Annotated in this window: 421 protein-coding genes, 3 tRNA genes, 8 pseudogenes and 1 riboswitch; of the genes and pseudogenes, 257 read left to right on the top strand and 175 right to left on the bottom strand. The window is 62.8% G+C overall.

The annotated features are described in order from the left end of the window. The first annotated feature begins 61 nt into the window (after positions 1-61). Complete coding sequence (locus ACIQUS_RS06570) at positions 62-679, top strand: FKBP-type peptidyl-prolyl cis-trans isomerase (RefSeq protein WP_403044420.1); 618 nt, start codon at positions 62-64, stop codon at positions 677-679. Between the two features lie 72 nt (positions 680-751). Here the strand turns inward: ACIQUS_RS06570 and ACIQUS_RS06565 are convergent, their stop codons facing one another. The 3 genes from ACIQUS_RS06565 to ACIQUS_RS06555 all read right to left on the bottom strand — a co-directional run bounded on the left by ACIQUS_RS06565 (position 752) and on the right by ACIQUS_RS06555 (position 2581). Next, complete coding sequence (locus tag ACIQUS_RS06565) at positions 752-1000, bottom strand: hypothetical protein (RefSeq protein WP_403044417.1); 249 nt, start codon at positions 998-1000, stop codon at positions 752-754. 133 nt (positions 1001-1133) lie between these two features. Then, positions 1134-1475 carry a zinc ribbon domain-containing protein YjdM gene (locus ACIQUS_RS06560; protein WP_403044414.1) on the bottom strand — a complete coding sequence of 114 codons (342 nt, stop codon included), beginning with the start codon at positions 1473-1475 and terminating at the stop codon, positions 1134-1136. A gap of 137 nt (positions 1476-1612) precedes the next feature. Continuing rightward, positions 1613-2581 carry a polyprenyl synthetase family protein gene (locus tag ACIQUS_RS06555; RefSeq protein ID WP_403044411.1) on the bottom strand — a complete coding sequence of 323 codons (969 nt, stop codon included), beginning with the start codon at positions 2579-2581 and terminating at the stop codon, positions 1613-1615. 251 nt (positions 2582-2832) lie between these two features. Between ACIQUS_RS06555 and rplU the strand changes: the two genes are divergently transcribed. From rplU to ACIQUS_RS06530, 5 genes are all read left to right on the top strand, one after another. Then, entirely contained in the window at positions 2833-3144 is a 312-nt protein-coding gene (rplU, locus tag ACIQUS_RS06550) for a 50S ribosomal protein L21 (protein ID WP_038614793.1), read from the top strand. Between the two features lie 32 nt (positions 3145-3176). Beyond that, a complete protein-coding gene (gene rpmA / locus ACIQUS_RS06545) occupies positions 3177-3434 on the top strand; it encodes a 50S ribosomal protein L27 (protein WP_133215291.1) in 258 nt (85 codons plus the stop codon). Positions 3435-3627: 193 nt separating this feature from the next. Beyond that, entirely contained in the window at positions 3628-4851 is a 1224-nt protein-coding gene (cgtA, locus tag ACIQUS_RS06540) for an Obg family GTPase CgtA (protein WP_403044408.1), read from the top strand. A 75-nt stretch (positions 4852-4926) separates the two neighbouring features. After that, a complete protein-coding gene (gene proB, locus ACIQUS_RS06535; RefSeq protein WP_403044405.1) occupies positions 4927-6045 on the top strand; it encodes a glutamate 5-kinase in 1119 nt (372 codons plus the stop codon). A 40-nt stretch (positions 6046-6085) separates the two neighbouring features. After that, positions 6086-6514 carry a CreA family protein gene (locus ACIQUS_RS06530; protein ID WP_403044638.1) on the top strand — a complete coding sequence of 143 codons (429 nt, stop codon included), beginning with the start codon at positions 6086-6088 and terminating at the stop codon, positions 6512-6514. A gap of 103 nt (positions 6515-6617) precedes the next feature. On the opposite strand, the gene mksF is transcribed toward ACIQUS_RS06530, so the two are convergent. The 3 genes from mksF to mksB are packed head-to-tail and all read right to left on the bottom strand — an operon-like array spanning position 6618 to position 11417. Then, complete coding sequence (mksF, locus tag ACIQUS_RS06525; protein ID WP_403044402.1) at positions 6618-9452, bottom strand: Mks condensin complex protein MksF; 2835 nt, start codon at positions 9450-9452, stop codon at positions 6618-6620. Continuing rightward, positions 9449-10150, bottom strand: a complete 702-nt coding sequence (gene mksE / locus ACIQUS_RS06520) for an Mks condensin complex protein MksE (protein ID WP_403044400.1) — start codon at positions 10148-10150, stop codon at positions 9449-9451. The genes mksF and mksE overlap by 4 nt, the downstream gene beginning before the upstream one ends. Continuing rightward, positions 10140-11417, bottom strand: coding sequence for an Mks condensin complex protein MksB (gene mksB, locus ACIQUS_RS06515; RefSeq protein WP_403044397.1), 1278 nt, complete (start codon positions 11415-11417; stop codon positions 10140-10142). Before mksB ends, mksE begins: the two co-directional genes overlap by 11 nt. Positions 11418-11593: 176 nt before the next feature. Here mksB and ACIQUS_RS06510 point away from each other — a divergent pair, with 176 nt between their 5' ends. The 3 genes from ACIQUS_RS06510 to can all read left to right on the top strand — a co-directional run bounded on the left by ACIQUS_RS06510 (position 11594) and on the right by can (position 13532). Then, positions 11594-12385, top strand: a complete 792-nt coding sequence (locus tag ACIQUS_RS06510) for an energy transducer TonB (protein ID WP_403044395.1) — start codon at positions 11594-11596, stop codon at positions 12383-12385. Next, entirely contained in the window at positions 12378-12830 is a 453-nt protein-coding gene (gene rimI / locus ACIQUS_RS06505) for a ribosomal protein S18-alanine N-acetyltransferase (protein ID WP_285862118.1), read from the top strand. The genes ACIQUS_RS06510 and rimI overlap by 8 nt, the downstream gene beginning before the upstream one ends. A gap of 63 nt (positions 12831-12893) precedes the next feature. Continuing rightward, positions 12894-13532 carry a carbonate dehydratase gene (gene can, locus ACIQUS_RS06500; RefSeq protein ID WP_403044392.1) on the top strand — a complete coding sequence of 213 codons (639 nt, stop codon included), beginning with the start codon at positions 12894-12896 and terminating at the stop codon, positions 13530-13532. Positions 13533-13680: 148 nt separating this feature from the next. Here can and ACIQUS_RS06495 read toward each other — a convergent pair whose 3' ends face one another. Next, positions 13681-14820: a hypothetical protein gene (locus ACIQUS_RS06495; RefSeq protein ID WP_403044390.1), complete on the bottom strand. Its 1140-nt coding sequence runs from the start codon at positions 14818-14820 to the stop codon at positions 13681-13683. A gap of 138 nt (positions 14821-14958) precedes the next feature. On the opposite strand from ACIQUS_RS06495, the gene ACIQUS_RS06490 reads away from it, so the two are divergent. Next, positions 14959-15525: a D-Ala-D-Ala carboxypeptidase family metallohydrolase gene (locus ACIQUS_RS06490; RefSeq protein ID WP_403044388.1), complete on the top strand. Its 567-nt coding sequence runs from the start codon at positions 14959-14961 to the stop codon at positions 15523-15525. On the opposite strand, the gene ACIQUS_RS06485 is transcribed toward ACIQUS_RS06490, so the two are convergent. Continuing rightward, positions 15513-16391, bottom strand: a complete 879-nt coding sequence (locus ACIQUS_RS06485; RefSeq protein ID WP_403044385.1) for a LysR substrate-binding domain-containing protein — start codon at positions 16389-16391, stop codon at positions 15513-15515. The genes ACIQUS_RS06490 and ACIQUS_RS06485 overlap by 13 nt on opposite strands. Positions 16392-16514: 123 nt before the next feature. Here ACIQUS_RS06485 and ACIQUS_RS06480 point away from each other — a divergent pair, with 123 nt between their 5' ends. After that, on the top strand, positions 16515-17129 hold the full coding sequence (locus tag ACIQUS_RS06480) for a LysE family translocator (RefSeq protein ID WP_403044383.1): 615 nt from the start codon (positions 16515-16517) through the stop codon (positions 17127-17129). A gap of 146 nt (positions 17130-17275) precedes the next feature. On the opposite strand, the gene ACIQUS_RS06475 is transcribed toward ACIQUS_RS06480, so the two are convergent. The 3 genes from ACIQUS_RS06475 to ACIQUS_RS06465 all read right to left on the bottom strand — a co-directional run bounded on the left by ACIQUS_RS06475 (position 17276) and on the right by ACIQUS_RS06465 (position 20789). Beyond that, entirely contained in the window at positions 17276-19516 is a 2241-nt protein-coding gene (locus ACIQUS_RS06475) for a TonB-dependent siderophore receptor (protein ID WP_403044381.1), read from the bottom strand. Between the two features lie 348 nt (positions 19517-19864). Further along, positions 19865-19941: transfer RNA gene (locus ACIQUS_RS06470), tRNA-Met, on the bottom strand. Positions 19942-20027: 86 nt separating this feature from the next. Next, a complete protein-coding gene (locus tag ACIQUS_RS06465) occupies positions 20028-20789 on the bottom strand; it encodes a FecR family protein (protein WP_403044379.1) in 762 nt (253 codons plus the stop codon). Positions 20790-20964: 175 nt separating this feature from the next. On the opposite strand from ACIQUS_RS06465, the gene ACIQUS_RS06460 reads away from it, so the two are divergent. The 4 genes from ACIQUS_RS06460 to ACIQUS_RS06445 all read left to right on the top strand — a co-directional run bounded on the left by ACIQUS_RS06460 (position 20965) and on the right by ACIQUS_RS06445 (position 24858). Then, a complete protein-coding gene (locus ACIQUS_RS06460) occupies positions 20965-22182 on the top strand; it encodes an MFS transporter (RefSeq protein WP_403044376.1) in 1218 nt (405 codons plus the stop codon). A 77-nt stretch (positions 22183-22259) separates the two neighbouring features. Continuing rightward, entirely contained in the window at positions 22260-22403 is a 144-nt protein-coding gene (locus ACIQUS_RS06455; protein ID WP_285862108.1) for a hypothetical protein, read from the top strand. A gap of 103 nt (positions 22404-22506) precedes the next feature. Further along, on the top strand, positions 22507-23664 hold the full coding sequence (locus tag ACIQUS_RS06450) for an MFS transporter (RefSeq protein WP_403044372.1): 1158 nt from the start codon (positions 22507-22509) through the stop codon (positions 23662-23664). Between the two features lie 438 nt (positions 23665-24102). Beyond that, positions 24103-24858 (top strand): FadR/GntR family transcriptional regulator, encoded by a 756-nt coding sequence (locus ACIQUS_RS06445; RefSeq protein ID WP_403044369.1) that lies wholly within the window; start codon positions 24103-24105, stop codon positions 24856-24858. Between the two features lie 130 nt (positions 24859-24988). Here the strand turns inward: ACIQUS_RS06445 and ACIQUS_RS06440 are convergent, their stop codons facing one another. The 13 genes from ACIQUS_RS06440 to ACIQUS_RS06380 all read right to left on the bottom strand — a co-directional run bounded on the left by ACIQUS_RS06440 (position 24989) and on the right by ACIQUS_RS06380 (position 38791). Then, on the bottom strand, positions 24989-26572 hold the full coding sequence (locus ACIQUS_RS06440) for an aldehyde dehydrogenase (NADP(+)) (protein ID WP_403044366.1): 1584 nt from the start codon (positions 26570-26572) through the stop codon (positions 24989-24991). 147 nt (positions 26573-26719) lie between these two features. Continuing rightward, complete coding sequence (garD, locus tag ACIQUS_RS06435) at positions 26720-28273, bottom strand: galactarate dehydratase (protein WP_403044363.1); 1554 nt, start codon at positions 28271-28273, stop codon at positions 26720-26722. A gap of 70 nt (positions 28274-28343) precedes the next feature. Then, positions 28344-29720, bottom strand: a complete 1377-nt coding sequence (locus tag ACIQUS_RS06430; RefSeq protein WP_403044360.1) for an MFS transporter — start codon at positions 29718-29720, stop codon at positions 28344-28346. Positions 29721-29829: 109 nt separating this feature from the next. Beyond that, positions 29830-30741, bottom strand: coding sequence for a 5-dehydro-4-deoxyglucarate dehydratase (gene kdgD, locus ACIQUS_RS06425; RefSeq protein WP_403044357.1), 912 nt, complete (start codon positions 30739-30741; stop codon positions 29830-29832). A 168-nt stretch (positions 30742-30909) separates the two neighbouring features. Then, positions 30910-31719, bottom strand: coding sequence for a polyphosphate kinase 2 (gene ppk2 / locus ACIQUS_RS06420; protein WP_403044636.1), 810 nt, complete (start codon positions 31717-31719; stop codon positions 30910-30912). A 259-nt stretch (positions 31720-31978) separates the two neighbouring features. Next, a complete protein-coding gene (ychF, locus tag ACIQUS_RS06415) occupies positions 31979-33079 on the bottom strand; it encodes a redox-regulated ATPase YchF (protein WP_285862094.1) in 1101 nt (366 codons plus the stop codon). 22 nt (positions 33080-33101) lie between these two features. Beyond that, the gene (gene pth, locus ACIQUS_RS06410) at positions 33102-33686 is read right to left on the bottom strand and encodes an aminoacyl-tRNA hydrolase (protein WP_285862093.1); all 585 of its coding nucleotides are present in this window, start codon (positions 33684-33686) and stop codon (positions 33102-33104) included. 79 nt (positions 33687-33765) lie between these two features. Then, positions 33766-34356: a 50S ribosomal protein L25/general stress protein Ctc gene (locus tag ACIQUS_RS06405; RefSeq protein ID WP_403044352.1), complete on the bottom strand. Its 591-nt coding sequence runs from the start codon at positions 34354-34356 to the stop codon at positions 33766-33768. 139 nt (positions 34357-34495) lie between these two features. Then, entirely contained in the window at positions 34496-35437 is a 942-nt protein-coding gene (locus tag ACIQUS_RS06400; protein ID WP_009405962.1) for a ribose-phosphate pyrophosphokinase, read from the bottom strand. 48 nt (positions 35438-35485) lie between these two features. After that, positions 35486-35560 (bottom strand) — tRNA-Gln (locus ACIQUS_RS06395). A 34-nt stretch (positions 35561-35594) separates the two neighbouring features. Beyond that, positions 35595-36440, bottom strand: a complete 846-nt coding sequence (gene ispE / locus ACIQUS_RS06390; RefSeq protein WP_403044348.1) for a 4-(cytidine 5'-diphospho)-2-C-methyl-D-erythritol kinase — start codon at positions 36438-36440, stop codon at positions 35595-35597. Position 36441: 1 nt separating this feature from the next. Next, the gene (gene lolB / locus ACIQUS_RS06385) at positions 36442-37059 is read right to left on the bottom strand and encodes a lipoprotein insertase outer membrane protein LolB (protein ID WP_403044345.1); all 618 of its coding nucleotides are present in this window, start codon (positions 37057-37059) and stop codon (positions 36442-36444) included. Between the two features lie 4 nt (positions 37060-37063). Continuing rightward, the gene (locus tag ACIQUS_RS06380; protein ID WP_403044343.1) at positions 37064-38791 is read right to left on the bottom strand and encodes a tetratricopeptide repeat protein; all 1728 of its coding nucleotides are present in this window, start codon (positions 38789-38791) and stop codon (positions 37064-37066) included. A gap of 176 nt (positions 38792-38967) precedes the next feature. Between ACIQUS_RS06380 and hemA the strand changes: the two genes are divergently transcribed. The 6 genes from hemA to ACIQUS_RS06350 all read left to right on the top strand — a co-directional run bounded on the left by hemA (position 38968) and on the right by ACIQUS_RS06350 (position 44330). Next, positions 38968-40245 carry a glutamyl-tRNA reductase gene (gene hemA, locus ACIQUS_RS06375; RefSeq protein ID WP_403044341.1) on the top strand — a complete coding sequence of 426 codons (1278 nt, stop codon included), beginning with the start codon at positions 38968-38970 and terminating at the stop codon, positions 40243-40245. After that, positions 40242-41324, top strand: coding sequence for a peptide chain release factor 1 (gene prfA / locus ACIQUS_RS06370; protein WP_403044338.1), 1083 nt, complete (start codon positions 40242-40244; stop codon positions 41322-41324). Before hemA ends, prfA begins: the two co-directional genes overlap by 4 nt. Further along, entirely contained in the window at positions 41325-42155 is an 831-nt protein-coding gene (gene prmC, locus ACIQUS_RS06365) for a peptide chain release factor N(5)-glutamine methyltransferase (protein WP_403044336.1), read from the top strand. Then, entirely contained in the window at positions 42149-42904 is a 756-nt protein-coding gene (locus ACIQUS_RS06360; protein ID WP_403044334.1) for a molybdopterin-synthase adenylyltransferase MoeB, read from the top strand. Before prmC ends, ACIQUS_RS06360 begins: the two co-directional genes overlap by 7 nt. Beyond that, positions 42897-43697, top strand: a complete 801-nt coding sequence (gene murI / locus ACIQUS_RS06355) for a glutamate racemase (protein ID WP_403044332.1) — start codon at positions 42897-42899, stop codon at positions 43695-43697. Before ACIQUS_RS06360 ends, murI begins: the two co-directional genes overlap by 8 nt. Before the next feature lie 114 nt (positions 43698-43811). Next, a complete protein-coding gene (locus tag ACIQUS_RS06350) occupies positions 43812-44330 on the top strand; it encodes an acyloxyacyl hydrolase (protein ID WP_403044330.1) in 519 nt (172 codons plus the stop codon). Between the two features lie 38 nt (positions 44331-44368). Here ACIQUS_RS06350 and ACIQUS_RS06345 read toward each other — a convergent pair whose 3' ends face one another. The 5 genes from ACIQUS_RS06345 to ACIQUS_RS06325 all read right to left on the bottom strand — a co-directional run bounded on the left by ACIQUS_RS06345 (position 44369) and on the right by ACIQUS_RS06325 (position 49515). Continuing rightward, positions 44369-45073, bottom strand: coding sequence for an SDR family NAD(P)-dependent oxidoreductase (locus ACIQUS_RS06345; RefSeq protein ID WP_403044327.1), 705 nt, complete (start codon positions 45071-45073; stop codon positions 44369-44371). Then, the gene (gene phrB, locus ACIQUS_RS06340; RefSeq protein ID WP_403044325.1) at positions 45070-46515 is read right to left on the bottom strand and encodes a deoxyribodipyrimidine photo-lyase; all 1446 of its coding nucleotides are present in this window, start codon (positions 46513-46515) and stop codon (positions 45070-45072) included. Before phrB ends, ACIQUS_RS06345 begins: the two co-directional genes overlap by 4 nt. Next, positions 46506-47426: a MerR family transcriptional regulator gene (locus ACIQUS_RS06335; RefSeq protein ID WP_403044323.1), complete on the bottom strand. Its 921-nt coding sequence runs from the start codon at positions 47424-47426 to the stop codon at positions 46506-46508. Before ACIQUS_RS06335 ends, phrB begins: the two co-directional genes overlap by 10 nt. Then, positions 47416-48384: a YbgA family protein gene (locus ACIQUS_RS06330; protein ID WP_403044320.1), complete on the bottom strand. Its 969-nt coding sequence runs from the start codon at positions 48382-48384 to the stop codon at positions 47416-47418. The genes ACIQUS_RS06335 and ACIQUS_RS06330 overlap by 11 nt, the downstream gene beginning before the upstream one ends. Before the next feature lie 144 nt (positions 48385-48528). Next, positions 48529-49515 (bottom strand): NAD(P)/FAD-dependent oxidoreductase, encoded by a 987-nt coding sequence (locus tag ACIQUS_RS06325; RefSeq protein WP_403044317.1) that lies wholly within the window; start codon positions 49513-49515, stop codon positions 48529-48531. Positions 49516-49697: 182 nt separating this feature from the next. Here ACIQUS_RS06325 and ACIQUS_RS06320 point away from each other — a divergent pair, with 182 nt between their 5' ends. Together ACIQUS_RS06320 and hemH are read left to right on the top strand one after the other, a co-directional pair. Beyond that, a complete protein-coding gene (locus ACIQUS_RS06320) occupies positions 49698-50603 on the top strand; it encodes a TIGR01777 family oxidoreductase (RefSeq protein WP_403044314.1) in 906 nt (301 codons plus the stop codon). 13 nt (positions 50604-50616) lie between these two features. Then, on the top strand, positions 50617-51630 hold the full coding sequence (gene hemH, locus ACIQUS_RS06315) for a ferrochelatase (protein WP_403044312.1): 1014 nt from the start codon (positions 50617-50619) through the stop codon (positions 51628-51630). Between the two features lie 61 nt (positions 51631-51691). On the opposite strand, the gene ACIQUS_RS06310 is transcribed toward hemH, so the two are convergent. Both ACIQUS_RS06310 and upp read right to left on the bottom strand, forming a co-directional pair. Beyond that, positions 51692-52954, bottom strand: a complete 1263-nt coding sequence (locus ACIQUS_RS06310; RefSeq protein WP_403044309.1) for a uracil-xanthine permease family protein — start codon at positions 52952-52954, stop codon at positions 51692-51694. A 2-nt stretch (positions 52955-52956) separates the two neighbouring features. After that, positions 52957-53595, bottom strand: a complete 639-nt coding sequence (gene upp / locus ACIQUS_RS06305) for a uracil phosphoribosyltransferase (RefSeq protein ID WP_403044306.1) — start codon at positions 53593-53595, stop codon at positions 52957-52959. A 162-nt stretch (positions 53596-53757) separates the two neighbouring features. Here upp and ACIQUS_RS06300 point away from each other — a divergent pair, with 162 nt between their 5' ends. The 4 genes from ACIQUS_RS06300 to ACIQUS_RS06285 all read left to right on the top strand — a co-directional run bounded on the left by ACIQUS_RS06300 (position 53758) and on the right by ACIQUS_RS06285 (position 55773). Next, positions 53758-54315, top strand: a complete 558-nt coding sequence (locus ACIQUS_RS06300) for a hypoxanthine-guanine phosphoribosyltransferase (RefSeq protein WP_274117932.1) — start codon at positions 53758-53760, stop codon at positions 54313-54315. Between the two features lie 3 nt (positions 54316-54318). Next, positions 54319-54792: a WbuC family cupin fold metalloprotein gene (locus tag ACIQUS_RS06295; protein ID WP_403044302.1), complete on the top strand. Its 474-nt coding sequence runs from the start codon at positions 54319-54321 to the stop codon at positions 54790-54792. A gap of 155 nt (positions 54793-54947) precedes the next feature. Continuing rightward, positions 54948-55415 carry a hypothetical protein gene (locus ACIQUS_RS06290; protein ID WP_403044300.1) on the top strand — a complete coding sequence of 156 codons (468 nt, stop codon included), beginning with the start codon at positions 54948-54950 and terminating at the stop codon, positions 55413-55415. Between the two features lie 70 nt (positions 55416-55485). Further along, positions 55486-55773 carry a PA4642 family protein gene (locus tag ACIQUS_RS06285; protein ID WP_403044297.1) on the top strand — a complete coding sequence of 96 codons (288 nt, stop codon included), beginning with the start codon at positions 55486-55488 and terminating at the stop codon, positions 55771-55773. A gap of 54 nt (positions 55774-55827) precedes the next feature. Here the strand turns inward: ACIQUS_RS06285 and mqo are convergent, their stop codons facing one another. Beyond that, positions 55828-57333, bottom strand: a complete 1506-nt coding sequence (mqo, locus tag ACIQUS_RS06280) for a malate dehydrogenase (quinone) (RefSeq protein ID WP_403044295.1) — start codon at positions 57331-57333, stop codon at positions 55828-55830. Between the two features lie 606 nt (positions 57334-57939). Then, positions 57940-58173, bottom strand: a complete 234-nt coding sequence (locus ACIQUS_RS06275) for a hypothetical protein (protein WP_403044293.1) — start codon at positions 58171-58173, stop codon at positions 57940-57942. Positions 58174-58350: 177 nt separating this feature from the next. Here ACIQUS_RS06275 and ACIQUS_RS06270 point away from each other — a divergent pair, with 177 nt between their 5' ends. After that, positions 58351-58935 (top strand): YajG family lipoprotein, encoded by a 585-nt coding sequence (locus ACIQUS_RS06270; RefSeq protein WP_403044290.1) that lies wholly within the window; start codon positions 58351-58353, stop codon positions 58933-58935. Between the two features lie 64 nt (positions 58936-58999). On the opposite strand, the gene ACIQUS_RS06265 is transcribed toward ACIQUS_RS06270, so the two are convergent. Continuing rightward, positions 59000-59206: a hypothetical protein gene (locus ACIQUS_RS06265; protein ID WP_403044288.1), complete on the bottom strand. Its 207-nt coding sequence runs from the start codon at positions 59204-59206 to the stop codon at positions 59000-59002. 161 nt (positions 59207-59367) lie between these two features. Here ACIQUS_RS06265 and ACIQUS_RS06260 point away from each other — a divergent pair, with 161 nt between their 5' ends. Beyond that, positions 59368-59628, top strand: a complete 261-nt coding sequence (locus tag ACIQUS_RS06260) for a hypothetical protein (protein ID WP_403044285.1) — start codon at positions 59368-59370, stop codon at positions 59626-59628. Positions 59629-59688: 60 nt separating this feature from the next. Here ACIQUS_RS06260 and ACIQUS_RS06255 read toward each other — a convergent pair whose 3' ends face one another. After that, positions 59689-60855 carry a 1-acyl-sn-glycerol-3-phosphate acyltransferase gene (locus ACIQUS_RS06255; RefSeq protein ID WP_403044282.1) on the bottom strand — a complete coding sequence of 389 codons (1167 nt, stop codon included), beginning with the start codon at positions 60853-60855 and terminating at the stop codon, positions 59689-59691. Between the two features lie 122 nt (positions 60856-60977). On the opposite strand from ACIQUS_RS06255, the gene ACIQUS_RS06250 reads away from it, so the two are divergent. The 3 genes from ACIQUS_RS06250 to ACIQUS_RS06240 are packed head-to-tail and all read left to right on the top strand — an operon-like array spanning position 60978 to position 62057. Then, a complete protein-coding gene (locus ACIQUS_RS06250; RefSeq protein WP_010225771.1) occupies positions 60978-61160 on the top strand; it encodes a CPXCG motif-containing cysteine-rich protein in 183 nt (60 codons plus the stop codon). After that, entirely contained in the window at positions 61160-61420 is a 261-nt protein-coding gene (locus ACIQUS_RS06245) for a putative signal transducing protein (RefSeq protein WP_403044279.1), read from the top strand. Before ACIQUS_RS06250 ends, ACIQUS_RS06245 begins: the two co-directional genes overlap by 1 nt. 13 nt (positions 61421-61433) lie before the next feature. Then, complete coding sequence (locus tag ACIQUS_RS06240; RefSeq protein ID WP_403044277.1) at positions 61434-62057, top strand: SOS response-associated peptidase; 624 nt, start codon at positions 61434-61436, stop codon at positions 62055-62057. A gap of 63 nt (positions 62058-62120) precedes the next feature. Here ACIQUS_RS06240 and ACIQUS_RS06235 read toward each other — a convergent pair whose 3' ends face one another. Together ACIQUS_RS06235 and ACIQUS_RS06230 are read right to left on the bottom strand one after the other, a co-directional pair. Next, entirely contained in the window at positions 62121-62864 is a 744-nt protein-coding gene (locus ACIQUS_RS06235) for a methyl-accepting chemotaxis protein (RefSeq protein WP_403044633.1), read from the bottom strand. A 111-nt stretch (positions 62865-62975) separates the two neighbouring features. Then, a pseudogene (locus ACIQUS_RS06230) lies at positions 62976-63170 on the bottom strand (HAMP domain-containing protein); the annotation flags it as partial. Between the two features lie 1245 nt (positions 63171-64415). Between ACIQUS_RS06230 and ACIQUS_RS06225 the strand changes: the two are divergent. Continuing rightward, positions 64416-65231: a M48 family metallopeptidase gene (locus tag ACIQUS_RS06225; RefSeq protein WP_403044275.1), complete on the top strand. Its 816-nt coding sequence runs from the start codon at positions 64416-64418 to the stop codon at positions 65229-65231. A gap of 103 nt (positions 65232-65334) precedes the next feature. Here the strand turns inward: ACIQUS_RS06225 and ACIQUS_RS06220 are convergent, their stop codons facing one another. The 5 genes from ACIQUS_RS06220 to ACIQUS_RS06200 form a co-directional block, all read right to left on the bottom strand. Continuing rightward, on the bottom strand, positions 65335-65922 hold the full coding sequence (locus ACIQUS_RS06220) for a TMEM165/GDT1 family protein (RefSeq protein WP_403044272.1): 588 nt from the start codon (positions 65920-65922) through the stop codon (positions 65335-65337). 88 nt (positions 65923-66010) lie between these two features. Then, a riboswitch (yybP-ykoY riboswitch) is annotated at positions 66011-66130 on the bottom strand. 39 nt (positions 66131-66169) lie between these two features. Then, positions 66170-67168 carry a methyltransferase gene (locus ACIQUS_RS06215; protein ID WP_403044270.1) on the bottom strand — a complete coding sequence of 333 codons (999 nt, stop codon included), beginning with the start codon at positions 67166-67168 and terminating at the stop codon, positions 66170-66172. Positions 67169-67218: 50 nt separating this feature from the next. After that, the gene (locus ACIQUS_RS06210) at positions 67219-68184 is read right to left on the bottom strand and encodes a 2-hydroxyacid dehydrogenase (RefSeq protein ID WP_403044267.1); all 966 of its coding nucleotides are present in this window, start codon (positions 68182-68184) and stop codon (positions 67219-67221) included. A 28-nt stretch (positions 68185-68212) separates the two neighbouring features. After that, entirely contained in the window at positions 68213-68584 is a 372-nt protein-coding gene (locus ACIQUS_RS06205) for a MerR family transcriptional regulator (protein WP_403044265.1), read from the bottom strand. 12 nt (positions 68585-68596) lie between these two features. Next, a complete protein-coding gene (locus tag ACIQUS_RS06200; RefSeq protein WP_403044263.1) occupies positions 68597-69175 on the bottom strand; it encodes an NAD(P)H-dependent oxidoreductase in 579 nt (192 codons plus the stop codon). A 153-nt stretch (positions 69176-69328) separates the two neighbouring features. On the opposite strand from ACIQUS_RS06200, the gene ACIQUS_RS06195 reads away from it, so the two are divergent. From ACIQUS_RS06195 to ACIQUS_RS06140, 12 genes and pseudogenes are all read left to right on the top strand, one after another. Further along, entirely contained in the window at positions 69329-69958 is a 630-nt protein-coding gene (locus tag ACIQUS_RS06195; RefSeq protein WP_403044260.1) for a LysE family translocator, read from the top strand. Between the two features lie 123 nt (positions 69959-70081). Then, positions 70082-71764, top strand: a complete 1683-nt coding sequence (locus ACIQUS_RS06190; RefSeq protein WP_403044258.1) for a fatty acid--CoA ligase — start codon at positions 70082-70084, stop codon at positions 71762-71764. A gap of 333 nt (positions 71765-72097) precedes the next feature. Beyond that, positions 72098-73981: a DUF1302 domain-containing protein gene (locus ACIQUS_RS06185; protein WP_403044255.1), complete on the top strand. Its 1884-nt coding sequence runs from the start codon at positions 72098-72100 to the stop codon at positions 73979-73981. A gap of 27 nt (positions 73982-74008) precedes the next feature. Beyond that, positions 74009-75373: a DUF1329 domain-containing protein gene (locus ACIQUS_RS06180; protein ID WP_403044253.1), complete on the top strand. Its 1365-nt coding sequence runs from the start codon at positions 74009-74011 to the stop codon at positions 75371-75373. 207 nt (positions 75374-75580) lie between these two features. Next, complete coding sequence (locus tag ACIQUS_RS06175) at positions 75581-78304, top strand: LuxR C-terminal-related transcriptional regulator (protein WP_403044250.1); 2724 nt, start codon at positions 75581-75583, stop codon at positions 78302-78304. 57 nt (positions 78305-78361) lie between these two features. After that, positions 78362-78946, top strand: coding sequence for an MliC family protein (locus ACIQUS_RS06170; RefSeq protein ID WP_403044247.1), 585 nt, complete (start codon positions 78362-78364; stop codon positions 78944-78946). A gap of 77 nt (positions 78947-79023) precedes the next feature. Then, positions 79024-79197: pseudogene (locus tag ACIQUS_RS06165) on the top strand (diguanylate cyclase domain-containing protein); the annotation flags it as partial. A gap of 87 nt (positions 79198-79284) precedes the next feature. Next, positions 79285-80892 carry a response regulator gene (locus ACIQUS_RS06160; RefSeq protein ID WP_403044243.1) on the top strand — a complete coding sequence of 536 codons (1608 nt, stop codon included), beginning with the start codon at positions 79285-79287 and terminating at the stop codon, positions 80890-80892. Further along, positions 80889-81578 (top strand): sensor histidine kinase, encoded by a 690-nt coding sequence (locus ACIQUS_RS06155; protein ID WP_403044240.1) that lies wholly within the window; start codon positions 80889-80891, stop codon positions 81576-81578. The genes ACIQUS_RS06160 and ACIQUS_RS06155 overlap by 4 nt, the downstream gene beginning before the upstream one ends. A gap of 85 nt (positions 81579-81663) precedes the next feature. Then, complete coding sequence (locus ACIQUS_RS06150; protein WP_403044238.1) at positions 81664-82308, top strand: MBL fold metallo-hydrolase; 645 nt, start codon at positions 81664-81666, stop codon at positions 82306-82308. 92 nt (positions 82309-82400) lie between these two features. Then, on the top strand, positions 82401-83096 hold the full coding sequence (locus tag ACIQUS_RS06145) for an OmpA family protein (RefSeq protein WP_403044235.1): 696 nt from the start codon (positions 82401-82403) through the stop codon (positions 83094-83096). A gap of 528 nt (positions 83097-83624) precedes the next feature. Beyond that, positions 83625-83936, top strand: a complete 312-nt coding sequence (locus ACIQUS_RS06140) for a DUF3077 domain-containing protein (RefSeq protein ID WP_403044232.1) — start codon at positions 83625-83627, stop codon at positions 83934-83936. A 52-nt stretch (positions 83937-83988) separates the two neighbouring features. On the opposite strand, the gene ACIQUS_RS06135 is transcribed toward ACIQUS_RS06140, so the two are convergent. The 4 genes from ACIQUS_RS06135 to ACIQUS_RS06120 form a co-directional block, all read right to left on the bottom strand. After that, positions 83989-84567 carry a hypothetical protein gene (locus ACIQUS_RS06135; RefSeq protein WP_403044229.1) on the bottom strand — a complete coding sequence of 193 codons (579 nt, stop codon included), beginning with the start codon at positions 84565-84567 and terminating at the stop codon, positions 83989-83991. A gap of 153 nt (positions 84568-84720) precedes the next feature. Beyond that, positions 84721-85623, bottom strand: coding sequence for an acyltransferase (locus ACIQUS_RS06130; RefSeq protein ID WP_403044177.1), 903 nt, complete (start codon positions 85621-85623; stop codon positions 84721-84723). Between the two features lie 2 nt (positions 85624-85625). Beyond that, positions 85626-87722, bottom strand: a complete 2097-nt coding sequence (gene pta / locus ACIQUS_RS06125) for a phosphate acetyltransferase (RefSeq protein WP_403044174.1) — start codon at positions 87720-87722, stop codon at positions 85626-85628. A 33-nt stretch (positions 87723-87755) separates the two neighbouring features. Beyond that, a complete protein-coding gene (locus tag ACIQUS_RS06120) occupies positions 87756-88094 on the bottom strand; it encodes a DUF3565 domain-containing protein (protein ID WP_403044171.1) in 339 nt (112 codons plus the stop codon). On the opposite strand from ACIQUS_RS06120, the gene ACIQUS_RS06115 reads away from it, so the two are divergent. The 3 genes from ACIQUS_RS06115 to ACIQUS_RS06105 all read left to right on the top strand — a co-directional run bounded on the left by ACIQUS_RS06115 (position 88063) and on the right by ACIQUS_RS06105 (position 90437). Then, entirely contained in the window at positions 88063-88548 is a 486-nt protein-coding gene (locus tag ACIQUS_RS06115) for a peptidylprolyl isomerase (RefSeq protein ID WP_285862040.1), read from the top strand. The two genes, ACIQUS_RS06120 and ACIQUS_RS06115, sit on opposite strands and share 32 nt — an antisense overlap. Before the next feature lie 156 nt (positions 88549-88704). Continuing rightward, positions 88705-89187, top strand: a complete 483-nt coding sequence (locus ACIQUS_RS06110; RefSeq protein ID WP_403044166.1) for a glutathione peroxidase — start codon at positions 88705-88707, stop codon at positions 89185-89187. Positions 89188-89333: 146 nt separating this feature from the next. Further along, entirely contained in the window at positions 89334-90437 is a 1104-nt protein-coding gene (locus ACIQUS_RS06105) for an NADH:flavin oxidoreductase (protein WP_403044164.1), read from the top strand. On the opposite strand, the gene ACIQUS_RS06100 is transcribed toward ACIQUS_RS06105, so the two are convergent. Beyond that, on the bottom strand, positions 90406-91614 hold the full coding sequence (locus ACIQUS_RS06100; RefSeq protein ID WP_403044161.1) for a glycosyltransferase family 4 protein: 1209 nt from the start codon (positions 91612-91614) through the stop codon (positions 90406-90408). The genes ACIQUS_RS06105 and ACIQUS_RS06100 overlap by 32 nt on opposite strands. Before the next feature lie 114 nt (positions 91615-91728). Between ACIQUS_RS06100 and ACIQUS_RS06095 the strand changes: the two are divergent. Further along, positions 91729-92562, top strand: a pseudogene (locus ACIQUS_RS06095) (PAS domain-containing protein); the annotation flags it as partial. 114 nt (positions 92563-92676) lie between these two features. Beyond that, complete coding sequence (locus ACIQUS_RS06090; RefSeq protein ID WP_403044630.1) at positions 92677-93108, top strand: methyl-accepting chemotaxis protein; 432 nt, start codon at positions 92677-92679, stop codon at positions 93106-93108. A gap of 3 nt (positions 93109-93111) precedes the next feature. On the opposite strand, the gene ACIQUS_RS06085 is transcribed toward ACIQUS_RS06090, so the two are convergent. After that, on the bottom strand, positions 93112-94452 hold the full coding sequence (locus tag ACIQUS_RS06085; protein ID WP_403044159.1) for an amidohydrolase: 1341 nt from the start codon (positions 94450-94452) through the stop codon (positions 93112-93114). Positions 94453-94602: 150 nt separating this feature from the next. Between ACIQUS_RS06085 and ACIQUS_RS06080 the strand changes: the two genes are divergently transcribed. After that, complete coding sequence (locus tag ACIQUS_RS06080) at positions 94603-95544, top strand: LysR family transcriptional regulator (protein ID WP_403044157.1); 942 nt, start codon at positions 94603-94605, stop codon at positions 95542-95544. 2 nt (positions 95545-95546) lie between these two features. Here the strand turns inward: ACIQUS_RS06080 and cysZ are convergent, their stop codons facing one another. After that, entirely contained in the window at positions 95547-96272 is a 726-nt protein-coding gene (gene cysZ / locus ACIQUS_RS06075; RefSeq protein WP_403044154.1) for a sulfate transporter CysZ, read from the bottom strand. 265 nt (positions 96273-96537) lie between these two features. On the opposite strand from cysZ, the gene ACIQUS_RS06070 reads away from it, so the two are divergent. Beyond that, positions 96538-97137, top strand: coding sequence for a peroxiredoxin (locus ACIQUS_RS06070; protein WP_403044151.1), 600 nt, complete (start codon positions 96538-96540; stop codon positions 97135-97137). A 135-nt stretch (positions 97138-97272) separates the two neighbouring features. After that, entirely contained in the window at positions 97273-98235 is a 963-nt protein-coding gene (trxB, locus tag ACIQUS_RS06065; protein WP_403044149.1) for a thioredoxin-disulfide reductase, read from the top strand. A 289-nt stretch (positions 98236-98524) separates the two neighbouring features. Here trxB and nadC read toward each other — a convergent pair whose 3' ends face one another. After that, positions 98525-99373: a carboxylating nicotinate-nucleotide diphosphorylase gene (gene nadC, locus ACIQUS_RS06060; RefSeq protein ID WP_403044146.1), complete on the bottom strand. Its 849-nt coding sequence runs from the start codon at positions 99371-99373 to the stop codon at positions 98525-98527. Between the two features lie 150 nt (positions 99374-99523). Between nadC and ACIQUS_RS06055 the strand changes: the two genes are divergently transcribed. From ACIQUS_RS06055 to ACIQUS_RS06020, 8 genes and pseudogenes are all read left to right on the top strand, one after another. Beyond that, on the top strand, positions 99524-101707 hold the full coding sequence (locus ACIQUS_RS06055) for a DUF1631 domain-containing protein (protein ID WP_403044144.1): 2184 nt from the start codon (positions 99524-99526) through the stop codon (positions 101705-101707). Between the two features lie 79 nt (positions 101708-101786). Continuing rightward, positions 101787-102353 (top strand): 1,6-anhydro-N-acetylmuramyl-L-alanine amidase AmpD, encoded by a 567-nt coding sequence (gene ampD, locus ACIQUS_RS06050; RefSeq protein ID WP_403044141.1) that lies wholly within the window; start codon positions 101787-101789, stop codon positions 102351-102353. After that, positions 102350-103183 carry a regulatory signaling modulator protein AmpE gene (gene ampE / locus ACIQUS_RS06045; RefSeq protein WP_403044139.1) on the top strand — a complete coding sequence of 278 codons (834 nt, stop codon included), beginning with the start codon at positions 102350-102352 and terminating at the stop codon, positions 103181-103183. Before ampD ends, ampE begins: the two co-directional genes overlap by 4 nt. 89 nt (positions 103184-103272) lie before the next feature. Then, a pseudogene (locus tag ACIQUS_RS06040) lies at positions 103273-104514 on the top strand (HAMP domain-containing protein); the annotation flags it as partial. A 141-nt stretch (positions 104515-104655) separates the two neighbouring features. Further along, positions 104656-105369: a methyl-accepting chemotaxis protein gene (locus tag ACIQUS_RS06035; RefSeq protein ID WP_403044628.1), complete on the top strand. Its 714-nt coding sequence runs from the start codon at positions 104656-104658 to the stop codon at positions 105367-105369. Between the two features lie 169 nt (positions 105370-105538). Next, the gene (gene fabV / locus ACIQUS_RS06030) at positions 105539-106750 is read left to right on the top strand and encodes an enoyl-ACP reductase FabV (protein WP_403044136.1); all 1212 of its coding nucleotides are present in this window, start codon (positions 105539-105541) and stop codon (positions 106748-106750) included. A gap of 179 nt (positions 106751-106929) precedes the next feature. Then, entirely contained in the window at positions 106930-107628 is a 699-nt protein-coding gene (locus ACIQUS_RS06025; RefSeq protein WP_403044133.1) for a GNAT family N-acetyltransferase, read from the top strand. Continuing rightward, a complete protein-coding gene (locus tag ACIQUS_RS06020) occupies positions 107625-108566 on the top strand; it encodes an alpha/beta fold hydrolase (protein ID WP_403044130.1) in 942 nt (313 codons plus the stop codon). The genes ACIQUS_RS06025 and ACIQUS_RS06020 overlap by 4 nt, the downstream gene beginning before the upstream one ends. On the opposite strand, the gene ACIQUS_RS06015 is transcribed toward ACIQUS_RS06020, so the two are convergent. Genes ACIQUS_RS06015 through ACIQUS_RS06000 form a run of 4 tightly spaced genes read right to left on the bottom strand, consistent with a single transcriptional unit; the run spans position 108559 to position 110534 of the window. Then, on the bottom strand, positions 108559-108897 hold the full coding sequence (locus ACIQUS_RS06015; protein WP_403044127.1) for a HopJ type III effector protein: 339 nt from the start codon (positions 108895-108897) through the stop codon (positions 108559-108561). The genes ACIQUS_RS06020 and ACIQUS_RS06015 overlap by 8 nt on opposite strands. Next, positions 108890-109186 carry a DUF1244 domain-containing protein gene (locus ACIQUS_RS06010; RefSeq protein ID WP_403044124.1) on the bottom strand — a complete coding sequence of 99 codons (297 nt, stop codon included), beginning with the start codon at positions 109184-109186 and terminating at the stop codon, positions 108890-108892. The genes ACIQUS_RS06015 and ACIQUS_RS06010 overlap by 8 nt, the downstream gene beginning before the upstream one ends. 24 nt (positions 109187-109210) lie before the next feature. After that, positions 109211-109909, bottom strand: coding sequence for a dihydromonapterin reductase (gene folM, locus ACIQUS_RS06005; RefSeq protein WP_403044122.1), 699 nt, complete (start codon positions 109907-109909; stop codon positions 109211-109213). Between the two features lie 55 nt (positions 109910-109964). Further along, positions 109965-110534, bottom strand: coding sequence for an antibiotic biosynthesis monooxygenase (locus ACIQUS_RS06000; protein WP_403044119.1), 570 nt, complete (start codon positions 110532-110534; stop codon positions 109965-109967). A gap of 226 nt (positions 110535-110760) precedes the next feature. On the opposite strand from ACIQUS_RS06000, the gene ACIQUS_RS05995 reads away from it, so the two are divergent. Then, positions 110761-111711 (top strand): MerR family transcriptional regulator, encoded by a 951-nt coding sequence (locus tag ACIQUS_RS05995; RefSeq protein WP_403044117.1) that lies wholly within the window; start codon positions 110761-110763, stop codon positions 111709-111711. On the opposite strand, the gene ACIQUS_RS05990 is transcribed toward ACIQUS_RS05995, so the two are convergent. Together ACIQUS_RS05990 and ACIQUS_RS05985 are read right to left on the bottom strand one after the other, a co-directional pair. Continuing rightward, positions 111696-112313, bottom strand: coding sequence for a hypothetical protein (locus ACIQUS_RS05990; RefSeq protein ID WP_403044114.1), 618 nt, complete (start codon positions 112311-112313; stop codon positions 111696-111698). The two genes, ACIQUS_RS05995 and ACIQUS_RS05990, sit on opposite strands and share 16 nt — an antisense overlap. Positions 112314-112385: 72 nt before the next feature. Next, positions 112386-112844 carry a PAS domain S-box protein gene (locus tag ACIQUS_RS05985; RefSeq protein WP_403044111.1) on the bottom strand — a complete coding sequence of 153 codons (459 nt, stop codon included), beginning with the start codon at positions 112842-112844 and terminating at the stop codon, positions 112386-112388. Between the two features lie 140 nt (positions 112845-112984). On the opposite strand from ACIQUS_RS05985, the gene ACIQUS_RS05980 reads away from it, so the two are divergent. Next, positions 112985-113440: a flavodoxin gene (locus ACIQUS_RS05980; RefSeq protein WP_403044109.1), complete on the top strand. Its 456-nt coding sequence runs from the start codon at positions 112985-112987 to the stop codon at positions 113438-113440. Here the strand turns inward: ACIQUS_RS05980 and ACIQUS_RS05975 are convergent, their stop codons facing one another. Then, positions 113441-114328 (bottom strand): LysR family transcriptional regulator, encoded by an 888-nt coding sequence (locus ACIQUS_RS05975; protein ID WP_403044106.1) that lies wholly within the window; start codon positions 114326-114328, stop codon positions 113441-113443. Positions 114329-114425: 97 nt separating this feature from the next. On the opposite strand from ACIQUS_RS05975, the gene ACIQUS_RS05970 reads away from it, so the two are divergent. The 6 genes from ACIQUS_RS05970 to ACIQUS_RS05945 all read left to right on the top strand — a co-directional run bounded on the left by ACIQUS_RS05970 (position 114426) and on the right by ACIQUS_RS05945 (position 121642). After that, positions 114426-114812, top strand: a complete 387-nt coding sequence (locus ACIQUS_RS05970) for a CidA/LrgA family protein (RefSeq protein WP_403044104.1) — start codon at positions 114426-114428, stop codon at positions 114810-114812. Then, a complete protein-coding gene (locus tag ACIQUS_RS05965) occupies positions 114802-115488 on the top strand; it encodes an LrgB family protein (RefSeq protein WP_403044101.1) in 687 nt (228 codons plus the stop codon). The genes ACIQUS_RS05970 and ACIQUS_RS05965 overlap by 11 nt, the downstream gene beginning before the upstream one ends. 187 nt (positions 115489-115675) lie before the next feature. Further along, positions 115676-116581, top strand: a complete 906-nt coding sequence (locus tag ACIQUS_RS05960) for an alpha/beta fold hydrolase (RefSeq protein WP_403044098.1) — start codon at positions 115676-115678, stop codon at positions 116579-116581. 128 nt (positions 116582-116709) lie between these two features. Continuing rightward, complete coding sequence (locus ACIQUS_RS05955) at positions 116710-117624, top strand: SDR family oxidoreductase (RefSeq protein WP_403044095.1); 915 nt, start codon at positions 116710-116712, stop codon at positions 117622-117624. Positions 117625-117699: 75 nt separating this feature from the next. Beyond that, the gene (locus tag ACIQUS_RS05950) at positions 117700-118053 is read left to right on the top strand and encodes a hypothetical protein (RefSeq protein ID WP_403044092.1); all 354 of its coding nucleotides are present in this window, start codon (positions 117700-117702) and stop codon (positions 118051-118053) included. A 502-nt stretch (positions 118054-118555) separates the two neighbouring features. After that, complete coding sequence (locus ACIQUS_RS05945) at positions 118556-121642, top strand: hypothetical protein (protein ID WP_403044089.1); 3087 nt, start codon at positions 118556-118558, stop codon at positions 121640-121642. On the opposite strand, the gene ACIQUS_RS05940 is transcribed toward ACIQUS_RS05945, so the two are convergent. Next, positions 121639-122421 carry an IclR family transcriptional regulator gene (locus tag ACIQUS_RS05940; RefSeq protein ID WP_403044086.1) on the bottom strand — a complete coding sequence of 261 codons (783 nt, stop codon included), beginning with the start codon at positions 122419-122421 and terminating at the stop codon, positions 121639-121641. The two genes, ACIQUS_RS05945 and ACIQUS_RS05940, sit on opposite strands and share 4 nt — an antisense overlap. 172 nt (positions 122422-122593) lie before the next feature. Between ACIQUS_RS05940 and hmgA the strand changes: the two genes are divergently transcribed. Genes hmgA through maiA form a run of 3 tightly spaced genes read left to right on the top strand, consistent with a single transcriptional unit; the run spans position 122594 to position 125842 of the window. Then, positions 122594-123895, top strand: coding sequence for a homogentisate 1,2-dioxygenase (hmgA, locus tag ACIQUS_RS05935; RefSeq protein ID WP_403044084.1), 1302 nt, complete (start codon positions 122594-122596; stop codon positions 123893-123895). A 3-nt stretch (positions 123896-123898) separates the two neighbouring features. After that, on the top strand, positions 123899-125191 hold the full coding sequence (gene fahA / locus ACIQUS_RS05930) for a fumarylacetoacetase (RefSeq protein ID WP_403044081.1): 1293 nt from the start codon (positions 123899-123901) through the stop codon (positions 125189-125191). 12 nt (positions 125192-125203) lie between these two features. Further along, positions 125204-125842 carry a maleylacetoacetate isomerase gene (gene maiA, locus ACIQUS_RS05925; protein ID WP_403044078.1) on the top strand — a complete coding sequence of 213 codons (639 nt, stop codon included), beginning with the start codon at positions 125204-125206 and terminating at the stop codon, positions 125840-125842. On the opposite strand, the gene ACIQUS_RS05920 is transcribed toward maiA, so the two are convergent. Continuing rightward, the gene (locus ACIQUS_RS05920) at positions 125839-126645 is read right to left on the bottom strand and encodes a SirB1 family protein (RefSeq protein WP_403044076.1); all 807 of its coding nucleotides are present in this window, start codon (positions 126643-126645) and stop codon (positions 125839-125841) included. The two genes, maiA and ACIQUS_RS05920, sit on opposite strands and share 4 nt — an antisense overlap. Before the next feature lie 125 nt (positions 126646-126770). Between ACIQUS_RS05920 and ACIQUS_RS05915 the strand changes: the two genes are divergently transcribed. Then, positions 126771-127790 carry a Leu/Phe/Val dehydrogenase gene (locus ACIQUS_RS05915; protein ID WP_403044073.1) on the top strand — a complete coding sequence of 340 codons (1020 nt, stop codon included), beginning with the start codon at positions 126771-126773 and terminating at the stop codon, positions 127788-127790. 5 nt (positions 127791-127795) lie between these two features. Here the strand turns inward: ACIQUS_RS05915 and ACIQUS_RS05910 are convergent, their stop codons facing one another. Further along, positions 127796-128059, bottom strand: a complete 264-nt coding sequence (locus ACIQUS_RS05910; RefSeq protein WP_403044070.1) for a YebG family protein — start codon at positions 128057-128059, stop codon at positions 127796-127798. Between the two features lie 237 nt (positions 128060-128296). Here ACIQUS_RS05910 and ACIQUS_RS05905 point away from each other — a divergent pair, with 237 nt between their 5' ends. The 11 genes and pseudogenes from ACIQUS_RS05905 (at position 128297) to ACIQUS_RS05855 (ending at position 138015) form a co-directional block, all read left to right on the top strand. Beyond that, positions 128297-128803 carry a disulfide bond formation protein B gene (locus ACIQUS_RS05905; protein WP_403044067.1) on the top strand — a complete coding sequence of 169 codons (507 nt, stop codon included), beginning with the start codon at positions 128297-128299 and terminating at the stop codon, positions 128801-128803. A 21-nt stretch (positions 128804-128824) separates the two neighbouring features. After that, a pseudogene (locus ACIQUS_RS05900) lies at positions 128825-128872 on the top strand (KxYKxGKxW signal peptide domain-containing protein); the annotation flags it as partial. A 491-nt stretch (positions 128873-129363) separates the two neighbouring features. Next, positions 129364-130308: a ubiquinol oxidase subunit II gene (gene cyoA, locus ACIQUS_RS05895; protein ID WP_403044064.1), complete on the top strand. Its 945-nt coding sequence runs from the start codon at positions 129364-129366 to the stop codon at positions 130306-130308. A 3-nt stretch (positions 130309-130311) separates the two neighbouring features. Continuing rightward, positions 130312-132330 carry a cytochrome o ubiquinol oxidase subunit I gene (gene cyoB, locus ACIQUS_RS05890; RefSeq protein WP_403044061.1) on the top strand — a complete coding sequence of 673 codons (2019 nt, stop codon included), beginning with the start codon at positions 130312-130314 and terminating at the stop codon, positions 132328-132330. Positions 132331-132333: 3 nt separating this feature from the next. Continuing rightward, positions 132334-132963: a cytochrome o ubiquinol oxidase subunit III gene (locus ACIQUS_RS05885; RefSeq protein WP_285865423.1), complete on the top strand. Its 630-nt coding sequence runs from the start codon at positions 132334-132336 to the stop codon at positions 132961-132963. After that, the gene (gene cyoD, locus ACIQUS_RS05880; protein ID WP_403044057.1) at positions 132964-133296 is read left to right on the top strand and encodes a cytochrome o ubiquinol oxidase subunit IV; all 333 of its coding nucleotides are present in this window, start codon (positions 132964-132966) and stop codon (positions 133294-133296) included. Positions 133297-133307: 11 nt separating this feature from the next. Continuing rightward, a complete protein-coding gene (gene cyoE / locus ACIQUS_RS05875; protein ID WP_403044054.1) occupies positions 133308-134195 on the top strand; it encodes a heme o synthase in 888 nt (295 codons plus the stop codon). 152 nt (positions 134196-134347) lie between these two features. Next, the gene (locus tag ACIQUS_RS05870) at positions 134348-135478 is read left to right on the top strand and encodes a hypothetical protein (protein WP_403044052.1); all 1131 of its coding nucleotides are present in this window, start codon (positions 134348-134350) and stop codon (positions 135476-135478) included. A 106-nt stretch (positions 135479-135584) separates the two neighbouring features. Beyond that, positions 135585-136802 carry an alanine transaminase gene (alaC, locus tag ACIQUS_RS05865; protein WP_403044048.1) on the top strand — a complete coding sequence of 406 codons (1218 nt, stop codon included), beginning with the start codon at positions 135585-135587 and terminating at the stop codon, positions 136800-136802. 150 nt (positions 136803-136952) lie between these two features. Further along, a complete protein-coding gene (locus ACIQUS_RS05860; protein WP_403044045.1) occupies positions 136953-137327 on the top strand; it encodes a YkgJ family cysteine cluster protein in 375 nt (124 codons plus the stop codon). Positions 137328-137460: 133 nt separating this feature from the next. Continuing rightward, positions 137461-138015: a hypothetical protein gene (locus ACIQUS_RS05855; RefSeq protein WP_403044626.1), complete on the top strand. Its 555-nt coding sequence runs from the start codon at positions 137461-137463 to the stop codon at positions 138013-138015. Here ACIQUS_RS05855 and ACIQUS_RS05850 read toward each other — a convergent pair. Beyond that, the gene (locus tag ACIQUS_RS05850; protein WP_403044042.1) at positions 138012-138491 is read right to left on the bottom strand and encodes a DMT family transporter; all 480 of its coding nucleotides are present in this window, start codon (positions 138489-138491) and stop codon (positions 138012-138014) included. The genes ACIQUS_RS05855 and ACIQUS_RS05850 overlap by 4 nt on opposite strands. 89 nt (positions 138492-138580) lie before the next feature. Here ACIQUS_RS05850 and ACIQUS_RS05845 point away from each other — a divergent pair, with 89 nt between their 5' ends. Both ACIQUS_RS05845 and ACIQUS_RS05840 read left to right on the top strand, forming a co-directional pair. After that, on the top strand, positions 138581-139495 hold the full coding sequence (locus ACIQUS_RS05845) for a LysR family transcriptional regulator (RefSeq protein ID WP_403044040.1): 915 nt from the start codon (positions 138581-138583) through the stop codon (positions 139493-139495). A gap of 24 nt (positions 139496-139519) precedes the next feature. Beyond that, positions 139520-139900: a lysozyme inhibitor LprI family protein gene (locus ACIQUS_RS05840; protein WP_403044038.1), complete on the top strand. Its 381-nt coding sequence runs from the start codon at positions 139520-139522 to the stop codon at positions 139898-139900. A gap of 11 nt (positions 139901-139911) precedes the next feature. On the opposite strand, the gene mnmH is transcribed toward ACIQUS_RS05840, so the two are convergent. Next, entirely contained in the window at positions 139912-141015 is a 1104-nt protein-coding gene (gene mnmH, locus ACIQUS_RS05835) for a tRNA 2-selenouridine(34) synthase MnmH (protein WP_403044035.1), read from the bottom strand. Next, positions 141015-142049 carry a selenide, water dikinase SelD gene (gene selD, locus ACIQUS_RS05830; protein WP_403044032.1) on the bottom strand — a complete coding sequence of 345 codons (1035 nt, stop codon included), beginning with the start codon at positions 142047-142049 and terminating at the stop codon, positions 141015-141017. The genes mnmH and selD overlap by 1 nt, the downstream gene beginning before the upstream one ends. A 122-nt stretch (positions 142050-142171) precedes the next feature. Between selD and ACIQUS_RS05825 the strand changes: the two genes are divergently transcribed. The 4 genes from ACIQUS_RS05825 to phnE are packed head-to-tail and all read left to right on the top strand — an operon-like array spanning position 142172 to position 145402. Further along, positions 142172-143026 carry a putative selenate ABC transporter substrate-binding protein gene (locus tag ACIQUS_RS05825; RefSeq protein WP_403044029.1) on the top strand — a complete coding sequence of 285 codons (855 nt, stop codon included), beginning with the start codon at positions 142172-142174 and terminating at the stop codon, positions 143024-143026. After that, positions 143023-143817 carry a phosphonate ABC transporter ATP-binding protein gene (locus tag ACIQUS_RS05820; protein WP_403044027.1) on the top strand — a complete coding sequence of 265 codons (795 nt, stop codon included), beginning with the start codon at positions 143023-143025 and terminating at the stop codon, positions 143815-143817. Before ACIQUS_RS05825 ends, ACIQUS_RS05820 begins: the two co-directional genes overlap by 4 nt. After that, positions 143811-144638 (top strand): PhnE/PtxC family ABC transporter permease, encoded by an 828-nt coding sequence (locus ACIQUS_RS05815; RefSeq protein WP_403044024.1) that lies wholly within the window; start codon positions 143811-143813, stop codon positions 144636-144638. The genes ACIQUS_RS05820 and ACIQUS_RS05815 overlap by 7 nt, the downstream gene beginning before the upstream one ends. Next, positions 144635-145402: a phosphonate ABC transporter, permease protein PhnE gene (gene phnE, locus ACIQUS_RS05810; RefSeq protein WP_403044021.1), complete on the top strand. Its 768-nt coding sequence runs from the start codon at positions 144635-144637 to the stop codon at positions 145400-145402. Before ACIQUS_RS05815 ends, phnE begins: the two co-directional genes overlap by 4 nt. Before the next feature lie 197 nt (positions 145403-145599). Here the strand turns inward: phnE and ACIQUS_RS05805 are convergent, their stop codons facing one another. Next, positions 145600-146076: a GNAT family N-acetyltransferase gene (locus ACIQUS_RS05805; protein ID WP_403044018.1), complete on the bottom strand. Its 477-nt coding sequence runs from the start codon at positions 146074-146076 to the stop codon at positions 145600-145602. 68 nt (positions 146077-146144) lie between these two features. After that, positions 146145-147545 carry an amino acid permease gene (locus ACIQUS_RS05800; RefSeq protein ID WP_403044015.1) on the bottom strand — a complete coding sequence of 467 codons (1401 nt, stop codon included), beginning with the start codon at positions 147543-147545 and terminating at the stop codon, positions 146145-146147. Between the two features lie 361 nt (positions 147546-147906). On the opposite strand from ACIQUS_RS05800, the gene ACIQUS_RS05795 reads away from it, so the two are divergent. Beyond that, positions 147907-148098: a DUF4223 family protein gene (locus ACIQUS_RS05795; protein ID WP_285865402.1), complete on the top strand. Its 192-nt coding sequence runs from the start codon at positions 147907-147909 to the stop codon at positions 148096-148098. Positions 148099-148290: 192 nt separating this feature from the next. Here ACIQUS_RS05795 and ACIQUS_RS05790 read toward each other — a convergent pair. Further along, positions 148291-148375 (bottom strand) — tRNA-Leu (locus tag ACIQUS_RS05790). A 108-nt stretch (positions 148376-148483) separates the two neighbouring features. Here ACIQUS_RS05790 and queA point away from each other — a divergent pair. From queA to ACIQUS_RS05760, 6 genes are all read left to right on the top strand, one after another. After that, positions 148484-149533, top strand: coding sequence for a tRNA preQ1(34) S-adenosylmethionine ribosyltransferase-isomerase QueA (gene queA, locus ACIQUS_RS05785; protein WP_403044011.1), 1050 nt, complete (start codon positions 148484-148486; stop codon positions 149531-149533). 14 nt (positions 149534-149547) lie between these two features. After that, the gene (gene tgt / locus ACIQUS_RS05780; RefSeq protein ID WP_403044623.1) at positions 149548-150663 is read left to right on the top strand and encodes a tRNA guanosine(34) transglycosylase Tgt; all 1116 of its coding nucleotides are present in this window, start codon (positions 149548-149550) and stop codon (positions 150661-150663) included. A 46-nt stretch (positions 150664-150709) separates the two neighbouring features. Further along, positions 150710-151045, top strand: coding sequence for a preprotein translocase subunit YajC (gene yajC / locus ACIQUS_RS05775; RefSeq protein ID WP_010223473.1), 336 nt, complete (start codon positions 150710-150712; stop codon positions 151043-151045). Positions 151046-151107: 62 nt separating this feature from the next. Then, positions 151108-152973: a protein translocase subunit SecD gene (gene secD, locus ACIQUS_RS05770; protein WP_403044007.1), complete on the top strand. Its 1866-nt coding sequence runs from the start codon at positions 151108-151110 to the stop codon at positions 152971-152973. A gap of 9 nt (positions 152974-152982) precedes the next feature. Continuing rightward, positions 152983-153894, top strand: a complete 912-nt coding sequence (gene secF / locus ACIQUS_RS05765) for a protein translocase subunit SecF (RefSeq protein ID WP_403044005.1) — start codon at positions 152983-152985, stop codon at positions 153892-153894. Between the two features lie 120 nt (positions 153895-154014). Then, the gene (locus ACIQUS_RS05760) at positions 154015-154563 is read left to right on the top strand and encodes a glycine zipper 2TM domain-containing protein (protein WP_403044002.1); all 549 of its coding nucleotides are present in this window, start codon (positions 154015-154017) and stop codon (positions 154561-154563) included. Positions 154564-154747: 184 nt separating this feature from the next. On the opposite strand, the gene suhB is transcribed toward ACIQUS_RS05760, so the two are convergent. Next, positions 154748-155566: an inositol-phosphate phosphatase gene (suhB, locus tag ACIQUS_RS05755; protein WP_403044000.1), complete on the bottom strand. Its 819-nt coding sequence runs from the start codon at positions 155564-155566 to the stop codon at positions 154748-154750. A gap of 150 nt (positions 155567-155716) precedes the next feature. Here suhB and trmJ point away from each other — a divergent pair, with 150 nt between their 5' ends. The 22 genes from trmJ (at position 155717) to ACIQUS_RS05645 (ending at position 174993) form a co-directional block, all read left to right on the top strand. Then, on the top strand, positions 155717-156481 hold the full coding sequence (gene trmJ / locus ACIQUS_RS05750; protein WP_403043997.1) for a tRNA (cytosine(32)/uridine(32)-2'-O)-methyltransferase TrmJ: 765 nt from the start codon (positions 155717-155719) through the stop codon (positions 156479-156481). Then, a complete protein-coding gene (gene cysE / locus ACIQUS_RS05745) occupies positions 156482-157264 on the top strand; it encodes a serine O-acetyltransferase (protein ID WP_403043994.1) in 783 nt (260 codons plus the stop codon). It abuts the gene before it with no gap. A 153-nt stretch (positions 157265-157417) separates the two neighbouring features. Continuing rightward, complete coding sequence (gene iscR, locus ACIQUS_RS05740; RefSeq protein WP_038614519.1) at positions 157418-157909, top strand: Fe-S cluster assembly transcriptional regulator IscR; 492 nt, start codon at positions 157418-157420, stop codon at positions 157907-157909. 42 nt (positions 157910-157951) lie between these two features. Then, positions 157952-159166 (top strand): IscS subfamily cysteine desulfurase, encoded by a 1215-nt coding sequence (locus tag ACIQUS_RS05735; RefSeq protein WP_403043991.1) that lies wholly within the window; start codon positions 157952-157954, stop codon positions 159164-159166. A 46-nt stretch (positions 159167-159212) separates the two neighbouring features. Next, positions 159213-159599 (top strand): Fe-S cluster assembly scaffold IscU, encoded by a 387-nt coding sequence (gene iscU, locus ACIQUS_RS05730; RefSeq protein WP_002552476.1) that lies wholly within the window; start codon positions 159213-159215, stop codon positions 159597-159599. Positions 159600-159627: 28 nt separating this feature from the next. Further along, entirely contained in the window at positions 159628-159951 is a 324-nt protein-coding gene (gene iscA, locus ACIQUS_RS05725; RefSeq protein ID WP_133216614.1) for an iron-sulfur cluster assembly protein IscA, read from the top strand. An 8-nt stretch (positions 159952-159959) separates the two neighbouring features. Further along, positions 159960-160481: a co-chaperone HscB gene (hscB, locus tag ACIQUS_RS05720; protein ID WP_285861661.1), complete on the top strand. Its 522-nt coding sequence runs from the start codon at positions 159960-159962 to the stop codon at positions 160479-160481. A 42-nt stretch (positions 160482-160523) separates the two neighbouring features. Continuing rightward, positions 160524-162386, top strand: coding sequence for a Fe-S protein assembly chaperone HscA (hscA, locus tag ACIQUS_RS05715; protein WP_403043984.1), 1863 nt, complete (start codon positions 160524-160526; stop codon positions 162384-162386). A 3-nt stretch (positions 162387-162389) separates the two neighbouring features. Continuing rightward, positions 162390-162731 (top strand): ISC system 2Fe-2S type ferredoxin, encoded by a 342-nt coding sequence (gene fdx, locus ACIQUS_RS05710; protein ID WP_403043981.1) that lies wholly within the window; start codon positions 162390-162392, stop codon positions 162729-162731. A gap of 13 nt (positions 162732-162744) precedes the next feature. Further along, on the top strand, positions 162745-162945 hold the full coding sequence (gene iscX, locus ACIQUS_RS05705) for a Fe-S cluster assembly protein IscX (protein ID WP_403043978.1): 201 nt from the start codon (positions 162745-162747) through the stop codon (positions 162943-162945). 90 nt (positions 162946-163035) lie between these two features. Then, complete coding sequence (gene ndk / locus ACIQUS_RS05700; RefSeq protein ID WP_403043975.1) at positions 163036-163461, top strand: nucleoside-diphosphate kinase; 426 nt, start codon at positions 163036-163038, stop codon at positions 163459-163461. Between the two features lie 28 nt (positions 163462-163489). Beyond that, positions 163490-164635, top strand: coding sequence for a 23S rRNA (adenine(2503)-C(2))-methyltransferase RlmN (rlmN, locus tag ACIQUS_RS05695; protein WP_403043972.1), 1146 nt, complete (start codon positions 163490-163492; stop codon positions 164633-164635). Positions 164636-164648: 13 nt separating this feature from the next. Then, the gene (pilW, locus tag ACIQUS_RS05690; RefSeq protein WP_403043970.1) at positions 164649-165407 is read left to right on the top strand and encodes a type IV pilus biogenesis/stability protein PilW; all 759 of its coding nucleotides are present in this window, start codon (positions 164649-164651) and stop codon (positions 165405-165407) included. After that, positions 165407-166435, top strand: a complete 1029-nt coding sequence (locus ACIQUS_RS05685; RefSeq protein WP_403043967.1) for a RodZ domain-containing protein — start codon at positions 165407-165409, stop codon at positions 166433-166435. Before pilW ends, ACIQUS_RS05685 begins: the two co-directional genes overlap by 1 nt. 3 nt (positions 166436-166438) lie before the next feature. Beyond that, positions 166439-167548, top strand: a complete 1110-nt coding sequence (gene ispG / locus ACIQUS_RS05680; RefSeq protein WP_403043965.1) for a flavodoxin-dependent (E)-4-hydroxy-3-methylbut-2-enyl-diphosphate synthase — start codon at positions 166439-166441, stop codon at positions 167546-167548. Positions 167549-167572: 24 nt separating this feature from the next. Further along, on the top strand, positions 167573-168862 hold the full coding sequence (gene hisS / locus ACIQUS_RS05675; RefSeq protein ID WP_403043962.1) for a histidine--tRNA ligase: 1290 nt from the start codon (positions 167573-167575) through the stop codon (positions 168860-168862). A 39-nt stretch (positions 168863-168901) separates the two neighbouring features. Next, on the top strand, positions 168902-169543 hold the full coding sequence (locus tag ACIQUS_RS05670; protein WP_403043959.1) for a YfgM family protein: 642 nt from the start codon (positions 168902-168904) through the stop codon (positions 169541-169543). Beyond that, the gene (gene bamB / locus ACIQUS_RS05665; RefSeq protein ID WP_403043956.1) at positions 169536-170687 is read left to right on the top strand and encodes an outer membrane protein assembly factor BamB; all 1152 of its coding nucleotides are present in this window, start codon (positions 169536-169538) and stop codon (positions 170685-170687) included. Before ACIQUS_RS05670 ends, bamB begins: the two co-directional genes overlap by 8 nt. Before the next feature lie 116 nt (positions 170688-170803). Beyond that, the gene (gene der, locus ACIQUS_RS05660) at positions 170804-172270 is read left to right on the top strand and encodes a ribosome biogenesis GTPase Der (protein WP_285861649.1); all 1467 of its coding nucleotides are present in this window, start codon (positions 170804-170806) and stop codon (positions 172268-172270) included. A 151-nt stretch (positions 172271-172421) separates the two neighbouring features. Beyond that, positions 172422-173570, top strand: a complete 1149-nt coding sequence (locus tag ACIQUS_RS05655; protein WP_403043952.1) for a pyridoxal phosphate-dependent aminotransferase — start codon at positions 172422-172424, stop codon at positions 173568-173570. Then, complete coding sequence (locus ACIQUS_RS05650) at positions 173558-174349, top strand: amidohydrolase (RefSeq protein WP_403043950.1); 792 nt, start codon at positions 173558-173560, stop codon at positions 174347-174349. The genes ACIQUS_RS05655 and ACIQUS_RS05650 overlap by 13 nt, the downstream gene beginning before the upstream one ends. A 101-nt stretch (positions 174350-174450) precedes the next feature. Further along, positions 174451-174993 (top strand): hypothetical protein, encoded by a 543-nt coding sequence (locus ACIQUS_RS05645; protein ID WP_403043947.1) that lies wholly within the window; start codon positions 174451-174453, stop codon positions 174991-174993. A gap of 70 nt (positions 174994-175063) precedes the next feature. Here ACIQUS_RS05645 and ACIQUS_RS05640 read toward each other — a convergent pair whose 3' ends face one another. Next, positions 175064-177616 (bottom strand): PepSY domain-containing protein, encoded by a 2553-nt coding sequence (locus ACIQUS_RS05640; protein ID WP_403043944.1) that lies wholly within the window; start codon positions 177614-177616, stop codon positions 175064-175066. 104 nt (positions 177617-177720) lie between these two features. Continuing rightward, on the bottom strand, positions 177721-180036 hold the full coding sequence (locus ACIQUS_RS05635) for a TonB-dependent receptor (RefSeq protein WP_403043941.1): 2316 nt from the start codon (positions 180034-180036) through the stop codon (positions 177721-177723). A gap of 219 nt (positions 180037-180255) precedes the next feature. Here ACIQUS_RS05635 and ACIQUS_RS05630 point away from each other — a divergent pair, with 219 nt between their 5' ends. Genes ACIQUS_RS05630 through ACIQUS_RS05620 form a run of 3 tightly spaced genes read left to right on the top strand, consistent with a single transcriptional unit; the run spans position 180256 to position 182292 of the window. Continuing rightward, a complete protein-coding gene (locus tag ACIQUS_RS05630; protein ID WP_403043938.1) occupies positions 180256-180936 on the top strand; it encodes a Fe2+-dependent dioxygenase in 681 nt (226 codons plus the stop codon). 3 nt (positions 180937-180939) lie between these two features. Next, positions 180940-181737 (top strand): tetratricopeptide repeat protein, encoded by a 798-nt coding sequence (locus ACIQUS_RS05625; protein WP_403043935.1) that lies wholly within the window; start codon positions 180940-180942, stop codon positions 181735-181737. 60 nt (positions 181738-181797) lie between these two features. Continuing rightward, entirely contained in the window at positions 181798-182292 is a 495-nt protein-coding gene (locus tag ACIQUS_RS05620) for a hypothetical protein (protein ID WP_403043932.1), read from the top strand. 49 nt (positions 182293-182341) lie between these two features. On the opposite strand, the gene ACIQUS_RS05615 is transcribed toward ACIQUS_RS05620, so the two are convergent. The 4 genes from ACIQUS_RS05615 to ACIQUS_RS05600 form a co-directional block, all read right to left on the bottom strand. Continuing rightward, the gene (locus ACIQUS_RS05615; protein WP_403043930.1) at positions 182342-183505 is read right to left on the bottom strand and encodes a type III PLP-dependent enzyme; all 1164 of its coding nucleotides are present in this window, start codon (positions 183503-183505) and stop codon (positions 182342-182344) included. 588 nt (positions 183506-184093) lie between these two features. Continuing rightward, complete coding sequence (locus tag ACIQUS_RS05610) at positions 184094-185353, bottom strand: nitrate/nitrite transporter (RefSeq protein WP_403043928.1); 1260 nt, start codon at positions 185351-185353, stop codon at positions 184094-184096. A gap of 52 nt (positions 185354-185405) precedes the next feature. Then, complete coding sequence (locus ACIQUS_RS05605) at positions 185406-186479, bottom strand: sugar phosphate isomerase/epimerase family protein (RefSeq protein ID WP_403043926.1); 1074 nt, start codon at positions 186477-186479, stop codon at positions 185406-185408. Between the two features lie 117 nt (positions 186480-186596). Continuing rightward, positions 186597-188093: a PLP-dependent aminotransferase family protein gene (locus tag ACIQUS_RS05600; RefSeq protein ID WP_403043923.1), complete on the bottom strand. Its 1497-nt coding sequence runs from the start codon at positions 188091-188093 to the stop codon at positions 186597-186599. Positions 188094-188242: 149 nt separating this feature from the next. Here ACIQUS_RS05600 and ACIQUS_RS05595 point away from each other — a divergent pair, with 149 nt between their 5' ends. From ACIQUS_RS05595 to ACIQUS_RS05585, 3 genes are all read left to right on the top strand, one after another. After that, the gene (locus tag ACIQUS_RS05595; protein ID WP_403043921.1) at positions 188243-188734 is read left to right on the top strand and encodes an RNA polymerase sigma factor; all 492 of its coding nucleotides are present in this window, start codon (positions 188243-188245) and stop codon (positions 188732-188734) included. Between the two features lie 17 nt (positions 188735-188751). Further along, positions 188752-189726 carry a FecR family protein gene (locus ACIQUS_RS05590; RefSeq protein ID WP_403043919.1) on the top strand — a complete coding sequence of 325 codons (975 nt, stop codon included), beginning with the start codon at positions 188752-188754 and terminating at the stop codon, positions 189724-189726. A 110-nt stretch (positions 189727-189836) separates the two neighbouring features. After that, a complete protein-coding gene (locus tag ACIQUS_RS05585) occupies positions 189837-192284 on the top strand; it encodes a TonB-dependent siderophore receptor (RefSeq protein ID WP_403043916.1) in 2448 nt (815 codons plus the stop codon). A gap of 67 nt (positions 192285-192351) precedes the next feature. Here the strand turns inward: ACIQUS_RS05585 and ACIQUS_RS05580 are convergent, their stop codons facing one another. Genes ACIQUS_RS05580 through ACIQUS_RS05565 form a run of 4 tightly spaced genes read right to left on the bottom strand, consistent with a single transcriptional unit; the run spans position 192352 to position 195762 of the window. Next, positions 192352-193506 carry a betaine/proline/choline family ABC transporter ATP-binding protein gene (locus ACIQUS_RS05580; protein WP_403043914.1) on the bottom strand — a complete coding sequence of 385 codons (1155 nt, stop codon included), beginning with the start codon at positions 193504-193506 and terminating at the stop codon, positions 192352-192354. Then, positions 193503-194156 (bottom strand): ABC transporter permease, encoded by a 654-nt coding sequence (locus ACIQUS_RS05575; protein WP_403043911.1) that lies wholly within the window; start codon positions 194154-194156, stop codon positions 193503-193505. Before ACIQUS_RS05575 ends, ACIQUS_RS05580 begins: the two co-directional genes overlap by 4 nt. Beyond that, a complete protein-coding gene (locus tag ACIQUS_RS05570) occupies positions 194153-195061 on the bottom strand; it encodes a glycine betaine ABC transporter substrate-binding protein (RefSeq protein WP_403043909.1) in 909 nt (302 codons plus the stop codon). Before ACIQUS_RS05570 ends, ACIQUS_RS05575 begins: the two co-directional genes overlap by 4 nt. Positions 195062-195075: 14 nt before the next feature. Then, a complete protein-coding gene (locus ACIQUS_RS05565) occupies positions 195076-195762 on the bottom strand; it encodes an ABC transporter permease (protein WP_403044621.1) in 687 nt (228 codons plus the stop codon). Positions 195763-196169: 407 nt separating this feature from the next. Between ACIQUS_RS05565 and ACIQUS_RS05560 the strand changes: the two genes are divergently transcribed. Next, positions 196170-196742 carry a hypothetical protein gene (locus ACIQUS_RS05560; RefSeq protein WP_403043906.1) on the top strand — a complete coding sequence of 191 codons (573 nt, stop codon included), beginning with the start codon at positions 196170-196172 and terminating at the stop codon, positions 196740-196742. Between the two features lie 109 nt (positions 196743-196851). Beyond that, positions 196852-198435, top strand: coding sequence for a peptide chain release factor 3 (locus ACIQUS_RS05555; protein ID WP_403043904.1), 1584 nt, complete (start codon positions 196852-196854; stop codon positions 198433-198435). 57 nt (positions 198436-198492) lie between these two features. On the opposite strand, the gene ACIQUS_RS05550 is transcribed toward ACIQUS_RS05555, so the two are convergent. The 14 genes from ACIQUS_RS05550 to ACIQUS_RS05485 all read right to left on the bottom strand — a co-directional run bounded on the left by ACIQUS_RS05550 (position 198493) and on the right by ACIQUS_RS05485 (position 218874). After that, positions 198493-203160 carry a dermonecrotic toxin domain-containing protein gene (locus ACIQUS_RS05550; protein ID WP_403043901.1) on the bottom strand — a complete coding sequence of 1556 codons (4668 nt, stop codon included), beginning with the start codon at positions 203158-203160 and terminating at the stop codon, positions 198493-198495. Between the two features lie 98 nt (positions 203161-203258). Continuing rightward, a complete protein-coding gene (locus ACIQUS_RS05545) occupies positions 203259-204338 on the bottom strand; it encodes a polyamine ABC transporter substrate-binding protein (protein ID WP_403043899.1) in 1080 nt (359 codons plus the stop codon). A 54-nt stretch (positions 204339-204392) separates the two neighbouring features. After that, positions 204393-204734 carry a cupin domain-containing protein gene (locus tag ACIQUS_RS05540; protein WP_403043897.1) on the bottom strand — a complete coding sequence of 114 codons (342 nt, stop codon included), beginning with the start codon at positions 204732-204734 and terminating at the stop codon, positions 204393-204395. 32 nt (positions 204735-204766) lie between these two features. Further along, positions 204767-206173 (bottom strand): NAD(P)/FAD-dependent oxidoreductase, encoded by a 1407-nt coding sequence (locus ACIQUS_RS05535; RefSeq protein ID WP_403043894.1) that lies wholly within the window; start codon positions 206171-206173, stop codon positions 204767-204769. Positions 206174-206236: 63 nt separating this feature from the next. Next, on the bottom strand, positions 206237-207043 hold the full coding sequence (locus ACIQUS_RS05530) for a helix-turn-helix domain-containing protein (RefSeq protein WP_403043891.1): 807 nt from the start codon (positions 207041-207043) through the stop codon (positions 206237-206239). A 160-nt stretch (positions 207044-207203) separates the two neighbouring features. Continuing rightward, positions 207204-208172: a peptide ABC transporter ATP-binding protein gene (locus ACIQUS_RS05525; protein WP_403043889.1), complete on the bottom strand. Its 969-nt coding sequence runs from the start codon at positions 208170-208172 to the stop codon at positions 207204-207206. After that, positions 208172-209140, bottom strand: a complete 969-nt coding sequence (locus tag ACIQUS_RS05520; protein ID WP_403043886.1) for an ABC transporter ATP-binding protein — start codon at positions 209138-209140, stop codon at positions 208172-208174. Before ACIQUS_RS05520 ends, ACIQUS_RS05525 begins: the two co-directional genes overlap by 1 nt. A 10-nt stretch (positions 209141-209150) precedes the next feature. After that, positions 209151-210080, bottom strand: a complete 930-nt coding sequence (locus tag ACIQUS_RS05515) for an ABC transporter permease subunit (protein ID WP_403043883.1) — start codon at positions 210078-210080, stop codon at positions 209151-209153. Positions 210081-210090: 10 nt separating this feature from the next. Beyond that, positions 210091-211101 carry an ABC transporter permease subunit gene (locus ACIQUS_RS05510; protein WP_403043881.1) on the bottom strand — a complete coding sequence of 337 codons (1011 nt, stop codon included), beginning with the start codon at positions 211099-211101 and terminating at the stop codon, positions 210091-210093. A 74-nt stretch (positions 211102-211175) separates the two neighbouring features. Beyond that, a complete protein-coding gene (locus ACIQUS_RS05505) occupies positions 211176-212771 on the bottom strand; it encodes an ABC transporter substrate-binding protein (RefSeq protein ID WP_403043878.1) in 1596 nt (531 codons plus the stop codon). Between the two features lie 75 nt (positions 212772-212846). Further along, positions 212847-214226, bottom strand: a complete 1380-nt coding sequence (locus tag ACIQUS_RS05500) for an OprD family porin (RefSeq protein ID WP_403043876.1) — start codon at positions 214224-214226, stop codon at positions 212847-212849. A gap of 155 nt (positions 214227-214381) precedes the next feature. Then, complete coding sequence (locus tag ACIQUS_RS05495) at positions 214382-215974, bottom strand: ABC transporter substrate-binding protein (RefSeq protein ID WP_403043873.1); 1593 nt, start codon at positions 215972-215974, stop codon at positions 214382-214384. A 249-nt stretch (positions 215975-216223) separates the two neighbouring features. Continuing rightward, the gene (locus tag ACIQUS_RS05490; RefSeq protein ID WP_403043870.1) at positions 216224-217849 is read right to left on the bottom strand and encodes an ABC transporter substrate-binding protein; all 1626 of its coding nucleotides are present in this window, start codon (positions 217847-217849) and stop codon (positions 216224-216226) included. Between the two features lie 311 nt (positions 217850-218160). Next, positions 218161-218874, bottom strand: coding sequence for an SIMPL domain-containing protein (locus ACIQUS_RS05485; protein ID WP_403043867.1), 714 nt, complete (start codon positions 218872-218874; stop codon positions 218161-218163). A gap of 202 nt (positions 218875-219076) precedes the next feature. Between ACIQUS_RS05485 and ACIQUS_RS05480 the strand changes: the two genes are divergently transcribed. The 4 genes from ACIQUS_RS05480 (at position 219077) to ACIQUS_RS05465 (ending at position 223454) form a co-directional block, all read left to right on the top strand. Beyond that, positions 219077-220333, top strand: a complete 1257-nt coding sequence (locus ACIQUS_RS05480; protein WP_403043865.1) for an ATP-binding protein — start codon at positions 219077-219079, stop codon at positions 220331-220333. After that, entirely contained in the window at positions 220333-220893 is a 561-nt protein-coding gene (locus tag ACIQUS_RS05475; RefSeq protein ID WP_038614443.1) for a response regulator transcription factor, read from the top strand. The genes ACIQUS_RS05480 and ACIQUS_RS05475 overlap by 1 nt, the downstream gene beginning before the upstream one ends. A gap of 192 nt (positions 220894-221085) precedes the next feature. After that, positions 221086-222027, top strand: a complete 942-nt coding sequence (locus ACIQUS_RS05470) for an AEC family transporter (protein WP_403043862.1) — start codon at positions 221086-221088, stop codon at positions 222025-222027. Between the two features lie 53 nt (positions 222028-222080). Next, the gene (locus ACIQUS_RS05465) at positions 222081-223454 is read left to right on the top strand and encodes an amino acid permease (RefSeq protein ID WP_403043859.1); all 1374 of its coding nucleotides are present in this window, start codon (positions 222081-222083) and stop codon (positions 223452-223454) included. Positions 223455-223476: 22 nt separating this feature from the next. Here the strand turns inward: ACIQUS_RS05465 and ACIQUS_RS05460 are convergent, their stop codons facing one another. The 6 genes from ACIQUS_RS05460 to gatC all read right to left on the bottom strand — a co-directional run bounded on the left by ACIQUS_RS05460 (position 223477) and on the right by gatC (position 228687). Further along, positions 223477-223854: a carboxymuconolactone decarboxylase family protein gene (locus ACIQUS_RS05460; protein ID WP_403043857.1), complete on the bottom strand. Its 378-nt coding sequence runs from the start codon at positions 223852-223854 to the stop codon at positions 223477-223479. 10 nt (positions 223855-223864) lie between these two features. Beyond that, positions 223865-224908, bottom strand: coding sequence for a calcium/sodium antiporter (locus ACIQUS_RS05455; protein WP_403044619.1), 1044 nt, complete (start codon positions 224906-224908; stop codon positions 223865-223867). Positions 224909-224970: 62 nt separating this feature from the next. Beyond that, positions 224971-225342: a septal ring lytic transglycosylase RlpA family protein gene (locus ACIQUS_RS05450; RefSeq protein ID WP_403044616.1), complete on the bottom strand. Its 372-nt coding sequence runs from the start codon at positions 225340-225342 to the stop codon at positions 224971-224973. A 132-nt stretch (positions 225343-225474) separates the two neighbouring features. Further along, complete coding sequence (gene gatB, locus ACIQUS_RS05445) at positions 225475-226920, bottom strand: Asp-tRNA(Asn)/Glu-tRNA(Gln) amidotransferase subunit GatB (protein WP_403043855.1); 1446 nt, start codon at positions 226918-226920, stop codon at positions 225475-225477. Between the two features lie 11 nt (positions 226921-226931). Continuing rightward, positions 226932-228383 (bottom strand): Asp-tRNA(Asn)/Glu-tRNA(Gln) amidotransferase subunit GatA, encoded by a 1452-nt coding sequence (gene gatA / locus ACIQUS_RS05440; protein ID WP_403043852.1) that lies wholly within the window; start codon positions 228381-228383, stop codon positions 226932-226934. Between the two features lie 16 nt (positions 228384-228399). Further along, positions 228400-228687, bottom strand: coding sequence for an Asp-tRNA(Asn)/Glu-tRNA(Gln) amidotransferase subunit GatC (gene gatC, locus ACIQUS_RS05435; protein WP_285861610.1), 288 nt, complete (start codon positions 228685-228687; stop codon positions 228400-228402). Between the two features lie 204 nt (positions 228688-228891). On the opposite strand from gatC, the gene mreB reads away from it, so the two are divergent. The 8 genes from mreB to tldD all read left to right on the top strand — a co-directional run bounded on the left by mreB (position 228892) and on the right by tldD (position 240023). Continuing rightward, positions 228892-229929: a rod shape-determining protein MreB gene (mreB, locus tag ACIQUS_RS05430; RefSeq protein WP_008371426.1), complete on the top strand. Its 1038-nt coding sequence runs from the start codon at positions 228892-228894 to the stop codon at positions 229927-229929. 166 nt (positions 229930-230095) lie between these two features. After that, a complete protein-coding gene (mreC, locus tag ACIQUS_RS05425) occupies positions 230096-231160 on the top strand; it encodes a rod shape-determining protein MreC (protein ID WP_403044613.1) in 1065 nt (354 codons plus the stop codon). After that, entirely contained in the window at positions 231160-231648 is a 489-nt protein-coding gene (mreD, locus tag ACIQUS_RS05420) for a rod shape-determining protein MreD (protein WP_403043849.1), read from the top strand. The genes mreC and mreD overlap by 1 nt, the downstream gene beginning before the upstream one ends. Positions 231649-231684: 36 nt before the next feature. Then, positions 231685-232281: a Maf family protein gene (locus ACIQUS_RS05415; protein WP_403043847.1), complete on the top strand. Its 597-nt coding sequence runs from the start codon at positions 231685-231687 to the stop codon at positions 232279-232281. Between the two features lie 78 nt (positions 232282-232359). Continuing rightward, positions 232360-233817 (top strand): ribonuclease G, encoded by a 1458-nt coding sequence (gene rng, locus ACIQUS_RS05410; RefSeq protein ID WP_285861605.1) that lies wholly within the window; start codon positions 232360-232362, stop codon positions 233815-233817. Positions 233818-233905: 88 nt separating this feature from the next. After that, on the top strand, positions 233906-237733 hold the full coding sequence (locus tag ACIQUS_RS05405; protein WP_403043845.1) for a YhdP family protein: 3828 nt from the start codon (positions 233906-233908) through the stop codon (positions 237731-237733). Then, entirely contained in the window at positions 237730-238581 is an 852-nt protein-coding gene (locus tag ACIQUS_RS05400) for a carbon-nitrogen hydrolase family protein (protein WP_403043842.1), read from the top strand. The genes ACIQUS_RS05405 and ACIQUS_RS05400 overlap by 4 nt, the downstream gene beginning before the upstream one ends. 2 nt (positions 238582-238583) lie before the next feature. Then, positions 238584-240023 carry a metalloprotease TldD gene (gene tldD / locus ACIQUS_RS05395; RefSeq protein WP_285861602.1) on the top strand — a complete coding sequence of 480 codons (1440 nt, stop codon included), beginning with the start codon at positions 238584-238586 and terminating at the stop codon, positions 240021-240023. Between the two features lie 42 nt (positions 240024-240065). On the opposite strand, the gene yjgA is transcribed toward tldD, so the two are convergent. Beyond that, positions 240066-240587, bottom strand: a complete 522-nt coding sequence (gene yjgA, locus ACIQUS_RS05390; RefSeq protein ID WP_403043838.1) for a ribosome biogenesis factor YjgA — start codon at positions 240585-240587, stop codon at positions 240066-240068. Between the two features lie 108 nt (positions 240588-240695). On the opposite strand from yjgA, the gene pmbA reads away from it, so the two are divergent. The 6 genes from pmbA to ACIQUS_RS05360 all read left to right on the top strand — a co-directional run bounded on the left by pmbA (position 240696) and on the right by ACIQUS_RS05360 (position 245926). Next, positions 240696-242042, top strand: a complete 1347-nt coding sequence (gene pmbA, locus ACIQUS_RS05385) for a metalloprotease PmbA (RefSeq protein ID WP_403043836.1) — start codon at positions 240696-240698, stop codon at positions 242040-242042. A 111-nt stretch (positions 242043-242153) separates the two neighbouring features. Beyond that, a complete protein-coding gene (locus ACIQUS_RS05380) occupies positions 242154-242555 on the top strand; it encodes a FagA protein (RefSeq protein ID WP_403043833.1) in 402 nt (133 codons plus the stop codon). Beyond that, a complete protein-coding gene (locus ACIQUS_RS05375) occupies positions 242548-243924 on the top strand; it encodes a class II fumarate hydratase (RefSeq protein WP_403043830.1) in 1377 nt (458 codons plus the stop codon). The genes ACIQUS_RS05380 and ACIQUS_RS05375 overlap by 8 nt, the downstream gene beginning before the upstream one ends. 20 nt (positions 243925-243944) lie before the next feature. Beyond that, positions 243945-244406: a hypothetical protein gene (locus tag ACIQUS_RS05370; RefSeq protein ID WP_403043827.1), complete on the top strand. Its 462-nt coding sequence runs from the start codon at positions 243945-243947 to the stop codon at positions 244404-244406. A gap of 3 nt (positions 244407-244409) precedes the next feature. After that, positions 244410-245021, top strand: coding sequence for a superoxide dismutase (locus ACIQUS_RS05365; RefSeq protein WP_403043824.1), 612 nt, complete (start codon positions 244410-244412; stop codon positions 245019-245021). Between the two features lie 11 nt (positions 245022-245032). Then, positions 245033-245926, top strand: a complete 894-nt coding sequence (locus ACIQUS_RS05360) for a ZIP family metal transporter (protein WP_403044610.1) — start codon at positions 245033-245035, stop codon at positions 245924-245926. Between the two features lie 17 nt (positions 245927-245943). On the opposite strand, the gene ACIQUS_RS05355 is transcribed toward ACIQUS_RS05360, so the two are convergent. From ACIQUS_RS05355 to ACIQUS_RS05310, 10 genes are all read right to left on the bottom strand, one after another. Next, positions 245944-246216, bottom strand: a complete 273-nt coding sequence (locus ACIQUS_RS05355; RefSeq protein ID WP_107023570.1) for an HPr family phosphocarrier protein — start codon at positions 246214-246216, stop codon at positions 245944-245946. A 20-nt stretch (positions 246217-246236) separates the two neighbouring features. Continuing rightward, positions 246237-247091: an RNase adapter RapZ gene (gene rapZ, locus ACIQUS_RS05350; protein ID WP_403043820.1), complete on the bottom strand. Its 855-nt coding sequence runs from the start codon at positions 247089-247091 to the stop codon at positions 246237-246239. Positions 247092-247094: 3 nt separating this feature from the next. Continuing rightward, entirely contained in the window at positions 247095-247559 is a 465-nt protein-coding gene (gene ptsN / locus ACIQUS_RS05345) for a PTS IIA-like nitrogen regulatory protein PtsN (RefSeq protein WP_403043817.1), read from the bottom strand. Between the two features lie 12 nt (positions 247560-247571). Beyond that, the gene (gene hpf, locus ACIQUS_RS05340; RefSeq protein ID WP_285861592.1) at positions 247572-247880 is read right to left on the bottom strand and encodes a ribosome hibernation-promoting factor, HPF/YfiA family; all 309 of its coding nucleotides are present in this window, start codon (positions 247878-247880) and stop codon (positions 247572-247574) included. A gap of 79 nt (positions 247881-247959) precedes the next feature. Further along, entirely contained in the window at positions 247960-249453 is a 1494-nt protein-coding gene (locus ACIQUS_RS05335; protein WP_403043813.1) for an RNA polymerase factor sigma-54, read from the bottom strand. A 178-nt stretch (positions 249454-249631) separates the two neighbouring features. Continuing rightward, positions 249632-250357 (bottom strand): LPS export ABC transporter ATP-binding protein, encoded by a 726-nt coding sequence (gene lptB / locus ACIQUS_RS05330; RefSeq protein WP_285861590.1) that lies wholly within the window; start codon positions 250355-250357, stop codon positions 249632-249634. Next, on the bottom strand, positions 250358-250885 hold the full coding sequence (gene lptA / locus ACIQUS_RS05325; RefSeq protein WP_403043810.1) for a lipopolysaccharide transport periplasmic protein LptA: 528 nt from the start codon (positions 250883-250885) through the stop codon (positions 250358-250360). Continuing rightward, a complete protein-coding gene (gene lptC / locus ACIQUS_RS05320) occupies positions 250872-251444 on the bottom strand; it encodes an LPS export ABC transporter periplasmic protein LptC (protein ID WP_403043807.1) in 573 nt (190 codons plus the stop codon). The genes lptA and lptC overlap by 14 nt, the downstream gene beginning before the upstream one ends. 8 nt (positions 251445-251452) lie before the next feature. Next, the gene (locus ACIQUS_RS05315; protein ID WP_403043805.1) at positions 251453-251977 is read right to left on the bottom strand and encodes a KdsC family phosphatase; all 525 of its coding nucleotides are present in this window, start codon (positions 251975-251977) and stop codon (positions 251453-251455) included. Next, positions 251977-252951 carry a KpsF/GutQ family sugar-phosphate isomerase gene (locus ACIQUS_RS05310; RefSeq protein WP_403043803.1) on the bottom strand — a complete coding sequence of 325 codons (975 nt, stop codon included), beginning with the start codon at positions 252949-252951 and terminating at the stop codon, positions 251977-251979. Before ACIQUS_RS05310 ends, ACIQUS_RS05315 begins: the two co-directional genes overlap by 1 nt. Before the next feature lie 244 nt (positions 252952-253195). On the opposite strand from ACIQUS_RS05310, the gene ACIQUS_RS05305 reads away from it, so the two are divergent. The 14 genes from ACIQUS_RS05305 (at position 253196) to ACIQUS_RS05240 (ending at position 264120) form a co-directional block, all read left to right on the top strand. Further along, positions 253196-254005: an ATP-binding cassette domain-containing protein gene (locus tag ACIQUS_RS05305; protein WP_133217056.1), complete on the top strand. Its 810-nt coding sequence runs from the start codon at positions 253196-253198 to the stop codon at positions 254003-254005. Next, positions 254005-254802 (top strand): lipid asymmetry maintenance ABC transporter permease subunit MlaE, encoded by a 798-nt coding sequence (mlaE, locus tag ACIQUS_RS05300; RefSeq protein WP_403043801.1) that lies wholly within the window; start codon positions 254005-254007, stop codon positions 254800-254802. The genes ACIQUS_RS05305 and mlaE overlap by 1 nt, the downstream gene beginning before the upstream one ends. After that, the gene (gene mlaD / locus ACIQUS_RS05295; protein ID WP_010223376.1) at positions 254802-255269 is read left to right on the top strand and encodes an outer membrane lipid asymmetry maintenance protein MlaD; all 468 of its coding nucleotides are present in this window, start codon (positions 254802-254804) and stop codon (positions 255267-255269) included. The genes mlaE and mlaD overlap by 1 nt, the downstream gene beginning before the upstream one ends. A gap of 9 nt (positions 255270-255278) precedes the next feature. Then, positions 255279-255929 carry a phospholipid-binding protein MlaC gene (locus ACIQUS_RS05290; RefSeq protein WP_403043797.1) on the top strand — a complete coding sequence of 217 codons (651 nt, stop codon included), beginning with the start codon at positions 255279-255281 and terminating at the stop codon, positions 255927-255929. After that, on the top strand, positions 255926-256228 hold the full coding sequence (locus tag ACIQUS_RS05285; RefSeq protein ID WP_403043795.1) for a lipid asymmetry maintenance protein MlaB: 303 nt from the start codon (positions 255926-255928) through the stop codon (positions 256226-256228). The genes ACIQUS_RS05290 and ACIQUS_RS05285 overlap by 4 nt, the downstream gene beginning before the upstream one ends. Before the next feature lie 118 nt (positions 256229-256346). Further along, entirely contained in the window at positions 256347-256586 is a 240-nt protein-coding gene (locus ACIQUS_RS05280; protein WP_403043793.1) for a BolA family protein, read from the top strand. A gap of 24 nt (positions 256587-256610) precedes the next feature. Next, on the top strand, positions 256611-257876 hold the full coding sequence (gene murA / locus ACIQUS_RS05275) for a UDP-N-acetylglucosamine 1-carboxyvinyltransferase (RefSeq protein WP_285861580.1): 1266 nt from the start codon (positions 256611-256613) through the stop codon (positions 257874-257876). A gap of 104 nt (positions 257877-257980) precedes the next feature. Further along, a complete protein-coding gene (hisG, locus tag ACIQUS_RS05270) occupies positions 257981-258616 on the top strand; it encodes an ATP phosphoribosyltransferase (protein ID WP_403043789.1) in 636 nt (211 codons plus the stop codon). 126 nt (positions 258617-258742) lie between these two features. After that, complete coding sequence (gene hisD / locus ACIQUS_RS05265; RefSeq protein ID WP_403043787.1) at positions 258743-260068, top strand: histidinol dehydrogenase; 1326 nt, start codon at positions 258743-258745, stop codon at positions 260066-260068. Between the two features lie 2 nt (positions 260069-260070). Next, positions 260071-261117: a histidinol-phosphate transaminase gene (gene hisC / locus ACIQUS_RS05260; protein ID WP_403043784.1), complete on the top strand. Its 1047-nt coding sequence runs from the start codon at positions 260071-260073 to the stop codon at positions 261115-261117. A gap of 140 nt (positions 261118-261257) precedes the next feature. Next, entirely contained in the window at positions 261258-261908 is a 651-nt protein-coding gene (locus ACIQUS_RS05255; RefSeq protein ID WP_403043781.1) for a FadR/GntR family transcriptional regulator, read from the top strand. Between the two features lie 15 nt (positions 261909-261923). Then, on the top strand, positions 261924-263207 hold the full coding sequence (locus ACIQUS_RS05250; protein ID WP_403043778.1) for a CynX/NimT family MFS transporter: 1284 nt from the start codon (positions 261924-261926) through the stop codon (positions 263205-263207). A 109-nt stretch (positions 263208-263316) separates the two neighbouring features. Beyond that, the gene (locus tag ACIQUS_RS05245; RefSeq protein ID WP_403043775.1) at positions 263317-263787 is read left to right on the top strand and encodes a nuclear transport factor 2 family protein; all 471 of its coding nucleotides are present in this window, start codon (positions 263317-263319) and stop codon (positions 263785-263787) included. Between the two features lie 39 nt (positions 263788-263826). Next, positions 263827-264120 (top strand): GIY-YIG nuclease family protein, encoded by a 294-nt coding sequence (locus tag ACIQUS_RS05240; protein ID WP_403043772.1) that lies wholly within the window; start codon positions 263827-263829, stop codon positions 264118-264120. 9 nt (positions 264121-264129) lie between these two features. Here ACIQUS_RS05240 and ACIQUS_RS05235 read toward each other — a convergent pair whose 3' ends face one another. After that, the gene (locus tag ACIQUS_RS05235; RefSeq protein WP_403043769.1) at positions 264130-265914 is read right to left on the bottom strand and encodes a DUF2599 domain-containing protein; all 1785 of its coding nucleotides are present in this window, start codon (positions 265912-265914) and stop codon (positions 264130-264132) included. A 251-nt stretch (positions 265915-266165) separates the two neighbouring features. On the opposite strand from ACIQUS_RS05235, the gene ACIQUS_RS05230 reads away from it, so the two are divergent. Next, on the top strand, positions 266166-268103 hold the full coding sequence (locus ACIQUS_RS05230) for a DUF2599 domain-containing protein (protein ID WP_403043766.1): 1938 nt from the start codon (positions 266166-266168) through the stop codon (positions 268101-268103). 51 nt (positions 268104-268154) lie between these two features. On the opposite strand, the gene yejK is transcribed toward ACIQUS_RS05230, so the two are convergent. Continuing rightward, the gene (gene yejK / locus ACIQUS_RS05225; protein ID WP_403043763.1) at positions 268155-269162 is read right to left on the bottom strand and encodes a nucleoid-associated protein YejK; all 1008 of its coding nucleotides are present in this window, start codon (positions 269160-269162) and stop codon (positions 268155-268157) included. 408 nt (positions 269163-269570) lie between these two features. On the opposite strand from yejK, the gene ACIQUS_RS05220 reads away from it, so the two are divergent. Continuing rightward, positions 269571-269852, top strand: a complete 282-nt coding sequence (locus tag ACIQUS_RS05220) for an HU family DNA-binding protein (protein ID WP_009398256.1) — start codon at positions 269571-269573, stop codon at positions 269850-269852. A 126-nt stretch (positions 269853-269978) separates the two neighbouring features. Here the strand turns inward: ACIQUS_RS05220 and rlmF are convergent, their stop codons facing one another. The 5 genes from rlmF to ACIQUS_RS05195 all read right to left on the bottom strand — a co-directional run bounded on the left by rlmF (position 269979) and on the right by ACIQUS_RS05195 (position 276413). Beyond that, positions 269979-270929: a 23S rRNA (adenine(1618)-N(6))-methyltransferase RlmF gene (rlmF, locus tag ACIQUS_RS05215; protein WP_403043759.1), complete on the bottom strand. Its 951-nt coding sequence runs from the start codon at positions 270927-270929 to the stop codon at positions 269979-269981. 90 nt (positions 270930-271019) lie between these two features. Next, the gene (locus ACIQUS_RS05210; protein WP_403043756.1) at positions 271020-273866 is read right to left on the bottom strand and encodes a valine--tRNA ligase; all 2847 of its coding nucleotides are present in this window, start codon (positions 273864-273866) and stop codon (positions 271020-271022) included. Between the two features lie 205 nt (positions 273867-274071). After that, positions 274072-274434, bottom strand: coding sequence for a DNA polymerase III subunit chi (locus ACIQUS_RS05205; protein ID WP_403043753.1), 363 nt, complete (start codon positions 274432-274434; stop codon positions 274072-274074). A 5-nt stretch (positions 274435-274439) separates the two neighbouring features. Next, entirely contained in the window at positions 274440-274868 is a 429-nt protein-coding gene (locus tag ACIQUS_RS05200) for a DNA polymerase III subunit chi (RefSeq protein WP_403043751.1), read from the bottom strand. Between the two features lie 51 nt (positions 274869-274919). Beyond that, complete coding sequence (locus ACIQUS_RS05195) at positions 274920-276413, bottom strand: leucyl aminopeptidase (protein WP_403043748.1); 1494 nt, start codon at positions 276411-276413, stop codon at positions 274920-274922. A 277-nt stretch (positions 276414-276690) separates the two neighbouring features. Between ACIQUS_RS05195 and lptF the strand changes: the two genes are divergently transcribed. From lptF to ACIQUS_RS05180, 3 genes are read left to right on the top strand one after another with little or no spacing between them, the layout of a single operon-like run. Then, positions 276691-277806, top strand: coding sequence for an LPS export ABC transporter permease LptF (lptF, locus tag ACIQUS_RS05190; RefSeq protein WP_403043745.1), 1116 nt, complete (start codon positions 276691-276693; stop codon positions 277804-277806). After that, positions 277799-278860 (top strand): LPS export ABC transporter permease LptG, encoded by a 1062-nt coding sequence (gene lptG, locus ACIQUS_RS05185; protein ID WP_403043742.1) that lies wholly within the window; start codon positions 277799-277801, stop codon positions 278858-278860. Before lptF ends, lptG begins: the two co-directional genes overlap by 8 nt. A gap of 11 nt (positions 278861-278871) precedes the next feature. Next, positions 278872-279381 (top strand): hypothetical protein, encoded by a 510-nt coding sequence (locus ACIQUS_RS05180; RefSeq protein WP_403043739.1) that lies wholly within the window; start codon positions 278872-278874, stop codon positions 279379-279381. 355 nt (positions 279382-279736) lie between these two features. Here ACIQUS_RS05180 and ACIQUS_RS05175 read toward each other — a convergent pair whose 3' ends face one another. The 6 genes from ACIQUS_RS05175 to gcvH all read right to left on the bottom strand — a co-directional run bounded on the left by ACIQUS_RS05175 (position 279737) and on the right by gcvH (position 286824). Continuing rightward, positions 279737-280228, bottom strand: a complete 492-nt coding sequence (locus ACIQUS_RS05175; RefSeq protein ID WP_403043737.1) for an RDD family protein — start codon at positions 280226-280228, stop codon at positions 279737-279739. A 168-nt stretch (positions 280229-280396) separates the two neighbouring features. Further along, complete coding sequence (locus ACIQUS_RS05170) at positions 280397-280609, bottom strand: cold-shock protein (RefSeq protein ID WP_285861563.1); 213 nt, start codon at positions 280607-280609, stop codon at positions 280397-280399. A 349-nt stretch (positions 280610-280958) separates the two neighbouring features. Beyond that, complete coding sequence (gcvT, locus tag ACIQUS_RS05165) at positions 280959-282083, bottom strand: glycine cleavage system aminomethyltransferase GcvT (RefSeq protein ID WP_403043734.1); 1125 nt, start codon at positions 282081-282083, stop codon at positions 280959-280961. Between the two features lie 29 nt (positions 282084-282112). Next, a complete protein-coding gene (locus ACIQUS_RS05160) occupies positions 282113-283489 on the bottom strand; it encodes an L-serine ammonia-lyase (protein ID WP_403043732.1) in 1377 nt (458 codons plus the stop codon). A gap of 86 nt (positions 283490-283575) precedes the next feature. After that, a complete protein-coding gene (gcvP, locus tag ACIQUS_RS05155) occupies positions 283576-286431 on the bottom strand; it encodes an aminomethyl-transferring glycine dehydrogenase (protein ID WP_403043729.1) in 2856 nt (951 codons plus the stop codon). Between the two features lie 9 nt (positions 286432-286440). Next, on the bottom strand, positions 286441-286824 hold the full coding sequence (gene gcvH, locus ACIQUS_RS05150; protein ID WP_403043726.1) for a glycine cleavage system protein GcvH: 384 nt from the start codon (positions 286822-286824) through the stop codon (positions 286441-286443). Positions 286825-287687: 863 nt separating this feature from the next. Between gcvH and ACIQUS_RS05145 the strand changes: the two genes are divergently transcribed. The 5 genes from ACIQUS_RS05145 (at position 287688) to ACIQUS_RS05125 (ending at position 289382) form a co-directional block, all read left to right on the top strand. Beyond that, on the top strand, positions 287688-287954 hold the full coding sequence (locus tag ACIQUS_RS05145) for a bacteriocin immunity protein (protein ID WP_403043724.1): 267 nt from the start codon (positions 287688-287690) through the stop codon (positions 287952-287954). A 283-nt stretch (positions 287955-288237) separates the two neighbouring features. After that, complete coding sequence (locus ACIQUS_RS05140; protein WP_403043722.1) at positions 288238-288465, top strand: hypothetical protein; 228 nt, start codon at positions 288238-288240, stop codon at positions 288463-288465. Between the two features lie 5 nt (positions 288466-288470). Then, positions 288471-288734, top strand: a complete 264-nt coding sequence (locus tag ACIQUS_RS05135) for a bacteriocin immunity protein (RefSeq protein ID WP_403043719.1) — start codon at positions 288471-288473, stop codon at positions 288732-288734. A 297-nt stretch (positions 288735-289031) separates the two neighbouring features. Further along, positions 289032-289115 carry a hypothetical protein gene (locus ACIQUS_RS05130; protein ID WP_403044607.1) on the top strand — a complete coding sequence of 28 codons (84 nt, stop codon included), beginning with the start codon at positions 289032-289034 and terminating at the stop codon, positions 289113-289115. After that, positions 289116-289382 (top strand): bacteriocin immunity protein, encoded by a 267-nt coding sequence (locus ACIQUS_RS05125; protein ID WP_403043717.1) that lies wholly within the window; start codon positions 289116-289118, stop codon positions 289380-289382. Between the two features lie 45 nt (positions 289383-289427). Here the strand turns inward: ACIQUS_RS05125 and ACIQUS_RS05120 are convergent. From ACIQUS_RS05120 to arcD (ACIQUS_RS05090), 7 genes and pseudogenes are all read right to left on the bottom strand, one after another. Next, positions 289428-289568: pseudogene (locus ACIQUS_RS05120) on the bottom strand (sodium/glutamate symporter); the annotation flags it as partial. Between the two features lie 51 nt (positions 289569-289619). After that, positions 289620-291128, bottom strand: coding sequence for a sigma-54-dependent transcriptional regulator (locus tag ACIQUS_RS05115; protein ID WP_403043715.1), 1509 nt, complete (start codon positions 291126-291128; stop codon positions 289620-289622). Positions 291129-291242: 114 nt separating this feature from the next. Further along, positions 291243-291605, bottom strand: a complete 363-nt coding sequence (locus tag ACIQUS_RS05110) for a DUF5064 family protein (RefSeq protein ID WP_403043712.1) — start codon at positions 291603-291605, stop codon at positions 291243-291245. A 56-nt stretch (positions 291606-291661) separates the two neighbouring features. Next, positions 291662-292594, bottom strand: a complete 933-nt coding sequence (gene arcC / locus ACIQUS_RS05105) for a carbamate kinase (protein ID WP_403043708.1) — start codon at positions 292592-292594, stop codon at positions 291662-291664. Between the two features lie 47 nt (positions 292595-292641). Then, positions 292642-293652, bottom strand: a complete 1011-nt coding sequence (locus ACIQUS_RS05100; protein ID WP_403043705.1) for an ornithine carbamoyltransferase — start codon at positions 293650-293652, stop codon at positions 292642-292644. 76 nt (positions 293653-293728) lie between these two features. Next, positions 293729-294985, bottom strand: coding sequence for an arginine deiminase (gene arcA, locus ACIQUS_RS05095; RefSeq protein WP_403043703.1), 1257 nt, complete (start codon positions 294983-294985; stop codon positions 293729-293731). Positions 294986-295019: 34 nt separating this feature from the next. After that, positions 295020-296447: an arginine-ornithine antiporter gene (gene arcD, locus ACIQUS_RS05090; RefSeq protein ID WP_403043700.1), complete on the bottom strand. Its 1428-nt coding sequence runs from the start codon at positions 296445-296447 to the stop codon at positions 295020-295022. Positions 296448-296887: 440 nt separating this feature from the next. Here arcD (ACIQUS_RS05090) and arcD (ACIQUS_RS05085) point away from each other — a divergent pair, with 440 nt between their 5' ends. Next, entirely contained in the window at positions 296888-298315 is a 1428-nt protein-coding gene (gene arcD / locus ACIQUS_RS05085) for an arginine-ornithine antiporter (protein WP_403043697.1), read from the top strand. 45 nt (positions 298316-298360) lie between these two features. Here the strand turns inward: arcD (ACIQUS_RS05085) and ACIQUS_RS05080 are convergent, their stop codons facing one another. From ACIQUS_RS05080 to gap, 8 genes and pseudogenes are all read right to left on the bottom strand, one after another. Then, complete coding sequence (locus ACIQUS_RS05080; protein ID WP_403044604.1) at positions 298361-299116, bottom strand: methyl-accepting chemotaxis protein; 756 nt, start codon at positions 299114-299116, stop codon at positions 298361-298363. Positions 299117-299218: 102 nt separating this feature from the next. Then, positions 299219-300358: pseudogene (locus ACIQUS_RS05075) on the bottom strand (HAMP domain-containing protein); the annotation flags it as partial. A 239-nt stretch (positions 300359-300597) separates the two neighbouring features. Further along, a complete protein-coding gene (locus tag ACIQUS_RS05070) occupies positions 300598-301023 on the bottom strand; it encodes a YbaN family protein (RefSeq protein WP_403043695.1) in 426 nt (141 codons plus the stop codon). Between the two features lie 59 nt (positions 301024-301082). Beyond that, positions 301083-301691 (bottom strand): biliverdin-producing heme oxygenase, encoded by a 609-nt coding sequence (locus tag ACIQUS_RS05065; RefSeq protein WP_403043692.1) that lies wholly within the window; start codon positions 301689-301691, stop codon positions 301083-301085. A 148-nt stretch (positions 301692-301839) separates the two neighbouring features. Further along, positions 301840-304434: a TonB-dependent receptor gene (locus ACIQUS_RS05060; RefSeq protein ID WP_403043689.1), complete on the bottom strand. Its 2595-nt coding sequence runs from the start codon at positions 304432-304434 to the stop codon at positions 301840-301842. Positions 304435-304550: 116 nt separating this feature from the next. Next, entirely contained in the window at positions 304551-305510 is a 960-nt protein-coding gene (locus ACIQUS_RS05055; RefSeq protein WP_403043687.1) for a FecR family protein, read from the bottom strand. Between the two features lie 67 nt (positions 305511-305577). Beyond that, positions 305578-306096: an RNA polymerase sigma factor gene (locus tag ACIQUS_RS05050; protein ID WP_403043684.1), complete on the bottom strand. Its 519-nt coding sequence runs from the start codon at positions 306094-306096 to the stop codon at positions 305578-305580. A gap of 176 nt (positions 306097-306272) precedes the next feature. Further along, positions 306273-307274: a type I glyceraldehyde-3-phosphate dehydrogenase gene (gene gap, locus ACIQUS_RS05045; protein ID WP_403043681.1), complete on the bottom strand. Its 1002-nt coding sequence runs from the start codon at positions 307272-307274 to the stop codon at positions 306273-306275. Between the two features lie 262 nt (positions 307275-307536). Between gap and edd the strand changes: the two genes are divergently transcribed. The 10 genes from edd to ACIQUS_RS04995 all read left to right on the top strand — a co-directional run bounded on the left by edd (position 307537) and on the right by ACIQUS_RS04995 (position 319361). Next, entirely contained in the window at positions 307537-309363 is a 1827-nt protein-coding gene (edd, locus tag ACIQUS_RS05040; RefSeq protein WP_403043678.1) for a phosphogluconate dehydratase, read from the top strand. Next, complete coding sequence (locus ACIQUS_RS05035; protein WP_403043675.1) at positions 309360-310313, top strand: glucokinase; 954 nt, start codon at positions 309360-309362, stop codon at positions 310311-310313. Before edd ends, ACIQUS_RS05035 begins: the two co-directional genes overlap by 4 nt. A gap of 92 nt (positions 310314-310405) precedes the next feature. Then, positions 310406-311122 (top strand): response regulator, encoded by a 717-nt coding sequence (locus ACIQUS_RS05030; protein ID WP_403043673.1) that lies wholly within the window; start codon positions 310406-310408, stop codon positions 311120-311122. Positions 311123-311165: 43 nt separating this feature from the next. Then, positions 311166-312560, top strand: coding sequence for an ATP-binding protein (locus ACIQUS_RS05025; RefSeq protein WP_403044602.1), 1395 nt, complete (start codon positions 311166-311168; stop codon positions 312558-312560). 135 nt (positions 312561-312695) lie between these two features. Continuing rightward, positions 312696-313958: an ABC transporter substrate-binding protein gene (locus ACIQUS_RS05020; RefSeq protein ID WP_403043670.1), complete on the top strand. Its 1263-nt coding sequence runs from the start codon at positions 312696-312698 to the stop codon at positions 313956-313958. A gap of 126 nt (positions 313959-314084) precedes the next feature. Then, positions 314085-314993 (top strand): carbohydrate ABC transporter permease, encoded by a 909-nt coding sequence (locus ACIQUS_RS05015; RefSeq protein ID WP_403043668.1) that lies wholly within the window; start codon positions 314085-314087, stop codon positions 314991-314993. Continuing rightward, positions 314986-315831: a carbohydrate ABC transporter permease gene (locus tag ACIQUS_RS05010; protein WP_403043666.1), complete on the top strand. Its 846-nt coding sequence runs from the start codon at positions 314986-314988 to the stop codon at positions 315829-315831. The genes ACIQUS_RS05015 and ACIQUS_RS05010 overlap by 8 nt, the downstream gene beginning before the upstream one ends. Before the next feature lie 6 nt (positions 315832-315837). Continuing rightward, positions 315838-316995: an ABC transporter ATP-binding protein gene (locus ACIQUS_RS05005; protein ID WP_403043663.1), complete on the top strand. Its 1158-nt coding sequence runs from the start codon at positions 315838-315840 to the stop codon at positions 316993-316995. Positions 316996-317049: 54 nt separating this feature from the next. Then, positions 317050-318396, top strand: a complete 1347-nt coding sequence (locus ACIQUS_RS05000) for a carbohydrate porin (protein WP_403043660.1) — start codon at positions 317050-317052, stop codon at positions 318394-318396. A 110-nt stretch (positions 318397-318506) separates the two neighbouring features. After that, complete coding sequence (locus tag ACIQUS_RS04995; RefSeq protein WP_285861528.1) at positions 318507-319361, top strand: D-hexose-6-phosphate mutarotase; 855 nt, start codon at positions 318507-318509, stop codon at positions 319359-319361. On the opposite strand, the gene hexR is transcribed toward ACIQUS_RS04995, so the two are convergent. Beyond that, the gene (gene hexR / locus ACIQUS_RS04990) at positions 319354-320214 is read right to left on the bottom strand and encodes a DNA-binding transcriptional regulator HexR (protein WP_174242320.1); all 861 of its coding nucleotides are present in this window, start codon (positions 320212-320214) and stop codon (positions 319354-319356) included. The genes ACIQUS_RS04995 and hexR overlap by 8 nt on opposite strands. Before the next feature lie 212 nt (positions 320215-320426). On the opposite strand from hexR, the gene zwf reads away from it, so the two are divergent. From zwf to ACIQUS_RS04975, 3 genes are read left to right on the top strand one after another with little or no spacing between them, the layout of a single operon-like run. Next, positions 320427-321896 (top strand): glucose-6-phosphate dehydrogenase, encoded by a 1470-nt coding sequence (gene zwf / locus ACIQUS_RS04985; RefSeq protein ID WP_403043657.1) that lies wholly within the window; start codon positions 320427-320429, stop codon positions 321894-321896. Then, entirely contained in the window at positions 321883-322596 is a 714-nt protein-coding gene (gene pgl, locus ACIQUS_RS04980) for a 6-phosphogluconolactonase (protein ID WP_403043655.1), read from the top strand. Before zwf ends, pgl begins: the two co-directional genes overlap by 14 nt. 17 nt (positions 322597-322613) lie before the next feature. Continuing rightward, positions 322614-323288, top strand: a complete 675-nt coding sequence (locus ACIQUS_RS04975) for a bifunctional 4-hydroxy-2-oxoglutarate aldolase/2-dehydro-3-deoxy-phosphogluconate aldolase (protein ID WP_403043653.1) — start codon at positions 322614-322616, stop codon at positions 323286-323288. 181 nt (positions 323289-323469) lie between these two features. Here ACIQUS_RS04975 and leuA read toward each other — a convergent pair whose 3' ends face one another. The 4 genes from leuA to ACIQUS_RS04955 all read right to left on the bottom strand — a co-directional run bounded on the left by leuA (position 323470) and on the right by ACIQUS_RS04955 (position 328631). Beyond that, positions 323470-325143 carry a 2-isopropylmalate synthase gene (leuA, locus tag ACIQUS_RS04970; protein ID WP_403043651.1) on the bottom strand — a complete coding sequence of 558 codons (1674 nt, stop codon included), beginning with the start codon at positions 325141-325143 and terminating at the stop codon, positions 323470-323472. Between the two features lie 312 nt (positions 325144-325455). Next, positions 325456-326280 carry a peptidoglycan DD-metalloendopeptidase family protein gene (locus ACIQUS_RS04965; RefSeq protein WP_403043648.1) on the bottom strand — a complete coding sequence of 275 codons (825 nt, stop codon included), beginning with the start codon at positions 326278-326280 and terminating at the stop codon, positions 325456-325458. A 3-nt stretch (positions 326281-326283) separates the two neighbouring features. Further along, complete coding sequence (xseA, locus tag ACIQUS_RS04960) at positions 326284-327663, bottom strand: exodeoxyribonuclease VII large subunit (RefSeq protein ID WP_403043646.1); 1380 nt, start codon at positions 327661-327663, stop codon at positions 326284-326286. An 8-nt stretch (positions 327664-327671) separates the two neighbouring features. After that, a complete protein-coding gene (locus ACIQUS_RS04955) occupies positions 327672-328631 on the bottom strand; it encodes a LysR family transcriptional regulator (RefSeq protein WP_403043643.1) in 960 nt (319 codons plus the stop codon). Positions 328632-328733: 102 nt separating this feature from the next. Here ACIQUS_RS04955 and ACIQUS_RS04950 point away from each other — a divergent pair, with 102 nt between their 5' ends. From ACIQUS_RS04950 to tadA, 7 genes are all read left to right on the top strand, one after another. Further along, positions 328734-329516: a TSUP family transporter gene (locus ACIQUS_RS04950; RefSeq protein ID WP_403043641.1), complete on the top strand. Its 783-nt coding sequence runs from the start codon at positions 328734-328736 to the stop codon at positions 329514-329516. An 18-nt stretch (positions 329517-329534) separates the two neighbouring features. Further along, positions 329535-330092, top strand: a complete 558-nt coding sequence (locus ACIQUS_RS04945) for a sugar ABC transporter ATPase (RefSeq protein ID WP_403043638.1) — start codon at positions 329535-329537, stop codon at positions 330090-330092. Between the two features lie 85 nt (positions 330093-330177). Next, the gene (guaB, locus tag ACIQUS_RS04940) at positions 330178-331647 is read left to right on the top strand and encodes an IMP dehydrogenase (RefSeq protein WP_403043636.1); all 1470 of its coding nucleotides are present in this window, start codon (positions 330178-330180) and stop codon (positions 331645-331647) included. A gap of 79 nt (positions 331648-331726) precedes the next feature. Beyond that, positions 331727-333304, top strand: coding sequence for a glutamine-hydrolyzing GMP synthase (gene guaA, locus ACIQUS_RS04935; RefSeq protein ID WP_403043633.1), 1578 nt, complete (start codon positions 331727-331729; stop codon positions 333302-333304). Positions 333305-333431: 127 nt separating this feature from the next. Then, a complete protein-coding gene (locus tag ACIQUS_RS04930) occupies positions 333432-336008 on the top strand; it encodes a dermonecrotic toxin domain-containing protein (RefSeq protein ID WP_403043630.1) in 2577 nt (858 codons plus the stop codon). A gap of 116 nt (positions 336009-336124) precedes the next feature. Then, positions 336125-337501, top strand: a complete 1377-nt coding sequence (locus ACIQUS_RS04925) for a multicopper oxidase family protein (RefSeq protein WP_403043627.1) — start codon at positions 336125-336127, stop codon at positions 337499-337501. Next, positions 337501-337980: a tRNA adenosine(34) deaminase TadA gene (gene tadA, locus ACIQUS_RS04920; protein ID WP_403043625.1), complete on the top strand. Its 480-nt coding sequence runs from the start codon at positions 337501-337503 to the stop codon at positions 337978-337980. The genes ACIQUS_RS04925 and tadA overlap by 1 nt, the downstream gene beginning before the upstream one ends. 172 nt (positions 337981-338152) lie before the next feature. Here tadA and mltF read toward each other — a convergent pair whose 3' ends face one another. After that, on the bottom strand, positions 338153-339613 hold the full coding sequence (gene mltF, locus ACIQUS_RS04915; RefSeq protein ID WP_403043623.1) for a membrane-bound lytic murein transglycosylase MltF: 1461 nt from the start codon (positions 339611-339613) through the stop codon (positions 338153-338155). 245 nt (positions 339614-339858) lie between these two features. Between mltF and purL the strand changes: the two genes are divergently transcribed. After that, complete coding sequence (gene purL, locus ACIQUS_RS04910) at positions 339859-343758, top strand: phosphoribosylformylglycinamidine synthase (protein WP_403043620.1); 3900 nt, start codon at positions 339859-339861, stop codon at positions 343756-343758. 2 nt (positions 343759-343760) lie between these two features. Then, on the top strand, positions 343761-344072 hold the full coding sequence (locus ACIQUS_RS04905; RefSeq protein ID WP_403043617.1) for an NGG1p interacting factor NIF3: 312 nt from the start codon (positions 343761-343763) through the stop codon (positions 344070-344072). A gap of 97 nt (positions 344073-344169) precedes the next feature. On the opposite strand, the gene ACIQUS_RS04900 is transcribed toward ACIQUS_RS04905, so the two are convergent. Together ACIQUS_RS04900 and ACIQUS_RS04895 are read right to left on the bottom strand one after the other, a co-directional pair. Next, positions 344170-344727 carry a murein L,D-transpeptidase family protein gene (locus ACIQUS_RS04900; RefSeq protein ID WP_403043614.1) on the bottom strand — a complete coding sequence of 186 codons (558 nt, stop codon included), beginning with the start codon at positions 344725-344727 and terminating at the stop codon, positions 344170-344172. Positions 344728-344746: 19 nt separating this feature from the next. After that, on the bottom strand, positions 344747-345301 hold the full coding sequence (locus ACIQUS_RS04895) for an NUDIX hydrolase (RefSeq protein ID WP_403043612.1): 555 nt from the start codon (positions 345299-345301) through the stop codon (positions 344747-344749). A 132-nt stretch (positions 345302-345433) separates the two neighbouring features. Between ACIQUS_RS04895 and ACIQUS_RS04890 the strand changes: the two genes are divergently transcribed. The 5 genes from ACIQUS_RS04890 (at position 345434) to purT (ending at position 348623) form a co-directional block, all read left to right on the top strand. Beyond that, positions 345434-346033, top strand: coding sequence for a CoA pyrophosphatase (locus tag ACIQUS_RS04890; protein WP_403043609.1), 600 nt, complete (start codon positions 345434-345436; stop codon positions 346031-346033). Positions 346034-346076: 43 nt separating this feature from the next. Next, positions 346077-346601, top strand: a complete 525-nt coding sequence (locus ACIQUS_RS04885; RefSeq protein ID WP_403043607.1) for a gamma carbonic anhydrase family protein — start codon at positions 346077-346079, stop codon at positions 346599-346601. Continuing rightward, entirely contained in the window at positions 346601-346813 is a 213-nt protein-coding gene (locus tag ACIQUS_RS04880; RefSeq protein ID WP_403043604.1) for a DUF1289 domain-containing protein, read from the top strand. Before ACIQUS_RS04885 ends, ACIQUS_RS04880 begins: the two co-directional genes overlap by 1 nt. Before the next feature lie 64 nt (positions 346814-346877). Then, entirely contained in the window at positions 346878-347345 is a 468-nt protein-coding gene (locus tag ACIQUS_RS04875; protein ID WP_403043602.1) for a VUT family protein, read from the top strand. Positions 347346-347441: 96 nt separating this feature from the next. Continuing rightward, a complete protein-coding gene (gene purT / locus ACIQUS_RS04870; protein WP_403043599.1) occupies positions 347442-348623 on the top strand; it encodes a formate-dependent phosphoribosylglycinamide formyltransferase in 1182 nt (393 codons plus the stop codon). A 63-nt stretch (positions 348624-348686) separates the two neighbouring features. Here purT and ACIQUS_RS04865 read toward each other — a convergent pair whose 3' ends face one another. The 3 genes from ACIQUS_RS04865 to ACIQUS_RS04855 form a co-directional block, all read right to left on the bottom strand. Next, the gene (locus tag ACIQUS_RS04865; protein ID WP_403043596.1) at positions 348687-349991 is read right to left on the bottom strand and encodes an MFS transporter; all 1305 of its coding nucleotides are present in this window, start codon (positions 349989-349991) and stop codon (positions 348687-348689) included. Positions 349992-350251: 260 nt separating this feature from the next. Then, positions 350252-351463, bottom strand: coding sequence for a transporter associated domain-containing protein (locus ACIQUS_RS04860; RefSeq protein WP_403043593.1), 1212 nt, complete (start codon positions 351461-351463; stop codon positions 350252-350254). A gap of 13 nt (positions 351464-351476) precedes the next feature. Continuing rightward, positions 351477-352289, bottom strand: coding sequence for an inner membrane protein YpjD (locus ACIQUS_RS04855; RefSeq protein WP_403043590.1), 813 nt, complete (start codon positions 352287-352289; stop codon positions 351477-351479). Between the two features lie 196 nt (positions 352290-352485). On the opposite strand from ACIQUS_RS04855, the gene ffh reads away from it, so the two are divergent. The 6 genes from ffh to ACIQUS_RS04825 all read left to right on the top strand — a co-directional run bounded on the left by ffh (position 352486) and on the right by ACIQUS_RS04825 (position 356546). Then, the gene (ffh, locus tag ACIQUS_RS04850; RefSeq protein WP_403043587.1) at positions 352486-353862 is read left to right on the top strand and encodes a signal recognition particle protein; all 1377 of its coding nucleotides are present in this window, start codon (positions 352486-352488) and stop codon (positions 353860-353862) included. A gap of 240 nt (positions 353863-354102) precedes the next feature. Then, complete coding sequence (gene rpsP / locus ACIQUS_RS04845) at positions 354103-354354, top strand: 30S ribosomal protein S16 (RefSeq protein WP_038614163.1); 252 nt, start codon at positions 354103-354105, stop codon at positions 354352-354354. Between the two features lie 5 nt (positions 354355-354359). Beyond that, complete coding sequence (gene rimM / locus ACIQUS_RS04840; RefSeq protein WP_403043583.1) at positions 354360-354896, top strand: ribosome maturation factor RimM; 537 nt, start codon at positions 354360-354362, stop codon at positions 354894-354896. Positions 354897-354899: 3 nt separating this feature from the next. Then, entirely contained in the window at positions 354900-355652 is a 753-nt protein-coding gene (gene trmD / locus ACIQUS_RS04835; RefSeq protein ID WP_285864022.1) for a tRNA (guanosine(37)-N1)-methyltransferase TrmD, read from the top strand. 41 nt (positions 355653-355693) lie between these two features. Continuing rightward, positions 355694-356044 carry a 50S ribosomal protein L19 gene (gene rplS, locus ACIQUS_RS04830; RefSeq protein WP_133216976.1) on the top strand — a complete coding sequence of 117 codons (351 nt, stop codon included), beginning with the start codon at positions 355694-355696 and terminating at the stop codon, positions 356042-356044. Between the two features lie 94 nt (positions 356045-356138). After that, a complete protein-coding gene (locus ACIQUS_RS04825) occupies positions 356139-356546 on the top strand; it encodes an acyl-CoA thioesterase (protein ID WP_403043576.1) in 408 nt (135 codons plus the stop codon). A 107-nt stretch (positions 356547-356653) separates the two neighbouring features. Here ACIQUS_RS04825 and ACIQUS_RS04820 read toward each other — a convergent pair whose 3' ends face one another. Beyond that, the gene (locus ACIQUS_RS04820) at positions 356654-358456 is read right to left on the bottom strand and encodes a cation:proton antiporter (protein ID WP_403043574.1); all 1803 of its coding nucleotides are present in this window, start codon (positions 358454-358456) and stop codon (positions 356654-356656) included. Between the two features lie 77 nt (positions 358457-358533). Here ACIQUS_RS04820 and xerD point away from each other — a divergent pair, with 77 nt between their 5' ends. The 5 genes from xerD (at position 358534) to ACIQUS_RS04795 (ending at position 364592) form a co-directional block, all read left to right on the top strand. Continuing rightward, on the top strand, positions 358534-359430 hold the full coding sequence (xerD, locus tag ACIQUS_RS04815) for a site-specific tyrosine recombinase XerD (RefSeq protein WP_403043571.1): 897 nt from the start codon (positions 358534-358536) through the stop codon (positions 359428-359430). A 150-nt stretch (positions 359431-359580) separates the two neighbouring features. After that, positions 359581-360309, top strand: coding sequence for a bifunctional protein-disulfide isomerase/oxidoreductase DsbC (gene dsbC / locus ACIQUS_RS04810; protein WP_403043568.1), 729 nt, complete (start codon positions 359581-359583; stop codon positions 360307-360309). A gap of 79 nt (positions 360310-360388) precedes the next feature. Further along, entirely contained in the window at positions 360389-361693 is a 1305-nt protein-coding gene (locus tag ACIQUS_RS04805) for a homoserine dehydrogenase (RefSeq protein ID WP_403043564.1), read from the top strand. Between the two features lie 27 nt (positions 361694-361720). Beyond that, positions 361721-363130, top strand: a complete 1410-nt coding sequence (gene thrC / locus ACIQUS_RS04800; protein ID WP_403043561.1) for a threonine synthase — start codon at positions 361721-361723, stop codon at positions 363128-363130. A 238-nt stretch (positions 363131-363368) separates the two neighbouring features. Beyond that, positions 363369-364592, top strand: a complete 1224-nt coding sequence (locus tag ACIQUS_RS04795) for an EAL domain-containing protein (protein WP_403043557.1) — start codon at positions 363369-363371, stop codon at positions 364590-364592. A gap of 157 nt (positions 364593-364749) precedes the next feature. On the opposite strand, the gene ACIQUS_RS04790 is transcribed toward ACIQUS_RS04795, so the two are convergent. Both ACIQUS_RS04790 and ACIQUS_RS04785 read right to left on the bottom strand, forming a co-directional pair. After that, entirely contained in the window at positions 364750-365622 is an 873-nt protein-coding gene (locus tag ACIQUS_RS04790) for a TIGR02285 family protein (RefSeq protein WP_403043555.1), read from the bottom strand. 47 nt (positions 365623-365669) lie between these two features. Further along, a complete protein-coding gene (locus ACIQUS_RS04785) occupies positions 365670-366869 on the bottom strand; it encodes a CaiB/BaiF CoA transferase family protein (protein WP_403043552.1) in 1200 nt (399 codons plus the stop codon). A 130-nt stretch (positions 366870-366999) separates the two neighbouring features. On the opposite strand from ACIQUS_RS04785, the gene ACIQUS_RS04780 reads away from it, so the two are divergent. From ACIQUS_RS04780 to ACIQUS_RS04770, 3 genes are all read left to right on the top strand, one after another. After that, entirely contained in the window at positions 367000-367542 is a 543-nt protein-coding gene (locus ACIQUS_RS04780; RefSeq protein ID WP_403043550.1) for a YaeQ family protein, read from the top strand. Between the two features lie 52 nt (positions 367543-367594). After that, entirely contained in the window at positions 367595-369304 is a 1710-nt protein-coding gene (gene recJ, locus ACIQUS_RS04775; RefSeq protein ID WP_403043548.1) for a single-stranded-DNA-specific exonuclease RecJ, read from the top strand. Positions 369305-369409: 105 nt separating this feature from the next. Beyond that, positions 369410-370525: an NADH:flavin oxidoreductase/NADH oxidase gene (locus tag ACIQUS_RS04770; RefSeq protein ID WP_403043546.1), complete on the top strand. Its 1116-nt coding sequence runs from the start codon at positions 369410-369412 to the stop codon at positions 370523-370525. Between the two features lie 89 nt (positions 370526-370614). Here the strand turns inward: ACIQUS_RS04770 and ACIQUS_RS04765 are convergent, their stop codons facing one another. The 7 genes from ACIQUS_RS04765 to ACIQUS_RS04735 all read right to left on the bottom strand — a co-directional run bounded on the left by ACIQUS_RS04765 (position 370615) and on the right by ACIQUS_RS04735 (position 378654). Next, positions 370615-372039 carry a gamma-aminobutyraldehyde dehydrogenase gene (locus ACIQUS_RS04765; protein ID WP_403043545.1) on the bottom strand — a complete coding sequence of 475 codons (1425 nt, stop codon included), beginning with the start codon at positions 372037-372039 and terminating at the stop codon, positions 370615-370617. A 19-nt stretch (positions 372040-372058) separates the two neighbouring features. Further along, positions 372059-372865 carry an ABC transporter permease gene (locus tag ACIQUS_RS04760; protein WP_403043543.1) on the bottom strand — a complete coding sequence of 269 codons (807 nt, stop codon included), beginning with the start codon at positions 372863-372865 and terminating at the stop codon, positions 372059-372061. After that, complete coding sequence (locus ACIQUS_RS04755; protein ID WP_403043540.1) at positions 372855-373805, bottom strand: ABC transporter permease; 951 nt, start codon at positions 373803-373805, stop codon at positions 372855-372857. Before ACIQUS_RS04755 ends, ACIQUS_RS04760 begins: the two co-directional genes overlap by 11 nt. A 1-nt stretch (position 373806) precedes the next feature. Continuing rightward, positions 373807-374844, bottom strand: a complete 1038-nt coding sequence (locus ACIQUS_RS04750) for an ABC transporter ATP-binding protein (protein ID WP_403043537.1) — start codon at positions 374842-374844, stop codon at positions 373807-373809. 104 nt (positions 374845-374948) lie between these two features. Then, positions 374949-376100, bottom strand: coding sequence for a putative ABC transporter substrate-binding protein YdcS (ydcS, locus tag ACIQUS_RS04745; protein ID WP_403043535.1), 1152 nt, complete (start codon positions 376098-376100; stop codon positions 374949-374951). A gap of 76 nt (positions 376101-376176) precedes the next feature. After that, positions 376177-377640, bottom strand: coding sequence for a gamma-aminobutyraldehyde dehydrogenase (locus tag ACIQUS_RS04740; protein ID WP_403043532.1), 1464 nt, complete (start codon positions 377638-377640; stop codon positions 376177-376179). A gap of 99 nt (positions 377641-377739) precedes the next feature. Next, a complete protein-coding gene (locus ACIQUS_RS04735; RefSeq protein WP_403043529.1) occupies positions 377740-378654 on the bottom strand; it encodes a LysR family transcriptional regulator in 915 nt (304 codons plus the stop codon). A gap of 236 nt (positions 378655-378890) precedes the next feature. Between ACIQUS_RS04735 and ACIQUS_RS04730 the strand changes: the two genes are divergently transcribed. The 15 genes from ACIQUS_RS04730 to ACIQUS_RS04660 all read left to right on the top strand — a co-directional run bounded on the left by ACIQUS_RS04730 (position 378891) and on the right by ACIQUS_RS04660 (position 394924). Continuing rightward, positions 378891-379580 carry a tellurite resistance TerB family protein gene (locus ACIQUS_RS04730; RefSeq protein WP_403043526.1) on the top strand — a complete coding sequence of 230 codons (690 nt, stop codon included), beginning with the start codon at positions 378891-378893 and terminating at the stop codon, positions 379578-379580. A gap of 129 nt (positions 379581-379709) precedes the next feature. Continuing rightward, positions 379710-381332 carry a methyl-accepting chemotaxis protein gene (locus ACIQUS_RS04725; RefSeq protein ID WP_403043523.1) on the top strand — a complete coding sequence of 541 codons (1623 nt, stop codon included), beginning with the start codon at positions 379710-379712 and terminating at the stop codon, positions 381330-381332. 7 nt (positions 381333-381339) lie between these two features. Beyond that, entirely contained in the window at positions 381340-381876 is a 537-nt protein-coding gene (locus tag ACIQUS_RS04720) for a chemotaxis protein CheW (protein WP_403043521.1), read from the top strand. Then, on the top strand, positions 381873-383135 hold the full coding sequence (locus ACIQUS_RS04715) for a CheR family methyltransferase (protein WP_403043518.1): 1263 nt from the start codon (positions 381873-381875) through the stop codon (positions 383133-383135). The genes ACIQUS_RS04720 and ACIQUS_RS04715 overlap by 4 nt, the downstream gene beginning before the upstream one ends. After that, positions 383132-383794, top strand: a complete 663-nt coding sequence (locus tag ACIQUS_RS04710) for a chemotaxis protein CheW (RefSeq protein WP_403043516.1) — start codon at positions 383132-383134, stop codon at positions 383792-383794. Before ACIQUS_RS04715 ends, ACIQUS_RS04710 begins: the two co-directional genes overlap by 4 nt. Next, positions 383791-386073, top strand: coding sequence for a hybrid sensor histidine kinase/response regulator (locus ACIQUS_RS04705; RefSeq protein ID WP_403043514.1), 2283 nt, complete (start codon positions 383791-383793; stop codon positions 386071-386073). The genes ACIQUS_RS04710 and ACIQUS_RS04705 overlap by 4 nt, the downstream gene beginning before the upstream one ends. After that, positions 386070-387083, top strand: coding sequence for a chemotaxis response regulator protein-glutamate methylesterase (locus ACIQUS_RS04700; protein WP_403043512.1), 1014 nt, complete (start codon positions 386070-386072; stop codon positions 387081-387083). Before ACIQUS_RS04705 ends, ACIQUS_RS04700 begins: the two co-directional genes overlap by 4 nt. Positions 387084-387134: 51 nt before the next feature. Then, complete coding sequence (locus tag ACIQUS_RS04695) at positions 387135-388139, top strand: diguanylate cyclase (protein WP_403043508.1); 1005 nt, start codon at positions 387135-387137, stop codon at positions 388137-388139. Between the two features lie 195 nt (positions 388140-388334). Then, positions 388335-389430 (top strand): peptide chain release factor 2 gene (gene prfB / locus ACIQUS_RS04690; RefSeq protein ID WP_403043505.1). Its coding sequence is split into 2 segments (ribosomal slippage): positions 388335-388406 and positions 388408-389430, totalling 1095 coding nucleotides; the frame shifts between segments, so codons are not numbered across the junction. Positions 389431-389523: 93 nt separating this feature from the next. Beyond that, a complete protein-coding gene (gene lysS / locus ACIQUS_RS04685; protein WP_403043502.1) occupies positions 389524-391026 on the top strand; it encodes a lysine--tRNA ligase in 1503 nt (500 codons plus the stop codon). A 96-nt stretch (positions 391027-391122) separates the two neighbouring features. After that, positions 391123-391827, top strand: a complete 705-nt coding sequence (locus ACIQUS_RS04680) for a TetR/AcrR family transcriptional regulator (protein WP_403043500.1) — start codon at positions 391123-391125, stop codon at positions 391825-391827. A 28-nt stretch (positions 391828-391855) separates the two neighbouring features. Next, the gene (locus tag ACIQUS_RS04675) at positions 391856-392401 is read left to right on the top strand and encodes a hypothetical protein (RefSeq protein WP_403043497.1); all 546 of its coding nucleotides are present in this window, start codon (positions 391856-391858) and stop codon (positions 392399-392401) included. Positions 392402-392425: 24 nt separating this feature from the next. Continuing rightward, a complete protein-coding gene (locus ACIQUS_RS04670) occupies positions 392426-393703 on the top strand; it encodes a flavohemoglobin expression-modulating QEGLA motif protein (protein WP_403043494.1) in 1278 nt (425 codons plus the stop codon). Further along, the gene (locus ACIQUS_RS04665) at positions 393675-394598 is read left to right on the top strand and encodes an alpha/beta hydrolase (RefSeq protein WP_403043491.1); all 924 of its coding nucleotides are present in this window, start codon (positions 393675-393677) and stop codon (positions 394596-394598) included. Before ACIQUS_RS04670 ends, ACIQUS_RS04665 begins: the two co-directional genes overlap by 29 nt. Continuing rightward, positions 394595-394924, top strand: a complete 330-nt coding sequence (locus ACIQUS_RS04660; protein ID WP_403043488.1) for a hypothetical protein — start codon at positions 394595-394597, stop codon at positions 394922-394924. The genes ACIQUS_RS04665 and ACIQUS_RS04660 overlap by 4 nt, the downstream gene beginning before the upstream one ends. Before the next feature lie 125 nt (positions 394925-395049). Here ACIQUS_RS04660 and ACIQUS_RS04655 read toward each other — a convergent pair whose 3' ends face one another. Then, complete coding sequence (locus ACIQUS_RS04655; protein ID WP_403043486.1) at positions 395050-395394, bottom strand: pilin assembly protein; 345 nt, start codon at positions 395392-395394, stop codon at positions 395050-395052. Positions 395395-395529: 135 nt separating this feature from the next. Between ACIQUS_RS04655 and ppc the strand changes: the two genes are divergently transcribed. The 6 genes from ppc (at position 395530) to ACIQUS_RS04625 (ending at position 401978) form a co-directional block, all read left to right on the top strand. After that, positions 395530-398157, top strand: a complete 2628-nt coding sequence (gene ppc, locus ACIQUS_RS04650) for a phosphoenolpyruvate carboxylase (protein ID WP_403043483.1) — start codon at positions 395530-395532, stop codon at positions 398155-398157. A 253-nt stretch (positions 398158-398410) separates the two neighbouring features. Continuing rightward, the gene (adk, locus tag ACIQUS_RS04645; RefSeq protein WP_403043481.1) at positions 398411-399061 is read left to right on the top strand and encodes an adenylate kinase; all 651 of its coding nucleotides are present in this window, start codon (positions 398411-398413) and stop codon (positions 399059-399061) included. A gap of 86 nt (positions 399062-399147) precedes the next feature. Next, positions 399148-399822, top strand: a complete 675-nt coding sequence (gene tsaB / locus ACIQUS_RS04640) for a tRNA (adenosine(37)-N6)-threonylcarbamoyltransferase complex dimerization subunit type 1 TsaB (protein ID WP_403043478.1) — start codon at positions 399148-399150, stop codon at positions 399820-399822. A gap of 131 nt (positions 399823-399953) precedes the next feature. Beyond that, entirely contained in the window at positions 399954-400241 is a 288-nt protein-coding gene (locus tag ACIQUS_RS04635; protein ID WP_403043476.1) for a hypothetical protein, read from the top strand. 3 nt (positions 400242-400244) lie between these two features. After that, a complete protein-coding gene (locus ACIQUS_RS04630; RefSeq protein ID WP_403043474.1) occupies positions 400245-401114 on the top strand; it encodes a DUF72 domain-containing protein in 870 nt (289 codons plus the stop codon). 33 nt (positions 401115-401147) lie between these two features. Next, positions 401148-401978 (top strand): oxaloacetate decarboxylase, encoded by an 831-nt coding sequence (locus tag ACIQUS_RS04625; protein ID WP_403043472.1) that lies wholly within the window; start codon positions 401148-401150, stop codon positions 401976-401978. Positions 401979-402002: 24 nt separating this feature from the next. Here the strand turns inward: ACIQUS_RS04625 and ACIQUS_RS04620 are convergent, their stop codons facing one another. After that, positions 402003-402623: an energy transducer TonB gene (locus ACIQUS_RS04620; protein ID WP_403043469.1), complete on the bottom strand. Its 621-nt coding sequence runs from the start codon at positions 402621-402623 to the stop codon at positions 402003-402005. 98 nt (positions 402624-402721) lie between these two features. On the opposite strand from ACIQUS_RS04620, the gene ACIQUS_RS04615 reads away from it, so the two are divergent. Further along, on the top strand, positions 402722-403501 hold the full coding sequence (locus tag ACIQUS_RS04615; protein ID WP_403043467.1) for a class I SAM-dependent methyltransferase: 780 nt from the start codon (positions 402722-402724) through the stop codon (positions 403499-403501). A gap of 141 nt (positions 403502-403642) precedes the next feature. Here the strand turns inward: ACIQUS_RS04615 and ACIQUS_RS04610 are convergent, their stop codons facing one another. Then, positions 403643-404278 carry a TetR/AcrR family transcriptional regulator gene (locus ACIQUS_RS04610; protein WP_403043465.1) on the bottom strand — a complete coding sequence of 212 codons (636 nt, stop codon included), beginning with the start codon at positions 404276-404278 and terminating at the stop codon, positions 403643-403645. Positions 404279-404470: 192 nt separating this feature from the next. On the opposite strand from ACIQUS_RS04610, the gene ACIQUS_RS04605 reads away from it, so the two are divergent. After that, the gene (locus ACIQUS_RS04605; protein WP_403043463.1) at positions 404471-405574 is read left to right on the top strand and encodes an efflux RND transporter periplasmic adaptor subunit; all 1104 of its coding nucleotides are present in this window, start codon (positions 404471-404473) and stop codon (positions 405572-405574) included. 6 nt (positions 405575-405580) lie between these two features. Beyond that, positions 405581-408646 (top strand): efflux RND transporter permease subunit, encoded by a 3066-nt coding sequence (locus tag ACIQUS_RS04600; protein WP_403043461.1) that lies wholly within the window; start codon positions 405581-405583, stop codon positions 408644-408646. Positions 408647-408713: 67 nt separating this feature from the next. Here ACIQUS_RS04600 and ACIQUS_RS04595 read toward each other — a convergent pair whose 3' ends face one another. The 4 genes from ACIQUS_RS04595 to plsB all read right to left on the bottom strand — a co-directional run bounded on the left by ACIQUS_RS04595 (position 408714) and on the right by plsB (position 412840). Further along, positions 408714-409403, bottom strand: a complete 690-nt coding sequence (locus ACIQUS_RS04595) for a DUF4197 domain-containing protein (RefSeq protein ID WP_403043458.1) — start codon at positions 409401-409403, stop codon at positions 408714-408716. Between the two features lie 33 nt (positions 409404-409436). After that, positions 409437-409835, bottom strand: coding sequence for a YbaY family lipoprotein (locus ACIQUS_RS04590; RefSeq protein WP_403043455.1), 399 nt, complete (start codon positions 409833-409835; stop codon positions 409437-409439). A 100-nt stretch (positions 409836-409935) separates the two neighbouring features. Then, positions 409936-410280: a YbaY family lipoprotein gene (locus ACIQUS_RS04585; protein ID WP_403043453.1), complete on the bottom strand. Its 345-nt coding sequence runs from the start codon at positions 410278-410280 to the stop codon at positions 409936-409938. A 73-nt stretch (positions 410281-410353) separates the two neighbouring features. Further along, entirely contained in the window at positions 410354-412840 is a 2487-nt protein-coding gene (plsB, locus tag ACIQUS_RS04580; RefSeq protein WP_403043450.1) for a glycerol-3-phosphate 1-O-acyltransferase PlsB, read from the bottom strand. Positions 412841-413062: 222 nt separating this feature from the next. Here plsB and ACIQUS_RS04575 point away from each other — a divergent pair, with 222 nt between their 5' ends. Further along, positions 413063-413272: a cold-shock protein gene (locus tag ACIQUS_RS04575; protein WP_028942973.1), complete on the top strand. Its 210-nt coding sequence runs from the start codon at positions 413063-413065 to the stop codon at positions 413270-413272. 88 nt (positions 413273-413360) lie between these two features. Here the strand turns inward: ACIQUS_RS04575 and ACIQUS_RS04570 are convergent, their stop codons facing one another. The 4 genes from ACIQUS_RS04570 to ACIQUS_RS04555 form a co-directional block, all read right to left on the bottom strand. After that, a complete protein-coding gene (locus ACIQUS_RS04570; RefSeq protein WP_403043447.1) occupies positions 413361-413738 on the bottom strand; it encodes a hypothetical protein in 378 nt (125 codons plus the stop codon). 18 nt (positions 413739-413756) lie between these two features. Then, positions 413757-414569, bottom strand: coding sequence for a putative RNA methyltransferase (locus tag ACIQUS_RS04565; protein ID WP_403043444.1), 813 nt, complete (start codon positions 414567-414569; stop codon positions 413757-413759). Then, entirely contained in the window at positions 414569-415720 is a 1152-nt protein-coding gene (gene dapE / locus ACIQUS_RS04560) for a succinyl-diaminopimelate desuccinylase (RefSeq protein ID WP_403043442.1), read from the bottom strand. Before dapE ends, ACIQUS_RS04565 begins: the two co-directional genes overlap by 1 nt. A gap of 220 nt (positions 415721-415940) precedes the next feature. Next, positions 415941-418532, bottom strand: coding sequence for a glycosyltransferase (locus ACIQUS_RS04555; protein WP_403043440.1), 2592 nt, complete (start codon positions 418530-418532; stop codon positions 415941-415943). A gap of 290 nt (positions 418533-418822) precedes the next feature. Here ACIQUS_RS04555 and tcdA point away from each other — a divergent pair, with 290 nt between their 5' ends. After that, positions 418823-419644, top strand: coding sequence for a tRNA cyclic N6-threonylcarbamoyladenosine(37) synthase TcdA (gene tcdA, locus ACIQUS_RS04550; protein WP_403043437.1), 822 nt, complete (start codon positions 418823-418825; stop codon positions 419642-419644). On the opposite strand, the gene ACIQUS_RS04545 is transcribed toward tcdA, so the two are convergent. From ACIQUS_RS04545 to ACIQUS_RS04530, 4 genes are read right to left on the bottom strand one after another with little or no spacing between them, the layout of a single operon-like run. Then, positions 419623-420033 carry a SufE family protein gene (locus tag ACIQUS_RS04545; protein ID WP_403043434.1) on the bottom strand — a complete coding sequence of 137 codons (411 nt, stop codon included), beginning with the start codon at positions 420031-420033 and terminating at the stop codon, positions 419623-419625. The genes tcdA and ACIQUS_RS04545 overlap by 22 nt on opposite strands. Beyond that, positions 420030-421235, bottom strand: coding sequence for an aminotransferase class V-fold PLP-dependent enzyme (locus tag ACIQUS_RS04540; protein ID WP_403043432.1), 1206 nt, complete (start codon positions 421233-421235; stop codon positions 420030-420032). The genes ACIQUS_RS04545 and ACIQUS_RS04540 overlap by 4 nt, the downstream gene beginning before the upstream one ends. A 53-nt stretch (positions 421236-421288) precedes the next feature. Further along, on the bottom strand, positions 421289-422323 hold the full coding sequence (gene dapD / locus ACIQUS_RS04535; protein ID WP_403043429.1) for a 2,3,4,5-tetrahydropyridine-2,6-dicarboxylate N-succinyltransferase: 1035 nt from the start codon (positions 422321-422323) through the stop codon (positions 421289-421291). Between the two features lie 42 nt (positions 422324-422365). Next, positions 422366-422728: an ArsC family reductase gene (locus ACIQUS_RS04530; protein WP_403043426.1), complete on the bottom strand. Its 363-nt coding sequence runs from the start codon at positions 422726-422728 to the stop codon at positions 422366-422368. A gap of 233 nt (positions 422729-422961) precedes the next feature. Between ACIQUS_RS04530 and ACIQUS_RS04525 the strand changes: the two genes are divergently transcribed. Continuing rightward, the gene (locus ACIQUS_RS04525; protein WP_403043423.1) at positions 422962-424608 is read left to right on the top strand and encodes a Na+/H+ antiporter; all 1647 of its coding nucleotides are present in this window, start codon (positions 422962-422964) and stop codon (positions 424606-424608) included. Positions 424609-424830: 222 nt separating this feature from the next. Here ACIQUS_RS04525 and dapC read toward each other — a convergent pair whose 3' ends face one another. Genes dapC through map form a run of 3 tightly spaced genes read right to left on the bottom strand, consistent with a single transcriptional unit; the run spans position 424831 to position 429549 of the window. Then, positions 424831-426024 (bottom strand): succinyldiaminopimelate transaminase, encoded by a 1194-nt coding sequence (gene dapC, locus ACIQUS_RS04520; RefSeq protein WP_403043420.1) that lies wholly within the window; start codon positions 426022-426024, stop codon positions 424831-424833. A gap of 22 nt (positions 426025-426046) precedes the next feature. Next, on the bottom strand, positions 426047-428746 hold the full coding sequence (locus tag ACIQUS_RS04515) for a [protein-PII] uridylyltransferase (protein WP_403043418.1): 2700 nt from the start codon (positions 428744-428746) through the stop codon (positions 426047-426049). A gap of 20 nt (positions 428747-428766) precedes the next feature. Then, positions 428767-429549: a type I methionyl aminopeptidase gene (gene map / locus ACIQUS_RS04510; RefSeq protein WP_403043415.1), complete on the bottom strand. Its 783-nt coding sequence runs from the start codon at positions 429547-429549 to the stop codon at positions 428767-428769. 341 nt (positions 429550-429890) lie between these two features. Between map and rpsB the strand changes: the two genes are divergently transcribed. The 19 genes and pseudogenes from rpsB to pyrG all read left to right on the top strand — a co-directional run. Continuing rightward, positions 429891-430625 carry a 30S ribosomal protein S2 gene (gene rpsB, locus ACIQUS_RS04505; RefSeq protein WP_403043413.1) on the top strand — a complete coding sequence of 245 codons (735 nt, stop codon included), beginning with the start codon at positions 429891-429893 and terminating at the stop codon, positions 430623-430625. 187 nt (positions 430626-430812) lie between these two features. Then, a complete protein-coding gene (gene tsf, locus ACIQUS_RS04500; protein WP_403043410.1) occupies positions 430813-431676 on the top strand; it encodes a translation elongation factor Ts in 864 nt (287 codons plus the stop codon). Between the two features lie 177 nt (positions 431677-431853). Beyond that, positions 431854-432597: a UMP kinase gene (gene pyrH, locus ACIQUS_RS04495; protein ID WP_285862656.1), complete on the top strand. Its 744-nt coding sequence runs from the start codon at positions 431854-431856 to the stop codon at positions 432595-432597. Next, positions 432594-433151: a ribosome recycling factor gene (frr, locus tag ACIQUS_RS04490; protein WP_403043407.1), complete on the top strand. Its 558-nt coding sequence runs from the start codon at positions 432594-432596 to the stop codon at positions 433149-433151. Before pyrH ends, frr begins: the two co-directional genes overlap by 4 nt. Positions 433152-433169: 18 nt before the next feature. Then, positions 433170-433925, top strand: coding sequence for a polyprenyl diphosphate synthase (uppS, locus tag ACIQUS_RS04485; protein WP_285862654.1), 756 nt, complete (start codon positions 433170-433172; stop codon positions 433923-433925). Beyond that, positions 433925-434740, top strand: a complete 816-nt coding sequence (locus ACIQUS_RS04480; protein ID WP_403043404.1) for a phosphatidate cytidylyltransferase — start codon at positions 433925-433927, stop codon at positions 434738-434740. Before uppS ends, ACIQUS_RS04480 begins: the two co-directional genes overlap by 1 nt. Continuing rightward, positions 434737-435927: a 1-deoxy-D-xylulose-5-phosphate reductoisomerase gene (ispC, locus tag ACIQUS_RS04475; RefSeq protein WP_403043401.1), complete on the top strand. Its 1191-nt coding sequence runs from the start codon at positions 434737-434739 to the stop codon at positions 435925-435927. Before ACIQUS_RS04480 ends, ispC begins: the two co-directional genes overlap by 4 nt. Positions 435928-435969: 42 nt before the next feature. Further along, entirely contained in the window at positions 435970-437322 is a 1353-nt protein-coding gene (gene rseP, locus ACIQUS_RS04470) for an RIP metalloprotease RseP (RefSeq protein ID WP_403043398.1), read from the top strand. Positions 437323-437396: 74 nt separating this feature from the next. After that, on the top strand, positions 437397-439745 hold the full coding sequence (gene bamA, locus ACIQUS_RS04465; RefSeq protein ID WP_403043396.1) for an outer membrane protein assembly factor BamA: 2349 nt from the start codon (positions 437397-437399) through the stop codon (positions 439743-439745). A 44-nt stretch (positions 439746-439789) separates the two neighbouring features. Beyond that, entirely contained in the window at positions 439790-440293 is a 504-nt protein-coding gene (locus ACIQUS_RS04460) for an OmpH family outer membrane protein (RefSeq protein ID WP_285862649.1), read from the top strand. A 2-nt stretch (positions 440294-440295) separates the two neighbouring features. After that, positions 440296-441351, top strand: a complete 1056-nt coding sequence (lpxD, locus tag ACIQUS_RS04455; protein ID WP_403043392.1) for a UDP-3-O-(3-hydroxymyristoyl)glucosamine N-acyltransferase — start codon at positions 440296-440298, stop codon at positions 441349-441351. 111 nt (positions 441352-441462) lie between these two features. Further along, positions 441463-441903, top strand: coding sequence for a 3-hydroxyacyl-ACP dehydratase FabZ (gene fabZ, locus ACIQUS_RS04450; RefSeq protein WP_038613986.1), 441 nt, complete (start codon positions 441463-441465; stop codon positions 441901-441903). Continuing rightward, positions 441900-442676: an acyl-ACP--UDP-N-acetylglucosamine O-acyltransferase gene (gene lpxA / locus ACIQUS_RS04445; protein WP_285862645.1), complete on the top strand. Its 777-nt coding sequence runs from the start codon at positions 441900-441902 to the stop codon at positions 442674-442676. Before fabZ ends, lpxA begins: the two co-directional genes overlap by 4 nt. 2 nt (positions 442677-442678) lie before the next feature. Then, complete coding sequence (gene lpxB / locus ACIQUS_RS04440; protein WP_403043387.1) at positions 442679-443806, top strand: lipid-A-disaccharide synthase; 1128 nt, start codon at positions 442679-442681, stop codon at positions 443804-443806. Continuing rightward, the gene (rnhB, locus tag ACIQUS_RS04435) at positions 443807-444436 is read left to right on the top strand and encodes a ribonuclease HII (RefSeq protein ID WP_403043384.1); all 630 of its coding nucleotides are present in this window, start codon (positions 443807-443809) and stop codon (positions 444434-444436) included. A 108-nt stretch (positions 444437-444544) separates the two neighbouring features. Then, positions 444545-448066: a DNA polymerase III subunit alpha gene (gene dnaE, locus ACIQUS_RS04430; RefSeq protein WP_403043381.1), complete on the top strand. Its 3522-nt coding sequence runs from the start codon at positions 444545-444547 to the stop codon at positions 448064-448066. Between the two features lie 98 nt (positions 448067-448164). Next, positions 448165-449112: an acetyl-CoA carboxylase carboxyltransferase subunit alpha gene (locus tag ACIQUS_RS04425; RefSeq protein ID WP_403043379.1), complete on the top strand. Its 948-nt coding sequence runs from the start codon at positions 448165-448167 to the stop codon at positions 449110-449112. A 126-nt stretch (positions 449113-449238) separates the two neighbouring features. Continuing rightward, positions 449239-450534: a tRNA lysidine(34) synthetase TilS gene (gene tilS, locus ACIQUS_RS04420; RefSeq protein ID WP_403043377.1), complete on the top strand. Its 1296-nt coding sequence runs from the start codon at positions 449239-449241 to the stop codon at positions 450532-450534. A gap of 271 nt (positions 450535-450805) precedes the next feature. Beyond that, positions 450806-450999: pseudogene (gene pyrG / locus ACIQUS_RS04415) on the top strand (CTP synthetase); the annotation flags it as partial.

Below are 450999 nucleotides of genomic sequence, written 5' to 3'. Positions count from 1 at the left end.
AGTCTGCTCCCCCTTTTCATAAAGGGCGCAGTTGTCGTGCGCCCTGCAGCGGAGCAAGCAAATGTCCGAAATCAACCTGTCTACCGACGAAACGCGCGTCAGCTACGGCATCGGCCGTCAGCTGGGTGGCCAACTGCGTGACAACCCGCCACCGGGCGTGAGCCTGGAAGCGATCCTGGCCGGCCTGACCGACGCCTTCAACGGCCAGGACAGCCGCGTCAGCGAAGCAGACCTGTCGGCCAGCTTCAAGGTCATCCGTGAAATCATGCAGGCCGAAGCCGCTGCCAAGGCCGAAGCGGCCGCTGGCGAAGGTAAAGCGTTCCTGGCTGAAAACGCCAAGCGTGACGGTATCACCACCCTGGCCTCGGGCCTGCAGTTCGAAGTCCTGACCGCAGGCGAAGGCGCCAAGCCAAGCCGCGAAGACAGCGTGCGCACCCACTACCACGGCACCCTGATCGACGGCACCGTGTTCGACAGCTCCTACGAGCGTGGCCAGCCTGCCGAGTTCCCGGTCAGCGGCGTGATCGCCGGCTGGACCGAAGCCCTGCAACTGATGAACGCCGGTAGCAAATGGCGCCTGTACGTGCCGAGCGAGCTGGCTTACGGCGCCCAGGGCGTCGGCAGCATCCCGCCGCACAGCGTGCTGGTGTTCGACGTCGAGCTGCTGGACGTTCTGTAATACCTGATCGCGGGGCAAGCCCGCTCCCACAGCAATTGCCCCTGTAGGAGCGGGCTTGTCCCGCGATGCTTTTCAGTTCCAGTCGGCCCCGCCGCCAGGGCGCAACGCCCGGGCATAGCAGAACAGGAACAGGTTCCTCACCAATTCCTTGAGCACGATCGGCTCATTCGAGTTCAGACCATTGAGATCCAGGTCACCCTGGTCGCGCAGTTCGTCCAGTGCTTCTTCTTCAAGCACGGCACAGACCTCGCCGGTTTCCCGGTGCAGGATGCGCAGGTACGGATGGGGGCGGTCAAGCCAGGCGTCTATCAGATAAGTCATGGCTATTCTCCTTGGAAGCGTCCAATGAGAATAATTCTTATTATCAAAATAGCAAGCGCCTATTGGCAAAAAAAATGCCGGAGGGTGCTGCGTGCCGTTCCGAGGCTGACGACCAGCCCCGGAACCACAGGGGTCAAACCTTGCGGACGAATTCCGACTTCAGCTTCATCGGGCCGATGCCGTCGATCTTGCAGTCGATGTCGTGGTCGCCATCGCACAGGCGGATGTTCTTGACCTTGGTGCCGACCTTGACCACCAGCGAGGTGCCCTTGACCTTCAGGTCCTTGATCACGGTGATGGTGTCGCCGTCCTGCAGGACGTTGCCCACGGCATCCTTCTTCACCGTCTCGTCGCTTGCCGCTTCGGCCTCACCGCTCGCCGACCACTCGTGGGCGCACTCGGGGCAGATCAGCTGGGTGCCGTCTTCGTAGGTGTATTCGGAGTTGCATTTGGGGCAGGGTGGCAAAGTGCTCACTGGGGTTCCTCAAGACAAGCGGGTACAAAACCTACATTATATAGGGTTTTGTTGGCGAAGGGCGAATGCAATCGCGGGGCAAGCCCGCTCCTACGGCTGTAGGAGCGGGCTTGCCCCGCGATCGGGGAGGTGACGTATCAGTGGGTGCGGGCGACGGCGAATTCGCTCAGTTCCACCAGGGCGTCGCGGTACTCACTGGCCGGCAGCACGTCCAGGCAGGCGATGGCGCGGGCTACGTAGTCGCGGGCGAGCTGGGCGGTGTAGTCCAGGGAACCGGAGGCTTCGACCGCGGCGCGGATGCTTTCCAGGTCCTCGATGCCACCCTTCTGGATCGCCTGGCGGACCAGTGCGGCCTGTTCGGCGGTGCCTTCGCGCATGGTGTAGATCAGCGGCAGGGTCGGCTTGCCTTCGGCCAGGTCGTCGCCGACGTTCTTGCCCAGGGTCTGGGCATCGCCCTTGTAGTCGAGCAGGTCGTCGACCAGCTGGAAGGCCACGCCCAGATGGTCGCCGAAGGTGCGCAGGGCTTCGCTCTGCTCGGGGGTGGCCCCGGCCAGGGCGGCGGCGCTGTGGGTCGAGGCCTCGAACAGCATGGCGGTCTTGCCACGAATGACGTCCATGTAGACTTCTTCGGTGGTGCTGGCATCGCGCACTTTGGACAACTGCAGGACTTCGCCCTCGGCGATGACCCGGGTGGCCTTGGACAGAATCTGCATGACCGGCATCGAGCCCAGTTCGACCATCATCTCGAACGAACGCGAATAGAGGAAGTCGCCGACCAGTACGCTTGGCGCATTGCCCCACAGCGCGTTGGCGGTGGAGCGCCCACGGCGCATGCCGGACATGTCGACCACGTCGTCGTGCAGCAGGGTGGCGGTGTGCAGGAATTCGATGGTGGCAGCCAGCAGGCGCACATCGTCGCCTTCGCGGCCCAGGGCCTTGCCACACAACAGAACCAGCAGCGGGCGCAGGCGCTTGCCGCCAGCCGACGTGATGTAATCGCCGATTTTCGATACCAGCGGTACACGCGAAGTCAGCTGTTTCTTGATAATCTCGTCAACGGCGCTGAAGTCGTCCGCTACCGCGCGGTAGAAAGCTTGGGGTTGCATCGGCCACAGGTGCTCCATAAAGGTTGCGCGGCATGCTAGGTCGCGGGTCCCGGCGTGTCAAGGCGCGGTCCCGGCGGGCCGGGGGCGGGACTTGCAAGGGGCGCGTGGCTTGCGTACAATCGCGCACCCTGAACTTCCTGGGCAGCACCTGCCTTACGCAATTGCACTGGGCCGTTCCAGCCCTATGCAGCCATGCCAGCCAATACTCTTCCTATAAAGAGCTGGGTGAGCAGGATTATCGGAGAAATACCATGTATGCAGTAATTGTTACCGGTGGCAAGCAGTACAAAGTCGCCGAAGGTGAATACCTGAAAATCGAAAAACTGGAAGTCGCCACTGGCGAATCCGTTACTTTCGACCGCGTTCTGTTGGTTGCCAATGGCGACGACGTGAACATCGGCGCTCCAGTCGTTGCTGGTGCCAAGGTTGTTGCTGAAGTGATCTCGCAAGGTCGTCACGACAAAGTTCGCATCATCAAGTTCCGTCGCCGTAAGCACCACATGAAGCGTATGGGCCACCGCCAGTGGTTCACCGAAATCAAGATCACCGGTATTTCGGCTTAATCGCCAAAATCCCATTTCTGGAGAATTGAACCATGGCACACAAAAAAGCTGGTGGTAGTACCCGTAACGGTCGCGACTCAGAAGCCAAACGCCTTGGCGTGAAGATGTATGGCGGCCAGGCTATCGTTCCTGGCAACATCATCGTGCGTCAGCGCGGCACCCAATTCCACGCTGGCTACGGCGTTGGCATGGGCAAGGATCACACCCTGTTCGCCAAGATCGCGGGTAAGATCAAGTTCGAAGTAAAAGGCGAGTTCAATCGTCGTTACGTGAGCGTCGTTGCCGAGTAATCGCGCGATCGCTGGAAAAGCCCTGTCTTGCGACGGGGCTTTTTCGTTTGTGGGGTGAGTCTCTTGCAAAGCTGTTTGTATGGGCTGCCGGCGCTGGTGTTACGGTCGTTGACGGGGGCCGCCGCGCTCACTTTTGCAAGAGCCTTATGTCTTTGAGTCATTCAGCTCGTCCAGCTGACGAGAGGCGGTTTTTATGAAGTTTGTTGACGAAGTATCGATCCGGGTCAAAGCCGGTGACGGCGGTAATGGTTGCATGAGCTTCCGCCGCGAAAAATTCATCGAGAACGGTGGTCCCAACGGCGGTGACGGTGGTGACGGCGGCTCGGTGTTCATGGTGGCCGACGAGAACCTCAATACCCTCGTCGACTATCGCTACACCCGCCATCACGAGGCCCAGCGCGGCTCCAACGGCGGCAGCACCGACTGCACCGGCAAGAAGGGCGAGGATCTGTTCCTGCGTGTACCTGTCGGCACCACCGTGATCGATTCCGCCACCCAGGAAGTCATCGGCGACCTGGTCAAGGACGGTCAGACGCTGATGGTCGCCCAAGGCGGCTGGCACGGTCTGGGTAACACCCGCTTCAAGTCCAGCACCAACCGCGCCCCACGCCAGACCACGCCAGGCAAGCCAGGCGAGCAGCGTGATCTGAAGATGGAAATGAAAGTGCTGGCCGACGTCGGCCTGCTGGGTCTGCCGAACGCCGGCAAGAGCACCTTCATCCGCTCGGTGTCGGCCGCCAAGCCGAAAGTCGCCGACTACCCGTTCACCACCCTGGTGCCGAACCTGGGCGTGGTCAGCGTCGACCGCTGGAAGAGCTTCGTCATCGCCGACATTCCCGGCCTGATTGAAGGCGCCTCCGAAGGTGCCGGCCTGGGCATCCGCTTCCTCAAGCACCTGGCCCGTACCCGCGTGCTGCTGCACCTGGTCGACATGGCCCCGCTGGACGAAAGCAGCCCGGCCGATGCCGCCGAAGTGATCGTCAACGAGCTGACCCAGTTCAGCCCGTCGCTGGCCGAGCGTGAGCGCTGGCTGGTGCTGAACAAGGCCGACATGGTCATGGACGACGAGCGCGACGAGCGGGTCAAGGAAGTGGTCGAACGCCTGCAGTGGGAAGGCCCGGTCTATGTGATCTCGGCCATCTCCAAGCAGGGCACCGAGCAGCTCAGCCACGACCTGATGCGTTACCTCGAAGACCGCGCCGACCGCCTGGCCAACGACCCGGCCTACGCCCAAGAGCTGGCCGAGCTCGACCAGCGCATCGAAGACGAAGCCCGTGCCCAGTTGCAGGCCCTGGACGATGCGCGCGCCCTGCGCCGCAGCGGCGTCAAGAGCGTGCACGACATCGGCGACGACGATGACGACGATTGGGATGATGACGACGAAGACGGTCCGGAAATCATTTACGTGCGCGACTGACGCGTTGCAGTACACTAAACGCCGCTCTGATGAGCGGCGTTTTGGTATCTAAAGATCTATATAGGTTGGAAGAAGATGCGGAGCAAGGTGACGGGTGCGCAGCGCTGGGTCGTGAAAATCGGCAGTGCCCTGCTGACAGCGGATGGCAAGGGCCTGGATCGCGCGGCCATGGGTGTCTGGGTCGAGCAGATGGTGGCGTTGCATGAGGCGGGTGTCGAATTGGTGCTGGTGTCGTCGGGGGCGGTGGCCGCGGGCATGAGCCGCCTGGGCTGGGCCAAGCGACCGAGTGCGATGAACGAGCTGCAGGCTGCTGCCTCGATCGGCCAGATGGGCCTGGTGCAGGCCTGGGAGTCGAGCTTTGCCGAGCATGGCCGGCACACTGCGCAGATTCTCCTGACCCACGACGACCTCTCGGACCGCAAGCGTTACCTCAACGCTCGCAGCACCCTGCGCACCCTGGTGGAGCTGGGCGTGGTGCCGGTGATCAACGAGAACGACACCGTGGTCACCGACGAGATCCGTTTCGGCGACAACGACACCCTGGCCGCCCTGGTGGCCAACCTGGTGGAGGCCGACCTGCTGGTGATCCTCACCGACCGTGACGGCATGTTCGACGCCGACCCGCGCAACAACCCCGATGCCCAGCTGATCTACGAAGCCCGTGCCGACGATCCGGCCCTGGATGCCGTGGCCGGTGGCACCGGTGGCGCCCTGGGCCGTGGCGGCATGCAGACCAAGCTGCGCGCCGCGCGCCTGGCCGCCCGTTCCGGTGCCCACACCATTATCGTCGGCGGGCGCCTGGAGCGCGTGCTCGACCGCCTCAAGGCCGGTGAGCGCCTGGGCACCCTGCTGTCGCCTGAGCGCGGCATGCTGGCCGCACGCAAGCAGTGGCTGGCCGGCCACCTGCAGACCCGTGGCACCCTGGTGCTGGACGATGGTGCGGTGAAGGCCTTGCGCAAGGACAACAAGAGCCTGTTGCCGGTCGGGGTCAAGACCGTGCAGGGCAGCTTCCGCCGTGGCGAGATGGTGGTCTGTGTCGGCCCGGACGGCCTGGAAGTGGCCCGTGGCCTGGCCAACTACAGCGCCCTGGAAGCGCAGAAGATCATCGGTCAGTCCTCCGAAGCCATCGAAGGCCTGCTGGGCTACAGCGCCGAGCCTGAGTTGGTGCACCGTGACAACCTGATTCTGGTCTGAGGATGCTGCCGTGTTCAAAGGAATAGTTGCAGCGGCGCTGATGGCCTTGCCGGTCGTGGCGTCAGCCGAGGAAATCGGCCAGGTGTCGACCGTGTTCAAGTTCGTCGGGCCGAACGACCGCATCGTGGTCGAGGCGTTCGACGATCCGAAGGTCGAAGGGGTGACCTGCTACCTGTCGCGGGCCAAGACCGGCGGCGTGAAGGGTGGCCTGGGCCTGGCCGAGGACCGTGCCGAAGCCTCGATCGCCTGTCGCCAGGTGGGGCCGATCCGCTTCAAGGAACAGCTCAAGGATGGTGACGAGGTGTTCAAGGAGCGCACCTCGCTGGTGTTCAAGACCATGCAGGTGGTGCGCTTTCTCGACAAGAAGCGCAACACCCTGGTCTACCTGGTGTACTCGGATCGGCTGATCGAAGGCAGCCCGCAGAATGCGGTGACGGCGATTCCGATCTTGCCGTGGCCGCAGCAGTGACACCGCGCTGAGCCTATCGCTGGCTACGCCAGCTCCCACAAGGATCGGTCCCTGTGGGAGCCGGCATAGCCGGCGATGGGGCCTCAAAGGCCCCTGGCGCTCATCAGGCCGAGGTTTCTTCCTCGGCTTCTTCCCGCACCACCGCCTTCACTTCATCCAGGCGGCTGATGAACTTCCAGTCCGCCTCGTCGATGTAGATCCCGTTCGGTCCGCTACCGCCTTCCAGGTCGATCGCCACCCGCGCCGACACCTGCGGCTTCACGCTCGCCAGGATTGGTACGAAGCCCAGTTGCAGGCTGGTCTCCAGCAGCGCGGCCTGGTTGCGTTCGTCGATGTCGGCCGCTTCGTCCAGGTAGTACGGCAGGCGCACGCGACCGGCCAGGTCGCGGTCCATCAGGTGCAGCAACAGGTACATGTTGGTCAGCGCCTTGATGGTCATGGTGGTGCCGTTGGAGGCTGCACCGTCGATGTCGGTGTGGATCACGGGCTGACCACCGACCTTGGTGATCTCGAAGGCCAGTTCGAACAGGTCCTTCAGGCCCAGCTGGTTGTGGTTGGCCGCCACCAGCCGTGCCAGGTACTCCTTGGCCTCTTCGTTCTTGTTGTCCTGCTCGGCGCTCTGGGTCAGGTCGAACACCGACAGGGTCTCGCCTTCCTCATACTGGCCGGCGCTGTGGATGATCTGGTCGATGTGCTTGAGCGCTTCCTTGTTCGGCGCCAGTACGATGCGGAAGCTCTCCAGGTTGGAGACCTGGCGCTTGTTGATCTCGCGGTTGAACAGCGCCAGCTGGTGTTCGAGGCTGTCGTAGTCGCTGCGGATGTTGCGCAGGGTCCGGGCGATGTCGGTGACCGCTGCACGGCGGGCCTTGCCCAGGGTCAGGGCTTCTTCGGTGCGGTGCGAGTAGGCGTTGATCAGCAGCTGCAGGCGGCGCTCCATGTCGTCTTCGCTGTCGAACTTGGCCACGCCCTTGAGGCGCACCTGGGCGTACAGTGCTTCGATCTGGCCGTCGACGCGCAGCAGGCCCTGCCAGCTGTCCTGGTAGTCGTTGAGCAGCGGCAGCAGGTTGTCCATGGAGTCGTCCACCGGCTCCATGAACGGCGTGCCGAACGGCAGGTCGGCAGGCAGCAGCTGGCGACGGCGCAGGGCGTCGTCGAGGGTGCGCTGCTTGGCTTCCATGTCGGCGATCTGCCGGCCGACCAGCTGCAGCTTGGCCGACAGCTGCTGGACGCGCTCGGTGAAGGCGTCGCTGGAACGCTTGAGTTCGTCCTGGGCGGCTTCCATCTGCGCCAGTTGCTCGAGCTTGTCGCCTTCCTCGGCAGACAGGGTCTGGGTGCGGCGGAAGTCTTCCAGGGCTTTCTGCGCATCCAGTACCTGCTGGTACAGCGCTTCGGTCTGGGTCTTGCTCGCGGCGCGGTCGGCGGCCACGGCCTGCTGGGTCTTGAGCTGCTTGAGCTCTTTTTCCAGGCGCTCCTTCTGGTCGCGCAGGGCGGCACGGTCGGCCAGGGCCTGCAAGGCCGGCGGCTCGATGTGCGAGAGGTCGATGGACAGGCCCGGGGCTTCGAAACGCTCACCCTTGAAGCCGTCGAGCACCGCTTCCAGGGACTTCACCCACAGGTCGCTGTCATCCAGCTCGATGCCGCGGTCGCCCAGCGGCAGGCTGAACAGCGCGCCGTTGAACAGGCGCATCAGGCGCTCGACATCCTGCTGGGAGAACTCTTCGCGCAGGCGCGCATAGCTGTTGTTGTCGGCGTGGTCGAGTTGCTGCTTGACCGACTTGAGGCGCTTTTCCAGCTCGCGCAGACGCTCTTCCAGGTCTTCGGCGCTGAACTGGCGGGACTGGGCCAGGGCGCCGGCCAGTTCGTCGTGGGCATCCTTGGCGGCCAGCAATTGCTGCTCCAGGACCTTGACGTCATCGACCAGGGCAAAGCGGTGCTTGAGCACCGACAACTCGCCCAGCCAGCGCTGTACGCCGGTGATCTCGCGCTCCAGGCGCATCAGCTCCTGGGTGCCGCCACGCTGGTCGTTCTGCAGGTGATCCTGCTCGTTCTTGTAGTGCTCGGCCTGGATGACCAGCTCTTCCTTGCGGGCGGCGGCGTAGTCCTGCCAGGTGCCCAGCAGCGAGTCGAGCAGTGGCGACAGGCGGTGCAGCTTGCCGCGCAGGATGTCGCGCTGGATCACACCATTGGCCAAGGCCTCGACCAAGGGGCCGGCGGCGACCAGGGAGTTGTAGTCCTGCTCCATGCGGCGCACGTCGCGGAAGGCTTCCTCGCAGGCGGCGATGTAGTCGACGCTGCCCGAGCGCAGGCTGTGCTCGAAGGCATCGAGGAACAGCTGCTTGAGCTTGGCCGCGGTGATCTCGCGCATGTGCAGCAGGTTGATGAACAGGGCGCGGAAAGTCTTCAGGCTCTGCTCGCTGGTGGAGCGCAGCGGGATCAGGGTCAGGTCCAGCGGGATCGAGGTGTGACCACCGACCAGCAGGCGGCGTAGTTCGTCAGGCTTGAGCTCGTAGGCTTTCAGGCCGTTGCGCTCCAGGTTGTTGAACAGCTCCTTCTGGCGCAGGCAGGTATCGTTCTTCTGGTAGTGGCCCAGGTCCAGCTCGCCGGCATAGGCGAAGAACTGGTGGCCGAAGCCGCCACCCGGGCCGCGGCCGACCACGCCGATCACGTGCGGGCCGTGGGGCAGGTTGACTTCGCAGAGGATGTAGCTGGTGTCGCTGGCGAAGTAGAAGCGCCGCGACTGCTCCAGGCTGTACTTGCCGAAGCTCATGTCGGACATGCGCGCCAGGATCGGGAACTGCAGGGCGTTGATCGAGGCACTCTTGCCCAGGTTGTTGGCACCGTAGACCGACAGCGGGTGTTCCAGGGGGAACAGGCCAAGGCTGTAGCCAGCGGTGTTGAGCAGTGCGAAGCGGCGGATGCCGTAGCGTTCCTGGCTCATGCGTCAATCTCCTGTTGCTCTTCGGCAATGGCCCGGGCCAGGGCCTCTTCTTCGCTTTCCTCGAACGGGGTGAGGTCGAGGGGGTCGTCGGTGCGATTCAGCTCCTCTGGGCTTTCCTCCTCGACCAGCACGGGTACGGGCAGCGGCAGGGCGCTGTGCAGGCTGGCAGCCAGGTCACGGTCCTGCTGGACTGACAGGCAGACGTCGAGGAAGCGGTGCATCGGCGGCAGGAAGCGGTAGATGCCGTTTTCTTCATGGGCAAAGCCGAGCTGGGTCATGCGGCGCATGATCTTTTCTTCCAGCTCGTCGGGGGTCTGGACTTCAGCCTGGATGAACAGGTCGCGGTACTTTTCCAGCATCGACGGCAGTTCATCGCGGCCGAGGCTGCCACCGTCGAGCACCGACATCGGGTCGCGGCCCTGGTCAGCCAGGTGCTCGACCAGGATGAAGGTGAACAGCGACAGGCGCTGGGCGGTCTTGTTGACCTGGGCGGCGGCCTGCTCGGGAACGAAGTAGTAGAAACCGCGGGTGTCGCACACCAGCTCAAAGCCCAGGGCCTTGAACAGGCCGCGGTACTGGTCCTGGAAATTCGACAGCTGGGCGTACAGCTCGGGGTCGCGGCGGCTGATGTGAAAGCCCTTGAACAGCTCGCGGAAGATCGGCGCGAGCTGGGACAGTTCGGAAAGATCAAGATGCATGGGCAGGGCTCGCAGTAGGCTCAGGCGAAGGTTCGCGGCTGGATGTCAGGGCGAAGGAACGCAAGCTGACCAGGTGTTCGCGGGTGATGTAGTCGCGGCGTTCGAGGCGCTCGCGGGCAAAGCGTTTTTCCCGCGACAGGCGCGAGAACCAGTACAGCAGCTCGTCGGTGGCGCCTTCGGGCTCCTGCTCCAGCAGCCAGACCATCAGGTCGGGCAGGGGCAGGGCGCCTTCGCAGCGTTCGAGCATTTCCTTGACCGTGCGCGGCGCGCGCGGCGCATCGCCCCGGTGGCTCTTGTGGGCCTTGGGGAACTGCGCAGGCTTGGGCTCGAAGCGGGCCAGGGCATAGACATAGGCCTCGACCTGGCTGGCACTGCCGAGGAAGGTGCTTTGCGGGCGGGTGAACAGTGGCATGGCGGCCTGGGGCACGGCGTCCAGGCCCTTGCGGCGGATCACCGAGAGCGCCAGCGCGGCGCCACGGGTCACGGCGTTGTGTCGGCGGGCCTCTTCACGCAGCGGCAGCAGCAGTTCGCGGGCATGACGCAGGGTCAGCTGGGCGCTGGTCTGCATCTCGAGGATGCGCGCATGGGTGCGCAGCAGCATGTCGTCGTCGACCAGGTGGCCCAGGCGCGCCTGCTCGCCCAGCAGGCGCAGCAGCACGGTCTCGACCTTGCGCACGCCTTGCTCGAAGGCGCCGTCGGCGTTGACCAGCTGGATCATCGGTTCGACGTATTCGTCCCAGGTCGCCAGTACTTCGGCATATCGCTGGCGCAGGGGAATCTGCCGGTCACTGGTCTTGGCTCGTTCGGCCACGGCGACCAGGGCCTGTTCGTCGTTATCGAGCTTTTTCAGGACATCGCGCACGCGCATATCGAGCAGGCGCAGCTGGCGCGCCAGGTCGTTGCCGTCGCGAATCTCGAAGGCGTCCTGGATGTGCCCGGCCAGACGCTCCAGGTGGCGCAGGTAGGCTTCGATCTCCAGGCACAGGCCCAGGCGGTGTTCGCGGCGCAGGTAGGCGAGGAAGTCGTGGATCTGCGCATTGAGCTCGAAACGGTTGGGGCTTTTCGCCACCGGCACCAGGATGTCCAGGCGGATCCAGACGTCGAGCAGGCTGGTAATGTCCTGGGGCGTGCTCTCCAACTGCTGGTTGGCCAGTTGCTGGCGCAGCTCGGCGAGGCTCAGGGTGCCCCCGTCGAAGCGCTCGCACAACGGCTCAAGCAAGGCCCAGTGTTCGGCTAGGGCGCGCAGGACGCGCTTGGGTTCGATCATTGGCGGGTCGACTCGTTGCCAAATAAAAGCGCCGATTGTACTGCATCAGGCGGCTGTCGATTCACCCCCTGATCGTTTCAACGGGCATCCGGGCGGATTTGTGCCGATCAACAGCGGCAGCGAACGGCGAACAGCGGTAGAATGGCGACCCTGACTTATCCACAGATGGCCGATCCTTGTTAGTCGAGTCCCGCCGCCGCGCTTACCTCAACGCCATGCAAGTGGTGCACTGGCTGCCGCGTACCGAACTGCCGTTCGCCGCTCCGTCGCGCCCGGAGCTGTTGCTGCCGCTGGCGCCTGAGGTTGCGCCCGAGTTCGACGTGCCGCAGGCGCTGCCTGTCCAGGCGCCGGCCGGTGCGCCGGTGGCGCGCAGTGGCGAGCGACCGAAGATCGAGATTCCGCGCCCGGGCAGTACGCCCAAGGTTGCGGTCCCGCCTGCGCAGGAGGCCGAGAAGGCACCTGCGCCTCCCAAGCCCGCGCCGGTGCCGCCGCCGCGATTCGCCCTGCAGTTGCTGCGTGCCGGCAGTTGCCTGTTGCTGGTGGAGCTTGCCACCGGTCAGCCGTTCCAGAGCCGCGATCCGTCCTACCTGCTGCTCAAGGACATGCTCCGCGCTGCCGGCTTGCCCGACAGCCCGCAGATCATCGGTGAGCCGGTGCGCTGGCCATTGCTGGTGCGCGGCAATCTCGACCAGGGCCCGCAAGCGGCGACCGACTTCGTCCAGGGCTTTATCCAGGCCCGGCTGGAAGAGGCGCCCTGCACCTGCCTGTGGCTGGTCGGCCTGCCGGCCGTGCGTTTTGCCGGCGAGGCGGATGCCGAAAGTTATTACCGCGAGTTGCCGGTCGAGGGCCTGGGCGCTGCCTGGGCCTTGCCTGGCCTTGAACTGTTGATGGACGAGCCGCAACGCAAGGCGGATGTCTGGAAAGCCATGCGCCGGCTGATGGCGCGCTGGAAACCAAGTGATGAGTGACTCGATCAGCTTCCGCCGGATGACCGAGGCGGATCTGGATGCCGTACTGAAGATCGAATATGCCGCCTTCAGTCACCCCTGGACCCGCGGGATTTTCCTCGACGGGCTCAAGTCCTATGAAATCTGGCTGATGTTCGATGGCCAGCAGCAAGTGGGCCACGGCGTGATCAACGTGATCATCGACGAGGCGCACCTGCTCAATATCACCATCAAGCCGGAAAGCCAGGGCCAGGGCCTTGGTTTGAGGCTGCTGGAGCAACTGATGAAGCGCGCCTACGAACTCAATGGCCGCGAGTGCTTCCTGGAAGTGCGCGCCAGTAATCAGTCTGCCTATCGTCTGTATGAGCGTTACGGTTTCAACGAGATCGGTCGTCGCCGCGACTACTACCCGGTTGCCGGTGGCCGTGAAGACGCCCTGGTCATGGCCTGCACCTTGATCGAATAATCCGGTGTGGCGCGGGCGGGTTCGGGCTTGTCAGCGATGCGCACCCTCCATGAGGCATTGACCATGCACGACCTACAAGAACTGATCGATAACAATGCGCGCTGGGCCGATGCCATCAAGCAGCGCGACCCGGACTTCTTTGCCAAGCTCGCCCGCCAGCAGACCCCGGAGTTCCTCTGGATCGGCTGCTCGGATGCGCGGGTGCCGGCCAACGAGATCGTCGGCATGTTGCCGGGCGACCTGTTCGTGCACCGCAACGTGGCCAACGTGGTGCTGCACACCGACCTCAACTGCCTGTCGGTGATCCAGTACGCGGTAGATGTGCTCAAGGTCAAACACATCCTGGTGACCGGCCACTACGGTTGTGGCGGCGTGCGCGCGGCGATGCAGGACCGCCAGTTGGGCCTGATCGATGGCTGGCTGCGCTCGATCCGCGACCTGTACTACGAAAAGCGCGTGGAGCTGGCGAAGCTGGCGACCGAGGAGGAACGGGTCGACCGGTTGTGCGAGCTCAATGTCATCCAGCAGGTGGCCAACGTCGGTCACACCACCATCGTTCAGAACGCCTGGCACCGAGGCCAGAGCCTGTCGGTCCATGGTTGCATCTACGGCATCAAGGACGGCCGCTGGAAGAGCCTGAATGCGACCATCAGCGGTCTGGACCAGTTGCCGCCGCAGTACCGGCTGCGCCCGCAGGACTGACCGGTCGCCTGTAGCCGCTGCCGCCAGGCTGCGATCGGCCGCGAGGCGGTCGTAGAACCAGGCGACCTCGCACTATCGGCTCACTGAGGTGCCTGGGTTGTGACTGCTGCGCAGTCATTCGCAGCCTGGCGGCAGCGGCTACAGGGACTCAGCTTTTCTGTAGCTGGCGCAGCGCTCGCGTTACCGCTGCGCTATTGCACTTGGCGCCGGCCTGCGTTGGCGTCATGTTGCGTATGCTGCGAAAGTACAGCTCGCACGTCTGCTTTTTCGCCGTCACCTGCCACTTCAGCGTACAGGCCGTGCGGGTCGCCCGGGCGTCGGCCATCGGATTGCGGCCCATGCCGGCCTGCCAGCAGGCAGCACTCAAGTCCTGGCCCATCATCTTCAGGCCGGCCTGGTCAGCCTTGTCCTGATCACCGCCATGGTTGTTCCTGTCGGCCGCATACCAGATCGCGCTCGGGTGATTGGCGCCCAGTACCGGCACCTGTTGCCCCGGCTCTGGGCTGATGTTGACCAGCCCCAGCACGTTGACCTTGGGGCCATATTGCTGCTGCACCCAGCTACGTACCGGTGAGCCGAAGGCGACCATGGGCAGCGAGCCGCCGTTGGCGCTGCGGGTGACTTCCCTGACCATGCGCAGCTGGTATTCCCTGAAGTAGCCATAGACCCCTTCCAGGTCCTTGCCGGCGCTGGCCGGGGCGGCGATCGGGGCGATGTCGACGATGGTCTGGAAGGCCGGTGTCTGTTCGGCGGGCACACCGTTGACGGTGAGCAGGCTGGCCCAGCGCTCGGTTGTGTTGGAGTGCAGGTAGTCCTGGGCCTGGGTCAACGAGTAGTCCGGCGGAAAGTGCAGCAGCTCGATGCTGCGCCGGTTCTCCAGGGCCATCCCCAAGGGCAGGAACAAATTCCAGTTGTATGCCCACTTGCCTTCGCGATTGAGCTGGCTGGCGCCCTGGTAGGCCAGCTCGCCAGTATCGAGCAGGGCGTTGAGCGGCTCGCTGTAGCGGGCGGGTACGCCCTGGATTTCGGCATGTAGCTGACCGTTGTCTCGGCTGACCTGCACCCGGGCGTTGGGGTAGCCGTCACGCTGCACGCTTTGGCTCAGGTAGTGTTCGACAGTCTGTTCCAGGGTCCAGTCGCGGTAGCAGACGACGCCGCAGTTATTGGGGTAGGCAAACAGCCGGGTCACGCGCTCCTGGCTACCCAGCTTCAGCTGGGCGTCGGCCAGTGCCGTTGCGCTGCAGGCCAGGGCGGCGAGGCCCAGGGTCCATCGAGCCAGTGTGTGCATGCTTAACTCCTTGTCAGTACCTCCCCGCAGTCGGGAGGCTTGCCATACTGGAGGAGTTTCCCGGGGAGCGGGAAGGGGAGAGGGCTGATGAGGCTGTGGTGCGGGGCGGGAATCTGTGCAGGACTTTTGCTGTCGCTTATGGGAAATGTCCAGGCGCAAGCCGAGGAGCGCGACCTGTACATGTTCGCCCAGTGGGCTGGCGACCATGAAACGCGGGCGTTTCGCGAGATGCTGGTGGGCGCGCGCCTGTACGGGATAGTGCCAATCCATCAGTTGCTGCGCTCGGCCAGTGACTGGAAGCTGTGTTCGGCGCAGCCCTTTGCCGTGGCGCCGGCCTCGCAGTGGCCAGCGGTGAGATCGACCCTGCAGCTGCTCAAGACCTTGGGCGATCAGCGTGTGCTGCAACGTTATGAAGTGGTCTCGGCCTATCGTGACCCTCGCCTGAACCGCTGCGCCGGCGGTGCCGTGGGCAGTGCCCATACCCGGGCCTTCGCGGTGGATGTGTTGCTGCCGGCCTGGGCCGACCCCAACCCCTTGTGCCGCTTCTGGCAGACCCAGGGCAAGGCCTGGAACATGGGCCTGGGGCGTTATCCCAGCGGGCGGATTCACATCGACACTGCAGGCTTTCGCACCTGGGGCGGCGATTTCAGTGCTGGGTCATCCTTCTGTGTTTTACCGGTGGTCGCAAAGCCTCAGAGCAAATGAGCCAGGCACGCCTGAGCTTGCTCGCCGACCCAGCGGGCGAAGCGCTGGCATTTGTCGTCGTCCGCTATCGGTCGGGTGCAGAGCAGGTAGTAGGCCGAGTTGTCCTGCACGAAGCGGCGCGGTGCCTGTAGCTGGCCACTGTCGATTTCGTCCTGGACCATGAGGAAGGACGCCATCGCCACCCCCAGCCCTGCGACAGCCGCCTGGATGCACAGGTAGAAGTGCTCGTAGTCCGCGCGCGTCGTTCCCCGGGAGGATTCCCCGCTCAGGCGCAGCCAGGTGTTCCAGGCGCTCGGGCGCGATGCAGTGTGCAACAGCCGCTGGCCGGCCAGGCCCCCGTCGGGGAGGTTCAGTTGGGCGCCGCACACCGGGCCCACCCATTCGTCACAGATCTTCAGGGCGTGCAGGTCGGCATCCCAGTGGAAGTCGTCGCGGCGCAATGCCAGGTCGACGCCGCTGCGGGCAAAGTCGATGGGGCCACCGGCGGCCACCAGGTGCAGGTGAATGTCCGGATGAGCGGCATGGAAGGCCGGCAGGCGCGGAATCAGCCACTTCATGGCAATGGTCGGTTCGCACGACAGCACCAGGACGTTCTCCCGCGCCTGCTGTTGCAGGCGGTACACCGTGCCTTCCAGTTGTTCGAATATCGACTGCGTGGTGCCGTGCAGGGCGCGGCCGGCGGCAGTGAGGAAGATCGCCCGGTTGCGCCGCTCGAACAGTTCCACCCCCAGCGACTCCTCCAGCAGGCGCACCTGGCGGCTTACGGCGCCATGGGTGACGTGCAACAGTTCGGCGGTGCGCACGAAGCTCTGGGTCTGGGCGGCCACGTCGAAATAGCGGAAGGCGGAGAGGGCGGGAAGTTTCATATCTGTGAGAAAAACTAGCGGATTTCACTCACTATAAATCGCTTTTTGTCACGGGTGGAGCTTTCGATAATGGCGCGGTGCAGAGCTATCTGTTCATTTTTCTAGCAGATCGAGGAGCTTTTCGTGAATGAACTCATTGCCGTCGCCCTGTTCACCGTCCTGGCGGTGATCAGCCCGGGCGCCGACTTCGCCATGGTCACCCGCAGCAGCTATGCCTTTGGCCGCCGTGCCGGGCTTTCGGCTGCGCTGGGTATTGCGCTGGGGGTACAGGTGCACGTGATGTACACCGTGCTGGGGATTGCCGTGATCATCAGCCAGACGCCGACGCTGTTCCTGGCCATGAAGGTACTGGGGGCGGGGTACCTGATCTATCTGGGTTACAAGTCGCTGACCAACACCCGGCGCATTACCCTGGACGGAGCGAGCGGCAGCCAGATTGGCGGGTGGAGCGCCTTCCGCTCGGGCTTTTTGACCAATGCCCTGAATCCCAAGACCATGCTGTTCGTCGTCAGTGCCTATACCCAGGTAGTGCAGCCGGGCAGTTCCCTGGCCAGCAGTCTCGGTTATGGCCTGTTCATGTCCATCGCGCACTGGCTCTGGTTCAGCCTGGTGGCGGTGTTCTTCTCCAGTACCGTATTGCGCCAGCTGATGCTCGAGCGCCAGCGCATGGTGGACAAGGTGATTGGCCTGGCGCTGCTTGGCCTTGGAGTGGCGGTGATGTTCAGTGGCGTGCGCTGAGCCTGAACATAAACGGCAGGCAAAGAAAAAGGTGAAAAAAAGCCCGCGATGGGGATGGCGGGATCTGCATAAAGCACAACACCGGCGCAAGTCCGATGTTGTATCACTGCGAGCCATTGGGTGGCAGGGCCACCCAACATTGGAGCTTAGAAACGGTATTTAGCCGACGCAGTAATGCTGCGTGGTGCACCGTAAGTCAGGGCACCGTAGGCGTCGAAAACGTCGAAGTATTTCTCGTCGGTAATATTGTCCGCATTCACCTGCGCCGAGAGGTTTTCGGTGATCTCATAGCGAGCCATCAGATTGACCAGCGCATAGGCATCCTGTTGGATTTTCTCCGAGTTGCCGGCTGGATTGGTGGCGTAGGTGTAGGTCGAATCCTGCCAGTTAACCCCGCCACCGATGGTCAGCTTGTTGAAAGCACCTGGCAAACGGTAGGTGGTAAAGGTGCGCAACAACTTGGTTGGGTACAGCGTGTTGACGTCGTCGCCTTTAGCATCTTCGGCAGTGAACTGCGTGTACCCCACAGAGGCATTCCAGTCGGTCGCGATTTCGCCCGAAACTTCCAGTTCGAAACCTTTGCTGGTCGCGCCTTCGCTTGCCTCGTAGGCGAAGCCGCCGACCGGGTTGCTTGGGTCGATCAGCTCACCCGTGCTCTTGCCCAAATTATCCTGTTTGATCTGGAAAATCGCAGCGGAGGCATTCAAGCGGCCACCGAAGTATTCACCCTTCAGACCGATTTCACTGCTCTCGCCAACGATCGGGTCCAATGCCTGACCACTGCGGTCGCGTACCGACTGCGGCAGAAAGATTTCGGTATAGCTGGCATAAGCCGATAGGTTATCAGTGAGGTCGTAGACAATGCCTGCGTAAGGCGTCAGTTCATGATCCACATCAGTCTTGCTTACTTCCGAGAACACGTCATCGGCGGTCTTCTCGTACCAGCTTTCACGGGCGCCAAGAATCACTTTCAAGTCGTCGGTTACATTCAGGCGGGTGGCTGCGTAAAGCCCTTTTTGCCGGGTTTCGCTGTAGCCGTAGTCTGTTCTCGGACCCCAGATTGGCTCTGGGAAATGGCCGTTGTAGCTATCGAAATCGGCAATACCATCAAAGCCTGTTTGCGCGTTGATCGCATCGGCGTCGAACTTCTGTTTGCTATCCACGTAACCAAAGGCCACTTCATGCTCGCGGCCCAACAGCGAGAACGGGCCATTGAAGCGGATGCCATAGTCGTCCTGGGTGGTCTCTGTCTTGTAGGTCGCCGGGAACGAAAACATCCCGGAACTCCCGTTCTGGCCTGGATTGCCGGAGAGGTAGAGCAGGGAAGAGTCGCCGGTGCGCTCGCCACGGTTGTAGCTGAGGTGGACTTGCCAGTCGTTGGCGAACGTATGGTCGAGATTGATGAAGTAGGTTTTGTAAGTGGTGTCCCACTTGCTCCAGTCGGCGGACGTTGTCTTCGAACGGCTCCAGTGAGTGCGGCTGCCATCGGCGTACCAGACCGGCAAGCCACCCCATATCGGTGATTCTGCGTTGCTTTCCTGATGACTCAAGCCAAACCATAGGGTGGTGTCGGGAGTGAGGTCGATGTCCATGGTGCCGTAAAGGGTCTGGCGCTTTTTCGAGTTCATGTCGATCCAGGTGTCGCCTTCGTTGGTCTCTGCAACCAGCCGCGCACGAACCGTACCTTCATCATTCAACGCCGTGGCCACATCGGCCTCCATGCCATAGGTGTCCCAAGTACCAGCGCTCAGCTCCAGCGAACCCTTCAAGTCCTTACTGTTGGCGCGCTTGCGTACCATATTGAGCGACGCGGAAGGATCGCCCGCGCCGGTCATCAAACCGTTGGCACCGCGTACCACTTCAACGCGGTCATACATGGCCAGGCTGCTGAAAATCTCACCCGAACTCCAAGGCTGCTCATAAATGGTCGGGACGCCATCGATCATCAGAGAGTTGAGTTCAAAGCCACGGGCGTTGAACTGGGCCCGGTTTGTTTCATAGCGATTGACCGACACGCCGGTGGCGTTGTTGACCACGTCGAGGATGGTTTTCAGATCCTGGTCTTGAATGCGCTGTTGGGTGACGACGCTGACTGACTGCGGTGTTTCGCGCAGCGACATGGTCAACGGTGTGGCCGTACGCGCAGCATCCGTCGTGTAAGAGTTGGTGTCCTCGGTAACCCCGACTTGCTCAGCGCTAGCCGTCTCGGTGATCGCGATGGGGCTCAAGGTCAAAGCGCTTTCAGTCGCTTTCTGCTCAGTTGCTTGCGCCGCCTGTAATGAAGGAGCCGCGACGGTGATACCGACCGCAAGCATGCGTACGGCGAGTGCCAGAGACGAGCGAGGGGCAACGGTTTTTTCTGCGCACAGGAAGGTGGGGGCGGGCATGCGAGCTCACATATGAATTAGTGTTAAATGATAATCACTATCATACGCGGGTGGGGTTTACTGCGGAATGGGTTTTATACCTATTTGAGAATATTTATCATGAATAGTGACGTCGGACGCATTCCCTGACCTGACCGTGTCTTACAATGGCGCCCAGTAAACATCCTTCTCTAACCCAATTGGTTGAGATCCGTGATCATGGTGTTGCAGCCAGAACTGTTCGCAGGCATACCCGATGGGGAAGGGTAGGGGTAGATGGAGATGGACGGCCAGAAACAAGAAAGCCCGCACTAGGCGGGCTTCTTGAGGTGATTCATAGACTGCTGTAGACAGCTATGGATCGGAACTTGGTGGCTACACAGGGACTTGAACCCCGGACCTAAGCATTATGAATGCTCCGCTCTAACCAACTGAGCTATGTAGCCAAGTGGCGCGCATTATTCGCTCGAAACGACCTTGTGTCAACACCTGATTTGAAAAATTTTTACGCACGATCAACCGCTTAGCGTTTTCAGGGCAGGCGCGGCACGTCGGTAACCGGCGACTGACCCGTGCGCCAGGCCAGCAGCCGTTCGGCGTCGACGTTCTCGACCATCCCCAGGCGCTTGTCGCTGATGCCCAGGCGCTGGCCGGAGACGAGCTGGCGCTTGTCGCCATCGCTGCTCACCTCGACCCGACCCTTGAGCAATACCACTTCATCCTGATCGCGGCCACGGCTGACCGCAAAGCGTGTGCCCAGCACCTGCACCCGTGCATCGCCGACTTCGACCACGAAAGGCCGACCGTCGTGAACCACTTCCAGGAACACCTGTCCTTGCACCAGGCGTACCTTGCGCACGGCCCCCCGCAGGTCGACATCCACTGCGCTGGCGCTGTCGAGCAGCAGTTTCGAACCATCGGCCAGCTGGATTTGCCGGCGCTCGCCGGAGCCGGTGGCCACATCGCTGCTCAGCCGTTGCAGCCAGGGTAACTGCAGCATCACCAGGCCGCTGATCAGCAACACGCCAGCCGCCACCGCCCAGCCGGTCCAGGAGCGTGGGGCCGATCGACGTTCACTGCGCTGCACCTGGCGTGCCGGACGTTCCAGTTGCCGCCAGAGCAGCTCGACCTCGGCCAGGGTGCGGGCGTTTTCAGGGTCCAGGCGCCAGCGTTCGAAGGCTCGCTGCTCGGTGGTGCCGAGGTCGCCTGCGCGTAGTCGGGTGAACCAGTCGAGGGCTTGCTGTTCGCGGTCGTCAGGTTCGGTCGAGAGGGGTACATCGAGCGCTGGATTCATGGTAGATCGGTCTTGTTTTCGGGGTTGTGGCATCTGAATCGGTCAAGTTTCGGGATGCTAAAGCTATTGAGAATTATTAACAAGCACGCGATCCGGGCGTTCGTCGAAAAGAATAGTGCGCTTGCTAACGAAATCGGGATAATTGGATCCCAAACTCTCGATGGAAGCTTTTGTCATGGCTGTGAGCAGTGTTTCATCCACATCACCCGCCAGCAGCGCGGCGGCCCAGAGCAGTCCACTGGTCATGCGGATCATCGCCGCCTGCGCCCTGGCGCACCTGATCAACGACCTGATCCAGGCCGTGCTGCCGTCGATCTATCCGTTGCTCAAGGAAAACTATGGGCTGACCTTCGCCCAGGTGGGGATGATTACCCTGACCTTCCAGATCACTGCCTCCTTGCTGCAGCCCTGGGTGGGTTTCTACACCGACCGCAAGCCGATGCCGAACCTGTTGCCCCTCGGCACCCTGTGCACCCTGGTGGGGATCGTCATGCTGGCCTACGTCGGCAGCTTCCCGATGATCCTGCTGGCCGCCGCGTTGGTGGGCATCGGTTCGTCGACCTTCCATCCGGAAACCTCGCGTATCGCCCGGCTCGCCTCGGGGGGGCGCTTCGGTCTGGCGCAGTCGACCTTCCAGGTCGGCGGCAACGCCGGTTCCGCCTTCGGCCCGTTGCTGGCGGCCGCGATCATCATTCCGTTCGGCCAGGGCAATGTCGTCTGGTTCGGTCTGTTCGCGGTGTGTGCCGTGCTGGTCACCTATGGCCTGAGCCGCTGGTACCGCGAACACCTGAACCTGTTCAAGGCCAAGCAGGGGCAGCGCGCAACCCATGGCCTTTCCCGCAACCGGGTAATCGGTGCGCTGGTGGTGCTGGGGCTGTTGGTGTTCTCCAAGTACTTCTACATGTCCAGCCTGACCAGCTACTTCACCTTCTACCTGATCGAGAAATTCGACCTGTCGGTGGGAAGCTCGCAGTTGCATCTGTTCCTGTTCCTCGGTGCGGTGGCGGCGGGGACCTTCTTCGGCGGACCGATCGGTGACCGCATCGGGCGCAAGGCGGTGATCTGGTTCTCGATCCTCGGCGTTGCGCCCTTCACCCTGGCGCTGCCTTATGCGGACCTGTTCTGGACCAGCGTACTCAGCGTGATCATCGGCTTTATCCTGGCGTCGGCGTTCTCGGCCATCGTGGTCTATGCCCAGGAACTGGTGCCGGGCAATGTCGGCATGATCGCCGGGATTTTCTTCGGCCTGATGTTCGGCTTCGGCGGCATCGGTGCGGCGCTGCTCGGCTACCTGGCCGACTTCAAGGGCATCGAATACGTCTACAGCCTGTGCTCGTACCTGCCGTTGTTCGGCCTGCTGGCGATCCTGCTGCCGTCCACCGGCAAGCGTTGAGCGCTCAAGGACGGGCTATTGACGGGTGGCATGGGTTCTCCTAGAGTGCCGCCCGTCCTTTCCTGCGTAGCCGACGAATGAATCGCTCCACTGCCATCCGCCCGTTCCACCAGCCGGTCATCCTGACCCGCTGCTGCGACTGGCCGAGCGATACCGTCCTCAAGCGTCGGCGCAGCGTGCTGTTCGCCTTCACCTTCTCGCCACCCGTACACGCCCACTGACGAGGCGGCCCCATGGCCATGCCTTTGTACACCTGAATACTTTCCTGGTCGTGTTTGCGCGGGCCCGGGCGATATTACGCCTGTGTCGGCGCTTGGAGTGGTGATGAACAAGCGTTTTCTGGCGGGCCTGTTGTTCGCCGTGTCGGTGGTCGGTTTCAGCCTGGGGGCGAGCCTGCCGCTGGTGTCCCTGCGTCTGCTCGAAGCGGGTGCCAGCACCCTGCAGATCGGCATCCTCTCGGCCGTTCCGGCGGCGGGCATGATGCTCTCGGCCTTCATGGTCGATGCCTGCTGCCGGCACCTGACCCGGCGCACCATCTACCTGTTGTGCTTCGGCCTGTGCGCACTGAGCATCGGCTTGCTGGAATGGGCCTTCTCCTCGATCTACCTGCTGGGCCTGTTGCGCCTGGGGCTGGGCATCGGCATGGGCATCGCCATCATCCTCGGCGAATCCTGGGTCAACGAGCTGAGCCCGGAGCACAATCGCGGCAAAATCATGGCCCTGTACGCCACGGCCTTCACCGGCTTCCAGATGCTCGGCCCGGCCATGCTGGCCCTGGTCGGCGCCCAGAGTGCCTGGGTGACCTGGGTGGTCACCGCCTGTTATGGGCTGGCGTTGCTGTGCATCGTGCTGACGGTGCCCAACGACCACGTCGAGCATGGCGAAGAAGCTGAAAAGAGCTTTTCCCTGGCGGGCTTCTTCCGCGTGGCACCGGCGCTGTGCATGGGCGTGTTGTTCTTCTCGTTCTTCGATGCGGTGATCCTCTCGCTGATGCCGGTCTACGCCTCCAGCCACGGGTTTGCCGTGGGCGTGGCGGCCTTGATGGTGACCGTGATCCTGACCGGCGACATGCTGTTCCAGCTGCCGCTGGGCTGGCTGGCGGACCGTAGCGAGCGGACGATGGTGCACCTGGTCTGTGGCGTGGTGGCCATGCTGATCGGCATCGCCTTGCCCTGGCTGCTGCAGGTGCAATGGCTGCTGTGGCCGGCGCTGGTAGTGCTGGGGGCGGTGGCGGGCGGGGTCTACACCCTGGCGCTGGTGCTGATCGGCCAGCAGTTCAAGGGCCAGGACCTGGTGACGGCCAATGCCAGCGTCGGTCTGCTGTGGGGCGTGGGTAGCCTGGTGGGGCCGCTGGTCAGTGGCGCGGCCATGGATGTCGCGCCCCATGGCCTGCCCATGGCGCTGGCGATCATGGCGGCGTTGTTCGTCTGTTTTGCCCGTAATGCCAATCGCAAGGCGTATCGGCTTAGGGCGGCGGAGTAAGTCATCGCCGGCGATGCCGGCTCCCACAGGACAGCGACAGCTTGCAGGAGCGGTGTGACCTGTGGGAGTAACTGTCTTGATTGCCTGACGGTGTAGCCGCTGCCGCAAGGCTGCGATCGGCCGTGAAACGGCCGTAAAACCTGGCGACCTCAGTTGGTCAGGTACAACGAAGTGACCGGGATGCGACTGCCGAGCAGTCGATCGCAGCCTCGTTCCTCGGCAGCGGCTACCCATGCAGGAGCAACTGACTTTGTTGGAGCCAGCGAAGCCGGTCATCGATGCATTGCTTGAGGGGATTGAGCTACCTGTAGGAGCGGCGGTGCGACGACTCGACTTGCCCCGCGATGCGGCGGTGTGATCGATCGCGGTTGATGCATGTGATCGTACAACCAATTGCGCTATGATCCGGGTGAAGAATAATCAGGACAGATGTTCGCCATGAAAGACCAGAGCGCACTGCCACGCGCCCGCAGAAAGCCTCGCAGCCTGGCCCAGGAGCTGGTGACGATCCTCACCGAGCGCATTCGCGACGGCCACCTCAAACGCGGTGACAAACTGCCGACCGAGTCGGCGATCATGGAAGAGCAGGGGGTCAGCCGCACCGTGGTGCGTGAAGCCATTTCCCGCCTGCAGGCGGCCGGCCAGGTGGAAACCCGCCATGGCATTGGCACCTTCGTGCTCGACACGCCGAGCCCCAGCGGTTTTCGCATTGATCCTGCGACCATCGTCACCTTGCGCGAGGTGCTGGCGGTGCTGGAGCTGCGCATCAGCCTGGAGACCGAGTCGGCGGGCCTGGCGGCGGTGCGCCGTAGCCCTGAGCAACTGGCGGCCATGCGTGAGGCGCTGGATGCCCTGAACGAAAGCGTGGCCCATGCCAGCGATGCGGTGGCCTCGGATTTCCAGTTCCACCTGCAGATCGCCATGGCCACCGGCAACCGCTACTTCACCGACATCATGACCCACCTGGGTACCAGCATCATTCCGCGCACCCGCCTGAATTCGGCGCGCCTGGCCCATGATGACCAGCAGCACTACATGAGCCGGCTCAGCTACGAGCACGAAGCCATCTACGAGGCCATCGCCCGCCAGGACGCCGAAGGCGCCCGAGCCGCCATGCGCCTGCACCTGACCAACAGCCGCGAACGGCTGCGCCTGGCCCATGAAGAGGCCGAGGCCCAGGGGCAGAACGGCTGATAGCGGTGGTACGGCTATCGCCGGCTATGCCGGCTCCCACACCGGACCTTGTGGGAGCCGGCACAGCCGGCGATGGGCCCCAACGAAAAAGGCGCAGAGTGATCTGCGCCTTTTTGTTTGAAGCCCAGGGTCAGGCAATCGGCGCCGCCGACCACTCACCGTTGACCAGGCGCTTGAGCCCCAGCGGGTTGCTGTTACGCAGCGCGTCAGGCAGCAAGTCTTGCGGATAGTTCTGGTAGCACACCGGCCGCAGGAAGCGGTCGATCGCCAGGGTCCCCACTGACGTGCCGCGGGCATCGGACGTCGCCGGGTAAGGGCCGCCGTGCACCATGGCATCGCAGACTTCGACACCGGTCGGGTAGCCATTGACCAGGATGCGCCCGACCTTCTGCTCCAGCAGTGGCACCAGCCACTGGTAGTCCTGCAGATCTGCCGGCTCGCCGATCAGGGTGGCGGTCAACTGGCCACGCAGGCCCTGCAGTGCCGCCTTGAGCTCGGCATCGTCACGGGCCTCGACAATGATGGTGGTCGGGCCGAACACCTCTTCCTGCAGCAGTTCATCACCCTTGAGCAGCAGCTCGACATCGGCCTTGAACAACTGTGGTCGCGCCTGGTTGCCTGCTTGCGGCTGGCCGGCCAGGTGACGGATACCGGCGTGCGCGTGCAGGTGTTCCAGACCTTTGCTGTAGCTGCGCAGGCCTCCGGCATTGAGCATGGTTTGCGGCGCCTGGGCCGCCATCTGCTCCTGCAGGTGGGCCTGGAACGCGCTGAAGGCCGGCGAGCTGACGCCCAGCACCAGGCCCGGGTTGGTGCAGAACTGGCCACAGCCCATGACCACCGAGGCGGCCAGTTCACGGGCGGCGGATTCAGCGCGGCTGGCCAGGGCTTGTGGCAGCAGGATCACCGGGTTGATGCTCGACATCTCGGCGAACACCGGGATCGGCTGTGCACGTTCGGCCGCCATCTTGCACAGGGCATTGCCACCGCTCAGCGAGCCGGTGAAGCCCACTGCCTGGATCGCCGGGTGCTTGACCAGCGCCTCACCGACACCGGCACCGAAGATCATGTTGAACACGCCCTTGGGCATGCCGGTGCGCTCGGCGGCGCGAATGATCGCGCAGCCGACCAGGTCGGCAGTGGCCATGTGGCCGCTGTGGGCCTTGAACACCACCGGGCAGCCGGCGGCCAGGGCGGCGGCGGTATCGCCACCGGCGGTGGAGAAGGCCAGCGGGAAGTTGCTGGCGCCGAACACCGCGACCGGGCCAACGCCAATGCGCATCTGGCGCAGGTCGACCCTTGGCAGCGGCTTGCGCTCAGGCAGGGCCAGGTCGATACGTGCACCCAGAAAATCACCACGCTGCAGCACTTGGGCGAAAAGACGCATCTGGCCACTGGTGCGCGCCCGCTCACCCTGGATACGGGCTGCCGGCAGGGCGGTTTCCTGGCAGACGATGGCGATGAAGTCATCGCCCAGGGCGTCCAGTTCGTCGGCAATGGCCAGGAGGAAATCGCCACGGCGCTGTGGGCTCAATTGGCGGAACGCGGGGAAGGCGATTTCGGCGGCCAGGGCGGCGCTGTCCACTTCGCTTTCGGTGGCTTGGACGAAGGTGAACGGCAAGGCTTCGCCACTGGTGGCATCGATGCTTTTCAGCTGCTGGGTACCCGCCGCGCTGCGTGCACCGGCGATGAAGTTATGACCGAGAACGGTGGACATGGAGATCTCCTGGTTCGGTGAGTGAGATTAGATGACGGATATCGTATGAGGGCAGGGCTGCTGTGGGAGCGGGCTTGCCCCGCGATGCGATGTGACAGGCAAACCGCAATCACGGGGCAAGCACGCTCCCACAAGTGAAGGCAGTGGTCAGGTGATCGGTGCCGGGTTGAACAGGGTGATGTCGTTGTGCAGCTTGTAACGTTCGGCCCAGGTCTGTTTGCGCCCGCTGGCCACATCCAGGTAGTAGTGGAACAGTTCCCAGCCCAGTTCTTCGATGCTGGCGCGTCCCGTGGCGATGCGCCCGGCGTCGATGTCGATCAGGTCGGGCCAGCGTTCGGCAAGCTCCGTGCGGGTCGAGACCTTGACCACCGGCGCCATGGCCAGGCCATAAGGCGTGCCGCGCCCGGTGGTGAACACGTGCAGGTTCATGCCGGCAGCCAGTTGCAGCGTGCCGCAGACGAAGTCGCTGGCCGGTGTCGCGCAGAACACCAAGCCTTTTCCGGCCACGCGCTCCCCAGGACCGAGTACGCCGTTGATGGCGCTGCTGCCGGATTTGACGATCGAGCCCAGGCTCTTCTCGACGATGTTGGACAGCCCGCCTTTCTTGTTGCCCGGCGTGGTGTTGGCGCTGCGGTCGGCTTCGCCGCGTTGCAGGTACTGGTCGTACCAATCCATTTCGCGCACCAGCGCGGCGGCGACTTCCGGCGTTTCGGCACGGGAGGTCAGCATGTAGATGGCGTCGCGCACTTCGGTGACTTCCGAGAACATCACCGTGGCACCGGCGCGGATCAGCAAGTCGCTGGCGTAGCCCAGCGCCGGGTTGGCGGTTATGCCGGAAAACGCGTCGCTGCCACCGCATTGCATGCCCAGGATCAGCTCCGAGGCCGGCACGGTCTCGCGACGGCGCTGGTCGAGTTTCTTCAGGCGCACCTCAGCCAGTTCCATGATCTGCTCGACCATTTCGCCGAAGCCGTGGCTGGCGTCCTGCAGGCGGTACAGCCAGGGTTCGCTGAGGTCGACCGAGGCGTCGTCCTCGTGCATGACCTGTCCGGCCTGCAGCTTCTCGCAACCCAGGCTGATGACCAGGGCTTCGCCGCCCAGGTTGGGGTTGCGGGCGAGGTTGCGCACCGTGCGGATCGGGATATAGGCGTCGCGGGCGTTGATCGCCACGCCGCAGCCGTAGCTGTGGGTCAGGGCGACCACGTCGTCGACGTGGGGGTACTTGGGCAGCAGCTCTTCACGGATGCGTTTCACCGCGTGATCCAGTACGCCGGTGACGCACTGCACGGTGGTGGTGATGCCGAGGATGTTGCGTGTGCCGACCGTGCCGTCGGCGTTGCGGTACCCTTCGAAGGTGTAGCCTTCAAGCGGTGGCAGGGCAGCGGGCACGGCATTGGCCATCGGCAGGCTGTCCAGCGCCGGCGCCGAAGGCATCGCCAGCTGGGTCTCCCTGACCCAACTGCCCTGGGGCAGGTCCTGCAAGGCGTAACCGATGACCTGGCCATAGCGCACCACCGGCTCGCCCTTGGCAATGTTCACCAGGGCCACCTTGTGGCTTTGCGGGATGCCTTCGATCACCGTCAGTCCATCGGCGAATCGGCTACCTTCTGCGACACCCTGATCATTCACCACGACAACAACGTTGTCCTGTTCGTGCAGACGTACGTAGCGGGGTGAGTCGGCGTGTTCGATCATGTGCATCGGTTGGCCCTTCTTGTCATGTATTCAGGCGGATCAGCGGTGCCTGCAACCGGGGGAGCAGGCGTTTCACTCAATGACGGTTCTCGGCCAGCGTGCCGGTGGCAGGCTGCGTTTGTGCGTTACCGTTCTTGCTTGGGTCTTCACGCAGTTCGATGCGCTTGATCGGTCCGACGATCACCAGGTAGCTGAACACTGCGACCAGGGCGTTGGCGCCGACATACACCAGGGCCCACTTGAACGAACCGGTGGCGCTGATGATGTAGCCGATGATGATCGGCGTGGTGATCGAGGCGATATTGCCGAAGGTGTTGAACATGCCACCGGACAGCCCGGCGATCTGCTTGGGCGAAGTGTCGGAGACCACCGCCCAGCCCAGTGCACCCAGGCCCTTGCCGAAGAACGCCAGGGCCATGATGCCCACCACCATCCACTCGGCATCGACGTAGTTGCAGATGACCATCGAGGTCGACAGCAGCAGGCCGATGACGATCGGCGCCTTGCGGGCGAAGGTCAGCGAATTGCCGCGACGCAGCAGGTGGTCGGAGATGATCCCGCCCAGTACACCGCCGATGAAGCCGCAGATCGCCGGCAGGGAGGCGATGAAGCCGGCCTTGAGGATCGACATGCCGCGCTCCTGCACCAGGTACACCGGGAACCAGGTGAGGAAGAAGTAGGTGATGGCGTTGATGCAGTACTGGCCCAGGTAAATGCCGAGCATCATGCGGCTGCTGAGCAGTTGCTTGATGTAGCCCCACTTCGGCCCGCTCTTGCCGGTCGCCCTGGGTTTGTCCATGTCCACCAGACCGCCGTTGCGCTCGATGTGATCAAGCTCGGCAGCGCCGATCATCGGGTGTTCCTTGGGGTTGTAGATGAGCTTCATCCAGGCGATGGAGAACAGGATGCCCAGCACGCCCATGACGATGAATACATGCTCCCAGCCCCAGGCATGAACGATCCATCCCATCAGTGGGGCGAACAGCACGGTGGCGAAGTATTGCGCGGAGTTGAAGATGGCCGAGGCGGTGCCGCGTTCGGCGGTCGGGAACCAGGCTGCGACGATACGCGCGTTGCCAGGGAACGAGGGCGCTTCGGCAAAGCCAACCAGAAAGCGCAGCATGAACAGGGCGATGATTGCGTTGGCCACCGGCAGGTAGCCGACAAAGCCTTGCAGCACGGTGAAGGCCGACCAGGTGAAGATGCTCAGGGCGTAGACCTTTTTCGAACCGAAGCGGTCGAGCAGCCAGCCACCGGGGATCTGTCCCAACACATAGGCCCAGCCGAAGGCCGAGAAGATGTAGCCCAGCGTCACGGCGTCGATGCCCAGGTCCTTCTGCAAGCTGGAGCCGGCGATGGAGATGGTGGCGCGGTCGGCATAGTTGATCGTGGTCACTATGAACAGCATGAACAGGATCAGGTAGCGCACATGCGTCTTTTTAGTCGCTTGCATGCTGGTGTACTCCCACTAATTATTTTTGTGCGGGGTTCTGGTTAGCGTGGAGCCGAAGGGGGTCAGGCTTCGGCTCCGGCGACCAGTGGTCACCCGGGGGCGTCAAGCGTTATTGCGGACCCTGCTTGTCCATCAGCGCGGCGAGCATTTCGTACTCCTGGGCCGTGAGGTCAGTCAACGGCGTGCGCACCGGGCCTGCGTCGTAACCGGCGATCTTCGCCCCGGCCTTGACGATGCTGACCGCATAACCGGCCTTGCGGTTGCGGATGTCCAGGTACGGCAGGAAGAAGTCGTCGATGATCTTGGCCACGGTGGCGTGATCGTCGCGGGCGATGGCGTGGTAGAAGTCCATCGCGGTTTTCGGGATGAAGTTGAACACCGCCGAGGAATACACCGGTACACCCAGGGCCTTGTAGGCAGCGGCATAGACTTCAGCGGTCGGCAGGCCGCCGAGGTAGGAGAAGCGGTCACCGAGGCGACGACGGATCGACACCATCAGCTCGATATCGCCCAGGCCGTCCTTGTAGCCGATCAGGTTCGGGCAGCGTTCGGCCAGTTGCTCCAACTGCACGGCATTGAGGCGGCAGACGTTGCGGTTGTACACCACCACACCGATGTTCACCGACTTGCACACCGCCTCGACGTGGGCGGCAACGCCATCCTGGCTGGCTTCGGTCAGGTAGTGCGGCAGCAGCAGCAAGCCCTTGGCACCCAGGCGCTCAGCCTCTTGTGCGTATTCGATGGCCTGGCGGGTCGAGCCGCCGACACCCGCCAGGATCGGTACGCTGGTGGCGCAGGTGTCCACGGCGGTCTTGATGATTTGCGAGTACTCACTGGCGGCCAGGGAGAAGAACTCACCAGTGCCGCCGGCGGCGAACAGGGCGCTGGCGCCGTACGGGGCCAGCCACTCCAGGCGCTTGATGTAGCCGGCGCGGTTGAAGTCGCCCTGGGCATTGAAGTCGGTGACCGGGAAGGACAGCAGACCGTGGGAAAGGATGGATTGCAGTTCTTGTGGATTCATTGTTGTAGAACACCCTGTAGGACACATTGGAAGACGCAGTGGTACTCGAGTAGAGATACGTTATCGTACAACTTAAAATGTGACTAGCCCCACTGGTCCTCTTTTTCACGGCAGGGGGCTTTAAGGGTGGAAGGCGCGAAGGGGGAGCGCAGGTTGCCCTGCGCCTGTTCAGAAGCGCTCGGGGACCATGCGCGAGGTGTAGTTGGTGCTCTTGTAGCGGCCGATCTTGCCGCGTTTTGGCAGCTCGATCTTGTGTTTTTGCGGCAGTTCTTCGTAGGGCACTTGTTCGAGCAGGTGGCTGATGATGTTCAGGCGCACCTTGCGCTTGTCTTCCGAGTGCGCCACATACCAAGGCGCCCAGGAAGTGTCGGAGGCAGCGAACATCTTGTCGCGGGCGCGGGTGTAGTCGTCCCAGCGGGTGAACGACTTGAGGTCCATGGGGGTTAGTTTCCAGATCTTGCGACCGTCGGTGATACGGTCCGACAGGCGTCGTTCCTGTTCCTTGGCGCTGACCTCCAGCCAGTATTTGACGAGGATGATGCCGGACTCGATCAGCATCTTCTCGAAATGCGGCACCACGCTGAGGAACTTGTCCGCCTGCTCGTCGGTGCAAAAGCCCATGACCCTTTCGACGCCTGCGCGGTTGTACCAACTGCGGTCGAAGATCACCACTTCGCCTGCCGCCGGCAGGTGCTGGATGTAGCGCTGGGCGTACATCTGGGTCTTCTCCCGCTCGGTCGGAGCGGGCAGCGCGGCCACGCGGAACACCCGCGGGCTGACGCGCTCGGTGATGGCCTTGATGGTGCCGCCCTTGCCGGCACCGTCGCGCCCCTCGAAGACCACGCAAACCTTCAAGCCTTTGGCGACTACCCACTGTTGCAGTTTTACCAGTTCGACGTGCAGTGCCTTGAGCTCGCTTTCGTAGTCCTTGCGGGGCATACGCTCAGGGTTCTGTGCCTTTTCCTTCTTCTTGGCCATGTTGCCGTGCCTCGTCAGCTTAAGGGTGAAATCCGGGTTTCCAAGCTGTTCGAGTATAGTCATGCCCCTGGTCAGGGGCCGGACCTGTGTCAATGGTTCGGCTCAAGATCTGGTGATTGTGGATCATCACGCCAACATCCTGCCGGGCTGCGTGTACATCGATGGGCAAGGATGCCTGGGCCTGAACGCAAACCCCCCGTGTCACAGGGTGATCACGGGGGGCAGGTTCATCAGGTGCCGTGGAGTTCCACGGGGGACATCAGACGTTGAAGCGGAAGTGCATCACGTCGCCATCTTTAACGATGTAGTCCTTGCCTTCCAGGCGCCATTTACCGGCTTCTTTCGCGCCGCCTTCACCCTTGTACTGGATGAAGTCGTCATAGGCGACCACTTCGGCGCGGATGAAGCCTTTCTCGAAGTCGGTGTGGATCACACCGGCAGCCTGAGGCGCGGTGGCGCCGACGCGTACGGTCCAGGCACGGACTTCCTGGACACCAGCGGTGAAGTAGGTCTGCAGGTTGAGCAGGCCGTAGCCGGCACGAATCACGCGGTTCAGGCCAGGCTCTTCCAGGCCCAGGGCCTCGAGGAACATGTCCTTCTCTTCGCCTTCGTCGAGCTCGGCGATTTCCGCTTCGATCTTGTTGCACACCGGCACCACGACTGCGCCTTCTTCTTCGGCGATGGCGCGAACCACATCCAGGTGCGGGTTGTTGTCGAAGCCGTCTTCAGCGACGTTGGCGATGTACATCACCGGCTTGCTGGTCAGCAGGTGGAAGCCACGGATCAGCGCCTTTTCGTCGGCGGCCATGTCTTTCATCAGGCTGCGCGCCGGCTTGCCTTCGGTGAAGTGCGGAATCAGTTTTTCCAGGATGGCCTTCTGGGCCAGGGCATCCTTGTCACCGCCCTTGGCGTTGCGCGCAACCTTCTGCAGTTGCTTTTCGCAGCTGTCGAGGTCGGCGAAGATCAGTTCCAGGTCGATGATCTCGATGTCGCGCTTGGGGTCGACGCTGTTGGAGACGTGGATCACGTTCTCGTCTTCGAAGCAGCGCACCACGTGGGCGATGGCGTCGGTCTCGCGGATATTGGCGAGGAACTTGTTGCCCAGGCCTTCACCCTTGGAGGCACCGGCAACCAGGCCTGCGATGTCGACGAATTCCATGGTGGTCGGCAGGATGCGGTTCGGCTTGACGATTTCTGCCAGGGCATCCAGGCGGGCATCGGGCATCGGCACGATGCCGCTGTTCGGCTCGATGGTGCAGAAGGGGAAGTTCTCCGCTGCGATGCCGGATTTGGTCAAGGCGTTGAACAGGGTGGACTTGCCGACGTTGGGCAGACCGACGATGCCGCAATTGAAACCCATGGTGAATCCCTCTTCTGAAGAGTCAGGCCTTTTGGCTGTGCAGCTCTCTCATCGCACGCGTCCAGTCGCCGGCGAGGATGTCCGGCAGCACGCCGAGGGCAAAATCGATACTGGCGTCCAGCTTTTCCTGCTCGGCGCGTGGCGCCTTGCCCAGGACGAAACCGGAGACCCTGCTACTGTCACCCGGGTGGCCGATGCCAAGCCGCAGACGGTGAAAGTCGTTCTTGTTGCCGAGCTGCGCGATGATGTCGCGCAGGCCGTTGTGCCCACCATGGCCGCCACCCTTCTTGAGTTTGGCAACGCCCGGAGGCAGGTCGAGTTCGTCGTGGGCCACCAGGATGGCATCTGGCTCGATACGGAAGAAATTGGCCAGTGCAGCAACGGCCTGGCCGCTGCGGTTCATGTAGGTGGTCGGAATCAGCAGACGAACGTCGTTGCCCTGATGGCTGAATTTAGCCGTCAGGCCGAAATACTTGCGGTCAGCGGTCAGGTTGACGCGCTGGGCGCTGGCAATGCGTTCTACGAAAAGAGCCCCTGCGTTATGCCGGGTCTGTTCGTATTCGGGGCCGGGGTTTCCCAGGCCGACGATCAGTTGAATGGCGGTCACGTCAGGGGCTCTTCCTTGGAGTTGGGGGCCCCTGTGCTTGATGCATCAGGGGCCCGGGCAACACCTGCGGAGTAACGAATTACTCTGCGGCTGCTTCTGGTGCTACTTTTGGAGCGTGAACGTTGGCAACAGCCAGGTCGTTACCGTGAGCCAGAGCGACGAACTCGACGCCTTTCGGCGCTTTCAGGTCCGACAGGTGAACGATGGTGCCGACTTCGGCGTTGGCCAGGTCAACTTCGATGAACTCAGGCAGGTCCTTGGCTTCGCAGGAAACTTCGATCTCGGCCACTACGTGGGAGATTTCGCCGCCTTTCTTGACCGGGGCTTCTTCGTTGATGAAGTGCACTGGGACTTTGGCGGTCAGTTTCTGGCCAGCTACAACGCGGACGAAGTCAGCGTGCAGGATGATGCCTTTGGACGGGTGACGCTGCATCGCTTTGACAACGACGTTCTGCTTGACGCCGTCAACGTTCAGTTCGATGACGTGGCTGAAAGCAGCTTCGTTTTCGAACAGCTTGGCGATTTCCTTGGCCACGATGGTCAGGGATTGCGCTTCTTTGTCACCACCGTAAACAACGGCAGGGATGCTGGAGGCGAGACGACGCAGGCGGCGGCTCGCACCTTTCCCCAGGTCGGTACGCGCTTGGGCGTTCAGGATGAAATCAGTCATTTTACATCTCCAAAGTAGCCATTCCCGAATGGCGTTTGCGACCAGCGCCAAAGCGGGATGGGCAAAAAAGCCCCGCCCCAACAACAGGTGTTGGGGCGGGGCGCTTTACGTCAACGTGGTGTTCGCCAGGGCCGAGCCCTTAGCGGAACATCGCGCTGATCGATTCTTCGTTGCTGATGCGGCGAACCGCTTCAGCGACGACCGGTGCGATATCCAGTTGACGGATACGGTCACAGGCTTGTGCAGCGGCCGACAGCGGGATGGTGTTGGTCACCACCAGCTCGTCCAGCACGGAGTTCTCGATATTCTCGATCGCCCGACCCGACAGGACAGGGTGCGTGCAGTAGGCGTAAACCTTGGCAGCGCCGTGTTCTTTCAGGGCCTTGGCCGCGTGGCACAGGGTGCCGGCGGTGTCGACCATGTCGTCGACGAGAATACAGGTACGTCCTTCGACGTCGCCGATGATATGCATCACTTCGGAGTGATTGGCCTTTTCACGGCGTTTGTCGATGATACCCAGGTCGACGCCCAGAGACTTGGCAACAGCACGTGCACGCACGACGCCGCCGATGTCCGGGGACACGATCATGAGGTTCTCGAAACGCTGGTCTTCGATGTCATCCACCAGAACGGGGGAGCCGTAGATGTTATCTACCGGAATGTCGAAGAAACCCTGGATCTGGTCAGCGTGCAGGTCGACGGTGAGAACACGGTCGATACCGACGACGGTGAGCATGTCAGCGACGACTTTGGCGCTGATGGCAACACGCGCCGAACGCGGACGGCGATCCTGGCGGGCATATCCGAAGTAAGGAATCACGGCAGTGATTCGGGACGCTGAGGAGCGGCGGAAGGCATCGGCCATCACTACCAGTTCCATCAGATTATCGTTGGTTGGCGCGCAAGTCGGCTGAATGATGAAAACGTCCTTACCGCGAACATTTTCATTAATCTCAGTGCTGATTTCGCCGTCGGAGAATTTACCGACAGAAACATCACCCAGTGGGATATGCAGCTGACGTACGACACGCCGAGCCAGATCGGGGTTGGCGTTCCCCGTAAAGACCATCATCTTGGACACGCGCAGTACCTGAAGGCTGAGGGTATACCTGGATGAGTATAAGGAAAATGGCAGGGGCGGCTGGATTCGAACCAACGCATGGCAGGATCAAAACCTGCTGCCTTACCGCTTGGCGACGCCCCTGTATCTGTTGCTGCGAGTACCTTGTACTCGATTCCTAGAGCAGACTCTGTAGCGTGCGATGCAACATCGAAATGTTGCTACCCTTGGCTACAAACCCTGATTGGGTCTCTGCAAGAAGGGCCAAAACTTTATCAGCTTCAGCTTTGCTTGGGAAGGCCCCAAACACACAACTTCCAGTTCCAGTGAGTCGAGCATCTGTGAATTTTCCAAGCAAATTCAGCGAGTTACGTACTTCTGGATAACTCTGCTCTACCACCGGTTGGCAGTCATTTCGACTGTTTCCCTTGGGAACGGGGCGCATCTTAAGGGGCAAAGAATCACGTGTCAACTGCGGATGCGAAAAAATTTCTGCTGTACTAACAGAGACTTGCGGCACCAGCACGACATACCAGGGTTCTTCGGGGTCGACCGGGGTCAGTTTTTCGCCCACGCCTTCGGCAAAGGCCGCGTGGCCGCGGACGAAAACCGGGACGTCGGCGCCCAGCGACAGGCCCAGTTCGGCCAGCTGGTCTTCGCTGCAATCGAGCTTCCAGAGGTGGTTCAAGCCCAGCAGGGTAGTGGCAGCGTCGGAACTGCCGCCGCCGATGCCGCCGCCCATGGGCAGGATTTTCTTCAGCCAGATGTCGGCGCCCAGGGTGCAGCCGGTCAGTTGCTGCAGTTTACGCGCAGCCTTGACGATCAGGTTGCTGTCATGGGGGACGTTGTCGATGTCCGTGTGCAGGCGGATCTGGCCGTCTTCGCGCACAGCGAATTGCAGTTCGTCGGCATGGTCGAGGAACTGGAATATCGTCTCCAGCTCGTGATAGCCATCGGGGCGGCGACCGAGGATGTGCAGCATCAGGTTGAGCTTGGCCGGGGCGGGCAGGGTCAGCCGGGTCATGTCAGTGCCCCAGCTGGCGTGGCTGCCAGTCCTTGACCACCAGGGTCACGTCGATGTTCTGGCCATGCAGCTTGAGGCGCTCGGGCAGCCAGTAGCCGTTCTGTTCGGTGTAGCTCAGGTACTGCACGTCCCAGCCGTCCTGTTTGAGGCGGGTCAGGCGGCTGTCGTTGCCCAGGGTCAGCTGGCTCTTGCTGTCGGGAGCGGGCAGGCCGCGCACCCACCAGACCAGGTGCGAGACTGGCAACTGCCAGCCCAGTTGCTCTTCGAGCAGGGCTTCGGGGCTTTCAGCTTCATAGCGGCCCTGGTTGGCGACCTCCAGGGTCACGCCGCCCGGGCGTCCGGTCAGGCGCGCAGCACCACGGCCCAGCGGGCCGGACAGGCGAATGTCGTAGTAATCCTGGCGCTGTAGCCAGAACAGGGTGCCGCTGCCGGAGTCTTTCGGTGCGCGGATGCCGACCTTGCCGTTGATCTGCCAGCCGTCGAGGCTGCTCAGCTGCTGTTTGTGCTCGCGCCACAGTTGTGGGCTGCCCTGGCCCTGGAGGGCTTCACGGGAGCCGAAGCCGGCACAACCGGCAAGCAGGGCGATCAGGCTGAAGGTGATGAAATGGCGCAAAAACATGGCGTTAAAGAGTCTCGGATCCGGTCAGGCGCAGGACAGTCTTGCGCAGAATTTGGCTGTCGGGCTGGGCTTCGAAGGCCTTGGCCCAGATTTGCCGGGCTTCGCGGCGTTTGCCGTTGGCCCACAGCACTTCACCCAGGTGGGCGGCGACCTCGTGGTCGGGGAAGCGCTCCAGGGCCTGGCGCAGCAAGCGCTCGGCTTCATCGAGATTGCCCATGCGAAAGTTGACCCAACCCAGGCTGTCGAGCACGGCGGGGTCTTCCGGGTTGATCTGGTGTGCCTTCTCGATCAGCGCCTTGGCCTCGGCGTAGCGCGTGGTGCGGTCGGCCAGGGTGTAGCCCAGGGCGTTGAGGGCCATGGCGTTTTCCGGCTCGCGGGCGATGATGCTGCGCAGGTCCTTTTCCATCTGGGCCAGGTCGTTGCGCTTTTCGGCCAGCATGGCGCGGGTATAGAGCAGGTTGTTGTCGTCCGGGTACTGCTTGAGTGCCTTCTCCAGCACTTGCAGGGCCTGGGCATCCTTGTCGTTGTTGCCCAGGGCCTCGGCTTCGATCAGGTACAGCTGGATGGCGTAGTCGGGCTGGGTGTCGCGGGCCAGCGCCAGGCGCCGCGAGGCTTCACTGCTGCGGCCATTGGCGATGAGGATGTCGGCCTGGCGCAGTTGCGCCGGCAGGTAGTCGTTGCCCGGGCCCACCAGGGCGTACTCGCCCAAGGCCAGGTCCGGCTGGTTGCGTGCTTCGTGGATGCGGCCCAGGTTCAGGTGGGCGGCGTCGACGTGGCTGTCACGCTCGATCAGGTCGTTCAGGTAGCCGGCAGCCTCTTCCCAGTTCTTGGTTTCCAGGCAGATCAGGGCCAGGGAGTAGAGCAGCTCCTCGTCTTCGGGGTACTGCTGGACCAGGGTGGAGAACTCGATCTTGGCGTCGTCCAGGCGATCCTGCTCCACCAGCGTGCGTGCGTAGGTCAGGCGCAGGCGCTTGTCGTCCGGGTTCTGGCGAATGGTTTTCTGCAGCAGGGGCAGGGCTTCGTCGCCACGGCCCACGGCCTGCAGCAGGCGTGCGCGCAGCAGCACGGGGGCGATTTCGCCTTCTTCCGGCGGATGCGCCTCCAGCAGGCTCAGTGCCTCCTTGGCGTTGCCGTCCTGTTGCAGCAGCAGGGCCTTGCCGAACACCAGCTGGCTGTTGTCGGGGTACTTTTTCAGCAGGCGGTCGAAGCTTTTCTGCAGGCCGTCGCGGGTGTCCTGGTCGGTTTCGGCGGCCGACAGGGCGAGGAAGTCGAAATGGGTATCGCCTTTGCCCTGCAGCACTCTTTCCATGTAGACCATGGAGTCGTCATAGCGCCCGCCCCGGGCCAGCTGGATGGCGGCGGCACGTTGCGCATCGAGGTTGTCGGCGTCGTTGCGGGCCCAGATCAGTGCAGTGTCCAGGGCCGCCTGGTCGGCGCCCAAGTATTCGGCGATGCGGTAGGCGCGCTCGGAAACCCCGGGGTCCTGGGTCTTGATCGCCTCGCTGACATAGTTGTCCAGGGCGATGTCGAAACGATCGCGCTGGCCGGCAAGTTCCGCGGTCAGCAGGTTGTAGACGGTTTCCTGGCTGAACGATCCGTAGACGACGGGTTTGTCCGCCTGCTTTTGCGTGGCATCGAGGGCAGGCGCCTGGTCACCGGTGGATCCTGGGGTCAGGGTCTGACAGCCCTGGAGCAGGGCAACGGCAAGGAACAACGCGTAGGATCTATTCATAATGAGGAATTGGGCGACTTACCAGCGGTCGGATCATCATGACACAAGCGCGGTGGCAAACCCATAAGCGAAGGTCTCGGTAGGGGTAGACTATAGAGACAATAGCGAGCGGTGGTTGTTCTGGAACCTGCGAAGTAGGACAATTATCGGCTTCACGTCACAATCAGCGACCTTGCATGGCCTTTCTTGCACTCGGTATCAACCATAAGACTGCCTCGGTAGACGTACGCGAGCGCGTGGCGTTTACCCCTGAGCAGCTGGTAGACGCCTTGCAACAGCTCTGCCGACTGACCGCCAGCCGCGAAGCGGCGATCCTGTCGACCTGCAACCGTAGCGAACTCTATATAGAGCAGGATCACCTGGCGGCAGAGAGCGTCCTGCGCTGGCTGGCCGAATACCACCAGTTGAGCCTCGATGAGCTGCGTGCCAGTGCCTACATCCACGAGGATCACGACGCGGTCAAGCACATGATGCGCGTGGCGTCGGGCCTCGACTCGCTGGTGCTGGGCGAGCCACAGATCCTTGGCCAGATGAAATCGGCCTACGCCGTGGCCCGCGAAGCCGGGACCATCGGCCCGCTGCTCGGGCGCCTGTTCCAGGCCACCTTCAGTGCCGCCAAGCAGGTGCGCACCGACACGGCCATTGGCGAGAACCCGGTGTCGGTAGCCTTCGCCGCGGTCAGCCTGGCCAAGCAGATCTTCAGCGACCTGGGCCGCAGCCAGGCGTTGCTGATCGGTGCCGGCGAAACCATCACCCTGGTGGCGCGTCACCTGCACGAGCAGGGCGTGCGGCGCATCGTGGTGGCCAACCGAACCCTGGAGCGGGCCAGCACCCTGGCCGAGCAGTTCGGCGCCCATGCGGTGCTGCTGTCCGACATCCCCCAGGAACTGGTCAACAGCGACATCGTCATCAGTTCCACCGCCAGCCAGTTGCCGATCCTCGGCAAGGGCGCCGTGGAAAGCGCACTGAAACAGCGCCGGCACAAGCCGATCTTCATGGTCGATATCGCCGTGCCCCGGGACATCGAGCCGCAAGTCGGTGAACTGGACGACGTTTACCTCTACACCGTCGACGACCTGCATGACGTGGTCGCCGAGAACCTCAAGAGCCGCCAGGGCGCCGCCCAGGCCGCCGAGGAACTGGTGTCGGTGGGCGCCGAGGATTTCATGCTGCGCCTGCGCGAGCTGGCGGCAGTGGATGTACTCAAGGCCTACCGTCAGCAGAGCGAACGCCTGCGCGACGAAGAACTGCAAAAGGCCCAGCGCCTGCTGGCCAATGGCAGCAGCGCCGAGGATGTGCTGGTGCAACTGGCCCGTGGCCTGACCAACAAACTGCTGCATGCCCCCAGCGTGCAACTGAAAAAGCTCTCTGCCGAAGGCCGCCTCGATGCGCTGGCCATGGCTCAGGAACTCTTTGCCCTCAATGAGGGATCGACGGATAAAACCCCGCAATGAAAGCGTCGCTGCTCAATAAGCTGGACACCCTCCAGGACCGTTTCGAGGAATTGACCGCCCTGCTGGGCGATGCCGAAGTCATTTCCGACCAGACCCGCTTTCGCGCCTACTCGCGCGAGTACGCCGAGGTCGAGCCGGTAGCCGCCGCCTATGGTCAGTGGCGCAAGCTGCAGGATGACCTGGCCGGCGCCCAGGCGCTGCTCAAGGACAGTGACCCGGACCTGCGGGAAATGGCCGTGGAAGAAGTGCGCGAGGCCAAGGAACAACTGGCGGAACTTGAGAACCAGCTGCAGCGCATGCTGCTGCCCAAGGATCCCAACGACGGGCGCAATGTGTTCCTGGAAATCCGCGCCGGCACCGGTGGCGACGAAGCGGCGATCTTTTCCGGCGACCTGTTCCGCATGTATTCGCGTTATGCCGAGCGCCGTGGCTGGCGCCTGGAAATCCTCTCGGAGAACGAAGGGGAGCATGGTGGCTACAAGGAAATCATCGCCCGGGTCGAAGGCGACAATGTCTATGGCAAGCTGAAGTTCGAATCTGGTGCCCACCGCGTCCAGCGCGTGCCGGAAACCGAATCCCAGGGGCGTATCCACACCTCGGCCTGCACCGTGGCGGTACTGCCCGAGCCGGACGAGCAGGTGGCCATCGAGATCAACCCGGCGGACCTGCGCGTGGACACCTACCGCGCCTCCGGCGCCGGTGGTCAGCACGTCAACAAGACCGACTCGGCGATCCGTATCACCCACTTGCCGACGGGCATCGTGGTCGAGTGCCAGGAGGAACGTTCCCAGCACAAGAACCGGGCACGGGCCATGTCCTGGCTGTCGGCCAAGCTCAACGACATGCAGACCAGCGCCGCGCAGAACGCCATCGCCAGCGAACGCAAGCTGCTGGTGGGCTCCGGCGACCGTTCCGAGCGTATCCGCACCTATAACTATCCACAGGGCCGGGTCACCGATCACCGTATCAACTTGACCTTGTATTCCCTGGACGACGTCCTGGCCGGCGGCGTGGAAGCGGTGATCGAACCGCTGCTGGCCGAGTATCAGGCTGACCAACTGGCTGCACTGGGTGAGTAAATGACGATTATCGCCAGCCTGCTTCGCGCTGCGGAGCTGCCCGACTCGCCGACGGCGCGTCTGGATGTCGAACTGTTGCTGGCCGCGGCCATCGGCAAGTCGCGAAGCTACCTGCACACCTGGCCCGAGCGGATTGTCAGCAGCGAAGCGGCGCTGACCTTCGCCGAGTACCTGCAGCGCCGTCGTAGCGGCGAGCCGGTGGCCTATATCCTCGGCCAGCAGGGCTTTTGGAACCTGGACCTGGAAGTGGCGCCGCATACCCTGATCCCGCGTCCGGACACCGAGCTGCTGGTCGAAACTGCCCTTGAGCTGGTGTCGCCAGCGCCTGCACGGGTGCTGGACCTGGGCACCGGCACTGGCGCCATTGCCCTGGCCCTGGCCAGCGAGCGGGCGCAGTGGCAGGTGACGGCAGTCGACCGCGTGCTCGAAGCCGTGGCACTGGCCGAGCGCAACCGCCAGCGCCTGCAACTTGGCAACGTCCAGGTGCTCAGCAGTCACTGGTTCAGTGCCATCGAGGGCGAGCGCTTCGACCTGATCATCAGCAACCCGCCGTACATCGCTGCCGAGGATCCGCACCTGGTCGCCGGAGACGTGCGGTTCGAGCCGAGCAGTGCCCTGGTGGCCGGCGTCGACGGGCTGGACGACCTGCGCACCATCATCAGCCAGGCGCCCGGGCATCTGCAGCCCGGCGGCTGGCTGCTGCTCGAACATGGTTACGACCAGGCCGTCGCCGTGCGCGAGTTGCTCGCCGGTCTCGGCTTCGAGCAGGTCGAGAGCCGCGTCGACCTCGGCGGACACGAACGCATCAGCCTGGGGCGACTGTCGTGCTGAGTGATCAAGAGCTGTTGCGCTATAGCCGCCAAATCCTCCTGGCCCAGGTCGATATCGACGGCCAGTTGCGCCTCAAGGACAGCCGGGCGCTGATCATCGGTCTCGGCGGCCTGGGCTCGCCGGTGGCCTTGTACCTGGCGGCGGCGGGGGTCGGTGAGCTGCACCTGGCGGATTTCGACACGGTCGACCTGACCAACCTGCAACGTCAGGTGCTGCACGACACCACCACGGTGGGGCAGAGCAAGGTCGATTCGGCCCTGGCCCGTTTGCAGGCGATCAACCCCGAGATTCGCCTGGTGGCCCACCGAAATGCGCTGGACGAGGATTCGCTGGCCGCCGCCGTACAGGCGGTGGACCTGGTGCTCGACTGCACCGACAACTTCTCCACCCGCGAGGCGGTCAACGCCGCCTGCGTGGCGCAGGGCAAGCCGCTGGTCAGTGGCGCGGCGATTCGCCTGGAAGGGCAGTTGTCGGTGTTCGACCCGCGTCGTCCTGACAGCCCTTGCTACCACTGCCTCTATGGTCATGGCAGCGAAGCTGAGCTCACCTGCAGCGAAGCCGGTGTGGTGGGCCCGCTGGTAGGCCTGGTGGGTAGCCTGCAGGCCCTGGAAGCGCTGAAGCTGCTGGCCGGATTCGGCGAGCCCATGGTCGGCCGGCTGTTGCTGATCGATGCCCTGGGCAGCCGGTTCCGTGAACTGCGGGTCAAGCGCGATCCGGGTTGCAGTGTCTGTGGCTCGCACAATGACTGATCAGGCAAGCGCGCCGATCGGCGTATTCGATTCCGGTGTGGGTGGCTTGTCGGTACTGGCGGAAATCCAGCACCTGCTGCCCAACGAGTCGTTGCTGTACGTCGCCGACTGCGGGCACATTCCCTACGGTGAGAAATCACCGGAGTTCATCCGCAAGCGTTGCCGGTTGGTCGCCGAGTTCTTCCGCGAGCAGGGTGCCAAAGCCATGGTGCTGGCCTGTAACACGGCCACCGTGGCGGCCGTGGCGGATTTACGCGAGCAGTATCCACACTGGCCGCTGGTAGGCATGGAGCCTGCGGTAAAGCCGGCTGCGGCCGCTACCCGCAGCGGGGTGGTCGGTGTCCTGGCTACCACCGGCACACTGCAAAGCGCCAAGTTCGCGGCCTTGCTCGATCGATTTGCCAGCGATGTACGGGTGATTACCCAGCCGTGCCCGGGGCTGGTCGAGTGCATCGAGGCCGGCGATCTGAGCAGCCCGGCCTTGCGTGAGTTGCTGCAAGGCTACGTGCAACCCCTGCTCGAAGGCGGCTGCGACACCTTGATCCTCGGCTGCACCCATTACCCTTTCCTCAAACCGCTGCTCAAGCAGATGGTGCCCGCCAACATGGCGATCATCGACACCGGCGCCGCTGTTGCCCGCCAGCTGCAACGCCTGCTCGGCGAGCGTGATTTGCTGTCTGCCGACGTTGCCCGTGACACGCAATTCTGGACCAGCGCAAGCCCAGAACATTTTGAAAAGATCCTTCCAATGTTGTGGAAGAAATCCGACACTGTGCGAAGCTTCACTAAGTAAGAAGTGCCTTAAGCACTCACCATTTACTGAACTATCGCGGCGTCTCCGATTTCTATAAGTTTTTCTGATGTAACGGAAAAACCAACAACAGCATTAGGAAATAGGACGTTTCTCATGAAGAAACTGCTTTGCTTGGCTGCCATTGCAGCCGTCACCCTGGGGCAATCTTTCACAACTCAAGCAGCAGACGTTTCTTTCTCGGTCGGACAAACCGGTGAGTCGACCATGGTCTATCGCCTGGGGTTGCAATCGAACTGGGATGTTAGTTGGTGGCAAACCAGCGTAGGTCGGGTTACCGGCTACTGGGACGGTGCCTACAGCTATTGGGACGGCGACGAGACGTCAAGTAGCCACAGTCTTTCCTTTGCACCGGTGTTCGTCTATGAGTTCGCCGGCGAGTCGGTCAAGCCCTATATCGAATTAGGCGTCGGCGTAGCGGCTTTTTCCAGTACTGAAGTCGAAAACAATGAACTGGGCTCATCTTTCCAGTTCGAAGACCGGATCGGTTTCGGCCTGCGCTTTGCCGGTGGACATGAAGTCGGTGTACGCGCCATTCACTATTCCAATGGCGGGCTACAGACACCCAACGATGGTGTGGAAAGTTACTCCCTGCACTATCGCATGCCGCTGTAACCCTGCCTTGGCCCTGCGTCTGGCGCAGGGCCGGTCAACTACTTGGGCAACGGCCAGAGGCTGTTGACGCCCAGCGCCTCGAGTACCAGATCCGGTGCACGATCCGGCAGATGCTTGAGGATGACCTCAGCGGCACTCTGGGCGGTCCACTGTTCGGGTATTACCTGAACCGGCACTACCGGCACCTTCAAACTCTGCGGCGCGACGACGGTCAGGTCGATGGCGTGTGCGCCGAGGGCTGCGCGCTGACTGGCGAACAGCGCTGTCAGGCTGTTGTCGGGCCTGGCCGGCTGGCTGGGCTCATGGATCTGCAACGCTGAATAGCGGCTGAGCACTGCCAGCACCTGCGGGCTGCTGCCTTGCTTGAGCAGCGGCTGTGCGCTGGCCAGGCAATTGGCCGACGCGTTGATGTTGCTGCTGACTATGCCTTCGAAGAGCGCCGGTGCCGGTGTGTCGGACGCCAGGTAGTCGCAAGTGCCGGCATTGATGATCAGGCAGTCGATCGCCCCCCAGTGATCCTTGATCTGCCGGGCGGCGGCGGCGGCCTGGGCGGGGTCGCTCAGGTCGTAGTCTTGTACCAGCAGGTACGGGCCGTGCTGGTCGGCAAGTGCCTGTAGTTGCTCCGAGGGTCGTCCGCTGGCCGTAACCTGCGCACCCTGCTCCAACAGTCGTTCGGCCAGGGCTAGGCCAAGACCGTTGCTGGCGCCGGTTACCCACACCCGTTTGGTAATAGGCGCGTTCAAAATTGGTGTTCCTCATGCTGCCATCTGGATAATTGCTTGAATGCATCCAATGCACGTTGGCGACTGCTTCCGAGGTCCACAATGGGTTGTGGATAGCATTGATTATTAGCAAAGAGTTCATATTCAAACAAAGGGGCGTGGATATTTTTTTCATCCATATCGATCAGTTCCGGTATCCATTGCCTGATGAAGCGCCCCTGGCTGTCGAACCGGCGGGACTGGCTGACGGGATTGAAGATGCGGAAATAGGGGGCTGCATCGGTGCCGGTCGAGGCGCTCCACTGCCAGCCGCCGTTGTTGGCCGCCAGGTCGCCGTCGATCAGGTGGCGCATGAAGAAACGCTCGCCCTCGCGCCAGTCGATCAACAGGTTCTTGGTCAGGAACATGGCAACGATCATGCGCAGGCGATTGTGCATCCAGCCCGTGGCCAGCAGCTGGCGCATGGCTGCATCGATGATCGGGATGCCGGTGCGGCCTTCCTGCCAGGCCTTGAGCTCATCCGGCGCGTGGCGCCAGGGCAGGGCCTCGGTGTGCGGGCGAAAGGCCCGGTGCCGCGACACCCTGGGGTAGCCGACCAGGATGTGCTTGTAGAACTCGCGCCACAGCAGCTCGTTGATCCAGGTTACAAAGCCCGGGTTGCCGCTGTCGAACTCGCCGCAATTGTGCGACAGGGCCTGGTGCAGGCATTGGCGGGGCGAAACAACCCCGGCGGCCAGGTAGGCGGAGAGCTGGCTGGTGCCGGCGACAGCGGGCAGATCGCGCAGTTGCTGGTAGTCCTCGGCGACTTCATCGACAAAGCGCTGCAGGCGCTCATGTGCCTCGGCTTCACCCGCTGGCCAGAGTGCACGAAGGCTGCTTGGGGGTGTGGGAAAGCCGGGGATCTGACCGGGTACCGGATCACTGCTGATAGCCACAGGCGCCTGGGGTGCAATTGCGCGCTGCAGGGCGGGCAGGGCCAGGTGCAGCCGTTCATGACAGACCTTGCGGAACTGGCTGAAGACCTGGAAGTAGTCACCGCTGCGGGTGAGAATGCTGCCGGGCCTGAACAGCAACTGATCGAGGTGGCGATGCACGCCAATCCCCGATTGTGACAACGCTTTTTCCACCGCCTGGTCCCGGCGACTTTCGTGGATACCGTATTCGTCGTTCAGGTGCAACGCCTGCACCTGGTGTTCGCGGCACAATTGCAACAATACGGCTGGCGCTTGATCCCAGGTGTCGGCCTGGCGAATCAGCAGCGGGATGTTCAGCGCCGCCAGTTGCTCGCGCAGTGCACTGAGGTTGCGCAGCCAGAAATCGACCTTGCACGGCGCGTCATCATGCGCCTGCCACTGCCCGGGGCTGACCAGCCATACCGCCAGGGTCGGCCCGCGTTCGCAGGCGGCGGCCAGGGCCGTGTTGTCATGTACGCGCAGGTCGCTGCGCAACCAGATCAATTGCATGGGGCTTCTCGGTCTAACGCGGCGCCTCGGGTAACCTGCAGTCGCCGCAGGCCCTCGAGTGCCGCCAGGGGAGTGGTGGACAGCTGCAGGTCGGTGTGCATCCAGGCCTCGATGGCCTGTCTATGGATGCTCACGGCGCTGCCGCTGAGGCAGGTTGGCACCTCGATGCCGGTGAGGCTGCGCTCGAGCTGACGCAGGTTGACAGCTTTGCCCAGGCACACCAGCAGGGCCCGTGGTCGCAGGCGTGCCACGGCGACGGCCAGTTCATTGGCCGGCACGCTCCATTCCAGCATGGCCACAGGGCAACCCGCATCACTGCCCAGCCAGGCGCACAGCCACAGCTGCGGGTCGAATTCCAGGGTCGAGCCGTTGACCACCAGCAAGGGTGGGCCACCGAGCGAGTGATTGTTGTGGTGAATCCGTGCCCCCAGCTTGCTGCGCAGCCAGGAGCCGAAGAACACCTGTTCCAGGCGTGCGCTGAATTGGCCTTGCCAACGCAGCTCCAGCTGGCCGAGCAACGGCATCAGCAAGTGCTCGCACAGGGTCGCGGCAGGATAGAGCGCCATGACCTGGTTCAGGTGCTGGTCCAGGTGTCGTTCGGCCAGGGTGGTAATGGCTTCGATCAACTGCTGTTGCAAGCTTGCCCAGTCATTGCCAATCCGTTGCACGGGCTCGTCGGGCGGGCTGCCCAGCAGCGTCTTGACCTGACCCACCGCAACCCCATGGTTCAGCCAGCGCAGGATCTGGCGGATGCGCTCGACATGCTCCTGGCTGTAGAGCCGGTGGCCTTTGCCGGTGCGCTGCGGAATGATCAGCCCATAGCGTCGTTCCCAGGCGCGAAGGGTGGCCGGGTTGACACCGGTCAGGCGCGTCACGTCGCCGATGGGCAACAGCGTCGGGTCAGATGGCATTGCGCAGGCCCAGGCGTTCCGGGTGCGGTTGCAGGTAGACCTGCTGCAGCACATAGGGATCAGGGTGGCTGCGCAAATGATGCTTGAGCAAGGTGAGCGGCACCACCAGCGGCACCACGCCGGCCTGGTACTGGTCGATCAACTGGCGGATCTCCCGGCGGTCTTCGTCGCTCAGGGCATCGCGCAGGTAGCCGCTCAGATGCAGCAGGACATTGCTGTGATTGCCGCGGCTGGCACAACGCCTCAGGGCCTGCATCAACTGGCTGAAGTAGCGCGGGCCGATCACCTCGGGGGCGTCGTCGCGGGTCATGCTGCCCAGCAGTTTGCCCAGGGTCCGGTATTCCCGGGGGTTGTTGGCCATCAGCTGATACTTGTAGCGGGCATGGAAGGCGATCAGTGCACCACGGCTCAGACCGTCTGCCAGCAGTTGCTGCCACTGGGCATAGGCGTAGACCCGGGTAATGAAATTCTCGCGCAGCACCGGGTCGCACAGGCGGGCGTCTTCCTCGGCCGGAAGGTCCGGGCGCAGTCGGCAGAACGCCGCCGCGTACAGGCCGCGAGCGCCTTCTCGGGCCGGGTAGCCGTTGGCCTGGTAGACCTTGGCCCGTTCCAGCGCACACGAAGGCGACTTGTGCATGAAGATGTAGCCGCAGATTGCATCCAGTTCACTCGCCATCCGCTCACCGTAAGCCTGCAAGGGCGCGGACAGGTCTTGGGCCGGATCACGACTGCCCACCGCCCGGGGGGCGGCAGGGTCGCCGACCAGGCGAATGGGCGCGCGCGGAACGCCCAGGCCGATGGCCACTTCCGGGCACACCGGCACCAGGTCGAAATACTCGCCCAGGACTTCATTGCACAGGCGCGAGGCCTTGTGGCCGCCGTTGTAACGCACCTCGGCCCCGGTCAGGCAGGCGCTGACGGCGATTTTTGGCTTGGGGGTGAATGGGGAGGCAGGCATACGGGCGTCCTGTAAAACTTGTACAAGTTAGTGCTTGTGTACAGGATTATCATAGAGCGATACCTGTGCAAGTCAATTTGTCTGTACAGGTTTTGGACAGGACAACGAAGGCAACGGGGCGCCGAACGTGCGCCCCGGGTGGGGTCATTCCAGGTGTTCGATCAGCCGCCGTGCCGCTTCCTGGCCGCTGAGCCATGCGCCCTCGACCCGACCGGACAGGCACCAGTCGCCACAGGCATACAAGCCCAGGTCCGCATCGGCCAGGGCGCCCCATTCGTGGTTGATGGCCGGGCGGGCGTAGAGCCAGCGATGGGCAAGGGAGAAAGTGGGGGCGGGTACGACACAGCCGACCAGCTCGGCGAAATCGCCCCACAGCTGTTCGATCACCGCCTCCTTGCTCAGGTCGATGTGCTGCTTGCTCCAGACGGAGGTGGCATGCAACACCCAGGTGTCCATATGGCTGTCACGCCCGGGTTTGCTGCGGTTGCGGGCCATCCAGTCGAGGGAGCTGTCCTGGACGAAGCAGCCCTGCATGGGGGTGTCCAGTGGCGTGTCGAAGCCCAGGGCGATGGCCCAGGTCGGGTCCATCTGCACGCTGGCTGCGGTGGCCGCGAGCTTAGGTGCGGCCGCCAGCAACTGGGTGGCCTGGGGGGCGGGCACGGCGACGATCACCCGGCTGTACGGGCCATGGCTGCACCCTTCGGTGTCTTGCAGGTGCCAGTATTGCTTGCCGCGAAACACTTCGGCGATGCGGCAGGTGAAATTGACCGTCAGGTCCTTGAGCAGGCCACGGGTGATGGCGCTCATGCGCGGCACGCCTACCCAGCGGGTCTGCTCATCGGGGGAGGGGCTGAGAATACCGTTCTGGTAGTGATAGAGCTGCGGCTTCCATTCGGCGGCCCAACCGGCAGTCACCCATTGCTGGACCTGGTCGACGAAGCGCCGGTCACGGGCGGTGAAGTACTGGGCACCGAGGTCCAGGGCGCCAGCATCGCTGCGTTTGCTGGCCATGCGACCGCCGCTGCCGTGGCCCTTGTCGAACAGGTGCACGGCCTGTCCGGCCTTCTGCAGTGCCTGGGCCGCTGACAGGCCGGCGATGCCGGCGCCGATGATTGCAATGGGTACACTCATGATGGCCTCTTCGAACCTGATAGTTGCAGACGGTGCTGCCGGGCAAATCTGTACAATAAACGAATCCTGTATAAGATTGCGCTCAATGCTGTAGGTTCGCCTATGTTTATCCGAGAGCGTTCGGTCAAAAAAGTGCCTTGTTCTTAAAAATAGACCAGCCAGCGCCATGTGAGGACACAGCCATGCATATATTGCTGACCGGCGGTACTGGATTGATAGGCCAACAGCTGTGTCAGCAGTGGCTGGCCCAAGGGCATCGGTTGACGGTGTGGAGCCGGCGGCCTGAGCAGGTGGGTAGATTGTGCGGTGCCGGTGTGCGCGGCATTGCCCATCTCGAGGATCTGGCCGCAGACGACATGCTTGATGCGGTGATCAACCTGGCCGGTGCGCCGATTGCCGATCGCCCCTGGAGTGCGCGGCGCCGTGCAGTGCTCTGGTCGAGCCGGATCACCCTGACCGAGCAACTGCTGGCCTGGCTGGAGAGCCGTGAGCAGCGTCCCGAGGTACTGATTTCCGGGTCGGCCGTAGGTTGGTATGGCGATGGTGGCGAACGCGAGCTGACCGAAGCCTCGCAGCCGGTCAAGGAGGATTTCGCCAGCCAGCTGTGCATCGCCTGGGAAGAAACCGCGCTACGCGCACAGGCGTTGGGGATTCGCGTGGTGCTGGTGCGTACCGGGCTGGTGCTGTCGAGCGAGGGCGGCTTTTTGTCGCGCCTGCGTCTGCCGTTCAAACTGGGGCTGGGCGGGCCGATCGGCGATGGTCGGCAGTGGATGCCGTGGGTCCATATCGATGACCAGATCGCCCTGATTGATTTTCTCTTGCAGCACAAGGACGCCAGCGGTCCTTATAATGCCTGCGCCCCGGAACCGGTGCGCAATCGCGAGTTTGCCCGGCGCCTGGGCAAGACCCTGCATCGCCCGGCATTCATGCCGCTGCCGGCCCTGGTGTTGAAGGCCGGCCTGGGCGAGCTGTCGATCCTGCTGCTGGGCGGTCAGCGGGCACGGCCGGTGCGTTTGCTCGCGGCCGGGTTCACCTTCCGCTTCAATGATCTGCAATCGGCGCTGGACGCCTTGTCCAGGCGCCTCTGATATAGGACGTTGCATGACCGATCACGCGTTGTTGCTGGTCAACCTGGGTTCGCCTGCTTCCACCTCGGTGGCCGATGTGCGCCGCTACCTCAATCAGTTCCTGATGGACCCCTATGTCATCGACCTGCCCTGGCCGGTGCGACGCTTGCTGGTGTCGCTGATCCTGGTCAAGCGCCCCGAACAGTCGGCCCATGCCTATGCCTCGATCTGGTGGGATGAAGGCTCGCCTCTGGTGGTACTGACCCGCCGCCTGCAGGCTGCAATGCGTGAATACTGGCGCCATGGCCCGGTCGAGATCGCCATGCGCTATGGCGAGCCGTCCTTGCCCAGCGTGCTGGCGCGCCTGGCCGCCCAGGGGGTGAAGAACGTCACCCTGGCGCCGCTTTATCCACAGTTCGCCGACAGCACGGTGACCACGGTGGTCGAGCAGGCGCGGCAGGTGATCGCCGAGCAGCAGTTGCCGTTGCAGATGGCGGTGCTCAAGCCGTTCTACGACCGTCCCGAATACATCGATGCCCTGGTGGCCAGCGCCAGGCCGTACCTGGAACAGGACTACGATCACCTGCTGCTGAGCTTCCATGGCCTGCCTGAGCGCCATCTTAAAAAGCTCGACCCGACCGGTACTCACCGCTTCCAGGATCCTGATTGCTGCCGTGATGCGTCGCCTGAAATGCGCGCGGTCTGCTACCGCGGCCAATGCCTGCGCACGGCCCAGTTGTTCGCCCGGCAGATGGGCATAGCGGATGGCAAATGGTCGGTGTCGTTCCAGTCGCGCCTGGGCCGGGCCAAGTGGATCGAGCCCTACACCGAGACCCGTCTGGACGAGCTGGGCAAGGCGGGCGTGAAGAAGCTGCTGGTCATGTGCCCGGCGTTTGTCGCCGACTGCATTGAAACCCTTGAGGAGATCGGTGATCGCGGGCGCGAGCAGTTTATCGAGGCTGGCGGGGAGGAGCTGGTGCTGGTGCCTTGCCTGAATGATCACCCGCAGTGGGTTCAGGCGTTGACGGGGATGTGTGAAACGGCTTGAGGCCTGATCGCGGGGCAAGTCGGGTCGGCGGTGCGGCGACCCGACTTGCCCCGCGATACATTCAGTGCTGAACCTTGTGCTTCCAGCTGTCGTTACCCGGCAGCAGCAGGTTCAAGGCAATGGCGACCACGGCACACAGGGCGATGCCCTTCAGGCCCCAGTCATCCGGGCCGGTACCGGTGCCGATCAACACGCCACCGATACCGAACACCAGGGTCACCGAGACGATCACCAGGTTGCGTGCTTCGCCCAGGTCGATCTTGTGGCGGATCATGGTGTTCATGCCCACCGCCGCGATCGAACCGAACAGCAGGCACAGGATGCCGCCCATCACCGGTACCGGAATGCTTTGCAGCAAGGCGCCGAACTTGCCGATGAAGGCCAGGGAAATGGCAAAGATTGCCGCCCAGGTCATGATCTTCGGGTTGTAGTTCTTGGTCAGCATCACCGCGCCGGTGACTTCGGCGTAGGTCGTGTTGGGTGGGCCACCGAACAGGCCCGCCGTGGTGGTGGCGATGCCATCACCGAGCAGGGTGCGGTGCAGGCCCGGCTTTTTCAGGTAGTCACGACCGGTCACGCTACCCACGGCAATCACGCCGCCGATGTGTTCGATGGCAGGCGCCAGGGCAACCGGGACAATGAACAGGATCGCCTGCCAGTTGAAGGCCGGGGCGGTGAAGTGTGGCAGTGCCAGCCAGGGAGCGGCGGCGATCTTGGCGGTGTCGACCACGCCGAAGTAGAACGACAGGCCAAAGCCCACCAGCACACCGGCAATGATCGGCACCAGGCGGAAGATGCCTTTGCCGAACACCGCCACAACCAGGGTGGTCAGCAGTGCCGGCATGGAGATCATCATGGCGGTGCCATAGGGCAGCAACTCGGTGCCGTCGCCGGCCTTGCCCATGGCCATGTTGGCGGCGATCGGCGCCATGGCCAGGCCAATGGAGATGATCACCGGGCCGATCACCACCGGCGGCAGCAGGCGGTCGATGAAACCGGTGCCCTTGATCTTCACGGCCAGGCCCAGGAAGGTATAGACGAAGCCTGCCGCCATGACCCCGCCCATGGTCTCGGCCAGGCCGAACTGGCCCTTGGCGAGGATGATCGGGGTGATGAAGGCGAAGCTGGAGGCGAGGAACACTGGTACCTGACGGCCGGTCACCAGTTGGAACAGCAGAGTCCCCAGGCCCGCAGTGAACAGCGCGACGTTCGGGTCGAGGCCGGTGATCAGCGGCATCAGGACCAGCGCGCCAAAGGCGACGAAGAGCATCTGCGCGCCGGAGACGACCTGACGCCAGAGCGGGTCGTTGAACTCATCCTGCATGGTCAGGCGTCCTTCTGCTTGGTACCGAAGATCTTGTCACCGGCATCGCCCAGGCCTGGAATGATGTAACCGTGCTCGTTCAGGCGCTCATCGATCGAGGCGGTGTAGATCTGCACGTCCGGGTGCGCTTTCTCGACCACGGCGATGCCTTCGGGCGCGGCAACCAGCACCATCGCGCGGATGTCCTTGCAGCCGGCTTTCTTGAGCAGGTCGATGGTGGCGACCATCGAGCCGCCGGTGGCCAGCATCGGGTCGATGATCAGGGCCAGGCGCTCGTCGATTTCCGGGGCGAGTTTTTCCAGGTAGGTGTGCGCTTCGAGGGTTTCCTCGTTGCGGGCCACGCCCACGGCACTGACCTTGGCACCTGGAATCAGGCTGAGGACGCCGTCGAGCATACCGATGCCGGCACGCAGGATCGGTACTACAGTAATCTTTTTACCGGCGATCTTCTCGACCTGAACCTTGCCGCACCAGCCCTCGATTTCGTAGGTTTCGAGGGGCAGGTCCTTGGTGGCCTCATAGGTCAGGAGCGTGCCGACTTCCTGGGCGAGTTCGCGAAAGTTCTTGGTGCTGATATCGGCACGGCGCATCAGGCCGAGCTTGTGACGGATCAGCGGATGGCGGATCTCACGGGTAGGCATAGGGAAGGCTCCGGGGGGCGGGCAAAAAAACCGCGGTAGATTAATCTATTCAGCCGCGTGTGTCCTTACGCATTCTGGACGTTAGTCCATAAATGCTTGATCTGGCGCTGCCGGATGCGTACCTTTGCCCGCTTTTCTCAATTGCCGCCCCTGGAGAGCGCCATGTCCGCTGATCTCGAGCATATCCGTCAAGTCATGCGAGAGGCTGACTGCCTGTACACCGAAGCCGAAGTCGAGGCGGCCATTGCCCGCGTTGGCGCGCAGATCAGCGACGTGCTCGCCGAGCGCAACCCGGTGGTGTTCTGTGTAATGAACGGTGGCCTGATCTTCGCCGGCAAGCTGCTGACGCACCTGCAGTTCCCGCTGGAGTCTTCCTACCTGCACGCCACTCGCTATCGCAATCAGACCAGCGGCGGCGACCTGTTCTGGAAAGCCAAGCCGGAAGTCTCGTTCATCGATCGCGACGTGCTGATCATCGACGACATCCTCGATGAGGGGCACACCCTCAGCGCCATCATCGACTTCTGCAAGCATGCCGGCGCCCGTGCCGTGCACACGGCGGTACTGATCGACAAGGACCACGACCGCAAGGCCAGCGCCGAGCTCAAGGCCGATTTCTGTGGCCTGAGCTGCGTCGACCGCTACGTTTTCGGTTACGGTATGGACTACAAAGGCTACTGGCGTAACGCCAATGGCATCTTCGCCGTCAAAGGACTCTAAACCATGCGCCAGCCCGGATTTCTCGACCAGTCGTTGTTTGCCGAGCTGGCCGCCAAGTCGTCAGCCAGCCCGCGTGGGCGCCAGCACCATAACTTCCATGACATGGAAGAGCCTTGCCACCGCATGGCGGTAGGGCTGCAGCCGTCCACCTACATTCCGCCACACCGTCACCTGTCCGCCGACAAGGCGGAGTGCCTGATCGTGCTGCGCGGCAAGCTGGGCCTGCTGATCTTCGATGAGCAGGGCGCCGTGCTGGAAAAGCGGGTGCTCGAAGCGGGTGGCGATTGCCTGGGCGTCGACCTGGCGCCGGGCACCTTCCACGGCCTGGTGGTGCTGGAAGCGGACAGCATGATGTTCGAATGCAAGTCCGGCCCGTACCGCCCGATTGGCGAGGGTGAGCAGGCCAGCTGGGCGCCGCGTGAAGGCGAGCCGGGCGTGGCCGACTACCAGGCCTGGATGCGCGCGCAGTTCGACTGAATCACTGCTCCGTAGCCGCTGCCGCCAGGCTGCGATCGGGCGCGCAGCGGCCGCAAGTCAGTCACTGCGAGGCGCCAGGCCGATCGCAGCCTGGCGGCAGCGGCTACAAGGCTTGACGCTGTGCTAGAGTGCCGGGCCACCCCAAGGAGCCCGTCATGCGTGCGATTGTCCCCCTGCTTCTCGTGTTGAGCATGCCACTGGCTGCTGCGCCTTTGCACAGCCAGTTCCTGCCCCCGGACGACCTGTCCCTGCGCCAGGAAACCCCGCAATCCCAGCAATTGCTCCAGGTCACCGACTATTCGGTGGTGGTGGGCAACCAGCGTCAATCCAACCAGCAGCCGATCCCTGTGACGTCACCCTTGATCCTGCGCCTCAAGGGCAAGCCCCTGAGCAAGGGCGCGACGGTGCGCCAGGTGCTGATCAGTTTCGATGCCGAGAGCAAAAGCCTGAAAAAGCCGGTGTTCGACGACCAGCGCAAGATCCTGAGCCTCAACTACCCGATCAGCCAGTACCGGGTGATTCTCGACCTGCTGCGCAACGACACTGTGTATGTACAGTTCCTCAGCTATGCCAACGGCCATGTCTGGGCCGATCTGCACACCGGAGCGGTACGCGCGCGTTGAGCCGGTGTGCCGGGCAGGGGTACACTGCCGGCCCGTGAAAATGTCCGTGATGGTTCAGTTGGAGTCGGCAATGCGTAAAGACAAGAAGCAAGTGATTGGGGATGAGATCAGCGACGAGTACGTCAAATCCTTCCTGCAGTACGAACCGGCGGATGCCACGTCCCCTTCGCTGCACAAGCTGGTCAAGGCCTACCGCGGTCTGCGCATCGATGACTTCGAGCGTTTTGTCGGCTTCTTCGTCGAGGCGGGCCTGGATGTGGACGGCAAGGACGAACACGGCAAGACCTTTGTCGATCTGATCCAGGACCAGCGTAACGCCCCTGACTATATCGAGATCATCGAAAAGGCGCGCAGCTGATCACCAGACGCCCATAAAAAAACGCCCCGAAGGGCGTTTTTTTGTGCCGGTGCGTTACGCGTAGTGCTGCGCCGGGCTGTTTTCGACCAGGCCCAGGGCCTCGTCGTTGTGGGCGCTGATCTTGTGGTACAGCGCGGCATCGGCAGCCAGGACCTTTTCCCGGGCAGGGAAGATTTCCTTGAGCTTGCCCGCCCAGGCACCCTTGGTTTTCTCGGGGAAGCAGCGTTCGATCAGCTCGAGCATGATCGACACGGTCACCGAAGCACCCGGGGAGGCTCCCAGCAGGGCGGCCAGGGTGCCGTCCTTGGCGGCCACCAGTTCGGTACCGAACTGCAGGACACCGCCTTTTTTCGGGTCTTTCTTGATGATCTGCACGCGCTGGCCGGCCACTTCCAGGCGCCAGTCCTCGGCTTTCGCCTCGGGGTAGAAGCGGCGCAGGGATTCCAGGCGCTGCTCCATCGACTGCATCACTTCGCTGACCAGGTACTTGGTCAGGTCCATGTTGTCGCGGGCCACAGCAAGCATCGGGCCGATGTTGCCCATGCGTACCGACAGCGGCAGGTCGAGGAACGAGCCGTGCTTGAGGAACTTGGTGGTGAAGCCGGCGTAAGGGCCGAACAGCAGCGAGGTCTTGCCGTCGACGACACGGGTATCCAGGTGTGGCACCGACATCGGTGGCGAGCCTACCGCCGCCTGGCTGTAGACCTTGGCCTGGTGCTTCTTGACCACTTCCGGGTTGTCGCAACGCAGCCACTGGCCGCTGACCGGGAAACCGCCAAAGCCCTTGCTTTCCTCGATGCCCGACTGTTGCAGCAGCGGCAGTGCCGCGCCACCGGCGCCGAGGAACACGAAGCGGGTGTCGAGTTCACGGCTGGCGCCGCTGTTGACGTCCTTGATGCTGACGGTCCAGCCGTTGCCGTTACGGCGCAGGCCGGTGACACGCTTGCAATACTTGACCTGGGCATCCGGGGCGCTGGCCAGGTGCTTGAGCAGCTTGTTGGTCAGGGCGCCGAAGTTGACGTCGGTACCTTTGATGACGCGGGTCGCGGCGATTTTCTGGTCGGCAGGGCGACCAGGCATCATCAGCGGCATCCACTCGTTCATCAGCGACTTGTCTTCGGTGTACTCCATGTCGGCGAAGGCGTGGTGCTGCTTGAGCAGCTCGAAACGCTTCTTCAGGAAGCCGATGCCCTTTTCGCCTTCGACGTAGCTCAGGTGCGGGATGGGGTTGATGAACGCCCGTGGCGAACTGAATGCGCCTTTCTTGCTCAGGTAGGCCCAGAACTGCCGGGATACCTCGAACTGGGTGTTGATGTGCACCGCTTTCTTGATGTCGATGCTGCCGTCGGCGGCCTGCGGCGTGTAGTTCAGTTCACACAGCCCGGCATGGCCGGTCCCGGCGTTGTTCCACGGGTTGGAACTTTCCGCGGCACCCGAATCCATCAACTCGACGACTTCCAGCTTGATTGCCGGGTCGAGTTCCTTGAGCAGTACGGCCAGGGTGGCACTCATGATGCCTGCCCCTACCAGTACTACATCGACTGCTTCGTTCTGCGCCATTTAACGCGTCTCCAAAATCTACAGCACCAAATTGACAGCATAGGATCCCTGGCTTGGCCAGGATCGCCATGTCCGATTCTTCGCAGGTTTTGCAACTTCAGCGGACACCGCCAAACGGGCTTTGCGTTGCCTATGAACGCATTTTAAAGCCGGTGCGGCAATTCGACTTATGGTCAAGGTGTCCGTCGTGCGTTATGGACCGGCTTCAGTCGCTCATCCTGGATGAGCGCTGTTGCCAGCTGTTCAGGGCTGTTCGGGACACTTTAGGTGCTTTTGCACATGCCAGACTGTTCATTGCTCGCCACACTCTCGTGAAGTTGTGAAAACCCGTTTTTTCACGCTCTTTTGGAGACGTGAACCTCAAAAAGGACTGCGCGATGGCAGACCTGGCAGGTTCATGCAGGGGCAGGAGCCGGATGACGCAGGCGCGCTGACGTGTGCAAGACCTGTGTGGAAGGCTCTCTGTGGGCGGTGCGGAGGATGCGCAATGGTCGACATTGGCGGTGCTGCGAGGCCCGATCAGGAGACGTCCTTATAATCGGGGGAAGATTATAACGATGTCTCGGGCAGAAATGATCTTTATTAGCGACTTTTATTGACGCAAGGTCAGGCGGCCAGGCTGCGCTGTATCCAGTTGCCGCGCGCAGGTGGGCAAATCCGTGCGCTGGCCGGTAGCGGGTGACCCAGCCAGGCGAGGCGAATTTCGTCGATCTCCACCCACTCGCTGCCATCGGGGCGCTCGGCGCATTGCTTGAAGGCCAGGCATTGACCGCAGGCGTCGAGCCGGGCAAAGGTGCGGACGGGCGGGCGAGCGAACAGGTCTGTCCAGAACCGGGACATGGGGTACTCCCTCTTGGCGTGTGCTGGGCGCCAGCATAGCCGCGTGGCGATGAAACGATTGTGACAGCGAACCGGCAGCGTTCGCGCCGGTCTTATTCGCTAATGGCACGCCGATGGCTGGGCCGCGTCGTGCTGGTTATACTGGCGGCCTTTGCTGCCTATTCTGGAGAGATGAGCATGTTGCAACGTTTGTTGTTCGGTTTGATCGCGGTGACCAGTCTGACCCTGGTCGGTTGTGCCCACAGCCCGCAACAACTCAACCCGCAACCGAAACTCACCGCCCAGCTCGCGCCGGTCGGCCATGGCCAGCCGGTCGTGGTCAAGGTGGTCGACGGTCGCGCTTCGCAAACCCTGGGCACCCGTGGCGGCATGTACCCTGAAACCAGTGCCATCACCGTGACCGGCAACGACCTGCTGCCCAAGCTGCAGGCCCAGGCCGAAGCCGCCGTGCGCCTGCTGGGCTTCACCCCGACGCCCAACGCCTACAACGCGCCGCAACTGACCCTGACCCTGGCCGAGCTCAAGTACCAGTCGCCCAAGGAGGGCCTGTACGTGACCGAAGCCACCATCGGCGCCACCTTCCGTGCCGACGTGTCCAACGCCAACCGTCGCTACAGCGGCCGCTACGGTGCGTCGCTGGACCAGCGTTTCGGCATGGCGCCGAACCAGGAAACCAACACCAAGCTGGTGGGTGACGTGCTCAGCGATGCGCTGACTCGCGTATTCAAGGACCAGGCCATCGGCCAGATCCTCGGCGAGTAAATCCGCGCCCAAGAAAAAGCCCGATGCCGGGGTTGCCGGCATCGGGCTTTTTTTATGCGTGGGATCAGGCCGCTTCGACGTAGAAATCCAGCAGGCTGATGCCGGTATCGCCATCGACCTCCGGCAGGTCGTCGTGGGGATGCCCGCCGAGGGCGCAGTACACCAGCCACTGGCGATCCTGGACGTTGAAGGCCAGGCCGTCGATCAGCGCCTGCTGTTCATCGCTCTGGGCGATCAGGTAAAGACGGTCCTGGTTTTCGGCGTGCAGCATGACAAGCTCCCTTTCGTGACGAAGGCCGACAGGGTGGCGGGTTTGCATGACGATCGTATGACGCGGGCCGTCATTGGTCGAAAAGGGCGGGAATCGACGCACGGCTTGGGTAGAATGCCCGCCGCATCGAGTGTGTCGGTGTATGACTTAGAGGTTCTGTGATGTCGCTGCAAATGCTTTGGGGGCTGATTGCCGCCCACCCGGCCAAGTTGATCAACGTGCTGGCGTTGCTGATTACCTGCCCAGGCGGCCTGCTGCTGCACAGTGCCCGGCGCCGTGAAGCGCAAGTGCTGGCGGGTGCGCCAAGCGATGAAGCGGTGGCCGACGGCATGACCCAGCGGATCAACCGTTTCTACTACATCCTGGGCTTTGCCTTCCTGGCCTTGGCCTTGTTGCTGTCCTGGTTCAGCACCTGGGTCTGAACCCCTATCGCGGGGCAAGCCCGCTCCCACAGTGTGGGAGCGGGCTTGCCCCGCGATAGCTTAGAGCGCCAATCCCGCCTTGACCCGGTACTGATTACGCACCGGCGTCGCATACTGTTGCACCAGGTACGGCCGATGCTCGGCCGGGCAAGCGTCCAGGCGGCGTTGCCATTCGGCCTGGGCGCGGGCCAGCTCATCGCCTGGGAACAGCGTGGCGGCCTTGGGCACTTCCAGCGCCGGATCGGCATCGGCCCATTGCGCGTACGCCAGGTAATGCACTGGGAACAAGCGGTAGCCGGCCAGAATCTGCCGATCGATCTCCGCCGCCAGCTGCTTGGTGTCCTCGAAGAAGGCTGTCACCGGCGGGGCGAAGTTGATGTGCACCCGACCCTTGTAGCCGGTGATGCCCTGGGCGATGCTCAGGTCGTCCTCGCCCGGCGCTTTGCTGTAGCTGCCGGTGGTGGCGCGGATGTACAGCTCGCGGGCCTTGGCCTGGTCGCAGGGGTCGTATTCGTAGCTGATCGATACCGGGCTCAGGTTCAATGCCTGGATCACTGCACCGAAGGGCTCGTCCTTGCGGCTCATGTGGAACATTTTCAGGATCGCCGAATCGGTGCGATCGTCGCCATCCTTGGCCCGGCCTTCAGCCTGGGCGATCCAGATCGACTGGCCGTCGTTGCGGATCGAATGGTTGATGTAGGCCGAGAGCAACTGGTAGGCCGCGAGTTTTTCCCGGCGGCCGGTGATCGAGCGGTGGACAATGAAGCTCTTGTTCAGGCGCATCATGTCGCTGACGAACGGCTTTTGCAGCAGGTTGTCGCCGATGGCGATCCGCGGCGTCGGCAGGCCGGCGTGGTACACGGCGTAGTTGACGAATGCCGGGTCCATGACGATGTCACGGTGGTTGGCCAGGAACAGGTAGGCAGTGCCGGACTTGAGCAACTCGACGCCGGTGTAGGTGACGCCGTCGGTGGCGCGCTCGATGGTATGGTCGACGTAGTACTCGACCTTGTCCTGCAGGGTCGAGACGCAGCTGACCCCGGCGAACTCTTTGCGCAGGCGCCGGGCGATCAGTGGCTTGAGCAGCCAGCCAAAGGCCCCGGCCATGCGCGGGAAGCGAAAGTGGGTGAGGATATCGAGGAATGCCGGGTCGCTGAGCAGGCGTGCCAGAACGGCAGGGACCTCAGCATCGTCGTACGGTCGGATGGCATCGAATTCGCCCATCATGCTCTCTTGTTGGAAACGGCTAGGGTAATAGGTAGGGGCCGGGGTCCGAAAAACGGCTCGAACACGCGCAGGTCCTGTAAATAGACCGGCAATTATACGCACAAGTCACTCCGGAGGCCGCGATGCTGGAGACTGCGATCTACGATTGTCCTTATTGTGGTGAAGAAGTTGAAACGACGGTGGACCTGTCCGGTGGCGACCAGGAGTACATCGAGGACTGCCAGGTCTGCTGCAAGCCCATCCGCTTCGTGCTTCAGGTGCACGGTGAAGAGTGGATGCTGGATGTTTATGGCGAGAACGACTGATGCAACGAATCTATGAGCCGGAAAACCTGCTGGAAGCCGAAATGCTGATCGGCATGCTCGATAGCGAGGGTATCCAGGTACACCTGGTCGGCCGCGACCTGATGGGGGCGATCGGCGACCTGCCGATGCAGGGCCTGCTGGGCCTGGCCGTCGCCGATGAACAGGCCGAATACGCACGCCAGTTGATCGCCGCGTACAATGACGCCCAGCCACTGGCTGGCGACGAACCGGAGAGTCTCCCCGGCACCCTGATTTGCTAGGTTTTTTATCCCCATGTGTGGACGTTATGCGCTGTTTCGCTGGTCTCCTGCCTTTGCCGCCTTGCCGGGGTTCCCGGCGGACCAGCAGGCGCAATGGAACATCTCCCCCGGTGCCTCGGTACTGATCCAGCGCCAGCCTGAAGCCGGCAAGCTGGAACTGGCCCGTGCCCGCTGGGGGCTGACGCCGGCCTGGCTAACCGACCTGTCGCGCACCCCGGCCCATGCCCGGGCCGAAACCCTGGCCGAGCAGCCGATGTTTCGCGAGGCCTTTCGCCAGCGTCGCTGCCTGATGCCGGCCAACGGTTTCTACGAGTGGCGCGGCACGGCGCGCAAGCGGCCGTACTGGCTGACGCCGGGGGAGGGTTCTTCGTTGTTCTTTGCGGCCATCTGGGAGGCCTACCCGGTGCAGGACCAGGTCTGGCTGAGCACTGCGGTGGTGACCCAGGCAGCGATGAGTCTGCGCCGGCCGTTGATTCTCGATGCGGCGGGGCAGGCGGCCTGGCTTGATCCTGAAACGCCCGTGGCGCGGCTGTACGAATTGCTGGCCAGCAGCCAGGCACCGTTGCGGGAGCGGGTGCTGGCCAATTTTGTCAATGATCCGAAGCTCAATGGGCCGGAGTGCCTCACCCCGGCTTGATATCGTATCGCGGGGCAAGCCCGCTCCTACAGTACGTAGGAGCGGGCTTGCCCCGCGATTGAGTTACACCCTGAACTGATTGATCAGGCGTCGCTGCTGTTCGGCCAGCTTGGTCAGCTCGGCACTGGCGCTGCTGGACTCATCGGCTCCGCCCGCCACTTCATTGGCCACCTGGCCGATATTGATCACATTGCGGTTGATATCTTCGGCCACCGCACTCTGCTCTTCGGCCGCGCTGGCGATCTGGGTGTTCATGTCGTTGATCACCGACACTGCCTGGGTGATGCTTTCCAGCGCCTGGGCGGCGCGAGCGGCCTGCTGCACGCTGTCATCGGTCTTGCCCTGGCTGTCTTCCATGACCCGCACCACATCGCGGGTGCCTTGTTGCAACTGTTGAATCATCTGCTGGATTTCTTCAGTGGCCTGCTGGGTCTTCTGCGCCAGGTTGCGCACCTCGTCGGCCACCACGGCAAAGCCGCGACCCTGCTCGCCGGCGCGGGCCGCTTCGATGGCGGCGTTCAGCGCCAGCAAGTTGGTCTGCTCGGCAATGGCGCGGATGGCGATCAGGATCGCATTGATGTTCTCGCTGTCGCGGGCCAGGGTCTGCACCACGCCCACCGCCCGGCCGATCTCCTCGGCCAGGGCGCTGATCGAATCGGAGGTGTTGCGCACGATCTGCAGGCCCTGGTGGGCGGCCTGGTCAGCGTTGCTGGCGGCCTGGGCGGCATGGGTGGCGTTGCGCGCCACGTCCTGGGCGGTGGCGGTCATCTCGTGCACGGCGGTGGCCACCAGCTCGATTTCGGCCATTTGCTTGTGCACCCCCTGATTGGTGCGAATGGCGATGTCGGCGGTGTGCTCCGACGAGTCGCTGACTTTCTGCACCGAGGCCACCACCTGGCTGATCATCGCCTGCAACTTGCCCAGGAAGGTATTGAAGCCCTTGGCGATCGAGCCCAGTTCGTCGGCGCGGTCGCTGCTCAGGCGGCGGGTCAGGTCGCCTTCGCCCTGGGCGATGTCGTCGAGCATGGCCACCATTTGCCGCAGCGGGCGGGCGATGCCGTGGGCCAGCAGCCAGATCACCAGCAGGCCAACGGCGGCGATGCCCAGGCCCATCAGGGTCATGCCGGTGATATCGGTGCGGCGCTGGGCGCTGAGTTCATCCTGGAGTTTGTTGACGTCGGCCATGACCGCACTGACCGGCATCTCCAGCAGCAGGGTCCAGCGCGCGTCGGTGTTGGCGATCTTGAACGGCAGGTACAGCTCGATGCGGCCGGCTTCTTGATTGACCTTGTAGTGCAGGGTTTCGCCGCTGAGCTGGTTCAGGGTAGTGGCGACGCTGGCATCGAGGGCGTCGCTGGCCTTTTCGCCGAATTTGCCCGGGTCCTTGGTGAAGGCCACCAGGCGACCATTGCCCGACACCAGCGCCAACTCGCCTGCACCGTCATAGAGTTGGTGATCGGCTGCGTTGAGCAGTTCCTGGATGAAGTTCACTGACAGGTCGGCACCGGCGATGCCCTGGAACTGGCCGTCGATCATTATCGGTTCGACGAAGGAAGCGAGCATCACCACCTTGTCGCCCACTTTATAGGGGGCCGGGTCGATCACGCAGGCCTTCTTCGATTCCTGCGGGCACAGGTAGTACTCACTGGCGCGCACGCCGGTGGCGAGGATGGTCTGGTCATTCACGTCGGCCAGCTTGTCCTGGCCCAGGCTGCCGTCGTCGTTGCGGAACCACCAGGGCAGGAAGCGGCCGGTGGCACTGTCGATGCCGGTGATGGAGGTGCCGACATAGCGGCTGTCATCGTGGTCCAGGGCGCCAGCTTCCCAGCCCAGGTAGGTGCCGAGGATCAACGGGTTGGTCACGGCGGTCTGCTTGAGCAGGGCGATCAGTTGTTCACGCTCGATCCGCAGCAGCGGGTTGCCGTTGGCGTCCTTCATTCCGAGCATGGCGTTGCTGGTGGCCAGGCTGCGGGCGATCAGCAGCGGCGCTTCCAGGCCGCGCTGGATTTCGCTGACCTGGGTGCGGGCCAGGGCGGTCAGGCGCTGTTCGATTACTGCCTCGAACTGCTGCTGGGTGCGGGCCTGCACCAGCTCCTGGGTGCGCTGGCCGGAATACACGGCATAGAGCACCAGGGCGGCGACTATGCTCAATACAATGGCACCGGCCAGGGCGGCGACGGAAAACTGGATCGACCTGAACTTCATGAAGGGCTCCAAGCACAAAAAATACGTCTGCCCCGGCTTATCGGCTTGTACAGGTCAAAGCATGAGCGCCGTCTGGAGAATTCTTCGTCCGGGATATGGCGGGCTCAACCGAGTCGGCCTAGGATACGCGGCATGTTCGAAGGGAGTGTTTTCATGCGTAAGTCATTTGTTATCGGTGCCCTGAGTGCCGGCATCCTGCTAGCCGGTTGCCAGGCAGTGAACACCACCAGCGGCGGTGCCGTCGGTGTCGAGCGTACGCAGTACATGTTCAGCATGCTGTCGACCGAAGAGGTCAACCAGATGTATGCGCAGTCCTACCAGCAGACGGTGGGCGAAGCCTCGAGCAAGGGTGTGCTCGACAAGACCAGCGCCGAAGCCAAGCGTGTCCAGCGCATCGCCGACCGCCTGATTGCCCAGGCGCCGAAGTTCCGCCCGGATGCGGCGCAGTGGAACTGGGAGGTCAACCTGATCAAGAGCGACGAGCTCAATGCCAACTGCGGCCCTGGCGGCAAGATCTTTTTCTACACCGGCCTGATCGACAAGCTCAAGTTGACCGATGACGAGATCGCCGCGGTCATGGGCCATGAAATCGCCCACGCCCTGCGCGAGCATGGCCGTGAAGCCATGTCCAAGGCCTACGGCGTGCAGATGGCTCGCCAGGGTGCCGGTGCCTTGCTGGGCCTGGGCCAGGACAGCCTGGCGATTGCCGACGCCGTGGTGCAGTACAGCATGACCTTGCCCAACAGCCGCGCCAACGAGAACGAAGCGGATCTGATCGGCCTGGAGCTGGCGGCCCGGGCAGGTTACAACCCGAATGCGGCGATCACCCTGTGGGACAAGATGAGCCAGGCCTCGGGTGGCTCGCAGCCTGAGTTCATGAGCACCCACCCGGCGTCGTCCAGTCGTCAGGCTGCGTTGCAGGCGGCGATTCCGAAGGTGATGCCGTTGTACGAGCAGGCCAAGAAGTAAGTGAAGCAAGGGCTGCTTTGCGGCCCATCGCCGGCGATGCCGGCTCCCACAAGGGGCTGTCAAGCACCAGGCCTGTGGCAGCCGGCGATGAATCCACCGCGGTTCAGCCTACCCAGCCACTGACTTCCATTGCCGAATACACCGCCACGCCCGCCAGGACGAAGAAGGCGGCCGAGGCCAGGCGACGGATCAGGGTCAGCGGCAGTTTCTCGGCGGCAAAGTTGCCCGCCAGCACCACTGGCACGTTGGCAATCAGCATGCCCAGGGTGGTACCGATGATTACCATGATCAGGTGAGGATACTGGGCCGCCAGCATCACCGTGGCCACCTGGGTCTTGTCACCGATTTCAGCGATGAAGAACGCGATCAGGGTGGTCAGGAACGGGCCGTAGCGCCGCGCCGCGCTGGTTTCGTCATCGTCCATCTTGTCCGGGATCAGCGTCCACAGGGCCGTGGCGGCAAAGCTGGCGGCGAGGATCCAGTGCAGGGTGGCGGCGGAGAAGAAGGTACTGACCCAGGCGCCGACCGCACCGGCAGCGGCATGGTTGGCCAGGGTCGCGGCGATGATGCCGGCGATGATCGGCCAGGGCTTGCGAAAACGGGCTGCGAGGATGAGCGCGAGCAGTTGGGTCTTGTCACCGATCTCGGCGAGGGCGACGATCGCGGTCGGGACGAGTAATGATTCCAGCATCAGGATTCCTACGGGGGCGGGTCGACACGGCTATGACACGTACAGCCTTCCCGCCCCGGGTAAGGTGTGCGTGTCATAGGTCTTGTCAAACCCTGGATCCGTCTGTGCGGACCGTGGGTCGCACGCGCCATGGTCTGTGGACCAAGTATGTTGACGCGTACCGGGCGAGCGGGGGGCTCGCGGGAGACTACTCCCCTAGGACGGAGCGGATTCTGCCTAGGCAAATCCGTTTCGGCAAGCGCTGATTTTATCCGTGTGTTGCCTGGTAGATCCTGAATCCTTGCCCTTCGGCCCGGATCCGGCAGTTACCCAGGGCGGCTTCGATCAGCGGTTGGTAGCGCAGGAAGCTGTTGGCGACCAGGCGCATTTCGCCGCCTTTTTTCAGATGTTCGGCTGATTTTTTCAGCAGGTTTTCCGAGGCCTGGTAGTTGGTGTGGACCCCGGTATGGAACGGCGGGTTGCTCAGGATCACCTCCAGGCCACGGGGCGCGGCATCGATGCCGTCACCGCAGATCACCTCACCGTCCAGGCCGTTGGCGGCCAGGGTCAGGCGGCTGCTGGCCACGGCAAAGGCATCGACATCCAGCAAAGTGACCCGGCTCTGTGGATAACGGCGCTTGAGGGTGGCCCCGAGCACGCCGGCGCCACAGCCGAAATCGAGCACGTGGCCAACCGGCAGCTGGTCCAGGTGCTCCAGCAGCAGGGCGGTACCACGGTCCAGGCGGCCATGGCTGAACACTCCTGGCAGGCTGACGATCTGCAGCGCGCCATCGGCCAGCGGCAGTTCGAAGCGCTCGGCCAGGCTTTCCAGTGGCGCGGCCTGTGGTGCGTGTTCCACCGTCACCTGCCAGAGCTGGCAGTGGCGGGCACTGTCGAGTTTGCGTGGCTTGCCGAAGGCGTGCAGCTGCTTGGCCGCGCCTTCGATCCCCCCACGTTTTTCGCCGACCAGATACAGCTCACGCCCGGCCAGGCGCGAGGCCAGGGCATTGAGCAGGTAACTGGCCAGGTCGCGGGACTTGGGCAGGAACAGCACGGCGGCATCGAAGGCGTGGGCGGGGGCCTCTACGCCGAAATGGCTGCGGTCGGCAAAGCGTGCATCGAGGGCCGCCTGGTCTCCCGCATGCCAGCACCAGCCACGGGCGGCGGGCAGCTTGCCGAGGAGGTCGTCGGCAGGCAGGCCGGCGAGCAGCAGCGAGCCCTGGAAAAGTTCGGCCTGACGAAGCAACACTTCACTGCGCGGGTCCATGGACGAGGGCTCCTGAAAAAGTGGCGGAGTTTACCAGAGCCGGGCGCGGCTTAGCCGACCTGTCGACGCGGGCTGCCGGCAAAAAACGCCTCGGCGTTCTCGCTCAGTTGCTCGACGATGCGCTGGCGCGACTCCACTGCGCCCCAGGCACTGTGCGGCGTGACGATCAGGCGCGGGATATCCTTGGCCAGTAGCGGGTTGCCGTTGACCGGCGGTTCGACGCTCAGCACATCGGTGGCGGCGCCGCCCAGGTGGCCGGCTCGCAGGGCATCGGCCAGCGCCTGCTCGTCGATCAGGCCGCCGCGGGCGGTGTTGATGACGAAGGCGCCGGTCTTGAGCATGGCCAGTTCGCGGGCGCCAATCAGGTTGTGGGTGTGTTCGTTGAGCGGGCAGTGCAGGGTCAGTGCGTCGACCTGCGGCAGCAACTCGTCCAGGGGCAGGCGGTCTTCGCGCGCGGGGCGTCCTGGCAACTGACCGAGCAGCACCTGCATGCCGAAGGCTTCGGCCAGGCGCGCCACGGCGCCGCCCAGTTCGCCATGGCCCAGCAGGCCAAGGGTCTTGCCCTCCAGTTCGACGATGGGGAAATCCAGCAGGCAGAACTGCTTGGCGCGGCCCCAGTGCCCTTCGGCTACGGCCTGCTGGTAGTCCGGCAGGCGGGTGGCCAGGGCCAGCAGCAGCGCCAGGGTGTGCTGGGCGACCGACGGGGTGCCATAGCCCTGGCAGTTGCTGACCACCACGCCCTGGGCCCGGGCGGCTTGCAGGTCGACATTGTTGGTGCCGGTGGCGGCCACCAGGATCAGCTTCAGGGTGGGGCAGGCGGCCAGGGTGCTGGCGTCGATCATCACCTTGTTGCTGATCGCCACGGTCGCTCCCAGCAAGCGCTCGGCCACCTGCTCGGGGCGGGTGGCCGGATACAGTTGCAGCTCGTCGAAGCAGCCGCGCAGGCGATCCAGGCTCAGGTCGCCCAGGTCCAGGGAATGATGGTCGAGGAAGACAGCGCGGCGAGGGGCGGACATGGGCGGCTCCAGTGAGTGACGGTGGGACTCAGATCGAGTGAGTGAAGCAGTCGTAACGGGTCTGCTTGAGGCTGGTCTCGAAGGCGAGCAGGTTCTTCTGTTGCTCCCGCAGGCTGTCGATCTGGACCTGCAACTGGGCCTTCCTGGCGCTGATGGCCTGGTGGATACGCGTCACGGGCTGCTCACCCTGGCCATCATCGCGGATCAAGGTCTGCATCTGCTTGAGGCTGAACCCCAGCTTTTGCCCACACTTGATCAGGCTTAACAGCGCCACACTCTGCTCGTCATAGACACGGTAGCTGCCCTGGCGCCTGGGCGCGGGCAGCAGGCCGATCTTCTCGTAGTGGCGAATGCATTTGATGGTGGCGCCGGACAGCTTCGCGGCCTTGCCGATGTACATTGTAAAGTCCCTTTACCTGGCAGTTGCCAGCTGGCGCGCACGCAGCAACCAGTGGTCGCGTTGCGTAGCGCTCGAGCTGATGATGGGACCGAACGTTAACGTCTTTTGCGGCCTGATTCCACAGAAGCGCAGGGTCGTGCGGCGCATCTGCTCCAGGCCCGGCATGCGCTGGACCCAGCGATACCACCAAGGCGGTGTGTCCATGCACACCAACAGGTCGGCGCTGCGGCCCTTGAGCAGTTGCTCGGGAAAGACCGAATCGCTGTGGTACTTGAACGCGAAGCCGGGCAGCAAGACGCGGTCAAGAAAGCCTTTGAGCAATGCCGGTATGCCGCCCCACCAGATAGGGAAGACGAACACCAGGTGTTCGGCCCAGTGGATCAGCGACTGGGCATGCAGCAGGTCGGGCTCCAGTACCTGCGGGTGCTGGTAGCCACCTCTGAGCACCGGGTCGAAGTGCAGTGCACCGACTTCCAGGACCTGGACGTCGTGACCGACTGCACGGGCGCCGCTGACATAGGCAGCGGCCAGCGCCGCGCAGAAACTCCGGTTCGAGGGGTGGCCGAGTACTACCAGGATACGTGCGCTCATCGAAGACTGATCCGTCGTGCAAAGCGTCCAGCCTGGTGGCTGCCCCTTGGGGGAGAGTCAAGCGTCCACCTCTGTGGAAGCGGGTTGTTACGAGGTGTGTCGTGGGCGTAAGGTACAGCCTTCTGTTTTCACCCACTGCCGCAAGGAGCTCCCATGTACTGGGCTGAATTTCTCACCGTCGCTCTGATTCACCTGCTGGCCGTGGCCAGCCCTGGCCCCGATTTTGCCGTGGTCGTGCGCGAGAGCGTGACCCATGGCCGACGTGCCGGCACCTGGACTGCCTTCGGCGTGGGCATGGCGATTTTCCTGCATGTGGGTTACTCGCTGCTGGGCATCGGTCTGATCGTGTCGCAGTCGATCGTGCTGTTCAACGCCCTGAAATGGCTGGCCGCCGCCTACCTGCTGTACATCGGCTACAAGGCCTTGCGGGCGCGCCCTGCCGCGCCGGGCAGTGAAACCGTGCTGGATTCGACGGTCGAGCGCACCCCGCGCGCCGCTTTCGTGGCCGGCTTCATGACCAATGGCCTGAACCCCAAGGCCACCTTGTTCTTCCTGTCGCTGTTCACCGTGGTGATCAATCCGCATACGCCGCTGGCAATCCAGGCCGGTTATGGCATCTACCTGGCCCTGGCCACCGGCCTGTGGTTCTGCCTGGTGGCCATGCTGTTCAGCCAGCTGCGCGTGCGCGCCGCGTTCGCCCGCATGGGCCACTGGTTCGACCGGACCATGGGAGCGGTGCTGATCGCCCTGGGGGTAAAGATCGCTTTCACCGAAATGCATTAATAGCCACTAGCCGCTAGTCCCTCGCCCGGTCAAATCATTCCTTTGGCTGATTTGATCGGCGTTGTGGCGTTCTAGAGTGGGGAAAGTCTTGCCCAGCTTGTGCACTCTAGAAAAGGGACTCCTATGTTGCAGACTCGTGTCATTCCTCCCGCCGAGGGCGCCTATCAGTTTCCGCTGTTGATCAAGCGCTTGCTGCTGTCTGGCAGTCGCTACGAGAAAACCCGCGAGATCGTCTACCGCGACCAATTGCGCTACAGCTACCTGACCCTCAACGAACGCATCGCCCGGCTGGCCAACGTGCTGACCGAGGCCGGGGTCAAGGCCGGTGACACCGTGGCGGTGATGGACTGGGACAGCCATCGCTACCTGGAATGCATGTTTGCCATCCCGATGATCGGCGCGGTGGTGCACACCATCAACGTGCGCCTGTCACCGGAGCAGATCCTCTACACCATGAACCACGCCGAAGACCGCTTCGTGCTGGTCAACAGTGATTTCGTCGGTCTGTACCAGGCGCTTGCCGGGCAACTGACCACGGTGGAAAAAACCCTGCTGCTGACCGACGGCGAGGCCAAGACCGCCGACCTGCCGAACCTGGTGGGCGAATACGAGCAACTGCTGGCGGCCGCAAGCCCCGTGTACGACTTCCCCGATTTCGACGAGAACTCGGTGGCCACCACCTTCTACACCACCGGTACCACCGGCAACCCCAAGGGCGTGTACTTCACCCACCGGCAACTGGTGCTGCACACCCTGGCGGCGGCCTCGGTGACCGGCAGTATCGACAGCGTGCGCCTGCTGGGCAGCGACGATGTGTACATGCCCATCACCCCGATGTTCCACGTCCATGCCTGGGGCATTCCCTATGTGGCCACCATGCTCGGGATCAAGCAGGTCTATCCCGGGCGCTACGAGCCGGAAATGCTGTGCAAGCTGTGGCGAGAGGAAAAGGTCACCTTCTCGCACTGCGTGCCGACCATCCTGCAGATGCTGCTCAATGCCAAGGGGGCGCAGCAACAGGACTTCGGCGGCTGGAAGATCATCATCGGCGGCAGCGCCCTGAACCGCGCCCTGTACGAAGCCGCCAAGGCCCACGGCATCCAGCTCACCGCCGCCTATGGCATGTCCGAAACCTGCCCGCTGGTTTCCTGCGCGCATCTGAACGATGAGCTGCTGGCCGGCAGCGAGGATGAGTGCATCACCTACCGGATCAAGGCCGGTGTGCCTGTGCCGATGGTGGAGGCGGCCATCGTCGACGGCGAGGGTAACTTCCTGCCTGCCGACGGCGAAACCCAGGGCGAGCTGGTGCTACGCGCGCCCTGGCTGACCATGGGTTACTTCCGCGAGCCGCAGAAGGGCGCCGAACTCTGGCACGGCGGCTGGCTGCACACCGGTGACGTCGCTACCCTCGACAGCATGGGCGTGATCGATATCCGCGACCGTATCAAGGACGTGATCAAGACCGGCGGCGAGTGGATCTCCTCGCTGGAGCTCGAAGACCTGATCAGCCGTCACCCGGCGATACGCGAAGTGGCTGTGGTCGGCGTCGCCGATCCGCAATGGGGCGAGCGTCCCTTCGCCCTACTGGTGGTGCACGAGGGCCAGAGTATCGACGCCCGGCTGCTCAAGGAACACCTCAAGCCGTTCGTGGAACTGGGGCACATCAACAAGTGGGCGATCCCCAGCCAGATCGCCCTTGTTACTGAAATTCCCAAGACCAGCGTCGGCAAGCTCGACAAGAAGCGCATCCGCGTGGATATCAGTCAGTGGCAGGCCAGTAACAGCACCTTCCTCTCGACGCTGTGATCAGGCCCGGGTCGCGCCTTCTCAGGCGCGACCCGCACGCCAGACGCCTGCAAGCCTTGTCAAATGACAGAATTCAGCCATCCTTCCCCCTGCCAGCGCAGCTGGCCGGTCCACAGGACCGCACCAGGGGGTGGGGATGCAAATCACACTTTAGAGGGATCAAGCACCGGTACCTGCTGGCTATAGTCGGGCCAGGGGATTTTCAGGAACGGGGGACGGCACATGTATGTGCCTGGTCACTTGCTCGATCACACGGTGTACTGACACCGGTCGAACGAAGCGTTTCTGCAAAGGACTCACTGCCATAAAAATAAAGTACATGGAGTAGCGTCGATGACATCTGTAAATCCGTTCTGGCGCCGGGCGAAACTGCCACTGGCCGTCAGCCTCGCTTCTACGCTCGCCGGTCCTGCATTCGGCGTCAGCTTCAACATCGGTGAAATCGAAGGTTCGTTCGACTCGTCCCTGTCCGTGGGGGCCAGTTGGTCGACGGCCAAGCCGAACGAGAACCTGATCGGCGTCAACAACGGTGGCAAGGGCCTGTCCCAGACCTCCGACGACGGCCACCTGAACTTCAAGCGCGGTGAGACCTTCTCGAAAATCTTCAAGGGCATCCATGACCTGGAGCTCAAGTACGGCGATACCGGCGTGTTCGTGCGTGGCAAGTACTGGTACGACTTCGAGCTCAAGGATGAAAGCCGTCCGTTCAAGGACATCAGCGACTCCGGCCGCAAGGAGGGCGCCAAGTCCGCCGGCGGTCAGATCCTCGACGCCTTCGTCTACCACAACTACTCCATCGCCGATGAGCCGGGCTCGGTGCGCCTGGGCAAGCAGGTGGTGAGCTGGGGTGAAAGTACCTTCATCGGTGGCGGCATCAACTCGATCAACCCGATCGACGTGGCCGCGTTCCGCCGCCCCGGTGCCGAGATCAAGGAAGGCCTGATCCCGGTCAACATGTTCTACGTGTCCCAGAGCCTGACCGACAACCTGTCGGCCGAAGCCTTCTACCAGATCGAATGGGACCAGACCGTCGTCGACAACTGCGGCACCTTCTTCTCGCAGCCAGATGTGATCGCTGACGGTTGTACCGACAACCTGCGCCTGCTCAACAGCAGCCGCAGCCTGCCGCCGGCCGCCCTGGGCTTCCTCGCAAGCCAGGGGGTCGACATCAACCAGGAAGGTGTCCTGGTCGACCGTGGTGCCGACCGCGATGCCCGTGACAGCGGCCAGTTCGGTGTCGCCCTGCGCTACATGTTCGAGCCGCTGGACACCGAGTTCGGCGCCTACTTCATGAACTACCACAGCCGTGCACCGATCTTCAGTGCCACGGGCGCTGCACCGTCGGTCTATGCCGGACTGGGTCGCCTGCCGGCCAGCCTGCAGGCACTGGCGCCGCTGATCGTCGCCGGTAACTCGCAGTACTTTGTCGAGTACCCCGAAGACATTCGCCTGTACGGCCTGAGCTTCTCCACCACCCTGGATACCGGTACCGCGTGGAGTGGTGAGATCAGCTACCGGCCGAACGCGCCGGTCCAGCTCAACACGACCGATATCCTTTACTCTGGCGTCACGCCAATCCCGGGGTTCGGTAATGCGTCGCTGCTCAAGGGCGTTCCGGGGCAAGACCAGCACGGTTATACCCGCAAGGAAATCACCCAGTTGCAAACCACCCTCACGCACTTCTTCGACCAGGTCATGGGCGCAAGCCGTCTGACCCTGGTAGGTGAAGTCGGCGTGACGCACGTCGGTGGTCTGGAGAGCGCGCACAAGATGCGCTACGGCCGCGACCCGGTCTATGGTCCGGGACCACTGGAGCCTACCGGTCCGCTCAATACCTGTCAGTTCCTCAACAGCCGGACCATCGCCGGTGCCGGCAACAATGCTTCGTCGGCCAACCTTAACCGCAAGTGCGAAAACGACGGTTTCACCACCAGCACCTCCTGGGGCTACCGTGCCCGGGCAATCTGGGACTACAACGACGTCTTCGCCGGGGTGAACCTCAAGCCGAACGTGGCCTGGTCCCATGACGTGTCCGGTTACTCCCCGGGCCCTGGTGGCAACTTCGAGGAAGGGCGCAAGGCAATCAGCCTGGGCCTGGATGCCGAGTACCAGAACACCTACACCACCAGCCTGTCGTACACCAACTTCTTCGACGGCAAGTACACCACCGTGGATGACCGCGACTTCATCGCCCTCAGCTTCGGCGTGAACTTCTAAGAACACGGATTCAGGACGAGCATGAACATGAAAATGACCAAGAATCTGCTGCAAGCCGGTGTACTGGGCTTGTCGCTGCTGGCGACCAGCGTCATGGCGGCGGTGTCCGCCGACGAGGCGGCCAAACTCGGCACCTCACTGACCCCGATGGGCGCGGAAAAGGCCGGTAACGCCGACGGCTCCATCAGTGCCTGGAAGCCGCTGTCCAAGACTGCCGGTGCAGTCGATGCCAAGGGCTTCCTCGCCGACCCGTACGCTGGCGAGAAGCCGCTGTACACCATCACCGCGCAGAACGTCGACCAGTACAAGGACAAACTGTCCCCGGGCCAGGTGGCGATGTTCAAGCGTTACCCGGACAGCTTCAAGATCCCGGTGTACCCGACCCATCGCGGTGCCACCGTGCCGGATGACGTGTTCGCCGCGATCAAGAAGAACGCGACCACCACCAAGCTGGTCGAGGGCGGCAACGGCCTGGAGAACTTCACCACGGCCGTACCTTTCCCGATTCCCAAGAACGGTGTCGAGGTAATCTGGAACCACATCACCCGCTACCGTGGCGGCAGTGTCACCCGCCTGGTAACCCAGGCCACGCCGCAGCAGAACGGCTCCTACAGCCTGGTGTACTTCCAGGACCAGTTCGTCTTCCGCGACAAGATCAAGGGTTACGATCCGGCCAACCCGGGCAACGTGCTGTTCTACTTCAAGCAGAAGGTAACGGCGCCAGCGCGCCTGGCCGGTACCGTGCTGCTCGTCCACGAGACCCTCGACCAGGTCAAGGAACCGCGCAAGGCGTGGGTCTACAACGCCGGCCAGCGTCGCGTGCGCCAGGCACCACAGGTGTCCTACGACGGCCCGGGTACCGCGGCCGACGGCCTGCGCACCTCCGACAACCTGGACATGTACAACGGTGCACCGGACCGTTACGACTGGAAGCTGGAAGGCAAGAAGGAGCTGTACATCGCCTCCAACAGCTACAAGCTCGATTCGCCATCGCTCAAGTACGCGGACATTCTCAAGGCCGGTCACATCAACCAGGACCTGACCCGCTACGAGCTGCGCCGGGTCTGGCACGTGGTGGCGACCCTCAAGCCAGGCCAGCGTCATATCTATGCCAAGCGTGACTTCTACATCGACGAAGACACCTGGCAGGCCGCAGTGATCGACCAGTATGACGGTCGTGGTCAACTGTGGCGCGTTTCCGAGGCCCACTCCCAGGACTACTACAACGTCCAGGTGCCGTGGTACACCCTGGAAGCCATTTACGACCTGCAGTCGGGTCGTTATCTGGCACTGGGCATGAAGAACGAGGAAAAGCGGGCCTACGACTTCGGTTTCTCGGCCAGCATCAGCGACTTCCAGCCCGCAGCGCTTCGCCAGGAAGGTGTGCGCTAGGCTTCAAAACCTCCGTGTGATCTCCCAGAACGCCCCGGCTTGCCGGGGCGTTTCTGTTTTTATCTCCCCCAGTTGTCAGACGTTGTTGCTTTTTGTTGTAGTCTTTTTTCGGCAAAGTGCGGCAATCATCTTCAAATACGGGTTTTTAACCGCTAGTCTGGCCTGATCCGTATTGCCGAAGATTCCCTAACTAGAACGAGCCGGCGAATGACTGATCTGTCCCGTACGCAAGGGTTCGCCAACCAGGCCATGAGTGTCCTGGAGGGTCGCTTCTATCGTCCGCCGCTGCCCGAAGGGCACGTACCGCGGGCGCGTTTGTGCCAGCGGCTGCAATCGGGGCTGGGCGGGCGGCTATTGCTGGTCAATGCGCCGGCCGGCTTCGGTAAAAGTTCGCTGGCCGTGGAGTTCTGCCAGGGCCTGCCCAATCACTGGAGCAGCCTGTGGCTGGGCCTGAGCCGGCGCGACAGTGACCCGGGTCGCTTTCTCGAACGCCTGCTCGAAGGCCTGCAGCAGTATTGTCCGGCGCTGGGCAACCAGGCCCTGGGCTTACTGAAGATGCGCCAGCGCCATCAGCCGTTCGCCTTCGAAGAATGGCTCGACGGCCTGCTCGATGAACTGGCCCGTCACCTTCAACCCCACAACCCCTTGCTGCTGGTGCTGGATGACTACCATCTGGCCCAGGGGCCGGTGCTTGACCGCTGCCTGCAGTTCTTCCTCAATCACCTGCCGGCGGGGCTGGTGCTGCTGGTCACCAGCCGCCAGCGCCCGGACTGGCACCTGGCGCGCCTGCGCCTGTCCCGGCAACTGCTCGAGCTCAACGAGCAGGACCTGCGCCTGACCCCCGACGAGTCGCTGGCGGTCCTCGGCCAGCAGCCCACGGTCCTGCGTGGCCAGGCGCTGGACAACCTGATCCAGCGCAGCGATGGCTGGGTGGCCGGCCTGCGCTTCTGGCAACTGGCGGCCAGCGGATCGGGCGCCGACAGCACCTTGCCCCAGGCGCTGCATGGCGGCGAAGGGCTGATTCGCGACTATCTGCTCGAAGAAGTGATCGACATCCTGCCGGGTGAGGTCCAGGGCTTTCTCAACGACACCGCCTGCCAGGAGCGCTTCTGCGCCGAGCTGTGCGATGCCCTGCGCGAAAGCCACGACAGTGCCGAGATCATCCGTTACCTGCAGGCCCACCAGGTGTTCCTGGTGCCGCTGGACGAGCATGGACGCTGGTACCGTTATCACCACTTGTTCTCCGACCTGCTGCGCAGTCGCCAGACCAGCCTGCCGCTGTCGAGCCTGCACCTGCGCGCCTGTCGCTGGTTCCACGGCCAGGGGCTGCTCGACGAGGCGGTGGAGCAAGCCTTGCGGGCGGGGCATCTGGATGTCGCCGCCAACCTGGTGCAGAACCTGTCGGAAGAGCAACTGCTGGCCGAGCAGAACGTCGGCATGCTGTTGCGCTGGAAAATGGACCTGCCCGACAGCCTGCTGATCAGCACACCGCGCTTGATCGTGCTGTACAGCTGGGCCCTGGGCCTGGCCGGGCAGCTCGATGCCGCCGAAGAGCTGGCCAGTCACCTGAGCCGTTTCCTGCCGGCGCCGTCGGCGACCGCACAGAAGTCCATGCTCGCCCAGTGGCTGGCCCTGAGTGGGGTCATCGCCCGTGGTCGCGGCGATCGCGAACGGACCCTGGCCTATTGCGCCCAAGCGCTGCACAGCCTGCCGTTCAAGCGCTATGGGCAACGCCTGGTGTGCCTGTCGACGTTGTCCAACCTGGCCATTGCCGATGCCGATTTCTGGCGCGCCCGGGGCTGGAACCGCGAGGCCCTGGAACTGGCCCAACGGGTCGGTAACCCGCTGTTCGAAGCCCTTGCCCATTACGACCGGGCCCGGGTGCTGCATGCCCGTGGTGAGGTGCTGCGCGCCCTGGATGAAGTGCGCCAGGGCCTGCAGCGCTTGCAGGGACTGTCGGCGCAGCGCCTGTACGCGGCGCGGGCGCGCCTGACCCTGTACGAAGGCTACCTGCTGGCTGCGCGCCTGCAACCCGAGGCCGGGCGTAGCCGCCTGCGGGCAGGTCTGGTCGAGGCCCGGGCCTGCCGCGATATCAGCGTGCTCATCGGTCACTGCGTGATCGCCACGTTGGACGGGCGCGAGGGGCGCTTTGCCGAGGCCTTTGCCGAACTGGCCGAGGCCGAGCGGCTGATGCACATCTGGGATGTGCCACCGATTTTCTACCTGGCGATGATTACCCTGGTCAAATGCGAACTCTGGCTGGCCCAGGGGCGCACCGACCTTGCCGAATCCTGGCTGTTGCGTCTGGGGCAGACCTACGGTGGCGAGCAGGCGGCTGCCGCACCGGAATTCCACCCGTTGCTGCCGTTGCATATCGAACTGCAGCAGGCGCTGCTGGAGCAGACCCAGGGGCGTGGGGAGCAGGCCGGACGACGCTTGCAGGCACTGGTCGAGCGTGGCCAGGCCAGCGGTGGGCACCTGCTGAGCGTCACGGCGTTGTGTCAGTGGATCAGCCTGCTGCTGGCCAGTAACGCCGAAGTACAGGCGCGCGATCTGCTCGTGCTGAGTCTGGAGGCCGCCGCGGGCGGTGCCTTGCAATCATTCCAGCGATTGTTGCGCGAGCATCCGTTGTGGTTGCGCGAGCAATTGCTCACCCAGCCCGCAAGTCCGGCCCAGGTGAGTCTGCTGGCCCTGTTGCCGGCCCTGGAGCCCCAGGAGGCTGCCAGTGGCAGTTGCGAAGCCTTGAGCACCCGGGAGCGAGCGGTGCTGGAGCTGATCGCCCAAGGGTGTTCCAACCAGGAGATCAGCGAGCGGCTGTTCATCTCCTTACACACGGTCAAGACCCACGCCAGCCATATCAACAGCAAGCTGGGTGTCGAGCGTCGCACCCAGGCCGTCGCCCGGGCCAAGGCGCTGGGGCTGTTGTCCTGACGGCATCATCCGCTATCTGCTGTACTCTCTAGATTGACGCTTCTGGAGAGATTACCCATGAGCCTTACACGTCCCCTGTTGCTGCTGGCCAGCCTGTTATCCACAGGCCTGGCCCTGGCGGCCAACGGGCCGTCTTTCTCCTGCGACAAGGCCCAGGGCATGGCGCTGAAGGTCTGTCAGAGCCCGCAGCTCAGTGAACTGGATCAACAGCTCGCCGCCCTTTACCAGCGTGTGCTTGAGCAGGCCGATAACGACACCAAAAAGCAGTTGAAGGCCACCCAGCAAGGCTGGATCAAGGGGCGCGACGAGTGCTGGAAGGCCAGTGATGCCGACGCCTGTGTGCTTGAGCAGTACCAGGTGCGCCTGGTCGAATTGCAGATCCGCTCAGGCGCGGTGCAGGTGCCGGCGGCGGTCGAGTTCGACTGTGACGACGGCAGCAAGCCCTTCATGGCAGTGTTCTACAACCAGCTCGAGCCCCGGGCTGCGGTGTTGACCTATGGCGACGACCAGACCATCGTCATTGCCCAGCGTTCAGGCAGTGGCAGCAAGTACGGCCGCGAAGGCGTCGAGTTCTGGGAGCATCAAGGCGAAGCCAAGGTGAAATGGTACGGACAGGACCTCACGTGCACCGCTGTGCGCTGAGCACAGGCGGGCGGCGCTTTACGGGTGCTGGAGGATCCAGGATGATGGCCTGTTGCCATTGTGGCATTGACGCCACCCACGCCGTCGGCGACCCGGTGTCGATGTCGATGGCAATCCCGCTCAAGCAAATGCTCTACGCGGCCGATACCGTGGCCAGGATCGGCGGCGACGAGTTCGTCCTGGCCATATACGAAGCCAAGCGCAAGGGTAACAACCAGTTCCGGGTCACTGTGACGGGAAGCTGTGCATAACGCTGTTTGTTGAGCCCCGGAAGTCGACCGCTGCGATTGCAGCGGTCCGTGCATCCTTTTTTTTATTTGCCATGTCAGGTTTGGTGGATGCAGGTCTACAGCCAGAAAAGCTTTTTGATCGTCGATGACTTCTCCGATTTTCGCAGTTCAGCCCGCTCCATGCTCCGCGAACTGGGCGTGCGGGATGTCGACACCGCCGACAGTGGCGAGCAGGCACTGCGCATGTGTTCGCAGAAGCGCTACGACTTCATCCTCCAGGACTTTCACCTGGGCGACGGCAAGAAAAACGGCCAACAGGTGCTCGAAGACCTGATCCTCGACAAACTGATCAGCCATGAGTGCGTGTTCATCATGGTCACTGCCGAAAGCAGCCAGGCGATCGTGCTCAGTGCCCTGGAGCATGAGCCGGACGCCTACCTGACCAAGCCGTTCAACCGCATCGGCCTGGCCCAGCGCCTGGAAAAGCTGGTGCAGCGCAAGACCCTGCTCAAACCGATCCTCCAGGCCCTGGACCGTGCCCGCCCGGCCGAGGTGCTGGCCGCCTGCGCCGAACTGTGCAAGAAGGACCCGCGTTTTGCGCCGTTGTGCCTGCGTTACCGTGCCGACGCCTTGCGCGACCTGAACCGTCATGACGAGCTGGGCAAATTCCTCACCGCCATCATCGCCAGCCGGGCGACTCCCTGGGCCTACGCCGCCCTGGGCGGCCTGCTGTTCAAGCGTAATCAGTTCGCCCAGGCCCAGGGCGTGTACGAGCAGGCGCTCAAGGCGTTCCCGATGATGCCCGGCCTGTACGACGGACTGGCCGAGGTGCTGATGGCCCTGGGGGAGAACAAGCGTGCCCAGGGGGTGCTCGAAGAAGCCGTGCGCCTGTCGCCACTGGCGGTGCGCCGGCAGATGATGCTGGGCAAGCTGGCCTTGAGCAACAATGACTTCGAGACGTCTTCCAAGGCCTATCGGCATGCCGTCAACCAGGGCCAGAGCTCGCGCTACAAGAACCCGGAGAGCAACCTGGGGCTTGTCCAGGCACTGATGAGCAAGAATGCCGGCAACGGCCTGGATGCGCGCACCCGGGTCGAGATCAACACGGTACTCAGTGAAGTGGCCAAGGAAAACGTCGAAGACCAGGGGTTGCAGGTGCGCGCACGGTTGATGAAGGCCGCCAGCCTGCAGCAGGCCGGCGACGCCGAAACCGCGGCCAAGCTGACCGAGCAGGCCATGGCCCGCCTGGACAAGATGGAGCAGTTCTTCTCCGTGGAAGCGGCGCTGGTGGTGGCGACCCAGTTGCAGCAACTGGGCCAGGAATCGGCCAGTACCTCGATCCTCAAAGGTTGCGTGGAAACCTACGGTGATGATCCCAAAGTGATGCAGAGCGTCTCGCGCCTGACCGACGACCCGACGGTGCTCAATGCCGTGACCGAGGCCGTCGATCTCAATCGCCAGGGCGTGCGCAGTTACCAGGGCAATCAACTCGGCGAGGCGCTGGCGATGTTCCGTCGTGCCCTGAAACTGCAACCGAAGAACATCAGTATCGCCCTGAACACCGCCCAGGCGCTGCTGCGCATCGGCGGTGAAACGCCACCTGTGGCCATCATGGACGAATGCCGCGCCAGCCTGACCTGCGTGGCCGGTATTCCGGAAAGCGACAGTCGTTACGAGCGATATCGCAAACTGCATCAACGGGCATTTGGCGCATGAACCAGGACAACCAGGGGCTGGATTTTTCCACGGTGATCGCCTCCACCGTACATGACATGAAGAACTCCCTGGCGGCCCTGACCCAGGCGCACAGCCAGTGGCTCGCGCGCTTGCCCGAAGGCAGCGGCGGCAGCGAGCAGGGCGTGATCGAGCACGAGTTCACTCACCTCAACGGCATGCTGGTGCAGTTGCTGGGGTTGTACAAGCTGGGTGTCAACCAGTTGCCCATGTGCCCGGACTACCACGAACTGGACGACTTCATCGAGGCCCAACTGGCCGCGCAGCAGAACCTTTTGCAGCACCGCGACATCCTCGCCAGCTGGCGTATCGAAACGGCCAGCCCCCTGGGCTTTTTCGATCGCGAACTGGTCGGCTCGGTGGTCGCCAATATCCTCAACAACGCCATTCGCCATGCCGGCCACACCTTGCTCATCACCGTCAGCGACGAAGACGAGCAACTGGTCCTGAGCATCAACGACGACGGCCCGGGTTTTGCGCCGCGCATGCTGGAGCGTCAGCAGGAGTATGTGCAGGGGATCGATGGGCGCAGCGGTAGCACGGGCCTTGGGTTGTACTTCGCCGCACGCATTGCCGCGCTGCATGAGCGCGACGGGATCAAGGGACGGATCGAGATTGCCAACGGCGGGGTGTTGGGTGGGGCGGTGTTCAGGCTTTACCTGCCTTGAACGATGGTTGGGGCTGTTCAGAGGCGTAAATTGAGGTTATGAAGTGCCATCGATCCGCTTATCTCACTTCCTTTCCGGTAGAACCATGCAAGCCGCTCAACCCAAGCTCATCCGAGAAACCTTCCCTGTAGGCCCCCTGCAGTGCAACTGCACCATCATCGGCGACCCGATCACCAAGAAAGCCATTGTCGTCGACCCGGGCGGCAACCATGAGCAGATCATCGCCCGCCTGGAAGCCCATGGCCTGAAGCTGGTGAGCATCATCCACACCCACGCGCACCTGGACCACTTCCTCGCCTCCGGGCAGTTGAAGGAGAAGACCGGCGCCACCCTGCACCTGCACAAGGACGACCAGTTCCTCTGGGACAACCTGGAGATGCAGTGCCAGATGTTCGGCGTGCCCTATACTCCGGTGCCGTCGCCGGACCGCTGGTTGGCCGACGACGAGGAGCTGGCCTGCGGCTGTGGCGTGGCCTTGCATACCCCGGGACACACGCCGGGGTCGATGAGCTTCTGGTTTGCCGATGCCAAGCTGCTGATCGCAGGCGACACGCTGTTCCGTCGCGGGATTGGTCGCACCGATCTGTGGGGCGGCGACCAGGCGACCATCGTTCGTTCGATCAAGCAGCGCCTGTACAGCCTGGATGAAGACGCCACGGTGGTCACCGGCCATGGTCCGGATACCCGCCTGGGTGAAGAGATGCGCCAGAACCCGTTCGTCCGGGCCTGAGTTTTCAGGGAATTTTTTTGCCTTTTTGCAGTCTAAGGCTCGCGTCGGTCCGCAGCGCGGTCCGCAATTCGAATTTCTGTAGGAGCTTGTCCATGTTCACCATGCGTCGTTTGATTATCGTCGCTACCGCTGCCGCCCTGATGACCGGCTGTGCCGCCCCCGGCCCGTATGACAACCAGGGTCAGGCGCAACAAGGCTCCACCGGGATGAGCAAGACCGCCAAGTACGGCGGCCTGGGTGCGCTGGCCGGTGCCATCGCCGGTGCTGCCATCGACCATGACAACCGTGGCAAGGGCGCGCTGATCGGCGCTGCTGCCGTAGGTGCAGCCGCTGCTGGCTATGGCTACTACGCCGACAAGCAGGAAGCCGCCCTGCGCGCCAGCATGGCCAACACCGGTGTCGAGGTACAGCGCGAAGGTGATCAGATCAAGCTGATCATGCCGGGTAACATCACGTTCGCTACTGATTCGGCGAACATCGCTCCAAGCTTCTACTCGCCGCTGAACAATCTGGCCAACTCCTTCAAGCAGTTCAACCAGAACACCATTGAAGTGGTCGGCTACACCGACAGCACCGGCAGCCGCCAGCACAACATGGACCTGTCCCAGCGCCGCGCCCAGTCGGTGGTTTCCTACCTGACCTCCCAGGGTGTTGACGCCAGCCGCGTAAGTGCTCGCGGCCTGGGCCCGGACCAGCCGATCGCCAGCAACGCCGACGCCAATGGCCGTGCACAGAACCGTCGTGTCGAGGTCAACCTCAAGCCGATTCCTGGCCAGCAGTACCAGTAAGTTTCAAGGGATGTGAAGAAGGGGAGCGAAAGCTCCCCTTTTTTATGGCGGTGTGCCCTCAGCCGTAGCCGCTGCCGCCAGGCTGCGATCGGCCGTGAAACGGCCGTAAACCTGCCACCCGGTTCCTTCAGATCCATCGAGACGGCTCGGTTGCGACTGCTGCGCAGTCGATCGCAGCCTGACGGCAGCGGCTACGGATGTCTCCTAGCATTCTGCAACAGGCCTGCGCTGGTGTTTTATTGGTCTTAGGACCTATCCTACGAATTCTGTCGCCCAGCAGATGATTGCTCCGAGGGAAACACGCCACTAGGCTCATCGGGTCGCTGATCGTTCAGCGATCGGGTTTGGCGACCCGAGTACATCAATCTCATGCTTCCATGGCGTCAATCGTTATGGCGGCTGTGCGCGGGAGGGCTTCGGCCCTGCCGGGTTGTCCTGATGTCTCGGTTCGCCAACCTGCGTACAGCTGCCACCAATTTTTGTTTGGCGACGGACTTGGTGCAGCTCCCTTACATCAGGAGTTGAACCATGAAAAAGATCGTTCCCGATCCACCCGATTTCCACCTCCTCGAAACCACCGAGACAGCCTTCGGCCTCTGCGATGTCGGGCACCCGCAGTTGTTCGCCGTACGCGCCGGTACCAACGTCGAAGATGCCCTGGTGCATGCCGCGCTTTACCTGAAATGTGCAAGCCTGACCGGGCCGTTGGCGGTCGAGTACAGCCGTGAGCCGGGCCGTGGGTTCATCCAGTCGACCCTGCATTCGTTGGAAATGGCCAAGGCGCTGATCGATTCGTTGCTCGATGGGCTGGAGGGGCGGGGAGTCGCTGGCAGGGGCTGATCGCGGGGCAAGCCCGCTCCTACGAAGAAGAGCGGGCGTCACCCTGCATGATTCAGTGCTTGGTCGTGATTTTCAGCACATCGGTAAAGACCATGTCGACCGTCTGACCTACCTTGAGGTTTTTCATCCGCGCCTGCAGCTCCGGATCTTCGACCTTCACCACCTTTTGCGGGCCTTCAGGTGGCAACAGGGTAACTTCGTGCTTCTTCAGGTCGATGTTGGTGATCTTCGAGGTGACCTTGACCTGGCGGAAGGCTTCGCCGCCCGGGTTGGGGTTGTCCTGGGTGGCACGGATCACCCCGGCCTCCTTGCTGACACCCGGTTCGCCGCCCACGTTGGTGTCCAGCACCGTCGCCACGGAGCGGTTGACCTTCACATTGACCAGGTCACCGACCTTGAGGTTGTTCAGGTTCTTGGCGTTTTCGCCCAGTTGAATAGGCACCTGGGTGTTATTGGGGCCCTCGACCGTTACCAGGCGCTTGTCCACGTCGATGGCCAGGACCTTGGTGTCGACGATACTCTCACTGGCAATGCCGTCGATCAGGATATCGGCTGCCTGCACCGAGAAGCTGGCTGCTGACATGAGCGAAGCCAGCGCGATGGCGTGGGTCAGGGTACGCAATGGTTTCATAGGCTTACATTCCGGGTGATGGCTGTTGAGAAACATCGTGGGGAAGAGCATAGATGCTGAACGGGCGTTCGTGGGCGGCGGGAAGACTTTCTGTTGATCTGCCTCAGTCCCAGGGGGAAGAAAACTTCCCGCCTGGCTGAGTTGCAGCGTCGATCAGGCGGGGGTGCTGCGTTGCAGCCGATCCAGCAGGTCGTCCTTGTCCTGCCAGAGCTGGTTGATCCACTGCTGGAAGGCCAGGCGATAGGCTTCATCCTGGTCATAGTTCCTGCCCAGGAACTCGGCCGGGATCTGTACCTCTTCAAGCTCCACCACGATGTGCTTCACCCGACCGCACAACAGGTCCCAGAAGCCCGGTGCGCCACCCGGGTAGTGCAGGGTGACGTTGACGATCGACTGCAATTGCTCGCCCATGGCGTCCAGGACGAAGGCAATTCCCCCGGCCTTGGGTTTGAGCAGGTGCTTGTAGGGCGATTGCTGCTGGCGGTGTTTGTGCGACGTGAAGCGCGTGCCCTCGGCGAAGTTGAAAATGGCCGTGGGCTTGCCACGAAATCTGGCGCAGGTGCGGCGGGTGGTTTCCAGGTCCTTGCCGGCCTTTTCCGGGTGTTTGGCCAGGTACGCCTTGGAATAGCGCTTCATGAACGGAAAGCCCAGGGCCCACCAGGCCAGGCCAATGACCGGCACCCAGATCAGCACTTGCTTGAGGAAGAACTTCAGCGGCCGGATACGGCGGTTGAGCACGTATTGCAGCACCAGGATATCCACCCAGCTCTGGTGGTTGCTGGTGATCAGGTAGCTGTGCTGGTAATCCAGCCCGTCCAGGCCCTGGACCTGCCAGCGGGCCTTGCCCAGCAGGTTGATCCAGGCGTTGTTGTTGCTGATCCAGGCTTCGTGGATGTGGCGCATCAACTCGTCGGTGACCCGCTGCGCCGCCGCGAACGGCAGGCACAGCTTGAACAGGCTGACGATGAACAACGGGGTGCAGCAGACGATGGTGTTGAGCCCCAACAGCAGCGAGGCAATGACCCCGCGCATCGGCGCGGGTAGAAATCCGAGCATGTTCAGCTATCCAGTGAGCGGTTGGCCTGAATCGCGGTCAGGGCGATGGTGTAGACGATATCGTCGACCTGGGCGCCGCGGGGCAGGTCGTTGACCGGTTTGCGCAGGCCTTGCAGCATCGGGCCCAGGCTCACGCAATCGGCGCTGCGCTGCACCGCCTTGTGGGTGGTGTTGCCGGTGTTCAGGTCGGGGAACACGAACACCGTGGCGCGACCGGCCACCTGGCTGTTGGGTGCCAGTTGCCGGGCGATGTCGAGGTTGGCCGCGGTGTCGTACTGCAAGGGGCCATCGATCTGCAGGCTGCGCTGGGTTTCCTGGGCCAGCAGGGTGGCTTCGCGGACCTTTTCCACTTCCTCGCCACTGGCCGAATCACCACTGGAGTAGCTGATCATCGCCACGCGGGGGGCAATGCCGAAGGCTTCGGCGGAGTCGGCACTCTGCAGGGCAATCTCCGCCAGTTCACTGGCGGTGGGGTGCGGGTTCATGACGCAGTCGCCGTACACCAGCACCTGCTCGGGGAACAGCATGAAGAATACCGAGGACACCAGGCTGCAACCCGGCGCGGTCTTGATCAGTTGCAGGGCCGGGCGGATGGTGTTGGCGGTGGAATGCACCAGGCCCGAGACCAGGCCGTCGACCTCGTCCAGGGCGAGCATCATGGTGCCGATCACCACCGGGTCTTCCAGTTGTTGCTCAGCCATCGGCGCGTTCAGGCTCTTGCTCTTGCGCAGGCTGACCATCGGTTCGACATAGCGCTCGCGGATCAAATCCGGATCGAGGATTTCCAGGCCTTCGGGCAGGGTGATGCCCTGGGCCCGGGCCACGGCCTGGACATCGTCGGGCTTGGCCAGCAGCACGCAGCGGGCGATGCCGCGGGCCTGGCAGATGGCGGCGGCCTGCACGGTCATGGGCTCGGCGCCTTCGGGCAGGACGATGCGCTTGTTGGCCTGCTGGGCCCGCTGGATCAACTGATAGCGGAACACCGCTGGCGACAGGCGCAACTCGCGCGGGGTGCCACAGCGCAGGTGCAGCCAGTCGGCATCCAGGTAGCTGGCAACGAAATCGGTGATGATCTCCGCGCGTTCGCGGTCATCTACCGGAATTTCCTTGTTCAGTTGGTTCAACTGGTTGGCGGTGTCGTAGGAGCCGGTGCTCACCGACAGGATCGGCAGTCCGGCCAGCAGCGCGCCCTGGCACAGTTCGAGGATACGCGGATCGGGTTTGCTGTCGCTGGTCAGCAGCAGGCCGGCCAGCGGCACGCCATTGATCGCCGCCAGGCTGACGGCGAGGATGATGTCGTCGCGGTCGCCCGGAGTCACCACCAGGGTGCCGGGCTTGAGCAGCGGCACGGTGTTGGCCACGGTGCGGGCGCAGATGATGATCTTGTTCATCCGCCGCTGTTCGTAATCACCGGCGTTGAGCACCTGGGCGCCGAGCAACTCAGCCACGTCGCGGGTGCGCGGGGCGTTGAGGTCGGCCTGGTAGGGGATGCAGCCGAGCAGGCGGAAGTCGCCGCCGCGCAGCAGCGGCGAATGCTCCTTCAGACGCTCGGCGAAGGTGTCCATGCTCTCGTCGGTGCGCACCTTGTTGAGGATCACCCCGAGCACTTTCGGGTCCTTCGGCCCGCCAAACAGCTGCGCCTGCAGTTCGACCCGCCCGGACAGCTCGGTGAGCACTTCGTTTTCCGGCGCCGACACCAGGATCACCTCGGCATCCAGGCTCTTGGCCAGGTGCAGGTTGACCCGTGCCGCATAGCTGGCGTGACGGGTAGGGACCATGCCCTCGACCACCACCACGTCCTTGCCGGCACAGGCCTGCTGGTACAGGGTAATGATTTCTTCGAGCAGCTCATCCAGCTGGCCGTCACCGAGCATGCGCTCGACATGGGTCAGGCTCAAGGGTTGCGGCGGCTTGAGGCCATGGGTGCGGGCGACCAGTTCGGTGGAGCGTTCCGGTCCGGTGTCGCCGGGGTGCGGCTGGGCAATCGGCTTGAAGAAACCGACTTTCAGCCCGGCGCGCTCAAGGGTGCGTACCAGGCCCAGGCTGATAGAGGTCAGGCCGACACCAAAGTCGGTCGGCGCGATGAAAAATGTCTGCATGCGAGCTTCTCGAAAAAACGCTGTGCAAAAGAATCAATTGCCAAGGGTATCGCTATCGGCACCCTGAGCGCACCAGCCACAGGCAAATGCCTGGCCGATGCGTTGCTGGCGCTGCCGGGCATCGAGCACCCAGGCCCGTGACTGCCAGGGCGGCAGGTGGCGCAAGTGCTGGGTATGCCCGCACGACAGCTCGACCACCCAATGGCCGTCCTCGTCCTGATGGAAACCGAGCACCCGGCTGCTTGCCGGGACAACCCGTTTGTCCGGGTTGCGTTCGCTTTCAGGCGTTGCGTTGGTTACACTTATTGGTTCTACATACTTATGCAAAAGGTCTCGCCCCATGCTGATCGCCGCCAACAAGGCTGTCTCCATTGACTATACCCTGACCAACGACGCTGGTGAGGTCATCGACAGCTCCGCCGGCGGCGCTCCGCTGGTTTACCTGCATGGCGCAGGCAACATCATCCCGGGCCTGGAAAAAGCCCTGGAAGGCAAAGCCGCCGGTGATGAACTGACCGTCGCCATCGAGCCTGAAGACGCCTACGGCGAATACCTGGCCGAACTGGTCAGCACCCTGAACCGCAGCATGTTCGAAGGTGTCGACGAGCTGGAAGTGGGCATGCAGTTCCACGCCTCCGCGCCCGATGGCCAGATGCAGATCGTCACCATCCGCGATCTGGACGGCGACGACGTTACCGTCGACGGCAACCACCCTCTGGCTGGCCAGCGCCTGAACTTCAAGGTCAAGGTCGTCAACATCCGTGACGCCAGCGAAGAAGAAGTGGCTCATGGCCATGTTCATGGCGAAGGTGGCCATCACCACTGATTTTCTGCGCTAAGCTCAGAAAGTCGCGAAGGCGCCCGGGCAAGACCGTCGCTCTCCTGCAGGGGAAGACGGCTTGGCTGGGCGCTTTTTTAATGGGCTGGTGATACTCGAATGCAGCCCGCAGCGGCAACCGGGATCTGGAGAGGGGAGTATGTCATGAGTGCATTTCACGACCTGAAGTTACAGGCTCTGGATGGCAAGGACTTGTCGTTGGCGCCGTTCAAGGGCCAGGTGGTGCTGGTGGTCAATGTCGCCTCCAAGTGTGGCCTGACCCCGCAGTACGCGGCGCTGGAAAATCTGTATCAGCAGTACAAGGCCAAAGGCTTCAGCGTCCTGGGCTTGCCGTGCAACCAGTTTGCCGGTCAGGAGCCTGGGACCGAGGCTGAAATCGCCCAGTTCTGCAGTCGCAACTACGGGGTGAGTTTCCCGCTTGGCAGCAAGCTGGAGGTCAACGGGCCGCAGCGCCATCCGTTGTATCGCCTGCTGGCTGGCGAAGGGGCGGAGTTTCCAGGTGATATCACCTGGAACTTCGAGAAATTCCTGGTCGGCCAGGATGGCCGGGTACTGGCGCGCTTCTCGCCACGTACCGCACCGGATGATGCGACGGTAGTCCAGGCTATCGAGAAGGCGTTGGGCTGACCGGCACTTTCACGGGGCAAGCCCGCTCCCAGTGTAGGAGCGGGCTTGCCCCGCGATGCTGTTAAATCACTCGCATCAATAGTACTGGGCCAGTCCCAAGGCTCATCCTATCCTCAGGCGCATTCCTACCCTTTCTGGAGCGCCACATGTCCGCCACAGCACTCTTCACTCCCGTTCAACTGGGCGCCCTCGAGCTGCCAAGCCGCGTGGTCATGGCGCCAATGACGCGCACCTTCTGCCCCGGTGGCGTGCCTCATGCCCAGGTCGTCGAGTATTACCGCCGCCGTGCCGCCGCCGGTGTCGGCCTGATCATCACCGAAGGCACCACGGTGGGCCACCCGGCTGCCAATGGTTATCCGAATGTGCCGCGTTTTTATGGCGAGGATGCGCTGGCCGGCTGGAAGCAGGTAGTGGAGGCCGTGCACGCCGAAGGCGGGCGCATTGTTCCGCAACTCTGGCATGTGGGTAGCGTACGCCGCCTGGGCGTGGAGCCGGACGCCAGCGTGCCGGGCTATGGCCCGAGCGAGAAGATCAAGGATGGCCAGGTGCTGGTCCACGGCATGACCCGTGATGATATCCGTGAGGTGATCGCAGCCTTCGCCCAGGCCGCTCGTGATGCCCAGGCCATTGGCATGGACGGCGTCGAGATCCACGGTGCCCATGGCTACCTGATCGATCAGTTCTTCTGGGCGTCGAGCAACCAGCGCACGGACGAGTACGGTGGTGACCTGGCCGGGCGCTCGCGTTTTGCCATCGAGCTGGTCCAGGCCGTGCGCGCCGCGGTGGGCCCGGACTTCCCGATCATCTTCCGTTTCTCCCAGTGGAAACAGCAGGATTACACCGCCCGGCTGGTCACCAGTTCCCAGGCGCTGGGCGAGTTCCTGCAGCCGCTGGCCGATGCCGGCGTGGACATTTTCCACTGCTCGACCCGCCGCTTCTGGGAGCCGGAGTTCGAAGGCTCCGAGCTCAACCTGGCCGGCTGGACCCGCCAGCTCACCGGCAAGCCGACCATCACCGTGGGCAGTGTCGGCCTGGATGGAGAATTCCTGCAGTTCATGGTCGCCACGGACAAGGTGGCGCAACCGGCCAGCCTGGAAAACCTGCTGACGCGCTTGAACAATGACGAGTTCGATCTGGTCGCGGTAGGGCGTGCGTTGCTGGTCGACCCGGATTGGGCGGCAAAAGTGCGCGACGGTCGCGAACAGGACATCCTGCCGTTCAGCCGCGATGCGTTGACGACTCTGGTTTGATCAGCAGCGGCGCTGCTTGCCGGGGCACGCTGTGGCCCTGGCAGCAGGCCTCGCGCAGGTGGTGCTCGAACTGCTCGACAATCATCGGCCAGCCCTGGCGGCTCGCATGCTGGCGGGCATTGAGGCGCACCCGGCGCAGGGTTTCAGTGTCTTCGAGCAACCAGTTGCAGGCATCGATGAACGCCTCGGCATCGCCGGGCATCGCCAGGGCGCCGCTGTGCCCGTGGCGGATGTGCTGGGCGGCGGCGGCCTGGTCATAGGCCACCACGCCAAGGCCTGAAGCCAGGGCTTCGAGCACGACGTTGCCGAAGGTTTCGGTGAGGCTGGGAAACAGGAAAATGTCCCCCGAGGCATAGTGCTCGGCCAGCGCTTCACCGCGCTGGGCGCCGCAGAAGACGGCATCGGGCAGTTGCTGTTGCAGGGCATTGCGCTGAGGGCCGTCGCCGACCACGATCAGGCGGATGCGCCGCTGTGGATAAATACGCTGCGCCGACGCCAGGCAGGGTTGCAGCAGGCCCAGGTTCTTTTCCGCCGCCAGGCGCCCGACGTGCAGCAGGGCGATGTCTTCGTTCTTAAGCCCCCAGCGCTCGCGCAGTGCTTCACTGCGTCTGCCCGGGTTGAACAGCTGGCTGTCCACGCCACGGGCCATCAATGCCAGGTTGTCGAAACCGCGTCGTTCCAGCTCCAGGCGCTGACTGAGGCTGGGCACCAGGGTGCTGTGGGTACGCCGGTGGAACCAGCGCAGGTAATGGGTGAGCAGGCGCGACAGCAGACCCAGGCCGTACTCGCTGGAATATTGCTGGAAGTTGGTGTGAAAGCCGCTGACCACGGCGATACCCAGGCGCCTTGCCGCGCGCAAGGCGCTCAGGCCCAGCGGACCTTCGGTGGCGATGTACAGCACGTCCGGCCGCTGCCGACGCCAACGCCGCAGCAGCTTGTGCATCGACACCTGTCCCCATTGCAGCCCCGGATAGCCCGGTAGCGGCCAGCCGCGACACAGCAGTTGGCGATCATCGGCGCTTGTGCCATCGGCCTCCTGGCGAGGGCGCACCAGTTCGACCTGGTGACCGCGCTGGCGCAGGCCTTCGCTCAGGCGGCCAAGGGTCGTGGCCACGCCGTTGATTTCCGGTGGGAAGGTTTCGCTGACCAGGGTGATATGCAAGTGTGCTGTGCTCATGAACGCCAGTTTCAGCGGCGCGGATTGCGTCGCTGTGATGAAAATATGACAGATCGATGACGCCCGATTTCCAGCAGTTTGCCCGGAAAATATTTCCCAGCAAGCCGCTCAAGAATGACGGGCAACTGGCCGATGCAGAAGCATTCGAATGACCGATTTCGCTCCAGGAGAGCGTTGATGTTCAACAGCAAACTGAAACAAGAAAACCACCAGCTGCGTGAAGCGCTCTCGTCCATGGAACAGGTCAAGAGCAGTCTCGACAGTGAAATGCTGGTATTGCAACTTGACCCTCAGGGACGCATCGAATCGGTCAACAGTAATTTCGAAAAGGAAATGCTCTACAGCAGCCATCAACTGATTGACCGCAACATCGAAGACATCGTGCCGGCGCATGTCAAGCAGATGGATTTCTACCAGCGCATGAAGAACGCCATTACCCGTGGCGAGCACCTTAATGGCGCGTTCCGGCTGTTGCGCGGTAATGGCCAGGAGGCCTGGTTGCGCTCGATCCTGCAACCGGTGAAGAGCAGCGACGGGCGCATCAAGTACTTCACGCTGCACTCCAGTGATCTGACTCGCACCATCGAAAGTTCACGCGAGCATGAGAGCCTGATCAAGGCGCTGATGCGTTCCACCGCCGTGATCGAGTTCAACCTGCAGGGCGAGGTGCTGACGGCCAACGACCGCTTCCTGCAGACCATGGGCTATCGACTGGAACAGGTGGTCGGCAAGCATCACCGGCTGTTCTGCGAACCGGAAGAAGCCAACTCGACCACTTACCAGGCGTTCTGGGACAAGCTGCGCCGTGGCGAGTTCGTTGCCGAGCGCTTCAAGCGTATCGACGCCCATGGTCGCGTGGTCTGGCTGGAAGCCTCCTACAACCCGATCATCGATGCCCATGACGTGCTCTACAAGGTGGTCAAGTTCGCCACGGTAATCACCGAGCAGGTCAATCAGGAAGTGGCCGTGGCCGAAGCCGCCGATATCGCCTACACCACGTCGGTCGAAACCGATAACTGCGCGCGCAAGGCCACCGATGTCGTGACCCAGACCGTCGAGGTGATGCGCGGCCTGGAATCCTGCATGCAGGAGGCGGCCAATGGCATCGAGGCGCTGGACAAGCAGTCCCAGGTCATCGGCTCGATCATCAAGACCATCAGCGACATCGCCGGCCAGACCAACCTGCTGGCGCTCAACGCGGCCATCGAGGCGGCCCGCGCCGGTGAGCAGGGACGTGGCTTTGCCGTGGTAGCCGATGAGGTGCGCCAGCTCGCTTCGCGCACCAGCGTCGCCACCGAGGAAATCGCCCGGGTAGTGCAACAGAACGAACAGCTGGCCAAGGCGGCGGTGGATATCATCGACAGCAGCAAGCGCCAGGCCGAGCAGGGCCTGGCCCTGGCCGGGCAGACCGGCTCGGTGATCGTCGAGATCCAGGAAGGAGCGCAGAAGGTGGTCAATGCGGTGGGGCAGTTCTCCAGCCAGCTGTCGGCCTGATGTTCAGCGCGGTGGGTTGAAGAAGGCGTTCAGTGTTGCGGTGACTGCCCGTACGCCGGTGGCGATGGCGGGCAGCTCGACGATGAAGCCGGGTGTATGGTTCATCGCTGCCGGCAATTGTTTCTTCTCGACCAGGTTCTTGTAGACATCGGGTTTGCCCGATCCCACCTCGATGAACAGCACTTTGGTGTCCGGAAAGGGGCTGGCCAGCATGTGGAAATCTTCCGAGCCCATCAGCGGCGGCATGCCCGGCAACACCTTGTCGGCCCCCAGTTGCTGCACCAGGGCGGCCTGGGCCAGTTCGGTCTGCGCCTTGCCGTTCACCACCGGTGTGGCATGCCCCTTCATGGTGTACTTGGCCTGGTAGTCGGCTGGCATGTCATTCATCACCAGTACGCCCTGAGTCACCGATTTGATCCCGGCAATCAGTCGCTCCCGCACTTGCTCGTCGTACCAGCGCAAGTTGAGTTTGAGCGTGGCGCCTACCGGGATGATGTTGTTGTTGACCCCGGCCTGAAAGGCGCCGACGGTGAGGACGGCCGGCTTGGACTGATCGACCATGCGGCTGATGATGGTCTGGTAACCCATGACAGCCATGGCGCCCATCACCACCGGGTCCTTGGTGACATGCGGGGTTGATCCATGCCCGCCGATGCCTGGCAGTTCCACGTCGATCTGGTCGGTGCCGGCCAGCCGGGGCCCTTCGCGCAGGCCGACGCTGCCGGCCGGGTAGACCGGAGAGACGTGCGCTGCCACCAGCACATCGGGTTTGGGGACGAAGTCGTAAAGACCGTTTTCGACCATGGCAGTGGCGCCTTCGAGGAGTTCCTCCGCCGGCTGCGCTACCAGCACCAGGGTGCCTGACCACTGGTCCTTGAGTTGGGCCATGACCTTGGCGACCTCGATCAACCAGGTGGTGTGTGCATCGTGCCCGCAGGCGTGCATGACCGGCTGGGCGGGGTTGCCCAGCCAGGGCGTGACCTTGCTGCTGGCATAGGGCAGGCCGGTGGCCTCCTTGATTGGCAGGGCATCCATGTCGGCACGGTACATCACCACGGGGCCCGGACCGTTACGCAGGATACCGGCCACGCCGGTGGTGCCGATTGCGGTCTTGACCTCGAAGCCTTGCGCTTGCAGGGCCTTGGCCACCCGGGCGGCGGTTTCCTTCTCCTGGAAGGCCAGTTCGGGGTTGCGATGCAGGTCCTTGAACAGCTCGATCAGTTGCGCGTTGTCCTGTTCCACCAGGGTGTCGATCCGGGTTTTCAGGTCAGTGGGCGCGGCATGGGCCGAGAGGGCGCCGAGGCAGGCGAGGGCAAGAAGCGGCTGGCGAAGACGCAAAGACATGGCGTAAGTCCCTTTACAGGTAACCGGACACAGCAGGGCATGCGTGGCGGCTGAGTGTTGTTGTTATGAGGGTGCTCGGTTGCACCGTGAAACAAGTCTGTGTATCTATGCCTGGTGCGTCCAATGCAAAAATAATCAGGGATTGATGCGATGAACGAATCAATTGACTTGAAGCGAATTCGCCACCTGGTCCTGCTCAGCGAGGAGTTGCATTTCTCCCGGGCGGCCGAGCGGGCGAACCTGTCGCAGACCGCGTTCAGCCGCAGCATTCAGTCGCTTGAGGCTGACCTCGGGGTGCGGCTTTTCGATCGCGATACCCGTTCGGTCATGCTCACCGCCGCAGGGCGGCAACTGTTGGCAAGTGGGCGCGAATTGCTCGGTTGTGCCGGGCGACTGGTTGCCGAGGCCAATCACATTGCCCAGGCCGATGGCGGAGAATTGAGCTTCGGTGCCGGCATGATGGCTGCCAACCTCTACCTGGAGGAGGCACTGACCTCGTTACGCAAGCGTATTCCCCGGCTGGTGATGAAAGTCGAGGTCAACCACTGGAATCAGCTGCTCCAGCGTCTGGAGCAGGACCAGATCGAATTCTTTGTCGCGTTCACCTGCGACCCGTCGCTCAGGACCGATGCGCGATTCGACATCACCCCGCTGCCGGGGGCGCCAGCCTCGGTCTTCTGTCGTGGCGATCATCCACTGATTCGGCAGCAGGCAGCGGTGACCCGCCAGCAGTTGCTGGATCACCCCTGGAGTTCGGTGCTGTTCGACGACATAGCGCCCGCGCGGCTGCGTGAGCTGCTGGACTTGCCTGAAGGTACGATCGCGCCGCTGGCCCTGGGCTGCAACGACCTGAAGTTACTGCGCGCCACGACCCTGGGCAGCGACGCGCTGCTGTTTACCTGGCAAGCCTGGCTTGAAGAGGATCTGCGTACGGGGGCGATCCGCGATCTGGGAGCCTTGCTGCAGCCTGCGCTTGGCGAGGGTGGTTGCAGCATTGCCAGCGCGATCGTCTGCCATGCCGGGCGCACCTTGTCACCCATTGCACGGCAGGCCATCGAGCTGATCCGGGCGGCCGCGATGCGGCCACGGTGAGGTCAGCGCTCGCGGACCCAGAACAGTGTGGCGCCCGCCACCGCCGCCGGCATCATCAGGATGTTGAGGAACGGTACCAGCAACACCAGGTACACCGACCCGCCAAAGCCCAGGCTCTGCCAGCGCTTTTCACGCAGCCAGGCAAGCATGTCCTGCCAGCTCATCTTGTGGTTGTCGGCCGGGTAGTCGATGTACTGGATAGCCATCATCCAGATACCGAACAACAGCCACAGCGGTGCGGCGATGATGTTGATCACCGGGATCAGCGAAAGGATGAACAGACCGATGGCGCGGGGCAGGAAGTAACCCAGCTTGCGCATTTCCCGACCCAGGGTACGTGGCACCATGGCCATCAGTTCGGCCCAGCTGAACGCCGGGAAGTCATCGGTGCCGCGCACCACCACTTCGACTTTTTCTGCCAGGAAGCCATTGAAGGGGGCGGCAATGATGTTGGCCAGCATGGTGAAGGTGAAGAACACCATCAGTATCACCAGGGCCACGAACAGCGGCCAGAGAACATAGCTCAGGAAGCTCAGCCAGTCGGGCAGGCTGGGCATCAGGGCATCGACCCAGAGGCTGAACTGATGGCCGGCAAAGTAGATCAGGCCGACGAACAGCAGCAGGTTGACCGCCAGGGGCAGCAACACGAACAGGCGCAGGCTCGGGCTCAGGACCAGTTTCAGTCCTTCGCGCAGGTACTGTGGGCCAGAGAGGACAGGGGCTTGCATACGGGGCTCCGGGTTAAGGCAAACGCGCTGACCTTACCGAGTTTGAGCGGCCGGTGAAAGCGTGAGACAGACAGGGAAACGGGCTGTAACAAAGCTCGCCCACCTGACCGGATGGCCCTGATAGGCAAACAGCCGAAGGTTTTGGCGATGAATAGAGCGGGCCTATAAGGTGGATTGTCTAAGGATATTTCCTTAATCTCTGCGGCCTCGCTACAGTGCGCACAACTTTCCAACCCCTTCGAATTCAATTCTTCAAGGAGTTTTCATGAGCATTCTGGTCAACAAGCAGGCCCCGGATTTCGATGCGGCGGCGGTGCTGGGCGACGGTTCGATCGTCGACAGCTTCAAGCTTTCTTCCCTGCGCGGTAAATATGTCGTGCTGTTCTTCTGGCCGCTGGACTTTACCTTTGTCTGCCCGTCGGAAATCATTGCCCACAACAACCGCATGGACAAGTTCCGCGAGCTGGGAGTGGAAGTGGTCGGCGTTTCCATCGACTCGCAGTTCACCCACTACGCCTGGCGCAACACGCCGGTGGAGAAGGGCGGCATCGGCGAAGTCGAGTTCACCATGGTTGCCGACGTGACCCACGAGATCACTCGCGCCTACGGTATCGAGCACGATGACGGCGTGGCCCTGCGTGCCTCGTTCCTGATCGACCAGCAAGGTGTGGTGCAGCATCAGGTGGTCAACAACCTGCCGCTGGGTCGTGAAGTCGATGAGATGATTCGTCTGGTCGAAGCCCTGCAGTTCACCGAACAGCACGGTGAAGTCTGCCCGGCCGGCTGGCGTCCAGGCCAGAAAGGCATGAAGGCCGATGCCAAGGGCGTTGCCGACTACCTGGCGGAAAACGCCAACAGCCTGTAAGGCACAGATCGACACGTTTTCAGGACCTGCGACCCAAAGCCTTCCCCAAGTGCTTCGCAGGTTCTTTTTATTCCAGCCGGCGATCCCGGCGTTACGAAGTGGGCAATCCAGCGCCCGCTTCGACAGGAGAGAGTCATGTCTGAAGTACGTCATTCGCGAGTGATCATTCTCGGCTCCGGCCCTGCCGGTTACAGCGCTGCAGTCTATGCCGCCCGTGCCAACCTCAAGCCGCTGCTGATCACCGGCATGCAGGCCGGCGGCCAGCTGACCACCACCACCGAAGTCGACAACTGGCCGGGCGACGCCCATGGCCTGACCGGCCCGGCGCTGATGCAGCGTATGCAGGAGCACGCCGAGCGCTTCGAGACCGAAGTGATGTTCGACCACATCAACGCCGTGGACCTGGCCAGCAAGCCGTACACCCTCAAGGGTGACAGCGCCACCTACACCTGCGACGCACTGATCATCGCCACCGGCGCCAGCGCCCGCTACCTGGGCCTGCCGTCGGAAGAAGCGTTCATGGGCAAGGGCGTGTCCGCCTGCGCGACCTGCGACGGTTTCTTCTACCGCAACAAGCCAGTGGCTGTGGTCGGTGGCGGCAACACCGCCGTGGAAGAAGCCCTGTACCTGGCCAACATCGCCAGCAAGGTCACCCTGGTTCACCGCCGCGAGACCTTCCGTGCCGAGAAGATCCTGATCGACAAGCTCAACGCCCGTGTGGCCGAAGGCAAGATCGAGCTGAAACTCAATGCCACCCTGGACGAAGTACTGGGTGACGACATGGGTGTGACCGGTGCGCGCCTGAAGAAAAACGACGGCAGTTTCGACGAGATCAAGGTTGACGGCGTGTTCATCGCCATCGGCCACACCCCGAACACCTCGCTGTTCGAAGGCCAGCTGACCCTCAAGGACGGCTACCTGGTGGTCAATGGCGGCCGTGACGGCAATGCCACCGCCACCAACGTCGAAGGTGTGTTCGCTGCTGGCGACGTGGCCGACCATGTCTACCGTCAGGCTATCACCTCCGCCGGTGCCGGCTGCATGGCGGCACTGGATGTCGAGCGTTACCTGGACGGCCTGCAGAACGCGGCGCACTGATCGCCCGATCGCAGGCTTCGCCAGCTCCCACAGGGCCCGGAGGCAGCGGTTACACCCCGTAGCCGCTGCCGAGGAACGAGGCTGCGATCGACTGCGCAGCAGTCGCAATCCAGCCCCCCAGTGTACCTGACAGACTGAAGTCGCCAGGTTTTACGGTCGCTTCGCGACCGATCGCAGCCTGGCGGCAGCGGCTACACCGTCAGGCAATCAGCTCCCACACCTGTGGGGCTGGCAGGGTTGCAATAAAAAACCGGCTGTTCAGCCGGTTTTTTCATGCCTGGGATAAACCTCAGAGGCTCAAGCGCATCGACAGGTCGACTGCCTTCACATCCTTGGTCATGGCACCGATCGAGATGTAGTCGACCCCGGTCTGGGCAATCACCCGCAGGGTGCTTTCGTTGACCCCGCCACTGGCTTCGAGCTTGGCCTTGCCAGCGTTCAGGCGCACGGCTTCGCGCATGTCGTCCAGGCTCAGTTCGTCGAGCATGATGATATCGGCGCCAGCGTCCAGGGCCTCTTTAAGTTCGTCCAGGCTTTCGACTTCGACTTCCACCGGTTTGCCCGGGGCGATTCGCCGTGCGGCGGTGACGGCCTTGGCGATGCCGCCGCTGGCAGCGATGTGGTTTTCCTTGATCAGGAAGGCGTCGAACAGGCCGATCCGGTGATTGTGACAGCCGCCGCAGGTGACCGCGTACTTCTGTGCCAGGCGCAGGCCAGGCAGGGTCTTGCGGGTGTCGAGCAACTTGACCTGGGTATCGGCGACCAGGTCGGCGAGAGACTGCGCATGGGTAGCGACGCCCGACAGCAGTTGCAGGAAGTTCAGCGCGCTGCGCTCGCCGGTCAACAGCGAGCGGGCCGGACCTTCGAGGTGGAACAGCGGCTGATTGGGCTGTGCACGCTCACCATCCTTGACCTGCCAATGCACGGCCACCCGTGGGTCGAGCTGGCGGAACACGGTATCGACCCAGGCGGTACCGGCGATGACGCAATCGTCGCGGGTGATGATGGTGGCCTTGGCCAGGCGCTCGGCCGGAATCAGCTGGGCGGTGATATCACAGCTGCCGATGTCTTCAAGCAACGCACGGCGCACGTTGGCTTCGATTTCGGCGGTCAGGTCGGCGAGGCGTAAATTCGGCATGGCGGGCTCCACAAGCTAAGTGCCGGGGATTATAGGGCAAGCCCGTGCTGGCGAGTGGGGGGAATTTACTCGATAATGCGACTTGAATTTGGCGTCATGGCTTTGACGAGGTGCCGGTTCATCCGACCATAGCCGAGCAAGGAGTCCGGGATGCACAAAGACGGGAAGGTGGTGCCGATCACGGCATCCCTCGATCAGGCACGCCATGTGCCGCTCGCTCGTCTGCCCGTGGTGCTCCTGCAAGTCCGAGACATGGCCGCGCTGCAGTTGCGCAAAAGCCTGCAAACGCTGTTCGACAATGCCGATGACACGCTGTTCGAGATGGCGGACAAGGCCGCCAGCAACAGTGAACAGAACTTCCTGTTCGAAGCGATGCGCGACCTTCGCCTCAAGCGCAAAAGCATCGAGCGCGGCTACCTCGACCGCTTCTATCAGGCTTTCGTACGTATCGGTCAGCTCGACGCAGTGACCTCGGTGGGGTACGGCGCACCGGCAGGGGCGGCCAATGAGCCGGAGCGCAGGGTGGCGCTGGATGCCATGATCGGCCGGGTCCTGGCCCGCGACGGTTGCTCCCTCAACCAGTTGACCCTGCGCTTGTCGGCGTTGACCGGGCTGCGCCTGGATGACCGGCGTAATCCGCTCGGCCCGGCGATGTTGTGCGACTACTTGCTCCAGGCCGGACGCCATCTGGGGGTCGCCACCCGGGTCAAACTGGTCATCCTCACGCTGTTCGAGCGCTATGTCCTGGAGGACGCCGACCAGCTGTATGGCGAGGCCAACCAGTTGCTGATGGCCACCGGGGTGTTGCCCGAACTCAAGATCATTCCCCGGCGCCCCGCCCAGGACGCCGTCCTGGCTCATCGGCGGGCCCCGTCAGGGCACGGCTGTGGCGATGGCAAGGGAACCGACCTCGATGCCGACGAGCAAGCCGTGTTCGCGTCCCTGCAAGGCTTGCTGGCCCGTGTGCGTGGCCGCCTTGCACCACGGTTGGAGGCGGGCAACCCGGTGCAGCCGATCAGTACCGGTGATCTGCTGCGCCTGCTCTCGCACCTGCAACATTATGTGCCTTCGGTGCAGGACGCCGACGACTTCGACCTGCACCAGCAACTTGAACAGCTGTTGACCCGCTTCAGCATGAAAAGCGGCACCTACCGCAAGGTCGAGGGCGTGGATGAGGACGTCATCAACCTGGTCAGCCTGCTGTTCGACTACATTCATGCTGACCGCAACCTGCCGAGCGCCTTGCGCAGTTTGATTGGCCGCCTGCAGATCCCCCTGCTCAAGGTCGCGGTCCTGGACAAGCGTTTTTTCAGTCGCAACCACCATCCGGCCCGGCGCCTGCTCAACGAAATCGCCAGTGCCGCCATTGGCTGGGACGCCAGCGATGACTGCCGGCGCGATGTGCTTTACCAGCGGGTGGAACACATCGTTCAGCGCTTGCTTAGCGATTTTGCCGACGACCCGGCAATCTTTTCCGAGCTGCTGGTGGATTTCCAGGCCTTCAGCAGCGAAGAGCGGCGACGCAACGAACTGCTCGAACAGCGCGCCCGGGACGCCGAAGAAGGTCGTGCACGGTCGCATTTGGCGCGTCAGCGGGTGCAGCAGGAACTCAATCGGCGGCTGTTGGGCAAGACCTTGCCACGGGTGGTGGTGCGTGTCCTCGAGGAGGCCTGGAGCCAGGTGCTGCTGTTGGCCTACCTCAAGCATGGCGATACCTCGGCGCAATGGCTCGAATGCCTGGAAACCATGGATGCGCTGATCTGGAGTGTCGAACCCCATGACGGCCCTGAGGCCCATCGGCACCTGCTGGAGATCGTGCCCGGGTTGCTCAAGGCCTTGCGCGATGGCCTGGCCAGTACTGCCTTCGATCCGTTCGCCACCCGTGAATTCTTCGCCAGGCTGGAGACGCTGCATGTGCAGGCCTTCGATGAGCCATCGGCAGGCACCGGTTGGCACTGCGATGCCAGCGAGCGCGTGCTGGTGCTCGATGAAATCGTCCTGGCGGTCCCTGGGCAAGCGGGGCCTGCCTGCAACCCGGTGGTCCTGGCCGATGACGATCCGGCGTTGCTGCAAGTGCAGCGTTTGCGCATCGGCAATTGGGTCGAACTCGTTGAGGAGGGAGAAGGGTTGCGGTGCAAACTGATCGCGCGGATCGCCAGCAGCGACGCGCTCGTCTTCGTCAATCGCACCGGGCTCAAGGTTTGCGAGTATTCGCCCAAGGCCCTGGCCTTGGCCTTGCGCTGCGGTGAGGCACGCCTGCTCGATGACAGCTTGCTGTTCGACCGGGCACTGGACTCGGTGGTCAGTCAGTTGCGCCAGCATCAGGCGCGTTAGGTTCAGTCACGTTTTAACGATGCATCCAGATTCGCCTCGGGGCATACTGGGGCCGTGCTCTCGTGCCTCAGGATCTTCTATGCAACTGGACCGCGCTACTGGCTGGTTCGCCGGTATCACCCATTGTCCCTCGCCGAACTTCAACGAACGTCCCGAGGGCGAAGTCATCTCCCTGCTGGTGATTCACAACATCAGCCTGCCGCCGGCGCAATTCGGCACCGGCAAGGTCCAGCAATTCTTCCAGAACCGCCTGGACCCCAGCGAGCATCCCTACTTCGAGGGGATCAAGGACCTGCGCGTTTCGGCGCATTTTTTCATCGAGCGCGATGGCAAGGTCACCCAGTTCGTGTCCTGCCGGGACCGGGCCTGGCATGCCGGGGTGTCCTGTTTCGACGGGCGCGAGGCCTGCAACGATTTTTCCATCGGCATTGAGCTTGAAGGCACCGACGAGTTGCCCTTCACCGACGCCCAATACCAGGTGCTGCAGGACCTGACCCGGCAGATCCAGGCTGTTTGGCCGGCCATCGGTGTCAAGCGGATTCAAGGCCATAGCGACATCGCCCCGGGACGCAAGACCGACCCGGGCCCGGCTTTCGATTGGCCGCGCTACCGGGCAAGCCTTGAGGATGATGGGGGTAGATCATGAGTTTTCTGGTGTTGTTACTGGTGCTGTGGGTCGAGAAGTTCTCGGCCTTGCGCCAGCAGCTGCAACGCGACGGTTTCTTTTGCACCGAGCTGGCGCGCCTGGAGCGCAACGGCAAAAGCCATCCCTGGTGGGTGCTGGCGACCCTGGTGCTGCTACCGGTAGCGCTGCTGGTGTTGCTGATGCATGTCCTGGAGCCGGTTGCCTATGGCCTGCTGGCCCTGCCGGTACACTTGCTGGTGTTGATCTACAGCCTGGGGCGCGGCGATGTGAAAGCCTCGCTCGGGCCGTTTCGCGACGCCTGGCGGCGTGGCGACGAGCAGGCGGCGGTGCATGTGGCCGAGCGTGACCTCGGGGTCACCGGCGACAACGCGCGTTCGCTGCTCGAGCGGGTCCAGGGCCACCTGCTGTGGGAGGCCTTCCAGAGCTTCTTTGCGGTGATTTTCTGGTATGTCCTGTTGGGACCGGCGGCGGCCCTGGCCTATCGCCTGCTTGCCCTGACCGTCGAACACGCCCGCAACCCGGCCTTGAAGGAGCGTGCCCAGCAACTGCGCCATGCCTTCGACTGGGCACCGGTACGGGCGCTGGGGATCAGCTTCGCCCTGGTGGGCAACTTTGTCGCCGTCAGCCGGGTGATGCTGCATGAGCTGCTCAACTGGAACATCAGCGCAGCACGTTTGATCGCCTCGGTCGGTCAGGTCGCCGCCGACATGCCGGCCAGCACCGAGGCCGGGCCCCAGGGCCTGGTCGGGCTGGACACGCTGTGGGAGCTGTTGCTGCGCTCGGCAGTGCTCTGGTATGCCTGCTTTGCCCTGTGGACCGTGCTGGGCTGAGGTGAGTGCGGGGTAGCCGTTGGTCTGCCCACGCACTGATTAACCTTAAGTTACAAAACCCCGTTCCGATATGCGTTATACAGGTGCTGATGATAATCATCAGTGGCCTAGTGCCACTGTGCGCGCAGAACAATAAGAATCGGAGGGGACCACTCGTGAAGAGCCTGTTGTATCCGGCCATCGCGCTGATGAATCGGTTGAGCTTCGGGATGAAGTTCAGCCTGATCAGTATTTTGTTTTTCCTGCCCATGCTGGTAACCAACTACTACCTGGTCCGCGATTCCTATGCCCAGTTCCACGCCACCCAGGTCGAATTGCAGAGCCTTGAACTGCTGCAGGGCAGCCTGACGTTGCGGGGCGAGCTGGAGACCCTGGGCAACCTGATGCAGATCAACGCGATCCTCGGCCAGTCAGGCAAGGCCCAGGCGGTCGAGACGCAGATCGCCGACCTGGAGAAACAGGTGTTGGGCCGTTTGTCGAACCTGACCGCGGTCACCGCCGATGAAGCACAGGCTCAGGACTTTCACGCCAAGCGCGACGAGATGCTCGCCCAGCTCAAGGCTGCACAGGTGGAATCGTCGTTGTTGAGCAAGGTCGCCATGCTGGACAAGTTGCTGGGCCAGGCCCAGGTGCTGAGCAAGATGATCGCCAGCCAGGCCGGGCTCAGCCAGGACAGCGACTCGGCCATTCGCCAGCTTAGCGAACTGATGACCACCGTCACCCCTGAAGTCACCCAGACCCTGGGCGAAGGCCGGGCCATGGGCGCCTACTCACTGGGGCAGGGCTTCCTCAATTCGGCGACCAGTACCCGTTTCGAGGATTTGCTGCTGCGTCTGGACAAGCTCGCCGCCGACTATGCGCTCAGGCTTCAGGATGCCCTGGCCACCGAGCCCGGGGCCCAGGCACGCCTGGGCAGTCTGGCGGCCAGCAGCCAGGCTTCGTTGAAAGCGGCCGGCGAGTTGTTCGAAGAACAGGTGGTCATGGCCGATACCCTCGATGCGCCGTGGTCGGCCTTCTATGAGCAGGTCAGCGGCCTGATGGCGCAAACCTATGCCCTGAACACCGCTACCAGCGAGTTCCTCGACCAGCAGTTGCAGCAGCGCCTGAGCGAGCACCGCCTGCACATGATCCTGCTGGTGTCGGCCCTGGCAGGGGTATTCCTGCTGATCGTCTACCTCTACGGCGGCTTCTACGCCTCCACCCGGCATACCCTCAAATCACTGGGCGCGGTGATGGACAAGGTGGCTGCCGGTGACATGACGGTGAACTTCAAGCCTGACAGCCGTGATGAGCTGGGCGAATTGGGGCAGGTGTTCAACGGCACGGTACAGCGGATTCACGACCTGATCGAGCAGGTCGGCCACACCGTGGTCGAGGTCGAGCGCCAGGCCGAGCAAGTGCATGCGGTGTCGGCGCGCAGTAACCAGGCCGTCAGTGGCCAGCGCGGACAGATCGAGCAGGTGGCCACCGCCATGAACCAGATGTCAGCCACGGCGCAAGAGGTGGCGCGCAGCGCCGCCGCGGCGGTCAGCAGCGCCCACAGCGTCAACCAGGAGACCGTCAGCGGTCGCGGCCTGGTCGAGTCCCAGCAAGGCAATATCGCCCGCCTGGCCGGTGAAATCGATCAATCGGTGGTGGTCATCAATCAGCTGGCCAGCGACAGCCAGGCGATCAGCCGGGTGCTGGAAGTGATCAAGAGCATTGCCGAGCAGACCAACCTGCTGGCCCTCAACGCCGCCATCGAGGCCGCTCGCGCCGGGGAGCAGGGCCGTGGTTTTGCCGTGGTGGCCGATGAGGTACGGACCCTGGCCAAGCGCACCCAGCATTCGACCGAGGAAATCGAGCAGATGATCTCGCGCCTGCAGGGTGGGGTCGGGGCGGCGGTCAAGGCCATGGATGCCAGCCATCAGGTGGCCGCCGGTACGGTCAGTCAGTCGCAGCAGGTGCAGCAGGCCCTGTCGAACATTCTTGGCGCGATCGGCAGCATCGTCGACCAGAACCAGCAGATCGCCGCCGCCGTGGAGCAGCAGACCGCGGTGGCCCATGACATCGACCAGAACATCGTCCAGATCAACCGCGCGGCCGAGCACACCACCCAGGGCGCGCACCAGACCGAGGATGCCAGCCTGCAGTTGTCGGCCCAGGTGCTGGAGTTGAAACGCCTGATCGGTGCGTTCAGGGTCTGAGCCAGCGGTTGCTGATCTTTTCCACGCTGTGACAAAGTAGCGCCCTGACGGATTCCAGGGAGCCGGATGTGTCGGCAACGCTGCGGGTGTAGTCTCACCCTCACAGCAACGGAACCTCGAGTCCACGCGATTCGGCTCCCTCAGCATATTCACTGACGAGGTACAGACATTGGCCATCATCCATCCTAAAGTTCGCGGTTTTATCTGCACCACTACGCACCCGAAAGGTTGCGAGCTGAACGTACGTGATCAGATCGAAGCCACCCGCAAGCTGGGCGTGCGCGAGGATGGTCCGAAGAAGGTCCTGGTGATCGGTGCATCCAGCGGCTACGGCCTGGCAGCGCGCATCACCGCCGCCTTCGGTTTCAAGGCCGATACCCTGGGCGTGTTCTTCGAAAAGCCGGGTACCGAGACCAAGGCGGGCACCGCTGGCTGGTACAACGCCGCGGCTTTCGACAAGTTCGCCAAGGCCGACGGCCTGTACAGCAAGTCGATCAACGGTGACGCCTTCTCCGATGAAGCGCGGGCCAAGGTGATCGAGCTGATCAAGAACGAAATGGGCGGCCAGGTCGACCTGGTGATCTACTCGCTGGCTTCGCCGGTGCGCAAGCTGCCGCAGACCGGTGAACTGGTGCGTTCGGCGCTCAAGCCGATCGGCCAGCCGTACAAGTCGACTGCCATCGACACCAACAAGGACACCATCATCGAGGCGTCCATCGAGCCGGCGACCGAGCAGGAAATCAAGGACACCGTGACCGTCATGGGCGGCCAGGACTGGGAGCTGTGGATCGACGCCCTGGCTGGCGCCGGTGTTCTGGCGCCACAAGCGCGCACCGTGGCCTTCAGCTACATCGGTACCGAAATCACCTGGCCGATCTACTGGCACGGCGCCCTGGGCCAGGCCAAGCAGGACCTGGACGAAACCGCGCTGCGCCTGGACAAGAAGCTGGCCGGTGAGATCAAGGGCGGCGCCAACGTGGCGGTGCTCAAGTCGGTGGTCACCCAGGCCAGCTCGGCCATCCCGGTGATGCCGCTGTACCTGTCGATGGTCTTCAAGATCATGCAGGAAAAAGGCGTGCACGAAGGCACCCAGGACCAGCTGGACCGTATGTTCCGCGATCGCCTGTACCGTGCCGACGGTGCGCCGGCGGCCGTGGACGAGAAAGCCCGCCTGCGCCTGGACGACTGGGAGCTGCGCGACGACGTTCAGGACGCCTGCAAGGCCATGTGGCCGCAAGTGACCACCGAGAACCTCTTCGAACTGACCGACTACGCCGGTTACAAGAAGCAGTTCCTCAACCTGTTCGGTTTCGAGCGCCAGGATGTTGACTATGACGCCGATGTCGCCACCGACGTACGGTTCGACTGCGTCGAGCTGTAAGTAAGCCCGCCTAAGGCCTTGTTGCCGCACCTGTTTTTGCGCAGGTGCGGCAGCCGTCTCACGCCTTTAACACAATTTGAAACAACTCCGTCACTGGCCCTTTGCTATTCCCTCGGCCGCCTGTTCTATACCACTCCCTACATGCCCTGTTTCACCGCCGGGGATCATCGGGAGGCGCCATGAGTGGACTGCAAAAACTAAAAGAGCGGATCAGGCAAAAGGGCCTGCAAAAGACCCTGAAGACCCTGTGCGAGCGCTACATCTTCTTCCATTGGGAACTGCTGTGGATGGAGCGTGACCTGGTCAGCCCCGTCCCACCGTACAACCTGCGCGAGCATCCGCCGGTGCGCCGCGTCGATATCACGCCCGAGAATGCCGATGCCTTTGCGCGTTACTTCGGCGACCGCGTGCAAACCATGCGCGAGCTGGCCGCCGAGGGCCATACAGGGCACATGTACCTGGATGAGAAGGGCGATGCCGTGGCTTTCATCTTCGGCAGCATGCGCGATTACCACGACCGCCATTACTACGGCTGCACCTTCCCGGTGAAACCCGGCGAGTTTTTCGAGTTCGGCGGTGAAATGACCCGCGCCTACTTCGGCACCCGGCTTTCGGTGGATGCCCAGGTCGCCCTGTGGGATGCCATGCGCGCCAAGGGCTGTACGCGGGTGGTGGACGTCTGTGAAACCCACAACATTCCGGCGCTCAAGCTGCATATTCGCATGGGCTATCACGAGCAGGGCCGGGTGATGCATGTGTATGGCCTGTTCGGACGCTGGCGCCTGTTCCGTGAAACCCGCTACGATGGCTCTCGCCTTGGCGGCCTGCGCAAGGTCCCGGCGCCGCGGGTAGCGGCCTCGGCATTAGAGGGTCGATGAGCAGTCTCGAAGCCTTTCCCCCCCTGCCTGTCTCCAGCAACAGCGGACAAGCCTTTCGTGAAGTCGCCGCCGATGGTTATTCCCTCGGCGGTTTCAGCTGGCGCCACGGCGTGCCGGATCCGGCGCGCCCGGTGGTGATCATCAACGCCGCCACCTCGGTGCGCTGCAGCTACTATTCACGCTTTGCCCAGTACCTGTTCGACCGGGGGTTCGATGTCATCACTTATGACTATCGGGGCATCGGCGAGTCGCGTCCGGCGCGCATGCGGGACTTCAACGCCTCCTGGACCGACTGGGGCGCGCTGGATTTCGAAGCCATGCTGGGACGTGCCGTGCGTGAGTTTCCCGGGCAGCCGGTCGATGCGGTCGGGCACAGTTTTGGTGGGTGTGCGGCGGGGCTGGCGGCCTCGGCCGGTCAATTGCGCCGGTTGGTCACGGTCGGCGCGCAGTTCGCCTACTGGCGTGATTACGCCCAGGACAGCCGCTGGCAGCTGATTGGCAAATGGCATGTGCTGATGCCGTTGCTGACCCGTGTGTTCGGCTATTTTCCCGGCAAGCGCCTGGGTTGGCTGGAGGACACCCCGGCCGGAGTGGTCAAGGACTGGAGCACGATGACGGCGGCCTATGAGCAGCGGCCCAGCGGCAAGTCGCTGGTCGAATTGCCGTTTGCCCGGGTCAGGGCGCAGACCCTGGCCATCAGCCTGACCGACGACCCGTTCGGCACGGTGCCGGCCATCGAGCGGTTGCTGCGTTACTTCGAGTCGAGCGCACGCAGCCATTTGCGCATCGCGCCTGCCGATATCGACGAGGCGCAGATCGGCCACTTCGCCTTTTTCCACAAGCGCTTCGAAACCCGGCTCTGGCCAATTGCCTTGCAGTGGCTGCAACAGGGGCAACTGGCCGACGGGACGCCTGGGCGGCTGTCGACCCTTACTTGAGGGTCAGCGGCTGGGCGCTGAACTTGACCCCGGCCAGGCCGTGCTTGATCAGTGCGCGGATGTTGCCGTGGTCGCTGCCTTCAGGCGTTGCCAGCACCGAACGGTAGTGCTCACCGAACGCCAGCAGCGCTTCCTGATCGCTCAGGCCTTCGAGCAGGGCCAGGCCCAGGGTCTTGCAGGAGCCTTCGTTCTGCCCGGCGGCGTTTTCCACGCCGCCGTTGTTGAAGGCTTGTGGCTGGTAGTCATAGTGCGCTGCGATGAACGCCAGGGTGTCGGCAAAGACGTGCTCGCCGCTGGCCAGGCTGTTACGCAGGGTGTTCAGGTCATTCATGGGTTTTTCCTTTGGCGAACGCCGCTTGTTGTTCGGCGCTGGCTTCTTTCTGGTACTGGGCTTTCCATTCGGCGTAGGGCATGCCGTAGACCACTTCACGGGCCTCGTCCATGCTCAGTTCGATCTGCTGCTCGTCAGCGGCGGCCTTGTACCACTTGGACAGGCAGTTGCGGCAGAAGCCTGCGAGGTTCATCAGGTCGATGTTCTGCACATCCTTGCGGCTGTCCAGGTGGGCGACCAGCCGGCGGAAGGCGGCGGCTTCGAGTTCGAGTTTTTGCTGGGCGTTCATGGTCATTCTCGTGACAAGGGCAATTCAGTCTACCGCGATGCGGTTCTTCAGATGGCGGCCACCGTTGATGACCACGTTGCTGCCGGTGCTGTACTGGCTTTCGAGTAGAAAGCGCACCGCCTCGATCAGGGGCCGGGCGCCGGGTTCGAACTCCAGCAGGGCCTTCTTCAGGGTCTGCTGGCGGTAGGCCTCATCGCTGTTTTCCTTGAGGATCAACAGCCCTGGCAGGATGGCGTTGACCCTGACCACCGGCGCGTATTTCTCGGCGAAGGACAGCACCATGTTCTGCAGCGCGGCCTTGGTGGCGGCGTAGCCGATGTGGCTCTTGCTGCCACGCGAGGAGGTCTCGTCGCAGATGTGGATGATATCGGCCTTGTCCATCTTCAGCAGTTGCTCACCCAGCGCCAGGTTCAGGTGATAGGGCGCCTCGACGTGCAACTTGAACATGGTGTTGAGGTTGGCCAGGTCGTCATCGAGCCACAGCGAAGCGTTGTGGACGATTGCCCGCAAGCCATCATAGTTGCTCTTGAGGTGGTCGATCAGGGCCAGGCGGTCCTGCTCCAAACACAAATCGGCCTGGAACTGGATGATGTTCGGGTGTGCGGCTTCGGGTGTTTTGCTACGACTGGCGCTGACTACGGTATGGCCGGCCTGCGCCAGGTTCAGGGCCAGGGCCAGCCCGACTCGCTGGCTGGCTCCGGTGACAAGAATTGGGCTGTTCATGGTGGGGGCGGTCAACTTTCACAGGTTCGCTTGGATAACCCCCAGCATACCCGAACTAGGCCGGGTTGCGTGCGCCCTGCGGCCTTGAGCGGCGGCGCGGGGCATTGAGCCAGCCGGCCAGCAGGCGGGTCGACAAGGGAATGAAGAAATACACCATCAAGGGGGTCAGCCCCAGGGTGCTGAGCAGGACGCGCGGTACCAGGTCCAGGGCCGCCAGCCAGTGGCCGAACAGCAGGTTGAACAGCAACGAGACCGGAAAGAACGCCAGCCAGATGGCGACGGCTTGCTTCCAGCGTGGTGGGCGTTGCACCGGATTGCTGCCGAACCAGCCTTCCAGGCCACTGGCCCGCAGCTCATGGGGTTGCTCGAACAGTCCGTTGCCGCGCGCCAGCCAGGCCTTGCGCGAAGCCGAGTGCTCCCAGGCCTGCATGGTCTGCTCGTTGGCGAAGCGGAAGATGATCTGGAATTCGTCGCCCTGGGGCGGTGGGGCGAGGACGCCCGAGCCCAGGTAGCCGGTGAAGTCGGTGGCCAGCTGTTCACCTTCATTGAGCCAGGCCATCAGGTCCTGGTAACGGCCTTCGGCGACGCGGCGCGTCACCATCAGGGTAACGGGAGGGGTAGACATTGTGTATCTCCTGGCAACCGGGCATGGCGGGTGGCCTGCCCATGAAATGCCGCCCGGGGTGGTGGACGGCATTTGCTTGCATGCAAAAATCGGGCGCGGATTATTGCTGAAATAACCTGACCCGTCAGTGCTGGCACGGGACCAATCTCAGGGAAAACCCCAATAGTGCTGTTTCCACTCCCCGGAGTAGAATGCCCCTTGACCCCTGACTCGTGGTTTCCCGGCAATGATTGAACCTGCCCACGCTTCGTTGAAACCTGGCGATCTCGATCACGAGGAGCTGTTTCCCATTCGCGAAGTGTCTCGCCTGACCGGTATCAACCCGGTGACCTTGCGTGCCTGGGAGCGCCGTTATGGGTTGATTCAGCCGACACGCACCGAAAGTGGGCATCGTCTCTATTCCCAGGCCGACATCGACGAAGTGCGCAACATCCTTGGCTGGATCGAGCGGGGCGTGGCGGTCAGCAAGGTCGGCAAGATCCTCGCCCGCAGCCATAGCCTCAAGGCCCAGGTTGAACCTGCGGGCAACCCGATCGGGCAGGACGATTGGAAGCAGTGGCAGTTGCAACTGCGCCAGGCGGTGCGCACCTTCGATGAGTCGCGTCTTGCCCAGGTCTATGGCCAGATATTCAGCAGTTATCCACTGCTGGTGGCCTTTCAGGACGTGATCATGCCGGTCTGGCAGGAGCTGCGCAGCACGCGCGAGGCCTTTGGCCTGACCAGTGAATGGCTGTTTCTCGACACCTTCCTGCGCGGGCGGGTGCTCCAGCGTTTGCAGCTGGCCGCCGAGCAGCAGGAAGTGCGGGTGGTGCTGGCGGCAATGCCAGGGCATTGCCGGGAGCTGGAACTGCTGGTAACCGCCTTGATGCTGGGCACCAGCGAAATCGCCGTGACGGTGCTGGGCCTGGGCCAACCGGTCGAAGAGCTGAGCCTGGTGTGCGAACGCATGGCTCCCCATGCCCTGGTGCTGTTCTCCAATCACCCGCCGTCAGTGGACCTGCCCAAACGCCTGGCGCGTCTGGCCCTGGCGCTGGAGTGCCCGTTATTACTGGCGGGGGAGGCGGCGGACCTGGCCCAGGACAGCCTGATCGGCTCGCAGGTGGCTTGCCTGGGGAGTGAAGGGCGTTTGATGCGTCGTCGCTTGCAGCAATACCTGGCCGGTCATCTGGACAGCTGAGGGTGTAGCTCCGGGTGAGCCAGTCGGTGAGCCTGGAGAATGTATTCGCGTAGCCGCTCGATCTCCTGCGGCAGGCTCTGGCCCAGGTTGTAGGCGGCCAGGCATTCGCCGGTACGGCGTTGCAGCGTGCCGTGCAGGGCAATCGGCAGGGTATTGTCAGGGGCGAACCAGAGGTCGAACGATTTTGGGGGCTCAGGCTGGTCACGCACTTCGAGCAGCACGCCCTTGAACGAGATTTCCCGGACCCACAGCCCGGCACTCAGGCCCAGCTCGTCTTCCAGCGCCACCGGGGTCTCCAGGGTCAGCCGCCAGGGGCGAACCATGGGGCCTTCTTCATAGATGTTGGGCGCGCCCAGCTGCAGGTGCAGGGAATGGAACTCGTCTTCGACCAGTTGCAGCGGAAAGGTCATCTGCTGGTTTTCGAACTGCGCCTGCAGGGTGACCTGCTCCTGGGCGATCAGCTGGGTCAGCAGGTCTTTGATCTCTGTGCCACCATTGACCAGCATGCGCGACGCCGGCTCAGCGATGACGGGCTGTGGCGAATGCTGCATGGTCCTGATGAAATCCAGCTCATCCTGAGTCAGGAGGGCATCTGCTCGCATGGTCGAACTCGACGTATCAATCGTTAATTACGTTTCTTCACCGTCATGGACAAGCAAACGGCGATTTGGTTTTTACCGTTGGTCGGTTTCCAGTTCGGCGATGCGCGCCCTGGCCTGGGCCAGCTCGCGTTCCAGTTCGATGACGCGTTGTTCGGCTTCGACCTGGCGGCTGACATCTTTCTGGATGCCGATGAAGTACTTCAACTGGTCGGCTTCGTTGTACACTGGGGTGATCGACAGTTCGTTCCAGAACATGCTGCCGTCCTTGCGGTAGTTGCGCAGGATCTCCCGGCTCGGCTGGCCGCTGCGGATCGCCTCGCGGATCAGCGCCCGGGGGCGCTGGTCGCGGTCATCGTTCTGCAGGAAACGGCAGTCGCGGTAGAGGATTTCGTTGGCCTCGTAGCCGGTCAGGCGCTCGAAGGCCGGGTTCACGTAGATCAGGATGGTATCGTCGTCGCCTTCCTGTTCGGCGACCACGATGCCGTCGTTGGAGGCATCGATCATGCGTTGCAGCAGTTTGGCGTTGATCATCGGTGAGGTCCGCAAGGGCAGGGGATGGGTACGGCGGGTGATTCTAGAGGATTGGCCGATGGCCTACACCTTAAGAATGAGGCCTTTTGCCAGTGTCCGATGCTAGTATCCTACGTTTTTACTCAGCTTCGGAATTCACTATGAAAGTCGCCATCCTATCCGGTTCGGTCTACGGCACGGCCGAAGAAGTTGCACGGCATGCCGAGTCGCTACTCAAGGCCGCAGGTTTCGAGGCCTGGCATGCTGCGCGCGCCACCTTGCAAGACCTGCAGGGCTTTGCCCCCGAAGCCTTCCTGGCGGTGACCTCGACCACCGGCATGGGTGAGCTGCCCGACAACCTGATGCCGCTGTTCAGTGAAATCCGCGACGTGCTGCCCGCCGCCTGGCGCGGCCTGCCGGGTGCGGTGATCGGGCTGGGCGACTCCAGCTACGGCGATACCTTCTGTGGCGGTGGCGAACAGATGCGTGAGCTGTTCGCCGAGCTTGGCATCAACGAAGTGCAGCCTATGCTGCGCCTGGATGCCAGCGAAACCGTAACCCCGGAAACCGATGCCGAACCCTGGCTGGCCGAGTTGATCGGCAAGCTGCGCGGCTGATCAGCCCGGCGCCGGCTGCTCGCGCAATAACTGCAACCAGGCCTGGGCGGCCCGCGACAGATAAGCGCCCTGGCGCCAGATGAAGGCAATGTCCCAGCGCAGGTCGGTCGGCTCGCTCAGGGTCAGGCGCACCACGCCGGGGCGTTCCAGGCCGCGGGCAACCACCCGGGGCAGCAACACCACACCTTGCCCCGCCGCCACCAGGGCGGCAAGAAAGTCTGCCTGGCCGCTGCGCCCGCCTTCCCGGGGCGTGAACCCCAGTTGCTGGCAGGCGCTGAGCAGGCGGTCGTTGAGCACGAAACTGCGCTGATACAGCAGAAACGGCGTGTCGGCCAATTGTCCCAGGCTGACCGAGCCGGCACCGGCCAGGGGATGGTCAGCGGGCAGCAGTGCATCGAGGGGTTCATTGCAAAATGGCTGGAAGGCGAACGCCGGGTCGCTCGGTGTCAGGCTGCCACCCAGTTCCAGTTCGCCGCTCTGCACCGCCTGCTCCACGCTGCGGCTGCCTCCTTCAAGCAAGTGAATGGTGATGTTCGGGTAGCGTCGGCGGTATTCGGCGAACAACCTGGCAAAGAGAGCGTCACTGCCCAGCAACGGCAGGCCCAGGCGCAGTTCGCCACGGCCCAGCTGGCTCAGGTCGTCAAGTTCGTTTTGTAACTCCTGGCGCAGGCGCAGCATGGCCTCGCCGCGCTCCAGGACGATTCTGCCGGCGGCGGTCAGGAGCAGGTGCGAGCCCTGGCGTTCGAGCAAGGCCGTTCCCAGGGCCTGTTCCAGTTGGGCCACCTGCTTGCTGACCGCCGACTGGCTGATGTGCAGGGTTTGGGCGGCCTGGGTGAACCCGCCGCGGTGGATCACTTCGATAAAGCTGCGCAGTTGTTTGAATTCCATGGCCTCGATTCCATTATGGAATGGAGTCAAGTCTAACAATTCGCTTTTGGCGTAGGGGATGGACTTCTAGAATAAAGGCCTGAAGAGGTCCCCCACGATGAAGCCTGCATCCCTCAAACGTTTCCTGCGCCTGCTCACTGAGCTGGCGGTGTTTCTTGCTCTCTATACGTTCGGCGGCCAACTGGCAGCCTGGCTGGGCTGGCCGATCCCCGGCGGCGTCATGGGCCTGGCCCTTTTGCTGCTGTTGTTCGCCCTGGGCTGGTTGAAACCGGCCACCTTGCAACTGGGCGCCGGCTTGCTGATGGCCGAGATGCTGCTTTTCTTCATTCCGGCGCTGATGAGCCTGCTCGACTATGGCAGCCTGCTGCGGGACGAAGGCTGGCGCATCCTGCTGGTGATTGGCATCAGTACCCTGATGGTCATGGTACTGACGGCGGTTACGGTGGAAGGTGTGTGCCGCTGGAGGATGCGCCATGACGCTTGAGCCCATGTCGCTGTTCTGGCTGGCGCTGACCTTGCTGGCCTACCTGGGCAGCCGCTGGCTGTACCGGCGCACCGGCCGTTACCTGTTGTCGCCGCTGATCCTGGTGCCGGCCGTGTTGCTGGCGATCGCCGTGCCCTTGCACACCGCCTATGCCGAGTATTCGCGCAACACCCATTGGTTGATGTCAGTGCTGGGGCCGGTGACGGTGGCCTTCGCCGTGCCGATCTGGCAGCAGCGCGCCTTGCTGGCGCGACACTGGCTGGCGCTGAGCCTGGGCATGCTGGTGGGCAGTGCCGCCTCGATCGGCAGCTCCTGGGGCCTTGCCCATCTACTGGCGCTGGACAACGCAGTGAGCCTGTCGCTGCTGCCGCGTTCGATCACCACGCCTTTTGCCATGCCACTGGCCCAGGACCTGGGCGGGGTGCCGGAACTGACGGCGGTGTTCGTGATGTTCACCGGGGTGCTGGGCGCGATGTTCGGCGGGGTGCTGCTCAAGTTCCTGCCGCTGCGCACGCCACTGGCCCGTGGCGCGCTGTTCGGGGTCGGGGCCCACGGCGCCGGGGTCAGCCGGGCTCATGAAGTCGGCGGCGAGGAGGGTTCGGTGGCCGGGCTGGTGATGGTCCTGACCGGGCTGCTCAACCTTTTCGCAGCGCCACTGCTGACCTTGATGCTGTGATGCACTGCGCTGTTCGGCCACATGACTCGCAAGGTCAATAAGCTGGCTGCCAATGCAAGTCACCTTTGTCCGTGTGCTGACTAGACTGTTCCCCCAGTAGAGCACACGAATGTGCCGAGGTGATTGCAATGATCGCTACCGCTGCCTTGCCCAACACTCAACACTTCCACTCACCGGGAGCACGCTGATGCCCCTGGCCGAGATCCCATTGTGCGTCTGGCGGACCCGGGGCCTGAATTTCTCGTTCCGCGGCCAGAGCATTCGATACTGGACGGCAGGGCAAGGTGAGCCACTGCTGCTTATTCACGGATTTCCCACCGCAAGCTGGGATTGGCACTACCTGTGGGCGCCATTGGCCCAGCGCTTTCGGCTGATTGCCTGTGACATGCTCGGTTTTGGCGATTCGGCCAAACCCGTGCATCACGACTACAGCCTGATCGAGCAGGCCGATCTGCAACAGGCCTTGCTCGCCCACCTGCAGGTTGACCAGCCGGTGCACCTGCTGGCCCATGACTACGGTGACAGCGTCGCCCAGGAATTGCTGGCGCGCCACCACGAAGAACGTGCGCAGATTGCCAGTTGCGTGTTCCTCAACGGCGGCCTGTTTCCCGAGCGCCACCGTGCGCTGCTGATCCAGAAACTGCTGCTCAGTCGCCTGGGCTGGCTGGTGGGACGCTCGTTCGGGCGCGATGACCTGGTACGTCATGTCACCCAGGTCTATGGTCCTTGTACCCATCCCAGTGAAAGTGCCCTGGATGACTACTGGAGCCTGGTCGCGTCCAACCAGGGTACGCGGATCCTGCACAAGCTGGTCAGCTATGTGTCCGAGCGGGTGGCCCACCGTGAGCGTTGGGTCGGCGCCCTGCAACAGGAGGGGGTGCCATTGCGTTTCATCAATGGCGCGGTCGATCCGGTGTCCGGTGTGCACATGCTCGAACGTTACCAGGAGCTGGTCCCGCATCCCGATACCGTATTGCTGCAAGGCATCGGTCATTACCCGCACACCGAGTCGCCGGTCCAGGTCCTGCGCCACTACCTGGCGTTTCGCGAGCATCCCATGGCACAACTTCCACAGAAAATCGCCTGGTCCTGAAGGGCCAGGCCTGCCCATCATCCGTTGACCTTATCGCCTGCCATTCACCCTGTACCCGCTTGATTGTGCGTCGGCCGAGGCTGGCCGACACTCGGGCATTCCCTGCCGGTTTCCCTGGAGTGATGAGCATGAACGATTCGGTGCGCCTGGACGATAAAGTGGTGATCGTGACCGGAGCGGGCGGCGGCCTGGGGCGTGCCCATGCCTTGCTGTTCGCCCGTCACGGGGCCCGGGTGGTGGTCAACGACCTGGGTGGCTCCACCCACGGCGAAGGTGCCAGCGCATCCGCGGCCGACCGGGTGGTGGCGCAGATTCGCGAAGCGGGAGGCACCGCCGTGGCCAGTCACGATTCGGTGACCGACGGCCAGCGTATCGTCGAGCAGGCGCTGGACACCTTCGGACGGGTCGATGTGCTGATCAACAATGCCGGCATCCTGCGCGACAAAACCTTCCACAAGATGGAAGACAGTGACTGGGACCAGGTCTACCAGGTGCATGTGGAAGGGGCCTACAAGGTGACCCGTGCGGCCTGGCCTCATTTGCGCGAGCAGAACTGGGGGCGGGTGGTGTTTACCGCGTCGACCTCGGGGATCTACGGCAATTTTGGCCAGGCCAACTACGGCATGGCCAAGCTGGGGCTCTACGGCCTGACCCGGACCCTCGCCATCGAAGGCCGCAAGAACGGCATCCTGGTCAACGCCATCGCACCCACCGGCGGTACGCGCATGACCGAAGGGCTGATTCCGCCCCAGGTGTTCGAGCAGCTCAAGCCGGAGTTGGTCAGCCCCCTGGTGGTGTTCCTGGGCAGCGCGCAATGCCAGGACAGCGGCGGCCTGTACGAAGTCGGTGGTGGCTGGATTGGCAAAGTGCGTTGGGAGCGTAGTCTGGGCGTGGGCTTCGACCCGCACCAGGGCTTTGCCCCGGAAGAGGTGGCGGCCAACTGGCAACGCATCGGCGATTTCAGTGACGCCATACATCCACGCGACAGTCTGGAGGCGCTGCAGCAGATGATGGCCAATTTGCAGGCGCACATTCGCGGCTGAGGCGTGCCTGAGGTTGTGGCCGGCCGGGCAACTTGCCTATGCTGGGTGGCCATGATCGATACAGGAGTACAGCGGATGTACGAGTCCAGAACCGAAGCGGTCATTTCGCCCCGGCAGTTTCGTTATCGCCTGATGTGGCATGGCCTTGGCGCCTGCCTGTTGCTGGTTGGCTCGATTCTGTTCGGGGTGCTGGGGCACCTGTACTTCGAGCCGCACATCCCCCTGCACGATGCCATTTTCAACGCCACCTTGCTGCTGGGCGGGGTAGGGCCGGTGATCCTGCCCGAGAGCGTTGGCGGCAAGTTGTTCTTTGCTGGCTACGGCTTGTATGTCGGGCTGGTGTTTGTCGCCAGCATCGGCTTGATCCTGGCACCGGTCGCCCATCGCTTGCTGCATCGCTTTCACTTTGACGAAGGCGGCGACGACTGATCACGAGGTATAAAAAAGGCCGCTACAAGGTAGCGGCCAAAGTAAGACGCAGATCAAGGAGCTTCAAAATCAACGTCGGTGAACCTGGGTCAAGCCCCATCGGGCGGAGTGTGCACGCCGGTTGATGGAGTCGGGCTGTCTTTCGATCCGCGCCAGCACCGTCTTGGTGCAACCAGAATAGGCGCCTGGCGGTAGCAGAAAAATAGGTGTTTCTGACATTCACCGTTACAACTCTGGTAATAGTGAAGTCACAAGACAGTAACCCGTTATTTCATTGATGACTGTGAGCATGTGTAAACAACTTTGCTTAGGCGTTGCCCATTCCCAGGTAACAGTCAGCTTTTGCTTGAATTAGCAATAAGACATTTCTCTTGGGTTGATATATACGTCACTTCGGGGCTTTTAATAAGAGTCAACAGGGACAGGTTTCGCTGGAATTTTACGGGTGGTGAGCACGTCAATTAGTCGCGATTTGGCTATCACCACCAGGAGAGATCAGCAAATGGATTTGACCAGCGTTTTCAATGTACCGGGGTTGAACTTCGACGATAGCAGTCTGGAGACAGTTCTGCTGGAAATGAGCCGTACGACGTTTCAGATCAAGAACCAGCTTGAGTTGCTGCCCTCTCTGACCCAGACCGCTTGCGATGCGTTCTGGGAGCAGGCACGCAAGGTGGGTAGCAATCCATTGAGCCTGTACGTACACGTGACGAAACTGTTTTTCCTCGACCTTCGTTTTGTGGCTTTGCGCCAATCTTGGCTGCAGTCGAAACTCGTCGCACTGGAAGATCAAATCTTTGATGCTGACGAGCATCTTCGTCTTGTGGCACTTAGCATCGATGGGAAATCGCAGGCGTTACCTTTGGCGTTTGTCATCGGCGAGTCGTTCGATGCCTCATCTCCCGGCAAGGTCTGGTTTTACAGCCTTCAGGAGGGTTTGCAAGAGCAGGGTGATGCACAGCGATTCATCGACAGGATGACGCTGCGCCTGAGCCAGCCGGCTGCTGCCGAAGACCCCCTGGTCCAGCCGTTGCCGCCCGAAATCAAAGAGCGCCTTGCGCAAGGCCAAACGCCTCAATTGACCTTGGCGCCACTGAGCGAGTCTCCGTTTCGACGACAAGTAGACGATATCCGCCAAGCCCTGCGCGAAGTGCCTGTGCAAGACCTGTTGCAACAACGCCTGGCAACCAGGCTCCGGCAACACCGCCACGCCCAATTGCCGGAATGGCTTGGCTTTCTCGAAGGTGAAGAACGAGCGGCCTATGAGTTGCGCGAACGCGCTGTTGCCCTGTGCCAGCAACGGGTCGATGAACACCTGCAAGGCATGGCCAGCGCCGAGGACTATGCCGCTGCGCAAATAGCCGTTTATGTGACGCAAGCCATGGGTATTGATGTTGATGCTCGGCGACTGCGTGTGAGGATCAGGCATGCGTTGGATATCGAGGGTGAAGTACTGCACGGTGAGCGCGAGATGACGCTGGTACGCTGGCTATTGTCCGGTGGCTACCACGGCCGCGAACTGCAAGCGCAGATCATCGACGACGAGCTGGCGAAGCAACTGACGCCGGACTTTGTTCAGCATATGATCGATGAGCTGAATGTCCGTTTGAGTTACCGGGACGCATTGCAATCGTTGTACTTTGACGGCCCTGGCCCGCAATTGATGAGTGACGCGGTCGATGCACGGCTGGCGTTGAGCGCCCTGGCTGCGCGTTACCAAGGGCTCGACGGCAAGGCTTTCGAGGCGCTGGAAGCGGCGCGTAACCATCAAGGTGCGCTGGACGACCTTGGCCTCGAAGTGGGTGGCGTGATCCTCGATCCTTTCCAGTTGGCGCTCAAGGATGTGTTTTACCTGCGCTATGGCCAAGGAGACGATCAGCGCGTGCTGTTTTACTCCCCGGGCGCGCCAGGCGCCGATCTGCGGGTATTGCGCAATGCACAGCAACTGAGCCTGGAAATTGCTGGCTGGACGCTGACGGATCAGGGGCAAGCCTACTTGCTTGGTCAACTACCGGTCGACGCACAGCCGCAGTTCACTCAGTTGCTCAAGCAGGTGCAGAGACTGCCTGGAGATTGGTCGCGACAAACAATTACGCTGGAGCGCTGGTCTGACGCCAACTGGCAGGATGCGCTGTCGGAAATAGCCTTTATGAAGGTCAATGGGGTGCTGGATCAGTTGCACCTCGTCACGCCCCGGTGGTACGTCGATGCGCCGCAGGTCCTGCGTCAGCAACTGAGTAACATCGATGCGTCACTTGAGGTAGTGCACAATGCCTACCAGCAGCTTAACAACATCGAACCCTTTGCCGATTACGCTCATCGTCTGGTCAAAGAAAAGATCAACGCGTTTGTCGGCACCTCCGGGCCCGAGGTCGATCCTGATACCGTCCTGGTTGAGCTTGAACCGGGTCACGTCACAAGCCTTACCCGCACGGTCATAAGCGGGTACGACAGCAGTTTCAATTTCGCCGATTTCGCAAGAATTACATCGACCGTTGGCCAGAACCTGTCACGCCTGGATCGTCGTTTTCTCGACAGCTACATTCGTTCAGCCAAGCTGGGTGAGCACTACATTCAGACGATTCGCAGTCGCTTGCTCGATGCGACTGACCCGTACTACCAGCGCCGTCGCCTGTTACATCGTGAGGTCCTGCGCCTGCAGATGCTCCGCGCCTGGTTGAGCGAAACCATGGCTGGGCGACTGGCGGCCGATCAGAGCCAGTGGCTGGGAGACGCTATCAATGAATTGCTTGACCTTGAGCCGGCGGTTGTTGGCGGTGATCGAACGTCGCGCAAGAACGGAGTATTCCAGTTCGCGCTCAGTGGCCGACGGGTCGAGGGTGTATACCTGTTCAGGAGTGTGCGCCAAGATCTTGTAGAGGACCTTGTCTACACCCCAGAAGCCCCAGGTGGCCTGTTCTTTCGTACGCCCCAGGCACTGGCCCGGCAATGGGGCGATCCTGCCTTGCAGGACTATTTTTACCTGCGGGTCAGTATTCGCGATCAGCCAGTCATCGGCTCCTTGATCGAGCGGTACCAGCGTGCAGGGGATGGCGAGGCTATTATCGTTGCGGCGATCAGTGACTATCAGCGCATTACGGACCTGGCGCATGAGTTCGATGTGATGGTCGAGCGCATCGTGGCCGATGTGGATGAAGACACCACCAGTGTGGCCGAGCGAATTTCCGGTCTTTTGTTCGAGGTCGCGCTCAGTGTGGTGGCTATTCTCTCGATTCCCTTCCCGCCGGCCAGCCTTGCTGTCAGTGTGGTCATGACCCTGCGCGCATTTGTAAAGGGGCTGATCGCGTATCAGGATGGCGATCGAGCGGCAGCCACGAAGTTTTTTCTGGACGCCGGGGTGGGGCTTGTTTCGTTGTCGGGCATCAGCGGGCACGTGGCGAAGCTTTTGTCACGTTTTTCACAAGGGCCCAGTTCACCCCAGGTTCAGTTGTTGAAAAATCTGTTCCATGATTTGCACCCGGTGGGTACGAATTCGCTTTCCAGTATCAACAAGGTGCTGGAGGAGGAACTCCAACAGTTTCTGGAAATTTTCGAGCATAAGAGCATGAAGATGACAACCGGCGTCTAGCGTTCTTCGTGCCCCATGCGCCAGCTGATCAGCTTTGCCGTTGCCAGCAAATGCTGCGCCGCGTCCCCCTGTTCGTCAGCATGAAATATCGACGTCGGGCCGACCACGGTCAACACTGCAGCAATCTGGCCCATGGCATTGAATACCGGCGCCGAAAGGGCATCGACACCGGGCATCAGCAGGCCATGGACGTGGTGCAGGCCGCGCTGGCGGATGTCGGCGAACAGGGTCTGATAGTCGCTGGCGCTCTGGCCGGTCGCGGGCAGTTCCTGCTCACGCAGCTCGATGGTTTCGCGCTCCGGCAGGTAGGCGCCGAACACCAGGCCCGTCGATGAACTGAGCAACGGCAATACCGAGCCGATCTGGGTAACCACGGTTACTGCCCGCACGGCCGGCTCGATGTTGACCACGGTGGCTCCCTGATTGCCCCAGACGGCAATGAAGCAACTCTCGTTGAGTTCATCGCGCAGTTGCGACAGCGGCAGCGCCGCGACCTTCAGCACATCCATCCCGCCCAGGGCCGCCAGGCCCACGCGCAAGGCTTCACGGCCCAGGCCATAGTGATTGGTGGCCGGGTCCTGTTCGGCGAAGCCGCTGGCGATCAGGGCCTGCAGGTAGCGGTGGACCTTGCTCGCCGGCATATCGACATGCTCGGCCAGGCGCGACAGCGAGGTCGAAGGCGACAGTTGGGCCAGGGCCTTGAGGATATCGGTGCCGACTTCGGCTGAGCGGACCTTCTGTTTGCCGGCGCTGTCGGCGGTGGAGCTGGCTTTGGCCATGGTGGGTTCGATCCGGTAGTCCAGGTGGGCGTCTTTATAGCTTGACGGTATTCGTCAATCAAATTACGTTATGCGTAATGTGATTACGATAAAAATAACGCAGAGGCGCTGCGCCGGTGAACAGCTCGCAGCCAACTGCCATCAACCGGCCTGCACTGGGCCCGGAGGCTCGATGAACCTCGAAAGCACCCCCGTCCTCGATTATCAAAGCGGTTTTGGCAACGAGTTTGCCAGCGAAGCCTTGCCCGGCGCCTTGCCGGTCGGGCAGAACTCGCCGCAGAAGGCCCCATACGGCCTGTATGCCGAACTGTTTTCCGGCACTGCCTTCACCATGACCCGCAGCGAAATGCGCCGTACCTGGATGTACCGCATTCGCCCCTCGGCCCTGCATCCGCGCTTCGAGCGCCTGCAGCGTCAGTTGGCTGGTGGCCCGCTGGGCGCGGTGACGCCCAATCGCCTGCGCTGGAGCCCGTTGGAGATACCGGCCGAGCCAACCGACTTCATCGACGGCTGGGTCGCCATGGCCGCCAACTCCGCCAGCGAGAAACCTGCCGGTATCAGCGTCCACAGCTACCGTGCCAACCGTTCCATGGAGCGGGTGTTCTTCAACGCCGACGGCGAACTGCTGCTGGTGCCGCAACTGGGCCGCCTGCGTATCGTCACCGAACTGGGCGTACTGGAGGTCGAGCCGCTGGAAATCGCCGTGCTACCGCGCGGTTTGAAGTTCCGCGTCGAACTGCTCGACAGCCAGGCCCGCGGCTACATCGCCGAGAACCATGGCGCGCCGCTGCGTATTCCGGACCTGGGGCCGATCGGCAGCAACGGCCTGGCCAACCCGCGGGACTTCCTCGCCCCGGTCGCCCACTATGAAGACCTGCAGGGCCCGGTGCAGCTGGTGCAGAAGTTCCTCGGCGAACTGTGGGGCTGCGAGCTCAATCATTCGCCGCTGGACGTGGTGGCCTGGCACGGCAACAACGTGCCGTACAAATACGACCTGCGCCGCTTCAATACCATCGGTACGGTCAGCTTCGACCACCCGGACCCGTCGATTTTCACTGTGCTGACCTCGCCGACCAGCGTGCCGGGCATGGCCAACCTCGACTTCGTGATTTTCCCGCCGCGCTGGATGGTGGCCGAGAACACCTTCCGTCCACCATGGTTCCACCGCAACCTGATGAACGAGTTCATGGGCCTGATTCAGGGTGAGTACGACGCCAAGGCCGAAGGCTTCCTGCCCGGCGGCGCCTCCCTGCACAGCTGCATGAGCGCCCATGGCCCGGACGCCGAGACCTGCGCCAAGGCCATTGCCGTGGACCTTGCCCCGAGCAAGATCGACAACACCATGGCCTTCATGTTCGAAACCAGCCAGGTGCTGCGCCCCAGCCAGCACGCCCTTGAATGCCCGCAGCTGCAGGCCGACTACGATAGTTGCTGGGCCTCGCTGCCGAGCACCTTCACCCCGAATCGGAGATAACCCATGAATCAGTCCGCCATTGCCCGTAGTTGGGTCGAACACGCCAACGGGCATCGCGATTTTCCGCTGCAGAACCTGCCGTTGGGGATCTTCAGTCACAAGGATGCGACCCGGCGCTGTGGCGTCGCCATTGGCGATGCGATTCTGGACCTGGAAGGTGCGCTGGCTGCCGGCCTGTTCGACGGCCAGGCCCGTTCAGCGGTCGAAGCGACGCGCGGCGGTGCGCTGAACGCCTTCTTCGCCCTGGGCCGTGAAGCCCGGGTGGCGTTGCGCGAGCGGCTGCTGGCGCTGCTGGGCGAGCACAGCGAGCACCAGGCGGTGCTCAAGCCATTGCTGCTGGCCAGTCACGAGTGCCAGCTGCACCTGCCAGCCCGTATCGGCGACTACACTGACTTCTATGTGGGCATCGAGCACGCCAAGAATGTCGGCAAGTTGTTCCGTCCGGACAACCCGCTGCTGCCCAACTATAAATATGTGCCTATCGGCTACCATGGCCGCGCCTCGACCATTCGCCCTTCGGGCACCGACGTGCGTCGACCCAAGGGCCAGACCCTGCCGGCCGGGGCGAGCGAGCCGAGCTTCGGCCCTTGCGCGCGCCTGGATTACGAGCTGGAGCTGGGCATCTGGATCGGCCAGGGCAACGAAATGGGCGACTCGATCCCGGTGTCGGAGGCTGGCGAACATATTGCTGGCTACTGCCTGCTCAACGACTGGTCGGCCCGTGACATTCAGGCCTGGGAATACCAGCCGCTGGGTCCGTTCCTGTCCAAGAGCTTCATTTCCACGGTATCGCCCTGGGTGGTGACCGCCGAGGCCCTGGCGCCGTTCCGTTGTGCACAACCGACCCGTCCCGAGGGTGATCCGCAGCCGTTGGCCTACCTGCTGGACCCACGCGACCAGGCTGAGGGCGCCTTCGATATCGAGCTGGAAGTGTTGCTGCTGACCGAGCGCATGCGCGAGCAGAACCTGCCAGCCCACCGCCTGACCCTGAGCAATACCTTGAGCATGTACTGGACCGTGGCACAGATGGTCGCGCACCACAGCGTCAACGGCTGCCAGCTGCAGCCGGGCGACCTGTTCGGCTCCGGCACGCTCTCCGGTGCCCAGTCTGGCCAGTTCGGCAGCCTGCTGGAGATCACCCAGGGCGGCAAGGAGCCGGTGCAGCTGGCGTCGGGTGAGGTGCGCAAGTTCCTCGAGGACGGTGACGAGATCATCCTGCGTGCCCGGTGTGTTCGTGAGGGCGTGGCGTCGATCGGTTTCGGCGAATGCCGCGGCAAGATTCTTCCGGCCAAGTGAGAGGTCAGCGCCATGGATCTGTTCAACTATTTCCGATCGACCTCGTCCTATCGGCTGCGGATCGCATTGGAACTCAAGCAGCTGGAGTACCAGTACATACCGGTCAACCTGCTCAAGGGTGAACAGCGGCAGGCGGATTTCCTGGCACTCAATCCCCAGGGCCGGGTGCCGGCCCTGAAGATCGATTCCGGTGAGCTGCTGGTGCAGTCACCGGCGATCATCGAGTACCTGGAGGAAGTCTATCCACAGCCGGCGCTGCTGCCCGAGGAGCCTGTGGCGCGTGCCCAGGCCCGCGGGGTGGCGGCGTTGATCGGTTGCGATATCCATCCACTGCACAACGTCAGTGTGCTCAACCAGTTGCGAGGGCTGGGCCATGGTGATGAGCAGGTCAACGCCTGGATCGCACACTGGGTCAGCCAGGGCCTGGCGGCGGTGGAGAAACTGATCGGCGACAGCGGCTACTGCTTTGGCGATGAGCCGGGGCTGGCGGACGTCTACCTGATTCCGCAACTGTATGCCGCCCAGCGCTTCAACATCAGCCTTGCCGACTACCCGCGTATCCGCCGCGTGGCCGCGTTGGCCGAGGAACACCCGGCTTTCATCAAGGCCCATCCATCGAACCAGCCCGACGCACCTGCACCAGGGGCTTAATGCACCGAGGGCGGCACCGGATGCAACTGGCCCAGGCGCTCGGTCAGGCGCAGGCGCTGGATCGGGTCGTCGCTTAACAGCAGGGCATGCTCCAGGTCGAAGCGTTCGGCCTGGGGGCAATCCAGGTGCTGGTACAAGGTGGCGCGTGCCAGGTAGTCGCTGGCCGTGGCCGCGCCGAGCTGCAAGACCCGTTCGGCATCCTTGAGGGCCGCCAGGTCATCGTCGTGGGTCGAATGCAGCTGACGCAGGTTGCGTGACAGGCGCTGGAGCATCTGCCCGGGGCTGGCCGTGACCAGGTGTTCGGCGTTGAGCAACAGCTGCGGGCCGAACTGGCGCCCGAGCAGTTCGCGGCAGTCCGCAGGGTAGAGCCTGCGTCCACCGCAGGGGTCGAGCAGATGATCGGCACCGGGGACGCGCAGGAGGAAATGACCGGGAAAATTCACCCCTTCCAACGGGATCGACAGACCCCGGGCCAGTTCCAGGGCCAGCAGGGCCAGGGTCAGGGGTTGGCCGCGGCGCCGTTCCAGCACTTTGTCGAGCAGGGCCGCCTGTGGGCGCAGCGGGTGATATTCATCCTGCTGGAAGCCCAGGGCATTGAGCTGGCGCAGCAGGGGCTGGGCCAGCTCGCTGAGTGGCAACATGGGCAGGTGGTTGCTGACCTCTATCTGCAGGTCATGGACCTTGCGCATCTGTAAGGCGGGATCGACGCTGGCATCGTGTTCGGCAGCAATCCACAGCGCCGCTTCCAGCAAGGCGACAGGGTCACGTTCTAGGCAGGCCAGGCAGGCTTGGCGTGGGGTCATGACAATCTCCGCTCAAGCTTTTGTTTTAGCGCGGGTCTTGGCTTTCGTCCAGTGGTCCGGGTAGTGTCATCATTCGGCAAAGTGCAGCCTATACTGGGAGCAGCACCTCACTGAGGAGCCCGTCGATGTTCGCACTCATGCAAAGCACCCGCACGCAATCCTTGCACCTGTGCATCGACCCGCCCACAGGCCTGAAGGCCGTGGTCGCCATTCACAGCGAACACCTGGGCCCGGCCATGGGCGGCTGCCGATACCTACCTTATGCCGATGACGAAAGTGCCATGGCCGATGCCATTCGCCTGGCCCAGGGCATGAGTTACAAAGCGGCGCTGGCCGGTCTGCCAGTGGGGGGCGGCAAGGCAGTGATCATTCGTAACCCCCATGTGGAGAACCGTGCGGCGCTATTCGAGGCCTTTGGGCGGTTTGTCGATACGCTGCAGGGGCGTTTCATCACCGCCATCGACAGTGGCACCTCTACGGTCGACATGGATTGCATTGCCCAGTCCACCCCGTATGTCACCAGTACCACGACTTCCGGGGATCCCTCGCCCCATGCGGCCATGGGCGTGTTCGCCGGCATTCGTGCCACCTCCATGGCACGCTTGGGCAGCGATAACCTGGAAGGCCTGCGGGTGGCGGTACAGGGATTGGGCAATGTCGGTTATGCCCTGGCCGAGCAACTGCACGCCGCCGGGGCCGAGCTGCTGGTCAGCGACCATGACCCGGGCAGGGTGCAACTGGCCATCGAGCAGTTCAATGCGCGGCCGGTGGCCAATGACATGCTCATCAGTACACCTTGCGACATCTTTGCGCCGTGCGGGGTAGGGCCGGTGCTCAATGGCCAGAGTGTGATGCAGCTGCGCTGTGCGGCTGTGGCGGGGGCCGCCAACAACCAGCTGACTACCCTGCAGGTGGCCGACCAGCTGGAAAGCCGCGGGATACTCTATGCGCCGGACTATGTGATCAATGCCGGCGGCCTGATCTACGTGGCGCTCAAGCACCGTAACGAGGAACTGACCACCATCACGGCCCACCTGGCGCGCATTCCTTCGCGCCTGACCGAGGTGTTTGCCCATGCACAGGCCGAGAAGCGCTCACCCGCACGGGTGGCGCAGATGCTGGCCGAGAAGCTGATCTACGGCTGAAGGCGTTACTCGGCGGGAACGTCGGCGAGCAACTCGGACAGGGCGTCGGGCTGGCTCTTGAAGGCCTTGGCAAAGACGTCGCGATTTTTTGCCATATAAATGCCGGCATCCTCAACCTGCTGTTCGCTGAGCGAAGGGACGGCTTTCTTCAGGACCTCGGCGAGCAGCTCGGCCAGCTCGAGCATCTTGTCGTGACGGTCAGCTTCGGCTTTATCCATGAACAAGCGCTCCAGATCGCGGCTGCTGCGGTATACCACTTCGACGGCCATTCATCACCTCGTGTGCCTTTTGTCTATCGATGGTTCGATACTGGTTATTTATACAGTTTTAATGATAGGGTAATCCACCGGACTAAGATAGTGGCAATTGACCATTCTGCTTCGCGGGGTGGTGCGTAACAGTCTGTATAGGTCTGGCACGGCACTTTTACCGCTCTCTAAGGTCTTCTTCAGCGTGTAGAATTCCGGGCAGGCAGTCGAGCCACTCAAGTCAACGAAGGATATGCAATGAACGAGCAAACATCGCGCCTGAACCGGGAACGGCGCTTTCTGGTGCTGCTGGGGGTGATCTGCCTGGCCCTGATCGGTGGCGCCCTGTACATGCAGGTGGTTCTCGGCGAGGCCCCGTGCCCGTTGTGCATCCTGCAGCGTTATGCATTGTTGCTGATCGCCCTGTTTGCCTTCATCGGCGCCGCCATGCCTGGCCGGCGCAGCCTGACCCTGCTGGAAGGCTTGGTGGTGCTCAGCGCCATCGGCGGTATCGCCGCCGCCGGCAACCATGTCTATATCCTCGCCAATCCGGTAGTCAGCTGTGGCATCGACACGCTGCAACCGATCGTCGATGGCTTGCCGCTGGCATCGGTGCTGCCACTGGTGTTCCAGGTCGATGGTTTCTGTTCCACACCCTATCCGCCGGTGCTGGGGTTGTCGCTGGCGCAATGGGCGCTGGTGGCGTTCATCCTCACCGCCGTTCTGGTGCCCCTGGGCATCTACCGCAACCGTCGCAAGCCTTAGACAAAAGTCCCGTGTTGATGCAAGTCTGGTAAGCAATGGATTTTTCTTTCGGTGTCGCACCCGGGTTGATCTGAATCAAGCTTTGACCCTTGTAGAACAAGGGTTTCAGCGGTGTCGCAGAGGGTGCGACAAACTGTCGCGAAACTGATTTTCAGGGCTTGATTATTACAGTTTTGGTAAAAGACTGTTGCGCAATTAGTCATAGTCATTGAATGTCGACCTATCTACAATCGCCCCCAATTTCCGTTCGGCACCGCTTGCGAGTCGCAGGATTAAAGGAGCTCACGCTCTTTTTCGCTGACTCTGAAGCATCGCCTGCGGCGATGCCGGGCTGACCCCCCTCCGTGATTTCCCGCACCAAATGGAATTGGTCTGAAGACAGGCCTGTTGCCTGCGAAGTCAAAATAATAACCACCGTAATACCCGGTCTATGCCGAGCCGCCGCAGCTGGCCTCAAGGTATGACCGTATTCGATCCCAAAATGCTGACGCTTGGCAGGACGAAGTGTTGGCTACCAAAACACAAATTGCATTGAAGCAAGCTGCTCTAGAGGTCGTGAGATGAGTAAAAAGCGTTACCCCAGACTGTTTGGCATTCTGCCCTTTTTAGGCATGCTTTTACTCAGTGGGTGCAACTGGACCCTGCTCGACCCGAAGGGCCAGGTCGGCATTGAGCAAAAGAACCTTATCCTGATCGCTACCGGCTTGATGCTGCTGGTGGTGATTCCTGTCATTTTCATGACCATCGCGTTCGCCTGGAAGTATCGCGCTTCCAACAAGGCGGCGACCTACACCCCTGACTGGTCGCACTCGACCAAGATCGAAGTGGCGGTGTGGACCATTCCTGTACTGATCATCATTGCCCTGGGCTATGTGACCTACAAGACCACCCACGAGCTGGACCCGTATCGTCCGCTGGTTTCCGACGTGAAGCCGGTGCAGATCGACGTGGTCGCCCTGGACTGGAAATGGCTGTTCATCTACCCGGAACAAGGCATTGCCACGGTCAACAAGATCGTCTTCCCGGCTAACACCCCGGTCAACTTCCGCGTGACCTCCGACTCGGTGATGAACTCGTTCTTCATTCCGGGCCTGGGCGGCCAGATCTACGCGATGGCCGGCATGACCACCAAGCTGCACCTGATCGCCAACGAGAACGGCGAGTTCGACGGTATCTCGGCGAACTACAGCGGTGCCGGCTTCACCGGTATGAAGTTCAAGGCAACCGCCACCTCCCAGGCCGATTTCGAGGCATGGGTGAACGAAGTCAAACAGTCGCCTAAACAGCTGGATTCGGCTGAATACGCGGCGTTGGCCAAAGCTAGCGAAAACAATCCAGTCGCGCTGTACAGCGTGGCCTCGCCTGACCAGTTCCAGGCCATCGTCGACAAGTACGAAGGCATGAACCGCGGACGGCCGGTCCACGAAAAAGAGCAGAGCAAAGAAGCGGCCGGTACCGAAGGGATGGACGTGAGTATGCATTCAGCTGCTGGGGCAGAGGAGTAAGAGATGTTCGGTAAACTAAGTCTGGACGCGGTCCCGTACCACGAGCCGATAGTCATGGTGACGCTCGCCATGATTGCGCTCGGCGGTCTCGCGCTCGTGGGTGCTATCACCTATTTCAAAAAATGGACCTACTTGTGGACCGAGTGGCTGACCACTGTCGACCACAAGAAGATCGGGGTGATGTACATCATCGTCGCGATGGTCATGCTGCTGCGTGGCTTTGCCGACGCCATCATGATGCGTACCCAGTTGGCCATGGCCACTGGCGGCTCCGAGGGCTACCTGCCTCCCGAACACTATGACCAGATCTTCACCGCCCACGGTGTGATCATGATCATCTTCATGGCGATGCCATTCTTCACCGGCCTGATGAACCTGGCCCTGCCTCTGCAGATCGGTGCACGTGACGTTGCCTACCCGTTCCTGAACTCCCTGAGCTTCTACCTGCTGCTGGCAGGCGTGCTGCTGGTCAACATCTCCCTGGGTGTTGGTGAGTTCGCCAAGACCGGCTGGGTTGCCTATCCGCCGCTTGCGGGTATCCAGTACAGTCCGGGCGTGGGTGTGGATTACTACATCTGGGCGCTACAGCTATCCGGGCTTGGTACGACACTGACGGGCGTCAACTTCCTGGTCACCGTGCTGAAAATGCGCGCGCCTGGCATGAAGCTGATGGACATGCCGATCTTCACCTGGACCTGCACCTGGGCCAACGTCCTGATCGTCGCTTCGTTCCCGATCCTGACTGCTGCCCTGGCACTGCTGACTGTTGACCGTTATCTGGACTTCCACATTTTCACCAACGAGCTTGGTGGGAACCCGATGATGTACGTCAACCTGTTCTGGGCCTGGGGTCACCCTGAGGTTTACATCCTGATCCTGCCGGCCTTCGGTGTGTTCTCGGAAGTGACCTCGACCTTCGCCGGCAAACGCCTGTTCGGCCACAAGTCGATGATCTACGCTTCGGGCGCGATCGCGGTACTGGGCTTTGCGGTATGGCTGCACCACTTCTTCACCATGGGTTCTGGCGCGAGCGTCAACACCTTCTTCGGTCTGGCGACGATGCTGATTTCGATCCCGACCGGTGTAAAACTGTTCAACTGGCTGTTCACCATCTACCAGGGCCGTCTGCGTTTCACCGCGCCAGTCATGTGGACCCTGGGCTTCATGGTTACCTTCTCGATCGGTGGTATGACCGGCGTACTGCTGGCTGTTCCAGGTGCTGACTTCGTCCTGCACAACAGCCTGTTCGTTATCGCTCACTTCCACAACGTGATCATCGGTGGTGCGGTATTCGGCTACATCGCCGGCTTCGCCTTCTGGTTCCCGAAAGCCTTCGGTTTCACCCTGAACGAGAAGTGGGGCAAAGCTGCCTTCTGGTTCTGGATCTCCGGTTTCTACGTGGCCTTCATGCCACTGTACGCACTGGGCTTCATGGGTATGACCCGTCGTCTGAACCACTCCGACAACCCACTGTGGGAACCCTACCTGTACGTAGCCGTGTTCGGCGCCGTGCTGATCCTGTTCGGTATCGCTTGCCAGCTGATCCAGCTGTACGTTTCGGTTCGCGACCGCAAGGACAACATGGACGTGACCGGCGACCCATGGGGCGGCCGTACCCTGGAGTGGTCGACTTCGTCGCCACCTCCGTTCTACAACTTCGCGCACATGCCTGAGAAGGTTGGCCTGGATGCCTGGCACGAAGCCAAGGAAGCCGGTGTTGCCTACAAGGTTCCGGGCAAGTACGAAGCGATCCACATGCCGAACAACACCTCTACCGGTCTGTTCATGGGTCTGCTGCTGACCGTATTCGGTTTCGCCTTCATCTGGCACATCTGGTGGCTGGTTGGCGCCAGCCTGGTCGCCACCATCGCTGTCTTCGTCGCCCACGCTGCGCGTGACGACCAGGGCTACATGGTGCCTGCCGAGGAAGTGGCGCGTATCGAAGGCGAGCGCATGAAGGCCCTGGGCCTGGCTACCGGTTCGCCGGCCGGCGCACGTGTCAAATCGTTTGAACGGGTTTAATCAATGTCCAGTCATGTAATCAATGCAGACACTCATGCTCATGGTCACGACCATGGGCATGACGATCACCACCACGACTCGGGCCAGATGACCGTATTCGGTTTCTGGCTGTACCTGATGACCGACTGCATCCTGTTTGCGTCGCTCTTCGCCACCTACGCGGTGCTGTCCGGCAGTTTTGCCGGCGGCCCGTCGGGTCATGACATTTTCCAGCTGGATTTTGTCGCGGTTGAAACCGCACTGCTGTTGCTGTCGAGTATCACCTTCGGCTTCGCCATGTTGCAGATGTTCAAGGGCAACAAGGGCGGCGTGCTGGGCTGGCTGGCCATCACCTTCCTGTTCGGTGCCGGCTTCATCGCGATGGAAGTCTATGAGTTCCATCACCTGATCGCCGAAGGCTACGGCCCGCAGCGCAGTGGCTTCCTGTCGGCGTTCTTCGCGCTGGTCGGTACCCACGGTCTGCACGTAACCGCAGGTCTGATCTGGATGGCGGTCATGATGTACCAGATCAACAAGCACGGTATCACTGGCACCGCCAAGACCCGCATGAGCTGCCTGAGCCTGTTCTGGCACTTCCTGGACGTGGTCTGGATCTGCGTGTTCACCGTTGTGTATCTGCTGGGAGTTCTGTAAATGGCTAACGCACATAACAGCCACGCCGAGGGCAACCACGGCAGCGTGAAGTCCTACCTGATCGGCTTCGTCCTGTCGGTGATCCTGACTGCGATTCCGTTCGGCCTGGTGATGTTCCCGAGCATGCCCAAAGACATCACGATCATGATCGTGGTGGCCCTGGCAGTCATCCAGGTGGTGGTACACTTGGTGTACTTCCTGCACATGGACCGCTCCGAGGAACAACGCTCCAACGTATCGACCTTCCTGTTTACAGCGATGGTCATTGCACTGCTGGTCGGCCTGTCGCTGTGGATCATGTTCAGCATCCACACCGCAATGATGGCCAAGTGAGGTAAGTCTGCATGTCCGTTAAGCACTTTATCCAAATCACCAAACCGGGGATCATTTTCGGTAACGTGCTTTCCGTGGCAGGCGGTTTTTTCCTTGCCGCGCAGGGGCATGTCGACTTCATGCTGTTTCTGGCCACGGTGATTGGTACTTCGTTGGTGGTGGCGTCCGGTTGCGTGTTCAACAACTGCATCGACCGTGACATCGACATCAAGATGGAACGTACCAAGAACCGTGCGATGGTTCAGGGCGAGATCTCGCTGAGCGTCGCGCTGGCCTACGCCACCCTGCTCGGGGTGGCCGGGCTTGGCCTGCTGTATGTGCAGGCCAACTTCCTGGCGGCGCTGTTCGGCCTGATCGGCTTCATCGTCTACGTCGGCTTCTACAGCCTGTACCTGAAGCGCAAATCGGTGCACGGCACCCTGGTTGGCAGCCTGTCCGGTGCCATGCCTCCGGTGATCGGCTACTGCGCCGTGAGCAACAGCTTCGACCTGGCTGCGCTGACCCTGCTGGTGATGTTCAGCCTCTGGCAGATGCCGCATTCCTACGCCATTGCGATCTTCCGCTTCAATGACTACCTGGCAGCTTCGATTCCGGTGCTGCCGGTCAAGCGCGGTATCGAAGTGGCCAAGAAGCACATCCTCTGGTACATCGTGGCGTTCCTCGTGGCGACACTGATGCTGACCCTGGGTGGCTATGCCGGTACCAGCTACATGGCGGTTGCCGCGGCCATGGGCATGTACTGGCTGTACATGGCCTGGACCGGCTACAAGGCTGTGGATGATCGTCTCTGGGCACGCAAGCTGTTCGTGTTCTCGATCTTCACCATCACCGCCTTGAGCGTGATGATGTCGTTGGACACCAAGCTGCCGACCGATGTGCTGATGACCTACGCACACTGAGTGTGACGGGTTGAACGAAAACGCCCCGGGCCGCAAAGCCCGGGGCGTTTTCGTTTGTGCCGACCTTGTGGGACTGCGGGTAGGCCTACCTGCTGCCTCGGTATGAACGGCGTGGCTACAGTGCCGGCTCATGCATTCAAGGAAGGCAAGACATGAGCGTACTGACGGTTTACTTCTGTGGTACCGGGTCCCATCGATTTGACGACACCAACCCCAACTTCTGGAGTGGCGAGCTGATCTCGACCCTGGCCGCCAATGACCTGGGCAAGGAATACGCACACTGGATCGCGGTCGATGGCCCCGGCAGCGGCAATCTGCAGGCTGACAACCTGTTCGTTGAGAGTGGTGGCTACTACAACTGGACGGCGACCGCATTCGGCAAGGGCTGGGAGGAGAATGTCAGCCACGCCCTGCAGATCATCAAGGGCAAAAGCAATTGGCAGCGCAAGGCATTGAGTGAAGAGGAGTACCAGCGGCTCAAAGCTGCGGGTGTTTCGATTCCGGAGATGACCGCCACTGCGTCCTGGTTCTGGCGTACCTACAGCTACGGTGACCGCAAGGTGACGCCGCAGATGCTTCAGGAACAGATCATCAAGCAATTTCGCAAGGACGGTATCGTGCCTACCCAGGTCAACCTGGTGGGCTGGAGCCGCGGCGGTATCAGTTGCCACATGCTGGCCAACGCGATGCTTGCGGATCCGGAGCTCAACAAGATTCCCGTGAATATCTTCGCGGCTGATCCTGTACCGGGCACCGGGAACTTCCAGGTCCATCGGGTCAAACTGGGGGCGAACGTCAGGCAGTATGTCGGCTTTTATGCGCGGGATGAGCGCTCCGCCGGTTTTACCTGCGTCGTTCCTGAAACCCATGCCAGTACCCGCTGCCATATCTATCCGATCCCGGGCCGGCATGCCACGCTGGTCGGCAATGCCTCCGCCAACGGTGATGCCGGGCCTAAGGTATTGGCGGAACCTGGCTTGATCGTTCGCCACTTCGCCGAGGTGTGCCTGACGCGCTGGGGGGCGAAGCTGGACAAGATGCTCAAACTGACGGACAGGCAACTGGCCGAGTATCACCAGGCGCTGGCACGGGATGAGGGCAAATACCAGGCGATCCGCAAGTACACCTACACCATCGGCACCAGCGACAAGGGCGACCGCAGTGTGTCCGTCGGTAGTAAGGGCTATATGTTCTCCGCGGTCAAAGGGACGCGCTTGGCGCCAAGCGAGGGATTGGCCAGCCCGGTGGCAAAGGACGGGTTGGCCTATAAAGACATCCGTTAGGTTTCGCTGGACAGCCAGGTGGCCAAGGCACTATCTTCAGGCCTCGGCCACCGCAGTGGCCAACGTCGCTCGGACGGTTCCGGGCGCTTACGTCTTCGAGGAAGCCATGGCTGACCAAGGTTCGCCGCGCCGCTTTGCGCGCATCGATCGTCTCCCCCCCTACGTCTTCAATATCACCGCCGAACTCAAGATGGCCGCGCGCCGTCGTGGCGAAGATATCATCGACCTGAGCATGGGCAACCCCGATGGGGGCACGCCGCTGCACATCGTCGAAAAGCTGGTGCAGGTCGCCCAGCGTGAAGACACCCACGGCTACTCGACTTCCCGCGGTATCCCGCGCCTGCGCCGGGCAATCTCGCGCTGGTACAAGGAGCGCTACGAGGTCGATATCGACCCGGAAAGCGAAGCCATCGTCACCATCGGTTCCAAAGAGGGCCTGGCGCACCTGATGCTCGGCACCCTGGACCATGGCGATACGGTGCTGGTGCCCAACCCCAGCTACCCGATCCACATCTACGGTGCAGTGATCGCCGGTGCCCAGGTGCGCTCCGTGCCGCTGGTGCCGGGGGTGGACTTCTTCAACGAGCTGGAGCGGGCGATTCGCGAGTCGATTCCCAAGCCGAAGATGATGATCCTCGGCTTTCCCTCCAACCCGACCGCCCAATGCGTCGAACTGGATTTCTTCGAGCGGGTGGTGGCCCTGGCCAAGCAGTACGACGTGCTGGTGGTTCATGACCTGGCCTACGCCGACATCGTCTATGACGGCTGGAAGGCGCCCTCGATCATGCAGGTGCCGGGCGCCAAGGACATTGCGGTGGAATTCTTCACCCTGTCCAAGAGCTACAACATGGCCGGCTGGCGGATTGGCTTCATGGTCGGCAATCCGGAGCTGGTCAGCGCCCTGGCGCGGATCAAGAGCTACCACGACTACGGCACCTTCACCCCGCTGCAAGTGGCCGCGATTGCCGCCCTGGAAGGCGACCAGCAATGCGTGCGGGATATCGCCGAGCAGTATCGCCAGCGCCGCAACGTGCTGGTCAAGGGCCTGCACGAGCTGGGCTGGATGGTCGAGAACCCCAAGGCCTCGATGTATGTCTGGGCCAAGATCCCCGAGCAGTACGCGCACCTGGGTTCGCTGGAGTTCGCCAAGAAGCTCCTGGCCGAGGCCAAGGTCTGCGTGTCGCCGGGCATCGGTTTTGGCGACTACGGTGACGATCACGTGCGTTTTGCCCTGATCGAGAACCAGGACCGCATTCGCCAGGCGGTGCGTGGCATCCGGCAGATGTTCCGGGCTGACGGGGTAGAGGTGAAGTCGCCAAAGTAAGCGACTGTGGTCCGTTCATCGACATGAAAAAAACCGTCCGTCAGCGACGGTTTTTTTCTGCCTGGCCCCTCTTCTCAAAATCGGGCCGAAGCATAGAATAGCGGCGGGTTTGCTCCCAATAACCATAATCTGCCCCCCGTCTTGCTCATCATGTCCGAATATAATCCTTGCTTGAACTGCGGCGCCTGCTGCGGGTATTTCCGTGTGTCTTTCTTCTGGGGCGAGTGCACGTCGGCGGGAGGCCTGGTGCCCGACGACCTGGTGGTGCAGATCAACCCGACTCGCGTGGCGATGATCGGGACCGACAGTAAACCTTGCCGTTGCATCGGCCTTGAAGGCGAGATCGGCAAGGGCGTGAGTTGCTCGCTTTATGAGCAACGGTCAAGCCCCTGCCGCGAGTTCGAGGCGGCCTGGGTCAATGGCCAGCCCAACCCCAGCTGCGATGCTGCCCGCGCCGCCTATGGCCTGCCGCCGCTGGAAGCCAACGAGCCGATTTGGCCTGGCGAAGAACCGGAAGTCGCCTGAGGTGGCTGGCAGGTCCACGGGCGTCTTGCGTTAGACTGTCGGACTTTCCGGCCAGAACAGGAGTTCTTCCCGTGCCACCTTCCACCGGGATTGCCCTCAACCTTTGGCTGCTACTGGAGCCGGGCGCGTGAAGATAGCCCGGCATTACATTGCACTCTCCCTGCTGCTGTTTCTGGCAAGCCTGTGTTTCAACGCCATGTACCTCGCTGGCGGGGGCCGCATGCATGCCTTGCAGGCCCTGTTGTACGGGCCCTGGGGCTTGATGTTCGGCCTCTACGGGTGGATTGCCAATCCGTTGCTTGGGCTGGCCATCCTGCTGCACCGACGCTGGCGCCGGGTGTCGCTGGCCCTTGGGCTGGCGGCGCTGTATCTGGCGCTGGCGAGCCTGGGGATCGAGCGCCTGCCAGACAACCGCAGCTACGAATTCGTCAACGTGGCCCACTTCGGGCCTGGCTACTACCTGTGGCTGGGGGCGATTCTCGGCTTTTGCCTGGCGCAGGGCTGGTGGTGTCGTCGTGCCCGCCAGGGTGAGCCGGTGCCAGGGTGGCACTGGGCCGATGGCTTGCTGGTGGTGGCGCTGGGCGTGTTCATCAGCTTCGGGGTCCAGGACCCCGGCCTGCGATTTGAAATCAAGCGGGCGCTGGAGCCACCGCCCAGGCACCAGACCTCCAACCCCGAGGCCATCTAGCGCGCAGCCGACGTGCCCCACTGCACCACCAGCATGCCGAACACGATCAGGCCGACCCCGGCCAGGCGCAGGCTGTTGACCGGGCGCTGCGCCAACCCCATGAGCCCCCATTGGTCGATCAGCAGGGATGACAACACCTGGCCGGCAATCACACAGACGATAAACCCGGCAGCGCCCAGGCGCGGTGTGAGTACCAGTGCGGCAGTGATGTAGGCAACCCCGGCGACACCGCCCAGCCAGGCCCACCAGGGCGCCTGGGCCAGGGCAACGAGTTGCGGGAGCGGGGCGCGCAGCACCAGCAGCGCCGGGATGACCATCAAAACGCTGACGCCCAGGGACACCAGGGAGGCCCACAGCGGATGCCCGAGCAGGCGCCCGAGGGTGGCGTTGCTGCCGGCCTGGAAGGGCACCGCTGCGCCGGCCAGCAGGGCGATGGCCAAAGGCAATAGAGCGACGGGGGAAAAAGACAGGCTCATGGCAAGACTCCTTGAAAGTGACTTGCTAGAGTCTTGGTTATCGATATGGGTAATGGAAATTCGAACGGTGCACAGGAGTTATTCGTACTATGGATGATCTTCGCCGTATAGATCTCAACCTGTTGCTCACCTTGCATGCCTTGCTGGCTGAGCAGCATGTATCCCGCGCAGCCCTGCGCCTGCATCGCAGCCAACCGGCGGTAAGTCATGCACTGGCGCAGTTGCGAGAGGTGTTCGCCGATCCCTTGCTGGTGCGCCGGGGCGGGCGCCTACAGGCCACTGCCCGTGCCCAGGCCTTGATCGAGCCGCTGCAGCAGGCGCTGGAGCAGCTCGACGGCTTGATTGCCCGGCCCGGCTTCGAGCCGGGGAAGGCGCGACGCAGCTTTCGCCTGGCAATGTCGGACTACGGCGCACGGGTGGTGTTGCCGGGGCTGATGCGGGTACTGCGGGAAGAGGCGCCGGGAATCGATCTGGTGGTCATCCAGGGTAGCCGTGAGGCGATGCTGGGTCATCTGTTCGATGGCGAGGCTGACCTGGCGCTGGGGGTATTCCCGCAGGTGAGCGCCGAGTTGCAGGTCGAGACCTTGTTCGAAGAGCGCTTTACCTGCATCGCCGACCGTAGCGGCTTGCCGCCGCGTGGTGGTCTGAGCCTGACCGACTGGCTGGCGCGGCCCCATGTGCTGGTGGCCGTGCGACCGGGCATCGACAACGAAATCGACCTGGCGCTCAGCGCGATCGATGCCCGTCGGCGAGTGGCGTTGGCGCTGCCTCACTGGGCGGCGGCCCAGGAGGTGATCGCCGGTACCGACCTGATCCTCACGGTGGCCCGGCGCAGCCTGGACAGTGGCAAGCTCGACCCGTGCCTGCGCCGCTTCGAGCCGCCGTTGCCGATCAAGGCATTCGCCTTTCAGCAGGCGTGGCACCAGCGCCGCGAAGGGGACGCCGGGCATCATTGGTTGCGCGAGCGGGTGGCGCAGGTCTGTGGTCGACAGATTATCCTGTAGCCTCCCTTACAAGGAGTTCCCCCAATGAAGCACTCTCGGCTGGCCATCGCGCTGGTGACCACCCTTGCTCCCTTTGCCTTCGCCCAGGGCGATTCGCCTGCCTACAGCCAATGCATGAAAACCGCCACCACCACGGTGGACATGAACGACTGCAACGGCGCCGAGATTGAACGCCAGGACGCCCGCCTGAACAGCGCCTACACATCCGCCATGGCCGGCCTTGAGTCTGGGCAGCAAGACAAGTTGCGCGATGCCCAGCGCCTGTGGATAAAGTACCGTGATGCCAATTGCGGCCTGTACTACGGTCTCACCGGTGGCACCATGGACCAGCTCAACGGTGTAGGCTGCGTGCTGGAGATGACCAAGGCCCGGGCAGACGAGCTGGGCAAACTGCTCGGGCCTTGAGTACTGCCTGATCAGTGGCGGGCGGCGCGAGCCTTGAGGTATTCGCACACCTGGACCTGATCGCCGGCAAACTCGATGCGTTCGGCCTTGCTGTCACGCTGGTAGGCATACATCGGGTCGTAGTACTCGCCAAGCAGGCCGGTGATCCAGGCGCGGTGCAGGGCGACATCGCCGCTGCGTCGCTGTTCTTCAAGCGCTTGCAACAGCAACGCTGAAAGGCGCTGGTAACGTTCACCACCCAGGCGTTTGAGGATATTGCCCATGCTTTGCTGCAGGCGTTCGGCGAAGTGCAGGAAACCTTGTTCGTCACCGTGCAGCGTGACGAACTCGGCACACAGGTTGGTGACATAGTCGTTCAGGATCCGCTCGACGCGGTTGTCGAAGCTGTCTTCCAGCCATACCAGTGGGTAGTGGCGCATCCCCTGGTACAGCTCCAGGGGGACTGCGCAACTGCCGACGATGCGCCCTTCATCTTCCAGCACGAACTGCTCGATGCCACGTGCTCGCTTTTTCAGCAGGTCGATGGCCAGCTGGTTCTCGAAATCGATTTGCGCCGGCTGGCCGGTGGCGCGCTTGCCGAAGCTGGAACCGCGGTGGTTGGCATGGCCTTCCAGGTCCAGCGCGTTTTCCAGCCTGTGCAACAGCTCGGTCTTGCCGGTGCCGGTGAGGCCGCCGACCAGCACGAAACTGCATTCGTTCACCGCGCCCTGGGTGGTCTGCAGCAGGAAATTACGCATCGCCTTGTAGCCGCCGACCACTTTGGGGTAATGGATGCCGGCTTCTTCCTTGAGCCATTGCTGGACGATCTGTGAACGCAGGCCGCCACGAAAACAGTAGAGGTAACCCTCCGGGTGGGCGCGGGCGAAGGCGGCCCAGCTGGCCACCCGTTCATCCTTGGTGTGACCACTGACCAATTGATGGCCAAGGGCAATGGCTGCCTGCTGGCCGTGCTGCTTGTAGCAGGTGCCAACCTTCTGCCGCTCAAGGTCATTCATCAGCGGCAGGTTGATGGCACTGGGGAAGGCGCCCCTGGTAAATTCGACCGGGGCGCGCATGTCCATCATCGGGGTGTCGTTCAGGAACAGTTCGCGGTAGTTGGTGCTGTTGTCACGCATTAAAGGACCTCAACCGCGTAGCGCTGTCGCTCGACCAGTTCGCCGATCGGTGCGAGCTCAAGGCCCAGTTCGGCGGCAACGGCGAGGAACTCGGCTTCACCTTCAGGTGCTACCGCCACCAGTAGGCCGCCGCTGGTCTGCGGGTCGCACAGCAGGTGCTTCTGCTCATCGTTCAGTGGCGCGATCTTGTGGCCGTAGCTATCGAAATTGCGCAGGGTGCCACCGGGTACGCAGCCTTCAGCCAGGTAATAGTCGACGCCTGGCAGGCGTGGCACGGCGCTGTAGTCCAGGCGCGCGCTCAAGCCACTGCCGTCGGCCAGTTCGACCAGGTGGCCAAGCAGGCCGAAGCCGGTGACATCGGTCATGGCCTTGACCCCGGCCAGCTTGCCGAAGCGGCTGCCGGGGGTGTTGAGGGTGCACATCCAGTCGCGGGCCAGGCCTTTGTCCTGTTCGCGCAGCTTGGATTTCTTCTCGGCGGTGGTGAGGATGCCGATGCCCAGTGGTTTGCTCAGGTACAGGCGGCAGCCCTGGGTGGCGGTGTCATTGCGCTTCATGTGGCGCTTGTTCACCACACCGGTCACGGCCAGGCCGAAGATGGGTTCGGGGGCGTCGATCGAGTGACCGCCGGCCAGCGGAATGCCGGCTTCGGCGCACACCGCGCGACCGCCACGGATCACTTCACGGGCCACTTCCGGCGCCAGTACGTTGATCGGCCAGCCGAGAATGGCGATGGCCATCAGTGGATCGCCGCCCATGGCGTAGATGTCGCTGATGGCATTGGTGGCGGCGATGCGTCCGAAGTCGTAGGGATCATCGACGATCGGCATGAAGAAATCGGTGGTCGACACCACGCCGCGTTCGTCATCCAGGGCGTAGACGGCAGCATCGTCTCGTGACGCGTTACCGACCCAGAGCTTCGGGTCCAGCGCCTGGGTGCCGCTTTCGGCAAGAATGACTTCCAGCATCTTCGGCGAGATCTTGCAGCCACAACCTGCTCCGTGGCTGTACTGGGTCAGACGAATCGGTTCGTTCATACGTACCTCGACCAATGAGAGGCTCGAGTGTAGCAAAGCTGGTCTTTGCGCCGAGGCCTCTTATACTTCCCGGGGCGGCCTGATGCCGACAGCGCCTTCGCTATCGAACTGGAGAATGCCCTATGCTCAAACGTCCCCTGGCGCTGTTCGCCGGCCTCGTGCTGTCCTGCTCCTCCTACCTTGCCCTGGCGGCAGACACCCTGAAGGTGAGTGCCATTCCTGACGAGGCGCCCACCGAACTGCTGCGCAAGTTCAAGCCGCTGGGTGAGTACCTGGAACAGCAACTGGGCATGAAGGTGGAGTTTGTACCGGTGGCCGACTATCCGGCGGTGGTCGAGGCCCTGGCCACCGATCGCCTGGACATGGCCTGGCTGGGCGGTTTTACCTTTGTCCAAGTGCACCTGAAGAGCCCGACCGCAACGCCTTTGGTGCAGCGTGAGCAGGACGCGAAATTCACCAGCAAATTCATTACTGCCAACCCCGATGTCAAGAGCCTGGCCGACCTCAAGGGCAAGACCTTTGCCTTCGGTTCGATTTCGTCCACCTCCGGCAGCTTGATGCCGCGCTATTTCATGCTCAAGGACGACAACATCAAGCCTGAGAGTTACTTCAGCCGTGTCGCCTATTCCGGGGCCCATGATGCCACCGCCGCCTGGGTCCAGGCCGGCAAGGTCGATGCCGGCGTGCTCAATGCCAGTGTCTGGCAAAAGCTGGTGGACGCGGGCAAGGTCGACACCAGCAAGGTCAGGGTTTTCGCCACCACGCCAAGCTATTACGACTACAACTGGACTGTACGCGGCAGTCTGGATCCGGCTCTCAAGGAGAAGATCAAGCAGGCGTTCCTCGCCCTCGACCCGACCAAACCGGAAGACAAGGCGATCCTCGACCTGCAGGCTGCCAGTCGCTTCATCGAGACCAGCCCGGACAACTACAAGGGCATCGAGGAGGCCGCCCGGGCCGCTGAATTGCTGAAATGACCATCCGCCTTGCCGGCGCCGGCCTGCGCCATGGACAGGTCCAGGCCTTGCTCGGCGTCGACCTGCAGATCGCCCCGGGAGAGCAGGTGGCGATCATCGGCCCGTCCGGAGCGGGCAAGTCCAGCCTGTTGCAGTTGCTCGCCAGCGCCATCGCGCCAGACACCGGTAGTGTCGAGCTGCTCGGCGAGGCGCCGTGGCGGTTATCGGCGCCTGCCCGCCAGCGCCTGCGTGCGCGCATCGCGCTGATCCACCAGGCGCCGCCCTTGCCGCCCCGGCAAAGGGTGGTGACCGCCGTGCTGGCAGGGCGTCTGGGGCAGTGGAGTACCCTGCGCGGCCTGCTCAACCTGCTGCATCCATCGGACATTGCTGGAGTGCGTGAGGTGCTGTCCGGCCTGGGCATGGCCGACAAGCTTTTCGCCCAGTGCGGGCAGCTGTCCGGCGGCCAGTTGCAGCGTGTCGGCATCGCCCGGGCGCTGTACCAGCGGCCGGAGATCCTGCTCGCCGACGAACCGGTGTCGGCCATGGACCCGGTGTTGGCCGAGCACAGCCTGAAAACCCTCAACCAGCACGCCCGTGAGCGGGGCGTGACCCTGGTCGCCAGCCTGCATGCGGTGGAGCTGGCGCTGGCGCACTTCCCGCGGGTGGTCGGTATCCGTGACGGGCAGGTGGCATTCGATCGCCCGGCGGGCGACGTTTCCAGCGAGCTGCTCGATGCCCTTTACGCCAATGAACACCTGGCCTCGCCACCCTTGGCGCTGCCGGCCCTCAACCTGCAGATTCCCCGATGCTGAAAACCGACGCCCGCGACCCGGCGGCATGGCCCAGGCTGTTGCTTGCCCTGCTGGCGGTTGCCCTGTTGTGGCCGGGAATCCGGCTCAGCGAGTTGAACCCCGGGGTGTTGCTGCAGGCCGATAATCGTCGAGAAATGGGCAACTTCGTCAGCGCCTTCTGGCCGCCGGCCCATGATCGGGACTTTCTTGGCCTGTTGTTCGACGCCACGGTGCAGACATTGGCAGTGGCGACTGCGGGCATGGCCCTGGCCTTGCTCCTGGCCATCCCGGCCAGCCTGTTGGCCAGCCGTGCGTTATCGCTGCGGGCCGCGTCCTGCGGCGGGCGCCTGGGGTTCTGGTCCCGCACGGTGCGCCTGCCGGTGCGCGGCCTGCTGATCTTCCTGCGCAGCGTGCCGGAAATCGTTTGGGCGCTGTTGTTCGTGCGTGCCGTGGGCCTGGGGCCGACCGCCGGGGTGCTGGCCATCGCCATCACCTACAGCGGCATGCTCGGCAAGGTCTACGCGGAGATCTTCGAGTCGGTCAACCAGCGCCCGGCCCATGCCCTGTTGCAGGCGGGCAGCAGTCGCTTGAGCGCATTTTTCTACGGCATCCTGCCCGATGCGGCGGCAGAGCTGGTGTCCTACACCGTATACCGCTGGGAGTGTGCGATACGCGCTTCGGTGGTGATGGGCTTCGTCGGCGCTGGCGGCCTGGGGCAGCAGATCGACCTGTCGATGCGCATGTTCGCCGGGGCGGAGGTGGCGAGCATGTTGCTGACCTTCCTGGCGCTGGTCTGGCTGGCCGACCAGCTCAGCCGCTTGTTGCGCGGGAGGCTGGCATGAGAGCGCTGGTCAATGCCGCGTTGGTCCTGGCCGTGGCGGCGGCGGTGCTGGCTTCGTTCGCCTACCTGAGCCTCGATCTGCAAGCGCTGTTCGGGGGTGACGGGCTAGGGCAGATGGGCGCCTATGCGCTGCGCTTTTTCAGTCCCGACCTGAGCCCGGATCATCTACGGGCGGTCGCCAAGGGGGCGCTGGAGACCCTGGCCATGTCGGGACTTGGGACCTTGCTCGCCGTCATGCTCGGCCTGTTGCTGGCCTTGCCGGCAGCGGGGCGTTTCGGCTGGCCGCTACAGGGGGCGGCGCGCTTGCTGCTCAATGCCCTGCGGGCGATTCCGGAACTGGTCTGGGCGGCGCTGACGGTGCTGGCGGCGGGCCTGGGACCGAATGCCGGCACCCTGGCGCTGGCGTTGCACACCAGTGGCGTGCTCGGTCGCCTGTTCGCCGAAGCACTGGAGAATGCACCACCCGAGCCTGCTGCAGCCATCCGCCTGCAGGGTGGCAGTCAGGTCACGGCATTTTGCTTTGGCACCTTGCCCAACCTCTGGCCGCAATTACTGGCCTATAGCTTGTACCGCTGGGAGAACAATATCCGCATGGCCAGCGTGCTGGGTTTTGTCGGGGCCGGCGGCCTGGGACAGATGCTCTACACCACCCTGAGCCTGTTCCAGGAGGCCCAGGCCAGCACGGTGATCATCGCCATGCTGGTCCTGGTGTTGCTGGTGGATGCCCTGAGCGACCTGCTCAGGCAACGCTTCGTGCGCGCCTGACATCGGTAGGAGCAATGGCCTTGATGCCTGACGGTGTAGCCGCTGCCGCCAGGCTGCGATCGGCCGTGAAACGGCCGTAGAACCTGGCGACCTCAGTGCGCCAGGTACAACGAGGTGTCAGGGTTGCGACTGCTGTGCAGTCGATCGCAGCCTCGTTCCTCGGCAGCGGCTACCCGCTCCTACAGGTCGTGTTTCAGTTACAGCACCTGCTTCATCTGCACTAATGCCACCCGCGTATTGCCCGGTCCCTGGCGCTCCTCGACGGCGAACGGCACAAAACCCAGCTGTGGATAAAGCAGTAACCCCGCCGTGTTGTGGTTGAAGCAGGACACCCACACCTCGCGGGCATCGAACTGACTGCGTGCCAGTTCGATCATGCACTGCACCAGATACCGCGCCACCCCGTGACCACGTGCGGCGGGGGCGACCACCACATTGCCCAGGGCGCAGACGCCACCGTGTTCAGCCTTGTAGAAGTTGGCAAAGGCCAGCACCGTGCCGTCACCTTCGACCACGGTCGAGCCACTGCGGCTGGTGATGGCGTCGCTCAACTGTGTCGGTGTCAGCGGATACTCGGCCCTGGGGAACATGTAGAACAGCTCATCCGGGCCCTGGGGGAAGCAGCAGATCGTGGCGATGTCGTGGGGCTGGACAGGGCGGTGGATCAACTCCATGGGGCAGCTCTCTCAAGGGGCGGGGCGTTGCAGGGATCGTACACACAATCCCTGCCCGGTCCCTAACCTTAGACCGTGGAGCCAACCCGCGCCGGCTGCCCGTGCTGTCGGGTCAGGACGATGCCGACCAGGGATATCGCCAGCGCCAGGCCAATGGTGGTGGTCACTTCGGCACGGTGCGCCGGAGTCGCCAGCATGACGCCCAGGGCCGCGATGATGAAAGCGATCACTGCGTAGGTGAGCCACGGGAACAACCACATGCACACTTCAAGCTGCACCTGCTGGCGCTGCAGCATTGCGCGCATACGCAGTTGCGAGATGGCGATCACCAGGTACACCAGCAAGGCAATGGCGCCGGAGCTGGCCAACAGGAACTGGAACAGACCCGCCGGAGCGAAGTAGCTGACCACAGTAATCACCGCACCCAAGACCGTGCTGGCAATCACCGCCATGCGTGGCACGCCGACGTGGGAGGTGACCTTCACCTGCTTTGGCGCCTCGCCACGCTTGCCCAGCGAGTAGAGCATGCGCGATGCAATATAGATCGACGAGTTCATGCAACTGGCCACGGCGACCAGCACCACCACATCCATCATGAACTTGGCGTGGGGAATGTTCATCAGCTCCAGCGCTCGCTGATAGGAGCCCACTTCGGCCAGCAGCGGGTCGTTCCAGGGCACGATGGAAATGATCACGGAAATCGACAGCAGGTAGAACACGCCGATGCGCCAGATCACCGAGCGGGTGGCCCGGGCGATGTTCTTTGCCGGGCTTTGCGATTCGGCGGCCGCGATGGTCACCGCTTCGATACCGATAAAGCTGAACATCACCGTAATGAAAGCACCGACCACGGCAGACACGCCATTGGGCGCAAAGCCGCCGTGCTCATCGAGCAGCCGGCTCAAGCCGCTGACTTCGCGGTCCGGCACCCAGCCCATCAGCGCGGCAAAACCCAGGGCGATGAACGCGATGATCGCCAGCACCTTGAACATGGCGAACCAGAATTCGAACTCGCCGTACTTGGAAACGCTGAACAGGTTGGTCGCCGCCAGGACGATGATCGACAGCAGGGCGAACAGCCAGGCCTCGACCTGCGGGAACCAGGTGTTGAGCACATGCCCGGCCGCCAGGGCTTCGATGGGAATCACCAGGACCCAGAACCACCAGTACATCCAGCCAATGGTAAAACCTGCCCAGGGCCCGATGGCCTGGTCGGCGTAGGTGGAAAAGGAGCCGGTATCGGGCCTGGCCACCGCCATCTCGCCGAGCATGCGCATCACCAGGATGACCAGGATGCCGGACAGGATGTACGCCAGGATGGCCGCGGGACCGGCGGCGGCAATGGCATGCCCGGAGCCGACGAACAGACCGGCACCGATGATGCCGGCAATTGAAAGCATGGTGACATGGCGCGGCTTGAAGCCCTGCGCCAGTTGACCTTTCGAATCTTCGGAGCCCGAGCTGATCATTATGCTTATTCTCTTTGTGTTTGATCATGGGAGGCGTTGACCGATCGTCAAGCGAGCACTGCTAGTTGCCTTCAAACACCTGGGAAGTGGCATGGCTAAAACGTGTAAGTTGTCCTGATCGATCAGTCAACACAACGAATGCATGGTTGAAAGAGGCCGGGCAACCTTACCTAGGAGTATCGTCTGGCGTGTTTGTCGATTACGCCGTGATCGAGTCCGATTGCGACATCGGGCTGAGGACTTTTCAGCGCTCAGGATGGCCTGCAAGCGAGTGCTGCGGCCGACTGGAGAGGTGTGCTGGTTTTCCGTATAATCGCGCGTCCGCCAGAAAGGCGGTGTTTCATAATTTAAAGGACTTTGTATGAAAAAGCTGTTGAAAGCATCGGTTGCTGTCGCTGTAGTTTCGGGCGTAGCACTGCTCTCGGGTTGCACGGGTCAAGTCTACAACCAGCCAAAGAATTGCTCTTACGACTACCTGTTCCACCCTTCGGTTTCCATTTCTAAAGTTATTGGCGGTTGCGGCCCGATCGACAAGCTGCCGCAGCAGCAATAATTCTAGCGCTGCACTGATCAATCCGCTTCAGGGTTGATCCAAGGCCCCCTGCTACCCGATGTAGCAGGGGGTTTTTGTTTTCTGGTCGGAGGGTGCATGCCGGTGGGTAGGGGCGTGTGGCTTGTGGTGGGGCGGCGGCGATAAATCGCGCCCACAAAAAAGCCGACTTTTCAGTCGGCTTTTTTGTGCGTTTGGTGCCCCGAGGGAGACTCGAACTCCCACTCCTTTCGAAAACGGATTTTGAATCCGCCGCGTCTACCAATTCCGCCATCAGGGCTTGTGGCGGCGAAGTATAGAGAGGAGCCTACCGTTGGTCAATCAGGTTTCATGGTCAATTTTCGTGGTTTCGGCTAAACTTTGCGACCCTGTCGAACCGAACACCATCATGCGCGTCGCCGATTTCTCTTTTGAGCTCCCTGATTCCCTGATCGCTCGCCATCCGCTGGCGCAGCGCCACAGCAGCCGGCTGTTGACCCTGGATGGGCCGAGCGGGGCACTGGCGCATCGCCAGTTCACCGACTTGCTCGAGCATTTGCGTCCGGGCGATCTGATGGTGTTCAACAATACCCGGGTCATTCCGGCGCGTCTGTTCGGCCAGAAGGCCAGTGGCGGCAAGCTGGAAATCCTCGTCGAGCGGGTGCTGGACAGCCATCGCGTGCTGGCCCACGTGCGTTCGAGCAAGTCGCCCAAGCCGGGTACGCAGATTCTGTTCGACGGTGGTGGCGAGGCCGAGATGGTTGCCCGCCACGACACCCTGTTCGAGTTGCGCTTCAGTGAGGAAGTGCTGCCGCTGCTCGACCGGGTCGGCCACATGCCGCTGCCGCCCTACATCGACCGCCCGGACGAAGGCGCCGACCGCGAGCGCTACCAGACGGTGTATGCCGAGCGCGCCGGTGCCGTTGCCGCCCCCACCGCCGGGCTGCACTTCGATGAAGAGTTGCTGGCGAAGATCGCCGCCAAGGGTGTGCAGACCGCTTTCGTCACCCTGCACGTCGGTGCTGGCACCTTCCAGCCGGTGCGGGTCGAGCGCATCGAAGACCACCACATGCACAAAGAGTGGCTGGAGGTCGGCCAGGATGTGGTCGACGCCGTGGCTGCCTGTCGCGCCCGGGGTGGCCGGGTGATCGCCGTGGGCACCACCAGTGTGCGTTCGCTGGAAAGCGCCGCCCGTGACGGTGTGCTCAAGGCCTTCAGCGGCGACACCGACATCTTTATCTACCCGGGTCGGCCGTTCCATGTGGTCGACGCCCTGGTCACCAACTTCCACCTGCCCGAATCCACGCTGCTGATGCTGGTTTCGGCATTCGCCGGTTACCCCGAGACCATGGCTGCCTACGCGGTGGCGGTGAAAAACGGATACCGCTTCTTCAGTTACGGTGATGCCATGTTCATCACCCGCAATCCGGCGCCGCGTGGCCCCGAGGATCAAGCATGAGTCGCACCTGTCGTATGTCCTTCGAGTTGCTGGCTACCGACGGCAAGGCCCGTCGTGGCCGCCTGACGTTCCCCCGTGGCGTGGTCGAGACCCCGGCGTTCATGCCGGTGGGCACCTATGGCACGGTCAAGGGCATGCTGCCCCGGGACATCGAGGCCATCGGCGCGCACATGATCCTGGGTAACACCTTCCACCTGTGGCTGCGCCCCGGCACCGAGGTGATCAAGGCCCACGGCGACCTGCATGACTTCATGAAGTGGCAAGGCCCGATCCTCACCGACTCCGGTGGTTTCCAGGTGTTCAGCCTGGGCGCCATGCGCAAGATCAAGGAGGAGGGCGTGACCTTCGCCTCGCCGGTCGACGGATCCAAGGTGTTCATGGGGCCGGAAGAGTCGATGCAGGTCCAGCGTGACCTGGGCTCGGACGTGGTGATGATTTTCGACGAATGCACCCCGTACCCGGCTGACGAGGACGTCGCGCGCGTTTCCATGGAACTGTCCCTGCGCTGGGCCCAGCGCTCCAAGAATGCCCATGGCGACAACACCGCGGCACTGTTCGGCATCGTCCAGGGCGGCATGCACGAGAACCTGCGCATGCGCTCGCTCGAAGGCCTGGAAAAGATCGGCTTCGACGGCCTGGCCATCGGCGGCCTGTCGGTGGGCGAGCCCAAGCACGAGATGATCAAGGTGCTGGACTACCTGCCGGGCCGGATGCCGGCTGACAAACCTCGTTACCTTATGGGGGTAGGCAAACCGGAGGATCTCGTTGAGGGTGTGCGCCGCGGCGTTGACATGTTCGACTGCGTGATGCCCACGCGCAATGCGCGCAACGGTCATCTGTTCGTCGATACCGGCGTGATCAAAATCCGTAACGCGTTCCATCGTCATGATGATTCGCCACTGGATCCGACCTGTGACTGCTATACCTGCCAGAACTTCTCCCGCGCCTATCTGCACCACCTGGATAAATGCGGCGAAATGTTGGGCAGCATGTTGAATACAATCCATAACTTGCGTCATTACCAGCGTTTGATGGCTGGTTTACGCGAGGCTATTCAACAGGGTACATTGGCCGCCTTTGTCGATGCCTTTTACGCCAAGCGCGGGCTGCCTGTGCCGCCCTTGGACTGATGTTCTGTCGATCCCTAACAAGTACTGATTGCAACTGGAGTGCCACATGAGCTTTCTGATCCCTGCCGCTTACGCGGACGCCGCTGCCCCAGCCGCCGGCCCAGCCGGTACCGGCTTCGAGTGGATTTTCCTGGTCGGTTTCCTGGTCATCTTCTACCTGATGATCTGGCGCCCGCAGGCCAAACGTGCCAAAGAGCAGAAGAACCTGCTGAGCAACTTGCAAAAAGGTGATGAAGTTGTCACCAATGGCGGTATCGCCGGCAAGATCGTCAAAGTAGCCGACGACTTCGTGGTCCTGGAAGTTTCCGATAACGTCGAGCTGAAGTTCCAGAAGGGCGCCGTTGCCGCGACCCTGCCAAAAGGTACGCTCAAAGCGATCTGATTTACGTTTTTTACCAATCGACGGGGCGCGCAAGGCGCCCCGCGTCTTGAACGGGCGGCGTGATGCTGAACAAATACCCTCTGTGGAAATACGCACTGATCCTGGTGGTACTGGCGATCGGTTTTATTTATTCCGCTCCCAACCTCTATCCTGATGATCCGGCCGTCCAGGTCAGTGGTGCCAGCACGGCGCTGCAGGTCACTCAGGCGGATCTGGACCGCGCGAGCAAGGCGCTCGTCGAAGCCGGTATCCAGGTCAAGGCCGCGAGCCTGGGCGAGAAGGGCAAGGGCGCACTGCTGCGCCTGACCAAGCAGGAAGACCAACTGCCAGCCAAGGATGTAGTGCGCAAGGCACTGGGCGATGACTACGTGGTAGCCCTGAACCTGGCCCCGACTACCCCGCAATGGCTGCGCAACCTGGGCGCAAGCCCGATGAAACTGGGTCTGGACCTGTCCGGTGGTGTGCACTTCCTGCTGGAAGTGGACATGGACAAGGCCATGGCGGCCCGTCTGAAGGTCTACGAAGGTGAAGTCAAGAGCCTGCTGCGCAAGGAGCGTGTGCGCTACCGCAGCCTGCCGCAACAAGATGGCGGCATTGTGCTGGGCTTTGCCGATGATGCTTCCCGCGAACAGGCTCGCAGCCTGATCCGCAAGAATTTCAACGATTTCGAGCTGACCACCACCGAGCGTAACGACATGGCGGTCCTGCGCCTGGCGATCACCCCGGCCAAGGTCGCGGAAATCCGTGAGTACTCGATCAAGCAGAACCTGACCACGGTACGTAACCGGGTCAACGAACTGGGCGTGGCCGAGCCGCTGGTCCAGCGTCAGGGCGCCAACCGTATCGTGGTCGAGCTGCCGGGCGTGCAGGACACTGCCGAAGCCAAGCGTATCCTGGGCAAGACCGCGAACCTCGAGTTCCGCCTGGGTGCCGAGCCGGGTGCTTCCAAGGCCACCACCGAAGTCTTCGAATTCCGCGAAGGCGGTCGTTCGGCAGCGGTCGAGCGTGGCCTGATCATCACCGGTGACCAGGTTACCGATGCCCAGGCCAGCTTTGACGAGCAAGGTCGCCCGCAGGTGAACATTCGCCTGGACGGCCATGGTGGCGAACTGATGAGCCGCGCGACCCGCAGCAACGTTGGTCGCAGCATGGCGGTGATCTTCATCGAGCAGCGCCCGATCACCCGCTACGAGAAGCAAGTGGTTGACGGTGTCGAGAAAGACGTCGCCATCCAGACCTTCCAGGAAGAGAAAAAGATCATCAGCCTGGCGACCATCCAGTCGCCACTGGGCAGCCAGTTCCGCATCACCGGCCTGAATGGCCAGGGTGAATCCTCGGAACTGGCCCTGCTGCTGCGTGCCGGTGGTCTGGCGGCGCCGATGTACTTCGCTGAAGAACGTACCATTGGCCCGAGCCTGGGTGCTGACAACATCACCAAGGGTATCGATGCATCCCTGTGGGGCATGCTGTTCGTCTCGCTGTTCATCATGGCCATCTACCGTTTCTTCGGCCTGATCGCCACTGTCGCCCTGGCCGGTAACATGGTCATGCTGCTGGCGTTGATGTCCTTGCTGGGCGCCACCCTGACCCTGCCGGGTATCGCCGGTATCGTATTGACCATGGGTATGGCGGTCGACGCCAACGTGCTGATCTTCTCGCGGATCCGCGAAGAGCTGGCCGCCGGCATGTCGGTGCAGCGCGCCATCCACGAAGGCTTCAACCGTGCCTACACGGCGATTGTCGACGCCAACCTGACCACCTTGCTGGTCGGCGGCATCCTCTTCGCCATGGGTACCGGTCCGGTCAAGGGCTTCGCGGTTACCATGTCCCTCGGGATTTTCACCTCGATGTTCACGGCCGTCATGGTTACCCGCGCAATGGTCAACCTGACCTGCGGTGGGCGTGATATCAAGAAGCTGTGGGTTTAAGGGGCTGCCATGCTACGTACCATCAACTTCATGGGTGTGCGCAACTTCGCGTTCGGCGTCACCCTGCTGCTTACCGTGCTGGCGCTGTTCAGCTGGTTCTACAAGGGCCTCAACTTCGGCCTGGACTTCACTGGCGGTACGCTCATCGAGCTGACCTACGAGCGTCCGGCCAACCTTGGTCAGGTGCGTGAAGAACTGGTCAAGGCCGGCTTCCAGGACGCCGTGGTGCAGAGCTTCGGCGCCACCACCGACCTGCTGGTGCGCATGCCGGGCGATGACCCGATGCTGGGCAACCGTGTGGCCGAGGCGCTGCAGAAGGTGAGTTCCGACAACCCGGCCGTGGTCAAGCGTGTCGAGTTCGTCGGTCCGCAAGTGGGCGAGGAGCTGCGTGACCAGGGTGGCCTGGGCATGCTGCTGGCCTTGGGCGGCATCATGATCTACCTGGCCTTCCGCTTTCAGTGGAAGTTCGCCCTGGGTGCGATCCTGTCGCTGGTGCATGACGTGGTCGTGACCATGGGCATCCTGTCGTTCTTCCAGATCACCTTCGACCTGACGGTGCTGGCGGCGGTGCTGGCGATCATCGGCTACTCGCTCAACGACACCATCGTCGTGTTCGACCGCGTGCGGGAGAACTTCCGCGTGCTGCGCAAGGCTTCGCTGATCGAGAACATCAACATCTCGACCACCCAGACCCTGCTGCGCACCATCGCCACTTCGGTGTCGACCCTGCTGGCCATCGCCGCGCTGCTGTTCTTCGGTGGCGACAACCTGTGGGGCTTCTCGCTGGCACTGTTCATCGGTGTCATGGCCGGTACCTACTCGTCGATCTACATCGCCAACGTGGTGCTGATCTGGCTGAACCTGAGCAGTGAGGACCTGATTCCTCCGGTCAAGGCCGAAGGTGTGGACGACCGTCCATAAGGGTAATTCCCACACTGTTCGTCGTAGAAGAAGGCGCGAGTATTGAACTCGCGCCTTTTTTTATGCTCCAAGGCAAGGAGAAGGCGGGCTAAGTCCCGCAGGTACGATCAGGAGGTTCACGTGAACAAGTCAATGCTGGTGGGTGCGGTTCTGGGTGCTGTCGGTGTGACTGCCGGTGGTGCTGTGGCCACCTACAGTCTGGTCAAGAGCGGTCCGGAGTTCGCCGAAGTGCTGGCGGTGCAACCGGTCAAGCAGACCGTCAAGACTCCACGGGAAGTATGCAAGGACGTGACAGTGACGCGTCAGGCGCCGGTCAAGGACCAGCACCAGATCGCCGGTACCGTGCTGGGCGCGGTGGCGGGTGGTTTGCTGGGTAACCAGATCGGTGGCGGCACCGGCAAGAAGATTGCCACGGTCGCTGGTGCGGTCGGCGGTGGCTACGCTGGTAACAAGGTGCAAGAGGGCATGCAGGAGCGTGACACCTATACCACCACCCAGACCCGCTGCAACACGGTCAACGACCTGAGTGAGAAGGTGGTTGGCTATGACGTGAAATATTCGATCGGTGACAAGGTCGGCCAGGTTCGCATGGATCGTGATCCGGGCGCGCAGATTCCGCTGGATAAGGAAGGCAAGCTGATCTTGAGCGAGGCGCAGCCGCAGCAGTAATGGCGCCTCTGTGAGATGGGTGTAGGGGGCTGGACAAGCCTGCGATACCGGCAACGCGCAGGGGCTGATTCCCCGCTGATGCCGTCGCCGGCTTTGCCGGCTCCCACAGCTTCCCGAGATCCCGCTGTGTTTCATGGCATAAAAAAAGCACCCCGAGGGGTGCTTTTTTATGCCCGATCGAAACTCAGCGTTTGATCGAGGCGGGCAGGTGCGGCTGGATAGCCGTCAGGACGGCCTTGAAGCACTTGGTGTTGCCGGCAACGATGTGGCCTTTTTCGAGGAAATCGTGGCCACCGGTGAAGTCGCTCACCAGACCGCCGGCTTCCTGGATCAGCAGGGTGCCTGCTGCCATGTCCCATTCCGACAGGCCCGATTCCCAGAAGGCATCGAAGCGACCGGCAGCCACGTAGGCCAGGTCCAGGCTGGCGGCACCCGCGCGGCGGATGCCGGCGGTCTGGCCGACCAGGGCGCGGAACATGCCCAGGTAGTTGTCCAGGTCAGCCATCTGGTTGTCACGGAACGGGAAGCCGGTGCCCAGCAGGGCGCCTTCCAGGCTGGTGCGAGGGCTGACGCGCAGGCGACGGCCGTTCAGTTGGGCGCCACGGCCACGGCTGGCAGTGAATTCTTCCTGGCGGACAGGGTCCAGAACCACGGCATGCTCGAGGCGGCCACGGTATTTACAGGCAATGCTTACAGCAAAGTGTGGAACGCCACGCAGGAAGTTGGTGGTGCCGTCCAGCGGATCGATGATCCACTCGTAGTCCTTGCCTTCTTCGCCGCTGCCGGCATGCAGCCCGGTCTCTTCGCCGCGGATGGTGTGGTTCGGATAGGCCTTGCGCAAGGCGTCGACGATCATTTTCTCGGCGGCGCGATCGACTTCGGAGACGTAGTCTTTGGCGTCCTTCTCATCAACCTTGATGGTATCCAGGCGTTCGATGGAGCGGAAAATCAGTTCACTGGCGCTGCGAGCGGCGCGCAGCGCGATATTCAGCATAGGCTGCATGGGCGTTTCACCTGGGGATGTTAAAGAAGAAAGCCGCACATTCTAGCAGAAAACTTGCTTCGCAGAAGTGTGAGATTTGCTTTCGTGGCGCTACGCTGGTCGCTTCTGTAAGATTTACTCCCCCTTTCCCGTGTCTGTGAGCACTTCGCCTTGCTGCAAAATATTCGTGTTGTTCTGGTCAATACCAGCCACCCCGGCAATATCGGCGGCGCTGCGCGTGCCATGAAAAACATGGGCTTGTCGCGCCTGGTGCTGGTCGACCCGCTGGACTTCCCGTCGCCCGAGGCCGATGCCCGTGCCTCCGGCGCCGACGACGTGCTGGCCGGCACCCAGGTGGTTGCCACCCTCGAAGAGGCATTGGTCGGTTGCAACCTGGTGCTGGGCACCAGTGCCCGTGACCGCCGCCTGCCCTGGCCGTTGGTCGATCCGCGCGAGTGCGGCGCCAAGGTCATCGAGGAGGCCGCCCAGGGTATGGAGATCGCCCTGGTGTTCGGTCGCGAGCACGCCGGCCTGACCAATGAAGAGCTGCAGCGCTGTCATTTCCATGTGCACATCCCGTCCAATCCCGACTTCAGCTCGCTGAACCTGGCGGCGGCGGTGCAGGTGCTGGCTTATGAAGTGCGCATGGCCTGGCTGGCAGTGGAAGGCCAGGCGCCAAAGGTGCAAAAGCCCGAGGCGAGCACCGAGGAGCTGGCGACCATGGATGAAATGGAGCGCTTCTACGAGCACCTGGAAAAGACCCTGGTCGAGATCGGTTTCCTCGATCCGCAGAAGCCCAGGCACCTGATGCCGCGTTTGCGTCGACTCTACGGGCGTAGCTCGGTCAACCGTTCGGAAATGAGTATTTTGCGCGGCATTCTCACGGAAACCCAGAAAGTGGCCCGTGGCGAGCCGCATAAGCGGAAGGATCAATAGATGTTCGAGCGTCTGCGTGAAGATATCCAGAGCGTTTTCCACCGTGACCCGGCGGCGCGCAATGCCTTTGAAGTGTTGACCTGCTACCCGGGCATGCACGCCATCTGGCTGCATCGCGGTGCTCACGCCCTGTGGAAGCGGGACTGGAAATGGCTGGCGCGGCTGGTGTCGAACTTCGGTCGCTGGATGACCGGCATCGAGATCCATCCGGGGGCCAAGGTCGGCCGGCGCTTCTTCATTGACCACGGAATGGGCATCGTTATCGGTGAAACCGCCGAGATCGGCGACGACGTCACCCTGTACCAGGGCGTGACCCTGGGCGGCACCAGCTGGAACAAGGGCAAGCGGCACCCGACCCTGGAAGACGGCGTGGTGGTCGGTGCCGGGGCCAAGGTGCTGGGGCCGTTCACGGTCGGCGCCGGGGCCAAGATCGGCTCCAATGCGGTGGTGACCAAGGCGGTGCCGGCAGGCGCTACCGCGGTTGGCATTCCCGGGCGGATCATCGTCAAGACCGACGAGGGTGTGGAGGCCCGGCGCAAGGCCATGGCCGAGAAGATCGGCTTCGACGCCTACGGGGTCAGCGAGGACATGCCTGACCCGGTGGCCCGGGCCATTGGCCAGTTGCTCGATCACCTGCAGGCGGTCGACGGACGCCTGGAGGACATGTGCGGCGCCCTGAAGAACCTTGGCAGTGACTACTGCGCCAAGGAGCTTCCCGCCCTGCGCGAAGAGGACTTCGCCGAGATCAAGGAAGAGGCGCGCAGCAACGCGTCCGCGCAGTGACAGAAGGGGCGTGCGCAAGCGCCCCTTAGTTTGCTATCATTCGGCCGCCGTCCCGCGGCAAACCCGACTAAAGCACTAGGTCTTATAGTTGACTTAAATGCTCGGGAATAGCATACTCGCTCCCATCCCGTAACCCCGTGGTACCTACTAGCCATGCGACTGACTACAAAAGGCCGATACGCCGTGACCGCCATGCTTGACCTGGCGTTGCACGCGCAGCATGGGCCGGTGTCTCTGGCCGACATTTCCGAACGCCAAGGCATTTCCCTCTCTTATCTGGAGCAGCTGTTTGCAAAGCTGCGCCGCAGCAGCCTGGTTTCCAGTGTGCGCGGTCCTGGCGGCGGCTATCAGCTGTCGCGAAGCATGGAGAGCATTCAGGTCGCCCAGGTCATCGATGCGGTCAACGAATCGGTCGACGCCACACGCTGCCAGGGTTTGGGTGATTGCCACGCTGGCGACACCTGCCTGACGCACCACCTGTGGTGTGACCTGAGCCAGCAGATTCACGAGTTTCTCAGCGGCATCAGCCTGGCTGACCTTGTTACTCGCCGTGAGGTGCAAGAAGTCGCCCAGCGCCAGGATCTGCGTCGTATCGCAGGCCGGGCACCGCAGCTGGACAAGATTGAGACGTCCGCCGTCGAATGACCGTTTCGACGCGCGGCGCGACCGCCTGATAGGAGATATTCAATGAAGTTGCCGATTTACCTCGATTACTCCGCGACCACCCCGGTCGATCCCCGCGTTGCTCAGAAGATGAGCGACTGCCTGCTGGTCGACGGGAACTTCGGTAACCCGGCGTCGCGCTCCCACGTCTTTGGCTGGAAAGCCGAAGAGGCGGTCGAGAACGCTCGTCGCCAGGTCGCCGACCTGGTCAACGCCGACCCGCGGGAAATTGTCTGGACCAGCGGTGCTACCGAGTCCGACAACCTGGCAATCAAGGGCGTCGCGCACTTCTACGGCACCAAGGGCAAGCACCTGATCACCTCCAAGATCGAGCACAAGGCTGTCCTGGACAGCACTCGCCAGCTGGAGCGTGAAGGTTTCGAAGTCACCTACATCGAGCCCGGTACCGATGGCCTGATCACCCCGGCCATGGTCGAGGCGGCCCTGCGTGACGACACCATCCTGGTGTCGATCATGCACGTGAACAACGAAATCGGCACCATCAACGACATCGCCGCCATCGGTGAGTTGACCCGCGCCCGAGGCGTCCTGTTCCATGTCGATGCCGCGCAGTCCACCGGCAAGGTCGAGATCGACCTGCAGAAGCTGAAAGTCGACCTGATGTCGTTCTCCGCCCACAAGACCTACGGTCCCAAAGGCATCGGCGCCCTGTACGTCGGTCGCAAGCCTCGCGTGCGCCTGGAAGCCACCATGCACGGTGGCGGTCACGAGCGCGGCATGCGCTCGGGCACCCTGGCTACCCACCAGATCGTCGGCATGGGCGAAGCCTTCGCCATCGCCAAGGAACTGATGGCCAGCGAGAACGTGCGCATCAAGGCCCTGAGCGAGCGCTTCTACAAACAGGTCGAAGGCCTGGAAGAGCTGTACATCAACGGCTGCATGACTGCGCGCATTCCGCACAACCTGAACCTGAGCTTCAACTACGTCGAAGGCGAGTCGCTGATCATGGCCCTCAAGGACCTGGCAGTGTCTTCCGGTTCGGCCTGTACTTCGGCCTCGCTGGAACCGTCCTACGTGCTGCGCGCCCTGGGCCGCAACGACGAGCTGGCACATAGCTCCATCCGCTTCACCTTCGGTCGTTTCACCACCGAAGAAGAAATCGACTACGCCGCGCAGAAAGTCTGCGAGGCCGTAACCAAGCTGCGCGAACTGTCGCCGCTGTGGGATATGTACAAAGACGGCGTCGACATCTCCAAGATCGAGTGGGCTGCGCACTAAGTAGTCGCCGGCAAGAGCGGCTCTCTGATGAGGAAGGAATTGCACCATGGCTTACAGTGAAAAGGTCATCGACCACTACGAAAACCCGCGTAACGTCGGCAAGATGAATGCCGAGGACCCGGACGTCGGCACCGGCATGGTCGGCGCCCCGGCGTGCGGCGACGTGATGCGCCTGCAGATCAAGGTCAACGAGCAGGGCGTCATCGAAGACGCCAAGTTCAAGACCTACGGCTGTGGTTCGGCCATCGCCTCCAGCTCCCTGGCCACCGAGTGGATGAAGGGTAAGACCCTGGACGAAGCCGAAACCATCAAGAACACCCAGCTGGCCGAAGAACTGGCGCTGCCGCCGGTCAAGATCCACTGCTCGGTACTCGCCGAGGACGCCATCAAGGCGGCCGTACGCGATTACAAGCAGAAGAAAGGTTTGCTCTAAGTTCGCCTGTTGCAGGTAAGGAGTTTCGATGGCTATCAGCATGACAGAGGCGGCCGCCAACCACGTGCGCCGCTCCCTTGATGGACGCGGCAAAGGCGTTGGCATTCGCCTTGGCGTGCGCACCACCGGCTGCTCGGGCCTGGCCTATGTGCTGGAGTTCGTCGATGAGCTGGCCGACGAAGACCAGGTCTTCGAAAGTCATGGCCAGAAAGTGATCATCGACCCGAAAAGCCTGACGTACCTCGACGGTACCGAACTGGATTTCGTCAAGGAAGGGTTGAACGAAGGCTTCAAGTTCAACAACCCCAACGTGCGCGGTGAGTGTGGCTGCGGCGAAAGCTTCAACGTCTGAGGCTGCGCGTGGGTACTCCTTGTCATTTCGCCCTGTTTGACCTGCAACCTGGCTTCCGCCTGGACCTCGACAAGCTGGCCGTTCGCTATCGCGAGCTGGCCCGCGAGGTTCATCCGGATCGCTTCGCCGATGCTTCCGAACGTGAACAGCGCATTGCGCTGGAGCGTTCGGCTGCGCTGAACGAGGCGTACCAGACACTCAAGAGCGCGCCCCGGCGTGCCCGCTACCTGTTGGCGATCGGCGGTCATGAAGTGCCGCAGGAAGTCACCGTCCATGATCCCGAGTTCCTGCTGCAGCAGATGCAATTGCGCGAAGAGCTCGAAGACCTGCAGGACAGTGCCGACCTCGATGGCGTTGCCGTCTTCAAGCGTCGCTTGAAGGTCGCCCAGGAAGCGCTCAACGAGGACTTCGCCGCCTGCTGGAATGATCCTGCGCAGCGCGACCAGGCTGAACGCCTGATGCGCCGCATGCAGTTTCTCGACAAGCTCGCCTATGAAGTGCGCCAGCTGGAAGAGCGCCTCGACGATTAACCCGACGCTGCCTTTGGCGGCGCCCCTGGTATTCAGATAAGCATGGCCCTACTGCAGATCGCCGAACCCGGTCAGAGCCCTCAACCGCACCAGCGCCGCCTGGCGGTGGGTATCGACCTTGGCACCACCAACTCCCTGGTTGCAGCCCTGCGCAGCGGCCGCAGCGAGCCCCTGCCCGATGCACAGGGCAAGGTCATCCTGCCGTCTGCCGTGCGCTACCACGCTGACCGCATCGATGTCGGCCAGGTGGCGCGCGATGCCGCCTCCAGCGACCCGCTCAACACCGTGCTGTCGGTCAAGCGCCTGATGGGCCGTGGCCTGGCTGACGTCAAGCAGTTGGGCGAGCAGTTGCCCTATCGCTTCGTCGGCGGCGAGTCGCACATGCCGTTCATCGACACCGTCCAGGGCGCGAAGAGCCCGGTCGAGGTCTCGGCCGACATCCTCAAGGTGCTGCGCCAGCGTGCTGAAGAAACCCTGGGTGGTGAGCTGGTAGGCGCGGTAATCACCGTGCCGGCCTACTTCGACGACGCCCAGCGCCAGGCCACCAAGGATGCCGCGCGCCTGGCCGGTCTGAATGTGCTGCGCCTGCTCAACGAGCCGACCGCCGCCGCGGTCGCCTATGGCCTGGACCAGAATGCCGAAGGCCTGGTGGCCATCTACGACCTGGGTGGTGGCACTTTCGACATCTCGATCCTGCGCCTGACCGGCGGCGTGTTCGAAGTGCTGGCCACCGGTGGCGACAGCGCCCTGGGCGGTGATGACTTCGACCACGCGATTGCCAGCTGGATCGTCGAGCAGGCCGGCCTGTCCTCGGACCTCGATCCGGGTGCCCAGCGCCAGCTGCTGGAAACCGCCTGTGCAGCCAAGGAGGCCCTGACGGATGCCGATGCGGTCCAGGTTGCCTACGGCAGCTGGCAGGCCGAGCTGACCCGTGCCGCCTTCGATGCCCTGATCGAGCCGATGGTTGCCCGCAGCCTCAAGGCCTGCCGCCGCGCCGTGCGCGACAGCGGCGTCGAGCTGGAAGAGGTCGGTGCCGTAGTGATGGTCGGTGGTTCGACCCGCGTGCCGCGTGTGCGCGAGGCGGTAGGGGCCCTGTTTGGTCGTACGCCGCTGACCGAGATCGACCCGGACCAGGTAGTCGCCATCGGCGCCGCCATCCAGGCCGATACCCTGGCCGGTAACCGCCGTGATGGTGGCGAGTTGCTGCTTCTGGACGTGATTCCGCTGTCCCTGGGGTTGGAGACCATGGGCGGGCTGATGGAGAAGGTGATTCCGCGCAACACCACCATCCCGGTCGCCCGCGCCCAGGAGTTCACCACCTATAAGGATGGCCAGTCGGCCATGATGATCCACGTGCTCCAGGGTGAGCGCGAACTGATCAGCGACTGCCGTTCCCTGGCCCGTTTCGAGCTGCGTGGTATTCCGGCCATGGTGGCCGGTGCGGCGAAGATCCGCGTGACCTTCCAGGTCGACGCCGACGGCCTGCTCAGCGTTTCGGCCCGTGAGCTGGGCTCGGGCGTCGAGTCGAGCATCCAGGTCAAGCCGTCCTACGGCCTGACCGACGGCGAAATCGCCCGCATGCTCAAGGACTCCTTCGAGCATGCCGGCTTCGACAAGGTGGCGCGTCAGCTGCGCGAACACCAGGTCGATGCCGAGCGCCTGCTCGAAGCTGTGCAGGGTGCGCTGGACGCCGATGGCGACCGGCTGCTCGACGCCGAGGAGCGTCTGGCCATCGAGCAACAGATGCAAGATTTGCGTGATTTGATCACCGGCACCGATGGCGCGGCCATCGAGCAGCAGACCAAGCGTCTGTCGCAAGTGACCGATGCCTTTGCCGCCCGTCGCCTTGATTCGACGGTAAAAGCCGCGTTGGCCGGGCGCAACCTGAATGAGATCGAGGAATAACTGATGCCGCAGGTGATTTTTCTGCCCCACGAGAAGTTCTGCCCTGAGGGGATGGTCGTGGAGGCTGAAACCGGTAAGTCCATTCTTGAAGTGGCCCATGACAACCACATCGAGATCGAGAGCGCCTGCGGCGGCGTCTGCGCCTGCACCACGTGCCACTGCGTCATTCGCGAAGGCTTCAACTCGCTCAACGAAGCCGACGAGCTGGAAGAAGACTATCTCGATCGCGCCTGGGGCCTTGAGGCCACGTCGCGCCTGACCTGCCAGGCCAAGGTCGGCACCGAGGACCTGACCGTCGAAATCCCGAAATACTCGCTCAACCACGCCGCCGAAGCGCCGCATTGATCCCGGAGTCAGCATGAGCTTGAAATGGATTGATGTACTTGAAATTGCAATCCAGCTTGCCGAAAGCAAGCCGGAAGTCGATCCTCGTTATGTGAATTTCGTCGACCTGCACCAGTGGGTGCTGGCGTTGCCGGAGTTCAGTGACGATCCGCAACGTGGCGGCGAGAAGGTTCTCGAAGCCATCCAGGCGGCCTGGATCGAAGAAGCCGACTGAGCGCACTCAGCAGGTTAGGCAATCCCCCGGAACCCGCGTATAATTCGCGGGTTTAATTTTTCGCTTCACTCAACGTTTCTGGAGTTTTCCATGGCTGTTCAACGTACTTTCTCGATCATCAAGCCTGACGCCGTTGCCAAGAACGTGATCGGCAAGATCACCACCCGCTTCGAAGAAGCTGGCCTGCGCATCGTTGCTTCGAAAATCAAGCAACTGTCCAAAGCCGAAGCCGAAGGCTTCTACGCCGAGCACAAAGAGCGCGGTTTCTTCGCTGACCTGGTTGCCTTCATGACTTCCGGTCCAGTTGTCGTCCAGGTTCTGGAAGGCGAGAACGCCATCGCTCTGAACCGCGAGCTGATGGGCGCCACCAACCCTAAAGAAGCTGCTGCCGGCACCATCCGCGCCGACTTCGCCGAGTCCATCGACGCCAACGCTGTCCACGGTTCGGACTCCGAAGCCGCTGCTGCTCGCGAAATCGCTTACTTCTTCGCAGCTACCGAGGTAACCACTCGCTAAGCCAAGGCTTACGGGTGAGGGTGAATCCATGACGACATCGACTGGCAAAACTAACCTGTTGGGGCTGACCCAGCCGGAAATGGAAAAATTCTTCGACTCAATCGGGGAGAAGCGCTTCCGTGCCGGTCAGGTAATGAAATGGATTCACCACTTTGGCGTCGATGATTTCGACGCCATGACCAACGTCGGCAAGGCCCTGCGCGAAAAGCTCAAGGCGGTTGCCGAGATTCGCGGTCCGGAAGTGGTCAGCGAGGACATCTCCAGCGACGGCACCCGTAAATGGGTGGTGCGCGTGGCGTCCGGCAGCTGCGTCGAGACCGTGTACATCCCCCAGGGCAAGCGTGGCACCCTGTGTGTCTCGTCCCAGGCCGGTTGCGCCCTGGATTGCAGTTTCTGCTCCACCGGCAAGCAAGGATTCAACAGCAACCTCACCGCCGCCGAAGTTATCGGCCAGGTGTGGATTGCCAACAAATCGTTTGGCAGTGTTCCCGCCACCATCGACCGTGCCATCACCAACGTGGTGATGATGGGCATGGGTGAGCCGCTGCTGAACTTCGACAACGTGGTCGCCGCCATGCACCTGATGATGGACGACCTCGGCTACGGCATTTCCAAGCGCCGGGTGACTCTGTCCACCTCCGGCGTGGTACCGATGATCGATGAGCTGGCCAAGCACATCGACGTCTCCCTGGCCCTGTCGCTGCACGCGCCGAACGACGCGCTGCGCAACGAACTGGTGCCGATCAACAAGAAGTACCCGCTCAAGGTCGTTCTCGATTCGTGCATGCGCTACATGTCGGAACTCGGCGAAAAGCGCGTGCTGACCATCGAGTACACCCTGCTCAAGGACGTCAACGACAAGCTCGAGCATGCCGTGGAAATGGCCGAGCTGCTCAAGAACGTGCCGTGCAAGATCAACCTGATCCCGTTCAACCCGTTCCCGCATTCCGGTTACGAGCGGCCGAGCAACAACGCCATCCGCCGGTTCCAGGATCACCTGCATCACGCCGGTTACAACGTGACGGTGCGCACCACCCGTGGTGAAGACATCGACGCGGCCTGCGGCCAGCTGGTCGGCCAGGTGATGGACCGCACCCGCCGTAGCGAGCGCTATATCGCCGTGCGCCAGTTGAGCGCCGACAGCGATGTGCAAGACAGCGCTGCACGGAACTGAAGAGAGGACCTCCATGACCCTGCGCGTTGCGCTGTCGATCCTGTCGCTCGCCCTGCTTGCAGGCTGCGTGTCTGGCGGGAGTTCGGACGCGCTCGCCAGCCGTGAGGGCAGGGCGCAGGCCGTACAGGCCTACGTGCAGTTGGGACTGGGATATTTGCAACAAGGTTTGACCGAACAGGCCAGGGGGCCGCTGAAAAAAGCCCTCGATCTCGATAGCCAGGATGCCGCCGCCAACGCTGCCCTGGCTTTGGTGTATCAGGCCGAAGACGAGCCACGGCTTGCCGAGGCGCACTTTCGCAAGGCGTTGGCCGGTCGCCCGGACGACACGCGGATCCAGAACAACTACGGCAGTTTCCTTTATGCTCAGGGGCAATTCGCGCAGGCACAGCAGATGTTTGCCCAAGCCGCGACCGATACGCTGTATCCTGAGCGTTCCAGGGTGTTCGAAAACCTCGGCCTGACCGCCTTGAGGCTCGGCCAGCGCGATCAGGCGCAGGTCTACCTGGTAAAAGCTTTGCGACTCAACCAGCAGCAACCGCGCGCGTTGCTGGAAATGGCTGAGTTGTCTTACGAAGACAGGCATTATGTGCCGGCCCGTGACTACTACGATCGTTTCAGCCAGCTGAGCGACCACAGTGCCCGCAGCCTGCTGCTGGGCAGTCGCCTGGCCAGTGTCTTCGAAGAACGGAACAAGGCCGCCGATATGGGCCTGCAATTACAACGACTTTATCCCGGCACGCCGGAATATCAGCAATACCTGTCGGAGCAATGATGAAAGCGGCGCATCCCGAAGTAGCAGCAGCGACTCGCGAGAATCCAGGCGAGATTTTGCGTCAGGCCCGCGAGAGCAGGAGCCTGTCGCAGGCCGAAGTGGCCCGCAAGCTCAACCTGACCGTGACCTCGTTGAACAATCTTGAAGCCGGCGCCTTCGACAAGCTGCCTGGGCACACCTTTGCCCGCGGCTACATCCGCGCTTACGCCAAGCTGCTGGACATGGACCAGGCCGCCCTGGTGCAGGCCTTCGACCAGTGCACCGGCACCCACGCCCAAGGCAGCGAAGTGCATGCCCTGGGCCGGATCGAGGAGCCGGTACGCCTGTCGCACAATATCCTGCGCGTGGTCAGCCTGGTGATCCTGGTGGTGGTGATCGGTGGCGGCTTCTTCTGGTGGCAGGATCAAAGCAGCCAGCGGGGCAAGGACCTGGTCAACATGGCCCTGGAACATGTCGAGGTCGAAAGTGCCGACGGCACCACCCAGATTCATCCGCTGGACGAGCCGGAAGACCAGGCGGTCAACGCCTCGCAGCAGCCGGAAAGCACACCGCTGAACCTGGAACAGGCCCCCGCCTCGACCGAACAGCCGGCCGCTGAAGCCCCGACGCCTGTGGTGCCGGTCAGCCCGGTAGCACCGGCTGCCCCTGTTACTACCACTCCGGTTGCCCCGGCAGCGGTGGTTGGCGCACCAGCCCCGGCCCCGGTTGCCCCTGTGGCCCCGGTCGTCGTCGCCAGCGCACCTGTCGCGCCCGTGGCGCCAGCCCCGGCGGCGCCGGTAGCGGCTGGCAGCGGCCAGCTGCATATGCAATTCACCGCCGATTGCTGGACCTCGGTCACCGACGGCAATGGCAAGGTGCTGTTCAGCGCCATCAAGCGCAAGGGCGACAGCCTGGACCTGAACGGCAAGCCGCCGTTCTCCGTACGCCTGGGCTTTGCCCGTGGCGTGCAGGTCAGCTACAACGGCCAGGCAGTCGACATCAAGCCGTTTACCAGTGGCGAGACCGCTCGCCTGAAGTTGGGACAATAAGTCATGCACGGCGAATCTCCGATCAAGCGTCGCGAATCCCGAAAAATCTGGGTGGGTAATGTGCCTGTCGGCGGTGATGCCCCCATCGCCGTCCAGAGCATGACCAACACCGACACCAATGACGTCGCCGCCACCGTGGCGCAGATCAACCGCCTGGTCGATGCCGGCGTCGATATCGTCCGTGTCTCGGTGCCGGACATGGACGCCGCCGAGGCTTTCGGCCGGATCAAGCAGCTGGTCAGTGTGCCGCTGGTCGCCGACATCCACTTCGACTACCGCATTGCCTTGCGTGTGGCCGAACTGGGCGTCGACTGCCTGCGTATCAACCCGGGCAACATCGGTCGTGAAGACCGTGTGCGCGCGGTGGTCGATGCCGCCCGCGACCGCGGTATCCCGATCCGCATCGGCGTCAACGCCGGTTCCCTGGAAAAGGACCTGCAGAAGAAGTACGGCGAGCCAACCCCGGCGGCCCTGGTCGAGTCGGCATTGCGCCACGTGGAACACCTCGACCGCCTGGATTTCCAGGACTTCAAGGTCAGCGTCAAGGCCTCCGACGTGTTCATGGCCGTCGAGGCCTACCGCCTGCTGGCCAAGCAGATCATCCAGCCGCTGCACCTGGGCATCACCGAAGCCGGTGGCCTGCGCTCGGGCACGGTGAAATCCGCGGTCGGCCTCGGTATGCTGCTCGCCGAAGGGATTGGCGATACCATTCGCATCTCCCTGGCAGCAGACCCGGTCGAGGAAGTGAAAGTCGGTTACGACATCCTCAAGTCCCTGCACTTGCGTTCCCGTGGCATCAACTTCATCGCCTGCCCGAGCTGCTCGCGGCAGAACTTCGATGTGGTCAAGACCATGAACGAGCTGGAAGGGCGCCTGGAAGACCTGCTGGTACCGCTGGACGTGGCCGTGATCGGCTGTGTGGTAAACGGTCCGGGCGAGGCCAAGGAAGCCCATGTCGGGTTGACCGGCGGCACGCCGAACCTGATCTACATCGATGGCAAGCCATCGCAGAAGCTGACCAATGACAACCTGGTCGATGAGCTGGAAAAACTCATCCGCCAGAAGGCGGCCGAAAAGGCCGAAGCCGACGCGGCCGTGATCGCCCGTGGCTGACACTCAGATTCGTAAGGATTACCCGTGAGCAAATCGCTGCAAGCCATCCGTGGCATGAACGACATCCTGCCCGAGCAGACGCCCCTGTGGCGCTATTTCGAGAACACCGTCGCCGGGCTGCTGGACACCTATGGCTATCGCCAGATCCGCACGCCGATCGTCGAGTTCACCGAGCTGTTCAAGCGTTCGATCGGTGAAGTCACCGACATCGTCGAAAAAGAGATGTACACCTTCGACGACCGCAACGGCGACTCCCTGACCCTGCGTCCGGAAGGCACAGCGGCGTGCGTGCGTGCGGTGCTAGAGCACGGCATCACCGGCAGCGGCCAGGTGCAGAAACTGTGGTACATCGGCCAGATGTTCCGCCACGAGCGCCCACAGAAAGGCCGTTATCGCCAGTTCAACCAGATCGGCGTGGAAGTCTTCAACCTTGACGGTCCCGACATCGACGCCGAGCTGATCCTGCTGACCTGGCGTCTCTGGGGCCTGCTGGGCATTCGCGACGCGGTCAAGCTCGAGCTCAACAGCCTGGGCACCAGCGAAGCCCGTGCCCGCTACCGTGATGCGCTGGTCGAGTTCCTCTCGGCGCGTCTGGACCTGCTGGACGAAGACAGCCAGCGTCGCCTCAAGAGCAACCCGCTGCGCATCCTCGACAGCAAGGACACCAACACCCAGGCGGTGCTGGTTGATGCGCCGAAGCTCGAAGACTACCTGGACGAGGAGTCGCGGGTACACTTTGACGGCCTCAAGGCACGCCTGGATGCCGCCGGCATTCCGTTCGTGATCAACACCAAGCTGGTGCGCGGCCTGGACTACTACAGCAAGACCGTGTTCGAGTGGGTCACCGACAAGCTCGGCTCCCAGGGCACCGTCTGCGCCGGTGGCCGTTACGATGGCCTGGTCGAGCAGATGGGCGGCAAGCCGACCCCGGGCGTCGGTTTCGCCATGGGCATCGAGCGCCTGATCCTGCTGCTGGAAACCCTGGAGCAGGTGCCCGAGTCGATCAACCGCCAGGTCGATGTCTACCTGTGCGCCGTCGGCGAGCAGGCCGAACTGGCTGGCCTGTCCCTGAGCGAACGCCTGCGTGACCGGCTGCCGAACCTGCGCCTGCAGGTCAACGCCGGTGGCGGCAGCTTCAAGAGCCAGTTCAAGAAGGCCGACAAGAGTGCGGCGCTGTTCGCCTTGATCCTGGGGGACGACGAACTGGCGCAACAAGTGGTAGGTTTCAAACCCCTGCGTGGCCAGGGCGAACAACAAAACATTGCCTGGGATGCTCTGGCAGAGCACCTGGAAGCTTCCCTCGCGCAGGCGTGAAGCGGGTCAACAGCCGATTTGGTGAAAAGGAGTATTGGGGTGTCGAGTACCGATGATGAACAGCTGGCGGCATTCAAGGACTGGTGGCAGCGTAACGGCAAGCCACTGGTCACCGGCGGCCTGCTGGCACTGGTGATAGTGTTTGGCTGGCAAGCCTTCCAGAAATACCAGGCCAACCAGTCGCAAGGCGCCTCGAACCTCTATCAGGCCCTGCTGGAAACCACCCTGACGCCTACCGGCGCACCGGATGCGGCCAAGGTTGCCGAATTGTCCGGCAAGCTCAAGAGCGAGTTTGGTGGCAGCGCCTACGCCCAGTACGGCGGCCTGTTCGTGGCCAAGGTTGCGGTCGATGCCGGCAAGCTGGACGACGCCGCCGCCGAGCTCAAGCTGGTGATGGACAAGCCGGCTGACGCGACCCTGGGCGAAATCGCCCGCCAGCGTCTGGCCCGGGTCATGGCTGCCCAGAGCAAGGTCGAAGAAGCCCTGAAGCTGCTCGAAGGCGATGCCGACAAGGCGTTCCTGGCCAGCCGTGAAGAGCTCAAGGGCGACCTGCTGGTTCAGGCAGGCCGCGCTGCCGATGCCCATGCCGCTTACGAAAAGGCCAAGGCCGCGCTGTCGGATGACGCCGCGATCGGTGGCTTGCAACTCAAGCTCGACGACCTTGCCAAAGGGGATGCGTGACGTGATCGGTTGGAAACATGCAGCAGTGCTGAGCCTGGCCCTTCTGGCCGTGGGTTGCAGCAGCAACAGCAAAAAGGAATTGCCGCCGGCCGAGCTGACCAGTTTCACCGAAGAGGTGGTCCTGAAGAAGCAATGGAGCCGCTCGATCGGTGACGGTCAGGGCGAAACCTTCAACATGCTGGTGCCGGCGATCGAGAACGATCGCATCTACGCCGCCGATGTCACCGGCGTGGTGATGTCCCTGGACCGCAACACCGGCGACGTGATCTGGAAGAAAGAACTGGAGCTGCCGGTATCCGGCGCCGTCGGCGTGGGTTACGGCATGGTCATGCTCGGCACCCTCAAAGGCGAGGTGATTGCCCTGGATGCGACCAGCGGTGAACAGCGCTGGCGTTCGCGGGTCACCAGTGAAGTCCTGGCGCCACCTGCCACCAACGGTGACGTGGTGGTGGTGCAGACCCAGGACGACCGCGTGATCGGCCTGGATGCCAGCACCGGTGACCGTCGCTGGATCTACGAAAGCACCCCGGCGGTTCTGACCCTGCGGGGTACCGGTGCGCCGATCGTGACCAATCGCCTGGCCATCGCTGGCCTGTCGACCGGCAAGGTCGTCGCACTGGACACCCAGAACGGCGTGCCGGTCTGGGAGCAGCGTGTTGCCATCCCGCAAGGTCGCTCGGAGCTTGACCGCGTTGTCGACATCGACGGTGGCCTGCTGCTGTCCGGCGGTACCCTGTACGTCACCAGCTACCAGGGTCGGGTTGCGGGCCTTGACCTGGAAAGCGGCCGGATGCTGTGGCAGCGTGATGCCTCCAGCTACGCCGGTGTGGCCCAGGGCTTCGGCAACGTCTACGTGAGCCTGGCTTCGGGCACCGTGGAAAGCATCGACGAGCGCTCCTCCAGCGCGCTGTGGAGCAACGACTCGCTGGCCCGTCGTCAGCTGTCGGCGCCGGAAGTGTTCTCCAGCTATGTGGCGGTAGGTGACCTGGAAGGCTACCTGCACCTGCTCAGCCAGGTCGATGGCCGCTTCGTCGGTCGCGAGCGTATCGATAGCGATGGCCTGCGTGCCCGTCCGCTGGTGGTTGGTGACACCATCTACGTGTACGGCAACAGCGGCAAGCTCGAGGCGCTGACCATTCGCTGAGGCTATGCTTGAGGCCGTGCAGGCCTCGGGCTGCGGCACTTCGGGTGCCGCCCGAACTCCGGCCGCTGCTGTGCAGCGGCCTTTGTATTTTCTGAATTTATGCAGTGGAGAGCCGCATGGTTCCCGTAATCGCCCTGGTGGGCCGGCCGAACGTCGGTAAATCCACCATGTTCAACCGCTTGACCAAGACCCGCGATGCCATCGTCGGTGACTTGTCGGGCCTGACCCGTGACCGCCAGTACGGCGAGGCCCGCTGGCAGGGTCGCTCCTACATCCTGATCGACACCGGTGGTATCACCGGCGACGAAGTGGGCATGGACGAGAAGATGGCCGAGCAGTCGCTGATGGCCATCGAGGAAGCCGACTACGTCTTGTTCCTGGTCGATGCCCGCGCCGGCATGACCGCCGCCGACCAGATGATTGCCGAGCACCTGCGCAAGCGTAACAAGCAGTCGTTCCTGGTGGCCAACAAGATCGACAACATCGATCCGGACACCGCTCGCGCCGAGTTCGCGCCCATGGGCATGGGCAACGCCATTCCGGTGGCCGGCTCCCAGGGCCGTGGCATCAACGCCCTGATGGAGCTGGTGCTGGGCGAGGTACCGCGCGACAAGGAAGACGAAGCCCTCGACGAGGACGTCGCCGAAGGCGAGGAGGCCGCGCGCATCCCGGGTCCGAGCGAGAAAGATGGTATCAAGATTGCCATCATCGGCCGCCCCAACGTCGGCAAGTCGACCCTGGTCAACCGTATGCTCGGTGAAGAGCGCGTGGTGGTCTACGACCAGCCGGGCACCACCCGCGACAGTATCTACATTCCCTTCGAGCGTGACGAAGAGAAATACACCCTGATCGACACCGCCGGGGTGCGCAAGCGCGGTAAGATCCACGAAGAAGTCGAGAAGTTCTCCGTGGTCAAGACCCTGCAGGCGATCAAGGACGCCAACGTGGTGATCTTCGTCATGGACGCCCGCGAAGGCGTGGTCGACCACGACCTGAACCTGCTGGGCTTCGCCCTGGAAGCCGGTCGTGCCATCGTCATCGCCCTGAACAAGTGGGACGGCATGCAGCCGGGCGAGCGCGACTACGTGAAGACCGAGCTGGAGCGCCGGCTGTTCTTCGTCGATTTCGCCGACATCCACTTCATTTCGGCGCTGCACGGCACCGGCGTGGGCAACCTGTACAAGTCGGTGCAGGCCTCGTTCAAGTCGGCGGTCACCCGCTGGCCGACCAGCCGCCTGACCCAGATCCTCGAAGACGCGGTCAGCGAGCACCAGCCGCCGATGGTCAACGGTCGCCGCATCAAGCTGCGCTATGCCCACCTGGGTGGCGCCAACCCGCCGATCATCGTGATCCACGGCAACCAGGTCGAGAAGGTGCCGCGTTCCTACTCGCGTTACCTGGAAAACACCTACCGCCGGGTACTCAAGCTGGTCGGCACGCCGATCCGTATCGAGTACAAGGGCAGCGACAACCCGTACGAAGGCAACAAGAACACCCTGACCGATCGCCAGGTCAACAAGAAGCGCCGCTTGATGTCGCACCACAAGAAAGCCGAGAAAAAGCGCAAGGACAAGCGCAAGTAACCGCTCTCGAACAGCCCGCTCCCCTTGTGGGAGCGGGCTTGCCCCGCGATACCCCCATCCCGCCTGCGACCGTTTCAACCTTTTTCCTGACCCCTCAATCCGCTATGCTCGGTTTCCGACCGCCGGATAGTTCTGCAGGAAAGAGGGCTCCATGATCAGCAGCAAGTTGCCGAACGTCGGCACCACCATCTTTACCACCATGTCCCAGCTCGCCGCGCAAACCGGCGCCTTGAACCTGTCCCAGGGATTTCCCGACTTCAACGGCCCCCAGGCGCTGCTCGATGCGGTCGGCCGGCATGTCAGTGCCGGACACAACCAGTATTGCCCGATGACCGGTTTGCCCGCCCTGCGCCAGCAGGTGGCGAGCAAGATTGCCCGCAGCTACGGCGTCACTGTCGATGCCGATCACGAAGTCACGATCACCCCCGGTGCCACCGAAGCGATCTTCTGTGCGATCCATGCGGTGATCCGCGCCGGTGACGAAGTGATTGTCTTCGACCCCTGCTATGACAGCTACGAGCCTTCAGTGGAACTGGCAGGCGGGCGCTGCGTGCATGTGCAGCTCACCGACGGGCAGTTCGCCATCGACTGGCAGAAGCTCAGCGATGCCCTGAGTCCGCGCACGCGCATGATCATCCTCAACTCGCCGCACAACCCAAGTGGTGCGGTGATCAGTCGCGAAGATCTGGACCAGCTGGCTGCGCTGATCGCCGGGCGGGACATCTACCTGGTCAGTGACGAGGTCTACGAACACCTGGTGTTCGATGGCGTGCGCCATGCCAGCGTGCTGGCCCATGAAGCGCTGTATGCTCGCGCGTTCGTGGTCAGCTCGTTCGGCAAGACCTATCACGTCACCGGCTGGAAGACCGGTTACGTGGTTGCGCCTCCGGCCCTCAGTGCCGAACTGCGCAAGGTCCACCAGTACGTCAACTTCTGCGGCGTGACGCCGCTGCAATGGGCACTGGCCGACTTCATGGCCGAGCATCCCGAACATGTCGAAGAGCTGCCGGCGTTCTACCAGGCCAAGCGCGACCTGTTCTGCGACCTGCTGGTGCCATCACGCTTCCAGTTCACCCGCACGGCGGGTACCTACTTCCAGCTGGTCGACTACTCGGCCATCCGCCCGGACCTCAATGATGTCGAGATGTCGCTGTGGTTGACCCGGGAGCACGGTGTGGCGACCATTCCGGTGTCGGTGTTCTACCAGCAACCCATTCCCGAACAGCGCCTGGTGCGCCTGTGTTTTGCCAAACGCGAGGAGACGCTGCGTCAGGCAGCGGAGAAGCTATGCGCGATCTGAGTGCCCTGCCCAACCTGAAAGTGGCCCTGGTGCAGACAACCCTGGCCTGGCAGGACCGCCAGGCCAACTACGATCACTTCGAAGGCTTGCTGGAGCAGGCCCGTGGTGCCGATCTGATCATCCTGCCGGAGATGTTCACCACCGGCTTTACCATGGATTCCGAGAGCCAGGCCGAGCCGGAAAACGGGCCGACCTACAAATGGCTCAAGAGCCAGGCCAAAAAAATCGATGCGGTGATCACCGGTAGCGTGATCATCCAGGCCGCCGACGGCAGCCACCGCAACCGCCTGCTATGGGCCCGGCCCGATGGCGAGATCCTGTTCTACGACAAACGCCACCTGTTCCGCATGGCCGGTGAGCACAAGCACTACACTCCGGGCGATCGTCAGGTGCAGTTCGAGCTCAAGGGCTGGCGGGTACGGCCATTGATTTGCTACGACCTGCGTTTTCCGGTGTGGAGCCGCGACGCCCAGGACACCGACCTGCTGCTGTACACCGCCAACTGGCCCGCCGCCCGCCGCCAGCACTGGAACCGCCTGTTGCCGGCGCGGGGTATTGAAAACCTGTGCTATGTGGCGGCAGTGAACCGCGTGGGTACTGACGGCAAGGGCTTTGCCTATACCGGTGACAGCCAGGTGCTGGACTTCCAGGGCGAGAGCCTGCTGAGCGCCGGTGAAGCCGACGGGGTGTTCACGGCAGTCTTGAACTCAGCGGATCTGGCGGCCTACCGTGCGCGTTTTCCGGCCAACCTGGACGCTGACATTTTCGAATTGCATTAGCACTCAACGGAAAGTTTTCAGGCTGTCCTCGGTAAACCTGCGTCCTCCATGCTCATGGCTCATTCAGCAGTACCAACGAAATGCCGTGAGCAGGAGGATTCATGATCAACAGTAGCTTTACCGCCGAGTTGCATTGCACCGAGGCATCGCGTGCGGGACAGATTTGCATCTCAACCGGAGGTGGCGAACTGGCAACCGCTGCAGTGGATGGCTGGTTGTGTTTCAAGGGGCAGCCCATCAGGTTGCGCTTTGATTACAAGGAAACGGTGGGCGCGCGGGCACACTACGATGTTAGTTGTGCCACGGATTACGACGGTTTTCTGGGGGGGAAGCTGGGACGTAGTAAAAATGGTTATCTGGGGCTGTATGGGGTTTCCAGGACGGATAAGATTCTAAGTCATATCAGTCCGATTTACTGGGCGTTTGCCCAGTTCACCAAGGTATCGTTCTGGAAGGTCGAATTGCTCGACAAGTGGGATGGTACTGTCCAAGGGGCCGAACAGGTGAATATCCACTTGCGTGACGATGAAGGTTATCGAGTGGCAGCTTATCAGCCTTGGCAAGACAAAGAGTACCTGAATGCCGCACCTGGAAACGATGGCGTTATTTTAACCTTCAAACTCAAGGACATCAGGCTCCTGTGATTGACTGAGCAGACATGCAAGGAACGACGTATGGGGGAGGTTGATTCAACCTTCCCCCATCGCGGTACCGCTAGTAGACGTCGCGCCGATACCGTCCCAGCTCGATCAGCCGCTCGACCTCGGCAGTCCCCAGCACCTCGTCAAGCACTTCATCCACGCCACTGGCCATGCCCTGCAAACTGCCGCAGATATAGATCGACGCGCCCTGATCCAGCCAGTGCCGCAGTTGCGCGGCCTGTTCACGCAATCGATCCTGCACATAGACCTTGTGGCTCTGATCGCGGGAGAACGCCAGGTCCAGCCGAGCCAGGTGGCCACTGCGCTGCCAGCCCTGAAGCTCATCCGCGCAAAGGAAGTCACACGCCTGGTTACGCTCACCGAACAGTAACCAGTTGCGCTGTTCGCCGGTCACGATTCGCCCCTTGAGCAGGCTGCGCAACCCGGCGAGCCCGGTGCCGTTGCCGATCAGGATCATCGGCGTGGCGGGCGCCGGGAGATGGAAGCCACTGTTGCGACGCAGGCGCAGGCTGATACTGTTATCCACAGCCAGGTGCTCGGTCAGCCAGCCGGAGCCAAGGCCCAGGCTGCCATCCGGGTGGCGTTCCTGGCGAACGATCAGTTCCAGGACGCCGTCGCTTGCGATCGAGGCAATCGAGTATTCCCGGGCCGCCAGCGGAATCAACGCATCCACCAGTGCCTGGGCGTGCAGCCCGACCAGGTGTTCGCGGCTCTTGGGCAGCTGGCGGCTGGCCAGAGCCTGCAGCAGGCTTTCCTGCAAGCCTTCGACCTGAACCGCTGTATCACCTTGCAGCCCCAGGCCTCTGAGGAACTGCTCAAGGCTATGAGCGCTGTTGCGTGGCAGGATTTCCACCAGGTCGCCGGCTTCCCAGTGCGCGGGCTGCTGGGGCTTGAGACCCAGCAAGTAGACGGGTGAACCCTGGCTGCCCGGGTTCATCAGCTCGCGCTTGACCAGTGTCCAGTTGGCAAAGGTCGGTGCTTTCCACGCCGCTGGAGCGGTGCTGCCGGTCAACTGCGCCAGCTGTTGCTGCCAGTGCTGCAAGGCGGCCGGGTCGGCGCTGTCGACTTCCACCGCAGCGAAGGCGCTTGTGGCGCCGCGCTCGCCGAGCCAGGCCTGCAGGCGACGGGCAAAGCCGCAGAAGTGCGGGTACTGGCGATCACCCAGGGCGAGCAGGGCGTAGTTCAGTTGGTCCAGGGCCCAGGGCTGGCCGAGCACCTTGCGTTCGAAACCACGGGCACTGTCCGGTGCTTCACCGTCGCCGAAGGTACTGACCACGAACAGGGCCCGCTCGGCTTGGTGCAGATCCTTTTCGGTCAGCTCGGCCAGCGGGCGAACCTGCACCGGCAAGCCGGCTGCCTGCAACTGGCCGGCGCTCTGCCAGGCCAGTTGTTCGGCAAAACCGCTCTGGCTGGCAAAGCCCACCAGCCAGCCTTTGCCCTGGTCGCTCGATGGCGCCAGGTTGCTGCGTGCGGCGCGTACCTGGCGTTTCTTGCGCCGGCGATCGAGGTAGAGCAGCCAGCCGGTGATGAAGAACAGCGGCATGGTCAGGCTGGCGATGGTCAGCAGGATGCGCCCGGTCAGGCCGAAATAGCTGCCGACATGCAGGGCGTAGACACTGGCCAGTAACTGGGCCTTGAACGACTTGTCGGCATAGCGCTCATGCTTTTTCACCTGGCCGGTGGCCGGGTCGATGGTCAGGGTGTTGAGGGCGCGCTCGTGTTCGCTCCCTTCAAGCAGGTAGAACAGGGTCGCCGGCTGCCCGCCAGCAGGAGGCAGGCGCAGGTTGTAGCTGGTCATGCCGGGGCCTGCGGCAGTTTGCAGGTTGCTCCAGATGGCGTCGTAGTCGACCACCAGCGGCTTGGCGTTCTTGTCGGGGGCCCCGCCTGGGCGACCGCGGCCTTCGCCGCGCTTGTGCTGCTGGCCTGCGGCGGGGCCGTCGGCGAGCAGTTTGTTCAGGCCTTCGCGGTACCACTCATAGGACCAGAACAGGCCGGTGAGGGCGAACAATAGATAGAACAGCAGGCACCAGGTGCCGGCCACGGCATGCAGGTCCCAGTTGAAGGCACGGCCTTTCTTGGCCCAGTCCAGGGTCAACCAGGTGCGCCAGTTCAAGGCCTTGCGCGGCCAGCGCAGGTAAAGACCGGAGAGGCAGAAGAAAACCAGCATCAGGGTACAGGCACCGGTAATCTGCCGACCGGTATCGCCCATGGCCAGGAAGCGGTGCAGTTGCAGCATCAGGTCGAAGAAGCCCTGGCCCGCGACGTCGCCCTGCAGTTTGCCGGTGTAGGGATCGGCATAGCGCATCAAGCCCCGGCGCTCACCGGGAGGCGGGGTGAAGAACACCCGTGCGGCCTTGTCGCTGCGCGGCTTGACCCAGAGCATGGCGACTTTGTCGCCTTGCTCGGCCTCGATCCTGCGCACCAGCTCAGGCATTGGCAGCACACCCTCCTGGCGCACCTCAACGCTCAGCACGTCGGGGTTGAACAACTCCAGCAGCTCATCCTGGAACGACCAGATGGCGCCGGTGATGCCCATCAGGGCCAGTACCAGGCCTGCTGTGATCCCGAAGAACCAGTGCAGTTGAAACAGGGATTTCTTCACCACATCGATCACCTTGTTTGGTCGCAAATGCGAATGCGACGCGCATTATGCCTTGATACACGAAAGCCCCGGTCATCGAAATGACCGGGGCTTGTCAGTCAGCGACCTCAGAAGTGGACGCTGGTGGTCAGCAGGGCAGTGCGCCCGGCAGCCTGGTTGGCGAAGTGAGTCGAGTAGGCCTTGTCGTAGTAGGTTTCGTCGGTCAGGTTCTGTACGTTCAGTTGCAGATCGACGTTCTTGGTCAGTTTGTAGCTGGCCATGGCGTCGTAGCGGACATAGCTGTCGACCATGGTGGTGTTGGCCACGCTGCCGTAGACCTCATCGGTGTAGAAGGCGCCGCCGCCGATGGTCAGCTTCGGCGTCAGGCTGTAGGTGGTCCACAGGCTGGCGCTGTTGTTCGGCGTGTTAGGCAGCTGGTTGCCATCGTTGGCCTTGCCCAGCGGGCCGCCGTCGATCTGGCGTGCTTCCATGTAGGTGTAGCCGGCGAAGACCTGCCATTTGTCGGTGATCTTGCCGCTGGCCGACAACTCGATGCCTTCGACGCGGGTTTCTCCGACGTTCTCGTAGGTCAGGGTGTTGGTCTGGACCCGGGCGTTTTCCTTCTCGGTGCGGAACAGGGCAGCGGTCAGCGACAGGCGCTGGTCGAGCAGGTCCCACTTGGTGCCGATTTCGTAGTTGGTGGTTTCTTCCGGTTCCAGATCGCTGCTCAGCAGGTTGCCGTTGCGGTCCGGGGTGCCTGGCAGCGGGTTGCCTTCGGTGCCTTCGCCGAGCATGGCGCCCGGAGGGGTCGCCGAGGTGGCGTAGGAGACATAGATGCTGCCGTTTTCAGCCGGTTTCCAGACCAGGCCCAACTGACCGGTGAAGAACTCGCTGACATCGCTGCCCTTGGCGGTGGTGGTACCGGCGGCGTTGAAGGTTTTGTAGTCAGTGTCGAAGTGGTCGTAGCGCAGGCCCATGTTCAGCAGCCACTCAGGCGACAGCTCGAGGGTGTCGAAGGCGTAGATGGCGCGGGTCTTGCTGTTGGTGTCGGTGCCGGCGTAGTTGCGCGAGATGGCGCCGTTCCACGGATCGTCCGGGTTCGGGTTGCTCAGCGAGGTGCAGTTGTAGCCGCTGCTGGCGCCGATCATGGCCGGCGTGCAGTTGGTGCTGGCGTTGCCCGGCGACGATGGGGTGGTGTCGGTGTTGACGTTGTAAGAAGAACGATCGCTTTCTTCGCGGCTGAACTCGACGCCGGTGGAGAAGCTGTTCTTGAACCCGGCCACATAGAAGTCGCCGAACAGGTCGGTCTGGTTGGTGGTGGTAGCGGTGTTGCCGACACGGCTGTTCATGCGACGCCAGACGCTGCCGTTATTGACGTTACCCTTGGAGTCGTCCGGCTGGGTAAGGATGTAGTCCTGCATCGAATTGCCGTGGCGCAGGGTGTTCTTCACGGTCAGCGAGTCGGTCAGGTCGTGCTCGATGGCGAAGGTGGCGATGTCGACGCGGGTCTTGCGGAAGTCCCGGTCGGTCAGGCCGTAGAAGTTGCTGCTGTCGCCGCCATCGATCGGTTTGTCCGGGTTGGCCGAGGTGCGGCCAGCGCTGCCCGAGGTCGGAATGCTGTACGGGATGCCCGAATCCGGCAGGTCGTCGCTTTCCAGGTGGTAGTAGTCGAGGTTGACCCGGGTCGGGGTGCCCAGGCCGAAGGCCAGCGACGGAGCGATACCCCAGCGGTCGTAGTTGACCTTGTCGCGACCGGCAACGTTGCTTTCGTGGCTCATCAGGTTCAGGCGGCCGGCAGCGTTTTCGGTGAACTGGTAGTTGCCGTCCAGGGTGTAGCGCTGGGTCTGGTCGGAACCCCAGGTGAAACCACCGTCGAAGGAGTTGCCCAGGTGCGCGCGCTTGCTGACCAGGTTGATGGTGCCGCCAGCTGCGCCGCGACCGCCGATGGCCGAGTTCGGGCCTTTGCTGACTTCCACCGACTCCACGGCGAAGATCTCGCGGGTCTGGGCGCCAGTGTCGCGCACGCCGTCCAGGTAGGTGTCGCCCTGGGCATCGAAGCCGCGAATGAACGGACGGTCGCCCTGCGGGTTACCGCCTTCACCGGCGCCGAAGGTAATGCCTGGCACGGTACGCAAGGCGTCCTGCAGCGTCAGGGCATTGGTGTCCTTGAGCACTTGTTGCGGAATCACGGTAATGGAGCGAGGGGTGTCTACCAGCGGCGCGGTGTACTTGGGCGATGCGGCGCGTTCGACCTTGTAGTCGGTGCTGGCATCAGCCTGGCCGGTCACGCTGGTCGCGTCCAGGGCAATCGTGCCGTCCTTGGCAGGCTCCGCTTCAGCGGCGTAGGCCAGGTGGCCGGCGGAGGTGGCAGTGATAGCCACACCGATGGCGGAGGCAAGCAAGCGTGGTGAACTGACAGCGGTTGGCACGTAGTGACGCGGCATGGTGGTCCCCTTCCCCAGGATTTCAAGGCCGCGAAATATAATGTAAACAAATATGAGTAACAATTGAGATGAATTGCTATTCGCAATAAATTTACAATCTTTACAATTTGTTTCTACGGTTTCCTTGTGCTGAAACGTCGCACCCGGAGGAAAGGGCTTGTGGTAGGTCAATGGGAATCAATATCATTGACGTCTTTTCCGCTTTCAGGTGTCCGTGCCATGCTGCTAACCATCCCCGGGCTGTTTTGTGCAGAGGAAGTCCAGCGCATCCGCCAGGCCCTGGAGCAAACCGAATGGGCCGACGGCAAGATCACGGCGGGCTACCAGTCGGCCAAGGCCAAGCACAACCTGCAGTTGCCCGAAGGGCATCCGCTGGCCAAGGAAATCGGCACGGCGTTGATCGAGCGCCTGTGGCAGCACCCGCAGTTCATGTCGGCGGCGCTGCCGCACAAGGTCTTTCCACCACTGATCAACTGCTATCGCGAGGGTGGCAATTTCGGTTTCCACATCGACAACGCCCTGCGCCAGCCCCGTGGCAGCCACGAGCGGGTGCGCACCGACCTGTCGTCGACCTTGTTCTTGAGCAATCCCGAAGACTATGACGGCGGCGAGCTGGTCATCCAGGACACCTATGGCCTGCAGCAGGTCAAGCTGGCCGCGGGCGACCTGGTCCTGTACCCGGGCACCAGCCTGCACAAGGTCAACCCGGTCACCCGTGGCGCACGTTACGCCGCGTTCTTCTGGACCCAGAGCCTGGTGCGCGAGGACAGCCAGCGCGCCTTGCTCTTTGAAATGGACAACGCCATCCAGCAACTGACTGCCGACGTGCCAGAGCATCCGGCACTGATCCAGCTGACCGGTACTTACCACAACTTGTTGCGTCGTTGGGTTGAGGTATAAGTCGTGAGCTTCAGGTTGTCGCGCAAAGAACTGGTGGACACCGACCAACTGTCGAAAATGCTTGAGCACAGCCCGGGCAAGGCAGCCCAGGCAATTCTTGCATCGGCGGGGCAGGGAGTCGTCGAGGCACAGGTACTGCTCGGGCAGATCCTGCTGGATGGGCGAGGCATCGAGCAGGATCCGCGTCTGGCCCGACAGTGGTTTGAAATCGCTGCCCGTAACGGGCATCCGATGGGGCACAACATGCTGGGCCGTAGTCTTGAACACGGCTGGGGAGGCCCGCAGAACCTGGAAATCGCAGCGCAACATTATCGGCAAGCCGCCGCTCTGGGGCTGGACTGGGGCTTGTACAACTACGCCAATCTGTTGGCCACCGGCCGGGGTGTCGGGCAGGATCATGCCGCTGCACTGGGCTGCTATCAGCAGGCAGCTGATTTGGGGCATGCCAAGTCAATGAATCTGGTTGGTCGCTACCTTGAGCAGGGCGTTGCCTGTCGTGCCGACATCGAGCTGGCGCATACCTGGTATCGGCGGTCAGCCGAAGCGGGGGATTTTCGTGGACAGTTCAGTTTTGCCACAGTGTTGTTTGAGTCGGGAGCGCTCGAACAGGCGCAGGATTGGTTCAATCGCGCATTGACTGGAGGCAACCTTAATTTTCTTCGCGTTGCCACACGTCAGTTGGAAGTGTCGGGATCCCAAGCGTTGGGTGCCCTCGCTCAGGCTTATCGCAAGCGTCTGGAATACCTTGAAACCGGGGAATCGAAACCCGCTGCTATCGATGCCGGCAGTGCCATAGCATGAGGCGTCGCGGGCTGGTGTGTCCGCGATGAGGTTTTCCTTTATTCGACAAGGAGGTCGATCATGTTTGACCCAACTCGGAGCAGCTTCGTCGCAGAACTTCACAGTCGTACGTCTGGTTATCCCGGTCGTATCGGTGTCACGCCCCGTTCCCCGAATGTAACCCCGGTTCCCTGGAGTGGATGGTTGGCGATTATGGGAAATGATCGCGATGACCATGTGCTTCAGGCTATCAGGTTTCGTTTTGATTATCGGGAAACCCGAGCGGACCGGATCCATTATGCCGTCAGCGCTGTAAGCGACAACGAGCGCTGGCACGGTAAGCACCTGGGCGTTAGTCGCAATGGCTATCTGGGGTTCTACAGCGAGGAGCAGCCGGCGTTCAAGCTGGAACTCATCAATCCTTGGGATGGAATCAACCCACTGGACTTCTATTTTCGAAATGCTGATGGGGAGCGGGTTGGCGTCTATGAAACACAGGGCGTGAAGATGCTCAATACCCAGACAGCCCAGGCAGATATCCTTCAATTCAGTGCCGTGAGAATCCTTAGAGCCTGACGTTGTACCCCGAAATGAAAAGGCCGCCTCGCGGCGGCCGTTTCGGTGCTTACAGGTAGTAGGCCTTCAGCGGCGGAAAGCCGTTGAATTCCACCGCGCTGTAGCTGGTGGTGTAGGCACCGGTGGACAGCCAGTACAGGCGGTCACCGATGGCCAGGTTCAGCGGCAGGCCGTATTTGTAGTGCTCGTACATGATGTCGGCGCTGTCGCAGGTCGGGCCTGCGATCACGACTTCTTCCATCTCGCCTTTCTTCTCGGTCCAGATCGGGAATTTGATCGACTCGTCCATGGTTTCGATCAGGCCGGAGAACTTGCCCACGTCGGTATAGACCCAGCGCTCGACCGCAGTACGCGACTTGCGTGCCACCAGCACCACTTCACTGACCAGGATGCCGGCGTTGGCGATCAGCGAACGGCCTGGCTCGAGGATGATTTCCGGCAGGTCGTCGCCGAAGTCTTCCTTGAGGAAGCGGATGATTTCCTCGGCGTAGGTTTCCAGGCTGTTGGTCCGGGTGATGTAGTTGGCCGGGAAGCCGCCACCCATGTTGATCAGCTTGAGCTCGATGCCGTCTTCTTCCTTCAGGCGCTCGAAGATCACCTTGACCTTGGCGATGGCCGCGTCCCAGACGCTGATGTCGCGTTGCTGGGAGCCGACGTGGAAGGAGATGCCGTACGGCACCAGGCCCAGGTCGCGGGCCAGGATCAGCAGGTCCATGGCCATGTCGGTCTGGCAACCGAACTTGCGCGACAGCGGCCAGTCGGCGGTGGTGGAGCCTTCGGTGAGAATGCGCACGTAGACTTTCGAGCCCGGTGCAGCCTTGGCGATATTGCGCAGGTCCGCTTCGGAGTCGGTGGCATACAGGCGCACGCCCTTCTCGTAGAAGTAGCGGATGTCCTTGGACTTCTTGATGGTGTTGCCGTAGCTGATGCGATCGGGGCTCACGCCGCGGCCCAGCACCTTGTCCAGCTCGTAGATCGAGGCGATGTCGAAGCTCGAGCCTTTTTCCTTGAGCAGGTCGATGATCTCGACGGCCGGGTTGGCCTTGACCGCGTAGTAGACCTTGGCGAATTCGAAACCGGCGCGCAGGTCGTCATAGGCCTGGCTGATCATCTGGGTGTCGATCAGCACGAACGGGGTTTCTTGCTTGTCGGCGAACGCCTTCATTTTCTGAAAGGTATCGCGCGCGAAGTAGTCTTCGACCTGAATCGACATGCTTAGGGACTCCATGGGCAAACTGAAAAAATAAGTGGCTGCAACTGAACGCCCTCCGTATCCCCACTTTGGTTCGCCTACTTCCCAAGGCATGTCGCCGAAAGCAAAAAGGTCAACCGTGCGTGATAAAGCGAGCTACGGGTGACCTTGCTGTCTCGTCGTCAGTACTTGAGCCGGATGGATCGTTTCCAGCATGGACGTTCGGCGCGAACTTTAGGACCTGAGGGGCTCAAGATCAACAAAAAATGTCGCGATTTTGCACACGTCCGTCGCTCCGTGTTTTGCAGTCACGCTACAACTGACCCAGGTAAACAGTAGATGTTCATTTTGATGGCAAAAGCGTTAAAAATACCGGTATGCGCAGGGATCTCGTGAAAAATGGCGTATTCCGGCCAGGGGCTGAAATATGTGCGGATTTAGCGCCGAAATGAACTGATTCACACCGTTTTGATTTCCTGTCGCAGGTTGGGAATCCGGCGTTGCCGTTCATATTTTTTTCCGCCTGCCGCAGCGCTCCGAACGGATGAAAAATGTCAGCCGGCGACAGGTATCCCTGGGCCGGCTGAACCTCATCCAGTGGCGCTGCGGTCAAGCCTGGGCCAGGGCCGCGTCTGGCAAGCCTTCGATGCGCTTGCGTACGGAGCGGTGGAGGAGGCTGGACACCAGGAAGCCGACCACCGCCAGGCCGCTCATCAGGCTGAAGACATAGGTGTAACCCTGTTCTCCCGGGAAGCTGTCGAGGATGGCGCCATAGATGACATAGGCGAACATGCCCGGTGCATAACCGATCAGGCAGCCGATGCCAAAGGCCGAGCCTGTGATCCGCGAGGGAATCCCCACTTCGCTCATTGGCGCCCAGAACACGCCGCGCATGGTGAACACGATCAGTGCGAACGACAGGGTGGCGGCCATGCCGGCGAAGATGAAGCTTTCACCCTTGGGGATCATCAGGATCAGCGCCATTGCCGGCAACAGCGCGAGGAATGCCCACTTCAGGTAGCGGCTGGTGCTCTTGAAACCCTTGTCGGCGATGAAACCACCGGCAGGGCCGCCCAGCACCTTGAGGAAGTACTGGTTGATGATGCCGTAGGCGCCGACCAGGGCCACCGGCAACTGATACATGTCCTTGAGGTAGGGAATGAAGTAGGTCAGGCCACAGTAGACGACGTAAACCATGAACACGTTGAGGCTGACCAGCCAGATGCCCGGCAGGCGCACTGCCTCGAGCAGGCCGGCCAGGCCGATGGTCTGGGTGCTGGCCGCGGTGCTCTTGTTTTCCTTGAGCAGGAACCAGGTGAGCAGGCCGGCGCCGATATCGACCGCCGAATAGAACAGGATGGCCGACTTCAGGCCCGCGGCACCGGAACCCATGGCGATGAACACGCCAAGCGCGGAGAAGGCCACCAGGGTATCGACAACCCCGCGGCCGCCTTCGAGGAAGCCGAACATGCGTCCCTGTTCGTTGTCGTTACCCAGGTTGCGTACGGCCTTGAGCAGGGCGGGCCAATAGATGCAGTCGGCGCACACGGCCAACAGGCAGAACACCAGTAGCATCTCGTTGTAGCCGGGGAAGGTCGCCAGGTACAGGCCCAGGCTGCCGGTGCCGATCAGGCCCAGGGGAATCAGTTTGCGGGTGTCGAAGCGGTCCGCCAGAAAGCCGCCGAGCACGAACAGTGCGGTGGCGATGATGGCGTTGGCGCTGAGCAGTGTGCCGATCTGGGTATGGCTCAGCCCCATGTGTTCCTGCATGGGAATGTAGAAGGCATCCTTGAGGCTGGCCAGCTTGTAGATGGTGCCACCCCCAAGGACGAGGACGAGGAAACGAAGCCATTTAGCCTGTGCTGTCATTGTTTTTCTCCACAGAATCCAGGTTGAAATGCCGTCTGCCGGCGAATGTGGGTCAGGCGTTGGTCAGCTGCGCTTGGGCCAGGGTGAGTTCGGCCAGCACGCGCAGTTCGGTGAGCAGCCCGCGCACATGGCGGATCTGGTTGTTGGCCCAGCGGGGTTCGTCGGCCATCATGCGTTCGACGGTGTAGCCGGGCGGGATGGCGGTTTCGCTCATTTCCCGGTAGGCGATGAAGGGGTCCTGTGCTTCGTCGGACTGGCGGAAGGCCGGCGCGATGTAGTGGTTCTCCTGTTCCATGATGAAGGCGACCACCTGGGGTGCCTGATCACCGAGCATCAGCAACTCGAACAGCATGCGCGCACCGGGCAGGTCGTCGTCGGCACTGCCGTGCAGTACGCCGTAGTGGCCGAAGCCATTGTGCTCGGGAACGATGCGCACGCCCTTGAGGTGAACCTGCCGAATGTGTGGCGCCAGCGCCCGCAGTGCCGGCAGTGGCTGTTCGCAGGCATTGATCATGTTGCCGAAATCGAACAGGGCATTGAGTCGCGGATTGCCGACCTTGCGCAGCAACTCGGCGATTTCGAAGCTCTTGAGTTCTTCGTGTTGCTCGAAGTCGAAGTGCAGGTCGTAACGGTCGGCCAGTTCACCGAGGTAGCGCAGATCGTCCTCGATCAAAGCCATGACTCGCGACAGGTGCCCCTCGTAGCGCGAGTAGACACGAATGTTGCGGGTGCCGATGGCACGGGCGATGGCGACGACCTGGTCGACGTCTTCGCGGCGGGTGCTGCTGATTTCCAGATGCACCTCCAGGCCCTGGGTGCGCGCCTTGTCGGCGAAGGCCTGGAGCTGTTCTGGCGTCATCCGGGCCAGGCTGTTTTCTTCACCGTCCAGCAGGTGCAGGCTCAGGCCCTGCATCTCGTGGCTGTAGGCGAAGTCGAGCAGGTCCTGGGGCTTGAGCTTGAGGTGGGTGAGGTTGGTCAGCAACGGGTAGCCATGGCTGAACAGTCGAATAGCGTCGAGGCGTTCGAGCAGTCGAGCGGCCAGTGCTGGGGTCATCAACGGGGGAGGGGCTTCGCCGCTGGCATTGTGGCTCAGCAGGGCCGCGAAGCGGGACTGGATAGCGTTCATTCTTGTTATTCCTGATAAAGGTGCCAGGTGGGGTGGCGGCACCTTTATCGCTCCAGAATGGCTCTATCGATATATCCATTATTTTTTAATTGTTATGACCACTTTGCCGCTGGCTTCTCATCGCTGGAATCCGAGGCTTTCCAGGGCACGGGCCAGGGCCTCGACCTTCTCGGCCGCCTGTTGTTGCGGTGTGCCGGCAAAGCCGATCAGCAGACCCGGTGGCAAGTAGCGCTTGAGACAGTAATCACTCAGGGCGTAGGTGTAGATCTGCTGCCGGGACAGGCCCAGGGCAATGGCGTCATCGTCGGCCTGCTCATCCAGCCAGCCGAGCAAATGGAGGCCCGCTTCCACCGGTGCGACCCGCAGGAATCCGCCGAGGTGGCGCTGCAGTTGCTCCAGCAGGCTGGCCTGGCGCTCCTGATAGAGCGAGCGCATGCGGCGGATGTGGCTGAGGAAATGCCCCTCGATCATGAAGTCCGCCACTGTGGCCTGGTGCAGGGTGGACGGGCTGCGGTCCATCACTGCACGAATGGCGCAGAAGGGCTCGACCAGCGCCTCGGGCAAAATCACATAGCCCAGGCGCAGCGAGGGGTACAGCACCTTGCTGAAGGTGCCGACGTAAATCACTTTCTCCCACGGGTCCATGGCGAAGAGTGCCGGTAATGGCCGGCCGACGTAGCGGAACTCGCTGTCGCAGTCGTCCTCGACAATCCAGCCATGACCACGCCCCGCCCAGTCGATCAGCTCCAGGCGACGGCTGTAGCTCATGGTGGTGCCCAGCGGATGTTGGCGAGACGGCGTGGTGAAGGCCAGCCGCGCATCCGGGCACTCACGCAGGCCTTGCTGAACGTCGATGCCCTGGTCGTCGATGCGCAGCGGCACCAGGCGCCCCCCTTGGGCCTGGAAGGCGATACGTGCGGCGATGTGCCCGGGGTCTTCCATCCACACGCCATCCTGCGGATCGAGCAGCAGCATGCCGAGGATGTTGAACGCCTGTTGGGCGCCGGAGACGATCACCACCTGGTCCACCGTGCAATCGATGCCACGGGCGTCGAACAGGTAGTCGACGATCGCTTCGCGCAGGCGCAGCAACCCCTTCAGTTCGCCATAGCCGAGCAGCGCCTTGGTCGGCTGGCGCAGATGGCGATTGATCAGACGCTTCCACACCGGCATCGGGAATGCGTCGTAGGCGGGATGGCTGGGCAGGAAGGAGGTCGGACACTCGGGCGCCCAGGCGGCATAGGAGACCCCGCCGAAATGCTCGCTGCGCAGTGAATGCATGGCCTGTCCGAGGTTCGAAAGGCGTGGTGGTTTGCGTGGTGCATCGGCCGTGCTGTCACGACCTTCCCACTCGTCGCCGACGTAGGTGCCGGCGCCGCTGCGTGGTGCCAGGAAGCCTTCGGCGGTGAGCTGGTCGTAGGCATTGAGCAGGGTGATCCGCGACAGGCCAAGTTCCTTGCACAAGGTGCGCGTCGAGGGCAGGCGCGTGCCGCCAGGCAGGTGGCCGCCGAGGATCTGCTTGCGGACCTGCAGGTAGAACTGACGATAGAGCGGAACGCTGCTGGTGCGGTCCAGTTCGATACCTGTCAGCAGTATGCCGCCGGGGGACTTCATGCTGTGCCTGCCTCGTAGTGACTGCGCGGATTGTCACGACTTTGCCCGATTGTGCAAGTCGTCGGCTGACCTTCAGGTCGATTGCCGAGCTTAATAAGAAACATTACTATTCGCGCTTCTTTCATCGCCTACCTGTAGACCTGCGCATCGTGTCTGGACACAAAGGCTTCCTCGACCACTATCACGAGCTGATCGGCACCTGGACGCGCAAGTTGCGCAGTCGTCAGCAGGCTGAGGATCTGACGCATGACGCCTTTGTCAGGGTCCTGGAAAACCGTGAACAAACCGGCGTCGAACAGCCCCGCGCCTACCTGCACCAGACCGCACGCAATATTGCCGTCGATGGCTACCGTCGTGAAGACCGCCGACAGTCGCTGGAGCAGCACGCCTTCGATGCACAGAGTAACGCCAGCGGCGACCCGGAGGCCTACATGCATGCCATCGAGCTGGCCGACAGTGTCGAACGCGCACTGGCCGAACTGCCGCTCAATTGCCGTCGGGTGTTCATCTGGCAGAAACTCGAAGGGCTGACCCAGGCGGAAATCGCCGAGCGCATGGGCTTGACCAAGAACATGGTCGAAAAGTATATGATCCGCACGCTCCGGCATCTGCGTGAGCACCTGGATGTGTCGACGAGATGAGTCAGGCGAATGATTTCATGAATCAGCAGGCGTGCCCTTGTGGTAACGAAACTGTGCGCGAACAGGCGGCGCAGTGGTTTGCCCGTGCCTGTGACGGTGTGCTGGCCGACGCCCGGCAGGCCGAGCTCGCAGCCTGGCTGGCGCAGCATCCTCAACACCAGCACGAATACGATCAGCTCGCCCGCCTGTGGCGAGCGGCCGATGTGCTCCCGCGTGAACGCCTGGAAGCACTGTGCCAGGCCGATCCGGTAGAACAGTTGCCACGCCGGCGTTTTGTTCGCCAGGCGCTGGCCGCGGGCATAGCGGTCGCCGCCGTGGGGCTTGGCTGGTTCGGCTGGCAGCACCAGCAGCTCAATTACCAGGACCAGCTACAGACGGCGCTGGGGGAGCGACGCCAGCTCGAACTTCCGGACGGCTCACACCTGGAACTCAACGGGCGCACGGCGCTGAAGGTCGACTTCAGTGCCGGCCAGCGGCGTATCGAACTGACGGCGGGCGAGGTGATGTTCAGCGTCGCCCACGACACCTCACGTCCCTTCGTGGTCAGGGCCGGCAATGGCACGGTCACGGTCACCGGCACCCGCTTCGATGTGCGCCTGGATCCGACCCGTACCCGGGTGGCGGTGGAGCAGGGCTCGGTCAAGGTGCAAGGCCGTGATGCGAGCCAGGCGCTGTTGACTGCCGGGCTGGGTTCGCAGATCGACGCCCAGGGCAAGGTCGCCACGCCCTATGCGGTGGACGCCGCAGCGCTCACCGCCTGGCGCAAAGGCAAGCTGGTGTTCAACGACGCCCCGCTGAGCGAGGTGGTCGAGGAAGTCTCGCGTTACCGCGCCCAGCCCTTGCGGGTGGCGCCGGGCAAAGTGGCGGCCTTGCGCCTGAGCAGCACCTTCAGCAGTGACGACACCGATGCGCTGCTGCGCGCCCTGCCAAGCATCCTGCCAGTGGCTATCAAGACCCACGGCGATGGCTCCAGCGAAATAATCGCAAAATAAATTCAGGTTTTTTTTCAGTTGTTCGTCTTCCTGGCCAACTGCAACTGCCAAGCATTTCCATTTGCATGCAGATGGCATTTTTATCCGGACTTTCAGGATTTCTCGACGACGTGAACAACAACAAGTTTTCCCCGCGTTCCGCCTCCCGCTCCCGTTGGTTGCCGCTGGCCCTGGCCCTGGCCGTCAGTGGCGGTATTGCCAGCAGCTACGCCGATCAGGCCGTGACCCAGATCCAGATCCAGGCCCAGCCGCTGGCATCGGCCTTGAGCCAGTTGGGGCAGCAGACGTCGCTGCAACTGTTCTTCAGCCCGGAACTGGTGGCCGGCAAACAGGCCCCGGCGGTGTCCGGCACGCTGGCGCCGGAGGAGGCGCTGCAGACCCTGTTGCAGGGTAGCGGGCTGACCTACGAGATTTCCCAGGGCACCGTGGTGCTCAAGCCTGCGCAAACTGCCGGCACCCTGAACACCGGCAGCCTTGAGCTGGCGCCGACCGACGTCAAGGTGGTCGGTGACTGGCTGGGCAACGCCGAAGAGACCGTGGTGCAGAACCATCCCGGCGCGCGCACCGTGGTGCGTCGAGAAGCGATGATCGAGCAGGGCGCGATGAACGTGCGTGATGTTTTGCGCGGTGTGCCCGGTGTGCAGGTGCAGGATTCCAACGGCACTGGCGGCAGCGATATCGCCCTGAACGTCGGTGTACGCGGCCTGACCTCGCGGCTGTCGCCACGCTCCACCGTGCTGATCGACGGTATCCCGGCGGCCTTTGCTCCCTATGGCCAGCCGCAGTTGTCCATGGCGCCGATTTCCTCTGGCAACCTCGACAGCATCGACGTGGTGCGCGGTGCCGGTTCGGTGCGCTATGGACCGCAGAACGTCGGCGGGGTGATCAACTTCGTGACCCGGGCGATTCCGGAAAAGGCCACCGGCGAGCTGTCCACCACGATGGAAACGTCCCGTCATGGCGGCTGGAAGCATATCGAGTCTGCCTTTCTCGGCGGCACCGCCGACAATGGTTTGGGCGCTGCACTGCTGTATTCCGGTGTGAATGGCAACGGCTATCGCAGCAGCAACAACGATAACGATATCGACGACGTCTTGCTCAAGACCCACTGGGCGGTCACCGACAGTGACGAGTTCTGGCTGAACTTCCATTACTACGATGCCAAGGCCGACATGCCCGGTGGCCTGACCCAGGCGCAGTTCGATGAGGACCCCTACCAGTCCGACCGCGACTACGACGACTTCAGCGGCCGTCGCAAGGATGTGTCCTTCAAGTACCTGCGCCAGATCGACGACGTCACCCAGTTCGAGATCCAGACCTACTACACCGACAGCTTCCGTGGCAGCACCATCGCCGCCCGCGACCAGAAGACCCTGTCGTCGTACCCGCGCAATTACCACACCTTCGCCATCGAGCCGCGCTTGTCGCGAATCTTCTTCGCCGGCCCCACCACCCAGGAAGTCAGCGTCGGCTATCGCTACCTCAAGGAAGCGATGCACGAGCAGTCGAGCCGCCTGGCGCTGATCAACAATGTGCCGACCCAGACCCCGACCTCCGACGGCCACGTGTTCCAGGACCGTACTGGTGGCACCGAGGCCAGTGCCTATTACATCGATGACAAGATCGATGTCGGTAACTGGACCATCACCCCGGGCATCCGCTTCGAGCACATCAACACCGATTGGCACGAGCGGCCGGTACGGGGCACCAACGGCGTTCCGGTCCAGGAAAAGAACCGCAGCATCACCAGCAACGAGCCGCTGCCGGCGCTGAGCGTGATGTATCACCTGTCCGATGAGTGGAAGCTGTTCGCCAACTACGAGACCTCGTTCGGCAGCCTGCAGTACTTCCAGCTGGGCCAGGGGGGCATCGGTGACGAGCCCGCCAATGGCCTGGAGCCGGAGAAGGCCAAGACCTATGAGGTCGGTACCCGTTACAACAACGGCACCTGGGGCGGCGAGCTGACGGCGTTCTACATCGACTTTGACGACGAGCTGCAGTACATCAGCAACGATATCGGCTGGACCAACCTGGGCGCCACCAAGCACCAGGGTATCGAAGCGTCCATGCATTACGACCTGTCGGGCCTCGATCCACGCCTGCAGGGCCTGAGCGCCAATGCCACCTACACCTACACCCGCGCCACCTATGAAGGCGAGATCCCGGGCTTCAAGGGCCGTGACCTGCCGTTCTACTCGCGCCAGGTGGCCAATGCCGGGTTGCGTTACCAGGTCAATCGCTGGACCTGGAACCTGGATGCCTTCGCCCAGTCGAAACAGCGCGCTCCGGGTACCGGCATGAACGCCGACGGCAGCTTCAACGGCAACTACATCACCGAGCCGAGTGCCGATGGCCAGTTCGGCGACATCCCGGGTTACGTGACCTGGGCGGCGCGTGGTGGCTATGACTTCGGTCCGCAGCTGTCGAACCTGAAGCTGGCGGCGGGGGTGAAGAACATCTTCGACAAGCAGTACTACACCCGCTCCAGCGACAACAATGCGGGGCTCTACCTGGGTGAGCCGCGTACTTTCTATGTGCAGGCCAGTGTAGGGTTCTGAGTCTTTCGCGGGGCAAGCCCGCTCCTGCCCCGGTAGGAGCGGGCTTGCCCCGCGATGTACTCCTGCTTCAGGCCAACGCCTCAGCCGGCGACACGATGCTGGTCTTGCCCCCGCGGGAGCGTCCCGAGCTCAGGTAGGCGGCAATCGACTCCTGAGTCACCTCACCGAGAAAACCCTGCCCGGCATCCAGTACCGGCAACCACGACCGATTGAACTCGTACATCCGCGACAGCAGGATGCGCAGGTGTTCGTCGTGGGCGGCGGTGGCATTGAAGTCGCGCAGGAAGTCGGCGCAGGTCCCTTGCTGGCGATGCAGGTCGCGACGGCGCACGTAACCTTTTGCCCTGTTCTGCCCGTCGGTGACCACCACATGGCGGCGGTCATGCTCGTCCATCAGCTCCAGGGCCTCATGCACCGGTGTTTGCGGGCTTACCGACGGCGCATTGTCGGCAGCGTCCTCGGCACGTACCAGCAGCAAGCGCTTGAGGGTGCTGTCCTGGCCGACGAAGTGGCTGACAAAGTCATCCGCAGGATGGGCCAGCAGGGTGTCCGGATGGTCGATCTGGATCAGCTTGCCGGCGCGGAAAATCGCGATCTTGTCACCCAGCTTGATGGCCTCGTCGATGTCATGGCTGACCATGATCACTGTCTTGTTCAGCGCCCGCTGCATCTCGAAGAACTCGTTCTGGATCATCTCGCGGTTGATCGGGTCGACCGCACCGAACGGCTCGTCCATCAACAACAACGGTGCTTCGGCGGCCAGGGCGCGGATCACACCGATGCGCTGTTGCTGGCCACCGGACAGCTCGCGCGGGTAGCGCTGCAGGTACTGCTTGGGCTCGAGCTTGATCATGCTCATCAGTTCGCGGGCGCGCTCGTGGCATTTGTGCTTGTCCCAGCCAAGCAGGCGCGGGACCACGGTGATGTTCTCCTCGATGGTCATGTTGGGGAACAGGCCGATCTGCTGGATCACATAACCGATGCGCCGGCGCAAGGTGACTTCGTCGAGGCCGGTGGTGTCTTCACCGTTGATCAGCACCTTGCCGGAGGTGGGCGTGATCAAGCGGTTGATCATTTTCAGCGTGGTGCTCTTGCCGCATCCGGACGGGCCGAGGAACACGCAGATTTCGCCTTCGTTGACGGTCAGGCTGATGGAGTCGACGGCTTTGACGTCCTTGCCGTTGGCGTGAAAGGTCTTGCTGAGGTTCTGGAGTTCGATCATTTACGCAGTCCTTCCGGGGTCAGGGCTCGTTGCAGGGTTTGCAGCAGCAGGTCGGCGAAGATGGCCAAAAGGCTCACCAGCAAGGCGCCGACCAGCAGCATCGACATGTCGCTGCGGCTGATGGAGGTCAGGATGAGTGCGCCAAGGCCGCCGGCGCCGATGGTCGCGGCAATGGTCATGACACCGATGTTCATCACCACCGCGGTACGCACGCCAGCGAGGATCACCGGCACGGCAATGGGCAACTCGACCATGCGCAGGCGCTGGCCGAAGGTCATGCCGATGCCGCGCGCCGCTTCACGAATGCCGGGCTCTACATTGGTCAGCGCCAGGTAGGTGTTGCGCAGGATCGGCAGCAGTGAGTAGAGGAACACGGCGGTGATGGCCGGCAAGGGCCCCAGGCCCTGGCCGAATTTGGAATAGAACGGCAACAGCAGGCCGAACAGGGCGATAGAGGGAATGGTCAGCAGCACCGTGGCGCTGGCCTGCAGGGGGCCGGCCAGGACCGGGAAGCGGGTCATCAGGATGCCCAGCGGCACGCCGAACAGAATCGCCAGGCTCACGGCGGTGCCGACCAGGGTGATGTGCTGCCAGGTCAGGTGCAGCACCTGGGCCCAGTCCAGATGGGCGAAGGTATCGAGCATGTTCATGGCAGCTCCTGTGCAGGTGGATGCTGGCGCAGGTAGTCGGCGGCGACCTTGCCCGGGCTCTGGTGTTCGACGTCGACCCTGGCATTGAGCTGGCGCATGGTTTCATCATCCAGCTGTTCGGCCAGTGGCTTGAGCAGGCTGGCCAGTTGCGGGTGGGCGTCGAGCACTTCCTTGCGTACCACGGGTGCCGCGGTGTAGTCGGGGAAGTAGTGCTTGTCGTCTTCGAGCAGCTTCAGGTCGAAGGCGCTCAGGCGACCGTCGGTGGTGTAGACCAGGCCACTGAACACCTGGCCGTTGCGCAGGGCGGTGTAGACCAGGCCTGCGTCCATCTGGCGGATGTTGCGGCGGGTCAGGTGCAGGTCATAGGTCTGGGTGAGCCCGACCAGGCCGTCGGGGCGGTTGGCGAACTCGGTGTCCAGGGCCAGTACATGGTCGCGGTCCTGCTCGTTGCGCAGTACCTGGTTCAACTGGCTGATGCTGTTCACCTGCGGGTACTGCTCGGCGACCTTGCGCGGCAGGGCCAGGGCGTAGGTGTTGCTGAACCTGGAAGGGGCCAGCCAGATCAGCCCCTTTTGTGCATCCAGTTCCTTGACCCTGGCATAGGTGGCCGCGGCGCTGGGCATGCGCTCGTCGATATGGTTGTAGGACACCAGTGACACCCCGGTGTATTCCCAGACCATGTCCAGCTGGCCGGTTTCATGGGCGCTACGGGCCAGGTTGCTGCCCAGGCCGCCGGTGATGCGGACGTCGAAGCCGTTCTGATTAAGGTAGTGGGCGGTGATTTCGGCCAACACCGTCTGTTCGGTGAAGACCCGTGCACCGAGGCGAATCACGGGTTTTTCCAGCGCCTGGGCAAATCCGGAGAACAGCAGGGCCGCGCCCAGTAACAAGGCGATTCTTTTCATGGGAATTCCTTCGCTTAGCGGGCCAGGCCGCGTTCGAGCCAACGCCGGCTGCCTTGGGCCACCAGGGCGTCAAGCAGCAGGGCGAGCAGGGCGGTGCAGGCAGCGCCGAGCAGCAGTTGCGGCTGATTGTTCAGGGCAATGCCGGGGAAAATCAGGCTGCCCAGGCTGTTGGCGCCGATCAGGAACGACAGCGGTGCAGTGCCGACGTTGATTGCCAGGGCCACCCGCACACCGCCGACGATGATCGGCACGGCATTGGGCAACTCGACCTGCCAGAGACACTGGCGCGGCGTCATGCCGATACCGGTGGCGGCTTCCTTGAGCGAGGCGGGAACGCTTTTCAGGCCCTCGTAGGTGTTGCGCACAATGGGCAGCAGGGAGGCGAGGAACAACGCGAAGATCGCGGGACCTGCGCCGATGCCCAGGAAACTCAGGGCAATGGCCAGGACGGCCAGGGGCGGGATGGTGTTGCCAATGTTGAAGCACTGCATGAAACGTTCGGCGCGGTCGACCCGGTGTGGTCGACTCAAGGCAATGCCAGCGGGTATGCCCACGGCCAGGGCCGCCACCATCGAGAGCAGCACCAGCATCAGGTGCGCTTGCAGGTAGAACCACAGATCGGCGCGGTAGTGCGCGATCGTATCGATGCCGATCCAGTGGATCAGCAGGGCCAGGATGACGAGCACAAAGGCACATCCCATCAGCCCCTTGCCATAGCGTATAGCCACAGGCGGACTCCTTTTGTAGTCGGCGAACACACTCCCGTGGCGGCCACCATTCCAGGTGGCAGGCAGTGTGATCGCGATAAGCAGCGTGGTGTCCGAAACGGAGCGGAACACGCCATAAGCGAAGCCTCGTCAGGCTTCTTTTTGCAGGTGAAACGAACCCTGACCAGCGGTCATGACCGGGTGTGTTGCAGGGAAGTGGACGCCTCCACTGAGGTGAAGGTTCCCATCTGAAGCGGTATTTGGCCAGTGTTGTGTGAGCAAAGGGGGGCTGCTTCCAGGCATTCGCAGGCGACTGCAATGGATAGTATTGGTCCCGGGTCTGGTCAGGAAGGCCAGCCTTTATCCGCCTCTAAGGGCACTCTGAGAAGGGAGCAATCACCATGCTTGTGTTCAATAAGGAGCAGTCGTTTATTGCATTCGTGCAATGCCATACCCCGGGCTTCGAGGGTTATCTGGATTGTGGAGAAGTCGCGTTGAAAGAGGGGAAGCCAATGCGCCGGGCAGCCGATTGGTTGACTGTCACTTCGTTTGCGCAGCGAGAGCCCCATCGCTTCTGGTTTCGCTGTTTCGAGGACCAGGCGAGCTCCGCGCGTTTCTTCGATATTCAGTCCTGGAGTCGCAGGACGGGACGTGACATGCACCCGGCCTATCGTCATGCGTGGCTCAGTGCGAACGGCTATGTGAAAATGGACGATGAAGAAAATGATCTGCAACGGCTGTGGAGAGTTACAACCTTCGATGGCGAAAATTCCACAGACATCGGACGCGATCTGAAAATCGGCACGGTGGACTCCATCGAAATCCTCACACCTGACAGCATTGCGCTGTGTGCCCGCGGGCGCGAACAGGCGGGAGACTACTGGCACTGTTACGCGGCCACTGCTGGCGGACCCTTGTTGCAACTCAGCCTGGACATCGTTGATCTGGGCGAAGAGCTGCTCGACGATCATTGAGCCCGGGCAATCCTGGCGGTAGCGGTGGTCCGGTTGGGGTGACTTTGGTCATTTGTCAATTTCGGGTATAATCCTGGCCCTTTTTTAATCACCTGCCAGGCGATTTCCCATGACCAACCAGGCCGCCGAAGTCGCGAAGCGCCGCACTTTTGCCATTATCTCCCACCCGGATGCGGGTAAGACCACCATCACCGAAAAGCTCCTCCTGATGGGCAAGGCTATCTCGGTAGCCGGTACTGTGAAATCGCGAAAGTCCGACCGCCATGCCACCTCCGACTGGATGGAGATGGAGAAGCAGCGTGGTATCTCCATCACCACCTCGGTGATGCAGTTCCCCTATCGCGAGCACATGATCAACCTGCTCGACACCCCGGGCCACGAAGACTTCTCCGAAGATACCTACCGCACCCTGACCGCGGTCGACTCGGCGCTGATGGTGCTCGACGGTGGTAAGGGGGTCGAGCCACGGACCATCGCCCTGATGGACGTCTGCCGCCTGCGTGATACGCCAATCGTCAGCTTCATCAACAAACTCGACCGTGACATCCGCGACCCGATCGAACTGCTCGACGAGATCGAAGCGGTGCTGAAGATCAAGGCCGCGCCGATCACCTGGCCGATCGGTTGCTACCGCGATTTCAAGGGCGTGTACCACCTGGCCGGTGACTACATCATCGTCTACACCCCGGGCCACGGCCACGAGCGTACCGAGGTGAAGATCATCGAGAAGCTCGACTCCGACGAGGCTCGCGCCCACCTGGGCGACGAGTACGGGCGCTTCCTCGAGCAACTGGAACTGGTCCAGGGCGCCTGCCACGAATTCGACCAGGACGAGTTCATGCGCGGCGAGCTGACCCCGGTGTTCTTCGGTACCGCCCTTGGCAACTTCGGTGTCGACCATGTTCTGGACGCCGTGGTCGACTGGGCGCCGCGTCCTCTGCCGCGTGAAGCCAACGAGCGTAGCGTGGAGCCGACCGAAGAGAAGTTCAGCGGTTTCGTGTTCAAGATCCAGGCGAACATGGACCCCAAGCACCGCGACCGTATCGCCTTCATGCGCATCTGCTCGGGCCGCTACGAGAAGGGCATGAAGATGCGTCACGTGCGCACCGGCAAGGACCTGCGCATCGGCGATGCGCTGACCTTCTTCTCCTCCGAGCGTGAACAGCTGGAAGAAGCCTGGGCGGGCGATATCATCGGCCTGCACAACCACGGCACCATCCAGATCGGCGACACCTTCAGCGAAGGCGAGAGCCTGGGCTTCACCGGGATTCCGCACTTTGCCCCGGAGCTGTTCCGCCGCGTGCGCCTGAAAGACCCGCTCAAGTCCAAGCAACTGCGCCAGGGCCTGCAACAGCTGGCCGAAGAGGGCGCGACCCAGGTGTTCTTCCCCGAACGCAGCAACGACATCATTCTGGGCGCCGTCGGTGTGCTGCAGTTCGATGTGGTCGCCAGCCGCCTGAAGGAAGAGTACAAGGTCGAGTGCGCCTACGAGCCGATCACTGTCTGGTCGGCGCGCTGGATCAGCTGCGACGACAAGAAGAAACTCGAGGAATTCAAGGTCAAGGCCATGGAGAACCTGGCCATCGACGGCGGTGGTCACTTGACCTACCTGGCGCCGACCCGGGTCAACCTGTCGTTGATGGAAGAACGCTGGCCGGATGTGAAATTCCGCGCGACCCGCGAGCATCATTGATCCACCGAACCCCGCCCGGGCAAGCCCAGCGGGGTTTTTTACGGCTGGATGGCGGTTTCAGGGGTGCAGCGTTCTGCTCAACTGGTAGATCAGCAGGATCAGCGAGTCGGCATTGGCCAGCATGATCCGCACGCGTTTTTTCACATCGCTGTAGAACGCCAGGCGTGCATCATTCAGATCCTGTGCGCCGGTGATTTCGAGGATCAGGCGCAGGCCGCTACGGTCACCGGCCTGCAGGTCGCGCAGCTGCCCGGCCGGGGTCTGTACGACGAACAGCTGGTTGGCCGGGGTGCGCGCCGAGAAAGCATCCTGATGCAGCCCTTCGATCCTTGTCCGTACATCGCCCGGGACCAGCCAGTCAGCGTAAGGGGTGGTGCCATCCAGGTAGCGGATATCCCGGGTCTCACAGGCCAGGTGGGAAAACTCGTGAAGGATTGTCATGGCCCGGGTCATGTCCGCCGCCTCCTCGGGATGATAGATCAGTTTCAATGGCAGATAGCTGCTGGGGCTGAAGTTGAAGAAGTCGTCCAGCAGAAACACTTGCCCGGAGTAGTCGAATGGCAGGACAAAAGCCAGAGTGCCGGCAGGCGCGTTGGCATCGGAGCCGAGGACGTAGCGTTGCGAGTGCAAGGGGGAGTACTGCGTAGCCAGCATCTTGGCCAGCAGCTTTTGCACGTTGCTACGCACCAGTTCCAGAATGTCATCGGTCACCTGGGGCAGTTCGAAAAACGTTTCCAGGATCTGTGCGGTCTCGGGCGATAGCTGTGCGGCCGAAGCCCTGTCCAGGTTGCTGTGGCAGGTCACCAGGTGGTGCACGGCAATGCGATGGGCATCGCGTATCTTGCGGGCGTGGCCGGGGAACAGGCGCTGGATCCGGCGCATGCCGACGGCCAGGATCACCGTGTCTGCACGAGAGGCGCGCCAACGACTGAAACGACCGCTGAGGTTGCTCAGGGCCCCACCGTACTCCAGCGGCAAGGGCTGGGCCGGGTCGATGAGCCAGCGTTTATTGGTGGCTAGCAGCAGCCGTGGGCCGGGCTCGCCATTGCGTGTTTGCAGGTACCAGTGGCTGGCTGACTCGCGTGCGTGATAAATCCGGCTGTTGAGGTCGACGAAGCAGTCCTCGCCTGTGACCGTGCGATAGACCTGGGTCGAAGGGTCCAGTTGCAGCGATGCCAGTTCCTGTCCCGGGGCTTCATAGTGCCGCAGTGTGGTGTCGTATTGCGCAAGCTTGCGTACGTTGTTCCAGAATTGTGCCTTGGGTTCCCCAGCGCTTGCGTTTGCGCCGAGCAGCAGGGCCTGGACCAGGCCCAAACCCAGCTGGGCCAGCGCCTCACTCCAGTGGTGTCTGCCGATGCTGTCCAGCGCCTGCACGGCGGCAAGTTCCACTTGCCAGCATGCCAGCAGGGAGCCGAGCCTGCCGGGAAGGAACAGGCTGACGGTTTGCCAGAGCTCGCCAAGCAGTTGGGTGAAGGCCTGCCAGCGAACCTTGTCGGCAGTGCTCAGTTGAGCCTTGGCCATGGCCTGCAGCTGTTGCACGTTATCCAGAAACAGCCAACGCAGGATGTTGCCCTGGATGGGGCGCAGAACCAGGTGCGGTGGCGCCGGCCGGCTCCAGGGCAGGTCGAAGTCGGACTCGAGGATGACCGGCAGGTGCGGCTCGCTGAAACCGCCATGGGCATAACGCTTGCGCGTGTCCGGCGGCAGGCGCGACAGCAGCAATTGCTGCAGCGCCTGGTCGGTCTTGAGCTGTTGCAGCAGATCCTGCTCATGGCGGAACTGGCGCAGCGGGGCGCTGGCTTCATGGGGGCAGTAGAGTAGCAGCGGGCCCTGGCTCCCGGGGCTGATCAGGCACAGGCCGGGCACCGGGTCGGGGGCAAGGTCGGCACATTGCAGCAGCAGGGGCATCAACTCGACCTTGCCGCCGTCGATAGCGGCACGGCTGCTGCTTTGCGGCATCAGCATCAGTTGCTGGATGCAGGCCAGGCCGCGGTCATCCAGCGCTCCCTGCAGCCGTGCGCGCCAGGCGGTTTCCAGCAACTGGCCAGGTAGCTGCTGACAGAACAGTTTCAGGCGTTGCTCATAATGCGCGTCGCTTGGCTCGAAGGTTGCCCGCAACAGCAACTGGTAGCGGCTACCGATATCCACTTGTCGGACCAGGTTGCGCAGGTAGCTGGCGTTCAGCGCTTTCGGCGGCTGCGCGCCGGTTGCGAGCTCGATGTGCAGAATAGGGTTTTGCCAGTCATGGAAGTGGTTCTGGGCGTAGCTGACCAGGGACTGGCGGTGGCGTTCATAGGCGGCGGGAATCGCCGAGGGAATCTGGCCGATGGCGACGGGGGCGGCGATCCAGCGGTTGCTGGTCACCTGGATATCGTCAGCGTGCAGGCTGGCATGGCCAAAATCCAGGTCCAGCTGCTTTTGCAGGTGTTCACGGCTGTACTGATCGAGTGTCGGCACCTCAAACAGGTAGTCGCGTGCGCCACTGCCGCTGGCCAGGCTGCCGAGCAGCGCCTGCAGGTAATGCTGGCGCTGTGCTGTAGAGGCGTTGCTCAGCCACTCGGGCAGCTGGCTGCCTTGCTGGAGATCCAGGGCCAGATCGTCCAGGCGCTGCAGGGCTTGCATGCCCCTGTCGAGGCTATCGTGATCATGGGCGAGTCGCTCCAGTTCGCTGGCCGGCAGGCCAGCAGCCAGGCCCTGCTCGAAGCCTGCGAGCAGGTCACTGTAGCGTTGCACCGTGGTGGCCGGCCCTGGGAAGGCGGAACTCAGCCAGGTCGGCGGCGGCCGTTGGGCCGCGCCCGGCAGGCGCCGTTCCAGGGTCAAGCACAGGCTTCGCAGACGGCGCTGGTAGGCCTGGGTGTACTGCGCATCGCGGGCAAGGATTTTCTCCAGGCGCAAAGGCAATGCCTGGGCGACCTTGTTCAGGGCCTGTTCCAGTACGGACCAGGGCAAGCGTGTGGCCAGCTCATCTGAGTCAACCGATTCGGCGACCAACTGATAGCGTTGCATGACAGGCCGTGCCGCCTGTTGTGCCGCAACAAAGTGCCAGGCGAGAGCGTGCAGCGGCTGTGTGGCTTGTGCGGCAGCAGGGCGCACGGTAATGGCGGTGAGTGGTACCTGTGGTGTCAGCAGCCCACCCAGGTGCAGGTGAAGCAGCGCCTGGGTGATGGCGCGCAGGCCCGGGCGCTGGCTTTGCATGAGGCCATAGTCGTCCAGCAGCTGTTGCAACAGGTGGGGCTCGCTGGCGGTCGATGCCGGGTTGGCCAGGGTGGCGGCGACCTGTTGCAGGACCCTCAACGAGGGACGGGCGGGGTTCAGGGGCGCGAGGTCCGCCAGTTGCGGGTCGAGCAGGGCACCCAGTTCGCGTGCCTGCTGGAAACAGGCATGCAGGTCGATGCCGCTCGGCTGAGCCAGGTTTGCGGCCAGGCGTTGGCGTTGTCCGTCGAGCAGGCTGTCGACGAAAGGCTGCAAGCCCGGCGCCGCGAGGGCCACCAGCTGGCAGTTGTCGAACGCCAGTTTGCTCAGGCGCAGACGTTGTCCGGGTGCTGCGCATTCGAGCCAGTGTGGGCGGGAATGGGGGGCGCTGATGCTCGCCAACAACGCCTTGGCACTGGGGAAGCGTTCCAGTCCATGGCGGGCACTGTAGGTGAAGCAAGGTGCGTCGTAGGGATTGCCGGAGGCGATGACCAGCAGCGCATCGAGGAGGATTGCAGGCTGATCCGCAGCCATCAACGCGACGGCGTAGGTGCGCAGTAAAGGTGTGTCGCCCGGGGTCAGCCAGCTCGACAGATTGCGGTACTCCAGGGCGCCGAGTGCACCTTGCTGGTGGGCCTGTTCGATGACGTGCTGCAAACGACAGCGCAGCAGCGACGCCAGTTGCTCGCGGCGGCTGGGTTTACCTGCCGGGGCATTCGACCAGTAATGCTCCAGAATACGTTGGCACTGCTTGGGCAGGATCTCGCGTGCGCGTTGCAGTGCCGTGCCCGGCGTTGCCTCGTCACTGCTGGCGCGATCATTGATGAACCATTGTCCGCTGAAGCGGGCCTGCGGCTCGCGCAGCAGGTCCAGCAGCAGGTCGTCCAGGGGCGCGGGTGTGGCGGCGGCATCGGCGTACGGAGCCAGGTAGCCGATCGAACCCGGTCTGTGCGCGGAGCCCTTGAAGGCGCGATTGAGCGTGATACTGATGGCCTGTTCGGCCTCGGGCTGGTTGCTCAACAGTTGGTGCATCTGCCAAAGCGCACGGTTCAGGTTGCTGTTGAGCGTGAGCATCAGGTGGTCGAACAGTGGTACGTCCAGCAGGTTGACCTGCACTTGGACGAACTGGCGGGTGGCCAGCCATCCTTGTTGCTCCGGGGTGGCATAGCGTACATAGGCCAGGGCGGTGCTTGGCTGGCCCAGCTTCTTGAGTATTTCACCCTTGGCCTGGTGACGGTCGACCAAGCGCTGCAGGCCGATATCCGGGTTGTAGAGGAACACCCTGGCAGCCCTGTCGCTGATGAATACGCTGCTGTCCAGTGGCAATGCCTGGCCCTCGGCGCTCAGGGCGTCGAGGCCGTCGAGTCGCCAATAGGCAGCGGACGTTGGCGTTTGAGGGGGGGCAGCGAGCAGTTGAAGCAGCCGGTACTCCTCGTCGTCGAGCAGACCGGCTGCGTGCTCCCGGGTCAGATGCTGGAGAAAACCCGTACGCAGGGCATCACGGTGAAAACTGGGAAGATCGCGCAGTGGCATGGGTAGGCCTCGTCAGAGCTCAAGGTATGCCGGGATGCCAACTGGCCCCGGTGCCCTTCAGTCTGCCGAGGCACTTGTGCGCCGAGGCATTACATAGATCAATTTCCAGCCTTGATACTGGTCCAGATCCGCGTGCGCAGACGGTCGATCTTCGCTGGCATCGCCTCCAGGGCAAACAGCTTGCCGAGCATCTTGTCGCTTGGGTAGATCATGGTGTTGGCCTTAAGGGCCGGGTCCACCAACGTGTCGGCCTGCTGGTTGCCGTTGGCGTACTGCACGTGGTCGCTGATGTTGGCCATCACCTCGGGCTGCAGCAGGTAGTTCATGTAGGCGTAACCGGCCTTCTCGTCGGGTGCGTCGGCCGGCATGGCGACCATGTCGAACCACATCGGCGCGCCTTCCTTCGGAATCGAATAGCCGACCTTCACCCCGTTCTTCGCCTCATCGGCACGGTTTTTCGCCTGCAGCACATCACCCGAGAACCCCACCACCACGCAGACATCGCCATTGGCCAGGTCGCCTGTGTATTTGGAGGAATGGAAGTAGCTGATGTTCGGACGGACTTTCATCAGCAATTCCTTGGCCTTGTCATAGTCCTTGGGGTCCTGGCTGTGGTGTGGCAGGCCCAGGTAGTGCAGGGCGATAGGCAACAGTTCCGGGCCGTTGTCGAGCACCGCCACGCCGCAGCTTTTCAGCTTGCCGATGTACTCGGGCTTGAAGATCAGGTCCCAGGAATCTACCGGGGCGTCGTCGCCCAGTACGGCCTTGACCTTGTCGATGTTGTAGCCGATGCCGGTGCTGCCCCACAGGTAGGGGAAGCCATACTGGTTGCCGGGGTCATTGACTTCAAGGGCCCTGAGCAGCACCGGATTGAGGTTCTGCCAGTTCGGTAGCTGGCGCTTGTCCAGTGGCTTCAGGGCCTTGCCCTGGATCTGCCGGGCCATGAAATGGTTGGACGGGAACACCACGTCATAGCCGGAGTTGCCGGTCATCAGCTTGCCGTCGAGGGTTTCGTTGCTGTCGAACACATCGTAGGTCGGCACGATACCGCTGGCTTGCTGGAACTGCTTCAGGGTATCGGGAGCGATGTAGCTGGACCAGTTGTAGATTTTCACCGAGTCGGCCGCCTGGGCGACGGATGCAGCCAACAGCAGCGGGGCGAAGAACAATGGGCGCATGTCTGGATTCCTTGCTTTGTTTGTTGTTATCGAAGGAGGCAGGCGATCAAGTGATCAGAAAATCAGGACATAGGTTTTGCGCACGGTTTCCTGGATGTCCCAGATACCGGTGCTGTTGGCGGGGAGCATGATGGCGTCGCCCGCTTCGATGGTCAGCGGCTGACCGCCATCGGGGGTGAAGGTGCAGCGGCCTTTGATGAAGTGACAGAACTCCTGCTGCACGATCTGCCGACGCCAGCGGCCCGGGGTGCATTCCCAGATGCCGGTCTCGACGCCGTCGCCGCGTTCGACAGCGGTCACCGAGGCGATCGAGACCGGTTCGCCCAAGGGGACGGCAACCGGGTTGGAATCGTGCAGCACAACAGTGTCGGTGTTCTTGAACTGGGTAATGCCCATAGCGGTGGATCCTGTTCAGGGGGAGCGAAAAGTCAGCGCATGAAACCTTCCATGAAGTCCGCCACGCCGCTGGCCAGGCGCCGGCGCCAGGGGGCGCTGGCTGGATTGGCGAGGGTCTGGTCCTCATGGACGAAACTCTTGATGATCGCGTTGTAACCCAGCCAGCGGCATGGCTCCGGCTCCCAGCCTTTGAGGCTGGTCAGCGCGCTGTCGGGGTGGACCCAGGGCTGCTCGGTGAGCGAACTGCGCCGTTCCAGGATCAGGTCGGCCAGGGTGCGGCCGCCCAGGTTGCTGGCGCCCACGCCCTCACCGCCGTAGCCGCCGGCCAGGGCGATGCCTTGCCGACGGTCACAGAGCATGTGCGGCCGGAAGCGCCGGGCCATGCCCAGGTTGCCGCCCCAGGCGTGGGTGATGGCAACGTCCTTCAGTTGCGGGAACAGTTCACCGAACAGGTAGCGGCGCAACTCGATCTCGCTCTGGGTGAGGTCGAAGTTCTCGCGCAGGCGGCCGGCAAAGCGGTAGCCGCCACGGGCACCGAATACCAGGCGGTTGTCGGCACTGCGCTGTCCATAGGTGACCTGGCGGCTGTTCTCGCTGAAGGCCTGGCCACGGTTGAGGCCGATCTTTTCCCACACCTGTTCGGGCAGTGGCTCGGTGGCCACCAGCAGGCTCTGTACTGGCATCTGGTAGCGGCCCAGTGGCGGCAGGTTCACCGAATAACCTTCGACAGCCGGCACCACCCACTGGCATTTGATCCGGGCCTGGGCGGTGCGCACTTCGCCGCTGCGCCAGTCGATCACCGGGCTGTTCTCGTACAGGCACACGCCCAGGCGTTCAACGCTGCGGGCCAGGCCACGGACCAGACGGGCGGGTTGGAGGGTCGCGACATTGGGGTTGAAGATGGCCCCGTACGGCTTGCGGATGCGCAATTGCCTGGCCAGTTGTTCGGGGCTCAGCCAGCTGTAGTCCTGCTCGCTCAGGCCTTGCTTGTAGAGCTTGTCCAGGTAAGTGCGCAGGGTGGCTTGCTGCTCCGGATAGCGTGCCGCGCAATACAGCACGCCGCCCTTGCGGTAGTCGCAGGCGATGTCTTCGCGCTCCAGGACCTGGTGCACCTCATCGGGAATGCCGTGCAGCAGGTCATAGGACGCCCGGCGTTGCTCGGGGGAGCTGGCCGCCAGCAGGCGGTCTTCGCCCAGCAGATTGCCCATCAGCCAACCGCCGTTGCGCCCGGAGGCGCCAAAGCCTGCAATGTTGGCTTCGACAATGGCGATGTTCAGCTGCGGGGCCTGTTGCTTGAGGTAGTAGGCGGTCCACAGCCCGGTGTAGCCGGCGCCGATGATGCACACATCGACGTCCAGGTCCCGGTGCAGGGCGGGGCGCGGGGTCAGCGTCTCATCCAGCTGGTCCATCCAAAGGCTGATCTTGCGCCATGCCTGCATTGTGTTGGGCTCCACATCCGTTACGGTCTGTGGCGATCCTAGAAGCTGGCGGGGGCTGTTGTCCTAGCTGCGTGCACGCAGAGAATTCTGTTTCATCCAGGCCTTGGGCGAGAGCCCTGTGTGCTGGCGGAAGCACTTGTAGAAGGCGGACAGCGAGTTGAAGCCGGCAGCGAACGCCAGGTCGTCGACCTTGGTGCTGGCCGGTGCCTGTTCCAGGCTGGCCAGCAGGTGCTGCAGGCGCGCCTGGTTGACGTAGCGGTAGAAGCTCTGGCCCAACACCTGGTTGAGCAAGTAGGAAATCTGGTTGCGGCTGTAGCCACTTTCCTGGGCGACCTGCTGCAGGTCCAGTTCCGGATCCAGGTAGGGTTGCTGGTGCTGGAAGTATTGTTCCAGGTCCTGGGCCATGGTGCTCAACTGGCGGGGTGACAGGCCCAGGCGACTGGTGGCCGGGCGCAGGCCGCCGGGCTGGGCCTGGCCGCCCTGGCGCACCAGCGTTGCGTACTCGTTGACCTGCCAGATCAGGCCATCCCTGACGGTGATGGCTTCGCTGGACTGGAACGCCACCAGGCCCTCGCCACCCTGGACCGTGACCTGGTACTGGATAAAGGCGGTGCAGCCGTCGACGCGGATGCGGTCGCTGTGGACGATGTCTTCACCGGCTTGGCGGGGCAGGCAGGCGCGCACGTAGTCGCGCAGTTCGCGATGGCCGAGCACGCGGTTCTGGAAGAAGTCGTGGTACTGGATGTCGGGGTGATACAGGGCCATGACCCCGTCCAGGTCCCGATGCTTCCAGCACAGGTGGTAGCGAAGGACGGTGGCGGCGGTGTCCGGGGTTTGTTCCGGGCCGTCGGGGAGGGAGGATGCAGCCATGACAGCGCTCTGCGGCGGTAAAGCCCAAGAGTGCCGTATGGCCGAAGCGGCTTCAACTGCCGGGTTTCTGTGCGGATCGCATCGCCGGCTATGCCGGCTCCCACAAGGGTCAGTGGATCCTTTTCCTGTGGGAGCCGGCGATGGGCTGCAAAGCGGCCGTTTAGAGGAACTGCTCCGCGTAGTGACAGGCCACCTGCCGCGTTCCCACCTGGCGGAACGCCGGCTCCTCCGATGCGCAACGCTCGGTGGCATACGGGCAACGCTTGTGGAAAGCGCAACCGGACGGTGGATTCAGCGGGTTGGGCAGCTCGCCTGCGATCTTGATCTTGGGCTTGAGCGGATCAGGGTGAATGGTCGGGGTGGCCGACAGCAGCGCCTGGGTATAGGGGTGCAACGGCTTGTTGTAGATATCCTCCTTGGGGCCCATTTCCGCCGGGCGCCCGAGGTACATCACCAGCACCTGGTCGGCGACATGGCGCACCACCGCCAGGTTGTGGGAGATGAACACGTAGGCGGTGTTGAACTCCTTCTGCAGGTCCATGAACAGGTTCAGCACCTGGGCCTGGATCGACACGTCCAGCGCCGAGGTCGGCTCATCGGCCACCAGCACCTTCGGTTGCAACATCATCGCCCGGGCCAGGGCGATACGCTGGCGCTGGCCACCGGAGAACATATGCGGATAACGCTGGTAGTGCTCCGGACGCAGGCCGACCTGTTGCATCATCGCCTGGACCTTTTCCCGGCGCTCGGCCTTGCTCAGGTTGGTATTGATCAGCAGCGGTTCGGCCAGTTGGTCGCCGATCTTCTGCCGAGGGTTGAGCGAGGCGTAGGGGCTCTGGAACACCATCTGCACATCCTTGCGCAGTTGCTTGCGCTCGGCCTTGTTGGCCCCGGCCACTTCATGCCCGGCAATCTTCAGCGACCCGGAAGAAGGCTCTTCGATCAGGGTCAGCGCCCGGGCCAGGGTCGACTTGCCACAGCCGGATTCGCCGACCACGGCCAGGGTCTTGCCGGCCTCCAGTTCAAAGGACACCCCGTTCAGCGCACGGACCAGGGCATGGCCCTTGAACAGGCCACGGGAAACTTCGTAGTGACGGGTCAGTTCACGGGCGGTAAGGACGACAGTCATTACGCCACCTCCTGGTTCAGCGGGTAGAAACATCGGACCTGGCTGTGGGCCTGGGGATCGAGGCTGGGGCGCTGCCGGCGGCAGTTGTCCTGCACATAGGGGCAACGCGGTGAGAGCAGGCAGCCCTCGGGCCGGTCGTAGCGACCGGGGACGATACCGGGCAGGGTCGCCAGGCGCTCGGCGCCTTCACTGTGCTCGGGGATCGCCGCCAGCAGCGCTTCGCTGTAGGGGTGCGCGGGCAGGTCGAACAGCTCCGGCACCTGGCCGACTTCCACGGCTTGCCCTGCATACATCACGCAGACCCGCTTGGCGGTTTCGGCCACCACGGCCAAGTCGTGGGTAATCAGGATCAGGGCCATGTTCTGCTCTTTCTGCAGGTTGAGCAGCAGTTCCATGATCTGCGCCTGGATGGTCACGTCCAGGGCCGTGGTCGGCTCGTCGGCGATCAGCAGCTTGGGTTCGCCGGCGATGGCCATGGCAATGGCGACGCGCTGGCTCATGCCGCCCGATAGCTGGTGCGGGTAGGCGTCCAGTCGGCTTTCGGGCGCCGGGATTTCAACTTTCTTGAGCAGTTCCAGGGCCCGTTGTCGGGCCGCTTTGCCGCGCAGGCCAAGGTGCTGGCGCAGGACTTCCTCGATCTGGAACCCCACGGTGTAGCTGGGGTTGAGGGCGGTCATCGGGTCCTGGAAGACCATCGCCATATCCTTGCCCACGACCTTGCGCCGCTGGCGGCCGCTGAGCCTGAGCATGTCGTTGCCGTCGAAGCTCAGGGCGTCGGCGGTGATCCGCCCGGGGGCGTCGATCAGGCCCATCAGCGCCATCATGGTCACCGATTTGCCCGACCCGGACTCGCCGACAATCGCCAGGACCTCGCCTTCGTTCACGTTCAGGTCCAGTCCATCGACCACAGGCACCGCGTTGGCGTCGCCAAAGCGCACATTCAGATTCTTGATTTGCAGAAGTGACATGGCGATCTCCTCAGGCGGCATTCTTGAGTTTCGGGTCCAGCGCATCGCGCAGTCCGTCACCCATCAGGTTGATTGCCAGCACGCTGAGCAAAATGGTCAGGCCAGGCAGGCTGACGACCCACCAGGCGCGTTCGATGTAGTCGCGGGCCGAGGCCAGCATGGTGCCCCACTCGGGGGTCGGCGGTTGCACGCCCAGGCCCAGGAAGCCCAGGGCGGCGGCATCGAGGATTGCCGACGAGAAGCTCAGGGTGGCCTGGACGATCAGTGGCGCCATGCAGTTGGGCAGGACGGTGACGAACATCAGGCGTGGCAGGCCGGCACCGGCGAGGCGGGCGGCGGTGACATAGTCGCGGTTGAGCTCGCCCATGACCGCAGCACGGGTCAGGCGCACGTAGGAGGGCAGCGAGACGATGGCAATGGCGATCACGGTGTTGATCAGGCCTGGGCCGAGGATGGCGACGATGGCCACGGCCAGCAGCAGCGACGGCAAGGCCAGCATCACGTCCATCAGACGCATGATCGAGGGGCCGAGGATGCGCGGGAAGAACCCGGCCAGCAGGCCGAGGAAAACCCCCGGGATCAGCGAGATCAGCACCGACGACAGGCCGATCAGCAACGACAGGCGTGCGCCTGTGATCAGCCGTGACAGCAGGTCGCGACCCAGTTCATCGGTGCCGAGGATGAATTGCCAGTTGCCACCTTCGAGCCACACCGGCGGGGTCAGCAGGAAGTCACGGTACTGCTCGCTGGGGTTGTGTGGTGCGACCCAGGGTGCGAACAGCGCGCAGAACACGATCAGGCACATGAACATCAGGCCGGCGACTGCGCCCTTGTTACGCGAGAAGGCCTGCCAGAACTCCTTGTACGGCGACGGGTAAAGCAGGCTCTGGTCGACAGGGGTGGCCGGGGTGGTCACGGTTTTTGCAATTGGGGTTGTCATGACGAAGGCCTCAGCGCTGATGACGGATGCGTGGGTTGGCCAGGCCGTAGAGGATGTCCACGACGAAGTTGACCAGGATCACCAGGCAGGCAATCAACAGGATGCCGTTCTGTACCACGGGGTAGTCACGGGCGCCGATGGCTTCGATCAGCCATTTGCCGATGCCCGGCCAGGAAAAGATGGTTTCGGTCAGGACTGCACCGGCCAGCAAGGTGCCGACCTGCAGGCCGAACACGGTCAGCACCGGAATCAGCGCGTTGCGCAGGCCGTGCACGAACACTACCCGTGCTGGCGACAGGCCCTTGGCCCGGGCGGTGCGGATGTAGTCTTCGCGTAGCACTTCGAGCATCGAGGAGCGGGTCATGCGGGCGATCACCGCCAACGGGATGGTACCCAGGACGATGGCCGGAAGGATCAGGTGCATCACGGCGTCCTTGAAGGCGCCTTCTTCATCGCTGAGCAGGGTGTCGATGAGCATGAAGCCGGTTTTTGGCTCGATGTCGTAGAGCAGGTCGATGCGTCCGGACACCGGGGTCCAGCCCAGGCTCACGGAGAAGAACATGATCAGGATCAGGCCCCACCAGAAGATCGGCATCGAGTAGCCGGCCAGGGAAATCCCCATCACCCCGTGGTCGAACAGCGATCCGCGCTTGAGCGCGGCAATCACCCCGGCCAGCAGGCCGACCACCCCGGCGAACACCAGGGCGGCAAACGCCAGTTCCATAGTGGCCGGGAACAGGGTGAGGAATTCGTGCCAGACGCTTTCGCGGGTGCGCAGGGATTCGCCCAGGTCGCCCTGGGCCAGTTTGCCGACGTAATCCAGGTACTGCTCGGGCAAGGGTTTGTTCAGCCCCAGGCGCTCCATGGCCTGGGCGTGCATCTCGGGGTCGACCCGGCGTTCACCCATCATGACTTCCACCGGGTCGCCCGGTATCAGTCGTATGAGCGCGAAGGTCAGCAAGGTGATGCCGAAGAAGGTCGGGATCAAAAGTCCCAGGCGCCGGGCAATAAAACTTAACATCTTCTGGTGTACCTCATCAGCCGCTAAGGCATGCCCGTCGACACCCGGATAGGGTGCCGACGGTCGTTCTTGTTCTACTTCACCTGGGTAGTGGCGAAGTTGTTATTGGTGAGGGGGTTGATGTGGTACCCCTCCACGTTGTCACGCATGGCGGTGAACATCTTCGGATGCGCCATGCTGATCCACGGTTGATCTTCATCGTACACCGCCAGCGCCTCTACATAGAGCGCTGCACGCTCATTCGCATCGGTGATGGTGCGTGCCTTGTCGATCAACGCCTGGAATTTCGGGTTGCACCAGCGGGCATAGTTCTCGCCACTCTTGACCGCATCGCAGCTGAGCAGCGGGGTCAGGAAGTTGTCCGGATCGCCGTTGTCGCCGGCCCAGCCGGCCGAGACCATGTCCGCTTCGCCGTTCTTGGCGCGGCGCAGCATCTCAGCCCACTCCATGACCCGGATATCGACTTTCAGGCCGATCTTGCCCAGGTCGGCCTGGAGCATTTCCGCGCTCAGGCGTGGGTTGGGGTTGGTTGCGCCACCGCCGTTGCGGGTGAACAGGGTCAGTACGGTACCCGGTGGTACGCCGGCGTCCTTGAGCAGGGCACGGGCCTTGTCCAGGTCGCGGGGCGGGTTGCGGTTGGTGGTGTTGTAGCCGATCAGGGTCGGTGGGTAAGGGTTGACGCCGACCAGGGCATTGCCCTTGCCGAACAGCTGGTCGACGTGGGTCTGGCGATCGAAGGCGATATTGATGGCTTTGCGCACACGCACATCGCTCAGGTACTTGTGCTCGGTATTGAGCGAGATGTAGCCGGTGGTCAGGGCTTCCATCTCGGCCACCTTCAACGTGGGATCGGCCTTGATGCTGGGGATGTCATCGGGCTTGGGGTACAGCGCCACCTGGCACTCATTGGCCTTGAGCTTCTGCAGGCGCACATTGTTGTCGCTGGCGATGGCGAAGATCAGCGCATCGGCGGGCGGCTTGCCACGGAAGTAGTCGGGGTTGGGTTTGTAGCGGACCTGGGCGTCCTTGTTGTAGCGCTGGAAGATGAACGGACCGGTGCCGATCGGTTTGCTGTTGAGGTCGCCGGTCTTGCCGGCCTTGAGCAGCTGGTCGCCATACTCGGCCGAGTAGATCGAGGTGAAGGCCATGGCCAGGTCGCTCAGGAACGGCGCTTCCGGGCGGGTGAGGGTGAAGACCACGGTGTGCTCATCGGTCTTCTCGACGCTTTTGAGCAGGTCCTTGAAGCCCATGCTCTCGAAATACGGGAAGCCGACGCTGGTCTTGTCGTGCCAGGGGTGATTCGGGTCGAGTTGACGACGGAAGCTCCATAGCACGTCGTCGGCGTTGAACGCGCGGGTCGGCTTGAAGTAATCGGTGGTATGGAACTTGACCCCTTCGCGCAGGTGGAAGGTGTAGGTCAGGCCATCGGCACTGATCTCCCAGCGCTCGGCCAGGGCCGGCTGGATCTCGGTGGTCCCGGGCCTGAAGTCGACCAGGCGGTTGAACACCGTTTCGGCCGAGGCGTCGGCGGTGACGGCCGTGGTGTACTGGACGATGTCGAAGCCTTCCGGGCTGCCCTCGGTGCAGACCACCAGCGGCTTGGCCGAAAGGCCCGCCGCAGCACTCAACAGGACGGCTGCCAGGGCAGCCTGTAGCGGTAGCAGTTTCATGAAACCTCCCGGCTATTAATTGTAGCCAGCGTAGTCGCCGCGACAGGTTCGGTGAACCGGTCGCGGCTGTGGACGCTAGAGAATGTTGAACGGAATGGTGGTCACGATGCGCAGTTCGTCCAGGCTGCCGTCGCCCTGATTCTTGCTGGCGCGGTGCGCGGTGTAGGTGGCGCGGACGGTGGTGTCCTTGAGTGCACCGTTCTGCACCGTGTAGCTGCTGCCGATGCCCCACTCGTAGTGGTTCTCGTCGTCCAGGTTTTTCACGTCGTAGCCGGTGCCGGTGTAATGGGTACCGTCGATGCCCCAGCCGCGGGCGTTGTACAGGTTGAACTTGAGGCCGGGAACGCCGTACTGCGCCATGTTCAGCACATAGGCGATCTGCATGGACTTCTCGTTCGGGCCGTTGAAGTCCGAGAGCAGGGAGTTGGCCAGGAAGATGGCGTTGGTTTCGTGCAGGTAGTCGAAGTACTCGTTGCCGTTCACCTGCTGGTAGGAGAAGGTCAGGCTGTGGGCCTGGTGGTTCAGGCCCAGCGCCAGGCTGTAGGTGTCGTTGTCGATTTCACCCAGTTTGCTGCGGCCTTCATCCTTGGTCTTGTAGTAGTTCAGACCGGTGGTCAGACTCAGGACCGAGCTGTCGCCCAGTTCGTGGTTGGCCCCGAAGTAGTACTGGTTCCAGAAGTCTTCGACCTTGGACACGTAGAGGCTGGTCTTGAGGCTCTGCAGCGGCTGGTAGTTGAGGCCGGCCATGCTGACGCGGTCGGTTTCCGCGCCGTTGGCGCCGTATTCGGAGCGGAATTTGCTCAGGCTCTGTTCGGTACGCGGCGATACGCGGTCGAAGGTACCGGCATCGAACGACAGGTTGTCGAACTCTTCGCTGTGCAGGCTCACGCCCTGGAAGCTCGAGGGCAGGGCACGGTTGCCGATGTAGGTGATCACCGGGGTGTCGACCGAGTGACGGCCGGCTGTCAGGGTGGTGTTGGAAACCCGGGCCTTGACGTTGGCCAGGCCCATCTTGCTCCACTGGCCGATGACATCACCGTCGCTGTGGGTCAGGGTCCGGTTGTTCGGCCCGGCCACGGCCGCACGGCCCTGCTCCAGGGCGACGGCGTTGTAGGCGGCGACTTCGGTGGCAAAACCGATGGCGCCCTCGGTAAAGCCCGAGCTGTAGTTGAGGATGGTGCCCTGCACCCAGTTGTCACGGCTGTGAGTGTCGTGGCGGGTGCCGTCGCTCTTGTAGTACTTCCACAGTGGCGCACGGGTGGCGCGCTCGCGGGCGTACCAGTTGCGGGTGGAGCCCGACAGACTCTGCTCCTCGAAGAAACCCTTGGCTTGGCTCTGGGCGCTGGTGGATTTGACGCTGAGCGGCACGAAGTCCTGGCTGACGGGTTCGGCCAGTGCCAGCGTGGAGAGGCCGGTGAGGGATAAAGCCAGTACTGCGGTGGTGGATGGTCTCAAGGTAAAGCTCCCTTTCTTTTTTTTTTGTAATTGGCGCCCGGCCTTGTGAGCTGGGCGTTTTTTGCGGTGGAACAAGGGTTGCAAACGTTTGCACGCAAATTGAAGGCTGCAGAAGTTCGCGGGCGTGGATTGCACGCCCGTGAGCGCCTGCAGGGTTACTCGACGCTTACACCGGAAAAGATGTTGCGTCCGAAGGGACTGACCTTGAAGTCCTCGACCTTGGCACGGATCGGCTGGTTGACCGTGGAGTGGGCGATCGGGGTAATCGGCACCTGCTGCTTGAGGCGCTGCTGGGCCTGTTGATAGAGCGCGGTGCGCTGTTCCCGGTCGGTGAGGGTCTTGGCCTTCTTGACCAGGGCGTCGTACTGCGGGTCGCACCACATGGAGTAGTTGTTGCTGCCGATGGCATCGCAGCTGTACAGGGTGCCCAGCCAGTTGTCCGGGTCACCGTTGTCGCCGGTCCAGCCGATCAGCGAGATATCGTGCTCGCCGTCCTTGGTGCGCTTGAGGTATTCGCCCCATTCGTAGCTGACGATCTTGACCTTCAGGCCGACCTTGCCCCAGTCGGCCTGGAGCATTTCGGCCATCAGCTTGGCGTTGGGGTTGTAGGGGCGTTGCACGGGCATGGCCCACAGGGTGATCTCGGTGCCTTCCTTGACACCTGCGGCCTTGAGCAGTTCGCGGGCCTTGTCCGGGTTGTAGCCGGCGTCCTTGATGCTGTGATCGTAGGACCACTGGGTGGGCGGCATGCTGCCCACGGCCAGTTGCCCGGCGTGCTGGTACACCGACTGGACGATGGCCGCCTTGTTCACCGCCATGTCCATGGCCTGGCGCACCTGAAGCTGGTCGAACGGCTTGTGCTGCACGTTGTAGGCGATGTAGCCGAGGTTGAACCCGGGGTTTTCGATGACCTGCAGGTTCTGGTCGCTCTTGAGCGCCGCAAGATCGGCCGGGCGCGGGTTGAGGGTGACCTGGCATTCGTCCTTGCGCAGCTTCTGGATGCGTACCGACGGGTCGGTGTTGATCGAGAAGATCAACTGGTCGAGCTTGACCTGGGCCGGGTCCCAGTAGTCCTTGTTGCCGCGATAGCGGATCTGCGAGTCCTTCTGGTAGCGCTGGAACACGAACGGCCCGGTGCCGATCGGTTTCTGGTTGATGTCGCTGGGGCGTCCGGCGCTCAGCAATTGCTCGGCATACTCGGCGGACAGGATCGCGGCGAAGCTCATCGCCAGGTTCTGCACGAAGGCGGCATCGACGCTGTTGAGGGTGAACACCACGGTCATCGGCGAGGTCTTCTCGACCCGGGCGATGTTCTTGTCCAGGCTCATGCTGACGAAGTAGGGGAACTCCGTGGGGTAGGCCTTGCGGAACGGGTGCTCGCGGTCGAGCATGCGGTTGAAGGTGAACAGCACGTCGTCGGCGTTGAGGGGGCGGCTGGGGGTGAAATCCTTGTTGCTGTGGAACTTCACGCCTTCACGCAGGTGGAAGGTGTAGGTCAGCCCGTCGGGCGACACTTCCCAGCTTTTCGCCAGGGCCGGTTTGACCGCCGTGGCGCCGCGCTCGAACTCCACCAGGCGGTTGTAGATCGGCTCGGCGGCGTCGTTGTCGGTGGAGCTGGTGTACTGGGCGGTGTCGAAGCCGCCCGGGCTGCCTTCGGAGCAGAACACCAGGTTCTTGGCCAGGCCCAGCGGGGCCTGGGTGAGCAGGCCGAGGCCCAGCAAAGCTGCAAATAGCGGGGTATGACGCATGACGATCCCTTATCTCTTGTTGTTCTCGAACGGTTCAGGGCGCACAGCCGGACGCATCTCACCAGCAGTGGCCTATCGACGGTAAGGACGTCGATACAGCGCAGCTAGGTGCGATTACGCAAGGGGGTGTGGGAGGTGTCCGAAAGCGGATGCGAATTTTCCGAGTCGATGCGCTTTCGGTTGCCCTGCCAGGCCGCCATCAGCCCACCCCGCACGCCGTGCGGCGTAGCGGAGCGGGCCAGGTGATGGCTACTTGGTTACGCTGACCCCGTAGAAGGAGTTCAAGCCAAACGGGCTGATCTTGAAGTCCTGTACGGTGGAGCGCATCGGTTGATACACCGTCGAGTGTGCGATGGGCGTCATCGGAACCTGGTCTTTGAGGCGGTGCTGGGCCTGCTTGTACAGCTCGGTGCGCTTGGCCTGGTCGGAGGTGGCCTTGGCCTGCTTGATCAGCTTGTCGTACTCCGGGTCGCACCATTTGGAGAAGTTGTTGCCGGCGATGGCGTCGCAACCGAACAGGGTGCCGAGCCAGTTGTCCGGGTCACCATTGTCGCCGCTCCAGCCAATCAGCATGGCGCCGTTCTCGCCGCCTTTGGAGCGCTTGATGTACTCACCCCACTCGTAGCTGACGATCTTGGCGTTGATGCCGATCTTCTTCCAGTCGGACTGGAGCATCTCGGCCATCAGCTTGGCGTTGGGGTTGTAGGGGCGCTGCACCGGCATGGCCCACAGGGTGATTTCGGTACCTTCCTTGACACCGGCTTCCTTGAGCAGTTGCTTGGCTTTTTCCGGGTCGTACGGCACATCCTTGATGGTGGTGTCGTACGACCATTGGGTCGGCGGCATGGCATTGACGGCCAACTGGCCGGCGCCCTGGTACACCGACTTGATGATTTCCGGCTTGTTCACCGCCATGTCCAGCGCCTGGCGGACCTTGAGCTGGGCCATGGGGTTGGCCTCATTGCTGCCCTTGATCTTGTCCATCACGTTGTAGGCAATGTAACCGAGGTTGAAGCCGGCCTGGTCAGGCATCTTCAGGTTCGGGTCGGCCTTGAGCGGTTCGATGTCGGCCGGACGCGGGAACAGGGTGACCTGGCACTCGTTCTTCTTGAGCTTCTGCATGCGCACCGAAGCGTCGGTGGAGATGGCGAAGATCAGGTTGTCGATCTTCACGTCATCGGGCTGCCAGTAGTCCTTGTTGCCCTTGAAGCGAATCTGCGCGTCTTTCTGGTACTTGCTGAACACGAACGGGCCGGTGCCGATCGGTTTCTGGTTGATGTCGGCGGGCTTGCCCTGCTTGAGCAACTGGTCGGCGTACTCGGCCGACTGGATCGAGGCGAAGCTCATGGCCAGGTTCTGGATGAACGCGGCATCGACACCATTGAGGGTGAACTTGACCGTGTGGTCGTCGATCTTTTCCACCTTGGCGATGTTCTTGTCCATGCCCATGTCGGTGAAGTACGGGAACTCGGTGGGGTAGGCCTTGCGGAACGGCATGTCCTTGTCGAGCATGCGGTTGAAGGTGAACAGCACGTCGTCGGCGTTGAACGCGCGGGTCGGCTTGAAGTAGTCGGTGGTATGGAACTTGACCCCTTCGCGCAGGTGGAAGGTGTAGGTCAGGCCGTCGTCTGAAATGTCCCAGCTGGTCGCCAGGCCCGGGATGACAGCGGTGCCGCCACGCTCGAACTGGCTCAGGCGGTTGAAGACGGTCTCGGCTGAGGCATCGAAGTCGGTTCCGGTGGTGTACTGGCCCGGGTCGAAGCCAGCGGGGCTGCCTTCAGAGCAAAACACCAGGTTACTTGCCGCCAGGGCAGAAGGTGCGCCGGCAAGCAAGCCTGCGCCGACCAGGAACGGAATGACCGCGTGTTTGAGCATGGTGGCCTCATTGTTGTCATTTTTGATTTGAGGGGGCCTTGTGAGCCGACCTGCGGATACTTATGCAGGCGCCATACCCAATGCAAGACTCTTGGAGAGGGGAGGTGAAAAAGGGTGGGACGAACGTACAGGAATGTCGCATCCGTATAATTTTTTACGGAGTTAAACGTTTGCGCATAGGGTTTTCAGTTTGTTTCGGTGACGTAGCGCTGCAGTTTGGTCACGTTTTGCACCAGAGTGGTGCGAATAGTTGCTACGCGTAACAGGGTTCGCGGCAGCCGAAGCTGCCGCGAATCAGCACAAAAGTAACATTACATCTGGACTTCGATAGTACCGTCGGCACTCAGGCTGACCTGGCTGGTGCCAGCCTCGATGTCCGGTGCAGGCGCGGCATCGCCGGCCATCTCGGCTTTCATCATCATCGGCGCACTACGGGCGTAAGGGTGTGGGTAGCCGCTGCTGTTGAGGTTCAGGTTGACCACCTTGTAGCCTTTGCCGCCCAGGGCCTCGGTGGCCAGTTGCGCGCGGGTCTTGAAGGCGTTGACGGCATCCTTGAGCAACTCGTCTTCGCTGCTCTTGCGCGTGGCCGGGGCGATGGAGAAGTCCATGCCGCCCATCTTCAACTGTTGCAGCAGCTCGCCGGTGAGTTTGGACAGGGCCGGGAAGTCGGCGCTTTCCAGGCGCAGCTCGGCGCGCTCGCGCCAGCCGGTGATCTTCTGGCCCTTGTTGTCATAGATCGGGTAGCTGTTACGGCTGCCCTGGCTGATCTTGACCTGCTTCACCTCGCGGGCCTGCTGCACCGCCTTGTTCATGGTCTCGGTAATTTCCTTGGCCAGTTTGCCCGGGTCGGTGTTCTGCGCTTCGCTGTAGAGGGTCACGACCATCAGGTCGCGCGCCACTTCCTTGCTGACTTCAGCGCGCAGCGAGATCTGGTTGTAACGCGGCGCCTGGTCGGCCAGCGCCGGCAGGCTGGCGAGCAGGCTGGTGGCCATCACGAGGGCGGCGCCGCGGCGGGAATTAAGCATGTTTGACTCCTTGAAAATGAGGCGTGGACGCTGTCGAATCCATTCCACGCAGGCCCATGAGACCTGCAGGAGTGTAGTGAGGTTCAAAAAGGCCATCATTGATGTGTAATAAAGTGTGGCGCTTTGCCGCATCACTGCAGACCGTCGCGCAGCTTCGGTATACTCGCCACGATTCGCCCTGGAGCACTCATCAGGAGAGCTCATGCTCGCCCCCGTACAATTGCTGTCCGCTACTCGCCAGAACCTCTGGCGCCTGACCTTCATCCGCATCCTGGTGCTGGCCGCCCAGGCGGGTTCCGTGGGCGTCGCCTACTGGACCGAGCTGCTGCCGCTGCCATGGTTCTCGCTGGTGGTCACCCTTGGCCTGTCGAGCCTGCTGTGCGCCTTCACGGCCCTGCGCCTGCGTCTGTCATTGCCGGTCACGGAGCTTGAATACGCCTTCCAGCTGGCCTGCGACCTGTTGATCCACAGCGCCTTGCTCTATTACTCCGGAGGCTCGACCAACCCCTTCGTGTCCTATTACCTGGTGCCGCTGGCCATTGCCGCGGTGACCTTGCCCTGGGTCTATTCACTGGTGCTCTCGGGCATTGCCCTGGCCGCCTACAGCCTGTTGCTGGTTCAGTTCTACCCGCTGGAGACGTTCCCCATGGCACGGGAAAAGATGCAGGTCTATGGCATGTGGCTGAGCATCGCCCTGGCGGCGGCAGTGATTACCTTCTTTGCCGCGAAAATGGCCGAAGAGATGCGTCGTCAGGAACAGTTGCGTGCCGAGCGCCGCGAAGAGGGCCTGCGCGACGAGCAATTGCTCGCCGTTGCCACCCAGGCTGCAGGCGCGGCCCACGAACTGGGTACGCCGCTGGCGACCATGAGCGTACTGATCAAGGAAATGCGCCAGGACCACAGCGACCCGCTGCTGCAGGAAGACCTGGCGGTGCTGCAGGACCAGGTCAAACTGTGCAAGGAAACCCTGCAGAACCTGGTGCGCGCTGCCGAAGCCAACCGGCGCATGGCCGTGGAAGATCAGGAAGTCACGGCCTGGCTGGATGAAGCCCTGAATCGCTGGCACCTGATGCGCCCCGAAGCCAGTTACCGCTTCCAGCGCCTGGGGCAGGGCAGTGTGCCGCGCCTGGCGCCGCCGCCGGACCTGACCCAGGCGTTGCTGAATCTGCTCAACAATGCCGCCGATGCCTGTCCGGACGAGCTGGAAGTGCACCTGGACTGGGATGCGCAGGACATGGTCATCAGCATCCGCGACCATGGCCCGGGTGTGCCGGCGGCCATCGCCGAGTCGATCGGCAAGCCGTTCTTTACCACCAAGGGCAAAGGCTTCGGCCTGGGCCTGTTCTTGAGCAAGGCCAGCGTCACCCGTGCTGGCGGCTCGGTAAAACTCTATAGTCATGAGGAAGGCGGTACGCTCACCGAGCTACGTCTGCCGCGTGATGCGCGAGGAGAAGTGTGATGAGTGATGAAATCCAGGTTGAAGGCGAGGAGCTCCCGCACCTGCTGCTGGTCGATGATGACGCCACCTTTACCCGGGTCATGGCCCGGGCCATGAGCCGTCGTGGTTTTCGCGTGAGCACCGCAGGTTCTGCCGAAGAAGGGCTGCTGCTGGCCCAGCAGGACGTGCCGGACTATGCCACCCTCGACCTGAAAATGGACGGTGACTCGGGCCTGGTGCTGCTGCCCAAGCTGCTCGAACTCGACCCCGAGATGCGCGTGGTGATCCTCACCGGTTACTCGAGCATTGCCACCGCCGTCGAGGCGATCAAGCGTGGGGCCTGCAACTACCTGTGCAAGCCGGCCGATGCCGATGACGTGCTGGCGGCGCTCTTGTCCGAGCATGCCGACCTGGACAGCCTGGTGCCGGAGAACCCGATGTCGGTCGACCGCCTGCAGTGGGAGCACATCCAGCGTGTGCTGACCGAGCACGAAGGCAACATTTCCGCCACGGCCCGGGCCCTGGGCATGCACCGGCGCACGCTTCAGCGCAAATTGCAGAAGCGCCCGGTCCGCCGCTGAACCGTAGCCGCTGCCGCCAGGCTGTGATCGGCCGTGAAACGGCCGCAAAATCGAGTGGCCCGGGTTGCGCTGCTGTGCAGTCGATCGCAGCCTGGCGGCAGCGGCTACGGCCCGAGCACCATCCATCGACACAGCAACCGGTGAGCTGGCGTATCATTAGCCGCCTAACGACAGCCACCGGATCCCCCCAGCATGCTCGCCCTTTTTCTGCAGACACTGAACATCACGGCCCCGGTCTTTGCCATGCTGTTCATGGGCGTGCTGCTCAAGCGCATCAATGCGATCAATGATGGCTTCATCCACACGGCCTCGTCGCTGGTGTTCAACGTCTGCATGCCGGCGCTGCTGTTCCTGGGGATCTACCACGCCGACCTGACGACCGCCGTGCAGCCGGGTCTGCTGCTCTACTTCGCCATCGCCACCCTGGTCGGCTTTGGTCTTGCCTGGGGCCTGGCGATCTGGCGCTGCCCGCGTGAAGACCGCGGGATCTACACCCAAGGTGCGTTTCGCGGTAACAACGGGGTGATCGGCCTGGCACTGGCGGCGAGCATGTACGGCGACTACGGTATCTCCCTGGGCGCGGTTCTCGCCGGGCTGGTGATCCTGCTCTACAACTCGTTGTCGGTGGTGGTGCTGGCGGTCTACAGCCCCAGCGCCAAGTCCGATCCCTGGAGCATCCTCAAGAGCATCCTGCGCAACCCGCTGATCATCAGCGTGCTGCTGGCCGGGGTGCTGGCCTACGGGCAAGTGGCGCTGCCGAACTGGTTGTTGACCTCGGGCGACTACCTGGCGCAGATGACCCTGCCACTGGCGCTGATCTGCATCGGCGGCACCCTGTCACTGGCCTCCTTGCGCCAGAGTGGTTCGCTGGCTGTCAGCGTCAGCCTGCTGAAGATGGTCTGGCTGCCGTTGCTGGCTACCTTCGGGGCCTGGCTCTGGGGCTATCGCGGAGCGGAACTGGGTATCCTGTTCCTGTACTTCGGCAGCCCGACGGCGGCGGCCAGTTATGTCATGGCCAGGTCCAGCAACGGTAACCATGAGCTGGCCGCGGCGATTATCGTCATAACCACCCTGATGGCCGCTATTACCACCAATATCGGCATCTTTTTCTTGCAGTGGGGCGGCTGGATCTAGATCCTGTCGCAAAAATAACTCAAACACTGCCTCTCCACCTTCGAGGACACTTCATGCAAGACGAGCACACCCCGGAGCGGTTGCATCGCGGGTTGAAAAATCGCCATATCCAGTTGATCGCCCTGGGGGGCGCCATCGGGACCGGCCTGTTTCTGGGCATCGCCCAGACCATCCAGATGGCCGGCCCGGCCGTGCTGCTGGGCTATGCCATTGCCGGCCTGATGGCCTTCTTCATCATGCGCCAATTGGGCGAAATGGTGGTCGATGAGCCGGTTGCAGGCAGCTTCAGCCACTTTGCCCACCGCTACTGGAACGAGTTTGCCGGTTTCGTCTCCGGCTGGAACTACTGGGTGGTCTACGTATTGGTGGGGATGGCCGAGCTGACCGCCGTGGGCATCTACGTGCAGTACTGGTGGCCGGACTTCCCGACCTGGGCGACTGCGGCGATCTTCTTCGTGGTGATCAACCTGATCAACCTCACCCAGGTGAAAGTCTATGGCGAGCTGGAATTCTGGTTCGCTTTGGTCAAGGTGATCGCCATCGTCAGCATGATCGGTTTCGGCGCCTGGCTGCTGGCCAGCGGCAACGGCGGGCCGGATGCCAGTGTCGCCAACCTGTGGCAGTTCGGTGGTTTCTTCCCCAATGGCATTACCGGGCTGGTGATGGCCATGGCGGTGATCATGTTCTCGTTTGGCGGCCTGGAGCTGGTGGGTATCACCGCTGCCGAAGCGGACAACCCACGCTACAGCATTCCTCGGGCCACCAACCAGGTGGTGTACCGGATCCTGATTTTCTACATCGGCGCCCTGGCGGTGCTGCTGTCGCTGTACCCCTGGCAGAACGTGGTGCAGGGCGGTAGCCCGTTCGTGATGATCTTCCACAACCTGGACAGCAACCTGGTGGCGACCATCCTCAACGTGGTGGTGCTGACGGCGGCGCTGTCGGTGTACAACAGCTGCGTGTACTGCAACAGCCGCATGCTGTTCGGCCTGGCCAGCCAGGGCGATGCGCCGCGGGCCTTGCTCAAGATCAACCGTCGTGGCGTGCCGCTGACCGCGCTGGGTGTCTCGGCCCTGGCCACCGGCCTGTGCGTGCTGATCAACTACCTGATGCCGGGCGAGGCGTTCGGCCTGCTGATGGCCCTGGCGGTGTCGGCGCTGGTGATCAACTGGGCCAGCATCAGCATCACCCACCTGAAGTTCCGCCGGGCCAAGCAGGCGGCCGGTGAGTCGACCTTCTACAAGAGCTGGGGGCATCCGCTGACCAACTACCTGTGCCTGGCGTTCATCGGGCTGATCCTGGTGGTGATGTACCTGACCCCACCGATTCGTATCTCCGTGCTGCTGATCCCGGCCTGGATCGCCGCACTGGGTGTGGCGTTCTGGCTGAAGAAAAAGGGCCAGAAGGCCGCCGTCGCCAGCAACTGACGGCCTTGCCCGAAGTGATCGATCAGCCCTGCTGGTAGCTGTCGATCACTTCCTGGGCGGCGCGAAACGCATCGATGGCGGCTGGAACGCCGGCATACACTGCGCAATGCAGCAGCGCTTCGCGAATCTCCTCGACCGTGCAACCGTTGTTCAAGGCGCCACGCACGTGGCCCTTGAGCTCCTGCGGACATTTGAGCGCGGTCAGCGCGGCCAGCGTGATCAGGCTGCGGGTTTTCAGCGGCAGGCCCTCACGGCTCCAGACGCTACCCCAGGCGTGTTCGTTGACGAAGTCCTGCAGCGGCTGGGTGAATTCGGTGGCATTGCCCAGTGCGCGATCGACAAAGGCATCGCCCATGACCTGGCGGCGAACCTGTTCGCCGGATTGAGTGTTGTCGCCCATGTTGTTTTCCTTAGTGTTGGCGGCGCCAGGCGCGCAGGGTCGTGTACAGCAACAGCGACCCGAGCACTGGCAGTGCGTAGAACAGCATCAGTTTTTCCAAGCGGCTGGCCAATGGCATGCCGGTGGTGAAGGCCACCACGTGCAGACCATAAGCCAGGTACAAGCCAAGAAACACCAGACCTTCGGCGCGGGTCACCCGGTAGCCCGAATAGAACACCGGCAGGCTCAAGACGGCGACGCCGAGCATCACCGGCAGGTCGAAATCCAGGGCGTTGGGCGAGATCGACAGCGGCTGCGGCGTGACCAGGGCGGTCAGGCCCAGCACGGCCAGCAGATTGAACAGGTTGCTGCCGATCACGTTACCTACGGCGATCTCCCGTTCACCGCGCAGGGCGGCGATCAGCGAGGTGGCCAGTTCCGGCAGTGAGGTGCAGACCGCGACCACGGTCAGGCCGATGACCCGTTCCGACAACCCCAGGTCGACCGCCACTTCGACGGCGGCTTCCAGCAGCAAGTGCCCGGCCAGGCTCAGCAGGCCAAGGCCCGTGAGCATCAGCAGCAGGCTGGTGAGCCAGAACCTGCCGCCTTGCTGCGGTCGCGGGCCGGGAGCGGGGTAGGTACGGGCGTAGTGACGCGATTGATGCCAGAGGATCGCCAGGTAAGCCATCAGGGCGCTCAGCAACAGTGCGCCTTCGACGCGTCCGAGCATTTCGTTGAGGGCCAGCAGATAGACCAGCAGGCTGGCACCGATCATCAGCGGGATATCCAGGCGCACCAGTTGCCGCGAGACCCGCAGTGGAATGATCAGGGCGGCCAGGCCCAGGGTCACCAGGATGTTGAAGATGTTACTGCCGATCACGCTGCCCAAGGCGACGTCCGGGGCGCCGGTGTAGGCGGCTTGCAGGCTGACAGTCAGTTGCGGCGCACTGCTGCCGAACGCCACCAGGCTCAGGCCGATGATCAGCGGTCGTACCTGCAGGCTGGCCGCCAGGCGCAGGGCCGCGCGCACCAGCAGTTCGGCGCCGGCGATCAGCAATAGCAGGCCGAAGGCCAGTTGCAGCAGGCTGAAAGTGGGTAACGCGGCCAGGTCGAAAATGATGAAACTCCGTTTCAGGGTCAGTCGCTGAGACTTTGTACCCGTACCCGCGCCGTTCCGCTACGGACCATGCCGAGTTTTTCTGCGGCGGCGCGCGACAGGTCGATCAGCCGGCCGCGGGTATGGGGGCCACGGTCGTTGATGCGCACCACCACGCTGCGGTCGTTGTTCAGGTTGGTGACCTTGACCCGGGTGCCGAAGGGCAGGCTGCGATGGGCAGCGGTCAGGGCATTCTTGTTGAAGGGCTCGCCACTGGCAGTACGTTTGCCGTGGTGACGGGAGCCGTAATAGGAAGCGGTGCCGGTCTTGTCGTAACCGCGGGGATCAATATCGTGGCTGGCGCAGCCGGCCAGCAGGGAAAAGAGCGCGAGTGCGCTGGACAGACGCCAGATCAAATCAGTTGCTCCCAGGTGAGTGATCACCCGTGGGAGCCGGCGTAGCCGGCGATGGGCTGCGGGGCAGCCCCAGTAGCAAGGCTACGCCTTGCATCGCCGGCTACGCCAGCTCCCACAGGGTGACGCGAATTACCCTTCGAGCTTGCTCTTGAGCAATTGGTTCACTTGCTGCGGGTTGGCCTTGCCTTTGGAGGCTTTCATGGCCTGGCCGACGAAGAAGCCGAACATCTTGCCGCGCTTGGCTTCATCGGCGGCGCGGTACTGTTCGACCTGCTCGGCGTTGGCGGCCAGCATCTCGTCCAGGACCTTCTCGATCGCGCCGGTGTCGGTGACCTGCTTGAGGCCTTCGGCTTCGATGATCTGGTCGGCATCGCCTTCACCGGCCGCCATCTTCTCGAACACCACCTTGGCGATCTTGCCGCTGATGGTGTTGTCGAGGATGCGCTTGAGCATGCCGCCCAGCTGCGCGGCGCTGACCGGTGCCTGGTCGATTTCAAGGCCCAGCTTGTTGAGCAGGCTGCCCAGTTCGACCATGACCCAGTTGGCGGCAAGCTTGGCATCGCCACACACACCCACCACCTGTTCGAAGTAGTCGGCTTGCTCGCGGCTGGAGGCCAGCACGCTGGCGTCGTAGGTCGACAGGCCGAACTGGCTCTGGAAGCGCTCGCGCTTCTGCGGCGGCAGTTCCGGCAGGGTGGCGCGCAGGGCATCGAGGTAGGCACCCTCGATCACCACCGGCAGCAGGTCCGGGTCGGGGAAGTAACGGTAGTCGTTGGCTTCCTCCTTGCTGCGCATGGAGCGGGTCTCGTCCTTGTTCGGGTCGTACAGGCGGGTTTCCTGGATGACCTTGCCGCCGTCTTCGATCAGTTCGATCTGGCGCTGCACTTCGCTGTTGATGGCGCGCTCGATGAAGCGGAACGAGTTGACGTTCTTGATCTCGCAGCGGGTGCCGAACTCGACCTGGCCCTTTGGCCGTATCGAGACGTTGCAGTCGCAGCGCAGCGAACCTTCGGCCATGTTGCCGTCGCAGATGCCCAGGTAGCGAACCAGGGCATGGATGGCCTTGACGTAGGCAACGGCTTCCTTGGCGCTGCGCATTTCCGGCTCGGAAACGATTTCCAGCAACGGCGTGCCGGCACGGTTCAGGTCGATACCGGTGGAACCGCTGAAGTCTTCGTGCAGGCTCTTGCCTGCGTCTTCTTCAAGGTGCGCACGGGTAATGCCGATGCGCTTGACCGTGCCATCTTCCAGGGCGATGTCCAGGTGGCCCTTGCCGACGATCGGCAGCTCCATCTGGCTGATCTGGTAACCCTTGGGCAGGTCGGGGTAGAAGTAGTTCTTGCGCGCGAACACGTTGTGCGGGCCAATCTCGGCGTCGATCGCCAGGCCGAACATGCAGGCCATGCGTACCGCTTCCTGGTTGAGCACCGGCAGTACGCCGGGCATCCCCAGGTCGACCAGGCTGGCCTGGGTGTTCGGCTCGGAGCCGAAGGTGGTGGCGCTGCCGGAGAAAATCTTCGACTGGGTGGCGAGCTGGGTGTGGATCTCCAGCCCGATGACAACTTCCCATTGCATGTGATGGTCCCTCAGAAGCCGTTAGGTGCGCGAGTGTGCCAATCAGTCACTTGCTGATAGCGGTGCGCGACGTTGAGCAGGCGGCCTTCCTGGAAATACGGGGCCAGCAGCTGCACGCCGACCGGCAGGCCGTCGACGAAACCGGCCGGCATCGACAGGCCTGGCAGGCCGGCGAGGTTGGCGGTGATGGTGTAGACGTCTTCCAGGTACGCGGCGACCGGATCGTTGTTCTTGGCGCCGATCTTCCAGGCCAGGTTCGGCGTGGTCGGGCCGAGGATCACGTCGACCTCGTCGAAGGCGGCCATGAAGTCGTTCTTGATCAGGCGGCGGATCTTCTGCGCCTTCAGGTAGTAGGCGTCGTAGTAACCGGCCGACAGGGCGTAGGTACCGACCATGATCCGGCGCTGGACTTCACTGCCGAAGCCTTCGCCACGGGAGCGCTTGTACAGGTCGGTGAGGTCGACCGGGTTCTCGCAGCGATAGCCGAAGCGCACGCCGTCGAAACGCGACAGGTTGGACGAGGCTTCGGCCGGGGCGATCACGTAGTAGGCCGGAATGGCATGCTGCATATTCGGCAGGCTGATTTCCTTGACCACGGCGCCGAGCTTTTCCAACTCCTTGACGCTGGCCTGGACCAGTTCGGCGATGCGCGGGTCGAGACCGGCACCGAAGTACTCCTTCGGCAGGCCGATACGCAGGCCCTGCAACGAGCCGTTGAGGCTGGAGCTGTAGTCCGGCACTGGCTCATCGATGCTGGTGGAGTCCTTGGCGTCGAAGCCGGCCATGGCCTGCAGCAGCAGGGCGCAGTCTTCGGCGGTGCGGGCCAACGGGCCGCCCTGGTCGAGGCTGGAGGCGTAGGCGATCATGCCCCAGCGCGAGACGCGACCGTAGGTCGGTTTCAGGCCGGTGAGGTTGGTCAGCGCCGCGGGCTGGCGGATCGAGCCGCCGGTGTCGGTGGCGGTGGCACCCGGCAGCAGGCGTGCGGCGACCGCGGCGGCGGAACCCCCGGACGAGCCGCCCGGTACGTGCTCCAGATTCCACGGGTTCTTCACCGGGCCGTAGTGGCTCGACTCGTTGGCCGAGCCCATGGCGAACTCGTCCATGTTGGTCTTGCCCAGGGTCACGGTGCCGGCTGCGGCCAGCTTGGCTACTACCGTGGCATCATAGGGTGCCTTGAAGTTGTCGAGCATCTTCGAGCCGCAGCTGGTGCGCACGCCCTGGGTGCAGAACAGGTCCTTGTGGGCGATCGGCGCGCCCAGCAGGGCACCGTTCTCACCAGCGGCGCGACGGGCGTCGGCGGCGCGGGCCTGGCCGATGGCCAGCTCTTCGGTGACGCTGATGAAGCTGTTGAGTTGCGGATCGAGCTGGTTGATCCGCGCCAGCAGGGTGCGGGTCAGCTCTTCCGAGGAAAAGGCTTTGTCGGCGAGTCCGCGGGCGATCTCGGCCAGGGTCAGTTGATGCATGGCAGGCTCTATTCCCTTACTCGATGACTTTCGGAACCAGGTACAGGCCGTTTTCCGTCGACGGAGCGATGGCCTGGTAGGAGTCGCGCTGGTTACTTTCTGTTACCACATCGGCGCGCAGGCGCTGACTGGCTTCAAGGGGGTGGGCTAATGGCTCAATGCCAGTGGTGTCGACCGCTTGCATCTGGTCGACCAGTCCCAGAATACTGTTCAGGGCATCGGTAGTGCGTGGCAGCTCGCTTTCATTGAGGCCCAGCCGGGCCAGATGAGCGATCTTTTCCACGTCGCCGCGTTCAAGCGCCATGGGGATCTCCTGAGGAAACAAAGAAACGGAATGGGTCCGCGATGAGGAACATGCTGGCAGATTTACGGTCATAAGGCCGCGATTGTGTGCTGGCTTGCTCGGAAAAACTGCCAATTTAACATATTGGCGCCTTGCCCAAAATCCCCGCCGTTGTTAGAGTTTGCCGCACTTTTTTACCCACGCGTTGCCTAGGGTCACTTTCCCATGTTCAAGAAACTGCGTGGCATGTTTTCCAGCGATCTTTCCATCGACCTGGGCACTGCCAACACCCTTATTTACGTGCGTGAGCGCGGTATCGTCCTGAATGAGCCCTCGGTTGTGGCCATTCGTACGCACGGCAACCAGAAAAGTGTCGTCGCCGTCGGTACCGAAGCCAAGCGCATGCTGGGCCGTACGCCCGGAAATATTGCTGCCATTCGTCCGATGAAGGACGGTGTGATCGCCGACTTCAGCGTCTGCGAAAAAATGCTCCAGTACTTCATCAACAAGGTGCACGAGAATAGCTTCCTGCAGCCAAGCCCGCGGGTGCTGATCTGCGTGCCATGCAAGTCGACCCAGGTCGAGCGTCGTGCCATCCGTGAATCGGCCCTGGGCGCCGGTGCCCGTGAAGTGTTCCTGATCGAAGAGCCGATGGCCGCCGCAATCGGTGCCGGCCTGCCGGTCGAGGAAGCCCGTGGTTCGATGGTCGTCGATATCGGTGGTGGTACCACCGAAATCGCACTGATCTCCCTGAACGGCGTGGTCTATGCAGAATCCGTACGCGTCGGTGGTGACCGCTTCGACGAAGCGATCGTGACCTACGTGCGTCGCAACTACGGCAGCCTGATCGGCGAATCCACCGCCGAGCGCATCAAGCAGGAAATCGGCACCGCCTACCCGGGCGGCGAAGTGCGTGAAGTCGATGTCCGCGGCCGCAACCTGGCCGAGGGCGTGCCACGTGCCTTCACCCTCAACTCCAACGAGGTGCTCGAAGCCCTGCAGGAATCGCTGGCGACCATCGTCCAGGCGGTCAAGAGCGCGCTGGAGCAATCGCCGCCGGAGCTGGCCTCGGACATCGCCGAGCGTGGCCTGGTGCTGACCGGTGGTGGCGCCCTGCTGCGCGACCTCGACAAGCTGCTGGCCCAGGAAACCGGCCTGCCGGTCATCGTCGCCGAAGACCCGCTGACCTGCGTCGCCCGTGGCGGCGGTCGTGCCCTGGAAATGATGGACAAACACACCATGGACCTGCTCTCCAGCGAATAAGCCGGCAGCAGTCAACATGCCGCCCGGTTTACAGCGAGCACCCGGGGTGCTACCTGTATGTGCCGGGCAGACGTCCGCGTGGGCGTCGTTTTCCGTCAAACCACAAGCAGGCCGGTGCAGTGCCTTATGAATGACCTCTTGAATCGTCGTCCACGAGGAGCGGCCCATTAAACCGCTTTTCACCAAGGGCCCTTCGTTGGGCGTGCGCGTGCTCGTGCTGGTCGTGCTGGCGATCACCCTGATGGTGGTCGATGCGCGCTTTACCCTGCTCAAGCCGGTGCGCAGCCAGATGGGGCTGGTGCTGATGGAGTCCTATCACGTCACCGACCTGCCGCAGAGCCTGTGGGCAGGGGTTGCCAGCCAGTTTGGCAGTCGCACCGAACTGATCGCCGAGAACGAAAAACTCAAGACCGAAGCCCTGCTGATGCAGGGGCGCGTGCAGAAGCTCGCGGCCCTGACCGAGCAGAACGTGCGCCTGCGCGAGTTGCTCAACTCCTCGGCATTGGTCAACGAGAAGGTCGAGGTCGCTGAACTGATCGGCGTCGATCCCAACCCGTTCACCCACCGCATCCTGATCAACAAGGGCGAGCGTGACGGTGTGGTTCTTGGCCAGCCGGTGCTCGATGCCCGTGGCCTGATGGGCCAGGTGGTCGAGTTGATGCCTTATACCGCACGGGTCCTGCTGCTGACCGACACCACCCACAGCATTCCGGTGCAGGTCAACCGCAACGGCCTGCGGGCAATAGCCAGTGGTACCGGCAATCCGGAACGCCTGGAGCTGCGCCATGTGGCCGACACGGCGGACATCAAGGAAGGCGATCTGTTGGTGAGTTCCGGCCTGGGCCAGCGTTTTCCTGCCGGCTACCCGGTGGCCACGGTCAAGGAAGTGATCCACGACTCCGGCCAGCCATTTGCCATCGTCCGGGCCATCCCCACGGCCGCGCTCAATCGCAGTCGCTACCTGTTGCTGGTGTTCACCGACAGTCGTACCCCCGAGCAGCGCGCTACAGACGCCGCCATGGCCCAGGAAGCCGCCGATCGCCAGGGGCTGACGGGCCCGGCTGAGCCTGGCCAGCCTGCCACGGTGCCTGCCCCGGCGCCGGCAACCGCTACCCCGGCCCCGGCGCCCGCTTCCGGGCAGGCGCCTGCAACCGCAGCACCGGCGGTGTCCGGGGCAGCCCCGGCGCCCGCCAGTAGCACTGCACCGGCCCCTACCCGGGAGAGACATTGATGGTAAGTACCCGCAGCCGCAACGGCTGGGTCGTCTGGCTGACATTTGTCATCGGCCTGCTGCTGAGCGTTTCGCCGTTGCCGCAATTCATGGAAGTGTTCCGGCCCATGTGGCTGGCCCTGCTGCTGGCATTCTGGACCCTGGCCCTGCCGCACAAGGTCGGCATGACCACGGCCTTTGTCCTGGGCCTGGCTGAAGACGTGCTGTACGGCACCCTGCTGGGGCAGAACGCCCTGGTGCTGACCCTGATCACCTTCCTGGTGCTGTCGTTGCAACAGCGCCTGCGGATGTTCCCGATGTGGCAGCAAAGCCTGGTGATCCTGGTGATCTTCGGTCTGGCCCAGTTGGTGCAACTGTGGCTCAGCGCCCTGACCGGCAACCGCCTGCCGACCCTCGCCCTGATCTGGTCGGCGGTGATCAGCGCCTTGCTCTGGCCGTGGATCAGCTTCGCCTTGCGCGGGCTGCGCCTGCGCCTGGGTATCAACTGAATCCCGCCTTCGCGGCGTTGACAGGGAGAAGTCACGATGACCTTGCTGTACCTGGCTTCCGGATCGCCTCGCCGCCGTGAGTTGCTGACCCAGATCGGCATCCCTTTTACTTCGCTCAGCGTCCCGATCGACGAAACCCCGCTGCCGGGCGAAGTGGCCGTGGCTTACGTCGAGCGCCTGGCGCAGGCCAAGGCCGCTGCCGGACTGTCCACGCTGCAGGCGCACGCCAAGGTGGCCGTGCTCGGCGCCGACACCGCCGTGGTGCTGGACGGGCGCATCCTGGGCAAGCCCGAGAACAGTGACGATGCCCTGGCCATGCTGGCCGCCCTGTCGGGACGCGAACACCAGGTGCTGACCGCCGTGGCGGTCGCCGATAACCAGCGCTGCCTGAGTGTCTGCGTGGCCAGCCAGGTGCGTTTTCGCCAGATATCCCCACAAGAGGCCCAGGCCTACTGGGCGAGCGGCGAACCGCAGGACAAGGCCGGTTCCTATGCCATCCAGGGTCTGGGTGCGGTGTTCGTACAACGCCTGGAAGGCAGCTATTCGGCCGTGGTCGGACTGCCGCTCAACGAAACCGCCGAGTTGCTCGGGCAGTTCGGCATCCCTTGCTGGCAAGCCTTGTCGGCCGGTTGAGCGAGGACCAGAGAAGACTGCTAGCCAGTCGCCCGCGGGCGATCCATCATTACCGAAGTCCTTTGACGAGAGCCTGCCATGAGTGAAGAGATTCTGATCAATATCACACCGATGGAATCACGCGTGGCGGTGGTGGAAAACGGTGTTCTTCAGGAAGTGCACGTCGAGCGCACCCAGCGTCGCGGTATTGTCGGCAATATCTACAAAGGCAAGGTGGTACGGGTGCTGCCGGGCATGCAGGCGGCATTCGTCGACATCGGCCTGGATCGCGCAGCCTTCATCCACGCCTCGGAAATCTCCCTGCGTGAAGGCCCGGCCGTGGAAAGCATCAGCGCCCTGGTGCACGAAGGCCAGAGCCTGGTAGTGCAAGTGACCAAGGACCCCATCGGCTCCAAGGGGGCGCGACTGACCACCCAGCTGTCGATCCCTTCGCGCTATCTGGTGTACATGCCGCGTACCAGTCATGTTGGCATTTCCCTGAAGATCGAAGACGAAGCCGAACGCGAGCGCCTCAAGCAGGTGGTCACCGATTGCGTCGCCCAGGAAAACATCCAGGATGCAGGCGGCTTCATCCTGCGCACGGCGGCCGAAGGCGCCGGTGCCGATGAGATCCTCATGGACATCCGCTACCTGCGCAGGCTCTGGGAGCAGATCGGCAACCAGATCAAGACCGTGGGCGCGCCAACCGAGATTTATGAAGACCTGGGCCTGGCCCTGCGCACCCTGCGAGACCTGGTCAATCCGAAGATCGAGAAAATTCGCATCGACTCCCGGGAAACCTTCCAGAAAACCACGCAGTTCGTCGGCGAACTGATGCCGGAAATCGCCGACCGCCTCGAGCACTACCCAGGCGAGCGGCCGATCTTCGACCTCTATGGTGTGGAAGATGAGATCCAGCGTGCCCTGGAGCGCAAGGTGCCGCTCAAGTCCGGCGGCTACCTGGTGGTCGATCCTGCCGAAGCGATGACCACCATCGACGTCAACACCGGGGCGTTCGTCGGGCACCGCAACCTGGAAGAGACCATTTTCAAGACCAACCTGGAAGCGGCCACCGCCATCGCCCGGCAACTGCGCCTGCGCAATATCGGCGGGATCATCATCATCGACTTCATCGACATGGAGGACGAGGAGCACCAGCGCCAGGTACTGCGGACCCTGGAAAAGCAGCTCGAACGCGATCACGCCAAGACCAACATCATCGGCATCACCGAGCTTGGCCTGGTGCAGATGACCCGCAAGCGCACCCGCGAAAGTCTTGAACAGGTGCTGTGCGAGCCCTGCCATTGCTGCCAGGGGCGCGGCAAACTGAAAACCCCCGAGACAGTTTGTTACGAGATTTTCCGCGAAATTCTTCGTGAAGCCCGTGCCTATCAGGCCGAAGGCTATAGAGTGCTGGCCAACCAGAAAGTCGTGGACCGCCTGCTGGATGAAGAGTCGGGCAACGTGGCGGAGCTTGAAACCTTTATCGGCCGGACCATCCGCTTCCAGGTCGAATCCATGTATTCCCAGGAACAATACGATGTGGTGCTGCTCTGACGCATTCTGAATGCACCTGGCGGCGTCCAGGGCTGGCAAAGCGCTCGGTTGCGGCCATAGTTAAGGCACGAGTTGGAGGGCCATTGCCATGGAGCGTCTGATGCGCGTCCTGGGCGCGATGACCCGCTGGGGCCTGGGGATCAGTGCCTTGCTGGCTGTGCTGGTGGCGCTGTATGTCAGCCTTGGCCGACAGCTGGTGCCGCTGGTGGCCGAATACCGCGCCGAGGTTGAAGACAGGGCCGAGCAAGCCCTGGGCATGCCCGTGCACATTGGTGGCCTGGAAGGGCACTGGAGCGGCCTGGCGCCGGTGCTGTTGGTCAATGACATCCAGGTGGGCGAAGGATCCAGTGCGTTGCGCCTGGACGGGGTCAAGGTGGTGCCGGACCTCTGGGCCAGTCTGTCCGGTCGACAACTTCGCCTGGCCAACCTTGAGGTAGGTGGCCTGCAGCTGCGACTGCGTGAAGATGAGCAGGGTGCCTGGGCGCTGGACGGGCTGCCGAAAACCGATGACCGTCCGCTGGACCCTGAGCAGCTGCTGCGGCGCATGCAACTGGTGGGCAAGGTCACGGTGCTCGACAGCCAGGTCACCCTCGAGCCTTTCCAGCGCGAGCCCATGACCCTGACCTATGTCAACCTCGGCCTGCGTACCGGCAGCGTTCGCCAGCGCCTGGATGTGCGCCTGACCTTACCTGACGGCCAGCCCGTGGCCATGAACCTGAGCAGCCGCATTCTTGCGGCGCACTGGCGTGACGGCCAGGTCGACGCCTACCTCAGCCTGCCCCAGAGCGATTGGGCCCGCTGGCTGCCACCGCGACTGCTGGGCCAATGGCAGGCAAAGGAACTCAAGGCCGGTGGTGAATTCTGGCTGACCTGGGCCAAGGGGCAGTTGCACAGCGCGACCGTTCGCCTCAATGCACCGCAGCTGCAGGGGGGATATACCGGCCGCAAGCCGGTCAAGGCCGAAAACCTCGCACTCAACGCCTGGTTCCAGCGTCAGCCCAACGGTTTTGATGTAAAGCTCGACTCACTGGCCATGAGCCTGGGCAAGACGCGCTGGGAGTCGCACCTGCAACTGAACCAGACCGCAGCCAGCGAAGGGGTCGAGGAGACCTGGAAGATCCAGGCCGATCGCCTGGACCTGACGCCGCTCACACCACTGATCGAGTCCCTGGCCCCACTGCCGGAAAAGGTCATGGCGGTGGTGCAGGGGCTGAAGGTCACCGGCAGCCTGCGCAATGTCCAGCTCGACATTCGCCCTGAGGCCCGCGGTGACCAACGCCTGGCATTCGCCGCCAACCTGGAGCGGGTCGGCTTCAACGCCTATCACGGCGCGCCAGCGGCGGGCAATGTCAGCGGCAGCATCAGCGGTGACCTCGGTCAGGGCGAACTGCGCCTGGATACCGACGCGTTCATGCTGCATCTCTACCCAATTTTCGCCAAACCCTGGCAGTACCAGAAGGCCAATGCGCGCCTGACCTGGCGCCTGGACCAGGAAGGCTTCACCCTCATTGCCCCCTACCTCAAGGTGCTGGGCGAGGAGGGCAAGATCGCCGGCGATTTCCTTATTCGCCTGCTGTTCGAGGAAGGCCGCGAGGACTACATGGACCTGCGGGTCGGCCTGGTCGAGGGCGATGGCCGCTACACCGCCAAGTACCTGCCCGAGGTGCTGAGCCCGGCCCTGGACGAGTGGCTGCGCACGGCCATCCTCAAGGGTGCGGTCGATGAAGGCTATTTCCAGTACCAGGGTTCGCTCAACCATGGTGCACCGGAGCAGGCACGCAGCATCAGCCTGTTCTTCAAGGTCCACGATGCTGCGCTGGACTTCCAGCCGGGCTGGCCGCAGGTGCAAAAAGTCGATGGCGATGTGTTCATCGATGACAACGGTGTGCGCATCAATGCGCGGCGGGGTCAGTTGCTCGATACCCAGGTCAGTGACGTCCAGGTCAATATTCCCCATGTCGCCTCGGGCGAGCACAGCCACATGTACCTGGACGGTGCCTTTGACGGTGGCCTGGGCGATGGCTTGAAAATCCTCCAGGAAGCGCCGATCGGCACCGCTGATCTATTCGCGGGCTGGGAAGGCAAGGGCAGTCTCAAGGGCAAGCTCAAACTGGACGTTCCCCTGGCCAAGGGCGAGCGGCCCAAGGTGGTGGTGGATTTCGACACCAAGGATGCACGCCTGAAAATCGCCGCACCTGTGCTTGAGCTGAGCCAGCTCAAGGGCGGCTTTCGTTTCGATTTCGACAAGGGCCTGAGCGGCCAGAACATCAGCGCGCGCGTGTTCGACAAACCGATGACCGCGCAGATCTTCGCCGAAGGCAAGCCCGGCGAGATACAGACCCGGGTCGAAGCCAAGGGCCAGGTGGCGCTCGCGACCCTGACCCAGTGGCTGCAGGTCAAGCAGGCATTGCCACTGTCCGGCGAACTGCCTTATCAACTGCAGCTCAACCTGGGCGGTCGCGACAATCAGCTCAAGGTCGACTCCAGCCTCAAGGGTCTGGCCATCAATCTGCCGGCGCCGTTCGGCAAAGCGGCCGACGAAACCCGCAACAGCCAGTTCGGCATGACCCTGCAGGGGCCCGAGCGGCGATTCAACGCCCGCTATGCCGACGTCGCCAACCTGCTGTATGCCGCGCCCATGGACAAGATCGACCAGGGGCGGGGTGAACTGCTGTTCGGCAGTGGCAGCCCGCAACTGCCTGACGGCCGGGGCGTACAAGTGCGTGGCCGGCTGGCCGAGCTGGATCTTGCGCCCTGGCAGCAACAAATGGGCAGTCTGGCCGGCAATGCCCCGGGGGACAGTGCTCGACAGATGTTGCGCGGTGTCGAGCTCAGTATCGGCCGGCTCAAGGCCTTTGGCCTTGAGCTGAACCAGGCGGTGGTGCGTCTGGTGCGCGGCAGCAGCAACTGGGCATTGCGTCTGGACAGCAAGGAAGTCATCGGTAACGCGCGCGTACCTGATGCCAGGGACGCGCCCATGGTGGTCAACCTGCAGACCATCCATTTGCCGCCCCAGGATCCGGCCGAGGTGACTGTGCCCAACGCGCCCGATCCGATGGCCGCCATCGACCCACGCAAGATTCCGTCCATCGACCTGAGCATCGACAAGCTGTTCCGTGGCGACGACCTGCTCGGCAGCGCGGCGGTCAAGGTCCGTTCGACCGCCAAGGGCATCGCCCTCAAAGACCTGGACCTCAACCTCAAGGGGTTGCAAATCGACGGCAGCGGTGGCTGGGAAGGTGCGCCGGGCGCCAGCGGCAGTTGGTACAAAGGACGCCTGGAGGGCAAGAACCTGGCCGACGTGCTCAAGGCCTGGAATTTTGCCCCTACCGTTACCAGCCGCGATTTTCGTATGGATGTCGACGCGCGCTGGCCGGGATCGCCCGCCTGGGTCAGCCTGGGCCGGTTGTCCGGCAGCCTCGATGCCGCCTTGCGCAAGGGTCAGTTCGTTGAGGTCGAGGGCGGCGCCCAGGCCCTGCGGGTGTTCGGTCTGCTGAACTTCAACTCCATTGGCCGGCGTTTGCGCCTGGACTTCTCCGACCTGTTCGACAAGGGCCTGAGCTACGACCGGGTCAAGGGCCTGCTGGTGGCCAGCGAAGGTGTTTATGTCACCCGCGAACCGATCACCGTGACCGGACCCTCGAGCAACTTCGAACTCGATGGCACCCTGGACATGGTCCGCGACCGGGTCGACGCCAACCTGCTGGTGACGCTGCCGGTGACCAACAACCTGCCGTTGGCGGCCTTGATTGTCGGTGCGCCGGCGGTCGGAGGCGCGCTGTTCCTGGTCGATCGCCTGCTCGGCGACCGGGTGGCACGCTACGCCAGCGTGCACTATCGCGTCGAAGGTCCGTGGAAAGAGCCTAAAATCAGCTTTGTAAAACCTTTCGAGAAATCCCGCCAGGAGCGCCCATGAAGTCAGCAGTGATCCAGATGGTCAGCCAGAGCGATATTCCGGCCAACCTGGAACAGGCCCGGCGCTTGCTCGAACAGGCGGCACAGGGCGGCGCGCGCCTGGCGGTGTTGCCAGAAAACTTTGCCGCCATGGGGCGGCGCGACACGGCTGCGATCGGCCGTGCCGAAGCCTTGGGTGAGGGGCCGATCCTGCCCTGGTTGAAACAGACCGCCCGCGACCTCAGGTTATGGGTGGTGGCCGGCACTTTGCCCTTGCCGCCGGTCGGCCAGCCCGAGGCCAAGTCCCATGCCTGCTCGTTGTTGATCGATGAGCAGGGGCAGACCGTGGCGCGCTACGACAAGCTGCACCTGTTCGATGTCGATGTGGCCGACAATCGTGGCCGCTACCGCGAGTCCGATGACTACGCCCATGGCAGCCAGGTGGTAGTGGCCGATACTCCGGTGGGGCGTCTTGGTTTGAGCGTCTGCTATGACCTGCGTTTTCCGGAGCTGTACAGCGCCTTGCGCGCGGCCGGGGCCGAACTGATCAGCGCTCCGGCGGCCTTCACCGCGGTGACCGGGGCGGCGCACTGGGAAGTGCTGATCCGTGCCCGGGCCATCGAGACCCAATGTTACGTCCTGGCCGCCGCCCAGGGCGGGATTCACCCGGGGCCACGGGAAACCTATGGCCATGCTGCGATCGTCGACCCCTGGGGGCGCATCGTCGCCGAACAGGCTAGCGGAGAAGCAGTGCTGCTCGGCGAACGCGACAGCAGCGAACAGGCGTCCATCCGGGCGCGGATGCCGGTGGCCTTGCACCGGCGCTTTTTCTCGCAGGACGCCTTGCGGCCTGCGCACACCTCGGAGTGACTATGAGCGAGATGTTATCCACTGTCAGCGAGCACCTGCTGGCGCCGGGAGGCCTGACCCTCGACAGCCTGCAATCGGTGCTGGGTGAGTTGGCAGGTCCAGGCATCGATGCCGCCGACCTGTATTTTCAAGGGCAGATTTCCGAATCCTGGGCCCTTGAGGACGGGATCGTCAAAGAAGGCAGTTTCAACCTCGACCAAGGTGTGGGCGTACGTGCCCAGTCCGGCGAGAAAACCGGCTTCGCCTACAGCAATGCCATCAACCTCGAAGCCCTGACCTCGGCGGCCCGTGCCGCCCGTTCGATTTCCCGCGCCGGCCAGCATGGCAGTGTCCAGGCCTTCAAAAGCCAGGATGTCACCCAGCTCTATGGCAGCGACAACCCGCTGGAAGTGATCAGCCGGGCCGAGAAAGTCGAGCTGCTCAAGCGTGTCGATGCCGCCACCCGCGCCCTGGATCCGCGCATCCAGCAGGTCAGCGTGAGCATGGCCGGGGTCTGGGAGCGCATTTTGATCGCCGCGGCCGATGGCAGCCTGGCGGCGGACGTGCGTCCGCTGGTGCGCTTCAATGTCAGCGTCATCGTCGAGCAGAACGGTCGACGTGAGCGGGGCGGCCATGGCGGTGGCGGGCGTACCGACTATCGCTATTTCACCGATGAGCGGGTCATGGGCTTTGCCCGTGAAGCGCTGCGCCAGGCGCTGGTCAACCTCGAAGCGATCCCTGCGCCGGCAGGCACTTTGCCGGTGGTGCTGGGTTCGGGCTGGTCCGGGGTGTTGCTGCATGAGGCGGTCGGTCATGGCCTGGAAGGCGACTTCAACCGCAAGGGCAGCTCGGCCTACAGTGGCCACATGGGCGAGAAGGTCGCTTCCAGCCTGTGCACCATCGTCGATGACGGCACCCTGGAAGGGCGCCGCGGCTCCTTGAGCGTGGATGACGAGGGCACCCCTACCGAGTGCACCACGCTGATCGAGAACGGCATCCTCAAGGGCTACATGCAGGACAAGCTCAATGCCCGGTTGATGGGCATGGCGGTCACCGGCAACGGTCGTCGCGAATCCTACGCGCACCTGCCGATGCCACGTATGACCAACACCTACATGCGTGCCGGTGAAAGCGATCCGCAGGAGATCATCAAGTCAGTCAAGCGTGGGCTCTACTGTGCCAACCTCGGCGGTGGCCAGGTGGATATCACCAGCGGCAAGTTCGTGTTTTCCACCAGCGAAGCGTATCTGATCGAGGACGGAAAGATTACCGCCCCGGTCAAGGGCGCGACCCTGATCGGCAATGGCCCGGAAGCCATGAGCCGGGTATCGATGGTGGGTAACGACCTGTCCCTGGACAGCGGCGTGGGCACCTGTGGCAAGGATGGTCAGTCGGTACCGGTAGGCGTTGGCCAGCCGACCTTGAAGATCGATGCGATCACCGTGGGTGGCACGGGCGCATGAAGTTGAAACCGGGCGGGCAGGGCGCCTGCCCGGTCGCGGGGCTCAAAGCAGGCCGCGTTGAACCTCGTCCAGGGTGCGGATGTACTTGAAGATCTTGCGGCTGGAGGCCGGCGGCTTGTTGGTCTTGAGCTCATGCTGAGCCTGGCGGATCAGTGAGCGCAGCTGCTGGCGGTCGGCTTCCGGGTATTCCTGGACGAATTTTTCCAGGACCTCATCGGTGCCGTCGATCAGCCGGTCGCGCCAGCGTTCGAGGTTGTGGAAACGCTCGTTGTACTGGCGCGATGAAGCGTCGAGCTGGTCGAGCAGCGCATTGATCGCGTCGATGTCCTGGTCACGCATCAGCTTGCCGATGAACGACCGGTGACGCCGTTTGGCCTCGTTCGCGGTGTGCCGCTTGTGCTCTTCCAGGGCCCTGCGCAGTTCGTCGGTCAAGGGCAGCTTGGCCAGGGTGTCGGGCTTGAGCGTGGTAAGGCGCTCGCCCATATCGACCAGCGCCTGCATATCGCGCTTGATCTGGGTTTTGCTTTTTTCGCCTTCGAAGGCGTTGTCGTAAGAATCAACCATGGGGGCAGTCCGCTGAGAATCGCCGCCATGATAACCAGTCGGGGGCCGCTTGTCCGGCCCGGTCGTAGAATGACCCGTGCCGAACGCAGAATTTGAGTGGAGAAAACCATGAGTTCAGTCCAGAGCGTAGGTCCACAGGCCCTGCCGGCGTTGCAGGAGCAAGTCGAACAGATTATCGCCGAGGCCAAGCGCCAGGGTGCCAGCGCCTGTGAAGTGGCGGTGTCGCTGGAGCAGGGGCTGTCGACTTCGGTTCGCCAGCGTGAAGTGGAAACCGTGGAGTTCAACCGCGACCAGGGCTTTGGCATCACCCTGTATGTGGGGCAGCGCAAAGGTTCGGCCAGTACTTCGGCCAGCGGCAGCGAGGCCATTCGCGAGACCGTGGCGGCAGCGCTGGCGATTGCCAAGCATACCTCCGAGGACGATTGCGCCGGCCTTGCCGACCCGGCCCTGATGGCGCGCGAGCTGCCGGACTTCGACCTGTATCACGCCTGGGACATCACCCCGGAACAAGCCATCGAGAAAGCCCTGGCCTGCGAGGCGGCGGCGTTCGACGCCGATGCGCGGATCAAGAACGCCGACGGCACCACCCTCAATACCCACCAGGGCTGCCGGGTGTACGGCAACAGCCATGGCTTCATCGGTGGCTACGCTTCGACCCGCCACAGCCTGAGTTGCGTGATGATCGCTGAAGCCGAGGGGCAGATGCAGCGTGACTACTGGTATGACGTCAACCGCCAGGGCGAGTTGCTGGCCGATCCGCGCAGCATCGGCCAGCGCGCCGCGCAACGGGCGGCCAGCCGCCTGGGGGCGCGGCCGGTGCCGACCTGCGAGGTGCCGGTGCTGTTCTCCGCGGAACTTGCCGGGGGGCTGTTCGGCAGCTTCCTGTCGGCGATTTCCGGTGGCAACCTGTATCGCAAGTCGTCGTTCCTCGACGGCGCCATTGGGCAGCGGCTGTTCCCTTCCTGGCTGACCCTGGACGAGCGTCCGCACCTCAAGCGTGCCTTGGGCAGCGCCGCATTCGACGGCGATGGCCTGGCGACCTACGCCAAACCGTTCGTCGAAAAGGGCGAGCTGGTGTCCTATGTGCTGGGCACCTACTCCGGGCGCAAGCTTGGCTTGCCGAGTACCGCCAATGCCGGGGGGGTACATAACCTCTATGTCACCCACGGTGTTGAAGACCAGGCCGCGCTGATCCGGCGCATGGGTCGCGGGTTGTTGGTGACCGAGCTGATGGGCCACGGCCTGAACATGGTCACCGGGGACTATTCCCGTGGTGCTGCGGGCTACTGGGTCGAGAATGGCGAGATCCAGTTCGCCGTCCAGGAAGTCACCATCGCCGGCAATATGAAGGATATGTTCCAGCAGATTGTCGCCATCGGCAACGATCTGGAAACCCGTAGCAATATCCACACCGGTTCGATCCTGATCGAACGGATGACGGTGGCAGGTAGCTAATCCCGTTCCTGCCTGAAAAGCCCGGCCATGCGCCGGGCTTTTTGTTTTCTATTGGAATCACCTTGAACTGATTCTGATTATCAATTAATAATGAATATCATTATCTAGGCGATGATGTTCATGAAACCCGTCCTTCACGAATTGCCCTACCTCGAAAACTGGCGCTGGCTCAGTCGCCGCATCCGTTGCGCGATGGAGCCGGACGAACCCCGGTTGATCGAACATTACCTGGCCGAGGGTCGCTACCTGGTGTGCTGCACCGAAACCTCGGCCTGGACCGTCGCCCTGACCTCATTCCGCCTGCTCCTGGATACTGCCTGCGATCGCATGCTGCCCTGGCATTGGCGCTGCCTGTGCCTGGACCAGGCCTGGAAGCCGCTGTTGCAGCTGCGCAAGCTCGATGGCGGCGAACAGGGGCAGCGCTGGCAGCCCTTCGCCCTGCAACTGGCGAACTGCACGCTGCTGCCTTCGATTTCTTTCGCTGAACTGATGCAAGGACTTGATGATGAGTAATACCCGAATCGAGCGTGACAGCATGGGTGAACTGCAGGTACCGGCCGAGGCCCTGTATGGCGCCCAGACCCAGCGCGCGGTGAACAACTTCCCGATCAGCCAGCAGCGCATGCCGACCCAGTTCATTCGTGCGCTGTTGCTGGCCAAGGCCGCTGCAGCCAAGGCCAACATCGAACTCAAGCAACTGGAAACCGAGCAGGGTGCAGCCATTGTCACGGCGGTGGAGCAACTGCTGGCGGGTGACTTTATCCAGCATTTCCCGGTGGATATCTTCCAGACTGGCTCGGGCACCAGCTCGAACATGAACGCGAACGAAGTGATCGCGACCCTGGCCAGTCGTGTGTCCGGTACCACGATCAACCCGAACGACCACGTCAACTGTGGACAAAGCAGCAACGACATCATCCCGACCACCATCCATGTCAGCGCCGCCTTGGGTCTGCATGAACAACTGCTGCCGGCACTCAGGCACCTGGTGCAGGTGATCGAGCACAAGGCAGAAGCGGTGCACCCGTTCATCAAGACCGGCCGCACCCACCTGATGGATGCCATGCCGGTGCGCATGAGCCAGGTGCTGGGCGGTTGGGCGGCACAAATCAAGGGCGCGATCACACACCTGGAGTCAACCTTGCCGGCGCTGCAGTCCCTGGCCCAAGGCGGCACCGCAGTCGGCACTGGAATCAACGCCCATCCTGAATTTGCCGCACGCTTCAGCCAGCAGCTCAGTGAACTGACCCGGGTGCCGTTCACTCCGGGTCAGAACCTGTTCGCCCTGATCGGCTCCCAGGACACCGCCGTGGCCCTGTCGGGCCAGCTCAAGACCACTGCGGTGGCACTGATGAAGATCGCCAACGATCTGCGCTGGATGAACTCAGGTCCCCTGGCGGGCCTGGGCGAGATCGAACTGGAAGGCCTGCAGCCAGGTTCGTCGATCATGCCGGGCAAGGTCAATCCGGTGATCCCGGAGGCTACCGCCATGGTCGCCGCCCAGGTCATCGGCAATGACACCACCATTGCCGTGGCCGGTCAGTCGGGCAATTTCGAGCTCAATGTCATGTTGCCGATCATTGCCCAGAACCTGCTGAGCAGCATCGAACTGATGGCCAATGTCAGCCGCCTGCTAGCCGACAAGGCGATCGCCAGCTTCAAGGTCAACGAACCCAAGCTCAAGGAGGCCCTGGCGCGCAACCCGATCCTGGTGACCGCCCTCAACCCGATCATCGGCTACCAGAAGGCCGCCGAGATCGCCAAGACCGCCTACAAGCAGGGCCGTCCGATCATCGATGTGGCCCTGGAGCACACCGACCTGCCGCGCAGCCAGCTGGAAGTGCTGCTCGACCCGGAAAAACTCACTGCTGGCGGTATCTGATACCGCACCGGAGGTTTGTCATGCAGCACTGGAAACGCACCACCGAAATGGCCAATCACCTGTTCGACCAGGGCGAGTTGGTCGATGCCCGCGAGTTGTACTTGCAGGCCCTGGCCTTGGCCCAGGTGTTGTTCGAGCGCTGGCATGACGCCGATGAAGCGGTGGCGGTGTGCGTGATCGCCCATCACAACCTGGCCGACCTTCACCTGCGTCTGAACCAGCCCCAGGAGAGCGCGGAATACCTCTGCGCGATCCACCAGCGGCTGTTGCAGGCCATGCAGGATCAACGCCTGGCGCCAGCGCTGCGACAAGCGGCGCTGCGTCACAGCGGCAAGACCTACACCGAGTTGTTGAGTTTCATCAGCGAGTACGGCCAGTACCCGCGAACCGAACGTCTGCTCCATAGCCACAGTCCGCAACCGGCAGTACTTGCTGGTGAGGACTGCACCGGGTCTTCAGCACTTCACTACGGAATTCACTGAAAAATGCCTCATACCTTGCCTGCATTGCCTTACGCCTACGATGCGCTGGAACCACACATCGACACCCAGACCATGCAGATCCACCACAGCAAGCACCACCAGACCTACATCAACAACCTCAATGCGGCCGTAGAAGGCACCGAGTGGGCCGAGTGGCCGGTCGAGCGACTGGTGGCCAAGGTCAAGCAATTGCCCCTGCAATTGCAGGCGGCGGTGATCAATCAAGGCGGCGGCCATGCCAATCATTCGCTGTTCTGGAACGTCATGTCGCCCTCGGGCGGCGGTCAGCCAATGGGTTCGGTGGCCAACACCATCGATGCGCAACTGGGCGGCTTCGAGGCGTTCAAGGATGCTTTCACCAAGGCGGCGCTGACGCGCTTTGGCAGTGGCTGGGCCTGGCTCAGCGTAACCCCGGAGAAACGTCTGGTGGTCGAAAGCAGCGGTAACCAGGACAGCCCGCTGATGCACGGCAATACCCCGATCCTCGGCCTGGATGTCTGGGAGCACGCTTACTACCTGCTGTACCAGAACCGTCGTCCCGATTACATCAGCGCCTTCTACAACGTGATCGACTGGTCCGAGGTAGAGCGCCGCTATACAGCCGCGTTGGCGTGAGTCGTTTCATTATGCGTACGCAGGTGTTGTCCGTCGGTGGCGTGCGACTGTTTCGTCTCGCCTTGGGTACTGTGCTGTTGCTGGCCGGCGGTGCCTTGCTGGTTGCCCAGGGCATCGCCTGGCTGGATCTTGAGCCGCGCATGTTGCGCGCGCTCGAGGGCGGTGCCTTGTGTGCGCTGGGCACGGCACTCGGGGCGGTGCCGGTATTGGTGATCCGTAGCATGCCTGTGGCCCTGGCCGACACCTTGCTGGGCTTCGGTGCCGGGGTGATGCTGGCCGCGACGGCCTTCTCTCTGATCATCCCCGGCCTGGATGCAGCCCAGGCCATCGGCCTGGGTAAATGGGGAGCGGGAGGGCTGATCAGTGTCGGCCTGTTGTCGGGTGCCTTCTGCCTGTACCTGGTCGATCTGAAGGTGTCTGGTGCCTCGCCGCAGGCGCTGGTGGGCAGTGCACAGCAGCCGGTGATTGCCGCCCGGATCTGGGTCTTCGTGATCGCCATCATTGCTCACAACATTCCTGAAGGCATGGCCATTGGTGTATCGGCTGGGGGCGGCATGCCCGATGCCGACAGCCTGGCCATGGGTATCGCCTTGCAGGATGTGCCGGAAGGCCTGGTCATCGCCCTGGTGCTGGCCGGTGCAGGCATGGCGCGGTTCAAGGCCTTTTTGATCGGTGCGGCGTCAGGGGTGGTCGAGCCGCTGGCGGCGCTACTGTGCGCCTGGCTGGTGAGCGTGGCCGAACTCCTGTTGCCACTGGGGTTGGCGTGCGCGGCAGGGGCAATGTTGCTGGTGGTGACCCAGGAAATCATTCCCGAGTCGCGCAGCAATGGCCATCATCGCCTGGCGAGCCTTGGGCTGTGTGTCGGTTTCTGCCTGATGATGGTGATGGATACGGCGCTGGCTTGAAGGGGAGGCGGGGGCGATCACTCGCCCTCGTCGAAGTAGTTGTTGATCAGCTCGATCAGCGCTTCCAGGGCTTCGTCCTGTTGCTCGCCTTCGGTGTGCAGGTGTACCTGGGTGCCTTTGCCTGCGGCCAGCATCATCACGGCCATGATGCTCTTGCCGTCGATCAGTTTGTCCGGTGCCCGTCCCACCCGCACGCTGCAGGGGAAGCGTCCGGCGACGCCAACGAACTTTGCCGCAGCCCGGGCGTGCAGCCCCAGCTTGTTGATGATGGTAATTTCACGAGCGGGCATCGCGGCAGGGGTCCTGTGGGCTAGAGGTCGCGGTGGCGAACCTGGACATTCTTCAGTGAGTGCTGCAGCACTTGGCCCAGGCGCTCGGTCAGGTACACCGAGCGGTGGTGTCCGCCGGTGCAGCCGATGGCGATGGTGACATAGGCGCGGTTACTGGCGGCAAAGCGCGGCAGCCATTTGAGCAGGTAGCTGGAGATGTCCTGGAACATTTCCTCGACATCGGGCTGCGCCGCCAGGTAATCGATCACCGGTTGCTCAAGGCCTGAATGCTCGCGCAACTCGGGCTTCCAGTACGGGTTGGGCAGGCAGCGCACATCGAACACCAGGTCGGCGTCCACCGGCATGCCACGCTTGAAGCCGAACGACTCGACCAGGAACGCGGTGCCGGGCTCCGGCTGGTTGAGCAGGCGCAGCTTGACCGAGTCACGCAACTGGTAGAGGTTCAGGTTGGTGGTGTCGATCTTCAGATCAGCAAGGTCGGCGATCGGTCCGAGCAGTTCGCTTTCGACCTTGATCGCTTCGGCCAGGGAGCGATTGGCGTTGGTCAGCGGATGGCGCCGACGGGTTTCCGAGAAGCGCTTGAGCAGGGTCTCTTCGTCGGCGTCCAGGTACAGCACGTCACACTGGATATGCCGGCTGCGGGCATCTTCAAGCAGTTCGGGGAAGCGAACCAGGTGACTGGGCAGGTTGCGCGCATCGATCGATACGGCGACCTTGGGTTGCATCAGCTCGGTGTTGATCAGCGCGTTTTCGGCCAACTGCGGCAGCAACCCGGCAGGCAGGTTGTCGATGCAGTAATAGCCGTTGTCCTCCAGTACCGCGAGGGCGGTGCTCTTGCCGGAGCCGGAGCGACCGCTGACGATGATCAGGCGCATGGGTCAGTGCTCGTTCTGTACGTCCAGGACAACCTGGTACAACGCTTGGCTGCTGCCGGCGGCCCGCAGGCGCTCACGAACCTCCTTGCGGTCGAGCATGCTGGCGATCTGGCGCAGCAGTTCCAGGTGTGCATCGGTGGCCGCTTCCGGAACCAGCAGGACAAACAGCAGGTCGACCGGGGCGCCGTCGATGGCATCGTAATCAATGGGGGCATCCAGGTGCAGCAGGGCGCTGACGGGCGCAGTGCAGCCTTCGAGCCGGCAGTGGGGAATGGCAATGCCATTGCCAAAACCGGTGGAACCCAGTTTTTCGCGAGCGACCAGCTTTTCGAAGACGTCTTGCATCTCCAGCTCGGGCACTTGCTCGGCGATCACGTTGGCGACCTTTTCCAGGGCGCGCTTTTTACTGCCTCCCGGCACGTTCACCAGGGAACGGCCGGGGGTCAGGATGGTTTCAAGTCGGATCATGGATGAGGGGGATCAGCGGGCTGCTGCACCTTGCAGCAGGCTCTGCTGTTTTTCCTTGTGTTTTTTCAGTTGGCGGTCGAGCTTGTCGGTCAAGGCGTCGATCGCTGCATACATGTCTGCGTGTTCGGCATTTGCAACCACTTCGCCGCCGGGAATAAACAGCGTCGCTTCGATTTTCTGCTGCAATTTCTCGACCTTCATGATCACCGTCACGTTGGTAATCCTGTCGAAGTGACCTTCCAGCCGTTTCAGTTTCTGTTCGACGTACTCGCGCAGCGGTTGGGTGACTTCTACATGCTGTCCACTGATATTGACTTGCATACAGCTTCTCCTTTGTTGCCCGTGCATAAAGAGGCAGGTATTGCGCCTGCCACTGAACTGCTGTGGCATATCTCAGGGGCTACATCAGTCGCTTGCGTTCGCTCGACGGTGCGATGCCGAGAGACTCGCGGTACTTGGCGACGGTGCGACGGGCTACCTGGATGCCTTGTGCCTCCAGTAAACCAGCGATCTTGCTGTCACTCAATGGCTTTTTCTGATTTTCCGCTGCAACCAGTTTTTTGATGATCGCGCGGATCGCCGTGGACGAGCATTCACCGCCCTCGGAGGTGCTGACGTGGCTGGAGAAAAAGTACTTCAGCTCGTAGATTCCCCGCGGGGTGTGCATGTATTTCTGGGTGGTCACCCGGGAAATGGTCGACTCGTGCATGCCGACCGCTTCGGCGATGTCGTGCAGCACCAGCGGTTTCATCGCTTCGTCGCCATGGTCGAGGAAACCACGCTGGTGCTCGACGATCTGGGTGGCGACCTTCATCAGGGTCTCGTTGCGGCTCTGCAGGCTCTTGATGAACCAGCGGGCCTCCTGCAACTGGTTGCGCATGAAGGTGTTGTCGGCGCTGGTGTCGGCGCGTCGCACAAAGCCTGCGTACTGCGGGTTGACCCGCAGGCGTGGCACGGCTTCCTGGTTCAGCTCGACCAGCCAGCGCTCGTTGTCCTTGCGCACGATCACGTCAGGAACCACGTATTCGGCTTCGCTGGACTCGATTTGTGAGCCCGGGCGCGGGTTGAGGCTCTGGACCAGCTCGATGACCTGGCGCAGTTCTTCTTCCTTGAGCTTCATGCGTCGCATCAACTGGCTGTAGTCGCGGCTGCCCAGCAGGTCGATGTAGTCCTTGACCAGGCGCTGAGCCTCGGCCATCCACGGCGTACTGGCGGGCAGCTGGCGCAGTTGCAGCAGCAGGCACTCGCTGAGGTTGCGTGCGCCGATGCCGGCGGGCTCGAACTGCTGGATGCGGTGCAGGACGGCTTCGACTTCGTCCAGTTCGATATCCAGTTCAGGATCGAAGGACTCGCAGATTTCTTCGAGGGATTCGTCCAGGTAGCCCTGGTTGTTGATGCAGTCGATCAGCGTCACGGCAATCAGCCGGTCGGTGTCGGACATCGGTGCCAGGTTCAACTGCCAGAGCAGGTGGCTCTGCAGGCTTTCGCCAGCCGAGGTGCGGGTGGTGAAGTCCCACTCGTCATCGTCGTTGCTGGGCAGGCTGCTGGCGCTGGTCTGGTAGATATCTTCCCAGGCCGTGTCGACGGGCAGCTCGTTGGGAATGCGCTCGCTCCATTCGCCTTCATCCAGGCTGTCCACGGTCGGCGTGGTTTCCTGGAAGCTGGTGTCCTGGGTTTCGGCAACAGGCTTGCTTTCGGCGTTGTCGGCCATCGGGTCGCTGTTGTCGAAGTCGTCGCCTTCTTCCTGGCGTTCGAGCATCGGGTTCGATTCCAGCGCTTCCTGGATTTCCTGCTGGAGGTCCAGGGTAGAAAGCTGGAGCAGACGGATGGCCTGTTGCAACTGAGGAGTCATCGTCAGTTGCTGGCCCATTCTTAGGACGAGCGATGGTTTCATGGCAGGGGCTTAACACCTTTTTCGCCGGCGCACATGCGCCATCCACTACAAGGGCACCGAAGCGCCAACTTTAAGCAAATTATATGCCTGAAATTGGAGCGTTTGCCTAGGGTGCTGTAACAATTATGCCGTATGGAAACGGATCTGCAGCCCCGGCAAACGCCGTGTCGCTTCGAACTTACAAGCGGAACTCGTGGCCCAGGTACACCTCTTTCACCAGGTCGTTGGCCAGGATGGTCTCTGCATCGCCTTCAGCGATCAGTTGGCCATCGTTGACGATGTAGGCGGTTTCGCAGATATCCAGGGTCTCACGGACGTTGTGGTCGGTGATCAGCACGCCAATGCCCTTGGCCTTGAGGTGGTGGATGATCTGCTTGATGTCGCCGACCGAGATCGGGTCGACACCGGCAAAGGGTTCGTCGAGCAGGATGAATTTCGGCGCGGTTGCCAGGGCGCGGGCGATTTCGACGCGGCGGCGTTCACCACCGGACAGGCTCATGCCGAGGTTGTCGCGAATGTGGCTGATGTGAAATTCCTGCAGCAGGCTTTCCAGTTCCTTGCGTCGACCGGCGGCATCGAGGTCCTTGCGGGTCTCGAGGATCCCCAGGATGTTGTCGGCCACCGACAGCTTGCGAAAGATCGAGGCTTCCTGGGGCAGGTAGCCAATGCCGGCACGGGCGCGGCCGTGCATCGGCTGGTGGCTGACATCCAGGTCGTCGATCAGGACGCGGCCCTGGTCGGCCTGGACCAGGCCGACGATCATGTAGAAACAGGTGGTCTTGCCGGCGCCGTTGGGGCCGAGCAGGCCGACGATCTGGCCGCTGTCGATGGACAGGCTGACGTCGCGAACCACTTGTCGGCTCTTGTAACTCTTGGCCAGGTGCTGGGCTTTGAGGGTCGCCATTTACTCGGCCTTCTTCTTGGGCTGGATCACCATGTCGATGCGCTGACGCGGCGTGGCCACGTTGCTGCCACCCCGACCGGCGGTCGCCACCTGGGTCTTGGTGTTGTAGACGATCTTCTCGCCTTCGGTGGTGTTGCCTTCGTTCTCGACCTTGGCGCGGTCGGTGAGAATCACCAGTTCTTTCTGCGCCTGGTACTGGATGGTCACGGCCCAGCCCTTCATCTTGTCCGGCTTGGCGGCGCTCTGTTGCTGTTCGAAGTAGGCGAGGTTACCCACCGAGGTCACCACGTCGATGTCGCCGCTGGCAGCGCGGGTGATGGTCACGGTGTTGCCTTTGATCATCATCGAGCCCTGGGTGATGATCACATCGCCCTTGTAGGTGGCGACGCCTTGCTTGTCATCCAGGTGCGCATCGTCGGCCTGGATGCGGATAGGCTGGTCACGGTCAGTCGGCAGGGCCCAGGCGCTCGCGCTTCCCAGTGCTGTGCTCAGGCTGAGCAAAAAGGGGAGGGTTTTAACGAGCCTCATACTGTCCTCTTACGTTGGACAACAGGTCCATCCTGCCGTCTTTCAAATACGCCTTCATTCCCTTGCCCGTAGTCACGCCACCGGCGCCGTCGATTTTAACGGCTTGCTCGGTTTGCGCATATTGCTTCTGCGGGAACACCGTCATGCGGGTGGTGGTAATGATGGTAGTGCGGTTTTTTTCATCGGTGCGGGCTACCCGTACCGAGTCGATCAATTCCACCTCGCTGCCGTCCGGGTTGACTTCGCCCTTGTCGCTTTGCACGTGCCAGGGGTAGGTCGTGCCGCGGTACAGTTGCAGGTCAGGCTTGGTCAGCAGGGTGATTTCGCTGGTCTTGAGGTGTTCGACCTTGTCGGCGGTCATCTCGTACTGCAGCTTGCCATCGGGCAGGAACTGCACGCTGTGGGCGTTGGTGGCGTAGTAGTCGATGGCATTTTCGTCGACACGGGCAACCGGCTTGTCGAGGAAGCTTTCAGGGCCGATGTTCCAGTAGCCGACTGCCACCAACAAGGCGGCAATCACGCTGAACAACGCAATGGTGCGGATTTTTTTACTGAACATGTATCGCTCTACAGGTAGTGGGCGTTTGCCGCATCGAGATTGCCCTGGGCTTGCAGGATCAGCTCGCAGAACTCGCGGGCTGCGCCTTCGCCGCCACGGGCCATGGTGACCCCGTGGGCATGCTCGCGGACAAAGGCTGCGGCATTGGCCACGGCCATTCCCAGGCCGACCCGGCGGATCACCGGCAGGTCGGGCAGGTCGTCGCCCAGATAGGCGACCTGTTCATAGCTTAGGTTGAGCTGGCCAAGAAGCTCGTCCAGGACCACCAATTTATCTTCGCGCCCCTGGTACAGGTGGGGGATGCCGAGGTTCTTCGCCCGGCGTTCGACCACCGGGGTCTTGCGACCGCTGATGATCGCCGTGGTCACGCCCGAAGCCATGAGCATCTTGATGCCCTGGCCGTCGAGGGTGTTGAAGGTCTTGAACTCGCTGCCGTCTTCGAGGAAGTACAGGCGACCGTCGGTCAGTACGCCGTCCACATCGAACACGGCAAGCTTGATGGCCTTGGCGCGTTGCATCAACTGCTCACTCATTACATCACCCCGGCGCGCAGCAGGTCGTGCATGTTCAGGGCACCGACCGGGCGCTCGTTCTTGTCGATCACCACCAGGGCGTTGATCTTGTGGTCTTCCATGATTTTCAGCGCCTCGGCGGCAAGCATGTCGGGGCGGGCGGTCTTGCCGTGGGCGGTCATGACCTCTTCGATACGGGTGGTGTGCACGTCGATATTGCGGTCGAGGCTGCGGCGCAGGTCGCCGTCGGTGAAGATCCCGGCCAGGCGTCCGTCGGCCTCGAGGACCACGGTCATGCCCAAACCTTTGCGAGACATTTCAAGAAGAGCGTCCTTGAGCAGGGTGCCGCGGCTTACCTGTGGCAACTCGGTGCCTGCGTGCATGACATTCTCGACCTTGAGCAGCAAGCGCCGCCCGAGCGCGCCACCGGGGTGCGAGAAGGCGAAGTCTTCGGCCGTGAACCCGCGGGCCTCGAGCAGGGCGATGGCCAGGGCGTCGCCCAGCACCAGGGCCGCAGTGGTCGAGGACGTAGGCGCCAGGTTCAATGGGCAGGCTTCCTGCTCGACCCGTGCATCCAGGTTGACCTCGGCGGCCTTGGCCAGCGGCGAATCGGGGTTGCCGGTCAGGCTGATCAGCTGGATGCCCAGGCGTTTGATCAGCGGCAGCAGGGTAACGATCTCGGCGGTGGAGCCGGAGTTGGACAGGGCCAGGATCACATCGTCACGGGTGATCATGCCCATGTCGCCGTGGCTCGCCTCTGCCGGGTGGACGAAAAATGACGGCGTTCCAGTGCTGGCCAGGGTGGCGGCGAGTTTTTTGCCGATGTGCCCCGATTTGCCCATTCCGACCACGACGACCCGGCCCTTGCTGGCCAGGATCAGTTCGCAGGCTTTGACGAAATCGGCGTCGATGTGGGCCAGCAGGCCTTCTACCGCCTTGACTTCAAGGTCGATAGTGCGCCGTGCGGATTGGATCAGCTCGCTGGATTGGCTCATGTCGGAAACGGCTTGGCTGATGAAAAGGCGCCGATTATAGCGACAATGCGCAAAACCCTCACCTTGTGATTGTCATACGGTCGTCTATCTAGCTTAACCATAGCTGAATGATCGTGGCGGCGGCCTTGGGGCACCGCTATCAGCGGTGATATAGTTTGCCGCCTGTTCGGTCCGCTCGGGGCGGGCGTGTCTCCATGAAGGGGGCGCGCGTCTGAGTGAGAAGGCCGTATCGCAAGGAGTCTAGATGAGCGTTGATAACGCCTACGCGGTCGAATTGAAGGGGGTTACCTTCAAGCGCGGTTCGCGCAGCATTTTCAATAATGTCGATATACGCATTCCCCGTGGCAAGGTCACCGGCATCATGGGACCCTCCGGATGCGGCAAGACCACATTGCTGCGCCTGATGGGCGCGCAGTTGCGCCCAGCCAGCGGCGAAGTCTGGGTCGCCGGGCAGAATCTGCCCGCGCTGTCGCGTAGCGACCTGTTCGATGCGCGCAAGCAGATGGGTGTGCTGTTCCAGAGCGGTGCGCTGTTCACCGACCTCGATGTGTTCGAGAATGTGGCATTCCCGCTGCGGGTGCATACCCAGCTGTCCGACGAGATGATCCGTGACATCGTGCTGATGAAGCTGCAGGCCGTCGGGCTTCGCGGTGCCATCGAGCTGATGCCCGACGAACTCTCCGGCGGCATGAAGCGCCGTGTCGCCCTGGCCCGTGCCATTGCCCTGGATCCGCAGATCCTCATGTACGACGAGCCCTTCGTAGGCCAGGACCCGATCGCCATGGGCGTTCTGGTGCGCCTGATCCGCCTGCTCAACGACGCCCTGGGGATTACCAGCATCGTGGTGTCCCACGACCTGGCCGAAACGGCCAGTATTGCCGACTACATCTATGTGGTCGGTGATGGCCAGGTGCTGGGCCAGGGGACGCCGGACGAGCTGATGGGCTCGGATAACCCGCGCATTCGCCAATTCATGAAAGGTGATCCGGACGGTCCGGTGCCGTTTCACTTTCCTGCGCCGGATTACCGCGCCGATCTTCTGGGGAAGCGTTGATGCGCAGAAAATCCTTGCTCGAACGTATCCGTCGCTTTGGCCGAACGGCCATCGACGTGCTGGCCGTGTTCGGTCGTTCCTTTCTGTTCCTGCTGCATTCACTGGTCGGTCGCAGTGGCACCGGTGGCGGGTTCCAGCTGCTGGTCCGCCAGCTTTACTCGGTCGGCGTGCTGTCGCTGGCGATCATCGTGGTGTCGGGTGTGTTCATCGGCATGGTGCTGGCCCTGCAGGGTTTCAACATCCTGACCAAATACGGGTCGGAGCAGGCGGTCGGGCAGATGGTCGCGTTGACCCTGCTGCGCGAACTGGGCCCGGTGGTGACCGCGTTGCTGTTCGCCGGGCGTGCAGGTTCCGCGCTGACCGCCGAGATCGGCAACATGAAGTCCACCGAGCAGCTGTCCAGTCTGGAAATGATCGGTGTCGATCCACTCAAGTACATTGTTGCCCCGCGCCTGTGGGCCGGCTTCATTTCCTTGCCGTTGCTGGCGCTGATCTTCAGCGTGGTCGGTATCTGGGGCGGTTCCTGGGTTGCCGTGGACTGGCTTGGGGTCTATGAGGGCTCGTTCTGGGCCAACATGCAGAACAGTGTTTCCTTTACCGACGATGTGCTCAACGGGGTGATCAAAAGCCTGGTGTTTGCCTTCGTCGTGACCTGGATTGCCGTATTCCAGGGTTATGACTGCGAGCCCACCTCAGAAGGGATCAGTCGTGCCACCACCAAGACCGTGGTCTATGCCTCATTGGCAGTCCTGGGTCTGGACTTTATTCTGACCGCCTTGATGTTTGGAGATTTCTGATGCAAAACCGCACCCTGGAAATCGGTGTCGGCCTGTTCCTCCTGGCCGGGATCCTGGCGCTGATACTGCTGGCCCTGCGTGTCAGCGGCCTGTCGGCGAGCCCGAGCAGCGACACATATAAACTTTATGCAAATTTCGACAATATCGCCGGTTTGACGGTCAGAGCTAAAGTGACCATGGCCGGTGTAACCATCGGCAAGGTCACGGCCATCGATCTGGATCGTGACACCTTCACCGGTCGAGTGACGTTGCAGCTGGAAAAACGCGTAGACAACCTGCCTGTTGACTCCACTGCCTCTATCCTCACCGCGGGGTTGCTCGGCGAGAAGTACATCGGTATCAGCGTGGGCGGAGAAGATGCGGTGCTCAAGGATGGTGCGACCATTCACGACACCCAGTCGGCGCTGGTGCTGGAAGATCTGATTGGCAAGTTCCTGCTCAATACCGTTGGCAAAGAAGCTAAATAAGGAGTTTCCATGATTTCTATCCTGCGACGCGGCTTGCTGGTGTTGTTGGCAACGCTGCCGTTGATGGCGGGCGCAGCCACCCAGTCGCCCAAAGAAGTGATCCAGGGCACCACCAACCAGTTGCTGGCCGACCTGAAGGCCAACAAGGAGCAATACAAGTCGAACCCGAGTGCGTTCTATGATGCGCTCAATGCCAACCTCGGCCCGGTGGTGGACGCGGACGGCATTTCGAAAAGCATCATGACCGTCAAGTACTCGCGCAATGCGACGCCTGAGCAGCTGCAGCGCTTCCAGGAGAACTTCAAGCGCAGCCTGATGCAGTTCTATGGCAACGCCTTGCTCGAGTACAACAACCAGGGCATCACGGTCGGCGCCGAGAAAAAGGACGGTGATGACCGTGCCAGCGTCGACATGACGGTCAAGGGCAACAACGGCGCCATCTACCCGGTTTCCTACACCATGACCAAGCTGGGCGGTGAGTGGAAAGTGCGCAACGTGATCGTCAACGGCATCAACATCGGCAAGCTGTTCCGTGATCAGTTCGCCGACGCCATGCAGCGTAACGGCAACAACCTGGACAAGACCATCGACGGCTGGGCCGGCGAAGTGGCCAAGGCCAAGGAAACCGCCGAAGACGCGAGCGGGAACAAAGCGCAATGACCGACAGCAGCATCACCCTCGGCGAGGACGGTGTGCTGAGCCTCGGCGGCGTCCTGGACTACCGCACCGGTCCCGCCCTGCGCAAGCAGGGCCAGGCCTTGATCGCGGCCAGCAGCTACGCGGCGCTGGTGCTGGACTGCTCGAAGGTCGAGAAGTCCAGTAGTGTCGGCCTGTCCTTGTTGCTGGCGTTCATGCGCGACGCCAAGGCCGGTGGCAAGGCCGTGCAAGTGCGCGCCATGCCGCAGGACATGCGTGAAATCGCCGAGGTTTATGACCTCGACGAGGTACTGGCGGAGTAATGACCGCCGGTCGACGACGAGCCCCTCTGTCAGAGTCCTCGTTTACGGGGTTCGCAGGCGAGGGGCTTTTTTGTATCATGGCCGACCCGCGCGCACAGGGCGCCGATTGAGGTTGAGCATGCAGGCCGTAGAAGTTAAGAACTTCCTTGAAGAAAAGTTGCCGGGAACCCGGGTCGAAGTTGAAGGCGAAGGCTGCAACTTCCAGTTGAACGTGATCAGCGACGAGTTGGCGGGCCTGAGCCCGGTCAAGCGTCAGCAGCAGATCTATGCTCATCTTAATCCGTGGATCACCGATGGCAGCATCCATGCGGTAACCATGAAATTTTTCAGCAGCGCAGCCTGGGCTGAGCGCAACTGAGCCTAAATTGGCGGCGAGACACAAATGGACAAACTGATTATTACTGGCGGCGCTCGTCTTGACGGCGAAATCCGCATTTCCGGTGCCAAGAACGCGGCCCTGCCGATCCTGGCAGCCACCCTGCTGTGCGATGGCCCGGTCACCGTCGGCAACCTGCCGCACCTGCACGATATCACCACCATGATCGAGCTGTTCGGTCGCATGGGCATCGAGCCTGTGATCGACGAGAAGCTCTCGGTCGAAATCGATCCACGTACCATCAAGACCCTGGTCGCGCCGTATGAGCTGGTGAAGACCATGCGTGCCTCGATCCTGGTGCTGGGCCCCATGGTCGCCCGCTTCGGCGAGGCTGAAGTGGCCCTGCCTGGCGGTTGCGCCATCGGCTCGCGTCCGGTCGACCTGCACATCCGCGGCCTGGAAGCCATGGGCGCGAAGATCGAGGTCGAAGGTGGCTACATCAAGGCCAAGTCGCCTGAAGGCGGCCTGCGTGGCGCGCACTTCTTCTTCGACACCGTCAGCGTGACCGGTACCGAGAACATCATGATGGCCGCTGCCCTGGCCAAGGGCCGCAGCGTGCTGCAGAACGCCGCGCGCGAGCCTGAAGTGGTCGACCTGGCCAACTTCCTGATCGCCATGGGTGCCAAGATCCAGGGCGCCGGTACCGACACCATCACCATCGATGGCGTCGAGCGCCTGGGTTCGGCCACCTACCGGGTCATGCCCGACCGTATCGAGACCGGCACCTACCTGGTCGCCGCTGCCGTTACCGGTGGCCGCGTCAAGGTCAAGGACACCGATCCGACCATCCTCGAAGCCGTCCTCGAGAAGCTCAAGGAAGCCGGCGCCGAAGTCACCACCGGTGAAGACTGGATCGAGTTGGACATGCACGGCAAGCGGCCAAAGGCCGTCAACCTGCGTACCGCTCCGTACCCGGCATTCCCGACCGACATGCAGGCGCAGTTCATCTCCCTGAACGCCATTGCCGAAGGTACTGGCGCGGTGATCGAAACGATCTTCGAAAACCGCTTCATGCACGTGTACGAAATGCACCGCATGGGCGCGCAGATCCAGGTCGAAGGCAACACCGCCATCGTCACCGGCACCAAGACCCTCAAGGGCGCGCCAGTCATGGCTACCGACCTGCGGGCTTCGGCCAGCCTGGTACTCTCGGCCCTGGTGGCCGAAGGCGATACCCTGATCGATCGCATCTACCACATCGACCGTGGTTACGAGTGCATCGAAGAAAAACTGCAGATGCTGGGCGCCAAGATCCGCCGCGTACCGGGCTAGTCTGCCAATGGCGCAGGGACGCGCCAGCCAGTTGCTGCACCGAATTGAATGCGGTCGGGCCCAGGGCCCGGCCGGCTGTAGCCGCATAAGGACCGACGTTTCCCATGTTGACCATCGCGCTATCCAAGGGTCGAATTCTCGACGACACCCTGCCGCTGCTGGCAGAGGCCGGTATCGTCCCGACCGAAAACCCGGACAAGAGCCGCAAGCTGATCATTCCGACGACCCAGGACGACGTTCGCCTGCTGATCGTGCGGGCTACCGACGTGCCGACCTATGTCGAGCATGGCGCTGCCGATCTGGGCGTGGCCGGCAAGGACGTGCTGATGGAGTACGGCGGCCAGGGCCTGTATGAGCCCCTGGACCTGAAGATTGCCCAGTGCAAGCTGATGACCGCTGGCGCCGTCGGTGCCGCCGAGCCCAAGGGCCGTTTGCGGGTGGCGACCAAGTTCGTCAACGTTGCCAAGCGTTACTACGCCGAACAAGGCCGTCAGGTCGACATCATCAAGCTGTACGGCTCGATGGAGCTGGCGCCGCTGATTGGCCTGGCCGACAAGATCATCGACGTCGTCGATACCGGCAACACCTTGCGTGCCAATGGCCTGGAACCCCAGGAACTGATTGCCACCATCAGCTCCCGGCTGGTGGTCAACAAGGCTTCGATGAAGATGCAGCATGCCCGCATCCAGAGCCTGATCGACACCCTGCGCCAGGCTGTCGAATCGCGACACCGCGGCTGACCTCTGCGCGCGACCTTCGCTGTCGCGCCCGTCTATCCGCGTCATAGCCACTTTTCTCGGGTGCCCGCGCGGATGGACTGGTAGCTTAGGGCGCCTGAGCATTCGCCATTTATTGAGGCCCTCGCTATGACCACGTCCACTGCAATTGCCCGACTCAATGCCGCCGACCCGGATTTCGCCCGACATCTGGATCATCTGCTGAGCTGGGAAAGCGTGTCTGACGACGCGGTCAACCAGCGGGTGCTGGACATCATCAAGGCCGTGCGCGAGCGCGGCGATGCCGCCCTGGTGGAATTCACCCAGCGTTTCGACGGCGTTCAAGCCGGTTCCATCGACGACCTGATCCTGGGCCGCGAGCGCCTGGAACTGGCCCTGACCCGTATCACCGCGGAGCAGCGCCAGGCCCTGGAAACCGCTGCCAACCGCGTGCGCATCTACCACGAGCGGCAAAAGCAGGACTCCTGGAGCTACACCGAGGCCGACGGCACGGTGCTGGGCCAGAAAGTGACCCCGCTGGACCGTGCTGGCCTTTACGTGCCGGGCGGCAAAGCGTCTTACCCCTCGTCGGTGTTGATGAATGCCATCCCGGCCAAGGTCGCGGGTGTCGGCGAAGTGGTCATGGTCGTGCCGACCCCGCGTGGGGAAGTCAATGAACTGGTCCTGGCGGCGGCCTGCATCGCCGGCGTCGACCGGGTCTTCACCGTCGGTGGCGCCCAGGCGGTTGCGGCCCTGGCCTATGGCACCGAAAGCGTGCCGCAGGTGGACAAGATCGTCGGCCCGGGCAACATCTACGTGGCCACTGCCAAGCGCCATGTGTTCGGCCAGGTCGGTATCGACATGATTGCCGGCCCTTCCGAAATCCTCGTGGTCTGTGACGGCCAGACCGATCCGGACTGGATCGCCATGGATCTGTTCTCCCAGGCCGAGCACGACGAAGACGCCCAGGCCATCCTGGTAAGCCCCGACGCCGCCTTCCTGGACAAGGTTGCCGCCAGTATCGACAAGCTGCTGCCGACCATGGAGCGCGCCGAAATCATCAAGACCTCGATCAACGGCCGTGGTGCGCTGATCCAGGTGCGCGACATGCAACAGGCCATGGACGTGGCCAACCGTATTGCCCCTGAGCACCTGGAACTGTCGGTGGCCGACCCACAGGCCTGGCTGCCGCAAATCCGCCATGCCGGCGCGATCTTCATGGGCCGCCACACCAGCGAAGCGCTGGGCGACTACTGCGCCGGTCCCAACCACGTCTTGCCGACGTCCGGCACCGCGCGTTTCTCGTCGCCTCTGGGGGTGTATGACTTCCAGAAGCGTTCGTCGATCATCTTCTGCTCCGAGCAGGGCGCCTCACAGCTCGGCCAGACCGCTTCGGTGCTGGCGCGTGGCGAATCGCTGACCGCTCACGCCCGCAGCGCCGAATACCGCATCCTTGCCGACAAGAAGGGGAACTGAACATGAGCAAATTCTGGAGCCCCTTCGTCAAGGACCTGGTGCCCTACGTCCCGGGTGAGCAGCCGAAGCTGGCCAGGCTGGTCAAGCTCAACACCAACGAGAACCCCTACGGCCCATCGCCCAAGGCGCTGGAAGCCATGCGCGGCGAACTGAGCGACAACCTGCGCCTGTACCCGGACCCCAACAGCGACCTGCTCAAGCAGGCGGTGGCGGACTACTACGGGGTCAAGGGCAACCAGGTGTTCCTCGGCAACGGTTCCGACGAAGTGCTGGCACACATTTTCCACGGTCTGTTCCAGCACGGTGCACCGCTGCTGTTCCCGGACATCAGCTACAGCTTCTATCCGGTCTACTGTGGCCTGTACGGCATTCCGTTCGAGCCGGTGGCACTGGACGAGCAATTCCAGATCCGCGTCGAGGATTACGCCAGGCCCAATGGCGGCATCATCTTCCCCAACCCCAACGCGCCCACCGGTTGCCTGCTGGCGCTGGAGGCCATTGAGCAGATGCTCAAGGCCAACCCGGAGTCGGTGGTGGTGGTCGACGAAGCCTATATCGATTTCGGCGGGCAGACAGCCATCAGCCTGGTCGACCGCTATGACAACCTGCTGGTTACCCAGACCCTGTCCAAGTCGCGCTCGCTGGCTGGGCTGCGGGTAGGCCTGGCAGTCGGCCATCCGGACCTGATCGAGGCCCTGGAGCGGATCAAGAACAGCTTCAACTCCTATCCCCTCGATCGCATGGCGATCGTCGGGGCAGCGGCGGCGTTCGAGGACCGTGCCTACTTCGACGAAACCTGCCGCAAGGTCATCGAAAGTCGCGAGCATCTGGTGAGCGAGCTCACTGCCCGTGGATTCGAGGTGCTGCCTTCGGCCGCCAACTTCATCTTCGCCCGTCATCCGCAGCAGGATGCCGGCGAGCTGGCCGCCAGGCTGCGCGAGCAAGGGGTGATCGTGCGTCACTTCAAGCAGGCGCGGATTGCCCAGTTCCTGCGCATCACCATCGGCACACCGGAGCAGAATCAAGCGTTGCTTGATGCGTTGAGCTGACGCGGGCTACCCAATCGCCGGCTATGCCGGCTCCCACAGGGGTGTCATGAACCTTGTGGGAGCCGGCGTAGCCGGCGATTGCATTTGTGCAACCTATGGCGTTAACCTTGCCACTTAAATTCATCCGATGATTGGATGTCATGACCGTACTCATCAAACGCTCCCTGGTCGAACAAGCCGTCGACCAACTGCGCCAACGCATCGCCACGGGCGCCTGGGCCGTCGGCCAGCGCCTGCCCACCGAACCTGAACTGGCCACTGAACTGGGCATCAGCCGCAACACCGTGCGTGAGGCCATGCGGGTGCTGGCCTTCAGCGGCCTGGTCGAAGTCCGCCAGGGCGACGGCAGCTACCTGCGCACGGCGGTCGATCCACTGCAGGCGATGCAGGCGCTGTCGCGCTGCAGCCCGGAGCAGGCCCGGGAAACCCGGCACATCCTTGAAGCCGAGGCCATCGGCCTGGCGGCGGTGCGCCGCACCGATGCAGACCTGCGAGCCCTGCGCGAAGCGCTTGAACACAGCAGCGCGCATTTTCACGATGACCTTGAGCGTTACATCGGTTGCGACCTTGTTTTTCACCAGCGTCTGGTCGATGCCGCGCACAACCCGGCCCTGAGCGAGCTGTACCGGTACTTTTCCGGAGTGGTGGCGGCGACCTTGCACCACAACCTGTCCCACGCGCCGCGATGCCAGTCGGTCTTCGACCTGCACGGGCAGATTCTCGACGCCATAGAACAACGCGATCCGGACAAGGCCAAGGCCCTGAGCCGGACCCTGATCAACGAATCCTGACCTTGCGAGACTGCCATGGCCCGTGACACTGCCCCGAACGCTGCCCCGGCTCAGGGGGCCGAGCTTGAAGAACTGCTGATCGATGCCGAAGCCGACGACGAACAGGTACAGACGCAGCCCTTACTGCTCCAGCGGCCCTGGTTGCTATTGCTCGGTCTGGTGCTGGTGGCGCTCAACCTGCGTCCGGCGTTGTCGAGCATGGCGCCGCTGCTCAGCCAGGTTTCCGACAGCCTTGGCCTGAGTGCGTCCCAGGCCGGCCTGCTGACCACCTTGCCGGTGCTCTGCCTGGGCCTCTTTGCGCCGCTGGCGCCGGTGCTGGCGCGACGCTTTGGCAGCGAGCGGGTGATCCTCGGCATCCTGCTGACCCTGGCGGCCGGCATTGCCGTGCGCAGCGCCTTCGGTGCTACGGGGCTGTTCCTCGGCAGCATCATGGCTGGGGCCAGTATCGGTGTGATCGGCGTGCTGTTGCCGGGTATCGTCAAGCGTGATTTCCCGCAACATGCCGGCACACTCACCGGGGTCTACACCATGGCCCTGTGCCTGGGGGCAGCCATGGCGGCCGGCGCCACGGTACCGCTGAGTCAGCACCTGGGTGACAGCTGGTCGCTGGGCCTGGGCTTCTGGCTGGTCCCGGCGCTGCTGGCGGTGCTGGTCTGGTTGCCCCAGGCGCGCCAGGGGCATGGTGCGCACCATGTGGCCTATCGGGTGCGCGGCCTGTTGCGCGACCCGTTGGCCTGGCAGGTGACCCTGTACATGGGGCTGCAGTCTTCGCTGGCTTACATCGTCTTCGGCTGGTTGCCGTCGATCCTGATCGGTCGCGGCCTGACCCCGACCCAGGCGGGCCTGGTACTGTCCGGTTCGGTGATCGTGCAACTTGTCAGCTCCCTCGCGGCGCCGTGGCTGGCGACGCGTGGCAAGGATCAGCGCCTGGCGATCGTGCTGGTCATGCTGCTGGCCCTGGCCGGTTTGTTCGGCTGCCTGTACGCACCGCTGGAAGGTTTGTGGGGCTGGGCAATTGTCCTGGGCCTGGGGCAGGGCGGTACCTTCGCCCTGGCGCTGACGCTGATCGTGCTGCGCTCCAGGGACGCCCACGTGGCGGCCAACCTGTCGAGCATGGCCCAGGGCGTGGGTTACACCCTGGCGTCCATGGGGCCGTTCGCGGTTGGCCTGGTGCATGACCTGACCGGTGGTTGGAGTGCGGTGGGCTGGATCTTTGCCGTGCTGGGTATTGGCGCCATCGGCTTTGGCCTAAAGGCCGGACGCAACCTGCAAGTGCAAGTGGTCAGCGAGCGAGTTTGACGCTATCGCGGGGCAAGCCCGCTCCCACAGCTCTGGTAGGAGCGGGCTTGCCCCGCGATAGTTTTTGCCACTATGGTGCGGGTCCAATCATTGGACACGGACCCGCCATATGAGCGACGCCAACACTGCCTTGATCACGCGCTTCTACCAGGCGTTCCAGCGTCTGGATGCCGAAGCGATGGTTGCCTGCTACAGCGACGATATCGTCTTCAGCGACCCGGCCTTCGGTACCTTGCGCGGCAAGGATGTCGGTGACATGTGGCGCATGCTCACCACCCGTGCCAAGGACTTTTCCCTGACCTTCGACGGTGTGCGCGCTGATGAGCGCGGCGGTAGTGCCCACTGGATCGCCCGCTATCTGTTCAGCCAGACCGGGCGCACCGTGGTCAATGACATCCAGGCACGTTTTGTGTTTCGTGACGGCAAGATCTGCGAGCACCACGACAGCTTCGACCTGTGGCGCTGGTCGCGTCAGGCATTGGGCACCACAGGGGTGCTGCTGGGCTGGTCACCACTGCTGCAGGGCAAGGTACGTGCCCAGGCGCAGAAAGGCCTGAGGGCGTTTCAGGCGGGGCGTTGAGGCGCTAAGCTGTGCGCTTTGCCGTTGATAGTAGCCACCGTGTCCGAGCCCATCCCCGAACCGCTGAACAAACCCTGGTATGTCTACCTGGTGCGTGCCGCCAATGGTTCGCTCTATTGCGGGATCAGCGATAACCCGCAGCGGCGCTTCCTGGCTCACCAGAAGGGGCAGGGCGCGCGTTACTTCAGTACCAGTCCGGCAGTGGCCCTGGTGTACGTCGAGTCCTGGCCGAGCAAGGCCGAGGCCTTGCGCCAGGAGCGACTGGTGAAGAAATTGCGCAAAAAGGCCAAGGAGGTCCTTGTTGCTGACTACGCCGCCCAGCCAATTTCCTGAGTGGTGACCTTACCGTGGGTTGCACCCTGCGGACACGGCGGCTTCATGGGAAACATAAGGACGGAAAGGTTCCAGATTCCAGTTGTCCTTGGAGCGATACTCGGTCAGCAGGCAAACAAGTTGTCGACGCATGCTGCCTGCAGATTTTTCGTTTTCGGTCCACTGTGAGTCGTTGCCATTTCTGCTCACCAGTTCATCGTACATGGCGTCAGTCTGGGCGCGCTTTCTGATTTCTCTACCATAAGACGTAGGCGTCACCTGCAGTGTCCACTCATTTTGTCCGGTATCTTTATTAAAGCGGTTTATCCACTCAGTAGACGCTATATAGAGACCAGGTTTCGGCGATGGGGTTGAAGGGGAAGTCGTATCCGTGCCAGAGGCGTACGGGTTGCAGTGGGCTGTCACCGCCTCGTCATATGAGACGTAGGGGCGAAACGGTTCCAGGTACCAGTTTTCTTTGCTGCGGTATTGGGTGAGCAGGCACACCAGTTGGCGTCGCATACTGCCCGGTGTCTTTTCGTTTTCTTGCCATTGCGGGTCGTTACCGTTTCTGGCGAGCAGTTCTTCATACATGGCATTAGTCTGCGCACGCTCTCTGATCTCTCGCCCGAAGGCCGTGGGTGTTACGCGTAAGGACCATTCATTTTTTCCAGTTTTACGGTTGTAGAGGCTGACCCATTTACTACTCATGATATAAGTTCCGGCCGCTTGTTCTGAAGTATTTTCGTTTTGGTTGTTGTTCTCCTCTTCATTGTTCTCTTCTTCGTCGGTCTCTTCTTTGTAATCTTCCAGTGAGATTTGTTGGTCGGCAGCGACATAGCTGAAACGTTCTTCTGCAGGCTTGTCGAAGTTGATCCTGAGTATTGGGACCAAATAGCCTTTGTCATAAAGTTTTTTCTGGAAATTCCGTGCGACGGTCAGTCCATCTTCTGGTTTTGGCGGCGCAGTGTCACCCAGTGATGGATAGTTGTATGTCGTTGCCGGGTTGTAGACAAAGGCATCAATGTATTTCATGTTTTCAGAGCCGTCATTGGTGTCCGAGGCATTTTTCAGCATGAACTCATTGGTGAAGGTATTAATTGCATAAGGGTTAAGCGCAGTCGTGGATGTCCTGGACTCATGGACTTTTATCATGCTGTCCCATTGGGCAGGGCTTTCGGCATCCCAGGAACACTGGGTCTTTTGTATCTGGAACAGAGGGTTGAGAATTCCAGGTGTGTACTTCTTAAGCCAGTCCGCTTCGTTGTTTACGCCTTGATCCGTGCAGGAGCCGTAAGCGATTTCCGAGTTTTTGTTGATGCGTGGACCATTACCAGCATTGGCGGGGACTATTCCATCCGATTGTCCGCACCCATACCATTTACGATCGGGGCCAGTACCTGCATCAAAGGAGTAGATACATACAAAACCACTTTCCTTGATGGGCAGTTTCAGTTTTTCGGCATCCGTTGGATTGCGCATGATCATCCCAGCAGGGTGTATCAGGGTATTGATGGTGAGGTCACGTCGAATCCAGGACCATGAAGTGGCTCCGGTCTTGATCGCATAGGGACTGTAGTCCCAAGGGAAGAAATCCCCGTCGTTGACCATTCTCAGCGATACCCCGCTGCAATAGTAGTGGCCACGGGCGGCGTCGCCTCCTACTTCGGTGCAGTGGGTGTCCGTTTTGTTGTAGTTGTTATTTATTCGCTGCGTTGTTTCGTTGGGGGGGAGCACAGGCGCCAGAAGTGCCGCGTGCGCGCTAATGACTGGGAATACAACGAGTGTGCCAACCGCCAGTAGTTTGCTGTTCATGTAAAAATACCTGCGGATTCGATTGGATGTGCTGCGAGTGTATTTGCGTGTTTTGCAGGGGGCAACTGGTATAAATATCAGGTACCCCACCTGATATTTTTACCAGTTGTTTGGATTTTCTCGGGGCGTATAGATTCGTTGGCGAGGCTGGCGGTTGCTCTAAAAACCGTAGAACAGGTTGCTGTGAAGGGCAGAGGGCCTTGATACCCATTTGCTGTCTCTGGGCTTTGTTTTTCATAGAGGATATGGAAATGAATACATCCAACAGATGTAGGCTTGTTCTTTTGGGGGTGCTGGCTTTAGGTGTGACGCGCTTCGCCACTGCAGCCCCGACGGCTGATGAAATAGGGGCGGCGACGGTCAAAGACCTGCAAGCGCTGTATTATGATGATGTGAAAGACTGTGGGGGTAAAGCCAGGCCTGCTTATTTGTGTTCTGGCGTTGTTTTTCGCGCAACGTATCCATCAAATGATTATCATACGTGGGACTATAACCCAAATTCTACAGCCGTATCATTTTCCTATCTGCGTGTAGATGCCGAATTTCGTAAGTTGGTCAGTGGTCTGAACAGCGGATTTATTTTGTATAATCAGGATGTTACACCACCGGGGCGTTACACTCTAGACTACCTGTGCTTTTTTCCTATCGATGGCGGGACCAATGCACGTGAAGAGTTAGGCTGCGGGCAAAGCCCGAGAGGGGAGGTAAGTAAGCGTTGTGACATGCAACAAATTGATACAGGGAAAAAATGGTACGATAAATATTCGGGCGAAGATGGAATGAGTAACTGGAACCAATGCGGTTTTTATTTGTCCGGAGACGCACGTACACGGTCGGCAACCGCTTTCACCGCAGGCCTGGAGGGAGGGCGGCTTGCCAGTAGTAGAACGATCACTCAGCAGAATGAGTTTAGAATCGCCAAGTGGTCCACTACCCCGCGTGGCACCTTTCCGCTGAGGGCATTCTTTTACACGACGGGAGGTTTGGAGAATGCGCAGGCGGCGCAGAAAGATTACAAAGAAACGTCAGGTTGGTTTGCTCCTGTCATTGAGCTGACATTGCCACAAACAACTGCTGAGGATGCGAAATTTTCGTATAAAAGCGCGGACCAGGTCATAGCACCAGACGACAAGGACACTGTTGTAGGGGGCGGAGGTGACGAGACCTGCGACAAAGGTTACGTGGAAAGTGCCGAATGGGTTAAACGCTACGATCCCGGTACCAAAAAAGATGAATGGACGCTGGCGGTCGTACCTACCGACTGTGGTCGGGAGGTACGGGATGAAAAGGGCGACAAGGCATTCTACGACGAGCTGGTCGCCAAGTTTGGAGCCGATCCGCAATGGCGCGAAAATGACGGTGGTGGGATGTACCGTCAAGTGGTTTGCCATATGATCATTGCCAGGCACAAATCGCCCTGGAACCTGGAACCGTTCCGGCCGGATGCCACCCAGGAGCAAGCTGCGGCACGAGGGTGTAACGTGCTGCCGGGCCAAGATACGGGCGGCGTTGCAGGCGGAAAATACATTCAGTCAACCGAATGGATCTTGCGCCACGATCCAGGCACAGGTAAAGAGGAATGGACGCTTAGTGTTACGCCCACCCAGGACGGACGAGACGTCGGCCCGGATGAAACCGATGCAATGTATCAGGAGCTGCTTGCATTAAGAGGCGCTGACTCTCAGTGGCAGGAGAATGAACGTGCAGAGGGCAGTATGCGGCGACAGTTGGTGTGCCTGTTGGTCAACTATCGACGCAAGCCTGAGTGGAACCTGGAGCCTTTCCGCCCTTACGTTTCACATGAAGAGGCCACTGCGGCCAAGTGTAACCCTGTAGAGGCTGGCGGTGCCGATACGGAACAAGCCGAAGGCAAGTACATCCAGTCGGCCAAGTGGGTCTACCGTGATGACCCGGATACCGGGGATAAGGTATGGACACTCGCGGTTAAGCCTACGGAGGACGGACGAAATGTCCGTAGCAGTGAAACGGATGCCATGTATCAGGAGTTGGTCAGCCTGCACGGCGCGGATCAGCAATGGCGAGAAAACGAAACCTCGTCGGGTAGCATGCGGCGACAGTTGGTATGTCTGATCGTCAATTACAGAAGTAAGTCGATCTGGAATCTTGAACCCTTCCGTCCTTACGTCAGTCACGAACAGGCTACGGCTGCAGGCTGCAATCCACGGTAAACGCAAAGAGCGCCCACTGTCCCGCTGTTCACGGCTGGACAGTGGTGCGTTTCAATCCTTGCGACGCTTAAGCTGATCGGTGAGTTGCGTCGGCAGGCCCTTGATGATCAAGGTGCCGGCTTGCTCGTCATACTCGATCTTCGAGCCCAGCAGGTGAGCTTCGAAGCTGATTGACAGGCCTTCGGCGCGACCGGTGAAGCGGCGGAACTGGTTGAGGGTGCGTTTGTCGGCCGGGATTTCCGGCGACAGACCGTAGTCCTTGTTGCGGATGTGATCGTAGAAGGCCTTCGGGCGGTCTTCGTCGATCAGGCCCGACAGCTCCTCCAGGGTCACCGGCTCGCCGGCCTTGGTCTGGCTGGTGGCGTAGTCGACCAGGGTCTGGGTTTTCTCCCGGGCGGCTTCTTCCGGCAGGTCCTCGCTTTCGACGAAGTCGCTGAAGGCCTTGAGCAGGGTGCGGGTCTCTCCCGGGCCGTCGACGCCTTCCTGGCAGCCGATGAAGTCGCGGAAGTACTCCGAGACCTTCTTGCCGTTCTTGCCCTTGATGAACGAGATGTACTGGCGGGAGTTCTTGTTGTTCTGCCACTCGGAGAGGTTGATCCGCGCGGCCAGGTGCAGCTGGCCCAGGTCCAGGTGGCGGGACGGGGTGACGTCCAGGTCGGCGTTCACCGCCACGCCTTCACTGTGGTGCAGCAGGGCGATGGCCAGGTATTCGGTCATGCCTTGCTGGTAGTGGGCGAACAGGACGTGGCCGCCGACTGACAGGTTGGACTCTTCCATCAGTTTTTGCAGGTGCTCGACAGCGACCCGGCTGAAGGCGGTGAAGGTGCTGCCTTCATCCAGGTATTCCTTGAGCCAGCCGCTGAACGGATGGGCACCGGATTCGGCATGGAAGAACCCCCAGGCCTTGCCTTGCTTGGCGTTGTAGCTGTCGTTGAGGTCGGCCAGGAGGTTTTCGATGGCACCGGACTCGGCGAGCTCGGAGTCGCGGGCGTGCAGCACGGCGGGGCTGCCATCGGGTTTCTTGTCGATCAGGTGGACGATGCAATGACGGATCGGCATGGGATTCTCGGTTGAAAATGGGCGGTGCTGGCCGCGATGCAAAGTGGCCAAGTGTACCTCAGCCCAGGGGGGATTCAGCGGCCAGATGTTGGCAGATATGTCGGTTGTTCGTTTTTTGTTCAGTTTTTTGCGTTTTTTCGCGCAAACCCCCGAAAAACCTGCACATTTGCCCTGTCAGAGGCGGATATTTATCTATTCGTGTGGTAGTTTTGCCCGGTCTTGCGCCCCGCGTGCGGCGCATTGCTGGCAGACCGCTCGCGTCACGTCGAACCAAACGCCGTTTTGCGTATCTACATACGCGATTGACATGGTTGTAATACCGGACCGCCGGCTACCCTGCAGGTCTGGCTCGATGACTGACGTAGCACTCTGCATACTCACTGAATTTGATAGGGAAGGAACACCACCATGGCATTGACCAAAGACCAACTGATCGCCGATATCGCCGAAGCTATCGACGCGCCAAAAACCACCGCGCGTAACGCTCTGGAGCAACTGGGTCAGATCGTTGCTGATCAACTGGAAAATGGCAGCGAAATCACCCTGCCAGGCATTGGCAAACTGAAAATCACCGAGCGTCCTGCCCGTACCGGCCGCAACCCTTCGACTGGCGCTGCCATCGAAATCGCTGCCAAGAAAGTCGTCAAGTTCGTTCCAGCCAAAGTGCTGACCGACGCTGTAAACAAGTAAGTGTAAGCAGCTTTGAAAAAGCCGCGTCCGGCTCATCCGGACGCGGCTTTTTTACGCCCGTAGGAGCGGGCTTGCCCCGCGATAGCAATAGTGGCCGCACCATCGCATCGCGGGGCAAGCCCGCTCCTACCGGGTTGTCCAGCGGCTTTGGCGCCATGCCTGGCGGGACGCTACATCCTGGAAGGTCCAGGCCACCATGCGACTCTGTTTCTGCCCCTGGCCCATTGCGACGACATGCTGTTCAACGGCACCCGCCTTCTTCAGCGCAGCCTCAATGCCCGGCAGGTTGGACGCCTTGGACACCAGTGTGGTGAACCACAGCACCTGCAGACCGTGCGCCGCGCTCTCGGCCACCAGTTGGCTGACGAAACGGATTTCGCCGCCCTCGCACCAGAGTTCGTTGTTCTGCCCGCCAAAATTCAGCACCGGCAACTTGCGCTTGGGATCGGCTTTGCCCAGGGCCCGCCATTTGCGCTGGCTGCCGCGGGTAGCCTCGTCCCGTGAAGCGTGGAAGGGCGGGTTGCACAGGGTCAGGTCGTAGCGCTCGTCGTCCTTGAGCAGGCCAAGCAGGATGTGCTTGCGGTTGCCTTGCTGGCGCAGGCTGATGGCCTTGTCCAGACCGTTGGCCTGGACGATGGCTTTGGCGGCTGCCAGGGCAACGGGGTCGATGTCCGAGCCGAGAAAGCGCCAGCGGTAGTCGCTGTGGCCCAGCAGCGGGTAGATGCAGTTGGCGCCGACGCCGATGTCCAGTGCTTGGATTTGCGCACCCCGGGGGATTTCGCCGCCGTTTTCTTGCGCCAGCAAATCGGCCAGCACATGCACGTAATCCGCCCGGCCAGGGATCGGTGGACACAGGTAGTCGGCCGGAATGTCCCAGTGCTGGATGCCGTATTGAGCCTTGAGCAAGGCGCGGTTGAAGACCCGCACAGCCTCGGGGTTGGCGAAGTCGATGCTGGGCTTGCCATGGGGATTGGTGATCATGAATCGGCCCAGCTCAGGGCTGCTCTTGATCAGTTGGGGGAAGTCGTAGCGGCCCTGGTGGCGGTTGCGCGGGTGCAGGGTAGGTTTGCTGGTCATGGTATGTCCTGGAATGCATCGCGGGGCAAGCCCGCTCCTACAAAACCCCGTAGGAGCGGGCTTGCCCCGCGATGGTGTCACTTGGATCGATTACAGCGCAGCAATCCGCGCATGCTGCTCGGTGAAGTTGGCCAGGGCCTGTTCGGCTTCGGCCAGCTTGGCGCGTTCCTTGTCGATCACCGCAGGCGGTGCCTTGTCGACGAAGGCGGCGTTGGACAGCTTGCCACCCACGCGCTGGACTTCGCCTTGCAGGCGCTGGATTTCCTTGTTCAGGCGCGCCAGTTCAGCGTCCTTGTCGATCAGGCCGGCCATCGGCACCAGCACTTGCAGATCGCCCACCAGGGCGGTGGCGCTCAGCGGCGCTTCGTCCTGCTCGCCCAGCACGGTGAAGGATTCGATCTTCGCCAGCTTCTTGAGCAGCGCTTCGTTTTCCTGCAGGCGGCGCTGGTCTTCTGCGCTGGCGTTCTTGAGGAACAGTTGCAATGGCTTGCCCGGGCCGATGTTCATCTCGCCACGGATGTTGCGCACACCGAGCATCAGCTCCTTGAGCCACTCGATATCGCCTTCGGCAGCGGCATCGATGCGGCTTTCGTTGGCCACCGGCCACGGCTGCAGCATGATGGTCTTGCCTTCGGCGCCAACCAGCGGCGCCAGGCGCTGCCAGATTTCCTCGGTGATGAACGGCATGAACGGATGGGCCAGGCGCAGCGCCACTTCCAGCACGCGCACCAGGGTGCGACGGGTGCCGCGAGCACGCTCGACCGGGGCATTCTCGTCCCACAGTACCGGTTTGGACAGCTCCAGGTACCAGTCGCAGTACTGGTTCCAGATGAACTCGTACAGCGCCTGGGCGGCCAGGTCGAAGCGGAACTGATCCAGCTGGCGGGTCACTTCGGCTTCGGTGCGCTGCAGCTGGGAGATGATCCAGCGGTCGGCCAGCGACAGCTCGTAGGCTTCGCCGTTCTGGCCGCAGTCGTCGCCCTTGTCCAGCACGTAGCGCGCGGCGTTCCAGATCTTGTTGCAGAAGTTGCGGTAGCCTTCGACGCGGCCCATGTCGAACTTGATGTCACGGCCGGTGGAGGCCAGCGAGCAGAAGGTGAAGCGCAGGGCGTCGGTGCCGTAGCTGGCGATGCCTTCAGGGAACTCGGCCTTGGTCTGCTTGGCGATCTTCTCGGCAAGCTTGGGCTGCATCATGCCGCTGGTGCGTTTTTCCAGCAGTTCGTCCAGGGTGATGCCGTCGACGATGTCCAGCGGGTCGAGGACGTTGCCCTTGGACTTGGACATCTTCTGGCCCTGGCCGTCGCGGACCAGGCCGTGCACGTAGACGGTCTTGAACGGAACCTGCGGGGTGCCGTCCTCGTTCTTCACCAGGTGCATGGTCAGCATGATCATCCGGGCGACCCAGAAGAAAATGATGTCGAAGCCTGTGACCAGCACGTCGGTGGAGTGGAAGGTCTTGAGGAATTCGGTCTGCTGCGGCCAGCCCAGGGTCGAGAACGTCCACAGGCCCGAGCTGAACCAGGTGTCGAGCACGTCGTTGTCCTGGGTCAGGACCACATCGGCACCGAGTTTGTTCTTGGTCCGCACTTCTTCTTCGTTGCGACCGACGTAGACCTTGCCGGCTTCGTCGTACCAGGCAGGAATGCGGTGGCCCCACCACAGCTGGCGGCTGATGCACCAGTCCTGGATATCGCGCATCCAGGAGAAGTACATGTTCTCGTACTGCTTGGGCACGAACTGGATGCGGCCGTCTTCAACGGCGGCAATCGCAGGCTCGGCCAGCGGCTTGGTCGAGACGTACCACTGGTCGGTCAGCCATGGCTCGATGACGGTGCCGGAGCGGTCGCCTTTCGGCACTTTCAGGGCGTGGTCGTCGACGCTGACCAACAGGCCCGCGGCGTCGAAGTCGGCGACGATCTGCTTGCGCGCAACGAAGCGGTCCAGGCCGGCATACCGGGCAGGCAGGGTGGCGTCGATGCTTTCGTTGACGCTGCCATCGAGGTTGAACACCTGGGCGGCCGGCAGGACGAAGGCATTCTTGTCGAAGATGTTGAGCAGCGGCAGGTTGTGGCGCTTGCCGACTTCGTAGTCGTTGAAGTCGTGGGCCGGGGTGATCTTCACGCAGCCGGTGCCGAACTCGGGGTCGCAGTAGTCGTCGGCGATGATCGGGATACGGCGGCCGACCAGCGGCAGTTCGACGAACTTGCCGATCAGGGCCTTGTAGCGCTCGTCCTCGGGGTTCACGGCGACGGCGGCGTCGCCGAGCATGGTTTCCGGACGGGTGGTGGCGACGATCAGGTAGTCCTTGCCGTCGGCGGTTTTCGCGCCGTCAGCCAGCGGGTAGCGCAGGTTCCACAGATGGCCTTTCTCGTCGTGGTTTTCCACTTCGAGGTCGGAGATCGCCGTGTGCAGCTTGGTGTCCCAGTTGACCAGGCGCTTGCCGCGGTAGATCAGGCCATCCTCGTGCAGGCGCACGAAGGCTTCCTTGACCGCCTCGGACAGGCCGTCATCCATGGTGAATCGCTCGCGGCTCCAGTCGACCGACGAGCCCAGGCGGCGGATCTGGCGGCTGATGTTGCCACCGGACTGATCCTTCCATTCCCAGACCTTTTCCAGGAATTTCTCGCGACCCAGGTCGTGGCGGTTCTGGCCCTTGGCCTCAAGCTGGCGCTCGACCAGCATCTGGGTGGCGATACCGGCGTGGTCGGTACCTGGCTGCCACAGGGTGTTGCGACCCTGCATGCGGCGGAAACGGATCAGGGCATCCATGATCGCGTTGTTGAAGCCATGACCCATGTGCAGGCTGCCGGTGACGTTCGGCGGCGGGATCATGATGGTGTAGGAATCGCCCGCGCCTTGCGGAGCGAAATAATTCTCGGACTCCCAGGTGTTGTACCAGGAAGTTTCAATAGCGTGCGGCTGGTAGGTCTTATCCATGCGCGGCGGGACCCTTAGGCATTTATTCAGGAAAGCCGGGCAGTATAACGGGGATAAAGGCCGGGGCGTAGCGTGAGGTGATGGCAGGAGGCAAAAACTGTGGGATTGGGGCTGCTGTGCAGCCATCGCCGGCGATGCCGGCTCCCACAGAGGTCAATGGGTGGGAGCCGGCAACGCCTGCGATGCGGGCCAAAGGCCCGCCAGATCACTCGGGACGCTGGTTGAGCAAACGCTCGAGCCGGGCATCGAGCCGGCGCTTGATCTCGTTCTCGATATGCGGGGTAAAGTCGTTGATCACGTCCTGCATGATCAGCTGCGCTGCAGCTCGCAGCTCGCTGTCCAGGTGCAGCAGGGTGTCCTGGCGCCGGGCCTGAGGGTCCATCGGGGCCGGTTCGGGCGCGGCAACGGCCGGCGCTGCTTCGGCCTCTTCGAGCAGCAACGGGATCTGCTCCTCGACGGTGTCGGTCAAAAGCGGCGGTTCAAGGGATTCATCGCCCAGCAGCTGGCGAATCGACTCAAGGTCATCGAGCAGGTGTGCGGATTGGGGCAGGGGGGTGGGTTTGTCCATCGTCTTCACAGTCGCTGTAGGCGGTGATCCTGCAGAGCATAGCCCTGTTCGCGGTAGAAACGGAAACTCTCTCGGGCAGCCTGACGGATCGTCGGCTCCTCGACCACGATTTCGGCAATGCGGGCAAAGCGCGAGGCGAACGGTGGCACCTTGAGGGCCAGGTTGATCAGCAGGTCCTGGTGGCTGCCGGCGTCATCGCCCAGGCCCAGGGCAACACTGCCGTGGGGATCGTCCTCGGCCGGGCCGTGGGGCACGAAGGCCTCACCCTTGAACGCCCACAGGCGCGCGTCCAGCTCGTCGCGCTGGGCGGCATCGCTGCACTGCAGGTAGACCCGATGCCCCAGGCGCCAGGCCTTCTCACAGAGCTTGCAGGCAAAATCCAGGCGCGCCGAGGGCGCGTCGCTGGGTAGAATGTAGAAATCGACCTTGCTCATGATCTGCCGTCCGGCCGGCTACGCTCGGGAGCGCAGCCGGTCGGCCATCACTCAGGCGTTGGCGCGATCGAGCAGGTACTGGGTCAGCAGCGGGACCGGGCGGCCAGTGGCGCCCTTGTCCTTGCCGCCGCTGATCCAGGCGGTGCCGGCGATGTCCAGGTGGGCCCAGTGGTAGGCCTTGGTGAAGCGCGACAGGAAGCAACCAGCGGTGATGGTGCCGGCCTTCGGGCCACCGATGTTGGCGATGTCGGCGAACGGGCTGTCGAGCTGCTCCTGGTACTCATCGAACAGCGGCAGCTGCCAGGCGCGGTCGTCGGCACGCTTGCCGGCGTCGAGCAACTGGCCGACCAGTTCGTCGTTGTTGCCCATCAGGCCCGAGGTATGGCTGCCCAGGGCGACGATGCAGGCGCCGGTCAGGGTGGCGATGTCGATCACCGCCTGGGGCTTGAAGCGTTCGGCGTAGGTGAGGGTGTCGCACAGCACCAGGCGGCCTTCGGCGTCGGTGTTGAGGATTTCGACGGTCTGCCCGCTCATGGTGGTGACGATGTCGCCCGGACGGGTGGCGCCGCCGCTCGGCATGTTCTCGGCGCAGGCCAGCAGGCACACCAGGTTGATCGGCAGTTGCAGTTCGAGCACGGCGCGCAGGGTGCCGAACACACTGGCCGCACCGCCCATGTCGAACTTCATTTCATCCATGCCGGCGCCCGGCTTGAGGCTGATGCCACCGGTGTCGAAAGTGATGCCCTTGCCCACCAGCACGAACGGCTTCTCGGATTTCTTGCCGCCCTGGTAGTGCATCACGATCAGGCGTGGCGGCTGGTCGCTGCCCTGGCCAACGGCGTAGAACGCGCCCATGCCCAGTTCCTTGATCTTTTTCTCGTCCAGCACGTCGACCTTCAGGCCCTTGTGGGCCTTGCCCAGGCCCTTGGCCTGTTCGGCCAGGTAGCTTGGATGGCAGACGTTCGGCGGCAGGTTGCCCAGGTCACGGGTCAGGCGCATGCCGGTGGCAATGGCGCTGGCGTGCTTGACCGCGCGCTCGACCTCGGCGACACCGGCCTTGTCGGCCAGCAGGGTGATTTTTTTCAGGGCGCGGGGTTCGGCCTTCTGGCTCTTGAACTGGTCGAAGACGTACTCGCCGTCGAGCAGGGTTTCGGCCAGCAGACGGGCCTTGCCGTAGAAAGCGTCGCGGCCGGCGATGGCCACGTCTTCCAGGGCCAGCACTGCGTCGCCGCCGTTGAGGCCTTTGAGTACGGCCAGCACGCTGGACGCCACCTTGCGCCAGCTGCGGTCACCCAGTTCGCTGTCCTTGCCGGTGCCCACCAGCAGCACGCGTTCGGCCTTGAGGTTCGGCAGGCTGTGCAGCAGCAAGGTCTGGCCGACCTTGCCAGCCAGGTCGCCGCGCTTGAGCACGGCGCTCAGGGCACCACCGCAGGCTTCATCGACCGCCTTGGCGGTGGCACCGAGTTTGCGACCTTCGCCGACCGCGAGCACCAGCGTGGCGGTTTTCAAGGAGGCGGCGGCTACGCTTTTTACAACCAGTTCCATGTCAGGATCCCCGAATGATCTGTGTCGGCGCGCTGTCTGTGCAGGCGCCTGGCCGCGTGGTCGCGTGCCGGTGATAAAGCTGCCAGTTTGAGCCTGCTTGGACCGCCCTGACAACCCCGACATGAAGCATTGCACGGCGCCAAGTGACAGGCACGGCCAATCACAGGATAATGCGCCAACTTTTGTCCGGGTTCGCTTCGGCTGAACCAACAACTATCTTGGCTGTTATGTATTCCTTGTTCGGCTGTCCGAGCCTGACAACCCAGGAGTGTCTGGTTTGATCGTCTTCCGTTATCTGTCCCGCGAGGTCCTGGTGACCTTGAGTGCCGTCAGCGCCGTGCTGCTGGTGATCATCATGAGCGGGCGCTTCATCAAATACCTGGCCCAGGCTGCCCAGGGCGTGCTCGATCCAGGTGTGTTGTTCCTGATCATGGGTTATCGCCTGCCCGGTTTCCTTCAGTTGATCCTGCCGCTGGGGCTGTTCCTCGGGATCCTGCTGGCCTATGGCCGGCTCTACCTGGAAAGCGAGATGACCGTGCTCTCGGCCACCGGTATGAGCCAGCAGCGCCTGCTGGCCATGACCATGGCCCCGGCGGCCGTGGTGGCCGCGCTGGTCGCCTGGCTGAGCCTGGGCCTGGCGCCACAGGGCGTGACCCAGGTGGCGCAGATCATCAACCAGCAGGATGCCATGACCGAGTTCGACACCCTGGTACCGGGCCGCTTCCAGACTTTGCGCGACGGCACCCGGGTCACCTATACCGAGCAGTTGTCCGAAGACCGTGGCAACCTGGGCGGGGTGTTCATTTCCGAGAAGCGCTTCTCCCAGGACAAGACCAAGGAGCGCGCGCCTTCGGTGCTGGTCGCCGAGAAGGGGCGTCAGGAGGTCGGTGCCGACGGTAACCGCTACCTGATCCTGGAAAACGGCTACCGCTACGACGGCAACCCTGGCCAGGCCGACTACCGCGCTATCAAGTACGACACCTATGGCGTGCTGCTGCCCAAGCCTGAGGTCAGTGAAGAAATCACCGACCGCGAAGCCATCCCGACGTCCGAGCTGATCGGCCACGACGGTTTGCGCGAGCGTGCCGAACTGCAATGGCGCCTGTCGTTGCCGCTGCTGGTATTCGTGGTGACCTTGCTGGCCGTGCCGCTGTCGCGGGTCAACCCGCGCCAGGGCCGCTTCCTCAAGCTGCTGCCGGCCATCCTTCTGTACATGGCGTACCTGACAATGCTGATTGCCGTGCGTGGCGCCCTGGAGAAAGGCAAGCTGCCGATCGGCCTGGGTATCTGGTGGGTCCACGGGCTGTTCCTGCTCATCGGCCTGGCGCTGATGTACTGGGAGCCGTTGCGCCTCAAGCGTGCCGCGCGTCGTGCGGAGGTGGCCCATGGTTAAGCTCGATCGCTACATCGGCAAGAGCGTGCTGCTGGCCATTATTGCCGTGCTCGGGATCATCCTCGGCCTGGCCTCGCTGTTTGCCTTCATCGACGAGATGGGCGACATCAACGACAACTACACCCTCTGGGATGCCGGCAACTTCGTGTTGCTGACCGCACCGCGGCGGCTGTACGACATGCTGCCGATGGCCGCCCTGATTGGCTGCCTGATCGGCCTGGGCAGCCTGGCCAGCAGCAGCGAACTGACCATCATGCGCGCTGCCGGCGTGTCCATCGGGCGAATCGTCTGGGCGGTGATGAAGCCGATGCTGGTGCTGATGCTGGCCGGCATCCTGATCGGCGAGTACGTGGCGCCGGCGACCGAGAACAAGGCCCAGGCCGACCGCTCCCTGGCCCAGGGCAGCGGTGAGGCGCAAAGCTCCAAGCGCGGCATGTGGCACCGCCAGGGCGACGAGTTCGTGCACATCAACTCGGTGCAGCCCAACGGCCTGCTGTACGGCGTCACCCGTTATCGCTTCGACAACGAGCGACACCTGGTCACCTCCAGCTTCGCCCGTCGGGCGCAGTACCAGGAAGATCACTGGCAGCTCAGTGACGTGACGACCACGCACTTCCGTGGTGATCACACCGAGGTCATCAAGGAGCCTGCCGTGCGCTGGGATGTCACCGTCACGCCGCAACTGCTCAACACCGTGGTGCTGGCGCCTGAGTCGCTGTCGATCACCGGGTTGTGGGACTACATCCACTACCTGTCCGACCAGGGCCTGAACAACTCCCGCTACTGGCTGGCGTTCTGGACCAAGGTCCTGCAGCCGTTTGTGACGGCAGCGTTGGTGCTGATGGCGATTTCCTTCATCTTCGGTCCGCTGCGGTCGGTGACCCTGGGGCAGCGTGTGTTCACCGGTGTGCTGGTGGGCTTCGTGTTCCGTATCGCCCAGGACTTGCTCGGGCCTTCGAGCCAGGTGTTCGGTTTCCCGCCGTTGCTGGCAGTGGTGATTCCGGCGGCGATCTGTGCCGGGGCCGGGTGGTGGATGTTGCGGCGGGCTGGTTGAGTCTTGCTGGCATGAAAAAGCCGACCTTCGGGTCGGCTTTTTTGTGGGTGTTTGTTTTTGCTTTTGTGCATTGTCAGACCAAAGCGTTGGCACTGAAGACGGTGAGCATATCCATTCCCTACGGCGGCCCCGCCGATTGGTTTCGCCTTTACGGCGACCCACTTTTGAAGGCAAAAGTGGGCAAAACCCGTGTCCCTGCATCCGGCCCTTCGCTGCGCTACGGGTACCCTCGCTACACCCTTGCTCCCGCGGGGGCGCGCCGAAGGGCCGTCCCTGGCCCTACGGCGCTCGCCGGCCATCCATGGCCGTCGCCCCACTACGCAAGGGTTCCACTCGGCCTCCTGAAGGGACGATTGATGGCGCCTGGGATATCGCGCGCTCAGAAGCAAGAGCAAAAGCAGAGCGAAGCTCGGGTTCGGCTTTGCGATTTCGCTTTTGCCTTTGTCTTTGTCTTTGTCTTTGTCTTTGCTGTTCGTACATCGCCAGTCCAGACGACACGGTTCGTCCCTTCAGGAGGCTGAGTGGAGGCATTGCGTAGCCGGGTGCAGGCCATGGATGGCCTGCAAGCACCGCAGGGCCATGGATGGCCCTTCGGTGCGCCCCGGCGGGAGCAATGCCGGAGGGAAGGGACCCGCAGCGTAGCGAAGGGCCGGATGCAGGGACGCACGGTTTGCGCCACTTTGCCATGACAAAGTGGCCCGCCGTAAGGGCGGAAAGGTGAGTTCGCGTCACCACCGCCAACGGATCAGCTCGCAACCGGCGGACCGAAGTCTTTGCTCCTGGTGCCTCGGTGAGCCAGATGTCTTGGCTGGGGCAGGTTCTGCGACCGCTTTGCGGTCGATCGCAGCCTGGCGGCAGCGGCTACGGGGTAGAAAACTATGGCTTCTTGCGCTTGGGCACATGCACCAACTGACTGTCGGAGTAGATGTCATGCCAACTGCGTTTTTGCTTGTCGACCAGCGACCAGAAAAAACCCAGCCCCAGGCACAACCAGGACGCAATCGCCACGATAAAGCGCAACAGCGCCTGCCACAGGCTGATAGCACTGCCATCGGCATTCTGCACACGAATCCCCCAGACCTGCATGCCCAGGGTCTGGCCACCATGGGTCCAGAACTTGGCAAAGAAACCGAACAGGGCGAACAACAGCAGGGTCGACAACAAAGGATCGCCATCCAGTGCGCCGGCCTCGGTCAACTGACGCATGCGCGCCTCGCCGATGATCGCCATCTGGATCATCTTGTACACGCCAGCAGTGACGATCAGCAGCGCCGTACACAACAGGAAGTCGTAGAACATGGCGGCCAGGCGACGGCCGAGGCCAACGGCTGGGAAGTCACCCTGGGGCTGTAACAGCGGCTTGGGCATACACGGGCCCTCCTTGGGCAAAACAGCCATTCTACGAAATTACGCGCGCACATCGTTGCCCTGTGACAGGGTTTACTTGCCAGGTCGCCATCGCGGGGCAAGCCCGCTCCCACCGAGCGCGCACAAAAAAGCCCCTGCTGTTGCCAGCAGGGGCTTTTTATCTCGGAATCAGGCTTCCGCGATAACTTCGTCAGCCTGCATGCCTTTCTGGCCCTGCACGGCGATGAAGGTGACTTTCTGGCCTTCTTTCAGGCTCTTGAAGCCGCTGCCCTGAATAGCGCGGAAGTGTACGAACAGATCCGGACCGCTTTCTGGAGTGATGAAACCAAAACCTTTCTCGTCGTTAAACCACTTGACGGTACCGCTCTGACGTTGGGACATTGTCTTATTTCCTTTGAAACTTAGAATTAGTAACAGCTTCTTCCAAATGAAAGAGTACTGGGCTGGGTTGCAGGAAAGTAAGAGACGTCGAACGGGTTGTAGCAACTCTCAGCGCTACTGCCCAGGTCACGAACCATAGCGACCCATGCAAACACAGTGCAGTGACTCTACGCTAACTCTGTCGGCAAAAACAAGCCCTCAAAGCCGCTGCCGCTCTACCTTTTGGTGCCCGTTCGGTCGATTTTTTCCGGCTCATTCCAGACCGTGCGACGATGCTTTTCGAAAGTTATAAAACGCGTTCGAATTCGAAAATCCGAACGCGCCATGACACTTTGTTTCAACTAACGATTCAGCCGCGGTAGTAACGCTGTGCAACGAATGGCATCTTGCTGACTTTCATTGCCACGCGCTTGCCGCGCACGATCGCCCAGACCTGTGTGTCGAGTGCGGTATGGGCGCTATCGAGGTAACCCATCGCCACCGGGCCGCCCAGGGTTGGCCCGAAGCCGCCGCTGCAGACGGTGCCGATGGCCTTGCCGGCTTCATCGACGATTTCCGCTTCTTCACGTACCGGGGTGCGCTCCAGGGGCAGCAGGCCGACACGCTTGCGCGCAACGCCGTTGCCTTGTTGGGCGAAGACCTGTTCGGCGCCCGGGAAGCCACCGGCACGCTCACCATCGGCACGGCGCACTTTGGAAATGGCCCACAGCAGGCTGGCCTCGATCGGCGTGGTCTGCGCGTTCATGTCGTGGCCGTACAGGCACAGGCCGGCCTCCAGGCGCAGGGAGTCGCGGGCGCCCAGGCCGATGGCCGCCACTTCCGGCTCGGCCAGCAGGCGTCGGGCCAGGGCTTCGGCCTGGTCGGCCGGTACGGAGATCTCGAAACCGTCTTCACCGGTGTAGCCCGAACGACTGACGAAGCAGTCAACGCCCAGCAATTTCACCGGCTGGAACTGCATGAAGGTCATCTTCGCCACGTCCGGTGCCAGGCGCGCCAGCACGGTGACCGCCGCCGGGCCTTGCAGGGCCAGCAGGGCGCGCTCTTCGAACAGCGGCTTGATCTCGCACTCATTGCCGATGTGCTTGCGCAGGTGGGCCAGGTCCTGGTCCTTGCAGGCGGCGTTGACCACCAGGAACAGTTCGTCGTTGCCAAGGTTGGCGACCATCAGGTCGTCGAGGATACCGCCCTGTTCGTTGGTGAACATGGCATAACGCTGCATACCCACCGGCAGGTCGATGATGTCGACCGGTACCAGGGTTTCCAGGGCCTTGGCGGCGTTGGCGCCGCTCAGGCGGATCTGGCCCATGTGCGAGACGTCGAACAGGCCAGCCTGTTCACGGGTGTGCAGGTGTTCTTTCATCACGCCCAGCGGGTACTGGACCGGCATGTCGTAGCCGGCGAACGGCACCATGCGCGCGCCCAGTTCCAGGTGCAGGGCGTGCAGCGGGGTCTTGTGCAGTGTATCGGTGGACATTGATGACTCCTTGGTGCTGGTAGAGGGTGTCAGCATTCGATGATGTTGACGGCCAGACCGCCGCGGGCGGTCTCCTTGTATTTGCTTTTCATGTCGGCGCCGGTCTGGCGCATGGTGCGGATGACCTTGTCGAGGGAAACGAAGTGCTGTCCGTCGCCGCGCAAGGCCATGCGCACCGCGTTGATGGCCTTGACCGAGCCCATGGCGTTGCGCTCGATGCAAGGCACCTGGACCAGCCCGCCAATCGGGTCGCAGGTCAGGCCCAGGTTGTGTTCCATGCCGATCTCGGCAGCGTTCTCGACCTGGTGCACCGTGCCGCCCATCACTTCGCACAGGGCCCCGGCCGCCATGGAACAGGCCACGCCGACTTCGCCCTGGCAGCCGACTTCGGCGCCGGAGATCGAGGCGTTCTCCTTGTACAGGATGCCGATGGCAGCGGCGGTGAGCAGGAAGCGCACCACGCCATCCTCGTTGGCACCGGGGATGAAGCGCATGTAGTAGTGCAGCACGGCCGGGACGATGCCGGCGGCGCCATTGGTGGGGGCGGTGACCACCCGGCCGCCGAAGGCGTTCTCTTCGTTCACGGCCAGGGCATAGAGGTTGACCCAGTCCAGTACCGACAGCGAATCACGCAGGCTGGCCTCTGGGTTGCTGCACAGCTGCCGGTACAGCGCCGCGGCCCTGCGCTTGACCTTCAGACCACCGGGCAGGATGCCTTCGTTGCGACAGCCGGCGGCGACACAGTCCTGCATCACTTGCCAGATGCGCAACAGGTGGCTTCGGGTTTCGCTTTCCGGGCGCCAGGCCGCTTCGTTGGCCAGCATCACCTGGCTGATCGACAGGTTCTGCGCGGTGCAATGGCCAAGCAGCTCCTTGGCGGTCTTGAACGGGAAGGGCAGCACGGTGCTGTCCTCGACGATCCGGTCCTTGCCGGCCGCGTCCTCATCGACCACGAAACCACCGCCCACCGAATAGTACTCGCGGCTGCGAATCTGCAGGCCGGCGGCGTCGAAGGCGCGAAAGATCATGCCGTTGGGGTGATAGGCCAGCGGCCTGCGGATCATCGCCAGGTGCTGTTTTTCGACGAAGTCGATGCTGTGCTCGCCCAGCAGGTTCAGTCGACCGCTGCTGCGGATCGCCTGCAGGCGGGCGGGAATGCTGTCGGTGTCGACACTGTCGGGGTGCTCGCCTTCAAGGCCCAGGAGCACGGCCTTGTCGCTGCCGTGCCCTTTGCCGGTGGCACCGAGCGAGCCATAGAGTTCGGCCTTGATGCTGGCCGTGGCGGTCAGCAGGCCATCGCGCCGCAGGCCTTCGGCGAAGCGCGCGGCAGCACGCATCGGGCCTACGGTGTGGGAACTGGAGGGGCCGATGCCGATCTTGAACAGGTCGAAGACGCTAAGTGACATGGTCGTACCCTCATTGATGGTCAAGAGTATCGCGGGGGAAGCCCGCTCCTACGGGGGTAGGAGCGGGCTTGACCCGCGATGAGGCCTCACGCGTCTTGGTAGCTCTCGATCGACGGGCAGGCGCAGACCAGATTGCGGTCACCGAAGACGTTGTCGACCCGGCCGACCGGTGGCCAGTACTTGCCTTCGACCAGGGTGGCCAGCGGGTACACCGCCTGCTCGCGGCTGTACGGATGGCTCCATTGTCCGGCGATTTCCGCGGCGGTGTGCGGCGCGTTCTTCAGCGGGTTGTCGTCCTTGTCCAGGCTGCCGTTTTCCACCGCGCGAATCTCTTCGCGGATGCGGATCATCGCGTCGCAGAAACGGTCCAGTTCTTCCTTGGATTCGCTTTCGGTCGGCTCGATCATCAAGGTCCCGGCCACCGGGAACGACATGGTCGGGGCGTGGAAGCCAAAGTCGATCAGGCGCTTGGCCACGTCGTCGACGCTGATGCCGCTGCTGTCCTTGATCGGACGCAGGTCGAGGATGCACTCGTGTGCCACCAGGCCGTTGCTGCCGGTGTACAACACAGGATAGTGCTCTTCCAGACGGCGGGCGATGTAGTTGGCGTTGAGGATCGCCATCTGCGAGGCACGCTTCAGGCCGGCGCCACCCATCATACGAATGTACATCCAGGTGATCGGCAGGATGCTTGCGCTGCCGAACGGTGCGGCACAGACCGCGCCCTGTTTGTTTTCCATGTGTGCGTGACCTGGCAGGAACGGCGCCAGGTGCGACTTGACGCCGATCGGGCCGACGCCCGGGCCGCCACCGCCGTGCGGGATGCAGAAGGTCTTGTGCAGGTTCAGGTGCGAAACGTCGCCGCCGAACTTGCCGGGAGCGCAAAGGCCGACCATGGCGTTCATGTTGGCGCCGTCGATGTACACCTGGCCGCCGTTGTCATGGATGATCGCGCAGATCTCGCCGATGGCTTCCTCGAACACGCCGTGGGTCGACGGATAGGTGATCATCAGCGCGGCGAGGTGTTCGCGGTGCTCGATGGCCTTGGCCCGCAGGTCGTCGATGTCGACGTTGCCGCGCTCGTCACAAGCGGTAACCACCACGCGCATACCGGCCATGTGGGCGGTGGCCGGGTTGGTGCCGTGGGCCGAGGACGGGATCAGGCAGATGTCGCGGCGCGATTCGCCACGGCTCTGGTGGTAGGCGCGGATGGCCAAGAGGCCTGCGTACTCGCCCTGGGAACCCGCGTTGGGCTGCAGCGACACGGCGTCATAGCCGGTGGCGGCGCAGAGCATCGCTTCCAGTTCCGAGGTCAGTTGCTGGTAGCCCTGGCTCTGATCGACCGGTGCGAAGGGGTGCAGGTTGCCGAATTCGGCCCAGGTCACCGGGATCATTTCGCTGGCGGCGTTGAGCTTCATGGTGCACGAGCCCAGCGGGATCATGGTGCGGTCCAGTGCCAGGTCCTTGTCGGCCAGGCGGCGCAGGTAGCGCATCAGTTCGGTTTCGCTGTGGTAGCGATTGAACACCGGGTGCTCGAGGATTGCCGATTGGCGCAGCAGGGTGGCCGGCAGGTGCGACTCGACCGAGGCGGCGAGGGCGGCGAAGTCCGGGATGGCCTTGCCGTCGGCGAACAGTGCCCACAGGGTTTCGACGTCCGCCTGGCGGCTGGTTTCGTCCAGCGACAGGCCCAGGCGCTGAGCATCGATCTGACGCAGGTTCAGTTGTTGTGCCCGTGCCTTGTCGTGCAGCGCAGCAGTGCTGGCGCCGGTGGTCAGGGTCAGGGTATCGAAGAAGGCTGCGCCCTCGACGGTGACGCCCAGGGTTTTCAGGCCGTGGGCCAGGATCGCGGTCAGGCGGTGGGTGCGTTCGGCGATCTGCTTCAGGCCCTGAGGGCCGTGGTACACGGCGTACATGCTGGCGATGTTGGCCAGCAGAACCTGGGCGGTGCAGATGTTGCTGGTGGCTTTCTCGCGGCGGATGTGCTGCTCGCGGGTCTGCATGGCCAGGCGCAGGGCGGTCTTGCGGAAGCGGTCGATCGACACGCCGACCAGGCGGCCCGGCATGTCGCGCTTGAACGCGTCACGGGTGGAGAAGTACGCCGCGTGCGGGCCACCGAAGCCCAGCGGTACACCGAAGCGCTGGGCACTGCCGATAGCCACGTCGGCACCGAATTCGCCAGGCGGGGTCAGCAGGGTCAGGGCCAGCAGGTCGGCGGCCACGGCCACCAGGGCGTTGGCGGCGTGGAAACGCTCGACCAGCTCGCGGTAGTCGAAGACTTCACCGTTGCTGGCAGGGTACTGCAGCAGGGCGCCGAAGAAGGCACTGACGTCGCCCAGTTCGCGCTCATCGCCGACCACTACGTCGATGCCCAGGGGTTCGGCACGGGTACGCAGCACGTCGAGGGTCTGCGGATGGCAATGCACGGACGCGAAGAAGGCGTGGCTGCCCTTGTTCTTGCTCAGGCGCTTGCAGAAGGTCATGGCTTCGGCAGCGGCGGTGGCTTCGTCGAGCAGCGAGGCGTTGGCGATCGGCAGGCCGGTGAGGTCGCTGATCATCGTCTGGAAGTTCAGCAGCGCTTCCAGGCGGCCCTGGGAGATTTCTGGCTGGTACGGGGTGTAGGCGGTGTACCAGGCCGGGTTTTCCAGCAGGTTGCGCAGGATCGGTGCCGGGGTGTGGCAGTTGTAGTAGCCCTGGCCAATGAAGCTCTTGAACAGCTGGTTGTTGCCGGCGATGGCTTTGAGCGAAGCCAGGGCATCGGCTTCGCTTTGCCCGGCGCCCAGTTCCAGGACGCTGGTGCCCTTGATGCTGTCGGGGATGACGGCGGCGCTCATGGCCTCCAGGGAGTCGAAGCCCAGGGTGGCGAGCATCTGTTGTTCGTCCGCCTGGCGTGGGCCGATGTGACGGGCGATGAATTCGTTGGCAGTGCCGAGGTTGATGGTCATGGCAGGTCCTCAGGCGTCAGCGTTGGCTTTGATCAGGCGGTCGTAGGCGTCCTGGTCGAGCAGTTGCGCGACGGCGCCGGCGTCGGCCGGGATGAAACGGAAGAACCAGCCTTCGCCCAGCGGGTCTTCGTTGACCAGCTCCGGGCTGTCGTTGAGGCTGTCGTTGACCGCTACCACTTCACCGCTCAGGGGCATGTAGACGCCGCTGGCCGCCTTCACCGATTCGACGGTCGCGGCTTCGGCAGCTTGCTCGTACTGCTGCAGCTCAGGCAGTTGCACGTAGACCACATCGCCAAGGGCGTTCTGGGCGAAGGCGGTGATCCCGACGGTGACGCTGCCATCGGCTTCGGTACGCAGCCATTCGTGATCTTCGGTGAAACGCAACTCGCTCATGGGGAATCCTCAGGAAGCAGGGGTGTTGGCGCGGTAGAGCCGCGCTCTTGATGAGGATTTCATAAGCAATAATGTGGCCAGAATAAAAAATGTCTTTTATTTCAATAGCTTATTGGTTTTTCAGAAAGGCATTAGCAAATCATTGGAACGAAAACGATACAGCTGACAAGACGAGGAAAAAAGAATGGAGGATCAAACCCTTGCGTAGACGCATGCCAAGCGGCGTGTACTTAAATCAATACAGTGTAACGAATTCGGTACAAGGCCTTTCCGGGCCAGCCCGGGAGTAGGCTGCTCAATGGGTTGGCTGGCGCCGAACATTGGCAACGCCAGCTACAGCTTGATCACGATGGCGTTGATTGATCAAAAAAACCTGGCCATCGGCACCAGCAGGAAGTCAATCTGCAATGCCCCGTAGAAATCGAGTTCAAACAGCAGGCAGGCGCTTTGTTATAGGAGGCTAACGCATACCCGCTCAATGTAGTTTGAATTCTTGCAATATATAGGTCAGTGGTTTTTAGATTTTCGGTTAAGGCCGATATATTCATGACAGTTTTTTTGTTGCGGGCTCGTAGGAGCTTTCTATTTTTCTTGTACTGACATCCACTCTCCAGTCAACGGGCTTAGTCTAAGTTTGCCAGCGCGGCCATGGCGTATAAATTCACTCGCTTCGAAACTTGTCAGGCGATATTGGTCACCGTGTGAGCAGTGTTCTCGAGCATGGAACTTATAGTGACGTATACAAATGGCATGGTGGTGTCGCTGAGCCCAGCGAATAATATTCAAGGAGATCTTCATGGCCAGTGCCTCTGCTTCCGCTCGCGCCACCAAAATTTCATTTGAAGATACACCGGATGGGCTAGATGAATAAAAGTGTTTCTGATTATACTGAAGGCGAGTTTCTTGAGTTTTTGAAAGGTATCGCTAGTGTGGATTCTGCGCTATATCCTTCGGAGCGCTCGCACACAAATGCAATATTGGAGTTCGAGCGTCTGACCCAGCACCCACTAGGCTCTGATTTGCTGTATTACCCTACTAAACATGGTCTTGCTGACTCTTTGGGTGAAGTGATTATGGTCGTCAAGCGCTGGCGAGCCGAACAGGGCTTGCCAGGGTTCAAGGACTCTTAATGCTCTATTTTTGATGAGTTAAATAGCACTCTAAAAATAATGTCGGTCATTCGTTTTTTCATTTCCACACTCTGTTCACGCATCAGTGAAGCTCAATAGCGGCACCGCTTTGACCATTTTAAAAGGTGGCTCTGGAGATCTCAGAGCCACGTCAATTCTGGCGAAGCTAAGTGATTGCAGGCAATTTGCTCGTTGACGGCAGTGAACAGGGGGCTGGCATCTCGGCTCAGTTTGCCAGCGAGCATGCGTGGCATGCATTTCAGCACTTTTGGGCGAGTTCTGGATGCTGGTTGCCAATAGCGAACAGTTTGCAGGCCAGTTCGATCATGCTGATCTCATCATGATGCGACGAGGATTGGCACCGCTCGCACTTCCCAACGAACGTGTAGGTCGTAGGGTAAAGTACGAGATTCACCACAAGCAAAGAATTGCAGAAGGTGGGGGCGTCTATGATTTAGATAATATGATAATTTTATCGCCAAAATTTCACATTGAGGCTCGCAAAGGTTAATGGTCATGGAAAAAATATCAGACAATACAGAGGCGGATTTTTTTGAATTTGTTAACTCAATTTATCATGCCGACCCTAAAATTTTTCCCAATGAACGTACGCACACCAAGGCAATTTTAGAGTTTGAGCGATTGGTTGAACATCCACTAGGCGCCAGCCTGATTTATCATCCAACCAGATATGGCCTGAAAGATGGCCCTGAGGAATTAGTAAGGGTGGTTAAAGAATGGAGGGTTGAGCAAGGCCTTCCAGGTTTCAAGGTCGAGTAATCAGCCGAGTTATTAACTAAGCCTTTGACAGTCGAAGTGTTATCGCTAGGATTTGTACGAAAAGTGCATGCACCCATTTTTGTAGGAGTGGCGGTGCGACGACTCGACTCGTCCCGCGATCGAGTGCGAAGCGATCGCAAACCGGCCTCCCGGTTGTATGAGGCACTCCGTGTAGCCAGGGATTGCTGCCGCGTTGCGGCAGATCGCGGGACGAGTCGAGTCGTCGCACCGCCACTCCTACAGGACTTTTCGTACAAATGCTAGAATTAAGTATGAAATTCATCATAAGCAAAAATTGTGGATGGTGGCGCCGTGTACGATGTAGATAATATGGTTATATTGTCACCAAAATTTCATTTGAAGATGCACCGGAGGGGTTAGGTGAGTAAAAATATTTCTGATTATACGGAAGGTGAATTTTTGATTTTTTTGAATTCTATCGTCACCGTGGACTCTACTGTTTATCCGTCGGAACGTGCACATACTCAAGCTATTCTCGAGTTCAAACGATTGACTCAGCATCCCCTAGGGTCTGATCTTCTATATTATCCGGCTAAACACGGATTGGATGGTTCTTTGGAGGAGGTAATAAGGGTGGTGAAACAGTGGCGAGCGGAGCAGGGGCTGGTGGGGTTCAAGGACTCTTAATACTCTATTTTTGATGAGTTAATTTGCGACGAACAATGGCAGAGCCTACAGCTTGATCACGATGACATTGATGATGTCGATGAAGAACGCCCTCACCATCGGCACCACTAGGAAGGCAATTTGCGAAAGCCCGTAGCGCTGGGTGACGGCTTGCATGTTGGCGATGGCCGTTGGTTTGACGCCCAGCCTTCAGTGGATCTTTACGGGCGCGGATCAAATGGATCCGTGCAGTAACTATCAGCCTTTGCTTGGAATACCGTACTTGCGCAAGCGCTGGGCAATCGCGGTATGTGAGGTTTGCAAGCGCCCCGCCAGCTGCCGCGTCGAGGGGTAGCTGGCGTACAAGCGCTGCAACAGCTCCCGCTCGAAATCGCCGACGGCCTGGTCCAGGCTCGCCACTTCGCCATCCTGCCCGTGCGCCACGGAGGTGCCGGCGATGTCCAGGTCGCCGATATCCACCACCGTGCTTTCGCAGATGGCTGCGGCGCGGAAGATCACATTCTGCAACTGGCGCACATTGCCCGGCCAGTGGTTGGCCAGCAGCGCCGCATGGGTGGCAGGCGCCAGCCGGCACTGTGGTCGCTGGATCTGCGTGCAGGCCTGCTGCATGAAGTAATGCGCCAGCAGCAGGATGTCCTGGCCGCGCTCGCGCAGGGGCGGCACTTGCAGGTTAAGCACATTGAGGCGGTAGAACAGGTCTTCACGGAAGGTGCCGTCGGTCACCATCTGCTCAAGGTTACGGTGGGTAGCGCTGAGGATGCGCACATTGACCTTGACCTCGCGGTCGCCACCGACGCGGCGGAAGCTGCCGTCATTGAGAAAACGCAGCAGCTTGGCCTGCAAGTAGGGCGACATCTCGCCGATCTCGTCGAGAAACACCGTGCCCTGGTTGGCCAGTTCCATCAACCCCGGCTTGCCACCGCGCTGGGCGCCGGTGAAGGCGCCGGGGGCGTAGCCGAACAGTTCGCTTTCGGCGAGGTTTTCCGGCAGGGCCGCACAGTTCAGGGCCAGGAAGGGCGCGGCATGGCGGCTGCTGATGGCGTGACAGGCGCGGGCCACCAGTTCCTTGCCGGTGCCGGTTTCGCCATTGATCAGCAACGGTGCATCCAGGGCGGCTACCCGCAGGGCACGGGCCTTGAGGGTGCGGATCGGTGGCGAGTCGCCGAGCAGGGCGTCGAAGCCTTCGGCATGGTCATGGTGCAGGGCCGAGAGCCGTTCGCCCATGCGGTTCGGCGGGTACAGGGTCAGCAGGCCACCGGCGTTGGTGATCGGCGTGGCGTCGAGCAGCAGGCTCTGGCCATTGAGCTGCATCTCCCGCATCGGCAGGTGGAAGCCGTTGTCCTGCAGGGTCTGGAGCAACCCGGGATCGCCGAACAGCTCGCCCACCGAGCGGCCCGCCGACTCGCGTCCGCACAGGTCGATCAGGGCCGGGTTGGCCAGCAGTACGGTGCCAGCGCTGTCGACGGCCAGCACCGGGTCGCTCATGGCGGCGAGCAGGGCATCGAGTTGCAGGTGGCGGCGCTGGCCGGGGAGGATGTCGACGACTTCCACCGATTGCACACCCTGTACATCGAACAGGGCGTCGTGCAGCTCTTCGAGTACGGCCGGGCTCAGGGTCGGGGCGTCGATGTAGACGTTGGGCGGCACCATTTCCACGGCGTCCAGGTTGAGATTGCGGGCACCGAGCAGGGCGAGCACTTCCTGGGTGATACCGACGCGGTCGATGAAACTGACGTGGATGCGCATGGGAGGGATGGATTCAAGGCTGCCGAAACGGCCAAGTATGCCCTAAATCGCGGGGCAAGCCCGCTCCCACTGCATCGGTAGGAGCGGGCTTGTCCCGCGATGGGCTCCGAGTGATTACTCGAAATGTTCTGGCTTGATCGGGTCGCCGGATTTCATGTTCAGCTGTACACGAATATCTTCGAACATCAGGTCGTAGTGCTTGTGCACCGAACCGATGTTGCTCAGGTGTTTGGGAATGCCGTACTGCTCAGCGATTTTTGTCACATTGCTGGCGAAGTTGTAGGCCTCTTCCTTGGGCAGGAAGAAGGTTTCATTCATGGCTTTTCCCTGAATCGACCCATGCATCTTGAACTGAATACCTTTGCCTTTGCTCGGGTCTGAGGCAACCTCATAGTCGAGGTTAATGTCGTAACTGACATCGGTCGGGGTCAGCGCATGGCGCTCGATGTGCAGGTGACCGGGGGTAAACATGGCCATGGCGGGCTCCTCTGGAAGGTTGAAACGGGCGGACCTGCAGATCCGCCCGACTGCAATCAACGGTAGCTGATTCCAGGTTTGGCTGTACTGACGCGCGTGCCTTTGGTGCCGTTGACGATGCCTTCGATATTCTCCAGCGAACCGATCACGGCGACCTTCCCGGTTTTACGCGCAAACTCGCAGGCTGCCTGGACTTTCGGGCCCATGGAGCCCGCAGCGAAGCCCAGCCGCTCCAGTTCGTCCGGGTGCGCTTCGGCGACCGCTTTCTGAGTGGGTTTACCCCAGTCAATATAAGCCCCGTCAACGTCGGTGGCGATGACCAGCAGATCGGACTCCAGCTGCTCAGCCAGCAACGACGAGCAGAGGTCTTTGTCGATGACCGCCTCGACGCCACTGAGCACCTTTCCGGACGCATCGTATTTGGTCGGAATGCCGCCACCACCTGCGCAGATCACAACGGTTTTGTTTTCCAGCAACCATTTGATCGGACGGATCTCGAAGATGCGCTTGGGTTTCGGGCTGGCGACCACGCGGCGGAACTTGTCGCCGTCGGCCTTGACGACCCAGCCTTTTTCCTTGGCCAGGCGCTCGGCTTCCTCTTTGCTGTAAACCGGACCGATGAACTTGGTCGGGTCCTTGAAGGCCGGGTCGTTGGCGTCCACTTCAACCTGGGTCAGCAAGGTAGCGAACGGCACTTCGAAGGCCAGCAGGTTACCCAGCTCTTGCTCGATGATGTAGCCGATCATGCCTTCGGTTTCAGCCCCGAGGACGTCCAGCGGGTAGGCTTCGTCTGGCTTGTAGGATTGCGCCTGAAGCGACAGCAAGCCAACTTGCGGGCCATTGCCGTGGGCGATGACCAGTTCGTTGCCAGGGTGAATCTTGGCGATCTGTTCGGCGGCGGTGCGGATATTGGCGCGCTGATTGTCCGCAGTCATGGGTTCGCCACGGCGCAGCAGGGCGTTGCCGCCCAATGCAACAACGATACGCATGATGATGTCCTTCTAGAGGGGGCCGGCCAGGCCGGCCCCGGGGATACTTACAGGTCGGCCAGGGTCGAGACCAGGATCGCCTTGATGGTGTGCATGCGGTTTTCCGCTTGCTCGAAGGCGATGCAGGCTGGCGACTCGAACACGTCATCGGTGACTTCGATGCCGTTCTTCAGGTTCGGATACTGTTCGGCGATCTGCTTGCCGACCTTGGTGTCGGAGTTGTGGAAGGCTGGCAGGCAGTGCATGAACTTGGTCCGTGGGTTACCAGTGGCCTTCATCAGCTCGGCGTTGACCTGGTACGGCAGCAGTTGCTGGATGCGTTCGCCCCAGGCTTCGACCGGCTCACCCATGGAAACCCAGACGTCGGTATGGACGAAGTCCACGCCCTTGACCGCGGCTTTCGGGTCTTCGGTCAGGGTGATGCGTGCGCCGCTTTCTTCCGCGTATTTCTTGCAGCGCTCGACCAGGTCGTCATGGGGCCACAGGGCTTTCGGTGCGGCGATGCGCACGTCCATGCCGAGCTTGGCGCCGATCAGCAGCAGGGAGTTACCCATGTTGTTGCGCGCGTCGCCCAGATAGGCGTAGCTGATGTCGTGCAGCGGCTTGTCGCTGTTCTCACGCATGGTCAGCACGTCGGCGATCATCTGGGTCGGGTGGTATTCATCGGTCAGGCCGTTGAACACTGGCACACCGGCGAACTTGGCCAGCTCTTCGACGATTTCCTGCTTGAAGCCACGGTACTCGATGGCGTCGTACATGCGGCCCAGGACCCGTGCGGTGTCCTTCATGCTTTCCTTGTGGCCGATCTGCGAGGAGTTGGGGTCGATGTAGGTGACGTTGGCGCCCTGGTCGTAGGCAGCCACTTCGAAGGCGCAACGGGTGCGGGTCGAGGTTTTCTCGAAGATCAACGCAATGTTGTTGCCTTTGAGGTGCTGCTGCTCGGTGCCGGTGTACTTGGCACGTTTCAGGTCGCGGGACAGGTCCAGCAGGTAACGCAGCTCGCGGGTGGTGTGGTGTTCCAGGCTGAGCAGGTTACGGTTGTGAATGTTGAACGCCATGATGATTGTCCTGTTCTGGTGAACGGAAAGGGGGATCGCTCCGGCTGCCCCTCTGGAGCAGCCGGATGATGGTCGTTTAGTAGTCGATAGGGTCGCGAACGATCGGGCAGGTCATGCAGTGACCGCCGCCGCGACCACGGCCCAGCTCGCCGGCGCTGATGGTGATGACTTCTACACCGGCCTTGCGCAGCAGGGTGTTGGTGTAGGTGTTGCGGTCATAGCCGATGACCACGCCTGGCTCCACGGCCACGACGTTGTTACCGTCATCCCACTGTTCGCGTTCGGCGGCGAAGCTGTTGCCGCCAGTTTCGACGACGCGCAGTTTCTTCAGGTTGAGGGACTCGGCCACCACGTCGATGAACGATTTGTTCTCGCGGCGCACGTCCATGCCGTAAGGCTTGCTGCTGTCCGGACGAATGACGAATGGCACGATTTCCTTGACCACTTCCGGGAAGACCGTAACCAGGTCGCGGTCGCAGAAGCTGAACACGGTGTCCAGGTGCATCGCTGCACGGGACTTTGGCAGACCGGCTACGACGACTTTTTCGACTGCGCCTTTGGCGAACAGCGATTGAGCCAGCTGAGCGATAGCCTGACGCGAGGTGCGCTCGCCCATGCCGATCAGTACCACGCCATTGCCGATCGGCATGACGTCACCGCCTTCGAGGGTGGCTTTGCCATGGTCCTTGTCCGGATCGCCGTACCAGACTTCAAATTCGGCACCGGTGAATTCCGGGTGGAACTTGTAGATGGCGGTGGTCAGCAGGGTTTCCTGACGTCGCGCTGGCCAGTACATCGGGTTCAGGGTCACGCCGCCGTAGATCCAGCAGGTGGTGTCACGGGTGAACTGGGTGTTGGGCAGTGGGTCGAGCAGGAAGCTGGAGTGGCCCAGGTAGTCACGGTACATCTTGATGACGCTGGCGCCTTCGCTGTCTGGCAGGTCTTCACCGGCCACGCCGCCGATCAGGAACTCGGCCAGCTTGCGGGGCTCCAGGCCTTCGAGCCAGCTGCGCACTTCATTGCCCAGGCCGATACCGACGGTGTCGGGGGTGATCTTGCGATCGAGAATCCATTTCAGCGCGTCAGGTTGCGCAACGATATCGGTGAGCAGGTTGTGCATTTCCAGCACTTCGATGCCGCGCTCACGCATTTTGGTGACGAAATCGAAGTGGTCACGCTTGGCCTGGTTGACCCAGATGACGTCGTCGAACAGCAGCTCATCGCAGTTGCTCGGCGTCAGGCGCTGGTGCGCAAGGCCGGGGGAGCAGACCATCACTTTACGCAGTTTGCCGGCTTCGGAATGTACGCCGTACTTAACTTTTTCCGTGGACATGGTTCATTTCCTCCAAGTTTCGAATACGGGGGGGTTACAGGGTCAGGAAGCCGTCGTACAAGCCATAGGCAGCCACCAGGGCGCCAATGACTACGGCGGCGAAGAGCAACTTCTCCACGTTGGTAAAAATCGGTTGGCCGACCTCGCGCTTGGCCTTGGCGAACAGGATCACGCCAGGGGCATAGAGCAGGGCCGAGAGCAGCAGGTATTTGACGCCACCGGCATACAGCAGCCAGATCGCGTAGATCAGGGCGATGCCGCCGATGATCAGGTCTTTCTTGCGTTCGGCCAGGGCTTGTTCATAGGTTTCGCTGCGCCATGCCAGCAGGAAGGCATAGGCCGCCGACCACAGGTAAGGCACCAGGATCATCGAGGTGGCGAGGTAGATCAGCGACAGGTAGGTACTGGCCGAGAACAGGGTGATGACCAGGAAGATCTGCACCATGGCGTTGGTCAGCCACAGCGCGTTGGCCGGTACATGGTTGGCGTTCTCGCGGCGCAGGAACTCCGGCATGGTGTGGTCTTTGGCGGCGGCGAACATGATCTCGGCGCACAGCAGTACCCAGGACAGCAGGGCACCGAGCAGCGAGATGATCAGGCCGACGCTGATCAGTACCGCACCCCAGTGACCGACCACGTGCTCGAGCACGGCGGCCATCGACGGGTTCTGCAGTTTGGCCAGTTCAGGCTGAGTCATGATGCCCAGCGACAGTACGTTGACCAGCACCAGGAACAGCAGCACGGTGATGAAGCCGATGACCGTTGCCTTGCCCACGTCAGAGCGTTTTTCTGCCCGGGCCGAGAAGATGCTCGCGCCTTCGATACCGATGAACACCCAGACAGTGACCAGCATCATGTTGCGCACCTGGTTCATCACACTGCCCAGGTCCGGGTTCATCGTGCCCCAGATGTCAGCGGTGAAGATGTCCAGTTTGAAGGCGAACAGGGCGATCAGGATGAACAACGCCAGCGGCACAACCTTGGCCACGGTGGTGATCAGGTTGATGAACGCCGCTTCCTTGATGCCGCGCAGTACCAGAAAGTGCACGGCCCATAGCAGTACCGAGGCACCGATGATGGCGGCCGGGGTGTTGCCCTCGCCGAAGATCGGGAAGAAATAGCCCAGGGTGCTGAACAACAGGACGAAGTAGCCGACGTTGCCGAGCCAGGCACTGATCCAGTAGCCCCAGGCCGACGAGAAGCCCATGTAGTCACCGAATCCGGCCTTGGCGTAGGCGTACACCCCGCCGTCCAGATCCGGCTTGCGGTTGGCCAGGGTCTGGAACACGAACGCCAGGGTCAGCATACCGATGGCGGTGATGCCCCAACCGATCAGAACAGCGCCGACATCGGCACTGGCAGCCATGTTTTGCGGCAGCGAAAAGATCCCGCCGCCGATCATCGAGCCGACTACAAGTGCAACCAGCGCACCGAGCCGTAGTTTTCCGGGAGCGTCTGACATTGAATAACTCCGTACCAGGAGAAGAGATGTGGCCAGATTAATTCCGGCAACGTATTCATATGCTGATTCAGATCAGTTCATAGGGCATTCCATTGCAAATCAGTCACTGAAAGAGCCTCCCGGAGCATGCCGACGGCGATACTGCAAGCCTTGAACGCAGGCACCTCCATGGTGTTTTAGAGCAAACGCTCTGTCAGGCTGCGAGAATTGAAGCTAGTCCGTTTCACAGGATTATCAAATTTTTGACGAGAATTTTTCTTATTTGCTTGAAGTCGCTGGAAGAACGCACAAAACTCACCAATTAGTTCGTCATGGCATAGACGTCATAGTTATGATGGCTATCATCCTAAAGACGTAATATTTATAAACGCCGACGCCAGGTATATATTTAATTCAGGGTGTACCGCCAAGGTTACAAAGACGAGACAAAGGGGATCTGCATGTCCGAACCTGGACAGAAACTGCGCCTGGGGGCGTTGATCGCGCTGGTGGTCGGCTCGATGATCGGTGGTGGGATTTTCTCCCTGCCACAGAACATGGCCGCCCGCGCCGATGTGGGGGCGGTGCTGATCGGCTGGGGGATCACGGCGGTGGGCATGCTGGCCCTGGCCTTCGTGTTCCAGACCCTGGCCAACCGCAAGCCCGAGCTCGACTCGGGGGTGTACGCCTACGCCAAGGCCGGTTTTGGCGACTACATGGGCTTCTCGTCGGCCTGGGGCTACTGGATCAGCGCCTGGCTGGGCAACGTCGGCTACTTCGTGTTGCTGTTCAGCACCCTGGGTTTCTACGTTCCGGTGTTCGGCGAGGGCAACACGCCGATCGCCATTGCCTGCGCCTCATTGCTGCTGTGGGCGGTGCATTTTCTGGTGCTGCGCGGGATCAAGGAGGCGGCGTTCATCAACCAGGTGACCACCGTGGCCAAGATCGTGCCGCTGGTGATGTTCATCGTCATTGCGGCGGTGGCCTTTCGCGCCGATATCTTCACCCGCGACATCTGGGGGCTGGGCAATCCGCAATTTGGCAGCGTGCTCGACCAGGTGCGCAACATGATGCTGGTGACGGTGTTCGTGTTCATCGGCATCGAGGGCGCCAGCGTCTACTCCGGCCGGGCGCAGCAGCGCTCGGATGTGGGCAAGGCCACGGTGATCGGCTTTATCGGCGTGCTGGCCTTGCTGGTGCTGGTCAACGTGCTGTCGCTGGGGGTGATGACCCAGCCGGAGCTGGCGGCCTTGCAGAACCCGTCGCTGGCCTCGGTGCTGGAGCACATCGTCGGCCCCTGGGGGGCATTGCTGATCAGTATCGGCCTGGCGATCTCGCTGCTCGGTGCCTTGCTGTCCTGGGCCTTGCTCTGCGCCGAGATCCTGTTCGCCACCGCCCGCGACCAGACCATGCCGCGATTTCTGGCGCGGGAAAACGCCAACCACGTGCCGGCCAACGCCCTGTGGCTGACCAACTGCATGATCCAGCTGTTCCTGCTGATTACCCTGTTCTCGGCCGGCACTTACACCAGCCTGATCTACCTGGCGTCGTCGATGATCCTGGTGCCCTACCTGTGGTCGGCGGCCTATGCGGTGCTGCTGGCGGTGCGTGGGGAAACCTATGGCGGGTCTGCCGGGGCGCGGCGCAAGGACCTGATGATTGCCGGGGTCGCGTTGGTCTATGCGATCTGGCTGCTGTACGCCGGTGGCCTGAAGTACCTGCTGCTGTCGGCGCTGTTGTATGCGCCTGGGGTGATCCTCTTCGCCCGCGCCAAGCACGAGCAGGGCCAGACCTTGTTCACCCACTGGGAGAAGCTGATCTTCGCGGCGGTGCTGGTGGGGGCGGGGGTGGCGGCGTACAGCCTGTACAGCGGCCTGTTGACCCTGTAGACGGCATCGCGGGGCAAGTTGGGTCGCCCCGCGATCGCTCCCGAATCAAACCTTGAACTGATCCATCAGCGCCATCTGTTGCGACGACAGGCTGTTGAGCTGGCTGCTCACCTGGGCCGACTCGGACGCCTGGCCGGTCAGGGTTTCGGTCACGCCACGGATCGCCGAGACGTTGCGGTTGACCTCTTCGGCCACCGCGCTCTGCTGCTCGGCGGCGCTGGCGATCTGCAGGTTCATGTCGCTGATCACCGTCACCGCGGCGCTGATCCGGTCCAGTGCCTCGACAGCCTGGTGGATCTGCCCGGCGTTGTCCTGGGCCTTGCCGTGGCTCGAATGCATGGTCGCCACCACCTCGCGGGTGTTGCGCTGGATGCGCTCGATCACCTGGCGGATTTCTTCGACCGAGTCCTGGGTACGGCGGGCCAGGTTGCGCACCTCATCGGCGACCACGGCAAAACCGCGCCCGCTTTCGCCGGCCCGGGCCGCCTCGATGGCCGCGTTGAGGGCCAGCAGGTTGGTCTGTTCGGCGATGCTGCGGATCACTTCCAGCACCGAGCCGATCTGCTCGCTGTTCTGTGCCAGCACCTCGACCTCGCCCACCGCCTTGCTGACTTCCTCGGCCAGCAAGGTGATGTCGCGGGTGCTGCGCTCGACGATCGCCATGCCTTCGCGGGCCGAGTGGTCGGCACCGCGGGCGGCATCGGCGGCACTGGCGGCGCTGTTGGCGACGTCGTGGGCGGTGGCGCTCATTTCATTGGAGGCGGTGGCGACCTGGTCGATCTCGCGGAACTGCACTTGCATGCCTTCGCTTGTGCGTCGGGCGATGGCCGAGGACTGGTCGGCAGTGGCGCGGGCCTGGGTGATGCTCTGCTTGATCTGGGCGATGGTCGGTTGCAGCTTGTCGAGGAAGCGGTTGAAGCCCGAGGTCAGCCGGCCCAGCTCATCCTGGCGGGTGTAGCGCAGGCGCTGGGTGAGGTCGCCTTCGCCGCTGGCGATGTCTTCGAGCATGCGGGCCACGGTATTGATCGGCCGGGTCACGCCCGAGGCGGTCAGCCACACCATCAACAGGCCACCGAGACCGGCCAGGGTGGCGAACAGCAGCACCTTGAGCGTGCCACTGGTACGGGCTTCTTCCAGGGTGGCCTGTAGACCGATGGCATCGGCCAGCAGCACCTGCCTGGGCAGGTCGATCAGGATGCCCCAGGCCTTGCTGTCGGCGATCGGTTGCACCGGGTGAACGGCGCGAATGATCTCGCCTTGTTCCAGCACCTGCGGCTGGCCGCCGGCGAGCTGCTGCAAGGCCTGCTGGCCGTCTGTGCCCAGGGTCTGGGCGATGTTCTTGCCAACATTGTCGGCATTGTCGCTGTTGGCTGCCAGCAGGCCGCTGGGGGCGACGATCATCAAGTGTCCGGCACCGCTGAACAGTTCCTGCTGGGCCTTGGCGGCAGCGGCCTGAAGCACGTCCAGGGCGATGTCCACGCCGGCCACGGCGATCACCTTGCCATTTTGCAGCAGGGGCACGGTGATGCTGGTCATCAGCATCTGCTTGCCACCGACGGTGTCGGAGTAGGGCTCCAGCAAGCAGGCGCGGGCACTGTTGCGCGAACAGGTGTACCAGACGTTATAGGGCGTGCCGCTGAGGTTGATCTCGGTCTTGTTCAGGTCGACATCGCTGATCACTGTGTTCAGTGCGGTGCCCTGGGCGCGGCTCCAGTAACTGGCGAAGCGTCCGCTTTCATTGCTCAAGCGCTTGGCATCGTTGGCGAAGTCGCTGTCGTTGCCCGCCATGGCGTCAGGTTCGAAGGCCAGCCAGATGCCGAGTACCTGAGGGTTGCGCTTGAAACTGGTGGCCAGGCTCTGGTTGATCGCTTCGCGCAGATCGCCAGCACTCAGGCCACGTTCACCGGCCAGTTTCTGCAGGTCGTGGACCTGGTCGGCGAGGGCGGTGATCAGGGTCTGGCTGTCGCTGAAGCGACGGTGCAGCAACTCGGCTTTCTCACCCGCACGGGCTTGCAGCAGTGCCTGCACGTTGCGAGTGAGCATGGTGGTGCTTGCTTGTCCGACCAGGGCATCGCTCTGGCGCGCTTGATAGAGGTTGATGCCAACGACCAGGGCAACCACACCAAGCAGGCACAGGCCGCAGAGCAGGACTATTTTCAGGCGAATCGAGAGCGTGTCGAGCATGGACGTACTCACTAAAGGGCAGGCCGAGGGGGACCGAGCCAGTGCCGGCTCGGTACGCTGCATCCATTTAGCGATAACAGGTGATCGGCGTTATAGCCTTAACCATGAGTCCGTGCCGATGAACGGTCGGCGAGGCTCAAGGGCGCGGTTTCCGGCCGTGACCAGATCCACAGGTTGCCCAGGGTCATGCCGCCGATGGCGAGGAACACCGGCCAGCGATGCTCCAGGAACACCAGCATCAGGCTGGCGCACAGCAGCATGCTGAGGGTGGCGCTGACTTTGGCCCGGCGCTGGATGACCTTGCCGTTGCGCCAGTTATGCAGGATCGGGCCGAACAGCCGGTGATGCTCCAGCCAGGCGCTCAGGCGCGGCGAACTGCGGGTGGCGGCCCAGGCGGCGAGCAGAATGAACTCGGTGGTGGGCAGTCCGGGCACGACGATGGCGACCAGGCCGATGGCCAGGCTGATGTAGGCCAGAAGGCCGTACAGCAGGCGGGAGAGTTTCGAAGCGCGAGGGCGGGTCATGGGCTTGTCGTTGGCACGGGAGGTACCCGGTTGCCACGAGGGTAACCGGGTAGCGCGCATCAGGCCAGTTCGGCTTTAGGCGCAGTTGCGTAGGCGTGCTGGAGCAACTGGGTGAAGCGCTCGAAGGCGGCGACGGCACCCTGTTCGGCCTTGGCCTCTTCTTCGGCGCTCAGCTGCAGGCCGTCGAGGATGCGGGTGAATTGCTTCCAGCCTTCGGCGCGGCCACCGGCCGGCTCGCCCAGGTGGCGGGCACCGAAGCTGTCGGACAGGCCCAGTACCACGGCGCGCTTGATCAGGAAGGCGGCGCCGAGCTTGGAACCCTCGGAGACGAAGATCCAGCCCATGGCTTCACCCAGGCTCGGGTTCTGCAGGGCGCCGGCACAGGGTTCGGGCAGGGCGGTGTCGAGGTCGGCGAGGTCCAGGGCGGCCTGCTCGGCCCGGCAGCGTTCGGCCAGGTCCGGGACGATGGCGATCAGCGCCGGGTCGCTGTACAGCGCCTTGAGCTCGTTCTGGAACAGGTACTGGGCGACCACGAAGCGGGCAAAGCTTTCGCGGGTTTCGAACGGTGCGTGGGATTTGACCAGGGCGTCCAGCTCGGTGTGCGGGGCGTGGGTCAGCTGGTTGAGGCGTTGTGAACGCAGGGTCGCGCGTTCGGTGGTGGTGGTCATGGTGATTCCTTGCGAAGTGGGCGGGCCTGGTAACTAGACGAAAAAGCCAGCGCCCGACAGTAAAAAAAACTATGTGTAGGAGCGGGCTTGCCCCGCGATGCGATCTGGCTGCCCCACCGCGATCGCGGGGCAAGCCCGCTCCTACAAGTCAGATATCCCAGACCAGGTTGATGGCGAAGTTGCGCCCCGGCATGGTCAGGCGGTCGAGGTTGGCCGGTGCGGTCACCGCCGCCTCGCCGAGACCGTCGTAGCCGCGAACGTCATCCCACTGCCAGTACTTCTTGTCGGTCAGGTTGTACACCCCGGCGTTGACGGTGACGTCTTCGCTGACCTTGTAGAAGCCGGCGAGGTCCAGCACGCCGTAACCCGGGGTGCGGAATTGCTTGCTGGTGCCATCGGGGGCGAAGAAGGTGGTGTCGTCGACGCGGTCCTTGCGCTTGACCAGGGTCCAGCTCAGCAACGCACCGTACTGTTCCTGCTCATAGCCAAGGCCCATGACCGCCGTCAGCGGGTTGACGCTGTTGAGCGGCTGGCCGGTGTCGTCGTTGCGGCCCCGGGCATAGGCCACCGAGCCCTGGGTGTACAGGCCTTGTGCGGCCCCGAAGTGATCCAGGTTCAGGCGGCCTTTGACTTCGGCGCCCTTGATGGTGGCGTGCTTGATGTTGTTGGCCTCGAAGGTCTGGCCCAGGTTGCTGCCCTGTACGGCGTCTTCGTTGATGAAGTCGCGGTACTTGTTATAGAACACCGCCACATCGAAGTTGCCGGCGTCGAAATTGCCGCGCAGGCCGGTCTCGTAGCTCTTGCTCTTCTCCGGTTCCAGGTCCGAGTTGCCGCGTACGCTGTAGCCCAGGCCCGGGTTCTCGAAACGACCGTACAGGGCTTTGGCCGTTGGCGTACGGAAGCCCTCGGCGTACTGGCCGAACCAGGTGTAGTGCTCGTTGAAGGCATAGGTCAGGCCGAACTTGGGCGAGACCCGGTGCCAGGTTTTCTCGCTGTCATCGACCGGATCGGTGCTCGAGGCGCCGACGCCGCGCAGGAACTCGTCGGTCATGTGCGGCTTGAGCTGGGTGTAGTCGTAGCGAAGGCCCGGCAGGAAGGTCCACTGGTTCCAGCGGATCTCGTCCTGGGCGAACAGGCTGTAGGTGTTGACGGTCGGATCGGGGAAGTCGCTGACCAGGGCCTGGCTGTCATTGATGCTGATCTGGCCGATGGTGCGGCAGCTACCGCCAACGTTCAGGCAGGTGCCGGTGCCGCTGCGCGAACCGGTCACTTTCTGGTGCTTGAGGGTGGTGCCGTAGGTCAGCAGGTGGTCGGTTTCACCGATGCTGAAGGCCTTGTCCAGTTGCGCATCGAAGAGCCACTGTCGGTCCTTGTAGGTGGTCTGGCGATCGCGCAGCACCTGGCGGCCCGAGGCGAAATACAGCTCGTCGGTACGCTGGTCGGTCTTGCCGATCTGGTAGTTCAGGCTCCATTTCATGTTGTCGGCCAGCAGGCTGTCCAGCGCGAACTCGTGATTGATGCCGAAACGCTCGCGGGTCACGGTGTCGTTGCCGGTGCGGTCGCGGTAGGAATTCATGGCGCCGAAACCGGGGATGAACGGTCCGCCCACGGCGCTCTTCTGGTCCAGGTCGCGGTCGTCCTTGTAGTGCTCGTAGGTGAGCGCCAGGCGCGCGTCGTCGGCATAGTTCCAGCCGGCCTTGGCCAGGATGTTGGTGGTGCGCACGTCTTCCGGGTTGGCCTCGGTACGTGCAAGGCCGGTGCCGCCGTGGCTACCGTAGGACTCGGTTTCATGGCCGTTGCGTTGGCTCAAATGCAGCAGGCCGTCGAAGTCGCCCTGGCGTCCGGCCACCGTGGCCGAGTTCAGCCAGCTTTCATCCGCCGAGCTGTAGCCGGTTTTCAGGCGTGCGCCGACGTCCTGGCCGGGCTTGATGATGTCGTCGGGGTCGAGGGTGAAGTAGCTGACCGCGCCACCGATGGCGTTACTGCCGTACAGCACCGAGGCCGGGCCGCGAAGGATTTCCACGCGCTTGACGATTTCAGGGTCGACGTAGTTGCGCTGGGTCTGCGCGTAGGGGCCGAAGAAGAAGCTGTCGGGGATGGACACGCCATCGATCTGGGTCAGTACCCGCTCGCCATCGATGCCGCGGATGTTGTAGCCGTTCAGGCCGCTGCGCTGGCCGGTGCCGCTGACCGACACGCCGGGCTCGTAGCGCACCAGGTCCTTGATGTTGTTGACGTTCTGGCGGTCGAGTTGCTCGCGGGTCTGGACCGTGACGGTGCTGGGTACCTGGCTGACGTCCTGGGCGCTGCGGGTGGCGCTGACGGTGATCTGCTGCAGGGCGATGGCGTTGGAGGCACTGCGCTCGATCACCACGTTGCCGGCGCCCAGGGTGCGGTAGCTCAAGCCGGTGCCGGCCAGCAGGCGTTGCAGAGCGGCTTCGGGTTTGAGCGAGCCCTGCACGCCCGGGGAGGCCACGCCTTCGGCCAGCTCGGCGGAGAGACCGACCTGCCAGCCGGTCACGGCGGTAAAGGCATTGAGGGCCGAGACCAGCGGTTGCTGGGCGATCGTAAAGCGGTAGTCACCCATGCGGGGCGCACTGGCCTGGGCGGGTTCTGCCGCCAGGGCCGGCAGGCTGCAGGCACCGCTGGCGAGCAGGGCCAGGGTCAGCAGCGACAGTGTGCAACGCGTGCGGCCCGGGTTGGATGAAGTGGCTGAAGACCGACGAGCAAAACCAGTGGACATCGAAAGCGCTCCCTGTCGCGCGAAGTTATAGGTATGGCTGATTCAAAAATAAGAATCAGTTGCATTGGCTATAACGAGACGAATCGCCTCAGGGAATCGCGTAAAAAAAATTCAACTCAGTTGATGATGACCACGGCGGGGAGCTCGTGCAGTTGTGCCGAGGTGATATGGGCCAGGGCGCGCAAGGTTTCCACCGGCTGGTCCAGGCGGTAGTTGCCGGTCACCGCCACCTGCTCCAGGCGCTCGTTGCGCGAGATGATCAGGCCCGGGTAGTAGCGGCGTAGCTCAGCCAGTACCTGGCTGAGCGGGCAGTTCTCGAAGATCAGCCGACCCTGGACCCAGGCCAGGTCTTTTTGCGTATCGACCCGCTCGCGCTGGCCGAAGCCATTGGGGCCGACGCGGATGCTATCGCCGCTGGACAGGCGGATGCGCTGGTCGCTGCTGGCCTGCAGGTCTATGTCGCCGCGTTGCACCCGGACCTGGGCCTCGCCATCGAGGTAACGCACGGCGAAGTCACTGTCGCGGACACTGGCGCGGACCGGGCCGGCGCGCAGTTCAAGCGGCTGGGCCTGGCCGCCGGGCACCTCGAAGAAGGCTTCGCCCTGATAGAGGCGGGCCACCCGCTGGCGGGCATCGATATCGCTGGAGAAGGCCGAGTTGGTGTTGAGCAGCACCCGTGAGCCGTCGTCCAGTTGCAGGCGCTGGCGTTCGCCGACCACGGTCAGGTGATCGGCCTGCAGGCGCATGGGCAGGTTGCCGAGGGTGAACACGCCGACCAGCAGCACCGCCGCGGCAGCCAGGGGCTTCCAGTGTGGGCGCAGGCGCGCCAGGCGCGAAGGGCGTCGGGTCTGGGCCAGCTGGCTGGCGGCCTGGCGCAGGGTGTCGCCTTGCCAGAGGGCTTCGGCTTCGACATAGGCCTGGGCATTGGCCGGGTTGGCTTCGAGCCAGGCTTCGAAGGCGCGGGTGTCTTCGGCGCTGGCGCATTGCAGGCGGATCAACCAGTCCAGCGCCTCATCCATGGCACTGTCGCAGGCAGCCGGGTCTGGCGGCGAAGGGCGAGGGGCGGCGTCGGTCACAGTCAATCCTGGTCGGTCTTGTTGGAATGTCATGATCAAGTGTTGCTGCAGATGTGGCAAGCCACCGTCAGTCGCGGTTCACGCGATTGGCGACGCCGACACAGATGGCCATGATCAGTTTCAGTTCCTTCTGCACGGTACTGGCCGAGACCTTGAGTTGCTCGGCGATCTCCAGGTAGCTGGCGCCGTGCAGGCGGCTGAGGATGAAAATGCGCTGCTGGCGCGGGGTCAGCTGGCCGAGGCTGACGCTCAGGCGCTTGAGCAGTTGCTCGGCATGGGCGGCGTCTTCGGCGCTGCTGGCGGGGGCGGCGACGTTGTGCAGGACCTGCTCGGGCACATCGTCCACCAGGTTGCGCGATTGCGCCCGGCGCGCGCGCAGGTGATCGAGGGCCAGGTTGCGGGCGGTCTGGAACACGAAGGGCTCAAGGTGCTCGATGGGCCGCTCGCCCAGGGCGCGGGTGACCCGCAAGTAGGTCTCCTGCAACAGATCTTCGGCGGTGCTGGGGTTGTCGACCATGCGCTGCAGGGTTCGCAGCAGGCTGACCCGCTGGGCGAGGAATACAGTGTTGAACTGGGACTGACTCACAGCGATACCCGAGCAATGCGAAGCGAATGATAATGCTTATCATCAGCGCGCAGGTCAAGTGCGGCGGGCTTTATCGCAGTCATCGCCGGCGCTGCCGGCTCCCACAAGGATTCTGTCAGCCCCCACGTGTGTGGGAGCTGGCGAAGCCTGCGATCGACCGCGCAGCGGTCGCCGGTCTACCGTGCGTTGCACAACGCCAGGCAGTTATCCAGCATGCGGTTGGAGAACCCCCACTCATTGTCGTACCAGGCCAGCACCTTGAGCATCCGCCCGTTGGCGCGGGTGTGGTTGGCGTCGAAGATCGACGACAGCGGGTTGTGGTTGAAGTCGCAGGACACCAGGGGCAGGCTGTTGTAACCCAACACCTTGGAGTGGCGGCTGGCTTCCTTGAACAGGGCGTTGACCTCTTCGGCGCTGGTGTTGCGCGCAAGGTTGACGGTCAGGTCCACCAACGACACGTTGATCACCGGCACGCGCACCGCCATGCCGGTGAGTTTGCCGGCCAGGTCCGGCAGTACAAGGCCCACGGCTTCGGCCGCACCGGTCTTGCTCGGGATCATCGACTGGGTGGCCGCACGGGCGCGGAACGGGTCGTTGTGGTGGATATCGATCAGGCTCTGGTCGTTGGTGTAGGCGTGGATGGTGGTCATCAGGCCCTGCTCGATGCCGAGCTCGCGGTGCAGCACCTGGGCCAGCGGTGCCAGGCAGTTGGTGGTGCAGGAGGCACTGGAGATGATCTGGTGCGACGGGCGCAGGATGTCGTGGTTGACCCCATAGACGATGGTGGCGTCGGCGCCCTTGGCCGGTGCCGAAATAATGACTTTGCCCGCCCCGGCGGTAAGATGGGCCGCAGCTTTTGCCCGGTCGGTGAAATGCCCGGTGCATTCGAACACCACATCGACGGCCTCGGCCTTCCAGGGCAGGTCCGCCGGGTTGCGGATGGCGCTGACGGCGATGCGGTCACCGTTGACGGTCAGGCTTTCATGGTCGGCTTCGACGCTGGCGGCAAAGGGTCCATGGACACTGTCGTACTTGAGCAGATGGGCGTTGATCGCGCTGTCGCCCAGGTCGTTGATCGCGACGACCTGCAGATCCTGGCGGTAGCCTTGGGTATAGAGTGCGCGAAGGACGTTGCGGCCAATGCGGCCAAAGCCATTGATTGCGATGCGTAGGGTCATAAAGCTACCTCTGGCAGACCGGGTGAAGCCCGTGGTACACGGACTCACTGAATCATTTTTTGTTGTTGGAATTACAAGATTATTCGTAAAAAAATAGAAAACAAGCGTTTTTGCTGGCAGTATTTTATTCAATCTACAACGAGCGATCGGCCAAGCCGTCCCTCCCGCGACTCTCGCCCCCTCACGTTGAGCCTAGGCGGCGAATGCGGATAAGGGAAACCGCCGCAGAGGTCGCAACCACCGCTAGCCTGGAGTCCAGTACATGCATCCGCGCATTCTTGAGGTCACCCAACGGCTGATCGCCCGCAGTCGTCCTACCCGTGAACGCTACCTGCAGCTGATTCGCGGGGCCGCCAGCGACGGACCGATGCGGGCCAAGCTGCAATGCGCCAACTTTGCCCACGGCGTGGCCGGCTGCAGCAGCCAGGACAAGCACAGCCTGCGGATGATGAATGCGGCCAACGTCGCCATCGTCTCCGCCTACAACGACATGCTCTCGGCACACCAGCCCTACGAGCATTACCCCGAACAGATCAAACAGGCCCTGCGCGAGATCGGCTCGGTCGGCCAGTTCGCCGGTGGCGTGCCGGCCATGTGCGACGGCGTCACCCAAGGCGAGCCGGGCATGGAGCTGGGCATTGCCAGCCGCGAGGTGATCGCCATGTCCACGGCCATCGCCCTGTCGCACAACATGTTCGATGCGGCGCTGATGCTGGGCATCTGCGACAAGATCGTCCCGGGCCTGTTGATGGGCGCCCTGCGCTTTGGCCACCTGCCTACGCTCTTCGTGCCTGGCGGGCCGATGCCTTCGGGCATTTCCAACAAGGAAAAGGCCGATGTGCGCCAGCGCTATGCCGAGGGCAAGGCCAGCCGCGAGGAGCTGCTGGAGTCGGAGATGAAGTCCTACCACAGCCCCGGCACCTGTACCTTCTACGGCACCGCCAACACCAACCAGTTGCTGATGGAAGTGATGGGCCTGCACTTGCCGGGCGCGTCCTTCGTCAATCCCTACACGCCACTGCGCGATGCGCTCACCCACGAGGCGGCACAGCAGGTCACGCGCATGACCAAGGCCAGTGGCGACTTCATGCCCCTGGGCGAGATCGTCGACGAGAAATCCCTGGTCAACTCCATCGTCGCCCTGCATGCCACCGGTGGCTCGACCAACCACACCCTGCACATGCCGGCGATCGCCCAGGCGGCCGGGATCCAGCTGACCTGGCAGGACATGGCCGAGCTCTCCGAAGTGGTGCCGACCCTGTCCCACGTCTATCCGAACGGCAAGGCCGACATCAACCACTTCCAGGCCGCTGGCGGCATGGCGTTCCTGATTCGCGAGCTGCTCGACGCCGGGCTGCTGCATGAAGACGTCAACACCGTGGCCGGCTTCGGTCTGCGCCGTTACACCCAGGAGCCGTTCCTGCAGGACGGCAAGCTGGTCTGGCGCGAAGGCCCGCAAGCGAGCCTCGACGAGGCGATCCTGCGCCCGGTGGCGCGGCCGTTCTCGCCCGAAGGCGGTCTGCGGGTCATGGAAGGCAACCTGGGGCGCGGGGTGATGAAAGTCTCTGCGGTAGCCCCTGAACATCAGGTGGTCGAAGCGCCGGCGCGGGTGTTCCATGATCAGCAAGCGCTGGCCGATGCCTTCCAGGCCGGTGAGCTGGAGCGCGATTTCGTCGCCGTGATGCGCTTCCAGGGGCCACGCTGCAACGGCATGCCGGAGCTGCACAAGATGACCCCGTTCCTGGGCGTGTTGCAGGACCGTGGCTTCAAGGTGGCGCTGGTGACCGACGGGCGCATGTCCGGCGCCTCGGGGAAAATCCCGGCGGCCATCCATGTCTGCCCGGAAGCGTTCGACGGCGGTCCGTTGGCGCGGGTGCGCGATGGTGACATCGTGCGCGTCGATGGCGTGGCCGGCACGCTGTCGGTCAAGGTCAGCGCCGAGGAACTGGCCGACCGTGAACTGCCCGCGGCGCCGACTGGCAACGACCTGGGTTGCGGCCGCGAACTGTTCGGCTTCCTGCGCATGGCCCTGAGCCCGGCGGAGCAGGGCGCCAGTGCCTTCACCTCGGCACTGGAGTCGCTCAAATGAAGCGCGCCCTGGTCGGTGATATCGGCGGCACCAACGCCCGCTTCGCCCTCTGGGAGCATGACCGGATGCACTCGGTGCAGGTGTTCGCCACCGCCGACTACACCAGCCCCGAGCAGGCCATTGGCGCATACCTGGCGGCGCAGGGGTTGGCCCGGGGCGACCTTGGCGCGGTGTGCCTGGCGGTGGCCGGCCCGGTCAGCGGCGATGAATTTCGCTTCACCAACAACCACTGGCGGCTCAGTCGCAAGGCCTTCTGCACGACATTGCAGGTCGAGCGCCTGCTGTTGATCAACGACTTTACCGCCATGGCCCTGGGGATGACCCGGCTGCAACCCGGTGAGTTCCTCACGGTCTGCCCGGGGCAGGCCGAGGCGGGACGCCCGGCGGTGGTCATCGGTCCTGGCACCGGGTTGGGCGTGGGGACCTTGCTCAGCCTGGACGACGGTCGCTTCATGGCCCTGCCGGGCGAGGGCGGTCATGTCGACCTGCCGGTCGGCAGCGCCCGCGAGGCTCAGATCCGCCAGCAGATCGGTAACCAGATCGGCCATGTCAGCGCCGAAACCCTGCTCAGCGGCGGTGGCCTGCTACGGTTGTACCAGGCGATCTGTGCACTGGACGGCCTGCCCGAGACCTTGCACAGCCCGGCGGCGATCACCGATGCCGCGCTGGCCGGCGAGCCGGTGGCGCTGGCGGTGATCGAGCAGTTCTGCCGCTTCCTGGGGCGGGTGGCCGGCAACAATGTGCTGACCCTGGGGGGACGCGGTGGCGTGTACATTGTCGGCGGCATCATTCCGCGCTTCGCCGAGCTGTTCTTGCGCAGCGGATTTGCCGAAAGTTTCGCCGACAAGGGTTGCATGAGCGGTTACTTCAAGGGGATTCCGGTGTGGCTGGTGACCGCCGAGTTTTCCGGCCTGCTGGGTGCCGGCGTGGCCCTGCAGCAAACTTTGTAGGAGCGGGCTTGCCCCGCGATTGAGATGTCAGTTGTGTCGTATCGCGGGGCAAGTCGAGTCGTCGCACCGCCGCGCCTACAAGGAGTCACTGTGTGAGCAAGTCGATACTGCTGGTCGACGATGACCAGGAAATCCGCGAACTGTTGCAGACCTACCTCAGCCGCTGCGGCTTCGAGGTGCACGCGGTTGCCGACGGCCAGGCCTTTCGCCAGGCCCTGGATGCCACTGAATGCGACCTGGTCATCCTCGACGTGATGCTGCCCGATGAAGATGGCTTCAGCCTCTGCCGCTGGGTACGCCAGCATCCGCGCCAGGCGCAGGTGCCGATCATCATGCTGACCGCCAGTTCCGACGAGGCTGACCGGGTGATCGGCCTGGAGTTGGGAGCCGACGACTACCTGGGCAAGCCCTTCAGCCCCCGCGAGCTGCAGGCGCGGATCAAGGCCCTGCTGCGGCGTGCCGGTTTTGGCCAGGAGCGCAACGGCAGCGAAGTGCTGGCCTTCGATGAGTGGCGGCTGGACACGGTCAGCCATCGGCTGTTTCACCGTGACGGTGAGGAAGTGATCCTGTCCGGTGCCGATTTCGCCCTGCTCAAGCTGTTTCTCGATCATCCCCAGCAGATTCTCGACCGCGACACCATCGGCAATGCCACCCGTGGTCGCGAGCCCATGCCGCTGGACCGCATCGTCGACATGGCGGTCAGCCGCCTGCGCCAGCGTTTGCGCGACACGGAAAAACCGCCACGGCTGATTCGTACCGTGCGCGGCAGCGGTTACCTGCTGGCGGCCAGTGTTGCGTCCGCGCACTAAGGGCCGCTGGCGCCTGCCGCTACCGCGCTCGCTGCTGGGGCGCATGCTGCTGCTGACCTTGCTGGTGGTGCTGCTGGCCCAGGGGCTGTCGAGCCTGATCTGGCTGTCGCAGCTGCGCGCCAGCCAGCGTGAAGGCCTGGTGGCCAGCGCCCGCAGCCTGGCCCATTCGATGAGCGCCAGCGTCAGTTACTTTCGCTCCTTGCCGGTGGCCTATCGGCCCATGGTGCTGGACCAGTTGCGCAACATGGGCGGCACGCGTTTTTTTGTCTCGCTCAATGACAAGCCGCTGGCCATGCAGGAGTTGCCGCCGACACCGCGCAAGCAGGCGGTGATCGCCGCCGTCGACGAAGTGCTGCACCAGCGCCTGGGCCAGCAGTTGCAGATCTCGGTGACCTTCGTCAGCCCCCAGGAGCTGCGCCTGTTCAACAGCGGCCTGAAGCTCGACGAGCTGCCGCGCTCCTGGGCGCACTACGCCTTGACCCTGGAGCCGATCAACCCGCCGGTGCTGGTGATGCAGATCCATCTGGGGGAGGGCGAGTGGCTGTACATCGCCTCGTTGTTGCCCGAGCCCTATACCAGCCTGGAGGAGCAGGACCTGCCCACCCAGCAGGTCTGGTTCATCGTCCTCACCAGTTCATTCCTGTTGCTGTTCATCGGCCTGCTGGTGCATTGGCAGAGCCGCCCGCTCAAGCGCCTGGCCCGGGCCGCGCGGGAGCTGTCACTGGGCGCCGATGTGGAGCCGGTGACCGAAGGCGGCGGCAGCGAAGTGGAGGAGGTGGGGCGTGCCTTCAACGCCATGCGCGAGCGCATCAGTCGCTACCTGACCGAGCGCAGCCAGTTGTTCAGTGCGATCTCCCATGACTTGCGCACGCCGATCACCCGCTTGCGCCTGCGGGTCGAACTGCTCGATGACGAGGCGATGCAGGCCAAGTTCGGTCGTGACCTGGATGAGCTGGAGATGCTGGTCAAAGGGGCGCTGCAATGCGTGAAGGACACCGACATCCACGAGAACATCGAACCCATCGACCTCAACCAGCTGCTCGATTGCCTGGTCGAACCCTACCTGAGCAGTGCTCGCATCACCCTTGAGGGGCGTGCGCAGGCGCCGTATCCGGGCAAGCCGTTGGCGCTCAAGCGCTGCATGGGTAACCTGATCGACAATGCCCTGAAGTACGGCGAGCGCGCTCATCTGCGGGTGATAGACAGCGCTTCGGGGTTTGTCCTGCAGGTCGACGATGAGGGGCCGGGCGTGCCCGAGCAGCGCCAGGAACAGGTCTTCGAGCCCCACTTTCGCCTGGCCGGCCAGCAGCAGGGCTACGGCCTGGGCCTGGGCATCGCCCGCAATATCGCCCATAGCCACGGTGGTGAAGTGAGTTTGCGCAACCTGCGCGAAGGTGGTTTGCGGGTGACCTTGAGCTTGCCACGCAGCAGTGACTGACATGCGAATGTCACCATGTGGTGACATTCGCGCATCCCTTCGTTACCTGCGCCGCCCGGGCCTGTGGTTAGACTCAGGTACAAGCGCAAGCACCTCGACTTGCCCCTGCATAACAACAAGAAAAGGTTACCCTCCATGAACGCGATCACTCGCCTGGCCACTGTCATTTCCCTCGCCTCCTTGTTGCCCCTGAACGCTGTTGCGGCCGATCCCGGTACCGTTGAAGTCCTGCACTGGTGGACCTCCGGTGGCGAAGCCAAGGCGGTGGAAACCCTCAAGGCTCAGGTGAAAAAAGACGGTTTCATCTGGAAAGACAATGCCGTCGCCGGCGGTGGTGGTGCCGCCGCCATGACCGTGCTCAAGACCCGCGCCATCTCCGGCAATCCGCCAGCTGCCGCGCAGATCAAGGGGCCGGATATCCAGGAGTGGGGCGCCCTGGGCCTGCTCACGGAGCTCGATGAGGTGGCCACGGCCAACAACTGGGACACGCTGCTGCCGGCCAAGGTGGCCCAGATCATGAAGTACGACGATCACTACGTGGCCGTGCCGGTGAACATCCACCGGGTCAACTGGTTGTGGATCAACCCGCAGGTGTTCGACAAGGCCGGGGCCAAGGTGCCGACCACCCTCGATGAACTCTTTGCCGCTGCCGACAAGCTCAAGGCCGCCGGTTTCATTCCCCTGGCCCATGGCGGCCAGCCATGGCAGGACGGCACCGTGTTCGAGGATCTGGCCCTGAGCATCCTCGGGCCCAAGGGCTACCACGCCGCCTTTGTCGAACTGGATGACAAGACCCTGACCGGCGCGCAGATGGTCGAGGTGTTCAAGACCCTGCAACGCCTGGGTACCTACATGGACCCCAACCGTGCCGGGCGCGACTGGAACATCGCCGCCGCCGAGGTCATCAACGGCAAGGCCGGCATGCAGATCATGGGCGACTGGGCCAAGAGCGAGTGGACCGCTGCCGGCAAGGTCGCCGGCAAGGACTACCAGTGCGTGGCCTTCCCCGGCACCCAGGGCAGCTTCGCCTACAACATCGATTCTCTGGCGATGTTCAAGCTCAAGAACGAGAACGACATCAAGGCCCAGAACGACCTGGCCAAGGTTGCCCTGGAGCCGCAGTTCCAGACGGTGTTCAACCAGAACAAGGGCTCGCTGCCGGTGCGCCAGGACATGGACATGAGCCAGTTCGACGCCTGCACCCAGAAATCGGCGGTGGACTTCAAAGAGGCCGAAAAAGGCGACGGCCTGCAACCGAGCATGGCCCACAACATGGCCACGACCCTGGCGGTGCAGGGGGCGATCTTCGACGTGGTGACCAACTTCCTCAACGACCCGAAGGCCGACCCGGCGATGGCGGTCAAGCAGCTGGGGTCGGCGATCAAGTCGGCCAAGTGATGAGCTGAGTCCGTTGCTGTAGGAGTGGGCGTGCCGCATCGCGGGTCAAGCCCGCTCCTACAGGATTAGCGCGACCCTTGTAGGAGCGGGCTTGTCCCGCGATAAGCCTCAACACGAGATATCCTCATGAGCACTGTTGCCCCGTTCACCAAGGCCTCGCCCTTCGACGCCTTGCAGCGCTGGCTACCCAAGCTGGTGCTGGCGCCGAGCATGCTGATCGTCCTGGTCGGCTTCTACGGCTACATCCTCTGGACCTTTGTCCTGTCCTTCACCAATTCGAGCTTCATGCCCAGCTACAAGTGGGTGGGCCTGGCCCAGTACGCGCGGCTGATGGAGAACGACCGTTGGTGGGTGGCGAGCAAGAACCTGCTGGTGTTCGGCGGCTTGTTCATCGCCATCAGCCTGGCGGTCGGTGTGCTGCTGGCGGTCCTGCTGGACCAGCGCATCCGCCGCGAGGGCTTTATCCGCACGGTCTACCTGTACCCCATGGCGCTGTCGATGATCGTCACCGGCACTGCCTGGAAATGGCTGCTCAACCCGGGCCTGGGCCTGGACAAGATGCTCCGTGACTGGGGCTGGGAAGGCTTTCGCCTGGACTGGCTGGTGGACCCCGACCGGGTCGTCTACTGCCTGGTGATCGCTGCCGTATGGCAGGCCTCGGGCTTTGTCATGGCGCTGTTCCTGGCGGGGCTGCGCAGTGTCGACCAGTCGATCATCCGCGCAGCGCAAGTCGATGGCGCCAGCCTGCCGAGCATCTACCTGCGCATCGTTCTGCCGAGCCTGCGCCCGGTGTTTTTCAGCGCCCTGATGATCCTCGCGCATATCGCCATCAAGAGCTTCGACCTGGTGGCGGCGATGACGGCGGGCGGGCCGGGCTACGCCTCGGACCTGCCGGCGATGTTCATGTATTCCTTCACCTTCAGCCGCGGGCAGATGGGCATGGGCTCGGCCAGCGCGATCCTGATGCTCGGGGCGATCCTGTCGATCCTGGTGCCTTACCTGTATTCGGAACTGAGGAACAAGCGCCATGACTAGATCCCTGGCTCCCCGACGCTTCAGCTTCAGCCGTCTGGCCATCTACGCGACCCTGCTGCTGGCCTGTGCGCTGTACCTGATTCCGCTGATCGTGATGTTGCTGACCAGCTTCAAGTCGCCCGACGATATCCGCACCGGCAACCTGCTGAGCTGGCCCGATGTGGTCACGGCCATCGGCTGGGTCAAGGCCTGGGACACCGTCGGTGGCTACTTCTGGAACTCGGTGAAGATCACCGTCCCAGCCGTGGTGATCTCCACGTTGCTCGGCGCCTTGAACGGTTACGTGCTGTCGATGTGGCGCTTTCGCGGCTCGCAACTGTTCTTCGGTCTGTTGTTGTTCGGTTGCTTCCTGCCGTTCCAGACCGTGCTGCTGCCGGCCTCGTTCACCCTCGGCAAAATGGGCCTGGCCAGCACCACCACGGGCCTGGTGCTGGTGCACATCGTCTACGGCCTGGCCTTCACCACGCTGTTCTTTCGCAACTACTACTGCAGCGTGCCGGATGCCCTGGTGCGGGCAGCGCGCCTGGACGGGGCGGGGTTCTTCACCATCTTCGGCAGGATCCTGCTGCCGATGTCGGTGCCGATCATCATGGTCTGCCTGATCTGGCAGTTCACCCAGATCTGGAACGACTTTCTCTTCGGCGTGGTGTTCGCCAGTGGCGACGCCCAGCCAATCACCGTGGCCCTGAACAACCTGGTCAACACCAGCACCGGGGTCAAGGAATACAACGTCGACATGGCGGCGGCGATGATCGCCGGGTTACCGACCCTGTTGGTCTATGTGCTGGCTGGCAAGTATTTCCTGCGCGGGCTTACCGCTGGCGCGGTCAAGGGGTGAAACAACATGGCAACGCTTGAACTGCGCAACGTCAACAAGACCTACGGCAGCGGACTGCCGGATACCTTGAAACACATCGACCTGTCGATCGACTCCGGGGAGTTCCTGATCCTGGTCGGGCCCTCGGGCTGCGGCAAGTCGACCCTGATGAACTGCATCGCCGGCCTTGAACAGATCAGTGGCGGCGCGATCCTGGTGGACGATGCCGACATCAGTGGCATGAGCCCCAAGGACCGGGACATCGCCATGGTCTTCCAGTCCTATGCGCTGTACCCGACCATGAACGTGCGCGACAACATCGCCTTCGGCCTGAAGATGCGCAAGATGCCCGCGGCAGCCATCGACGAGGAGGTGGCGCGGGTGGCCAAGCTGCTGCAGATCGAACACTTGCTCGGCCGCAAGCCCGGCCAGCTTTCCGGTGGCCAGCAGCAGCGGGTGGCCATGGGCCGGGCGCTGGCGCGGCGGCCGAAGATCTACCTGTTCGACGAACCGCTGTCCAACCTCGACGCCAAGCTGCGGGTAGAGATGCGCACCGAGATCAAGCTGATGCACCAGCGCCTGAAGACAACCACGGTGTACGTCACCCACGACCAGATCGAAGCCATGACCCTGGGCGACAAGGTGGCGGTGATGAAGGATGGCCTGATCCAGCAGTTCGGCACCCCGCAGCAGATCTACAACGATCCGGCCAACCTGTTCGTCGCCAGTTTCATCGGCTCGCCCCCGATGAACTTCATTCCCCTGCGCCTGCAACGCAAGGAGGGGCGTCTGCTGGCGCTGCTCGACAGCGGCCAGGCCCGTTGCGAGCTGCCGCTTGGCATCCATGATGCCGGGCTTGAGGAGCGCGAGGTGATTCTCGGCATCCGCCCCGAGCAGATCACCCTGGCGCCGGCCCAGGCCAATGGCCTGCCGAGCCTGCGCGCCGAGGTGCAGATCACCGAACCCACCGGTCCCGACCTGCTGGTGTTCGTCACCCTTAACCAGACCAAGGTCTGCTGCCGCCTGGCGCCGGATGTGGCGGTGCGGGTCGGCGATACCCTGAACCTGCAGCTCGATCCCGAACGGGTGTTGCTGTTCGATGCCGTCAGTGGCGAGCGCCTGGGGGTGAAGGTCGCGTCGCAGCCGGCCGGCCAGGACAACGTGGCGCAGTTCAAGGGCCGCTGAATGCGTTGCAGGTCGTGCAAGCCCATCGATAACAATAAAACGAGGACACAAGGGATGGATCACTTCAAGCACATCAAGCCGCTGGCTTCGCTGAGCCTGCTGGCGGCGTTCGGGGTCAGTTGCGGGGCGCACGCGGCGGGCGCCTTCGACCCCGAATCGAAATGGATGAGCGGCGATTGGGGCGGCACGCGCACCGAACTGCTGGAGAAGGGCTACGACTTCAGCCTTGATTACGTCGGTGAAGTGGCCGGCAACCTCGATGGTGGATACAACGACGACAAGACCGCCCGCTACAGCGATCAGTTCGCGCTGGGCATGCACCTGGACCTGGAAAAGATCCTCGGCTGGAACGATGCCGAGTTCAAGCTGGCGATCACCGAGCGTAGCGGCCGCAACCTGTCCAACGACCGCATCAGCGATCCGCGTGCCGGTCAGTTCAGTTCGGTGCAGGAAGTCTGGGGCCGTGGCCAGACCTGGCGCCTGACCCAGATGTGGATCAAGCAGAAGTACTTCGATGGCGCCCTGGACGTGAAATTCGGTCGTTTCGGCGAGGGCGAGGACTTCAACAGTTTCCCCTGCGACTTCCAGAACCTGGCGTTCTGCGGCTCCCAGGTGGGCAACTGGGTGGGCGACATCTGGTACAACTGGCCGGTCAGCCAGTGGGCGCTGCGGGTCAAGTACAACATCACCCCGGAGTTCTTCGCCCAGGTCGGGGTGTTCGAGCAGAACCCTTCGTATCTTGAGACCGGCAACGGCTTCAAGCTCAGCGGCAGTGGCACCAAGGGCATGATCCTGCCGGCGGAGCTGGTCTGGTCGCCCAGGGTCAACGAACTGCCGGGCGAATATCGTCTGGGGTACTACTACAGCACCGCCAAGGCCGATGACGTCTTTGACGATGTCAACGGCCAGCCCCAGGCCATTACCGGCAACGACTTCAAGTCGCATTCCAGCAAGCATGGCTGGTGGGTGGTGGCCCAGCAGCAGGTCACCGCGCACAACGGCGACGCCAGCCGGGGCCTGAGCCTGTTCGCCAATTTCACCGTGCATGACAAGGCCACCAACGTGGTCGACAACTACCAGCAGGTGGGCATGGTCTACAAAGGCGCCTTCGATTCACGGCCCAAGGACGACATCGGCTTTGGCGTGGCGCGGATTCACGTCAACGATGATGTAAAAGACCGCGCCGAACTGCTCAACCAGCAGAGCGGCATCAGTGACTATGACAACCCCAACTTCGTGCCGATCCAGGAAACCGAGTACAACGCCGAGCTCTACTACGGCATCCACGTCACCAACTGGCTGACCGTACGACCCAACCTGCAGTACATCAAAAGTCCGGGTGGGGTGGACGAGGTGGACAACGCATTGGTCGCCGGGTTGAAGATTCAGTCGTCGTTCTGAGGCATTTTGTTGTAAATTTACGAGCTCATCGCGGGGCAAGCCCGCTCCTACCCTGTAGGAGCGGGCTTGCCCCGCGATGAGGCCCTGACTAACAACAAGAGTTTCCAGCTATGCCCGAGCACCCGCTACAGCGCTTTTTCACCTCGCAACGGCCGCGGCCGACCTTCGAGTGGGAGCGTTACCAGCAGCGCGATGTGCTGATCATCGATCATCCCCAGTGCCAGGCGGTATTCAGTCGCCAGGGTGCACAGTTGCTGCACTTCCAGCCCAGGGGCGAGCGCCCGTGGCTGTGGTGTGCCGCACAGTGGCCGCAGGTCGGGGCCATACGCGGCGGCGTGCCGGTGTGCTGGCCCTGGTATGGCCGTCACCCCAGTGAAGACATGTGGCCGGCGCACGGCTGGGCGCGGTTGCTCGACTGGAAGCTGATCGACAGCAGCGAAGATGAACAGGGCGTGAGCCTGAAATGGCGCCTGCAGCTGTGTGACTGGCAGGTGGACCTCTCGGCGCGGCTGGGCCAGAGCATGGAGTTGCAGTTGAGCACCGAGCATCAGGACAGCTTGCCGTGCCAGTTGAGTCATGCTCTGCTGGCCTACTGGCGTATTAGTGACGTTTCTGAGATAGCGCTATCTGGGCTAGAAAACATTGAGGGTTACGACCGATTGAACCGTCAGGCCTGTCGCCAGAAGGGCGCACTGAAGGTGCATGGCGGCTGTCAGCGGGTGTTCCCCAATGTGCCGACCGTGCAGCTGCACGATCCGGCCTGGCAGCGTCAGCTGTGCATCGATACCGGTGACAGCGAGGACACCGTGGTCTGGCATCCAGGCAGTCGGCCGCTGATGGGCGTCAGTGGTAGCGAGACCCTGGGCTTCATCTGCGTCGAGGCGGCCAGTGGCAGCAGTGACAGCCTGAGCCTGGCGCCGGGTGAACAGGCACACCTGCGTTTGCAGGCGCACCTGCTCAGTTGAGTTCGTCGTCGATCGGGTAGCGGCTGGCGTTGAGGCTTTCCTTGATCTTGCGCAGGTGCGGCTGGAAGTCCACGCCACGGCGCAGGGTCATGCCGGTGGCCAGCACGTCGAGCACGGTCAGTTGGATGATGCGCGAGGTCATCGGCATGTAGATGTCGGTGTCTTCAGGCAGGGGAATGTTCAGGCTCAGGCTGCTGGCCTTGGCCAGGGGCGAGTCGGCAGCGGTCAGGCCCAGTACCGAGGCGCCGTTTTCCCGGGCCAGGCGCGCTACTTCCACCAGTTCACGGGTGCGTCCGGTGTAGGAGATGATCACGAACAATTCGCCGGTGTGGGCAACGGAGGCGAGCATGCGTTGCATCAGTACGTCGGCGTGGGCTGACACGGCGAGGTTGAAGCGGAAGAATTTGTGCTGGGCGTCCAGGGCCACCGGGGCCGAGGCGCCGAGGCCGAAGAAATGGATCTGGCGGGCCTGGATCAGCATGTCCACGGCGCGGCTGATCAGTTGCGGGTCGAGCTGCTGACAGGCGCTGTCCAGCGAGGCGATGGCGCTGCCGAAGATCTTCTGGGTGTAGGACGCCGGATCATCGTCGGCTTCCACCGCCCGGCTGACATAGGCTGCACCGCTGGCCAGGCTCTGGGCCAGTTGCAGTTTGAGCTCGGGGTAGCCGCTGACGCCGAACGAGCGGCAGAAGCGGTTGACGGTCGGTTCGCTGACCTTGGCCGCCTGGGCCAGGGCGGCGATGCTGAAGCGGGTGGCTTGCTGGGGGTTGAGCAGGATGACTTCGGCGACTTTGCGCTCAGCCTTGTTCAGCTCTTCGAGGCGGCCCTGGATCTGTTCCAGGAGGTTTCGCACGCGGTCCATGGTGGGTTCCTTGGGTCGAGAAGGCAGCCGGCTGACCACGGCAGCAGGCTTTTGACAGGGTGGCCTATCGTACTGATGGCATGGTTGGCACACCACTTGAATCTGTCCGCTGGGTAAAATGTTGTGGTTTTTACTACATTATCCCTTGAAAACCGGGGATGAAAACGGTATTTCTAGATCAACTTGATAAAAGAACAAACATCATGGCTTCGATCAGCGTTGAACCTTGCACCTTCGCCCTGTTTGGCGCGCTTGGCGACCTGGCCCTGCGCAAGCTGTTTCCTGCGCTCTACCAGCTCGACCGGGCCGGTCTGCTGCATGCCGAAACCCGGGTACTGGCACTAGCCCGCGAGCCGGGCAGTGCGCAGGAGCACCTGGTGTCGATTGAAGCTCATTTGCAGGCATTCGTCCCGAGCGGGGAGGTCGAGCCCATCGCCCTGCAGCGCTTTCTGGCGCGGCTTACGTACCTGCATGTGGATTTTCTCAAGGTCGATGATTATCACGCCCTGGCCGCACAGGTCGGTGCCGACAGCCCGCTGATCGCCTACTTCGCGACGCCGGCGGCGGTCTATGGGGGAATTTGCGAGAACCTCGACAAGGCCGGCCTCAGCGCCCGCACCCGCGTGGTCCTGGAAAAGCCCATCGGCCACGACCTGGAGTCGTCGCGCCGGGTCAATGATGCGGTGGCCCAGTATTTCCCGGAGAATCGCGTCTACCGCATCGACCACTACCTGGGCAAGGAAACGGTACAGAACCTGATCGCCCTGCGCTTTGCCAACAGCCTGTTCGAAACCCAGTGGAACCAGAATTCCATCTCCCACGTGGAAATCACCGTGGCCGAGAAGGTCGGCATCGAAGGCCGCTGGGGCTACTTCGACAAGGCCGGGCAGCTGCGCGACATGATCCAGAACCACCTGTTGCAGCTGCTGTGCCTGATCGCCATGGACCCGCCCAGCGACCTCTCGGCCGACAGCATTCGCGACGAGAAGGTCAAGGTGCTCAAGGCCCTGGCGCCGATCACCGGCGAAGGCCTGAGCACCCGCGTGGTGCGTGGCCAGTACATCGCCGGCTACAGCGAAGGGCGCTCGGTGCCCGGTTACCTGGAAGAAGACAACGCCAACGCCCAGAGCGATACCGAAACCTTCGTCGCCCTGCGCGCCGACATCCGCAACTGGCGCTGGTCGGGCGTGCCGTTCTACCTGCGTACCGGCAAGCGCATGCCGCAGAAGCTGTCGCAGATCGTCATCCATTTCAAGGAAACCCCGCACTACATCTTCGCCCCGGAACAGCGTTTGCAGATCGGTAACAAACTGATCATCCGCCTGCAGCCGGACGAAGGTATTTCCTTGCGGGTGATGACCAAGGAGCAAGGCCTGGACAAGGGCATGCAACTGCGCAGCGGGCCGTTGCAGCTGAATTTTTCCGATACCTGGCGCAGTGCACGGATTCCCGATGCCTACGAGCGTCTGCTGCTGGAAGTGATGCGTGGCAACCAGAACCTGTTTGTTCGCAAGGATGAAATCGAATACGCGTGGAAATGGTGCGATCAGCTGATCGCTGGCTGGAAGGCTGCTGGTGATGCGCCCAAGCCCTATGCCGCCGGCTCCTGGGGGCCGATGAGCTCGATTGCATTGATTACCCGTGACGGGAGGTCGTGGTATGGCGATATCTGAACTTGAACTGCCGGCAACCGTGACGGCGCACGAATTCACCGAAGGCGCGAAGCTGGCCGAAGGCCTGGCGCAAGATGTCGCCGAACGCCTGCGCGCGGCCATCGCCGCCAACGGTACCGCCACCCTGGTGGTGTCCGGCGGGCGCAGTCCGGTGGCGTTCTTCGAGGCGCTGGTCAAGCAGGCGCTGGACTGGTCGAAGGTGCTGGTCACCCTGGCCGATGAGCGCTGGGTGCCGGTCGAGCACGCCGACAGCAATGCCGGGCTGCTCAAGCGTCATCTGCTGGTCGGCAAGGTGGCCAAGGCGCGCTTCCTGAGTCTCTATCACCCGGCCGCCAATCTGGAAGCCGCGGCCCTGAAAGCGGACCAGGCACTGGCCGAGTTGCCGGGCATCGATGTGCTGGTGCTGGGCATGGGTGACGACGGCCATACCGCCTCGCTGTTCCCCGGCAGCCCGAACCTGGCCGAAGGCCTGGACCGGCAAGGCACGCGCCGTTGCCTGCCGATGCTGGCGCCGAGTGTGCCGCACCAGCGCCTGAGCATGACCCGTGCGCTGCTGGCCAGCGCCCGATTTACCGCCTTATCGCTGCAAGGGGCGGGCAAACTCGCTACCCTGCGCGCCGCGCTGGCAGCAGGCGATGCGCAACACATGCCGATATACGCCTTTGTGCAAGACCCTCTGGATATTTACTGGTGCCCATGAGTCAAGGAACTGCCGTCATGACCACGCTTGAACTGAAACAGCCGGGAGCTTCCATGGCCGACAAAATTGCCCGGATCGATCAGATCTGTACCCAGGCGCGCATCCTGCCGGTGATCACCATCGCCCGTGAGGAAGACATCCTGCCCCTGGCCGATGCCCTGGCTGCCGGTGGCATCAAGACCCTGGAGGTCACCTTGCGCTCGGCACATGGCCTGAAGGCCATCCAGGTCTTGCGCGAACAGCGTCCGCAGCTGTGCGTCGGTGCCGGCACCGTGCTGGACCGCAAGATGTTCGCGGCGGTCGAGGCTGCAGGTGCGCAGTTCGTGGTGACGCCGGGGATCACCCAGGATTTGCTCGAAGCCGGTGTGGAAAGTGCCATCCCGCTATTGCCGGGCATCAGCACGCCTTCGGAGATCATGAGCGGTTATGCCCTGGGCTACCGCCGCTTCAAGCTGTTCCCGGCGGAAATCAGCGGCGGTGTCGCGGCGATCAAGGCCTATGGCGGTCCCTTTGGCGATATCCGTTTCTGCCCGACCGGCGGGGTCAATCCCGGCAATGTGAAGAGTTACATGGCCTTGCCCAACGTGATGTGCGTGGGTGGCACCTGGATGCTCGACAGCGGCTGGATCAAGAATCGCGACTGGGCGCGGATCGAAGCTTGCAGCGCAGAGGCGTTGGCACTGCTGGACTGACATTTTTCGTTGTGTGCTACACGGCTTGTGGGGCGCTTGGTCGGCGCCCCTTTTTTTTGCCTGTGCAGGCCTGATCGCGGGACAAGCCCGCTCCTACCTGTAGGAGCGGGCTTGTCCCGCGAAGATCAGCACCCACAAAAAAGCCCGCCTGTTCAGGCGGGCTTTTTCTCAGCCAGGGCGCTTACGCAGCCTTGGCCGTCTGCTGGCTCAGCGAGCGGTTCAGGGCGCTGAACAACGCCTTGAAGCTGGCGGTGGTGATGTTTTCATCGATCCCCACACCATGCACCGGACGGCCACCGGCCACACGCAGCTCGATGTACGCCGCTGCCTTGGCATTGGTGCCGGCACCGATGGCGTGCTCGTTGTAGTCCATGATTTCCACCGCGATCGGCAAGCCGGCCACCAGGGCTTCCAGGGCGCCATTGCCCTTGCCGCGCCAATGCAGGGTGGTTTCGCCCTCGCCGGACACTTCGACTTCCACCGCGCTGTGGCCGTTCTCTTCCTGCAGGCGATGGCTGACCAGCGCGTAAGGTGCATTGGCCTGCAAGTATTCGCGGTGCAGCAAGCTGTAGATCTGCTGGGCAGTCATCTCCAGGCCCAGGCGGTCGGTTTCACCCTGTACTACCTGGCTGAACTCGATCTGCATGCGGCGTGGCAGGCTGATGCCGTATTCCTGTTCGAGCAGGTAGGTGATGCCGCCTTTGCCCGACTGGCTGTTGACGCGAATCACTGCCTCGTAGCTGCGGCCAATGTCGGCTGGGTCGATCGGCAGGTAGGGCACTTCCCACTTGGCGTCGTCCTTCTGCTGGGCGAAGCCTTTGCGGATGGCGTCCTGGTGCGAGCCGGAGAACGCGGTGTGAACCAGGTCGCCGACATACGGATGGCGTGGGTGCACCGGAATCTGGTTGCACTCTTCGACCACCTTGCGCACACCGTCGATATCGGAGAAGTCCAGTTGTGGGTCCAGGCCCTGGGTGTAGAGGTTCAACGCCAGGGTCACCAGGTCGACGTTACCGGTACGCTCGCCGTTACCGAACAGGCAGCCTTCGACACGGTCGGCGCCGGCCATCAGGCCCATTTCGGTGGCGGCCACGCCAGTGCCACGGTCGTTGTGGGTGTGCAGGCTGATGATCACGCTGTCGCGGCGGCTGACATTGCGGCCGAACCACTCGATCTGGTCGGCGTAGATGTTCGGCGTCGAGACTTCGACGGTGGCCGGCAGGTTGAGGATGATCTTGTTGTCCGGGGTCGGGTTCCAGACCTCGATCACCGCGTCGCAGACTTCCTTGGCGAACTCCAGCTCAGTGGCGCTGAAGGTCTCTGGCGAGTACTGGAAGGTCCACTGGGTTTCGGGCTGCTGGGCGGCATATTTGACGAACAGCTTGGCCGCGCTCACCGCGATGTCCTTCACGCCTTGCTTGTCCTGGTTGAAGACAATGCGGCGGAACGACGGGCTGGTGGCGTTGTACAGGTGGACGATGGCCTTTTTCGCCCCGCGCAGGGACTCGAAGGTACGGGCGATCAGGTCTTCACGGGCCTGGGTCAACACCTGGATGGTGGTGTCATCAGGAATGTGGCCGTCTTCGATCAGGGTGCGGACGAAGTCGAAGTCGGTTTGCGAGGCCGACGGGAACGAGGCCTCGATTTCCTTCACGCCGACGCTGACCAAAGTCTTCCAGAAACGCAGCTTCTTCGTGGCATCCATTGGCTCGATCAGCGACTGGTTACCATCGCGCAGGTCGGAGCTGCACCAGATCGGGGTCTGGGTGATGGTCTTCGACGGCCAGGTACGGTCAGGCAAGTTGACGGTAGGGAAGGCACTGTATTTTTTCGAAGGGTCTTTGAGCATGGTCATGAAAGCAATCCTTGAATGTGCGGCCTGGAAAGGTGGCCTGCCGAGCGATAACGAGATGAAAAGGCGAGGCGACGCGATTCAGCTTGGTAGTCGTGCACTGACCAGGCAGAGGCTGCGATGTTGACGAAGCAGGATGAGGGTCTGAAAGGTTTTCATGGCTTCAACCCTAACCAGTGGGGTGAAAGATGGCAAGCCTTGGAAAAAAATTGAGAGAAATGCTCAAAATATCAAATAAATTGAGATTTTATAGCGGATCCTGAACAAAAAGACCGCGCCAGTTGCGCGGTCTTTTTGAATGGCGCAAGCCAGGTGTCAGGGTTGGAAGGCGCCGATGAAAATCGCCGGATCCACTCGCGCATCATTGAGGCTGACGTTCCAGTGCATGTGCGGGCCGGTGGCGCGCCCGGTCGAGCCGACCCGGCCGACCACGGCGCCACGGCTGAGCATCTGTCCGGGTTTCACATCGACCTTGGACATGTGGCAGAACATGCTGATAAAGCCCTGGCCGTGGTCGACGAACACGGTGTTACCGTTGAAGAAGTAGTTGCCGACCAGGATCACCTTGCCGTTGGCCGGGGTCTTGATCGGCGTGCCGGCGGGTACGGCGAAGTCCAGGCCGGCGTGGGGGTTGCGCTCTTCGCCGTTGAAGAAACGGCGTACGCCGAACTTGCTCGACAGCGGGCCGTTGACCGGTTTGTCGAGGATCAGGTTGCTCGGCAGGGTGGGGCTGAAGCTGCGGTAGGCCTTGAGCTGCTCGGCAAGCTCGCTCTCGATGCGCTTGAGGTCGGCGGGGTCGGGGTTGACCTGGCGCTTGTTCTTCAGGGTGATGCGCTGTTCCGGGTACTTCTTGCTGGCGACGGTGAAGCTCAGGGTGCGCGTGCCCTGGGTGATGTGTGCCGTGCCGGGCTTTTGCGTCAGGGGCAGGCCGACGATGGCCAGCCAGGTGTCCTGTTCCCTGACCACCAGCACCGGCTTGCCGTCGAAGCGTGCACTGGGCGCCTGGGCCGCTGGGCCCAGGTCGATGACGGCAACACCGCCCGGCACCGGTTTGTTCAGCTGGCGAGTGATGTAGCTGGCCTGGGCACTGCCGGTGAAGATCAGGCACAGCAGTAACAGCGAGGCAAACAGACGGGGCATGGTTCAGTCCAGGAGGGAAAGCGTGACCGGGGTCAGGTGATTGTCTTCGACCCGCACCAACAGCTCACCTTCGCCCAGGCGTGCGTTCAGGCGCTGGCCGTTGTGGGTCTGGGCCGCGCTGCGGATGGCCTGGCCGTGCTCGTCGAGCAGGATGCTGTAGCCGCGTCCGAGGGTCGCCAATGGGCTGACGACGTGCAGGGTCTGCATGTGCGCCTGCAGACGCTGGCGACGGTCTTTGAGGGTTTCGCGCATGGCCCGCGGCAGGCGTTCGGACAGGCTGTCCAGGCGCTGCTTGAGCAGTGCCAGGGTGCGTCCGGGATGTTGCGCGGCCAGGCGTGTATCCAGGCGCGCCAGGCGTTCACGGCGCTGATTCAGGCGCTGCTCGAACGCACGGCGCAGGCGCATGTCCAGGTCGTCCAGGCGCTGGGCCTGCTGGCGCAGGCGCTCGCCGGGGTGGCGCAGGCGTCGGGTCAGGCTGTCCAGGCGCAGGCGATCGTGGCTCAGGCGGCTCTGGATGCGTAGCAGCAGGCGGCGCTTGAGGCTGTCGATGCGCCGCTGCAGGTCGCTGCTGTCCGGGGCCAGCAGTTCGGCGGCGGCCGATGGCGTGGGGGCACGTACGTCGGCGACGAAGTCGCTGATCGAGACGTCGGTTTCATGGCCCACGGCGCTGACGATCGGTGTGGTGCAGGCGGCGATGGCCCGGGCCACGGCTTCTTCGTTGAAACACCAGAGGTCTTCCAGCGAGCCACCGCCACGGGCCAGGATCAGGGCGTCGAAGCCACGGCTGTCGGCCAGTTGCAGGGCACGGACGATCTGGTTGATGGCTTCGCGACCTTGCACGGCGGTGGGGATCAGGGTCAGCTCGACCTGCGGGGCGCGGCGGCGGAACACGCTGATGATGTCGCGGATCACCGCGCCGGTGGGCGAGCTGACGATGCCGATGCGCTGCGGGTGGGCGGGCAAGGCACGCTTGCGTTCGGCACTGAACAGGCCTTCGGTGCCGAGCTTTTCCTTCAGCGCTTCGAAGGCCAGGCGCAGCGCGCCATCACCGGCCGGCTCGACGGTGTCGAGGATCAGTTGATAGTCGCCGCGGCCCTCGAACAGCGAGACCTTGCCACGCACCTTGACCGCCAGGCCGTCGCGCAAGGCCTGGCGGACCCGGGCGGCGTTCTGCCGGAACAGCGCGCAGCGCACCTGGGCACCGCTGTCCTTGAGGGTGAAATAGACGTGGCCGGACGCCGGGCGGGCGAGGTTGGAGATCTCGCCTTCGACCCAGACACTGCGGAACACGTCTTCGAGCAGCACCCGGGCGCGGCCGTTGAGCTGGCTGACGGTCAGGACTTCGCGGTCCAGGCCGAGTCTTTCGAAGGGGTCTTTGATCATGGGCGGCATCATAAAGGATTGTGGCGGTCGCGAGGCAAGCCCGCTCCCGCAGGTTCTTCACTCACGGTGGGAGCGGGCTTGCCCCGCGATGAGGCCATATGCTCGACAAACTGCTCGACCAAGGCTCCGGCATCACGTCGATAGGCCAGCGCCACCGTACTGCTGCAGCCCGCGTCCGCCAGGGTGATGAACCGCAGTGAAGGTGGGGCGATCTCCTGCATGCACTGCGGCAACAAGGCCACACCAAAACCTGCCTGGATCAACTGCAGTTGAGTGGTCTTGCGCGATACCACCCGTGCGGCTTTCGGAAAGAACCCTGCCCCCATGCACAGTTCGGCAGACAGGTAGCTCAGGCCGCCGCGCTGGCGATGGGGAATGGAGATGAAAGGCTCGTCACACAATTGCGCCAGATCGACGCTGGTTTCCCCGGCCAGCGGGTGATCGTCGGCGACCGCCAGCAACAAGGGTTCTTCGAACAGCGGCCGGACACAAAGCCCCTCATGCTGGCGCAAAACCGGCAAGCGCAGCAGCCCGACTTCCAGGCGATCCTGCGCAAGCTCTGCCAGCTGCGTCTCGGATGACTGCTGGGCGATTTCCATGGCAACGCCCGGATGGTCATGCAGGTAGCCACTGAGTCGGGTCAACAGCTGCCCGGTCAATGGCACGGTGCTCGAATGATTCAGGCGCAGGTTGCCCTGGACGCCCAGGCCGACATCCCGCGCCAGGCGTTGGGCTTTTTCCAGGTCCACCAGCAAGGCGCGTGCCCTCGGCAAGAAGGCCTGGCCCGCAGCCGTCAGGTGCGGCTGGCGAGCGGTGCGTTCGAACAGTTTGGTTTCGAGTTGTGACTCCAGCTCCTTGACCTGGCGGCTCAGGGCCGACTGGGCGATGAACAGGCGCTCGGCAGCGGCGCTGAAACTGCCGCTTTCGGCGATTTCGACGAAGTATCGCAACTGACGGGTGGAGATCATTGGTGATATGCCGTTTCAAGATAGCTGGTGGCGTAATTGCATATTAGTCGGCATGGCTTGTCGCTGGCTAAAGTTTCCACACCTCCACTGTTGGCGACCGCCATGCTCTCGACCCTGTTTGCCCAGCTACCCTTCACGCCCCTCGACTGGTTGCCGATCCTGTTCGGCGTGGGCGCCGCCTATATTGTCTTCGGTATCGCCGGCTTCGGTACGGCGCTGGTGGCCGGGCCTGTGCTGATCAACTTCATGCCGCTGTCGCGGATCATCCCGTTGCTGGTGTTGCTGGATTTCGTCGCCGCGTTCGGCAACTGGCTGCCGGCGCGCAAGGCGGTGGTGCGGGCGGAATTGCTGCGCCTGCTGCCGTGCATGGTGCTGGGCTGCAGCCTCGGCGTGGTGTTTCTGCTCAACCTCAAGTCCGACCTGTTGCTGCTGCTGATGGGCCTGTTTATCAGCACCTATGCCCTGTATAGCCTGACGGTGAAGGCCAGGCCGGCGCAGCTCCCGGCCGGCTGGTCGGTGCCGATGGGAACCGTGGGCGGCTTGTTCGGGGCGCTGTTCGGTAGCGGCGGCTTCTTGTATGCCCTCTACCTCAATGCCCGACTGCCTTCCAAGGAGCAGGCGCGGGCGACCCAAGGCGTGCTGATCAGTTGCAGTACCGTGGTGCGTCTGGGCCTGTTCATGTTCGCTGGCGTGTATGCCGACCTGCCGCTGTTGCTGCTGGCCCTGTGCTTGCTGCCGATGATGGTGATCGGGCTCTATCTGGGCCGGCGCCTGACCCTGAACATGTCGCGGGACGCCTTCGTGCGCCTGGTCACCTGGCTGGTGCTGGCCAGCGGCATTGCCCTGATCGGTCGCTACCTGAGTGAGGTAAACTGGCAGTTTTGAGCATGTTTGGCTGCCGTCATGATTACCCAGAGCATCATTGTCCCGAAGATCTCCACCGTTCCCGTGCATGAGCCGCGCGCGCGGGCGATCCTGCGCTGGCTGGTGCGCGAGAAGATCATCGAGGAGCAGTTGAGCACCTGCGGCAGCACCGGCAACCGCATGGCCTATGCCATCGCCGAGGGCGCTCGCAAGGTGGTCGAGCGTCCCGATCTGCTGCCGTTCGGGCAGGCGGTCAACGGCCTGGAAGTGGTGACCAAACGCTGCATCTACACCCCGGTCGAGGGTTTTCTCGAAGAGGCCGGCTGCGCCGAGTGCCGCCGGGAAGTGGGGGTGGCCCTGTTCGAAAGCCTGGAGGAGTGGATGCCCGGGCAGACCGACAATTTCATCTGCCCGTTGTGCGGCCATGAAGACGATATCAACGGTTTTCTGTTCCTCCAGCCCTGCGCGTTTTCCAACCTGGGGTTCATCTTCAATAACTGGAGTGCGGCCGGATTTCGCCAGGCATTTCTCGATGAGTTCGCCGACTGGCTGGATCAACCGGTGGCCGTGGTGCAGGTGACGCGCGAAGGCAACTGACCGAAGGCCCATCTTTGCATTGAGCGAAGGGCTCTGGATGAGTATAATGGCGCGCTTCCATTTTTCCCGCCCGGGAGCCCCCGCGATGCTGCGTATCAGCCAAGAAGCCCTGACCTTCGACGACATTCTCCTAGTGCCTGGTTATTCCGAGGTACTGCCCAATGAAGTCAGTCTCAAGACCCGTTTGACCCGTGGCATCGAGCTGAACATTCCGTTGGTTTCCGCCGCCATGGATACCGTGACCGAAGCCCGCCTGGCCATCGCCATGGCCCAGGAAGGTGGCATCGGCATCATCCACAAGAACATGACCATCGAGCAGCAGGCTGCCGAAGTCCGCAAGGTCAAGAAGTTCGAGGCCGGCGTGGTCAAGGACCCGATCACCATCGAGGCCGACGCCACCGTGCGTGACCTGTTCGAGCTGACCCGCCTGAACAACATCTCCGGTGTTCCGGTGTTGCACGACGGCGACCTGGTCGGCATCGTCACCTCCCGCGACGTACGTTTCGAAACCCGCCTGGACGCCACCGTGCGTGAAGTGATGACGCCCAAAGAGCGTCTGGTCACTGTTCGCGAAGGCGCCAACAAGAACGAAGTCCGCGAGCTGCTGCACAAGCATCGCCTGGAAAAAGTCCTGATCGTCGACGACAAGTTCAACCTCAAGGGCATGATGACCGTCAAGGACATCGAAAAGGCCAAGGCCTACCCGCTGGCCAGCAAGGACGACCAGGGTCGTCTGCGCGTCGGTGCCGCGGTCGGTACCGGTAAAGACACCGGTGACCGTGTTGCCGCCCTGGTTGCCGCTGGCGTCGACGTCGTCGTGGTCGACACCGCCCACGGCCACTCCAAGGGTGTGATCGATCGCGTTCGCTGGGTTAAAGAAAACTTCCCGCAGGTCCAGGTCATCGGTGGCAACATCGCCACCGGTGCTGCCGCCAAGGCCCTGGCCGAAGCAGGCGCCGACGCCGTCAAGGTCGGTATCGGCCCAGGCTCGATCTGCACCACCCGTATCGTCGCCGGTGTCGGTGTGCCGCAGATCAGCGCCATCGCCAACGTCGCCGCCGCCCTTGAAGGCACTGGCATCCCGCTGATCGCCGACGGTGGCATCCGCTTCTCCGGTGACCTGTCCAAGGCCATCGTTGCTGGCGCCTCGGCCGTGATGATGGGTTCGATGTTCGCCGGTACCGAAGAAGCGCCGGGTGAAATCGAACTGTTCCAGGGCCGTTCCTACAAGGCTTACCGTGGCATGGGCTCGCTGGGCGCCATGTCCCAGGCCCAGGGCTCCTCGGACCGTTACTTCCAGGACTCCTCGGCCGGTGCCGAGAAGCTGGTACCGGAAGGTATCGAAGGTCGCGTGCCGTACAAGGGCACCCTGACCGCGATCATCCACCAGCTGATGGGTGGCCTGCGTTCCTCGATGGGTTACACCGGCAGCGCCAACATCGAAGAGATGCGCACCAAGCCTGAATTCGTGCGCATCACCGGTGCCGGCATGGCCGAGTCCCATGTGCATGACGTACAGATCACCAAGGAAGCGCCAAACTACCGCGTAGGTTGATGCTTCAGGCAACACTTGCTAGCGGGGCTGTTATCGACAGCCCCGCGTCGTTTCCGATTACCACTGACGAGATTGAGTCATGGCCCTCGACATTCACGCTCACCGAATCCTGATTCTCGACTTCGGTTCCCAGTACACCCAGCTGATCGCCCGCCGCGTGCGTGAAATCGGCGTGTATTGCGAACTGCACCCGTTCGACATGGACGATGAAGCGATCCGCGCATTCAACCCGCGCGGCATCATCCTGGCCGGCGGTCCCGAGTCGGTCCACGAAGCCAACAGCCCACGCGCCCCGCAGGCCGTGTTCGACCTGAAGGTCCCGGTGCTGGGCATCTGCTACGGCATGCAGACCATGGCCGAGCAGATGGGCGGCAAGGTCGAAGGTTCCGAACTGCGCGAGTTCGGCTATGCCCGCGTCGACGTGGTCGGCAAGAGCCGCCTGCTCGACGGCATCGAAGACCACGTCGACGATGACGGCGTACTGGGCCTGGACGTGTGGATGAGCCACGGCGACAAGGTCACCCAGATGCCGGGCAGCTTCAGCGTCCTGGCCAGCACCCCGAGCTGCCCGATCGCCGGCATGTACGACGATGCCCTGGGCTACTACGGCGTGCAGTTCCACCCGGAAGTGACCCACACCAAGCAAGGCGGTCGCATCCTTTCGCGCTTCGTCCAGGACATCTGCGGCTGCGAAGCCCTGTGGACCCCGTCCAACATCGTCGAAGACGCTATCGCCCAGGTACGTGAGCAGGTGGGTTCGGCCAACGTCCTGCTGGGCCTGTCCGGCGGCGTCGACTCCTCGGTGGTCGCCGCGCTGCTGCACCGCGCCATTGGCGACCAGCTGACCTGCGTGTTCGTCGACAACGGCCTGCTGCGCCTGCACGAAGGCGACCAGGTGATGGCCATGTTCAAGGAGAACATGGGCGTCAAGGTGATCCGCGCCGACGCCGAGAAGCAGTTCCTCGACAACCTGGCCGGCGAAGCCGACCCGGAGAAGAAGCGCAAGATCATCGGTCGTACCTTCATCGACATCTTCGATGCCGAGGCCAGCAAGCTGGACAACATCCAGTTCCTCGCCCAGGGCACCATCTACCCTGACGTGATCGAGTCGGCCGGCGCCAAGAGCGGCAAGGCCCACGTGATCAAGTCGCACCACAACGTCGGTGGCCTGCCGGAGGAAATGAACCTCAAGCTGGTCGAGCCGCTGCGTGAGCTGTTCAAGGACGAAGTGCGCAAGATCGGCCTGGAGCTGGGCCTGCCGTACGACATGGTCTACCGCCACCCGTTCCCGGGCCCGGGCCTGGGCGTGCGCATCCTCGGTGAAGTGAAGAAGGAATACGCCGACCTGCTGCGTCGCGCCGACCACATCTTCATCGAAGAACTGCGCAAGGCCGACTGGTACCACAAGACCAGCCAGGCGTTCGTGGTGTTCCAGCCGGTCAAGTCGGTTGGCGTCGTTGGCGACGGCCGTCGCTACGCCTGGGTTGTTGCCCTGCGCGCTGTCGAGACCGTGGACTTCATGACCGCTCGCTGGGCGCACCTGCCTTACGAGCTGCTGGAGACCGTCAGCGGTCGGATCATCAACGAGATCGAAGGCATCTCCCGCGTCACTTACGACGTGTCGAGCAAGCCGCCGGCAACGATCGAGTGGGAATGACAAAAAGGGCGCTTCGGCGCCCTTTTTGCTGCAGCCTCTATACACCTGGCGCTTGATCTATCTACCGCCTGTGTTCGAAGCACGGCCTCCACAGTGAACGTCCTGTTCACTGATAGGAGTCAGTCACATGAGCACATGCGCTGTAAGTAATCTGTCGGAGCATCTCAATTGCCTGGCCAGGCACGTTCTGGTGCAACTGCCGGAGTTGCACTCGATGGCATGGACGGCCGCCCGGAAAATCCTGGTTTCTCTGGGTGTCGACGAAAATCCCGATGAGGTCTACTGGCATCGGTTCACCAACGGGTGGAATAGCACCTTGAGCTACAACGGTTGGGAACACCGGGGCACGCCTGAAGAGTCCATGACATTCACCGAGTTGGTGATGCGCCGATTTCGTGTCAGCGACCAGGATAGCGCTGATGCTCTCGATCTTTGGGGGGGCTTTTATCGCGCAGGGCCTCAGGCCGGTGTATTTAACCAGACCAATGAAGTCAGATTGCTCGCTCAGAAGGTACTGCCTGCCTTGTGGGCTGTTGATTTTGCCAGCGACTACAAGGCCCGCCTGCACACTTTTTGGCAGCAGGAAGCCGGTAACCTGAAACTGCTGATCCGGATAAACGTCCTTGCTGCCGCAGCCATCGCGTTCACATCCGGGCAGCTTGAGCGGCGTCATCTGCACTGGATTATGCAAGCCTTTGGTGTGCAACGTGCGATGGCACTGACGCTTGACGATCTGCAAGGTCAGCGCCCCTCCCTGGGCGAGGTTCAAGTCGGTTACCTGCGGCTGGATGGGCACGACCTGGTGCATGCCCTGTGGTTCGCCCATCCCTCGGGGGTACAGCTGCTCTATGCGCCGGGTGGTACCAACAGCTTTCATGTCTTCAGCGATAGACACGCCGTGCCGCTATGGTTGCGCCGGGAACTCAATACGAAGACTTCGCTTCTGCTCTTGGCGCAACTGGGGCTCAACACCGCCGCCGCACCCTTGGCCCAACGCATTGCCCATTTCGAGAAGCTGGCTGGCGCGCAAATGCAGCAGTTTGAGGGTCTGGTCAGCTGGCAGCCGGTCACCGCCGATCCCTGTGACTGGCTGGTGGCGAAAACCCGTGAGCAGATGCAGGCTGACGCCGACGCTCAATTGCGCAGCAATGCCGATTTACGCAAGCAACTGTGGATTGGTTATCTGGGGGTTGGCCTGCGCGTACTGTCGCCCATGGCTATTGCCTGGTGGCCGCTGGCATTGACCGTGGTCCTGGCCAGTGTCGCGCACATGGGGTTGAGCATCGATCAGGCGATCACCGCTCGTGATCCCGAGGAGCGCAGGGCTGCGTTGATTGCTGCGATTGTCGCGGGTGTGGATGTGCTGTTGAACCTTGGGTTGCTGCTACCTGGAGCCATACCGTCAATCGATGAGCTGGAGCTGTACCAGGCCAGGCTGGAAATGCCTGCTGAAACTGCAGCGATTCCGTCCGCTGAGGGGGTCTTGGCCTGGGGCGAGGGGCAATACATACGCTTGCATGGCTTGTTGTACCGCGTGCGTTACGACGCCTCGGTCAAAAGCTGGTTGATAGTCGATCCAGGCAATCCGTTTGCATTCAGCGGCAATTTCCCCGTGCAGTTCAGCGATCAGTTGCGTTGGAACCTGGTCGAGGCGGCTTGCCTGCGCGGTGGAGGCCAATGCCTTGGCAGCCTTGGCCCTGTCCCTAGCGTACCGGCTCGGTACATTGTCAACGACACTTCTCTGGTCCGTTATCATGTACCTGCCGGGCAACGGGGGGCCGTTGGCGAACTGTTCAGTCAGCGTAATCGGCTGATGCTGTCGGGGGACATGTATGACCCGGATTCTGTGCTCAACCCTGTGCGCGACGATTTCGTTGCACTGCGCGAGCGCCTGGTCGAGGACGCAAACCGCTACATCGGTTCACTTCCCAGGCAGATGCCGCGCTCCCCAGTGCCGCGACCCAATCCACAGGTGTCGGCTGTCCTGTCATTGCAACGCCTTTATGACGAAGCCCAAGGGGTAGTGATCGGTGAGTCGCATCAGGCGATTGCCAGCAAGCGCTTCCTGATCAAAAACATGAAAGCGCTGGCCCGTAGCGGCGTCGATACGTTGTACATGGAGCATCTGATGAGCGATCTGCACCAGGCCGATCTGGACCGATTGTTCGCGCAACGTTTCATGAGCGCCAGGTTGCGTGATCACCTGGCCGAGCTCGATGCTGGCCACTTCGCCAACATTGCTGGCGAGGATACGTTTACCAATGTGGTCTGGGAAGCCAGTCGCCGTGGGGTGCGTGTTATCGCCCTGGATTGTGCCGCCAGTTACCGGCTGGACGGGCTGGATGTGCAGGGGCCGTTGCGGCAGAAGGTGTTCAGTTACTACGCCAGCGGGATTATCCAGGCCACCCGCTCTGAACCGGGTGTCGGCAAATGGCTGGCCTTTGTCGGCGACACCCACGCCAGTACGTACAACGGTGTGCCTGGGCTTGCCCAGTTGGAGGATGTTGTCAGCGTGCGAATCGTCGATGCAGGCAGAGGCCAGGCTACCGAAATGACGCTGGACCCGGGGGAATGGTACCAGCCGTCCACGAGCAATCCACAGGGTATTGTTCGGGCAGACTGGCGGCTGGCGATCAAAGTCCGCGAACGTCCTTTCGAGTTTCTCGACCCGTCCCTGGCGCCTCCCGGCATCCGCCGGCCTTGATGCGACAACTCTTCACTTAATCTTTCTCAATTGCAGGTGTATCGTATTCGCCCTTCATTGCCGGTACCTGGCCAGGTGCCGGCATGTTGTTCCTGGCAATACGAGGTACCCGCTGCATGTCCTTTACCCGGCGACAAATACTCGGTGGCCTGACTGGCCTTGTGGCAATCGGTCTGGGCGCCGGTGGCGCGGCCCGCTATTGGCTGGGGCGTCCCGACCCGGATGCCGGGCAAGACTATGTGTTGATCGCAGCGCCGCTGGATGTCGAGCTGGTACCCGGACACAAGACCCAAGCCTGGGCCTTCGGCCCGTCGGCGCCGGGCACCGAGCTGCGGGTGCGCCAGGGCGAATGGCTGCGGGTACGCTTTATCAACCAGTTGCCGGTCGAGACCACCATCCACTGGCACGGCATCCGCCTGCCGCTGGAAATGGACGGCGTGCCTTACGTGTCGCAATTGCCGGTCAAGCCGGGCGAGTTCTTCGATTACAAGTTCCGCGTGCCGGATGCCGGCAGCTACTGGTACCACCCCCACGTCAGCAGCTCCGAGGAGCTGGGTCGCGGCCTGGTCGGCCCGCTGATCGTCGAGGAGCGTGAGCCCACCGGCTTCAGGCATGAGCGCACCCTGAGCCTGAAGAACTGGCACGTGGACGAGCAGGGCGCCTTCGTTCCTTTCAGCATTCCTCGCGAGGCGGCCCGTGGCGGTACTGCCGGGCGCCTGATCACCATCAATGGCCGGGCCAACGCCGTGGTCGAGATGCCGGCCGGGCAAATCGTGAGGGTGCGCCTGCTGAACCTGGACAATACCCTGACCTACCGGATCAACCTCAAGGGCAACTTCGAGGCGAAGGTCTACGCCCTGGATGGCAACCCGATCGCACCGCGGCCACTGGGCAAGGATTACTGGCTCGGGCCGGGCATGCGTATCTGCCTGGCGATCAAGATGCCGCCGGCCGGCGAGGAGGTCTCGCTGCGCGATGGCCCGGTGCGGCTGGGTACCCTGCGCTCGGTGGCCAGCAACGAAGCGCCCGGCGACTGGCCGCCTGCGCTGCCGGCCAACCCGATTGCCGAGCCGGACCTGGCCAGTGCCGAGAAGCTCAACTTCAATTTCGAATGGGTCGGCAAGGTCTCGGTCGATGTCGACAACGGCAAGCCGCCAAGCCTGTGGCAGATCAATGGCCAGGCCTGGGATATTACCGATAAGACCTGCGCCGAGCGGCCGATTGCCACGCTCAAGAAGGGCAAGAGCTATATCCTCGAGCTGAAGAACATGACCCAGTACCAGCACCCGATCCACCTGCACGGCATGAGCTTCAAGGTGATCGGCTCGAACAAGCGCAAGGTCGAACCCTATTTCACCGACACCTACCTGCTGGGCAAGAACGAGCGCGCCCAGGTGGCCCTGGTGGCGGATAACCCGGGGACCTGGATGTTCCACTGCCATGTGATCGACCACATGGAAACCGGCCTGATGGCCGCGATCGAGGTGGCCTGATGCGAGCGCAGATCATCGATCGCAGCCGCGACCAGGAATTCATGCGCCAGGCCCTGGAGCTGGCTGCCCAGGGCGCGGCCATGGGCGAGGTGCCGGTGGGCGCGGTGCTGGTGCAGCATGGCCAGGTCATCGGCCGCGGTTTCAACTGCCCGATCAGTGGTAGCGATCCCAGTGCCCATGCCGAAATGGTCGCGATTCGCGCCGCTGCCCAGGCGGCGAGCAATTACCGCCTGCCGGGCAGCACCCTCTACGTGACCCTGGAGCCTTGCAGTATGTGCGCAGGGCTCATCGTCCATTCGCGCATCGCCCGGGTGGTGTACGGCGCCCTGGAGCCCAAGGCGGGCATCGTGCAGAGCCAGGGGCAGTTCTTTAGCCAGGGTTTTCTCAACCATCGGGTGATTTTCGAAGGGGGCGTGCTGGCCGAGGAGTGCGGGACGATACTTTCCGAGTTCTTCAAGGCGCGCCGGGCGAAGGCCTGACTGAACTGCGTACGGTGATCCGGTTGGGTTTGCGACTGCTGCGCAGTCGATCGCAGGCTTCGCCAGCTCCCACTTGGCGAAACCCTGTGGGAGCCGGCAGCGCCGGCGATGGCTTTTGCAGTTGCAACTGAATGCATTGAGCGCCAGCGGGTACAGGAGGCATGCGAACTGATCAGAGCTGTGGCGCCTGCTCGGGCGGCTTGGTCTTGTTGACACCTGGCACATGCAGGTTGCTGTCGGCCACCTGGCTGCCTTCCAGCTGCGGCTGGGTCACCCAGGTGAGGATGTCGTAGTAGCGTCGGATGTTGGCCACGAAGTGCACCGGCTCGCCGCCGCGGGCATAGCCGTAGCGGGTCTTGCTGTACCACTGCTTCTGGGACAGGCGCGGCAGCATCTTCTTGACGTCCAGCCATTTGTTCGGGTTCAGGCCTTCGCGCTTGGCCAGCTTGCGCGCATCGTCCAGGTGACCGCTGCCGACGTTGTAGGCGGCCAGGGCGAACCAGGTACGGTCCGGTTCCTTGATCGAGTCGTCCAGTTCTTCTTTCACGTGCATGAAGTACTTGGCGCCGCCACGAATGCTCTGCACCGGGTCCAGGCGGTTGGAGACGCCCATGGCCTGGGCGGTACGCTGGGTCAGCATCATCAGGCCGCGCACGCCGGTCTTGGAGGTGACTTCGGCCTGCCACATGGACTCCTGGTAGCCGATGGCCGCCAGCAGGCGCCAGTCCACCTGTTCCTTCTTGGCCGAGTTCTTGAAGTGCTTCTCGTAGCGCGGCAAACGCTGCTGCAGGTGCTGGGCGAAGGTATAGGCGCCTACATAGCCCAGTACATCGACGTGGCCGTAATAACGATCTTTCAGGCGCTGCAAGGTGCCATTCTTCTGCACTTTGTCGAGAAATTCGTTGATCTCGTTGAGCAGGCTGTTGTCGTCCCCAGCGGCCACCGCCCAGCGCTGGTCGCGGGCATCGCCCAGGTCGAAGGCCACCCGCACATTAGGGAAGTAGACCTGGTTCATCGCCAGCTCGTTGGAGTCGACCAGGGTCAGGTCGATCTGCCCTTCATCGACCATGCGCAGCAGGTCAACGACTTCCACTGCGTCGGATTCTTCGTATTCCAGGGTCGGATACTGCTTTTTGAGTCCGGCCAGTTGCTCGGCATGGCTGCTGCCCTTGAGCACCATGATCTTCTTGCCGACCAGGTCCTTGGCGTCGGTCGGACGCGAGCGGCCGTTGCGGTAGATGATCTGCGGGGTCACTTCCAGGTAGGGGTGGGAAAAGCGTACCTGGGACTTTCGCTGCTCGCTACTGACCAGGCCGGCGGCAGCCAGCACCGGGCCTGACGGCTTGCCGAGCTGGTCGAACAGCTCGTCGAGGTTGTCGGCCGTCTCGATCTTCAGCTCCACCCCCAGGTCATCGGCAAAGCGCTTGACCAGCTCGTACTCGAAGCCGGTTTCACCGTTGCGGTCCTGGAAATAGGTGGCGGGGCTGTTGCGGGTGATCACGCGCAGCACACCGTCCTCCTTGACGCGCTCCAGTGTGCCGGGTTTTTCAACGCAGGCAGCGAGCATCAGGAAGAGTCCGGTTGCGATGAGCCATCTGGCGCAGCGCTGGCGCAAAGCTGTTTGGGCGAACATAGGTTGCAGTATACGCAAAGCACCGGTCCCGCCATATCTCGACAACTGATAGCTTGTCTGCTAGCGAGCTTTGCGGTAAGGGCGGGCGATTGAGTGAAATCGCTGGTTTTTTTGACCCTCGAGTCCGGTTCGTTCCGCCGACATGCGGATGCGTCAGAATGCAGTGTTGCGGGTGCCGGAAGCGGCGGAATTAGGCTAGAATGCACGGCCTCTAAGCACACCCCCTTCCTGAGGCTGTCCCGACGATGTTGATCCTGCGCGGCGCTCCTGCCCTTTCTGCCTTTCGCCACGGTAAATTACTCGAGCAACTGAGCCAGAAAGTCCCCGCTGTTAGTGGTTTGTACGCTGAATTCGCTCATTTCGCCGAGGTTGACGGCGAACTGACCGCCGACCAACAGCAAGTGCTTGCGCGCCTGCTCAAGTACGGCCCGAGCGTTCCGGTACAGGAGCCGACCGGTCGCCTGTTCTTGGTAATGCCACGCTTCGGCACCATCTCGCCCTGGTCGAGCAAGGCCAGCGACATCGCCCACAACTGCGGCCTGGAAAACGTCCGACGTCTGGAGCGCGGTATCGCCTACTACGTCAGCGGCGAGCTGAGCGACGCCGATGTTGCCGTGGTAGCCGAGGTGCTGCACGACCGCATGACCCAGATGGTACTGGCGAAGCTGGAAGAGGCCGCCGGCCTGTTCAGCCATGCCCAGCCCAAGCCGATGACCTCCGTGGACATCCTCGGTGGCGGTCGCGCCGCGCTGGAGCAAGCCAACGTCGACCTGGGCCTGGCCCTGGCCGAAGACGAAATCGACTACCTGGTCAATGCCTTCCAGGGCCTTGCGCGCAATCCGAACGACATCGAGCTGATGATGTTCGCCCAGGCCAACTCCGAGCACTGCCGTCACAAGATCTTCAACGCCAGTTGGGACATCGACGGCCAAAGCCAGGAAAAAAGCCTGTTCGGCATGATCAAGAACACCTACCAGATGCACAGCGAAGGCGTGCTGTCCGCTTACAAGGACAACGCCTCGGTGATCGTAGGTTCCGTGGCCGGACGCTTCTTCCCGAACCCTGAAACCCGCCAGTACGGCGCGGTGCAGGAGCCGGTGCACATCCTGATGAAGGTCGAGACCCACAACCACCCGACCGCCATCTCGCCGTTCTCCGGGGCCTCCACCGGCTCAGGTGGCGAAATCCGCGACGAAGGTGCCACCGGTCGCGGCGCCAAGCCAAAAGCCGGCCTGACCGGCTTCACCGTGTCCAACCTGCAGATCCCGGGCTTCGAACAGCCATGGGAGAAGGCATACGGCAAGCCTGAGCGCATCGTCAACGCGCTGGACATCATGATCGAAGGCCCGCTGGGTGGCGCGGCGTTCAACAACGAGTTCGGCCGTCCGGCATTGACCGGTTACTTCCGTACCTTCGAGCAGTCGATCAACACCCCGCACGGCGAAGAAGTGCGCGGCTACCACAAGCCGATCATGCTCGCCGGTGGCATGGGCAACATCCGCGAAGATCACGTCCAGAAAGCCGAGATCACCGTGGGTGCCAAGCTGATCGTCCTCGGTGGCCCGGCCATGCTGATCGGCCTGGGTGGCGGCGCAGCTTCGTCGGTCGCCACTGGCGCCAGCTCCGCCGACCTCGACTTCGCCTCGGTACAGCGCGAGAACCCGGAAATGGAACGCCGCTGCCAGGAGGTCATCGACCGCTGCTGGCAGCTGGGTGACAGCAACCCGATCGCCTTTATCCACGACGTGGGCGCGGGCGGTATTTCCAACGCCTTCCCCGAGCTGGTCAACGATGGTGGCCGCGGTGGCCGCTTCGAGCTGCGCAACGTGCCCAACGACGAGCCGGGCATGGCCCCGCACGAGATCTGGAGCAACGAATCCCAGGAACGCTACGTGCTGGCGGTCGATGCCGCTGATTTCGAGCGTTTCAAGGCCATCTGCGAGCGCGAGCGCTGCCCGTTCGCCGTGGTGGGTGAAGCCACCGAAGAACCGCACCTGACCGTCACCGACAGCCACTTCAACAACAGCCCGGTGGACATGCCACTGGAAGTGCTACTGGGCAAGCCGCCGCGCATGCACCGTTCGGTTACCCGTGAAGCCGAGCTGGGCGACGATTTTGATCCAAGCGCCCTGGAACTGACCGACTCGGTGGAGCGCGTCCTGCGCCACCCGGCCGTAGCCAGCAAAAGCTTCCTGATCACCATCGGCGACCGCACCATTACCGGCCTGGTTGCCCGCGACCAGATGGTCGGTCCGTGGCAGGTGCCAGTGGCTGACGTTGCCGTCACCGCCACCAGTTTCGACGTCTACACCGGTGAAGCCATGGCCATGGGCGAGCGTACCCCGCTGGCCCTGCTCGACGCACCGGCCTCGGGCCGCATGGCGATCGGCGAAACGCTGACCAACATGGCCGCCTCGCGCATCGAGAAACTCTCCGACATCAAACTGTCGGCCAACTGGATGTCCGCAGCCGGCCACCCGGGTGAAGACGCGCGTCTGTACGACACCGTCAAGGCGGTCGGCATGGAGCTGTGCCCTGAGCTGGGCCTGACCATTCCGGTGGGCAAGGACTCGATGTCGATGAAGACCCGCTGGAGCGAAGAGGGTGCTGAAAAATCCGTCACCTCGCCGCTGTCGCTGATCGTCACCGGCTTCGCACCGGTTACCGACATCCGCAAGACCCTGACTCCAGAGCTGCGCATGGACAAGGGCGAAACCGACCTGATCCTGATCGACCTGGGCCGCGGCAAGAACCGCATGGGCGCCTCGATCCTCGCCCAGACCCACGGCAAACTCGGTAGCGCGGCACCGGACGTCGACGACGCTGAAGACCTCAAGGCCTTCTTCGCCGTGATCCAGGGCCTGAACGCCGACGGCCACCTGCTGGCCTACCACGACCGCTCTGACGGTGGCCTGATGACCACCGTGCTGGAAATGGCCTTTGCCGGTCATTGCGGCCTGGAGCTGGAACTCGACACCCTGACCAGCAAGCGTGAAAAAATCGCCGCCATCCTCTTCAACGAAGAGCTGGGCGCGGTGATCCAGGTGCGTCAGGACGCTACCCCTGACGTGCTGGCGCAGTTCAGCGCTGCCGGCCTGGGTGAAGACTGCGTCGCGGTGATCGGCCAGCCGATCAACAACGGCGAAGTCCTGATCAAGCTGGCGGGTGAAGAGCTGTTCAAGGGCGACCGTCGCCTGCTGCAGCGCCAGTGGGCCGAAACCAGCTACAAGATTCAGCGCCTGCGTGACAACGCCGAGTGCGCCGACCAGGAATTCGACATCCTGCTCGAAGAAGACAATCCGGGCCTGTCGGCCAAGCTTGGCTTTGACGTCAACGACAACATCGCGGCGCCGTACATCAAGAAGGGTGTTCGTCCGCAGGTGGCGATCCTGCGCGAGCAGGGCGTCAACGGCCAGGTGGAGATGGCAGCGGCGTTCGACCGTGCCGGCTTCAACGCCATCGACGTGCACATGAGCGATATCCTCGCCGGTCGCGTCGACCTGGAAACCTTCAAGGGCCTGGTGGCTTGCGGTGGCTTCTCCTACGGTGACGTACTGGGCGCCGGCGAAGGCTGGGCCAAGTCGGCACTGTTCAACACCCGTGCCCGCGACGCCTTCCAGGGCTTCTTCGAGCGTACCGACAGCTTCACCCTGGGTGTGTGCAACGGTTGCCAGATGATGTCCAACCTGCACGAGCTGATCCCGGGCACCGAGTTCTGGCCGCACTTCGTGCGCAACCGTTCCGAGCAGTTCGAAGCCCGTGTGGCCATGGTCGAAGTGCAGAAGTCGAACTCGATCTTCCTGCAGGGCATGGCCGGTTCGCGCATGCCGATCGCCATCGCCCACGGTGAAGGCCATGCCGAATTCGCCAGCGAAGCAGCACTGCTCGAAGCCGACCTGTCCGGTTGCGTGGCCCTGCGCTTCGTCGACAACCATGGCAAGGTTACCGAGACCTACCCGGCCAACCCGAACGGTTCGCCGCGCGGGATCACCGGCCTCACCAGCCGCGACGGTCGCGTCACCATCATGATGCCGCACCCTGAGCGGGTCTTCCGTGCCGTGCAGAACTCCTGGCGTCCGGATGACTGGAATGAAGACGGCGCTTGGATGCGCATGTTCCGCAACGCGCGGGTCTGGGTGAACTAAGGGTGTACAAGCTCGCCTTCTTCGTGCCGCCCAGCCATGTCGACGTGGTCAAGGCCGCTGTGTTCGCCGCAGGCGGCGGACGCATCGGCGACTATGACTGCTGCGCCTGGCAGGTGCTGGGCCAGGGCCAGTTCCGCCCGCTGGACGGCAGCCAGCCGTTCATCGGGCAGACCGGCGTGGTCGAGCAGGTCGAAGAGTGGCGGGTCGAGCTGGTGGTGGCCGACGCGCTGATCCAGGCGGTGGTCGCTGCGCTCAAGCAGAGTCACCCTTACCAAACCCCGGCCTATGAGGTCTGGCAACTCGCCGACTTCTGAAGCCTGCAAAAAAGCCGCGACCGATCAGCATCGGTCGCGGCTTTTTTGTGGTCGTTCGGATCAGCCCAGGGCGTTTGCGCGCGCCTGAGGTAAGTCCTCAGGGGCGAATTTCGATCATCGTGCCGTCCGGCACCATGCTCCAGACTTCACGCATGTCGCGGTTGGTCATGGCGATGCAGCCTTCGGTCCAGTCCAGGGTGTGGAAGAACTCTTCGGGGTACTCTTCGTCCAGCGGGGTGCCGTGGATCATGATCATGCCGCCGGGCTCCACACCTTCGCGCCGTGCGCGTGCCGAGTCGCTGATGTTCGGGTAGGACACGTGCATGGCCAGGTTGTAGCGATCGCTGACCTTGCGCCAGTCGATCCAGTAGAAGCCTTCGGGGGTGCGTTTGTCGCCTTCGCGCTGCTTGGCACCCTTGGGCTGCTTGCCCAGGGAAATGCGGTAGGTCTTGAGCGGGGCGCCACCACTGATCAGTTGCAGGCGGCGCTGGGATTTGACCACCAGGATCTTGTCGATGGGGATGCTTGGCACGGGGTTGAGCTGCAGGGGCGAAGGTGCCGCCTTTTCGATCGGCTTGGTCACTATGGTTTCGGTAAAAGCTGCCTGGGACACCGAAGCCACACTGAGGCAGAAAAGGGCAAACAACCAGCGCATGAAACGATATCCCTGAAAACTAGGTGTTGGGTGACGAGACGAGCAAGGGAGGCAAGCATTCGTTGCCAATCGGGTAGTGCTGCTCGATGCGGTCACGATAATAGCATTCTAGGGTACGACTGACGGTCCTGAAAGCCAGCTCGTCCCACGGGATTTCACTTTCATCGAAAAGTCGCACTTCCAGGCTCTCGACGCCGACGGCGAAATCCAGGTCGGCCAGTTCTGCGCGAAAGAACACATGCACCTGGTTGATGTGCGGCAGGTCGAACAACTGGTACAGGCTCATCTGTCCGACCCGGGCGCAGGCTTCCTCGACGGTTTCGCGACGAGCGGCCTGCTCCAGGGTCTCGCCGTTCTCCATGAACCCGGCGGGCAGGGTCCAGTAACCCCGGCGCGGCTCGATGGCGCGGCGACACAGCAGCACCTGGCTGCCCCAGGTCGGTAGCACGCCGGCAACGATATTGGGGTTCTGGTAATGGATGGTATGGCAGTGATCGCAGGCATAGCGCAGGCGGGTATCGCCCTCGGGAATGCGTTGAACCACCGGTTTACCGCACGCACTGCAGAATTTCATGCTTTTATTCCTATAGGTTGTGCCTATCTTGGCGCCACTGTCGCCACGGCTGCAAGCAGGTTGCTGCAGGGGTTGGGCGGCCAGCGGCTTTGGTGCATCATGCACGACAGGCTTTGGAATCGAGAGAGAGCAATGCTGGACGAGCTACTTCGCCGCGTGAGCAGTCATACGCCGAGCACCCTGGAGACCGATCATCGTTTTCCCGAGGCTGCGGTGTTATTGCCCATTACCCGCAGCGAGTCGCCCGAGCTGGTGTTGACCCTGCGCGCCAAAGGCCTGTCGACCCATGGTGGCGAGGTGGCGTTCCCTGGTGGGCGCCGCGACCCGGAAGACCCGGACCTAGTGTTCACCGCCCTGCGCGAAGCCGAGGAGGAAATCGGCCTGCCGCCCGGGCTGGTGGAGGTCATTGGCCCGCTCAGTCCGCTGATTTCGTTGCACGGTTTGAAAGTCACGCCTTTCGTCGGGCTGATTCCCGACTATGTCGAGTACCAGGCCAACGATGCCGAGATCGCCGCGGTGTTCAGCGTGCCGCTGGAGTTCTTCCGCCAGGACCCGCGCGATCACACCCACCGTATCGACTACCAGGGGCGCAGCTGGTACGTGCCCAGCTACCGTTTTGGCGAGTACAAGATCTGGGGCCTGTCGGCGATCATGATCGTCGAGTTGGTCAACTTGCTTTACGATGCCAACATCAGCCTGCACCAGCCGCCTGAACGCTTTACACCCATTTGAGCGGGACCACCCGCCATCACCGCCGCACCGTGAGGATCCACGCATGAAATACCGTCTGGGCGACCTGCGGGTCGAAACCCATCCGCGCAGCTGGGTGGCACCCACTGCCACGCTGATTGGCAAGGTACGCCTGCAGGCCGGGGCCAATGTCTGGTTCGGCGCGGTGTTGCGCGGCGACAACGAGCTGATCGACATCGGCGAGAACAGCAACGTCCAGGACGGTACTGTGATGCACACCGACATGGGGTCGCCGCTGACCTTGGGCAAGGGCGTGACCGTGGGTCACAATGCCATGCTCCATGGTTGCACCGTGGGCGACTACAGCCTGGTTGGGATCAACGCGGTGATCCTCAACGGTGCGCGGATCGGCAAGCACTGCATTATCGGCGCCAACGCCCTGGTTCCAGAGGGCAAGGAGATTCCTGACGGCTCGCTGGTGGTTGGCTCGCCTGGCAAGGTGGTGCGCGAACTGACCGAGGCGCAGAAGAAAATGCTCGAGGCCAGTGCTGCCCATTACGTGCATAACGCCGAGCGCTATGCCCGCGATCTCGCTCCCGAGGAGGATTGATGAGCGTCAGTGAGCGTCCGGTCGCTTCTCCCTGCGTGCATATCTGTGCCCTGGACGAGGCCGACATCTGCACCGGCTGCCAGCGCAGCGCCCAGGAAATCACCCGCTGGGGCCGCATGGACAACGCCGAGCGGCGCCAGGTGCTCAAGCGTTGCCATGAGCGCGCGGTAGCGGCCGGGCTGTTTTTTGCTGCGGGCGGTGTCGCCGGCTGATCGCACCCCTTGGCCGCGGGCGGCCGCTGCAGTACCCTGTACGGCTTGCCCAGCGGTCGATTCCATGCCTTTTCTGATTGCCTACATCAGCAGCGTCGTGCTGATCAACTACGCCTTTTCCAGTGCTCCGCACCTCGATGTCATCTGGTCTGCCTGGGGCGGGCTGGTCTTCATCCTCCGTGACATGGTGCAGACCCGCTACGGTCATGGCGCCCTGGTCGCCATGCTGGTGGCCCTGGTGTTGTCCTATGTCACCTCCGAGCCTGCCATCGCCCTGGCCAGCGCCACCGCATTCGCGGTGTCGGAGCTGATCGACTGGCTGGTGTTCAGCATCACCCGGCGGCCGCTGCACGACCGGCTGTGGCTGAGCTCGGCGCTGAGTATCCCCATCGACACCTTCATTTTCTTCGGCATGATCGGCGCCCTGACCCCGGCCGTGGTTGGCACCGCGCTGGCCTCCAAGTTCGCCGGGGTGACGGCGGTGTGGTTGATCATGGTCTGGCGCCTGCGCAAGCGGGTGGTCACCGGTTGAGGCCGGGCGGCCCGGTTCATGTAAAATGGCGCTCCTTTTCACCGGGTTGCACCGATGACGGTACGGCCCTGGATTCCTTCCCTCTGAGGACCTGAAATGACCCGTATCGGAACCCCATTGTCGCCGACCGCGACCCGCGTACTGCTGTGTGGCTGCGGCGAGCTGGGCAAGGAAGTGGTGATCGAGCTGCAACGCCTGGGCGTTGAAGTGATCGCCGTGGACCGTTACGCCAATGCCCCGGCCATGCAGGTGGCCCATCGCAGCCACGTGATCAACATGCTCGACGGCGCCGCCTTGCGCGCGGTGATCGAGGCCGAGAAGCCGCACTACATCGTGCCGGAGATCGAAGCCATCGCCACCGCCACCCTGGTCGAGCTGGAAAACGAAGGCTTCACTGTGGTACCGACCGCGCGCGCCGCGCAGTTGACCATGAACCGCGAAGGCATCCGCCGCCTGGCAGCCGAGGAACTGGACCTGCCGACCTCGCCATACCACTTCGCCGATACCTTCGAAGACTACCGCAAGGCGGTAGAGGACCTGGGCTTCCCTTGCGTGGTCAAGCCGGTGATGAGCTCCTCGGGCAAGGGCCAGAGCCTGCTCAAGAGCGTCGACGACCTGCAGAAGGCCTGGGACTACGCCCAGGAAGGCGGCCGCGCCGGCAAGGGCCGGGTGATCATCGAAGGTTTCATCGATTTCGACTACGAAATCACCTTGCTGACCGTACGTCATGTCGGCGGTACCACCTTCTGCGCACCGGTCGGGCATCGTCAGGAGAAGGGTGACTACCAGGAGTCCTGGCAGCCCCAGGCCATGAGCCCGGTGGCCCTGGCCGAGTCCGAGCGCGTGGCCAAGGCGGTCACCGAGGCCCTGGGTGGCCGTGGCCTGTTCGGTGTCGAGCTGTTTGTCAAAGGCGACCAGGTGTGGTTCAGCGAGGTTTCGCCGCGTCCGCACGACACCGGCCTTGTGACCCTGATCTCCCAGGACCTGTCGCAGTTCGCCCTGCATGCCCGGGCGATCCTGGGCCTGCCGATCCCGCTGATTCGTCAGTTCGGGCCTTCGGCTTCGGCGGTGATCCTGGTGGAAGGCCAGTCGCAGCAGACCGCTTTCACCAACCTGGGCGCGGCCCTGAGCGAGCCGGACACGGCCATTCGCCTGTTCGGCAAGCCTGAGGTCAATGGTCAGCGGCGCATGGGCGTGTGCCTGGCCCGTGACGAGTCGATCGAGGCGGCTCGGGCCAAGGCGACCCGTGCTTCGCAGGCGGTCAAGGTAGAGCTTTAAGGCCTTATCGCGGGGCAAGCCCGCTCCTACGATCGTAGGAGCGGGCTTGCCCCGCGATGGTTTCTAGAGATCCGAATGCCGGGTCTCCTTCAGGCACAGCACGGCAATCAGGCTCAACACAGCTGCCGCCGACACATAGCCCCCCACCCAGCTCAAGCCACCCATCGCCACCAGCTTCTGAGCGAAGAACGGTGCCGCCGAGGCCCCGACGATGCCGCCCAGGTTGTAGGCCGCCGACGCTCCGGTGTAGCGCACGTGGGTCGGAAACAGCTCAGGCAGCAACGCGCCCATGGGGGCGAAGGTCACGCCCATCAGGAACAGCTCGATGGCCAGGAACAGTGCCACCCCGGCGGTGGAGCCCGAGGTCAGCAACGGCTGCATGGTAAAGCCCGAGAGAATCGCCAGGATCGCACCGACGATCAGCACCGGCTTGCGTCCGTAACGGTCGCTGAGCCAGGCCGACAGCGGGGTGGCCAGGGCCATGAACAGGACCGCAAAGCACAAAAGGCCCAGGAAGGTCTCGCGGCTGTAGCCCAGGGTGCTTACGCCGTAGCTGAGGGAGAACACCGTGGAGATGTAGAACAGCGCGTAGCACACCACCATGGCCGCCGCGCCGAGCAGCACCGGCATCCAGTACTGGGCGAACAGCTCGACCACCGGCATTTTCACCCGTTCGTGGCGTGCCACGGCCTTGGCGAAGATCGGGGTCTCTTCGAGCTTCAGGCGCACGTACAGGCCCACGATGACCAGCGCGGCGCTGAGCAGGAAGGGAATGCGCCAGCCCCAGCTGCGGAACTGCTCATCGGTCAGGACCATGGCCAGGGTCAGGAACAGGCCGTTGGCGGCCAAAAAGCCGATCGAAGGGCCCAGTTGCGGGAACATGCCGAACCAGGCTCGCTTGCCCTTGGGGGCGTTCTCGGTGGCCAGCAAGGCAGCACCGCCCCATTCGCCACCCAGGCCCAGGCCCTGGCCGAAACGCAGTACGCAGAGCAGGATCGGCGCCCAGGCGCCAATGCTGTCGTAGCCCGGCAGCACGCCGATCAGGGTGGTACAGACGCCCATCAGCAGCAGCGAGGCGACCAGGGTCGATTTACGCCCGATACGGTCACCGAAGTGGCCGAACAGCGCCGAACCCAAGGGCCTGGCCAGGAACGCGATACCGAATGTAAGGAAGGCCGAGAGCATCTGTGCGGTGCCCGAGGTCTGCGGGAAGAACACCGGGCCGATCACCAGGGCGGCGGCCGTGGCGTATACGTAGAAGTCGTAGAACTCGATGGCGGTGCCGATGAAGCTGGCGGTGGCCACCCGTGCCGGCGAGTTGCCGGGGCTGGCCTGGGTGGTTTCAGAGTAAGTACTGCTGGTTGTCATGCGATTATCCCTGACAGTCGAGTGCTCCATGGGCGCTGCGCCGGGGTGCACGGGCAGCCGACAGCGCAAGCGCGAAGCGAGTTGTTATTGGTCGCGTGACTGAGCATACGCCCATAGGGGATAAGGGCGGGCGCGGACACTGTTCGGGGTGTGAAGCAGTGCAGGTTTGCGCGCGGTATTCAGTAGTGCGGACCGGCCGAACAATGCCTTGCGGGTAGCGGGCTAGACGGCCGGGCTGGGTAAGCGTGACCCGAGTATAGCTAGCGAGTCACGGTCCAGACCAGTATGCGGCTGGCACAATTGTCCTCGGTTTCGAGGATTTCCAGGCGATAGCGGCCGATCTTCAGGCATACCGCGCTGGCCGGGATGCTTTCCAGGGCCTCGGTGACCAGGCCGTTGAGGGTTTTGGGGCCGTCGCTGGGCAGGTGCCAGCCCAGGTTGCGGTTCAGCTCGCGGATCGACACGGTGCCTTCGATGATATAGCGCCCGTCGGTCTGGGGGTGGATGTGCGGGTTGTCGAGGCTGTGCTCGTCCTCGAATTCGCCGACGATCTCTTCGAGAATGTCTTCCAGGGTGACGATGCCCTGTACTTCGCCGTACTCGTCGACAACGACGCCCATGCGTCGCTGCTGCTTGTGGAAATTGAGCAGTTGCAGTTGCAGGGGCGTGCTTTCGGGCACGAAGTAGGGGTCGTAGCAGGCCGCCTGCAAGGCCTCGCGGGTCAGGCTGGCCTTGGGCAGCAGGTGGCTGATCAGCTTGGTGTTGAGTACCGCTTCGACCTGGTTGATGTCGCTGTGGTAGACCGGCAGTCGGGTGTGGCGGCTGATGATCAGTTGCTCGATGATCTGTTCGATCGGATCGTCGAGGTTGATGCCGTCGACTTCGTTGCGCGGCACCAGGATGTCATTGACCGTGATCTTGTCCAAGGCCAGCAGGCTTTCGGGCAGGTTCATGCGGTGATCGGTCGGTGGCGCGTCTTCGGGGCCGCTGTCGTCGTCCTGCTCATGTAGGGCCACGGCATGGGGCTGGACGCGGAACGGACGCAGCAGCACCCGGGCGCAGCCATCGAGCAGCCAGGCCAGGGGTTGCAGCAGCTTGAGCGGCGCCCTGAGCAGGCTGTTGCCCAGGCCGATGAAGGTCTGGGGATTGCGTCGGGCCAGTTGCCGCGGCAGGTATTCGGCCAGCACCAGCAGCAGGGCGGCGGCGCCAAGGCCCGCCAGCCAGAAGCCATGTTCGCCGCTGTAGCGCTGGCCCATCAGGCAGGCCAGGGCCAGCACCAGCAGCTTGCCCAGGGTCGAACAGAGCACCAGGGCCTGGGGCGTGACGTTCAGTTCCGGGTGTTCGCCCGTCTGGCCATTGCGCCGGGCGCCGTTGAGTTGCTGCTGGGCGGCGTCCACCGCGGTGAACAGGGCCGACCAGAGCAGGGCCAGTGTCAGTACGCCGAGTAAGGGGCCTAGGGGCAGGGCGTCCATTTACCTGTGCCTGTCAGACATGCAGGATGAATTCGCGGACCAGCTTGCTGCCGAAATAGGCCAGCATCAGCAGGCAGAAGCCGGCCAGGGTCCAGCGGATCGCCTTGTGGCCGCGCCAGCCGAGGCGGGTGCGGCCCCACAGCAGCACGCTGAAGACGATCCAGGCCACGCAGGCCAGCAGGGTCTTGTGCACCAGGTGCTGGGCGAACAGGTTGTCGAGGAACAGCCAGCCGGAAATCAGCGACAGCGACAACAACCCCCAGCCGGCCCAGAGGAAACCGAACAACAGGCTTTCCATGGTCTGCAGGGGCGGGAAGTTGCGAATCAGTCCGGAGGGGTGCTTGTGCTTGAGTTGGTGGTCCTGCACCAGCACCAGCAGGGACTGGAACACTGCGATGGTGAACAACCCGTAGGCCAGGATCGACAACAGGATGTGCGCCAGGATGCCCGGCTCCTCGTTGATCAGCGGCACCGTGCCCGAAGGCGCGAACTGGGCGATCAGGGCCGTGGCCATCCCCAGCGGGAACAGCAACAGCAGCAGGTTCTCCACCGGAATGCGCAGGCAGGCCAGCAGGGTCAGGGCGATCACCGCCGTGGCGATCAGACTGGCGGCACTGAAGAAGTCCAGGCTCAGGCCCAGGGGGGTGAGCAACTGCCAGAACAGAGCAGTGCCCTGGGCGATGACCGCCAGCGCGCCCAGCAGGCCGAGCAGGCGCTTGTCGGCCTTGGCGCCCTGGGCCAGGCGCGAGCCTTGGTAGAAAGTCGCGGCGGCATACAGGCAGGCGGCGATCAGATTGGGTAGCAAGCTGGGTGACAAGGGGAGCATAAGTCCTGTTAGGCAAGCCCGAAAGGAGTCGAGTTTGGCATAGAACGCGCCCGCCAAGGAAGACTGCCAGCCGACGGCAAGGTGTGCGCTGGCTTAAGTCTTCGTTATAATCGCCGACCTGCCCCTGCCCAAGGCCCGTCGAACACGCCAGAGGCAGCTGATAAACCTCGGTTCTACAGAGCCCGAAAGGATCACCATGTTTGAAAACCTGACCGACCGTCTGTCACAGACGCTGCGCCATGTCACCGGCAAGGCCAAGCTGACCGAAGACAACATCAAAGACACCCTGCGTGAAGTGCGTATGGCGTTGCTCGAGGCTGACGTCGCCCTGCCGGTGGTCAAGGATTTCGTCAACAAGATCAAGGAGCGTGCGGTCGGCACCGAGGTGTCGCGCAGCCTGACCCCGGGCCAGGCATTCGTGAAGATTGTCCAGGCCGAGCTCGAAGGCATGATGGGGGCGGCCAACGAAGAGCTGACGCTTAACGCCGCGCCGCCAGCTGTGGTCTTGATGGCTGGTTTGCAGGGTGCTGGTAAGACCACCACCGCAGGCAAGCTGGCGCGCTTCCTGAAAGAGCGCAAGAAGAAGTCGGTGATGGTGGTGTCGGCTGACGTCTACCGTCCGGCGGCGATCAAACAGCTGGAGACACTGGCGGGCGATATTGGCGTTACCTTCTTCCCGTCCGACATCAGCCAGAAGCCAGTGGCCATCGCTGAAGCGGCGATCCGTGAAGCCAAGCTGAAGTTCATCGACGTGGTCATCGTCGATACCGCAGGTCGTCTGCACATCGATGCCGAGATGATGACCGAGATCAAGGACCTGCACGCCGCGGTCAAGCCGATCGAGACCTTGTTCGTGGTCGACGCCATGACCGGTCAGGACGCCGCCAACACCGCCAAGGCGTTTGGTGATGCGCTGCCGCTGACCGGTGTGATCCTGACCAAGGTCGACGGCGACGCCCGTGGCGGTGCTGCGCTGTCGGTGCGGGCCATTACCGGCAAGCCGATCAAGTTCATCGGTATGGGCGAGAAGAGCGAAGCGCTCGAACCGTTCCACCCGGACCGTATCGCCTCGCGGATCCTGGGCATGGGCGACGTGCTCAGCCTGATCGAGCAGGCCGAACAGACCCTCGACAAGGAAAAGGCCGACAAACTGGCCAAGAAGCTGAAGAAGGGCAAGGGCTTCGACCTCGAAGACTTCCGCGACCAGCTGCAGCAGATGAAGAACATGGGCGGCCTCGGTGGCCTGATGGACAAGCTGCCCAACATGGGCGGGGTCAACCTGGCGCAGATGGGCAATGCCCAGGGCGCGGCCGAGAAGCAGTTCAAGCAGATGGAAGCGATCATCAACTCCATGACCCCGGCCGAGCGTCGTGACCCTGACCTGATCAGCGGTTCGCGCAAGCGCCGGATCGCCCTGGGTTCGGGCACCCAGGTGCAGGACATCGGTCGCCTGATCAAGCAGCACAAGCAGATGCAGAAGATGATGAAGAAGTTTTCTGCCAAAGGCGGCATGGCCAAGATGATGCGCGGCCTGGGCGGTATGATGCCCGGCGGCGGCATGCCCAAGCTGTAACCCAATTCGCAGGGTCGGCCCGGTACGACGGGCCGACCCTCGGAACCCCCGCCCAGGCGGGAACACTGCTGCCTTTGATTGAAGGCGGCTCAAACCGCAGATCCACAGGCAGGCCTTTTGCCCATCGCAAAAAGGCATTTGCAAAAGTCCGTGTATTCCTTGAGAATATGCGGCCTTTCGGGCACCCGTGTGCCCGCTAGGCCTATAGATTTGCAGCACCGACTACAGGAACGATGTTCAATGCTAACCATCCGTCTTGCCCGTGGCGGCTCCAAAAAGCGCCCATTCTACACCCTGACCGTGACCGACTCGCGTAACCCGGTTACCGGTTCGCACATCGAGCAGGTTGGTTTCTTCAACCCTATCGCTCGCGGCCAGGAAGTTCGTCTGTCCGTTAAAGAAGACCGCGTTGCTCACTGGCTGAGCGTTGGCGCACAGCCGTCCGAGCGCGTTGCTCAACTGCTGAAACAAGCTGCCAAGGCTGCTGCCTGAGCACGATGAACGCGACGCCAGAAAAGGCTGACGACCTGATCGTTGTCGGCAAGATTTTTTCGGTTCACGGCGTTCGCGGCGAGGTGAAGGTGTTTTCCTTTACCGATCCGATTGAAAACCTGTTGGCTTACCGTAACTGGACGCTTCGGCACGAAGGGAAGGTAAAACAGGTCGAGCTGGTCAGTGGCCGTTCCACTCAAAAGGACCTGGTCGCCAAGCTCAAAGGCCTCGACGATCGTGATGAAGCCCGTCTTCTGAGCGGTTATGAGATCTGTATCTCGCGGAGCCTTTTGCCCAACCTGTCTGCCGACGAGTACTACTGGTACCAGTTGGTGGGTCTGAAAGTCATCAATCAGGACGAACAACTGTTCGGCAAGATTGATCACCTGTTGGAGACCGGCGCGAACGATGTAATGGTGGTCAAGCCTTGCGCGGGCAGTCTGGATGATCGTGAGCGCCTGTTGCCCTATACGGAGCAATGCGTGCTGAAGATCGACCTGGTTGCAGGCGAGATGAGGGTTGAATGGGACGCGGACTTCTAAACGATGGCAAGCCTTCGTGTAGACGTCATTACGTTGTTCCCCGAGATGTTCTCGGCCATCACTGAGTACGGCATTACCAGCCGCGCGGTGAAACAGGGGTTGATGCAACTGACCTGCTGGAACCCGCGGGACTACACCACGGATCGTCACCATACGGTGGATGATCGGCCTTTTGGCGGTGGTCCGGGCATGGTGATGAAGATCAAGCCTCTGGAAGACGCCCTGGTGAATGCCAGGCAGGCAACCGGAGAGGCGGCGAAGGTGATCTACCTGAGCCCACAAGGCCGCAAGCTGACTCAGTCGGCGGTCAAGGACCTGGCGAAGCACGAATCGTTGATTCTGATAGCCGGTCGTTATGAAGGCATTGACGAGCGTTTTATCGAGGCTCATGTCGATGAAGAGTGGTCGATTGGTGACTATGTACTGTCTGGCGGCGAGCTGCCGGCGATGGTCCTGATCGATGCGGTTACGCGACTGCTGCCCGGAGCTTTAGGGCATGCGGACTCGGCGGAGGAAGATTCCTTCACCGATGGTCTGCTCGATTGCCCGCACTACACCCGACCGGAGGTGTATGCGGATCAGCGTGTTCCCGACGTGTTGCTTAGTGGCAACCATGCACACATCCGGCGATGGCGTTTACAGCAGTCCCTTGGGCGGACCTATGAACGACGCGCCGATCTTCTGGAAAGTCGCTCACTTTCTGGAGAAGAGAAGAAGCTGCTCGAGGAGTACCTCCGAGAGCGGGACGATAGTTAACGTATCGATGGTAGATCAGAGATTTACCTTAGGAGCACAGCATGACCAACAAAATCATTCAGCAGCTCGAAGCTGAGCAGATGTCCAAAGAGATCCCGACCTTTGCCCCGGGCGACACCATCGTCGTTCAGGTGAAAGTGAAGGAAGGTGATCGTTCGCGTCTGCAGGCCTTCGAAGGCGTCGTAATCGCCAAGCGTAACCGTGGTCTGAACAGTGCTTTCACTGTTCGCAAGATCTCCAACGGTGTTGGCGTTGAGCGTACTTTCCAGACCTACAGCCCGCAAATCGACAGCCTGGCCGTGAAACGTCGTGGTGACGTGCGTAAAGCCAAGCTGTACTACCTGCGCGACCTGTCCGGTAAAGCCGCTCGCATCAAGGAAAAACTGTCCTGATGACAGTTTGACCGGCGGCTACGGCCGCCATGCGAAAAAAGCAGCCTTCGGGCTGCTTTTTTGTTGTCTGTCATTTGTACCCGATGTGAAGTTTATGAGCCCCAGAGAGCAGGAAATCGAACGCCGCACCCAACTGTCGGTCACCCGGGTGACCAAGGCGGTGTTCCCGTCCACCACCAACCACCACAACACCTTGTTCGGCGGCACCGCCCTGGCCTGGATGGACGAAGTGTCGTTCATTGCCGCCACGCGCTTCTGCCGCTTGCCCCTGGTGACCGTGTCCACCGACCGGATCGACTTCAAGCACCCGATTGCCGCCGGTTCCATCGTCGAGCTGGTAGGCCGGGTGGCCAGCGTGGGCAACACCAGCCTCAAGGTCGAGGTGGAAGTGTTTGTCGAAAGCATGAGCTGCGACAGCCGCGAAAAGGCCATCCATGGCCTGTTCAGCTTTGTCGCCATCGATGACGACAAGCGCCCGGTGCCTGTACTGCCCGGGTTCTGAGCAGGGCAGGTTTGGCCTCATCGCAGGCTTCGCCAGCTCCCACAGGGTTATCAGGGCATGCCGATCAATTGTGGGAGCTGGCGAAGCCTGCGATGAGGCCCTGAAGGCTAGCCTTGTTCTGGCTGGATCAACGCTACCAGTGTCCACCCGGGTCCGGGCTTCAACGCACTGTCAGGCCCGAACACATGCACCCAGCCACTGCTGTTGCGGGCAAACAGCAGGTTAGCCCGTTCACCATGCAGGGCCTGGTAGTCCTCCCAGCCAAAGGTGTCGCTCAAGTGGGTGCTGTACAGTTCGGCGCCGTCGGTCATCTGGTTGGCCAGCTGCGTATAGGTCAGGGCCTGGCTGCCCAGCACATGGCCGCGATGTTCGTCACTGGCCCGGTGCTTGTCGCTGCGCCGGGCTTCCAGGCCGCTGGCCAGGGCAAACAGGCGCGCATGGCCGAAATCATGACGAAAGCGGGTGCAGGCCAGGGTGTTGAGTTCACCGGCCGGCGACAGCCCCAGCAGGTGACCCAGGCCGACCAGGTCCAGATGCGCATCGGCATGTTGCGAGGCCGGGTGGCCAAAGTAGGTCGGTAAGCCCTCCATGCGTGCGGCGCGGATGTTTTCCCAGCTGGAGTCGGCCAGCAGTACCCGGCAATCGAGCTGTTGCAGCGCCTTGGCCACCATCCGCGCCGGCGAATTGGCCCCAATGATCAGAAATCCGCTGGGCGCCGGTTCCGCAACCTTCAGCAGGCGGGCCAGCGGGCGCGCCGTGGCGCTTTGCAGCACCACGGTACCGATGATCACGGCAAAGGTCAGCGGCACCAGCAGCAGCGCCCCCTGATGACCGGCCTCGTGCAGGCGAATGGCGAAAATCGCCGACACCGCTGCAGCGACGATGCCTCGTGGGGCGATCCAGCCCAGCAAGGCACGCTCGCGCCAGTTCAGGTGCGAGCCCCAGGTCGACAGCGCGACGTTCAGGGGGCGGGCGATCAGCTGGATCACCAGCAGCAGGGCCAATACGGCCGGGCCCAACCCCAGCATGGCGTGCAGGTCCAGGCGCGCGGCCAGGAGGATGAACAGCCCGGAAATCAGCAACACGCTGAGGTTCTCCTTGAAGTGCAGGATCTGCCGGACATCCACGCCCTTCATGTTGGCCAGCCACATGCCCATCAGCGTGACCGCCAACAGCCCCGACTCATGGATCACCTGGTCGGCGGCAATGAAAATCCCCAGCACCGCTGCCAGCGACGCCAGGTTGTGCAGGTATTCGGGGAGCCACTGCCGGCGCATGACCTGGCCGAGCAGCCAGCCGCCGGCGATGCCAAAGGCGCTGCCGCAGAGGATGACCCCGGCGAAGGTCATCAGGCTCTGGCTCAGGCCGTCGCCTTCGGCGCTGGCGATGATGAAGCTGTAGACCACCACCGCCAGCAGGGCACCGACCGGGTCGATGACGATGCCTTCCCAGCGCAGGATATTGGCAATCGTCGCCTTGGGCCGCACCACCCGCAGCATGGGCACGATCACGGTCGGGCCGGTAACCAGGGTCAGGCTGCCGAACAGGGTCGCCAGCATCCAGTCGAAGCCCAGCAGCCAGTGGGTCGCCAGGGTGATGACCGCCCAGGTCGACAGGGCGCCCAGGGTCACCATGCGATGGACGACGGTGCCGATCTCGCGCCATTGCGACAGGTGCAGGGTCAGGCTGCCTTCGAACAGGATCAGCGCCACCGCCAGTGATACCAGCGGCATCAGCAGGGGGCCGAACATTGCCTGGGGGTCGAGCCAGCCGAGGATGGGGCCGGCAAGGATACCGCTGAGCAGTAGAAAGAGGATCGCCGGCAGTTTCAGGCGCCAGGCCAGCCACTGGCAGGCGAGGGCGGCGGCGCCTATGCCTCCGAAGGTCAGCAGTATCTGTTGTTCGTTCATTCGGGCTCCCTATGCCGACCGTGTTGTGGAAGACTAGCGGCAATTTCAGTTTTTTCGTCGCCCACCACCGAGTTGTCATGCCCGCCCTAGAACACCCCCTGATCGATCAATTCCTGGATGCCCTGTGGCTGGAAAAAGGCCTGGCCGACAACACTCGCGAGTCCTACCGCAGTGACCTGGCGCTGTTCAATGGCTGGCTGCAGGAGCGCGACATCGCCTTGCCCGCTGCCGGGCGCGAGCTGATCCTCGATCACCTGGCCTGGCGCCTGGAGCAGGGCTACAAGCCGCGTTCCACGGCGCGTTTTCTCTCCGGCGTGCGCGGCTTTTATCGCTACCTGCTGCGCGAAAAGCTGATCGGTGTCGATCCGACCTTGCAGGTCGAGATGCCGCAACTGGGGCGGCCATTGCCCAAGTCCTTGTCGGAGGCTGATGTCGAAGCGCTGTTGCAGGCGCCGGACCTGGGCGAGCCGATCGGCCAGCGTGACCGTGCCATGCTCGAAGTGTTGTATGCCTGCGGCTTGCGGGTCACCGAGCTGGTGAGCCTGACCCTCGACCAGGTCAACCTGCGCCAGGGTGTGCTACGGGTGATGGGCAAGGGCAGCAAGGAGCGCCTGGTGCCCATGGGCGAGGAGGCGGTGGTGTGGCTGGAGCGCTACCTGCGTGACGGGCGCAACGAGCTGTTGGGCGGGCGCCCGAGCGATGTGCTGTTCCCCAGCCAGCGTGGCGAGCAGATGACCCGCCAGACCTTCTGGCACCGGATCAAGCACCAGGCCATGGTCGCCGGCATCGACAAGAGCCTGTCACCGCACACCCTGCGTCATGCCTTCGCCACGCACCTGCTCAATCATGGCGCCGACCTGCGGGTGGTGCAGATGCTGCTCGGTCACAGCGACCTGTCGACCACCCAGATCTACACCCATGTGGCCCGCGCGCGCCTGCAGGAGCTGCATGCCCGGCATCATCCCAGGGGTTGAGTGGATATCGCCATTGCATGTGTCGCCCGGGGGCGGTCTGCGCCGACATGATGTGGTAGGCTTGGACGGTTTGCATCGAGGACCGTCGATCGCCGCCGTTTCAGGGCGTGCGCGTCATGACCGGCCCTTTGCCCGCCTTCAGGAGTTCCCATGCGCGTGACCCAGATTATCGCCACCGCCGCCCTGGCGTTGGTCAGCACTTTTGCCGCTGCCGCCGACACTGCCGAGCAGGCGATCCGCAAGACCCTGCAGTCCCTGGAACTGGGCGTGCCGGTAGAAAGCGTTGCCTCCAGCCCCTTGAACGGCCTGTACGAAGTCAAGCTCGAAGGCGGTCGCGTGCTGTACGCCAGCGCCGATGGCCAGTTCGTCGTACAGGGCTACCTGTTCCAGATCCAGGACGGCAAGCCGGTCAACCTGACCGAAAAAACCGAGCGTCAGGCCATCGCCAAGACCATCAATGCCATTCCGGCGGCGGAGATGGTGGTTTATCCTGCCAAGGGTGAAACCAAGTCACACATCACCGTGTTTACCGACACCACCTGCCCGTACTGCCACAAGCTGCACGCCGAAGTGCCAGAGCTCAACCGCCGCGGTATCGAAGTGCGCTACGTCGCCTTCCCGCGCCAGGGCCTGGGGTCGTCGGGTGACGAGCAGTTGCAGGCAGTCTGGTGCTCCAGCGACCGCAAGGCGGCCCTGGACAAGATGATCGACGGCAAGGAAATCAAGGCCGCCAAGTGCGCCAACCCGGTCGGCAAGCAGTTCGCGCTGGGTCAGTCGATCGGCGTCAATGGCACGCCGGCCATCGTTCTGGAGAACGGTCAGGTGATTCCGGGCTACCAGCCGGCGCCGCAAGTGGCCAAGCTGGCCCTGGCCAAGTAATTCAATCGCAAGCCGCCACTGCCGGTGGCGGCTGTTTTCACGATCGGCCCAAGGTCGGTCGTTTCATGGGGAGTTCACAGTGAAACCGGTCAAAGTAGGCATCTGTGGGTTGGGGACCGTCGGTGGCGGTACCTTCAATGTACTTCAGCGTAACGCCGAGGAGATCGCCCGCCGTGCCGGGCGTGGTATTGAAGTGGCACAGATTGCCATGCGTTCGCCAAACCCGAATTGCCAGATTACCGGTACCCCCATTACCGCTGATGTATTCGAGGTCGCAACGAACCCGGAAATCGACATTGTCATCGAGCTGATCGGCGGCTACACCATCGCCCGCGATCTGGTGCTCAAGGCCATCGACAACGGCAAGCACGTGGTCACCGCCAACAAGGCGCTGATCGCCGTGCACGGCAACGAAATCTTCGCCAAGGCCCGCGAGAAGGGCGTCATCGTCGCCTTCGAAGCGGCCGTGGCCGGCGGCATTCCGGTGATCAAGGCGATTCGCGAAGGCCTCTCGGCCAACCGCATCAACTGGCTGGCCGGGATCATCAACGGCACGGGCAACTTCATCCTCACCGAAATGCGTGAAAAAGGCCGGGCCTTCCCCGACGTGCTGGCCGAAGCCCAGGCCCTGGGCTATGCCGAAGCCGACCCGACCTTCGACGTCGAAGGCATCGATGCCGCGCACAAGCTGACCATCCTGGCGTCCATCGCCTTCGGTATTCCGCTGCAATTCGACAAGGCCTACACCGAAGGCATCACCCAGCTGACCACCGCCGACGTGAACTACGCCGAGGCCCTGGGCTACCGCATCAAGCACCTGGGCGTGGCCCGCAGCACCGCCAATGGCATCGAGCTGCGCGTGCACCCGACCCTGATCCCGGCCGACCGCCTGCTGGCCAATGTCAACGGCGTGATGAACGCGGTCATGGTCAACGGCGACGCCGCCGGTTCCACCTTGTTCTACGGCGCGGGCGCCGGCATGGAGCCTACCGCTTCGTCGGTGGTGGCGGACCTGGTGGACGTGGTCCGGGCCATGACCTCCGACCCTGAGAACCGCGTACCGCACCTGGCCTTCCAGCCCGACTCGCTGTCGGCGCACCCGATCCTGCCGATCGAAGCGTGCGAAAGCGCCTACTACCTGCGCATCCAGGCCAAGGATCACCCGGGCGTGCTGGCCCAGGTGGCAAGCATCCTGTCGGAGCGTGGCATCAACATCGAGTCGATCATGCAGAAGGAAGTCGAGGAACAGGACGGCCTGGTGCCAATGATCCTGCTCACCCACCGTGTGCTCGAGCAACGCATGAACGACGCCATCACCGCCCTGGAAGCCTTGCAGGATGTGGTTGGCAGCGTGGTGCGTATCCGCGTCGAACAACTGAACTGAGCAGTCTTTGCGTTAGAGGAATAGGTCATGCGTTACATCAGTACCCGCGGCCAGGCACCGGCCCTGAATTTCGAAGACGTCCTGCTGGCGGGCCTCGCCAGTGACGGCGGCCTGTACGTGCCGGAAAACCTGCCGCGCTTCACCCAGGAAGAGATCGCGTCCTGGGCCGGCCTGCCGTACCACGAGCTGGCATTCCGGGTGATGCGCCCGTTCGTCACCGGCAGCATTGCCGATGCCGATTTCAAGAAGATCCTCGAAGAAACCTACGGTGAGTTCGCCCACGCCGCGGTTGCCCCGCTGCGTCAGCTGGGCAGCAACGAATGGGTGCTGGAGCTGTTCCACGGCCCGACCCTGGCGTTCAAGGACTTCGCCCTGCAACTGCTCGGCCGTCTGCTCGACCATGTACTGGCCAAGCGTGGCGAGCGCGTGGTGATCATCGGCGCCACCAGTGGCGACACCGGTTCTGCTGCCATCGAAGGCTGCCGCCATTGCGACAACGTCGACATCTTCATCCTGCACCCGCATCAGCGCGTGTCGGAAGTCCAGCGTCGGCAGATGACCACCCTCTTCGGTGACAACATCCACAACATCGCCATCGAAGGCAACTTCGACGATTGCCAGGAAATGGTCAAGGCCAGCTTCGCTGACCAGGGCTTCCTCAAGGGCACTCGCCTGGTGGCGGTGAACTCGATCAACTGGGCGCGGATCATGGCCCAGATCGTCTACTACTTCCATGCAGCCCTGCAGCTGGGTGGCCCGGCGCGTTCGGTGGCCTTCTCGGTGCCGACCGGCAACTTCGGCGATATCTTCGCCGGCTACCTGGCCCGCAACATGGGCCTGCCGATCAGCCAACTGATCGTCGCCACCAACCGCAACGACATCCTGCACCGCTTCATGAGCGGCAACCAGTACGTCAAGGAAACCCTGCACGCCACCCTGTCGCCGTCGATGGACATCATGGTCTCGTCGAACTTCGAGCGCCTGCTGTTCGACCTGCACGGTCGCAACGGCGCGGCCATCGCCGGGCTGATGGAGAACTTCAAGCAGGGCGGTGGTTTCAGCGTCGAACAGGACCGCTGGACCGAAGCGCGCAAGCTGTTCGACTCGCTGGCCGTCGATGACGCGCAAACCTGCGAAACCATCGCCGAAGTCTTCGCCCAGACCGGCGAGGTGCTCGACCCGCATACCGCGATCGGCGTCAAGGCCGCACGCGAATGCCGTCGCAGCCTGGACACCCCGATGGTGGTGCTGGGTACCGCGCATCCGGTCAAGTTCCCGGAAGCGGTGGAGAAGGCCGGTGTCGGCAAGGCCCTGGAACTGCCTGCGCACCTGAGCGACCTGTTCGCCCGGGAAGAGAAGTGCACGGTCCTGGCCAATGACTTGAAAGCCGTCCAGGCCTTCGTCAGCCAGCACGGCAACCGCGGCAAGCCGCTCTGATCGAGCGCCCGGCCTGTGACAAAGCCCGTCCCTGACGGGCTTTGTTTTTTGTGCCGGCGCTACGGTACCTCGCTCCCACCCATCGCTGCTGGAGCAGGTGAAGGTGCTGCGCAAGGTCGATATCGAAGGGTCGTTGATGGATGTATCGGACACACTTTAGGACGTGTCCGATAGCTGCGTGGCGCATTCTTGCCTAGTCTGGCCCCCGTGTTGTTGAAACTGACCGGGGTAAACGTTCATGCATTCATTGACGGTTCTGGTCCTGGAGGACCATCCCTTTCAACTGATGGCCCTGCATCAGATGCTCAATGCCAATGGGGTGTTCGATGTACTCACCGCCGAGTCCGTCGAGGCAGCCTGTCAGACGTTGTCCCGGCGTGGCCGGGTCGACATCGCCATTTGCGATCTGCAGATGGACGGTACCGATGGCCTGGCGCTGATCCGCCACCTGGCGGACAACGATCTGGCCGCTTCGCTGATCATCCTCAGTGGCGCCGAGCCGTGCGTGATCGACAGCGTCGGCGACCTGGCCCGGCAACTGGGGCTGAACGTCCTGGGTTGCCTGCAGAAACCGGCCAACTCGCTGGTTCTTCTGCAACTGTTGCGTCGCTATCTTGAGGGGGACGCCATCGCGCCCCGGTTGCCGCCGCTGCCGCAACATCCGCAGTTGCTGGCCCTGTCGGTGGTGCAACTGGCCGAGTGCCAGGCGCAGTGGGTGGTGCACTACCAGCCCAAGGTGTGTTTCGACGGCAAGCTGGCCGGCGTCGAAGCCCTGGTGCGCTGGCAGCATCCCACCCTCGGCCTGCTATCGCCGGCGCAGTTTTTCCCGGCGATCGAGCGCGCCAACCTGTTCGACACCCTCAGCTGGCATGTGCTGGACCAGGCCCTGGCGTTCAGCGCGCAGCATCGTCTGGCCGAGGGGCGAGCGCTGCCAGTGGCGGTGAATATCAAGCCACAATTGCTGGCTCGCAGCGATTTTCGCGAGCGCGTCACCGCGGCACTGGAACGACACAAGGTCCCGGCCAGCGACCTGACCCTGGAGCTGGTCGAAACTCAAGGCAGCACCCTGGACAGCCTGCAACTCGAAGCATTGCTGCATCTGCGCATTCTGGGCTGCCAGCTGGCCATCGATGATTTCGGCATGGGCGAATCCAACCTGCAACGTTTGCTCGAACTGCCGTTCAGTGAGCTGAAACTGCCCAGCGAGTTCGTCCGTGGCATGGGCCAGGACGGCAAAAAGGCCGCCGTGGTGGCGGGCGCCATGATCATGGCCCGGCGCATGAACCTGAAGGTGGTGGTCGAAGGCGTGGAGAGCGCCGATGACCTGCTGGCGCTCAAGGACCTGGGTCGGCCGGTGATGCAGGGCTACTTCATCGCCCGCCCCATGCCGGGGGCCGAGCTGAGCAGCTGGATGAGTGCGCGCACAGGTATAAGCCCAGGGCAGGCGTCCGCATTCGCGTAAATATGACGGAACCTTTACCGCAGCAGGCAATCAGAAGGTGTAGGGACAGTGGTTCGGTGTGTGGCTCCTACACCGAGCTACTGTCACCAGAAGTCCCGCGGGACTTCCATTGAACCCCGGACGTCCTCCCCAGCGTTCGGGGTTTCTTTTTGCCTGCTCAAGGCTGGCCGCTGAAGAACTGCCGGCTGTCCTGCAGGTACTGCTCGCGCAGTTCCGGGTCGAGCCACAGGGCGTACAGATCCGCCAGGGTCTCGCGGCGCGAGGGCTGCAGCAATTGATTGATGTGCTTGACCGCCTCGCGGCCCAGCGGCGTGTCGGCGCAACCCACCCGGATGAACTGGTAACGCGCGCCCCCCTGGATGGGGTAGAAGCGGTAGTCATTGCTCGACCAGCCTTGTTGCTGGATCAGGTAGCGGGCTTCGGGCCAGTAGCCGAGCAACAGCTGCAGTCGCCCCAGTTGCTGCATCTGCAGCAGATTGGCCGCTGCGTCGTTGCCATAGTGGCGGCTGAGGGTGTCGTTGGGCAGGGTCTTGAGCAGGGCGTCCACCGGCGGGCTGTAACTGCGCTCGGCCACCACGCCCAGCTTGAGCGGGGTGTTGGCCAGCAGCGCCGGCAAGTCGACCTGTTGGTTCTTCAGGTAGGGCGCCACCAGGGCCTGGTCCTGCTGGCGGATCACCAGGCCGCTGCTGAGCATGCCCAGGCTTGGCTGCGAGAAGTGTACGTAGCGGGCCCGCTCGGGTGTCCACAGCAGGGTCGGGTCGCAGGTGAAGCCGCTTTCCTGCAGCATCTGGATGCCCCGCGCGCGGTTGACGCGGATGATGCTGTGTTCGTACTCGGGCATGTTGTCGATCAGCATCGGCAGCAAGTGATCGATCACCCCCTGGCCCTTGCTCGCGCCTTCGTAGATGGTCAGGGGCGGCAGATCACGCAACAACCAGAGCAGTCGTTCCTTGGCCCAGGCGCCACTCGGCAGCAAGGCGCAGAGCAGGGCGGCCAGCAAGGGGCCGAGTTGTCGCCTGCACTTGGTCATTTGCGAGTCTCCACCAGCGAGCCGGGAACAGGGTCAGGCGCAATGCATCAAATGGCTCCTTGTTCGCGCAGGCGGGCGATGCCCGTGGCGTTGTAGCCCAGCTCGCCGAGCAGGCGCTCGGTGTGCTCACCCAGTTCCGGGCCGACCCACTCGGTGGAGCCCGGTGTCTGCGACAGCTTGGGCACGATACCGGGCATCTTGAACGGCTTGCCGTCGGGCAGCTTGGCCTGCAGGAACATTTCGCGGGCCAGGAACTGCGGGTCGCTGAACATGTCTTCGGCACTGTAGATGCGGCTGGCCGGGACCTGGGCCTCGTTGAGCAGCTGCATCAATGCATCCAGCGGCACGCTGGCGGCCCAGCGGTCGATGACCCCATACAGCTCGTCGCGGCGCAGGTCGCGACCGTCGTTGCTGGCCAGTTGCGGATCATCGGCCAGGTCCTGGCGTCCGATGGCCTGCATGAAACGTTTGAAGATCGCATCGCCATTGGCGCCGATCTGCACATGCTTGCCATCGGCGCTGGTGTGGATCGACGACGGGGTGATGCCCGGCATGATGTTGCCGGTGCGCTCGCGGATGAAGCCGAACACGTCGAATTCAGGGACCATGCTTTCCATCATGGCGAAGATCGCTTCGTACAGGGCCACGTCCACCACCTGGCCTTCACCGCCATTGACCTCGCGATGACGCAAGGCCATCAGTGCGCCGATCACGCCCCAGAGCGCGGCGATGGAGTCGCCGATGGAAATACCGGTACGCACCGGTGGGCGGTCTTCGAAACCGGTGATGTAGCGCAGCCCGCCCATGGATTCACCGACAGCGCCGAAGCCGGGTTGGTCTTTCATCGGGCCGGTCTGGCCGAAGCCGGACAGGCGCACCATGACCAGCTTCGGGTTCAGCGCATGCAGGGTATCCCAGCCCAGGCCGAGCTTTTCCAGGACACCGGGGCGAAAGTTCTCGATCAGGATGTCGGCATCGGCCAGCAGCTTCTTGAGGATCTCGATGCCTTCGGGGTGCTTGAGGTTGAGGGTCAGCGACTGTTTGTTGCGCGCCTGGACGAACCACCACAGCGAGGTGCCTTCGTACAACTTGCGCCATTTGCGCAAGGGATCGCCGCCGTCGGGTGACTCGACCTTGATCACCTGGGCGCCGAACTCGGCGCAGATGCGAGAGGCAAAGGGGCCGGCAATCAGGGTGCCGAGTTCGACGACTTTAAGACCGGCGAGAGGTTTGCTGGGCGTAGGCATGGTGCATCCGTGGCGGCGGGTCGGAATCTGGGTTTTTATCATAGGCTGGCGCGCTCAGATACTGTCGCGGGGCAAGGATTGCAGGGATCGGTTAGACTGGGCGACTTTTTCTTGCCGCAAGAAGCCCGCCATGGCCCAGCCTTCCACGACTTACAAATTTGAACTCAACCTCACCGATCTTGACCGCGGTGTGTACGAAAGCGTCAAGCAGACCATTGCCCGCCACCCTTCGGAAACCGAAGAGCGCATGGCTGTGCGGTTGCTGGCCTACGCCCTGTGGTACAACGAGCAGCTGTCGTTCGGGCGTGGTCTGTCGGACGTGGACGAAGCTGCCGTGTGGGAAAAGAGCCTGGATGACCGCATCCTGCACTGGATCGAAGTCGGCCAGCCCGATGCCGATCGCCTGACCTGGTGCTCGCGCCGTACCGAACGCACCAGCCTGCTGGCCTATGGCAGCCTGCGCGTGTGGCAGAACAAAGTGGTCGATGCGGTCAAGGGCCTGAAGAACCTCAATATCGCTGCCGTGCCCCAGGACGTGCTGGAAACCCTGGCCACCGACATGCCGCGTGCGATCAAGTGGGATGTGATGATCAGCGAAGGCACGGTCTTCGTCACCGATGACCGCGGCCAGCACGAAGTCCAGCTCGAATGGTTGCTGGGCGAGCGCGGCTGAGGCCGCGTACTCCCATCCCCTACACCTGATTCACGAGAAGCCCCGTCGCCCCATGCGTATCGAACCACGCCCGCTGCCCTCGACCTTGCCCTTTCTCGGCGACTTGCCGCCCTTGCTGACCCGCCTGTATGCCGCCCGTGGCGTACAGGCCCCGGAGGAACTGGACAAGAGCCTGGCACGCCTGCTGCCGTTCCAGCAGCTCAAGGGCATCGACGCGGCGGTGGACCTGCTGGTCGAGGCCCTGGCACAACGCCAGCGCATCTTGATCGTCGGCGACTTCGATGCCGACGGCGCCACCGCCAGTACCGTCGGCGTGCTGGGCCTGCGCCTTCTGGGCGCGGCCCATGTCGACTACCTGGTGCCCAATCGCTTCGAGTACGGCTACGGCCTGACCCCGGAAATCGTCGAGGTTGCCCTGCAGCGCCAGCCGCAGTTGCTGGTGACCGTGGACAACGGCATTTCCAGTGTCGAGGGTGTGGCGGCGGCCAAGGCCGCCGGGCTCAAGGTGCTGGTGACCGACCACCACCTGCCGGGCAACGAACTGCCGGCCGCCGATGCCATCGTCAACCCCAACCAGCCGGGCTGCACCTTCGCCAGCAAGGCCCTGGCCGGGGTCGGGGTGATGTTCTATGTATTGATGGCCTTGCGCGCTCGCCTGCGCAGCCTGGGCCACTATGACACCCGGCCGCAGCCGAACATCGGCGAGCTGCTCGACCTGGTTGCCCTGGGCAGCGTTGCCGACGTGGTGCCGCTGGATGCCAACAACCGCATCCTGGTGCACCAGGGGCTGGAGCGTATCCGCGCCGGACGTGCGCGTCCGGGGCTCAAGGCGATCCTGGAAGTGGCCCGCCGCGATCATGGACGTATCACCTCCACCGACCTTGGCTTCATCCTCGGTCCGCGCCTGAATGCCGCCGGACGCCTGGACGACATGAGTCTGGGCATCGAATGCCTGCTCAGCGACGATCCGGCCCTGGCCCGGGAAATGGCCGTGCAGCTGGATGAACTGAACCAGGACCGCAAGTCCATCGAGCAGGGCATGCAGCGCGAGGCCCTGGCCCAGCTCAAGGACCTGCCGCTGGAATCGATGCCGTTCGGCCTGTGCCTGTTCGAGCCCGACTGGCACCAGGGGGTGATCGGCATCCTCGCCTCGCGCCTCAAGGAGCGCTACCACCGTCCGACCATCGCCTTTGCCGATGCAGGTGAGGGCATGCTCAAGGGCTCGGCCCGCTCGGTCCCGGGTTTTCATATCCGTGACGCGCTGGATGCCGTGGCCGCGCGCCAGCCGCACCTGATCAGCAAGTTCGGCGGCCACGCCATGGCCGCCGGCTTGTCGTTGCCGGCTGACAACTTCCCGGCCTTTGCCCAGGCATTCGACGAGGAGGTCCGCCGGCAATTGCGTGAAGACGACCTGACCGGTCGGCTGCTGTCCGATGGCACGCTGGCGGTGGAGGAGTTCCACCTGGAGCTGGCCCGTGCCCTGCGCCATGCCGGGCCCTGGGGCCAGCACTTCCCCGAGCCGCTGTTCCACGGCGTGTTCCAACTGGTCGAGCAGCGCGTCGTCGGCGAGCGGCACCTGAAGGTGGTGCTCAAGAGCGAATGTGGCTCGGTCAAGCTTGACGGCATCGCCTTCGGTATCGACCGCGAGGTCTGGCCCAACCCTACGGTGCGCTGGGTGGAGCTGGCCTACAAGCTCGACGTCAATGAGTTTCGCGGGCAGGAAAACGTGCAACTGATGATCGCCCACATGGAGCCACGCTGAAACTTCGGCGGGCAAAGTGGTCTAGGCTCTAAAGGACCGGCACCGGGCCAAGGGGAAGCATGAGCGTTCGGGTCGGCCTACCATTGGAGTCCCGGGAGGTCCCTCATGAGCCTGCTGCTTGAGCCATATACCCTGCGTCACCTGACCCTGCCCAACCGCATTGTCGTCTCGCCCATGTGCCAGTATTCGGCAGTCGATGGCCTGGCCAACGACTGGCACCTCGTGCACCTGGGCAGCCGGGCAGTGGGCGGCGCGGGGCTGGTGTTCACCGAAGCCACCGCAGTCACGGCCCAGGGGCGCATTACCGCCCAGGACCTGGGGCTGTGGGACGACGCGCAGATCCCGCCATTGCAACGCATCACCCGTTTCATTACCGCCCAGGGCGCCGTGCCCGGGATCCAGCTGGCCCACGCAGGGCGCAAGGCCAGCACCCATCGACCCTGGCTGGGCAAGCATGGCAGCGTGAAGGTGGAAGACGGTGGCTGGACTCCGGTGGGGCCGTCGCCGATTGCCTTCGACCCTGAACATGCCAAGCCCACCGAACTGAACAAGGCGCAGATCGACGACATCATCCAGGCCTTTGTCGAAGCGGCGCACCGGGCGCTCAAGGCGGGTTTCAAAGTCGTGGAGGTCCATGCTGCCCACGGTTACCTGCTGCATCAGTTCCTTTCGCCGCTGAGCAACCAGCGTCGGGATGAATACGGCAGTTGTTTCGAGAACCGTATACGCCTGACGCTACAGGTGACCGAAGCCGTGCGTGAGGTATGGCCGGAGGAATTGCCGGTGTTTGTGCGCCTGTCGGCGACCGACTGGGTGGAGGATGGCTGGAACCCGGATGAAACCGTGGAACTGGCGAAACGCCTGAGGGCGCTGGGCGTTGACCTGATCGATGTGTCCTCGGGAGGGACGTCGGTGCACGCGGAGATTCCCGTAGGGCCGGGCTACCAGACCCGGTTTGCCGAACGGATCCGCGTGGAATCGCGCATTCCAACGGGGGCGGTGGGGATGATCACCGATTCGATGCAGGCCGAACACATCCTGCGCCAGCCCCAGGCCGACCTGATTTTCCTGGCCCGGGAACTGCTGCGCGACCCGTACTGGCCGCTGCATGCCGACGAGGACCTGCAACCTGGGCTCAAGGCCATCTGGCCGGCGCAGTACCAGCGCGCGACCCATCGGGAGCAGCCGATCCACGAGTCCGATCTGCGCGACCCAGCCTGAAAAGTATCGCGGGACGAGCCCGCTCCCACAGGGCCCAGGTGGCACCTGTGGGAGCGGGCTCGTCCCGCGATGGGGCCCGAAAGCCTGACTCAGTGCTTGAACATCACATGCCGCACACAGGTGTAATCCTCCAGCCCGTACATCGACATGTCCTTGCCGTAGCCCGACAGCTTCTGCCCGCCGTGGGGCATTTCGCTGACCAGCATGAAGTGGGTGTTGACCCAGGTGCAGCCGTACTGCAGCCGCGCTGACAGGCGGTGGGCGCGACCGACGTCGGCGGTCCACAGCGAGGAGGCCAGGCCGTAGTCGGAATCGTTGGCCCAGGCCAGTACCTGCGCTTCGGTATCGAAGCGGGTCACCGACACCACCGGGCCAAATACTTCACGGCGCACGATTTCGTCATCCTGCTGGGCGTCGGCCAGCACTGTCGGTTCGAAGAAGAAGCCATCACCCGGCACTACCTTGCCTCCGGTCACCAGGCGGATATGCGGCTGGGCAATGGCACGCTCGACCATGCCGGCGACCTTGTCGCGGTGCTGGGCGCTGACCAGTGGGCCCAGTTCGGTGTCTTCGGCGTCCTGCAGGCCATGCTTGATGCTGGCCACCGCGGCTCCCAGCTTCTCGACGAACTTCTCGTAGATCCCTGCCTGGGCGTAGATGCGGCACGCCGCCGTGCAGTCCTGGCCGGCGTTGTAGAAGCCGAAGGTGCGGATGCCCTCCACGGCGGCATCGATGTCGGCGTCATCGAAGATGATCACCGGTGCCTTGCCGCCCAGTTCCATGTGGGTGCGTTTGACGGTGTCGGCGGTGCTGGCGACGATGTTGGCGCCGGTGGCGATGGAACCGGTCAGCGAGACCATGCGCACCTTCGGGTGGGTCACCAGCGGCGCGCCAACGCTCTGGCCCTTGCCGAACAGGATGTTCAGCACGCCGGCCGGGAACAGCGGTGCGGCCAGTTCGCCCAGGCGCAGGGCGGTCAGCGGGGTCAGCTCGGACGGCTTGAGCACCACAGTGTTGCCGGCGGCCAGGGCTGGGGCGATTTTCCAGGCGACCATCATCAGCGGGTAGTTCCACGGCGCAATGGACGCCACCACGCCCAGCGGGTCGCGGCGGATCATCGAGGTGTGGCCCGGCAGGTACTCGCCACCGGCCGAACCACTCATGCAGCGGTTGGCCCCGGCGAAGAAACGGAACACGTCGGCAATCGCCGGCAGCTCGTCGTGCAGCGCGGCAGCGTAGGGCTTGCCGCAGTTGTTCGACTCCAGGCGAGCCAGTTCCTCGGCATGGGCGTCGATCAGGTCAGCCAGTTTCAGCAGCAGCAGCGAACGCTCCTTGGGCGTGGTCTGCGACCAGGCCTCGAAAGCATGGTCGGCAGCACGCACGGCGCTGTCCACCTGGGCCTGGGTGGCCTCGGGGATCTCCACCAGGGTGGTGCCCAGGGCCGGGTTGAGCACGGCATGGCTTGCGCCTTCGCCGGTAACCAGTTGGCCGTTGATCAGCAGTTTGGTTTGCATCGGGGAAATCCTCCGGGAGTTATTTGCCGCTGCCGGCAACGCTTTCGCCGCCGCGGGTCAGGTAATAGGCACCAAGAATCGGCAGCATGGTCACCAGCATCACCAGCATGGCGACCACGTTGGTCACCGGCACGTCGCGCGGGCGGCTGAGCTGGTTGAGCAACCAGATCGGCAAGGTGCGTTCGTGACCGGCGGTGAAGGTGGTGACGATGATCTCGTCGAACGACAAGGCGAAGGCCAGCATGCCGCCGGCCAGCAGGGCCGAGCCGAGGTTGGGCAGGATGATGTAGCGGAAGGTCTGCCAGCCGTCGGCGCCCAGGTCCATCGACGCTTCGATCAGGCTCTGGGAGGTGCGCCGCAGGCGAGCGATGACGTTGTTGTAGACGATCACTACGCAAAAGGTCGCGTGGCCGACCACGATGGTGAAGATACCCGGCTCAATCCCCAAGGTCTTGAAGGCCGACAGCAGGGCGATACCGGTGATGATGCCGGGCAGGGCGATGGGCAGGATCAGCATCAGCGAGATGCTTTCCTTGCCGAAGAAGTTGCGTCGGTACAAGGCCGCCGAGGCCAGGGTGCCGAGCACCAGGGCGATCAGGGTCGCCAGGCACGCCACCTGCAGCGAGAGCTTGATCGACTCGAGCACGTCGGGGCGCGAGAACGCCACGCTGAACCACTTCAGCGTGAAGCCCTGGGGCGGGAAGCTGAACGCCGCGTCTTCGGTGTTGAAGGCGTAGAGGAAGATGATCAGGATCGGGAAGTGCAGGAACACCAACCCGCCCCAGGCGGCCAGGCGCAGGCCCAGCGAGGCTTTTTCAGAGTGCATCGAAGGCCCCCAGGCGTTTGACGATGGACAGGTACACGGCGATCAGCACGATGGGCACCAGGGTGAAGGCTGCGGCCATCGGCATGTTGCCGATCGCGCCCTGCTGGGCGTAGACCATGCCGCCGATGAAGTAACCGGGCGGGCCCACCAGCTGCGGCACGATGAAGTCGCCCAGGGTCAGCGAGAAGGTGAAGATCGAGCCGGCGGCGATGCCTGGCACCGACAGCGGCAGGACTACCTGCATGAAGGTTTGCCGTGGCCGTGCGCCGAGGTCGGCCGAGGCCTGCAGCAGCGACGGCGGCAGGCGTTCGAGCGATGCCTGGATCGGCAGGATCATGAACGGCAGCCAGATGTAGACGAACACCAGGAAACGCCCCAGGTGCGAGGTCGACAGGGTGCTGCCGCCCACGCCCGGAATGCCGAGGATAAACTGCAACACCGCTTCCAGGTGCAGTTGCTGGACGAACCACTGGGCCACGCCGCCTTTGGCCAGCAGCAGGGTCCAGGCGTAGGCCTTGACGATATAGCTGGCCCACATCGGCATCATCACCGCAATGTAGAAGAACGCCTTGGTCTTGCCCGTGGTGTAGCGCGCCATGTAGTAGGCGATCGGGAAGGCCAGGGTGGCGCTGGCGATGGACACGGCGATGGCCATCACCAGGGTGCGCAGGATGATGTCGAAGTTCGCCGGGTTGAACAGCGCGGCGAAGTTGGCCAGGGTCAACTCCGGCGTCACCGCCATGGTGAAGTCGTCGAAGGTGTAGAAGCCTTGCCACAAAAGGTTCAGCAGCGAGCCGAGGTAGATCGCGCCGAACCACAGCAGCGGCGGGATCAACAGCATCAGCAGGTACAGGTTGGGGCGCCGGTAGAGCAGGGTGGACAGGCGCCGAATTGGCGAGTCCGCCGGCTGCAACGCCGGTTTTTCCAGGGCCAGGCTCATCTCAGCGACCCTCGCCCAGGACGGTTTCCTGCAGCGCCGTCATTGCCTCGCGAGCCCAGCGGGCGTGCACGCGCTGGCCGGGTTGCCAGCTCTGTGCCTGTTCCTGCCACTGGTTGTTGGCCTGGCTCACCGCCAGCAGCTGGCCATTGTCCAGCTTCAGCTCGTAGCGGGTGGCGCTGCCCTGGTACTGGATGTCGTGCAGCAGGCCGCTGACCTGTACTTCGTGGCTGGCGGCGCTGCCGTCCAGGCGGATGTGTTCGGGGCGAATGGAAAAGGGCATCTGGCTGCCGTTCAACTGTTCGGCCAGTTCGCCACGGACCACGTTTGAAGTGCCGACGAACTCGGCAACGAAGGTGGTGGCCGGCTTCATGTACAGGTTGCGCGGGGTGTCGACCTGTTCGATGCGTCCGCGGTTGAACACTGCCACGCGGTCGGACATCGACAGCGCCTCGGTCTGGTCGTGGGTGACGAAGATGAAGGTGATGCCCAGCTGGCGCTGGAGCTTTTTCAGTTCGCTCTGCATCTGCTCACGCAGCTTCAGGTCCAGGGCGCCGAGGGGTTCATCGAGCAGCAGCACCCGTGGCCGGTTGACCAGGGCGCGGGCCAGGGCCACGCGCTGGCGCTGGCCGCCGGACAGCTGCGCCGGCTTGCGCTCGCCATAGCCGCCCAGGGCGACCATGGCCAGGGCCTCGTCGGCGCGGGTGTGGCGCTCCTGCTTGCCGACGCCCTTGACCTTGAGGCCATAGGCGACGTTATCGCGCACGTTCATGTGCGGGAACAGCGCGTAGTCCTGGAACACCGTGTTGACGTCGCGCTGGTAGGGCGGCAGGCCCGCGGCCTCGGCGCCGTGGATGCGGATCGAGCCGCTGCTGGGTTGTTCGAAGCCGGCGATCAGGCGCAGGCAGGTGGTCTTGCCCGAACCCGAGGGGCCGAGCATGGAAAAGAACTCGCCGTCCTGGATGTCGATGGAAACCCGGTCGACGGCCTTGACCTCGCCGAACGTGCGGGAAACCTGGGTGAACTGGACTGCAAGGGTCATGATGGTGTTGCTCCGGGGAAGGCTTTTTGACTGCGGTGAATGCTGGCGGGCCGGGGCTCGCTCCTACAGGGTCTGTAGGAGCGGGCTTGCCCCGCGATGAGGCCTCAGCGACCGCCCATGATCGCGATGTAATCCTGGGTCCAGCGGCTGTAGGGCACGAACTTGCCGCCTTCGGCCTGCGGGGTTTTCCAGAAGGCGATCTTGTCGAAGTTGTCGAAGCCGTTGGTCTTGCAACCTTCGGCGCCCAGCAGCTCACTGCCGGTACAGGCCGCCGGTACCGCCGGCAAGGACCCGAACCAGGCCGCCACGTCGCCCTGGACCTTCGGCTGCAGCGACCAGTCCATCCACTTGTAGGCACAGTTCGGGTGCTTGGCCTCGGCGTGCAGCATGGTGGTGTCGGCCCAGCCGGTGGCGCCTTCCTTCGGAATGGTCGAGGACACCGGCTGCTTGTCCGCCTGCAGGCCGTTGACCATGTAGCCCCACGAACTGCTGGCCACCACGCCTTCGTTCTTCACGTCGCTCATCTGCACCGTCGCGTCGTGCCAGTAGCGATGGATCAGTGGCTGTTGCTGGCGCAGCAGGTCGAGCACGGCCTTGTACTGGGTTTCGTTCAGCTCATAGGGGTTCTGGATGCCCAGTTCCGGCTTGGCCGACTTCAGGTACAACGCCGCGTCGGCAATGTAGATCGGCCCGTCATAAGCCTGCACGCGGCCCTTGTTCGACTTGCCGTCGGGCAGGTTTTGCGGTTCGAACACCACGCTCCAGCTGGTCGGCGCCTGCTTGAACACGTTGGTGTTGTACAGCAGCACGTTCGGGCCCCACTGGTAGGGGGTGCCGTAGACCTGTTTGTTGACCACGTACCAGCCGCCATCCTGCAGGCGCGGGTCGATGTTCTTCCAGTTGGGGATCAGCGCGGTGTTGATCGGCTGCACCCGCTTGCCGACGATCAGCCGCAGCGAGGCGTCGCCCGAGGCAGTCACCAGGTCGTAGCCGCCCTTGGTCATCAGGCTGACCATCTCGTCGGAGGTGGCGGCGGTCTTGACGTTGACCTTGCAGCCGGTCTCCTTCTCGAAACCGGTCACCCAGTCATAGGCCTTGTCGCTCTCACCGCGCTCGATGTAGCCGGGCCAGGCGACGATGTCCAGTTGGCCTTCACCGTTACCCACCGCCTTGAGCGGCTCGGCGGCCTGCAGGCCGGTGCTGGCCAGCAGGGCGGTACTCAGGGCGCTGAGCAATACGGTCTTGTGCGCTGACATGGTGTTCCCTCTTCTTTGGAATTATGGTCGGGGCAGTGGCAAACAAAGGTACAAGCGTAGTGCGGTTACGGTCGGTTCACTCAAGGTGCTCGCCATGGCGCGCCATGATGTGGCGCACCACGCTGTAGTCCTGCAACGAATCACTGGACAGGTCCTTGCCGTAGCCCGAGCGCTTCAGGCCACCATGGGGCATCTCGCTGACCAGCATGAAATGGCTGTTGATCCAGGTGCAGCCGTACTGCAGGCGGTTGGCGATCTGCATCGCCTTGTCCAGGTTCCGGGTCCACACCGAGGAGGCCAGGCCGTATTCGGAGTCGTTGGCCCTGTCCACGGCCTGGCTCAGTTCGTCGAAGCGGGTCACCGTGACCACCGGGCCGAACACCTCGCGCTGGACGATCTCGTCGCTCTGCCGGCAGCCGGCCAGCAGCGTCGGCTGGTAAAAGAACCCCGGGCCCGAATGCACGGCGGCGCCGGTCACCCGTTCGATATGCGGCTGGCTCAGGGCGCGTTCGACAAAGCTGGCCACGCGGTCGCGCTGGCGCGGGGTGATCAGCGGGCCGATCTCGTTGTCGGCGTCGCGCTTGCCGGCAAAGCGCAGGCTCGAAACCGCGCTGCCCAGTTGTTCCACCAGCCGGTCGTGGATGCCTGCCTGGGCGTAGATGCGGCAGGCGGCGGTGCAGTCCTGCCCTGCGTTGTAGTAACCGTAGTTGCGCACGCCTTCGACCACGGCCTGCAGGTCGGCGTCGTTGCAGACGATCACCGGCGCCTTGCCTCCCAGCTCCAGGTGGGTGCGCTTGAGGGTGCGGGAGGCGGCCTGGAGAATCTTCTGGCCGGTGACGATGTCGCCGGTCAGCGACACCATGCGTACCTTGGCGTGGCTGACCAGGTGGCTGCCGACGCTTTCGCCGCCGCCACAGACGATGTTCAGCACACCGGCCGGCAACAGCTCGTTGAGTGCCGGTGCCAAAGCCAGGATCGACAGCGGGGTGTGTTCGGAAGGCTTGAACACCAGGGTGTTGCCGGCCGCCAGCGCCGGAGCGATCTTCCAGGCGGCCATCATGATCGGATAGTTCCAGGGCGCGATGGAGGCGACCACGCCGAGCGGATCGCGGCGCACCATGCTGGTGTAGCCGGGCAGGTACTCGCCGGCCAGCTGGCCGGTCTGGCAACGCACGGCGCCAGCGAAGAAGCGGAACACATCGATTGCCGCCGGCAGGTCGTCCTGGCGCGCCAGGTGCAGGGGCTTGCCGCAGTTCAGGGCTTCCAGACGGGCGATGGGCTCAAGCTGTTTTTGCAGGGCATCGGCGATGGCCAGCAGTACATTGGCGCGCTGTTGCGGGGTGCTGCGCGACCAGCTGGCGAAGGCGCGGTGTGCGGCCTGGATTGCCGCCTCGACCTGCTCGGCGCCGGCTTCGGGCACCTGGGTGAGCACTTCACCGGTGGCCGGATTGAAGATGGCCTCGGCGCGACCGGTGCCGGCCACCAGCTCGCCATCGATCAGCAGCGCGGTACACAGCGGGGTAGAAGATGTAGCTGGCATGCGGGCTCTCTTTGTTCTTGTGGCGGCCATTGCATCAGCCTAGAGACTAGAGGGGCCCGCGCAGGCCGACAAATTCTAAATATTGAAGGCTGCGTTCGATTAAATCGAATGCCTGCGACCGCCAGCCGGTTGTTCCCGCGCCACGGTGAGGAACGGGTCGACCAGCGCCGGGCGTGCCGTGCCCCGGCGCCAGGCCAGGCCGACGTCGAGGGTCTGGTTCAGGTCGGCCAATGGCCGGGCCTCGATGATGTCGCCTTCCAGTGACCAGGGACGGTAGGTCATGTCGGGCTGGATCGACACGCCCAGGCCCGCGGCCACCAGGCTGCGCACCGCTTCGGTGGAGGCGGTGCGCAGGCTGATGTTGGCCTGCAGCCCGGCGTCGGCCCAGATGCGTCGGGCGTTCTGTTCCATTTCGTCGACATTGAGCTGGATCAGCGGCTCCTCGGCCACTTCGGCGAGGCTGATGCTGTCGCGCTCCAGCAGCGGGTGCTGGGCCGGCAGCCAGAGGCGATGGGGCGAGTGGGTGAGGACTTCGGTCTGCAGGGCCAGGCGGTCCTCCAGGTTGGAGAGGATCAGTACGCCGACGTCGATCTCTCCACTGACCAGCAGGTGTTCGATGTAGGGGCGTTCATCTTCGGTGACGCGAATTTCGACGTTGGGGTAGGCGCGCTGGAAGCGGGTCAGCAGGTCGGCCAGGTAGTAGCCGGCGACCAGGCTGGTCACGCCGATGGTCAACTGCCCGGCAATCTGGTCGGTGCTCTGTTGCAGGCTGCGCTTGGCGTTGTCGACGGTGGCCAGGATCAGGTGCGCCTGGCGCAGGAACTGGTGGCCCTGGTGGGTCAGGGTCATGCCCTTGGCGTGGCGGTTGAACAGGCTGACGCCAATCTCTTGTTCAAGCTGCTGGATGGCCAGGGTGAGGGTCGACTGGGAAATGAACACCGCCTGGGCGGCGGCGGAAATCGAGCCGGTTTCGGCGACGGCGATGAAGTGCCGGATCTGGCGCAGGGTCATCATGAGGGGGCTTCTTATTGATTTTATCGTTGATGGTCAGTCTATATCTTTTTTTTCGATAACAATGGGCGGGCCTCCATCGCGGGGCAAGCCCGCTCTTACAGGGGGTATGGCGATTCCTGTGGGAGCGGGCTTGCCCCGCGATGGAGGCCTGGAAATGTTGTGACAAGATTGCGTCGAGCCGGGGCGGCGGGGAGAGCTTATTCTTGGCGTTCATTTCCGCACCGTGGAGACGCGCGATGAATACCCGTGGTTTGCTCGACCAGTTGCTCAAGTCCGGCCAGGAGCTGATGCAGAAAGAGTCAGGCAAGGCTTCCGTTGGCAAGTCTGGCAGCGCTGGCCTGGGCAGCCTGCTCTCCGGTGCCGGCGGCGGCGCCCTCGCAGCCGGGGTCATGGGTCTGCTGATGGGCAGCAAGAAGGCCCGCAAATATGGTGGCAAGGCACTGACCTACGGCGGCCTGGCGGCCCTCGGCGTACTGGCCTACAAGGCCTATGGCAACTGGCAGACCAAGCAGGGCGCGGCCACCCAGGGCGAGCCGCAGACCCTCGACCGCCTGCCGCCGGCCCAGGTCGAGCAGCACAGTCAGGCCATCCTCAAGGCCCTGGTGGCGGCGGCCAAGTCAGATGGGCACGTCGATGAGCGCGAGCGGGCCCTGATCGAGGGTGAGTTCGTCAAGCTGTCCAATGACCAGACGCTGCAGCACTGGCTGCACGACGAACTGAACAAGCCCCTGGACCCTGCCGATGTGGCGCGCGCCGCACGCACTCCGGAAATGGCTGCCGAGATGTACATCGCCAGCGTCATGCTGGTGGACGAAGAGCATTTCATGGAGCGCGCCTACCTGGACGAACTGGCCCGGCAGCTCAAGCTCGATCCGGCCCTCAAGGTCGAACTGGAAAACCAGGTGAAACAGGCTACCGGTCAATGATTCCGGGCTAATAGCCAGTATGGTGTGAATGCGTTCCGATTTCGCCTGAAAGTCAGCCGCAAAAGCGCGAGGTGCCTGGGCTATACTCTGCCCATTTTTCTGCGCGCGTAGAACATTTGAGGGCTGACTGTGAAAAACTGGACCTTGCGCCAACGGATTCTGGCGAGCTTCGCCGTGATCATCGCCATCATGCTGCTGATGGTGGTCGCTGCCTATTCACGGCTGGTGACAATCGAGTCCGGTGAAGAAGCGGTTCGCACCAACAGCATCCCCGGGGTCTACTACAGCTCGATGATCCGCAGCGCCTGGGTCGACAGTTACGTGTCGACCCAGCAGTTGGTGGGGCTGAGCAACCACCGCGAGATCACCCCGGCCGACCTCGATCAGTACAAGGGCTTCGAGGAACGCCTCAAGCAGCACATGGCCAGTTACCAGTCCACCATCCAGGATCCCGACGACCAGGCCAGTTTCAATGAGTTCGGTCGCCTTGAGGACGACTACATCAAGTCCATCGACACGGTGCTCGACGCCTACCGGCGCAAGGACTATGTCGAAGCCCAGCGGCTGATCAGCGACGTCCTGACCCCGGCCTGGATCACTGGCCGCAAGCACCTGAACGGTGTGATCGAGCGCAACCGGCAGTCGGCTGAAGAAGCGGCGGAGTCGATTGTCGGCGCCGTGGTCGCCGCCAAGATCAGCATGATCATTTCCCTGGTCCTGGCGGTCATCGCCGCGGCCATCTGTGGCTTGCTGCTGATGCGCGCCATCAGTGCGCCGATGCAGCGCATCGTCCACGCCCTGGACAAACTCAGCAGCGGTGACCTGAGCGTGCGCATGAACCTGGACCGCAAGGACGAGTTCGGCGCCGTCGAAACCGGTTTCAACGACATGATGGGCGAGCTGACCAACCTGGTGTCCCAGGCCCAGCGTTCCTCGGTGCAAGTCACCACCTCGGTGACCGAGATCGCCGCCACCTCCAAGCAACAACAGGCCACCGCCACCGAGACGGCGGCCACCACCACGGAAATCGGCGCCACCTCGCGGGAAATCGCCGCAACCTCCCGTGACCTGGTGCGGACCATGACCGAAGTCACTTCGGCTGCCGACCAGGCCTCCATCCTCGCCGGTTCCGGCCAGCAGGGCCTGGCGCGCATGGAAGAGACCATGCACCAGGTGATGGGCGCGGCCGATCTGGTCAACAACAAGCTGGCGATCCTCAACGAGAAGGCCGGCAACATCAACCAGGTGGTGGTGACCATCGTCAAGGTCGCCGACCAGACCAACCTGCTCTCGCTCAACGCGGCCATCGAGGCGGAAAAGGCCGGCGAATATGGCCGTGGCTTTGCCGTGGTGGCCACCGAGGTGCGTCGCCTGGCCGACCAGACCGCCGTGGCCACCTACGACATCGAGCAGATGGTGCGCGAGATCCAGTCGGCAGTCTCGGCCGGGGTCATGGGCATGGACAAGTTCTCCGAAGAAGTGCGCCGCGGCATGTTCGAGGTGCAGCAGGTGGGCGAGCAGCTGAGCCAGATCATTCATCAGGTCCAGGCCCTGGCGCCGCGGGTGCTGATGGTCAACGAGGGCATGCAGGCCCAGGCCACCGGCGCCGAACAGATCAACCACGCCCTGGCGCAACTGGGTGATGCCAGCAGCCAGACCGTGGAGTCGCTGCGCCAGGCCAGCTTCGCCATCGACGAGTTGAGCCAGGTTGCTGCCGGCCTGCGTGGCGGTGTCTCGCGGTTCAAAGTCTGATTCGCCGATGAACGACCTTCAGTTTCGTCGTCGACAGCAGGCGACCGCCCACGGCACGCTGTACCTGCTGTTCAAGATCGCTGAGCAGCGCTTTGCCCTCGATGCCCATGAGGTCGCCGAAGTGCTGCCGCGTCTGCCGCTCAAGCCCATTGCCCAGACGCCAGCCTGGGTGGCCGGGGTGTTGGCCCATCGCGCGGCACTGATTCCGGTGATCGATGTGGGGGCCTTGAGTTTCGGTGTGCCGGCGCCGGTGCGCACCAGTACCCGCCTGGTGCTGGTGCACTATCGGGTCGATCCGTCGCGACCGGATCTGCTGCTGGGCCTGATTCTCGAGCAGGCCACCCAGACCCTGCGTTGCCAGCCCGACGAGTTCCAGCCCTACGGCCTGGATAACCAGCAGGCGCCCTATCTCGGACCGGTGCGCGAGGATGCCGAGGGGCTGGTGCAGCGCATCAGCGTCCAGGACCTGCTCAGCGACGAGGTGCGTACCTTGCTGTTTCCACTGCCTGAAGCCCAGGCCGGTGACGGGCGGGAGCAGCCATGAGCAGCGGACAGCGGTTCTTCCGCTTCTTGCAGGAACGCATCGGCCTGGATGTCGCCTCGGTCGGCGCCCCGATGGTCGAGCGCGCCTTGCGCCAGCGCTGTGCGGCGCTGGAGGCGCGTGACCTGGATGACTATTGGCTGCACTTGCAGCAGTCGGGCCAGGAGCAACAGGCGTTGATCGAAGCAGTGATCGTCCCGGAGACCTGGTTCTTCCGCTACCCGGAGTCATTCACGGCCCTGGCGAGCCTTGCCGGCAAGCGCCTGGCCGAGCTTGCCGGGATACGGCCGCTGCGGATCCTCAGCCTGCCATGCTCGACCGGCGAGGAGCCTTACTCGATCGCCATGGCCCTGCTGGATGCCGGCATTCCCGCGCAGGCCTTCCGGGTCGACGGTATCGACATCAGCCCCAACTCGGTCGCCCGGGCCCAGCAGGCCCTGTACGGGCGCAACTCCTTTCGCGGCACTCACCTGGATTTTCGCCAGCGCCATTTCGATGAGTCCGAACAAGGCCACAGGCTCCATGAACGGGTACGCCAGCAGGTCAACCTGCAGGTGGGCAATGTCCTGGATCCGGCGCTCAAAGCCCGGGAAGGCTGCTATGACTTTGTCTTTTGCCGCAACTTGCTGATCTATTTCGACGTGCCCACCCAGCAGCGCGTGTTCGAGGTGCTCAAGCGCCTGATCCATGAGCAGGGCGTGCTGTTCATCGGCCCGGCCGAGGGTAGTTTGCTGGCGCGCATGGGCATGCGCCCGCTGGGTATCGCCCAGTCGTTCGCCTACGTGCGCCAGCCTGAAGTGGAGCCAGCTGCGCTCAGCAAGCCTGTGGTTATCGTGTCGCCGACGCCGCCGCCCGCCAGCCTGCCACGTCCGATGGCGATCCCGGCGCGCAGGCCCAGGGACGTCATGCCCAAGCGGGTCGCCCGGGTGTACGTTGCCGAACCGAGCGCTGAATTGCTGGCACAGATCGCCCAGTTGGCCAACGCCGGCAACAGCCTTGAAGCCCAGGCGGCGTGCACGCGCTATCTGCAGCAGTATCCGCCCAATGCCCAGGTGTTCTATTGGCAGGGGCTGCTCAGCGATACCGCCGGCGACAGCCAGGACGCTGTCAGTCACTACCGCAAGGCGCTGTACCTCGATCCGCAGCACCACGAAGCGCTGGTGCACCTGGCCATGTTGCTCGACTCCCAGGGTGACAGCGCCGGTGCCCGGCGTCTGCAGGAGCGCGCCGCGCGCCGGGCTGACCGGGAGTCTGAACAATGAAGGGAGAGCACGACGTGCAGCTGGTTGCCACTGATGCCGCCGCCATCGACGACTGCTGGAACCGTATCGGTGTACAGGGCGACAAGAGCTGTCCGCTGCTGGTGGAGCATATTCATTGTCGCAACTGCTCGGTCTACGCCGCCGCCGCCACGCGTCTGCTGGACCGCTATTCGCTGGCGCAGGGTCACCACGAGCAGGCGCAAGTGCAGGAGGAGGGCGGTGGCCGGTCGTTGCTGCTGTTCCGCCTGGGCGAGGAATGGCTGGCCCTGGCCACGCGTTGCCTGGTAGAAGTTGCCCCGTTGCAGCCGGTGCATTCGTTGCCCCACCAGCGTTCACGGGTACTGCAAGGCGTCGCCAATGTCCGCGGGGCCCTGGTGCCGTGCCTGTCGATGGCTGACCTGCTGGGCCTGGAAGTGGTCGGCAATGGCGCCACCTCGGCCCGGGTCATGCCGCGCATGCTGATCATCGCCGCCACCGGCGGTTCGGTGGTGCTGCGCGTGGACGAGGTTGACGGTATCCACGGCCTGGACCCCGTGCGGTTGCAACAGGAACGCTGCGAAGCGCGTTTTACTGCAGCGGTACTGCAGTGGCGCGGGCGCAGTGTACGGGTGCTGGATGAAGAGCAAGTGCTGTCTGCCGTGAACCGGAGCCTGTCATGACCCCAGAGCAAATGCGCGATGCTTCGTTGCTCGAACTGTTCAGCCTGGAGGCCGAGGCCCAGACCCAGGTCCTGAGCGCCGGCCTGCTGGCACTGGAGCGTAACCCGACCCAGGCCGACCAGCTGGAAGCCTGCATGCGTGCGGCCCACTCGCTCAAGGGCGCTGCGCGTATCGTTGGCGTCGATGCCGGCGTCAGTGTGGCCCATGTGATGGAAGACTGCCTGGTCGGCGCCCAGGAAGGGCGACTGCTGCTGCGTGCCGAGCATATCGATACCTTGCTTCAGGGCACCGACCTGCTGATGCGGGTAGCGACCCCGGGGGATGCGAGCATCGAATCGGCGGTGCAGGCGTTCCTGGTGCAGATGGCTGCGCTGCTCGATCCTGCCAGCGCGGTGAGTGCCCCTGTGGCCGACCTGCCGTCCCGTGCAGCGGAACCTGTCGTTGCGCCCGCGCCGGCAGAGCCGCTGGCCGAGCCCGCGGTGCTCGACACCGACCCTGAGCCCGCCCCGGCGGCCAAGGGCGCACGCGGGGGAGAGCGGGTGCTGCGGGTTACGGCCGAGCGCCTGAACAGCTTGCTCGACCTGTCGAGCAAGTCGCTGGTCGAAACCCAGCGCCTCAAGCCTTACCTTGCCACCTTGCAGCGCCTCAAGCGTTTACATGGCCAGAGCATTCGCGCACTGGACGGCCTGAAGACCCAGCTCGAAGCCAGCGGCCAGAGTCCGGAAGTCCAGGAAGCCCTGGCCCAGGCCCAGCACCTGCTGGGGCAGACCCAGCAGATGCTGCTGCAGCAGGCTGCCGACCTCGATGAATTCGGTTGGCAGGCCAGCCAGCGGGCGCAATTGCTCTATGACACGGCGCTGGCCTGCCGCATGCGGCCGTTCGCCGATGTGCTGACCGGGCAGAGCCGTATGGTTCGCGACCTGGGACGTAGCCTGGGCAAGCAGGTGAGCCTGGAGATCGAGGGTGAGAAGACCCAGGTCGATCGCGATGTCCTGGAAAAACTCGAAGCGCCCCTGACTCACCTGCTGCGCAATGCCGTCGACCATGGCATCGAACTGCCGGAACGACGCTTGCTGGCCGGCAAGCCGCTGGAAGGGCATATCCGCCTGCGCGCTTCGCACCAGGCTGGCCTGCTGGTGCTGGAAATCAGTGACGATGGCGGCGGCGTCGATCTTGAGCGCTTGCGCCAGAGCATCGTCGAGCGCCAGTTGTCTCCGGCCCAGACCGTGGCGCAGATGAGCGAGGCGGAGCTGCTGACCTTCCTGTTCCTGCCCGGCTTCAGCCTGCGCGACCAGGTCACCGAGGTGTCCGGTCGCGGCGTCGGCCTGGACGCTGTGCAGCACATGGTCCGTGAGTTGCGCGGCTCCATCGAATTGACCCAGACCAGCGGCCAGGGCAGTTGCTTCCACCTGGAAGTGCCCCTGACGCTGTCGGTGGTGCGCAGCCTGGTGGTCGAAGTCGGTGCCGAGGCCTACGCCTTTCCCCTGGCGCACATCGAGCGCACCCTGGAACTGCCGGCCGAGGCCATCGTGCAGATCGAGGGGCGCCAGCATTTCTGGCACGAAGGCCGGCATATCGGCCTGGTCGCGGCCAGTCAGTTGCTCAACCGGCCGCCCAGCCAGACCGAAGGGCAAACCATCAAGGTGGTGGTGATCCGTGAGCGCGAGATGCTCTATGGCGTGGCGGTCGAACGCCTGGTCGGCGAGCGGGTGCTGGTGGTGATGCCGCTCGATGCGCGGCTGGGCAAGATCCAGGACATCTCCGCCGGTGCCTTGCTCGACGATGGTGCCGTGGTGCTGATCATCGATGTCGAGGACCTGTTGCGTTCGGTGGACAAGCTGCTCAGCACCGGTCGCCTGGAGCGCATCGAGCGGGGTACGCGCAGCGCCCGCGAGGCGGCCCGCAAGCGGGTACTGGTGGTCGACGACTCGCTGACCGTACGCGAACTGCAACGCAAGCTGCTGAGCAACCGCGGTTACGAGGTGGCGGTGGCGGTCGATGGCATGGATGGCTGGAATGCCTTGCGCAGCGAGGACTTCGACCTGCTGATCACCGACATCGACATGCCGCGCATGGACGGTATCGAACTGGTGACCTTGCTGCGCCGCGACAACCGGCTGCAGTCGCTGCCGGTCATGGTAGTGTCCTACAAGGATCGTGAAGAAGATCGCCGCCGTGGACTGGATGCCGGAGCCGACTACTATTTGGCAAAGGCCAGTTTCCACGATGATGCCTTGCTAGATGCCGTGGTCGAGTTGATCGGGGGAGCACAGGGATGAAGATCGCCATCGTCAACGACATGCCCATGGCCGTGGAAGCCTTGCGCCGGGCGCTGGCCTTCGAGCCTGCGCACCAGGTGATCTGGGTGGCCGGCAATGGCGCCGAGGCGGTCAAACTGTGTGCCGAGCAGACCCCCGACCTGATCCTGATGGACCTGATCATGCCGGTCATGGACGGCGTCGAGGCGACCCGGCGGATCATGGCCGAGACGCCGTGCGCCATCGTGATCGTCACCGTGGACCGCCAGCAGAACGTCCACCGGGTGTTCGAGGCCATGGGCCATGGCGCCCTGGATGTGGTCGACACCCCGGCCCTGGGCGCAGGTGATCCGAGAGAGGCGGCAGCGCCCCTGCTACGCAAGATCCTCAACATCGGCTGGTTGATCGGCCAGCAGCGCAACAATACGCCGCGCCCCCTGGCTGCACCGCTTCGTGAAGAAGCGCAGCGCCAGCGCCTGGTGGCCATCGGTTCCTCGGCCGGTGGTCCGGCGGCCCTGGAAGTGCTGCTCAGGGGCTTGCCGCGTGATTTTTCCGCGGCCATCGTGCTGGTCCAGCATGTTGACCAGGTGTTTGCCGCCGGCATGGCCGACTGGCTCGGCAGCGCCTCCGGGCTGCCGGTGCGCCTGGCCTGTGAAGGCGAGGCGCCGCAGCCTGGCCAGGTCCTGCTGGCCGGCACCAACCACCATATCCGCCTGCTCAAGAACGGTACCCTGGCCTACACTGCCGAGCCTGTGAACGAAATTTACCGGCCTTCGATCGACGTATTTTTTGAAAGCGTGGCCCGCTACTGGCGCGGCGACGCAGTTGGCGTGCTGTTGACCGGCATGGGGCGCGATGGTGCCCAGGGCCTGAAACTGATGCGCCAGCAGAACTTCCTGACCATTGCTCAGGACCAACACAGCAGCGCCGTTTACGGCATGCCCAAAGCGGCGGCGGCGATCGATGCGGCGGTGGAGATCCGCCCGCTGGAACGCATCGCTGCACGACTGATGGAAATTTTCCCGAAATGACGATATGTATTGAGCCACGCCGGCCCGCCGGCAGTGACCAGGTGACAGCGCATGAATGACTTACCGCTCGACGGTTTCCCGACCATGAATGAAAATTCGGCCATGGTCCTGCTGGTCGACGATCAGGCCATGATCGGCGAGGCGGTGCGCCGTGGCCTGGCTCACGAAGAGAACATCGACTTCCACTTCTGCGCCGACCCGCACCAGGCGGTGGCCCAGGCTGTGCGGATCAAGCCCACGGTGATCCTCCAGGACCTGATCATGCCCGGCCTGGACGGCCTGACCCTGGTGCGCGAGTACCGCAACAACCCGGCCACCCAGGACATCCCGATCATCGTCCTGTCGACCAAGGAAGATCCGCTGGTCAAAAGCGCGGCCTTTGCCGCCGGTGCCAACGACTACCTGGTCAAGCTGCCGGACAACATCGAACTGGTGGCGCGCATTCGCTACCACTCGCGCTCCTACCTGACCCTGCTGCAGCGCGACGAGGCCTATCGCGCCTTGCGCGTCAGCCAGCAGCAACTGCTCGACACCAATTTGGTGCTGCAGCGGCTGATGAACTCCGACGGCCTCACCGGGCTGTCCAACCGCCGCCATTTCGACGAATACCTGGAGCTGGAATGGCGCCGGGCCATGCGCGAGCAGGCCCAGCTGTCGCTGCTGATGATCGATGTCGACTATTTCAAGTCGTATAACGACACCTTCGGCCACCTGGCCGGTGACGAGGCGCTGCGCAAGGTGGCCGATGCCATCCGCGGCTCCTGCGCACGCCCCAGCGACCTGCCGGCGCGCTATGGCGGCGAGGAGTTCGCCCTGGTGCTGCCCAACACATCGCCGGGTGGTGCCCGCCTGGTGGCAGAAAAACTGCGCCAGTCGGTGGCGGCAATGAACATCGCCCACAACATGCCCGAAGCCGACTCCAGCCTGACCGTCAGCATTGGCCTGGCTACCCACACACCGGCCATGGGTAGCAACTGCCGGCAACTGATCTCGGCAGCGGACAAGGGCCTGTACCTGGCCAAGCACAACGGTCGCAACCAGGTCAGGGTGGAGTGAGCGGCGACCCCTTCGCCGGCTGTGCCGGCTCCCACAGGTTCCATGGCCCGTGAGTGCTCTGCAACCCTGTGGGAGCTGGCGAAGCCAGCGATGAGCCACAAGTGGTCCCAAGCCGCCCGACGGGCTGCCGTCGGCTTTCAGACTCGGTTATACTCTCCGGCTTTTCTACAGAATACGCACGAGAGCTTCCCGACCATGGAAATCCAACCGATTCTTAACACCATCAAGGACCTCACCGAGCGTTCCGAATCTATTCGGGGGTATCTTTGACTACGATCAAAAGCATGAGCGTCTGATCGAAGTCAACCGCGAGCTGGAAGACCCTGCGGTCTGGAACAAGCCCGAGTATGCCCAGGGGTTGGGGCGCGAGCGTTCCCTGCTGGCGCAGGTCGTCGAGACCCTGGACAAGCTGTCCGGCGGCCTGGCCGACTGCACGGACCTGCTCGACATGGCCGTCGAGGAGAATGACGAAAACGCCGTCGGCGACGTCGTGAGCGAGCTGGAGGGCCTGGAAGAGTCCCTGGCCAAGCTCGAATTCCGTCGCATGTTCAGCGGCGAGATGGACATGAACAACGCCTACCTGGACATCCAGGCCGGCTCCGGCGGCACCGAAGCACAGGACTGGGCCAACATCCTGCTGCGCATGTACCTGCGCTGGGCCGACAAGCGTGGCTTCGATGCCACCATCATCGAGTTGTCCGAAGGTGAAGTCGCCGGTATCAAGGGCGCCACCGTGCATATCAAGGGCGAGTACGCCTTCGGCTGGCTGCGCACCGAAATCGGCGTGCACCGCCTGGTGCGCAAGAGCCCGTTCGACTCCGGCGCCCGTCGCCATACCTCGTTCTCGGCGGTGTTCGTCTCGCCCGAGATCGACGACAAGGTCGAGATCGAGATCAACCCGGCCGACCTGCGCATCGACACCTATCGCTCCTCCGGCGCCGGTGGCCAGCACGTGAACACCACCGACTCGGCGGTACGTATCACCCACGTGCCGACCAACACCGTGGTGGCTTGCCAGAACGAACGCTCCCAGCACGCCAACAAGGACACCGCCATGAAAATGCTGCGGGCCAAGTTGTACGAGCTGGAAATGCAGAAGCGCAACGCTGCTTCGCAGGCGCTGGAAGACAGCAAGTCGGACATCGGCTGGGGCCACCAGATCCGCTCGTATGTTCTCGATGACTCTCGCATCAAGGACCTGCGCACCGGCGTTGAGCGCAGCGACTGCCAGAAAGTCCTGGACGGTGACCTCGACCAGTACCTGGAAGCGAGCCTCAAGCAGGGGCTGTAAACCGCACACCACCGCCGCGATACGAGGCCATCGGCCCGTATCGCGTGCCCTGCCCGACAAGGGCAACGAACACCTGATGGAAAGAATGACGACATGAGCGACCTCAATCTCGACCCGCAAGACCTGCAACAGGAAGAAAACACCCTGATCGCCCTGCGCAAGGAAAAGCTTGCTGCCGAGCGCGCCAAGGGTAATGCCTTCCCCAACGACTTCCGCCGTGACAGCTACTGCAACGACCTGCAGAAGCAATATGTCGACAAGACCAAGGAAGAGCTGGAAGCTGCAGCGATTCCGGTCAAGGTTGCCGGCCGCATCATGCTCAACCGTGGCTCGTTCATGGTGATCCAGGACATGACCGGTCGCATCCAGGTCTACGTCAACCGCAAGACCCTGCCCGAAGAAACCCTGGCCGCGGTCAAGACCTGGGACCTGGGCGACATCATCGCCGCCGAAGGTACCCTGGCCCGTTCCGGCAAGGGTGACCTGTACGTCGAGATGACCAGCGTGCGCCTGCTGACCAAGTCGCTGCGCCCGCTGCCGGACAAGCACCACGGCCTGACCGACACCGAACAGCGTTATCGCCAGCGCTACGTCGACCTGATGGTCAACGAGGAAACCCGTCACACCTTCCGCGTTCGTTCGCAGGTCATCGCCCACATCCGCAACTTCCTGATGGCGCGCGACTTCCTCGAAGTGGAAACGCCGATGCTGCAGACCATCCCAGGTGGTGCCGCGGCCAAGCCGTTCGAAACCCACCACAATGCGCTGGACATGCAGATGTTCCTGCGTATCGCCCCGGAGCTGTACCTCAAGCGTCTGGTGGTCGGTGGCTTCGAGAAAGTCTTCGAAATCAACCGCAACTTCCGTAACGAAGGCGTTTCGACCCGGCACAACCCCGAGTTCACCATGCTCGAGTTCTACCAGGCCCACGCCGACTATGAAGACAACATGGACCTGACCGAGGAGCTGTTCCGCGAACTGGCGCAGCTTGTACTGGGGACTACCGATGTGCCGTACGGCGACAAGGTGTTCCACTTCGGCGAGCCGTTCGTGCGCCTGTCGGTGTTCGACTCGATCCTCAAGTACAACCCTGAGATCACCGCTGCCGACCTCAATGACCTCGACAAGGCCCGCGAGATCGCCAAGAAAGCCGGTGCCAAGGTGCTCGGTCACGAAGGCCTGGGCAAGCTGCAGGTCATGATTTTCGAAGAGCTGGTCGAGCACAAGCTGGAGCAGCCGCACTTCATCACCCAGTACCCGTTCGAAGTCTCGCCGCTGGCCCGTCGCAACGACGAGAACCCGAACGTCACCGACCGTTTCGAGCTGTTCATCGGTGGCCGCGAGATCGCCAACGCCTACTCCGAGCTCAACGATGCCGAAGACCAGGCCGAGCGCTTCATGGCCCAGGTGGCCGAGAAGGACGCCGGTGACGACGAAGCCATGCACTACGATGCCGACTTCGTCCGCGCCCTGGAATACGGCATGCCGCCAACCGCCGGTGAGGGCATCGGTATCGACCGTCTGGTGATGCTGCTGACCAACTCGCCGTCGATCCGCGACGTGATCCTGTTCCCGCACATGCGCCCGCAGGCCTGAGTGTCCTGAACAAGCCGCCTTTCGAGGCGGCTTTTTCTTGTCTGTCGATAATTTTCAACGGCTCCAACCGGGGGGAGACCCGCAGTGACTCCTGCAATGGCTCAACAAGGTGCGGCGGGCGTAGCCACGGCCGTCGCGGAAAGTGTGCAATACCAGGGCCGCAAGGCCAGTCGCCAGGGTAGCGAGCAGCGCCGCCAGGACATCCTCGACGCGGCCATGCGCATTGTCGTGCGCGACGGCGTGCGAGGCGTGCGTCACCGCGCGGTGGCGGCCGAGGCCGGAGTGCCGCTGTCGGCGACCACCTACTATTTCAAGGACATCGAAGACCTGCTCACCGATACCTTCGCCCAGTACGTGGAACGAAGTGCTGCCTACATGGCCAAACTGTGGGAAAGCGCCGAAGTCGTGCTGCGCCAGTTGCTCGCTCAGGGAGACGGCAGCCCGCAGAGCAGGGCGCACCTGGCCGATGAGGTGGCGAAGATGACTGCCGATTATGTGCAGCGCCAGTTGCACAATCGCCGTGATTTCCTGATGGCAGAGCAGGCCTTTCGCCAGGAGGCACTGCTGTGTCCGCGACTGGCCGAACTGGTCAGGCTGCACGAGCAGATTTTGTTGCGCGGCGCCTGCCAGATGCTCCAGGTCGTGGGCTCGCGCCAGCCGCAGCAGGATGCGCTGGTGTTGACGGCGATTATCGAGCAGATGGAATATCAGGGCCTGCTCGACGGCTCACGTGTCGAGGCGCCTGCGCAGATGCTCGCTATCCTTACCCGGTACCTGCATCTGGTGCTGGCCGCCGCGTGAGGCGCGGCCCTATTTCAAGGAGAACCCGATGAAAGCCAGAAGTCTGCTGTTGGCGCTGTCGTTCCTGCTGCTTGGCGGTTGTCTGGTGACCTTCAATGAGCCGATCCCGGCCAACGAGGCGGCGCCCAAGGCCTTGCTCGGCAAATGGACCAGCAAGGACGCCTGGGGCGAGCCGCTGAAGCTGGAGATCAGCCGCATCGGCGGCAATGCCTACAAGGCCGTGGCCATCGGTAAGGACAAGAAGCGCGATGAATACGCCTTCACCGTGTCGCGGCATGGCAATCGCTGGTACCTCTCGGCCGGCGTGCCCAAGCGCCTGGGCGGCAACTTCCTGATCGGCGGGTTCGATGTCATCGACGGCAACGAACTGGTGGTCTACAACCTCGACGTCGAACAGGTCAAGCAGGCCGTAGAGAAGAAAGAGCTCAGCGGCCGTACGTATGATGTGCCGCAAGACAACGGCGAGGGCGTGCTGATCGACAGTCCGGTGGAGCGCTTCATGGCCTACCTGGACGATCCGGCCAACTCCGACCTGTTCATTGAAGAGGCGCGGTTCCAGCGGGCCGGCAAGTAATACAGACGATTCAAGGAGTGTAGGGTGGACGAGTACCAGCAGACGATACGTGCCCTGTCTGATCGCATTGTCCTGGCGCAAACGCCCATTCGCGTGCTCGATGCGGTGAAGTGGGACGACAGCATCCGCCAGGGTTTTCTCAAGGCCAAGGGCAGGGAGATGCCGGCGGTGGATCGCGCCTATTACCAGGCGCGGCCGTTGTCGTTCGATTCCAGCGCGGTGAAGCTGGAGTTCCAGAACATCGAGCGCGACATCACCCGCCAGCTGGGCCAGTTCAACCCGGTCGGGCAGATCATGCGGCGCATGTGCAAGGAATATCGCATGGTGGTGCGCATGCTCGAGGCGCGTGGCACCGAGGATTTCGGCCTGATCTCCCAGGAACTGTACGGCGCCGCCTCCGATGCGTTCCATGCTGGCGATCCGACCCTGGCAGACCTGGGGCTGATGCTCTCGGATTACCTGAACAACATCGATGGTCGCGGCGACCTCAAGGACGAACCGAAGGACCTCACCGCCAAGCAGGCCGTGGAGATGCTCCAGCGACGCCTGAACAAGGTGTTCAACGAGGCCGAGGACACCATCCGCGTGTTCGAGTCCGACGGTATCGTCGCCGATGCCGCTGCCGGCGCCGACTACATCAAGATCCGCAGCGACGCCATGTTCAACAGCCGCGACGTGCGCGCCCTGGAAGTCCATGAAGGGCTGGTGCACGTGGGCACCACCCTCAACGGCCTGAACCAGCCGATCTGCACCTTCCTGGCCAAGGGCCCGCCCTCGTCGACCGTGACCCAGGAAGGCCTGGCGATCCTCATGGAAGTGATCGCCTTTGCCTCCTACCCCAGCCGCCTGCGCAAGCTGACCAACCGCACCCGGGCCATCCATATGGTCGAGGAGGGCGCCGATTTCATGCAGATCTACGAGTTCTTCCGCGCCCAGGGCTTTGGCATGCCGGAAAGCTACGGCAACGCGAGCCGGGTGTTCCGCGGCTCGGTGCCCAATGGACTGCCATTTACCAAGGACTTGTCCTACCTCAAGGGCTTCATCATGGTTTACAACTATATTCAGTTGGCCGTGCGCAAGGGCAAGCTCGAACAGATCCCCTTGCTGTTCTGCGGCAAGACCACCCTTGAGGACATGCGCACCCTGCGCCAACTGGTCGATGAAGGCCTGGTGGAACCGCCCAAGTACTTGCCGGAACAGTTTCGCGACCTCAACGCGTTGTCGGCCTGGATGTGTTTCTCCAACTTCCTCAACCACCTGAGCCTGGACCGGATTGAAGCCGACTATTCGAACATTCTCTGAAGCAAGGCGCAGGTGGCTGGGCCTGCTGCTGGTGTTGCTGAGTCTGGGCGGCTGCAGTTCGCTGCTGTTCTATCCCGAGCCCGGCCAGCCATTCACCCCGCAGAAGGCCAAGCTGCAGTACCGCGATGTCAACCTGACGGCGGCCGACGGTACCCGCCTGCACGGCTGGTGGTTGCCGGCCAAGGCCGGCGTCGAGGTCAAGGGCACGGTGCTGCACCTGCATGGCAACGGCGGCAACCTGGCCTGGCACCTGGGAGGGAGCTGGTGGTTGCCCGAGCAGGGCTATCAGGTACTGTTGCTGGATTACCGGGGGTACGGGCTGTCCCAGGGCAAGCCGGCCTTGCCACAGGTTTACCAGGACATCGCCGCCGCCCTTGACTGGCTGGAGCGGGCCCCTGAGGTACAGGGCAAGCCGCAAGTGTTGCTGGGGCAGAGCCTGGGCGGTGCCATGGCCATTCATTACCTGGCCGAGCATCCACAACAGGCCCGGCGCTTCAAGGCCATGGTGTTCGACGGCGTGCCGGCCAGCTACCGCCAGGTCGGGCGCTTTGCCTTGAGCAATTCCTGGGTGACCTGGCCCTTGCAGGTGCCCCTGTCCTGGCTGGTACCCGATGGCGACAGCGCGATTCATTCGATTGCGCAGCTCAAGGCGCCGCCCAAGCTGTTCTTTCACAGCATCGATGACCCGATCGTACCGCTGGCCAACGGCATCCGGTTGTACCAGGCGGCACCACCGCCGAAGGTGTTGCAGCTTACCCGTGGCGGCCATGTGCAGACCTTTTCCGACAAGACCTGGCGCCAGGTGATGCTGCGCTTTCTCGATGACCCCGAACATTTCAATGGATTGCGGCGTCTGGCCGAAGTCCCCAATTACCCTGACGAGACGTCACAATGAGTGAAGAACGTAACGCGATTCCCCTGATCATCACTGGAGTCTGCAGCATCATCGGCACGGTGGGTGCCCTGTGGTACTACGGCTACCTGCATTTCGCCAAGCCCGAGGATGCCTTGTTGCTGTCGGACTTCACCATGCTCAAGACCATCCCCGGGGAGGACTACAAGATCTCCCTGCAGCCAGCTACCCAGGTGGCCCAGTGTGTCGATGGCGTGCTGGTGATGTTCGATACCGCGCAAAAGGGCCTGACCGGCGTGCTGGTGAACAACAAGAAACAGGCGGTGCGCTGCCTGGGCCAGGAAACCCCGCAAGAAATCCAGGAGTAACTGCGGCCACCGCATACCTCTGTGGGAGCCGGCATCGCCGGCGATGGGGCCGTCAATCCATTGCAGTTGGCCCAGGCGTACGACTGCTGCGCAGTCGATCGCAGGCTACGCCTGCTCCCACAGGATCAATGCGTCGACTCGTCCTTGCGACTGTCCATGGCCTGCAGGTAACGGCGCGACAGCGCCAGGAAGCGCGGGGTCGGGCCGATGTCTTCGTACAGCGGATCACCTTCCTCGTCGGTTGCTATCACCTGCTGGCCCTTGACGTAAGGGAAGCTTGCTTCCAGCTCCTCCAGGGCCGCTCCCAGCAGCTCACCGAGCAGTTCTTCAGGCCGGCGCTTGGGGTACATCTCGGCCAGTGCAGCCAGGCGCGCCGCCGATTCCACATCCAGATGCAGGACATGACCGGTGGGGCTCAGGCGACCCTTGGCGTTGCGTTCCCAATGCCGGGCAAGCTCGCGGATTTTCATGATGACCTCGTAAAGACCTGGGTATCAATATTCAGCGTAGCCACTGCGCAGCCTTTCGTCTGCCTTGAAAGCACCACCGGTAGTGGGGCACTCTGGTCCTAGAGCGGTTTTCCAGGAATGCCGGAGACAAGGCTGATGACTGATATCGATGTGCGCTTGCGTGAAGATGTTCATCTGTTGGGCGAGTTGTTGGGCGATACCGTACGTGAGCAGTACGGCGAGGCGTTCCTGCAGAAGATCGAGGCCATTCGCCGCAGCGCCAAGGCCGACCGCAGTGGCAGTGCCGAGCAGTTGAGTTCGACCCTGGATGACCTTGCCGAAGACGAATTGCTGCCGGTGGCCAGGGCCTTCAACCAGTTTCTCAACCTGGCCAACATTGCCGAGCAGTACCAGTTGATCCGCCGTCGTGATGTCGGCCAGCCCGAACCCTTCGAGGCCCGGGTGTTGCCCGAGCTGCTGGCGCGGCTCAAGGCTGCCGGGCATAGTGAAGATGCCCTGGCGCGCCAGCTGGGCAAGCTGAACATCGAACTGGTGCTGACCGCGCATCCCACCGAAGTGGCGCGCCGCACACTGATCCAGAAGTACGATGCTATCGCTGCGCAACTGGCCGCCCAGGATCACCGCGACCTGATTCCGGCCGAGCGCGAGCAGATCCGCAGTCGGCTGCAGCGGCTGATTGCCGAAGCCTGGCACACCGAGGAAATCCGCCGTACCCGGCCGACTCCGGTGGACGAAGCCAAATGGGGCTTTGCGGTGATCGAGCATTCGCTCTGGCATGCCATTCCCCATCACCTGCGCAAGGTCGACAAGGCCCTGCATGAGGCCACCGGCCTGCGCCTGCCGCTGGAGGCCGCGCCGATCCGCTTCGCGTCCTGGATGGGGGGCGATCGCGACGGCAACCCCAATGTCACCGCCGCGGTGACCCGCGAGGTCCTGCTGCTGGCGCGCTGGATGGCGGCCGACCTGTTCCTGCGCGATATCGATTCCCTGGCCGCCGAGCTGTCCATGCAGCAGGCCAGCGACGCCCTGAGGGCCAGGGTGGGCGACTCGGCCGAGCCTTACCGGACGTTGCTCAAGCAGTTGCGTGACCGCCTGCGCGAAACCCGCGCCTGGGCGCAGAGCTCCCTGAGCACGCCACAAGCACCTTCGCCGCTGGTACTGCAGGACAACCAGGAGCTGTTCGAGCCATTGCAGTTGTGCTTTGACTCGCTGCACGCCTGTGGCATGGGTGTGATCGCTGACGGGCCGTTGCTCGACTGCCTGCGCCGGGCGGTGACCTTCGGCCTGTTCCTGGTGCGCCTGGACGTACGCCAGGACGCTGCGCGGCACACGGCAGCCCTGAGTGAAATTACCGATTACCTGGGCCTGGGACGCTATGCCGACTGGGACGAAGAGGCGCGCATCGCCTTCCTCCAGCAGGAACTCGCCAGCCGACGGCCGCTGCTGCCGGGCCACTTCAAGCCCCAGGCCGACACCGCTGAAGTGCTCGCCACCTGCCGTGAGATCGCCGCTGCACCGGCGGCCTCGCTGGGTTCCTATGTGATCTCCATGGCCGGCGCCGCATCCGACGTGCTGGCTGTGCAACTGCTGCTCAAGGAGGCCGGCGTACTGCGGCCGATGCGTGTGGTGCCGCTGTTCGAAACCCTGGCCGACCTCGACAACGCCGGCCCAGTGATGGAGCGCCTGCTGGGCCTGCCGGGCTACCGCAGTGGCCTGCATGGCCCGCAGGAAGTGATGATCGGCTATTCCGACTCGGCCAAGGATGCCGGCACCACGGCCGCGGCCTGGGCGCAGTACCGGGCGCAGGAGACGCTGGTGCGCATCTGCCATGAGCAGCAGGTCGAACTGCTGCTGTTCCACGGCCGTGGTGGCACTGTCGGGCGCGGTGGCGGACCGGCCCATGCGGCAATCCTGTCGCAGCCGCCAGGTTCGGTGGCCGGGCGCTTCCGTACCACCGAGCAGGGCGAGATGATTCGCTTCAAGTTCGGCCTGCCGGACATCGCCGAGCAGAACCTCAACCTGTACCTGGCCGCCGTGCTCGAAGCGACCCTGTTGCCGCCACCACCGCCGCAACCGGCCTGGCGCGAACTGATGGACCAACTGGCCGCCGACGGGGTCAAGGCCTACCGTGGGGTGGTGCGCGACAATCCCGAGTTCGTCGAGTACTTCCGCCAGTCCACCCCGGAACAGGAACTGGGGCGCCTTCCGCTGGGCAGCAGACCGGCCAAGCGCCGCGCCGGCGGTATCGAAAGCCTGCGGGCGATTCCGTGGATCTTCGGCTGGACCCAGACCCGCCTGATGCTACCCGCCTGGCTGGGCTGGGAAGCGGCACTGAACAACGCCCTGGCCCGTGGGCAGGGTGACTTGTTGGCGCAGATGCGCGAGCAGTGGCCGTTCTTCCGCACCCGCATCGACATGCTGGAGATGGTCCTGGCCAAGGCGGATGCCGATATCGCCCGTTCCTACGACGAACGTCTGGTGCAACCAGAACTGCGACCTTTGGGTGCACATTTGCGCGACCTATTGTCGCAGGCGTGCCGGGTGGTATTGGGCCTGACCGGGCAGCCGGTGCTACTGGCACATAGCCCTGAGACCCTGGAATTCATCCGCTTGCGCAACACCTACCTGGACCCGCTGCATCTATTGCAGGCCGAGTTGCTGGCCCGCTCCCGGGGCCGTGAGGCCGCTCTGGACAGCCCGCTGGAGCAGGCGTTGCTGGTTACCGTGGCGGGTATCGCGGCAGGTTTGCGCAACACCGGTTGAGCCGTGGTTGCTACAGCCCGGTCTTGCTGTGAGGCAGGCAAGATTGCTTGCAAAGCAACAGGTTGCGCTGGGCGCAACCTGTGCCTGGCGGAGTCGATGTATGGGGTTTTTTCCGACTTTCGACCGCTTGTGTGGCATTAAAGCGCTGTGTATCTTGAGCAGCCTTTTGACCAATTTGTGGTCATGACCCAATTGCGGACTTGGCCCTCTGCGCCGACTCCATTGATTTGCTTACAAAAATGAGGAGCACAAGATGCGCGTAATTCTGCTGGGAGCTCCCGGGGCCGGTAAAGGTACTCAGGCACAGTTCATCACCGAAAAATTCGGTATTCCACAGATCTCCACCGGCGACATGCTGCGCGCCGCAGTCAAGGCCGGCACCCCGCTGGGCCTGGAACTGAAAAAGGTCATGGATGCCGGCCAGCTGGTCTCGGACGAGCTGATCATCAGCCTGGTCAAGGAACGCATCGCCCAGCCCGACTGCGCCAACGGCTGCCTGTTCGACGGTTTCCCACGCACCATTCCACAGGCTGAGGCCATGGTGGCTGCGGGTGTCGACATCGACGCCGTGGTCGAGATCGCCGTCGACGACGAAGAGATCGTTGGCCGTATGGCCGGTCGCCGTGTGCACCTGGCTTCGGGCCGTACCTACCACATCCAGTACAACCCGCCGAAGGTCGAAGGCAAGGACGACGCCACCGGCGAAGACCTGATCCAGCGTGATGACGACAAGGAAGAGACCGTGCGTCATCGCCTGTCGGTCTACCACACCCAGACCAAGCCACTGGTCGACTTCTACCAGAAGCTGTCGGCTGCCAATGGCGGTTCGCCGAAGTACAGCCGCATCGAAGGCGTCGGCTCGGTCGAAGCCATCACTGCCAAGGTCCTGGCTGCCCTGAGCTGATCAGTACCCCTTGTGCAGACAACGGCCCGCTTGCGGGCCGTTGTTGTTTATAATGCCGCTCTTTTTTCATTTGCCTGGATACACCGATGACCACCTTGCTGGCCCTGGATACCGCCACTGAAGCCTGCTCCGTTGCCTTGCTGCATGACGGCAAGGTTTCCAGCCATTACGAGGTGATCCCGCGCCTGCATGCACAAAAGCTGCTGCCGATGATCCAGCAATTGCTGGTCGACGCCGGCACCACGCTGTCGGCGGTCGATGCCATTGCCTTCGGCCGTGGCCCAGGCGCCTTCACTGGCGTGCGCATCGCCATTGGCGTGGTCCAGGGCCTGGCCTTCGCCCTGGAGCGTCCGGTGCTGCCGGTATCCGACCTGGCGGTGCTGGCCCAGCGGGCCATGCGCGAGCGGGGCGTTTCGCAGGTGGCTGCGGCCATCGATGCCCGCATGGACGAGGTGTACTGGGGCTGCTACCAGGCCGTGGCCGGGGAAATGCGCCTGGTAGGCGATGAAGCGGTGCTACCGCCCGAGCGGGCGCAGCTGCCTGCCGATGCCCGCGGCGAGTGGTTCGGTGCGGGTACCGGCTGGGGCTATGCCGAGCGCATCGGCGTCACCCCGAGCGGCCAGGATGTAACCCTGCTGCCCCATGCCCAGGACCTGCTGACCCTGGCCACCTTCGCCTGGCAGCGGGGCGAGGCGATTGCCGCCGACCTCGCCCAGCCGGTCTACCTGCGCGACAACGTGGCGACGCCAAAAGCCCGCTGAGTGCAATTCGTCGGTTATTCCCAGGCCAAATAAAACCTTTTGCCCGATCTGTGGTCCAGTTATCAGTCGGGCATTAGCGAAGGATCACTGGTGCTGCTAAATTGCCATCAGACCCCCTGAGATAGATCGCCATGCGTATCGACGGTTTTTCCTCACAGTCCTATCCGATCAAGCGAGCCCCGCGCAAGGCGCCGGTACGTAACGATGACGTGGACGAGGACCTGCCGGGCGAATACGAAGTGCAGTCCCAGGCCAGCACCGGCCAGGCGCGCAGCGCCGGTTTGCCGGCCCGCCAGCAGGACATGATCTTCCCCCGGGCCCGCGACAAGCGCACCGCCCAGGCCCTGGCCAGCTACCTGACCACCTCGGGGTTCGTCGACTGGGAGATGGAAGTGCTGGGGCTGGACCTGTACATTTGATGGATGAGTCTGTCCACACTGCCTTATTTTCTCGGTTGCCCGTCCTGGAGTGAAAACGCCTGGCGCGAGTACCTGTACCCCGCAGACGCCAAAAGCGGCGATTTTCTCGGCCTCTACAGCCAGGTCTTCAATGCCGTTGAAGGCAACACCACCTTCTATGCCCGCCCGGCTCCGGCGACCCTCGAACGCTGGGCCCAGATCATGCCCGCGCACTTTCGCTTCACCGCCAAGTTTCCCGGTGACATCAGTCATGGCGGTGACCTTCGCGGGCAACTGACAGCAGCGCAGACCTTCATCGAATTGCTCAAGCCCCTGGGCGCGCGCGTAGCCCCTTACTGGCTGCAGTTGCCGGCAAGCTTCGGGCCGGCGCGGCTGGGGGAACTGGTGACCTTTCTCGACGAACTCGATGTGCCCATCGCCGTGGAGGTGCGCAACGACGCCTTCTTTGCCCGCGGCGATGAAGAGCGGCTGCTCAACCGGCTGCTGCTCGATCGTGGCATCGAACGCATCTGCCTGGACCCGCGTGCCTTGTTCAGTTGCACGTCGCGCGAGCCGGGTGTGCTGCATGCCCAGTCGAAGAAGCCCCGGGTACCGCCGCGCCCGGCAGCCTTCAGCCAGCACCCGCAGGTGCGCTTCATCGGCCACCCGGAACTGCAGGCCAACGAATCCTTTCTACTGCCATGGCTGGACAAGGTGGCTGCCTGGATCGAGGAAGGGCGAAGCCCCTATGTTTTCCTGCATACTGCCGACAATCGTCTGGCCGCAGCCCTGGCCCAGCGCTTTCATCGTGGACTGATGGAGCGCCTGCCCGGACTTGCGGCCTTGCCTGAACTGGACAGGACGCCTGAGGCCGAACAGCTCGGCCTGCTCTGAACGCGTCTTGCCGCCTGCCTGGGAGTCGTGATCATGGATGTGCAAACCCTGCGTGCCGAAGCCTTCAAAGCCCTGCATGAGCGTGACACTGCCTTCGTCATTCCCAACCCCTGGGATGCGGGTTCTGCCAAGCTGCTGGCGAGCCTGGGTTTCGAGGCCCTGGCCACCACCAGTGCCGGTCTTGCCTTCTCGCTGGGACGACCGGATGCCGAAGGGGCGATGACCCTGGCCGAAACACTGGACAACGCCCACGCCATTGTCGATGCCACGCCCTTGCCGGTGGCGGCTGACCTGGAAAACGGGTTCAGCGATGACCCCGAGGGCTGCGCCGAGGCCATTGTGCAGGCTGCGCAGGCGGGCCTTGTGGGCGGTTCCATCGAAGATGCCAGCGGCAACCCCGAGGAGCCGATCTACAGCTTCCATCACGCCGTGGCGCGCGTCGAAGCTGCGGTGGCTGCCGCCCGCAGCCTGGGGTTTCCCTTCGTGCTCTGCGCCCGGGCGGAAAACCTGCTGCATGGTCGCCAGGACCTGGATGACACCATTGCCCGCCTGCAGGCCTTTGCCGAAGCCGGCGCCGATGTCCTGTATGCGCCGGGTTTGCGGACTGCGCAGGAAATTCGCGCCGTGGTCCAGGCCGTGGCGCCCAAACCTGTGAACGTGTTGATGGGCATGTCTGGCGTGGACTTGAGTGTCAACCAGTTGCAAGACCTGGGTGTAAGGCGCATCAGCGTCGGCTCGTCACTGGCCCGCGCAGCCTATGGCGCGTTTTTTAGGGGCGCTGAGGAAATCATGCGCCAGGGCAGTTTCAGCTATGGCGAACAGGCGCTCTCATTCGATCAGTTGAACCAACTGTTCCGGCGTTGAGGCGGCATTGGCCGTCGCAGGAACTCAGGCGGCGATACGCACGTTGTTCAGCACCACCGGGCGGGCCCAGCGGGAATCGAAGTCCAGGGCCGATTGCTGGGCCACCAGGGTAGGGGCGTCGAACGGCTCGGGCGCCTTGTCCAGCAAATCCATCTCGAACTCGGCGATCGGCAGATGCAGGGGCTTGGGCTCGGGGCCCGGGCCCGGCTCGGGCAGCGGATGACCCTGGCTCATGACCACCGGGCGTACCCAGCTGTTGCTGATGTCCAGTTGGCGCTGTTGCTCGATCAGTTCGACGTCGCTGAAGGGCGGGGCGAGTTTTTCCAGCAGCTGCGGCTCGAGCTCGGCAATCGGCAGGAACAGCGGCTCAGGCGGGGCGATCTCGGTGTCCTGGACATTGCACAGGCGCTGGCTGTGAATGTGCGCCAGGACCTGGCTGCCACCAACAGGCTCGCCGGTGGCCTGGTCGACGGGGGTGGGGGAGAGGCTGCCCGGTTCACTGCCTTCAGCTTGCTGCTCGGCCAGGGCACGGGCAAAGAAATCCTGCCACAGGTGGCTGACGCCGCCCAATGCCTGGGTGTTGTGCCGGCCATAATTGCCAACGGGCGATAAATAGCCTGAGCTGAGCTGAAGAATGTCGGTCATGGCAGTCGCAGGCCGTCCCGGTCTGGCAAAATAGCGAATACTGCGTATATCGGCCGCGGCCGACGATCATTTAATTTTTTTGAGTACAGGATGTGAAGGTGGAGCAACAGGCGGACGGCGGTATCCGGGTCGAGGCGCTGACGGCCGAGTATCAGGCGCAAGCCGAAGAATGGGCACGGCGCCTGGACCTGCCTCTGGAAGACGACACGGCCGGGTTTGCCGTGCAGGTGGGCGTCGATGGCCTGCAGATCCAGCAGCTCGGGCCGCAGGCGCCGGGACCTGTGCGGGTCGACTTTGTCGAGGGTGCGGCGGCGCACCGGCGTGTGTACGGCGGGGGCAGCGGGCAGATGATCGCCAAGGCCGTGGGCATCGCCCAGGGCGTGCGCCCGCAAGTGCTCGACGCCACGGCCGGTCTGGGCAAGGATGCTTTCGTGCTGGCGAGCCTTGGCTGCCAGATGACCCTGATCGAGCGCCAGCCACTGGTTGCCGCGTTGCTCCAGGACGGCCTGGCCCGGGCCGCCGGCGATGCCGAGGTTGGGCCCATCGTCGCGCGCATGCAACTGCTTGCCGGCAATGCCATCGAACGGATGCGCAACTGGCAGGGCGAGCCGCCCCAGGTGATCTACCTCGACCCGATGTTCCCGCATCGCGACAAGAGCGCCCTGGTGAAAAAGGAAATGCGCGTGTTTCGCCCGCTGGTGGGCGACGACCTGGACGCACCGGCCTTGCTGGAAGCGGCCCTGGCGCTGGCCAGCCACCGGGTGGTGGTCAAGCGCCCGCGCAAGGCGCCGATCATCGACGGGCCAAAGCCCAGCCACAGCCTGGAAGGCAAGTCGAGCCGCTACGATATCTACCCGAAAAAAGCGCTCAAACCTTAGGGCTTTGTTCGACAAGTGCCTACGCGACGATCAGGCTGCGTTGAAAACAGGCTCGGAATGCTCATTGACAGCCAGTCAACTCCGCTTCCTCGCCTGTTTTCGCCTTGCCTGATCGCCGCTCGGCGACTTTTCGAACAAAGCCTACGGCTGGTAGGCGCGCATGAACAGCGCCACCACTTCCTGCACATGGGCTTCGGCGGCTTGTTCGTCCAGCGGCGGGGCGCAGCCGAGCAACAGACGGAAGTTCGCCGCGCCCTTGAGCAGGCAGAAGAAGTGCTCGGCGGCGTGGTCGGGTTTGTCGATGCGCAGCAGGCCGCGCTGATCGACGGTGCGCAGCAAGGCCTCCATCTCGCGCAGCACGCGCAAGGGGCCTGCCTCGAAGAAGAACTGGCTGAACGTCGGGTCCTGGTTGCCCAGGGCGATGATCAGGCGGTGCAGGTTGACCGACTCGTCACTGCTGATCAGTGCCTGGAAGCCCCGGCCGATGTTCAGCAGCACCGACTCCAGTGCCACGCCTTCGGGCAATTCGAAAATCAGTTCGGGCAACTGCGCCTTGCAGGTCGCCATCACCGCCGAGGAGAACAGTGTCTCCTTGTCGGTGAAATGGCTGTAGACCGTCAGTTTTGAAACACCTGCCGCTGTCGCGACCGCATCCATGCTGGTGCTGGCATAGCCAAGGGTAAGAAACAGCTGCTTGGCCGCCTCGAGAATGGCCTGGCGCTTGGCCAGGTCTTTGGGCCGGCCTGGGCCGGTGGGAGCGGTGAGATCGTTGGGCATGGGGACGTGTACAGGTTCCAGTTGGTGCACATGGTACATCGCCGGCCCGTTCCGGGCTGGCAGTTATCGACATAAGGGCGGCGTGTTAATACGTTTTTTCTCTTGGGCCGACGCTTCCCCGGTCTGGCTCCCTGATTTAATATACCCGCGAGTATAAATATTCCAAGCGCCACTCGCGAAAGGTCATTCATCATGTTGCGCCATGCCTTGCCCCTCGCCCTGCCCATCGCCCTTGCCGCGCTGCTGTCTGCCTGCGGGCAGGAGAGTGTGCCGCAGACGTCCCTGCGTCCTGCCATGGTGGTGCAACCGCAGCCGGCCAGTGCCGCTGCCGACAGCTACCCGGGCGAGGTGCGTGCGCGCTTCGAGCCGGAGCTGGCGTTTCGCATCGGCGGCAAGGTCAGCAAGCGACTGGTCGAAGAAGGGCAGCGGGTCAAGGCCGAGCAGCCGCTGGCCGAGCTGGACCCGCAGGACGTGCGCTTGCAGCTGGAGGCCAGCCGCGCCCAACTGGCCGCCGCCGAGGCCAACCTGACCCTGGTCAAGGCCGAACGCGATCGCTACAAGACCCTGCTCGACCGGCAGATGGTCAGCCGTTCTCAATTCGACAATGCCGAAAACCTCTATCGCGCAGGCCAGGCCCGGCTAAAGCAGGTGCGCGCCGAATTCGACGTGGCCGGTAACCAGGCCGAATACGCAGTGCTGCGGGCCTCCCAGGACGGCGTGATCGCCAAGCGCCAGGTGGAAGTGGGGCAGGTGGTGTCCGCCGGGCAGACCGTGTTCACCCTGGCCGCCGATGGCGAGCGTGAGGTGCTGATCGGCCTGCCGGAGCAGCAGTTCGGTCGCTTCAAGGTCGGTCAGCCGGTGTCGGTGGAGCTCTGGTCGCAACCGGATGAGCGCTTCAGCGGCCGCATCCGCGAGCTGTCGCCTTCGGCCGATCCACGTTCACGCACCTTCGCCGCACGCATTGCCTTCAGCGCCGGCAAGGTGCCGGCAGAGCTGGGCCAGAGCGCGCGGGTGTATATCCAGCATGCCCAGCAGGTGCCGCTGTCGGTGCCATTGTCGGCGCTGACCGCGGAGAACGGCCAGACCTACGTCTGGCGCGTGGATGCCAACAACACCCTCAAACGTGTACCGGTGCGGGTGGGCGCCTATGGCGAAAGCAGCGTTCCGGTGCTCGAAGGCCTCAATGCCTCGGACTGGGTAGTGGCGGCCGGCGTGCATGTGCTTCAGGAGGGGCAACAGGTGCGTCCGGTGGATCGTTCCAATCGCGTGGTGAATCTGGCGGCTAACAAGGAGTAAGTCCCGATGGGTTTCAACCTTTCCGCCTGGGCACTGCGCAATCGGCAGATCGTACTGTTCTTGATGATTCTCTTGGCGGTGGTCGGCGCCTTGTCCTACACCAAACTGGGGCAGAGCGAAGACCCGCCATTCACCTTCAAGGCCATGGTGATCCGCACCAACTGGCCGGGGGCCAGTGCCGAGGAAGTCTCGCGCCAGGTCACCGAGCGCATTGAAAAGAAGCTCATGGAGACCGGCGAGTACGAGAAGATCGTGTCCTTCTCGCGCCCCGGTGAGTCCCAGGTCACCTTCATGGCCCGCGATTCCATGCATTCGGCCGATATCCCCGAGCTGTGGTACCAGATCCGCAAGAAGGTCGCCGACATCCGCCACAGCCTGCCGCCCGGCATCCAGGGGCCGTTCTTCAACGACGAGTTCGGTACTACCTTCGGCAACATCTACGCGCTGACCGGCGAAGGCTTCGACTATGCCGTGCTCAAGGACTATGCCGACCGGGTGCAGATCCAGCTGCAACGGGTCAAGGACGTGGGCAAGGTCGAGCTGCTGGGCCTGCAGGACGAGAAGATCTGGATCGAGCTGTCCAACCTCAAGCTGGCGACCCTCGGCCTGCCGCTGGCCGCCGTGCAGCAGGCCCTTGAGGAGCAGAACGCGGTCAGCACCGCCGGCTTCTTCGAGACCCCCAGCGAACGCCTGCAACTGCGGGTGAGCGGGCGTTTCGATACGGTCGAGCAGATTGAACAGTTCCCGATCCGGGTGGGCGATCGCACTTTCCGGATCGGCGATGTGGCGCAGGTGCGCCGTGGCTTCAACGACCCACCCGCACCGCGCATGCGTTTCATGGGTGAAGACGCCATTGGCCTTGCCGTGTCGATGAAGCCCGGCGGCGATATCCTGGTGCTGGGCAAGGCCCTGGAAATCGAGTTCGCCCGCATCGCCCACAACCTGCCGGCCGGTATGGAGCTGCGCAAGGTCTCCGACCAGCCGGCAGCGGTGAAGACCGGTGTCGGCGAGTTCGTCAAGGTGCTGGTCGAGGCGCTGGCGATCGTCCTGGTGGTGAGTTTCTTCTCCTTGGGGATGCGCACCGGCCTGGTGGTGGCCCTGGCCATCCCGCTGGTGCTGGCCATGACCTTCGCCACCATGTACTACCTGGGAATCGGCCTGCACAAGATCTCCCTGGGTGCGTTGGTGTTGGCCCTGGGCTTGCTGGTGGACGATGCGATCATTGCTGTCGAGATGATGGCGATCAAGATGGAGCAGGGCTTCGACCGCCTCAAGGCTGCCAGCTATGCCTGGACCAGCACGGCCTTCCCGATGCTCACCGGCACCCTGATCACCGCCGCAGGCTTCCTGCCGATTGCCACTGCGCAATCCGGCACTGGCGAGTACACCCGCTCGATCTTCCAGGTGGTGACCATTGCCTTGATCGCCTCCTGGATCGCCGCCGTGGTCTTTGTCCCCTACCTGGGCGAGCGCCTGCTGCCGGACCTGGCCAAACTGCATGCGGCCAAGCACGGTACTGCCGACGGTGGCCCGGACCCTTACGGCACCCCCTTCTATCAGCGGGTCCGACGCCTGGTAGGCTGGTGCGTGGAACGGCGCAAGACGGTGATCGTGGCAACCATTGCGCTGTTTGTCGGCAGCATCCTGTTGTTCCGTTTCGTGCCCCAGCAGTTCTTCCCGGCTTCCGGGCGGCTGGAGCTGATGGTCGACCTGAAACTGGCCGAAGGGGCGTCGCTGAGCAATACCACCGAGCAGGTACAACGCCTGGAAGCGATGCTCAAGGAGCGTGCCGGGATCGACAACTACGTGGCCTATGTCGGCACCGGTTCGCCGCGCTTCTACCTGCCGCTGGACCAGCAACTGCCGGCGGCCAGCTTCGCCCAGTTCGTGGTCCTGGCCAAGACCATCGAGGAACGTGAAGCCCTGCGCAGCTGGTTGATCAGCACCCTAGACGAACAGTTCCCCGACCTGCGCTCGCGGGTCACGCGCCTGGAGAACGGTCCGCCCGTGGGGTACCCGGTGCAGTTTCGCGTGACCGGCGAGCACATCGAGCAAGTGCGTGCCCTGGCGCGCAAGGTGGCGGCCAAGGTGCGCGAGAACCCCCATGTGGTCAACGTGCACCTGGACTGGGAAGAACCGAGCAAGGTGGTCTACCTGAACATCGACCAGGACCGCGCCCGCGCCTTGGGGGTGAGCACCGCCAACCTGGCCAGGTTCCTGCAAAGTTCGCTGACCGGCTCCTCGGTCAGCCAGTTCCGAGAAGACAACGAGCTGATCGAGATCCTCCTGCGCGGTACCCAGCAGGAGCGCACCGAGCTTGCCAACCTGCCGAGCCTGGCGGTGCCCACCGACAATGGTCGCAGCGTGGCCCTGTCGCAGGTGGCGACCCTGGAGTACGGCTTCGAGGAAGGCATCATCTGGCACCGCAACCGCCTGCCCAATGTCACGGTGCGGGCCGACATCTACGGCAAGGAGCAGCCGGTTAGCCTGGTCAAGCAGATCCTGCCGACCCTGGACCCGGTTCGCGCCGAGCTGCCCGATGGCTACCTGCTGGAAGTCGGTGGCACGGTGGAAGACTCCACCCGCGGACAAAAGTCGGTGAACGCCGGGGTGCCGCTGTTCATCGTGGTGGTGCTGACCTTGTTGATGCTGCAGTTGCGCAGTTTCTCGCGCACAGTGATGGTGTTCCTGACTGCGCCCCTGGGGCTGATCGGGGTGACCCTGTTCCTGCTGGTGTTCCGCCAGCCGTTCGGCTTTGTCGCCATGCTCGGGACCATTGCCCTGTCGGGGATGATCATGCGCAACTCGGTGATCCTGGTCGATCAGATCGAACAGGACATCGCCGCGGGCCTTGACCGCTGGCAGGCGATTATCGAGGCGACGGTACGGCGCTTCCGGCCGATCGTGCTGACCGCCCTGGCGGCGGTGCTGGCGATGATCCCGCTGTCTCGCAGCGTGTTCTTCGGGCCGATGGCGGTGGCGATCATGGGCGGTTTGATCGTGGCGACGGCGTTGACGCTGTTGTTCCTGCCGGCCTTGTATGCGGCGTGGTTCAGGGTGAAGAAGGCCTGAGGGCCTCATCGCGGGTCAAGCCCGCTCCCACAATGGTCTGTGGGAGCGGGCTTGACCCGCGATGCCTTTAAAGCACTCCAAATACCTTCTTGGCCATGCTGGTCGCCGCTGCCGCAGGGTTCTGGCGAATGCTTTCTTCCTGCTTGGCGATCATCTCGAACAGGCCGTTGAGCGCCTGCTCGGTTACGTAGCCCTCGACGTTGGCATTCTTGGCATCCAACACACCCAAGGTCGCCGCCTGACCGGCGAAAGTGTTGTACTGCTGGGCCAGGCCGACCTGGTCGGTGGCGTTCTTGACGATCGGCAGGAACTTGGCGCGGATCTGCTCGCGGCTGGTCTTGCTCAGGTACTGGGTAGCCGAGTCGTTACCACCGCTGAGGATGCCCTTGGCATCGTCCACGGTCATTTTCTTCACGGCATCGACCAACAGCGCCTGGGCTTGCGGCACGGCGGCCTCGGCGGCCTGGTTCATGCTGGCTTCCAGTTGCTCGACCTGAGCCCCCATGCCGAAGGCCTTCATCTTCTTGGCCACTTTGCCAAGGTTGCCCGGCAGTTCGATACGCACATCCGGGTTACTGCTGAAACCACCGGGGGTTCCCAGTTGTTTGACCGCTACCTGGGCGCCCTGGGTCAGAGCGTCCTTAAGGCCGGTGGAGGCATCTTTTTGCGAAAGGTCGCCCAGTGACAGCGCCAGGGCACTGGCCGACAGCAGCAGACCGGCGCACAGGCCGGTGAAGGTTAGAGCGGGGCGGAACATGGCAGCATCCTTATGCGCAGGAAAAACAATCAATCAACGAACGGCATCGACTTTGATCCGCAGTGGTTGCGGCTGGTTGCCATCAAGCTGTACGCCGTGGTGTTCGGTGTTGATGAACAGCAGCTTGCCGTCCAGTTCGATTCGCGCACTGATCGCATAGCGGTGGCCGGGCTTGACCTGGGCCGGGTCGTAGCTCAAATGAAACGGCAGCGGAACATTGCCTTTGACCGGGCCGCTCTGGCTGGCCAGGGTTACCGCCGGGGCGTCCATCAGCGAGACGTCCTGCAGGGCGACGCTGAGGGTCGCGGCGGGTGGCAGGGCCATGCGTTGCAGGTAGAAGACTTCGCCATCGAGGCTGGCTTTGCCACTTGGCGCAGGCGTGGAACAGGCTGCGAGCAGGGAGGCGCAACACAGCAGGAAGAGTTTTTTCATGGAGTCTCCGTAGTCCGTAAGCTTGGCGGGTGGCCAACCTTACGGACTTTAACGGATTTTTCCAGTCAGGACTGCTCTGCGGGCACTGTGTCGCAGGGCATTAACGGACCGGTTCCAGTTTCATGGTTACCTTGTCCTGGGTGCCATCGAGCGTGACGTGGTAAGCCACGGTGTTGATGAGGATGAGCTTGCCTTCGTGTTCGATGCGCGCCTGCAAGGCATAGGTACTGCGCTCATCCACCATGCGACTGTCGTAGCGCAACTGAAAGTTGAAGCTGATCGCGCGACCGGCGAGCAGGGTCTGCTGCGCCAGCGAGATGGCCGGGGCGTCCGCCCGGGAAACGTCAGCCAGGTTGAGCGTCACGCTGACGCCTGCGGGCAAGCCCAGGCGGTTTGCGACGAAAATCAGGTCTACATCAAGCGTTTTGAAGTCTACGTCAGGCATTGCGGTTACCTCCAAGTGGGTCAAATGCACAAGCATCCTGGCCCCCTTGGAGTTCACCGTGCAGGAAGAAGCGTTACACCGTGGTCGCCTCGTGCACGTCCTCGCGATGCAGGGCCACCTGGCGGATAGACAGGCGTAGCTCCGCCGACAGCACCCGCTTGGCCGCGCCTTCGGCCAGTTCGCTGAGTTTTTCGTGATAACCCAGCTTGCCGTTGCTGTCGGGACGCAGCACGCCCTGCTCGATCTGGGTCTGGATGAAATGGCGGAACAGGGTCTTGTCGAAGAACTCCGGGGCATTGAGCCCGTGCAGGATCGACAGGCGCTGGGCCATGACCACGCAGAGGTCTTCCAGTTCTTCGGCGCTGAGGGCGTGCTGGCCGCTGTTGAGCAGCAGGGCGGTGGCCATGTAGAAGCGTTGCAGGGTCTGGGTGATCGCCCGGGCCAGCAGGGTCAGCAGCACGAATTGCCGTGAGCTGGGCGCCGGACGCAGGTACACGCCGTTCTCGAAGCGCAGCAGGCCCTGGTCGATGAAGGCTTGCAACCACTGGTCGATGACTTCGTCCAGGGTGTCGAGCTCCCAGCGAATGAACAGCTCCGACTGCAGGTAGGGGTACAGCGCCCGGGTGTACTGCAGGATCATCTCGCGGCTCATCCGCGAGCTGCTGAGGAAGAAGCTCGCCAGCAGCGCCGGCAGGGCGAAGATGTGCAGGACGTTGTTGCGGTAGTAGGTCATCAGTACCGCATTCTGTTCGTCCAGGTACAGGATCCTGCCCAGGGCGTCTTTCTGTTCAGCCAGCAGGTCCATGCCCCTGACGTAGTTGATCAGCGCCAGGCCATCGCCGTCTGGCAACGTGGTGTGCGGCGAGTAGGGCACTTGGCGCAACAGGGCCAGGTACAGGTCCAGCACCCGCGCCAGGGCGCGTTCGTCCAGGGCCAGGCGGCTGGTGGAAAGCAGGGCCAGGGCCACCAGGTTGACCGGGTTGATCGCCGCCGCTTCGTTCATGTGGCGGGCGACTTTTTCACCCAGGCGCGAGGTGGTCTCGTTGAGCCAGGCCGGGCGGAATTGGGGGGCGTGGGCCTGTTCGCGCCAGCCGGGTTGCTGCTGGTCGAGGAAGGCGCCCAGGCGAATCGGTTCACCGAAGTTCACCGCCACCTGGCCGAAGCGCTGCTTGAGGGCGCCCAGCACCTTGAAGATGTCGAAGATCGACTCTTTTTTCTTGCTGGCGCCGCGCAGTTCGCCCAGGTACGTGCGGCCTTCGAGCACGCGTTCGTAGCCGATATACACAGGAACGAAGACGATCGGCGTTCGTGAGGAGCGCAGGTAGCTGCGCAGGGTGATGGCCAGCATGCCGGTTTTCGGCTGCAGCATGCGCCCGGTGCGCGAACGGCCGCCCTCGACGAAGTACTCCACCGGAAAGCCCTTGGTGAACAGGGTATGCAGGTATTCGTTGAACACCGCGGTGTACAGCGGATTGCCCTTGAAGGTGCGACGCATGAAGAAGGCGCCGCCACGGCGCAGCAGGCCGCCGATCACCGGCATGTTGAGGTTGATCCCGGCGGCGATGTGCGGCGGGGTCAGGCCGTTGCGGAACAACAGGTAGGACAGTAGCAGGTAGTCCATGTGACTGCGGTGGCAGGGCACGTAGATGACTTCATGGCCCGGGGCGATACCCTGCACCTGCTCGATGTGGTTGACCTTGATGCCGTCGTAGATCTTGTTCCAGAACCAGCTCAGTACCACTTCCATGAAACGGATGGCGGTGTAGGTGTAGTCCGAGGCGATCTCGTTGCCATAGCGCAGGGCCTGGGCCTCGGCTTTTGCCAGCGGGATATTTTCACGATCAGCTTCATCGGCGATCGCCTGGCGCACCAGCGGGTCATGGACCAGGCCCTTGACCAGGTTGCGCCGGTGCGAGATGTCCGGGCCGATGACCGCGGTCTTGAGGTTGCGAAAGTGTACCCGCAGCAGGCGCTGGGCCATGCGCACGGTGCGCTCGTGGCCCTTGTTGTGCTGGACCAGCTCGCGCAGGTGAATGGGTGCGGAGAACTGCACGCGGGTCTTGCGCCCCAGGATCAGCACGGTGAGCAAGCGGCGCAAGCGGCCGGTGACCGCCCAGCTGTCGGCGAACAGCAATTTCCACGGGCTGGACTCGCTGGCCGGCGACTGGCCCCAGAACACACTGACCGGGATGATCTGTGCGTCTTCCTCGGCATGCTGGCTGATGGCATTGACCAGGCGCGAGAGGGTAGGCGGCGCGCCGCGTTTGTCCTGGCGGCCCAACCAGTCCGGGTCCGGCGTCAGGTAGAAGAAGGCGGCCGGTTCCTGCAGGGTGCCGACGGCCACGGGCAGGATCGGGCGCGGCAGCCCGGCTTTGGTGCACTCGCGGTCGAGCACCGCCAGGTCAGTCAGCGAGGGCGATTGCAGGGCGTAGAACACCGGACGGCTGCGATCCAGGTTCAGGGTGAAGGATGACTGGTTGATGGTCTCGGAGCGAACCCACAGGTACAACAGGCGACGCAGGGCGCCAAAGATCAGGCGGCGCAGGGGGGAACGGGTCATACGGTGTGTGCTCTGGAGGGAGTTTTCGAGTAAATGCTCAGTCGGTTAGTGTGCCGTATCTGCGCAAGTTCAGCAAAAAGCGCTCCGGTCATGAAAAATAATTTAAGTGTGGCATATACTCGGTCCGCAGCTTGCAGGAGATTTTTGCAAGCTGCGTCGGCAGAGGGTGGTGACCTCTCTGCATGCAAGGCGATTCCAAAATAAAAATCCGGAGTAGTTCAGATGTCGTCTCGTGAGACTGGAAGTGTAAAGTGGTTCAATGACGCCAAAGGTTATGGCTTCATTCAGCGTGAAGGTGGCGCGGACGTGTTCGTTCACTACCGTGCCATTCGTGGTGAGGGGCATCGCACCCTGATCGAAGGTCAGCAGGTCGAATACAGCCTGACGCAGGGCCAGAAGGGCCTGCAGGCAGAAGACGTAATCGGGCTGTAAGCGCTTTAGATCGCAAGTTTGAAGCTACAAGCTGCAAGCCGGCCGTGCCAGGTTTGTAACTTGTAGCTTGCAGCCTGACCGGGGGCGGCTAGCTTGTCCGCCAGGTGATTTCCTCTTCACCGTCGGCACTGATGCGGATCCAGCGATCGGCATCCTCTTCACCTTCTTCCTCGACCCAGCTGCCGGGTGCGCAACGTACCTCGACGTTCAGCGCGGCGAACGCGGCGCGGGCGCAAGCGATGTCATCCGCCCAGGGCGTCTGGTCGCTTTCCAGGTAAAGACTGTTCCATTTGCCTACAGCCTTCGGTAACCAGGTAACCGGAATGTTACCGGCCTTGCACTTGAAGGTCTGGCCTTTCTGCGTCCATTCGCTGCAAGGACCCAGGGCTTCGCCAAGCCATCGGGCAATCTGCTTGTGGTCGACGTCGGCGTCTTTGAGGTAAATCTCGATATCGGGTTGGCGCATGGGGGGCTCCGGGTGTGCTCAGTCTTGGCGCACGAAATAATCGTAACGCATCGATACCGTGACCTCGAAAGGCTCGGCCTGCTCGATGACGCGGGCTCGTTTTTCTGCGCTGGCGCGCCAGCCATGGGGGGTCATGGCCAGCAGGTCGGCGCGGGACTTGCCGTCGACAAGGCTCAGGCGGAACTTCAGGGTTTCGCTGTGGGCATGCTGCATGCCGGCGGGCACCAGGGCCAGGTGCTTGTCGTCAGCGTAGTCGCGCACTTCATCGTAGAGCTTCTGGCGCAGTTCGATCAGGTGTTCGCGGGTCGGGCCGACGCGCATCAGGCCGCCACCGGGCGCCAGCAGGCGCAGGGCCTCCTGCCAGTCGAGGGGGCTGAACACGCTGGCCAGGAACTGGCAGCTGGCATCGGCCAGGGGTACCCGGGCCATGCTCGCCACCAGCCAGGTGACCGCAGGATCACGCTTGCAGGCACGTTTGACCGCTTCGCGGGAGATGTCCAGGGCGTAGCCGTCGGCCTGGGGCAGTGCCTGGGCGATCTGTGCCGTGTAGTAGCCCTCGCCACAGCCGATGTCCAGCCAGCGCGCCGGAGCGCGCTCGGCCGCAAGCTCCGCCAGGCGTCGTGCCACCGGGGCGTAATGACCGGCATTGAGGAAGTCGCGGCGGGCTTCGACCATGGCCTGGTTGTCGCCCGGGTCACGGCTGTTCTTGTGCTGCACCGGCAACAGGTTCAGATAGCCCTGGCGAGCCCGGTCGAAACGATGGCCGGCGGGGCAGGCCACGCCGTTGTCGACCGCGCTCAGCGCGGCGCTGCAAATGGGGCAGGTGAGCATCAGGCAAGCAACCGGGTCAGGGTCTGGTAGTAGATCTCGGTCAGGACATCGAGATCGCTGGCCAGGATCCGCTCGTTGACCTGGTGGATGGTGGCGTTGACCGGGCCCAGCTCGACCACCTGGGTGCCGAGGGTGGCGATGAAGCGGCCATCGGAGGTGCCGCCGCTGGTCGACGGAGAAGTCTCGCGGCCGGTGACGGCCTTGATGCTGGCCGCTACTGCGTCGAGCAGGTCACCCGGTTCGGTCAAAAATGGCAGGCCCGACAGTGCCCAGTCCACATGCCAGTCCAGCTGGTGCTTGTCGAGGATGGCGGCAACGCGCTGTTGCAGGCCTTCGACGGTCGATTCGGTGGAGAAGCGGAAGTTGAACAGCGCGGTCAGCTCGCCCGGTACCACGTTGGTGGCACCGGTACCGGAGTTGACGTTGGAAATCTGGAAGCTGGTCGGTGGGAAAAACGTGTTGCCTTCATCCCAGTGTTCGGCCGCCAGCTCCGCCAGGGCCGGTGCGGCCAGGTGGATCGGGTTCTTCGCCAGGTGCGGGTAGGCCACGTGGCCTTGTACGCCGCGCACGGTGAGTTTGGCGCCGAGCGAGCCACGACGGCCGTTCTTGACCACGTCGCCGACCAGGCTGGTGCTCGATGGCTCACCGACGATGCACCAGTCCAGGCGTTCCTTGCGCGCGGCCAGGCGTTCGACGACCGCCTTGGTGCCGTGGTGGGCCGGGCCCTCTTCGTCGCTGGTGATCAGGAACGCGACCTTGCCGCGATGGTTCGGATAGTCGGCGACGAAGCGCTCGCAGGCCACCACCATGGCCGCCAGGCTGCCTTTCATGTCGGCGGCGCCACGACCGCAGAGCATGCCGTCGGCATCGATCAGGGCTTCGAACGGGTCGTTCTGCCAGGCCTGCACCGGACCTGTGGGCACTACGTCGGTGTGGCCGGCGAAGCACAGCACCGGACCGTCCTGGGTACCGTGGGTGGCCCAGAAATTGTCGACGTCTTCGATACGCATCGGCTCGAGCATGAAGCCGGCATCGCCCAGGCGCTGCATCATCTGTTTCTGGCAATCGGCGTCCACCGGGGTCACCGAGGGGCGACGAATCAGGTCGCAGGCCAGTTCAAGGGTAGGCGAGAGGTCGGCAGGGGCCGTCATTGGAGGTACTCCGGGGCAAGGCAGGGCACGAATTCGAGGGGGGTTATCTTATAGCAAAAGACCGGCGTCCGGACTTCGGATCTGTGTCGTTTGTCAGCGCCGGCTCCCACAGGTTGGCAGCGTTCCAATCCTGTAGGAGCGGGCTTGCCCCGCGATGCGCTGAGACTGCCAGTACGCAATCGCGGGGCAAGCCCGCTCCTACAGTGGTTTCTGTGGTGCGTCAGGACGCCTGGGCAGGCTGGGCGGCGTCAACCGGCTTGGGCAGCGACGACAGCATCGCCATGATCAGCGCCGCCAGGTACGGCAGCGACTGCACCAGCAGCATGGTCACCCAGAAGCGCATGTCATTGCTCGGCAGCCCCTGGACCAGATAGATCCCGGCCGCGGCGCCCCACAGCAGCAACATGATGAACAGCTCTTCCCGGGCTTCGGAAAGCGCCACCAGCAAACCATGGCTGTCGGCATTCTTCGGCGTGCGGAAGAACGGGATGCTGCTGGTGAAGAACCCGTACAGCACCGCCTTGGCGATGGTGTGCGACAGCGCCAGGCCCGCCAGGGCCGCGGCGAACGCGTCCTTGAGGTTGACCCCGACCGCGCGGCGGTAGAGGAACACGATCTTGCCGACCTTGAACACGAACAGTGCCAGCGGTGGGATGGCGAAGATCAACAGGGGCGGGTCGACCCGTTGCGGCACGATGATCATCGCCGCCGACCAGAGCAGGGCGCCGACGGTGAAGAAGATGTTCATGCCGTCGGCGATCCACGGCAACCAGCCGGCCAGGAAGTGGTAGCGCTGGCCCCGGGTCAGTTCCGAATCCTTGCCGCGCAAGAGGCTCGCGGCATGGCGCTTGATGATCTGGATGGCGCCGTAGGCCCAGCGGAAGCGCTGCTTCTTGAAGTCGATGAAGGTGTCGGGCATCAGGCCCTTGCCATAGCTTTCGTGGGAGTAGGCGGCCGAATAGCCCTTCTCGAACACCCGCAGGCCCAGTTCGGCGTCTTCACAGATGCACCAGTCGGCCCAGCCCAGTTCCTCGAGCACCGAGCGGCGGGTCATGGTCATGGTGCCGTGCTGGATGATCGCGTCGCGGTCATTGCGGGTGACCATGCCGATATGGAAGAAGCCCTTGTACTCGCTGTAGCACAGCTTCTTGAAGGTGCTTTCGTGCTGGTCGCGGTAGTCCTGGGGCGATTGCACCACGGCGATCTTCGGGTCGGCGAAGTGCGGCACCATGTGCTTGAGCCAGTTGCGGTCCACGCAGTAGTCCGAGTCGATCACCGCGATCACTTCGGCGTCCTTGGCCGTGTGCGGGATCAGGTAGTTCAGTGCGCCGCCCTTGAAGCCGGCCAGGGGCGAGACGTGGAAGAACTTGAAGCGCTCGCCGAGCATTTCGCAGTGGGCCTTGATCGGTTCCCAGACGGCCGGGTCCTTGGTGTTGTTGTCGATGATCAGGACTTCGTAGTCCGGATAATCCAGGGCAGCCAGGGCATTGAGGGTCTGTTTGACCATCTCCGGCGGCTCGTTGTAGCACGGCACATGCACCGACACCTTCGGTCGGTAGGCACTGTCGGCCTGCACCGGCAGGAACTCGCGCCGGCGCTTGTGAATCCACACCGCTTCGGCCAGCTCATGGGCTTCGGTGAGCAGCACAATGAACACCCCGAGGGCGCCCAGGGCCAGCAGCAAGCCCACCGTGAGGCTGAACCAGGTGCTGTATTGCTGGCTGTAGTCGTAGCCGATCCACACCAGCACCGAACCGCACAGGAAGGCGATGAAGGTCAGGAAGGTACGACCGCGTTGGCGCAGTGCCGAGCCGTCGATCAGCAGCAGGGTCAGCGAGAGCATGGCAAGCACCACCGAACCTACGGCCAGCACGCGCCATTGCGGAATGGCCACCACCGGCCCTTCGAAGTTAAACTTTTGCTGGCGGGCCGCGTTGAACACGCCCCAGTAGGCGCCCACCGAGCCTTCGTCGCTGGCTTTCCACGGCTGGTCGTAGGCTTCGATGACGAAGTAGTTGTAGCCCTGGCGGTTGAGCTTGTTGACCAGGGTACGCAGGTAGATGGCCTGGTCCGCCGGGGTGGCATCGGCACCGCCGCGCATGCGGCCGTTGCTCGGCCAGCCGACCTCGGACAGCAGCAGCGGTTTGCGCGGGAACAGTTGCTTGAGGTCGCGGGCGCGGTCCAGCACGAACTGGCCGGCGTCCTTCATTGGAATGAATTCCCAATACGGCAGGATGTGCGCTGCCACCAGGTCGACGTGCTTGGCAAGCTCAGGGTGTTCCTTCCAGATGTGCCACTGCTCGCTGGTGGTCACCGGCACCTTGACCGCGGCACGCACCCGGTCCAGGTACTGGATCAGGGCTTGGGGGGTAATCTCTTCGCGGAACAGGGCTTCGTTGCCGACCATGACCCGCACGACACTGCGCGAACTGTTGGCCAGTTCGATGGCTTTCTGGATCTCCCGCTCGTTACGCTCCAGGTCCGGGCTGATCCACACCCCGAGGGTCACCCGCAGGCCGAATTCCTCGGCCAGGCGCGGAATCTCGGCCTGGGTGCCTTCGACCGTATAGATACGGATGCTGTCGGTGAGCTTGCTCAGTTGCTCGAGGTCCTGGCGCAGTTCGTCCTCACTGGGGTACTGACCCTTTTGCGGGCTTTCTCCGAGGCGGAACGGCGAGTAGGAAAAGCCGGAAATCTGCTCCGGCCAGTCGGGGGCGGAAACCGGGCGGTTGATCAGCGCCCAGAACCCGGTGAATAGCGCGGCAATGGCCATGACTATCACCAGGTTGATACCAAATTTACGCGATGACATAGATAGTTCGGGTTCCGAAGGGTGGAACGGGCAAGCGCCACAGGGCGCGGATCCTGCGCTTTGACCGCCTATCCTGTGTAGGAAAAGGGCGGCGCAACAGGTTAGATTGACTTCACGTGATGAAGTTCTGAAGCCCGTGCAGTTGTCGTCCAGGACTAGGGATTGCCAGGACCATTAAAACAGGATTACACCTGCTTTTACTAATTCCTACGCAGGTAGGCGGTCCGAAGCGGGATGCCATCGAGCGGCAAGAAGCCTATAATACGCGCCGGTTTTTTCTGGGTATGGCCATGAGTACAGATGATCCACGCTTTGCCGGTGTTGCCCGGTTGTACGGTGACAGCGGCTTGCAGCGCCTGCGCGAGGCTCACGTGGCCATCGTCGGCATTGGTGGCGTGGGCTCCTGGGCGGCCGAGGCCATGGCCCGTAGCGGCGTGGGGGAAATCTCCCTGTTCGACCTGGATGACGTCTGCGTCAGCAATACCAACCGCCAGTTGCATGCGATGGACGGTAATGTCGGTCGCGCCAAGGCCGAGGTCATGGCCGAGCGCCTGCGGGCGATCAACCCGGCCTGCAAGGTGCATGCGGTGGTCGATTTCGTGACCAAGGAGACCTTGCCCGAGTACATCGGCGAGGACATCGACTGCGTGATCGACTGCATCGACAGCGTCATGGCCAAGGCCGCCCTGATCGGCTGGTGCAGGCGACGCAAGATCACCATCGTCACCACCGGCGGCGCCGGCGGGCAGATCGACCCGACCCAGGTCCAGGTGGCCGACCTGAACAAGACCTTCAACGACCCGCTGGCCTCGCGGGTGCGATCGACCTTGCGGCGGGACTACAACTTTTCCCGCAATGTCTCGCGTAACTACAGCGTGCCCTGCGTGTTCTCCACCGAGCAACTGCGTTACCCCAAGGGCGATGGCAGTGTCTGCCTGCAGAAGAGTTTTGTCGGCGAGGGCGTCAAGCTCGACTGCTCGGGCGGCTTTGGCGCGGTGATGATGGTGACGGCGACATTCGGCATGGTCGCTGCCAGCAAGGCGGTGGAAAAACTCGTGGCCGGTGTGCGCCGGCCATCCGAGCGCAAGGCTCAGGCGCCGGCGGCGAGCTGAGCCATGCGTTGCAGCACGGCGTTCAGGCCGTTGCTGCGCGAGGGAGAAAGCTGGCGACCCAGGCCCAGCTGATTGAACCAGCCGGGCAGGTCCAGTTGCGCAAGTTCCGCGCTGGACAGGCCTTCAACCCGAATCAGCAGCAAGGCCAGCAGGCCACGAATGATGCGCGCGTCACTGGCGCCCTTGAAGCGCCACTGGCCATCGTGCTGCTCGGCCACCAGCCAGACCTGGCTTTCGCAGCCATGCACCCGGTTGGCTTCGGACTTTTGCCCATCGCCCAGAGGCTCAAGGCGTTCGCCCCATTGCATCAGCAAACGGGCGCGCTGCTCCCACCCGGCGGCCTGTTCGAAGCTGGAAAGCGCATCCCGGGCGCTGGCGCTCAGGCTCATCGCAGCAACTCCAGGGCTTGATCCAGCGCCTCGAAGAAGCGCTGCAGGTCATCGGAATCGTTGTACAATCCCAGGGACACCCGGATCGCACCGTCCAGGCCGAGGCCCTTGAGCAGCGGCATGGCGCAGTGATGGCCAGCACGCACGGCAATGCCCTGTTCGGTGAGCAGGTGGGCGAGGTCGGCGTTGTGCACGCCCTCGACCACGAAACTGGCTAGCGCCAGGTTCGGTTGTCCGAGCAGGCGGATGCCTTCGCGATCGCTTAAGCCCCGCAGCAGGTAGCGGTGCAGGCCGGCTTCGTGCTCGGCAACAGCCTGTGCATCGAGCCCGGCCAGGTAATCGAGGCTGGCGCCCAGGCCAATCACGCCGGCGATGGGTGGGGTACCGGCCTCGAAACCCAGGGGGGCGGATCGAAAGCTGGCGTCATGGTAATCGGCCACCTGGACCATCTCGCCACCGAACTGCCAGTGATGCAGGCGTGCCAGGGCTTGAGTGCGGCCATAGAGCACGCCGACGCCATCGGGGCCATAGAGCTTGTGGCTGGAGAACACATAGAAGTCGCAGCCCAGTTGCTGCATGTCCTGGCGGTCATGGACCACGCCCTGGGCGCCATCGACCACGGTCAGGCAGCCCTGGGCATGGGCGTGGGCCAGCAGCGGCGCCAGGGGCTGCCAGGCACCGAGCACGTTGGACAACTGGCTCACAGCCAGCAGGCGGGTGCGGGGGCCGATCAGCTGCAGGGCGAGCTCAAGATCGATCAGGCCGCGGCTATCGAGCGGCAGTACTACCAGCTTGAGCCCGCGACGCCGGGCCAGTTGCTGCCAGGGCAGCAGGTTGGCGTGGTGCTCCAGGGCGCTGACGGCGATCTCGTCTCCGGCTTCGAACAGCCCCTCAAGGCCATAGGCCAGCAGGTTCAGGGCCGAGGTCGCGCCATGGGTGAAGACGATCTGCTGGGTGTCACTGGCGTTGAGCCAGGCGGCGACCTTCTCGCGGCTGCGTTCGAAGGCCTGGGTGGCCAGAGCGCCGGGGAGGTGCTGGGCACGGTGCACATTGGCGGCACCATGGCTGTAATAGTGGCTCAGGGTATCGAGCAGGACTTGCGGTTTTTGCGTGGTGGCAGCGCTGTCCAGGTAGGTCTGGTGCTGGCGTTGCAGGGCGGCGATAGCTGGGAAGTCAGCGCGCCACGGGGAGGGCTGGAACATGATGATCGGACCTGGGTATCGGGCCTGGCGTTGGCCAGACCCGATGGTACCACTTAGTTGTGGGCGTGCAGCGCTTCGTTCAGCTCGATGGCCGACTTGTGGGTCTTGCACTCCACGGCGCCATTCAGCGAGTTGCGACGGAACAGCAGGTCGGTCTGGCCGGCCAGGTCGCGGGCCTTGACCACTTTGACCAGCTGGTTGTTCTCGTCCAGCAGGTTCACCTTGGTGCCCGCAGTGATGTACAGGCCGGCTTCGACGGTGTTGCGGTCGCCCAGCGGAATGCCGATACCGGCGTTGGCGCCGATCAGGCAGCCTTCGCCCACCTTGATGACGATGTTGCCGCCACCGGACAGGGTGCCCATGGTCGAGCAGCCGCCGCCCAGGTCCGAGCCCTTGCCGACGAATACGCCGGCCGATACGCGGCCTTCGATCATGCCCGGGCCTTCGGTACCGGCGTTAAAGTTGACGAAGCCTTCGTGCATGATGGTGGTGCCTTCACCGATGTAGGCGCCCAGGCGTACACGGGCACTGTCGGCGATACGCACGCCAGCTGGCACGACGTAGTCGGTCATTTTCGGGAACTTGTCGACCGAGAACACTTCCAGCAGCTCGCCCTTCAGGCGCGCTTCCAGTTGCTGCTCGGCAAGCTCGGCCAGGTCGACCGCACCCTGGCTGGTCCAGGCCACGTTCGGCAGCAGCGGGAAGATGCCGGCCAGGCTCAGGCCGTGAGGCTTGACCAGACGGTGCGAGAGCAGGTGCAGCTTGAGGTAGGCTTCTGGCGTCGAGCTCAGGGCTGCGTCTTCGGCCAGCAGGGTGGCGACCAGCGGCTTGCTGCTTTCGGCCAGGCGGGTCAGCAGGGCGGCCTGGGCGGCGTCGATGCCCTTGACGGCTTCGGCCAGTTGCGCGGCCTGGGCGTTGGTGAAGGCGATGGCCTGGTTGCCACCTTCGTAACCCAGCACCGGGGTCACCGCGGCGACCAGCTCGGCGCTCGGGTTGATCAAGGGTTGCGCATAGAAGACTTCCAGCCAGGCGCCTTGACGGTTCTGGGTGCCGACACCGAAGGCCAGGCTGAACAGGGTAGTGGACATGCAGTTACCTCTTGCGAATTTGAATGAAAGCGTGGCGCCGCGTTATTGAAAGGCGGCTGCGTACAGGTCGGGCTTGAAGCCGACCAACGTCCGCTCGCCGAGGTCGAGCACCGGGCGCTTGATCATCGACGGCTGGGCCAGCATCAGTTCGATGGCCCTGGCCTGGTCGAGATCGGCCTTCTGGGCGTCTTCGAGCTTGCGGAAGGTAGTGCCGGCACGGTTGAGGACTGTTTCCCAGCCGTGCTCGTCGCACCAGCGGTTCAGGCTGGCACGGTCGATGCCTTGGGTCTTGTAGTCGTGAAAGTCGTAGCCCAGGCCTTGGTCTTCCAGCCAGGTACGGGCTTTCTTCATGGTGTCGCAGGCCTTGATTCCATAAAGGCGCAATGGCGTGTCGCGTTTGGTCATGTCTTGCCCCTCCTGGGAAAAAATGGTGAAGGATTATGCCACGGTCAGCCGGGTTGGGTTGGCCTTGGTCAGGCTCTTTGTAGCATTGTGTTACATGTTTCGGCGGCCTCTGCGACTTTTGTGCAGCGGTGCGCCCGCAGCTTGAGCGGCTACTATGTCGTTTCAATGGCAACGCCTGGCCCGGGCGATCGTCATGCCATTGACTGCGCTTGAATTGAACAGGAACACGCCGAATGCAATCAGCCTACACCGTTCTCATCCTGCTGATGCTGGTGAGTGTCTCCAAACTTGTCGGTCGAGTCATCCCGCTGCCGTTGCCGCTGGTGCAGATCGGCGCCGGGGCCCTGCTCGCCTGGCCGACCCTGGGGCTGCACGTGGCCCTGGACCCGGAATTGTTTCTCTTTCTGTTCCTGCCGCCGTTGCTGTTCGCCGACGGCTGGCGCATGCCCAAGCGTGACCTCTGGCGCCTGCGCGGGCCGATCCTGACCCTGGCCGTGGGCCTGGTGCTGTTCACCGTGGTAGGCGCCGGTTATTTCATTCACTGGATCCTGCCGAGCATTCCGCTGCCGGTGGCCTTCGCCCTGGCCGCGGTGCTGTCGCCCACCGACGCCGTGGCCGTTTCGGCCATTACCCAGGACCGTTTGCCGACACCCTTGATGCATATGCTCCAGGGCGAGGCGCTGATGAACGATGCCTCGGGCCTGGTGACCTTCAAGTTCGCCCTGGTGGCAGCCATTACCGGGGTGTTTTCCCTGGCCGAGGCCAGCCTGACGTTCGTGCTGGTGGCGGTGGGCGGCCTGGCCATCGGTGTCGCCCTGAGCTGGCTGGTGGGTCGCCTGCGGGCCTGGATGATCGCCCGCGGCTGGGATGACCCGGCCACCCACGTGGTGTTCATGCTGTTGCTGCCCTTTGCCGCCTATGTCCTGGCCGAGCGCCTGGGCGCCTCGGGCATCCTTTCGGCGGTGGCGGCCGGCATGATGCAAAGCTGGCTCGACCTGCTGCCGCGCCAGACCAGCACCCGCCTGCTCAACCGCAGTGTCTGGTCGCTGCTGGAGTTCAGTTTCAACGGCCTGATCTTCCTGCTGCTGGGGCTGCAACTGCCCGACATCATCAAGGCGGTCACCAGTCACGAAGCCTCGCTGTGGCCGACCCTGCTGTGGCGCTGCCTGGATGTGGTAGCGATCTTCGCGGTGCTGTTGGTGTTGCGTTTCGTCTGGGTGCAGAGCGTATGGCGGCTGATCGGTGTGATCCGTCGTTGGCGCGGCAAGGAAGACCTGGTGCTGCTGCCCAATGCCCGTTCGGCCTGGCTGCTGACAGTCGGTGGTGTGCGCGGGGCGGTGACCCTGGCCGGTGTGATGTCGGTACCGTTGCTGATCAGTGCCGGCAAGGCCTTCCCTGAGCGGGACCTGCTGATCTTCATTGCTGCCGGGGTGATCCTGCTGTCACTGGTGTCGGCCTGCATTGCCCTGCCGTTGCTGCTGCGCGGAGTGGTCAAGAGCCCGGACGACACCGTGCGCCAGGAGGCCAAGGAGGCCTGGCGGCAAACGGCGGAAGCGGCGATCCACGCCCTTGAAGCCGAAGACCTGGCCGAACCTGGCGTGCCCCAGGACGCGACACAGGCAGCCCTGGCGGCGGAACTCAAGGCGCGCCTGATGGCGGAGTACCGGCATCAACTGGACAACTTCAATGACAGTGCCGAAGCCCAGGCCCTGGCCGAGCAGATGGACCAGCTGGAGCGGCGTTTGCGCCTGCGTGCGCTGCGAGCGCAGCGGCTGGAACTGTACAAGCTGCATCGCCATCACAAGGTCGGGGATGACGTGGTGCGCCAGGTGTTGGGTGAACTGGATCTGAGCGAGGCGAATCTGGGGCCGGTAAAGTAGTTCCTGATCGCGGAGCGGGGCAGGCGTGGCGCAGGGCTTGTGGGAGCCGGCATAGCCGGCGATGAGGTCGGTGCAGTCGGCACATCAGGTGCTGACGGGGCGACGACCGCTGCGCGGTCGATCGCAGGCTACGCCAGCTCCCACAAAGTGAACTGCACCCCAAATGTTGGACACCCATCCAACCTTTGGGGGCAGTTCAAGGACGGTTGTCCCGTGGTGCATTCAGCCTTGCAGGAAGGTGCGAATCCGCTGCGCCGCTTCCACGCATTCGGCCAGTGGCGCAACCAGCGCCATGCGCACCCGGCCGGCGCCCGGGTTGACGCCGTCCACTTCACGGGACAGGTAGGAGCCCGGCACGACGGTCACGTGCTGGGTTGCGAACAGGTTACGGCAGAACTCGGCATCATCACCGGGGACCTTGGCCCACAGGTAGAAGCCGCCGTCCGGACGCTGAACATCGAGTACCGGGGCAAGGATCTCCAGCACGGCATCGAATTTTTCACGGTACAGGTCACGGTTGGCCAGTACGTGTGCTTCGTCGTTCCAGGCGGCAATGCTCGCCAGCTGGGACTGCACCGGCATGGCGCAACCATGGTAGGTACGGTAGAGCAGGAACGGCTTGATGATCTCGGCGTCACCGGCAACGAAGCCCGAGCGCAGGCCTGGCAGGTTGGAGCGCTTGGACAGGCTGTGGAACACCACGCAGCGCTTGAAGTCGCTGCGGCCCAGTTCCACACAGGCGCTGAGCAGGCCCGGCGGTGGGCTTTGTTCGTCGAAATACAGTTCGCTGTAGCACTCGTCGGCGGCGATCACGAAGTCGTGCTCGTCGGCCAGGGCAATGAGCTTTTTCAGGGTGTCCATTGGCACCAGGGCGCCGGTGGGATTGCCCGGGGAGCAAATGAACAGGATCTGGCAGCGTTTCCAGGTCTGCGCCGAGACGGCATCGAAGTCCGGGTTGAAGCCGTTGCTGTCCAGGCATGGCAGGTAGTGCGGGGTGGCGCCGGCCAGCAGGGCTGCGCCTTCATAGATCTGGTAGAACGGGTTGGGGCTGATCACCAGGCCGTTGGCGTCGCGCTTGACCACGGCCTGGGTGAAGGCGAACAGCGCTTCGCGGGTGCCGTTGACCGGCAGTACATGCTTGTCGGCATCCAGCCAGCCGCTGGGCACGCCAAAACGACGCTCGCACCAGCGGGTGATGGCCTGGCGCAGGGCCGGCAGGCCGACGGTGGTCGGGTACACGGCCATCTGTTGCAGGTTGTCGGCCAACGACTGGGCGACGAACGCCGGCGATTCATGCTTGGGCTCACCGATCGACAGGGCAATGGCGCGTTTGTCGGCGGGCGGCTGGACGCCGCCCAGCAGTGCGCGCAGTTTCTCGAACGGGTAGGGCTGAAGCTGGAGCAAATCGGTGTTCATCGGCGCTGGGTCTCGTCAAACGTTAAATGGTCAGGCGGGAAATCGGTACGGCGGTGGCCTGGTCGACGCGCAATTGCTCGACAATGGCATCCTGCAGGCGGCTGCACAGCTGCGGGTCGGACAATGGCTGGTTGTCGGCGTCGGTAATGAAGAACACGTCTTCGACCCGCTCGCCCAGGGTGGCAATCTTGGCATTTTGCAGCGACAGGTCGAACTCCAGGAAGATCTTGCCGATCCGCGCCAACAGGCCTGGGCGGTCGGGGGCGCTGAGTTCGAGGATGGTCACCTGGCGCTGGGCATCGGTGTGGATGGTCACCTGCGGGGCAAAGGTGAAGTGCTTGAGCTGGCGCGGGACCCGACGCTTGATGATGGTCGGGTAGTCGTCGGGATTGCGCAGGGCATCGCTCAGGCCGTCACGGATCTGCTTGACCCGCTGCGGGTTGTCGCCGATCGAGCCGCCGTCGTTGTCGAGCACGATGTAGGTGTCGAGGGTGAACTGGCTGCTGGACGTGATGATGCGGGCATCATGGATGTTCAGGTTGAGCTGGTCCATGGCCGCCACGGTCACGGCGAAGAAGTCGTGCTGGTCCGGGGCATAGATGAAGATCTGCGTGCCACCCTCGAACTCGCGCTGGGTGGTTTCCTTGATCAGCACCAGCGGGCCGCCGTCGGCTGGTTGCTGGAGGATCGCATCGCTGTGCCAGGCCACGTCGGCGGCGGTGTGGCGCAGGAAGTAGTCGTCGCCCAGTTGCGCCCAGAGCTGCTCGACGTCGTCCGGGTCGGTACCTTCGCGGATCAGGATGTCCAGGGCTGCGCTCTGGGTCTGGCGGATCTGCTCCTCGCGGTCCAGCGGGTTCTCAAGACCCCGGCGCAAGGCACGCTTGGTCTCGGTGTAGAGCTGGCGCAGCAGGCTGGCCCGCCAGGAGTTCCACAGGCTGGGGTTGGTGGCGTTGATGTCGGCCACGGTCAGCACGTAGAGGTAGTCCAGGTGGGTCTCGTCGCCCACCAGCTGGGCAAAGTCGTGGATCACCTGCGGGTCGGAGAGGTCCTTGCGCTGGGCGGTGGTCGACATCACCAGGTGATGCTGCACCAGCCATACGACCAGGCGGCTGTCCCAGGCCGGCAGCTGGTGGCGCAGGCAGAACGCCTGGGCATCCACAGCGCCCAGCTCCGAGTGATCGCCCTTGCGGCCCTTGCCGATGTCGTGGAACAGCCCGGCCAGGTAGATCAGCTCCGGCTTGGGCAGGCGGCCCATGAGCTTGCTGGCCAGCGGGAATTTCTCCGAAACCGGGGTGTACTGAAGCTTGCGCAGGTGCTTGATCAGGTTGAGGGTGTGGGCGTCGACCGTATAGATGTGGAACAGGTCGTGTTGCATCTGCCCCACGATCAGGCCGAACTCCGGCAGGTAGCGCCCGAGAATGCCGTAGCGGTTCATGCGCCGCAGGTTGCGGTGGATGCCGATTTCGCACTTGAACAGCTCGATGAACAAACTGGTGTTGCGGATATCGTTGCGAAAATCGTCGTCGATCAGGTGGCGGTATTCGCGCAGCAGGCGAATGGTATCGGCGCGCACGCCCTTGATCTCCGGGTGCTGGGCCATCAGCACGAAGATTTCCAGCATGGCGAACGGGGTGCGCTTGAACACGTTCGGACGCACCGCTTCGATATAGCCGTCGTGCAGCTGGAAGCGTGCATTGAGCGGCTGGGTGTTGCCGCTGTCGTCGTCGAGGATGACCTCCTCGAAGTGCTGGATGATCAGGTCGCTCAGTTCGGCGATGCTCATCACCACCCGGTAGTACTGCTGCATGAACTGTTCGATGGCGCGCTTGGGGTTGTCATCGACAAAGCCGAGCAGGGCGGCAATGCTGCGCTGGTGATCGAACAGCAGGCGGTCTTCGGCGCGACCGGCCAGCATGTGCAGGGCGTAGCGGACCTTCCAGAGGAACTCCTGGGAGGAGGCCAGCAGGGCGTTCTCGCTTTCCAGCAGGAAGCCTTCGCCGGCCAGCGCGTGCAGGTTCAGGGTGCCGTACTGACGCCGGGCGATCCACAGCACGGTCTGGATGTCGCGCAAGCCACCCGGTGAGCCTTTGACGTTGGGTTCGAGGTTGTATTCGGTGTCGTTGTACTTGTGGTGCCGGGCCTTGAGCTCGGCGCGCTTGGCCAGGAAGAACTCCTTGCTGGGCCACATGTGCGCGGTGCTGGTGACATCCAGCATGCGCTGGCGCAGGTGCTCGGGGCCAGCGATGGTGCGGCTTTCCATCAGGTTGGTGACCACCGTCAGGTCGGCGCGGGCCTGCTCGGCGCACTCGTCCACCGAGCGCACGCTCTGGCCCACTTCCAGGCCGATGTCCCAGAGCAGGGTCAGGAAACGCTCGATAGAATCGCGAAACACCTCGTGATCGGCGCTGTCGAGCAGGATCAGCAGGTCGATGTCGGAGTAGGGGTGCAGCTCGCCGCGCCCGTAGCCGCCCACCGCCACCAGGGCGATATCGGCCTCGTCGCTCCAGTCGAACTGGTTCCAGGCTTGTTGCAGGATGTTGTCGACGAACCAGGCGCGGTCCTCGATCAGCCGGCGGATCTCGCGTCCGTCGCGAAAACGCTTGTCGAGCACCTCGCCGGCCTGGCGGATGGCTTTCTTGAAGGCCGCGATAGGGCTGGCCTTGAGGGCCAGTTCCGCCTGGAACTGGCCGCGGTCGAACAGCTCGGGATCCACCTGGGGCATCGAGTCACTTCCTGTTTGAATCAGGCCGACGTGCGGGGAATGGTATCGTCTTTACGCAGGGTGAAGATCTCGTAGCCGGTAGCGGTCACCACCAGGGTGTGCTCCCACTGGGCCGAGAGCTTGCGGTCCTTGGTGATGGCGGTCCAGCCGTCGCCCAGTACCTTGGTGTCGGCGCGGCCCTGGTTGATCATCGGCTCGATGGTGAAGGTCATGCCTTCCTTGAGTTCCATGCCGGTGCCTGCGCGGCCGTAGTGCAGGATCTGCGGTTCTTCGTGGAAGACCTTGCCGATGCCGTGGCCACAGAACTCGCGAACCACCGAGAAACCGTTCTTTTCAGCGTGTTTCTGGATCACCTCGCCGATATCGCCCAGGCGGCAGCCCGGCTTGACCAGCTCGATGGCCTTGTACATGCATTCCTGGGTGACCTGGGACAGGCGCTCGGCCCACACTGGCACGGTGCCGACATGGAACATGCGGCTAGTGTCGCCGTGGTAGCCGTCCTTGATGACGGTCACGTCGATGTTCAGGGTGTCACCGTCCTTGAGCGGCTTGTCGCCCGGGATACCGTGGCACACCACATGGTTGACCGAGGTGCAGATCGACTTGGGGAAGCCCTTGTAGTTGAGCGGCGCCGGGATCGCCTTCTGGACGTTGACGATGTAGTCGTGGCACAGGCGGTCGAGTGCTTCGGTGGTGACGCCAGGCTTGACGTGCTCTTCGATCATCTCCAGGACTTCGGCGGCCAGGCGGCCGGCGACGCGCATCTTTTCGATGTCTTCGGCGGTTTTGATGGTTACGGTCATTGCAGGCTCTCTACGGCGCTTTGGTGCGCGAATAAACTGGGGAAAGGCCGGATTCTACCAGAGCCAGGCCCGCTCAGGCGGCCATGGCAGTGATTCAGCCTTTATATAGGGGCATTCTGGCGCGATTGCGGCGTCGGTGCAAAAGGCGGTGACGGGCGATGCCGATTCCGGTTCCGTTTGTCCGGCTTCTGTGATATAAAATGCGCCGCTTTACGGGGATAGCCCCGCAAGCCTTAACCCACACACGTGTCGACACGATGACCTGGGTGCCCTGGATCCTCGGATTCGCGGTTGGTCATTGGGATACGTGGAGGCCCAACCCGACTTATCAAGGAACTATCATGTCCCAAGTCAACATGCGCGATATGCTGAAGGCCGGTGTGCACTTCGGTCACCAAACCCGTTACTGGAACCCGAAAATGGGCAAGTACATTTTCGGCGCGCGCAACAAGATCCACATCATCAACCTTGAAAAAACCCTGCCAATGTTCAACGACGCACTGACTTTCGTCGAGCGTCTGGCCCAGGGCAAAAACAAGATTCTGTTCGTCGGCACCAAGCGTTCCGCTGGCAAGATCGTCGCTGAGCAAGCAGCACGTTGCGGCTCGCCGTACGTCGATCACCGCTGGTTGGGCGGCATGCTGACCAACTACAAGACCATCCGCGCTTCGATCAAGCGTCTGCGCGACCTGGAAACCCAGGCCGAAGACGGCACTTTCGCCAAGCTGACCAAGAAAGAAGCCCTGATGCGCTCCCGTGATCTGGAAAAACTGGATCGCAGCCTGGGCGGCATCAAGGACATGGGCGGCCTGCCTGATGCCCTGTTCGTGATCGACGTTGACCACGAGCGCATCGCTATCACCGAAGCCAACAAGCTGGGCATCCCGGTCATCGGCGTTGTCGATACCAACAGCAGCCCGGAAGGCGTTGACTACATCATCCCAGGCAACGATGACGCCATTCGCGCAATCGAGCTGTACATGGGTTCGATGGCTGACGCTGTCATCCGTGGTCGCAACAACGTTGCCGGCGGCACCGAAGTTTACGCTGAAGAAGCTGCACCAGCTGCTGAGTAATTGACGCCTGGCGTCTACTTGGCACGCAAAAAGGGGGCTAGGCCCCCTTTTTGCCACCTTGAAATCCACTTGTCAGCATTGCGTTGCAAGCTAGTGACTGCCTGAATGCTGGCAATGGATTTACAGAATTGAACGCCCGTCAAGTATCGGGTGGAATGGTTGAAAACCTATCCAAGAGGAATTTGAAATGGCAGCAATTACTGCAGCGCTGGTCAAAGAACTGCGTGAGCGTACCGGCGAAGGCATGATGGATTGCAAAAAGGCCCTGGAAAAGGCCGGCGGCGACATCGAGAAAGCCATTGATGACATGCGTGCTTCGGGCGCCATCAAGGCCGCTAAAAAAGCCGGCAACGTTGCCGCTGAAGGCGCTATCGCTGTCAAGACCGACGGTAAATCCGCCGTTCTGCTGGAAGTGAACTCGCAGACCGACTTCCTGGCCCTGCAAGACGACTTCAAAAACTTCGTTGCTGAAAGCATCGAGCAAGCCTTCGCCGAAAAACTGACCGATGCCGCTCCGCTGATCGCTTCCCGTGAAGCCGCTCGCGAAGCCCTGGTTGCCAAGTGCGGCGAAAACGTCAACATCCGTCGCCTGGTGCGCGTAGAAGGCGACGTTGTCGGCGCCTACCTGCACGGCAACAAGATCGGTGCCGTTGTTGTCCTCAAAGGCGGCGACGTCGAGCTGGCCAAGAACATCGCCATGCACGTTGCAGCGTCGAACCCAGAGTTCCTGCTGCCGTCGGAAGTGTCGGCCGAAGCCATCGAGCGCGAGAAGGGCGTCTTCCTGCAACTGAACGAAGAGAAGATCAAAGGCAAGCCTGAGAACATCGTCGAGAACATGGTCAAAGGCCGTATCTCGAAGTTCCTGGCCGAAGCCAGCCTGGTCGAGCAAGCTTTCGTCATGAACCCGGAAGTCAAGGTTGGCGAACTGGCCAAGAAAGCCGGCGCTGAAATCGTTTCCTTCACCTACTTCAAAGTCGGCGAAGGCATCGAGAAGCCGGTTGACAACTTCGCTGAAGAAGTTGCCGCCCAGGTAGCTGCCGCCAAGCAGTAAGACGGACTCGTCTGTCGCCCCGAAGAGGCTGCCCGCTCACGCGCGCAGCCTCTTTGTCAAACCGGAAGGGGTTTATCCAATCGCTTCCGCTGGCACTGAAGCAGTGCCACGCTACAGTTTGCAGGCTGCAAACAGCCCGCACAGAATTTTTTACAAACGCCGCAGGAGAGACTCGCAATGGCTCAGCAGGTGAGTGGTCGTCAACCTCGCTATAAACGCATTTTGCTCAAACTTAGCGGCGAGGCCCTGATGGGCTCGGAAGAGTTCGGGATCGACCCGAAAGTCCTGGATCGCATGGCCCTGGAAGTTGGCCAGCTGGTCGGCATCGGCGTCCAGGTCGGCCTGGTGATCGGTGGTGGCAACCTGTTCCGTGGCGCCGCCCTGAGCGCTGCCGGCATGGATCGCGTCACTGGCGACCACATGGGTATGCTGGCCACCGTAATGAACGCCCTGGCCATGCGCGACGCCCTGGAACGTTCGAACATCCCGGCTATCGTCATGTCGGCGATTTCCATGGTCGGTGTGACCGATCATTACGACCGCCGCAAAGGCATCCGTCACCTGAACTCCGGTGATGTGGTAATTTTCTCTGCCGGTACCGGCAACCCGTTCTTCACCACCGACTCCGCAGCCTGCCTGCGCGCCATCGAAATCGATGCTGATGTGGTGCTGAAGGCGACCAAGGTCGATGGCGTGTACACTGCCGACCCATTCAAGGACCCGCATGCTGAGAAGTTCGACCGTCTGACGTACGATGAAGTACTGGACCGCAAACTCGGTGTGATGGACCTGACCGCAATCTGCTTGTGCCGTGACCACAAGATGCCATTGCGGGTATTCAACATGAACAAGCCTGGCGCTTTGCTGAACATCGTAGTGGGCGGCGCTGAAGGAACTCTGATCGAGGAAGGCGAAGAATGATCAACGATATCAAGAAAGACGCTCAAGAGCGCATGGGCAAGTCCATCGAGGCGCTGGGTCGCAACCTGGCTTCGATCCGGACCGGTCGCGCTCACCCGAGCATCCTGGACAGCGTCAAGGTGACGGCCTGGGGTAGCGAGATGCCGCTGAACCAGGTTGCCGCGGTCAGCGTCGAGGACGCTCGTACCCTGAAGATCGTCGCGCACGACAAGAACCTCAGCGCTGCCATCGAGAAGGCCATCCTGACCTCCGACCTGGGCCTGAACCCAAGCAGCGCCGGTACCACCATTCGCGTACCGATGCCCGCCCTGACCGAGGAAACCCGCAAGGGTTACACCAAGCAGGCCCGTGGCGTTGCCGAAGATGCCAAGGTTGCCGTGCGCAACGTTCGCCGTGATGCCCTGGCTGACCTGAAGAAACTGTCCAAGGACAAGGAAATCAGCGAAGACGAAGAGCGTCGCGCCGCCGACGAGCTGCAGAAGCTGACCGACAAGTTCGTGGCCGAGGTCGACAAGGCGCTCGAAGCAAAAGAAAAGGACCTGATGGCCGTTTAAGGGTCGGGACTTTTTTCAATGGAAAAGACCAAACAGGGTGTGTCCCCGTCGGTACCGCGCCATGTCGCGATCATCATGGACGGGAATAATCGCTGGGCGAAGAAGCGCCTGTTGCCCGGTGTCGCCGGGCACAAGGCCGGCGTGGATGCGGTGCGCGCAGTCATCGAGGTGTGCGCCGAGGCCAAGGTCGAGGTCTTGACCCTGTTCGCCTTCTCCAGCGAAAACTGGCAACGACCGGCCGACGAGGTCGGTGCGTTGATGGAGTTGTTCTTCTCGGCCCTGCGCCGGGAAGCCAAGCGCCTCAACGACAACAACATCAGCCTGCGCATCATCGGGGATCGCTCGCGCTTTCACCCCGAGCTGCAGGCCGCCATGCGCGAGGCCGAAGCGCTGACCGCAGGCAGTAACCGCTTCATCCTGCAGATCGCCGCCAACTATGGCGGCCAGTGGGATATCGCCCAGGCCGCCCAGCGCCTGGCGCGCGAGGTTCAGGCCGGTCACCTGCGTCCGGACGACATCACCCCCGAGCTGCTGCAGACGTGCCTGGCCACGGGCGATCTGCCGCTGCCCGACCTGTGCATCCGTACCGGCGGCGAGCACCGCATCAGTAACTTCCTGTTGTGGCAGCTGGCCTACGCCGAACTGTACTTCTCCGACCTGTTCTGGCCGGACTTCAAACACGAGGCCATGCGCAATGCGCTGGCCGATTACGCTTCGCGCCAGCGCCGCTTCGGGAAAACCAGCGAGCAGGTCGAAGCTGGAGCCCGTGCTTAATGCTCAAACAACGCATCATCACTGCGCTGATCCTGTTGCCGATCGCCCTGGGCGGCTTTTTCCTCCTCGATGGTGGTGATTTCGCCCTGTTCATCGGCCTGGTGGTCACCCTGGGCGCCTGGGAGTGGGCGCGCCTGGCGGGCCTGGTCGCGCAGCCTGTGCGCATTGCCTATGCCGCCGTGGTGGCCGGGTTGCTGATGCTGCTTTACCTGATGCCGGACCTGGCGCCCTGGGTGCTGGGTGCTTCGGTGTTGTGGTGGGGCCTGGCCACCTGGCTGGTGCTGACGTATCCGCGCAGCAGCGAGTTGTGGTCCAGCGTGGCCTGTCGCCTGCTGATCGGCCTGTTGATCCTGTTGCCGGCCTGGCAGGGCCTGGTGCTGCTCAAGCACTGGCCGCTGGGCAACTGGCTGATCATGGCGGTCATGGTGCTGGTCTGGGGGGCCGATATCGGCGCCTACTTCTCCGGCCGGGCCTTCGGCAAGCGCAAGCTGGCGCCCCAGGTCAGCCCGGGCAAGAGCTGGGAAGGCGTCTACGGTGGCCTGGCGCTGAGCCTGGCGATTACCGCCGCCGTCGGCCTGAATCGCGACTGGGGCATCGGGCAGATGCTGCTGGGGCTGCTGGGGGCCGCCGTGGTGGTGCTGGTGTCGGTGGTCGGTGACCTGACCGAAAGCATGTTCAAGCGTCGCTCCGGGATCAAGGACAGCAGCAACCTGCTGCCGGGTCACGGTGGTGTGCTGGACCGCATCGACAGCCTGACCGCTGCCATTCCGCTGTTTGCCGTGCTGCTGTGGGCAGCTAACTGGGGCGTGATGTGAGCAGCGTACAACGTATTACCGTGCTGGGTGCCACCGGGTCCATCGGCTTGAGCACCCTGGATGTGATTGCCCGGCATCCGCAGCGCTACCAGGTGTTCGCCCTGAGTGGCTATTCACGGATCCAGGAGCTGCTTGCCCTGTGCCTGCGGCATGCGCCAGTGTTCGCCGTGGTGCCTTCGGCGGCAGCCGCGCAGCAGTTGCGCGCGGGCCTGGCGGCGGCCGGTTCGGCCACCGAGGTGCTCGAAGGTGAAGAAGGGTTGTGCCAGGTGGCGGCTGCCACCGAAGTCGATGCCGTGATGGCGGCGATCGTGGGCGCAGCCGGCTTGCGCCCGACCCTGGCGGCAGTGGAGGCGGGCAAGAAAGTACTGCTGGCCAACAAGGAAGCGCTGGTGATGTCCGGCGCGCTGTTCATGCAGGCGGTGCAGCGCAGCGGCGCGGTGCTGCTGCCGATCGACAGCGAGCACAATGCGATCTTCCAGTGCCTGCCCACTGACTACGCCAGTGGCCTGTCCCGGGTGGGCGTGCGGCGTATCCTGCTGACCGCCTCTGGCGGGCCGTTTCGCGAAACGCCGCTGGCCGAGCTGGCCGAGGTCAGCCCGGAGCAGGCCTGCGCCCACCCCAACTGGTCCATGGGGCGCAAGATCTCGGTGGATTCGGCGAGCATGATGAACAAGGGCCTGGAACTGATCGAGGCCTGCTGGCTGTTCGATGCGCGTCCGGCTCAGGTCGAAGTGGTGGTTCATCCCCAGAGCGTGATCCATTCGCTGGTCGACTATATCGATGGTTCGGTACTGGCCCAGTTGGGCAACCCGGACATGCGTACGCCGATCGCCAACGCCCTGGCCTGGCCAGAGCGGATCGACTCCGGTGTTGCACCGCTGGATCTGTTCGCGGTGGCGCGTCTGGACTTCCAGGCGCCGGATGAACAGCGTTTTCCCTGCCTGCGCCTGGCGCGTCAGGTGGCCGAAGCCGGCAACAGTGCGCCGGCGATGCTCAATGCCGCCAACGAGGTGGCCGTCCAGGCATTTCTTGAGCGGCGCATCCGCTTCCCCGAGATCGCGAGTATGATCGAACGAGTACTCGAGCAGGAGCCGGTCGTTGCCGTGCCGACCCTCGACGCCGTGTTTGCCGCCGACCAACGCGCCCGCCAGCTGGCTGGGCAGTGGTTGAATCATCAAGGGCGCTGAGGCCGGGCGCCTGGCTGGGCTGAACGTCATTCGGAGAAAGATATGAGTGCGCTCTACATGATTATCGGCACCCTGGTGGCATTGGGTGTGTTGGTCACCTTTCACGAATTCGGCCACTTCTGGGTGGCCCGGCGTTGCGGCGTCAAGGTGCTGCGTTTTTCCGTCGGCTTCGGCATGCCGCTGCTGCGCTGGCACGACCGTCACGGCACCGAGTTCGTGGTGGCGGCCATTCCGCTGGGCGGCTACGTCAAGATGCTCGACGAGCGCGAAGGCGAAGTGCCGTTCGACCAGCTCGATCAATCCTTCAACCGCAAATCGGTACGCCAGCGCATCGCGATCGTGGCGGCGGGGCCTGTGGCCAACTTTCTTCTGGCCATCCTGTTTTTCTGGGTGCTGGCCATGCTCGGTACCCAGCAGGAACGTCCGGTCATTGGCGCGGTCGAAGCGGGCAGTGTGGCCGAGGCGGCAGGCCTGAAGGCCGGCCAGGAAATTGTTTCCATTGATGGCAAGGCAACCAGCGGCTGGTCCGCGGTCAACCTGCAGTTGATCCGTCGCCTGGGCGAAAGCGGACAGTTGCATATCAATGTGCGTGAAGAGGGGGCGACAGTCGACAGCGCCCATGTGCTGACCCTCGACAACTGGCTCAAGGGCGCCGACGAGCCTGATCCGATCCGTTCCCTGGGCTTGCGCCTGTGGCGTCCGGCGCTGCCGCCGGTACTGGCCGAGCTGGACCCCAAGGGGCCGGCCAAGGCAGCAGGATTGCAGAGCGGTGACCGCCTGCTGGCCCTCGATGGCAAGCCGCTCAACGACTGGCAACAAGTGGTCGATAACGTGCGTAGTCGAGCCGGTAGCAAAATCGTCCTGCGGGTCGAGCGTGATGGCGCCACCCTGGACGTGCCGGTCACCCTGGCCAGCCGTGGTGAAGGCAAGTCGGTCAGCGGTTACCTGGGGGCTGGCGTCAAGCCTGTGAAATGGCCGGATGCCATGCTTCGCGAGGTCAGTTACGGCCCCCTCGAGGCCGTTGGCGAGGGGCTTTCGCGGACCTGGAACATGAGTGTCCTGACCCTCGAATCCTTGAAGAAAATGCTGTTCGGCGAGCTCTCGGTAAAAAACTTGAGCGGACCGATAACCATTGCTAAAGTGGCGGGCGCTTCAGCCCAGTCGGGCGTTGGAGATTTCCTGAATTTCCTCGCTTACCTGAGCATTAGCCTGGGGGTTCTTAACTTGCTGCCCATTCCTGTACTGGATGGGGGGCATTTGCTGTTCTACCTGATCGAGTGGGCGCGTGGCCGTCCGCTTTCGGATCGGGTGCAAGGTTGGGGGATCCAGATCGGTATCAGTTTGGTAGTCGGGGTGATGTTGCTTGCCCTGATAAACGATTTGGGTCGACTGTAAAGCTTCGCTCAATTGCGAACCTTCCGCGTACCGCGGCGGGTCGTTTATTGCCAGTTGGAATAAGAAAGGACTTCATGAAACGTCTGCTGCTAACTGCGGTTCTCGCCGCACTGATGATCGCTGAAGTTCACGCCGAGTCCTTCACCATCTCCGATATCCGTGTCAATGGTCTGCAGCGGGTCTCCGCAGGCAGTGTATTTGGCGCCTTGCCATTGAACGTCGGCGACGAGGCCGATGATCGTCGCCTGGTGGAGTCCACCCGCGCCCTGTTCAAGACCGGTTTTTTCCAGGATATCCAACTGGGCCGTGATGGCAACGTCCTGATCATTACCGTGGTCGAGCGTCCTTCGGTGTCCAGCATCGAAATCGAAGGCAACAAGGCCATCAGCACCGAAGACCTGATGAAGGGCCTGAAACAGTCCGGCCTGTCCGAAGGCGAGATCTTCCAGCGCGCGACCCTCGAAGGCGTGCGTAACGAACTGCAGCGCCAGTACGTCGCCCAGGGCCGCTACTCGGCTGAGGTCGATACCGAAGTCGTACCGCAGCCGCGCAACCGCGTAGGCCTGAAGATCAAGATCAACGAAGGCACCGTTGCTGCCATCCAGCACATCAATATCGTCGGCAACACCGTCTTCCCCGACGAAGACCTGAGCGGCCTGTTCGAGCTCAAGACCACCAACTGGCTGTCGTTCTTCAAGAACGACGACAAGTACGCCCGCGAAAAACTCTCCGGTGACCTGGAGCGCCTGCGTTCCTACTACCTGGACCGCGGCTACATCAACATGGACATCGCCTCCACCCAGGTGTCGATCACCCCGGACAAGAAGCACGTCTACATTACCGTCAACGTCAACGAAGGCGAGAAGTACACCGTTCGTGACGTGAAGCTTTCCGGTGACCTGAAGGTGCCGGAGGACCAGGTCAAGTCGCTGATGCTGGTGCAACCTGGCCAGGTGTTCTCGCGCAAGGTGATGACCACTACCTCCGAGCTGATCACCCGCCGCCTGGGTAACGAAGGCTACACCTTCGCCAACGTCAACGGCGTGCCACAACCGAACGACCAGGACCACACCGTCGACATCACCTTCGTGGTCGATCCGGGCAAGCGTGCCTACGTCAACCGTATCAACTTCCGTGGCAACACCAAGTCCGAAGACGAAGTGCTGCGCCGCGAAATGCGCCAGATGGAAGGCGGCTGGGCCTCGACCTACCTGATCGACCAGTCCAAGACCCGTCTGGAGCGCCTGGGCTTCTTCAAGGAAGTCAACGTCGAGACCCCGGCTGTTCCGGGCACCGACGACCAGGTCGACGTCAACTACAGCGTCGAGGAACAAGCTTCCGGCTCGATCACCGCCAGTGTCGGTTTCGCCCAGAGCGCCGGCCTGATCCTCGGTGGTTCGATCAGCCAGAGCAACTTCCTGGGTACCGGTAACAAGGTGTCCATCGGCCTGACCCGCAGTGAATACCAGAGCCGCTACAACTTCGGCTTCGTGGACCCCTACTGGACTGCCGACGGCGTCAGCCTGGGCTACAGCGCCTTCTATCGCACCACCGACTACGACGACCTCGACGTCGACGTGGCCAGCTATGCGGTCGACAGCCTGGGCGCCGGTGTCAACATCGGCTACCCGATCAGCGAGACCTCGCGCCTGACCTTCGGCCTGACCGTCCAGCAGGACGAGATCAAGACCGGTACCTACACCGTCGACGAGATCTTCGACTTCGTCAACGAAGAGGGCGACAAGTACCTGAACTTCAAGGCCTCCGCCGGCTGGTCCGAGTCGACCCTGAACAAGGGCGTACTGGCCACCCGTGGTCATTCCCAGAGCCTGGTGCTCGAGGCGACCACCCCGGGCAGCGACCTGTCGTTCTTCAAGCTCGACTACCGTGGCCAGCTGTTCCAGCCGATCACCAACGACTACACCCTGCGCCTGCACACCGAGCTGGGCTATGGTGACGGTTTCGGCGGTACCTCCGGCCTGCCGTTCTATGAGAACTACTTCGCAGGTGGTTTCAACTCGGTTCGCGGCTTCAAGGACAGCAGCCTGGGTCCTCGCAGTACCCCGAGTGACGGTCATAACCCGGGCACCCTCGCCGACCCGGACCAGGATCCACTGCCGTTCGGTGGTAACGTTCTCGTCCAGGGTGGTGTAGAGGTCCTGTTCCCGCTGCCGTTCGTCAAGGACCAACGCTCGCTGCGCACGTCGGTATTCTGGGATGTGGGTAACGTGTTCGACACCAACTGCGGCTCCAAGCCGGATTGCGAGAAGGTCGGCCTGTCGGGCCTGGCCAGCTCCGTCGGCCTGGGTGTCACCTGGATTACCGCGCTGGGCCCGCTGAGCTTCAGCCTGGCCATGCCGGTCAAGAAGCCGGACGAAGCCGATACCCAGGTGTTCCAATTCTCTCTGGGCCAGACCTTCTAAGGTCTGCCCCTTGCTAACGACAACGGATTCTGTAGGAGTGCATCGTGCGTAAGTTGACCCAACTGGCAGTACTGGCTGCGGCCCTGGTCGCAACCCCGGCTTTCGCCGAAATGAAAATCGCCGTCCTGAACTATCAGATGGCCCTGCTGGAATCGGACGCGGCCAAAAAGTACGCCGTCGACGCCGAGAAGAAGTTCGGTCCGCAACTGACCAAGCTGAAGAACCTGGAAAGCAGCGCCAAGGGCATCGCCGACCGCATTCGTGCCGGTGGCGACAAGATGGCCCAGCCAGAGCGCGAGCGTCTGGAGCTTGAATACAAGCAGAAAGCCCGTGACTTCCAGTTCCAGTCCAAGGAGTTGAACGAGTCCAAGGCCGTTGCCGACCGTGAAATGCTCAAGCAACTGAAGCCGAAGCTGGATGGCGCCGTTGAAGAAGTGATCAAGAAAGGCGGTTACGACCTGGTTCTCGAGCGTGGCGCGGTCATTGATGTCAAACCTCAGTACGACATCACCCGCCAGGTCATCGAGCGCATGAACCAGTCCCGTTGATTATGACTGCGACCATGAAACTCGGTCAGCTGGCCGAGTTCCTCGGGGCCACCCTCAAGGGCCCCGAGGAGCTGGAAATCACCGGTCTGGCGACCCTTCAGGAAGCTGGCGCGGGGCAGTTGAGCTTTCTTGCCAACCCCCAGTACCGCAAGTACCTCGAAGGCAGCCATGCGGCCGCCGTGCTGCTCAAGGCTGCCGATGCCGAAGGGTTTGCCGGCAACGCACTGATCGTTCCCGATCCGTACCTCGCCTACGCACGCATCTCCCACCTGTTCGATCCAAAGCCCAGGGCTGTAGCGGGAATTCATCCCAGCGCCGTGGTTGCCAGCGATGCGCAGGTGGATGCCGGTGCCAGTGTCGGCGCCTTTGCGGTGATCGAGAGCGGTGCGCAGATCGGCCCGGGCGTGACCATCGGTGCCCACTGCTTCATCGGCGCGCGTTGCGTGATCGGCGAGGGCGGCTGGCTCGCGCCACGGGTAACGCTGTATCACGATGTGCGTATCGGTAAGCGGGTGGTGATCCAGTCCGGTGCGGTGATTGGCGGTGAAGGCTTCGGTTTTGCCAATGAGAAGGGCGTCTGGCAGAAGATCGCCCAGATCGGCGGCGTGAGCATCGGTGACGATGTCGAAATCGGCGTGAACACCGCGATAGACCGTGGCGCGCTGGCCGACACGCGGATTGGCGACGGGGTCAAGCTGGACAACCAGATCCAGATCGCCCATAACGTGCAGGTCGGCGATCACACGGCCATGGCCGCCTGTGTCGGCATTTCCGGCAGTACCAGGATCGGCAAGCATTGCACCATCGCCGGCGGTGTCGGCATGGTTGGGCATATCGATGTCTGCGACGGCGTTTTCGTATCCGGCATGACCATGGTCACCCGCTCGATCACCGAGCCCGGGGCCTACTCTTCCGGTACGGCAATGCAGACGCTGGGTGAATGGCGCAAGAGCGCCGCGCGGATTCGCCAGCTCGACGAGATGGCGAAACGCCTACAACAGTTGGAAAAGCGTGTCGAGGTCGTGACCTCGGGCGGCCAGCCTTCATCAGAAGGCTGATACCATTTCCTGATCGAGAGTGAATAGCCGAAGGCTGGCTCTTTTGATTTGCAAAAGGAGCGCCGGGCAAAAGCGGGCGCTCCCTATCTTTACTACAGGCTTCCCCCCGAAATGATGGACATCAACGAGATTCGCGAATACCTGCCTCACCGTTACCCGTTCCTGTTGGTGGACCGGGTAGTGGACCTGGATGTCGAGGCCCAGCGCATTCGTGCCTACAAGAATGTCAGCATCAACGAACCGTTCTTCAATGGTCACTTCCCTGCGCACCCGATCATGCCGGGCGTGCTGATCATCGAAGCCATGGCCCAGGCGGCCGGTATCCTTGGCTTCAAGATGCTCGACGTGAAACCAGCGGACGGTACCCTGTACTACTTCGTCGGCTCCGACAAGCTGCGCTTCCGCCAGCCGGTGCTGCCGGGCGACCAGCTGATCCTCGAAGCCAAGTTCATCAGCTGCAAGCGCCAGATCTGGAAGTTCGAATGCCAGGCGTCGGTCGACGGCAAGCCGGTATGCTCGGCCGAGATCATCTGCGCGGAACGTAAACTATGAGTTTGATTGACCCTCGGGCAATCATCGATCCTTCGGCAAAGATTGCTGACGGTGTCGAGGTCGGCCCTTGGTCTATCGTCGGTCCGGATGTCGAGATCGGGGAGGGGACCGTCATCGGTCCGCATGTGATCCTCAAGGGTCCGACCCGTATCGGCAAGCACAACCGGATCTACCAGTTTTCCTCGGTAGGCGAAGACACCCCTGACCTCAAGTACAAGGGTGAACCGACGCGACTGGTGATCGGCGATCACAATGTCATCCGAGAAGGCGTGACCATCCACCGTGGCACCGTGCAGGATCGCTCGGAAACCACCCTGGGCGATCACAACCTGATCATGGCCTATGCCCATATCGGCCACGACAGCGTCATTGGCAATCATTGCATCCTGGTCAACAACACTGCCCTGGCCGGCCATGTGCATGTCGACGACTGGGCGATCCTCTCCGGCTTCACCCTGGTGCATCAGTTCTGCCATATCGGCGCCCACAGCTTCTCCGGCATGGGCACCGCCATTGGCAAGGACGTACCGGCCTTCGTCACCGTGTTCGGCAACCCTGCCGAAGCACGCAGCATGAACTTCGAGGGCATGCGTCGCCGGGGTTTCAGCGAAGACGCCATCCACGCCCTGCGTCGCGCCTACAAGGTGGTCTATCGCCAGGGGCTGACAGTCGAACAGGCCATTGCCGACCTGGCCGAGCCGGCATCGCAATTCCCTGAAGTCGACGTGTTCCTCAAGTCGATCCAGAACTCCACCCGCGGCATCACGCGCTGATCATGGCTGAACTCTGTGTAGCGCTGGTGGCGGGTGAGGCCAGCGGCGATATCCTGGGTGCCGGGTTGATGCGTGCGCTCAAGGCGCGCCATCCCCAGGTGCGTTTTATCGGTGTCGGCGGGCCGCTGATGCAGGCTGAAGGGCTGGTCTCGTACTTCCCCATGGAGCGCCTGGCGGTCATGGGCCTGGTCGAGGTGCTGGGGCGCCTGCGCGAGCTGCTCAAGCGGCGCAAATTGCTGATCCAGACGCTGATCGAAGAGCGCCCGGATGTGTTCATCGGCATCGATGCCCCTGATTTCACCCTCAATATCGAGCTGAACCTGCGCAAGGCCGGGATCAAGACCGTGCATTACGTCAGCCCGTCGGTCTGGGCCTGGCGGCAGAAGCGCGTGCTGAAGATCCGCGAAGGCTGCGACCTGATGCTGACCCTGTTTCCTTTCGAGGCCAGGTTCTACGAAGAGCAGGGCGTGCCGGTGCGGTTTGTCGGTCACCCGCTGGCCGACAGTATTGCGCTTGAAGCCGATCGTACGGCTGCCCGTGAGCAGCTGGGGCTGGGTGACGGACCGCTGGTAGCCTTGATGCCCGGTAGCCGGGGAGGCGAAGTCGGGCGCCTGGGGGCCTTGTTCCTCGACACCGCCCAGCAGTTGCAGGCCCTGGTGCCGGGGGTTCGATTCATTTCGCCTTGCGCCAATGCCGAGCGTCGTGCCCAGTTGGATCAGATGCTGACAGGTCGCGACCTGCCCCTGACCCTGCTCGACGGTCGCTCGCACCAGGCGCTGGCTGCCTGTGATGCGGTACTGATCGCCTCGGGCACCGCGACCCTGGAAGCGCTGCTGTTCAAGCGCCCGATGGTGGTCGCCTACCGCCTGGCACCGCTGACCTACTGGATTCTCAAACGACTGGTCAAAAGCCCCTACGTGTCGCTGCCCAACCTCCTGGCCCAGCGCATGCTGGTACCCGAGTTGCTGCAGGATGCCGCCACCCCCGACGCCCTGGCCCGCACCCTGGCGCCACTGGTCGCAGGCGGGGCGCAGCAGACCGAAGGCTTTGACCAGATTCACCGTGCCCTGCGCCGCGATGCCTCCAACCAGGCAGCCGAAGCGGTGCTGGCCCTGCTGGAAAGCCGATAGATGCAAATGGGACTGGACTTTACCCTGGTCGACGACCTGGTTGCCGGCGTCGACGAAGTCGGCCGTGGTCCGCTGTGCGGCGCAGTCGTGACCGCTGCGGTGATCCTCGATCCGCAGCGGCCGATCCTTGGCTTGAATGACTCCAAGAAGCTCACCGAAGCGCGCCGTGAAAAGTTGTTCGACGAAATCTGCGAGAAGGCCCTGAGCTTCTGCATCGCCCGCGCCGAGGTCGAAGAGATCGACGAACTGAACATCCTGCATGCCACCATGCTGGCCATGCAGCGTGCGGTCGAAGGCTTGAGCGTTACGCCCAAGCTGGCCCTGATCGATGGCAATCGCTGCCCCAAGCTGGCGGTGCCCTGTGAGCCGGTGGTCAAGGGCGATAGCAAGGTGCCGGCGATTGCCGCGGCCTCGATCCTGGCCAAGGTCACCCGTGACCGTGAGATGGCTGCGTTCGAGCTGATCTACCCGGGTTATGGCATCGGCGGCCACAAGGGCTACCCGACGCCCACCCACCTCGAAGCGCTGGCGCGCCTGGGGCCTACGCCGATTCATCGGCGCTCGTTCGCACCGGTGCGGGCGGCGTATGAGGCCCGGGAAGCCCTGGGCGGCGGGTTTGCCCTGGCCTGACGGCTGGCGGCGGGTGTCAGCAGTCAGGATCGCCCTGCGCTGGCTGATGTTTTGATCAAGGCCCGGTACAATCCGGGCCTTGTTGTTTTGTGCTGCTATAGGATCATCATGTCGGCTTCTTTCGTTCATCTTCGCCTGCACACCGAATACTCGCTGGTCGATGGCCTGGTGCGGGTCAAGCCGCTGGGCAAGGCACTGGCGTCGATGAACATGCCCGCCGTGGCGGTCACCGACCAGAGCAACATGTGCTCGCTGGTCAAGTTCTACAAGAACGCCATGGGCGCCGGGATCAAGCCGATCTGTGGCGCCGACCTGTGGCTGAGCAACGGTGATCCGGATGCGCCGCTGTCGCGCATCTGCTTCCTGGCCATGGACGCCAAGGGTTATCGCAACCTCACCGAGTTGATCTCGCGGGGTTGGGTCGATGGCCAGCGCAATGGCCTGGTGATCATCGAGCGCGAGTGGATCGCTCCGGCCAGCGAAGGCCTGATCGCCCTGTCGGCGGCACGGGAAGGCGATATCGGCATGGCTTTGCTCAATGGCAATGCCGATGAAGCCGAAACGCTGCTGCGCGACTGGATGGCGATGTTCCCCGAGCGCTTCTACGTCGAAGTGCAGCGCACCAACCGTGCCGGCGACGAAGAATACCTGCACGCCGCCGTGGCCTTGGCCGACAAGCTGGGCGCGCCGCTGGTGGCGACCAACGATGTGCGCTTCATCAAGCAGTCGGACTACGACGCCCACGAAACCCGCGTGTGCATCGGCGAGGGCCGGGCCCTGGACGACCCGCGCCGTTCGCGCAACTACAGCGACCAGCAGTACCTGAAAAGCCCGGAAGAAATGGCCGAGCTGTTCAGCGACCTGCCCGACGCCATTGCCAACACCGTCGAGATCGCCAAGCGCTGCAACATCCAGGTTCAGCTGGGCAAGCACTTCCTGCCCGACTTCCCGACGCCCAACGGCATGGGCATCGACGACTACCTGCGGCATGTGTCCCATGAAGGCCTGGAAGAGCGCCTGGCCGTGCTTTGGCCCAAGGACACCACGCCCAACTACGAAGAAAAGCGCCAGGTCTACCTCGATCGCCTGAAGTTCGAGCTGGATATCATCATCCAGATGGGCTTCCCCGGTTACTTCCTGATCGTTATGGACTTCATCAAGTGGGCCAAGAACAACGGCGTGCCGGTAGGGCCGGGCCGGGGTTCGGGTGCGGGCTCGCTGGTGGCCTACGTGCTGAAGATCACCGACCTCGATCCGCTGGCCTATGACCTGCTGTTCGAACGTTTCCTCAACCCGGAACGGGTATCGATGCCCGACTTCGACGTCGACTTCTGCATGGACGGTCGCGACCGGGTGATCGAGTACGTGGCCGACGCCTACGGGCGCAATGCGGTGAGCCAGATCATCACCTTCGGCACCATGGCCGCCAAGGCGGTGGTGCGTGACGTGGCGCGGGTCCAGGGCAAGTCCTACGGCCTGGCCGACCGTCTGTCGAAGATGATTCCGTTCGAAGTCGGCATGACCCTGGAGAAGGCCTACGAGCAGGAGGAAGTACTGCGCGACTTCCTCAAGAGCGACGAGGACGCCAAGGAAATCTGGGACATGGCCCTCAAGCTCGAGGGCGTCTGCCGGGGTACCGGCAAGCACGCCGGTGGTGTGGTCATCGCCCCGACCAAACTCACCGACTTCTCGCCGATCGCCTGTGATGAAGAGGGCGGCGGCCTGGTAACCCAGTTCGACAAGGATGACGTCGAAGCCGCGGGCCTGGTGAAGTTCGACTTCCTGGGCCTGCGGACCCTGACCATCATCAAGTGGGCGATGGAGACCATCAACCGCGAACAGGCCAAGAAAGGCCTGGATGACCTGAACATCGACTTCATCCCGCTGGATGACAAGAAAACCTACGAGCTGCTGCAAAAGGCCGAAACCACGGCGGTGTTCCAGCTCGAATCGCGGGGCATGAAGGAGCTGATCAAAAAGCTCAAGCCCGACTGCCTGGAAGACCTGATCGCACTGGTAGCGCTGTTCCGCCCCGGTCCGCTGCAATCGGGCATGGTGGATGACTTCATCAACCGCAAGCACGGCCGCGCCGAGCTGGCCTACCCGCACCCCGACTACCAGTACGATGGCCTCAAGCCAGTTCTGGCGCCGACCTACGGCATCATCCTGTACCAGGAACAGGTGATGCAGATCGCCCAGGTCATGGCCGGCTACACCCTCGGTGGTGCGGACATGCTGCGTCGGGCCATGGGTAAGAAAAAGCCCGAGGAAATGGCCAAGCAGCGTGGCGGCTTCATTGAAGGCTGTGCCAGCAACGGTATCGATGGCGACCTTGCGGGTAACATTTTCGACCTGGTGGAAAAATTCGCCGGCTACGGCTTCAACAAATCCCACTCCGCCGCCTATGGCCTGGTGTCGTACCAGACCGCCTGGCTCAAGACCCACCACCCGGCGCCGTTCATGGCGGCGGTGCTGTCGGCGGATATGCACAACACCGACAAGGTGGTGACCCTGATCGAGGAAGTACGCAGCATGAAGCTGCGCCTCGATGCGCCGGATGTGAACACCTCCGACTTCAAGTTCACGGTCAACGATGACGGTCGTATCGTCTACGGTCTGGGTGCGATCAAGGGCGTGGGCGAGGGGCCGGTGGAGGCCATCGTCGAAGCGCGCCAGGCCGGTCCGTTCAAGGACCTGTTCGACTTCTGCGAGCGGGTCGACCTCAAACGCATCAACAAACGTACCCTCGATGCCCTGGTGCGCAGCGGCGCCCTGGACCGCCTGGGGCCGTTCTTCCATGACGAGCTCAAGGCCTACCAGGCCAATATCGACCGCAACCGGGCGGTGTTGCTGGGGGCCATGGAAGAGGCGATCAAGGCGGCGGAGCAAACCGCACGCACCGCCGACAGCGGCCACGCGGACCTGTTTGGCGGGCTGTTCGTCGAAGAAGACGCCGACGTCTACGCCAACCACCGCAAGGCCCGTGAGCTGACGCTCAAAGAGCGCCTGCGCGGCGAAAAAGACACCCTGGGCCTGTACCTGACCGGTCACCCGATCGACGAGTACGAAGGCGAGATCCGCCGATTCGCCCGCCAGCGCATCATCGACCTGAAACCGGCGCGCGACACCCAGACCGTGGCCGGGATGATCATTGCCCTGCGGGTGATGAAGAACAAGAAGGGCGACAAGATGGGCTTTGTCACCCTTGACGACCGCTCCGGGCGTATCGAGGCGTCACTGTTCGCCGATGCCTTCATGGCCAACCAGGCGTTGTTGCAGACCGACGCGATGGTGGTGGTCGAGGGCGAGGTCAGCAACGATGACTTCTCCGGCGGCCTGCGCCTGCGGGTCAAACGGGTGATGAGCATGGAAGATGCCCGCACCAATCTGGCCGAAAGCCTGCGCCTGAAGGTCCATGCCGACGCCCTCAAGGGCGACCGGCTGAACTGGCTGGGCGAGCTGTTCAAGCGCCATCGCGGCGCCTGTCCGATTACCATGGAGTACACCGGCAGCGATGCCAGGGCCATGCTGCAGTTCGGCGAAAGCTGGAGTATCGACCCGGCTGATGGCCTGATTCAGGCCCTGCGTGACCAGTTCGGGCGTGAGAACGTCTTTTTGCAATATCGATGAATTTTTAATCTCGACCTGAATGCGCCTGATCCCTTAAGGTAGGGCGCCACACGGATCAACCGGCCGGCCGCCTGGCCGTAGACCCAAGACGGATGCCTATGAACCCGAATTTCCTGGATTTCGAACAGCCGATTGCTGACCTGCAAGCCAAGATCGAAGAGCTGCGCCTGGTCGGCAATGACAACTCGCTGAACATCGGCGATGAAATCGGCCGTCTGCAAGACAAGAGCAGCACCCTGACCGAAAGCATCTTCGGCAACCTGACCAGCTGGCAGATCGCCCGCCTGGCCCGTCACCCGCGTCGTCCGTACACCCTGGACTACATCGACCACATCTTCACCGAGTTCGATGAACTGCACGGCGACCGCCACTTTGCCGACGACGCCGCGATCGTCGGTGGCATCGCCCGCCTGGACGACAAGCCGGTGATGGTCATCGGTCACCAGAAAGGCCGTGACGTGCGCGAGAAGGTCCGCCGCAACTTCGGCATGCCGCGTCCTGAAGGCTACCGCAAGGCCTGTCGCCTGATGGAAATGGCCGAGCGCTTCAAGATGCCGATCCTGACCTTCATCGACACCCCGGGCGCCTACCCGGGCATCGACGCTGAAGAGCGCAACCAGAGCGAAGCCATCGCCTGGAACCTGCGGGTCATGGCCCGCCTGAAAACCCCGATCATTGCCACCGTCATCGGTGAGGGTGGTTCCGGTGGTGCGCTGGCCATCGGCGTGTGCGACCAGCTGAACATGCTGCAGTACTCCACCTACTCGGTGATCTCGCCGGAAGGCTGCGCCTCGATCCTGTGGAAGACCGCCGAGAAGGCTGCCGATGCCGCCGAAGCCATGGGTATCACCGCCGAGCGCCTCAAGGGCCTGGGCATCGTCGACAAGGTCATCGCCGAGCCACTGGGCGGCGCCCATCGCGATCCGGCAAAAATGTCGGCAAGCATCCGCAGCGACTTGATCGAACAATTGGACATGCTCAAGAAGTTCGACAACGACGCGCTGCTCAAGCGCCGTTATGACCGTCTGATGAGCTACGGGCTCTGATCTGAGGTCAGCTGTCGGGGTTGCTGTGCAACCCATCGCCGGCGCTGCCGGCTCCCACAATCAACCTTGTGGGAGCTGGCGAAGCCTGCGATCGAGCGCAAGGCGCTCGCCATAGAGGCGCTACCGATGATCGATCTTCACGCAAGGCTTACCCCCTGGCTCAAGGCCCCCGCCTGGTGCATCGCCCTCTCCGGCGGCCTGGACTCCACGGTCCTTCTGCACGTGCTGACAAGCCTGTCACGCAAGCACCCGCTCCCCCCGATTCGCGCCCTCCACATCCACCACGGCCTGCAAGCCGCGGCTGACGCCTGGCCGGCCCATTGCCAGCGCCTGTGCGACGATCTGGGCGTCGAGTTGCAGATCATTCGGGTCAAGGTCGCCGCCTGCGCCAGCATCGAACAGGGCGCCCGTGAGGCACGCTACGCCGCCTTTGCCGATGCCTTGAGCCCTGGCGAAGTCCTGTTCACCGGCCAGCATCGCGAAGACCAGGCCGAAACCCTGCTGTTTCGCCTGCTGCGAGGCTCCGGCCTGCGCGGGTTGGGTGCGATGCCCGGGCAGCGCCCGCTGGGGCAGGGCGTGCTGGTTCGCCCCTTGCTTGATGTCCCGCGCCGGGACGTGCAAGCCTATGCCGACACTCATGGACTGGGTTGGATTGAAGACCCGTCCAACAGCGACACGCACTATTCGCGCAACTACCTCCGTCACCAGGTCTTTCCGGCGTTGTTGCCGCGCTGGCCCCAGGCCGCACAGAGCCTGGCGCGTAGTGCGCAGCACCTGGGCGAGGCCCAGGGGCTTCTGGATGAGGTGGCCTGCGAGGACCTGGCCCGTGCCGCGACGCCTTGCGGTTTCGACTGGTTGGCGCTGGCCTCGCTGGACCTGGAGGTGCTGCGCGGGCTTTCTCCCGCGCGCCAGCGCAACGCCTTGCAGTACTGGCTGGCGCAACGAACCCGCCTGCCCGATACCCGCCATTGGGCCGGTTGGGAAAGCCTGCGCGACGCCGCACCCGACGGACGGCCGATGTGGGGGCTGACCGACGGCGAGCTGCATCGCAGCAACGAACGCATCTGGTGGCTGGCTGGCGACTGGCTGAAGGCTTGTGCCGGGCAACAGGTATGGCCGGATCCGGTCAGGTCGCTTGAATTGGGTCACAATGGCAGCGTCACCCTCAGCGGCACGTTGCCGCAGGGGCCCTTGCATATCGCCTACCGCCAGGGCGGCGAACGCCTTTCGACCAGCGGTCGTGGCCAGCGTGACCTCAAGCGCCTGCTCAACGAGCTGCAGGTTCCGCAGTTCGTCCGCTCGCGCCTGCCGCTGCTCTATTGCGGTGATCGGTTGCTGGCCGTGGCCAACCTGCCAGGCCTGAGCCAGGGCGACTGGCAATTGCACTGGTGTGTACCGACGAGCGCGCAAGGTTTGAGATGAAAGGCACATTCGGGTAGACTACGCTCCCTTCTTGATACAGCTTCTGTGGCTTCCCCGAAATCACAGGAGTTGCCGATTACCAAGCAGTTTTTTGCTGGGCGATTCTAAAAATGTTTAGCGAGCTCCTTACCGGGTTTTTTACCCCCGGTCTGTCCAGGCGCGGCAGTTTTTTAAGATGCACTGTGATTGACGCAGGTGATCGGGGGCTTCGGCCTTCCTTCGCTTTCCCCGGCGGCGCAGACCGCTTTAACGCAGACTTCTAGGGTTTTTCATGACGCGCTACATATTCGTCACGGGCGGTGTTGTTTCTTCATTGGGGAAAGGCATTGCCTCGGCTTCATTGGCGGCCATCCTGGAGGCGCGGGGGCTCAAGGTCACCATGCTCAAGCTGGACCCGTACATCAACGTCGACCCGGGCACCATGAGCCCGTTCCAGCACGGTGAAGTGTTCGTCGCCCATGACGG

The organism is Pseudomonas sp. NPDC090755 (assembly GCF_044769005.1).
Classification (GTDB): Bacteria; Pseudomonadota; Gammaproteobacteria; order Pseudomonadales; family Pseudomonadaceae; genus Aquipseudomonas.
The sequence above is the reverse complement of the archived record's forward strand: the minus strand, read 5'-3'. Positions and strand labels throughout refer to the sequence as shown.

Excerpts from the sequence above, each read along its gene's own strand:
- dsbC (WP_403043568.1), top strand. The coding sequence starts at position 359,581 with ATGCGCGTGACCCAGATTATCGCCACCGCCGCCCTGGCGTTGGTCAGC.
- ACIQUS_RS05305 (WP_133217056.1), top strand. The coding sequence starts at position 253,196 with ATGAGCGTTGATAACGCCTACGCGGTCGAATTGAAGGGGGTTACCTTC.
- ACIQUS_RS04925 (WP_403043627.1), top strand. The coding sequence starts at position 336,125 with ATGTCCTTTACCCGGCGACAAATACTCGGTGGCCTGACTGGCCTTGTG.
- ACIQUS_RS06300 (WP_274117932.1), top strand. The coding sequence starts at position 53,758 with ATGTCCGCTGATCTCGAGCATATCCGTCAAGTCATGCGAGAGGCTGAC.
- ACIQUS_RS06090 (WP_403044630.1), top strand. The coding sequence starts at position 92,677 with ATGCGCGGCCTGGAATCCTGCATGCAGGAGGCGGCCAATGGCATCGAG.
- ACIQUS_RS05990 (WP_403044114.1), bottom strand. The coding sequence starts at position 112,313 with ATGCGAGCAGATGCCCTCCTGACTCAGGATGAGCTGGATTTCATCAGG.
- ACIQUS_RS06175 (WP_403044250.1), top strand. The coding sequence starts at position 75,581 with ATGACTGATCTGTCCCGTACGCAAGGGTTCGCCAACCAGGCCATGAGT.
- ACIQUS_RS05235 (WP_403043769.1), bottom strand. The coding sequence starts at position 265,914 with ATGAACAGCAAACTACTGGCGGTTGGCACACTCGTTGTATTCCCAGTC.
- lptG (WP_403043742.1), top strand. The coding sequence starts at position 277,799 with ATGGTTAAGCTCGATCGCTACATCGGCAAGAGCGTGCTGCTGGCCATT.
- ACIQUS_RS05545 (WP_403043899.1), bottom strand. The coding sequence starts at position 204,338 with ATGCGCCCATTGTTCTTCGCCCCGCTGCTGTTGGCTGCATCCGTCGCC.
- cysE (WP_403043994.1), top strand. The coding sequence starts at position 156,482 with ATGTTCGAGCGTCTGCGTGAAGATATCCAGAGCGTTTTCCACCGTGAC.
- ACIQUS_RS05735 (WP_403043991.1), top strand. The coding sequence starts at position 157,952 with ATGAAGTTGCCGATTTACCTCGATTACTCCGCGACCACCCCGGTCGAT.
- ACIQUS_RS05520 (WP_403043886.1), bottom strand. The coding sequence starts at position 209,140 with ATGTCACTTCTGCAAATCAAGAATCTGAATGTGCGCTTTGGCGACGCC.
- ACIQUS_RS06275 (WP_403044293.1), bottom strand. The coding sequence starts at position 58,173 with ATGTCCCGGTTCTGGACAGACCTGTTCGCTCGCCCGCCCGTCCGCACC.
- ACIQUS_RS04705 (WP_403043514.1), top strand. The coding sequence starts at position 383,791 with ATGACCCCAGAGCAAATGCGCGATGCTTCGTTGCTCGAACTGTTCAGC.
- ACIQUS_RS05650 (WP_403043950.1), top strand. The coding sequence starts at position 173,558 with ATGCGCGATCTGAGTGCCCTGCCCAACCTGAAAGTGGCCCTGGTGCAG.
- rlmN (WP_403043972.1), top strand. The coding sequence starts at position 163,490 with ATGACGACATCGACTGGCAAAACTAACCTGTTGGGGCTGACCCAGCCG.
- ACIQUS_RS06310 (WP_403044309.1), bottom strand. The coding sequence starts at position 52,954 with ATGCAGGATGAGTTCAACGACCCGCTCTGGCGTCAGGTCGTCTCCGGC.
- ACIQUS_RS05135 (WP_403043719.1), top strand. The coding sequence starts at position 288,471 with ATGGAAAAAATATCAGACAATACAGAGGCGGATTTTTTTGAATTTGTT.
- ACIQUS_RS05315 (WP_403043805.1), bottom strand. The coding sequence starts at position 251,977 with ATGAGTGAGCAGTTGATGCAACGCGCCAAGGCCATCAAGCTTGCCGTG.
- ACIQUS_RS06205 (WP_403044265.1), bottom strand. The coding sequence starts at position 68,584 with ATGTACATCGGCAAGGCCGCGAAGCTGTCCGGCGCCACCATCAAATGC.
- ACIQUS_RS05415 (WP_403043847.1), top strand. The coding sequence starts at position 231,685 with ATGACCTTGCTGTACCTGGCTTCCGGATCGCCTCGCCGCCGTGAGTTG.
- mksB (WP_403044397.1), bottom strand. The coding sequence starts at position 11,417 with ATGATCGAACCCAAGCGCGTCCTGCGCGCCCTAGCCGAACACTGGGCC.
- ACIQUS_RS04730 (WP_403043526.1), top strand. The coding sequence starts at position 378,891 with ATGAATACCCGTGGTTTGCTCGACCAGTTGCTCAAGTCCGGCCAGGAG.
- ACIQUS_RS05985 (WP_403044111.1), bottom strand. The coding sequence starts at position 112,844 with ATGATCAACGCCAAACTGCTGCAACGCATGATCGATGCCTCCAACGAC.
- ACIQUS_RS06055 (WP_403044144.1), top strand. The coding sequence starts at position 99,524 with ATGCACAAAGACGGGAAGGTGGTGCCGATCACGGCATCCCTCGATCAG.
- ACIQUS_RS04570 (WP_403043447.1), bottom strand. The coding sequence starts at position 413,738 with ATGCGCCAACCCGATATCGAGATTTACCTCAAAGACGCCGACGTCGAC.
- iscX (WP_403043978.1), top strand. The coding sequence starts at position 162,745 with ATGAGCTTGAAATGGATTGATGTACTTGAAATTGCAATCCAGCTTGCC.
- ACIQUS_RS05800 (WP_403044015.1), bottom strand. The coding sequence starts at position 147,545 with ATGATCAGCTCGGGCTCCGAAGATTCGAAAGGTCAACTGGCGCAGGGC.
- rapZ (WP_403043820.1), bottom strand. The coding sequence starts at position 247,091 with ATGCGCCTGATCATCGTCAGCGGTCGCTCCGGCTCCGGCAAGAGCACC.
- secF (WP_403044005.1), top strand. The coding sequence starts at position 152,983 with ATGCTACGTACCATCAACTTCATGGGTGTGCGCAACTTCGCGTTCGGC.
- ACIQUS_RS05010 (WP_403043666.1), top strand. The coding sequence starts at position 314,986 with ATGACTAGATCCCTGGCTCCCCGACGCTTCAGCTTCAGCCGTCTGGCC.
- yajC (WP_010223473.1), top strand. The coding sequence starts at position 150,710 with ATGAGCTTTCTGATCCCTGCCGCTTACGCGGACGCCGCTGCCCCAGCC.
- ACIQUS_RS05490 (WP_403043870.1), bottom strand. The coding sequence starts at position 217,849 with ATGCTCAAACACGCGGTCATTCCGTTCCTGGTCGGCGCAGGCTTGCTT.
- ACIQUS_RS05920 (WP_403044076.1), bottom strand. The coding sequence starts at position 126,645 with ATGACCCCACGCCAAGCCTGCCTGGCCTGCCTAGAACGTGACCCTGTC.
- ACIQUS_RS06450 (WP_403044372.1), top strand. The coding sequence starts at position 22,507 with ATGAACAAGCGTTTTCTGGCGGGCCTGTTGTTCGCCGTGTCGGTGGTC.
- maiA (WP_403044078.1), top strand. The coding sequence starts at position 125,204 with ATGGATCTGTTCAACTATTTCCGATCGACCTCGTCCTATCGGCTGCGG.
- pgl (WP_403043655.1), top strand. The coding sequence starts at position 321,883 with ATGGCGATATCTGAACTTGAACTGCCGGCAACCGTGACGGCGCACGAA.
- ACIQUS_RS05375 (WP_403043830.1), top strand. The coding sequence starts at position 242,548 with ATGAGTAATACCCGAATCGAGCGTGACAGCATGGGTGAACTGCAGGTA.
- ACIQUS_RS05610 (WP_403043928.1), bottom strand. The coding sequence starts at position 185,353 with ATGACAGCACAGGCTAAATGGCTTCGTTTCCTCGTCCTCGTCCTTGGG.
- mreD (WP_403043849.1), top strand. The coding sequence starts at position 231,160 with ATGGTAAGTACCCGCAGCCGCAACGGCTGGGTCGTCTGGCTGACATTT.
- ACIQUS_RS04660 (WP_403043488.1), top strand. The coding sequence starts at position 394,595 with ATGAGTGAAGAACGTAACGCGATTCCCCTGATCATCACTGGAGTCTGC.
- ACIQUS_RS05310 (WP_403043803.1), bottom strand. The coding sequence starts at position 252,951 with ATGAGCCAATCCAGCGAGCTGATCCAATCCGCACGGCGCACTATCGAC.
- fahA (WP_403044081.1), top strand. The coding sequence starts at position 123,899 with ATGAATCAGTCCGCCATTGCCCGTAGTTGGGTCGAACACGCCAACGGG.
- ACIQUS_RS04525 (WP_403043423.1), top strand. The coding sequence starts at position 422,962 with ATGCAATCAGCCTACACCGTTCTCATCCTGCTGATGCTGGTGAGTGTC.
- ACIQUS_RS05555 (WP_403043904.1), top strand. The coding sequence starts at position 196,852 with ATGACCAACCAGGCCGCCGAAGTCGCGAAGCGCCGCACTTTTGCCATT.
- ACIQUS_RS05885 (WP_285865423.1), top strand. The coding sequence starts at position 132,334 with ATGTCCAGTCATGTAATCAATGCAGACACTCATGCTCATGGTCACGAC.
- ACIQUS_RS06250 (WP_010225771.1), top strand. The coding sequence starts at position 60,978 with ATGCTGGAGACTGCGATCTACGATTGTCCTTATTGTGGTGAAGAAGTT.
- hemA (WP_403044341.1), top strand. The coding sequence starts at position 38,968 with ATGGCCTTTCTTGCACTCGGTATCAACCATAAGACTGCCTCGGTAGAC.
- queA (WP_403044011.1), top strand. The coding sequence starts at position 148,484 with ATGCGCGTCGCCGATTTCTCTTTTGAGCTCCCTGATTCCCTGATCGCT.
- cgtA (WP_403044408.1), top strand. The coding sequence starts at position 3,628 with ATGAAGTTTGTTGACGAAGTATCGATCCGGGTCAAAGCCGGTGACGGC.
- ACIQUS_RS05530 (WP_403043891.1), bottom strand. The coding sequence starts at position 207,043 with ATGGCTGCATCCTCCCTCCCCGACGGCCCGGAACAAACCCCGGACACC.
- phnE (WP_403044021.1), top strand. The coding sequence starts at position 144,635 with ATGAGAGCGCTGGTCAATGCCGCGTTGGTCCTGGCCGTGGCGGCGGCG.
- ACIQUS_RS06285 (WP_403044297.1), top strand. The coding sequence starts at position 55,486 with ATGCGTAAAGACAAGAAGCAAGTGATTGGGGATGAGATCAGCGACGAG.
- thrC (WP_403043561.1), top strand. The coding sequence starts at position 361,721 with ATGCGTTACATCAGTACCCGCGGCCAGGCACCGGCCCTGAATTTCGAA.
- murI (WP_403044332.1), top strand. The coding sequence starts at position 42,897 with ATGACTGATCAGGCAAGCGCGCCGATCGGCGTATTCGATTCCGGTGTG.
- ACIQUS_RS05035 (WP_403043675.1), top strand. The coding sequence starts at position 309,360 with ATGAAGCGCGCCCTGGTCGGTGATATCGGCGGCACCAACGCCCGCTTC.
- bamA (WP_403043396.1), top strand. The coding sequence starts at position 437,397 with ATGAAACGTCTGCTGCTAACTGCGGTTCTCGCCGCACTGATGATCGCT.
- ACIQUS_RS05495 (WP_403043873.1), bottom strand. The coding sequence starts at position 215,974 with ATGCGTCATACCCCGCTATTTGCAGCTTTGCTGGGCCTCGGCCTGCTC.
- iscU (WP_002552476.1), top strand. The coding sequence starts at position 159,213 with ATGGCTTACAGTGAAAAGGTCATCGACCACTACGAAAACCCGCGTAAC.
- ACIQUS_RS04755 (WP_403043540.1), bottom strand. The coding sequence starts at position 373,805 with ATGAGCCTGGCCCTGGAAAAACCGGCGTTGCAGCCGGCGGACTCGCCA.
- leuA (WP_403043651.1), bottom strand. The coding sequence starts at position 325,143 with ATGACCATGCTCAAAGACCCTTCGAAAAAATACAGTGCCTTCCCTACC.
- der (WP_285861649.1), top strand. The coding sequence starts at position 170,804 with ATGGTTCCCGTAATCGCCCTGGTGGGCCGGCCGAACGTCGGTAAATCC.
- edd (WP_403043678.1), top strand. The coding sequence starts at position 307,537 with ATGCATCCGCGCATTCTTGAGGTCACCCAACGGCTGATCGCCCGCAGT.
- ACIQUS_RS05015 (WP_403043668.1), top strand. The coding sequence starts at position 314,085 with ATGAGCACTGTTGCCCCGTTCACCAAGGCCTCGCCCTTCGACGCCTTG.
- ACIQUS_RS04780 (WP_403043550.1), top strand. The coding sequence starts at position 367,000 with ATGGCCCAGCCTTCCACGACTTACAAATTTGAACTCAACCTCACCGAT.
- ACIQUS_RS04600 (WP_403043461.1), top strand. The coding sequence starts at position 405,581 with ATGGGTTTCAACCTTTCCGCCTGGGCACTGCGCAATCGGCAGATCGTA.
- upp (WP_403044306.1), bottom strand. The coding sequence starts at position 53,595 with ATGCCTACCCGTGAGATCCGCCATCCGCTGATCCGTCACAAGCTCGGC.
- ACIQUS_RS06140 (WP_403044232.1), top strand. The coding sequence starts at position 83,625 with ATGAAAAAGATCGTTCCCGATCCACCCGATTTCCACCTCCTCGAAACC.
- hisC (WP_403043784.1), top strand. The coding sequence starts at position 260,071 with ATGAGCAAATTCTGGAGCCCCTTCGTCAAGGACCTGGTGCCCTACGTC.
- ACIQUS_RS05510 (WP_403043881.1), bottom strand. The coding sequence starts at position 211,101 with ATGTTAAGTTTTATTGCCCGGCGCCTGGGACTTTTGATCCCGACCTTC.
- ACIQUS_RS04900 (WP_403043614.1), bottom strand. The coding sequence starts at position 344,727 with ATGCGCTGGTTGTTTGCCCTTTTCTGCCTCAGTGTGGCTTCGGTGTCC.
- ACIQUS_RS04885 (WP_403043607.1), top strand. The coding sequence starts at position 346,077 with ATGAAATACCGTCTGGGCGACCTGCGGGTCGAAACCCATCCGCGCAGC.
- nadC (WP_403044146.1), bottom strand. The coding sequence starts at position 99,373 with ATGCCGAATTTACGCCTCGCCGACCTGACCGCCGAAATCGAAGCCAAC.
- rnhB (WP_403043384.1), top strand. The coding sequence starts at position 443,807 with ATGCAAATGGGACTGGACTTTACCCTGGTCGACGACCTGGTTGCCGGC.
- ACIQUS_RS04880 (WP_403043604.1), top strand. The coding sequence starts at position 346,601 with ATGAGCGTCAGTGAGCGTCCGGTCGCTTCTCCCTGCGTGCATATCTGT.
- ACIQUS_RS04610 (WP_403043465.1), bottom strand. The coding sequence starts at position 404,278 with ATGCCCAACGATCTCACCGCTCCCACCGGCCCAGGCCGGCCCAAAGAC.
- ACIQUS_RS05950 (WP_403044092.1), top strand. The coding sequence starts at position 117,700 with ATGTACGAGTCCAGAACCGAAGCGGTCATTTCGCCCCGGCAGTTTCGT.
- tilS (WP_403043377.1), top strand. The coding sequence starts at position 449,239 with ATGATCGATCTTCACGCAAGGCTTACCCCCTGGCTCAAGGCCCCCGCC.
- dapE (WP_403043442.1), bottom strand. The coding sequence starts at position 415,720 with ATGACGGCCCCTGCCGACCTCTCGCCTACCCTTGAACTGGCCTGCGAC.
- ACIQUS_RS05620 (WP_403043932.1), top strand. The coding sequence starts at position 181,798 with ATGTTTGACCCAACTCGGAGCAGCTTCGTCGCAGAACTTCACAGTCGT.
- ACIQUS_RS06350 (WP_403044330.1), top strand. The coding sequence starts at position 43,812 with ATGAAGAAACTGCTTTGCTTGGCTGCCATTGCAGCCGTCACCCTGGGG.
- ptsN (WP_403043817.1), bottom strand. The coding sequence starts at position 247,559 with ATGATCCGACTTGAAACCATCCTGACCCCCGGCCGTTCCCTGGTGAAC.
- ACIQUS_RS05405 (WP_403043845.1), top strand. The coding sequence starts at position 233,906 with ATGGAGCGTCTGATGCGCGTCCTGGGCGCGATGACCCGCTGGGGCCTG.
- ACIQUS_RS05915 (WP_403044073.1), top strand. The coding sequence starts at position 126,771 with ATGTTCGCACTCATGCAAAGCACCCGCACGCAATCCTTGCACCTGTGC.
- ACIQUS_RS04655 (WP_403043486.1), bottom strand. The coding sequence starts at position 395,394 with ATGAAAATCCGCGAGCTTGCCCGGCATTGGGAACGCAACGCCAAGGGT.
- ACIQUS_RS06555 (WP_403044411.1), bottom strand. The coding sequence starts at position 2,581 with ATGCAACCCCAAGCTTTCTACCGCGCGGTAGCGGACGACTTCAGCGCC.
- ACIQUS_RS06170 (WP_403044247.1), top strand. The coding sequence starts at position 78,362 with ATGAGCCTTACACGTCCCCTGTTGCTGCTGGCCAGCCTGTTATCCACA.
- trxB (WP_403044149.1), top strand. The coding sequence starts at position 97,273 with ATGTCTGAAGTACGTCATTCGCGAGTGATCATTCTCGGCTCCGGCCCT.
- ACIQUS_RS06380 (WP_403044343.1), bottom strand. The coding sequence starts at position 38,791 with ATGAATAGATCCTACGCGTTGTTCCTTGCCGTTGCCCTGCTCCAGGGC.
- pyrH (WP_285862656.1), top strand. The coding sequence starts at position 431,854 with ATGGCTCAGCAGGTGAGTGGTCGTCAACCTCGCTATAAACGCATTTTG.
- map (WP_403043415.1), bottom strand. The coding sequence starts at position 429,549 with ATGACCGTAACCATCAAAACCGCCGAAGACATCGAAAAGATGCGCGTC.
- ACIQUS_RS06245 (WP_403044279.1), top strand. The coding sequence starts at position 61,160 with ATGCAACGAATCTATGAGCCGGAAAACCTGCTGGAAGCCGAAATGCTG.
- ACIQUS_RS06405 (WP_403044352.1), bottom strand. The coding sequence starts at position 34,356 with ATGACTGATTTCATCCTGAACGCCCAAGCGCGTACCGACCTGGGGAAA.
- gatB (WP_403043855.1), bottom strand. The coding sequence starts at position 226,920 with ATGCAATGGGAAGTTGTCATCGGGCTGGAGATCCACACCCAGCTCGCC.
- ACIQUS_RS04565 (WP_403043444.1), bottom strand. The coding sequence starts at position 414,569 with ATGCTCACCTGCCCCATTTGCAGCGCCGCGCTGAGCGCGGTCGACAAC.
- fabZ (WP_038613986.1), top strand. The coding sequence starts at position 441,463 with ATGATGGACATCAACGAGATTCGCGAATACCTGCCTCACCGTTACCCG.
- rpmA (WP_133215291.1), top strand. The coding sequence starts at position 3,177 with ATGGCACACAAAAAAGCTGGTGGTAGTACCCGTAACGGTCGCGACTCA.
- ACIQUS_RS06085 (WP_403044159.1), bottom strand. The coding sequence starts at position 94,452 with ATGTCTTTGCGTCTTCGCCAGCCGCTTCTTGCCCTCGCCTGCCTCGGC.
- ACIQUS_RS06430 (WP_403044360.1), bottom strand. The coding sequence starts at position 29,720 with ATGCAAGCGACTAAAAAGACGCATGTGCGCTACCTGATCCTGTTCATG.
- ACIQUS_RS04790 (WP_403043555.1), bottom strand. The coding sequence starts at position 365,622 with ATGACCAAGTGCAGGCGACAACTCGGCCCCTTGCTGGCCGCCCTGCTC.
- ACIQUS_RS06015 (WP_403044127.1), bottom strand. The coding sequence starts at position 108,897 with ATGAATGACCTGAACACCCTGCGTAACAGCCTGGCCAGCGGCGAGCAC.
- yjgA (WP_403043838.1), bottom strand. The coding sequence starts at position 240,587 with ATGGTTGATTCTTACGACAACGCCTTCGAAGGCGAAAAAAGCAAAACC.
- ACIQUS_RS06495 (WP_403044390.1), bottom strand. The coding sequence starts at position 14,820 with ATGCACACACTGGCTCGATGGACCCTGGGCCTCGCCGCCCTGGCCTGC.
- rimM (WP_403043583.1), top strand. The coding sequence starts at position 354,360 with ATGAACGCGACGCCAGAAAAGGCTGACGACCTGATCGTTGTCGGCAAG.
- ACIQUS_RS06120 (WP_403044171.1), bottom strand. The coding sequence starts at position 88,094 with ATGGAGACAGCCTTGTTGGCGGCGATCAGCATGGGGCGAGACCTTTTG.
- mnmH (WP_403044035.1), bottom strand. The coding sequence starts at position 141,015 with ATGCGTGACAACAGCACCAACTACCGCGAACTGTTCCTGAACGACACC.
- mreB (WP_008371426.1), top strand. The coding sequence starts at position 228,892 with ATGTTCAAGAAACTGCGTGGCATGTTTTCCAGCGATCTTTCCATCGAC.
- hmgA (WP_403044084.1), top strand. The coding sequence starts at position 122,594 with ATGAACCTCGAAAGCACCCCCGTCCTCGATTATCAAAGCGGTTTTGGC.
- gatA (WP_403043852.1), bottom strand. The coding sequence starts at position 228,383 with ATGCATCAACTGACCCTGGCCGAGATCGCCCGCGGACTCGCCGACAAA.
- tcdA (WP_403043437.1), top strand. The coding sequence starts at position 418,823 with ATGAGTACAGATGATCCACGCTTTGCCGGTGTTGCCCGGTTGTACGGT.
- cyoB (WP_403044061.1), top strand. The coding sequence starts at position 130,312 with ATGTTCGGTAAACTAAGTCTGGACGCGGTCCCGTACCACGAGCCGATA.
- ACIQUS_RS05175 (WP_403043737.1), bottom strand. The coding sequence starts at position 280,228 with ATGCCCAAGCCGCTGTTACAGCCCCAGGGTGACTTCCCAGCCGTTGGC.
- ACIQUS_RS04895 (WP_403043612.1), bottom strand. The coding sequence starts at position 345,301 with ATGAAATTCTGCAGTGCGTGCGGTAAACCGGTGGTTCAACGCATTCCC.
- ACIQUS_RS04480 (WP_403043404.1), top strand. The coding sequence starts at position 433,925 with ATGCTCAAACAACGCATCATCACTGCGCTGATCCTGTTGCCGATCGCC.
- dapD (WP_403043429.1), bottom strand. The coding sequence starts at position 422,323 with ATGTCCACTACCCTGTTCAGCCTGGCCTTCGGTGTCGGCACCCAGAAC.
- ACIQUS_RS05400 (WP_403043842.1), top strand. The coding sequence starts at position 237,730 with ATGAAGTCAGCAGTGATCCAGATGGTCAGCCAGAGCGATATTCCGGCC.
- xerD (WP_403043571.1), top strand. The coding sequence starts at position 358,534 with ATGCCCGCCCTAGAACACCCCCTGATCGATCAATTCCTGGATGCCCTG.
- ACIQUS_RS05280 (WP_403043793.1), top strand. The coding sequence starts at position 256,347 with ATGCAGGCCGTAGAAGTTAAGAACTTCCTTGAAGAAAAGTTGCCGGGA.
- ACIQUS_RS06440 (WP_403044366.1), bottom strand. The coding sequence starts at position 26,572 with ATGTCCACCGTTCTCGGTCATAACTTCATCGCCGGTGCACGCAGCGCG.
- ACIQUS_RS05850 (WP_403044042.1), bottom strand. The coding sequence starts at position 138,491 with ATGAGCCTGTCTTTTTCCCCCGTCGCTCTATTGCCTTTGGCCATCGCC.
- ACIQUS_RS04625 (WP_403043472.1), top strand. The coding sequence starts at position 401,148 with ATGGATGTGCAAACCCTGCGTGCCGAAGCCTTCAAAGCCCTGCATGAG.
- ACIQUS_RS05170 (WP_285861563.1), bottom strand. The coding sequence starts at position 280,609 with ATGTCCCAACGTCAGAGCGGTACCGTCAAGTGGTTTAACGACGAGAAA.
- ppc (WP_403043483.1), top strand. The coding sequence starts at position 395,530 with ATGACTGATATCGATGTGCGCTTGCGTGAAGATGTTCATCTGTTGGGC.
- ACIQUS_RS06335 (WP_403044323.1), bottom strand. The coding sequence starts at position 47,426 with ATGCCATCTGACCCGACGCTGTTGCCCATCGGCGACGTGACGCGCCTG.
- ACIQUS_RS05815 (WP_403044024.1), top strand. The coding sequence starts at position 143,811 with ATGCTGAAAACCGACGCCCGCGACCCGGCGGCATGGCCCAGGCTGTTG.
- ACIQUS_RS05970 (WP_403044104.1), top strand. The coding sequence starts at position 114,426 with ATGAAGCCTGCATCCCTCAAACGTTTCCTGCGCCTGCTCACTGAGCTG.
- ACIQUS_RS05460 (WP_403043857.1), bottom strand. The coding sequence starts at position 223,854 with ATGGGCGACAACACTCAATCCGGCGAACAGGTTCGCCGCCAGGTCATG.
- tadA (WP_403043625.1), top strand. The coding sequence starts at position 337,501 with ATGCGAGCGCAGATCATCGATCGCAGCCGCGACCAGGAATTCATGCGC.
- ACIQUS_RS05600 (WP_403043923.1), bottom strand. The coding sequence starts at position 188,093 with ATGAAGTCCCCCGGCGGCATACTGCTGACAGGTATCGAACTGGACCGC.
- ACIQUS_RS05360 (WP_403044610.1), top strand. The coding sequence starts at position 245,033 with ATGCGTACGCAGGTGTTGTCCGTCGGTGGCGTGCGACTGTTTCGTCTC.
- ACIQUS_RS06240 (WP_403044277.1), top strand. The coding sequence starts at position 61,434 with ATGTGTGGACGTTATGCGCTGTTTCGCTGGTCTCCTGCCTTTGCCGCC.
- ACIQUS_RS05635 (WP_403043941.1), bottom strand. The coding sequence starts at position 180,036 with ATGCCGCGTCACTACGTGCCAACCGCTGTCAGTTCACCACGCTTGCTT.
- ACIQUS_RS05250 (WP_403043778.1), top strand. The coding sequence starts at position 261,924 with ATGGCCCGTGACACTGCCCCGAACGCTGCCCCGGCTCAGGGGGCCGAG.
- arcC (WP_403043708.1), bottom strand. The coding sequence starts at position 292,594 with ATGCGTATCGTTGTTGCATTGGGCGGCAACGCCCTGCTGCGCCGTGGC.
- iscA (WP_133216614.1), top strand. The coding sequence starts at position 159,628 with ATGGCTATCAGCATGACAGAGGCGGCCGCCAACCACGTGCGCCGCTCC.
- mksF (WP_403044402.1), bottom strand. The coding sequence starts at position 9,452 with ATGAGCCAGGAACGCTACGGCATCCGCCGCTTCGCACTGCTCAACACC.
- ACIQUS_RS06290 (WP_403044300.1), top strand. The coding sequence starts at position 54,948 with ATGCGTGCGATTGTCCCCCTGCTTCTCGTGTTGAGCATGCCACTGGCT.
- ACIQUS_RS04575 (WP_028942973.1), top strand. The coding sequence starts at position 413,063 with ATGTCGTCTCGTGAGACTGGAAGTGTAAAGTGGTTCAATGACGCCAAA.
- ACIQUS_RS04675 (WP_403043497.1), top strand. The coding sequence starts at position 391,856 with ATGAAAGCCAGAAGTCTGCTGTTGGCGCTGTCGTTCCTGCTGCTTGGC.
- cyoA (WP_403044064.1), top strand. The coding sequence starts at position 129,364 with ATGAGTAAAAAGCGTTACCCCAGACTGTTTGGCATTCTGCCCTTTTTA.
- lptB (WP_285861590.1), bottom strand. The coding sequence starts at position 250,357 with ATGGCGACCCTCAAAGCCCAGCACCTGGCCAAGAGTTACAAGAGCCGA.
- rimI (WP_285862118.1), top strand. The coding sequence starts at position 12,378 with ATGAGTGACTCGATCAGCTTCCGCCGGATGACCGAGGCGGATCTGGAT.
- ACIQUS_RS05870 (WP_403044052.1), top strand. The coding sequence starts at position 134,348 with ATGAGCGTACTGACGGTTTACTTCTGTGGTACCGGGTCCCATCGATTT.
- ACIQUS_RS05505 (WP_403043878.1), bottom strand. The coding sequence starts at position 212,771 with ATGAAACTGCTACCGCTACAGGCTGCCCTGGCAGCCGTCCTGTTGAGT.
- ACIQUS_RS04890 (WP_403043609.1), top strand. The coding sequence starts at position 345,434 with ATGCTGGACGAGCTACTTCGCCGCGTGAGCAGTCATACGCCGAGCACC.
- lpxD (WP_403043392.1), top strand. The coding sequence starts at position 440,296 with ATGACTGCGACCATGAAACTCGGTCAGCTGGCCGAGTTCCTCGGGGCC.
- ACIQUS_RS06145 (WP_403044235.1), top strand. The coding sequence starts at position 82,401 with ATGTTCACCATGCGTCGTTTGATTATCGTCGCTACCGCTGCCGCCCTG.
- ACIQUS_RS05570 (WP_403043909.1), bottom strand. The coding sequence starts at position 195,061 with ATGAAAAGAATCGCCTTGTTACTGGGCGCGGCCCTGCTGTTCTCCGGA.
- ACIQUS_RS06200 (WP_403044263.1), bottom strand. The coding sequence starts at position 69,175 with ATGAGCGCACGTATCCTGGTAGTACTCGGCCACCCCTCGAACCGGAGT.
- ACIQUS_RS05230 (WP_403043766.1), top strand. The coding sequence starts at position 266,166 with ATGAATACATCCAACAGATGTAGGCTTGTTCTTTTGGGGGTGCTGGCT.
- ACIQUS_RS04530 (WP_403043426.1), bottom strand. The coding sequence starts at position 422,728 with ATGACCAAACGCGACACGCCATTGCGCCTTTATGGAATCAAGGCCTGC.
- kdgD (WP_403044357.1), bottom strand. The coding sequence starts at position 30,741 with ATGAATCCACAAGAACTGCAATCCATCCTTTCCCACGGTCTGCTGTCC.
- phrB (WP_403044325.1), bottom strand. The coding sequence starts at position 46,515 with ATGCAATTGATCTGGTTGCGCAGCGACCTGCGCGTACATGACAACACG.
- ACIQUS_RS05380 (WP_403043833.1), top strand. The coding sequence starts at position 242,154 with ATGATGTTCATGAAACCCGTCCTTCACGAATTGCCCTACCTCGAAAAC.
- gcvH (WP_403043726.1), bottom strand. The coding sequence starts at position 286,824 with ATGAGCGAGTTGCGTTTCACCGAAGATCACGAATGGCTGCGTACCGAA.
- ACIQUS_RS05060 (WP_403043689.1), bottom strand. The coding sequence starts at position 304,434 with ATGTCCACTGGTTTTGCTCGTCGGTCTTCAGCCACTTCATCCAACCCG.
- xseA (WP_403043646.1), bottom strand. The coding sequence starts at position 327,663 with ATGATCAAAGACCCCTTCGAAAGACTCGGCCTGGACCGCGAAGTCCTG.
- prfA (WP_403044338.1), top strand. The coding sequence starts at position 40,242 with ATGAAAGCGTCGCTGCTCAATAAGCTGGACACCCTCCAGGACCGTTTC.
- ACIQUS_RS06455 (WP_285862108.1), top strand. The coding sequence starts at position 22,260 with ATGAATCGCTCCACTGCCATCCGCCCGTTCCACCAGCCGGTCATCCTG.
- purL (WP_403043620.1), top strand. The coding sequence starts at position 339,859 with ATGTTGATCCTGCGCGGCGCTCCTGCCCTTTCTGCCTTTCGCCACGGT.
- gap (WP_403043681.1), bottom strand. The coding sequence starts at position 307,274 with ATGACCCTACGCATCGCAATCAATGGCTTTGGCCGCATTGGCCGCAAC.
- ACIQUS_RS05200 (WP_403043751.1), bottom strand. The coding sequence starts at position 274,868 with ATGAGCAAGGTCGATTTCTACATTCTACCCAGCGACGCGCCCTCGGCG.
- ACIQUS_RS06565 (WP_403044417.1), bottom strand. The coding sequence starts at position 1,000 with ATGACTTATCTGATAGACGCCTGGCTTGACCGCCCCCATCCGTACCTG.
- lptC (WP_403043807.1), bottom strand. The coding sequence starts at position 251,444 with ATGTTCAGTAAAAAAATCCGCACCATTGCGTTGTTCAGCGTGATTGCC.
- purT (WP_403043599.1), top strand. The coding sequence starts at position 347,442 with ATGACCCGTATCGGAACCCCATTGTCGCCGACCGCGACCCGCGTACTG.
- ACIQUS_RS05475 (WP_038614443.1), top strand. The coding sequence starts at position 220,333 with ATGAGTGATGAAATCCAGGTTGAAGGCGAGGAGCTCCCGCACCTGCTG.
- ACIQUS_RS04710 (WP_403043516.1), top strand. The coding sequence starts at position 383,132 with ATGAAGGGAGAGCACGACGTGCAGCTGGTTGCCACTGATGCCGCCGCC.
- ACIQUS_RS04715 (WP_403043518.1), top strand. The coding sequence starts at position 381,873 with ATGAGCAGCGGACAGCGGTTCTTCCGCTTCTTGCAGGAACGCATCGGC.
- ACIQUS_RS05480 (WP_403043865.1), top strand. The coding sequence starts at position 219,077 with ATGCTCGCCCCCGTACAATTGCTGTCCGCTACTCGCCAGAACCTCTGG.
- ACIQUS_RS06225 (WP_403044275.1), top strand. The coding sequence starts at position 64,416 with ATGCGTAAGTCATTTGTTATCGGTGCCCTGAGTGCCGGCATCCTGCTA.
- ACIQUS_RS05630 (WP_403043938.1), top strand. The coding sequence starts at position 180,256 with ATGCTGCTAACCATCCCCGGGCTGTTTTGTGCAGAGGAAGTCCAGCGC.
- ACIQUS_RS05140 (WP_403043722.1), top strand. The coding sequence starts at position 288,238 with ATGCTGGTTGCCAATAGCGAACAGTTTGCAGGCCAGTTCGATCATGCT.
- ACIQUS_RS06070 (WP_403044151.1), top strand. The coding sequence starts at position 96,538 with ATGAGCATTCTGGTCAACAAGCAGGCCCCGGATTTCGATGCGGCGGCG.
- ACIQUS_RS06115 (WP_285862040.1), top strand. The coding sequence starts at position 88,063 with ATGCTGATCGCCGCCAACAAGGCTGTCTCCATTGACTATACCCTGACC.
- gatC (WP_285861610.1), bottom strand. The coding sequence starts at position 228,687 with ATGGCGCTTGAACGCGGCGACGTGGAAAAGATCGCTCATCTGGCCCGG.
- hisG (WP_403043789.1), top strand. The coding sequence starts at position 257,981 with ATGTTGACCATCGCGCTATCCAAGGGTCGAATTCTCGACGACACCCTG.
- guaB (WP_403043636.1), top strand. The coding sequence starts at position 330,178 with ATGCTGCGTATCAGCCAAGAAGCCCTGACCTTCGACGACATTCTCCTA.
- dapC (WP_403043420.1), bottom strand. The coding sequence starts at position 426,024 with ATGAACACCGATTTGCTCCAGCTTCAGCCCTACCCGTTCGAGAAACTG.
- cysZ (WP_403044154.1), bottom strand. The coding sequence starts at position 96,272 with ATGCAAGCCCCTGTCCTCTCTGGCCCACAGTACCTGCGCGAAGGACTG.
- ACIQUS_RS05975 (WP_403044106.1), bottom strand. The coding sequence starts at position 114,328 with ATGGAATTCAAACAACTGCGCAGCTTTATCGAAGTGATCCACCGCGGC.
- ACIQUS_RS05845 (WP_403044040.1), top strand. The coding sequence starts at position 138,581 with ATGGATGATCTTCGCCGTATAGATCTCAACCTGTTGCTCACCTTGCAT.
- arcD (WP_403043700.1), bottom strand. The coding sequence starts at position 296,447 with ATGTCAGACGCTCCCGGAAAACTACGGCTCGGTGCGCTGGTTGCACTT.
- plsB (WP_403043450.1), bottom strand. The coding sequence starts at position 412,840 with ATGACCCGTTCCCCCCTGCGCCGCCTGATCTTTGGCGCCCTGCGTCGC.
- ACIQUS_RS04735 (WP_403043529.1), bottom strand. The coding sequence starts at position 378,654 with ATGATGACCCTGCGCCAGATCCGGCACTTCATCGCCGTCGCCGAAACC.
- ACIQUS_RS06465 (WP_403044379.1), bottom strand. The coding sequence starts at position 20,789 with ATGAATCCAGCGCTCGATGTACCCCTCTCGACCGAACCTGACGACCGC.
- tsf (WP_403043410.1), top strand. The coding sequence starts at position 430,813 with ATGGCAGCAATTACTGCAGCGCTGGTCAAAGAACTGCGTGAGCGTACC.
- cyoE (WP_403044054.1), top strand. The coding sequence starts at position 133,308 with ATGTCCGTTAAGCACTTTATCCAAATCACCAAACCGGGGATCATTTTC.
- ACIQUS_RS05535 (WP_403043894.1), bottom strand. The coding sequence starts at position 206,173 with ATGCAGGCATGGCGCAAGATCAGCCTTTGGATGGACCAGCTGGATGAG.
- ACIQUS_RS04545 (WP_403043434.1), bottom strand. The coding sequence starts at position 420,033 with ATGAGCCTGAGCGCCAGCGCCCGGGATGCGCTTTCCAGCTTCGAACAG.
- ACIQUS_RS05115 (WP_403043715.1), bottom strand. The coding sequence starts at position 291,128 with ATGCGCATCCACGTCAGTTTCATCGACCGCGTCGGTATCACCCAGGAA.
- ACIQUS_RS04555 (WP_403043440.1), bottom strand. The coding sequence starts at position 418,532 with ATGTCATCGCGTAAATTTGGTATCAACCTGGTGATAGTCATGGCCATT.
- pmbA (WP_403043836.1), top strand. The coding sequence starts at position 240,696 with ATGAGTTCAGTCCAGAGCGTAGGTCCACAGGCCCTGCCGGCGTTGCAG.
- ampD (WP_403044141.1), top strand. The coding sequence starts at position 101,787 with ATGCAACTGGACCGCGCTACTGGCTGGTTCGCCGGTATCACCCATTGT.
- ACIQUS_RS05945 (WP_403044089.1), top strand. The coding sequence starts at position 118,556 with ATGGATTTGACCAGCGTTTTCAATGTACCGGGGTTGAACTTCGACGAT.
- arcA (WP_403043703.1), bottom strand. The coding sequence starts at position 294,985 with ATGTCCACGGAAAAAGTTAAGTACGGCGTACATTCCGAAGCCGGCAAA.
- ACIQUS_RS06215 (WP_403044270.1), bottom strand. The coding sequence starts at position 67,168 with ATGGACCCGCGCAGTGAAGTGTTGCTTCGTCAGGCCGAACTTTTCCAG.
- ACIQUS_RS05960 (WP_403044098.1), top strand. The coding sequence starts at position 115,676 with ATGCCCCTGGCCGAGATCCCATTGTGCGTCTGGCGGACCCGGGGCCTG.
- ACIQUS_RS05160 (WP_403043732.1), bottom strand. The coding sequence starts at position 283,489 with ATGTCACTTAGCGTCTTCGACCTGTTCAAGATCGGCATCGGCCCCTCC.
- ACIQUS_RS04700 (WP_403043512.1), top strand. The coding sequence starts at position 386,070 with ATGAAGATCGCCATCGTCAACGACATGCCCATGGCCGTGGAAGCCTTG.
- ACIQUS_RS04820 (WP_403043574.1), bottom strand. The coding sequence starts at position 358,456 with ATGAACGAACAACAGATACTGCTGACCTTCGGAGGCATAGGCGCCGCC.
- gcvT (WP_403043734.1), bottom strand. The coding sequence starts at position 282,083 with ATGTCCACCGATACACTGCACAAGACCCCGCTGCACGCCCTGCACCTG.
- ACIQUS_RS06490 (WP_403044388.1), top strand. The coding sequence starts at position 14,959 with ATGGGAAATGTCCAGGCGCAAGCCGAGGAGCGCGACCTGTACATGTTC.
- ACIQUS_RS04825 (WP_403043576.1), top strand. The coding sequence starts at position 356,139 with ATGAGCCCCAGAGAGCAGGAAATCGAACGCCGCACCCAACTGTCGGTC.
- ACIQUS_RS04630 (WP_403043474.1), top strand. The coding sequence starts at position 400,245 with ATGAGTCTGTCCACACTGCCTTATTTTCTCGGTTGCCCGTCCTGGAGT.
- ppk2 (WP_403044636.1), bottom strand. The coding sequence starts at position 31,719 with ATGGCCAAGAAGAAGGAAAAGGCACAGAACCCTGAGCGTATGCCCCGC.
- ACIQUS_RS05205 (WP_403043753.1), bottom strand. The coding sequence starts at position 274,434 with ATGGACAAACCCACCCCCCTGCCCCAATCCGCACACCTGCTCGATGAC.
- prmC (WP_403044336.1), top strand. The coding sequence starts at position 41,325 with ATGACGATTATCGCCAGCCTGCTTCGCGCTGCGGAGCTGCCCGACTCG.
- ACIQUS_RS05825 (WP_403044029.1), top strand. The coding sequence starts at position 142,172 with ATGCTCAAACGTCCCCTGGCGCTGTTCGCCGGCCTCGTGCTGTCCTGC.
- ACIQUS_RS05145 (WP_403043724.1), top strand. The coding sequence starts at position 287,688 with ATGAATAAAAGTGTTTCTGATTATACTGAAGGCGAGTTTCTTGAGTTT.
- suhB (WP_403044000.1), bottom strand. The coding sequence starts at position 155,566 with ATGCAGCCTATGCTGAATATCGCGCTGCGCGCCGCTCGCAGCGCCAGT.
- lptA (WP_403043810.1), bottom strand. The coding sequence starts at position 250,885 with ATGAGGCTCGTTAAAACCCTCCCCTTTTTGCTCAGCCTGAGCACAGCA.
- ACIQUS_RS06210 (WP_403044267.1), bottom strand. The coding sequence starts at position 68,184 with ATGTCCGCCCCTCGCCGCGCTGTCTTCCTCGACCATCATTCCCTGGAC.
- trmD (WP_285864022.1), top strand. The coding sequence starts at position 354,900 with ATGGCAAGCCTTCGTGTAGACGTCATTACGTTGTTCCCCGAGATGTTC.
- ACIQUS_RS05255 (WP_403043781.1), top strand. The coding sequence starts at position 261,258 with ATGACCGTACTCATCAAACGCTCCCTGGTCGAACAAGCCGTCGACCAA.
- lpxA (WP_285862645.1), top strand. The coding sequence starts at position 441,900 with ATGAGTTTGATTGACCCTCGGGCAATCATCGATCCTTCGGCAAAGATT.
- ACIQUS_RS04540 (WP_403043432.1), bottom strand. The coding sequence starts at position 421,235 with ATGTTCCAGCCCTCCCCGTGGCGCGCTGACTTCCCAGCTATCGCCGCC.
- frr (WP_403043407.1), top strand. The coding sequence starts at position 432,594 with ATGATCAACGATATCAAGAAAGACGCTCAAGAGCGCATGGGCAAGTCC.
- ACIQUS_RS05905 (WP_403044067.1), top strand. The coding sequence starts at position 128,297 with ATGAACGAGCAAACATCGCGCCTGAACCGGGAACGGCGCTTTCTGGTG.
- ychF (WP_285862094.1), bottom strand. The coding sequence starts at position 33,079 with ATGGGTTTCAATTGCGGCATCGTCGGTCTGCCCAACGTCGGCAAGTCC.
- ACIQUS_RS04425 (WP_403043379.1), top strand. The coding sequence starts at position 448,165 with ATGAACCCGAATTTCCTGGATTTCGAACAGCCGATTGCTGACCTGCAA.
- ACIQUS_RS04720 (WP_403043521.1), top strand. The coding sequence starts at position 381,340 with ATGAACGACCTTCAGTTTCGTCGTCGACAGCAGGCGACCGCCCACGGC.
- ACIQUS_RS06220 (WP_403044272.1), bottom strand. The coding sequence starts at position 65,922 with ATGCTGGAATCATTACTCGTCCCGACCGCGATCGTCGCCCTCGCCGAG.
- tsaB (WP_403043478.1), top strand. The coding sequence starts at position 399,148 with ATGACCACCTTGCTGGCCCTGGATACCGCCACTGAAGCCTGCTCCGTT.
- ACIQUS_RS05070 (WP_403043695.1), bottom strand. The coding sequence starts at position 301,023 with ATGACCCGCCCTCGCGCTTCGAAACTCTCCCGCCTGCTGTACGGCCTT.
- tldD (WP_285861602.1), top strand. The coding sequence starts at position 238,584 with ATGAGCGAGATGTTATCCACTGTCAGCGAGCACCTGCTGGCGCCGGGA.
- ACIQUS_RS05110 (WP_403043712.1), bottom strand. The coding sequence starts at position 291,605 with ATGGCCATGTTTACCCCCGGTCACCTGCACATCGAGCGCCATGCGCTG.
- ACIQUS_RS04975 (WP_403043653.1), top strand. The coding sequence starts at position 322,614 with ATGACCACGCTTGAACTGAAACAGCCGGGAGCTTCCATGGCCGACAAA.
- ACIQUS_RS04620 (WP_403043469.1), bottom strand. The coding sequence starts at position 402,623 with ATGACCGACATTCTTCAGCTCAGCTCAGGCTATTTATCGCCCGTTGGC.
- ACIQUS_RS05000 (WP_403043660.1), top strand. The coding sequence starts at position 317,050 with ATGGATCACTTCAAGCACATCAAGCCGCTGGCTTCGCTGAGCCTGCTG.
- ACIQUS_RS04950 (WP_403043641.1), top strand. The coding sequence starts at position 328,734 with ATGCTCTCGACCCTGTTTGCCCAGCTACCCTTCACGCCCCTCGACTGG.
- ampE (WP_403044139.1), top strand. The coding sequence starts at position 102,350 with ATGAGTTTTCTGGTGTTGTTACTGGTGCTGTGGGTCGAGAAGTTCTCG.
- rpsB (WP_403043413.1), top strand. The coding sequence starts at position 429,891 with ATGTCCCAAGTCAACATGCGCGATATGCTGAAGGCCGGTGTGCACTTC.
- ACIQUS_RS04995 (WP_285861528.1), top strand. The coding sequence starts at position 318,507 with ATGCCCGAGCACCCGCTACAGCGCTTTTTCACCTCGCAACGGCCGCGG.
- ACIQUS_RS04955 (WP_403043643.1), bottom strand. The coding sequence starts at position 328,631 with ATGATCTCCACCCGTCAGTTGCGATACTTCGTCGAAATCGCCGAAAGC.
- ispE (WP_403044348.1), bottom strand. The coding sequence starts at position 36,440 with ATGACCCGGCTGACCCTGCCCGCCCCGGCCAAGCTCAACCTGATGCTG.
- ACIQUS_RS05820 (WP_403044027.1), top strand. The coding sequence starts at position 143,023 with ATGACCATCCGCCTTGCCGGCGCCGGCCTGCGCCATGGACAGGTCCAG.
- selD (WP_403044032.1), bottom strand. The coding sequence starts at position 142,049 with ATGAACGAACCGATTCGTCTGACCCAGTACAGCCACGGAGCAGGTTGT.
- ACIQUS_RS06155 (WP_403044240.1), top strand. The coding sequence starts at position 80,889 with ATGAACCAGGACAACCAGGGGCTGGATTTTTCCACGGTGATCGCCTCC.
- ACIQUS_RS06530 (WP_403044638.1), top strand. The coding sequence starts at position 6,086 with ATGGCCTTGCCGGTCGTGGCGTCAGCCGAGGAAATCGGCCAGGTGTCG.
- ACIQUS_RS04740 (WP_403043532.1), bottom strand. The coding sequence starts at position 377,640 with ATGCCAGCTACATCTTCTACCCCGCTGTGTACCGCGCTGCTGATCGAT.
- ACIQUS_RS06105 (WP_403044164.1), top strand. The coding sequence starts at position 89,334 with ATGTCCGCCACAGCACTCTTCACTCCCGTTCAACTGGGCGCCCTCGAG.
- ACIQUS_RS04765 (WP_403043545.1), bottom strand. The coding sequence starts at position 372,039 with ATGCAAACCAAACTGCTGATCAACGGCCAACTGGTTACCGGCGAAGGC.
- ACIQUS_RS06255 (WP_403044282.1), bottom strand. The coding sequence starts at position 60,855 with ATGATGGGCGAATTCGATGCCATCCGACCGTACGACGATGCTGAGGTC.
- recJ (WP_403043548.1), top strand. The coding sequence starts at position 367,595 with ATGCGTATCGAACCACGCCCGCTGCCCTCGACCTTGCCCTTTCTCGGC.
- ACIQUS_RS05940 (WP_403044086.1), bottom strand. The coding sequence starts at position 122,421 with ATGGCCAAAGCCAGCTCCACCGCCGACAGCGCCGGCAAACAGAAGGTC.
- ACIQUS_RS05465 (WP_403043859.1), top strand. The coding sequence starts at position 222,081 with ATGCAAGACGAGCACACCCCGGAGCGGTTGCATCGCGGGTTGAAAAAT.
- ACIQUS_RS05955 (WP_403044095.1), top strand. The coding sequence starts at position 116,710 with ATGAACGATTCGGTGCGCCTGGACGATAAAGTGGTGATCGTGACCGGA.
- lpxB (WP_403043387.1), top strand. The coding sequence starts at position 442,679 with ATGGCTGAACTCTGTGTAGCGCTGGTGGCGGGTGAGGCCAGCGGCGAT.
- ACIQUS_RS05860 (WP_403044045.1), top strand. The coding sequence starts at position 136,953 with ATGTCCGAATATAATCCTTGCTTGAACTGCGGCGCCTGCTGCGGGTAT.
- ACIQUS_RS05365 (WP_403043824.1), top strand. The coding sequence starts at position 244,410 with ATGCCTCATACCTTGCCTGCATTGCCTTACGCCTACGATGCGCTGGAA.
- ACIQUS_RS06110 (WP_403044166.1), top strand. The coding sequence starts at position 88,705 with ATGAGTGCATTTCACGACCTGAAGTTACAGGCTCTGGATGGCAAGGAC.
- ACIQUS_RS05370 (WP_403043827.1), top strand. The coding sequence starts at position 243,945 with ATGCAGCACTGGAAACGCACCACCGAAATGGCCAATCACCTGTTCGAC.
- ACIQUS_RS05540 (WP_403043897.1), bottom strand. The coding sequence starts at position 204,734 with ATGGGCATTACCCAGTTCAAGAACACCGACACTGTTGTGCTGCACGAT.
- mksE (WP_403044400.1), bottom strand. The coding sequence starts at position 10,150 with ATGCATCTTGATCTTTCCGAACTGTCCCAGCTCGCGCCGATCTTCCGC.
- pta (WP_403044174.1), bottom strand. The coding sequence starts at position 87,722 with ATGCAGACATTTTTCATCGCGCCGACCGACTTTGGTGTCGGCCTGACC.
- proB (WP_403044405.1), top strand. The coding sequence starts at position 4,927 with ATGCGGAGCAAGGTGACGGGTGCGCAGCGCTGGGTCGTGAAAATCGGC.
- zwf (WP_403043657.1), top strand. The coding sequence starts at position 320,427 with ATGGCTTCGATCAGCGTTGAACCTTGCACCTTCGCCCTGTTTGGCGCG.
- tgt (WP_403044623.1), top strand. The coding sequence starts at position 149,548 with ATGTCCTTCGAGTTGCTGGCTACCGACGGCAAGGCCCGTCGTGGCCGC.
- ACIQUS_RS04945 (WP_403043638.1), top strand. The coding sequence starts at position 329,535 with ATGATTACCCAGAGCATCATTGTCCCGAAGATCTCCACCGTTCCCGTG.
- ACIQUS_RS06150 (WP_403044238.1), top strand. The coding sequence starts at position 81,664 with ATGCAAGCCGCTCAACCCAAGCTCATCCGAGAAACCTTCCCTGTAGGC.
- ACIQUS_RS05645 (WP_403043947.1), top strand. The coding sequence starts at position 174,451 with ATGATCAACAGTAGCTTTACCGCCGAGTTGCATTGCACCGAGGCATCG.
- ACIQUS_RS04750 (WP_403043537.1), bottom strand. The coding sequence starts at position 374,844 with ATGACCCTTGCAGTCCAGTTCACCCAGGTTTCCCGCACGTTCGGCGAG.
- ACIQUS_RS05245 (WP_403043775.1), top strand. The coding sequence starts at position 263,317 with ATGAGCGACGCCAACACTGCCTTGATCACGCGCTTCTACCAGGCGTTC.
- ACIQUS_RS05025 (WP_403044602.1), top strand. The coding sequence starts at position 311,166 with ATGCTGCTGCTGACCTTGCTGGTGGTGCTGCTGGCCCAGGGGCTGTCG.
- ffh (WP_403043587.1), top strand. The coding sequence starts at position 352,486 with ATGTTTGAAAACCTGACCGACCGTCTGTCACAGACGCTGCGCCATGTC.
- ndk (WP_403043975.1), top strand. The coding sequence starts at position 163,036 with ATGGCTGTTCAACGTACTTTCTCGATCATCAAGCCTGACGCCGTTGCC.
- guaA (WP_403043633.1), top strand. The coding sequence starts at position 331,727 with ATGGCCCTCGACATTCACGCTCACCGAATCCTGATTCTCGACTTCGGT.
- ACIQUS_RS06265 (WP_403044288.1), bottom strand. The coding sequence starts at position 59,206 with ATGCTGCACGCCGAAAACCAGGACCGTCTTTACCTGATCGCCCAGAGC.
- ACIQUS_RS05470 (WP_403043862.1), top strand. The coding sequence starts at position 221,086 with ATGCTCGCCCTTTTTCTGCAGACACTGAACATCACGGCCCCGGTCTTT.
- ACIQUS_RS04930 (WP_403043630.1), top strand. The coding sequence starts at position 333,432 with ATGAGCACATGCGCTGTAAGTAATCTGTCGGAGCATCTCAATTGCCTG.
- ACIQUS_RS04875 (WP_403043602.1), top strand. The coding sequence starts at position 346,878 with ATGCCTTTTCTGATTGCCTACATCAGCAGCGTCGTGCTGATCAACTAC.
- ACIQUS_RS05575 (WP_403043911.1), bottom strand. The coding sequence starts at position 194,156 with ATGAACATGCTCGATACCTTCGCCCATCTGGACTGGGCCCAGGTGCTG.
- ACIQUS_RS06020 (WP_403044130.1), top strand. The coding sequence starts at position 107,625 with ATGAGCAGTCTCGAAGCCTTTCCCCCCCTGCCTGTCTCCAGCAACAGC.
- ACIQUS_RS05560 (WP_403043906.1), top strand. The coding sequence starts at position 196,170 with ATGCTTGTGTTCAATAAGGAGCAGTCGTTTATTGCATTCGTGCAATGC.
- ydcS (WP_403043535.1), bottom strand. The coding sequence starts at position 376,100 with ATGTCAGCGCACAAGACCGTATTGCTCAGCGCCCTGAGTACCGCCCTG.
- ACIQUS_RS05795 (WP_285865402.1), top strand. The coding sequence starts at position 147,907 with ATGAAAAAGCTGTTGAAAGCATCGGTTGCTGTCGCTGTAGTTTCGGGC.
- ACIQUS_RS04860 (WP_403043593.1), bottom strand. The coding sequence starts at position 351,463 with ATGGACGCCCTGCCCCTAGGCCCCTTACTCGGCGTACTGACACTGGCC.
- ACIQUS_RS06010 (WP_403044124.1), bottom strand. The coding sequence starts at position 109,186 with ATGAACGCCCAGCAAAAACTCGAACTCGAAGCCGCCGCCTTCCGCCGG.
- ACIQUS_RS04770 (WP_403043546.1), top strand. The coding sequence starts at position 369,410 with ATGAGCCTGCTGCTTGAGCCATATACCCTGCGTCACCTGACCCTGCCC.
- arcD (WP_403043697.1), top strand. The coding sequence starts at position 296,888 with ATGTCCGAACCTGGACAGAAACTGCGCCTGGGGGCGTTGATCGCGCTG.
- ACIQUS_RS05020 (WP_403043670.1), top strand. The coding sequence starts at position 312,696 with ATGAACGCGATCACTCGCCTGGCCACTGTCATTTCCCTCGCCTCCTTG.
- ACIQUS_RS05580 (WP_403043914.1), bottom strand. The coding sequence starts at position 193,506 with ATGATCGAACTCCAGAACCTCAGCAAGACCTTTCACGCCAACGGCAAG.
- mlaD (WP_010223376.1), top strand. The coding sequence starts at position 254,802 with ATGCAAAACCGCACCCTGGAAATCGGTGTCGGCCTGTTCCTCCTGGCC.
- ACIQUS_RS04585 (WP_403043453.1), bottom strand. The coding sequence starts at position 410,280 with ATGCCTGACGTAGACTTCAAAACGCTTGATGTAGACCTGATTTTCGTC.
- rpsP (WP_038614163.1), top strand. The coding sequence starts at position 354,103 with ATGCTAACCATCCGTCTTGCCCGTGGCGGCTCCAAAAAGCGCCCATTC.
- ACIQUS_RS05910 (WP_403044070.1), bottom strand. The coding sequence starts at position 128,059 with ATGGCCGTCGAAGTGGTATACCGCAGCAGCCGCGATCTGGAGCGCTTG.
- ACIQUS_RS04865 (WP_403043596.1), bottom strand. The coding sequence starts at position 349,991 with ATGACAACCAGCAGTACTTACTCTGAAACCACCCAGGCCAGCCCCGGC.
- ACIQUS_RS06160 (WP_403044243.1), top strand. The coding sequence starts at position 79,285 with ATGCAGGTCTACAGCCAGAAAAGCTTTTTGATCGTCGATGACTTCTCC.
- ACIQUS_RS06445 (WP_403044369.1), top strand. The coding sequence starts at position 24,103 with ATGAAAGACCAGAGCGCACTGCCACGCGCCCGCAGAAAGCCTCGCAGC.
- ACIQUS_RS04965 (WP_403043648.1), bottom strand. The coding sequence starts at position 326,280 with ATGCCCCGTCTGTTTGCCTCGCTGTTACTGCTGTGCCTGATCTTCACC.
- ACIQUS_RS05995 (WP_403044117.1), top strand. The coding sequence starts at position 110,761 with ATGATTGAACCTGCCCACGCTTCGTTGAAACCTGGCGATCTCGATCAC.
- ACIQUS_RS06270 (WP_403044290.1), top strand. The coding sequence starts at position 58,351 with ATGTTGCAACGTTTGTTGTTCGGTTTGATCGCGGTGACCAGTCTGACC.
- ACIQUS_RS06135 (WP_403044229.1), bottom strand. The coding sequence starts at position 84,567 with ATGAAACCATTGCGTACCCTGACCCACGCCATCGCGCTGGCTTCGCTC.
- ACIQUS_RS04515 (WP_403043418.1), bottom strand. The coding sequence starts at position 428,746 with ATGCCCCAGGTGGATCCCGAGCTGTTCGACCGCGGCCAGTTCCAGGCG.
- ACIQUS_RS04695 (WP_403043508.1), top strand. The coding sequence starts at position 387,135 with ATGAATGACTTACCGCTCGACGGTTTCCCGACCATGAATGAAAATTCG.
- hpf (WP_285861592.1), bottom strand. The coding sequence starts at position 247,880 with ATGCAAGTCAATATCAGTGGACAGCATGTAGAAGTCACCCAACCGCTG.
- ACIQUS_RS05290 (WP_403043797.1), top strand. The coding sequence starts at position 255,279 with ATGATTTCTATCCTGCGACGCGGCTTGCTGGTGTTGTTGGCAACGCTG.
- folM (WP_403044122.1), bottom strand. The coding sequence starts at position 109,909 with ATGAACAGCCCAATTCTTGTCACCGGAGCCAGCCAGCGAGTCGGGCTG.
- mlaE (WP_403043801.1), top strand. The coding sequence starts at position 254,005 with ATGCGCAGAAAATCCTTGCTCGAACGTATCCGTCGCTTTGGCCGAACG.
- mqo (WP_403044295.1), bottom strand. The coding sequence starts at position 57,333 with ATGGCGCAGAACGAAGCAGTCGATGTAGTACTGGTAGGGGCAGGCATC.
- ACIQUS_RS05515 (WP_403043883.1), bottom strand. The coding sequence starts at position 210,080 with ATGACAACCCCAATTGCAAAAACCGTGACCACCCCGGCCACCCCTGTC.
- cyoD (WP_403044057.1), top strand. The coding sequence starts at position 132,964 with ATGGCTAACGCACATAACAGCCACGCCGAGGGCAACCACGGCAGCGTG.
- ACIQUS_RS06180 (WP_403044253.1), top strand. The coding sequence starts at position 74,009 with ATGAAAATGACCAAGAATCTGCTGCAAGCCGGTGTACTGGGCTTGTCG.
- hscA (WP_403043984.1), top strand. The coding sequence starts at position 160,524 with ATGGCCCTACTGCAGATCGCCGAACCCGGTCAGAGCCCTCAACCGCAC.
- ACIQUS_RS04590 (WP_403043455.1), bottom strand. The coding sequence starts at position 409,835 with ATGAAAAAACTCTTCCTGCTGTGTTGCGCCTCCCTGCTCGCAGCCTGT.
- ACIQUS_RS05685 (WP_403043967.1), top strand. The coding sequence starts at position 165,407 with ATGAAAGCGGCGCATCCCGAAGTAGCAGCAGCGACTCGCGAGAATCCA.
- ACIQUS_RS06235 (WP_403044633.1), bottom strand. The coding sequence starts at position 62,864 with ATGGCCGAAATCGAGCTGGTGGCCACCGCCGTGCACGAGATGACCGCC.
- ACIQUS_RS05485 (WP_403043867.1), bottom strand. The coding sequence starts at position 218,874 with ATGCTTAATTCCCGCCGCGGCGCCGCCCTCGTGATGGCCACCAGCCTG.
- ACIQUS_RS05840 (WP_403044038.1), top strand. The coding sequence starts at position 139,520 with ATGAAGCACTCTCGGCTGGCCATCGCGCTGGTGACCACCCTTGCTCCC.
- iscR (WP_038614519.1), top strand. The coding sequence starts at position 157,418 with ATGCGACTGACTACAAAAGGCCGATACGCCGTGACCGCCATGCTTGAC.
- ACIQUS_RS06100 (WP_403044161.1), bottom strand. The coding sequence starts at position 91,614 with ATGAGCACAGCACACTTGCATATCACCCTGGTCAGCGAAACCTTCCCA.
- ACIQUS_RS06000 (WP_403044119.1), bottom strand. The coding sequence starts at position 110,534 with ATGTCTACCCCTCCCGTTACCCTGATGGTGACGCGCCGCGTCGCCGAA.
- ACIQUS_RS04680 (WP_403043500.1), top strand. The coding sequence starts at position 391,123 with ATGGCTCAACAAGGTGCGGCGGGCGTAGCCACGGCCGTCGCGGAAAGT.
- ispG (WP_403043965.1), top strand. The coding sequence starts at position 166,439 with ATGCACGGCGAATCTCCGATCAAGCGTCGCGAATCCCGAAAAATCTGG.
- ACIQUS_RS04635 (WP_403043476.1), top strand. The coding sequence starts at position 399,954 with ATGCGTATCGACGGTTTTTCCTCACAGTCCTATCCGATCAAGCGAGCC.
- ACIQUS_RS05335 (WP_403043813.1), bottom strand. The coding sequence starts at position 249,453 with ATGAAACCATCGCTCGTCCTAAGAATGGGCCAGCAACTGACGATGACT.
- rng (WP_285861605.1), top strand. The coding sequence starts at position 232,360 with ATGAGTGAAGAGATTCTGATCAATATCACACCGATGGAATCACGCGTG.
- gcvP (WP_403043729.1), bottom strand. The coding sequence starts at position 286,431 with ATGACCATCAACCTCGGCACTGCCAACGAATTCATCGCCCGTCACATC.
- ACIQUS_RS06570 (WP_403044420.1), top strand. The coding sequence starts at position 62 with ATGTCCGAAATCAACCTGTCTACCGACGAAACGCGCGTCAGCTACGGC.
- yejK (WP_403043763.1), bottom strand. The coding sequence starts at position 269,162 with ATGCCGATCCGTCATTGCATCGTCCACCTGATCGACAAGAAACCCGAT.
- ACIQUS_RS05565 (WP_403044621.1), bottom strand. The coding sequence starts at position 195,762 with ATGGGATGTGCCTTTGTGCTCGTCATCCTGGCCCTGCTGATCCACTGG.
- ACIQUS_RS05180 (WP_403043739.1), top strand. The coding sequence starts at position 278,872 with ATGAAAAAGCCGACCTTCGGGTCGGCTTTTTTGTGGGTGTTTGTTTTT.
- ACIQUS_RS06295 (WP_403044302.1), top strand. The coding sequence starts at position 54,319 with ATGCGCCAGCCCGGATTTCTCGACCAGTCGTTGTTTGCCGAGCTGGCC.
- ACIQUS_RS04795 (WP_403043557.1), top strand. The coding sequence starts at position 363,369 with ATGCATTCATTGACGGTTCTGGTCCTGGAGGACCATCCCTTTCAACTG.
- ACIQUS_RS06330 (WP_403044320.1), bottom strand. The coding sequence starts at position 48,384 with ATGCCTGCCTCCCCATTCACCCCCAAGCCAAAAATCGCCGTCAGCGCC.
- ACIQUS_RS05965 (WP_403044101.1), top strand. The coding sequence starts at position 114,802 with ATGACGCTTGAGCCCATGTCGCTGTTCTGGCTGGCGCTGACCTTGCTG.
- adk (WP_403043481.1), top strand. The coding sequence starts at position 398,411 with ATGCGCGTAATTCTGCTGGGAGCTCCCGGGGCCGGTAAAGGTACTCAG.
- ACIQUS_RS05220 (WP_009398256.1), top strand. The coding sequence starts at position 269,571 with ATGGCATTGACCAAAGACCAACTGATCGCCGATATCGCCGAAGCTATC.
- ACIQUS_RS06080 (WP_403044157.1), top strand. The coding sequence starts at position 94,603 with ATGAACGAATCAATTGACTTGAAGCGAATTCGCCACCTGGTCCTGCTC.
- ACIQUS_RS05605 (WP_403043926.1), bottom strand. The coding sequence starts at position 186,479 with ATGAACGCTATCCAGTCCCGCTTCGCGGCCCTGCTGAGCCACAATGCC.
- ACIQUS_RS06260 (WP_403044285.1), top strand. The coding sequence starts at position 59,368 with ATGTCGCTGCAAATGCTTTGGGGGCTGATTGCCGCCCACCCGGCCAAG.
- rplU (WP_038614793.1), top strand. The coding sequence starts at position 2,833 with ATGTATGCAGTAATTGTTACCGGTGGCAAGCAGTACAAAGTCGCCGAA.
- ACIQUS_RS05805 (WP_403044018.1), bottom strand. The coding sequence starts at position 146,076 with ATGGAGTTGATCCACCGCCCTGTCCAGCCCCACGACATCGCCACGATC.
- ACIQUS_RS06485 (WP_403044385.1), bottom strand. The coding sequence starts at position 16,391 with ATGAAACTTCCCGCCCTCTCCGCCTTCCGCTATTTCGACGTGGCCGCC.
- ACIQUS_RS05525 (WP_403043889.1), bottom strand. The coding sequence starts at position 208,172 with ATGACTGTCGTCCTTACCGCCCGTGAACTGACCCGTCACTACGAAGTT.
- ACIQUS_RS04595 (WP_403043458.1), bottom strand. The coding sequence starts at position 409,403 with ATGTTCCGCCCCGCTCTAACCTTCACCGGCCTGTGCGCCGGTCTGCTG.
- alaC (WP_403044048.1), top strand. The coding sequence starts at position 135,585 with ATGGCTGACCAAGGTTCGCCGCGCCGCTTTGCGCGCATCGATCGTCTC.
- ACIQUS_RS06190 (WP_403044258.1), top strand. The coding sequence starts at position 70,082 with ATGTTGCAGACTCGTGTCATTCCTCCCGCCGAGGGCGCCTATCAGTTT.
- ACIQUS_RS05285 (WP_403043795.1), top strand. The coding sequence starts at position 255,926 with ATGACCGACAGCAGCATCACCCTCGGCGAGGACGGTGTGCTGAGCCTC.
- ACIQUS_RS04785 (WP_403043552.1), bottom strand. The coding sequence starts at position 366,869 with ATGCCTACGCCCAGCAAACCTCTCGCCGGTCTTAAAGTCGTCGAACTC.
- ACIQUS_RS04855 (WP_403043590.1), bottom strand. The coding sequence starts at position 352,289 with ATGCTCCCCTTGTCACCCAGCTTGCTACCCAATCTGATCGCCGCCTGC.
- ACIQUS_RS06320 (WP_403044314.1), top strand. The coding sequence starts at position 49,698 with ATGCATATATTGCTGACCGGCGGTACTGGATTGATAGGCCAACAGCTG.
- ACIQUS_RS05065 (WP_403043692.1), bottom strand. The coding sequence starts at position 301,691 with ATGACCACCACCACCGAACGCGCGACCCTGCGTTCACAACGCCTCAAC.
- dnaE (WP_403043381.1), top strand. The coding sequence starts at position 444,545 with ATGTCGGCTTCTTTCGTTCATCTTCGCCTGCACACCGAATACTCGCTG.
- rseP (WP_403043398.1), top strand. The coding sequence starts at position 435,970 with ATGAGTGCGCTCTACATGATTATCGGCACCCTGGTGGCATTGGGTGTG.
- ACIQUS_RS06185 (WP_403044255.1), top strand. The coding sequence starts at position 72,098 with ATGACATCTGTAAATCCGTTCTGGCGCCGGGCGAAACTGCCACTGGCC.
- lysS (WP_403043502.1), top strand. The coding sequence starts at position 389,524 with ATGAGCGACCTCAATCTCGACCCGCAAGACCTGCAACAGGAAGAAAAC.
- ACIQUS_RS06025 (WP_403044133.1), top strand. The coding sequence starts at position 106,930 with ATGAGTGGACTGCAAAAACTAAAAGAGCGGATCAGGCAAAAGGGCCTG.
- ACIQUS_RS05590 (WP_403043919.1), top strand. The coding sequence starts at position 188,752 with ATGAATCAGCAGGCGTGCCCTTGTGGTAACGAAACTGTGCGCGAACAG.
- secD (WP_403044007.1), top strand. The coding sequence starts at position 151,108 with ATGCTGAACAAATACCCTCTGTGGAAATACGCACTGATCCTGGTGGTA.
- ACIQUS_RS05980 (WP_403044109.1), top strand. The coding sequence starts at position 112,985 with ATGAAAGTCGCCATCCTATCCGGTTCGGTCTACGGCACGGCCGAAGAA.
- mltF (WP_403043623.1), bottom strand. The coding sequence starts at position 339,613 with ATGTTCGCCCAAACAGCTTTGCGCCAGCGCTGCGCCAGATGGCTCATC.
- ACIQUS_RS05080 (WP_403044604.1), bottom strand. The coding sequence starts at position 299,116 with ATGCAAGTGCAGTTCCGCGAGATCGACCAGGTCGCCACCGCCTCCAAT.
- lolB (WP_403044345.1), bottom strand. The coding sequence starts at position 37,059 with ATGTTTTTGCGCCATTTCATCACCTTCAGCCTGATCGCCCTGCTTGCC.
- ACIQUS_RS05100 (WP_403043705.1), bottom strand. The coding sequence starts at position 293,652 with ATGGCGTTCAACATTCACAACCGTAACCTGCTCAGCCTGGAACACCAC.
- ACIQUS_RS05615 (WP_403043930.1), bottom strand. The coding sequence starts at position 183,505 with ATGTCGATTCAGGTCGAAGACTACTTCGCGCGCGATACCTTTCAGAAA.
- fdx (WP_403043981.1), top strand. The coding sequence starts at position 162,390 with ATGCCGCAGGTGATTTTTCTGCCCCACGAGAAGTTCTGCCCTGAGGGG.
- can (WP_403044392.1), top strand. The coding sequence starts at position 12,894 with ATGCACGACCTACAAGAACTGATCGATAACAATGCGCGCTGGGCCGAT.
- hisD (WP_403043787.1), top strand. The coding sequence starts at position 258,743 with ATGACCACGTCCACTGCAATTGCCCGACTCAATGCCGCCGACCCGGAT.
- ACIQUS_RS06460 (WP_403044376.1), top strand. The coding sequence starts at position 20,965 with ATGGCTGTGAGCAGTGTTTCATCCACATCACCCGCCAGCAGCGCGGCG.
- rplS (WP_133216976.1), top strand. The coding sequence starts at position 355,694 with ATGACCAACAAAATCATTCAGCAGCTCGAAGCTGAGCAGATGTCCAAA.
- ACIQUS_RS05005 (WP_403043663.1), top strand. The coding sequence starts at position 315,838 with ATGGCAACGCTTGAACTGCGCAACGTCAACAAGACCTACGGCAGCGGA.
- ACIQUS_RS05655 (WP_403043952.1), top strand. The coding sequence starts at position 172,422 with ATGATCAGCAGCAAGTTGCCGAACGTCGGCACCACCATCTTTACCACC.
- bamB (WP_403043956.1), top strand. The coding sequence starts at position 169,536 with ATGCGTGACGTGATCGGTTGGAAACATGCAGCAGTGCTGAGCCTGGCC.
- ACIQUS_RS06130 (WP_403044177.1), bottom strand. The coding sequence starts at position 85,623 with ATGCTCGGATTTCTACCCGCGCCGATGCGCGGGGTCATTGCCTCGCTG.
- murA (WP_285861580.1), top strand. The coding sequence starts at position 256,611 with ATGGACAAACTGATTATTACTGGCGGCGCTCGTCTTGACGGCGAAATC.
- ACIQUS_RS06325 (WP_403044317.1), bottom strand. The coding sequence starts at position 49,515 with ATGAGTGTACCCATTGCAATCATCGGCGCCGGCATCGCCGGCCTGTCA.
- ACIQUS_RS06475 (WP_403044381.1), bottom strand. The coding sequence starts at position 19,516 with ATGCCCGCCCCCACCTTCCTGTGCGCAGAAAAAACCGTTGCCCCTCGC.
- ACIQUS_RS05355 (WP_107023570.1), bottom strand. The coding sequence starts at position 246,216 with ATGCCCGCTCGTGAAATTACCATCATCAACAAGCTGGGGCTGCACGCC.
- garD (WP_403044363.1), bottom strand. The coding sequence starts at position 28,273 with ATGCACATGATCGAACACGCCGACTCACCCCGCTACGTACGTCTGCAC.
- ACIQUS_RS05195 (WP_403043748.1), bottom strand. The coding sequence starts at position 276,413 with ATGGAACTGGTTGTAAAAAGCGTAGCCGCCGCCTCCTTGAAAACCGCC.
- ACIQUS_RS04760 (WP_403043543.1), bottom strand. The coding sequence starts at position 372,865 with ATGCACTCTGAAAAAGCCTCGCTGGGCCTGCGCCTGGCCGCCTGGGGC.
- ACIQUS_RS04605 (WP_403043463.1), top strand. The coding sequence starts at position 404,471 with ATGTTGCGCCATGCCTTGCCCCTCGCCCTGCCCATCGCCCTTGCCGCG.
- ACIQUS_RS05210 (WP_403043756.1), bottom strand. The coding sequence starts at position 273,866 with ATGGATAAGACCTACCAGCCGCACGCTATTGAAACTTCCTGGTACAAC.
- ACIQUS_RS06035 (WP_403044628.1), top strand. The coding sequence starts at position 104,656 with ATGAACCAGATGTCAGCCACGGCGCAAGAGGTGGCGCGCAGCGCCGCC.
- uppS (WP_285862654.1), top strand. The coding sequence starts at position 433,170 with ATGGAAAAGACCAAACAGGGTGTGTCCCCGTCGGTACCGCGCCATGTC.
- hemH (WP_403044312.1), top strand. The coding sequence starts at position 50,617 with ATGACCGATCACGCGTTGTTGCTGGTCAACCTGGGTTCGCCTGCTTCC.
- pilW (WP_403043970.1), top strand. The coding sequence starts at position 164,649 with ATGACCCTGCGCGTTGCGCTGTCGATCCTGTCGCTCGCCCTGCTTGCA.
- ACIQUS_RS05550 (WP_403043901.1), bottom strand. The coding sequence starts at position 203,160 with ATGCCACTGCGCGATCTTCCCAGTTTTCACCGTGATGCCCTGCGTACG.
- rlmF (WP_403043759.1), bottom strand. The coding sequence starts at position 270,929 with ATGACCAGCAAACCTACCCTGCACCCGCGCAACCGCCACCAGGGCCGC.
- ACIQUS_RS06195 (WP_403044260.1), top strand. The coding sequence starts at position 69,329 with ATGTACTGGGCTGAATTTCTCACCGTCGCTCTGATTCACCTGCTGGCC.